The organism is Adhaeribacter arboris (genome assembly GCF_003023845.1).
GTDB lineage: Bacteria > Bacteroidota > Bacteroidia > Cytophagales > Hymenobacteraceae > Adhaeribacter > Adhaeribacter arboris.
Genome location: NZ_PYFT01000001.1, coordinates 6276885 through 6738257 on the forward strand (window position 1 = coordinate 6276885; position 461373 = coordinate 6738257).

The following is a 461373-nucleotide window of genomic DNA, read 5'->3' on the forward strand; positions in this document are numbered from 1 at the left end:
ACGCACTTGCATATTCTGGAGGCCTACGCCAATTTATACCGCATCTGGCCAAATAAATTTTTAAAAAATCAACTGAAAAAGTTAATCCAGGTTTTTCTGAATCACATCATCGACCGGGAAACCGGCCATTTAAAACTGTTTTTATCAGCTAATTGGAAACCCACGGTTAACTTAGTTTCTTACGGGCACGATATTGAAGCTTCCTGGCTTTTAGAAGAAGCGGCTGAAGTATTAGGAAATCCAGCGTTACTAACGGAAGTAAAAGCGGTGGTGGTGCAGATGGCCCAGGTTACCGCCGAAGAACTTCAGCCGGACGGCAGTTTATACCACGAATGGAATAAAGACACGAACCATTACGATACGCACCGGGAATGGTGGGTAAGCGCCGAAGCCATGGTCGGTTTTTTTAATGCGTTCGCGTTAACCAGCGAAGAAACTTTCTTGCAACAATCTTTACATTCCTGGCAATTTATTCAAAAACATATGCTGGATAAACAGCACGGCGAATGGCTTTGGGGTGTATTCAACGATTATTCGCCTATGTTAACTGAAGATAAAATTGGCTTCTGGAAATGCCCCTACCATAATACGCGTGCCTGTTTAGAAGTGGTCAACCGGTGTAAAACTTTGCTCCAATAAATTATTTAAAAATCATGGCGGAGCATTCCTTATTTTTAAACCCAATAAGGATAGAGCATAAAACTAGAAACACATGTCAGAAAAAAACAAAGAGGTTATTTTTCAGGAAATTAAACAGCAATTAACCGGGCAGCAGTTTGCCATCGATAAACAAGACCAAACCCGGCCTTGGGGCGGCTTTTTTGTAATCAGCGAAAACCAGGCGCAGCAATTTGCCGACACGTATTTTGACGGGATGCCCATCGAAGATTTAAAAATTTCGGGTAAACTAAGTCCTAAAATCTTGGTAGTAGCGCCGCACATGCGTCTGTCATGGCAATACCATCACCGCCGGGCCGAAATCTGGAAAGTCATTCAAGGCCAAGTAGGCGTAATCACCAGCCCCACTGACGAAGAAGGCGAACTGAAAACCTACGCTGTTGGCGGCCTGATTACCTTGGAACAAGGCGAACGCCACCGCCTGGTTGGCCTGGATGATTGGGGCGTGCTGGCCGAAATCTGGCAACATACCGACGCCAATAATCCTTCCGACGAAGAAGACATTATCCGGGTACAAGATGATTTCGGCCGGTAGTTTTTTAAATTTTGAGCATTAAAACGCAAAATCTAAGTTCATAGACTAATGTTATTTTTAAAAATCTCATAGAAGCTATGCAACAAACGGCAGTAGCCAGATGCAAGGATTAACGCTGCCCTGTTCCGTTGCTCAACGCGTTTTTTTTATGTCTTATCTTTCATAATTGTCAGGAAACCGCATCTCCTTCCCTGTTTTTAGGGAAGGTGCCGCAGGCAGAAGAGTAAAACAAGACCTGAGCGATAAAACAACTTCATTAAGCAATTAAAGCTGTCGCAGCTAAGCGAACGAAAATCAACCACCCCTGCCCCTCCTTATCCAAGGAGGGGAGCTTTATTAAAAATTGACAAATAAACTTCTTGATTTCCCTTTGTAACACTTATCTGATTTTTTAATGAAAAGAATACTTTTTTTAATTACCGGGTTAATAACCTCCATTTTCGCATTCAGCCAGGGGAACAACTACGCCCAGAACTACAAAAAATTTGATGGATTGGCCATGACGCCGCCTATGGGCTGGAACAGTTGGAATAAATTTGCCTGCAACGTTGACGAAAACTTGATTAAGCAAGTGGCTGATGCCATAGTAGCCACCGGGATGAAAGATGCCGGCTATACTTATATTAATATCGACGATTGCTGGCACGGCGAACGCGACAGTCTAGGATTTATTCACCCGGACCCGAAGCGTTTTCCCTCGGGCATGAAAGCCTTAGCCGATTATATTCACTCTAAAGGTTTAAAAATGGGTGTTTACTCCGACGCCGGTTCGCAAACCTGCGGCGGCCGGCCCGGAAGCCGGGGCTACGAATTTCAGGATGCTCAGATGTACGCCAAGTGGGGCGTCGATTATCTAAAATACGACTGGTGCAACACCGAAGGCTTAAAGGCCGAAGGCGCCTACAAAACCATCACCGCTGCTTTACGCAAAGCCGGCCGGCCTATGGTTTTAAGTATCTGCGAATGGGGCAACGATAAACCCTGGATTTGGGGACCAACCGTGGGCCATTCATGGCGGACAACCGGTGATATTTTCAACTGCTTTGATTGCGTGGAAGACCACGGCTCCTGGAAATCCTGGGGCGTAATGCAAATACTGGACAAGCAAGAAGGATTGCGCCAGTACGCCGGCCCCGGCCACTGGAACGACCCGGACATGCTGGAAGTAGGCAACGGGATGCCGGAACACCAGGACCGCGCGCACTTTACCATGTGGAGCATGATTGCCGCCCCGCTCATTGCCGGTAACGATTTACGCAAAATGAGCAAAGAAACCATTGGCATTCTCACCAACAAAGAAGTAATCGCTGTAAATCAGGATAAACTGGGCATTCAAGGCTTTAAATACGCCGCCAAAGATAGCGTAGAAACCTGGTTGAAACCCCTGGAGAATGATAAATGGGCCGTTGTTTTCCTGAACCGCGGCAAAGCCGCGAAGCCCGTAGAATTTGATTGGCAAAAAACGCCTATTACCGACGATTTCGCGAAAAGAGAACTAAATGCCGCCAAAACCACCTATAAGCTCCGTAACGTATGGATCAAGAAAGACGCGGGCACTACTAAAAAAGCTTTTAAAGCCACCATCCCGAAGCAAGATGTAGTCATGCTGTTATTATCAAAATAGCTATTCTTCGTAAAAAGAATAAAAATTAAAAAAGGAAGCTCTTATATGTCAGAGCTTCCTTTTTAAGTTTTTAAGCAAATATTCGACAAATTTTTAAAAATACCTTTACTTCTAATAAACGGTAACTAAGTAAAAATGACATCAGTTTGGCTGTGAAGGGCCTTTTAAGGTTGTGGTGCGCAGCATGGTGAGGCACGAACAAAACAAGCTTAGACCAGCCCGGAAGAGCCAAACGGGGCCCACCGGCCACGAGGCAAACAGGGTACGGTTTAAATACATCAGCACCATTGACTTGAGACTTGAAAAGGCTCAACAGAGAAGCCAGCCCTAATAGAAATACTAATTCTTTTACAATTTAATAGAGTATAAAATTTTAATCAAACTAGGTTTAATTCAGAAATTCCTAAAACAAGGATTTCCGGACAGATAATTCAATCTGTCCGGAAACCCAATCTTAAATCGGCATACTTTAGTTACATGTTAATCAAAGTACAAAAAGTAAGGTGAAGTTGTTGGGTTAATGTTACAATTTGATAAAATAGTACTTACCTAAGAAAAGTAGAATAATTAAATTTGATAAATGTCATTTTTTCAAATATAACTACTTACTGGTATGTATCATCATTTTGTTTTTACTCATTCTGAACCCTAAAAAAATTATTTTTAAGCCCCTTTCTGCTCTAGTCTCAAGTTAATCAATCTGTTTACTAACTGATTTAATCACCTTTTCAAAACTGTTTATGATGCAACAAATTTATCTTTGGATGAAAAACCGTGGCTATAACTTTTCGATAATAGCTGTTTTTGCACTTAGTTTTTTTATAACATTTTTATCATTGGCGCAAACTGCCGAAATTAAATCGGAAGCGGAAAATGCGAGTCATGTTTTAACCGGTTTAGAAATTGCGAATGCCATTCCTGGTTTTTCCGGTACGGGCTACGCCTGGGGGTTTGACAATAGTACCGACAATATTCTCTTTAACTTTTCCATTCCAACCGCCGGTAAATACGAACTATCGGTTATCTACACTTCTCCTTACGGGGAGAAAAAAACTTCCATGCAGCTCGACCAACTGGCCAGTACGGAACAACAATTCCTGAATACCGGGCAAGGGTTTAACGCTCTAAAAACCGGCGCATACGAATTAACCGCCGGGCAACATACGCTTCGGTTTACGCATAATTGGGGATATTATGGCATCGACTATATTTTAGTTAAACCCGTTGCTAGCGGCCCCCTCGTCGGAGTAGACTTGGTAGACGGCAAGGCCGAAGCCGAAGTTGGTATTTTAAGCGGCGTAGCGGTGGCAACTACCCCTACCGGCTATACGGGTAGCGGTTACGTAAATGGTTTTGATAATGCGACCGATAAATTAACGATACACTTTAACGGGAAAGCCGGTTTATACGAATTGCAGATTGGCTATACCGCACCCTACGGCGAAAAAGGCTACGATTTTTCGGTAAATGCCGAAACGGGCAGCGGTATGTTTGCCAATACCGGTAATACTTTTTCTGTTAAAACGGCGGGTAAATTTCTGCTGCATAATGGGGTAAATACTTTTACCCTGAATAATGGCTGGGGTTACTATGGCATTGATTACATTAAACTAATACCATCTATCGCGCCTCTGCCGGTAAAACCACCCAAGCAGTTGGTAGATGCCCAAGCTTCGCAAGCTACCCGGGCTTTATTTTCTTACCTGATTGACCAGTACGGTACCAAAACGCTGTCGGGGCAGCAAGATGATGTAGATTATGTCTTACAGACCACCGGCAAAGAGCCGGCTATCGGAGCTTTTGATTTAATCGACTATTCGCCTTCCCGGATTGAAAATGGCGCTAATCCCGAAGGGACATCAGAAAGATACATTGCCTGGGCGAAGAAAAACGAGGGTAACGGGATTATTACGCTGGCCTGGCACTGGAATGCGCCCACTGATTTAATAAACGAAGCGCCGGACAAATTATGGTGGTCGGGTTTTTATACCCGGGCTACCACCTTCGATTTAGCCGCTGCTTTAGCCAATAAACAAGGCGAAAAATACAAACTTTTAATCCGAGATATAGATGCCATTGCGGTGCAATTGAAGAAATTCCAGGATGCCGACGTATCGGTATTGTGGCGGCCCTTGCACGAAGCCGCCGGTACTTGGTTCTGGTGGGGGGCGAAAGGTCCGGAAGCCTACAAAGAACTGTGGCGCATTCTGTACGACCGTTTACAAAATCATCACCAACTGCATAACCTTATCTGGGTGTTTACCAGCGATACCAAAATAGAGTGGTACCCGGGCGATGCGTACGTAGACGTGATCGGGATGGATATTTACACCAACGCGGCCGATAACATGAGCGGCAACTGGGCGTCGATGATGGATCTGTACGGCGGCCGGAAATTGGTTACCTTATCTGAAAGTGGCACCTTGCCTATTCCGGATAGAGTGCGGGGTTATGGCACCTGGTGGTCCTGGTTCGCTATCTGGAACGGCGAATATATTAAAAACCAGCCGGTAGAATTATTAAAATCCGTTTATAACGACGAAGACGTGATTACCCGCAACGAGCTGCCGAACTGGCGCGTGTACGGCCGGCCAACCGTATCGGTAACGGATCCGGCTAACAACGGCCAGTTCCTGGTTTGCGAAACCCCGGTACTTACCGCGCAAGCTGCCGATAAAGAAGGGCGAGTAACACAAGTAGCTTTTTGGGCCAGCGGCACTTTACTGGGTACCGATACGACACCGGGCGACGGATGGAAACTCGAATGGAAAAATGCTCCGGTGGGTACCTACCAAATTATCGCCGAAGCCACCGATAACGAAGGCAACTCTACTAAATCAACCGCGGTTACGATTACGGTTAAACCAGATGTACAAGCTCCCGTTATTGCGTTAAAGGCTCCCAAACTAGTTATCCCGGCCGAAGACCATTTACTTAAAACCATTAGCCTGAGCAGTTTTATCGCTTCGGTTACGGATAACTGCGGTCCGGCGCCCATCGTCCGCGTTAAATCGGTAAGCAGTGACGAAGCGGCAACGGGCGGGGGCAGCGGTAATACCAAGGTTGATATTATCATCAGCCCGGATGGCCAATCGGTACAGGTAAGAGCCGAACGGGCGGGAACCGGCGATGGCCGGGTATACGTGCTTACCGTGGAAGCTTTAGACCGGGCCGGCAATGTAGGATTAGCAACGTACCAGGTACAAATACCAAAAAGTGCCAGTAAACCAGCCATTGCCGGAACACCGGTGTACACCGTTACTGGTAATTACGCGCAAACCATCGCTGCTCGCCAAACTACTTCGGCCGAAGTACCAGCGAAAGTAACACCGGCGGTAAAAGTTTATCCGAACCCGGCGAAAGGCAATTACTTAACCGTGGAAGTATTTGCCGCGGCAAAACAAGAAGTAAACTTAACTCTACGCAACACCAACTCCCAAAACGTGGTAAATTCCCGCCATGCCTTACAAGCCGGCGTTAACCATATTCAAGTGCCCTTGGCAAAAGTAACGGATGGATTCTACATGCTGCAAGTGCAGGACGGGAAAGAAGTTGTATCCAGAAAAGTAATTATTTCGAAACAGTAGCATTCTTTTTTTCTCCCGGAAGCAGCAGCAAGTTTCTTGATGCTGCTTTTTTATTTTACCTGTACGTTTAGAGTTAGAAGCATGTTAAAATTTAAAATTTTTAAAAAACAGATTTCAACAACCAACAGTACTGTACATTTACTGCTAACAATTACTCAAAATTAAAAAATTCATGGCTTATACTCCTCACCCGGAACGTTACGCGACCATGCCTTACCGCCGTTGCGGTAAAAGCGGTTTAAAATTACCGGCTTTGTCGCTGGGCTTATGGCATAACTTCGGCCACGTAGATGTGCTGGAAAATTCACGCCAAATTATTTATATGGCTTTTGATAAAGGCGTTACCCATTTCGATTTAGCCAACAACTACGGTCCGCCGCCCGGCTCCGCCGAAGAAAACTTCGGGAAGATTTTAAAGCAGGACTTTGCCGGTTACCGCGACGAGTTAATTATTTCTTCTAAAGCCGGTTATACCATGTGGGGCGGACCGTACGGCGATTGGGGTTCTAAAAAATACCTGGTTGCCAGCCTGGATCAAAGCTTGCAGCGCATGGGTTTAGAATACGTGGATATTTTTTATCATCATCGTCCCGACCCCGAAACGCCCCTGGAAGAAACCATGGGCGCTTTGGATTTAATTGTACGGCAAGGCAAGGCACTTTACGCGGGTATCTCGAATTACCGGCCCGAAGAAGCGGCGCAGGCTATGGCAATTTTAAAAAAACTGGGTACGCCCTGCCTCATTCATCAGCCCAAATATTCCATGTTCGAACGTTGGGTAGAAGACGGCTTACTGGATTTGCTGGAGCAGGAAGGGGTGGGCTGTATTCCTTTTTCGCCGTTAGCGCAAGGCTTGCTCACGAATAAATACCTGGGCGGCATTCCCGCTGACTCCCGGGCCGCTAAAGAAACCGGCGCCCTCCAAGAAGAACAAATTACCCAAGATAAGCTTTCGCAGATTAAAAGATTAAACGCTCTGGCCGAGCAGCGCGGACAAACCCTGGCCCAAATGGCCTTAGCCTGGCTGCTGAAAGATTCCCGGATTACTTCGGTTTTAATTGGCGCGAGCAAACCCGAGCAATTGCTCGATTCGTTGAAGTGTTTGGATAGCCCAGAATTTAGCGGAGAAGAGTTAAACGCGATTGAGGAAATTCTAGCCTAAGCTTTCTAAAAGCCGAAACCGCGTAAATGAAGAAGCCTGCTTCTGCCAAATAGTATTTAAAGACCTTCATAACTTATAAATAAAAGGGGGCCTCATGCCCTCTTTTTATTTATTCTGTTTTTAGATTAGCTATACTTCAAGCGGCAAGCTTGAAACAGGATAATAGAATTAGAAGAACACAAAGCAGATATTCTGCTGATTGTTTCACCGGAGAAGGGTGGGAAGAGCGTTATACCAATTTCTCGTCCAAAGCTTTTCTTACCAATTCCACCGCATTTTTTACTTTCAAGCGTTTCATCATGCTGGCTCGGTGATTATCTACGGTGCGCACGCTTAAATTTAATTTTTCGGCAATTTCGCGACTGTTCGAACCCTCTACAATAAATTTTAGGACGGCTTTTTCTTGTTTGGATAGTTTCTTTTTCGGGGCAGGTGGAGTTTCCGGTTCTTTAAGCTTTTGCAGGTAAGATTCTACAATTACATTTGAAACCGAAGGGCTAAAATACTTTTCGCCGGTAGCTACGCTCCGGATGGCCCGGAGCATTTCTTCGCGCGTATTATCTTTTAACAAATAACCGTAAGCTCCCGCTTCTACCGATTTTAAAATGTAGTCTTCGTCGTGGTGCATGGAGAGTACCAGGCAGCGGGTGTTAGGGTAGAGCTTACTTACCTGGGCGGTGGCTTCAATCCCGGTCATCACGGGCATGGCAATATCAATTAATAATATATCCGGTGCTAGCTCTTTTACTTTGGTAAGTGCTTCGGCTCCATTTTGAGCCTCCCCCACAATTTCCAAGTCAGTGGAGTTTTCCAGCATCGAGCGAATGCCATTCCGGACCAGCGTATGGTCATCGGCGAGTAATACTTTTATTTTAGTCATGGTCGAGAGCCAGGAAAGGTACTTTTACGTGTATTTGGGTGCCTTCGCCGGGTTTAGAGCTAATGTTTAGTTTGCCATTTAATAAAAATACGCGTTCTTTCATGTTGCTGATGCCTTGCGCCAAACTATTATTCCCGGTAGGTAAAATTAAATTAGCATGGGCGAATCCCTGGCCATTATCGGAAATAGATAGGTGAATGTATTTCTTTTTTGCCTGAAGCTCAACCTGTATAGCATTGGCTTTGGCGTATTTTACGGCATTGTGCAGCGCTTCCTGACTTACCCGGTAAAGGCCGATTTCGGTATTTTTAGCTAATCTTTTCCCGTTCCAGTTGGTGGTAAAGGAAATGTTTACGTTGGCGCCCGAGGCTACCTGGTTGGTTAATAATTTCAAAGCAGAAGCCAAACCAAAATCACTTAACACGGCAGGCATTAAATTAAAAGAAATAGTGCGGGCTTCCGTTATGGTTTGACTTACTAACTGGCGCAATTCGTTTAAATGCTGTTGAGTAGGCGCGGTAGGCGGCACGGCATCACTGGTTTTTTCGATGCCGTATTTAAGAGCCGTAAGCATTTGGCCCAAGCCATCGTGAATTTCCCGAGCAACCCGTTTTCGTTCTTCTTCCTGACCTTCAATCAGGTACGTCGAGCGAAGCTTTTGTTCATTTATCTCTTGCTGGTATTTCTGATTTGTAGCTTCCAGTAAAGCTTCCTTGGTTTCGGCCAACAATTTATTGGCCTGAAGTAATTCGTTGTTAACTTTTTGGGTTTGCTCCTTGGCTTGAATAAGCTGCTGAATGGTGCTTTTAATTTGAGTAACGGCGGGCCGGAACACAAATAAAGCCTCCAGTAACAAAATGCCTAAGGTAAAGAACAACACAATGTTCTCCATCCGTTGGGAATTATTTACCCGCTCGGAGGCTTCGGCATCGTATTGAAATACAATCTGGTCCATGGACTGCAAATAAGCCCGTTCATTTTTCAGAAGGGTACTCATACGAGTGCGTAATTTTAGAGGTGCTGCCGTTGGGGTGAGATGCGTATGATAGTACTTGTTGATAGCTTGGGCATTCTCGAACAAAACGTGAAAAAGCGGGTCCATGCGGGAAAACTTTTGCCGGATAGCGGCGCTGTTGTTTACAGGAATATGTAAATAAACGATATAACCGTTCTTTAACCCCTCATGACTTTTCTGCCACAAGTTTAAGGCTTCTTGCAAATCATTTATATATATAGGAGTAGCCGTTGAATTTTGCTGGTGGTAAAGTAAAACGATTGTTTTGCAAATTTTCTGACTTAACATCCGCTGCCTCCCGGCAATATTTATGATGCGGGAATCGGTAAGTTGGCGCTGTAAAGAACGCTGTACTAATAATTGTCCCACCAATAAAAGCAAAGCTATCGCCGTAAGCGCCAATAAATAAAGGCGAGTAATTTTTTTAGATATGTTTGCATCAATAGTAGAACTCATATTTACATACAGTACGAAACAGCCTAATTTTTAAACTCTCGATTTAAGATAGAGAGTCATTCGGAGATTTAGGTGCGATTGGCTAGGTAGTTACTATTAGGTAAAAAGCTTTAGAAGATTTTTTTTGATAATTTTTAAACTCCCATTCAATATTGAGTAATTCTACTCAATTTACTCCTTAGGTATGGTTCTCCCGGTAAGAAGTGCCTTGATGCCAGGTTATACTTAAAATTCTTCTACTAAAATCCGAAAGCCAAATGAAAGCTTTAAATAACTAGTTGATTTCCTCTCAAATAAATCGAATTACCTCTCTTTTATATCTCCTTCTAATAAATTTTCTCTTCAAAATAGCGTTTCAGCTTTAAAATTTAACCTGCTTATTAAATATTTTATGCTTTCATCCTCTTATTACCTCAAAATTGATTAGTATTTATTTAAAAAAGAAGCTATTTATTTAAATAAATTATTAATTGATTAAACAATCCAAAATTACCCTCTAAAAATTAAAGCCTATTTTGTTAAAAAACTAAATTTTACTGGATACCCATCAGAAAATAACCAACTAATGAAAAATTAAGTACTTTTACTCAAGTTAATGTTAAAAAAATAGGTACTTTAATTTAAAACACCATAGTTTTATTAAAATGACCTAAAATTTAAGCTTAGCATTCGAAAAAAGTAGTAATATTCAAAATGGAGCTTCGAAAATTAGAGTAGGATTTGAAAAAGCCTCCGAGATAAAGATTGTCAAAAAGTACTAGCAACGAAAACAGAAAACGTATGAGCCGTTTAGTAGCGCAACCACAACATATAGTAGTAATCGGAAATGGCATGGTGGGTTTTAAGTTTTGCGAAAAACTAGTTGCTAAAGCCCAGCCGGGTACTTTCCAAATTACCGTTTTCGGGGAAGAACCTCGTCCCGCTTACGACCGCGTACATCTAAGCGCGTATTTTTCCGGTACAACCGCCGAAGAGCTAACCATGGCGCCGGTAGAGTGGTACGCGCAGAATAACATCAATCTGCATTTAGGCGAATTAGTTACCAGTGTAGATGCTACTACCCAAACTATTACCACCCATAAAGGAGAATCCATCAGCTACGATAAGTTAATATTAGCTACTGGCTCCAGCGCTTTTGTGCCACCCATTAACGGCGTGGAAAAAGAAGGCGTTTTCGTGTACCGCACCATCGAAGATTTAGATGCCATGCTGGAATACGCGCCTAAAGCCAGAACTGCCGCTGTTATTGGGGGTGGTTTATTGGGTCTGGAAGCGGCCAAAGCCGCGGTGGATATGGGCTTAACCACGCACGTCATAGAGTTTGCTTCCCGGTTAATGCCGCGGCAACTCGACGAAGCCGGGTCCGAAATGTTGAAGCGAAAACTCGAAAGCCTGGGCATCAGCATCTATTTAAATAAAAGTACTACCGCCATTCTGGGAGAACCGGGGGTAGAAAAAATGCTTTTTGCGGATGGGAGTGAGTTGAATGTAGATATGATTATTGTGTCGGCGGGTATTAAGCCGCGCGATGAATTAGCGATTAAAGCTGGTTTGGCCGTGGGGCCACGGGGTGGTATCATGGTGAATGATAATTTACAAACGTCGGATGCAAATATTTACGCTATCGGCGAGAGTGCTTTACACGGTGGCATGATTTACGGCTTGGTAGCTCCTGGTTATGATATGGCCGATACGGTTGTAACTAACTTGTTGGGCGGCGAGAAAACCTTTAAAGGTTTCGATATGTCTACCAAACTGAAATTAATTGGCGTAGATGTAGCTAGTTTTGGGGATGCTTTTGCCAGCCCGGCCACGAGCCGCTCCATAGTTTTCGAAGACAAAGCCAAAGGTATTTACAAGCGCATTAACATTTCGGAAGACGGCAAATACTTAGTAGGTGGTATTTTGGTAGGCGATGCCGGCAACTACAACATGCTGCTGCAAACGGTACAGAATAAAATTATCCTTCCCCAAGACCCGGAAGATTTAATCCTGGGTTCCCGGGGTGGTGCCTCCGAATCGGCCGGAGCCGGTGTAATGAGTTTGCCCGACGAAGCTTTAATTTGCTCCTGCGAAAACGTAAGTAAAGGCGATATCTGTTCGTCGGTAACCGACGGAACCTGCACCGATGTGGCCGGCATAAAAAAATGCACCAAAGCCGGAACGGGTTGCGGGGGCTGCGTACCGATGGTGAATGATTTACTCAATGCTACCTTAAAGCAGATGGGTAAAGAAGTGAAAAAAGTATTGTGCGAGCACTTTGATTATTCCCGGCAAGAGTTACTTGATCTTGTAAAAGTGAACAACATCCGCAGCTACGACGAATTGCTGCACAGCCACGGTCGCGGCGATGGTTGCGAGGTGTGCAAACCAGCCGTGGCTTCTATCATGGCTAGCACCTGGAACGAACTTATTTTAAAACAAGCCACCATCCAGGATACCAACGACCGCTATCTCGCCAATATCCAGAAAGGCGGCACGTATTCGGTTGTGCCTCGCATTGCCGGTGGCGAAATTACCCCGGAAAAATTAATCGTAATTGGGCAAGTAGCCGCTAAATATGGCTTATACACCAAAATTACGGGTGGCCAGCGCATTGATATGTTTGGCGCCCGCGTAGATCAGTTGCCCGATATTTGGGAAGAATTAATAAATGCCGGTTTTGAAAGTGGTCATGCTTACGGCAAAAGCTTACGTACCGTGAAAAGCTGCGTGGGGTCTACCTGGTGCCGCTACGGCTTACACGACTCCGTAGGATTTGCTATTCAGGTAGAAGAACGTTACCGGGGTTTGCGTTCGCCGCACAAACTAAAAGGCGGCGTTTCGGGTTGCGTACGCGAATGTGCCGAAGCCCAATCGAAAGACTTTGGTATTATTGCTACCGAAAAAGGTTGGAACTTGTACATCTGCGGCAACGGTGGGGCCAAACCGCAGCACGCCCAGCTTTTCGCCACCGACCTCGACACCGAAACCTGCATTAAATACCTCGACCGGTTCCTGATGTTCTACATTAAAACGGCCGAACCCTTAAACCGTACCGCTACCTGGTTAAACAAAATGGAAGGCGGAATGGAATACCTGCGTCAGGTAATTGTGGAAGATTCTTTAGGAATTTGCGCCGACCTGGATCGTGAGATGCAGTTTATGGTAGATACTTATGCCTGTGAATGGAAAGAAGTAGTAAATAATCCGGAGTTGCGCCAGCGCTTCCAACACTTCATTAACACTCCCGAACCCGATCCATCTATCCGCTTTAAACCTGAACGGGGCCAAAAAGTACCGGTGGTTTAAGGCTTATTAATCAATGTTTTACTGAAAATTAAAAGATAGATTTTGGGCTATCCGGCCAGCGGCTTGCCTGATTTTTTAAAAAATTAAAAAATTAACGATCATGATACAAACGCCTCCTTCTGCCGACCGCCTTGCTGCTGTTTCTTTTTGGTTTAAAGCCGCCGAAGTAAGCGCCTTCCCGGAAAACGGTGGGGCCTGCGTGAAATACCAGGACCAACAAATTGCGGTATATCACTTTGCCAAGCGCAACGAGTGGTATGCTTCTCAGAACTTATGTCCGCATAAACAGCAAATGATTTTAGCGCGCGGCCTTATCGGCGACCAGTGCGGCGAACCCAAAGTGGCTTGTCCGTTTCACAAAAAAACCTTCTCGTTGCTAACCGGTGAAAACCTGAACGGCGAGTGCTACCACATTGAAACTTACCCGGTTAAAATTGAAGACGGCTACGTGTACATCGGTTTGCGGGATTAAGGTACCAAATATAAAAATTTAAAAAATCACTGCTGGCGCGAGCGTCCACGCTCGTGTCTACCATGTGGGAGGCCTCCGGCCGGGCGAACCGATACAATTTTTTAAAATCAGCAACAAGTTTCTACCGGCCAGAGGCCGGACGATAATCATCACGAGCGAAGACGCTCGCGATAGAATTTTCAACATTAGTTAATCCACCAGTCTAACCGCCGAAAATTATGAAGAAAATATACATTATCCCTTTTCTTATCTTATTTACTTACCAAGCGCAAGCGCAATTCACGTTATCGGGGCAATTGCGTACCCGCACCGAGTTACGCGATGGATTTGGCAATTTACCGAACAAAGGCGCTTCCCCGGCATTTTTTACTTCGCAACGTGCCCGCCTGAATGTGGGCTACAGCTTAGAGAAAATTAAATTTTTTACCGCTATTCAGGATGTGCGCATTTGGGGTCAGGACGCTTCCACGATAAGCAACGCCGACGGCAATAAATTAATGCTGCACGAAATGTGGGCCGAAGTTGCGCTCGCGAATGCCGCTGATTCAACGGCAGCCTTTAAAGGTTTAGATTACTTAGGATTAAAAATTGGCCGTCAGGAGATTAGTTACGACGATCAACGCTTATTAGGTAACCTCGACTGGTTGCAGCAAGCCCGTCGGCACGATGCGGCCATTTTAAAATTAATGCACAAAGGCGTGCAGTTAGATGTGGGAGTGGCTTATAACCAAAATACCGAAACCAAAGAAGGCAGAATATACGTGCCGGGCAATGTGCCTACGGGAACAGCTACTGGGCAGATTCCGGTAACCGGAACGGTTAACCCAGCGGGTACCAACGGCATCGGGCAAATGTATAAATCGTTTCAGTACGTTTACCTGAGCAAAAAAGTCGGCGCATTTAAGGTGTCGGGCTTATTCTTTAAAGACGATTTTCAAAAATCTACGGTAACCCCAACGAGCCGGGTATTTACAAAAGGTCTGAACAGTCGGTTAACAACGGGCTTTAACGCGGCTTTACTGCCTAGCCCCACCAATAAATTAACCCTGAATATTTCGGCTTATCAGCAAGGCCACCAAAACAAAGAAGGTAATCCTTTAGATGCTTATTTTGCCAGCATTTACAGCAGCTATTCTTTCGGCGCCTTTTCGGCGGGACCCGGCTTTGATTTTTATTCCGGCAACAACGGGGAACATGCTACCAAAGTAAATCATCGTTTCGACCCACTGTACGGTACGCCGCATAAGTTTGGCGGTTTAATGGATTATTTTTACGCCGCTGATGGCCACGGTCCGGCTGGTTTGAAAGATTTTTATGTAAAGAGTCGCTACACCAAAGGCAATTTCTCCACGAACGTAGACCTGCACCAATTTTTATCCGGCAACCAGATTGCCTACCGCGAAAATAACGCGGATGCTTTAACCCGCTACCAATCTAACCTGGGCACCGAAGTAGATGTGATTTCTACTTTTACTTACGGCAAATACATCACCTTTGAAGCGGGTTATGCCCATATGTTCGGTACTAATTCGCTCAACCGCATCAAAACTTCCGGGTTTCCGGCCGCTAATAACACTTACCTGCCCAAGCAGCGCCAGGCCAACTGGGCTTACCTCATGATCAACATCAAACCTGAATTTCTGGCTACTAAAGCTACCCCACAACCTAAATCCTAAAAAAATTAAAAATAATTTACTAACCATAACCTATCAGTCATGACGCTACTATCCAGCCCTAAAGTCGGTAAAGCCACCAAAATCAAGATTTTTAGTTTCGCCGGCCCGCACATGCGTACGTTTCACATTACTTGGTTTGCCTTTTTTCTTTGCTTTGTTGCCTGGTTTGGCGTGGCCCCTCTCATGCCGGTAATCCGCGAAGAGTTTCATTTAACTAAAGCCCAAATTGGGAATATCATCATCTCCTCGGTAGGTATTACCATTTTTGCCCGATTGTTTATCGGCTGGCTCTGCGATAAAATCGGCCCCCGGATTACCTACAGCATTATTTTAATTCTGGGTTCATTGCCGGTAATGTTTATTGGTTTAAGCAACAGCTACGAATCTTTTTTGCTGTTCCGGTTAGCCATTGGCGTAATTGGGGCTTCGTTTGTGGTAACCCAGTTTCATACCTCGTTAATGTTTGCACCTAACGTAGTTGGCACCGCTAATGCTACTACGGCGGGTTGGGGCAACATGGGCGGCGGCGCTACCCAAATAATAATGCCTTTAATATTTGCCGGGTTTATAGGCTTAGGTTACGTAGATGCTTCAGCGTGGCGCTATGCGATGGTAGTGCCGGGGGTATTGTTATTCTTGATGGGAATTGCCTATTATAAATTTACCCAGGATACTCCCGAAGGCAACATGGCCGATTTAAAAAAGAACGATCCGGCTTACCGCATGAAAGCCGCCGAGAGCAAAGGCGCTTTCTGGAAAGCCTGTAAAGATATCCGGGTATGGATGTTGTTTTTAATCTACGGCGCCTGCTTCGGTATCGAAATTACCATCGATAACATTGCCGCCATTTACTATTTCGATAAATTTAAGCTGAACTTGGAAACCGCTGGTTTAATTGCCGGTCTGTTCGGGATGATGAATATTTTTGCCCGTACTCTGGGTGGCTATTTCGGCGACAAAGCTGGTATCCGCTACGGTTTAAAAGGCAGGGTTTTATTTCTTGCCTTTGCCTTGTTCATGGAAGGTGTAGCTTTAATTCTTTTCTCCCAAATGACGGTTTTGCCGATAGCCATTGCCGCCATGTTGTTCTTTAGCTTATTCGTGAAAATGTCGGAAGGAGCCACCTTTTCGGTAGTGCCATTCATCAATAAAAAAGCCATTGGTTCGGTATCCGGTATTGTAGGTGCCGGCGGAAACGTAGGTGCCGTATTAGCCGGTTTTCTCCTGAAAGACGAATCCCTAACCTATAGCGATGCCTTATTTGTCATTGGTTGCACGGTAATGGCCGTATCGTTTGCCTCGTTCCTGGTACGTTTCACCAAAGCCCACGAAGCCGAAGCCCAGCAAGAAATGAACGAATCTTTAGGCACCGTCTCAAGCAATACAGAAACCCAGGTACCAGCCATGGCCTAAATCAGAATCGCGAATTTTTAATCACTGATTTCACGGATTACGCGGATTCGAGAATAAGCAAATTTTAAAAACATACTCTTGAAATTCCAAGACAAGCAGTTACTAAGAAAACTGACAGCAGTTTGGCTGTTGAGGGCCTTCTAAGGTTCCGGTTCTGCGCAGCAGAATTCCGCAGACGGAGTCGAGGAAAGGAAGCTTAGACCGCCCGAAAGAGCCAAACGAGGCCCGCCGGCCATGAGGCAAACAGGGTACTGGTCAAATAAGATAGCACCGCAGCCATCGGGGATTGCAAATCCCCAGCCGATAGACTCCCGAATGGCAAACCCGGAAGAGCAAAAATAAAAAGAAGCAAATGAAAAAGAATAAGAGCCATCGTTTTAAAACTACCTGTTCGTACTGCGGCGTAGGCTGCGGCATTGTGGTGGAGCAAGACGCGAAAGGTAAAATTCGGGTTGAAGGCGATGCGGAGCATCCAGTAAACAGAGGCATGCTTTGCTCCAAAGGATTGAATTTGCATTATGTTGTTTCGGACCATTCTGATCGGTTGTTGTATCCTGAAATGCGTTGGGCCAAAAATCAACCACGCCAACGGGTAAGCTGGGATACGGCTCTGGACCGGGCCGCTGCCGTTTTTAAAACCATTATTGACAAGTACGGACCCGATTCGGTAGGTTTTTATGCTTCGGGGCAATGCCTCACCGAAGAATATTACATTGTAAACAAACTGGTAAAAGGCTATCTGGGAACAAATAACCTCGATACCAATTCCCGGTTGTGCATGAGTTCGGCGGTGGTAGGTTATAAAATGGCGCTCGGCGAAGATGCCGTTCCGGCCAGCTACGAAGATATCGAACTAGCCGATTGCTTTTTGATTGCTGGCGCCAATCCAGCCTGGTGCCATCCTATACTTTTCCGTCGCTTAGAGCAGCACAAAGAACAACATCCGGAAATAAAAGTAATTGTAGTAGACCCGCGTCGGACACAAACCTGCGCTTTGGCCGACCTACATTTGCAAATAAATCCGGGTACCGATATTGTCCTGTATCATGCCATTGCCCGTTACCTCATCGAAGAAAATTTAATTGATGAAACTTTCCTCCTGAACCATTCCGATGGCTTTGAAGAATTTAAAAATTTTATTTTTCAGACTAGTTTAGAAGAAGCGGCTTATACCTGCGATGTTCCCGTAGCTGAAATTAAATTGGCTGCCACTTACATTGGCAATGCCAATGGGTTTATTTCGATGTGGGCGATGGGCTTGAACCAGAGCGTAATTGGAGTAGACAAAAATTTAGCTTTATTGAACTTATCCCTTATAACCGGGCAGATTGGGAAACCAGGTTCCGGGCCTTTATCCTTAACGGGTCAACCAAACGCCATGGGTGGCCGAGAGGTGGGTGGTATGGCTAATTTATTATCGGCGCACCGTGATTTAGCTAACCCCGTGCACCGGCAGGAAGTGGCTAATTATTGGGGAGTGCCCAGTGTACCCGCCCAACCCGGTCTCACTGCCACCGAAATGTTTCAGGCTTTGCGCGACGATAAATTAAAAGCAGTCTGGATTATTTGTACCAATCCATTGGTAAGTTTACCCGATGCAGGCTTAATTGAAGAAGCTCTGAAGAAAGCCCGTTTTGTGGTGGTTCAGGATATCTCGAACAAAGCCGATACCTTACAATACGCCGATTTAGTGCTTCCAGCCGCCGGTTGGCTCGAAAAATCCGGCACCATGACTAACTCCGAGCGTCGTATTAGCTACCTAAATAAAGTAGTATCTCCTCCCGGTGAAGCTTTGCCCGATGTAGAGATTCTTTGCCGCTTTGCCAAGAAAATGAATTTCTCGGGGTTTGATTACAAACGAACCGATGAAATTTACGAAGAGCATGCCCGCCTGACCAAAGGAACCAATATTGATATAAGCGGTTTAAATTACGAAGCGTTACAAGAAAAACGCAGTATTCAATGGCCGGTTCCGGCCTTAGGCCACGAAGGTACGCCCCGTTTGTTCACTGACCATCAGTTTTATACCCCCAATAAACGCGCTAAAATCTTAACGCCAGCTTCGGTGTATAACCAGTCGGAGCCGATAAGTCCGGAGTTCCCGCTTATTTTAACCACTGGCCGGATACGCGACCAATGGCATACCATGACCCGGACGGGAAAAGTTAATAAACTAAAACAGCATTTAGGCAAACCCTTCCTGGAAATTAACCCGATTGATGCCGCTTTGCGGGATATTAATGAGGGAGATACCGTTGAAATTGTAAGCCAGCGCGGCAAAGTTCGGGTAAATGCTGTAGTTACTACCGATATTAAAACGGGTGTTATATTTCTGCCCATGCACTGGGGTAAAATATTAAACCGCGATTTTGGCCGCACCAACAATTTAACCAATACCTTGGTCGACCCGAAATCGAAAGAGCCAGATTTTAAATTTTCGGCGGTACAAGTACAGAAATACCAGAAACCATTCGAGAAAGTAGTCATTATTGGAGCCGGAGCTGCCGCCTACCGCTTTATAAATACCTACCGGGAGAAAAATATTGCCGATGATATTCATGTGTTCTCGCAGGAAGCGCATCCGTTTTATAACCGCGTGTTATTGCCCGAATACTTGAATGGCCATTTAAACTGGGAACAACTCGAAAAATTTAAAAATGGTGAACTGGCTAAGTTAGACGTGTATCTACACGAATCTACGGGTATCCGGTCCATCAACCGGGTAGCCAAAACCGTTACCGATACGCACGGCAAAGTACATACTTACGATAAGCTGGTTATTGCTACGGGCAGCCGGGCCTTTGTTCCGAAAGATGTACCTATGGAATTACCCGGTATTTTTACGATGCGTAATCGCGGTGATGCCGACCGTTTAAAAACTTTCCTGAATCACCAGGGCCACGTGGTAATTGTAGGAGGAGGTTTATTGGGCTTAGAGTTAGCGGCTTCCCTGCGCGAAATAGATATACAGGTATCCATTGTGCAACTGAGCTCGCGGCTTATGGAGCGGCAACTCGATTTAATTTCCGGGGATTTGCTACGCGAGCACATCGACGAGATGGATGTTAAAGTTTATTTTAACGACCAGGTACAAACTATTTTCCCAAATAAAAACGAACCAGGCTTAGTTGTAAATTTAAAAAGTGGTAAATCTTTGCCTTGCAACGCAGTGGTTTACGCCGTAGGAACGCGCCCCAACGTAGAATTAGCTCTGGAAGCTCAGATTGCCTGTGGCCGCGGAATTTTAGTAAACGATTACTTACAAACTACTACCGACCCAGATATTTTTGCCATGGGCGAAGTAGCCGAATTTAACGGGGTAGTCAATGGTATTACGGCAGCTGCCGAACAGCAAGCAGATGTTGCCGCCCGTTTCCTGGCCGGTGATTTCAGTAGTTATTATTCCGGCTCTATATTCATGAATATTTTAAAGCTGGCCGATTTGGACTTGTGTTCTTTAGGACTTGTAGAGGTGCCGGATAATAGCCCAGATTACGAAGAAGTAATCTTCACGGATAAAGCCAAGCGCTATTACAAAAAATGCATTATTCATCAGGATAAACTGGTTGGGGCAATTTTAATGGGCGATAAAAGTGAATTTGCCGAGTTTAAAACGCTCATTGAAAACAAAATTGAATTATCGGAGAAGCGTATGGAGTTGCTTCGGTCCGGTAAACCGATTGCTCCGGTAATAGGAAAACTGGTTTGTTCTTGCAATAACGTGGGTGAGGGAAATTTAACCTCTATGGTACAAGGAGGCTGCACCGATTTCCGGCAACTTTGTCAACAGTCCGGCGCGGGCTTGGGCTGTGGCTCCTGCAAACCAGAAGTAAAAGCTATTTTGGAACGGGCTCTACCGTCAGAGCCAATTTCGGTGTAGTTGATTGTTAATTGGGCCTTTGCTCATTGCTGGCGCGAGCGTCCTCGCTCGTGTCTACTATCCGGGAGGCCTCTGGCCGGGCAAAACGATTAACTTAAATTAAAAGTAAATAAAGTTGCTACCGGCCAGAGGCCGGACGATAAGCATCACGAGCGAAGACGCTCGCGATAGGGAACTGGATAGCAAATTGAAATAGATATTTGGCTAAAAGTAAAATTGTTGAATATCTAACCTTTCAACTTTTTAACTTTTCAACCTTAAAACCTAAACCATGGAAAAGAGAGATTTAGTCCGGGTATTTGCCCGTGGGGGAGTAGTTTCGCCGGGAGATTTAAAGCAGATTCTGACTACGGCCAGTGAGCTGGGGAACGAGGTAATTCATTTTGGGTCACGGCAGGATATTCTGTTTCCGGTTAGTATTCGCAGTAAAACTATTCTGGACACAACTTTTCAGGCAATTCGCACCGATTATGATTTTGGGGGCAAACACTACGAAAATATAGTTAGTTCGTACGTGGCTTCCGATATATTACCCGCTACCAGCTGGCTGCACTCCGATACCTACTTGTATATTCTGGATGATTTCGACCGTTACCGGCCTCAATTAAAAGTAAATATTGCCGACCCTAGGCAAACACTAGTGCCTCTTTTTACCGGAAATTTAAATTTTGTGGCTTCTAAGCAGGAAAATTATTGGTATTTGTATCTAAGCCTACCCGAGTACGGCAATAAATTACTTTGCTGGCCAGCCTTAATCTATACATTTGATGTGGTGCGTACGGTAAAAGCCCTGGAAGCTGTTTACCTGGAGCAACCTAATTTACCCATCACCGGTTTGTATGACCAAACCAATGCCAGCATAAAGGCAAACAACCGGCCTCTGCAAAGTGAATTGGAATTACCTACTGTGCCTTTCCCGACGTATGAGGGCATGAATAAAATGTCCGGTGATAAATACTGGCTGGGACTTTACTGGCGCAATAACCAGTATACCATTAATTTCCTACAGGCACTCTGCGATTTATGCGTGCAAACTAATATTGGTAAAATCAGCATAACGCCCTGGAAATCGTTTATTATTAAAGGAATTGCCGAACGCGATAAAATAAAATTTGAAAAGCTGCTGGGTAAATTTGGCATAAACATGCGGCATTCGTCGCTGGAATTAAACTGGCACTTACCGGTACTCGACGAAGAAGCTTTGCAGTTGAAACGTTATCTCGTGCGCAGCTTCGACCAGAACGACATTTGTACGGAAGGATTAACGTTTGCGATAAAAACTGTTCCGATGAATTTATTTACCTCTATCGTCATCGAGAAAAATCCGGCTTCAAAGTATTCCGATAAATACGAACTGCTGCCCACTTACAATGTACTGTACTGCCGCGATTTTAACCCGAACAAACGCGATTACCTGACTTACGCGAAAGATGTATTGCAGGAGGACTTAGCCCCTTTGCTCATGGAGTTAAGCCGTTTGTACTACGAGCAATTAGATTACGAACCCGAAGTAAAAATAAATAAGCCAGCTGTAGAGCAAAAAACGTTACACCCGGTTTACCAATGTTCGCATTGCCTAACGGTATACGACCAAACTTTCGGCGACGAAACTGCCGGTGTTCCGGCTGGAGTAACTTTTGAAGAGTTGCCTAAAACCTACGTTTGTTCGTTGTGCGAAGCTCCTAAAAACGACTTTGTTAGGCTGCATTTAGAAAAAGCACCTCTTTAAAAAATTGAGTCAGTATTAACCAAAAAGAATTTTGTGAGATGTTTTATGAAAGAAGCAAATTGAAAAAGTATGTAGTTCTCATTTCTAATTCATAATTTCTAATTTTTAATTTGGCGAAGCTCTGGCTTACTTTATTTCCAGGTAACCGCCTTGCTCTAAAATATGATAGCGGTCTTGCAAGGGTTTAGAAAGTCTTATTTTTACTTCGGCTGGGTAGCCCTTAGCCCAGAAGCGGTCCCGTTCATCATAAGTCATAGTACTATGGTGCTGGGGTAATATATAGTCTGGCGAAAGCCGGTTTATCAGCATTACGGAATTATCAATGTACGTATTATGCTCGGTAGGAGAGAAAAAGAGCACATCTATCTTTTCCTGAAAAAGTTGGTCTTCCAGTAAAACGGAATCGCCGGGTTGCAGAAAGCGTTTGCCGCCAACGGTAATTACATAACCACAATCTTGTAAATTAGCTTCGAAATACACCGCGAAGTTTGCGTTGCCATGAATGGCCCGAATGGGCTCTATTTTGGCGCCCAATAGTTCAAAAGGCTCTCTTGGTTTCGCTACCCTAATCCGTGCCTGCGGTATACCTAATTCCTGAGCTGTTTTCAAGCAACTTTCCGGCAGTACAAAAATGCATTTCGAATTTTTTATAAATATTTTGGCTGTTTTCGGGTCAAAATGGTCGCTGTGCGCGTGAGTAACCAAGTAAATATCTAGTTCCGGGGCAATTTCCAGTGCAGAAACCGGGGCAGGAGCGCTCCGGCCGCCATATTCCAAAGCTAAATCGGTACTAATCAATAAATCTCCTGATTGAATTAACCAACCATTGTGCCCGGTCCACCAGATAGCTGTTCCGGATGTATGCTTTTTGATTTGCTCCAGAATAGTATTGGTAGTCCCAGGAGTTTTAGAAGGCTTTCCGGTTTGCCCAAAGCCATTTGTTACAAAACCGCCTATTAGTAGCAGTAATACGAAACTAAGTGTAAAATATTTTTTCATAAATTCAGGAGTAAAATTAAGCTATTAAGGGTAGCAGGAAAGGAGGATTTACGTTTTCTAAAATAAACAGTATAAGGTATATTTAAAAATAGTCTAGTATCCAGTGATTGAATCAAGCAGTAACTATTTTAGATTGGCCGTTTTAAAACGTAAAGCTCCTGGTTCTAAACTTTCTCAATTCGCTGAAATTTGTTTAAGTTAGAGCCTTTTTGAAAGTTTATGATAACAGTTGACGAAGCTTTTGCCAGAATAATTGCCAATAAAATTGATTTGCCTGTTACCGAAATTGCTTTAGATGAAGCGGTTGGGAAAGTATTACAGGAGCCGGTTTATGCCGACCGGGATTTTCCGCCGTACCATCGCGTAACTATGGATGGCATTGCCATTCGGTATGAGACGTACAAAGCTGGTGAAGACACATTTCAGATAGAAGGTTTGCAACTAGCCGGAGCCCCTGCCCAAAAGCTAACTAATGCGGATGGCTGCCTCGAAGTAATGACGGGGGCTATTTTACCCCAGAATACGGATACTGTTATCCGTTACGAAGATGTAAGTATAACGGAACGACGCGGTAAACGGTATGCACATATTCTGGCGGCCCCCAAAATGCGCTTGCTGAATGTACACCAGCAAGGTTTTGACCGACGGGCGAACGATTTATTAATTCCGGAAGGTACCGTGCTTTCGCCCGCTGAGATAGCAGTGGCGGCTACTGTTGGTAAATCTAGTTTAAAAGTTACGCAAGTGCCTCGGGTAGCTATTATCTCTACTGGCGATGAGTTGGTAGATGTTACGCAAACCCCTTTACCGCACCAAATCCGGAAATCGAATGGTTATATGTTGCAAGCGGCAATGCGAGAACAGGGTATTACCGCTGATTTATTTCATTTGGTTGACGATAAGCCTTTGCTTTTACAGGAGCTGCAAAAGTTAATTAACCAATACAATGTGCTGGTATTGAGTGGGGGAGTAAGCAAAGGTAAAGCCGATTTTATACCGGAAGTCCTCCGTGAATTGGGAGTGCAACAACTTTTTCACGAAGTAGCGCAACGCCCTGGTAAACCTTTCTGGTTCGGAAAGCATGCTGCCGGACCAGTAGTTTTTGCTTTGCCAGGTAACCCGGTTTCTACGTTTGTTTGTTATTATAAATATGTTCAGCCTTGGTTATGGACGGTTTTAGGAGCTTCCGCTAGCTGGACTATGCAAGCCAGCTTAACCACTGAGGTTACTTTTAACCCAAAGCTTACATATTTTTTGCCGGTAAAAGTATTTGTTACGTCAACTGGCTTGTGGCGGGCTCAACCCGTTTCAATTGGTGGCTCCGGCGACTTTGCTGCCTTAATGACTGCCGACGGCTTTTTAGAACTTCCCCCGGACCAAACCAAATTTTCGGCCGGAGAATCTTTTCCTATTATTTGTTTCAGAAGATTTTTTTAGTAAAATCTGCCTTCATATAAATCAAACATAGGAACCGGAAGAATAAAAATATTCTTACTTCTCACCACCAAAATAGAGGGAGTTTTTAAGAAAAAACGGGTAATAAAGTTTTGAGTAATTCTCTAAATTCAGAATTTAATAAGTAAAATGCAGTGTTGTTTTTTGCTTTAATTTATTCTGAAAGAGATGACCATCCAGAAAAATAACTTTAACTTTTTAACGAGCCCAACCGATAGAAGAGCCTTTATTTCCTCTTTAACCAAGGCTGTTGGAACTTCCGTGTTACTAACCAGCCCTTTAATTTCAAGCGCTGAAGAATTCAATTTTCCTCAGCAATCTTATACGGTAAAACAAATTATTGATTTATTTCTGAAGGAGATACCGGAAGCCCCCTTCGACAAAACCGTAGATACTTTAAAATCGGGTAACGCCGATACTAAAGTTACCGGCATAGTAACTACCATGTTCGCTACGGTAGAAGTAATCCGGAAAGCGATTGACTTAAAAGCTAATTTTATAATTGCGCACGAGCCTACTTTTTATAACCATTTAGATGAAACCGATTGGCTGGAAAAAGACGATGTGTATCAATATAAAGCAAATTTGTTAAAGCAACATAATATTGCCGTTTGGCGCAACCATGATTACCTGCATACCCATAAGCCTGATGGCGTAATGGCCGGACTAGTAGCGGCTTTAGGATGGCAAAAATACGTTCAACCAGAATCCCCGGCCCGTTTTGTATTACCTGATACTTCTTTTAAAGATGTCGTTGCGCATGTAAAAACTAAGTTAAACATACAGATAGTGCGCTACGTGGGGGAACCTGCGCAATCCTGCCGGAAAATATTGCTTTTACCCGGGGCATCTGGTGCCAGAAGACATATCGCGGAAATAGAAAGAGAAAAGCCCGATGTGGTGCTTTGCGGGGAAGCTCAGGAATGGGAAACGGTAGAATACGTGCGCGATGCCCGCGCTAAAGGCGATAAACTGTCGCTGGTATTATTGGGACACGCGGTGAGCGAAGAACCCGGTGCAGAATGGATGGCTACGTGGCTTAAATCGAAGGTGCCCGGCTTAAAGGTAACGCATGTGGTATCTAAGAACCCGCTTTCTTTTATGTAAGGATAAAGTTAAATAATTAGCTCTGCTTGTACTTGAAGTTATTACAACATAATTTTAATGCCGGCAGTCTAAATCTTTTTCTACTATTATTCTCAACTGTTGGTCATTACCTAATTCAATCAGGTCGTCAAATCCAATTAAATCGGTATCTACCCATTTCTGCGCCATTGGTTCCGGAATAAAAACCGTAATCGTGTTTCCGGTAAAACGAATATTTACTTCTTTGTCCGAAGTTTGTTGTAAGATATAACGCAGAGCATTGGTCTTGTCGGGGCTGAAGACAATAGTTTCCTCAACCTGGCCCGTTTCCGCAAATTGAGTAACTTCCGCTTCTGAGAGGCGCAAGCGCAAACTGTTTCCCTGAATTCTGAGTTTCATAGTATATTAGTTCATTGTCCATAGTCCACAAACCATAGTTAACAGTCAATGAACCAAAGAATTATTGTTAAATTGTTTAGGAGGATAATTTAGCCTTCCTTTCGCAAACGTACAATGTATTACGTAAAACATACAATCAAAATAACTTTTAAACTTTCTAACTTTTCAACCTGCAACTTGTAACTAAATAATGGAACCAGAGAAAACTTTTTCGCACCTGGATGAGGCCGGAAATCCGGCCATGGTGGATGTAAGTGCGAAATCTCAAACCAAACGCACCGCTATTGCCCAAAGTATTGTGGTTTTGGGCGATGAAATTATGAGCCATTTAAGTAACGGTGATATCCAGACTAAAAAAGGACCAGTATTTCAAACGGCTATTATTGCCGGTACCATGGGCGCCAAGAAAACTTCAGACCTGATTCCCTTATGTCACCCGTTGGGTCTGGAAAACTGTAAATTCCAGGTTCAGGTAAATGAAGCGAACGAAGTAGTAATTCAATGCACGGCCAGCTTAACCGGTAAAACCGGGGTCGAAATGGAAGCTTTGACCGGTGCAAGTGTAGCGGCCTTAACTATTTACGATATGTGCAAAGCTTTTTCGCACGACATTGTTATAAAAGAAACCCGATTAATCAGTAAAACCGGAGGTAAAAGTGATTTCACCAGAAAATAAACCAGCGCATCAAAAGCATGTTTCTTTAAGCCGGCCTACCTTGGGGAGTTTTGGAAGAACCGAACTGGCAATCTTGGGAACCCCCTGCGGAAATATTAAAAAACTAGCCTTTGCGATTACCCAAAATTTATCGGCAAAATTAAAAATTGCTTATGTAGATGCCGACCATAAAAGTGCGGATGCCGCAGCGAGTAATGGTCCGGATGTAAATACTGCCTTAGCCTACGGCAGTTTTCTGGAGTATACCGATAAAATTACTTTTCAACGCCTGGATTACCGGACTAACTGGAATGAATACCAGCAGAAAGCATTTTTTCAATCAGCAGATTTAATTTTGGTAAACGGCAACCATTTTCTGGCACAAGCCCAGGTAATTGTTATTGACCCGGCAAAGCCTTTAGAGAAGAAGCTGGATAAATTAACCAATGTACAATTAATATTACTGCAGGAAGGTGTAATGAAGGTACCAGATTTTATCCAGGCGCATTTAAAGGATACAGCTCAAATACCTGTTTATTCTATCGAGGACCCGGAAAATATTACCCGTTCTATTTATAGTTATTACCTGAAATCTATTCCGCCCCTGAATGGATTGGTTTTAGCTGGAGGTAAAAGCACCCGCATGCAAAGCGACAAAGGCTTATTGCGTTATCACGAGCAAGACCAGCGCACGCACGTTTACCATATGCTAAGGTCATTTTGTGCCGAAGTGTTTATATCCTGCAATGCCGCTCAGGCAGTTGATTTAGAAGGAAGACTACCGTACCTCGAAGACCGTTTTTTGAATTTGGGACCACAAGGCGGAATTTTAACGGCCTTGCAATACAATCCTAACGCAGCCTGGTTGGCCGTAGCCTGCGATTTGCCTTTTTTAAGTAAAGAAACCCTGGATTATTTAGTACAGCACCGCGACCCAACTAAAATGGCTACTGCCTTTTATGATTCAGATGGTAAATTTCCGGAACCTTTGCTTACTATTTGGGAGCCGCGTAGCTTTCCAGCATTGTTACAATTTCTAAGTTTAGGTTATTCCTGCCCACGAAAAGCTTTAATTAACTCCGATGTTAAGCTGTTAACTATTCCGGATACAGAAGAATTGCGTAATGTAAATGACCAGCAAGCGTATAACGAAGCAATAACAAAGTTGCAGCCTAAATAGAGATGGCCAAGAAAAAGATATAATTTTATATCTTAAATGAGGAGAAAAATGATTACGCCTTCTGGATGTCGAAGACACCGGAAGAACGTATCTACGCGTTGGAACATCTTCGAAATCAATATTTAACCGATAGTAATGGAATTAGACAAAGACTTCAAAGAGTTCTTTCCATTACTAAACCAAAACAAGGTTGAATAATTTTGTAAAGTTTACAATTTGCCGGACGGCTGAAATAATTAATTCAACTTGCAACTAATAACCTGCAACTTGTAACTTATTATGGATGCGCTGCTACCCAAACTTCCCCGTCCTCGAATATTTCTTTCTTCCAGATAGGTACGATTTCTTTTAGAGTATCAATGATAAATTCGCAAGCTTCAAAAGACGCTTTGCGGTGAGGGGTTGAAACGGCAATTACTACGGCAGCTTCGCCTATGGGCAATACCCCAGTGCGGTGTACGATAGCTACTTTTTGTACTGGCCAGCGCGCTGACGCCATATCGGCAAGTTCCTGCATTTTTTTCACAGCCATGGACTCGTAGGCTTCAAATTCTAAATGCACAACTGTTTTTTTCTGGGTATTATTTCTAACAGTACCAATAAACACATTTATAGCCCCGGCACCATCGGCTTGTACCGCAGCTATTATTTCCTCTGTATTTATTTGTTGGTCGGTTAAGGCAATCATAATAGTATTGGGTATCAGGTAGTAAGTATCAGGAATCTGAAAGATGAATAATCAATTTAAATTAATAAGTTGTAAATATTTAAAGCAAATAGTAGCAAGAGAACTAAGTAGTAAGAAATTATACTACTTAATCTTAATACCTGATACTTGCTACCTACTTTCGTTATCCTCCACTTACAGGTGGAATCAAAGCAATTTCATCATTTGGTTTTAAAATTACTTCGGGTTTTGCATACTCATCGTTTACAGCTACTAATACCGAATGCAATTTATTTAATCCCGGATAGGTAATTTTTAAATTCTGCATTAAGTCCTCAACCTTGGCCGATTCCGGAATATCTACAGACGTCCAAGCCTGGCCAATAATATCTTTGGTAATGCCAAACAATCGAATTTTTAATTGCATAGATTTAAATAATAAATACTTGTTAAAGTTAACTAATTTATAATAGAATTGGTTATCTATTTACAATCTCGAAATTTTCTCTTACTTTCGGTAGTAAGCACAGGATTATGACGAAATCACGCACGCAAATAGTAGATAACCACGGTCGACCCCTCACGTATGTTCGTTTGGCGGTTACGGATCGGTGTAATTTGCGCTGCTTTTATTGCATGCCCGCCGAAGGAATTGATTACCTCCCCAAAAAACAACTGCTCACTTACGAAGAAATGGAGCGCATGCTGCAGGTGCTGGCGGGTTTAGGTATTAGCAAAGTACGCATTACGGGGGGTGAGCCATTTCTGCGGAAAGATTTAGTTTATTTTCTGCGGCAGGTAAAAGCTATTCCGGGTATTGAGGAAATACATATTACTACTAACGGCGTACTTACCGAGCAATATATTCCGGATTTAGTAAAATTAGGCATTAACTCGGTTAACCTGAGCCTGGATACCTTAGACCGGGAGCGATTCCATAAAATTACCCGTCGCGATGAATTTGAAAAAGTGATGCAAACCTATCATGCATTGCTAGCTAATCAGATTCCGGTAAAAATTAATGCGGTTGTGATGGAAGGACAAAATATTGAAGATATTGTACCCTTGGCAGCCCTTACCAAAGAGCATCCGGTTTCGGTTAGGTTTATTGAAGAAATGCCTTTTAATGGCGAAGGCCAGCACTATCCTAAAGTTACCTGGAATTACCGTAAAATTTTAGAGGAATTGCAAGCTGCTTTTCCAGATTTACACAAAGTTTCGGATGCGCCTCATTCTACGGCTAATCATTATTCTGTTCCGGGCTACAAAGGAAACATTGGAGTAATTGCGGCCTTCTCCCGGACTTTTTGTGGTACCTGTAATCGCATTCGAGTAACGGCTCAAGGCGGTTTAAAAACCTGTCTTTACGGCAATGATGTGCTGAATGTAAGAGATATTTTGCGGAGTGGTGCTTCTGAGACTGTACTTACAGATGAGTTACTGAAAGCCTTTAATAATCGGGCTAAGGATGGATACGAAGTTGAAGCGCAACGACCAATTTTATTACCTGTATTTGAATCTATGTCTATGATTGGAGGATAACTCCTTTTTCTAGCTTGAACATAAAAAAAGCGGCTCTGGTAACAAAGCCGCTTTTCCTTTTTTAAGGAGTATCTTACAATATATCGCTGAATAAACCTGGAAAGATGCCTAATACAATTGTTAGAACCGCGATAAAAATCAAGGTAAAAGTAGTAAAAGCATCTACTTCTAAACGTTCGCCGCTAGGTTCGCGCATATACATGGCAATTACTACCCGAAAATAATAATAAATACCAACCATCGACATTAAGATACCTACTACCACCAGCCACAATAAATCTTTTTCCAGAACGCTGCCAAAAATAAAGAACTTACCAAAGAAGCCTCCCGTTAACGGAATACCTGCTAAGGAAAGCATGGAAACCGTCATAGCAAAAGCTAAAAGCGGATTGGTCCGACTTAAGCCGTTAAAAGCAGCATAACTTTCATCGCCTTCTCGCTGGTCGGAAACAATCTTTAAAATTCCGAAGGCGGCTACAGTTGCTACTGAGTAAGCCAGAGAATAAAAGAAAATGGCATTTTCCGAACGGCTGTTTAAAGCTAGCAGAGCCAACATCAGATAGCCCGCATGGGAAATACTTGAATAAGCCATCATCCGCTTAAAAGAATCTTGCGCAGCGGCGGCAATATTACCTATCACTAAGGTAATAACCGTCATGGCTACCAAGGTAGGGAACCAGAATGAATAAGCGCCAGCAAAAGAAACAGAAAGTAATTTGTAAAAGGCCGCAAATCCCGCCACTTTTACTACCGTCGACATAAAACCGGTAAATATGGCTGGCGTACCTTCGTATACATCTGGGGTCCAGAAGTGAAAAGGAGCGGCAGACACCTTAAACGAAATGCCAATTAAAACCAATAACAACCCCAATCCTAGCATGGGCGACATATCAGTAGTTCCGGTATTAGCAGCTGCGCTAATTTCAGTAATATAAAAGGTACCGGTTGCGCCGTAAATTAAAGCTATACCAAAAAGTAAAATTCCGGTAGTAAACGAACCCATTAAAAAATATTTTAAAGCAGCTTCGTTGGAGCGTAAGCTTCGTTTTTCACTTCCTGCCAGCACATACATGCTTATGGATAAAATTTCTATTCCGATAAATAGCATCAGCATGTTTTCATAGGCAACCATCATTACAGCCCCAACCAACGAGAACAATATTAAGGCAAAATATTCTGCTAGATTATCATCATTTAACCGGATATAACGAGTAGAAAAAGGTAAAATAAGGAGGCTGGTTAATACTACCACGCTGGTAAAAGCTACCGCAAAATTATCTACGGTAAGCATATTGTTAAAATAACTTTCGGTTTGGTTCCAATCCGCAAGATTTGCGCCAAGTACAATTATCAGGAACAATAACGCCAATGGCAAGAGAATCCGATTAGATTTCAGAAAACCCAGAAAGAGGTTTAAAATGCCGAAAGAAGTAAGTAAAATAATGGATACCATATTGTAGTTGCTATTAGCATTTAGCATTTACCATTTATCAACTTCCATTTACCAATCATTATTTTTGTGATTTCTCAATAATTGACAAATGGTAAATGGTACCTGGTAATTGTATAACTATCTATTTATAATATTTAATAACTGATTAATGGACGGTTCGGAAATACTTAGGAACGTGTTAGGGTGTAAACCAATCCAGAAAACCATTACCACCAACGGGATTAATACGGCCTTCTCCGTTCTGGTTAAATCCTTGAAATTAGCCGTTGCCGGATTTTGCTCGCCAAACATCACCCGCTGAAACATACGTAGCATATAAACGGCTCCCAAAATAATAGTTAAACCGGCAATAGCACCTAACCAGGCATTGTAATTGTAAACTCCCATCAACAATAAAAACTCGCCCACAAACCCGTTGGTTAAAGGTAAGGCCACTGTTCCGAGCAACAAAATCATGAAGTAAATAGATAAAGCCGGCGTGCTTTGGGTAATACCTCCTAAACCTTCTATATCGCGGGTATGCGTACGGCGGTAAATAATATCAATAATGAAGAATAAACCCGTAACGTTTATACCATGGCTCAGCATTTGAATCATGCCGCCTTGTAAGCCTTGCTCATTTAAGGTAAAAATACCCGCTGCAATTAAACCAACGTGCGCAATAGAAGAATAGGCTAATAGACGTTTTAAATCGCGTTGGCGAATGGCAATAATAGAACCGTAAATAATGCCGATAACCGACAGTACGAGTACCAGTACATCCCATTGACTTACGCCTAGAGGCACCACCGGCAGTAACCAACGAATAACTCCATAAATCCCCATCTTAAGCATAATACCGGAAAGCAGCATAGTAGCGGGTGCAGGAGATTCAGTATACGTATCGGGTTGCCAGGTATGAAAAGGGAATACCGGCATTTTAATAGCAAAAGCAAGAAACAAGAACCAGAATATCCAACTCTGGCTGCTCGCATCCAGGTTTAATTGGTAAAAAGCATTGATGTCGGAGGTGTGATTACCTGGAGTTTGAAAGTACAGGTAAATAAAACCAACCAACATAAACAGCGAGCCAATAATGGTGTACAAGAAAAACTTAAACGTTATGGCAATCCGTCGCTCGCCACCCCAAACAGCCGCAATAAAGTAAATCGGAATTAAAGCTACTTCCCAGAAAAAGTAAAATAAGAAGGCATCAAATGAAACAAACACCCCAATCAACCCAGTCTGCATGAGTAAAATTAGTGCGTAAAAAGCCGTTGGGTTCTTATATGAATGTGGGAATGAGGCTAGGATAATGAGTGGCACCAAAAAGGTAGTCAGAAAAACCATGAGCAAACTGATACCATCCATGCCGATGCTAAACGTAATCCCCACCGATGGAATCCAGTCTTTAACTAAAGTAAATTGGGGAGCCACCGAAGGTTCAAACTGCACCATGGCATAAAGTGCCAATAAAAACTCCAGAATGGCAGCACCGAAAGCGAATTTTTTGGCCGTGTTACCTTTTAAAAACAAAACCAACAAGGCCGCCGCCGCGGGCCAGAAAAGTAATAAAGCTGTTACCATCTTTTTCTTGCTACCAGAATCTAAAATTTAATATTATTATAAGAACAATGCTGAGAACCATTGCAAAAATATAAAACCCAATATCTCCGGTTTGTAGTAATCGCAAGGAGCGGCCACCACCTATTACCCCTTTCCCAAAACCATTTATCACCGGGTCAATAATACTTTGCTCAATAAACCGGTACACATTTGTCGAGAGCCACATTACGGGTCGTACTATTAGAGCATTGTAAATTTCATCGATGTAATATTTATGGTAAATCAGGTTATGCAAAGGAGAGAGACGAGCACTTTCTTCGGCAGGTACGGTACGGTTCTTCACGTAAGTTATGTAAGCAACTATAATAGCCAATACAGCTACTCCTACTGAGATGGCCATCAGCATGTATTCTGTTGAATGAGATAACTCCGCTGCCTCAAACATCGTTGGGTTAGCAATTCGAGCATTGTTAAATACCGGCGATAAGAAATCAGCTAAATAATGGCGAGCGCCAAATACCGCCGGCATGCCCATAAAACCACCAATAGTAGAAAGAATTGCCAGAATGATTAATGGCAATGTCATGCTGGATGGCGACTCGTGTAAATGATGACGTTGCTCTTCTGTGCCCCGGAAAGTACCAAAAAACGTTAAGTACAGTAGCCGGAACATGTAAAATGCTGTCATAAATGAGGCAAATACCCCGAATGCCCACATAATTTTACTATGTTCCCAAACGTGCGCCAGCAATTCATCTTTCGAGAAGAAACCGGCAAAAGGCGGAATCCCTGAGATAGCTAAGGTACCAACAAAAAAGGTTATAAAAGTTATGGGTAATTTTTTGCGCAAACCACCCATCATTCGGATATCCTGTTCGCCGCTCATTGCATGAATCACTGAACCTGCACCTAAGAACAATAAAGCTTTGAAGAAGGCGTGGGTAAGTACGTGGAACATAGAAGAAGAGTAGGCAGTTACTCCTAAGGCTAAAAACATGTAACCTAATTGGCTGACAGTAGAATAAGCAAGAACTTTTTTAACATCGTTCTGAGCCAAACCAATAGTAGCGGCAAATACAGCAGTGATTAATCCAATTATGGCAATTACATGCAGCGTATCGGGTGCTAAACTATACAACACGTTAGAACGCAATACCATGTAAATACCGGCTGTAACCATGGTGGCCGCGTGAATGAGAGCCGAAACCGGAGTTGGTCCCGCCATCGCATCGGGTAACCAAGTGTAAAGCGGTAATTGGGCACTTTTACCCATAGCTCCTATAAAAAGTAATAAAGTTATGGTAACCATTACGGGAGCATTGAGCAGGTTCGGTATTTGGGTAGCTTTACTAAATACTTCCGCATAAGCTACACTTTCAAAAGTGTTAAAAATTAAGAAAATGCCTAATAGAAAACCTAAGTCACCAATGCGGTTCATGATAAAAGCTTTCTTCGCGGCATTATTATAATTCTGGTTTTTATTCCAAAAACCGATTAATAAATAAGAACACAAACCAACACCTTCCCAGCCGAAAAACATTAAAACGTAATTGGAGCCCATTACGAGCAGCAACATGGAGAAAATGAACAAATTTAGAAAGGCGAAAAACTTTCCGAAATTCTCATCATGATGCATATAGCCAATGGAATATACATGAATGACAAAACCTACACCCGTAACCAGCAGCAACATAATAAGAGATAGCTGGTCGATTTGGAAGGAAATGGGAATCTGCAGATTACCGACTGAAACCCAGTTAAAAATATCAGTAAGATAGGGTTGGCCGTTAAAAGTAAAAAATAGGTAAAGCGACAAAAGAAAGGAGATAAAAACGGTTGCTGAACCAATAAATCCAGCCAATCCAACAGGTAATTTACGGTTGCCTAAGCCGTTAATAAGAAATCCGATAAATGGCAGCAAAGGGATTAATAAACAGATTAACGCCATTGCTGGATTATTTGCAGGCATTGCGACTTCTTGCATCTACAATTTAGGTTTATGGGAATCTATCTTGGGTAATTTACTTATGAAATTAAGTTTCTTGGAAGAACTCTATATATAAGGAGCTACCATTTTAAATTATTTAAGATATTAATATCTGTTGACCGAATATTTCGGTAAATCATAACAATAATTGCCAAACCAACGCACACTTCGGCGGCTGCTACGGCCATTATAAAAAATACAAAAATTTGAGCGTTGGCATCGGAACGATATGCTGAAAAGGCAGTAAGCAATAAGTTTACTGCATTTAGCATGAGTTCAATGCACATAAATATGATAATGGCATTTCGGCGGGTTAAAACCCCCGTTACACCAATAACAAAAAGAGTAGTACTAAAAAACAGGTAATAATTTAAAGGTATGGTACGGATTACCTCAGGTATTTGATCCATGGGCAAATGATAGAAGCGTTAGCTATAGGTTTTATTTTCTCCACGAAGCCGCAAAGTTACTTCATTTTTGATAAAACCATAATTTATCTCCCATCTTCTTTTGTAAAAGCATTTGGTTAAATCATGAATATATAGCTTTACCAATAACTTCGAAAAATAGCTTAAAAAAGAAAAGGGATAGTATCATGTATACCATCCCTTTTCTTTTCTTATTATTTTAATCTAAAAATGCCGCTCGCCGGTTTCTTTTTTTCCTAACATTACGGCGCCTACCATGGCAGCTAAGAACAGTACCGATGCTAGCTCAAAGGGCAATAAGTAGTTTTTGAATAATACCTTGCCTAGGTTTTCTACTAAACCAATTTGCGAATTAAAGGTAGCCGCATTATAGCCTTCGACGGGAGCATCTTTTAAAGCAGCTACCATAACTATTAGCAGCATACCACCTGAAATAACCCCCGCCACTTTCACTAAAGCGGATTTATGCTGCTCTGTTTCTTTGTTTAAGTTTAAAAACATAATTACGAACAGAAACAAAACCATAATAGCCCCGGCATAAACAATTACATTAACTGCCGCTAAAAATTGAGCATTCAATAAAATATAATGTCCTGATAACGAAAAAAAGGTAAGTATCAGGAACAATACACTATATACCGGGTTTCTTGAAAATACTACTCCTAGTGCAGCAATCAGGGTTAGAAAAGTTAGAAAATAAAATAGGCTACCGGTCATAATTTAGTTTGTAGTTTGTAGGCGATAATCCATGGTGCGCAGACTATCGACAATAAAAATTTAGGAAACTGTGGACTATGGACTATCGTCTGTGGTCTATTAATAACGATATTTAATGTTTTCTTTCGAGTTGCCTGCATCTAGTGGCTCCAGCAAACGGTCTTTACCGTAAATAAACTCATCACGTTCGTAACGGGGCGGAGCCATTTTATTATTTTGTAAGAATACAGCCTCTTTCGGACAAGCTTCTTCGCATAATCCGCAGAAAATGCAACGTAACATGTTAATCTCGTACGTTACAGCGTATTTTTCTTCACGGTACAAATTTTCTTCTCCTTTCTTACGCTCGCCGGCAACCATGGTAATGGCTTCGGCCGGACAGGCTACAGCGCATAAACCACAGGCGGTACAGCGCTCCCGATTTTGTTCGTCACGACGTAATACGTGCAAACCCCGAAACTCTTTACCAATTGGTCGTTGCTGTTCCGGGTATTGAATAGTTGCTTTTTTCTTAAAAAAATGGCGCATGGTAATAGAAAGCCCTTGGAAAACAGCCGGTAAATACATTTTTTCGGCCATTGTCATTGGTTTTTTCTCTACCAATTTTGCTCTATGAGTTAAGGATTGCATATAATCTCCTATATTTTAAATGCTGTTGTCTGAACTATACGATACAATTTCAGACGGTACTATATTATTTCTTGCAGTGCTAAACTGAAAATTACCAGCCTAATTTTTCACCTAACAAAATACCTCCACCAGTTAAAACTATATTTAAGATGGCAAGTGGAATCAATATTTTCCAGCCTAAATTCATTAGCTGGTCGTAGCGGAAACGCGGCAAGGTCCAACGTACCCACATGAAGAAGAAGATAAAAAAGAAAATCTTCCCAAATAAAACTACTGTTCCTAAAATGGTAACAATATTATGCGCTAACAGTGGGTCACTGGAAATATGAGCCTCTAACCAATCCATTCCAGGAAAATTAAAACCACCAAAGTACAACGTGCTCATCACCGCCGAAGCAACGAAAATATTAATGTACTCCGCGAATAAATAAAGCCCTAGTTTCATGGATGAATATTCGGTGTGGTAGCCGCCAATTAACTCGGTTTCGCACTCCGGTAAGTCAAAGGGAGTACGGTTAGTTTCGGCAAAAGCACAAACCAGGAAAATAATAAAGCCTAACGGCTGGTACCAGATATTCCAGTTAAAACCGTGTTGCTGCAGAGAAATTTCGCGTAAGGATAAAGTTCCGGTCATCATTAGAATGGCTATTATGGAAAGACCCATTGCCAGTTCGTAGGAAATGTTCTGCGAAGCAGCCCGTACCGCACCTAGTAACGAAAATTTGTTGTTAGATGCCCAACCACCAATCATAACGCCGTACACGCCCAAAGAAACCACCCCGAAAATATAGAGCATTCCTATGTTTACTTCGATAGCCTGTAAGCGAATTTCCGGTAAACCATCAAATCGTAGTGTATTGCCAAATGGAATAACGGCACTGCTCATGCAAGCAGTTAACATAGCCAGCGACGGACCGGCAATAAACAACCATTTATTAGATTTGGCCGGAATAAATTCTTCTTTAAAAAACATTTTCACTGCGTCAGCAAGCGGCTGAGCTAAGCCAAACGGACCCGCCCGGTTTGGACCTATCCGGTCTTGTAAAAAAGCCGCAACCTTACGTTCAGCGTAAGTAGAATAAGTAGCAATTAACAAGGTAATACCAAAAATGGTAACAATGATAAGCGCCTGAATGGCTAAAATAGGCATGTTGCTTTAAGATATAAAAGGTCTTGGAAAATTATTTAATTCATCAACCGTACTCTGCGGTAAATCCGGAATGAGTTGTGGATTAAGTACCGGAAGTTCGTAATGGTTGGCCGAGATTACCGAAGCGCGGGCAATATGCCGCGGACCTTCTACAGTCCAGTCGTTCATTTCTTTTTTCTCAAACCGGCACTCGTTACAAATAAAATCTACCACTTCGCCGTACTCATTCTTTCGGGCAGTTACGCGTAAAACATCACTACCCCGAGTCCAAAGTATTACCTTACCCGCACATTTAGGACAATCGCGATGCGCATCTAAAGGTTTAGTAAACCATACCCGATTTTTAAACCGGAAAGTTTTATCTGTCAAAGCGCCTACCGGGCATACATCAATGACGTTGCCGGAGAATTCATTATCAATTACATTCTCGATGTACGTGCCAATTTCAGAAGCATCACCACGGCCTAATACTCCGTGTACGCGCTTATTAGTAAGTTGATCAGCCGTATATACACAACGGTAGCACAAAATACAGCGATTCATGTGTAATTGAATCAGCGGACCGATATCTTGTTTCTCAAAGGTACGACGGTCCTCCTCGTAACGGGTAGCCGAAGTGCCATGCTCGTACGAAAAGTTTTGCAAATCGCACTCACCCGCTTGGTCGCACACCGGACAATCCAATGGATGGTTGATTAAAAGCATTTCTACTACCCCTTTCCGCGCTTCCAGCACCTGGGGGGATAGCGTATTTTCTACTACCATACCGTCCTGAACTGGCGTTACGCACGAAGCCACCAATTTCGGCATGGGGCGGGGGTCTTTTGCGGAGCCAGCAGTTACTTTTACTAAACAAGCACGGCATTTACCACCGCTACCTTTTAAAGGAGTATAGTAACACATGGCGGGAGGCACTACATCGCCACCTATTTTACGGGCTGCATTTAAGATAGTAGTACCATCTGGAATTTCTACCTCAATACCGTCGAAAGTTATTTTTGCCATTTATATTTAGTCGTCAGTTGCTGGTTTTAGTTTTGAGATGCATTTATCTCATTTATCAAATTAAACCAGCATTTATTATTACATAATTTAATCAAACGTCCTCTCTGGTTGAGTGCACTTAAAGAATTTTATTTTTCCTAAGTGTCGCTTAACGGAGAGAAATTTCAGAATCAATAAATTAAGTTTACCATGTAAGAAAACTTAAAATTACTTTACTCATTCAATATCTAGCATTCAACGTCTAACATCTAAACTAAAGCTGCTTCTTCTGCTCCACGGTAAACCGCACCTGGCTGCGTAGCTGCTCCCGGATGTTTTACATGCCACTCAAATTCTTCCCGGAAATGACGCACTGCACTTGCTACTGGCCAAGCGGCAGCATCACCAAGCGGGCAAATAGTATTTCCTTCAATTTGTTTAGATACGTTTACGAGTAAATCAATGTCATGCATGTGGCCGTGACCGTGTTCAATGCGGTGTAGGATTTTTTCCATCCAACCGGTGCCTTCGCGGCAAGGACTGCACTGTCCGCACGATTCATGGTGGTAGAAACGAGCAAAATTCCAGGTATTACGCACAATACACGTCGTATCGTCCATAGCAATAAAACCACCGGAACCCAGCATAGTACCGCTCACAAAACCACCTTCCGATAATGATTCATAGGTCATTACCCGGGGTACTCCTTCGGCCGTTTTCAGGAATAAATGGGCTGGTAAAATTGGTACGGATGAACCACCGGCTACAACCGCTTTAAACTGTCGGCCTTTCCAGATACCACCGCAGTATTCATCTGAAAATAAGAATTCTTCGACAGGTAAACCCAATTCAATTTCATAAACGCCAGGCTTATTTAAATGGCCCCCGGCTGAAATCAATTTGGTGCCGGTGCTACGGCCTACGCCAATTTTAGCGTATTCTTCACCGGTATTATTTACAATCCAGGGTACCGAAGCAATAGATTCTACGTTATTTACTACGGTTGGGCAAGCGTATAAGCCTTGCACTGCCGGAAATGGTGGTTTATTACGAGGATTTCCTCGCTTGCCTTCTAAAGATTCCAGTAATGCTGTTTCTTCGCCGCAAATATAGGCTCCGCCGCCTGGATGCACGTGCAAATCTAACGAATAGCCAGATCCCAGAATATTTTCTCCTAAGAAGCCAGCCGCGTATGCTTCGGCAATTGCTTTTTCCAAAATCCGTAGCACAAACATAAGTTCACCACGAATATAAATGTAAGAAGTACGGGCACCCAAGGCATAACTGGAGGTAATCATACCTTCAATCAGTGCGTGCGGAATTTTTTCCATTAACACGCGATCTTTAAAGGTGCCTGGCTCGGATTCGTCGGCGTTGCAAACCAAATAACGTGGTTTACCTTCTGGTTTAGCCAAAAAGCTCCATTTCATGCCGGTAGGAAATCCGGCCCCACCGCGACCTCTTAAACCCGATTTTTTCACTTCTTCCACCACTTCTTCCGAAGTCATAGTTTTTAGCGCTTTTTCCACGGAGCGGTAACCACCCATTTTGCGGTAAACCGCTAACGTGTGAATGTCGGGTACGTTAATATGTTCGGTTAATATTTTTCTTCCCATTTTTCTTCTTAGATTCAAGTATCAGGACACAAGTATCAAGACTATCAAATTCAATCTTTTATTATTCAGACTACAGTTTCAGATTCAAAATCATATAAAAAATCTGGCTACCTGATACTTGCTATCTGCTACTAAATTATTCTTTTCTCAAATCGTCGAGCAACTTATCAGTACTGTCCGGATCCAGATTTTCGTAATATTTTTCCCGGATTTGCAGCATAGGACCCATCCCGCAAGCCGCTAAACATTCTACGGTTTTTAAAGTAAACATACCATCCGCTGACGTTCCTCCTACCTTACAACCTAATTGGTGTTCTAGATGTTCGATTAACTGGTCCGCGCCGCGCAACATGCAAGGACCGGTACGGCAAACTTCCAGCACATGCTTGCCCACCGGTTTTAAATTAAACATAGTGTAAAAAGTAGCTACCTCATACACTTCAATGGGAGTAATACCTAAAATTTCAGCCACTTTATCCTGTACCTCTGCGCTTACCCAACCACCAAATTCAGCTTGAGCGATATGTAAAACTGGTAAAATCGCTGATTTTTTTCTATCTGGTGGATAATGAGAGATGTAACGCTGGATTTCGGCCATTGCTGCATCCGAAAATTGAATGTCGTTGGTTATTGTTGTATTATCCATCTTACATTTAACGGAGATAAACTCTTAAAGCTGAGGCGCTGAAAGCTTCAGTAGTTTATTTACCTGCGTGTTCTATAGCTAAATTATTTTTTATAAAACTAAATCCCTAATTTTCAACTCCTTACTAATAATCAATATTAAGCATCTAACTCTCCGGCAATTACATTCATGCTACTCAGAATAACAATTGCATCCGAAAGCGAAGTGCCCACTACCATTTCAGGGTAAGCTTGGTAGTAAATAAAGCAAGGCCGCCGGAAGTGTAAGCGGTAAGGTGCTCTACCACCATCACTAATCAAGTAAAAACCTAGTTCACCGTTTCCGCCTTCTACCGAATGGTAGACTTCGCCTACGGGAGCATCAATTTCACCCATTATAATTTTAAAATGATAGATAAGTGCCTCCATATTGCGGTACACTTCCTGCTTGGGCGGCAAGTAGTATTCCGGCGCATCGGCGTGGTAGGGTCCTTCGGGTAAATTTTCTAGAGCTTGCCCAATAATGCGCAGACTTTGCCAGATTTCTTCGTTCCGTACTAAGAAGCGGTCGTAAGTATCGCCTTTGGTACCTACCGGAATTTCAAAATCAAAATCCTGGTAAGAAGAATACGGATTCATAACCCGTACATCGTAATCTACACCAGCAGCTCGCAGGTTTGGTCCGGTAAAACCGTAGTTTAAGGCACGTTCAGGAGTAATAGGCCCTACATCCACGGTGCGATCCATAAAAATGCGGTTCCGGTTAAACAACGATTCAAACTCACGCATTACAGCCGGAAATTCTTTTATCCATTTACGCAATTTTTCTAAAGCAGTAGGAGAGAAATCTCTTTCCATGCCTCCAATCCGACCCATGTTAGTAGTAAGGCGAGCTCCGCAGATTTCTTCGTAAATTTCGTATACTTTTTCCCGTTCCTGAAATACATACAAGAAGCCGGTAAAAGCCCCTGTATCTACACCCAGAATAGAGTTACAAATAAGATGATCGGTAATCCGGGCCAGCTCCATTACAATTACACGCATGTAATCGGCCCGTTTAGGCGTTTTTACCCCCAGTAATTTCTCTACTGTCATCCACCAGCCCATATTATTAATGGGAGAGGAACAATAATTTAAGCGGTCGGTAAGCGGAGTAATTTGGTAAAACGGACGGCGTTCCGCAATTTTTTCGAATGCCCGGTGAATGTAACCAATAGTGGGTACGCCCGAAACAATCTTTTCACCATCCATTTGTAATATATTCTGGAATACACCGTGCGTAGCTGGGTGAGTAGGGCCCAGGTTAAGCGTAGTTAATTCCCGTTCGTGATCTCCATAATTCTGGATAGTGCCGGAAGCATTTCCGGACAATATGCCAGTATTGGAAGAAATACTATTTTTAATATCTGCCATATTTATAATTGTTGGTTATTCGTTGTCAGAATTTAACAACCGACCTGGAACAACAAATAGCTGCTTTTAGATTACCCTGGTTACTGAAGTAAGTATTTAAATTCTAACAACAAACAACTACTAGCCAAATTTATCGTCCGAAGAAAGTGTCTACCTTGTCTTCGCGCGTGCCATCCTCTAAGGCGTATTGTTTCCGTAGAGGATGATAATTCATGTCTTCTACATTTAAAATCCGAATCAGATTTGGATGTCCTTCAAAGATAACCCCATAAAAGTCATACGTTTCACGCTCCATCCAATTAGCCGTAGAATATAAATTCGTTAAGGTAGGAACCCTTGGATCTTCGATCGGGAAGAATATTTTAATCCGGATTCGAACGTTGTGCACTAAACTATGTACATGATAAACCACGCCCAGTTCTGCGTCTTGCTTTTCCGGGTAATGAACGCCGCACATAGTAGTGAGAAAATTCATTTGCATATACTCATCGTGATACAAATATTCGAGAAGCGGAAGCAAGCTGTCGCGGGTGGTGGTAAGAGTTAATAAACCGTAAGGCTCCCAAATATCAAAAAGGGAATCGCCAAATTTTTTAGTTAAGTTTTCGAGAAGAATCTGATTCGTAAGCGGCTCCATGCGTTATTTGATGTTATAAGACTCTAATAAAGCCTGGTACTCCGGTGAGTTCCGGCGACGCAAGGATTCATCGCGTACCAAATCTTGAATACGCATTAAACCATCCAAAACCTGTTCAGGCCGGGGTGGACAACCTGCCACGTACACATCCACCGGTATAATCCGGTCAATACCTTGTAATACGCTATAGGTATCAAAAATACCGCCGCTAGTAGCACAAGCTCCCATAGCTAGTACCCAGCGAGGTTCGGCCATTTGTTCGTAAACTTGTTTTACAATAGGCGCCATTTTCTTAGCAATAGTACCCATGACCATCAATAAATCCGCCTGACGCGGGGAAAAGCTAGGACGTTCGGAGCCGAATCGGGAAATATCGTAGTGCGAACCCATAGTTGCCATAAACTCAATGCCGCAGCACGAGGTAGCAAACGGCAAAGGCCACAACGAGTGGCTCCGGGCTAATCCAACTACTTTTTCTAAGGATGTGGCAAAAAAACCGGCGCCTTCATAGCCATCCGGGGCATCTACCATTTTTATATCTGCCATAAAATTTCTGTTCTTGATTTAGATACTTAGAACGGGTAACGTTCTAAAATCCAACATTTATTAGCTTATAAAAGTTTTAACTATTTGGGATTGCTACTCCCACTTCAGGATACCTTTTTTAATAACGTAAAAGAAACCTATTAGCAACAACGCCATAAATACCAGCATTTGTATAAATCCATCGAAGCCAAATTCTTTGAAATTTACCGCCCAAGGGTAAAGAAAAATGATTTCTACGTCGAATAATACAAATAATATGGCTGTCATGAAGTATTTATAAGAAATAGGTGTACGGGCATTCCCTACCGACTCAATACCACTCTCCCAGGCGGCGTCTTTTACTTTACTGTGCCGTTTGGGGCCAATAAGGTGCGTTACCACCATCGAGAAAACAACAAATCCTAAAGCGGCGGCAAACTGAATTAATATGGGTAAGTAGTCTGAAGGTAATTGATTTACGGGGGCTGTTTCCATTCCTTAAGGTTCCGTTTATGAAATTTGGAGCAAAAGTACGCATTAATTAGAAAGATTCAAATAAAGCAGCATTTGTTAAGACTCCGCCTTCTAGAAAGTTTAAGAATAAAAATGACCTGTTCCGCCGGTAAATAAAAAGCAAGAAGTATCAGGTTCATTGCAAAAATTAATTTTCTTTATTCCTGAATCAGGATTAAAGAAAATATTTAAAGTAGGTAATTAGCAATAACAAGACGGATATAATTTGCTAGGGCACATTCAGGGTCTTCTGCTTTAACTATATACCCCAGAAAGAATTAAAAGGATACCTGCTCACCGATAATACTACCTAAAATAAACTCGACGAGCACAAATCAAGAGCTTACTTAATCGACAATATCAAATTATTAAGACAAGCTGTAGTAAAATTTTTACTTACTTACAGCAGTAGTATTTTTTATTATATTGCTGGCTATCATCCAATTATAGAAACGCTCAAACCAATCATCCGGTGTCGTTGGATTTTTTAAACCAAAGCCATGACCGCCCTTTGGGTAAATATGCAATTCAGCGGGAATACTAAGCTGTTGCAAGGCTTGGTAAAATAAAATGCTATTGGCGGGTGGTACCACTTTATCGTCGGAGGCGTGAATTAGAAAAGTGGGCGGAGTTTGCGCCGTAACTTGTTGCTCGTTCGAATATTCTTTTAATTTTTCCGGTGAAGCATTTTTACCGATTAAATTATCGAAAGAACCTTGATGCACTACGCCGGGCCGACTGCTAATAACCGGATAAACTAGTATCATAAAATCTGGTCGTACTGAAACATTATCAGGATTAGGAATAACGGCTTTTTGAAAATGCGTACCGGCCGTAGAAGCCAGGTGGCCACCCGCGGAAAATCCCATAATGCCAATCCGGTTGGGGTCTACCTGCCATTCGGTTGCTCTTTTGCGTACTACCCGAATGGCTTGCTGGGCATCTTGTAAAGGAGCAATTTCGGGGTTAGTGGAGGTTTTAGCACTTGGTAAGCGGTATTTTACCACGAAAGCAGCAATACCTTTTTCATTTAGTTTCCGGGCAACATCCGAACCTTCGTGCTCGGCTGCTAATATAGAGTAACCACCTCCGGGGCATATAACCACGGCTGCACCAGTAGCTTTTTCTTTAGAGGGTAAATAAATAGTAAGCGTAGGATTGCGGACCAGGCTGATGCGCAGAATACCATCCTTTTCTGTTTTTTCTTCGTTCGGACCGGGTTTGGCATTTGGGATATTGCCTTCGTACAAGGGTAATTCCATAGGTTTCGTTTGGGCAAGCGCCGAGCTTACATTCAGGCTGAAAAGCGCTAACAGAAGAATAGCTAATTTTTTCATAGAACAATCAAGAAAACACAAGATAAAGTTTCTGCTAAAACTACTGTATTTTATTTTCTTATTGTAACAATTACTGCAAGTATTACTTACTACTGTTTTGCCAGACTAGTCAGTAATGGTAGAGAATTGTAGTTACAAGAATAATATCCTACCTTGATTTACCCATATCATTTAGTGAGCAACTTTAATTATATCAAGGCTAGGAATAAATTACCTTGGTTGACTAAGCTTAAGAAAAAAGAATTATCTTCTTCTTTATAATCGAAAAAATTAAAACTTACCGACGCTTAATATAATCTTCTAATTCGCGAATACTAGCATCGTAGGAAAATGCTTCATTGATGAAGTAAAAGTTGCGCCGATCGCAGGTAGCTTTATAAGCAAATTTGGCAAATTCCAGTCGAGTATTTTCGTGTTGAAACTGCTCCAGAATCGCTTTTAAATCTTCAGCTAGAACACTATTTTGGCTCAAGGCCTGCCGGGCAATAGATTCTTTGCTACTTTCAGTGTTTCTGGCGGCCATAGTTTGCAATAAACGATCTACCTGTTGTTTTCCAGAATATCCCGGCATTGTTCGGTGGGATTCTCACGCTCTGGTTCTTCGTACCGGTTGTCCGGGTCGTATCGGTCATCATTACGCTCGTAATCGTTGTTACCATAGGGCTCGGGTTCCTGGTATCGTGGTAAAGGCGGACGCCGGTTAGGATAATTGGGCCGTAAAGGTAATTCGACTACTTTTCGTACGAATGCCTGCCGTCCATATTCCATTACTTGTAACATAAATTCGCTTTGCCGCCCAGGTTCTATAAATATTTGGGTTCGGTGAACTAAAACACCCCGACGGCCCGGTATTCGAAATTCGGCAGTATGATAGCCATCTGGAATGTCGTACAAGCGGACGACATTCGTTCCGCCCCGATTCACGAATCTGCCATCAAAAATAAACTGAAAGGCTTCACCTCACTTACTGAAGAAAGTGGCGGTTGCGCTCGGAAAACCAAGCACATTTTGAGTCCAGAAAAAGAGTCCGCAAAATAAAATAACCAGACGTTTCATATTTATTTAGTCCATAGTCCACGGTCGAAAGACTACAGACAGATATATCTTTTAAAGGTTTAGAAAATAATTCCCGAAGACTATACTTATATAAATAAAAGCCAATTATTATGCCAATAAAAAAGCTGTTACGGGAACCGTAACAGCTTTTTTATTGGCCTTTATCCACGCAAACTAATAGATGAATTCGCCGTATTTACTTTGAATAGTAAGCTTATTATTTTCGCTTGCTTCTACATGGCCGATTATCTGAGCTTCGATGTTAAAAGATTTGGCAATGGCAATTAGATCAGATGCGTAAGCTTTCTCCAGGTATATTTCTAAGCGATGCCCCATGTTAAATACCTTATACATTTCGGCCCAATCAGTCTTGCTTTCTTTTTGAATAATATGAAACAAAGGAGGTGTCTCAAACAAATTATTTTTAATTATGTGTACCTCATCGGTAAAATGCAGCACCTTGGTTTGTCCGCCACCGCTACAATGCACCATGCCGTGAAGATTTGCCCGGTGTTGGTTAAGGATTTCTTTTACAACGGGGGCATAAGTGCGGGTAGGGGAGAGGACTAATTTACCTACGTCTAAACCCGTGTCAACAACCGGGTCAGTAAGTTTATATTTGCCGGAATAAATTAAATCTTGCGGTACGCCCGGATCAAAGCTTTCCGGGTATTTAGCCGCTAAATATTTATGAAAAACATCATGCCGGGCTGACGTTAAGCCGTTGCTGCCCATACCGCCGTTGTATTCGGTTTCGTAGGTCGCTTGCCCAAAAGAGGCAAAGCCTACAATTACATCACCCGGTTGAATAGAATGGTTAGAAATTACTTCGTCGCGGCGCATGCGGGCAGTAACCGTGCTATCTACAATTATGGTCCGTACTAAATCGCCTACATCGGCCGTTTCGCCACCAGTGCTGTAAATGCCAATACCATTATCACGAAGCATCTGCAAAATTTCTTCGGTACCGTTAATAATAGCCGCAATTACTTCGCCGGGTACCAGATTTTTGTTCCGGCCAATGGTAGATGAGAGCAAAATAGTATCGGTCGCTCCTACACACAGTAAATCATCGGTATTCATGATAATGGCGTCTTGCGCAATACCTTTCCAAACCGATAAATCGCCGGTTTCGCGCCAGTAAAGGTAAGCCAGCGACGATTTGGTACCAGCGCCGTCGGCATGCATAATATTGCAGTAATCCGGATCGCCACCCAATATATCCGGAATAATTTTACAGAATGCCTTTGGAAAGAGCCCTTTATCAATATTTTTAATAGCTGCGTGCACGTCTTCTTTCGAGGCCGAAACACCCCGGCGCAGATACCTGTTTTCCATGATTTAGTTGCTAGTTGCTAGTTGCTGGTTGTTAGATTTACCACGCCTGAAAAATCGTAAACGATATACAACGATGCAAAAATAAGAAAGCCGCTCTAATAAGCGGCTTTCTTATATTATTTCCTTTAAGATTTTTAAATATTTGTCTGAATTAACTAATATCGATCAACCAGTAATCAGCAACTAAATTATTGGGCAATCTTAGTTACTTTAAACTCCGTACGGCGGTTACGCTGGTGTTCCTCTTCGGTTTTAGCATTCTTCACAATCAAACGGGTTTCGCCGTAACCTTTGGCCGTAATCCGGTTCGGAGCGATACCTTTCGAAATAATATAATCTACTGCCGATTGGGCCCGTCGTTGCGACAGGTCTAAGTTATAGGCATCTTTTCCGCGCACGTCGGTATGGGAGCTAAGCTCGATGGTAATTTTAGGATTGTCGTTTAAAGTTTGAACAATCTTATCGAGTTCTATAGCGGCATCCGGACGAATATTGGCTTTATCCAGGTCGTAATAGATGTTTTCGACTACAATGGCTTTATCCTTCACGATTTTACTTAAAACTAAATCAGCGGTCAGGCGAATGTCGGTTTCTGGTTTCGTAAGTTGTGCCTGCGGCGGAGTTTTTCCAATAGTAGATACGGTCTGGCGGGCAGCAAAATAACCGGGATTTTCGGCCAATATAGAATATGCCGTGGCCGTGTCTAGTTTAAAGCTTAGTTTGCCATCCGGGGTGGTAAAAGCCTGATCAACGGCTGTGCCTTTAGCGTCCTGCAATTCTACCCGGATACGGCTCATTGGTTTATAATTAGTAGTATTGGGCAGTAACTCCCGTACCGTTACATCTACATAAAAATTAACCAGTTTTGGTTTAGCTTTCTTGAAAAAGTAAATATCATCGCTTCCTTTGCCACCGGGGCGGTTTGAAGAAAAATAACCCGATTCGTCGTTTACTATATAAGGCGCAAAATCATCGGCATTAGAGTTTACGGGTACCCCCAAGTTTACAGGTTTACCATTCTCTACCCGGAAAATATCTAAATTTCCTAATCCCGGATGGCCATCGGAGGAAATATACAGAGTGCCGTCTTCGGTAACAAAAGGAAAATTTTCGTTGCCCGGAGTATTTATTTCGGGGCCTAGGTTTTCGGGTGTGGAGAACCGGCCTTGGCCATCTAAGGTGGACCGGTAAATATCGTTTCCGCCCTGGCCTCCTTTCCGGTCCGAAGAAAAATACAAGGTTTTACCATCCGGAGATAAAGCCGGCGAGGAATCCCAGGCATCTTTGCTATTCACGCTGAGCAAACGTGGCTCTGACCAACTACCTTTAAACCGAGACACGTATAAATCTACGTTAAGGGTACCTTTGCGTTTGCCGGTATTGCTACGGGCAAATATCATGGTAGTACCGTCTTTACTGAAAGTTACGGCAGCTTCGTGGGCTTCCGGAGTATTAATGGGTTCGCCTACTTTACGGACTGCTCCACCCATCATCTGGGTTGGGTCATCGAAACGCAAAGCAAATAAATCGTTAAAACCTTCGCCGTTACCGGAATATTTTTTTCCATCGCGGGTAGAAGCAAAATATAGCTCGCCGTTCAGCATGGTAGGAGCAAACTCAGCAGCAGCGGTATTTAACTGATCCAGTGTTTTAATCTCGTTGTATGTTTTAGTATTTATGATACCCGGGATAGCACTCATATTCGCCGCCTCTAATTTGGCGCGGGCAACTAAGGTTTTGCTGCTTCCGGACTGGGCGTAACGAGTAAACTGAGCACCCGCTTCGTTGTATTTTGCATTGGCTTTCAGGGCTAAACCGTAATAAAAAATTGCTTCTTCTTTTTTTAAACCAGTGTTTATTGCAGCCTGGTAATTGGTTTCAGCTTGCGCAATTCGGTTAGACAAACGGTAAGATTCGGCCAGTTTAAAGTTTACCGGGCCTGGTTCTTTGGTGTTTTTTAAGGCATTTTGGTATAATCGGATGGCATCATCGTACTCGCCTTGGGCAAATTTTTTATCGGCTTTTCCTACGCTGCTCAATGTTTTGCAGGAAGTAAAACCTGCCAAGACTGCAAGCAGAAGAATCAGGTAAAATCTATTCATATAGCGGTAGCGTGGCAAAAAGGTAGTAGGTTTAGAGAAATACGTTGTACGTTTAATGGTTTGTTTGACGATCATAGAATTAAAAGTAAATGGGCACTTCAGGTAGTATAATTACTTCGTGCCCGTATTTACTTAAAAAAATCAATATTAATCCAATTAATTGTAATTAAGTAAACGTAAAACTTAGGCAAAATATTTGGCTAACCAACTTTCTTTTGCTGGTTTAGGCCAAGCGGCCTGTAATTGCCCGCTGGTGTTCAACAACGTATCAAAATATAGCGAATCACCTTGAATTAGGCCTTCTTTAATTCTGTTTTTAATTTCAGGTAACGGTACGGTTTCAATGGTCTCGTTATGCCAAAAAGCCAATTGTGTACGATCGAAGAAAGATACATTTAACTGCGCCTCTAATTGCTTCACAAACCGGACAGAAGCATCTATGGAGCAGCCACTCGGGGAATTAGCATCTTCGTCATTAGCCAGCACCAGGAATCGGTTGTATAAAATTTCAGCAGATGCTTGTAATGTTTCTCCGTGACTCGTCCATTGCGTAATAAAATCTACTAACTGAGGTTTTACCAGTTCTACTTCCGCATCGTTTAATGGGCGGCTAGCCTGATAAATCCAGAGGCGGGAGCGAGGTGGTAATTGTTGAAATGGAATGTACATGTTTTATAGTTGATAGTCCATGGTCGATAGTCCATGGAGTGTTAATGGTAAATAATTGAATTTGATTTTTTGACTACAATAATGGATTTCCCTCTAAGCAAATACTCTTGAAAGGGCCGAATTATCATCTTTTTGTAAATTTATCAACTTAAATAACAAACTATCCTTCTAATTAATTCTTTTATATATCTCTAAGTACCTATAGTTTATGAACCATGGATTATCGATTAACTCATGCATTTAAATTTTCGGCGGAGGCAATCAGTTCAGCTATATCAAATACTTTTACCTGATCTTCCTGGTTTTTGTTTTTTACGCCGTCGCTGAGCATGGTCATGCAAAAAGGACAGGCGGAAGCAATAATAGTTGCCCCAGTAGCCAAGGCTTCTTCGGTTCGTTCTATATTAATGTCTTTTTTACCGGGTTCGGGTTCTTTCCACATTTGGGCCCCACCCGCACCGCAGCACAAACCATTAGCCCGGCTTCGTTTCATTTCCACTAAATCGGCATCTAAGGTAGCTAATACTTGCCGGGGAGCTTCATACACGCCATTGGCCCGCCCCAGATAACACGAATCATGAAAAGTTATGCGCTTGCCTTTGAAGGCTTTGCCGCCGGCCACCCGTATTTTGCCTTCATTAATTAACTGCTGTAAAAACGTAGAATGATGAATAACCTCGTAATTACCTCCTAAACTTGGATATTCGTTTTTAATAGTGTTGAAGCAGTGCGGACAAGCGGTTATTATTTTTTTTATATTATAGCCATTCAACACTTCAATATTGGTCATAGCCTGCATCTGAAACAAGAACTCGTTACCCGCCCTTTTAGCTGGGTCGCCGGTACAACTTTCTTCTAAGCCTAACACCGCGTATTTTATTCCTAGATGCTCTAAAATCCGCACAAAGGCGCGAGTTACATTTTTATACCGGTCGTCAAACGCGCCAGCACAACCTACCCAAAATAAAATTTCCGGCTCTTCTCCTCTTGCCATTAAATCGGCCATAACAGGTACCGTGATTAGTTTTCTTTCACTCATTTATTTAGATGTTTGAAGCTAGATATTAGATGTTAGACTTTTTTATACTTGTCTATATCTCTTTTTAGCTTGTTTCATTCTTTACTCAATTTGAATCTGTCGAATTCAACCTGGTAATTGTCATAATCTCACCTGGGCCGCATTTACTTTAAGACGATGACTTTTTTACAAAAAGCAATTTTGAACCTTTCAACCTTCTAACTTTTCAACTTTCCAACTTATAACTCATTTCACATTCACAAACAGGTTATCAGCCCAGTTTAAGCGGTCGGAAGGGGAGAAGGCCCAGGGAGCACCGTTATTTTCAATGTTGGTGAACATTCCATTCAGAGCGGTGGGAGCTGCCGATTCTTCGAGCACTAAAAACCGCCGCATTTCCATGATAGAAGATAATTGGTCGATATTTACCGGACAAGCCTCAACGCAAGCATTACAGGTAGTGCAAGCCCAGAGTTCTTCGGGAGTTACGTAGCCGCGCAACAAAGTTTTTTCTTCGGTCACTTTTACGCGCTGTTTGACTTGTTCTTGATAATGATTGGGCCGGAATATTGCCGGATGCTCGCCTTTTTCCTCCATCCGGTCGCGGGTATCCATTACAATTTTGCGCGGCGAAAGCAATTTGCCGGTTATATTAGCCGGACATACATCTGTGCACCGGCCACATTCGGTACAGGTATAGGCATCCATTAGTTGTTTCCAGGATAAATCTTCTACGTCTTTCGCGCCGAATTTCTGCGGCTCTGTACCTTCAGGTAAAGGGGGCACTTGATAGCTGGGATCCAGCAGGGCTTTAATTTCGTGGGTAATACTTTGGTTAGTGGTAAATTTACCTTTGGGCTCCAACTTCGAATAATACACATTCGGGAAGGCCATTATAATATGGAAGTGCTTGGAACTGGGTAGGTAATTTAAAAAAGCAAAAATTCCTAGAATGTGTAACCACCAACCGGAACTGCGCAGTGCTTCAAGAGATGACACGTTCGTAGTGCTTAAACTATTTACCAATAAACCACTAATAGGAAAACTGCCGGCTAGCTCTCTACCATCTAGCACATGTAATTTTATATCCGCCGTGTTAAAGGAAAATAAAGCCAGCATTAATATTATTTCCGTGAGCAAAATAATATTGGCGTCCAGACGGGGCCAAGCTCGCATTTCGGGTCCGCGAGTTAGTCGGGGTACTTTAGTTACATTCCGGCGAATCAAGAAAATGATGCAGGCAATAATTACCAGAAAAGCGAGCAGCTCGTTAATGGCCATTAACCCCGTATATATTGGTCCTAAAAAGCTTAATGCCCGATGGGTGCCAAATATTCCATCAATAATAATCTCCAGTACTTCAATATTAATAACTACGAACCCAACGTATACAATTCCGTGTAAAATTGCTGGCCAAGGACGTTTGAACATTTTTTGCTGCCCAAAAGCCACTAACAATAGTTTATTTAAGCGCTCCGAAGCGTCATCAGAGATTTCTTTCTCCCGGCCTAGATTAATGTTCCGGCGAATTTTCTGAATTTGCCACACAAATAATCCAACAGCTAATACCGTAATTATTAGAAAAAGCAGGTTGCTAATCATAAGTACATAAATTTGTTATGCATAACGAGTACGTAAATTACTAAACTAATATTATATAATCCAGTTAAAATTATTTTCCGAATTCTGTTTGCATCGTAAACGCAAAGTATTACTTTTGCATCACTTTTAAACAAAAAGGTGCTGGTGATGTAGCTCAGTCGGTAGAGCAAAGGACTGAAAATCCTTGTGTCGTTGGTTCGATTCCAATCATCACCACATTAATATTCAAGCAGTTATGGCCTAAAAACCGTAACTGCTTTTTTGTTGGTACAACATAAGTACAACATTCTCCCTTCTACCTATAATTTTTATTTATCCGTTCAACACAAGCGGTTTGTATTTTTATTTGGATTAACCCTTTGCTAATAGATCAATTATTCTTTTTAGGCCTCTTTATCAAATCTACTATAACAGGCTTTAGGACAATAATTTAGTTAAATGGGTTATATAACCACTTTGTGTTATATGCGTTTAGATGGGATATCTTTAAACTGGTATCTTGGTACAAGTTATACATAAACCCTCTTTTTCTAAATTATGCAGGTCATTTGTCTTGAAGAAGCCGCTTTTTATGAGTTAGTCGAACAAGTAGTTGCTCGATTAAAAGAAAAGCACGGCGAAGAAAGAGAAAAATGGATTTCTGATGAGCAAGCCATGCAGCTCTTGAATATCAAATCAAAAACGACTTTGCAAAAATTGCGGGACGAAGGAAAAATTCGCTACTCCCAGCCACAGAAGAAAATTATTCTATATGACCGGGATTCTATTGACGCTTATCTAGAGAAAAACGCCCGAAATACCTTTTAATATATGGAAGAAGTTCAAAAACCGGAGCCGGATTATCAAAAAGGCTTCAATGAAGGTTATACCATTGCTAAGCACCTCCCTGAACTTGCTGAGAAACTAGCCAAGGCAACGGCAGAAAATTTACGCGGTAACGGTTTTCAGGAAGGTCGGAACCAATTTCTATCTGAAAAGGCAAAGGAACGTTATCCCTCCTGGCTGACCGGAGATCGGACTAGCAAGGGGGAGAATGAGCCAACTAAAACGATGGATAAAGATAAGGATATTGAACCGGAACGGTGAATCTTTTTTCTTTCACCAGTCCTTTATTGTTTTTCTTGTAATAAGGGAGTAAATCGTTTAATTTCATGCAGAGGGCAATAGAGTGTCCTTGGATAAGCTGCCAATAAATTTGCAATGCAATTGCATTTTATTTTTCGTAGGTTTGCATAGATGAAATGGTTTGCTTTCATATTAAGTATCTACATGGTTGTATTACCATGTGTTCCCTGTGCTGATGCAGCACCGAGAATGGATACGCTTGAGCAAACTATTATAGGAATGGACTCAAGCTGTCCTGATGAAACTCCTGCTGGCGATCTATGTTCACCTCTTTGCATGTGTAGTTGTTGCGCCGGGTTTGCCTTGCAAAACGTTACACACAAAATAACCTTATCCAGCTTTCCTATACCTGTCCTACTGCCTGATTACCAAGCAGCATTTTCGCCGCATCCCTATTTTGCTATTTGGCAGCCTCCTAAAGTTTAAGTTCAACATATTTTAGCCTGCTTTGTAAGCTTCTCGACGAAGCATTACAGCTACGCCTGCGCGTTCTAACCAGATCGTAAGTTATTAGCGATTAAGGTTTAGGCAGGTAAGGTAATTCAAATGTTTGACTTAAAGAGTTTAAGATGCTTGATCGCATTATTCATTTTTCCATTCATAATAAGCTTATTATTGGCTTATTCACGCTTGCCCTTATCTTGTGGGGAAGCTATTCGGTGACGCAACTGACCATAGATGCAGTGCCGGATATTACCAATAACCAGGTACAGGTTATTACGCAAAGCCCTTCCCTCGCTGCTCAAGAGGTAGAGCGCCTTATTTCTTTTCCGGTAGAAGTGACTATGGCTACCATTCCGGATATCGAAGAAATCCGATCCTTCTCCCGTTTTGGGCTTTCCGTCGTTACCATCGTCTTCAAAGACAAAGTTGATATTTATTGGGCGCGGCAACAAGTTTCCGAACGGCTGAGGGAAGCCGAGAACCAAATTCCAGCGGGTGTTGGCTCACCGGAATTAGCCCCGGTTTCAACCGGCTTGGGAGAAATATACCAGTATGTTCTTCATACCAAAAAAGGCTATTCAAAAAAATATTCAGATACAGATTTGCGAACGATCCAAGATTGGATTGTACGTCAGCAATTACTTGGTACACCCGGCGTAGCAGATGTAAGCAGTTTTGGCGGTCACGTGAAGCAATATGAAATTGCTATCGACCCGGAAAGACTCCGCAGCATCAATATCAGTATCAGTGACATTTTTACCGCCTTAGAAAAAAACAATCAGAATACAGGCGGCGCTTATATTGATAGAAAGCCGAACGCCTATTTTATCCGCAGTGAGGGCTTGGCTAGCAGCATTGATGATATCCAAAAGATTGTCGTTAAATCCAATGAAAACGGTGTGCCAGTACTCATTAGAGATGTGGCTACAGTTCAGTTTGGCAGCGCTGTCCGCTACGGTGCCATGACTCGGAACGCCGAAGGTGAAGTGGTCGGTGGCCTGGTGTTAATGCTCAAAGGAGCGAATGCTTCCCAAGTGATAAAAGCAGTCAAGGAAAAGGTTGCAACGATAGAAAAGACTTTGCCGGAAGGCGTCGTTATTGAACCATTTCTCGACCGTTCTAAACTGGTAAATAATGCTATTGGCACGGTTACGCGTAACTTGGCGGAAGGTGCCCTTATTGTCATTTTCGTATTGGTCTTACTCTTAGGTAACCTAAGAGCGGGCTTAATCGTGGCCTCAGTCATTCCCCTATCCATGCTTTTTGCCATTTCACTCATGAATGTTTTCGGGGTGTCAGGCAACTTGATGAGTTTGGGGGCAATTGATTTTGGTTTAATTGTCGACGGAGCGGTAATTATTGTAGAAGCGACGTTGCATCATTTAGGTGCCCGAACCCTTCTCAGACCATTAACCCAAGGGGAAATGGATGAAGAAGTCTACCAGTCAGCCTCTAAAATACGCAATTCCGCAGCCTTTGGGGAAATCATTATCCTCATTGTCTATTTACCCATTTTAGCCTTGGTTGGAATAGAAGGTAAGATGTTTCGGCCAATGGCGCAAACAGTTGCTTTTGCGATTGTAGGAGCTTTTATTCTTTCGCTAACCTATGTCCCTATGGTTTCCGCACTCTTTCTAAGCAAGAAAAAAGAGTATCGTAAAACAATAGCGGATCGGATTATGGGTTTCTTTCATCGTTTGTATGCCCCCTTAATTGTGCTGGCTTTACGGCACAAATCGATTGTTTTAATTACGGCACTTCTTTTCTTTTTAGGCAGCTTGTTTTTATTCCTGCGCATGGGCGGGGAGTTTATCCCCTCCTTATCAGAAGGTGATTTTGCCGTGGAAACGAGAGTATTGAGCGGTAGCTCCATTTCACAAACCATTGAAGCTTCTACGCAAGCAGCGGATATTCTTTTAAAGAAATTTCCAGACGAAGTAAAAGAAGTCGTCGGGAAAATCGGTTCCGGCGAGATTCCAACTGATCCCATGCCGGTGGAAGCCATAGACTTAATGATTATCCTTAAGGACAAAGAAAATTGGGTGAAGGCGGATAACTCAGAGGATTTAGCAAATGAAATGGCTGAAGCATTGGAGGCAATACCAGGGGTTACCTTCGGTTTCCAACAACCAATACAGATGCGGTTTAATGAATTAATGAGTGGTGCCCGCCAAGATGTGGTCATTAAAGTATATGGCGAAGATCTAGGGGTGTTAAGTGAACAAGCCGGAAAAGTAGGCAGGATTGTCAAAACGGTAAAGGGTGCTCAGGATCTATATGTCGAGCAAATTACCGGCTTACCTCAGATCGTGATTACGTTTGATAGGGACAAAATTGCACAATTTGGCCTCAATATCGAAGACGTCAACCAAGCCATTCAAACCGGCTTTGCCGGGCAGTCCGCTGGGGTTATATACGAAGGAGAAAAACGTTTTGAGATGGTAGTAAGGTTAGCGTCTTCTAACCGTCAAAGCCTGGAAGATGTGCAAGGTTTATACGTCACTACACCGCACGGAGATCAGGTGCCTTTAGAACAAGTCGCCCAAATAGGCTTTAAAACGGGCGCAAGCCAAATTCAGCGAGACGATGCCAAGCGCCGCATTACCATTGGTTTCAACGTCAGGGGACGTGATATTGAAAGCATTGTGGAAGAGTTACAAGCAAAAATAAATACACAACTAAAATTTCCACCCGGCTACTATGTGACCTATGGCGGTCAATTTGAGAATTTAGAAAAAGCCAAAATGCGCCTGACAGTTGCCGTGCCGGTAGCCTTACTCTTAATATTCTTATTACTCTTTTTTACTTTCCGATCCATTGCCCAAAGTCTATTGATTTTCACGGCAATACCACTTTCGGCTATTGGCGGCGTGGTGGCGTTATGGATGCGGGACATGCCCTTTAGCATCTCTGCTGGTGTAGGCTTCATTGCCTTATTCGGCGTGGCCGTCTTAAACGGCATTGTACTTATTAGTTACTTCAATCAGCTAAAAGCGGAAGGTATCGCCGATATAACGGAACGGGTCTTGAAAGGCACTGAAGTGCGCTTACGACCGGTTATCATGACCGCTCTGGTAGCTTCATTAGGTTTTCTACCAATGGCCTTGTCTAATACGGCGGGAGCCGAAGTTCAAAAACCATTGGCTACCGTGGTTATTGGTGGCTTGGTATCAGCTACTTTGCTCACCTTAGTAGTACTTCCTATCCTTTATATCTTACTGGAGCAATTTATGGAGAAACAAACCGGGGTGAAACAGCGCGTTGTTGTCCCATTAGGCAAGGCGTTTATTTTAGTATTGCTTGCCGGAATCGGAATATTTCTGCCGGGACTAGCCCATGCACAAGAACCGCAGCCTTTGACATTACCGCAAGCTATTGATCTGGCTTTGTCCAAAAATATAAGCCTTGAAGCGGCAAATTTTCAAGTCTCCGCTAATAAAACCTTGCAAGGAGCGGCGGTTGATATTGGGAAAACGAATATCGAGACTGTTTATGGTCAGATAAACTCTGTAAATAAGGATAATAATTTCACGGTAACGCAATCCTTCGCCTTCCCTACCGTTTATACCAACCAATCGCGTTTGGCAAAAGCTAATATTAGAGGCAGTGAGTTAAACCGATCTATTTTGCAGCGTGAGATCGTGCAAGAGGTAAAAAACGTTTACCAAAGCTTAATTTATCTAGAAGCGAAATTACAACTCTTAGAGCATCAAGATAGCCTTTATAGTAATTTTGCCAAGGCTAGCAATAGCCGGCTGCGTACTGGCGAAACGAATTTGCTTGAAAATGCGACCGCTCAAGCGCAACAAGTTGAAGTAAAGAATTCTATTGAGCAGACACAGGCTGAACAAGAGCTGTATAAAACCCAGTTGCAGACTTTAATAGGCAGCCAGGCTCCAGTTAGTATTGTTCCCACCCCTTTTGCTCGCCTGCCCGTTACCGTGCCCGATACCGCTATTCTCCCTGAGAGGCCACAACTTGCCATTTATGAGCAGCAAAAGGAAACAGCTAAAATACAAACTAAGTTAGAACGCGCCCGAACACTGCCGGATTTTACTATCGGCTATTTCAATCAATCCATAATCGGACTGCAAAATGTAAACGGCGTAGATCGCAATTTTACGGGGGATGATCGATTTAACGGTGTTCAGGTAGGTATTTCCGTTCCGCTATGGTATGGCGCCCATTCTGCCCGTATCAAAGCTGCCCAATATCAAGAAAAGTTAGCTGACGCTACTTATCGCTTTCAACAAACGCAGCAAACAACGCAGCTTAAATTAGCCATACAACGATTGCGAAAGCAGGAAACGAATCTCGATTACTATGAGAAAACCGGTTTGCCGCTCGCCGATTTGATTATTAAACATGCAGAAAAAGGTTTTCAAAATGGTGTGATCGACTATCTGGAATATGTGCAAAGCCTTAATCGGGCTTTGACTATCAAAGCCAATCATTTAGAAGCCTTGCACCAGTTCAATACTGCGGCCATTGCCTTGGAGTTCATCTCAGGTCAGTAAGCAAACCCTCTTATTTAAGAAGTTAAGAAAATGAAATCTAAAATATATATCATTCTTTTGAGTCTATTCTTGATCTCTTCCTGTAACGATAAAGTTACCGAGGAGAAGCAACAAGAAACTGCGGGTGTTGAACACACTGCAAAAGAAACGGCACATGAAGAAGCCGGACATGAAGAAAGCGAAACTATTGTTGCGCTTACTCCCGAACAATTCCTTATTGGAAAAATTGAATTAGGAAAGATAACGCCTAAAAATTTAAGTAACATTATCGCAGTAAATGGCCTATTAGATGTTCCCCCGCAAAACCTGGTATCGGTAAGTGCGCCTTTGGGCGGTTTTGTACAAGGTACTAATCTTCTCCAAGGGATGCGGGTTAAAAAAGGCCAGTTAATTGCAAGGATTGAAAATCCAGAATTCATCACTATTCAACAAGATTATCTGGAAAGCCGAAGTCAACTGGAGTATCTAACCCTAGAATACCAGCGCCAAAAGGAACTGGCCGCAGAGCAAGTTAGTCCTCTTAAGAATTTTCAACAAATAACGGCGCAGTATAAAGCCATGCAAAGCCGGGTGAACGGCCTCAAGCAGCAATTAGCGCACATTGGGATTTCTTCTAATCAGGTACAACCTGGTAATATCACCCGTACTCTGCCTATATTTTCTCCCATCAATGGTTATGTAACCGTGGTAAATACCAATCGGGGAAGCTATGTAACGCCTACCGATGTAATGTTTAAAATAGTCGATACCGAACACCTGCACGTCGAATTAACGGTATTCGAAAAAGATATTACCAAGTTAAAGGTAGGTCAGAAAATCCGCTTTACCCTGCCCAATGAATCAGGCGCGGAGCGAACGGCTACATTACACCTAATAGGCCGGGAAATCAGCCCGGAACGGACTGTCCGCGTACATGCCCATTTGGATAAGGAAGAAACGCAATTGATCCCCGGTATGTACGTGAAAGCTTTTATTGAATTGAATAACAATACTGTCCCTGCATTGCCGCAAGAGGCGGTGGTGCAGTCAGAAGGCAAGGATTATGTTTTTGTGTTTAAGGGGACGCGTGAAGAAGCAAGTAAGGAAATCCGTGATTTTGAAATGGTGGAAATCCGCAAAGGCGTTACAGAAAGCGGATTTACAGAGATTATAGAGCCGGTCGATACAAACAATCTAATCGCGGTAAAAGGGGCTTATTCTTTATTAGCCAAAATCAAAAATACGGAAGAAGAAGGTGAAGGCCACGGACATTAATTTCGACAATTATGTTACAAGATTTAGATAAAACATTGCAAAGAAAAGGAATCCGTCCAACGGCAATGCGCTTACTAGTGTTAGATTACCTATTGCAGCAAACGGCGGCAGTTTCTTTAAACAACCTGGAAACTTATTTCTTGCGTTCCGACCGGGTTACTCTTTACCGCACGCTAAAAACTTTTGAGGAAAAAGGATTAGTGCATCGCATTGAGGATGGCAGCGGATCGGTAAAATATGCCCTTTGTCCGGAAGACTGTTCGACGCAAGAGCATCACGACCTACATGTGCATTTTTATTGTACCCAATGTCGGGAGACATTTTGCTTACCTAGATCGCATATCCCGGAAATTTCCTTACCGGAGAAATTTCAAACGCAAGAAATAAGCTTAATTGTCAAAGGGGTTTGTGCAACATGTCGCCCTTAACATTGCAATGCAGTTGCAGGAGGTTCTCCAATATCTTTGTCCTGTTATAGAATGATAAGCCATGAAATTTAATTGGACTATGCCAAAATCCCTCCAACCATTTTATCAAAAGGAGATAGAAGACTACAAAAGTTGCTTTATCGCAGGATGCACTTTAGAAGCCTGGCGGCATTTAGAACGCGCTCATATTATAGGTCAACCTTATTCGATTGAGCATACAGCGATACACGCAAAAATGTTAGCATTCGGGATTGCCAATCGTAATATAAAAGAGATTTTGGGACAAATACCCCGATTATTAGTCGGTGGAATAAAATCATGGGCAGGCACGATTCCAGTTGGTAATACAGGCCGAGCAAATGTTCCCGCATGGAGACCAATGCCGATTCCGAAAGACTTGCAGGCAATTATCCGGCAGGCACATGCAAAATTATAAATGGAGGAAAAAAGAATGAACGAAAATATAAATCCTAGCGCACCATTAAAGCCAATGGAGATTACCTCACCCCGCACAGCGGAACATCCAAGCCCCACAAAAACGAATGAAGATGGCTGTTGCGACGTCAAACCGGCGACGCCTGCTGCAAGGGCGGGACAGAACGAAGAAAATGAAAAAACGTCCTATCTGCCTACAATCATAAGTCTGGTTATTTTAGTAGCCGGAATCTTATTAGATTATTTTAAGGTAGATTGGTTTAACGGGTATGTCCGGTTGGCTGCCTATAGTATTGCCTACTTCCTGGTAGGGGGCAAAGTATTACTGCATGCCGCTAAAAATATCGCCAACGGCAGCGTCTTTAACGAGTTCCTGTTAATGGGCATTGCCACCCTCGGCGCTTTTTACATTGGAGAATATGCCGAAGGGGTAACTGTGATGCTGTTCTATGTCATTGGAGAACATTTCCAGGAATTAGCGGTAATGCGTTCCCGCAGATCAATTAAAGCTTTAATTGATAATCGGCCAGAAATCATTGATCTGGTGCGAAATGGTCAGATAACCTCTATTAGCCCGCAGCACGTTAAAATCGGCGATATAATCCAAGTAAAGCCTGGTGAAAAAGTCGCTTTAGATGGCGATCTTTTAGTAGAACGGTCTTCTTTTAACACTGCTGCTCTAACAGGCGAATCCAAACCAGATACTAAATTAAAGGGCGAAAAAGTGTTGGCAGGCATGATTAACCTAGATCAGGTCATTCAATTGAAGGTGACTTCGGCCTACGAGGACAGTGCGCTATCAAAAATCTTACAATTGGTAGAACAAGCCAGTAGCCGAAAAGCGAAGACTCAGCAATTTATTACTCGTTTCGCCAAAATCTATACGCCAGTGGTTGTTTTCTTAGCGATAGCCTTGACTATTGCGCCTTATTTTTTGGTAGATAATTACGTTTTCAACGAATGGCTTTACCGTGCTTTGATATTTTTAGTCATTTCTTGTCCGTGTGCGTTGGTTATTTCCATTCCTTTAGGATATTTCGGCGGTATTGGCGCGGCATCCAAGAACGGCATCCTGTTTAAAGGATCTAATTATTTAGATTTAATGACCAAGATAGACACAGTCGTAATGGATAAAACTGGCACATTAACCGAAGGTGTTTTTGAGGTTCAAGAAATTAAAGTGACTGGATTGGAGCAAACGGAATTTCTCGCGCTAACAGCGGCTTTAGAGAGTAAGTCCACGCATCCAATTGCCCTGGCAGTTGTAGCCTATGCCGGTAACAGCTACAAACAAAAAAATGTTGCCAATGTAGAAGAAGTCTCCGGGCACGGCTTAAAAGGAATGGTCGACGATAAATTGCTGCTCGCTGGAAACGGCAAACTTTTGAAGAAATTTCAAGTTTCCTATCCGGCTGAAATCGACTCGATAGTTGAAACTATCGTGTTGGTTGCAATAAATGGCAATTACGCCGGATATATTACAATTGCCGATAAGATCAAAGAAGACGCAAAGGCGGCTGTGCAACAATTACATCAGCTAGGCATCCAATCCATAGTTATGTTGTCGGGCGATAAAGACTCTATTGTTCAGAAAGTGGCAAAGTCTTTACAAATTGATCAAGCTTTTGGAGGCCTGTTGCCGGAAGACAAAGTCAACAAGGTCGAAGCTTTAAAGCAGAAAGGGAAAACGGTAGCTTTTGTAGGTGATGGCATCAACGATGCTCCCGTGCTCTCGCTAGCAGACGTAGGTTTGGCAATGGGTGGTTTAGGTTCCGATGCCGCCATAGAAACTGCTGACGTCATAATCCAGAATGACCAACCTTCCAAGATCGGCACAGCTATCAAGATCGGTAAAAGTACCAATTGGGTAGTATGGCAAAATATTAGCCTGGCATTCGGCGTAAAGGCAATTGTACTAGCTTTAGGAGCATTTGGTGTGGCCTCCATGTGGGAAGCCGTATTTGCCGATGTAGGGGTAGCTTTTCTCGCTATCTTGAACGCTATCCGAATTCAGCGGATGAAGTTCTAAGCCTGTTAAGTAAGTGCGCCGCCTTTAGCATGCATGGTGTTAAAGGCGGCCTCGTACAGGTAAAAATTCAAGCAGAAATAAAGAAATTCAATCCTTATCAATTTCCTCTTTGCCTTTTTCTAAGTTTGGTGATTTATCAGGAGCAGTATCATTTTTTTCTATTGCCTTTGTGTAGCTCAACGATTCTGAAAAACGATTTGATCCAGGAGAGCTCTTCTTATCTTCGTTGTTTGTTGGTGCATTTGTAGGCTCAGCCACATCTCTATCAGGTTGATTAATCCTAAAATCCCCTTTATGTAGCGTTGCAGCAAAGTTTTGCGCGGTTTCTAAATCTTTTATTTCTCCTCTTGCGGCTTTGATTTCTGCCGCACTCTTACCTTCAAATGGGTTGGAGTACATTTCTGCAAGAGCCTTATCGCGCACTGTATTTGCTGTCTTGGGATCTGCGTTAATTGTCTCTTTTTCAACCTTATCCATAACCTCAGCTCTTACTTGACCTTTCTGCTTTTCTAGATCGTTTATCCTTTGATCACGGCTGCCCATTTGTCTAGATCGCAAAAATCCCGGCGGATTATATTGAGGTGCCGTTCCCCGATCACTTGGTACATTTTTTATTTGTTCATCTATCAGCCGGATCTGCTCTTGCGCCTCGCGCACCATCTTATCTAAATGGGCATATTCAGGTGGAAACAAACTATCTTTTTCGTCGTTATTTGGCATCTCCTTTTTTATTTAATTTTGAATATAATTATGATAATATACGAAACAAAGTTATTGATACCTAGAGGAAGCTCACAAAAGTGGATTGGCGACAAAAAACAATTGATGAAGTATATAACGGTGATGTGGAGCAATTCGAGGAAGCATATGCGTTCGCTTTGGCTGAAGGCCGCCGTTATACTATTAAATGGCAAGATATGGCTGACGCGGCAACTACGCTGCCTGAATATACGGTTAAAGGAAGGGACTTAATTGAGCGCCTCTTAGGCTATCTTCCACATGATTGCATTGTGCTGGGATACGAACCATACTTGCGTGGTCTTATTCAAAGCCACGAGCGAGGCATGCTAAGCGACGAGGCCTTTACCAAACAAGCGGAAGAGCACGTCAAGTTGATACGTAATTTTCAAATGACTGAAAATGCCTGCCTTACTTATGAGCCATACGTTTACGAACAATATAAAACTTATTTGAGTCATTACGAGGCCGATGTAAAAGCTAGGATTTTCTCCTTTCTAAAATATGAACCGAAGTTAGAACATTCGGTTTTGGCGGAAATCTGGATGCGCAAGGTTATGGCTAAAGATACATTTCAGCTACCCTCTTACATAACGCCGGTTGATTTTAAAGTTATCACTGTGATTAAATACCGCGAAGCGTTACTGGAATACGGTAAGGATATTGCCGACGCCTCGCCTCTTTACGGTTTCGAGCCTGCCATTATAAAGTAGTATAGTAATAGGCATTAACCGAATTGTTGCATCCAACCTATATCATTAAATACTTTCTCGATGAATTTTTTCATACTCTTTAAGCCATTTTTCAAGGCTTCTTAAAGTATGACCGGCTTTGATAGATGTACGCCTATAATTCAGCCTTTCGTCGTGGAGGTATTGCAAAATATTTTTATCTACACCTTCAAAATCCTCTGTATAAAATTTTATACCCGGCGGTAAATTTGGAACCCGGTGAATCTTAGGCTGTATGTCCGTTTCGTCATCTGGAATCTTTTGCAATAGTAGGCTTCCGCTAATTATTCTGCCTTCTGTTTCGTAGTTTAAATATTGCCCGATTACTATATCTCCGTTACCCGTACCAATATGTAGTTTGATATTCAGTTGTCTGGTTAAATCCGGTTCGGTGCGGCAATTAATAACAAGTACTTGCTCTGAAGAAGTTAAAAAATCTGTTTTACCGATATAGTTGTAATGCTCAATCCCGCCTGTGTTCGTTAGTGTCACTTTCAGATCAAAACCGGACATATCCGTAAAGGCGAATACGACCTTTACCAGTGCCCATTTGTCTTCTGCTGCATTTGGCAACTCATCGTTACCATAAATGAATTTATCGTAACCATAAAAATACAGCCAAAATCTCTTCCCTAATAGCCGGGGCGTATAGCGTTTAGAGAGTAATTTGGCAGTTTGTTCGAGATAAAATTCAACATCTTCCCGAGGTTTCTCTGCTTTTATTGTAGGACGAGATTGGTTCAGGTGGGTATGGTGAAACAATCGTTCTTTGGAATCTACCGTTTCCAAAAATGCATTTAATTTATCTTTAAGGTCTTCTCCTTGATAATCTAGATAAATAAGGAAAGCGGTTAATTTATCTGGTCTGCTGAAGTTTAACAACGCTTCGCCTGATTTTTTGTAACGCCTCTCCGTTTTATATTTGGCTTTATTCCTTAAATACAGCGGTTCAAAATCCCCGATTAATTCTCTAAAAAGAGATTGACTGTTATTAGGAAAGTTCCAAATGGCTTCTTCTGTATCCGGTAGTTTATTGTTCGATAGTTTGCTAGCCCTTTGTTTGATATCCTTTTCAAATTTAGCTTTTACTTGATCATACAGCTTTAATGCTACAGAAACCAGCAACTCCATAGTTTGTAAAGTTTAGATTATCTTTTTTCCAAATTTCCTGATTTCCAAATTGACGTGGAAATTGTGTAAATCTAATGGAAATCGCTTTAATGGCAATATAATCGTTGTCTATTGCACTCACGATCAGTTGTTTGCTCCTTTGTATCACACAACGCAAATAGCTGTTTTATGAACTCGTTTGATTTAGAGATGCCGATTATAGAGCTTGCTTCGGGAACGAAGCGAAGCTATTGGACGATACGTCATGCCGTAGAAGGAACACAAATCTTCGGTGGCATTGGTTCCGGTAAAACTTCCGGTTCAGGCCGCATGTTAGCCTTGAAATATCTAGCTGCCGGTTTTGGCGGCCTAGTGCTCACTGTAAAGCCGGATGAAAAACAAGCTTGGCAGGAATACTGCCGAATTATCAATCGTGAAAACGATCTGATTATTCTTGAACCAGGCGGTGCTCATAGCTTCAATTTTCTTGAATATGAATCTACTCAAGCGGATGGCAGTGAAGCTATTACCGAAAACATTGTTGAAGTTCTCAAGACTGTTATACGAGCCGGTGAAGAAAAAGGGGAAGGAAAAAGCGACGATGCTTTTTGGGAAACCGCCTTGGACATGCTCATCTTTAATGTTATTGATCTGTGTAAGTTGGCTTATGGCACAGTGTCGGTGCAGCTAATGTTCGACATTGTCCAAACAATACCGAAAAATAAAGAGGGATTAAAAATCAACTCACCGGAGGATGCTAAGCCTTTTCACCAAGCCTTTGAGGAGGCACGGAAGAAAGTGATGTCACAAGTTGATGCTTGGACATTAGATCTTCCTGAGATTGAAAAACTAGATTTCGAGGATGAGGCCGTTTACGAAGCGGCCATGCTAGAAGCGCTCCCGGATGCACGGCTGTTCAAGTTTTTAGATCAGTTCTTTGTAGACAACTTTATATCCTTAAGTGATAAAACACGGTCGATCATTGATTTTACATTTTCGGGTTTCCTGTTCCGATTACTACGTGAGCCGATTTATTCCCTGTTTTGCCGGAACAGCTCCACCGTCACGCCGGAGGATAGTCTGAAAGGTAAGATTATCTTGGTTAATCTACCGGTAAAGCTTTACCACAAGGTAGGACGGGATTGTCAGATCCTCTTCAAATACATCTGGCAAAGGGCGATGGAAAAACGCAACGTGGTTCAGAATTCGCGTCCCATGTTTTTGTGGGCAGATGAAGCGCAGAACTTTTTGCATGAGCATGACGCGGATTATCAAGCTACAGCTAGAAGCAGCCGCATTGCCACTGTCTATATATCGCAGAACTTGCCAAATTACTATGCCAACATGGGCGGCCATAAGGCCGATTACCGGGTAAAAAGCTTTTTGGGCACTTTGGGCACCAAGATTTTTCATGCTAACGCGGATATAGAAACAAACCGTTATGCCTCGGAACTCATTGGAGAGGCTTTCTTTGAAGATCAGTCGGGTACGGTTAACGTAGGGGAGAATTTCTCTCAAAGTAGAACCCAATCGCTTAGGCTAGAAAAATTGGTGCGACCCGAAGAATTTATTCGCCTTAAAACGGGTGGTTCTAAAAACAACTACCGCGTGGAAGGTTATTTCCACCAGCAAGGCGATACCATCCGCAAAGGTCTCAACCATACAAAAATGGCTTTTAACCAAAATTATCAACCTTAATTATTTAAACCATTTGTTTCACTTTAACCTTTTATCACTTATGAAAAAAAATCTGTATTACCGTCAAGTCTTCCGGCGCAGGAACTACATTAAAGAATTGCTGCTGGATTTTTTCCTCTCCGTGGCCTCCATGCCACGCCTTTTGCTGGAAGTGTTTCTCCGGAAAAATATGGGCGAGAGATATTTCTCTCCTTTTGTAGCGAGCTTTGTATTTGTTGTATTCTTTTTCTTCCCTTACGCCATGGGTGGTATGTTTGGCTCGTATGGAGATACGTTACCTGAGATTATAAAAGATAATGTAAGCTGGTACTTATTTTTAGCCGCATATGCCGCTGGCTGTTTTTTTCGTTGGCAGGAAGTTATCCGTCTACCTTCCGTTTTTGACTTTGCCCGCTATAGTCTCTCTGCCGGCAGAATTCATCCGATCTTTTATGCGATACGCATCGGCGGCAAACCCGTTGATAAACGGGGCATTGAAATAATATTGGAACCCGCCCCTTTCTTTTTAATTGGCTTGCTTCTCTTATGGATGGATCAACGGGTCGGTATGTTGCTAATAACATCTAGTATCGTGTACTCTCTAAGTTACATAGCTGCTTACCATAAAGGCGACGACTTTATAATGGATAAGATAGATGAGATGATTTGTAATGAGGAGTTGGTTTCTGCCTTTGTCGATGAGCTTGATGCCAGTCAAACGCGCGGAGTTCATTTTTACGGTCACAAACCTGCCGATCCAGGAACACGGCGGCAGCTTGCCAAGGCCTTTATAGAAGAAGACGATCTAGTAGAAGCCCGCTAGTAATTGTCCTAAGCAGTGCTTAGGGAAGAAGTCTGATGATTTTTCTTTAACCAGCCTATCTGATCCCTTTGCACTGCTTCCTTTTTCCTACCGGTTTATCCCTTATGCACTAACAGTAACGAGAGCACAAACAGCCGCCATTACCTTGTAAACGCCTGTAATATTTCAGCTATGATTCGTATGATTCAAAGCAACTCAGCCGGTCACGCCAAGGCGTATTTTTCTGATGCCCTCTCCCGTTCAGATTACTATCTGGACGATCAGGAACTCCAAGGTAGCATGCATGGCCGATTAGCAGAGCGCTTAAATCTTTCCGGCTCGGCCACTAAGGAATCTTTCTTTGCGCTTTGTGAGAATGTAAACTCAAACACCGGAGAGCCGATTACACCCCGCACCAAGGAAGAGCGCACGATTGGCTACGATATAAATTTTCATTGCCCAAAATCAGTCTCCATTATACACGCCCTTTCCAAGGACGATCATTTATTAAAAGCGTTTGAAGAAAGTGTCCAGGCAACGATGCGCGACATGGAACAGGATAGTAAAACGCGGGTACGGAAAGAAGGCAAGTACGATGATCGGAACACCGGTGAATTAATGTGGGCAGAGTTCGTTCATCAAACCGCTCGGCCTGTCGATGGTTCTGTCCCCGATCCCCATTTACATGCTCATTGTTTTGTTTTCAACGCCACTTGGGATGAGCAGGAAAAGCAAATCAAAGCCGGACAATTTCGCGATATTAAACGCGACATGCCTTATTACCAAGCTCGTTTTCACAAGCAACTTTCCGACCGTTTAATCAAATTAGGCTACCAGGTACGCCGCACTGAAAAATCATTTGAAGTGGAAGGCGTCCCTCAGAAAGCCATTGATCTTTTTTCCAAGCGAACGGATGAAATCGGGCGCATTGCCAAGGAGAAAGGTATTACCGATGCCAAAGAGCTTAGTGAATTAGGCGCCCGTACCCGTGCAAAAAAGCAAAAGGGTAGGAGCATGACCGAGCTAAAAGCCGAATGGCGGCGGCAAATCAAAGAACTAGTTCCGAATGAGCAAGGCGAAGGTGAGCGCATTATCCGTTTTGCCCCGGGAAAAGAGAAAGTTGCGCTTTCTCCTTCTCAATGCGTTGATCATGCTTTATTGCACGGCTTTGAGCGAGCTTCTGTTCTGCCGGATCGCCGTTTACTGGAAACCGCCTATCGTCATAGTTTAGGCAACACCACAATTTCCCTTGAGGCCATTACCGAACGCTTTCACGCAGATGACCGCATTATTCAGGTAAAGGAAAAGTCACGAACATTTTGCACTACCCGCCAAGTTTTATCCGAAGAAAAGGAAATGGTTGATTTAGCCCGGCTAGGACAAGGTAAACTCAAGCCTCTTTATACCAATACGCCTAAACTGCAACTGGACGGTCAGCAAGCCGCTGCTGTTCAGCATGTGCTTACCACCCCCCACCGGGTTTCGATCATCCGCGGTGCTGCCGGTACGGGCAAAACCACCTTGATGAAAGAAGCCGTTGCCCACATGGAGAAGGTCGGGAAGCAAGTAACCGTTGTAGCTCCTACCGCGCAAGCTTCTCGCGGCGTATTACGGGAAGAAGGATTCAGCAAAGCGGAAACCGTTGCCAAGTTACTGACCGACGAAAAGTTACAGCAACAATTAAAGAATCAAGTTCTTTGGGTAGACGAAGCCGGGCTGCTGGGCACGAAAGATATGAAGGCACTGCTCGATTTGGCTACTAAGCAAAATGCCCGGCTCATTTTAGGAGGAGATACCCGGCAACATGCCAGTGTGGTTAGAGGCGACGCCCTGCGCATTTTGAATACAGTTGGCGGGATCAAAACGGCTGAGGTAAGCAAAATTTACCGGCAAAGAAACGAACACTACCGCGCTGCCGTGCAAAATTTATCCAAAGGAGAAGTAAAGGACGCTTTCGAGAAACTCGATAGTATCGGCTCAATCCAAAGCATTGATCCGTTAAAGCCCAATAAAGCCTTAGTGGATGATTACGTGGAAGCAGTTAAAAAAGGCAAATCGGCTTTGGTGGTTTCCCCGACGCATGAGCAAGGCGACCAAGTCACGAAAGACATTCGCCAAAAACTTAAGGCAAGCGGAATAATCGGCAAAAAAGAAATTTCAGCTACCCGCCTTGCCAATATTAACCTGACAGAAGCGCAAAAAAGTGATTGGCGAAATCTTCAAAAAGGTCACGTCGTCCAGTTCAATCAAAACGCGCCTGGCATTAAGCGAGGTAGTATATGGACGGTAGACAACAGCTCAGAAAAAGGCATTACCATTAAAAACCATGAGGGAAAAGTACTCCCCTTGCCTACGCAGAAAAGCAGTGACTATGACCTTTACCGCAAAGATGAAATCGCCTTAGCGAAGGGCGATACGATCCGTATAACCCGCAACGGCTTTGATGAAGAAAAGAAACGGCTGAATAATGGGCAAACGCTAGAAGTGGTATCTGTCCGCAAGAATGGCAGCTTACTCCTTCGTAACAACGCCAGCAAAGGCACTTATGAACTAAAACAAGATTACGGGCATCTGGCGCATGCGCACTGCATTACTTCCCATGCTTCCCAAGGCAAAACCGTTGATGAGGTCTTTATCTCACAACCGGCGGCAACCTTTCCCGCTACCGATGCGAAACAGTTTTATGTCTCTGTCTCGCGTGGGCGGGAACGTGCCCGCATTTATACAGATGACAAAGAGCAATTGCTGGAACATGCCTCGGAGATAGGAGAGCGGCAATCCGCCTTAGAACTTGTCGGCAAGCGGAGCCAAACCAAGGATATAACGCACCAGCGAATAAGAGAAGATATAGATCGAGGTTCTTCGCAAATAGGTAAATCCAGAGACAAAGAACCTTCCTCACTGCAAAAAGACCGGGACTATGAGCCAAGGATTTAAACTTCGCTACGATCAATTGCGGGAGAATGATCCTACCAAAGCGGATGCAGTCTCAACCACAAGTAATAAGGACTATTATGAGTCTACGGGTAATGCGCGTAATTTATGCCTGGTTTGGCCGAATGGTCGGCGGGTATTTATAAGTTATTCCTATTTGGTCTCCGGTGAGTTTAAGCTAGATGATGATAAGAACGTAATTACTCTTAGTTTTTCTTCGCATACGATTACTTTGAAAGGCTTTGGCCTTCAGCCGTTGTTTATGGCACTGCTTGACCATTTGCCACGGATGATTATGGCAGTGGATGCTAGATATGCTTTGAACGATAGTTTGAAAGAAGCGCTAGTGTTGGATATGCTAGTAGAGAAAAAAGCAGATTAAAAAATTTTGGTGAATGAAGTAATAATCTTATCAGCGAAAAAACTGAAATAGTGTAGCAATATAAGGTGCAGCTTTAACTGCTATTCCTCCAGCCTCTTTTGCTACTTCGATAATCCCCTTAACTATTTCTATCCTTTTTTTTGCAGTTTCTTTTACTTCAGGCGTTTTGGCTTGTTCACTTAATTCATTAAGTCGCTTCAGGTTAATGGTAGCTTCATCCTTGTCCAATTCAGGAAGCGGTGAGCTTTTTATCAATTCAAGAAGCTTTGTCGTAGCAGCACTAGCCTCGTTAACGGAAGAGTTATTATAGACAGTACTGGTTGCAGAACTGTTTGATACACCTTGTTGGATGATTGCGCCTTGCCCAACATTCCCAACAGTCATATCATAATGGACACTATAATCGTAAACAATATTTGCAGGAAAATGCGAAGTTGGTTCATGAGGTTTAATAATTGTGTCCTTTATTTCATCTACACCGAATGGGGTTAACCTCACCCAGTCAGAACCAATTTCTAAAAGCTTCTCATCTTTCCAATATTTTAAAATTTCATTTATTTCCTCAAAAGGAAGATCTTTCAACCTATCCGAAAGATTAGTAATAAGAAGTCTGTCAGTTCCATCATTTGGAGCTAAATTATATAACTCCTTTAGAACGCGATACCTTGTATGTTGCACAGATTTGGTCATAATGATAAAGTTTTCTTTGGAGAGTGCTTTTGTTAAAGATTTTAATTGTGGTAATATATGTTGGTTTATTTCTTCGTTCACGATCTTGAAATCCATGTAGTTAAAAGCATAACTTTCTGGAATCGAATGGCTATTTAGGTAATCAGCTTCCTTTATGCTTATTTCATCTCTGATAAATTCCTCGGTTTCATTCTTCCATCTCCTAAAATTTGCGATTGTTTCCCTTAACCCAGCTTTATTATTATCAAAATCCTGCTTGCTCATCTCTTTGCTTAAAAAGCTAAGTCGATCAATCAATTCAATTAACTTGAATGCCAGTTCTCGATGCTTAGCTTTAATTTCTATATTGTTTTGCCCAAATAATTTTCTTAGTTCCTCATTGGACTTTTCTTCTACAGGATTAAATCCCAAAATTTTGTAATTTTCATCAATAAGAAACAAATGAATCCCCATCATTAAGAAAATCCTATGTATTAGAAAGCTCATTCCTACGACCAAAAAGGGGAGAATAAATATCGTAAAAATTCCAACGAAGATCCCAATTATAATCCCTGTCCCACCCGATCCTACCCATGAAATTGTTGCTAAAATCAGAAACCAAGTTAGCATACTTAAACTTACTGAAGCCTCTCTTAGTTTTAGTGATCTATCAAAAGAATTCGACAATGCTCCAAATAAGAATGAAGACCCCAGGTTCGTCCAAAAGAAAAGGCAAACAATAATGAGAAGATTTTGTAAGGAAAATAATGATTTAGAGAGACTGCATGTTAGTACAAATAAATAGACAGCACCATATTTGGTTTCACCTGGCAATCCTGCATAAGATGGAGTAGTAAAAACTTTATTTGTGATTTTTTCAATAATATAAATAATATATAGACTGATAAAAGGTAGGATGAATAGACTTAGTATAATTAAAACATTAGAATCAGAAAAATAGTCACTCTTTGTACCATGCCATATACAAGCTACTATGCAAGCAAAGAAAAGAGGACTTCTAATCAAGTAACCTATATCTTTAATCATTTTTTTGGATTATTTGAAAGGCGTTATAAAATTATAATTTTGCGCTTATTCAACAAATGCTCCGATGTTAATAGTGTTATTTAATGAACAACTTATCTCAAAATTCTCAGTGGCATATGTGGGATTATAGAGTCATTAGAATACTTAATATGATAATCAATTTTACAACAAGTAATAACCCAACCAAAATTGGGCTATTACTTTTCCTTTAGATTTAGAGAGACTGCAATCCTTTCAAATAACTTACTGCCTTCGATGCTTCGCTGGCAGCTGTAATAATGCAATGTTTGTTGTCTTTTAATGCTTTCAACCAGCTGGCGATATAGTTGGCGTGATCGCCTTTCTCAACCGTTGCAATGTCGTATTCAGTGCAGAGAATTGCAGCTCCAAGCTCGGCAGTTAATTCTTCGGTAGCATAGTCCTGATCGCCGAACTTTTTGCCTTTAGTACGATCAAGTCGTTTTGGTGCTCCTGACCAATGAACCAATTCGTGCAATAGGGTGGAATAATAGCCTTCGGTGGCAGTACAGGCTTTCGTATCGATAAAAGCTTCAGTGACAGGCATATATATTTTATCTTCTTTAGGGTTAAAACAAGCTCCTTTTGACCCATGCTCGATGATGGCTTGAGTGTTGCTGATAAAGTTGTCCACAGTCTGGATTCTTTCAACAAGCGATTGCCTAGGTAATTGCTCACTATTTGTTTCCGGCGGTTGATAGCTGTTTAACTGGCATCGGTTGAAGACGTAGGAAGTTTTCAAGAAAGGTATTTTGCGGATTTCGTCGTCCTCTTCTTTTTCTAGGACATCGTAATAGACGACCATTGACCCCTTTTCGCCTTTACGGATCATTTCCTTTTTGTCTGCCCACTGCTTGAATGTTCCCCATTCGGCAGAAGTAAATTGTTTTTCAATGGCGGAACTCCATAGCAGGATGATGTTGATGCCGCGATAATGGTTTTGGGTGATGCCGTTATAAGGAAGACCGAAGGCTTTAGTTTCTTCTCCTTGCCAGGGTTTGTGCCACGGCACGGTGCCCTTTTCCAATTGCTTGATAATGGTATCCGTTACTTCTTGATGGATATCCCGGCTCTGGGATGTTTGTCCTTTTGCTAGGGCGTTTGTTGTGTGGGACATGGCAGGTTCCTTTCCTGTTTGGGTGATGGTTACAGGGGATAAGACAACCGAAGTTTGAGCGACCAAACCGGCTGTAATTTTGGTTAGGCGAGGAAAGCCCGTCAGGGCTGGAGAAAATTATTGTTGGTGGCGGGAGCGACTTCGGTTAATCACCTGTCCTAAAACCAGAAACCCAATCCAGACAGGAATAGGATCAGCCGTTTCACCAGCTAGTTCTCTTTGGCAAATGCCTCCGAAGCGGATAATTTAAGGTGTTTTGGATTAGCTGGTGCCGAAGCATTAGCTCAAGAAAAGCGAGATCAAGACAAGGAGCTTATCTTTCAATCGCGCTTTATCTACCGAGGTAACTTACTGTCTATCTTGAAAGTCCGAGGACATGCATGTGCCAAGCGTTCACATCTTTGTGCGGCGCGAACGTGGCGTTCATAGGTTTGTGCAAGAGATTCTCTTCAGTACGGGTAAATTCGGTTATTGCTTGCGTGAATTTCTTTCCAGGCGCATCATTATCCATCCAACTATAGAGGATGCGGTAACCATAACCTTTGATATAAGGAAATGCTCTCGGCAAGCAGGAAAGCGAATTCAAAACGATGCTATCGCCATGCAACTGCTCTTGTTTGCAAGAGGCAACAGCCGAAAGATAATCCATGAAGCCTTCAAATAAGTGGATTTCGACAGGTTTTGGAATTGCACCCCTAATAAAGGTTACCGTCTTTGGCGCAACACAGCTTCTCAAGAACGGGTTACGCAACTCGTAGCCGCCGTCCTCATTCGGAAAACCAAGAGCAAACATTTCTTTGCCGTTCTCCAGGCTTTGTACATGGACTTCTTTTAAGTACCTTTTGGCTAGTGGCAATGGTATGCCACGTTTGTCCAAATACCGAACTAGCGCTAAATGGTAGATAGGCTTGGCTGCTTTCAGTAGCCAGCCTTTATCCTCATCAGCAATACAAGCTTTTTGGTTCAACGTAACGGGCGTAAAATTACCAGCAGTGTTACGAAGCCAACGCAGTGCATCGGCTACGGTTGCATCTTCCCCGCATGCCTGCAAATACGCACAAACCAGATCAATGCCATTACCGCCTTTACCTTCACCGAAATCGTACCAGACGTTTCTGGCCTTATGGACATGGAAGCTGGCAGTGCGCTCCTGCCGTAAAGGAGAAAGATACCGAATCTCGCGTTCATTTTGCCGGAATGGGGCAACGCCAATTCTTTCCATGATAAGCGGGATCGGTATTGTTTTAGCCTGCTCAATATTCACCATCATTCTCCTAGCGCTTAAGTTGAGAATTTAAAAAGTCGTCCAGGTCGGTGCGGCGATAGCGAACCGCACGGCCTACTTTGATGGGTTTAAGATCGTAGCGCTTTGTGCAATCCCAAACGGCCAGCGTGCCGGGCGAGACGCTTAGATATTTAGCTGCCGATTTGCGATCAAGCAGCGGTTCGGGTATAGTCTCTTTCACTATTGTCTCCTTAATCAAATTAGGTTGGAGTCGGCTTAAGTATGAGGCGGATACTTACCTTATAGGCTTTAAATCCTATAATAGCCCAATAATCCTGTCAATAGGAATGATATCCTGTTAATAACAAACAAGAGACAGCAAATCGGGTTAATAATATTGTTTTGCAGTTTTTCCTTGTAAATTGAATACAAAGTGATTGTGGAGATGTTAAAACGAGAAAATGATAGAGAAATAGCCCAATTGCTAAAAGAGTCCTTAGTAGTAGGATTTCGGCAAGTTGGTAAAATAAGATAGCCTAGGCTATCGCTTTATCGTTCGATTTTTTATTATCGGCTTTTGTGTAACGCCTAAATAAGTACTTATAGAATCAAAACTTACACCTAAAAATATCAAAATAAATCCCAGCAAAATAGCAAATATTTGGTTTCTTGTAACCCTACTTCTAAAAAAAGTTAGAGAGAAAGTTGAAAATACTGTAATACAAACTCCTCCAAGAATAATCAATAATTTTGCTGCATTTTCAAATTCCAAATCTTTGGAAATTTGAACTGAAGAAATTATGAAGGCTATAATTGCAGAAAGTAAGCCTAGAAGCTCTATTATTTTATTACGAACCTCTTCTAAACTCTTAAGTGCTTCCCCTTGTTTCTCTTCCATTTTTTTTGAATATTCAAAATAACTTATATTTGTTTTAATCCCTTGATATTCTCCAATTCTAATGGCGTAATCAGGGCTATTTGCAGGTTCTAATTCGATAGCTAATTGTATTAAATTCTTTGCGTCTGCAAATCTCATTAATAAAGCTAAAATTCTAGACTTAGTGCTATAATACTTTGCATATTTTCCGTTATTAATTGCTATAGCTTTATCTATTTCTCGTTCTGCTCTTAACAACAATTGTTGTTGAGCTTCTCCGCCGGATTCAGAAAAATCAGCGACAAGTTCAACAAATAAATGTAGTACGTTAGGAGATGAAGGTAGATCTTCAACTGCCTTTTGAGCGTATTCAACAGCAAGATTTAAATTGCTTTTGGTTCTTACTTTTGATTGATAATATTGGGCGAGGAATGTATTAAACAACTTATATTGACGAAAATCAGAATTAAATTTATCAACGAGATTTCTGTAATGGAAAAATTCTTTTTGTCTCCAAAGCATAACAAGATGCGAATAAAATGCCTTAAAGCGGACTTCAATATCAATAGATTTATCAGAATAAATAGCTTCGAAAACACTTTGAGCATTATTTGTTTGCCTTGATATTTCGCGTATTTTGTATGGAAAGGAAATATCCTCTTCACCTGGAATACTTTTATAGTATCGAATCAATTCATCTACCTTTACATTTTTGCTAACCTTCATCGGTTCTAGGGATTTATAAACTTTATTCCGTCATGGTTTCTGATTGATGGAATTCCATTAAAATTTAATGCATCTTCTACTCTGGTAGCGAAAACAGAACTCATTAAACTTGTTGCTACATTTTGCGGGAGCCAAGCGACTTGCATCGTTTCATTGGAAGGTATTGGCAATCCGGAGATATATTTGCACTTAAAAACTAATGCAACAATACCAAGCGTAATGTTTTTATAAATCCCTGTTAGTTTATCAATTTGTACTAATATTCCAGTCTCTTCGATTATTTCTCTTTTTAATCCCGCATCAATTGCCTCTGATATCTCTAGAATACCTCCAGGTATCTGCCATTGTCCGTTATCACTTCTTTGAATAACAAGTATTTCACCTAACTTATTTACTACAACGCCTGCAACACTTACTGAATGTTTTGGAGAACACATTATACAAATACTTTTATTGCGAAAATGTCATCTGATTTTTTAAATTTCGTCGTATGGTTATCCATATCTTCTAAATTTCTTATATCTTCTACAACTCTATTTAAAGGAGTATTAAATATTCCTTTCCAACTATACAAATTATACATATTTACTGCTCGCGCAAAACCATCGGTACATAAAAGAATCTCAGCATTTTCAAAGATTGGAATTTCTTCCTCCGAAACTTGTTCATATGCCTCTCCTTCAATTGTTCCTATTAAGTATCCTCCTACTTTGTTCATGGTCGAACGTCGTGTTTTTAATAGGTCTAATTGATTTATCTGACTAGAAGTGGTAAAAATCCTTTTTTCTATACTATTCGATAGGAAGTTCTCGTCCGTAATAACTCTTATCTTATTTTTTGTTTTAATGATAACATAACAATCTCCTAAGACAACATATTTTAACTTCTCTTTTTCTACTTTAGCGAAAGCTAGCGCATAACTTGGCCGTTCATAATCTAATATATTAAGTGGAATCTTATCTTTATATGCCTTCGACTTTAATGAATTACTTGCAGCCTTCAACAGGTCTATAATTGATTCAAATTTTGTTGAGTTAAGTGCAATGAATTGGTTTAAATTATTAACTACCCAGAATGCGTCTGATGTTGCACTAAAATATTGATGCTTTTGAAGTCCAGTGGCACCATCTAAAACCCATACAAAATTTTTTGTATAACCACCCGCATCTTCCATTACTTTTCCGTCTCCATGCGCGTTTACTAGTTCTAATAATTTCATCACTCGGCTTTCCATAATTTAATATTAAATAATTTCACTCGTACAAATTTATACTGCTAAATTCACCTTGATATTTGATAATTCCTCTACTGTAGCTTAATACGAAAATTAATAATAAAAACAAAATATAATTTAAATTTTAAGTTGTTTAAACATATATTTAAACCGCTTTATTCAAGCACTGTCTATGTATGTTTTAATAATGGAAACTTCCATAAGATCAACATTTTAACGTACAATGACCTGGGTTGATTGAGTAGATTTTATAGCCTAACTTCCATTCTTATCATCTTTGAGCCAATAAATATTGATATTCAGCTCATTTTTTTCTTACTTCTGAGCCGAATAAGTAGTATATTCGGCTCATGATCTATAATTGGCAACAACCGGATTGGCTTAATTTTAAGTATGACTTGGCTGACATTGAAGATGCTCTCTTCAATTTTGCCGAGCAAATAGGCCATGTCAGCGGCATCTTAAAAGCAATGCCGGATGATATCCAAATGGAAGCCGTTATTGATATAATGGTTGCTGAAGTGATTAAAACATCAGAAATTGAGGGCGAGTACCTGAGTCGTCAAGATGTTGTTTCATCCATTCGTAATAATCTTGGACTTAATCAGACCCATGACCCTGTCAAAGATAAAAGGGCACAAGGGGCTGGTGAATTAATGGCAGATGTCCGTAGAACCTTTGCTGAAGCCATGACAGAAGAAAAGCTCTTCCAATGGCACAAGATGCTTTTAAAAGAAAACAGACGAATTAATGTCGGCGTGTGGCGTAGCCATCAAGACCCTATGCAAGTTGTTTCAGGTGCGCTAGGCAAAGAAAAAATCCATTTTGAAGCTCCGCCCTCCTCTCGTGTACCGGACGAAATGACAAAATTCATTCAATGGTTCAATGACACTGCTCCGGGAGGTATCAAAGAAATCAAGAAAGCTCCTGTAAGGTCTGCGATTGCGCATTTATACTTTGAAACGATCCACCCCTTTGAAGATGGCAATGGCAGGATTGGACGTGCCATTGCCGAAAAAGCTTTGTCACAAACCATTGGGCGTCCTGTATTGCTGAGTCTTTCAAGAACCATAGAGGCAGATAAGAAGTCTTATTATAATGCTTTGGAACGCGCACAAAAAAGCAACGAGATCACGCTTTGGATTAAATATTTTGTCGACGTCATTCTGAAGTCTCAGGAACAGGCAATCAGCCTGGTCGACTTCGTTTTGAAAAAATCAAAGTTCTTTGACCGGTTTAAAGGTGTCCTAAACGAACGGCAGATAAAGGTTGTAAGGCGGATGCTTGATGCGGGAGTAGAAGGTTTTGCAGGAGGTATGAGTGCCAAAAAATACATGTCCATAACAAAAGCCTCCAAAGCAACTGCTACAAGGGACTTGCAACATCTTCTAGAATTGGAAGTGTTAATTCTAGAAGGTGGCGGTCGTAGCACTCATTATATTCTAAATATTTAGAGTTCCACTTCTGATGTGTTTCCGACGCCAATTGTTAGTTTTAAACTATAGCCCTTCATTCTATGATCCGGCCAACTGTCCTTATAAAACAAAATTTGCTTATTGCCGATCTGTAATTCTTTGCTCTTACCCATATAGAGGGCATCCACTATCGTTTTTGGTATGTCTTGGTTCATGGCAAATCGATAAAGCAAGTTAGCACAACTAACCATTTTGTTATGTGCGCTATCAGCTTTAGCTGGATCATTTACATTTAAAACAAGTTTAAGTCGCACGGCAGCATGCGAATTACCTTCTATGTAGTAAGCGATGTTATTCGCCAATAGATCATCGTCAATCTCAAAATAAGTGGAGCTAGCCGCACATTCGTCGTCGAAGCTCGGTTGATAATGACCTGTTTTGATCCCTTCTGTTACAAGCACCTCTTTTGCTTTGTATGGAGACCACCCCATTTCAATAGGAACGATAGGTGGGTTCTTCTCAGTTTTCTTTAATTGTTTAAAAAATTCAATTGTACAACGCAAGTCTTCTTTACTTTCAATGTTTTTTAAGAAAATGTATCTTTTCCAGCGATGCAAATCTTCCTTATTAAAAGCGAAATGGCGTAAGGTATACCATTTTGCTAACCGTAATAAACTTGGATTTAAAACGTTGCTAAGGCCAATAAACGCGCTTTCGCGTGCTTCATAAAGAGATAACAAATACACTAGGGGAAGAAATAAGAAAGACAGAGCGCCAGGTATAAAGAAATCGTTCAGTGTTCCTTTGCTAGCAAAAGTTTTGAAATCCGTGGTAATCCTGTAGATCGTGAAACTAATGGTATATAGTCCTACTAATATAAGAATCCAATTTAGCAGTTTCTTTACTGAAATGTGTTCTGGCTTTCTCTCTGCCATTGCAATCATGCCTCCAATCAGCACCGCAGAAGGTATTAAAATAAATTCAGCAATAAAGCTAAAAGTATAAACTCCGGTTATGAACTGGAGTATTGCAGTTAAGCTAAGGATATCTAATGCTGTTTTCTTAAAAAAATTGACTTGGTTATGTTTTGTTATATCATTAAGCGAAACCAAACCAACAGTAAGAAACCACAGAATAGTGTTCTTAATTTGGCTGCTATCCCACAACTCTATGCGGTATAAAAGAAAGACAACAATTGCGGTGTACGCTGCCATAATTCCATAGATAATACTAAGCTTAGGCTGGAAAGCCGCTTTAAACAGTCCAGGAACATCTTTCCGTGTTTCCGGACGCATCATAACCAAAGCTATAAATATCCCGATCCAAATAAGTCCCGCAAGTTCCCTATTATTTATTTCCATGCTAGTGTCAGTTCAATATCGAAGCTCTACAACAAAAATCAGTAGCAATTCTTTCTTTGGCAACATATACTAATCTAATCCCCGCTATTATCTAATGGGGGTATGGTTGGGGTACCCACTATAACATAAAGCTTGATAATCTAAGGAAATTTCAATACTTAAGGTAATAAAATGGAATCCTGCTCGAGGAGCCAAAACTCTCATTATCCAGCATTATTTGTTCTTAATAACCTTGTAAAAACCTACATTTTACAAGGCTTTCAGCGTATTCTTCATTTAGGAATATATACCCAGATTATCCCACATAAACGCAAGTTGGGGGTATCTTGGGGGTATATTTTCAATGTTACATATTCCTGTACCCCCACCTTCCGCAAAGCCCTTCAATTACCACTAAAAAAAGGAGAGTAAGCATGCCGCTTTCAGACATGCAATGCCGCACGGCCAAACCTAAAGAGAAACCCTACAAATTATCTGATATGGAAGGCTTATACCTTCAAATTATGCCTTCATCCGCCAAGTACTGGCGACTTAAGTATCGTATTCACGGTAAAGAGAAACTTATATCATTAGGTGTTTATCCCAAAATATCCCTTGCAGAAGCCAGAAAGCAAAAGGACAGTATTAAAGAAGAGCTAAAGAACGGGCTAAACCCTGCCTTAGTTCGTTTGGAGAAAAAGCAAACAGCTACGTTTAACCATAATCAGACATTTGAACTGATCGCCAAGGAATGGCATGCCAAAAACGTTCCGCAATGGCACCCTCGCTATGCCCAAACGGTTATGCACCGGCTAGAGAAATATGCATTCTTGGAAATTGGCTGTTATCCTATTCATTTATTAAAGCCAGTCATTATTCTGGCTTGCCTACAAAAAATAGAAAAAACAGCGCCGGAAATGGCAAGACGTATCAAACAGCTTTGTAGTCATGTCTTTAAATATGCTATTGCTACCAACCGCATTGAAACAGATGTTACTTATGGCTTAGAAAACGCTTTAAAGAAGTATAAGAAAGGTCACTTTGCCTCCATTGAGGTTGACGAATTGCCCGATCTTGTAAGAACGCTTCATAATCATAAGGCAAGGCTTTATCGCCAAACCTATCTGGCAATTAAATTAATGCTTCTAACATTCGTCCGGACAAGCGAACTAATAGAGGCAAAATGGTCAGAAATTAACTTTGAACAAGCAATATGGGCAATACCAGCCGAGCGGATGAAAATGCGGCTGCCTCATCTTGTGCCCCTTTCCCGCCAATCGTTAGCCATTTTAGAAGAACTTAAAGAAATGAATGGAAAGCGCGATCACGTTTTTCCGAGCATCCCTCGCCCAAGAAAACCAATGAGCAAAGGAACAATCCTAGTGGCTTTAAAACGCATGGGTTATAGCAAGCGCATGACTGGACATGGCTTTCGGTCATTAGCGTTAGGCGTCCTAAAAGAAAAATTAGGGTATTCTCATGAAATCGCAGATAGACAATTGGCGCATTCTCCGAAGAGTTCGACTGATCGGGCATATGACCGGGCTAAATTCCTTACGCAACGCATAGCCATGATGCAACAGTATTCGGACTACCTGGATTCCTTATAATTAGTTACACGTAATCGCTATTACTTACAGATCATAGTCTGAGTAGCTTCAATCTGCTTTAACTCACCAAGACAATGCATTGCCCAGCTAATGGGTAATATTGCTCTATGAATTAAAGAAGCTTTATAATGCGATTTCGCAGAGTTTAAAAAGGTGTTTCCCTAGTTAAAGTCTGGTATCATCTGGTAGCTGAGCTCGTTGCGTCTATCATTTTTAGTTATATATTTGCCTATATACATGGATACCCTTATAAGCTATGTCGTTAGAATAGCAGTACTCTTTTGGCAATTCAATGGCGATAACATTAATAGTGTCTAATCATAATTTAAAATAATCAGGTTTTTATAGATAAAAATGACTAAGGATGAAGCTTTAAACGATATCGAAAATTTGATTGATCGGTTCTCTGATCAATTCTCATCCTATAAGAAAAATGACTATAATGAGACTTTGACAAGGCGAGATTTTATCGATCCTTTTTTTAGGGCTTTAGGATGGGATATTGATAACAGAAATGGATATGCAGAGGCTTACCGTGAAGTTATTCATGAGGATAGAATAAAGATAGGAACTGCAACCAAAGCACCCGATTATTCCTTTCGGTTACCAGGCGGTAAGCGGCTTTTCTTTGTCGAGGCTAAGAAACCAAGCGTATTGGTCAGAGATGAGACGCAACCAGCGTATCAGGTAAGGCGCTATGGTTGGAGTGCAAAGATGCCAATTAGTATTATTACGGATTTTGAAGAGTTCGCTATATATGATTGCAGCAAAAAGCCTAACCCAAATGACAAAGCCTCTGTAGCTCGTATTAAGTATCTTACTTACAAAGACTATACAAGTAACTTTGATTTTATCTGGAATACTTTTTCTAAAGAAAGGGTATTAAAAGGTAGTTTTGATCAATTTATCGGCAGCGATACAAACAAAAAGGGTACCTCTACGGTGGATAAGGAGTTTCTCCAATCATTGGATGATTGGAGAACAAGAATAGCAATCGATATATGTAAGAATAATCGAAATTTAACTGAAGAAGAAATCAACTTCATTGTCCAGCAAACAATCGATAGAATAATTTTCTTGCGGATTGCAGAGGATCGAAGTGTAGAGCCATACGGAAACCTCAAACTAAGCATAAAGAGCGGCGAATATTACAATAACCTGTTTCGGTTGTTTCAAGTTGCAGATGATAAATATAACTCTGGAATATTCGACTTAAGTAAGGATCAGCTCAGCAAATCAATTAAAATTGATAATAAAGTAATCAAATCAGTTATTAATCAGCTTTATTATCCAGAATGCCCTTACGAATTTTCCGTTTTACCTGTCGAAATTCTAGGTAGTGCCTATGAACAATTCCTTGGAAAACAAATAAAGGTTGATGCCAATCGAAAGGTAAAAATTGAGGAGAAGCCAGAGGTCAGGAAAGCTGGTGGCGTGTATTATACTCCTCAATATATTGTTGATTACATTGTCCAGCGGACTATCGGTAGGCTAATAGAAGGTAAAAAACCCGCGGAAGTAAGTAAAATCAAAATAGTAGACCCAGCGTGCGGAAGCGGAAGCTTTTTGATTGGGGCTTACCAGTATTTGCTCGACTGGCACAAGAATTTTTATAACAGCAACGGAAAAACTTTAAAAGGTAAAAAAAATAGTTCCCTTACTTTAGATGGCAATCTGACTACCTCAGAGAAGAAACGAATTTTAATAAATAATATTTATGGTGTAGACCTTGATGTAAACGCCGTTGAAGTTACAAAGCTCAGCTTATTGTTAAAATGCATGGAAGGGGAAACTGAGGCTAGCATCGCTACCCAGCTTAGTCTTTTTAATGATAGAGTTTTACCTACATTAGATAGTAATATAACAAGTGGCAATAGTTTGATTGATACTGATTTTTATGATCTTGATCTTGATCTAGGCTTTGAAAAACAGATTAAGCCATTCAATTGGAAAAGAGTATTTCCGGCTGTTTTTGCCAATGGCGGCTTTGATGCTGTTATCGGTAATCCTCCTTATGGTGCAGAACTAAGCAAGGAAGTTCAAAAATATTGCTTAGATAAATTTCCTATTGGGAATACTGATACGGCAGCATTATTTATGATCCAGGCTAAGCACCTGTTAAAATCAAAAGGCTTTACTGGATACATTATTCCCAAATCTTTCACCTTTGCTTCAAACTGGCTAAAAACTAGAAACGAGCTTTTGGACGATATTTCTCTCATCGTTGATTGTTCGAAGGTATGGAAAGAAGTAAAGCTAGAAATGTCAATTTATATTAGTCAGAAAGATACAAAGCAAAAAGATTTTGTATCTGCTATACGTGCCGGACAAAAAATTATAGAGATTGGTAGCATTGATAAAAAGCTATGCTCTCAATTTAACTTTATTGTGAATGGGGTCAGTGATTCTGAAATTGAAATCGGGAACAAGATGTTCCATTCACCGGAACGTTTAAATAGCTTTTTATCTAATAGAAGAGGTGGAATGCTTCAAAAGCATTTGTCTGAAGAAGGAGAACTTAAAGTTATTGGTGGAAAACAGGTACAGCGTTATTTTATTTCTGATAAGGTAGAAAACCGGATAAAAAAATCTAAACTAATAGAGGCTAACAGTTATATAGAAGAAAATTCAATTCTGGTTCAAAATATCGTCTCTCATATACAAAATCCTCTTCCACGGATTCAGATCACAGCTACAACTGTCGATGCGGAAATATCTCAATGCCACGTAATACTTGATACCGTCAACCAACTGGTAAACAAGTCATCACTCTCTAACAAATACCTTTTAGGCGTCCTGAATTCAAAACCGATTAGTTGGTACACGTACCGTTTTGTTTTTGCAAACGCAATTCGCACGATGCATTTTGATAGTAGCACAACGGAGAAAATCCCTTTCCCTAATGTTGATTTGAATAACAAGACACAAAAGTGTAAGCATGACGAAATAGTAAATTGTGTAGATCAGATTTTACAGTTAAAACAGAAATTAAAGACTTGCACGGTTCCATCTACAGTAAATCTATTAATTGGAAAAGTTGAACATCTGGAAAATAAAATAAATTTAGTTGTAGCGGAGCTGTTTGGGTTATCAAAAGAAGAATTTGAAATCATAGAGTGAGCCATATGCCAAAAATAACTCGTATTACAGAACAACAAGGTAATAAAGAGCGCATTAGTGTCTATATTGATAATACCTTTTGTACAGGAATTAGAAAAAGGACTTTCCAAGATATGGGTCTCAAGCTAGGAGACGAAATCAGTTGTGAAAGACTTAAAGAAATGGAAAATCATTTTTGGAAAGAAAAATATGGCACGGCTTCCTGGGATAGAGAAAAAGTAAGATTAGAAAAAGTGAAACAGCTTATTGAGGGAATTAACTCTAGGATAGATGTTCAAGTGGTAGGATTTGGTGCGGACAGCAATGAAATTATTCGGGAACATCCCGAAGAAAAAGGAAAACCTGATTTACGGATAGCCCATAAAAGTAATGTTACGAACGCCGTTATGAGAGCAGAAGTTACCGGAACGGAACGTCTAAGAGGTACAGGCTATTGGGTTAGACCAGATAAGCTTGAATATGCAGAAAATCACCCTGAAGAAGATGTATGGATTATTTTACATTATTCAGAACCAGAAGAAAAATTCGTCTTCATAAAACCAGCGCCGGGTAAAATTTACGAACGGCATAATATAGATATTAGAGGCGCTGGCGAAATTATGTGCATATTTAGCGATAATGATGAAGAAGTAAAATCAACTGAACATTTTACCTCGTATTTAAACGATAAGTTCAAATAACGGTAAAAACTGACGTAGATAGCTAATCTGAATTGTTGTCAAGATATTGGAGCAAGGTAATGACCGCATCTAGATATATTTGCCGGGATCAGCATAGCAGCTTACTAATAACTCACCGTAATAAACCGCCCGAGTACGGTTAAAATCAGCCTTGGTTTCGGCGGTTGTTGGACTTCATACCGGTTTACGATTTCTACTTGCTCAAGTGTCGGACATGACCTGAATCATGACGTTGAAGTCTAATTCCATTCAGGAATATATAAAAATCCGGTTCAAGTGGACTTTCTTTTTAAGAACTCTTTAAGCCAGCGGGTAGCCGCACCGGCAGGTGTTTTGGAATAGTAACTATCTCCTTGAAACTCATCTTCAAATTGTTCTTTGCGGCGTACCTTCACGGCTCTTTCCATTAACTTGTATAGGCTTTTTGTAAGGTAAACATGATGTCTGCAAAGCGCAAAACTACGCTCTGTCCACACATAGTCCATTTCCCTGATTCGCTTGGGCTGGTTTTCGTGTATTAGGTCTACTATAAACTTGAGGTGGCTCAATTGTTCGACCTGATAATCCACTAAAAATTGAAGCTCAAGCGGGTATTCTCTTCCAGATAATTCGTCATAGAAAGATTCACTGGTAAAAAATTTATCGGGCAAACCGAAATTCATAGAGTCAGTACTTAAAATTTCAAGAACCCTATTCCATTTTCTAAATTCTACCTCATCAAGATGTATGTCCCTTCGTTCCTTTTTACGATAAATAGTCATTAATTTTCTAACAATTCGCCAGACCCATTTTCGCTTTCTCATGAACCGTTTTTGATTTCTCATACTTAAAGTTATAATATGCCAAATTAGCAGCGCTAACAAGATATGGTAGTAAATAATATTGGCAACCGTTATTAACACCCTCTATCAAACCATGAGCTTGCCAAGTAGTTAGTAAGCAAAGAATTAAGCTTATTCTAGTTGATGAATAATAATTATTAGGTACGTATCACTAAGCCATAGTTGCTTATTCAAAGTTCCTTACTATTTATAACCCCAAAAACTTTTAAGCATCTTCTCGATTCGTGAAGCAAGCCAAATGCGGATATCAGCAAAGAAACTTGCTCCTAAGCCTAATGCTGATAGTGCAGCTAATACTGCCTTGACCCAAATATTCTCAGCAAAGAAGGCCGCACTGAATGCTAGTCCCCCAATCGTCAAAGCAAAAATTGTATAAGTAATTATTTTAGTTATTAACCTTACTCGAGCTATGAAGCGCGATGCAAATTGTTCAGTTATAAATCGTTGCTCAGGATTTAACAATCCCTTTGCCTCAAAAGCAGCACGAATTGCTCTTAAGGAAACGATATTCAAGAAATCTGATTCAAAGTAAGGGAAAGGGTTACGCCAAAGATAAGCGAACATTTTATTTAGCCTAGTCTCGTCAAACTGGATTTGTTGAGTCACAATTTGAAATACTACAGAGATCTGATGATAATCCTCACGTGCATTGTAGTTGCCAGCCAATAAATTCTCGAAAGTTTTATTTGTTAATCGCTGGGATTCATCTAGACTGGGACGGCAAAGAAGAACCTGTCTTATCCAATTATTATCTAGTTGGAACTTACTTGCTGTACAAACTAAGGCAAACAACAAATAGTCATTATGTATCCATTCGGATTCAGGCCTAAATTGACGGGTAATAAGCCTGTGATACAAAGCCGTTGCGGAGGTAACATCGTTTTGTCGTACATATAATAATAAATTACACACAACATTATCGGTGTCTGATGGATTAAGGGTTGGAGCTGATAATCCTTGAATATCGTTTAAAAAGTTGATAAAAAAATTGGTGAGCAGATTAGCCCGTAATGGTATCCAATAAGTAGACAAAGCATCTAGAGAAACCATTTTTTTTGCCTTAATTGAGTACTAGCAACTATTGAGTTCCAACCTGGTATTGCTCGTAGTTCTTTCAGCTGCCTAGTAAGCATGTTAGCATATAGGATGGTCGCTGGAGCATAGCTTGGATTGAAAGACCGAAAAGATAAGCGACTAAACTTGAAAACTTGTTGTACAATGTACTGTAAGTCCAAAAATGTAGACTGTTCGTGGATACGTACTAATATGGGTGTAGGAGAACCATGACGTGCCGTACGTACCTCCTGACTACCTAATAAATGGACTAAGCATTCACGCGTTCCTAATGGCAAAGCATAACCTCGGCTAGGTACATTAGTCCCTTTTCCATTATTACCGCGCTGGTGCTCGTCATATAATATATATGGATGGCGTTCAACTAAAGTGACAAAGGCAAAACGAATGTTATATTGCGGATATTCAGCAACAAGGCGACTAACTACGTCCGCTTCCATATTTTTAATTGGCTTAAAAATATGGAATATGAGTCGGATACGATCACCGTCATTCCAACTATATTCATTAGAAAGACGATCTAACGCCGACTTGAGATTTCGTAATAATTCATCAAAATATTCTTCGTATGCTACGTTCTGTGTTCGACTATTTGCGAGATACTTTCCATCAGCTGAAAAAAAAGTACTAATTCCAACGTAACGCGCCTGAGTTGCACCCGCATATTGACTTTTTCGTAATATTGTACTGCCTATTCCAATTACTAATTCCCGATCTACACTTTGATCGCCAGGAATCGTCCAGGGAGTGCCACCAAGTTTAGCATATATTTGCAACGCAATACCGTCAATTGTATATGTAGGTGATCTTACTGTTTCGGGCTTAATAGATTGTACAGAAGTACCCTGCATATAAAGCATTGCTTTGGCTCTAAAGTATGGATTTTCTATATTTGACAAACGCCGAAAACTATCTGACGTTTCAATGATCGCTAAATCAAAAGCAGCATCTTGCCTAGCTAGTCCTCGTTCAATCGCTTTTAAGTATTCTTCAACAGAATAATTGGTGAGTTCCTCAATATGATAGGACATGCTAGTTAAACGATATTTGCCGATCATGCCACTAGGAAACCATTGATGTCCGGGGATACCGTCGCGCAAGTCGGCTAGAAATTTGGTAAAATCACCTGCGTTCTGACGATGGAAAATGACTAGAATACGAGGAGAATTTTCTGCAAATCCGGCCGAGCGGCTATAAGGTCCGTACATATTAAGGCCGATTGAAGGCTTCGAATGAACTCTAGTTTTACTTAAATCGAATATTAGATTAGTTTCTGGTAACGAAAAACTAGCAGGTGAACTTACAGAATTATCCTGGATAATACGAAATCCGAAGGAATCGTAATTACGATAGTTCAACTTACTGAGCCATTGAGCCATCGTCTCAATTTCAGCCATTGTTACAGAAAGCTTCAGCTTCTGCGTTTCCTGATCTTTGATGCTTCTTATTACACGTTCTGCCTGAGACTCACCAATTACCCAAGTAAGGAATGCATTTATATTTTCTCTAGAATTATGAAGATGTAACTCCTTTAGTGAATAATTCTTCAATCCATCATTAGTATCAATTAACGCTTCTTCACCTTTTACTTGATGTATTCTGCCAAGTAGAGAAATTTCGGGTGCTACTACTCCATCAGCGTAATCAGGTGATAGCGTTCCCGTAACTTCCCTATTAGTTAAATCAAAACTAACTTCGAATAGCTCTTTACAATTGCGGCTTAAATCCCATTTGTATCTATGATTTATAAGTGCTCCAAATACTAAACGTTCATTTGAATCCACGTGATCGCGGAATTGCACCTCCGTGATTCGTTTAAATGTCAGAACTCCACGTAGATTATTTGGAACATGCCGCCAAGCCAAATCCAATTCTGAACGCATGGCTGCAAAGCGAAACGGATAGAATTCAGGACGTAACGTAGGTTGCGCATCTTTCACTGCGCGAAAAAATACATGCTTAATTAATGAGCTTACAACTTGGGGATGCTCTTGAATACGCAAACGAACAGTCTGGCCTAGCGTCTCTGCATTTGACGTACCTGGTGAGATATAGATAAAATCACCACGTCGGAAAAACGAGTGAGTAGCATTATGAGCCTGTCTTAGTTGTGATAATAGACCTTCTCGGAAGGGAATTCGTTGAACATCAAATTCTTCAAAGTCAAAAGTAATAGGATAAAAGTTGGATTTCATATAGTAAATCTGCTCCAATATCACTTAGGTTGTCAATGATATGGTGTAAGGTATATACGCCGAGTGCCTTGATGTGTTATATAGTTAAGTAAACGAATAGAATTTAATCGTTAAACGAATGTTATAATTTTTCAAGTTCCGATAACGGCATCCAAGGCATCATCGGTATGTTTTATCGTAAAGTTAGATTGATACCCTAACGTCGTTGTTATAGATGAATGGCGATATAACTTCTGCAAAATTTGAATGCTAATTTTATCTCCAGCAATCTGAGCAAAGGTGTGCCGCGCCAAGTGCATCGTCAGCTTCTTATCCGTCTGAATGGCTGATGCAACATGATTACGCAGGAATTTATCAATACGGCTTGTTGTGAAAGCAATTGTGCGCTGTAAGGCAAATTTGTCATTCAGATTGTCTAATTTCTTTAATTCAGGGAAGATAAAATCGTCCTTATGCCGCTTTTCATCTGCATACTGCGCCATTATTGCCAAGGCTCTTTCATGGGTTTTCAATGATCCTGCTTTAGTGTTCTTACCCATGCTGTAGTGTAGGCGGTCATTTTGGAAATCCGCCCATTTAAGCCGTAGAACGTCTGAAACGCGCATTCCAGCGAAGTAATAAGAAAACAGCCACATATTACGGGCATGGTTATGAAGTGGGTTATCTAGTTTAACTTCCTCCAGCCGTTTTAATTCATCTGATGATAAGCCGATTTTCACCGTATCTGGAAACTTGATCTGAATTCTTTCTGAGCCGAAGGGGGAATTTTTACGCTCGACAATTTGCTCCCGGATAGCCTTACTAAATACAGAACGGATCGCTGCTAGGTGGTTGACAATTGTTCGTTCGCTTATCTGGTATTTTCCCCGCAGATACACCTTAAAGCGTTCCAGAAGGGCAACGGTTATATCTGAGAACGCCAAGTCTTGGTTACCAACAAATTCTCTAAAGTGCTTGATACGCGGCTTATCCGCCGTATACTGATTATATTTCCCGGAAGCTTTCAGGTTATCAAGATAAGCCTGCGCTTGGACAAAAAACGTCAATCCTTGGGCTGGCTTTACCCGTTGCTTGACAGCTTGGCTTGATACATTGGTTTTCAGTGTTTCAAGCTCAAGAGTTTTGTCATTGGCTTCCGCTAATTTTTTCAGTAGAAGATTATTAAAACGAGTAGCATTTGGATGAGATTTTTTAACCCGCTGTTTTGCGTCATCCCAATCATCTTCATTTAAATGGTAGCCTAAATGGATAAAGGATGATTTTCTATCTTTGGTAATGCGCAGACAAAGCGGGAATTTGCCTTCCTTATTCGGCTTCTTACGGAGAACTAATTTTACGGTGGACATAGAATTGGTACAACATTGGTACAACAATTTACGATTTTATTTGATATTTGTTGAATCCAAATAAATAAAAAATGCTGTTTTTCAGCACTTTAAAGGTGTATTGCACCATATAAAACCAATATCTTAAGGATTGAAAATCCTTGTGTCGTTGGTTCGGTTCCAATCATCACCACGAAAAAGCCCCGGATTTTTCCGGGGCTTTTTTTATGCTTGCATGTTTTTATGAGAGAGTTAAAAATTATTCATAAAACGCCGTCTAAAGAATTTATTTGCCTGACTTCTTCATTTTAAGCAAGTTGCGATCAATCAAACTCTACTTTTAATTTCAAAACAAGTCATATATTTTAAAATACTTAAATCTCAGTAAAATTTAACTTTATATATGTATAATAATATATATTCTGGTTCTTAATTTGTATATGGTTTTCTATATATTTTAATTAGGAATGCAGCACTCTTATTTTATAATTTTTAGCATAACAACTCTTATTGTTCTTGTTCCATTAATCACCTTTGTTAATATACGTATTTACATAAAAACAAAGCGACTACTTAAATCTTTGCAAAAAGAGAGAGCTTTGCTATTGAAAAATATGGAAGAGATAGATTCTGTAGAGAAAAGATTAGCCATCATAAAAGAAGAAATTTCCTTAAATGAAGAAAGGTTAATCTCGCTCGAAAGAGGATTAGTGGGTATACCCCTTAAAGCGGCACTACTAATTTTTAAACCAAGCGATAACTAAATAATTGCTCTCCAGGTTGGATGAAGTAGTTATATTTAAATTATTGTAGACTTATGAGGTACAAATATTTTAAAGAAGAAATAAACTAAAGATAGTAGTTCAACATTAATTTTATACAGGTTAAACGCACTTGAGGGAGCTAAATTGATCATTTATTATTTCTGTTTATAAAATATAGATGAATAAAGATATCAAAAATATATTTAGCAACTTAGTCGATTATCGCCGGGAGTGCGCGTTGAAATTACCTTTGTTGGAGGATATAATAGCTACCTATGGGGAACAGAAAAAGGAGTTTTTAAGTACTTTTTTGTTTTTGCCTCACGGCATTCCTTCGCACGACACCATTACGCAAGTGTTTCGCTATTTGTACATGGACCAGTTTTCGGTCTGTCTCTACTGCCATTCTAGCCAGCTACTAGATTTCTAGCAGGGAAACCAGTTCAGTATCGATGGCAAAGTACTCCGGGCGATGGCCAAGCGGGGCCAGAAAAAGAGTGGCATCTGCCTAGTTATCGCCTGGGCTTGTGAATAAAGCTTAGTACTGAGGCAGATCAAAACGGATGCTAAAAGCAACGAGAAGACAGTGATACCAGCCTTACTAGTAAGTCAAACGCTGGTCTGCATCGATGCGATTGCTAATAATTCACTAGTAGCGGAGCAGATTATAGATAAGGACGGGACTATTTGCAGTCCTTGAAAAAGAACCAAAAGCAGGTCTATGAGCAAGTAGCTGATTCTATGAAAGCCCGTACCAGCTTATTATGTTCCGACACGAATCTAACTTTTGGTAATGGGCGCATTGAAACCGTACCTGCTATGTGCTTCAGGAATTGACTTTATTAGAGGAATTACAAGCTTGGAAAGGCATCCAGTCCGCAGTAATGATTCATGCTAAGCGAGAGTTTGCCTATATAATACAAGAAGAATATCGTTTTTACCTAAGCAGTAAAAAAGAGACACCCGCCTATTTTAATGCGCACGTCAGAGCACATTGGCGTATTACACAGGCATCTGGATGTAAGACTTTGAGGAAGACAATAGTAGGACCAGAACGGGTAATAGCGCCAAAAACCATAACACCTTGCGCAAAATAGCTCTACAACTTCTACTGTCGGCTTCCCGTTTTTTGAACTGGTTAAAAGTATAAACTTTGTTTAAATTGATAATAGTTGTTCCAGTTGTTTTTTTGAGCAAACCTAATTGGAGTGAGTCCACCTAAAGCATCATGCGGTCTTTTATAGTTGTAGTCCTCTAACCAATGAGAAGTAATTTCCCTCACTTCGTTTAGGCTTTCAAATAAATAAGCATCCAGTATATTTCGGCGGAAGGTACCATTAAAGCGTTCTACAAAGGCGTTTTGGGTGGGCTTGCCGGGTTGAATGAAGATAAACTCTATTCCTTGCATTTGGCTCCATTCGGCCATGAGCGTGGCTACGAACTCGGGCCCATTCTCCATCCGGATGCATTTTGGTTTTTCCCTTCGTTTTATTAAATGGTTGAGTAGCCAAACTACCCGGTTGCTCTTCAAGGAGAAATCCACTTCAATGTGCAGCGCTTCCCGATTATAATCATCCAGTACGTGGAAGGAGCGAAACTTTCTCCCGTTCATTAGCGCGTCACTCATAAAATCAATCGACCAGGTATGATTTAGTTGCTCGGGTACCTGTAATGGCTGCTGGATGCGGGCCGGTAGACGTTTTTTCGCTTTGCGCCGTAGGTTTAAACCCAGAGCGGTGTAGATGCGGTGAACCCGTTTATGATTCCACGGCTGTCCTTCTTGGCGCAACCGGCCAAAAGCTTTCCAGAATCCTTCTCGGGGGTGCTGCTCGGCTTTTTCCCGTAAAGCCCGCTCTACCGGCTGGTCCTCTTTATGTGACTGATAGTAGTAAACCGACTTGCTTAAACTTAATACCCGGCACGCCCTGCTAATACCGGTTTGAGGCAACTTAAATACCTCCTGCACGATCTGCCGCTTCTGGCAGGGCTTTAGAGCTTTTTTCAGACCCGCAGACGTGCCTCAGCATCGGGTCCATCTCTTTTGCCAGCTTTAAATCCAAAGCCAGTTCGGCATACATGGCTTTTAGACGACGATTCTCTTCTTCTAAGTCTTTGAGCCGCTTCAGCTCGGTCGCATCCATACCGTTGTAGCGTTGCCGCCATTTGTAAAAAGCCGCCTGGCTCACGCCATGCTCCCGGCTAATATCAGCGGCACTTTTGCCTTCCTCAAACTCCTTGAGGATTTTGGCAATTTGTTGGGGAGTGAAGGTTTTCCTTTTCATAAATACTGTTCTAAGTTAAGATATTTTCTCTTCCGAAACAGTTCTATTTGCGGGGAAGCTGACACGACAGCAGATGCCAGACAAACACAGCATCAAAGAACGACGAAAAAAGGCGGGCTGAACCGGGGCCTACTTACTCCAAATTCTTAATAAGGAACTTAGCAAGTGCGTTTAACCTGTTAATTTTAGAGTATATCCTAATTTCCTATTTAAGTATTAAACTTCTTTATGAGTTAACCTCTTTTTGCTTTTTCCCAAAGCACAGATTGTGATCCTTTTAAAAATCGGGCAAATCCCAAGTAAACGGCATAATTCATAACTAGAAAGTAATAAGGCACAAAGAAAGCTTTTACTTTCAACTGGCGGGTTTCACATATACGACCTATCATAGCCGCCGTATAAAAGAATATTTGCAAAGCTAATCCTAATTGGAAAAATACCGTGTTGCTTGAAAGGGCTAGACTAATATTGCTAACCAAGAGTAAAAGTAAAGCAAGCGGAGCCAGGGTCCATCTCAAAACCCGGTGAGAAATGTACTGGAAACTCAATAACCCATATTTAGGTACATTTAAAAGAGAACTTAGTCGTACAACCGCTTGAATGCCGCCCGCCGCAATTCGTATTTTTCTTTTTAGTTCTTCACCTACTGAGGCCGATGGCCCTTCTAATGCATAAGCTTCGGGCTCGTAACGTACTTGGTAACCTTTCTGAGCTATTCGTAGTGTCATGTAAAAATCTTCAATAAGCGTATCGTGCGGCACTGGCTCAAAAAGTTTTCTTCGGATTGAAAATAATTCACCGGCAGCTCCCACCACCGTATAAAGCTCGGAATCCCATTTTTTTAAAGCAGATTCGTATTTCCAGTACATGCCCTCACCGGCACCATGGGCTGCATCTTTCTCCTTCGCTACTATTCTTTTTTCGCCGGCAACTGCTCCTACTTTTTCATTCTGGTAATGTCTAACCAATTTTAATATTGCTTCTGTATTGAGCATGGTATTAGCATCGGTAAATACAATAATGTCGGTAGTAACAAAAGGTATTGCCCTTTCTACGGCAGCAATTTTCCCTTTTCTTTCGGGTTGATGTAGTAAAGTAACATTTGGGTATCTTTTTACTAAATCGGGTGTCTGGTCAAAGGAGCCATCTGTTACTACTAACAGCTTAAGCTTTTCTGGTGGGTATTGTAAGGAAAAGGTATTGTTAATTTTTTCAGTTATATAATCTTCTTCGTTATAAGCGGCTACTACCACGGTTACTTCTGGCAGCATTTCTTCTGAGTCCGAAAATTTAGGGGCAGCTGGTTTAAATGCTCTTTTGGCTTTAACTAAACCAAACAGAACTAAACCATATCCTAAATAAGAATAAAATAAAATACCTAAACTTAGCCAAAAGCAAGCAATGAAAAAGGTTAGCATGAACTTAGAAAAATTAAATCTTTTTGTTATATTCAACTAAAGATAGAAGTAGAAAATTTATCAATTTTAATATTAAACAATATGACTTATTTTATTTAAAAAAGTTATATGATAATCCTGTAAGATTACAAAAAAACTATTCCTATTAATTAAGACAAAAAGGTTTTAAGAAAAAATAATTGACCTTTAAAATAATGATTCAAGTCGTAAATTTTAGTTTAAGGCACGTAGGATTAAAATTGCTTTTCCAAACATTTAAATACTATGCTATTTTGTTAATGTCATATTAAATTAATTATAATACATTTGTTTAATCCATTAATTTTAGTATTTTAACAATACCTACTTTAGATGTTTATTGATGTTGTCTTTATTTTAAGCACCGGGCGGTTTTCGAAAACAATACAATTAATTACTTAGAATATTTACTAGTGTAACTACTCTAAGCGCCGGTTAATTTTAATTTGCTTCCAGTGCCTAAATCATGAAAATATTTTTTCACCTTTTTACTATTGCCAACCAGTTTTTAAGTTTTGCTCAATCAGCGGAAAGAATAAGATTTACATCTATTATTTACGCTGAAGAAACCAGTCAGGACTATTCGCCTTGATTAAAGGATCATTTGCAACATTTAATATCAAATAGTTGGTTGCTGATTAACTTAAAATACTTGGAGGTCACGCTTAAACTTGAAAAAAGAAGTAAAATCAAAAGATTATCTTTTTATGACCACGAAGGTGTGTTTACCACTAATCTTGCCGAAGTCTATGCGCTCAATTACCTACATAAGATATTTTTAGGCTTATTTAAAGGAGAAGCTTACTTTAAGTAAATTTAAATGCTGTAGGAGGTTAAGCTTAATGATTCTGAAGTGTTTCTTGTTTTTTGGAAATAGATAACTTAATTAAGGCTTTTAGCTCATTCAATCCTATATAGTAAGCTTCCCAGAAATTAAAACGCATGTAATGCTTTTGCATGGCATTATAGCCTATTATTACGGCAAAGAGGGTAGGAAATAAAGTGGAAATGGTAATGCCATATACGTTACCAAAGATTAAAATTCCTACATAGTCTGCCACCAGATTAATTACCAACATTATCAATACTTTTCTAAAATTTATATCAGGCTTGTTTATCACGTCAAGACCTATAGCAAAGAATCTATCGGCTGGGAAAAGTAATGCAAAGGTCATAAATAAACGAAAAACATTGCTTGCTTCTGTTCCAACGTATTTTCCGCCACCAATTAAACTTATAGCTAAATCAGAAAAAGCGAAAGCTCCTAATAATACCGGAATCAGAGGTAGAGTAATCATGCCAATATACTTTTGCATAGTATAAATCACTTCTGTTTTTTCGCCCCGGTTATACGCTGACGACATAGATGGCATAGCTGTAGCAATAAAGCTGCGTAAAGGAATTTCCACAATTTCCATTAACCGCTGGCCTAGACTATAAATTGCCAGAGCGGCTGGACCCAGCATAAAGTTAATTATAAAAGTGTCGGTGATTCTAAACAAACTAGCACTGATAAAAGTACCCACCGTGAACTTGCCGAAGTGAACGATTTCTTTAACACAGGCAGTACTACTTTTATGAAAGAACTGAATTTTGGTCCAACCAGCAAACAGGGCTATTAAACTGGCAGATAGAATGGCTAATAAATTAGCATAAGCTATGTTTTGCAACGTTGCTTGATTTATTAAAAACAAAACCAACAAGAAAAACAAAAACAAACCATTATTAGAAACCCGCAGGTAAAGGAGCCGGTCGAAGCGTAATTCGCCTTGTGCAATACATATAGCTACTAAGCTGGGCAGACTAAATAGTAAATTTATGGTTAGGTATTTAATAAAAAGTACAATGGCCTTATCTTGAACATAACTAATAACTAAAAGCATTGGGATATTCAACAAAATAAAGAAGCCGGAGATAGAAACTGCTAAAAACCAGGTGGAGCCAATTACTTCTTCGGCCCGAGCTTTAGTTGCACCGGCATAGAACTTTATAAAGGCAGTATTTAAAATTCCGTGCCGGAAAGTATCGATAAATAAAGTTGCTGTTTGGTAGAATATCCAAATTCCATTATCCGCAATGGGCAAAGACCGATAGAGCAAGGCTACCGTAACCATGTTTATCACGGACATACTTCCATTACCCAGTAACGATAAGAAATGCATATTACCGAGTTTTTTCAGGAGACCTTGCATAAAAATTATTTATTTGGAAGTATAGTTCGTGGACAGGAAATCTAATTTACTCTGGCCAAAACTTATTTAAGTGAATGTGTGTTTTTAGGCCTTTAGTTTAATTTAAAAGATGTTCGCGGCTGGTTTTAGCGTAATAGAGCACCCTGTTTAGGCATACCGGGAAAAATGAAAATCCACGTTAAATTTGAGGTGCCGGTAAAAATGTCTTGCAACAGTAACCAATGGTTGTTCGCTCTCTCGCCAATAATTTCTTTTCATGGTACTAGGTTCGGCTGATGAGTTTTGCTGGTCAAATAAACTTTGAAAATTGTCGTAGAACAAACCTTGACCTTTTTTCTGGATAAAAGACATCATCATTCGGTATTCGGTTACATCGCCTTTCAGACCTTCAGGATAACGGCCAAACTTTTCCAGAAAATTGCTGCGGCGTAGATGGGGATGGTCGCTGTAATAATAAAATTTCTGATAACCCCAGTACCAAGGCCAAGGACTGAAAAGCATTTCAGAAAACCCATTCTTGTACGGTTTCAGAAAAGGATATTTAAAATAAGCGTAAAAGCGAACCATATCCAGTTCTTTTTTTTCTGCCATAAAGCTTAAAGCATTTTGGAGAGAACGATTAAAAATGGGCTTAGGCACGAAATCTTCTTGTATGTACAAGGTATAAGGAGTGTTAACGGCATCTTGCCCCTTATTAATGTTATGGCCTAACCCTTGGTTTTTTTCAGTAGTGATAAGCCGGAAAGGAAGAATAGCTTGTAAATCTTTTAGCTTGGTTAAATGTTCAATCTTACTGCCATCATCGGAAACAACAATGTCCTGAAAAGAACAGTTTTGTTCTTTAAAGGTGCGCAGTAATCTCTCGAGAGAGTGGCTCCGGTTATAATGAGTAATCAGTAAAGTAATTCCTTCAAAAAAATAAGTTGTAGGTGCCATACTGGACAAATTCAATTAATTGTGGTAGAAGGATGAGGAATTATCTAAAAGAAGGCAGCTTTAGAAACGCTACATCCCACCTGAATTTTAAAAATTTATACCGCAGGTAAACTAACCGCAGTAAAAGGATGAAGCTGTGGTTACCTTGTTTCCAGACACTACGGAACGTGGCCGTACTGGGCTCCTGAGAGGTGTTTACCTGATCAAATAATTCGGTGAAATTATCGAAGAAAAGACCTTTGCCTTTATTTTGAATAAAGGAAATACACATGCGGTATTCGGTTTGATCGCCGTTTACGCCTTCGGCGTAAGGACCAAACTTCTCCGGAAAAGTGGTTCTTCTTAAATGTGGATGGTCGCTGTAGTAATAAAATTTTAAATGATTGAAACACCACGGGCTCAAAACCATTTTAGAAAAACCTTTTTTGTAAGGTGTAAGGGTAGGATAACGGAAGTAAGCGTAAAACCGGACAATATCTAACTCGGCATCCGTCTGCATAAAGTTTAAGGCATCCCGGAAGTGCTGCGCAAATGTAGCTTTAGGTAAAAAGTCTTCCTGCACGTATAAAGTATACGGAGAAGTTACCTGAGCCTGCCCTTTATTAATATTATTACCTAAGCCTTTGTTTTGAGGTGTAGTAACTAAACGAAAATTAAAACGAGTTTGTAGCTCTTTTATCTTATTTAAATGTTGGGGTTTGCTGCCATCATCGGAAACAATAATCTCGTGAAATAGAATATTTTGCTCCTTAAATTTAAAAAGTAAATTTTCGAGGGAATGGCTCCGGTTATAGTGCGTTATCAATAAAGTAACTTCCGGAAAAAAATAAGTAGAACCCGTCATTAATCTAATTATTAAATATTTTTAGAAACTTCTTTTTCTTCCGGTAAGCGTGAATAAAAATAGTTTAAGAACCGGCTTGTCTCATTCCAGATGCGAGTATATATAATTTGAAAAAAGTTGCCATCGCGTTGCAAAGTACGTGTTCCGGTCCAAGCCCGAGCGGCATTGGAGCGTACTTGTTTTACTTTACCGTAGGCCATTAAATTTAAGCAAAGCTGACCATCTTCGCCACGACGGTTTATTTTTATAAAGCCTATTTTCAAACCATATTCTTTTATGTAACCCATGCTAATGCCAAACGAATTAAAATATGGCCGCTTAATATGCCGTATTTCCGCAATTATATCTTTCATGGATTCCAGTACGGTAAGCTGCCACCGCGGGAAGCCCATTTCGCTGATAAAAGAATACCTGCCGTACACGCAAACCACATTCGGTTTTTGTAAAACCTGCATCATTTCATCTATCCAGCAGGCCGGATAAAAGCAATCTGCATCGGCAGTTAAAATAAATTTACCAGTTGCCTTTTCCTGCCCGAGTTGCCGGGCTGGACCAGCGCCTTGTATTTTTTCGATATAGGACTTAACCTTAAGCTTATCAATGGTATCCTGCGTTCTATCCGTTGAATTATTGTTAACTACAATAATTTCGAAAGGATGTTTGGTTTTCATTTTGGCCAAACTCGCCACACAGCGCAGAATATTTACTTCTTCATTCCAAGCGGTAATAACCACACTTACCAAAGGTTGCTGGCTTTGTACTTGGTCTAAATCGGCGTTTATTTTATCAAAAACAGCTGCCGGAATTTCCTCAAACTTCTCGTAAGGATATTGAAATTGATTTAACCAGCCCGGATTATTTAAAATTCTCATAAAAGAATAACTATTGAAATGCTCTTATATGGTAGTTAATATGTTTGTTCTCTCCCAACGCTTAGATTCGCTGTTATACTGTTTTATAATCCTAGCCGGATTACCAGCTACGACGGAGTAAGGGGGTACATTTTTAGTAACCACACTGCCCGCCGCTACTACTGAATGCTTTCCTATTCTAACCCCCGCCGTAATTACCGAGTTAGCTCCAATCCAGCATTCATCTTCAATATTGATTTCTTTAGTGGTACATTTCTGCAAGTTAATCGGAATATGAATGTCTTCGTAACCATGATTTAGCCCGGACATTACCACGTTCTGAGCCAAAATAACATAGTTGCCGATATTTACCGGGCCTATCACCACGCTTGATATTCCAATCCGACTATTATCTCCAATATGTACATCGCCCATGCCATTATTAACCGTAGCAAAATCTTCAATAGTTGAATTTTGACCGATTGAAAAATTGTTAAATGGCATTACATCCATCCGGGTACGTTTTCTTATGGTAGCCCTTATGCCTTTTTTATGTTTAAGTGGGTTCAAGAAAAGTTTTACCCATAAGCGCGGCCGAGCCTGGTTTTGAGAAATAAGCATCCAAAGTGCCAAATTCTTAAGCTTTGGATTATCTTTTATTGTTTGAACAAAACTCATATGAGTAGTTTGAAATATCTGTTTAAATAACTTTTAAATTTTGTGCTTTAATATTTTACATAAAGCTTTCCTCAGATTAATAGGAATGCACAGAATTAGCATTTTCCTTGATTGATACTGCTTTATCTGTTGGCGCTACCTGATGGACTAAATCATAGATTGCTTGTACTGAAGCCTCCCAGGTATGGCTTCTGGCAAAAGCAATTCTTTCCTCCGCTTTATTGTTGCTATTTTCGGATAAAGCCCTTTGAATTAAAGTAATGTATTCGGCTGATGAAGAACCTAAGTAGGTGTAATTTTCAAATAGTTGCATGGCTTTGGTTTTAGTAGCAACAGTTGGTTTCCCCATAGCTAGGTATTCGTCTATTTTGCGCGGATAATTCCCAATTGTAATTTCGTTAACTAATTGCGGGTTTATGCACACATCAAAATGTTGAATGTAAGAAGGTAATTCTTCCGGAGCTTTTGTTCCTAAAAAATGAACGTTAGCTTTCTTGTGCAAGCGGCTTGCCTTAAAATCATCATCCTCAAAGCCTACCATAGCAAAAGTCCAGTTTGGCCGGGAAGTAGCTAGTTGTTCCAGAAGATTTATATCTAAGCGACTAGTTGTAATATTACCAACATAACCTATAATAGGTTTATGCAAGTTGACCATATCAGCAGGCACACTTGTTTCCACTGACGGGTTAAAAAAATTTAATTCACAACCCTGGCCTATATCATAGCTGTTAGCATTGTATTGTGAAGCATATTCCGCTAAGAATAAAGAGTTAGCTACTACTAAGTCTGCTTTAGTAATCAGTTCTGCTTCTGCCCAAGTGCCATGTTTCTTAAAATAAGGCGTTGCAATCAGGTAGTCGCGTACATAATAAATATACTTAACGGGCTGCAATAGCGCTTTTAATTCCAGTCCCAAAAACATTAAGCCATCATTAAAAAGTAAGAACTCTTTAAAATCTAATTTCTTGATGGTTTGGCTAATGCTCTGAGCAAAGAGCTTATTATTTATATAATTTAGTGAACGGAAAACTTGCGACGAGGACAGCCAATTATTAGATAAGCAAAGAATACCAGGTGTATAAATCCATAAATTATCCGCTTCCTTTACCAGGCTATCTGCTCTACCCAGCAAAATACTTAAGTGTTTTTTTAACTGAGATTTCTGTCTGGTTCTAAGCAGAGAATTAATATCTAATGGTGGATTAACGTAAATTACTCGATTATTCTGAGCAAAAACAGTCGCAATATTATGGGCATTGCTACCGATATTCAGATCCCAGCCTTGTTGTCCAATTACTATAATGTCTTTGTTTCTCACGTTAGTGGTTAATTATTCTCTGTTTTTCTACTGCTTTTTTTACATTCGTTCAAGCCGCTTCTAAAACCAATAAAAAGGCATAATAAAGCAGGACCAGCAATAATCTCCCAAGGCATTTTCTAAACTAATTTATATTCTCCAAAGCTACAATAATGCTTATAGCTAAGTTCTCTTATTATACTTTATTGGTAATGTTCTTTTGTGAGTTAAACTGCTTTATTGATAAAATGCAACTATTTGATTGGGTTATTTAGCTTTTTTACCCAACACGTATTTTAAAGGAAGTTGATAATTAACAGATTTTGAAAAGTTAGAGAGTATAGCTTTGGGCCAGTCTTTATTCATGAAGGGTTTTTCGAAGAACAGGAAAAATAAAGCGCTTAGTACTAATACAATTGGCAAGAATATGAATAGCTGTACGAGTAAATTAATGCCATAGTAGTTAGTTATTTGAATATTCTTGGTAAAAACAACTAAAAGCTCAGCTAAAGGCAAATGGATTAGGTAAATAGTATAGCACATACCACCCATAGCCATAATCCATCTGTTTGATACAAATTTATTTACATAATTACTTTTAAATACCGAATAAAAGAAGACAAACAATAGAATAACTACTAGAAGCCGGTTCGTAAAATTATACTCCCAACTCCATATATAAATTAAGGTTCCTAAAGCTATAATAGCAGTAAAATCATAAATAATTTGCTTCTTAATTTTAGCACTCCAGTCACATAAATAAATATCGGCTATCATAAATCCGATTAAGAAATAATGTAAATGGCCAAGAATGCTTAAGTTAGCCGGATTTTGATAAAATTTAAGATATTGCTGGCCCGCCATCAAACCTATTATCAGAAATAGATTACAAATCCGGCGAAGAGTTTTGTTTTTAATCGAAAAGAATAAGAAAGTTAAAAATGGCGCGAGAATGTAAAATTGAATCTCAATTTCTAAGGTCCAAGTGGGAGGGTTAATAGGCGACCATTCTTTATAGATAAGTCCATGGGTATAAGTTAGATTAGCCAGAAAATGAGGTAAATACTCAAAAAAGCTTTTATGCCCGTAAAAAATAAAAACTAAAAAGAAAATAGTTGTCCAGAAAACGTAGGGAGGCTCCAACCGGGTAACACGGCGCCAATAATAATCGGTTAATTTTATCTTTTTAGTATTGTTTAATTTATTGGAAGCAAAAGGAAGGGCCAGAACAAATCCGCTTATTACAAAAAAGATATAAACTCCTAAGAATCCTCTGGAAGCCCAGAAGGCAATGCCATCTTCATGGGGAGGAGTCGCGAAAGCAATAGAAGTATTCCGCTCGAAACGCTCGGCCATGTGTTGGATAAGTACCGGTAAAATAGCCAGGAAACGAAGACCATCAATCTCCTTTATTAGTTTTCTCCCGGAAGTTACGCGAGTTAATTTTTTTGGGATTAACTTAATGAATGAAATCATATTGCAATAAATTGCTTCTTAAATGAGTCAGCCTAATGGCTAATTGAAAATAATTCTAAACTTACTTTCCTAGATTATTAATCTAGTTCAGTGGAAACAACTTTGGTTTTATGCGGAGTAGCTAAAAAGGAAGTTTTTGTTTTTTTTGTATTTAACACGGCTACGCACATGCAGAAAAAAGCATAAGGGATTCTAAATAATGCTTGTACCAACTTTATATTGTACAAACGCGCCGGTACTCCAATAAGCAAAGCGGCGCTTATCATAGCTAATAAAATAGCCCAAAAACCAAATGAAGGACCAAAAGGAAGTACTAGTGACAAGACAAAAAAGAAGCCTAACAATCCAAGTAGTAATATTCGGGGTACTAATAATGCTTGCACCATTTTATTGAAAAATTCGACGTTACCAGACTTAATAAGTTGTACAAAACCTTGCCAGAAATATTTTTTTAGAAATTCGAGCTGCGAAGCAATCCAACGGGTTCTTTGTTGAGTAAAGACAGCCGCATTATCAATTTTTTCGTCGTAAACGTAAACCTTATCCAGGTAACAAATTTTAATCTGGTCTCTAGCAATCCGGAAATCTATTTCTTTATCCTCACCTACTGTTTCGCCTATATCCGTTAATAAATTTTTTAAATAAGAATATTCAAAAGCCATTCCTGAGCCAATTAAAGCGGAAGATAGACCCAATGCATAATGCCCTTTCCGGAAAATATGATTATTAATTTCTTCGTTGCAAGCATCTAAAAAGGCAAAGGCCGTATCTAAATTTTTAGCGGTACGATGTGCCTGCACTGCCCTAAACCCAGATTCGAAAGCCAGATTAATTTCTTTTAAAAAATCTTTACCCATGTGATTATCGGCATCCAGTACTACCGCTATATCATAATTGTTTTCGGGCAGTTGGTTTAAGGCAGTTAGTAAGGCTTTACCCTTAGTGCTTTTCTCGAAATTTACCTCAATCACTTTAACTCCATATTTAATTAGGGTTTCTATGGTTTCAGGTTTTAGTTTATCTGCTATCACGCATATATCAAAATGACCATTATAAGGATGAGTGATTGCCTTTAATGCTGACTCAATAATTACCGCATCTTCTTTATAAGCCGGAAACAGCACGCACATTCTTCTAAAACTGGAGGTAGTTCGAATATTTGGTTGAATGTTTTTGTGGCCGGCCAAAGAGAAGAATAAAAGATAACTTACATTAAACAGCGCGTATCCGCCTATTGCAAATAGTAGGATATTTAATACAGCTTCAATGAGGTTCATTAGGGTAATTTATTTAGAAAGTCTGGGGTAAGTATTTTGTAGATTTAAGGAACAGCTTAATTAAAATTATTGCTGTTCATATTGGTAAAAACAATATTCTGATGTACTCTATTAGGCTGGATGTGCCATAACAATCCGGTCCAGAGCGCTTTTAAATGTTGCCATTGACGGTTTATACCAAACACCAACGAGTTTTTAGGTAAAGCAAGTAAAAAGAAAAAAACGGCACTCATATAAAATTGCTTTCCTTTAAAATTCCGGCGGATAAATAGTAAGCGATTGCGGTTCAGGTAATACGTTTTAAGTACCGACATTTTACCCACCGACATAGATTCTTTGTGGTAAATAGCAGATTCGGCTATGTAATGGCAGGAATATCCAGCGCGTTTAATCATCTCGCACCAATCGTGCTCCTCATAATACAGGAAGTAAATTTCCGGCATTAGACCAACTTTCTTCACTACTTCCATCGGAATCATCATGGCTGCACCATCGGCCAAATTAGTAGCAATAGAATGATTGTGCTGGCCTAAATCAGCTTCCTGGTTGCCAATAGTTTTGCTGCGGCCGGTCCAAGGGTTAATGCCTGTGCTGCCCGCATATTGAATAATGTTATTGCTATCGAAAAATTTAATTTTTGGAGAAGCTATTCCAGCATTTGGGGTTGCTTCAAAAAATGCAACAAGAGGTTCCAGAAAGTCCGAATCTACTTCCGTGTCATTATTCAGGAAAAAAAGGTATTTGCCTTTCGCCTGAACTATTCCTAAGTTATTACCTCCGGCATAGCCCAAATTAACAGACGAACGAATGAGATTTACGTCGGGGTACTGTTCTTTAATTATATCAGGATTATCGGTAGGGGAGGCGTTATCCACTACAATTACTTCTATGTTCGGATACGTTATCTTACTTAAGGAAGCCAGCATTTCGCAAGTTATTCGGGCCTGGTTGTAGTTGACCGAAATAATAGAAACTAAAGGGGTAGACATATACAATAAAATGCAGGATTAAGATTCAGAATCTAATTTAGGTCCCAGGAATACGAAAGCCCAGGAGATGTATACAATCATGGCGGTGGGTATGCCATTAATAACTTCATTGCCGTAACTGCAAACGAAAACACCTGCCGTGCCTGCGGTTAAGGCAATTAATTTTACTCTTAATTTGGGGTCTTTAATGTTCCAGACAATTCCACTGCACTTACCCAGAATGTACATGATAATGCCAAACCAGATAACCAGACCTACTACGCCGTACATTACCCAAACCTTAACCCAATAACTATCTGGGGGAATTTTAGAAAGAAATTTATCGGCATTGTAGAGGTTGCCATTCATGCCGCTTACACCCACGCCCCCGCCAAAAGGCAGGTCTGCCAAGTATTTTTTTAGCTTTTGTTGATTATTAAATCGAACATTTAAGGAAATATCTTCCGGGTCAAGAGCGGTTCGGAGCCTTACAATGTGGTAAGAATAGGAATTACCAATAGTAGTGTATTTTAAAACATATAAGGCTGAGAGAGCTAAAACACAACCTACAATTAAAGTTTTGGTTTGTTTACTTAGAAATAAAGCTACAAAAACACCTACTACCAGAGCAAATAAAGCCCCACGGGTTCCGGATATAAGCATGCCGTATAGTAATATGCCGGCGACCAATCCTAATATTACTTTTTTCCACCATTTAAAAGGACCTAAAGCTAAAATTAAAGCCACTAAACCAAGATGCGCCTGCGAAGCCCCAAACTGACCGGCATCGGTAAACATCGAAAACACCCGAAGCTTGCCAAATACAATATGGGTTAAGTCGGCACCTGCATCTAGCCATCTTTGCTCCCCGGTTGTTAAACCAATGTATAGCTGTTTCATGCCATAAAAGGTGGCTATTATCGATAAGCCTAATACAATTTTTAAGAAAAGATCAAGGTCTTTCTTTTGGGTAAACAAAACAGAGCTAAGTAAAGCAATTAACAGCCAATTTAACGAAGTAAACCGCATCTCCTGAAGCCAACCTATTATACTCGCTCCTGCTGGGTTTACTACCTCTATTAAGTTTATCAGGAACCAAACAAAAGCGAGCAGGAAATGATCGTTCCGAAGGTTGCTCCATTGATATTTGTAACGGTTAAAAGCCACAGCTACGCAGGAAAGCAGCAATAACCCATCCATTAACGGACCAATAGGAGGAGGTGAAGTAGCGTTTCTTAAAATTACGGTTATGATAAAGCAGTAAACAATGTAAGCCATAAACCCAATTTTTGGTCGAACAAAAACTGTGGTTGCAAAAGCAATAGCTACAACTAATCCGACCAAAACCAAAGGCAAAGCTAAACCTACTTTAACCGTTAACCAGCCGGTTATAATAGCAACAATAATTGCTAGAGGCAAAAAAAAATAGTTTGCTTTGGGCTCCTTAATGCTTAATTGTTGCACGCCTTTTACTTAAATAAAGTATAAAAATCTACTCGTAGGATATGTAAGAATTTAAGCAGGTAAGAGTACTTCATCCGGCTGAATAATGATTGGCTGAGGTAATTTTGCTTTGTTTGACTTTTTAGATGATTTATGCTTGGTTAAAGCGAGCGTATCGTCGTTTTTGACTAAAACTCCATTTAATAACACTTCAATAGGAGCTTGAGTTACTTTCATAATGTCCTCAAAAACGGCTTGGTCTGTCTCCTGCCAAGAGCGGTTTGCTCTTACGGTAAGCACAATCAAATCAAGATACTTTAAAAGAGAAGTTGGATATGTACTTTCCAGTACGGCCGGAAACTCCACCAAAACCACAGAATAATTTGAATGATTTTCGCCAATAATATCTGCAAAAATTATTCGATTATTTAATCCGTAGATAGGCGAGTAAAAGCAGGTGTGTGTACCAGAAGCTACTTGCTTGGCATGATCATCCGGGAATAAAGCTAAGGTTTTTATTCCTTTTGCATTTAGTTGATTTGCCAGGATGCTGATAACCGTGCTTTTTCCTTCTTCGGTTAAGCTGCTTAAAACACCAATGATGAACGGTTCACGCGCATTTCTTTTCTGTTGCATTTTTAAAAGAAGCTGCCGGGTAAGAGTATCTTCTGCCCTCTTACTAATTAAAACCTGGCGTTTACTTTTACCAAATAATATAGGCAGAATACCTAATACCGGAAAACCGGTTTGGCGGGCAGCTTCCCGCATATTTCTTAGAGAGTTATCTAATAATTCGGAACCCACCATGTAAGCGGAAACCACAAAAAAGGTTCCGAAGGTGCCAAACAACAATAACAGTAATAAATTAGATTTTGTGGGTTTAATGGGAGTATAAGGTGGATCTACTACCGTAAGTTGCGAAGTAATTTCGATATTACGCTGATTAAGTTTACTTTCGGATAAGCCATTCAGTAAAGAGAAATACTCTTTTTCAGCCAGATCTTTTTCGCGCTCAATTTTTCGTAATTCAGCTCCCAAAGGCGCTACTTTATTATATTCTTCGCCAAATACTTTTAATTGTCTCCGGATTACAAATAATTGTCCTTTAAGCTCCTCCACCAGAACAGTGTTTTTTATCCATTCATCCAGTAAATCTTTACTCACAACGGCTTGAGCAGATTGAATTTTAGAATAAGCATTATCCAAAGTAATTTTTATCTTGTTTTCAATTACATCGGCTTTCTGTTTAAAGCTAGCTAATTGGTTTGTAGCAGTAGGATTGGTTCTACTCCGGTTAATTATTTCTATTTCCGCAATCTGAGTATTTAATTTTGATAATTGATCTCTTAACTCTATAATTTCCTGGTTATACAATGTTACCGCGCCACGCTCTTTTAAAGTTCTTTCCACTACTTTAAGCGCCGAAAATGCTCCGGCATATTGCATTTCTAAGGAGTTATAATTTTCCAGCATGTGCTGTTTATCTGCCGCAATAGCCGAAGCTTGTTCGCTGTAATTAATAAGGCTATTGGTTTTATGAAATTGTAAGAAACTTTCCTCCGCGGCCTCCAATCTCTTATATGAATTTGAGGTAGCAGTTTCGAAATATTTCATTACCGATTCGTTTTGGCCTTCCATTAATTCGGTATGCTTCCGGATAAAAACGCTGCTTAGAATTTCGAGAGTTTGCCGGCACATGGCGGCATCGTTAGACGTATAATCGACTCTTAATAAATTGCTGTTAGGTAATTGGCTAGCGTAAATATTAGAAAGTGCTTTCAGAGAATACCCAGCTACGTCTGAGTTTAGAATAGTGTAAATTTCGTTTTGCTCGCCGGATTTTAAATAATTTTCCAGATTCTTAACCGTTTCTTCCAAGGTTGCACCCACTAATTTTTTCTTTAAAGATTCTGAAATCAGCCCTTTTAAGTCCGTGTAGGTTTTCCAGCTAAGCACCGATGGATCATACTCCTTTAACATAAGGTGCGATGCTAATAAACGTAGGGCAACTTCTTGCTTTGTTTCTCGGGAGTTAATAAGGTTGAGAAGGTTTGCAAAAGCGCGGGTAGTAGCAAAGTAATCAGAGCTGTTATCTGCTTTTATCCCTACGCCAGACGCTATACCAGTATAAATAACAGTATCCGAAGCATACTCTTTATCCATTCTGCGGGCAAAGAAAAATATAGTGGCTCCGGTAATTAAAGGTATACTGATTAGTATAAGCCAATTGCGCAGTATTAACCGGTAAAAACTCTTAAATGTCATTTGCCGTTCATTAAATCGTTAAGGTTCATTCCTATTAGTTCTTCTAGTAACAGAAATGTTGTTTCGTATTTGTTTTTAAATTGCTCCTGAACTAAAGCCGCTTTGGTGTATAAATCATTTACAGTCATTAATTCATCCAGTTGGATCTGCCCAAGCTTAAACTTTTTATCGGCTATTTTTTTATTTACATTCGCCGATTGCAGCGCATCCACCGTTTGTTCCCAAGTAACCTTTGCTAAGGTTAGCTCCTGGTAAGTGTTAATAATAAGTTGCCTGATTTCTCTTTCCTGGGTTTTACGGTCCGATTCAGCTTGTTTTAAGACTAATTCCTGGCGATGCAGTTCGTACCGACGGCTTAAAAGTTGCCCTAAGGATAGGCTTAGATTTACTCCCACATTGTACTGGGCTCGGGCGGGCATATTAAAAGCATTAATTTGACTTACCTGTTGGTCGCCATTAACAGTATTCAACATGGAGCCGTAACTATAACCAGTGCCTACAGCTAAACCATTTAATACTTGTTTTCGGGATAAGCGAATATTGTCGTAGGCGATTTGTTTAGCCGCATCTAGTTTTTCAACTTGGGCAGAATATTTAACAGCAGCGTCTATTAACAAGGGGAGTGTTACTTCCGGAGCTTTAAAAAATCTTTCCTGCCAATCTGCCGTTAGCTTGGAATTGCTTTGCCCGAATGCTAGTAAAATGCTACAGGATAAAAGAATAGAAAGTAAAAATTTTTTCATTAAACGTTTTCTTTTTGAAAGAGAGCCGGAAAGGTTTTTAGAATAATCTGTAAGTCCTTCTTAAGGGAGAAGCTTTTGGCGTACTCAATGTCTAACTCTTTGCGTTCTTCTTCCGACATATTTCCGCCTTTACCCCGTTTGCTAACCTGCCAAAGACCAGTAATGCCGGCCGGAGCAATAAATCTGGCTGCAAATTGGTCGGTAGTAATTTTTTCTGCTTCGTATAAAGGCAGCGGACGATTTCCAACAATAGACATGTCGCCACGCAAAACATTATATAACTGGGGAAGTTCATCTAAACTGGTATTGCGTAGGAACATGCCTATTTTAGTTATACGAGGATCATTGGCGATTTTAATAAAAGCAGCGCCATTTTCGGCTCGTTTTGCTACTTTGTATTGCTTTTCACATACTGGTTTTCCGTGGCCATCAATAAGCTGATTCTGACACATGGTACCAGCTGCCGCACAGGCAGTACATAGAGAGGTAAATTGTTGAGTCGGCTCCTCTACGGACGATTTCTGGTACTGGTTTAAGTTTTTCATGGAAGCCAGCATCTTATCGGCATTTGGTCGCATAGAGCGAAATTTCCAAAATCGAAAGGTGCGGTATCCGGTACCTACCCGGTAGGAGTAATAGAATGCAGGTCCTTTAGATTCCAGCTTTACTAATAGAGCGAGGAGCAGAAACAAAGGGGAGAGACATAATAAAGCAGTGACGGATACTAAAACATCAAAAATACGCTTACCAATTGGATTCTTGTAAGCGTAAGGATTTTTTTTGGATTGAAGAGCAGCAGTTTTACCTGAGTGCGATAAATAATCAAGCCGGGTTAGTAGTTTTTCTTTTTCTGGGTTTTGCGAAAATATGTCGGAAACTCCAGCCTCTGCAAGCAGGGTTTCTAAATTAGAAGAAACAGCATCGTTCGTTAACCAGAAAACCGGTTCTTTAATGCCTATATCTTTTTTAAGGGTCCGAATCAGATTCAGGCCCAACGGTGAAGTAAGAGTGGCAGAATTAAAGATAGCATCAAAATATTCGCCTTTGGCTAACCAGGAAAGGAAATTAGTTGGATTATCAAAGTACCATACCTCTAAATCTTCCGCGAATTCGGAAGTGAAGTTTTGAATTTCCTGTTCGTCAGAAGCGAGACAGACTACTCTCTTTCTCATGGTAAAAATTATTATACTTTAATTCTTCTTAATATATTTTTAATCCGAACATCTAATTCCTCCGGATTAAAAGGCTTTACCATGTAATCGTCGGCACCTTGTCTTAAGCAGGTTATCTTATTACTAGTCTCATCTTTGCCCGACAACATAATTAATGGAATGTTACAAAACCGGGTGCTGATTCGTAATTGTTTAATAAAATCAAGACCATTCATGAAAGGCATTTCGAAGTCAGCCACAATAACATCTATGTGATGACCTTCTTGAAGCCAGGCCATTGCTTCCTGACCGTTCGACTTTAGCTGTACGCTGTATTCTTTAGAAAAATAATGTTCTAATATCAGCCCTATAGATGGCTCATCGTCCACGATTAGTAGTTTTTTCTTCATAGATGGAAAAATTGATAAGTATTGTTTAAATATTCTGAAAGATGCACATTGTCTTATGTCTGTAAAATCCAATTCCGTGCCAGTAAAGCATTAATGCTTTTTACTTGAAAGAATTTTATGAAACAAAACTTCTTATATTAATTTCATAAGAGTAAGAGGAAGTAAATGTATATTTCTTTTTATTAACAAAATAATATTTAGAGAAATATTATTTTGTTAATCTCCTTGCTTTTAATCAATAAAATATGCGTTTTATAAGCTGTAAACCGAATATTTATGACTTAAGTTCAATTATGTAAAAAGCTAAAATATTAATAATTTTATATTTATATGGGATTATGTAAATAGAAAATATAAAAAGATAAAGTGCGGGAATTAGTAATAGTGTTGTTTAATTTGCTTTAATTATTTATATGTATACGGATTTAAGACTTAACTTCTGCGTGTAGTTGTTCTTGGAATATAGCTATAACCTTTTCCGTTATATCCAAAACTGTTTGGAGTAAGATATCTAACTCTGGTAAGCTGGTTTTCTTACTACTTAGTTCTTCCATCTTCATAGCAGCTTGGGCAGCTTCTACAATTCCTATATTTCCGTAAGTAGATTTAAGGCTATGCGCAATTTGGGCAACAGTGTTCCAATCTTTCTGGGAGATGGCACTGGAAAGCTTGTCGAGTTGGCCAGGTACTAAATCGATAAATAATTGCTGCATCTTTCTAACAAAATCTGCGTCTTCTGCCAAATTGCCTAAACCCGAAAAATCGTACAAGGCAGGCTCATATTTTGTTGATTCTGACTCTTTACTAGGCTGATAATCAGTAAGTTGCTCCTGGGTATTTTCAATAACAAACGAGGATTCGTTCTCATTAGCTATTTCATCTAATTGATCTTTAGCTGCAATGTTGCGGGTAACAGTAAGATACAAGTTTGCTTCGGGATAGGGTTTGAATAAATAATCGGAAAAGCCAGATTCTTTATATTTATTTACATCAATTTTTAAAGCATTAGCGGTGAATGCAATTATAGGTGTGCTCTGATTAGGGTTAGGCTCTTTTCGAATAATAGCTGTTGCCTCAATACCGTTCATGTGAGGCATGTCTATATCCATTAATATAAGATCATACGGCTTCGCTTTAGCTTTTTCCCAAGCTTCTTTTCCGTCATGGGCTACTTCTACCTGCGTTTCCCAAAATTTTAATTGAGAAACAACTAATAATTGATTAGCGGGATTGTCTTCGGCTAATAAAATATGTAAGCCTTTTAAATCATTTGAATTTTCGGGTATCTTCAGGTCTTTTGATGCATTTAGGTTTTCACTTAATGGAAAAGGTAAAACAAACGAAAATTGAATTTCTTTTTTAAGTTTGGTTTCCAGCCATATTTGGCCACCCTGAAGCTCAATTATTTTTTTACAAATTTTAAGTCCAATATCCGAATGGTTAAATGCATACTCTTCATTAGATTCGTTCTTTGAAGGGTTATTAAAAAAAAATTTCAATTTGTCTATTTCATGACTCCAATCACTCGCTTGAATAGAAAACTCCACATACACTACATCTTCTATTTTCTCTTTCATTCGGGAACTTACCAAAATCCTACCATTAGAGGTATGTTTAATACTGAAGTAAATAAGATTAGTAATTATTTGATTTAAACGATATAGATCGCCTTTTACTAAAGGAAGGTTAGGAGCTAGTTCACCAATTTGCAATAAAACATCATGATCTTCTGCTTGAGCTACTAAAGCACTGATAATGTATTGTAAGATAGAAGTTATATCAAACGTAGTAGTTTTAAATTCAACATTGCTTGTTTGAAGCTTAGAAAACTCTAATATTTGAGCAGGAGTTTCTAAAAGATTACCGGCAACTTTTTGAATTAAGTTTAGATAACCTTCCTGTTCTTTATGGATGTTACCTTTTTTTAAAAAACTTGTGATGCCGGATATTGTATTTATATCTGCTTTAAATTCTTTAATTAAAGTACTTAAAAACAATTGCGTGTATTTAGCAGGCTCCTGGTTTTTTTGGATAATCTCTTTAAACTTAGTAATATCATTGGAAGTAGATAAGAGAAAACGTGTACCACTAAGCGCTGTAAATGCTTTCTTGGTGGTATTAAACCAAATTACTTGTCCATTCTGCTGTTTATAGAACTCCTCAAAAGTAACTTGAGAATGTGATTTTATAATTTCCAGGTCCTTATCATAATACAAATCCGGATCCAGCCCACCTTTATCTAATAAAGCCGATGCACTTTGTCCGTACAGTTGAGCAAAGGCTTCGTTCATAAATACAAATTTACCTTGCTCATTCCGCACATAAATAGGATTAGGATTAATTTCGATTAGCTGCTGAATAAATTCCATCCGTATCTGTCTTGAAAAATCTAGCCAGCTTACCTAAAGCAAAGATTGGCTTGGCTGTTTAAATTAGCTTAACGTTTGTGCTTTGTGTTTGTTTTTAAAGTGCTTTCGTTTAAGCTTCTTAAAAATATTCTTTAAAGGCATTTATTAAAGTTAGCAGAAGAAATATTTTGAATTTAAGAAAATGTTAATAAGAGAAAGTAAAACATTCTTGCTGCTAAATCTATTTAAATCACTCTTTTTAAAGTAATGTAAATTTGCAATTTTTTAGCAAAAGTACAGGAAGAAGTAATTTTGAAGAAATAAAAATAAATTTATATTCTGTTTATAATATAACTATTTAGTTATAAGTATAGGAGTATAGGTTAATAATCTTGTAAAACCTAATTAGGGAAGTTTTAGCAAGTATATTAAGATAAGATCGAATGTGTATTTTATCTTTTTGGTTGAGAGAACGAAAATCACACAACAGTAAGATTGAACATTTTCATTCTTGATGAGGTTAAGTGCAATAAACTTAATGGTGATATATTCTTGAATTATTCTTATAATAAATTTAAGGCTTTATTTGACCTACAGTGTCCTTGAACTAAGGTTATAATTTCCAAGATTAAATTGGAGAATAATGTAAGTTAATATGTGGCTAAGATAAATGGAATAGTATTTGAATATGCAAATATTAAATTTAAATAATATAAAAGAGAATGTACTTAATTATTACCTATTATGATATTTAGCCAAACAAGATAAAGACTTATATAAGCAACTTAGTTCTACTATTTTAATTGGACAAACCTTTAAATGCTTACTTTTTATTTTGCCGCTTAGTTATCATAGATTTTAATTTTTGCCCCATCTCATTTGTATAAGAATCTAAATTATAGGATATACTATTTACTCATTAAAAAATGGTTAATACCCAAGAGCCAGGTGTCACTCGTACCCAGGCCGCAAACATTGTGGGCGTGAAAACTCCTAAGCGCAAAGAGTTGTTCATTCTTAAAGTTCTCCTTATTGCCGGCCTCATTAGCCTGGTCGTATTTGCGCGGTGGTTGTTGCAGGAGGAGCATAGCGGATATTTTCCCCTTTATTTTTTATTGCTGCTTTCCTTAGGCTATAAAATGCTGCGAGTACTGCACGAATGGTACCATTACTGGGGCTTGAAAATTACGCCGCGGCCTCAGCCTACCCGTATCTGGACCGTTGATATGCTGACTACGGCCGTGCCGGGGGAGCCCTTCGAGATGATTAAGCAGACCTTGGAAGCCATGAAAGCAGTGCGCTACCCGCATACAACGTATCTCTGCGATGAAGGAAACGATCCTGCGCTGATAGCGCTTTGTCAAGAGCTGGATGTGGTACATGTAACCCGGACAGTAAAAGTAAATGCAAAAGCGGGCAATATCAACAACGCATTGCAGCAGGCTACCGGAGAACTTTGCGTGATTATGGATCCCGACCATATTCCGGTGCCTTCTTATCTGGATGAAGTGGTAGCTTACTTCGAAGATCCGCAAGTAGGTTACGTACAAATGGTACAAGCTTACTACAATGCCGAAGAAAGCTTTTTTGCCCGCGGCGCGGCGCAACAAACGTATTTGTTTTACGGTCCGATGATGATGGGCATGAATGGTTACGGCACCGTGCAAGCTATTGGGGCGAATTGTACTTTCCGCCGGGCCGCTCTGGATTCTATTGGCGGGCATGCTCCTGGCCTCTCCGAAGATATGCATACGGCCATGCAGTTGCACGCCAAAGGCTGGAAATCGGTATATACACCGAAAATATTAACCCGCGGCCTGGTGCCTAACACGCTGGCTTCGTACTTTAAACAACAGATCAAGTGGTCGCGCGGCACCTTTGATTTATTAGCTCATGTATATCCCCGGTTATTCAAGAATTTTACCTGGCGCCAGAAGCTACATTACTTATTATTGCCCTTGCATTATGCCTTCGGTTTAATTGTGTTATTAGATATGCTCATTCCTGCTGCGGCTTTAGTAATGGGGCAGACTCCTTTATATATTGAATGGCACCAGTTTCTTTGGGTACTGCTTCCTTACTTAGGGCTAACTACCCTTATCCGGCAGTACGCCCAGCGCTGGTTGCTGGAAGACCACGAAAAAGGCTTTCACCTGACGGGAGGAATATTGTTGTTTGCCAGTTGGTGGGTATTTTCTTTAGGATTGATTTATACCATTTTAAACATTAAAGTACCCTACATTGCCACCCCAAAGAACGACGAAGACCGCAACAACTGGTCTTTAAGTATGCCTAATTTAATTGTAGGTGGGTTGAACGTAGCTGCCTTGGTATATGGGTTATCACGCGATTGGAGTCCTTATAGTTGGATGATGGGCAGTTATGTCGGACTAAATATTGTTTTATTGACGGTAGTTATTGCAGCCGCTCAGCCGGTATTACTCAAGCGGGTGAAAAAGTGGCTGCAACCTTTTTCTTTTATTCATTTGCTTTACCAGCCTTTTAAGATGCTGCGTCAGGTTATTTTGCCGGATACTTACCGTCTATTGCGCACGGGCGCACCTGTTTTAGCTATTCTTCTTTTCCTGACGTGTAATAGTTTTATTCTCTTTGACTACAATCCCAGCAAAGACTTAGAAGTACTCTACGGACCACAAACCAAAGACACGGGTGGTTTCTATACTGGTATGTATTTACCAACCAGTCAGCGAAATAATTTAGCTTCCGTTGATGCTTTGGAGAAAGATCTGGGAACAGACGTAAATATTGTTTCGGTTCATCAATCCTGGAAACCAGATAGCTTGTCTGCTTTTCCGCACTCTTTGTTCAACCGCCTTGCTCAACGGGGCGCTATTCCCCTGATTACTTGGAACCCACTTATTAGTAGCGCAACCGAAAGAGCAGAGAAAACAGGACCAAATATTTTAAAAGCTATTGCTGCCGGAAAATACGATTCCTATATCAAAGCTTATGCAGGCTATATTCAGCAATATAATTATCCAGTTTTCATTCAGTTTGCTCCCCAAGTAGATAACGAGGATAAATCGGGAAAGCTACACAATACGATTCACCCAGAAGTATTCAAAGCCGCTTACCGGCACGTTGTGGCTACTTTTGCTACCTCCGGTGTTAATAATGTAAGCTGGGTGTGGCATCCGGCTCAACCCGAAGATATTACTTCTTATTACCCAGGCGAGAATTATGTAGATTGGATAGGAGTAACGTGTTTAAACTACGGCAAGGCCGCTAAAGATGGCAAATGGCGCACCTTTGAAGAACTTTATAAACCTTACCGCAACGAGGTTCTGAAACTTAATAAGCCGGTTATGCTGACGGAGTTTGGTTCTACTAACTTCGGGGGCAACGGACAAGAATGGCTGGAATATTACTTGCCTTTGATTCCCAATTACTACCGGGAAATCCGCTCTTTAGTGTTTTACCAAACCAACCAGGATCAAAACTGGCCCACTACCTGGCGACCAGAATCCAAAGCTAAAGGAATAGATTGGACCATTAAAAATTCCACCCGGATAGCTAGAAATTACAAAAGAATAAGCCAAGAAGCATTTATCTGGCAAAAGCCCACGCTCGAACAGCGGGCTCTCCAACCGGCTTTGCTCAAAACTTTCCGGAAGAACCAAAAGCATTACTTAACGGGAACAGCGGGCCAGTATACGCTGCTGGTAAAAGGGCAACCTTTTTACGTGAAAGGAGTGGCTTACAACCCAGGACACGATTGGCGCGATGGCAATTATCCGCTTACCCGCCATCAGCTCGAACAAGATTTTTCTGCCATTAAAGCTATGGGAGCGAACACTATTCGCCGGTACAGTCCTAGTTTATACGATGATAATATTCTGACGATTGCTCAGGAGAAGGAGTTAAAAGTACTCTACGGTTTCTGGTTCGATCCAAAAGTAGATTATTATAAAGATACCCTAAAAGTAAAAAAATACCTGCAAAAGGTAGAAGAAATGGTAAGTAAGTTTAAGGGAGAGCCGGCGGTACTAGGCTGGTCGGTGGGCAATGAAACCAGCAGTTTGCTCAAAAAGCATTTCAGTCAGCCTTACCTAAGTTTGAACCGGCTGGCCTATATGCACATGGTTGAGCTCATGGCGGAACGTATTCACCAACTCGATCCTACCCGGCCCGTCTTCACTTCGCTGGAACATTCGCGCCAGCTGCCCGGTGAGTTGCTGGCGTTTGATCAACTGGTTCCAGGTGTAGATGTAGTAGGTATTAATTCGTATTATATCCAGCAAATCGGGCAATTACAAAAAATAGCTGCTCAGTTTAACCCGCATCGGCCTTACTTGGTTTCGGAGTTTGGCCCGAGTGGTTATTGGGATCCAGAATACACTTCTACCGATAAGAACAGTTTATTAATTGAAGAATCAAGCTCGCAGAAGACCGCTTTATACACGCAAGAGTGGAAAGAATTTATTTCTAAGCATCAAGGATACAATATTGGCGGAGTGGCTTTCTGTTGGCGCGACCGGTTTGAGGGCTCCGCTACCTGGTTTGGCTTAACGGATTTCCGTGGCCGCAAAAAACCTGTTTATTATGCCCTGCAAAATACGTGGACCAAGCAAGTTTTTGTTCCCCAACCAAAAATAGCAATTGTGGGTCCTTCGGGTTATCTGGTGCCCAAAACTTCTTTCGAATTTACTGTTATTGGAGCTGGAGCCACTTACCACAAAATAGAATGGCAATTATATAAAGACGATTATTTAGATAAAATGGAAGTTATAGAAAAAACAGAACAAGCCAATAAAATAATGATTACGCTTCCGGAGCCGACTGGAGAGTACCATTGCAATAAATACCGCTTGTATGTGTATGTATCAGATGGGAAAGGCAACGTGCTAACGGCTAGTAAATCCCTGGTGATGTAAAAGGTAGGTACATTTTAAAATAACAGTACTGTTCAATAACTTATTTCATGCAGCTTAAAAACATTTTACTTTTACTTCTATCCTGTTTAACCTTGCTGGCCTTAGTCCTGGTGGTTAGTAGTAGTCGAAAACCTCGCCTTCGGAAACATCTTAATTTCCACTACGTGGAAGTACGACAAGAGAATGCTCACTATCAATTGTATCGCAATGGTATTCCGTATTTTATCAAAGGGGCTTGTGTGTACAAGGACTTTCCTTTACTAAAAGAAAGCGGTGGTAATTCCATTCGCCTGTATAACGTTAACCCCGACAGTGCTTTAATGATCTTGGACCGGGCACAAAAAGAAGGGTTAACGGTTACCGTAGGTTTAAATATCACTCCTGCCGGAACCTTAGACTACAGTGATGAAAAAGCAGTTGCCGCTCAGTTAAAGAGAATCAGGCAAGATGTACTTAAACTTAAAAATCATCCGGCCTTGCTTATGTGGGGTATTGGTAATGAATTAAGTTTTAAATTAGAATTTAAGCACATCACCGAACATTACCGTTTGTGGACAGCAGTGAACGACATTGCCAAAATGATTCACGAACTGGACCCGGACCATCCTACTACCACTATGATTTCCTCTGATGCAAAACCTTTAGTGCTTATTAGCTTACTCTGCGATGAAATTGATATTTTATCTATTAACATATTCGATAAAATGTCAGAAGTATTAAAATTTACGATAGATTGGGCTTGGCGAGGACCTTATATGGCATCGGAATACGGCCCTCCGGGTTACTGGACTGCCGATCATACTGATTGGTATGCCAAAGTAGAATTAACCAGTTATGCTAAATCGCAAATTATTCGAAAACAATATCAAGAGCTGTTTGCCAATAAAAGTGAATGTTTGGGGTCTTACGCTTTTTTATGGAGTCAGAAACAAGAATATACAACTACTTGGTTTAGTTTATTTACCCAAACGGGCCAGCCAACGGAAATGATAGATGCTTTGCAATACAATTGGATGAACGAATGGCCAGTAAACCGTGCTCCTAGTATTGCTTCTCTTATCATTAATCGCCAAAAAAACTCCAAGAATACTTATTTACAAGGAACTCTTAAGAAGTTCAAAGCAATCATTACAGCTAAAGATTTTGAAAATGATAAACTACAGCTTAATTGGGAAGTACAAAAAGACAACGTAGAAATTTATTTTGATCCTACTCTGGCACAAAATAAACCTGAAATAATTGTTAAAGGCAGGTTAAACTATAAAACATTACAAGAGAATAGACTAAAAACCTCTTCCACAACTTGGCAAAATTATCAATTAGAGGTCCCTTCTCCTTCGCACGAAGGCCCTTATAGATTATTTATATATTTAACCGATGAACATAACAAAGTAGCTACGGGAAATGCTGCGTTTTACGTTACAAACTAAAAAATAAAGAAGATACTTTTTATGACTGAGTGCAGGAGCTATAAGCCAGGAGGAAGTTGCTTAACTATTTAAAAATTTTATTTAAACGCAAGTTGAGCCGTTTAAATAAAAATAATTTTAGGAAATAGAGTTAAACAGCGTAGCTACTCGGCAATAAATAAATCTAAAGTAATTTGGTCGGCTAATAATTTACCTTGGTTGGTTAAAGTAAGAGTATGATTTTTAATTTGACCCAACCCTTTTTGAATAACTTTGGCTAAGTAATCGCCGTGTAATAACTCCAAATCAAAGCCATATTTATCTTTTAACTTATCTAAATCACAGCCCCATATAGTTCGGAGCGTAGTCATCAGATATTCATTAGCTTGGTCAGCTGGGGTTAAAACCTCAGCGGTGGCAGGTATAGTATTTTGGGTAATGGCTGTTAAATACCGGCTATTACTCGCCACATTATATTGCCGCGAAGTACCGTTAAAAGAGTGGGCGCTCGGTCCTATGCCCAGATACGGAATCCCTTTCCAGTAATTGCTATTATGTCTGGATTCCCAGCCAAGCTTCGCAAAATTAGATATTTCGTATTGTTCGTAGCCATAAGTTTGCATCTGGGCCAGTAGCATTTCAAATTCGGTAGCTATAAATTCGTCTTCGCTGGGAATAAATTTGCCTTTTTTCGTCCAGGTTCCTAAAGCTGTTTTTGGCTCAATTGTTAACGCGTAAGCCGAAATATGCGAAACCTGCAGCGCAATAGCTTGGTCTAAATCTTTTGCCCAGATAAGATGATTGGGTGCCGGAATGCCATAGATTAAGTCTACGGTAATATTACAAAAACCCGCATCTTGCGCTAATTGTACCGAAGCTAAAGATTCAGCAGCCGAGTGGGCCCGGTTCATGAGCCGCAAGTGGGGTTCGTGAAAAGATTGCAGTCCGATACTCAAGCGATTTACCGGCGATTGTTTTAATTCTTTGATTTTAGCTGCGGTTAAATCGTCGGGGTTGGCTTCTAAAGTTATTTCAGCATTAGGAGCAATCTTAAAATATTGATGTAGAGTATTAAAAATGGCATCCAGTTCAAGGTTAGTTAACAAGGACGGCGTGCCGCCACCCAAATAAATTGTTTGCAGCTCCTGGCCAGATAAATAGTTTTGCTGTAGCTTAATTTCTTGACAAATAGCTTGTACTACTTCTTCTTTCCGGCGTAAAGAAGTGCTGAAATGAAAATCGCAGTAATGACAAGACTGCTTGCAGAAAGGAACATGAATGTAAATACCAGCCAATTTTATAGTAAATTTATTGTGTTTTTAAAATAGGAAACATTGCTTTTGTAAACTAAAAACAAACACCAGGATGGTATTGGTTTGATTTTTTCGGAACAATAGCTCAAATTTATAGTGTTACCCCAACATGCTCGCCGGTAATTAGTAATACTACTGGCTTTATATAAAGCAAATGTACAAAAATGTAACCGGCCTTTTATTCTTCTTACTATTCAGCTTTACCGCCTGGGCCCAGAAAGAAGTTACTTTAAGAATAAAATGTTCCGGCAAGGACCGGGAGATTTTACGCAAGTACGTGTATCCGTCCCGTTTTCCTGATTCACTGGTGGCCCGCCAAGGCATTATTAGTTTGATGCAGCAATTGCAGCACGATGGTTATTTAACGGCCTCTATTGATACTTTTTACTTTCAACAAGGTGTTTTGTATAGCCAGTTTTTTATTGGCGAAAAATACCAATGGGCTCAACTGCGAAACGGAAATGTAGAGGATAATTTATTAATACAGGCCGGGTACAAAGAGAAATTATACACTGGTAAACCATTTATACCGGCTGAATGGGTGAAATTACAGGAAGCTGTTCTCACCCAGGCTGAAAATAACGGGTACCCATTTGCCACTATCCGCCTGGATTCAATTGATATTGCCAATGATTACATTAATGCCTCCATTTTGGTGGAGAAAGGGCCAATCATATTGTTTGATTCGTTGCAGATTTCGGGTAGTACCAAAATTACGCAACGTTTTTTAAGCCGCTATTTACAAATTTACCCCGGCCAGTTGTATGACCAACAGAAGATAAATAATGTGCCGCGTTTACTTAAGCAATTATCTTACTTAGAAGTATTTCAACCGCCTTTGCTACAGTTTGGTCGGGAAAGGGCGCGATTATACTTATTTCTCAATGATAAAAAGGCAAATCAATTTGATGGAATTGTTGGGTTTCTGCCTGACCCTAATGGAAAAGAGCAAAAATTATTAGTTACGGGCGAAGTAAATTTAGACATTCGCAATTTAAAAGGCAGTGGTAAAGCCCTAGGTTTGCATTGGCGCAAGGTGCAGCGAGGTTCCCAGTTGCTAAATGCCAGTTATATTCATCCTAATTTGCTCGGCTCACCCATTGAATTGGGATTTACATTTAACTTGTATAAACAGGATACGGCTTTTATTACGCTAAAACCCCGGCTGCAATTTGGATTTAACACGCCGCGCGCCGGAAAAATTACTTTCTTCACCGAACTACAGAATTCGCGGCTTTTATTATCGTCGGTTGGTTTGCAGGAGCGCCGCGATTCTGTCCCGCTCGCTGATTTCAATTATCATGCTTACGGCATGCAGTACCTGCGCCAAACCCTCGATGATCTTTATTTCCCACGGAAAGGTTACCAGATTAGCGGCCAAGTGGCAATTGGTAATAAAAACATTAAGCGCAATCTCAACCGGGAAGCCAGTTATTACGATACTATTCGCTTGAAAACTACTCAAGTATCATTGGGGTTGCACAGCGAGTACTACATTAAACTAACCCGCCGGAGTGTAGTATTAACGCGTTTTAAAGGCGAAGTTCTGATTAACCCGCAGTTATTTTATAATGATTTATTTCGGTTAGGTGGTCTTACTACTCTGCGAGGTTTCCCGGAATATACTTTTTATGCCTCGCGCTATGCCGTAGGTACTTTAGAATACCGGCTGTTTACTGGCCCTAATTCATACGTGTTGCTTTTTTACGATCAAGGGTATTATCGCCGAAGCATTGGCAAAGATCAGGCACAGGAATATCCTTTTGGACTTGGCACCGGCATTAGTTTCAGTACCGGGGCTGGCATATTTCAGTTTATCTATTCAGTGGGGCAATCTAAGATCCTAAATCAGCCTATTAACCTTAACTACTCACGTATTCATTTTGGCCTTACCAGTAAGTTTTAAAAAAATAGTAAATAAAGTGCTTGAAGATAAATAAGTTAGCGCTAAGTTTTGGCAGAAAATAAGAATTATTTGGTTTTTTGAAATAGACCCACTACTTTTGTATTACAAACAGTGCGGGATGGAGCAGTTGGTAGCTCGTTGGGCTCATAACCCAAAGGTCACAGGTTCGAGTCCTGTTCCCGCTACCTAAAAGGTCTGACAGGTGAATAACTTGTCAGACCTTTTTATTTTAATATCTTCAGCTTCTCTTTTTGACTAAATTTTAAAGAAATTTAATCTGCTTGGGCCATTTTTTCCAGCAGCTCGTCGAATGTAGTGAGCAGGTCCGAGAAATCGGTATATGGGTAAATTGAGGAACATTTTTTTTGAAATACTTCTTTGGGATCCAATTCCTGTAGATTTACTAATTGATCAAACGAATCATCGTGAAGGGCAATAGGTAGTTTCAGGCGAATTTGGCGGGTAAAAACACGTTCCAGGTGCGGTAAATTTTCTGTAATTCGGGTGAGTTGATAATCTAAGTCGGCAATAAAGTTTTCTGTTTCTACTTGTACTTCTACCCAAGCCGGGTACAAAGAATTGTCCTTGCCTAAAGTAGTCAAGCGGTGAACTATAGCTTCTAAATCTCCTTTTAAGCGGATAAGCTTACGGCAACAAGGTACCTCTATTTCGGTAAGGTTCATTAATTGGCCCCCGGCAAAATCGAGCAGGAGCACTAATTTAGTATCTTCCACTTCGCTGAAAGAAAGCGGAATAGGAGAGCCGCTGTACCGGATATGCGGCATATTATTTACTACTTGGGGCCGATGCAAGTGCCCTAAAGCAATATAATCGAATTCAGCCGGAAACTGGTCGCCGCAAATCTGCCCCAAATTACCTACGTGTATTTCTTTTTCACTATCCGAAGCACTACTGCCCGCCGCGAATAAATGACCCATAGCTATAACAGGTATTTGCTGGGCTTTATAAGAAGCAATGTGACTCACTAATTGTTGGTAATGGGCACAAATTCCTTCTTTCAGGCGCGCTTCGCGCTCCGCATGGGTTTCGCCGGGTACGGAAAGGCGCACATCTTTATCCCGCAAAAAAGGAACTGCACATACTACTAATTCCGTTTCACCCGCTTCGTTTTTTATAGGGATAATTTGTTCGGTAAACTCAGCAGGAACGCCACCTACCACGTGAACCCGAAAATATTTTAACAGAGCTTGGGGAGCATTTAGCGTCGCAACCGAATCGTGATTACCGCCAATTATAATTACTTCGCGGCAATTAGTCGTCTGTAAAGCCCACAAAAAGTCGTAATACTGTTTTAAAGCTGTATTAGAAGGTGAGCCGGTATCAAATACATCGCCGGCAATAAGTAATACATTCACTTGCTGGTCGCGGATAAAGGCGAGGAGCCAATCTAGAAAATGCTGGTGTTCGTCTGTTCGTTCGCATTGTTCCAGCCGTTTACCTAAATGCCAATCAGAAGTATGTAAAATTTTCATGCGCCCCTGGAGCTACCGTTTCTGATAATGAAGATACAACGAAAATATAATTTACCTCTCAACTTAAACGGAGTATATTCTACCAACACCTTTTTCTGCTTGCAAAAAGGAGCCCTATTACCCTACGCGTCTTAAGGAAAATTACTTAATCTTCCGGAAAGTGCTTATATAAAATGTATTGTAAATTTTCTTCGGTAAGAGGTTTGCTCAGGTAAATTTCCACTTCAGCGTAACGTTGTAGTTGCTCAAAATCACGGGTGTTAGTAGAAGTAGTTAAAATAATTATGACGGAATGGTTATTTTCATCTGCCACTTCCCGGAAAGCTTCTAAAAACTCAAAGCCGTTCATTACGGGCATATTTATATCTAAGAGAATTAACTCCGGAAAAGGGTGATTGGCGGCTTTTTCTTGCTGCAAAAACTGTAAAGCTTCTTCGCCATTTAAAGTTACTTTAATGTTTCGGGTAACTTGCATTTCTTTTAACAGACGAGTGTTTAAGAAATTACTTATAGCATCATCATCAATCAGCAAAACCGAGTTCAGTACTGTCCGGGTCATCGTGTAGCTTTTATAGACTAAGCCGAAAAATTAACTTGTTCAATAGAATAAAGCAATAAACCTGGGAAATAGCTTCCAATCAATAGTATTCCAATTATGGTCTTAGGCTTAATTCTATTTAATGATTTATTTTTTTCGGCTAATTCAAGTAAATACGTTGTGGTAAAGGTAAAGGCACAATCTAGTTGTGCTGGTTATTTTATGATTAAAATTCGTTACAAAATATATTTATATATTCTTGGAGATAGTGACTGTACGTTTTCGTGCCAAAAAAGCTGCAAAATAGGCCGGCAGATTAATTAAGCAAGTGAAAATTAGCAGAAAAATAATTTAAGATACTTAGCGAAAGGTATAATTCGGAGCTACATCTAAAAATATTTTTTTTCTCTGACATGCATTTAAAACAAAAAGCACGACTAAAGTCATGCTTTTTGTTTTCAATAACGCGAAAATAGCATTACGATTTAGAAGCCGTCATACTATCTAATACTTCCATTACCTCGCGTACGTGCTTTTCAGAGTTGCGCAGTAAAGTCATTTCTTCGTCGTTCAGTTGTAATTCAATTACTTTTTCCACGCCTTTTTTACCTAATACTACCGGTACACCCAGGTAAGTGCCCGTAATACCATATTCGCCTTCCAGCTTAATGCAAACCGGGAAGATGCGTTTTTGATCCCGGGCAATGGCTTCTACCATTTGAGCTGCCGCGGAGCCAGGTGCATACCAGGCCGAGGTACCCATTAATTTTACCAGTTCGCCGCCCCCATTTTTAGTACGTTCAATAATAGCGTTTAAGGTAGCTTCCTCAATTAATTCGGTTACCGGAATACCGCCCACGGTTGTATAGCGCGGTAGGGGAACCATGGTATCGCCGTGACCACCTAGTAATACTGCCTGAATATCTTTAGGAGATACATTTAAAGCTTCGGCCAAGAAAGCCCGGTAACGGGCAGTATCTAAAATACCGGCCATTCCCATTACTTTGGTGCGAGGCAACTTAGCGGTTAAATGCGCCGCGTAAGTCATAACGTCTAATGGGTTAGATACCACGATAATAATAGCATTCGGCGAGTGCTGAATGACATTTTCCGTAACTGATTGTACAATGCCGGCGTTAGTTGAAATTAAGTCATCGCGGGTCATGCCCGGTTTACGAGGTAAGCCAGAAGTAATTACCACAATATCCGAATCGGCAGTGCGGGAGTAATCATTCGTGACACCCACCGTACGGGTATCGTACAGGTTTATGGGTGATTTTTGCCAAATGTCCAGCGCTTTACCTTCGGCAAAACCTTCTTTAATATCTACTAACACTACTTCATTGGCAATTTCGCGGTAAGCCAGCACATCGGCACAAGTAGCACCCACATTTCCGGCTCCTACAACAGTTACTTTCATGGTATAAACAGATTAAGATGGAACGGTTTAGATTTTAGAGGTCGTAAAATTATAAAAAAAGCGTAACGGAAAATGTTTTGTTAGATTTATTTCCGGGGAAAGTTTAGGTAAAATATAGTATTGTTTTATAAAATTGGATTGTCGAGTTTTATTTTTAGAAGAAAGGGAAATAATTTAATAGAAAAGAGTCACCAAAATGTTCGGCTTTATCCTTATACATTACCATTCTGTTAATCCTCAGATTAAACTTTACAATATTTTAATTTCCAGTACTTGTTCCGTTTTAGGAGTTACTTTAAACCGGTTGTCGAGCCGGTGGCCGATTACCCACATAATGGAATTTGCCGATAAGAGCACTTTGATGGTAGATTTTAGATTTACCGGTATTTTCTCGTCAATTAAAAAATCACTGATTTTCTTTTTGCCATTCATTCCCAGTGGTACAAACCAATCACCTTCTTTCCAGGGGCGGATTTTTAACGGAAATTGCAACAATCCGGCATCCAGAGCCGCTAATTTTTTATTAGAGTTAATTTTATAATGAAGAGCAGGTACAGAGTTAAGCCTTAGATGCAATTCGGGCATTATCCATTCCGTTTGACCGGCTCCTAATTCATAGCTGCCAAAAGCTTCCGTATCTTTAGAAGTAATTACCAGTTGGGCCCGGTCTTTCACCAGAGTATGCGTAGCGGATGAAAAGATTTTACCGGATTCTCCATTTAAAGCCGGTATAATCATTTGGGTTACCTCAAAAGTAAACGCGTAGGGCTGTAACAACTCAAATAAAATTAATGGCAGCGCTTCGGTATCCGGCAAAGCAGCAATATTTAAGTAAGAGATTCCGTTTTCTGAGCGGAGAGCTTGTTCCCTGATTTTCTGAACATGGTCACGCACAATTATTTCGGCTGCATTAATTTTTGCCGCGGTTTGTTGCATGGTGTGTTCCAGGTTAGGGTTGAGTTGCTTGAGTACCGGAATAACTTCGTGCCGGATTTTATTGCGCTGGTATAAGGTAGTTTCGTTCGAAGAATCTTCGCGCCAGATAAGTTGCTGGGCGGTTACATAATCGTAGATATCGTCTTTTTGCAGGCAAAGTAAGGGCCGGATGAGGGAGCCATTTTTAGGCGCAATGCCGTGTAAACCGGGTAAGCCCGTACCACGAGTAAGATTAAGTAAAATAGTTTCAACGGAATCGTTTTGGTGATGAGCAACGGCTATCAGGTCGTAACTATGTTGTTGGCGCAATTTCTCGAACCAGTTGTACCGTAAAGTACGAGCGGCCATTTGCGTAGAAATTTTTTCTTGGGTAGCAAAAGCTTTGGTATTAAACTGTTCACTGAAAAAAGGAACATTATATTTTTTGGCCAGTTTTCTTACAAAAAGCTCATCGGCATCCGATTCTTCGGCCCGTAAGCCAAAATTACAATGCGCTATAGCAAAATTTACTTTTAATTCAGATAAGATATCGCATAATACTACAGAGTCTATTCCGCCGCTTACCGCTGCTATAATTTTTTGGTTGGAGGCAAAGAGCTGATGTTGCTGCACAAAGGCTAAAACTTTCTGAACCATAAAAGACTAAAAGTAATTTTACTAATTTTGCGGCAATTATAATTTTGGATGAAACACACAAAGATATTTTATTCTCTTATCTTTCTCTTACTAACTTCCTTTTCTGTTTACGCGCAGCAGGAACAAATTCAATTAGTGGGTGCCGGTTCTTTACAGGGCGGAGTGAAAAATGGCGTACGGTTTAATCGGTTAATTTCAAATGTCCACTTAAAACAGAAAGAAACCGATTTGTACTGCGATTCCGCGCATCTATACCGCGAAACCAACACTGTAGAAGTTTTCAGCAACGTTCGGGTAACCCAAGGCACCTTAGTAATAACCAGTAACACGGCCGTTTACGATGGGAATAAGCGAAATGCTACTTTTCGGGGGAATGTAAACCTGCGCGACGAAAAAATGACCTTAACTACTCCTTCGTTGTTTTATGATATGGTGGCTAAAACGTCGCGGTACACTGAAGGAGGAACTATTCTGGAAGAAAGTAACACTCTTACGAGTCAGTTTGGCTATTACAATACCATTACCAAATTGCTGGCTTTTAAAGGAAATGTACATTTAATCAGTCCCGACGCCGATATAACCTCCGATACCCTGCAGTACAATACGCAAAGTAAGCTGGTTTTTTTTGTGGCGCCTACGCAAATTAAAAACGAAGATGGATTACTAACCGCTAAAGGCGGAACGTACAATACGGTTACGAAAGAATCCATTTTTAGGGGTTCGCGGGTGGAAACTCCGGATTACCTCGTGGATGCGGATTACTCCGTTTATGATCGGGCGGCGCAATATTTATACGCTAGTGGCAAGGTTAAATTAACCTCGAAAGACCCGGATAATAAAACGGTTATCACCGGCCAAATTTTACAAAGCTGGAAAAATATTGGTAAAACAAAGGTTTACGGAAGCCCGGTAATGCGATCATTGGTTTCAGAAGATACTTTATATGTGTCCGGGGATACCTTAATTGCTATCAATCATGATAAAGTGGCGAAACAAAAAGATCCTAAGTTGAAAGATTTTATTTATGCGTATTACGATGTGCGCATCTATAAATCTGACTTACAGGGAAAATGTGACTCGCTTACGTATAGCGTGAACGATTCTATTATGTACCTGAACCGGAACCCGATTGTATGGAGCGAGAAAAGTCAATTAGTGGCCGATAGTATGGAAATATTTATTCGCCGTAAAACTTTGGACCGGATGAACCTATATAGTAACGCGTTTATTATATCGGAAGATACGCTTCAAAATTTTAACCAGGTAAAAGGCCGGAATATGGAAGCTTTTTTTAAGGAAGGGAAGCTGGCTAAAGTAAATGTAAACGGAAACGGCGAGAGCATTTATTTTGCTTTAGAAGGAGATACGGCAGTTACCGGAATGAACCGCAGCATTTCCAGTGATTTAGTTTTAAGATTTAAAGATAGTAAACTAAATACTGTATCCTTACTCACAAATGCGGAAGCTAGTTTTATTCCGCCCCACGAGCTAAAAGAGCCAGATAAACGCTTAAAAGGTTTTAGTTGGCGCATCGAAGAACAGCCCACCAAGGAAATGGTTTTAGCCAAGAGAACGCCCAAGCAGGCAACCCCTAAGCCAGAAAAAGCATCTGCCATAAAAACGGAACCAACCCGTAAGAAATCGCTGTTTAAAAAGAACCAAAAGCCGAACCTACAATAGAATTTTGCAAGTAAGCCGTTCTACTACCAGTTGAAACAGCTTGCATATAGGAACTAATTTTTCTAATTTTGTCCATCCATGACTAGAATCTCATACATAGGAGTTATACTTGCCTTTTTTACGCTGGTATTAAGTGCCTGCAGCGATTACAACAAAATCCTGAAAAGCACCAGTGCTGAAAAAAAATACGAAGCTGCCTTAAAATATTATGAAAAGCAGGATTATTACCGGGCCAGTACTTTGCTGGAAGAGTTAATTCCGGTTTTAAAAGGAAGACCAGAGGCGGAGAAGGCCCAGTTTTATTTTGCTTACACCCAATTTTACCAGCGGTCTTATCCTTTAAGTGCGTTTCACTTTAAATCTTTTTACGATACGTACCCCCGTAGCGAATATGCCGAGGAGGCGCTTTTTATGCACGCTAAATCGTTGTACCGCGATTCTCCGACTTTTAATCTCGACCAAACCAGCACTTACACGGCCATTGAAGCTATTCAGGATTTCCTGAATCGGTATCCGGCCAGTAAAATGAAAGACGAAGCAGATAAAATGTACCAGGAACTTTCGGCGAAAGTAGAGCGGAAAGCTTTTGAAAGTGCCCGGATTTACGCCTCTATGCGTTACTACCAGGCAGCCGTTACCGCCTTTAATAATTTTCAGCGAAGTTTTCCTTCTTCTAATTATAACGAAGAGGCTTTGTTCCTGAAATTGGAAGCTCAATATAATTTGGCTGAGCGCAGTGTAACAGAAAAACAGCGCGAACGTTATTTCGAAGCAGTAGCTTTTTATCAGGATTTAGTAGATAAATACCCCAAAAGCAAATACCTGAAAGACGCCGAAAACTTCTATGATAAAAGCGTTAAACAACTGGAAAGACTAAAAGAATCTCCTGCTAAAGCAGCTAATACAGCTAGTAAATAGGTATTAGGTCTTATGTTATTTAGTAGTACGTTTTACGTTAGCTGCTTATAAACCGTTAATTAAGAAGTAAATAGAATAAATTTTATAATAATTGAGTTAGCTAGGTTGATAGAATGTAATAATACAAATGGTGCTTTAATTGATTTTTACCCAACTTGTAACCTATAACTTGCAACTTTTCAACCTTTTAACCTTACAACAATAAACTAAATATATGGCAGTATCATCATCCATTATTACCCGCAATATGGCCGATTTCGCCAACGAAACGGGTAACGTATACGAATCAGTAGCAATTATCTCAAAAAGAGCAAACCAGATTTCGGTTAAAATTAAAGAAGAGTTAAACTCTAAATTAGCCGAATTTGCTACTACCGTTGATAACTTAGAAGAAATTTTTGAAAACCGCGAGCAAATAGAAATTTCTAAGTACTACGAGCGGATGCCAAAACCTACTAACCTGGCCATCGAAGAATTCTTGGAAGGTAAAGTGTTTTTCCGTCGGCCAGATATGGAAGAAGAAACTTCTGGTTTATAAAAAGCTGCATGCTGCGGCATAAGAAAATTATTTTAGGAGTATGCGGGAGTATTGCGGCTTACAAAGCAGCGCTACTCACGCGTTTATTAGTAAAAGCAGAAGCGGAAGTACAAATAATACTTACGGCTTCTGCTTCTGCTTTTATTACGCCTTTAACTTTAGCTACGCTTTCGAAGCGCCCGGTTCTTACTAATTTTGTGCAGGACGAGTCCAGCGGACAATGGACAAACCACGTAGCTTTGGGTTTGTGGGCCGATGCCTTGCTGGTAGCACCAGCCAGTGCCAATACCATTGCCAAAGCAGCTAACGGATTTTGTGACAACTTACTTACCGCCACTTATCTTTCCGCGCGCTGTCCGGTATTCTGGGCGCCGGCAATGGATTTAGATATGTATGCCCATCCGGCAGTACAAAGTAATTTTGCAAAGCTCCGTTCCTATGGAAATACCATAATTGAAGCCAGTTACGGCGAGTTAGCCAGCGGATTAGAAGGGCAGGGACGACTAGCTGAGCCGGAAGAAATACTCGAAGTTCTCCAAAAACATTTTGAAGTCAGTGCCATTGCTTAAAGGTAAAACTGTTCTGCTTACGGCCGGTCCTACCCAGGAAGCGCTCGATCCGGTCCGTTATATCAGCAATCATTCTACGGGTAAAATGGGCTACGCTTTAGCCGAGTGTTTAGCGGAAGAAGGAGCAATAGTGTATTTAGTATCTGGTCCAACTGCTTTAAAGGCACATCATCCCCTTATAAAAACTTTTCCGGTAATCTCCGCCGAACAAATGTACCAGCAATGCCGACAATTGGCCGAACAGGCAACTATTTGGGTATTTGCCGCCGCCGTGGCCGATTACCGTCCGAAAAAACCATCTCTTAGTAAAATAAAAAAAAACGAAGATATTTTAACAATTGAGATGGTAAAAAACGTTGATATAGCAGCTACCTTGGGTCAAACCAAAAAACCAAATCAGCTTTCGGTGGGTTTTGCCCTGGAAACGGACCAGGAAATAGAAAATGCCCGAGCCAAGCTGGTAAAGAAAAATTTTGATTTAGTTATTCTTAATTCTCTGAACGATTCGGGCGCCGGCTTTCAGCACGATACGAATAAGATTTCGATCATCGAAAAAAATAAAATTACTAAATTTGAGTTAAAGCCGAAAAACGAAGTAGCCCGCGATATTGTACGATTTATAAGTGAAAAAATACATGCTTAAATACGTGTTTGCTCTTGCCTTAAGCTTCTTTTTAGCTTATAGTGTTACAGCGCAAGAACTACAATGCGAGGTAATTATTAACGACGACCAGGTAACGGTAACTGATAAACGGGTTTTCCGGGATATGCAGCGCGATATCTTTAATTTTATTAATAATCAGCGCTGGACTTCTACTTTATATAAACCAGAAGAACGCATTCAAGCCCGGATGCTGATAACCATTACCAGTGTTCCGACGATAGGGAACTATACGGCTACGGTTCAAATACTTTCTGCCCGGCCAGTCTATGGTACGGGTTACGAAACTACGGTACTTTCTTTCTTCGATAAAGATTGGGCTTTTGAATACAACGATGCTCAGCCGCTGCAATTTTCGGAAAATTCGTATACCTCTCAATTGGCTTCATTGCTTACTTTTTATTCTTACCTGATGATTGGGTTGGATAACGATAGTTTTTCGCGGTTAGGTGGTTCGGCTATGTACGACCGGGCAACAAATGTGCTAAACAATGTGGCGGCTCAAAATTTAAATGCACCGGGCTGGAAAGCCTTTGAAGATACGCGTAACCGGTATTGGTTGCTAACTAATTTGCAGGACCCACAGATAGAACCTTTCCGGACGGCGGTATACAATTACTTCCGGCAGGGAATGGATATTTTTATTCAGAAACCGGCCGATGCCCGCACGAATATACTAAAGGCAATCAAAAGTATTCAGCAGGTAGCGCAGCGTAGGCCGGGTACCGCTATTATCCGATCGTTTTTCGACGCTAAATCCGACGAGATTGTTTCTGTTTTTAAAGGCGGTGCTCCCGGCGATAAACAAGCAGTATACGCTATTTTGTCCGAATTAGATCCTACTAATATTACTAAATACCAAGTATTATTGCAAAAATAGGTAAGTAAGTTAAGAGTTATAAGTTTAAAGTTATAAGTTATGTTTTTGACTATAACTTAGATCTAACCCAGCTTACTATACTTTTACCGTTAAGTTGTTTGTAAAAGCATCTAGCGGCAACAGAACGGACATTGTTTTATTTAAAATCTACGCCTGTATTCCAAATCGGACCTGATATTCTATTTTTAATTAACAAATATTTATATACATATTTAGTTAAGCGTTAACTCATAACTCTAAACGCATAACTTTTAACTCAATAAAGCGTGGGTAAACGGCAATTCCGAATCGGTCAGAAAGATTTACTAAACAAATCAGACGATTTATTGGGCCGGAAGATACAAGTAATTTTAAATAATAATCGGGTACTTAGTGGCTCTCTGGAAGTTTTATCGGCTTCGGAATTATTACTGAAAGATGCCCGCTTTAATTTGCACCGTATTTCGCCAAACGACGTAAGGGAGGTGGTATACGACCAAGAAACATTATACTAAAGAATGCTGGTTAATTTACGGATAAAGAATTACGCTTTAATTGAGCAATTAGAGCTGCAACCTTCGCCGTTGCTGAATATAATTACGGGGGAAACGGGGGCCGGAAAGTCGATTATGCTGGGAGCAATTGGTTTGTTGCTGGGTAATCGGGCAGATACCAAGGTGCTCTTTAATACCGCCGAAAAATGTGTGGTAGAAGGAATTTTTGATATTTCGTCGTATAATCTCGAAGAATTGTTTAACAAGGAAGATGTAGATTACGATAGCCAGTGTATTTTGCGTCGGGAAATTACTCCCACCGGAAAATCCCGGGCTTTTATCAATGATACTCCGGTAACTCTGGATGCCCTACGTACTATTGGCGCTAACCTAATGGATATTCATTCGCAGCACGATACGCTTTTGCTGGGTGATACCGCTTTTCAATTAAATATAGTGGACCTGTACGCGGGAAATAATGGAATAAAAGAACACTATCAAAACACCTATCGGCAGTACAAAAAACTGGAAAGTGATTATAAGAAGCTGGAAGCCGAACTAGCGCAAGCCCAAAAAGAACTAGATTATAATACTTTCCTGCTGAACGAACTGGAAGAAGCAAAACTGGTTGAGAACGAACAAGAAGAACTCGAAACGCAACTAAAACAACTGGAGCACGCCGAAGAAATTAAATTAAAGCTGAGCCAGGCTCTACAATATCTGTCGGAATCGGAATACAATGTAGCTGTTTCGTTGAAAGATGCTTCTTATTTGCTGAACCAGGTAACACCTTATGGCGAACATTTCCAGGAATTAAAAGAACGCTTAGATTCTTGCCTGATTGAAATAAATGATATTGCGGCAGAAGTAGAAACAGCCGAACGGAGGACCGAAGCCGATCCGGAAAAAGCAGAACAAACCCAGGAACGCTTAACGCTTATCTACAACTTACAGCGCAAACACCAGGCCCGGGATAATGCTGAATTATTGCAAATTCAAGCGGATTTGCAGCAAAAAGTAAGCAGCGTATTAAACCTCGATGAATCCATTAGTCGCACTAAAAAGCAAATGGATATTGCTTACGAACAAGTAACGCAGTTAGCTGGTCAGCTTTCTGAATCGCGGCAGTTGGTTTTTCCTAAGTTTCAGGAAGAAATACACGCTTTACTCGCCGAACTGGGAATGCCTAATGCCCGGATTGTTTTTCAGCACGGAACCGGTTCACCTACGGCTACCGGAATAGATGTCATCAGTATTTTATTTAGTGCGAATAAAGGATCAGCACCGCAAACTTTAAGCAAAGCAGCATCGGGAGGTGAATTCTCCCGGCTAATGCTTTGTGTAAAATATCTTCTGGCCGATAAAACCGCTTTGCCCACTATTATTTTCGACGAAATAGATACCGGTATTTCCGGGGAAATTGCGGTAAAAGTAGGGAAGATGATGCAGCAAATGGCTAAAAAGCACCAGTTAATTGCGATATCGCATTTGCCGCAAATGGCGGCGCAAGGTAATGCGCATTATTTTGTGTATAAAGAAGATCGGGCCGATCGTACTATTAGCCGCATCCGGGAATTAAGTGAAGAAGAACGGGTAAAAGAAATTGCGATTATGATTGCCGGGGCTAACCCGAGTAACCATGCCTTCCAAAGCGCCCGGGAGTTATTAGCCCTTTAGGATGCCTGAATCGCAGATTTACGCGGATTACACAGATTATTTTGGGTAGTTTGTAAGAATAATAAACATAGAGTTAGGTAATGCCAAAATTGCTCTGCGAATGTGGATGTATTTTCACACCACCTATACAATTAAGAATCCGTGCAATCCGCGGAAATCCGCAATTCAGACTTTAAAGCTCGAAAAATTTGCTAAGGTAGTATATCATTTGCGCAGATTTGGTAATATTGTGGCACAGAATGGTTCTTTAAGAAACCAATTCACCTAAATTAAACTTCTAACGATACACACTATGGCGTATAACCTGCTGCAAGGTAAAAAAGGGATTATATTTGGTGCCCTCGACGAAAAATCAATTGCTTGGAAAGTAGCACAGCGTGCCCGCCAGGAAGGAGCAGAATTTGTTTTAACGAATGCTCCTTTGGCCATGCGGATGGGAGAAATAAAAAAACTGGCCGAAGAATGCCAGGCGCAAATTATTCCGGCGGATGCAACTTCCGTGGAAGACCTGCAAAATTTGTTTACCCAGGCTCAGGAAATTTTGGGTGGTAAAATTGACTTTGTGTTGCACTCTATTGGCATGAGCCCAAATATCCGGAAAAGTAAAGCTTACGGCGACTTAAATTACGAATGGTTTCAGAAGACTTTGGATGTATCGGCTTTATCGTTTCATAAAGTAATGCATGTGGCGGAAAAGCAAGACGCCATGAATGAGTGGGGTTCTATTGTAGCCCTGTCGTATATTGCGGCTCAACGCGTGTTCCCGGATTATACCGACATGGCCCAGGCAAAAGCCATGTTAGAATCTATTGCCCGTTCATACGGGTATCGTTTCGCTAAACTTAAAAAAGTACGGGTAAACACCATTTCTCAGTCGCCGACTAAAACTACGGCGGGTACCGGCGTAGGAGGTTTCGATGCTTTCTATGAATACGCCGATAAAATGTCGGCGTTGGGCAATGCCAGTGCCGAAGATTGCGCTAATTATTGCATTACCTTGTTCTCGGATTTAACCCGTATGGTTACCATGCAAAATTTAATGCACGACGGGGGATTTTCAAGCGTAGGTATTTCAGAAGAAGTAGTAGCTCAAATGAGTAGATAGATCTCTTACATAATTACACCAAAGAAGCGGCAAATAGCTATTTGCCGCTTCTTTGGTTTTTCTACTAACCTATATCAATCTTTGTAAATTATCTCTTATACTGGATTGAATAAAAGAGGCTTATTTGTTCTTTGTCTTTGGAGCCTTTTTCAGGCTCCATTCTGCGGCGCGGATGCGGTTTGAGAAGTAGGCTGTTTGCCTCCTGGCCGGCGGGCTTCGTTTGACTCTTCCGGGCGGGTGTCAATTGCTCGTAGTTGGAGCTTACTACCATAATAGTATTTAGTAAATGCATTTAATTTATTTCAAATGATATTCTCAGACAGAACCTCCTAAATTACAAAAAGGAATTATAAGTTAAAACGAGTTTCCCTTGTACGGGAAGATTGGTATTACCTTTTAATAGTGTACCCACCGCTTAATTTGTAACTTGCAATTTGCAACGTATAACCTGCAACCTATTTATTCTCCTTCCCGGTGTACCGTACTTATATCAAAAGCGGGTACGCACACCGACCAATATTCCGTTTCTTCGTCGAAAGGATTGGAATACTTTACTCTTGCCCCTGATTTTACCAGGAGCGTTTCGCCGGCGGTTAATTCAATTACTTCGCCGTCTACTTCAATCTGCTTACGGCCGCGGATAACAATGGTAATTTCATCAAATTCCGGTTCCTGGTGTGGCTCGCTCCAATGCGGCGGCGCAATCATATGGGCTATACTAAACTTAGCTGATCGGGTAGAAGCAAGACCAAAATGTTCCTCAATTAACTTATTATCAATAGTGGGTACCCGGAAAGGTTTAGTCTGCTTAAAATATTTTTGCTCCATTTTATCGTATTTAGTAAGCGGAAAGATAAGGGGTATACTTGCAAATAAGCATTAAGGTACAATAATTTTTAGCGTTCCCGTCAGCATTTATAAATATTGGGAGCTAACCTATATAATCTTTCAGCACCGAAGTTGTAATTGGCTCTGGTTAGTTAAAGAACAAACCTATTTTTCTGAACCAAGTTATATTTTAATTCCGCGAATTTCACCGGAAGTATAGCATTAGATTTATAGGTAATTGTATAGCAGTATTAGGGCCGATTAATATTAGTAAAAATGTTTTAAAAATTTTACAGACTCATAGAGTATCTAACCAAGTAAAAAGCAAGTTGTTTCAGATAACCAGGCTCTATGGTAAAAAAATAATTTACCAATTTATATTCTCTTTGTTCACTAATATACTTGTGGCTTAACTATTAAAGTATTGTAGCGTATAGAGAGTGCAATTAATACATTGCCCGATAGTTGTTCATGCAACGGCTATTTTTTAGTTATAATTTTTTTAGTCTATTCTAAAAATTAAAACCTAAAATTAATAAAACTATGATGTTGAGAGTAAAAGACAAAAGCGGTAAAGTAATATTAGCCGCCGTTGCCGGACTAAGCGCCGGACTTATTGCCGGCTTATTAATGGCGCCTGAATCAGGTAAAGATACAATTAGTGCTCTGAGAAACAAAGCTTTAGATTACGGTGATCAGTTAGAGGATGCCGTCCGGAAACTGATGCGTCGGTTAGAAGGCGAGAATATTACTGATACCGGTAGTAGTTTGAAAATGCAGGGAGTCTGGGACGAGGTTAAAGGTCGTTTGAAAACCAAATACGGCGATTTAACCGATGAAGACTTGGCGTACGTAGAAGGAGAAGAAGATAAGTTTTTGGGTAACCTGGAATTTAAATTAGGAAAAGGCAAAAAAGAGCTGCGCCGGATAATCGAAGAAATCTAATCTGGAATTTATCAGAAGTAGGAATATTTTACAAAGTTCTTACATTTGGATAATTAAAACATTCTGGACGTATTATCGTTAGTAATCCTTTAAGTAATGGTAAAACGCCATTTATGATGAAATTGAAAACTAAAAAATTAAAAACTTACAACACTATGAAAGACAATAGCGGTAAAATTATCCTTGCCTTGTTAGCAGGGGCAAGTGCAGGAATAGTAGCTGGTTTATTAATGGCACCGGATAGCGGTACTGTATCCAGAGAAAACCTGAAAAACTACGCCGGTAAACTAAGTAAAGATCTGGAAAAAACTTTCCAGGATAGCCTTTCTAAAATTGATACCAATGCTATTTTAAGTTCTATTGGCTTAGGTGGTAAAGGCGGCGATACTGGTAACAGTGATGCTGGCGGATCAGCAGCGGGCACTGGAACAACAGGTGGTGCCGGTAAAAAAGCGGGTGGTGCGGGTGTAGCCGATGCCGGTGCTGAAGGCGCCGGTGGATCAGCTGCCGGCGAGCAAGGCCATTCTTAAAAAAGATGAAACCCTAAGAATTTATTTTCCGTATAAACAAGAAAGGTTGATTAAATAGTAAAGAGTGAAGTAAAATTGATGAATTCTTAGCAAATTAGATATAGAAATAGGATGTAAATTTTATGATGTAGTTAAATCGCTAAAGAAGAAAACTTAAAACGTTTTTTATCATAATAGTAACTCTAAAGAAATTATTTAATCAACAAAAAAAGCCTTCCCTTCAAAAAGGAAGGCTTTTTTATTGGCCTTAATTTTTATTTTTTAAAAAAACAGCTCTACTCTTAAGTAAGTCCTTCTAAAAGCAGTAAAGCAACCTTGAGTCAATCAAAAGTTTACCGAAGTTTTTAATTATCCATTACCAATCTTTATTCTTCTGATTGATCTTCTGTTCTTTCGGGTTTCATTTGCGGGAAGAACAATACATCCTGGATGGATTTAGAGTTGGTCATGATCATGCTCAACCGGTCAATACCAATACCTAAACCAGCGGTTGGTGGCATGCCGTACTCCAATGCCCGTAAAAAATCCTCATCCAGAACCATGGCTTCGGTGTCGCCGCGCTTGCCGAGCTCTAATTGTTCTTCAAAACGAGAGCGTTGGTCGATGGGGTCATTCAGTTCCGAGAAAGCATTACAAATTTCTTTACCGTTGCAAATAGCTTCGAACCGTTCTACCAAGCCGGGTTTACTGCGGTGCTTTTTGGCTAACGGCGACATCTCGACGGGATAATCGGTGATAAATGTAGGCTGAATCAGGTGCGGCTCGCACATTTCGCCGAATATCTCATCAATGATTTTACCTTTTCCTAGATTTGGGTTTAAATGAATGTTTAAGCTCGCGGCAGTTTCCCGCAACTGCGGCTCTTCCATCTCCGCAATATCGATTTTGGTAAAATGCGCAATGGCCTCGAACATGGTGAAACGTTGCCAAGGCCGCTTAAAATCAATGATATTTTCGCCTACTTTAACTTGGGTGGTACCGTGCAAATCCAGCGTAATTTTTTCCACCATTTCTTCCACCAGGTCCATCATCCAGTAATAATCTTTGTAAGCAACGTACAGCTCCATTTGGGTAAATTCCGGATTATGGAACCGGCTCATGCCTTCGTTCCGAAAATCTTTCGAAAATTCGTACACGCCATCAAAACCACCCACAATTAGCCGCTTTAGATACAGTTCGTTCGCTATTCGCAGGTACAAAGTCATGTCCAGGGTATTGTGGTGGGTTTTAAACGGACGCGCGGCAGCCCCGCCGTATAAAGGCTGCAGAATGGGCGTTTCTACTTCCAAGTAACCGCGGTTGTTTAAATAAGAACGCATAGAATTAGTGAGCTGGGTGCGTTTAATAAAAGTATTGCGCACTTCCGGATTTACCACCAGGTCCACGTAGCGTTGGCGGTAGCGCAATTCAGGATCAGTGAAGGCATCGTAGGTTATTTTATTGCCTTGCTCATCCACAACTTCTTTTACAACGGGTAAGGGTTTTAAAGATTTGCTCAGCAATTTTAACTCGGTAACGTGCACCGAAATTTCCCCTACCTGCGTGATAAAAACATACCCTTTTATGCCGATAAAGTCGCCGATATCGAGCATTTTTTTAAATACAGTATTATACAAATCCTTATTCTCGCCGGGAGCAATATCGTCGCGCGACACGTAAATCTGAATGCGGCCCGTGGAATCCATGAGCTCGGCAAAGGAAGCTTTTCCCATGATGCGGCGGCTCATGAGGCGGCCAGCCAAGGCTACCTGCTGGTAATTATTTTGTTCCGGGTGATAATTTTCTTTTATTTCTTTGGCCCAGGCATTTACCTCAAATAATTCGGAAGGGTAGGGGTTAATGCCCAATTTTTCCAGCTCTTCGCGTTCGTGGCGGCGGCGGAGTTCTTGTTCGCTTAAATGCATGCGTTTAAATTTTAATTACCTAAAAGGTATACAAGCTGCAAAATTGATAAATTATTTGGCATGTATCTATATTAATTTGGTAAATGCCGGAAAAACTTTCGGGTAAGAAGGTGGTAAGAACAAGTAAATTTGACGGAAGGCTGGTTTATTTTATTTAAAATACCTATATTAGTAAGGCCTATACTAAAACAAAATGGTTAAAGTATAACATTTAGCTAAGCGTATAAGCTTTAGATAGTATTTAGTGGTAGGTGATTGGAATAATTTTTTGGAAGAACAAACGGGTTGATTAACAATAAAATTTTAATCAATAAAGTAATTTATTAAGGAAACAGTTAGTAGAAAAAAACATTTTGGCGGCTTTTTAGTTAAAGGTTTTATCGTGACTAGCCAGTAAAGATGCTTGTTTTGTAACCTGCCAACTAAATACTTATTACGTAAAAACTTTATTATTTTAAAATATTCCCGAGAGAGACTATGGGTGTTTTCGGACATTCGTAGTCTCATCGCTTTTTCAGGGGTTTAAGTCAAGGCAGCTCCTCTTTAAAACTGCCTTGAAAGAGATATCATTTATACTTATTTGAAATGAATAAGCTGTATTTAGCATATGTTTTTATTAGAAGCTAAATAAACCGTAGCTACTAGCAACTGACAGCCATTTGGCTAGGAAGGGCCTTTAAAGGTTCCGGTGCTTGAGCATTCCGACATTAGGAGGAAAGGAAGCTTAGAGACCGGAAGAGCCAAACGGGACCCGCCGGCCACGAGGCAAACCGGGTACTGCTCAATGAAGATAGCCCCGTCACCTGGAGACGGGCACCGGCTCCAAAGACAAACAGCTACTGTTATCTTTCCAAATACATCTTAAAAGATTCTATCTTGTAAAATTTCCATTTAAAATTAGTGAATAGAAGTAATCCACCAGACATTACCGGTAGGATCGGTTATGCCGCAAGTACGGCCGTAATCCTGGTTCGATAAAGGCATAATGGTTTCGGCCCCGGCGTTTACGGCTTTTTGGTAGGTTTCGTCGGCGTTGGCTACGTACACAAACAAATTAGCCGTATGGGCTTTCCACTCCTCGGTAGCATCGCAGAACATAATAGTAGAATTATTGATTTGAACTTCGGCGTGCATTAGTTGGTGCTCGTTTCGTTTCCGCTCCAGGGTAAGTTCGGCGTTAAATACTTGCTGCACAAAGCTGATAAAAGCGCTGGCGTTATTCAGCATTAAATAGGGCATGACTGTTTGGTGTCCGTTCGGAATATTCATAGGGTTTGAATTAGTTTAGGCGCAAGGTAAAGCACTTTATTATTCCAGAATTGGAAAAATCCGACATTTTTCAGCCATCTCTGTAAGCACTTTCGGCGGATTGACCCGAAAAATAGAGGCGGGGATGATGACCCGAAAATTCTTTAAAATCGTGAATAAAATGCGATTGGTCGTAATAACCACAGGCGTAACTAATTTGAGTCAAGGATTTTTGTTGGTTGCCGTATTCGTTTAAGGCCGCCTGAAAACGAATTATCCGGGAAAATAACTTCGGGCTAAAACCGGAATGCGTTTTAAAAGTACGTTCAAATTGCCGGGGAGAAAGGCTGGCTTGTTCGGCTAACTGGTTTACGGACAGTAAGCCTTTGTTCTGAATAATAGCTTGAATGCTCGCAAAAACCGGCGGCGGTTGCTTTATATAATTTTTACTTAACTTTTTTTGCAGAAATCCGGAAAGAAGCTGCCTACGGGTATTATTATCCGGCGCCGTCATTATTTTATCTTCCAGGTCTTTACCTTCGGCGCCCAGCAAGCTAGCCATATCGGGCATTTGGTTTTTAACTTCCACGGCCGGAATAGAAAAAAGCTGGGTTAAAGCAAAAGGGTACAAATAAACCCCGAAAATGCCAAAGCCTTGCTCAATAGCAAACCGCCGGAACGTTTGCGATGGCCCGTGTAAGCCGGCGGTAAAAGATTTTTCTGTTTTGTCAGCGGCTACTAATTCGTTAAACTGCCCTTTATAATGAAAAATTAATTCGGCGCAGCCGTCCGCCATCGACCGGTGAATGTAAGGCTGGCTAACCGAAGCCTCACTCTCCAACACCCAAAAAAAACGGACGTACCGGGCTAATTCGGGCGCGGGCGGTAGAGTATAATAAATCATACTAATTGGGCGAAATACTAGTTCGTTAAACTCCGGCAATAGTGCAGTAATTGTAAAAGAGCTTTTTCGTGGTTCACGTTAATTTTATTCGTTTTGATATACGCCGTTATTTCGTTTTTATAGAGAGGAAAAGCGTTTAACAGAGTAGCCTTGCTAACCGGATGAACCAGACGGTTTTTATCGATGATAAAGTAGCTATTCTCTTTTACCAGCAGCAAATTGCCTTTCGGCTCCAGTTTCTTTAGTTGTCCGTTTGCATCGGTATAATAGCTGTACTGGCGAATGGCAGAAACCGCCGAATTTTGATCGTAGCCGGCTTGTTTCCCGTTTCGCAGCACTTGAATACTTTGCTTCACGGCCAGGTTGATGGGTTTAAAGTAATCTATTACTCGCAGGTACCCGATTTTGGCCTGGTAATAAAAAGTATCCGGCGCGATAACCACCATTTTAATTAAATATTCATCGGATAAAGAAAGGGTATCGTTTTGCGGACTAATAAAATGAATTTCATCGAGCAAAAAGTTATAATTTAATTTACCCGCCGCCTGAGTGCCATTGTTGTAAGTAATGGTGCCGGCATTAAACGCGGGGTACTGGTATTTTTGGTTATTCGGAATTTTTTTTGCCAAATTATCGCCCGTAGTAATCTTCGTGAATTTAGAATTTTGCCCCAACAAAGTATAGCTGCCCAACAGCCACAAACTAACGAATAAGATAAATTTTTTCATGATTAATCCATTAGCGTAGAGCCAATTTTTGCAGCAATTTTTAGCCAGGTAAATAATCTTAAATATTCTTCCCCAGGCTTAAATATAATCAAGCTATTGAAGGAATGCTACGTTGAGAACGATTCTTATTAACTGCTTTTAAGGTGAAGCAGATAAACGCCAAGAACTCGAACTTAATGAAGGCTAACTTGTCAGGAAAGAAAAGCAATAATAGAAGGAAGAATTTTAATCTAAAACCGGTATTTTCCAGCAATACCAATTCCTAAGCCCGCTTCTTCTAAGGTCTGAACAGAGCCAAAGCGAATTTCGGGTTCCAGAATAAATTGCTGGTTTAAAGGAATAACGCGGCTCACTTTGGCTAAGAAACCAATTCTAACCTTCGGGTTTACTTTAAAATTCTCCACCTCAACTAGCGAGCCCGATTCTTTTTGCCGCCATCCTAGGTAGTAATCAAAGGTGGGACCAACTGAAAAATTAAGTATTCTGGAATAGTACTTATATAAAAGAGGCAAAACCAGGCGCCGTTGCGAAACAATAAAATGATAAGATTGCGAACCACTAGGGCCTGTTTGAGTTATGTTACCAATGGTGAGTTCTGTACGATAAAACAGGCCGGTTTCTCCACCGCTGTGTTTCGTGCGTTGTTTTTCTGCTGTTAACCAAATGTTGGCCGGAAGGAGCCTGGGTAAAGCTCACCGTTTACATTCAAACCGATTAAGGTTTGTTTTTGAGCGTTAGCCGAAAAAGCCAGCGCGAAACAAAACAGAATACTTAAAGCTACTCGCCGGGTTAAAAGGTTAACATTCATCATAATTTTTATATTTTTATCATCTGTAAACTACTTGCCCTAGCTTTTTAATGGTCGCTAGAGTGCCATTAGCAAATTAATATGCCGTAAATAAACCTTAGAATGTAAGACTAGTACTCAGAGTATAAAAGAAAATCCCAGCAGATATTGCTGGAGTTTTTTTTACGCCGCTGCTAAAACTTGCTCGTTTATAAATACTTCCAAGGGCAAACCTAAATGCTTGTGCAGGCGGTAAATCTGTTGAATGGTAAAGTATCTCTTTCGGTTTAATATTTCCGATACGCGGGATTTAGGCCCAATAAATGGCTCTAAATCTTTATTGCTCCAACCCTTTTCTTCCATAATATATTTAATAGCATCAATCGGATCGGGTAGTTCAATGGAGTAATGCTTTTGTTCATAAGCATGCACTAAAGTAGTAAGTACTTCCAGCGCATCATCTAACTCGGAGCCTGGTTCGGGGTCCATGTCAAGCAACTTATCCAAGTGCTTAATGGCTTCTTGGTAATCATGCTCGGTTCTAATGGGGGAAATTGTCATCTGATTCTATTTATTTAAGATCAACAAAATAGCATCTTAATTTTACAAAATACTGAAACAATAAGTGTACATCTTGTAGTATATAAGTCTATATATGTATGAAAATTCATACATATACTGAACGAAAGAATCTGATTATAATCTTTTTATAAAAGCAGCCTTATTCAGTATTTGTTTAAATAGGTTAATTGTAAATCAAAATCGTGAAATTAAGAGAGAAGTATAGCCAATTGCAAGATGAGGAATTTGTACGGTCAATGGTGATTAAATCCGTTTATGGCTCGATGCAGCTAGAAAACCAAGGTGTTTCAATGGACAGATTACAACAAATCTACACCCAGGTGAATCAAGAAAGAAAGGCTATAGCAGAAAGAGAAAAGAAAAACCCTTATTGAAACACAATCTTAAAGCCAATTACCCCATAAAACAGCAGTTACTTATTGGTGAACTTGGAGCCTTCCTCTTCCGAGGATACGAGCATGGCCATAAAATCTTCTAATATTTTGCGCATAATAGCTTTATTAAAATAGTATGACCCATCAAGCTTATTTACCCTCTGAGCTTTTTAATAAGCTCTAAAATCTTTATATGTGTCTCTTGAGCCTCTATAAATTTTTTTTGCTCGTAGAGAGCATCTTTTAAACCAATATAGTTCTTAATTAGGCTTTCATAATTTTCTATTTCTATGTTGATTTCGATAGCTTTTGTGAACATCTCTTCTGCATCCGCATACTCTTCTTGTTTTCGTAGTATATTTCCTAAATTTCCATAATCACTTGCTATACCGCTTTTTCTTCCAAGTTCTTTTTCAATTTGCAGACTTTTTTTAATCATTTCTTTGGCTTTATCAAATTCCTCCTTTTTCTGAAAGATTATTCCGAAATTCCCATAAACAAGTGCTAAGCCTTCACGGCTTCCAAGCTTTTGGTTTAAAACTAAAGCCTTATTAAGCAGCTCTTCTATTCTATTTAAATTAACCTTGGTTTGACGAAAGTCATCTTTAGCTTGGAGTGTCATTGCTAGATTTACATAATCTAAACCAAGGCTTTCAGAATCTCCGAGTTGTTGGTGAATAATCAAAGATTTGTTAAGCATCTCTTCAGCTCCCACAAAATCTTCTTTGTATACTAAAATTTTTGCCAAACTACCATAATTCGCAGCTATGCCTTCTTGTCTTCCAAGTTTTTCTTCAATCTCTAAGCTATTTTTAAAAATCTGCTCGGCTTTGGACAAGTCAATACCATCGATATAAAGGTTTCCTAAACTTCCATAGGTTGAAGCCATTCCTGTTAGATTTCCGAGTTGATGGTAGATTTCTAAACTTTGAGAATACAGTTCAATGGCTTCTAGAATTTTACCTTGATTTGTAAGAAGATTCGCTAAGTTGCCAAGACAAGCTGCAATCCCTTCCTGGTTCTCAATCGTTTCGTAAAATTTTAATGCCTTCCTATACATTTGTTCAGCAATGGACCAATCCCCTTTGGCTAGATGAACTATACCTAAACTATTGAGACTAGAAGCAGTACCTTCATAATTATTTAACTTTTCATAGATTTCTAATGCCTTGTTATACATCTGTTCGGATTCTTGCCAATCTCCTCTGTCTTGAAGAAGATTTCCTAAAGTTTTCAATGCATATGCTTCGTTTAAATTGTCTTTTGAATCACGAGTTAACTTTAGTACTTTTTGTACCATGTGCAGCGCTTGATCAATACGGCCAATCCTAGTTAAAAAATTAGCATAATTTAGTAGCTGGAATACACCAGGCTCATTAACTAATGCTTTAGAAAATTCAATTTCAGCTTGTACTAATTGCCCATTGTCAGCAAGTTGCCAAGCATTTGTTATTCCTTCAACTATCTCAGTGGTTACATTTAACCTATAACTAGAAATTTTTTCTTCAGGTGTAGTAACATTGGGTACATAACTGGCGTCTATGATTTTTGAAGTAGTAGGCGTGCTAATTATTTTGTCACTCTTTGGTAGATCAGTTAAATCATTTATCCATATTGCTAAATGATTTTCAAGTATATTATTGAATTCACGTGTAGTAGTAAAGGTACCATAGCCAAGTATTTTCTCAGTAGTCTCAAATTTCTTTCTAAAAGCTAATACTTTTTTTAACTGGGGACCCGCATCACTTAACTGATTAGCGTTACTAATGGACTTAAACAATACAATAATATCTCTCATTGGGAATTCTTTACTATCATAGCATTCCCTTGCCACATTAAATTCTTCCTCAGTTCCGGAGGTTGCATTATATGCATTTTTACCGGGATTAGAACCCCATCGATCATGTAATACCATTATAAAATAATCACACTTTCTTATTTCCTCATTAATGCGAGCCTGAGCTCTTCCCATACCAGCAGGCATTTCTTCGTAACGTATTGCTTCAAATATTACTCCTCTGCGTTTAGCTTCCTTGGTATTATAATTTTCAATTGCCTTTTTAAAACTATCGCGTTCTTTTTTAAGATTTCCAGGAGAAGCAATGAAAATTTTATACCCTTTAAGTTCAAATGACATTAATTAGATTTTACAATAATTGAAAGATAGACTATGTACCCCTTCTAAATATAAGCATTTCTTCAATTAAGCTAAAAGTTTCTATAGTTAATTTAAGATAATCTTAAGTTAACTATAGGAAATAGTTCGAAATTTCCGGAATATATCCCCGAATTATTATCTTTGTATCGCTAGATAAATCAGTGGACCAGATGCCACTTTAAAACTATCTGAAGTTTTTAGGATGGTATTTTTATTTATAGGAAAGTTATTTTTGAGTCAATTTTTACAAACAAAAAGCCTTGCAAATCAATTATTTACAAGGCTTTTTTGTTATAAGTACCCAGAGCCGGGGTCGAACCGGCACAACCGTGAAGTTATTGGTGTTTGAGACCAACGCGTCTACCAATTCCGCCATCTGGGCAATTTGTAGCTTCCTTTCGTAAGCCAGGCTGGGTTAAACGGCAGTAAATCCGCGGCCATTGTTTTACGATTGGGTTGCAAACTTAGATAAACTTTCGGGAATACGCAATAGATTTTTATTCCTAAAATAATAAAAATTCACCTTGTTCCCCGAAGTTATAGGTTACGGCCTGCTTGCTCAGAAATCCGCGATTTCGCTAAATTTTTTTCAACTTTATAACCTTCCTACTTTTCAACCTTTAAACTCAATTTAACCTGTAACTTGCAACCTGTAACTTGCAACCTGCAGCCCCTAACATGCGCCTTGTTCATCATCCGGTTTTGTGCAATTATTACGTGACGTACCGCTGTAATGCCCGGTGTTCGTTCTGTGATATCTGGGAAAAGCCATCGCCGTACATTAAATTAGCCGATGTAGAGCAAAACCTGCGGGATTTACGGGAACTCGGCGTGCGGGTAGTAGATTTTACCGGCGGCGAACCTTTGCTGCACCAGCAAATAGATCAGTTTTTAGGGCTGGCACACGACCTGGGTTTTATTACCACGCTTACTACTAATTGCCTGTTATATCCTAAATGGGCGGAGCGCTTACGAGGGAAAGTAGATATGCTGCATTTTTCGCTGGATGCGGCCGATAAAGACTTACACGACCAGGGCAGGGGAGTAGCTTGTTTTGATTTTGTGCAAGAGTCAATTCAAATAGCGAAAGCTTTAGGCGAACGGCCCGATATTTTGTTCACCGTTTTCAGCGAAAATATCGACCAGGTAGAACGGGTGTATACTGAGATAGCTTTGCCTAACCATTTAATGCTGCTCCTGAATCCGGCCTTTTCGTACAATACCGTTGAAACCGGCGCACCTTTAACTCTCAATGAACTAAATTATCTTTCGACATTTGGCAAGCGTCGGAACGTATATCTAAACGAAGCTTTTATGCAGTTGCGGCGGGAGGGTGGCAATCATATTACCGCTCCGGTTTGCAAAGCCGCCAGCACTACGCTGGTTATTTCGCCGGAAAATGAATTAATTTTACCTTGCTACCATTTGGGCCAGCAGAATTTTCCGATTGACGGGAATTTAAAAAAATTATACCAATCCGAGGAGGTACGGCAGCTAATTGCATTAGAGGGGCGTTTGCCGGCTTGTGAAGGTTGCACCATTAATTGTTACATGCAGCCTAGTTTTGCCGTTGAGTTAAATTCTTATTTCTGGAAAGCCTTGCCCAGCACACTTAAATACAATTGGCAAAAAGGCACCTGGAAGCGGTTGCTAAAACAGGCAATTACCTGAATCGCGGATTTTCGCCGATTATACGGATTATTCAAATTACTTTTTAATGCCTCAGGTAAAACAGGGAAGTCAGTTAGCTTAATACTTATGTAGGTTGTTGTTTTTGGCAGGATAATGTAATCATCCCTAACCTCCTTCGAAGGGGGACTATCTTCTTAACTGGACAATCCACTACCCTCAACCTCTCCTTATCCAAGGTGAGGAGCTTTTTTACATTTACCAATTTCCATGTGCCAGATCTGGTTTGTTATTTCTCTTTGGTAATTTCTCTTTGGTAATTTCTTTAGAACGCAAAACCTTCTTAAAATTAAATTTTAAGCCAAAGTTTGTAAACAAAAGCTCCCCGCCTTGGATAAGGAGGGGTTGGGGGTGGTTGATTGTTAAGCCCAGCAATTACTTAACAGTCGTACCTCCGAAGGGGCCTTTTCAGGATGGCTCTTTTCTTAACATATCTCGTTACCAAAATACTTAGGACAACGGCATAAAAACGGTTAGAATTTTATATTGGCTCCACTGGCAATTCGTACAATTCGGCGTAATCATGGATTAATCTGGCATTTGATTGCGCATATCCTTTCTCCGCCAGACTCAACAGACTATCTTCCCCACCCCCGCTTATAATATCAATGTAAATGAATGAAGCTGCTTTTTTTAAAATGACTATGTTCAGGTGAGCGGTCAGGTCTATCAGAAGAAGATTGTTACTTATAAGAATGGACATATCTTCGCCGTGGTTTTCGTAATCAAATTTTCCATCCTTAATTAAGTAATTTACCAGTTGGTCTAAGTTCGTATCTGTTAGTTTTAACTTTAAGGTTGTCATTATGATTGCTGTTAAGTGGTACTTGGTTGGGTTAAAACCTCCAGGGGCTGAATACTAAAGGTAAATGATTTCAAAGTAAAAGAGGCAGCAAAGGCGGTATTATTGAAATTCAGGTGATATACAGGTATAATACTTCGGAAAAATTTACTTGATTAAGGTTCATTTGTCAATAGCAGTACCGCTAAGCTTTTTCTTTGGCTTTCTAGTTTACAATACGTATCTAGGGGTACTTAAAAAATCTTAATCAATTCGGGCATGTATCCTACTTTGTTAGCTTTGCACTCCTGGGTGCGGTGGTTGGTTTTAGCAAGTTTGCTTTTAGCGATTTTTACGGCGTATAAAGGTTGGTTCACGAATAAAACATTTACCCGAACCGATAATTCTATCCGGAACATCGCCACCAGCTTGGCGCATATTCAAATACTACTCGGGCTTTTTTTGTATTACCTGAGTCCGTTAACCACTTATTTTTTGCATTATTTTAAAGATGCCGTTCATCAGCGAGAATTCCGGTTTTTTGGTATGGAGCACAGTTCCGTCATGTTTCTAGCTCTTGTTTTAATTACCATAGGTTCGAGTAAAGTGAAACGCTTAACTACCGACAAAGAAAAATTTAAAACTATGGCGATTTGGTTTACCATTGGGCTGATTCTTATTTTTTCGTCTATACCCTGGGCATTTTCGCCGTTAGTACACCGGCCTTATTTTAGAGTTTTTTGGTGAGAGAGGTTTTTTAGAATGTGGCAGTGGCTGAATTGGGCTTTTACAAGCTATCATATTTATTACTAGATAGAAATTTGTAAAAAGGGGAAAGAAATCGTTAACTGCTTTTACTTGGAGCCTTTTCAAGTCTCCATTCATTGGCGCTGATGCGATGGAACGGTAACCCGTTTGCCTCGTGGCCGGCGGGCCTCGTTTGGCTCTTCCGGGCGGGAACGTGCGCAGCACGCCCCTACACGTCGGAATGCTAAAGCACCGGAACCTTAGAAGGCCCTCCACCGCCAAACTGGTGTCAGTTTTACTTAGCTACTGTTTCTGCTAAATAACGGTAGTTGCATTTATAATAGAATCTATTTTGTTTCTGGTCGGTATAATATAGTACGCTCAGGCGGATGTTGAAATTAGATTTATTTTGGAAAACTTTTTTGGTGATTAGCATTAATAAAAAAGGCTCGTTTAAGTAACGAGCCTTTTTTGTGAAAGTGGGAAATTTTTAATAGCCGGGGTTTTGGGTTAAAGTATTTTGTCCGTTTACCTTGCTGTTAAATATTTCCTGCAGCGGAATGGGGAAGTATTCGTGTTTACCCGGCACAAACTGCACGCCGGCCAGGTAAGATCGCTTCTTCGATTCGGTGGCGTAGTAGTTGTTCAGGGTTACGGCGGCAATGCCCCAACGGACTAAATCAAACCGGCGGTGGCCTTCCATCCCAAATTCCAGGCGCTCTTCAAACTGCACGGCTTTCCGGGCTACGGCCTGATCGGTCCAGGGAGCACTATACTCGTTGATAACGTATTGGGCGGCTGGTGTACCATCCGCATTTTTTACATAACCGTCGGGGTTAGCGGCTCTTCTTCTGATTTGGTTGACGTAGCCACGGGCGGCTTCCAGATTGCCCAACTCTGTTTCCACTTCGGCTAACCACAATAATACGTGCGAATACCGGATCAGGCGGTAATTATTCGCGTTTAAGCGCGGGTTGCCGGCAAAGGTATTGGTGCCCACATCGGAACGGTACATAACGTGTTTTTTCGGCGAGTAAGGACCACCGTAGGCTTGGTCGCGCACGTAGGTTTTGCCCGGATGCACGCCCCAGTCCAGGAACGGAATGCCCCGGCGGCCAACCGTCCAATCGAGGCGGGGGTCTACGGTGCCGTTATAAGGCGTAAAAGGTTGCGTAGCTTCAATGCCCTGGTCGCTGGTTACGTCTTCGTTGTTAAAGGTATCCAGTAGGGGTAAGCCATCGGCTCCGGTTTTAAAGGCATTCACCAGGTTTTGTGAAGGCTGGAAGAAACCGCAGCAAGTGGTAACGCCACCACCGCCGTACGGATAATTTAAGGTAGAACCAATATTGCCGTTTTCGCCGCCGGAAGCCCCATCGTTCACGGAGTATTGCACTTCAAAAATAGACTCGGCGTTGTTGTTGGTTACCGCCCGGAAATTATCGTGGTAACGGTCCATTAACCGGAATTGGTTGCTGGCGACAATAGCATCGAGCAAAGTCTTTGCTTCGGCGTATTTTTTCTGGAATAAATAGGCTTTGGCCATGGTGGCACCCGCGGCCCATTTACTTGCTCTACCCACTTGCGTTTGCTTTACCGGCAGGTTCTCGTACGCAAAAGTTAAATCGGCCATAATTTTAGGCCAAATATCTTCGGTATTGGGTTTTTTGGTGCTTTCCAGATCGTTGGGGTTGTAGATGGTTTCGTCGATGTACGGCACCATGTTAAACATTTTCTTCAGTTCGAAGTGGTAATGTCCCCGTAAAAACCGGGCTTCAGCCGTAATTTGCAAACGTTCGGCATCGGTAACATCGGTAACTTTCGCTAAAGTTTGTAAAACATCGTTGGTGCGGGCAATCCCGTCGTACATTCCCCGCCACTTGCCCCGGAAATAAATATTATCCGAAGAGATATTCCCTTGCTCAATTAAAGAAATAGGAGGTTGATCGCCGGCTATTGTTCCTTTATACGCATCATCCGAAGCCACACTGCCATATACCCAGTTATCGGCCCCTACCTGGTAAGAACGATACGCTCCTTCGGGCGTAGCCCAGCCATCCAGCAAAGAATAAGCGCTAACTAATAAGGAATTAACTCCTTTATTGGTGGTTAAAGCGTCGATCGTGAGAGCGGCTTTCGGTTTTACGTCCAGAAACGAATCGGAGCAGGAGCTTAATATACTGAGTAAAATGCCGCTGCCTATAATTATACTTCTTTTCATTTTTTTAAACTTGTTTGATTTATACAAAAATTAAATCAAGTATCCTTAAAAACTTACATTTAAACCCACCAGGTATTGCTTAGCAATCGGGTAATTACCGCCATCCACGCCAATTTGGCGGTCGTTGCCGGAGGTATAATTCCGCAGGTTCACTTCGGGATCCATACCGGAATATTTAGTGAAGGTAAATACGTTCTGACCTTGCACGTACACCCGCACCGAACCTAAACCGATTTTAGAAACAAGCGGACCCGGTAAAGTATAGGTAAGCTGAATGTTCTTAAAGCGGAAGTAAGAACCGTTTTCGAGGTAATAAGTGGAAGGCAAAATACTTACCTGGTCGCTGGAGGTTAACTGCGGCAGCACAGCATCGGTTTTGCCGGGGCGCCAAGAATCGTATAACATGCGCTTGCTGCGGTTACCCCCAAAAGTTGGGAAATCGGTGAAGTATTTCACCATATTAAAGATCTGGTTGCCTTGTACTCCCTGGCCAAAAACGCTTAAACCAAAGTTTTTATAATTTACATTCAGGTTAATACCATAGGTAAAATCAGGGTGCGGACTGCCGATAATAGATAAATCTTTAGAATCAATTACGCCATCGCCGTTTACATCGCGGTAATGGAACCGACCAGCTTTATTTTGATTTACGCCGAGGTTATTTTTAGGAGCCGCCGCTGCTTCGTCATCGCTCTGGAAAATACCATCGATGGTATAGCCAAAGAAGGAAGATATAGGAAAACCTTGCTGGGTTACCACAATGTTCTGGATCCGTTCATCATTCAGGCCAAAGTACTGCGTATTCGGGTCGCCGGTGGTTTTAATTACCTCGTTCCGGTAGGTACTCAGGTTACCGCCAATGCTGTAAGTTAATTTTCCTTCCGCGGCCTGGCCGTTGTAAGTTAAAGCCGCATCTACCCCGCGGTTGCGCATAGAACCAATATTTTGGAACGGAGTTACCGCTACGCCCGAAGTAAGCGGCGCTTGCACCGGAAAGAGCATGTCGGAGGTAGTACGGGTGTACCAATCAAAGGAAGCATCAATTTTATCGTTTAATAAAGAAAGGTCTACGCCCACGTTCGTAGCCGTGGTGGTTTCCCATTTGGCGTTGGGGTTACCAAATTGCGTTAATTCATAACCGGGTATAGCCGTAGTGCGGGTACCGCCTAAATCGTAAAAAGAAGTAATAGGGTTAGTGGCGTACTGGGTAATAGAGTTGTAATTACCAATTTCCTGGTTACCGGTTTGGCCCCAACCTACCCGTAGTTTCGCCCGGCTTAACCAAGAACCCCAGTTTTCCGCAAAATTTTCTTCGGAGAACACCCAACCCGCGCTGGCCGCCGGAAAATAAGCGGTCCGGAATTGCGGAGCAAAGCGGGAAGAACGGTCCCGGCGAATGGTGGCTTCGAGTAAATATTTATCGGCAAAGGCGTAATTGGCTTTGGCAAACTCCGAGGCTAAGGACCAGTTATAACCACCTCCGTTGTTGGTTTGTACCCCGGTACCGCCGCTCAAATAACGGTTATCTAATTCATCGGAAGCAAAGTTGGTGCGGGATGCATCAAAAAATTCGTAATAATCTTTAATGGCTTCGGTACCAACTAAAAAGTTTAACCGGTGATTTTCGCCCAAGGTAGTGTTATAAGCCAAGGTGTTAAACCAGGTCCAGGTCCATTCGTAGTTGTTAGTGGTTTGTAAGCTGTTAGAACCTCTGGCTTCGGCTGATTCATAATCCCGGAAAGTATAATTCCGGTAATTGTACAAGTTGTAGTCTATCCCAAAACTGGTTTTAGCCGTTAAGTTTTTTAAGATATCCACCTCGGCGTAAGCATTTCCGAATAGGCGAATTTCTTTTTGGTGATTGTCTTTATTGCGGTACAACATACTTACCGGGTTGTTGGAGTTATCCAGGTCGGTACCACGGGTTCCGGCAAAGTTGCCGGCTACATCGTAAACGGGTATAAGCGGTTGAATGCGATAAGCAAAAGAAGTAGGATTATTTTCGAAACCATTAGAACCAGGCTGCACGATGCGGTCGCCAACGGCTACCTGGAAGTTTTCGCCTACGCGAATGCGTTTGTTCACGTTAAACTCGGTATTGGCCCGCAAAGAATAGCGTTTAAAACCAGTATAAAGCATAATACCTTCCTGGTTAAAATAATTCACCGACATGGCATACCGGCCGCTTTCATTGCCGCCGGAAACGCCTAACTGGTGGTTCTGAATGGGAGCCGGATCGAAAATTTCGTCCATCCAATTAGTACCGGTTTTATTGGCTTTGGTAATTAGCCATTTGGTTTTGTTAAAATTAGGATCGTCGATGTTGTTGCTGTAGTTAATGTATTTGCCGCTGGCATCTTGGGCTACCCTAGGATCACCTTCCATGGCGCCGGCTGGAAAAATATAGTCGGGAATTACCGGCTCTGCTCCGTTCCCAAATTGGGCATGAGTTGGATTACCATTATTACCGTTAGCTCTCAATACGTTTATTCGAGATTCCCACACCAGTTGCGCGTATTCCTGGGTATTTAGCAAATCCAAAAACTTACCGGGGCGTTGCGTACCCACGTAAGTATCGTAAGTAAACACGGGCTTACCGGCTTTCCCTTTTTTAGTAGTTACAATTACTACCCCGTTACCGGCCCGGGAACCGTAGATCGAAGCCGCCGAAGCATCTTTCAAAATCTGCATCGACTCAATATCGTTTAGGTTCAAGGTATTTAAATTTCCCTTGGTAGGAACCCCGTCGATAACGTAAAGCGGCGAGTTATCGTTGATGGTACCAAAACCCCGGATACGCACCATTACGCCCCCACCCGGACTATTTTCGTTACCGACCGTTACTCCGGCCACTTTGCCTTGCATGGCTTGCCCCAGGTTAGTAGAAGGAGTAGCTAATAATTGTTTGGCATCGATGGTTGCAACGGCCCCGGTAATGTCTTTTTTGGATTGGGCGGTATAGCCGGTAACTACTACTTCCTGCAGGGCTTTGGTGTCTTCGAGGAGGGTAACATTAACGGAACCTGGCCCGGTAAAGGCTTTTTCCTGGGTAGCAAACCCGATAAAAGAAAATACTATGGTACCGGCTGTTTCCGGAACGGTTAAGGTATACTCACCATTGGGAGCAGTAGTGGCCCCGGTAGAAGTTCCTTTTAATAGTACGGTTACGCCGGGTAGCGGATCGCCGGTAGCGGAGGAAACCCGACCCGAAATAGTCCAAGTAACTGCTTTTTTGATACCGTTACTGTTGGCTGAGGTTAGCCCCGAGGTAGGAGAGAAAATGGAAGCAGCTTTGGCGGTATTACCGACACTGCCGCTTAAGGCGCAGACCAGGATTAAACTGCAAACCTGCTTTTGCCAGTCAGGGGTAAAGGGTTTTTTCATAATGGATTGTTAAAGGTTAGTACTGTATTAAAGCTAAGATTAATTTTTAAATGGACTGGTTATCAAAAAGTTATTTTGAAAAATTTAGAAAACCTTTTATGAAAAGGAAACTTGATTGAAAGTTTTACATGAATGCAGGTATTTAGCCTAAAATATTAATAAAAAGTGCTTCTTTCCTGCTGATTTAATTGAAGTGTATAGCCTGAGAAGAGATTGAAAAAATAGATTATAAATAAGGATACAGGCAAAATAGGAGTCAGCACGTAAGAATAAGCGCAAATAATTGTAGCTTCGCTTTAAATAAATTTTGAACGATTTAAGCGTAAGTAAGCGTGCCACTTCTTTTACCCGTTAAAGATAAATTCCCTGCTTTTGGCGAGAATTGTTTTATTGCCGAAAATGCTACCATTGTGGGTGATGTAGTTTTTGGGGCAGATTGTACTATTTGGTTTAATGCGGTTATAAGGGGCGATGTAAACAGCATCCGGATCGGAAATAAAACGAATATCCAGGATGGAGCCATTATTCATTGTACTTACGAACGAGCGGCAACCGTAATTGGCAATAATGTATCAGTGGGGCATAATGCCATTGTGCACGGCTGTACTATTGAAGACAACGTATTAATTGGCATGGGGGCCATTGTAATGGATAAAGCAGTTGTACAACAAAATTGTATTATAGCCGCCGGAGCAACCGTGCTCGAAAACACCATTTGCGAAGCCGGGTATATTTACGCAGGCACTCCCGCCCGTAAAGTAAAACTGGTTAGTGAAGAGCAAATAGCTAATATGGCCCGTACGGCGAATAATTATGTGATGTACGCCGGCTGGTTTAAGCCCCAAGCATCCAAATAAAATCCGGCCAGGTAATTTCCTGCTTTTTAGCGCCAGAAATTACCTGGCCGGGTTTTGTTTACTCTAATTTTTAAAAACAATAGCCGTATTAACGGGTGAGTATTACTTTCTGATTACTTTGGATATCCTTGGTTTGCAGGCGCAGAATGTAAATACCAGCTGATGCATGATTGCCCTGCCATTGACGCATATAAGTTTGATTAGCGAGGGCTTCTCCTTGAAATAAAGTGGTTACTTCCCGGCCTTGGCTATCGTACACCTTTAAACTAACTTTTTGCGTTTGCGGCACCCTAAAACGGACGGTTACTTCTTGCACAAACGGATTCGGATAGGCTGAGAAGGGTAGGAGTGAAGCGGGGTTCGTAACTTCCTGATTAACGGCCGGCTGCCTGGCAGCTACCAGCGGCGTAATAGTTTTTACCGGAGCTACTTTCACTAACCAGAAATCATTTTCTCCTTGGCTGGGCTGGGCTCGGTCGCCGCTTACGCCCGAACTTGACCGCCCGCCCAGCAAATATCCGCCATCACTGGTCGGCCACACGGCCCGGAGCTCTTCTTCCTGGCTGCCGCCATAGCGTTTGTCCCAGAGCTTATTACCCGCCGCATCAGTTTTAACAATCCAGTAATCACTCGCGCCCTGGCTGGCCTGACTTTTATCCCCACTTTTGCCGGAGAAAGAAGTTCCCCCAAGTACATAACCACCATCTTTATCGGTAATCAACGAACGTAAGGTTTCTTCTCCCGCGCCACCGTAAGTTTTATCCCATTGTTTTTCTCCTAAGTTATTCACTTGCAGCAGCCAGTAATCTTTACTCCCTTGGCTAGCCTGGCTCTTATCCCCGCTTACTCCGGAAGCACTATGGCCGGCTAAAAGGATAGTGTTGAAACTAGGGTTAACTATTGCTAAAAGCTGATCTTGGTTATTACCGCCGTAACGTTTGTCCCAGAGTTTTTTACCTTGGTTATCCGTGCGTAGCAGCCAATAATCACTTCCGCCCTGGTTGCCCTGAGTTTTATCGCCGGAAGCCGATGAGAAGGAAGTGCCGCCCACCAGTAAATCTCCGTTGGCCAAGGCTAATACATCTCCCATATATTCATCGTCTGCTCCCCCGTAGCGGTTATCCCAGCCTATGGCACCGTTAAAACTATAAATTTTTACTAACCAGTAATCTTTACCTCCTTGGCTGTCTTGAGTTTTATCCCCGCTCACCGGCGAATCACTGTATCCGGCTAGTAAATAAGTATCGGAATAGGCATCGGGTAATAATATAATTTTCTGAAGATCTTCGGTGTTGCTACCGCCATAGCTTCGATCCCATTCTTTTTCCCCGCTGCTGCTTATTTTTACTACCCAAATATCCCGGCCTCCTTTATTGGGCGCCGTTTTATTGCCGTTGATTCCCGATTCGGAACTTCCGCCCAGTAAAAAGCCGCCATCTTTAGTGGAGATAATACTTTTCAGGTAATCTTCCCCTGAGCCACCGTATCGTCTATCCCAAAGTTTGGCACCTGCTGCATCCGTTTTCACGACCCAATAGTCGCTCTTCCCGTAACTGCTCTGGCTTTTATCGCCTGATTGACCAGAATTGGAGTAACCGCCGAGCAAATATCCGCCGTCGTTAGTGGGAAGAACCGTGGTTAAGTAATCGGATTGATTCCCTCCGTAACGCAGGTTCCAGGCCGCGAGAGAAGCAGGTGGAAAGGCGCTGATTTTGGTTTCTACTAACCAGAAATCGTAATCGCCTTTACTATTTTCCGTTTTTTCGTAGCCGATATTAGAATTAGAATGGCCCCCGAGTAAATATCCGCCGTTGGGAGTAGCCATAATGGCCGCTAATTGGTCGGATTCGCTGGAACCGAAACTTTTATCCGCTATCTTTTTACCATCTCCATCTATTTCTACGAGCCAGTAATCTTGATTGCCTCTATTTTCTTCGGTCCGGTCAAATCCAATGTTTGACCAGGAATAACCCGCTATTAAATAATGATCATTGGAGGTAGGCAGAATATCGATCGGAATAGAATAGTTTGTTTCACAGGCAAAACAATAAATAGAATTTCCTAAGAAAAAATTACTCCAAACAGAATTTCCTTTAGCGTCGACTTTAAGGGCCCAATAGCCATAGGTTTCAAAACCAGAAATTCCTACCAGTACATAACCGCCATCGGGCGTAGCAACCATTGAGGTAAGTTTATTATAAAAATCCCGGTTGTAGTTTTTATCCCAGAGCTGATTGCCATTACCGTTTATTTTTACCAACCAAAAGTCATTGCCACCTTCATTATTTGTATTTTGCCCGCCTACCAGGTAATTTCCATCGGGCGTAGCAATGAGGGAAGTAAGAATTTCATCGGTTGCTTTACCCAGGGTTTTATCCCAAACTTTATTGCCTTTGCTATCTACCTTTACTACCCAGAAGTCAGTAGGAGTTTGGCCAAATTCATCGGTTTTACCTTGATTTTCTTCGCTTTTATCGCCGCTCTTCCCTGATTTAGAAGTACCTCCCAGTACATAACCGCCATCCGTGGTGGCCACTAAAGTTGAAAGATTGTCATCTAAATTACCGCCAATGGTTTTGTTCCACAGTTTATTGCCATAGGCATCTACTTTTACCAGCCAATAATCATTATTTCCTTTACTAGCCTCACTTTTATCGCCGTTTATACCCGAACTGGAAGTACCACCCAGCAAATAACCGCCGTCCGAAGTAGAAATAATAGTAGCTAGTTTTTCAGTACCTTTGCCGCCGAAAGATTTATCCCAAATTTTCTTTTTGTTCGTATCGGTTTTTACCAGCCAGTAATCGGAAAGTCCTTTATTAGCGGTGCTTTTATCGCCGGAAATACCCGAAAAAGAGGTGCCGCCTATTAAATAACCGCCATCCGGCGTAGCTACCATATCGGCTAAGTTATCGATGCTATTTCCGCCAATGGTTTTATCATTTTGGGGAGTGAGACGTTGTACCCGAAAACTAGCGGTAAATTCAACGGGGCTATAAGTAGTATTACCCGCCTGAGAAGCTTTTACCACCACTATGCCGTAACCGGTAAAGTGCAATTGATTTCCTTTTTGGGTAGCCGGTCCGGAAATAAGTTTGAAAGTAACGGGCAAACCGGAACTTGCTTTAGCCGAAAGAGTAAACGGGGAACTGGTGAGGGCCTTATCGGGGGGGTAAAAGGCAATAGTTTGTACTTTTTTATTTGGTATCTGAAGTTTCACTAACCAATAATCATTAGCCGGATAGAAACCGGAGGTACCACCCAACAGGATATTGCCGTCGGAAGCAGAAGTAATTTGGGAACCACTGGCCACGCTTGTATCCCAAAGTTTTTTTCCTTGGGCATCTATTCTTATAAGCCAAGTATCGCCTATACCTCTTCGTGGACCCACGTCTCCTCCACGGTCCGAATCGGAATTGCCACTCAACAGGTAACCCCCACCTTTTATTGGTAAAATAGAGGTCAGGTTATCTCTTTCATTCCCACCAAAAGTTTTGTCCCATACTTTGTTGCCGGAGGTGCCAATTTTAATTACCCAATAATCGCCTAAAAGATCATCATCGGTAGCATCCCGGCTAGGTTCGCTTTTATCTAAACCCTTAGAAGATTCTGAACGTCCTCCCAGCAGGTAGCCGCCATCCGGGGCCACTGCCAAGGCATTCAAAACATCATCCCGGTTTCCACCGAAAGTTTTATCCCATTGTTTGGTACCCAGGCCCGAAATTTTAACTACCCAATAATCATCGCAGGGAGTACCAAAACCATCGGTACAATCACTTTTTCGAGGTTCGCTCTTATCCCCACTTTTATCCGAGTTAGAACGACCGCCGAGTAAATAGCCTCCATCCGGAGTAGTAATTAAGGAAGAAAGATTATCTGCTTCGCCGCCGCCAAAAGTTTTGTCCCACACCTTGCTGCCATCCGCTTTTAATTTAATCACCCAATAATCATAGCTGCCCTTGTTGTCTTGCGTTTTATCCCCCGATTTTCCGGAATAAGAAAAACCTCCCAAAATATAGCCACCATCATTTGTTAGTTGGAGAGCATATAAATAATCATTCTCATATCCACCCAAGGTTTTATCCCATACTTTTTTGCCGCTGGCATTTAACTTAACGATCCAGTAATCACGGTTAAAATAGGAGCCTTTATTATTTTCGGATTTATCGCCGGATTTCTCGGAGGAAGAGTATCCAGCCAGAATATAGCCTCCGTCACTGGTTTGTTTTATGGCGGTTAAATAATCCGCGTCATTTCCACCAACAGTGGTATTCCAGGCTTTGCTGCCGTCCGGTTTTATTTTAATTACCCAATAATCCGTGGTGCACTTATCCGTATTACATTCTCCCCGGTTGGGTTCAGATTTATCGGCACCGATGCCCGAGGAGGAAGACCCACCCGCTATATAGCCGCCATCGCTGGTTTGCTCCACTATAGTTAATTGATCGCTGTGGTTTCCGCCAAAGGTTTTTTCCCAAAGTTTAATTTGAGCCTGGGAAGAAAGGGTAGTTAAAAGCCCTAGTAATAACGTTATGGCTAGTTGGCAGTAAAAAGAAGAAAAAGTAAAAAGATACCCTCTTTTCGATAAAAGTGATACGGGTGTTTTCATTTTGGAAAATGTTTAAGAAGAAGTACAGCTAGTAGATGAACATCAGAATGAAAACCCGGCGATACCTAGAAAAGGAATAAACCAGGCCACTGGGGCAGGTATAAAGCTACTGCAATAAGCTTTATGTATTAAAGTGAACAAGGGCAATAAGCGCGAATCATGGGTGCAGGGTGTCCAATTGCTCCCTGGTATTATAAGCTTCCGGGAGTAATTAATTTTTGATTGAAAATAGTTTATCCATTATTTAGCAGATTAAGTGATTTAGAGGTATCAATACTATTCTCTTGTACATCCGCTGAATAGATAAATTGTTACCTGGTTCTGCCTGGAATCTTAAAAAGTTCATCTAACCGCAGGAATTGGTTCTGGCAAATACCAGATGATTCTGGATTGAATCGCTCTTGGTGGAACCCGGGAAGGGAGAGTAGGAGATTGTAAAGTGTGTATATTTTATAGATGGAAGAGCTGTTTTGCTGCGGTAAATCAATTTGGATTACTCCGGAAAAAAGTTGATTTAGCGCGATTTTTTTGCCCGTTAGATACTTAACCAAGCCTATGTCATAGAAGAGAGGTAAGTTTTTTAGAACACTAAAATGCTTTAAAAATTAAAAATGTATACCGTTTAATTTTTAGTATCTAATATAAACCTGCGGAAAAAACGAGGTATTTTTAGCTTTTTACAACAACCTAAAATAAGTTTATTTTTGAAGAAATAGGGTACATCTACTTTACTGAACTTTTATACGCAGCAAGACCCGCATCCAGAAAATTTACAAAATCAGCTACGTTTAAGTTATAAGCGGTTGGTTTTATCAAAGGTTTTCCCTCCCGGCCTAAAAGCACATAGAAAGGTTGGGCATTGTTCTGAAAAGCGGTAATTTGAAAATCAGCGTATTTTTTTCCAATTGTTGTTTTTTGTTTTTGATCGTAGGTAGAAGTATACCATTCGGATTGGGGCAATTCGGTTTTATCATCTACGTAGAGAGCCACTACCACATAATCATTTTTCAGTCGACGCAGTACTTCCGGATCCGACCAAACGTTAGCTTCCATCTCGCGGCAGTTTACGCAACCATGACCGGTAAAATCAATAAAAATAGGTTTATTCTGTTGCGCGGCACAGCGCTTGGCCTGCTCTAAGTCAAAATAACCTTGTAACCCGTGCGGTAAATGCAAAAAATCGGCGTATTTAGGCTTTTCGCACAAAGTACTGGCACTTGTATTAGTATTAGCGATGCCCGAAGTGAATAACCGCGATAAATCAAAGTCGTGCGTACTTTGCGGGGGCAGGTAACCGGCCAACGCTTTTAATGGAGCACCAAACATGCCCGGAATTAAGTACACGACAAAACTAAATGCTACTACCGCTAAAAACAGGCGCGGTACACTAACAAAAGGCAGATCGCTGTCGTGCGCAAACTTAAGTTTACCGAGTAAATAAAAACCCAGCAAAGTAAAAAGTACTACCCAAATAGCCAGGTAAATTTCACGATCCAGAATGCCCCAATGGTAAGCCTGGTCGGCCACGCTTAAAAATTTAAGGGCTAAAGCCAGTTCAATAAACCCTAAACAAACTTTTACCGAATTAAGCCAGCCACCCGATTTTGGTAAATTGCGCAGCCACGAAGGGAAAGCTGCAAATAAAGTAAAGGGCAAGGCAAAAGCCAAAGAATAAGCAAACATACCGGCAATAGGTTTTAACGTTTCGCCACCGGCCGAGGCTACCAAAATACTACCCACAATAGGACCGGTGCAGGAAAAAGATACCAGTACCAGCGTAAAAGCCATGAAAAATATTCCGTACCAACCGCCTTTGTCGCTTTGGCTATCCGCCTTATTAACCAACCCACTCGGTAACGTGATTTCGAATAAACCCAAAAAAGATAAGCCGAAAAGCAGAAAAATTAAAAAGAAAATACTGTTGGGGAGCCAATGGGTACTGATAAAATTAGCCGCATCGGGCCCGGCTAGCTTAGAAAAAACTACCCCGATAAAAGAATAAATGACAATAATGGAAATACCGTAAGCCAAGGCTTTCAGAATAGATTCGCCGCGTCCGTTGCTGTTACCCGTAAAGAAAGTTACCGTCATGGGTACCATCGGGAATACACAGGGAGTTAATAAAGCAATTAAACCGGAGCCGAAAGCGAGTAAAATAAATTTCCAGAGGTCAGATAACCCGGTCTCGGGCGTTCTTACGGGTTCTGAAGGCAGGTAAGCCGCCATGGAATTAGAAACAGCGCTATCGGTAGCCTTGGCCAGTTTATTTGCCTTTCGAGCCGAGTCAGCCTGAGCAGAATCAACTCTGGTAATAACATTTTGAAAATCCGGATTATCGGCTAATAAAGTTTCGGGTTCTTCGGTCGGAACCGTAGGTTTACTAATTGGGGTAGTTGCCTGACCAATAACGGGTTTTTGGGCGGGAGTAACGTTAACGGCTCCCAGGTCCTCGCCCGCCACCGGAATAGGTTCCAACGTAAACGAATCATCGAAAGGAATGCACCGCCCATCCACTTCGGTACAAACCTGGTACTCCACCGACCCGGCCAGGCGCAAATCCTTTTGCAAAACTTTAATCCGCTGACGAAACTGGGCCGTTTTAGTAAAGTAGGTTACATCGCCCCCAAAAATTTTGTCGAACTTTTTCTTTGGATTAACCGGTTTAATTTTGCCTACCAGTTGGTAGGAGGGGTGAGGAGTAAAAGTAAACGTAGTTACGGTTGGCCCTACATTGGGGTCGAAATCACTGGAGTACAAATACCAATCCGGATCTATTTTTATGTCGAACACCACCTCTATTTCGTCGCCGGTTTTTGCTTCTTTTTTAGAAAAAGAATACGACCATTTAGCCGGTTTTAAAACTTGCGCAAACAAAGAGTTGGTTACTACAAGTAATAAAGTAAATAAGAATATAGAGCGCTTTAGAAGTATCATTAATGTTTGGTACAAAGTAAGTACTACAAAATAACGTAATTGCCGGCACATAATATAACCCAACGTGCATTTACCTGATAACCTAATTGAATACTTAAAAAGTAAAGCTTGCTAATAATTAGTCAGAACGAATAACAGTTAAACCTGGGAAGAGGTTACAGGATGAAAAAAGTAAAGTAGGGTTAAAAGAGCAAAATCAACTAATTTATTGCTGCCTAGCCAAGCAACGAAATGTTATTTTAAATCATTCGCTCTAATTTGCTGCTGCCAGATTGGCTCAGCATCGGAGCTATAAACCGTAATAGTTAAAAGCCGCTCGGCTGTAGAACCGGATACATTTAAAACCGCAAAGTTGCGCTGGTTGTAAAAAGTACCCGGCAATTGGTTTTTATTAGCCTTGCCATCGCCTTTAGCCGGGCTGGCAGTTAGCGGAGATACGGTTAAATCGTAAAGCGGATAAGTGCCCCGCCGGGTTATTCGGCTTAATTCGGTATGGTGCCGATCGCCATCCAGAAATATTACCCCAGGAATTTTAGCAGCGGTTATTTTAGTTAACAATTGCTGTTTTTCTGCCGGAAAAGTGCTGTAATTTTCAAAAGCATTCACGGTATTTAATACCTGGCCTCCTATACAGACAAATTTAAAATTTGCTTTACTGGAAGTTAAAGCATCTAGTAACCAATCCAGTTGAGTTTTACCTAATAACACCTTGTTTTTGGTGCTGTTGTTGGGGCTCCGGAAATACCGATCATCTAGGAGGAAAAATTGGGCATCGTTCCAGGTAAAGGTGCCGGTTATCCCACCCTGACCGGTAAGGTTGTAATTAGGATTGGCCCAAAAAAGTTTAAAGGTTTCGGTGGTAATATCTTTGTTGGAAAAGCTACGATCAGCGTCGTTAGATCCATAATCGTGGTCATCCCAGATAGCATACTGGTGTACCGAACCCAGCAGCGGCTGCATTTCTGGTACGGAACGCGTATGGGTATACCGGTGAAAAATGCCGGTGCGGGTATTCCAATCGGGCTCCCGCAAATAGGTATTATCGCCGAGCCAAAGCATAAAATCCGGTTTCTGAGTTAAAATAGAGGAAAAAATCTGGTAATCGCCGCCGTAAGCTTCGCCGGGCCGGTCTGCTTCTGGTTCGTTGATGTAATTGCAGGAGCCAATAACAAACCGGAAATTGGGCGCATCTTTGCGGAACTGCCATAATTCTTGCGTCTGAAATTGGAGCGTATAAGGTCGGCTTACTTTTTTATTATTAATGTATAATTCATAGCCATATTGCCGGCCGGGTTGCACTTTGTCGGCTAGTAAATGAGCGGTAAAGGCCAGGCTCTTGCTTGTTTTCACCGAGGTAGTGTTGTATTTAATTTTTGGAGCTGTTTTATCCCAGTACATTATTTTTACCTCCGCTTCGGTGCGGGTCTGTACCCAGAGCATTACTTCTTTCATATCGGCGTAACCTACCATAGGTCCGGCTTGCAACATATTGGTTTGCGCATGAAGGGGGCGCATCCCGATAATACAAAGTAGTAATACCAAGTTATACAGTAGTCTTGCACGCATAAATTATAAAATAATCGGGTAGAATAAGACGGATGGAAGAGGTAATGTGGAGGCGAAAATAAGAATTTTTTAAATTTTAGCTACTTTATTAAGCCGTACTTGACCAATTGTTTAAAAGTATTGTTTTAAAAGTTTGAAACATCCGGCTACTTATCCTAGTTTAAAAGCAAAATATTTGCTTTTTTATGTCGCTCGTTAAAGCCCGTGATTCGCATAAATTGCTTCATGTTCTTCGCAATCCTGTACTAGCCGGAAGTATATTGGTATTTGTTTTAGCTTGGGTATACAGCGGCATTGCCACTACCAATTTGCTTAACTGGTTACTCGAAAACACGCTCACTTTACCCGGAATAGTTGCTTTTGGATTCTTCTATGTTCGTTATTCTTTATCCGACAAGAGTGTTATTTGTGTTTTTTTATTTTTATTACTGCATTTATACGGTAGCCAATATACTTATCAGGAAAACCCCGTGGGTCGGTGGCTACAGGAAACTCTTGCTTTAGAGCGTAATCACTACGACCGGGTAGTCCATTTTAGCTTTGGTTTATTAATGGCTTTACCTATATACGAAATCTGCCGGTACCACTTAAAATCAGCGAGGTGGTTACCTTACCTGATACCTTTGGAACTTACTTTATCGATGAGTGTATTTTTTGAGTTAGTAGAATGGGTTTTTGCTACTATGTTTGTGCAGGAGAAAGCATCGGTCTACCTTGGCATGCAAGGCGATATTTGGGACGCCCAAAAAGATGTAATAGTGGCTTTTGGCGGAGCATTACTGGCCGTGTTATGGATTTGGTTCAGTACCAAAAAAAGCGGGCATTAAAAGCAAAGTTAATTTTAGGTATAGTAAAGGTGCTTACTATTTTTTCGTTTGGTTTATAATCCCATAAAAAAACGGCTGCCCAAAGAGCAACCGTTTAATTTGTAAGTAGGAACAGAATCTGCTATAGACAACTCTCTTGCCAATTTTTATTAATTGCTCTTATTTATTAAATTTTTACTATATAATCCAAGGTTTCTAAATTCTTTTATACCTATATTATTTAAGTAGGGGCCTTTACACCGGAAAGCTTGTATTTAAAGAAAACCGGATAATAAAAAAGCCACACTAAAGGTGTGGCTTTCTTTTCATAATTGTTTGTTTCAATTATTTAATATCGCCGCGTTCAGCCGCTTTTTTTAGTTTTTCGTTCGCAAAAATCGCAACTTCTACTCGCCGGTTAGCTTGTTTACCGGCAGCGGTAGTATTATCCGCAACCGGTTGGCTAGAACCATAACCTTCGGCCGTAAGACGGCTTGGCTCTACCCCCAACGAAGTAATATAATCTTGAACAGCTTGGGCCCGGCGCTCGGATAAGGGCTGATTAATAGCATCAGAACCGGTGTTATCGGTATGGCCTTGAATAAGCACGTTGGTATCCCCGTATTTTTTTAGAGTAGCCGCTAACTTTTCAATATCGGTTTTAGAAGTGGGCTGCAACTCCGCGGAGTTAGTAGCAAATAAAATTCCAGAGTTAAAAGTAATTTTAATTCCTTCGCCTACTCGCTCAATTTTAGCGTTCTCCATGTCACGACGTAGTTCTTCGGCTTGTTTATCCATGCGTCGGCCAATCACGGCGCCGGTAGAACCACCTACTGCTGCCCCAATAATAGCACCAGCAGCCGTATTACCGGTTAATTTACCTATTACACCACCTACTACCGCACCGGCTCCCGCGCCAATAATACCGCCTTTTGCTGTTTTATTCATTTTTCTGTTTGAACCAGCTGTCCGACTTGGTCCACCGCTATCCGGAGCGCCTGAAGTACGTCCTGTTTCGGAGGTTTTACAAGAAGAAAAAAGAATCAATACCGATAAGAAAACGGATAAAAATAACTTTGAAATTTTCATAGAATTAAATTTTAGATTTTGCACTTTCTAATACGTTAATACGCCCTTTTTACTTGTTTTACACAAAATAGTTTAAAAATATATAAAATTTTATATATGTAATTAGTTGCAAAAGTCAGGCCAACCTATTATAAATAAGCGAAAATGCAGGTGGGAAAACGTAGTTAAATTAAAGCTAGAAACGGAAAGTAACAGACTATCAGTAAGTTTTTTCAGGACTTATTTTTACTTGATTGGTTACTTTTTCTCCATTTACATTTAACGATTCAGATGTTTCAGCAAAAGCAGCATTTACTTTTTCCGGGCGAAGCAAAAGCAGCAAATCCGTTAATTTCTGTTTCAGCTCTTTGCGATGCACGATAAAATCGAGGAAACCATGATCCAGCACAAACTCTGCCCGCTGAAAATCTTTAGGTAAATCTTTGCCAATGGTTTCTTTAATTACCCTTGGACCGGCAAATCCAATTAAGGCACCCGGTTCCGCTATGTTAAAATCGCCGAGCATCGCAAAAGAAGCCGTAACCCCACCCGTGGTAGGGTCCGTTAAAAGGGAAATGTACGGAATCTTAGCTTCGGAGAGTAAAGCTAACTTAGCCGAAGTTTTAGCCATTTGCATTAAAGAATAACCAGCTTCCATCATGCGGGCGCCACCCGATTTAGAAATCATTAAAAACGGTATTTGGTGCTGACGGGCATAGTCGATTGCCCGGGAGATTTTTTCGCCGACTACCGAGCCCATGGAGCCGCCAATAAAACTAAAATCCATACAAGCTATTACCAGTTCCAGGTCATGTAGTTTGCCGTGAGCCGTCCGGACAGCATCTTTTAAATGGGTCTTTTTTTGTGAAGCAGCAATGCGGTTAGGATAAGCCTGTGTATCCACAAACTCCAGCGGATCGGAAGAAGTTAAATTCGCATCGAGTTCTTTAAATTTATTTTCATCAAATAATATTTCAAAATATTCCTCTGAGTTAATTCGATCGTGGTAACCACAGTTATTACACGTGTATAAATTGGCCTTATGCTCGGTGGTGTTGGTAACACGTTTACATTCCGGACATTTATACCAAAGGCCATCGGGTGTTTCTTTTTTCTCTTCGGTAGGGGTTACTATTCCCTTCTCTACTCTTTTAAACCAAGCCATATTTTTAGATTAACGGCGCTGATGCGCTCTTTACAAACGTATGCAATCTTTTTATCTGTACCGAATGTTGCAATAAATTTATAGTTTCTGGGGTAGTATTAGAATAATTATATATTCTGAAAACCAGAAAATTAGTGTGCAAATATAGCAGTTAATTTTACGGGTTAAAAACATTCCTGATTTGTTATAAGGGATTAGGATGGATAGCTAGATTGGGTATTGGTATTTCTGGTTTTACTATTTCAATTAATGCCCCCTTCGGCGCTAATTTATAAATTTTGATAAATTAGCTTAAGTGGGTTTTATGATTAAAACCATCAGAGCCGACTACAATAGTCGGCTCTGATGGTTTTAATGGAGTTTTATTTGGTTAAAGAAATTTTTTATGCTAAAGCCTGCTCTAAATCGGCGAGTAAATCTTCAATATCTTCAATACCCACGCTCAAGCGAATAAGAGAATCGCTTAGACCCGCTTTTAAACGTTCTTCGCGTGGAATGCTGGCGTGCGTCATACTAGCCGGATGGCCGCAGAGGGATTCGACGCCGCCTAAAGATTCGGCTAAAGCAAAATAGTGGAATTTTTCTAAGGTTCGGATAGCATCCTGCATATTATTGCCTTTTAGCACAAAAGAAATCATGCCGCCAAAATCGCGCATCTGTTCCCGGGCTACGGAGTAGTTATTATGATCTTCCAATCCCGGCCAGAATACTTTTTCTACTTTGGGATGATTCTTTAGAAATTCTGCTACTGCCCGGCCGTTTTCGCAATGGCGCTGCATGCGCACGTGCAAGGTTTTTAATCCCCGCAGCAATAAAAAGCAATCTTGCGGCCCGGGTGTACCACCCGAAGCATTCTGCATAAAGGTGAGACGTTGGGCCAATTCATCGTCCTTTACAATTAAAGCGCCCATTACCACATCCGAGTGCCCCCCATGTATTTAGTTAGGGAATGCATTACTAAGTCAGCGCCTAAATCCAGGGGCGTTTGCAGGTAAGGAGTAGCAAAAGTATTATCTACCCCCAGTAAAACATTGTATTTTTTAGCAATTTGAGCTGTCGCGGCAATATCAATAATATTTAAAAGCGGATTCGTGGGGGTTTCTACCCAAATTAACTTTGTTTTTTCCGTTATATACTTTTCAATATTAGCGGCCTCACTCATGGAAATAAAATGAAACTTGATGCCGTAATTTTGAAATATCTTGGTAAATATCCGGTAGCTGCCGCCGTACAAATCGTTGGTAGCAATTACTTCGTCGCCAGGGCTCAATAGTTTAATCAGAGCATCAATGGCCGCCATACCAGAGGCAAAGCACAAGCCGTGCTTCCCATTTTCTAAAGCGGCTAGGGCATTTTGTAACTGAGTGCGGGTAGGATTATGCGTGCGCGAATATTCATAACCCTTGTGGTCGCCGGGCGATTTCTGCACGTAGGTAGAAGTTTGATAAATGGGCGTCATGATAGCGCCGGTACTGGGGTCGGGAAATACTCCCGCGTGTATGGTTTTAGTGCCGAATTTCATAAGTGAGTTGCAAGTTACGGGTTGCAAGTTACAGGTTTTGCTCTTTAAAAGTTGCAAGAAGTTGCAAGTTGCCAGATTCAGGGAACAAGTTAAAACAGAATGCCGGACGCTCGTTTGCCTACTTCCTTTATCATCTTTAAAAGATATTGATTCCGAAGTTCATTTAAGAGCATCCGGTCAAGTTTTATGCACGAATCAAACATTATTTACCCGCAACTAGTAACTTGCAACCTGCAACCTGCCACTTTCTAATGTTAAAGCAACTTTTTCAAAAAAATCTGGGCACATTAATCGCCATGGCTTTACTTGCTGTGGGGCCCGTGTTAATTAGCTCTACCGTAGCCGTACTGCTCTACCAATACCAGGCTATTTTACAGCAATTAACTCTGGGGCAGATGGTGCTGTATTTTATGGTGGTATCGTTTACCATGGCTTTTGCCTTAACTCCTACCACCTTTGTAGCCCTAGTAACGGGTTTTTATTTAGGTTGGCATGGTTTCCCGGGAGTAGTTATTTCGTACGGGGTAGCTTCCTTAATCGGGTACGGCCTAGCCCAGGTTATCGACCACGGCAAACTTCTCCGATTTATCAGTCATTTCGAAAAAGCGGCCGCTGTGATGGAAGAATTAAAGCACCAAAGCTGGAGCTTAATTATTTTAACCCGTATTTCTCCGGTTCTGCCTTTTGCCTTGATGACATTTGTATTGGCGATGATGAAAGTAGAAAAGCGTAAATTCTTTCTGGCTAGTATTGTGGGTATGCTGCCGCGAACTTTATTCTTTTTTTGGTTAGGCACCCAAGCTCAGGATATCATTGCCTTACTACAGAACCCCAATACCGGTAAAAGCGGTCAGATTCTAATAATTACGTTGATTTTGGTTTCTTTATTGGGTTTATATGTTCTATTTAACCGAGCACTTAAAAAAGCGCTTACCAAAAGGGTAGCCGGAAAAATTTAATAAAAATATGGCAGATAGCTTGCGTTTGAACAGACGGTTTATGTATCTTTGCCCACTCAAAACGAGAAAATGGTCACGTAGCTCAACTGGATAGAGCATCTGACTACGAATCAGAAGGTTTGGGGTTCGACTCCCTACGCGACCACTGAAAAGCCCTTAGAAATTTTTCTAAGGGCTTTTTCATTTTACCGGGTGCAGTAATGGGTGCAGATCTATACTTTAATTTTATATAAATACCCATACTTTCTTAAAAACGAAATGGCCGTAATTATTTTCGTATTAAACGAAAGGTGATACTTTCTTTTAAACTTCAACCTCAATACTGCTAGTTGCCGAAACTAGTGCAAACTAGATTGAATAATTAGCATTCCTTCTTTTATTTAATATTTCTCTTCTTTTATAAGCTATTCGACAATACTAATAGATTCTAATAATATTAAATAATAAATATTTCAATAGTATTTTATTACTTTGCTAAATAGTCAATAATTGTCACCTACTAAATGCTATTAAGTTTAATTTGCATATTTTACAATGATTTGATATTGCTGTTTTGCACTTAACTTTCAATATATATACATAAGTATATATTATTATATAATTATTTACGTTTATAATTTATAAATGAAGGACTTAAGAAATATCTTAACCTGGAAGCAAGATTTTGGACTTCTCCCAATTCATCTTTACCCGAATCAAATTGAAAACAATTGCTTCATTATGCTTAATGGAGGGTATGGAGATTTTTGCCTTAAAACAGAAGGATCAGACAATAGCTCAATTGATTTTAATTCATTATCCTGGTCTAGCAATACTAAAAATTTTATTGTAATAGGAGATGAAAACGTAAATATTTATAACTGGCAAACTGACAATCCAGAAATCATAGCAAAAAATAGGGTAGAAAAGAATTTTGAAAAATTTTACAAATATTTAGTTGACAAAAGTTTTAAGTCAAGTAAAGATGTTGTGCCTTTTGTGATAGATATATTTAAGCAATTTAGGAATTTAACCCAAGAGAAGAATAATGCTGTAGAAGCATTAAATCTATTATTTATTCTTTTAACAAGTCTTAAAGAGGATATTTCCAACTTTGATTTTAGTAGTTGGGGGTTATCAGAAGTTGAAATTCCATCAAATTTTGATTTATATACCGAAAGATTGAAAAATGGGATTTCAGGTATCAAACCAGAATTAGATTTAATTATAAGGCATTCAGCTGGAGCTCTTTTTCAAGAAGCACAAAAAGAAGTACTATTTTTTGATAGGCAAATTGATTTATGGGGTACATTTTCAAGTAAAATGACTTCTAAATATGTACTTTACTCAAGTATTCATTACACTCCACCTTATTTATCCCGAACTATAGTTGAAAATGCATTAAAGCAAATAGATTTAAGTCAATCATTCCTCAAAATATTTGATCCCGCTTGTGGCTCTTCTGAATTTTTGATAGAAGCTTTAAAGCAACTGCATGAGAAAAGGTACTTGGGCAATGTTATAATTATTGGTTGGGATGTATCTCAAACTGCTATAGATACTTCAAATTTTTTACTGAGTTATGAGAAAAGAACCGTTTGGAAAGAAAAATTAAATTTTGAAATCAAGCTTGTCACAGATTCTTTGAAAGAAGAATGGAGCAATGATTACGATTTACTTTTAATGAATCCTCCTTTTGTCTCTTGGGAACAAATGGATAAAGATTCTAGAGAAGCAGTTAGAGGCATTTTTAAAACTAAATTAGAAGGTAGGCCCAACCAAGCAAGTGCATTTTTTTATAAATCAGTACAATCTTTAAATAGTGTGGGCGTAATTGGATGTGTTATCCCATCATCCTTACTGACTTTAGATGCATATCAAAATTTAAGGAATGAAGTATCTGATCAATTAGAAATTACATTAATTGGGAAATTAGGTAATTTTGTTTTTGAAGACGCTTTAACTGATGTAAGTTTCATCATAGGACACAAACCTAAGACCAACATTATTCCCCTTATTTTATGGACAAGAAATGAAAAGGGAATTCCTCAGAATGCCTTACGTGATCTAAGAAAAATGAGTTATTCTGAAGAATTTAAAATAGTTGAAAAAGATTATAGCGTATACACTCCGTTATCATTTCCCATAACAAAAGAAAACTGGAAGCCGATTTCATTTCAGGAAAATGAATTATTTAAAAGAATTGAAAGGTTTGTAATTGAGCAACAGCTAGTAAGAGTCCAAGAGATTTTCAATGTCCAACAAGGAATAAGAACAGGTAATAATGCAGCTTTTAAAATTTCAGAAGCCGAGTACAATAACCTTCCAAATCTAGAACAAGCATTTTTTAGACCAGCTATAGATAATGATTCAATTAAACGTGGGCAGATCCAAAGTGTAAATTATGTATGGTATCCATATAATGAAGAAGGGATTATAATTGATAGTGAAGAAGATTTAATTAATAAGGTGCCTATCTTTTATGAAAAAATGCTTAGAGATTTTAAAATTAGTTTAACTAATCGAGCTCGGAAAGATGAATCTACATGGTGGCACTTAAGTGAACACAGGGCATGGTTACGTAAGAAACAACCGAGATTGGTTTCAACAGAATTTGGGAAATCTGATTCCTTCGCTTTTGATAAAGATGGACACTTTGCTATTGAAAGAGGCAATGCTTGGCTTCCAAAAAAAGATTTTAAACAACTTGATACATATTACTTTTATCTTGCTTTTTTTTCAAGTCCCTTTTTTGATAAGTTATTATCAATATATTCTAAACAACTTTTATCAGGCTGGGATTTAGGGAAAAAGTATACAAAAGAAATACCCATTCCTAATGCTCATTCGAAAGAAATCAGGTATTCCCAAGCCTATGAACAACTGGTTGATATAGGGAAAGAACTTTCAGAAGGAGAGTACTATTTAAGGGCGACAACTGATAGTATATTACTCAAGTATATATATCCTGAAATATAGATTTAATCTATGATTAACCCTAAAAAAGTTATAGAGGAAATTGCTAAATCATGCAGGCACTATTTTCTAGAATCTACATTTTATTTTCACCACAATAATTATTTTAGATATTATATTACTGGTAATAGGATTTCAAAAGCTATAAATAACTACAATGGTGTACAAGAACAGATTGATGTTATTAAATGGTTTGGAGATTTTTGGCTCTATATACATATTAGATTTGAAAAACCTTTTAAAGAATATAATACATTTATCACAATTTCTGTCTTCCAAGGAGAAGAAAATGATGATTACAAAGTTCAGCTATTTAGAGCAGAATGGGATAATTACGAAAACGAAGAGAATCATCCACAGCCACACTGGCATATTTTATCAAACCAGAGACTTGAAAGGTCATTTGATGAACTTATTGATTTATTTGATCTTGACAAAGAGGACAGTTTTGGAGCTGAAATAAAGGAAGAAAAGTTAAAGGGTATTGATATAAAAAAAATTCATTTTTCAATGAATGGACATTGGGCTACAAATGGTAGTCATGTTCATAGAATTAATGATGAAGCAACAATTGTAAACTGGTTCAAAGGCTTATTAGGTCATATTAAACTACAGTTAGAATATGCGATAAGATAAATATATATAAAGCTTTTCTGTTCAGATGCTAAATACAGCCAAGTTCATTGTTTAATTTTTCCCTTTTACAAGTTGTTCTAGGTTATATTTAATACTATGTTGATAATTGTTTATGCTTTATTTAAAAGAAATATACCTGTTACTTTCCTTCAGAAATGGTCAGTTCCTTCAGAAATGGTCAGTTGCAGATAGCGATAGCAGGTCGCTCGGGAAATACCCAAGATTCTGGCAATTTCTTCGACCCGCTTACCTGATGCCACAAGCACTGTTGCTGATTTAGCTTTTTCCATCGCTTCATGCGTTAAACCAGCGGATCTCCCCCCTTTCCGGCCGCGTGCCCTAGCAGCCACTAAGCCAGCTTTGGTTCTTTCCTTAATAATCTCCCGCTCAAACTCCGCTAGGGAAGCAAAGATGTTAAAGGTAAATCGACCGGTGGAAGTAGCCGTATTAATCCCATCCTGTAAACTCACAAAGTCTATTCCCCTTTTTTGAAACTCGGCGACCAGGTCAATCAAGTCCCGCAAGGATCTACCTAGCCGATCCAGCTTCCATACTACCACGGTATCTCCGGACCGGAGTTGACTCAGCAGTTTCTCCAGTTCCGGCCGTTCTTTGTTTTTACCGGATTTCTTTTCCTGGAAGACCAGCTCACATCCTTGGTTGGTGAGAGCATCTAATTGCAATTCTAATTTTTGGTCCTGGGTGCTCACCCGAGCGTAACCGATTTTCATCTTTGTCTCACGAATACCATCTCAAATATACAAAATTCTTTTTGATTGGTGAGATGGTCATTTGAGATGGTTTTTAGCGGAAAAAAGCGTCTTTTCAGAGGCTCTGAACTCGTCTCGTGAAACGGTCGTGGCTGTTGCACAACTACCTGATTAATGGTAGCCGTTAAAGAAGGTTACCAATTAATCTTTGATGTTATGCAAGGCAAGAAGGTATTTGCCGAGGAGAAGGTGCTGCTCTTCTCCCTCTCGGCGCACGTGCCGGAACACAACTTTTACCGACGGTTGAAACAAGAGGTGGATCTGGATTTTCTCTACGAACTTACCCAGCCCTATTACGGGCGTTGTGGCCAACAGTCGATTGACCCGGTAGTTTTCTTTAAGCTCTGCTTAGTGGGTTACCTGGAGAATATTGTCTCGGACCGCCAGCTTATCGAACATTGCAGCCTGCGACTGGACCTGCTTTACTTTCTGGACTATCAGTTAGACGAGCCCTGGCACTCCCCGGTGAGTCGTACCCGTCAGCTCTATCCCGAGGCCCTGTTTGAATCGTTGTTTGATCAAGTTTTTCGCTTGTGTGTCGAGAAAGGCATGGTAGTCGGTCGTAGGCAGGCCATCGACTCGGCACCGGTCAAGGCTAATGCTTCCATGGACAGCCTGCTTCTAAAGCAACCGGCTGGGTCTGTGAAAATGTATGTGAATCAGATAACTATAGAGAATAGTTCAGCCGCCGAAGAGTCAAATAGAAATAAAAACAGCAAACCAGAGCAATTTATTTCTGCTCCCGAGCATCAATTAAGAAAGCTGGAAAAGCACCAAGATAATCTAAAAGAATCTCCTAAAGGTTTGGGAGGCAATCACGAGAAGGCCCGGCTGGTAAGTAATAAAACTCACTATGGTCCTACTGATGGGGATGCCCGTATATCGATCAAACCAGGTAAGGCTAAAAAACTCAATTATCATTGCAGTCTGGCGGTAGATACAGCCAAAGGCGTCATCAGCCATGTGCAGGCCGACTTGGCGGATGGTAGAGATAGCCAGTATCTGCCCGCTATTACCTTGAAATTGCAGCGGCGGTTACTAGACAATGAGCTGCTTCTACAGGAGTTGTTGGCCGATAGTGGGTATTCTAATGGAAGCAACTACTCCTTTTTAGAGCAAAGAAAGATAATCGGCTGGATACCCGTGTTTGGCCAGTACAAACCGGAAATTGAAGGCTTCCCTTACAATCAACAGCAGGACCAGTTCACCTGTCCGGCCGGTAAAATACTCTCCTTTAAAACCTTTGACACCAATGCGGAGGGAGGATTACTAAAAATCTACCGGGCTACCTACCAGGACTGCAAACAGTGTCCTTTGAAATCCTCTTGTGTTCCTAAAAGCCCATGCCGACAAATTACCCGCACCGCTTACGACCCAGAGTATCGGCGGGCGCTAGAAAGGCAGCAAAGCAGAAAGGGGAAGCGAATGAAGCGGCTTCGGCAAAGCACCGTGGAGCCCGTCTTCGGCAGCTTAATTCATTATTATGGGCTACGGCAAATAGGGGTGCGGGGCAAAGCCGGGGCGCACAAGGTGATGTTACTGGCCGCTACTGCCTTCAACCTGAAAAAATACATGAAGTTCAAGCCAGTGAAAGTAGTAAGCCAAGCCCTTGCACTGGTTAAAGAGCAGCAAAATGTCTTTGCTCGCTATTTTATCGCTTTTACTACCCTCTTTACAACCAGGAAAGTACTCCCGGGGTGGCAATAAGTTCAGACCGTGAAATCAGTCAGGCTTAAAACAAAGTTGTGCAACAGCCACGACCGTTTTTTGAGACGAGTTCGGTCAATGTATTTTAGGACTAAGCATAGCTTTCTAGAACTAAATAAAATCATTTTATTATTTATATATTAAGTTAGTTTAATTATGTAAGCTAATTTCTACTCATCCTACGCTAGCTGATTTATTCTTAATACTTTTATTTAGAATAAATCTAAATAAAAGTATTAAGAATAAATCTAAATAATTATGTTTGCTTTTGAAATCAACATGTTAAAATAACTATGATCAAGAAACTTGCATATTTATCCATTGTTTTACTATTACTTTCCTGGGTAGCCAACGCTCAAACCGGCAGCATAACCGGCAAAATCACTTCTTCCGAAAACCAATCTGTTCCCTTTGCTACTATCCGAATCAAGGGAACAAATAACGGAGTTGTGTCTAACGAATCCGGTATTTATACCATTCAGAATCTTGCGCTGGGTAGCTACACCGTGCAAGTTTCCTTAGTTGGCTTTCTAACGCAAGAAAAACAGGTGTCTATTTCAGAAACAAATATGGCTATTCTGGATTTCGTGCTTATCGAAAACGTGAATGAATTACAAACGGTGGAAGTAACGGGAAGAAAGCAAACTTCTTACAAAAACGATAATTCCTTTTCGGCGGCTAAAATCGAGATGCGGATAGCCGACATTCCTCAGTCAATTTCTTCCGTTACCAAAGAATTTATCCAGGATAAGCAAGCCGTCAGACTGAATGAAGTCGTACAAAATGTAGCCGGGGTGAATCAATTTTCTAACTATGATGATATTACCATGCGTGGCTTTCGAAATTCCGGTAGCAACGGCCGGCTCATTAATGGTCTGCGCACTATTAATACTTACAGCACCAGTCCTCTGTTGGTAAACATGGAAAAGGTAGAGTTTATCAAAGGGCCCGCTTCCGCCGTTTTCTCCAATACCAATCCCGGCGGCACGGTTAATATGATTACTAAAAAACCATTGGACGAAGCCCGGCAGTCCATTCAATTCGGTACCGGTAGCTTCAATACCTTGCGCACCCAGGCAGATTTTACCGGCCCGTTAAATGACGATAAGACACTCCTCTATCGCCTGAATATGGGGTTAGAAAATGCGGATACCTACCGAAAAAACATTATTAATAACTCCGTGGCAGTAGCTCCTTCCCTTTCTTTTCTTCCCCGCGCAGGAACGCGTTTTAATGCTGACTTTTTGTATACTAAACTAAGTACTCAGTTTGACAATGGCCGGACGATTGTAGATGGCACGAAGGATGTTTTGGCACTCCCCATGGATCTTAATATAGGTCAGCCACAAGATTACTTGCACCAGCAGAACTTCGCGCTTACCTTATCCTTCAGCCAAGCCTTAGCCAAAGGACTTGATTTAAACATCTCTTATTTAAAAGTAAAAACTAAGGAGACCTTCGGGGGACACGGTGTGAACGAATACATTACGCCAGATAGTGTTTCTTTAGCTTACGGCGTATCGGACCTAAATCAATACGGCAATAACCTAACCGCTTATATTACTTTCAACGCAACAACTGGTGTGGTAGTCCACACCATCATGGGGGGGTACGATTATATTAATGGCGGTTACGTGCAGTTTTATAAAACTGCCGCTGGCCTCGCCGACGGGGTGGAAGACTTTAGTATCCTGCGCCCCTCGTACACTTTAAGACCCGTAGAAAATTATACTTACCAAGCCGCTAATATTGCTACCTACGGCTCTGATTATTATACTAATGGGGTATACCTGCAAGACCTGATTAAATACCAAAGATTAAGTGTATTATTAAGCCTGCGTCAAGAATTTTATACTTATCCTCAATCTACCGACCTCTCCGTACAAGGTACTTTAAGCCGAAAACTTTCCCAGAAAGCTTTATTACCCCGAATAGGTATTACTTACGGCATTACTAACAACATCAACGTTTATGCTACTTATAATGCCGGCTTTGAAGCGCAGGATTCTTACTCCATTAGCGCCCCAGGAGCCGGAGGCCCTTTTAATCCGTTAACCAGTACTTTGTACGAGGCAGGGGCCAAAGGTGAATTTTTTCAAAAGCGTTTATTTGCCGGTTGGGCTATCTATGACTTAACGCAGAACAATGTGCTAGTCAGCGCTAATATTCCGACGCAACCTAACTTGCTTATCCAGCGTGGACAAGAACGGGCTAGAGGAGTTGAGGTGGAAGCTGGGGGCTATATCACCCCTAATCTGAGCTTACAAGTAAGTTACGCTTATAACCAGGCCATTATTACCGAAAGTACCGAGGGCGATCCTGATCAACAGGTCGGACTAACGAAAGAAGGGGCACCTAAGAATGTGAGCGGGAGTTGGATCAAATATTCTATTAGCAAAGGAATTTTAAAAGGATTAGGTTTTGGCGCTGGGCATTCGCAGGTAACAAAAAAAGAAACGTACGACCGGGCGCTCCAAATTCCCGGCTACCTTATTTTTAATAGCGCGGTGTATTACAAGGTAGATCGATTTCAAATCTCTGCTAATCTTAATAATCTTACCAACGCGAGATACCTAATCGGAGGATTTAACTATTACCGCACGTTCCCCGGGGCTCCCCGTAATTATATGCTGGGGGTAGGTTATACTTTCTAAATTACGAGCAAGTGAGAATAACCTTTAAAAAAGTAATTGGTAAAATTCATCTTGGGCTTGGACTGGCGTCTGGGTTAATTATCTTTATTGTTGCCATTACCGGCGCGATATACGTATTTAGCGATGACATTATCACTATTACGGAGAGTCGCTTTACCCAAGTCTCCGTAGAAAAGACCCAGCCTTTACTTCCTTCGCAACTTACGGCTATTGCCTTAAAAGAGCGGCAACGTTTCCTAGGGCCTAAAAAAGTGCCAACGTGGGATTGGGCTACCCTATATATTTTTAGAGAAGCCAATAAAGCGGTTCGTTTCTCCTCCCGGCATTACGAAAACCCGAATCAGTTAGTTGATATTTTTATTAATCCATATTCCGGTAAAGTGCTACATACCCGGGATACTTACGCTCATCCTTTTTGGGACATCGTGGCGGAACTACATGTTTCTTTAATGCTGGGTGAGGTGGGCTCCTATGTTGTTAGGTATAGTACCCTGCTATTTTTAGTCATGCTTCTTTCTGGCATTATTCTGTGGTGGCCTAAAAACAAAGCGGCAGCCAAACAACGCTTCTATTTTCGCTGGAAAAAAGGATTAAAATGGAAAAGAAAAAACTATGATCTGCATAACATTTTGGGTTTTTATGCTTCCTGGATAACGTTGTTTATGGTTATTACGGGCTTAGCCTGGTCGTTTGAGTGGTTTAAAAATATGGTGTATTTGGCGTTGAATAGTAAAGCTCCGGTAGAAAATAACTTTCAATTAGCAACTCTTGTTCCTTCTGCGCATAGTTCTACTTTTATTATTGATAAGACCTATACTTTTGTAAGAAAAACCGATACTCAAGCTTATTGTTACCACCTTAACTTCGCTACGAAAGATAATGAGCCTTTTAATGTCTATGCCAAACAAACTAACAATTGGGCTCCTGGTAACAATTATTATTTTAACCCGGTGACGGGTTTATTACTTGCTAAAAAAATGTATGCTGATTTATCCGCCGCAGAAAAATATGATCAGCTCAGCGGAGATATTCATTATGGCTGGATATTTGGCTGGCCTTCTAAAATAGCCGCCTTCTTAGCTTGTCTTATTACGGCTTCCTTGCCCATAACTGGCTTTTACATTTATTGGGGCAGAAAAAGAAAAGTAAAGCGAGTTTCTGGTACTTATTCACGGATATTGCCCAAATTCAAGTCTTTTCGGTCATTAAAACAAACGAAGCTTTGATAAAAGCTTTTACACAATTAAGCAAAACAGAATGGGACGAATTCATCTATTTGAATGGGAAGACCAACCCTGGTTTCCCGCTTTTTTGAGGAATTATGGCACGGATTTTTTACAATTTCTGGCCAACAAAACCAGAATGTATCAACCTATCTTACCTATTCTCGCCCGAGGATTAACCAAAAGTAAAACCAACCAAATATTGGACCTGGGATCCGGTGGAGGCGGTGGCCTGATTTGGTTAAACAGCGAATTAAAAAAGCAGGTTCCGGACCTCCAAATTACGCTGACCGACTTTTATCCTAACTTACCCGCCTTTGAACGCACGCAGCGGCAAGCAGCTAATTTTGCGTTTATCGAACAAGCCGTTGATGCTCGAAAAGTGCCAGCTGATTTGCCCGGGCTGCGCACCCAGTTTTTGTCTCTGCACCATTTTAAACCGGGCGATGCCCTTCAGATCTTGCAAAATGCGGTGGATGCTAATCGGTCTATCGCCGTGTTCGAAGCGCAAGAACGTAGTATAATTAGCATTGTAGCCATGCTGTTATCGCCCATGAGTGTCTGGCTAACTACTCCGTTCATTCGCCCGTTCAACATCGGCCGCCTTATTTTCACCTACCTGATTCCTCTAGTTCCTTTGTTTGTTTTATGGGACGGTGTAGTATCCGCCTTGCGCACGTATTCTTTGGCCGAAATGAAACAGCTGGTGGCAAATGTAAAAGGAAAGGAGAATTATGATTGGGAAATCAATAAGCTAAAATCCGGACCGAGCGTCATCTTGTATCTACTGGGAACAAAAAAGTAGATTAAAAAAGCGCTCGCTTTAACAGCAATTAAAAGGGCACTTTCTTCAGGGGCGAATCCGGGAATAAAATCCATTACAAGTTCACTTATATTGTTATCGTTCACTTATATTGTTATCATTATATAATATATTCGTTTGCCGAGCGACCTAGTTACCTATATATAACACACGGATGTCAGCTAAACGTCATAAGAACGCTTACAGCTTAGTTAACGGCAACTACCCAAAGCTAACTACATGGACAAAGATAAATAACCATAACGCCCCTTTTTCATGAAACAATTAGTTAAACTTCTGCCATTTCTTTTATCAGCATTTTTGGTTGGTAGTCCTTTATTCGCCCAACCAACCGACGACTATGCGGCCAAAATTGACAGTTTAATCCAAACCACTAGTCCCAGAAGTTTTAATGGCGTTATCTTGATCACCCAAAAGGGGAAAACCAAATACGCCAAGGCTTATGGCTATGCTGATTTTGAGCAGAAAATACCCTTAACCATCAAAGACAATTTCCGGATTCAGTCGAATAGTAAACAGGTGACCGCGGTGTTAATATTAAAAGAAGTGGAGAAAGGGAAAATAGACCTTCATAGCCCCATTAGAAAATATTTCCCCGAGATACAACAGACTTGGGCCGACACGGTAACCGTGCATCAATTACTCAACTTTTCGGCCGGCATAGCAGAAATTGACCAACCATTAGTTTTTAGACCCGGAACGGATTTTTTATACAGTGTCATCGCTTACACGATGCTGGGTAACATCCTCGAAAAAGTAACCGGAAAAACCTATATCCAAGCCGCCAATAACTTGTTTAAAGAACTGAAAATGCATAATACTTTTTGCTACGAAGAAGCTAAAAATCACAATAGGGTAGTCAGAGGATATACTAGCTCGAAAAGTGGATTCAAGATATCTAACGTTCCCATGACCGAGAAAGAAAGGCTGGACTTTATTCCTGCCGGAGGCATTATCTCCAATGTAGAAGACCTGCACAAATGGGACACCAAACTGCATCATGGGCAAATTTTAAAACCGGAAAACTACCAACTAATGACCACTTATACAATTATGGCGCAGCATGAAGCGCATGGCCCGGAAAAGATTGGCTATGGTTATGGCGTTCGCATTAGTGACAAAACATCCATTAAACACATCGGGCATTCCGGAAAGGGGTTAGGCTCCGCCTCCATTAAACTTTATTTTCCGGAAAAAGATGTCGATATGATTGTATTAGAAAATCAGTATAGTGAGGATAGTAGCCTGCATTACTATTTTGAAATAAAGATAAGAGAAATAGTCATGAATAGTAGTCTTGTAAGATAGTGTAACTGCCGCCTTAGGAAAAGCGAGCGCAATTAACACAATAGACAGAAACAATAGTGCCAAACGGAGCAACAGCTATTCTCTTCTCGCTCTTCCTAAATACTACAACCGTTGTCATTTTCTATTGTATTAAACCCAGAAGTCAACCTTTATTTAATATATTAGTATCGGAAAAACACGCTTATAATACTGCTAAGCGCATATTATTCGAGAGCTTTGTGTGGTACTTTTACTGGATACTACCCTTGGCTTTTAATGATTCTGGTAAGAAAGAGTTCGTGCATTCCTTACCAGGATTGATACCAGGCAACTTGTACGGAGTAAAAGGCATCTTAAGGAAAACCCTCCTTATGAAAAACCTCTTTCTGCTACTACTCTTTCTGCCTGTTTTCTGTTCCGCCCAGACTCCCAACTATTTAAACTATCATCACCAAATCATTCAAGCTGAAGAGTACCTAGTAGCGAGGCAATTTCCGGAAAGCTTAAAAATCTATCGCCAGCTAACCGCTACCTATCCGCACGTTTTCTTACGGGATATGAAGGTGGCCGCTCAACTGGCCGCTTACACCAAAGATACCGCCAATCTATACTTCTTTTTAGAAAAAGCCATGCAAAAGGGTTGGACTGCGAAACAGATCCTAAAAAGAGAAAATCTCCAGCCGTTTAAATCCGATGATCGATTCCAAAAGCTACTGGCCGGCGAGGATCAATTCCATAAAACATTCGAAAATAAGATTAATTTAACTCTCCGAAAGGAGATCAAGCAAATGCTGGCCGCGGACCAGAAACGAGCGCTCCGCGTGGCCCTGACACCCGGAAAGAAGTGGCGGCAGCAGTACACGATGAAAAAGTTTGTGCCCCAAAACCGCGTGCAAGTGAGACGGATTAATCAAATCATGGATCAGGTAGGCTACCCGGGCGAAAAGATCATTGGGGATCACTCCTGGGCGACGGTGCTGATCAGCCACAATGAGCATGATTACATTTACCAGCAGTTACGACCCAAGCTCTACGCGGCCCTGAAGCGTGGGGAGATCTCTGCCATTGAGCTGGCGATCGTGGAGTCCTGGCGCCGAGTAGTGGACACCAACGGGCAAGAAAAAGCTTTTGTGATTTGGGAGCAGGAAGTTAGCCAAGAAGAAGCTGCTCACGCGGATTCTTTAAGAAGCTCTATTGGGCTGCGCAGCATTGCTTTAAACAATAAATTACTGGACCTGGAAAAAGAATTAAAGATGAAATTTTATCTCTCTCCTTCCCATGGCGGACGAATCATCGTGAAACCATAAGCATGACCAGTCAGCTACGATAAGTCTGGTTATACAAAATAAAGCCGGTTCATTCGTAGAACTCTGTCGTTTTGCGAGCTTTTTAAATCTTTGATTCTGCTTTTATTCATTCTTTAAGCTTTTCACGGGATTAACCATAGCCGCTTTGATAGACTCATAGCTGACCGTCAAGCCGGCGATTACAAGCGCCGTGAGACAGGCGGCCACGAGAACTATCCCGCTCACCCCCACGCGGTAAGCGTAATTCTCGAGCCAGCTGTGCATCGCCCACCAGGAAAGCGGAACAGCAATCAAAATAGCAATCACCAGCAGCTTCGTAAAATTTTTAGACAGTAAGTACACGATATCGAACACGGAAGCTCCTAAAACTTTGCGTACCCCAATTTCTTTGGTGCGCTGTTCGGCCATAAAAGCCGATAAACCGTACAGTCCCAAGCACGAAATAAATATGGCTAGCAAAGCAAATCCGTTAAAGAGACGACCCAAGCGTTGCTCACTTTGATAAAGGTTAGCAAGGTCCTGGTCGAGGAAGTTATAGGTAAAGGGAAAAGCGGGATTAAGTTGCTGGTGTATTTTCGCTAAAGCTTGAATAGTAGCTGCGGTACTGCCGGGCGGCGTGCGCACCACGATGATTTCATTCTGGGGACGGTAGTACAACACCAAAGGTTCGATGGCCTGCTGCATGGGCCGAAAGTTAAAGTCCTGCACGACACCAATGATTGTCCCCTTTACCCCACTAAAAGTAAGTGATTTTCCGATGGCGGTCGTAAGGTCCATGCCCATCAGGCGCAGGGCCGTTTCATTCACCAGGTAATTGGCCGTGTCCGATTGCAAGCTTTTGGAAAAGTTTCGCCCGCCGAGCAACTTCATTTTAAAAACCGATATAAAATCAGCATCAACCGCTATTTCCGAAAAAGTAGGTTGCCAGGCCGGCGCTTTTCCTTCCCAATACACATCAATGCTGCCACTCGTCAGGTTAGTGGGTAAATCCGAAATCGTAGTAAAGTGGCTGGTAAGCGGGTTTTGTTTTAAAACAAACCGTAAAATTTGCGGCTTCTCCTGGAGTTCGCCGGTCAAGGGCAAGTGCACCAGATTTTCTTTTTCGAAGCCCAAATGCTTGTTTTGAAGGTAGTCTAGTTGTTGATATACCACAGCGGTACCTATTAGCAACACAATCGACACCACAAACTGCGTGACTACTAAGCTATGGCGGAAAAAAATACTGCCGATTCCCATTTTAAAAGCTCCTTTTAGCACTTTCACCGGTTGAAAACCAGAGAGAAAAATAGCGGGATAGCTACCCGATAATAAACCGGTGATCAGCGCGATACCCAACAACCTAACTATTAATTTCCCGTCCTGGAAATTAATAGTTAGATCTTTATTAGCTAAGTGATTAAAAGAGGGTAGTAAGGCCCACACGAGAATTAGCGCCAACAATAAGGCTAAAAAGGAAATAATAAGGGATTCGCCCAGGAACTGCCCGATAAGTTGATGGCGTTGCGCCCCGATTACTTTGCGCAATCCTACTTCTTTGGCCCGACGGGTGGAGCGCGCCGTGGCCAGGTTCATAAAGTTAATACAAGCCACGGCCAGAATAAAGACGGCTACTACCGAAAAGATGCGTACGTACTGGATGCTGCCCTGACCGGGCAAATCGCTGCGTAAGTTGGAATGTAAATGGATGCTGGTAACCGGTTGCAACTGGAAGTTAATCTGGAGCTTGTCGTAATGCTTTCGTAAAAATCTATTGACCTGTTGGTTTAGCTTTTGGAAAGATAGGGGTGAAATAATGGCGTTTTCGTGCAGTTGCACGTAGGTGTAAAAGTTAAAGTTACCCCAGCTGTTGTCTTTTAAATCTTGGTTCGTTTGGCCGATAAACGAAATAGGTAAGATAAAATCAAACTGGAGGTGCGAGTTAGTTGGTAAATTGACTAATACCCCGGTAACTACAAAATTAGCCCGGTTGTCTAACCGGATAAGCTGCCCGAGGGCTTGCTGCTGACCAAAATATTTCTCCGCCATAGCCTTGGTGATAAGTATACCATCGGGCCGTTGGAGGGCAGTCTTCGGGTCACCTTGTTGCAGCGGAAAAGAAAACAGAGACAGGAAAGAAGCATCGGCAAAAAACACCCGTTTTTCTTCGAATTTGCGCTCCCCGACGCTAAATATATTTGTAGAACGCCATAATCGCGCGGTATTCTTCACCTCGGGTATTCCGGCCCGGAGGGCAGCTCCCATGGGCGCGGCGCTCACCGCCGCTTTAATATCCGGCATGCTGACGGTAATGCGGTACAGCTGGTCCGCATGAGCATGAAAGCGGTCGTAACTTAGCTCATCTTGCACCCAAAACAGAATAAGGATGCTACAAGCCATGCCGATGGCTAGGCCAAAGATATTAATAAAGGAAAAGGCTTTTTGCCGAAACAAATTGCGTAAGGCAATTTTAAAGTAGTTGTACCACATCCTTCTAACTTCTTTATAATGTTATGGACCTTCCGTTGTAAAAGGAAAAAGTTTACCAAATTCTGGTCTAATAAGAAAAGTAGTAGTAAGAATAATGCCACGGCCATAACTAATTGTCTATAAACAATTTAATTAATAAATTTTATAGAAATATGTCCGATTATAGTACAATAAATTGTTCGCTTCTGTAGCAAATGCTCCTACTCCGTCAAGCACGTCTTATAAGTATACATTATGATAATAAGGCTTTTTCATTCTTCTCTACAACGTCCTCTACCTAAACTTTTACGACCATGGTAGGATCACCAGGCGACCCGGACCATCTCGAATAATTCAAATTTAAACTTCAAAACAAAAAGCTAAATCAAAAATTTTCAAAGTCCTTATATATCAAAGTGAGATAATGGATATTTTATTAATATAACAAATGCTTATTGATAATCAACAAATATTTGTTATATTTGTCTTGCTATCTAAACTCATTACCTCCTTATGAAAAAAATCTCCATCTTATTTCTGCAAGCCGTCCTCGTGCTGATTGGCCTGGTAGCGCTGGCCATTTTGATTCGGTTTCCTTTAATCGAAGGGAGAGCCGCCAATCTAGACTGGTTCCGCATTTACTCCGACCCATTCATCTTGTATGGATACGCCGTCTCCAGCGCTTTTTTTGTGGCGTTGTATAAGGGAGTCCAATTATTGAGTTACATCCGCCAAAATATCTTGTTTTCCCTAAATGCGGTAAGAACGGTCAGAAGCATAAAATACTGCACCATCCTATTATGCCTTTCTATTGCGCTGGCCGGATGCTACATCCTGCTATTTCATCCGGAAGAGGAGGACCCAGCGGGTTTTCTGGCTATGTGTATCGTCGTAACTTTTATATGCAGTGCTGGGGCAACGGGTGTGGCCGTGCTGGAAAAGATCCTGCAAAATGCCGTGGATATGAAATCGGAAAATGACTTAACCATTTAAGCGATGCCCATTATTGTAAACTTAGACGTAATGATGGCTAAGCGAAAGATGTCGCTCAATGAACTTTCTCAAAGAGTGGATTTGACCTTATCGAACCTGTCAATTTTGAAGACGGGGAAGGCGAAAGCCATTCGTTTTAGTACCTTAGCGGCTATTTGTAAAGCATTAGACTGCCAACCAAGTGACATTTTGGAATATGTACAGGACCAGGAAAAACAACCCATCCTTAATCAGACATAAACATCAGCCTTCGGCTAACAGCCTTGCTTTTAGTTAGCGGGAAATTAAAATCAGTTCGATTATGATTTATCATATTTTAAACGGAGACGCGCTGGCTTACAGTTTTCCGGACGCTAAAATTCCAGGAGCTATTATTGTTGTTCGGGAAGCTTTAATAGATGGAAATCTATCCGGTAACCATTTGCCAGACTTCTGGCAAGTAAGAGCAAAATACATGGCATTAACCGCAACGGAATACCAGAGCCAAGTGGTAAAAGAATTTGAAAAAATCATGCAGGCGCCGGATGATTCTGAATTCAACCTTTGGTTTGAGTATGACTTGTTTTGTCAAGTGAATATGTGGTTTGTTCTTTCCCTTATCCATCGTTTGCCCATCCAGAAAAAAGTTTTTGCGGTTTATACTTCTTATTTAAACGAAACCAGTAAACATTTTTGGAATGGCTTTGGACCCGCCAATTCCGCTGAGTTACAGGTTTGTTACGCCAATAGAATTTCTTTAACTGAAACGGACCTCCCTTTCGGGCAGGAATTGTGGGAAGCTTACAAAAAGGGTAATCTGGAAGAATTGACCAATCTTTCCAAGAAGCAATCTTTCGCTTTTCCGTACTTACAAGAGGTAGTAGAGGCGCAGGTGGATCGTTTTCCGCAAGATGGTACCAAAGGCAGACCGGAAAGGGTTATGGAAGACATCCTAAAAAGTATTTCCACTGACTTTCCGAAAGTGTTCCAAGAATTTTGGAACCGAGAAAGCATTTATGGCTTTGGAGACACGCAATTAAAAAGGCTCTATGACAAAGTCATACACTCCCGCTAACTAAAGGAGCTGTACACGGTATGGGGCTATAGTTCTAGAATTTAAAACCCATTTTCAGTTTCCCTTGGTTGCTAGCTGTCTGGCAGAATCCTTCCGCAAAGAACTCTCCCAGATTAATATCTGGCGGACAAGTCTAAACAACTTGGCATAAACGTATTTCCTTAGGTTCTTCTCTCCTTCTCCGCTAACCAAGTCTTCCATGCGGTAGGTTCTTAAAATAGTAGTCCAATAAGTGAATATATATTCAATAGACGCTGGTAGAACAAATAGCTCTGCTATTAGCAATAATTATTTATTAAGTGCCAAAATGAGCTACGGCAGCTTCGTTTGGTTTAAATTTTATTAATAGATGTAACCTATAACTTATCGGCCGGTTACCCTCTGAAAAGAATAAGATGAAACTTTGCCCTCTATTATTTCTGCTGATGGTACTCATCCTCTTATTTGGTTGTGTGCCTTCCCCTCCGTCTCCTAAGACCTATTACTTAACCCATATTACCGTTATTGATGTTATTCAGGGGAATTCCTTACCCGATAGAACAGTAGCTATCACGGATAGTATGATCACCGCCCTTGGGGCAGCCGAGGAGATTTTTATTCCCCGGCAAGCCCAAATAATTAATTGTCAAGGGAAATTCCTGCTGCCCGGACTCTGGGACATGCACGTGCATCTGGGGAATGCCACTCGTACAGCTTTACCGCTCTTTGTGGCCAATGGCATAACCGGCGTCAGAGATATGGGTTCGAAGAGTTTTGATTCCATCCAAATCTGGCGCAAGCAGATCCGTTCTGGCCAGTTGACCGGACCCAGGATTGTTTCTCCCGGCCCCATTTTGAACGGCGGCCACCCCGAGCAGGAGTATCAAATTGGCGTAAATACGGTAGCCGAGGCCAGACGGATGGTGGATTCTCTAGCTGGATTGGGCGTGGATTTTATTAAAGTGCATGGTGGCCTGACCCGGGAAACTTATTATGCCATTGCTCAGGAAGCAACCCGGCGGCATCTCCCTTTTGCGGGCCATGTGCCGATCTCCAATAGTAGTATTACCGTCACGGGGGAAGAAGCGGCCCAAGCGGGGCAGCGCTCCCTGGAGCATATGTTGGGCATTCCTTTTGCCCGGGACACGATCAAAGCCTTCCAGCACATGTATCCGACCCCGGAAAGTCTGCACCAGCTTTTTAGCGTTCTTGTCCAGAACCACACCTATGTCACGCCTACGCTTTCCGTTTACCAGATCCCGGCTGATTACCAAGCCCTATCTCTCAAACAGGATTCGTTGTTAAAGTATGTTGCCCCGGAACTCCAAGCTTTTTGGAAAAGTCAAATCCAGGACTGGCCGAATCGCAATAAAGCATTTATGAACTGGTTGCTGACCGCCCGAAAGAATATGATTCCCTCGTTGCACGATGCCGGCATTCCTTTGCTGGCGGGCACCGATACCGGGTTCCCCTTTGTGTTGCCCGGCTTTGGTTTGCATGAAGAGTTGCAGTACTTAGTCGAGGCCGGCCTTACGCCCTTAGAAGCCCTGCAAACCGCTACCATTAACCCGGCTACCTTCCTGGGGAAACAGGGCAAATTAGGTAGTGTGGAGAAAGGAAAACTAGCTGATTTGGTCATCCTCAATGCGGATCCTACTATAAGCATTCAAAATCTACATCTTATTGAAGCAGTTATGGTCAATGGCAAGTGGTATGACCGTTCCACTCTGAACCAGGAGTTGAAGCAGGTAGCCCATCAGGTAAAACGGATTCGGTAAGAATCCCGATGCTTTTCGGTACACCAACACGGTTAATGCGGTTACCACATTAAACCATTATTAGGTAATTAATTATTGGGGGTTACTTCTAGCTAAGTTCAATGGCATTACCAATTCTTATAACCAAGACTATGTAAAACGGCTTAGATTTCATCTCTTTTTTGGTCCTTTTACGAGACGGATGGTCAACGCATTTCCGGACTAACAGCAAATTTCTTGTAGCTTTAAGCTTGGTACTTCTTAGATTTATCCTTTTAGGAAAAGTGGAGCGACTGAAGAAATAACCTTTTTGGTTCTTTCTTGAGAGCATGTTCAACTAAAAAAACCGGCAGAGTAGCCCTGCCGGTTTAATTACTTTTAATGAAAACACCATTATACCAGGTGCACCTCTCTATACGTAAATTAAGCTTGAAAGGAAAATACTTGAAGGGGAAATAAAAACCAGCCAGGATACCTGACTGGTTTAATAATTCGTGCAATTTTTACTTCTAGCTAAGCTACTATAATTATTAAACAATCGAGCTGCCCGGATATTAAAAACCGGTAAAATGCTGGTTTAAATTCTTTGCTGGCAGCAGTACTTTCTGTAATTTGGGTGATGATGCTCCCTCAGCTACCCTATAGAAAATTACTCTTGTTCGGTTTATTTTTTTGGCAGCTTGGTTGCTTTTCTCAGAGTAGTAATCCGGCTCTACCGCTTTTACCGCGAGCGGCCCTGCGGCACGATTTTGACATTTTGCGCCAAACCTTACAAGAAGCTCATCCAGGATTTTATTGGTACTCCCGGAAAGATTCTCTCGATCGCTTTTGGGACCATCAGAGAACCTTCATTAATCAGGACATGACTCGACTGGAGTTCTTTAAATTACTGCTCCCTCTTATTGCTCAGGTAAAATGCGTGCACACCCGCCTGCAATTACCCGCTAACCTAATTACGAATCCGTTCACCTCTTTACTCCCCTTTGACTTTCTTTGCCAGAACGGGCGCTTGTTTATTCGTAGAAATTGGAACGGGGAAGCCTATGTGGGAGCAGAAGTGCTGGCGATCAACCACGTTGAAACGAAGCACATTCTGCGAACACTCCTGGGCAGCATACCTGCCGATGGCGACAATGAAACCTTTAAATTTCAGCGGTTAAGTCAAGGCGCTTTTCGGGAGGGGTATGCTTTATTTTACGGTCAGCCGGAACATTTTACGATTCAAGTTAGGGATAGTACCCAGCCGCAAGCTTATTCTTTTCCAGTCCAAGCCCTATCTCCGAAAAGGCTGGTAGCTAACCAAACTTATCCCTCGCCTTTCCTTTTGCATTTCCGGCAAAACACGGCGGTTCTTGCCGTCAATACCTTTGAAGGTAACACGGCGCAGTTTCAGGATAGTGTCGCCACCCTCTTTCAGAAAATACAAGCAAAAGGAGCCAAACATTTGATTATGGACCTGCGCCAAAATGGAGGCGGGGCTAACGACAATGTCTCCACCTTATACTCGTATATTGCAGCGGCGCCCTTTCGGCACTTAAGGAAAGCGGAAAGGAATGCTACCGAGCTCACCTACCGGCAATTTATAGCGAATGCAGAAAGTTTTAGAAAGAGAACGGATATCCCGGTAAGCGAGGGGAAATACCTGGTCAATGACCAGTATGCCGGAACAAGTTGGAAGAAGCCAGCGGATCAGACAGGGTTTAGGGGCGACGTAGTTTTGTTAATTTTCGGCCAGACTACCTCCGCAGCGGCGGAGTTTGCCGCTTTAGCTCATTATCTAAAACGAGCCACCATCGTAGGAGAAGAAACCGGTGGTGGTTACTACGGCGCCACGGGAGGATCTTATCTCACCTTAAAGCTGCCGCATAGTGGCTTAGAAGTAAGAATTCCCACTATCCGGATTTTTATGGCTGTGGCAGAAGATTACGAGCACCAGCCAAAAGGCCGGGGAACCTTGCCCGATTACCCAGTAGAGCCCACGATTGCAGAGGTGCTCTCCGGGAAAGACATTCCGCTCGAAAAGGCTTTAAACCTGCTACATCCTTAATTAAATTCTAGCTCTAAGTTTGCAAAGAAGTCCCCGGGTTCATTTTGGCCGCACGGGTAGCGGGATAACTGACCCTAAGTAGGGTCAAGTTTAAAAGGTTGCTCCAAATTAATTTTTGCTTAATTTAATTCAACCGGTAAGTTCATTCACTCCGACCTCAAATTTTGTACGGGGTTGCTTAACGCGGCTTTTACGGATTGGATGGTCATCGTTAAAACGGCTAAAGCTAATACGAATGCAGTTGTTACTAGAAATACCGAAGGTAGAATGGGCGTTCTATACGCAAACTCTTCTAACCATTTGCTCATCACATACCAGGTAATGGGGGTTGCTATTAGTGAAGCCAATAGCACGGGCTTGATAAATTGCTTTAGTAATTCGGCCGTAATACTCAGTACAGTGGCGCCTAATACCTTTCTAATGGCAATTTCTTTAATCCTTAGCTGAATGGTATACAAGGAAAGGCCTAGAATGCCCAAGCAAGCAATAAAGATAGCTAAGAATGAAAAATAGCTGAATATGACCCCTAATTTTGTTTCACTGGTATACATGGCGTTTAAGGTATCATCCAAAAACGTATATTCCAGTGATTGCTTTGGGGCAAAGCTGGTAAATTTTTTAGCTACTTCTTTTAGGACCTGATCGGCATTTTTTTGGTTAAAACGCAAGTATAAATATTGCAACCTATCGGCGGCATAGTGCATGACTAAGGGCTGAACAGCAGTTTTTAGCGGGGTTATATTAAAGTTTTGGACCACGCCCACTACCTTTCCCTTTTTCAATACGGTATTAGGCTGTACCCATTGAATAGTGGTACCAATGGCTGCTTCTGATTTTTGATACCCTAGCTTTTTTACGGCTTCTTCATTGATGAGGAAACCTTCCGTTTTATCTAATGCCATTTTCTCACTAAAATCCCTGCCTGCCACAATTTTCATTTTCATGGTGCGGATAAAGTCCAGGTCAGTAAAGAGCATTTGCATCGATTGGGCTTGGCTTAGATTAGAACTACCATCGTTCACCTGGTTAATCGGAATATTGGCACTTGGAATAGAGGAGGAGGCACTTACGGAATAAACTGAGCCATCTGCTAGTAACGAGTTTTTGAAAGTAGCCAAGCGGGTGGAATCCATATCCTTGGGTAGCGTTAGAATAACTACATTTTCCCTATCGAATCCCAGGTTTTTACTCTTCAAAAAATTAAGCTGATGATTGACTAAAAAGGTACCGGCAATAAGCCCCATGGACACTACAAATTGAACTGTAACGAGTAAAAACCGAAGCGATAGTCCTTTCCTAGAATTACTAAACTTGCCTTTGAGTACTTCCGTGGGTTTAAAAGCGGAGAGTATTACCGCCGGATAAAGGCCGGCCAAAACACCTACGGCTATGACTAGGCCAATCAATACGAAGGTAAGTAAGGGATTATGGACAAAATCGATCGTTAAGCTGCGCTCCGCCACGCGGTTGAATAAGGGCAAGGCCAAATAAGCCATAGCAATAGCTATAATCAAAGCTAATAGGGCAAAGAGGGTAGTCTCCGTTAAAAACTGTTGTAGCAGTTGCCTTTTCTCCGCTCCCACTACTTTTCGGAGCCCCACTTCTTTGGCTCGGGTCAGGGAGCGGGCCGTAGACAAATTGGTAAAGTTAAAACAGGCTAGAAGTAAGACAAACAAGGCAACACAAGCAAACGCATAGACATAGGTTATATTTCCATTCGTTCCTATTTCCCCGACCAGGTTGGAGCGTAAATGAATATCGGTCAAAGGCTGTAAATGGATGTCCTGTTTGCCATCGGCACTAGGATTGTTCAAAATGTACCGCTTCACAAAAGCAGGAAATTTGTTTTCTAAGCTGTTAGCGGCTGTGTTACTATTTAGTACTACATAACTCTGAAACATGTGAAAGGACCATAATCCGCTTAGGTCTCCCAGCGTTGCCAGGGATACCAGAGAACTGAACGCAAAATGGGAATTAGCCGGCATTGGCCTGGCTAGAGCAGTTACTTCTACCGTAAGGTTTCTGCCAAAAGAGTTGATGCTAAGGGTTTTTCCAATGGGATTCGTATGGCCAAAATACTTTTTAGCGGTCTCACTAGTTAAGATGATGCTATTAGGACGTTCCAGTGCCTGTTTTACATCTCCCTTCTCCAAACTAATAGTAAAAACATCGAAAAGGGTGGAATCGGCATAAAGCAAATTGGTTTCAAAAAATTGTTGTTCGCCAGGCGGTCCGATCAATGCTTTTTCGTCTTTTAAAAGTCGGGTGTAACTTTTAATTTCCGGGTAATCCTTTTTCATTAGGGGTGCCCAAGGAGCGGGAGTAACGGCTAAATGGGTACTACCATTACTCCCGGCCATAACTGATGTTATTCGGTAAATATCCTTGGCGTGATGGTTAAAGCGATCATAGCTCCGCTCGTGTTGAATAAAAAGAAACATGAGGATACAGCACGCCAGACCAACCGATAGGCCTAGTATATTAATCAGGGAAAAAACCTTGTTTTTCCACAGGGTACGACTAGCGATTAGTAAATAGTTTTTCCACATACTTAAAGCAATTATAAGTAAATAATTTAGGGTACTATTTTCTTAAAAAAGAATTGGTCCGTGGTCAAGTCTCCAATTTTAATAGAGTTGGGAAGGACGATGCCCAACCCAAAAACAGTGGTTCCATTATCCTTCTTATGGATAAAAGCGCCTTCCCAAACTTCCTCTTGGCCATTGTGCTTTTTCAGGGTGGCGTTGAAGTAAGCGTCTTGTATTTGAACCAAATCGGAAGTGACCTTCCTGGAATCAGGATAGCTGAGAATGGCTCGGAAATTATCTCCCATATCCCTTATTAATTCTAGTCGCGTTCCTCGATTTTCATCGACGTAATGGCCTAGATAAACGGAGAGGTCGTTACTGATAACGGGAGTCGATTGAATGACCCTGCTTTTTTCTTTGACAATGCCATATTTTTCTTCCCTCTTGTATTTAGATTTGCTAAAGGTATTACTGGCAAAGAAGGCCGCTTTTTCTTTGGGGCTCAAATCTTGGCTAATGGCATCAGAGTGGGTCAGAAGAAAAGTAATAAGTCCCATAAAGAAGATTTTCATATACTTATCTTTAAATGAATGAATATACTATCGGATGCCAACAAGCTGATTGGATGGATATGCCAAATAGGAAGCCCATAATTTATGCCAAATAAAACTAATTGATTGTCATTGGTTTATATTGCATATAGGGTAAAGGATTGTATCACTTCCGAACAGTTTTTGTTCGAAAGTGATACAAAGGAGATGGTACAATGAGTCCGAAAAAGATTTGCTCGGATTAGGAACTTGAAAAGTCATTACTGGGAATGAAGGAAATATTTTTTATAAAACAAAAGCCGCTCTGGTAAATGCAGAGCGGCTTTTGTTTTATAAAGATTGATGGGGATTCTGGTGTCGGCGAATACGTAAGAGAAAAACGCGGAGGAACTGCATGAGGTCAAACTCTTTCTCCCAGGCGTCTCGATCGGTGCCGCTAATCAAAGCGGTGGCTTCCAGGTTGTCTAGATATTGCTGGAGTAAGTGTACCTGGTCCTTGATCCCATCCAGCAACTCGATGAAAGCAGCGAGTGTGTCCTCGGTTAGCTGGGGTTGATTAACAATGGTCAGGAGGGTTTGGCCATTTTCTTCTTTACGGGTGATGCTCATGGCCGGTAGATTTATATTCTGCCAGATTACTAAAGACATCTTTCATCTCGAACAGGAACCCCAGCGTATTCTTCAGGTCCAAGGGCTCGGTATCCCGGTCAAAAGATTGGCTGACAAAGCGGATCGTGTTTTCAAACCGTTCGGCCAGGTAAGCGGGATTGTTGGCGCATCTTTCTTTTAAGTAATGGGTAAGCGGCTGGATGTTCAGGTAACGATTCGTCTCGGGGTTAAGTACCAGCAGGGGTTGGCCTTTACAGGTAGTATCTTTCATGATTGGGAGGAGTTAGCGGTGAATTTCTGGCCGGGTAGTAAGTGCCAGTGACCTACCGGCGCCAGCACTTTAGTTAGCAATTTCTGTTTCATATACTCTTTTCTGGTAGCAGCTGGTTTAAAGGGATAGCACCCCGAAGTAAACTGCTTGCTTTTTAGTTAGCAGTCCTTCTCCTTTTACTTCTTCTAACCTCGGCTCGAATGGCATTTCTGGTTTCCAGTACCCAGCATTCTAAGAGCGTGCTGCCGAGAAAAGTAGCCAGGCGCAGGGCTAAAAAGGCGTTTACCCAAACCAAGCCCTCGCTTATTTGCAGCACCAGATCAATTTTATTTTCGGGTAGACCGGTCCAAGGTAGGTTAGAGTTCAGGCAGAGTACCTGGTAGGTTTTGGGGTAAGCCAGGTGCGCGGCAATGACTTCTTGGATTTGGGGAGTCCGTAAGAAAAGCGCCGGATCCTGTCCGAATAGACGCGCCATGGCGGTGGCATTGTAGAGCAGGTAATTAGAAGAGAAATCAATCTCTAAGCAATGCCGGTGGAGGGAGTAAATACGGCGAGTAAGGGGAGGAAAAGACGCAGTTTTCTCCGCGTTAATCCCGGCCGGAACCTTGGTTTGTTTATTAATTTGCATACATTTGAACTGTAAAATGGTTTGACATGAATTTGTTGAACTGGCCCGATGTTCCCGCATCGGGCTTTTTTATTTATAAAGTATTTATTCTAAATAATTCCAATTGGTTTTTATGGCCTTTACTCCTTCGATAATTTGCTTGTCGCTCTTCCAATTCCAACCGTTCTAACTCTTGATATTCTGGACTACTTTGCAAAGACTTTCTAATTTCTTCTATTCGGTTCTTTCTTTGAGCACTTTCCTTTAAGCTCTCCTCTATTTGCCGATAACTTCCAAACAGGATTTCATCAATGGTAGAATACACCCACAGTTCAAACTCGGGATTTAACCAAGCCGCAAATTTTAGAGCTAAGATACGGTGCATCCAGGTACCTGATTTCTGTTTAGAAATGACCATATCTTCCTCTTTCGCGACCATTATATTAGGGGAATTCCCATATTTTAAACAAATCTCAATAAAGGTTTTCGTCTGGTCTAGCCTTAGAAAGTCAGCGGGTAGTTTATGGAAAGCTTTAGCCATTTCCGTGGCATTTACCATAAGATTCTTGGTGGTCATGTCGAACGCTATCTCTTGACCATCATACCTGAAAATCTGAATTCCAAATTCCATTTTATGTTATTTGTATTTATTCAGAATTGGCGATGATTGGCCAGCCAGTACTCGAAAGTGGTGTCTTTGATAACATTGAGCCGAGTGGTAGCTTCTTTTAAGGTTTTCTGCGTGTTGCGAAAATCGGAGCGTACTTCCTGTTCTTTTTCCAACTGCAGCTCCAAGGCTTTTTGCTTTTGTTCCAGAAAATCGCTCTGATCGGAGAAGTGGCGGAAGAGCACTTCGTAGCACTGGGTCCGGTAGCGGCTTACGGCTTCTTGCGCTTCGGGCTTTACGTTCTTGGGGTTGATGGTAAACAGCCAGCCAAAGACATATTTGTAGGGAATACAGGTCATTTCATAGATCTTATTATCTGCTCCAGTTGAGGGGCTCAGCACCGCAACTGAGTTTAAAAATTCATCACTTTCTATCTTCTCCCGCTGACTTTTTGAGTCAATTCCTAAAGCGTCGCAGATCGGGCGGATTGGTATTAATTTCTCTCCATTCTCAATTATTAAAATGGGAATATTATTAACTGTAGCGATTGTTGTGGTTTGTGTTTTCATGAAGTATATACATTATTTACATCATTTGTTTATTAAAATGTTTATGCAACAAATGTTATAAATGTTTACAACAAAAACAACACTTACAGTAAAAATTATTTTTACATTTGTTACATACATTAATGTACACACAAAACTATGGCAGCAGTAACCCTAAGAAAACTCCCGGACGACTTGCATCTAAAAATCAGAAGGTTGCAATTAGATTTAGAGCTCGAGGGAAAAAAGATTAATCTTGAAGACTTGTATATAATGCTTATCGAAAAAGGATTAGTAGTTTACCAAAAAGAAAACCCCAGCAAATAGCCGGGGTTTAAATCTGCGAAAAAGCACTTCGCAATACGGGGAGTGGCAGCGGCTCACAGCTTCCTGCGTTTCAAGCTTTACATTCTTGGGGTTGATGGCAAACAGCCAGCTAACGACAAAGTTGTATGGAATACAGGTCATTTCATAGTTCTTATTATCTGCTCCAGTTGCCATGCTGAGCATTGTAACTGCAGTGCTGAGCACCGCAGTTGATTTTAAGATTTCATCCTTTAAGATATTCACACCTCATGAATCTTTGCTAATTGTGAGAGATTTGATTTATAAGGCTTTAGGTATAGAGCCGGAAAAAGAAAATCCCAGCAAATAGCCGGGGATAAATCTATAATAAAGACGGAAAAGCACTTCATAACACTAGAAGCGATAGCAGCTCATAGCTTCCTGCACTTAAGACTTTACATTCTTGGGATTAATGCCAAACAGCCAGCTAAAGACATATTTTATTGGAAGATACGTTATTTAATAGTTCTTTCCATCCATTCCAGTTGCGGGCTTCAGGCCCGTAACTTTCCATTTTTTTCTTTTAAGCATTTAGCTGCATTCTTTTTTCAATTTCCTGATTCTGGACTTCTCTTACCTGTACCTCTAAGTGGCGAGAAGGTATTTTTCTGGATTTAGAAATGTAAGCTCGGTTGTTGAGCAGGAGCCGGAGCATGTCCGCCTCCCTTTCCGGAATCTGGTTGATAGCGGCTTTTTCCAAATCATTGTTGACCGTGTCTCTGCCCGGGCTCTTACCGTACTTTTCTTGGTGAACCTGAGCCAAGGCTACTTTATATTTCTGGAGGTTACTTCTTTCCTGAACCAGGTTTCTTTGGGATTGCTCGATTAACTGCTCCAGCAATAATTCCTGCTGGTTCAACTGCCCATTATTTCTCTGATTTGGAAAGAAAAAGCGGCGCTGCTGCCGCCACCACAAAAGAAAAGCCTGTTTCTTCTGGCGCTGCTGCTGGGTTCTGTCTTGGTCGGGTACGCCGTGGATCCAGGGCTCTACTTCTTCGGCCGGCAAACACAACATTTTTCGCTGGTCGCCCTCCCCAGTACGCGCCCTGGTGGTTTTAAGTAGGCTCGAAAAAAAAGGACTTTCTTGCAGGGTCTTTGCTTGCCATCTATACTCGAGTTCCAGCAGCTCACATATTACTTTCACCGGGATTAAGTTCTGATGGTCTAAAGTGATAATGCCGATAATCTTATCCTCAAATTCTAACTTTTCGATTGGTGCTTGTTCTCTCATAATTTAAATACGAAGGTTAAGGTTCTTATTTTAGCTACTCGGGTGGGTAGGACCTAATCCCAGTTTTATTGCCGCTTAAAATAGGTCAAATTTGAGTCAGGTACTAGGTTTAAAAACGGAAACAGAAACCTCCAATCCATAGCCGAGGTTCCTCAAGTAAGAGTTGGTTTTTGCTCTTTTAATTACTCCCGTTTTCTAAATTATTGCCACCTAAAGGCCCACTTTCCTACTGGCAATAACCGGAAAAAAGCCAGTCTCAAAAATATTTTGCAAAAATAGCGTTTCCAGCCACTGAGCTGCGTTTTTGCCTTCAAAAATATATCTCACAGTCTCAAATTCCGTGAGTTCTCCCGTTGCTGCACTATCCCGGCCCGGCAATTTTCACCCGGCAATTTTTACGATATATGACCAGAGCTAAGGAGCAAAAAGGCCGAATAGAGCAAACTGGCCGAGGAATGACCCGGCAATTTCCAGGCTAGCTGGCTCGCCTTTGCCTGTCAACCGCTTAACGTTTACTCCGGCTGGACCAGGTTGCCTCTGCTTACTTTCCAGTCGCAGGAGCTAAAGCTTTCTTCACCTTCTGTACGGTGACGGTAGACACCTCACTCAGCTTAGCTACTTGGCGGATGCTGTAGTTACTCTTGAGTAGCTTAACTACCTGTGGGTATTCTTGCAGCACCTGGCCGGCGTTCTTGGTGGTACCCGTCGGCCGGCCAATGTTCTTGCCCAGAGAACGGGCTTGCTGCTGACCCGAGCGGATGCGGTCCGCTAAGCCTTCGGCTTCCACCCGGGCCAGCTCGGCAAACACTAGAAAAATCAGGGAAGCGGCTGGATTACGCTTGCCATTGGGCAAGAGCGTTTCCAGGCCAAAGTTCTGGGAGTAGATGGATACGTTTAATTCGGTAAGCTGCTCAATCAACTCCAGGGTTTCGGCCGGCCTTCTCCCCAGGCGGGAAACTTCCGTCACGAGCAGCTTGGTGATCTTACCCAAGCGGGCTAGCTGCAGGAGCTGCTCCAGCTCCGGCCTCTGCAACCGCTTACGCCGGGTAGCGCTACCGACTTCCTGGATCACCTCCACCACCTGGTAATTATTTCTTTTGGCGTAGGCTTGCAGGTCGTTGATTTGGCGCTGATTATCCTGCCGGCGCGTAGAAACCCGCACGAAGATGGCCACGGGGAGCAAAGGTGTAGTTAAGGAAGAGATAGTCGTATAATTTGTTTTTAATATACGAATTATCCGGCACTAAACGATTTTGGGAAGGGGTAAAACGAGGGAAGCAGTACCATTATTTCCGCCTCTTAAGTCTATTTCCGGAAAAAAAAACAGCAAAAACAGGCTTTTCCTCCTTAATTTATCTGACTGGCGGAGTAGGGGACAAACGCGGAACCTTTAAGCGGGTAGCTGGACAACCTTTTTGAGTTTTTTACGGGAAGTCAGCACCTTCAGCAGGCACAAGTAGGGGAGCAGATGAGCTATTTTAAGGGGCAAGATCCCCAGCTTTTCTTGCTGGATGCGGTAACGCTGGTAAGCCTTCTTGATCGTTTCAAACTTGATATCGCACTCATCCAAATTATACTTGGCCATAAAAGCTTCGATGGCATAGCGCTGCTCGATGGCGTGTGCTTCCAGATTTTCGATGTAAGCGCAAAACTCCTGCTGGAACAGGTCTTCGACCAGGTTGTTCAACTGAATGCTGGTGTAGTCGTCCAGGTTGCGGCACCCACGTTTCCAAAAGTCTTTGGAGGAAACAATAATGGGATAAATAGCTGAGTATTGTTCCATGCGTTTGGATGCCCGGCGCTCGGTAGCAGGCCGGCGTAACATCTGGTACAAGACAATGCCAATCGCGTCGCGTTTACTGATTTGGTAGATAGTACCGTAACGGGCAATCAAGTATTTCTGAACGTAAGGTTTAACGGGAACTTTGAGCGTGATCTGCATCTATTCTGGTCGGGAATATACTAAAAGTAGCATCTTTCCGCTGCACTCAGAAGGACATTTGCCTCAGAAAAATTCCAAAGCAATTAGTTTAGAAAAAGCAAACCTTTTTGGGATCGACTTGGCTTAAATAAGGCTTCCAAAAGGAGAGAAGTGTATCAAAATAAGTGTAGTGAATTTCTAAGCTTAAAAGGTGGGTTTCTAGCCTATTTTCCAATTGCTAATCTTCCGGCGAATGTGATGCGAAAAGCTACTGTTTATTATTAAACACTTTTTTTATTTATCAACTGTTTGTAATGCTTCGATTGATTTTTCGGGATCGTCACCAATTATAATATACATCTGGCTAGCATAAGGGTATCTACCCACAAATAATTCAATTTTGTTTATGGTTTAGTCAAAGCAGGGCTTGCTTGATTGATTGAGTACTTTTTGAAAAAAGTGTAAATATCAGAATAGTTGATTTTCGTGTTTCCCAGTTTCCCAGTTTCCCCGTCTTTGATTATCAGTTAGTTACAAAATATTAGGTGGGAAAAAAGGGGAAACTGGGGGAAACTGGGGGAAACTCCAGGCCCACTTTCCCCTTTTTTCGGAGTCAGTTTCCCCGAGTTTCCCCTAGTTTCCCACCTGTTTCCCCGAAGAAAATAGAACTATTCTTTCTGTAATATTATATAACTGTTTGATAATTAAATATATAATCATTGTTTTAATAGAAAGGGGAAAGTGGGAAACTCAAATACGTGTTTAGAGGGGGTCAAAATTTCTAAAAATATTGCTTAAATCGTACCATGGTACCCGATTTATCCGAAAAGTCATATTGCCGGCCAGGTGCCATTTGGGCATTTTGATTAATGGCTTCCATAAACTTGTCTTTAGCCATCTTCGGACTTTTATTATAATTAAAGTCGGCTAGCAACTCCTCGGTGCTCAGCCATTGATCAAGTGGCTGCGCTTGCACGAACTCCGTTATCAACTCCGGTGCATTGCCATTTAGTTTGATGAGCCGGGAAAGCTTCGCACTCGGATCATCTTCCGAGGTTAATTGCTGCAGATTGGCTTTGGTTTGGAATTCGATGCCTTGCCGGCGCAGCAGATCGTAGTTGAGCACGATGGCGCTGGTAGTGTTGGCCAGCTCCGGAAAATGCACGCCTCTTTCTCGGGCTTCCAAAAAGGACCGGTGCTTTTCCAAATAAACCCGGATGGTACTGATGCCTAAAGGCGTAATGTTTTGCGTTCGGGCCGTGGCTAGGTAAAAGTTATGAACCGCTTTGGTACGCAAGAAAAGTTTGGTCACCCCATCGGCCTCCCTTTGTATTTTATAATGTTCTCCCTCCCGCACTTCCCGGATAGATTGTAATACAAATAAATACTGTTCCACATCATCCGAAACGGTTTGTATTTCAACTTGCAATTTTACCCGGGAAATGAGTTCCTGTTGGATATCTTCGTAGGTAAACGGAAACTTTACCTGGCCCTGCTCGGATAAGATTTGATAAGTAGTCAGCAGGGTGCTGATGTTTAAAACGGCCCGGTCATCCGGGGGGAACTCGAGCACTTCCCGGCACTTCGCTCGAATCTGCTGGCTCACCGATGGTTCCACCTGACGATAGTGTTTCATGTAGCTGCGGTATTGGAGCATCTGGCAGGTGACACTAGTGGTATAACCGTCTTTCTCCAGTTGTTTTAACTCCTGGTAAGCCTCCCCGCTAGTCTGCTTGGATTGCTCATTGAACTCCGATATAATGGTCCGGGATAATAAAGCCGGATCCTTGGTGGGTAGATCCTGACCACAGAGCAAGGCGGCGGATTGCGGTTTATAGTTCTTGGTTTCGTTGCCCCCAGTGGCCCGGCCGGTCATCTTGCCGCTCCCGTCGGCAATGCCTTTCAGCATGCCGATCAGATGATCGGAAGCCGTATTCTTGTACTCGTTCAGCCAAATCAAGCCGTTGCGCACCGAGGCCAGGTAGCGCCGGATCCCCGTGGCGGTGCTGCCCCCTTCCAGGTTCACCCCATCTTCGGGGTATTCGCCGAACATAGCGGCTAAAGATTCGGCGCCCTTACTCTTACCGGCTCCCCGAGGACCAAAGTGGTCTAGCAAGGGAAAGTAGTTACTGTTTTCTTTAAAGATGATGTCCCGGTACAAGGCCGCCAGAAAAAAGCACACCATGACTTTCCCGTTGTTACCGTAAGCTTCTACCAGGAGCCTTGACCAACGCTCGAAAGTAAGGCCTGGTTTCTCAAAGTGCCGGAACATTCGTTCCAGTTCGTAAGTATCATCTTCCTCCGGGTTTAACTTAAGCGTAGTTGAAAAAGGCAGGTAATAGTACGAGAGCTGGTACACCCTACCAGCCGGTAAATACTCCTGTAATTTTTCCACCTTAAATTGAGCAAGGAATTCATTGTAGGTCCGGAAGAAAAACAATTGGCCATTAACTTCCACTTGACTATCGGAGCTTAATTGGGATAGTTCTTCCAACGTTTTAACTGGTATTTTTAAGGGTACGATGCCGTACTTATCAGACTTGATGAAATGACCGTTGTAGAACAAGCCGTTGGCCCAGGTGTAAAAATCTCCATGGGAGTTATAACCCATATAGCGCGGCTGCACCGCTTCAATCACCCCGTCAAAGAGCTTCATTTTGATCTTATTCAGGTGGGTTTCCGTCCCGTCAAAGATAAAGGCGCCGAGTTTACCAATGGCCCGCTTGAAAGTGCCCACGCCCGTAAAATCATCGGTGGATACGGCCGTGGTGCGGACCTTGCCAAACATATTGCGGAAGATACACACGTACTTAGGCTCATTTTCCGAAAGCACAAAGTAGAGGATCTCGATAGTAAAGTTACAGATCATTACTTCCTGCTTTTTCTCGTAGGTATAATAGCAGCCGTCTTTTTCGTAGTAGCCAAAATCAAAATAAGCCGCCCGCGTGGTCGATTCCAGCTTGGCCAGTTCCTGCGTATCGGTGTCGGACTTTCGCTTTTGCAGCTTGTAGTTCTTTTTGAAATCTGGCCAGCGCTCACAAACTTCATCAAAATAGGTGTTCCGGAGGATGTCTTTCTCGATGAGCTCCAATACTTCGCCCATCCGCGTGATTTGTTCTGCTTTCTCGTGCGGGGATAAGCAGCCTTGCGCTTGGCATTCTTCCAGCAAGTAGCCGGAAATGTATTCCTTGGTTTCCCTAAGCCACTTCCCTATTTTCTCGGGGGTTATTAATTTTCTAATCTGCTCATCCGGATCCCGTTCTTTCCCGGGCAAAAGGACCCGCACGATAAAGCCTTGTTCGATTAGCAGCTGCGCATTCTTGTGCAAGGCTTTTAAGCCAGCCATATCGTGATCCGGTACCATCACCACCGTATCTGTGTATTTTTTTAAAAGCTGACACTGGTTTAAGGTGAAGGCGGTGCCACAGGGAGCGACAGTATTCCGGAGATCCGCCTGATAAAAGCTCAGCACGTCCACGTTGCCTTCCACTAGGTAAGCGAATTGTTTTTCCTGGATCGCTTTGGTGGCTAGGTGGAGCCCGTACAGGTGATCGCCCTTGGTCCAGACACTATCCGGCGAATTCAAGTACTTGGGTGGTTTATAGGTAGCATCCGGTGCTGGCTCAGTCACTAGCCGACCTGTGAAGGCTACTAACTGGCCGCGGTAATTATGGATGGGAAAAAGAATACGATCCTGAAAGTAATCGTAAGCAACTGTTGTATTTTCCAGGTTTACTTCCCGGGCAAGCCCGGCCGGTATAAGTTGATCCGGAGGGTAGCCGGCGGCAATAGCATCTTGGTAAAATTGATTTTTCCCGGCCAAGGCGTAAGCAACTTTAAAGTCCAATAAAGTCGTTTCTTGTAAGCGTCTTTGTTTCATCCAGGTCGGAGGAATATCGTGGGCCTGGTAGTAAGCTAAGGCGTACTCGAGTAATAATTGGCGGGATTTACGTTCTTGGTAGGCTTGCTGGGCTTCTTGCTGCTGTTCTGCCGAAAAATCTTCGTACTCTAGGGAAATACCATTTTTTTGCGCTATTTCCTGCACCGCCTCATAAAAGCCAAGATTTTCTTTTTTCTGCACGAAAGCAATGCCGTCACCGACGGCACCACAACCGAAACATTTAAAGATTTGCTTTGAAGCATTGACTGAAAAGGAAGGGGTCTTTTCGGCGTGAAAAGGGCAGCAGGCTTGGTGCCGGGTTCCTTTGGTTTTGAGGGGTAAGTAAGCCCCCACCACCGAAACAATATCTACTTGTTTTACTTTTTGAATACTATCATTACTGATCCGTTTATTGTAACTCATGTGGGCTTACCTAAGAGAATTTTATGAGTGAAGAATTGGTTTTTGATTGGGCATCATTGATTTAAATAGGAAATTCTAGTTAAGTAAATAAGTCTAACTGGGTATCTCGATAGCATTTACCGTAGCGGCGGGCCATTTGACTAGCCCTCCGATCGTAAGTAAAATGGCATTTCTGACAAGCGGCTTTATAGTCTTCCCAAGAATTAGCTTCTAAGGTATGCTTGACGTGGATCGCTTGCAGATAGACCATCGAACCAGTAGTGGGGTGTGGTTTTCCGTGCTCAGCCCCGCAGAACTCACACTTGCCTTTCGCCCGCGTAAACCGAACAAAGTAGCTGATTAAATTCCAGTTTTTGGGGTAGCGACTACGATCAATGGGCATAAGACTTTTAACGGATCAGGGTAGCAAAAGAAAGCGCTGGATCAAGGGCAGCTAAGTCGTGTTGCATCCGCTGTAGGGTAGCTGTAATCTCAGCCATATCTTTTTCGTAATTACCAGCGGTGGTTTTATCCCCAAATAACTCGGCCGCTTCTTTTCTAAGTTCGAGATCGAGTAACTCCGTCTGCAAAAAAGCAATATCTTGCTCCAGGTTTTTTATTCTGTGATCAAGCTTTATCATCTTGTATGAAAATTTAAATTATAGTTTGAAGAGACTAGAAAATGCTGGTTTCGCTTCAGCGTATGCTGGGCTCTATTATTACCTTCACCCACTTTTATTTATAGTTTTTTTTGGACCGGCTGGGATACAACCTTTGATTTTGCCAAAGGCAATGAGGGTGCTGCGCAATACCCGGTAATTACTAGGGGAAAATTGTTCCGCTTCCAGTTTATAAACCTTCCCGAAACGATCTTTCTTCCCTTCTTTAATCCAACTGCGCACGGTCTTATCACTATGGCCGGTAAAATCTATTATTTCCTGAATGGTTAAATACCGATCTTGGCTATTAGCCAGAACTGGCTTTAGTCCATCTAACATCCCTTTTATTTCTAACTTAAAATCATTCAGGTGTCCCACGGTTAATAGGTCGTTTGCAGTCATGCGGGCTCAACTTTTAATTCAAATTAATACTTAATTTATTATAAATGTTATTTGTATATATAATTGAAATTATATATATTTACCTCAGATGCTAGCGTTTGTTTGCTTTCCCAGCCGCTTTTGGTGTTTATCATACTTTCGCTCTAATTCGTACACCGTTGGCCTTATTGGGGGTTTGTGGCAGAATAAATCAGCCAAGTTACAACCAAACATATCGGCGAAAAATTGGAGAATCTCGTCACTGAGAAGGTCTTTGTTGAGATCTCGATAAAAAGCGCGATCGCCTAAACCAAAAGTTTTTTCGTGTTCAGCGCGAAGCAGCATTTTTTGATCGTCATTCAGCTTTTCGTACCGAAGTCTAATATTGAATTTAGGGGTATCCCGGAGTGCTTTTTTGCGAGCTACTTTTGCCATTTGTATCAGTTTTATTGTACATTAGATTGTTAATAGTAGACAAGTATACTATTGTTAAGTAATATTGTCAAGTAATACTATAATATATTATAGTAACATATTTTATACTCTTGACTATCAGCCACAAAATTTTATCAGATGATTGGGCAAACGATTAAGAAAGCCATTGAAGCTTCCAGCTTATCCGCAGATCAAGTGGCCGCACACGCCGAAATGAGTGTCGCTAATTTGTACAAGATCTATAAGCGGGATTCGGTGGAGAGTAGATATCTCATTAAGATAGCTGAAGCCCTCCATTTACCAGTAGAGCATTTTCTTTATGACCAGGTTGCGGAAGAAAAAGCTATTTATAATATCAGGCAAAATGGCATCGGCAACGCGGGTAGTAATAGCTATAATCAAAAAATTACGCATACTGGTAATCAAGATACTACTACTCCAGGATCAGTTAGTATGGAAGAATTAACTACTAAACTTTTGATCTGTGAATCAGAAAAGGCGGGCTTACTGGAGCAATTAAAACTCAAAGACCAATTATTGGCAATGAAGGATGAACTGATTCAGCAACTTAAAAAATAGACTGTGGTTAAAAATCAATTAGAGTAGGGAGAAGGGAGGCTAGACCTCCTAAGTTAACATGGAAATAAATCGTTACCCACGTAAAGACAGGATAGATAAAGAAGGAAAAGCACCGATCCGCATAATGGTGCATTATTATAATAAAAGGCTACCTATTCCAACCGGTGAAAAAGTACTTTATCCGGATGGCTGGGATGAAGAAAAGCAGAAAGTAAAGCACCGCCAGCCTTTTGCCTCAGTAATTAATCAAAAGCTCGCTAACATTGAGAAAACTATACAGTTTGTTTTTAAGGTTAGTAACGATTGTAGAATTGAACTCACTAATGCAAATTTTAAGTTGTTGTATGAAAAAGTCTATGCCGAAATACTGGCTAGTGGCACTTCAGAAATCCAAGACGATTTTACCAACTTGCAGTTGCAGCAAGCTTATGAATCCTACCAGTTAAGTTTACAGGGGGCAATGCTGGTTGTGAAGCCAGAGCCAGACCCGAAACCCACCCTAATTGCGTTAATGCACCTATGGGTAAACGAAGAAAAAGAGCGCATAGTAGAGGCGACCGGTCGGGTGATGTCTCCCAATACTATTAAAGGGTTAAATTCTACAGTTAAAAGGTTTATTGCCTTTGAACAATTCCGAAGCGAACCGCTTACCCTGGAGGGAATGGATAAACACTTCTACGCGGCCTTCCGGGAATACATGTTAAAGGAATTAAAGCAAGGAGTAAACAATTTTGGCAAGCATGTGCGCCGGCTGAAACAGTTTCTTAGCTGGTGTGAGGATCACGATGAAGAATTAAAGATTAATCCCAAGTACGTGCGTTTTTCGGCGCCATCACGCTATCGAGGAGTTGATTTTTTGCTGTTGGATGAATTAATCGCCATTGAGAAACTTGATTTTAATTCAGAATCGCTCCGCAGCAAGTTATACTTTTCTTACTCCAACAAATTAAACGAAGAATTAGAGCAAGCTGCTTTTGAACTATATACTTTTCAGTTGGAGTTAGCTAGAGATATTTTCTTAATGTGCTGCTATACGGGATTGCGGATAAGCGATGCCCAGCGCCTGGCACATAGTGATATCAAAAAAGAATTAATTATTATTGACACCCAAAAAACCGGCGAATACTGTTATATCCCATTCTTCGATGATGCTATTTTTAAACCGGTTGCCATGGTACATAGATACCGCAGCTCGGACCGGTTGGTTTTTCCTAAATGCCCGAAGATCAATCATCATCTAAAGCTAATTCAAAAGTTAGCCGGCATTGATCGGATTGTATTGAGCACGAAGGTAGGCCGGAAAACTTTCGCCACTACCAAAGTATACCAAGGAGTACCTCGCCATCTAGTCATGCAGGCTACAGGTCATAAAACCGAGGCTTCCTTTAACCGGTACATCGGGATAGATGAACAAGAATTAATTAGTATATTTAAACAGCAATCCCAAAGAGCCTCGTAGAAATGGGTGCAGGTTTTGGGTGCAGAAGTTATAGTAACAGTAACCTTTGGTTACTATCTGTTTCTCTCATAAATTGCTACTATAAACTTTAAACACTGTTTTTGCTAGTAACTGCTAGTAACTGGTATTCCCGGAAAAGTTCCTACGCGACCACTTGAAAGCCCCTTAGCAGCATGCTGAGGGGCTTTTTTGTTTTATTTGAAAATATTTCGGGCAATAATTTCACGTAGTAAATTCATATATTTACCATTTTTTATAAGATCTAATAAGACTTTCAGCCATTCATCCGGTATTAAATCAGGAAGTATATGGATGGTTGAGCTTTAAACTTTTTTCGATAATTTATAAGAGGCACATTTAACTTTTTGATGATATGAAAGTTTATAAGAATTTTTTATTGATTGCTTTATTACTTTTAATACATACTAAAGCCTTTTCGCAGGACAAGAACCTGTATGTATTCCTGTGCTTTGGCCAGTCGAATATGGAAGGTCATGCTAAGTTTGAACCTCAAGACACTACCGCCGATAATAGGTTCAAGGTTTTAGAAGCAGTGGATTGCCCCGAGTTGGGCCGGAAAAAAGGCGAGATGTACCCGGCCGTTCCGCCTTTAGCCAGGTGTAAAACCGGCTTAACTCCCGCCGATTATTTTGGCCGAACCTTAACCGCTAATCTGCCCGAAAAAATTAAGGTAGTGGTAATTAATGTTTCGGTGGGTGGCTGCAAAATAGAATTATTCGATAAAAATAATTACTCGTCATATGTTTCTACTGCCCCAGACTGGATGATGGGAGCCCTGGAACCTTATGATAAAAACCCGTATGGACGTTTGGTAGAAATGGCGAAGCTAGCCCAGAAAAAAGGAGTAATTAAAGGAATACTGCTGCACCAAGGAGAGTCGAACACCGGTGATAAAGAATGGACTTTAAAAGTAAAAGGAGTTTACGATAACCTGATAAAGGACTTGGGACTAAAAGCTAAATCAGTGCCGTTGTTAGCCGGCGAACTCGTAAGCAAAGAGGCAGGAGGGGCTTGCGCCAGCATGAACGAGATTATTGCCACTTTACCCCAAACCATCCCGAACGCCCACGTTATTTCTTCGGCAGGTTGCACTGCCGTACCCGATCATCTGCATTTTACCGCCGAAGGTTACCGAAAACTAGGAACACGCTACGGGGAGAAAATGCTGGCATTATTGGGTCATAAAAAAGTGGGTATTAAATAAGGGGATGGGTTTAATAATCCTTCAACCACATCTTATTTAATACGCGTTCCTGAATTTAAAATTTTTACCAAAAAATTGGTTTCCGAACTTTAATACCCATTAAACTACATGAAAAAATCTTTAGTAAATATTTCCTTACTGGTAGCGGCTTGGCTAATGAGCTTTTCTGCCTTGGCCCAATCAGATTTCAGCAGTAAGTTGATCGGTTCCGGCGTAGTGGTGTCGGATATAGATAAGTCTTTAGACTTTTATGTAAACGGTATAGGCATGGTAAAAGCCTTTAACTTTACCATTAATGCTGATTTTGGGAAACGTTCCGGCCTTTCGAACGGGGTTGCTACGGAAGTAACCGTGTTAAAATTGGAGAATAGCCCGGAGGCTAACGAGTGGAAACTAATGAGCTTCGGCAAAAAGGGCAGCCATCCCAAACAAAACTTTATTCAAGATGACACTGGGGTACAATACATTACCATTAATGTGAAAGCCTTAAAACCGGTAATAGAAAGATTAAAAGCCAAGCAGGTAAAGTTCCTGGGAAGTACACCCATCCTATTAGACCAGAAATCGCACTTTGTTCTGGTGCAAGATCCCGATGGAACATTCATTGAGTTAATAGGACCAATGGAGTAAAAAAGTGGTTATAGGGTTATTTAGCCACTGTAATCGAATATAAAATATAACTTCTCAGTATTAATTTATTTGGACGTGGCCTTTCCTATACGCATGAACCAGAAATCATTACGACTTGGTTTTCTTACCCTTATTTACCTCTATCTGACATTTGCCACTCAAGGACAAAGCGCTTGGAACCCGATTATTTTTGCCGATGTGCCCGATATTTCGATTATTCGGGTAGGAAGTGTGTATTACATGAGCAGTACCACCATGCACCTGAGTCCGGGGATACCCATCATGAAATCAACTGATCTGGTAAACTGGGGGCTGGTGAATTACGCATACGATACATTGGCGAGCAAGGATGAGCTGAATTTGGAAAACGGAAAAAGTACGTACGGTAAAGGTTCCTGGGCCAGTAGTTTACGCTTTCATAACGGCACTTACTATGTGTCTACATTTGCCCAAACTACGGGCAAAACGCATATTTACTCCACCAAAAATTTGCAAAAAGGCCCTTGGAAAGCAGTTTCTTTTCCGCCCTCCTACCACGATAATTCTTTATTCTTCGATGATGACGACCGGGTATACCTGATATATGGCGGTGGTAAGCTTAAAATGGTAGAATTAACGGCTGATGTTTCCGGTGTAAAACCAGGCACAACGGAACAAGTGATTATAGAAAATGCCAGTGCTCCTTCGGGTAACGGCGGCCTCCCGGCTGAAGGTTCTCAGTTGTTTAAAGTTAAAGGCAAATACTACCTGTTTAACATTACCTGGCCCCAAGGCGGCATGCGCACGGTGGTCATTCATCGGGCAGATAAAATTACCGGACCCTACGAAGGCCACATTGGTTTGCAGGATATAGGAGTAGCGCAAGGCGGCTTAATAGATGATGCCAAAGGTAACTGGTACGCTTATTTGTTCCGCGATTACGGGGCGGTAGGGCGTATTCCGTACTTAGTGCCGGTGAAATGGGAAGACGGTTGGCCGATAATTGGGATTAATGGCAAGGTACCGGAAGCGCTTAACCTGCCAGCCAGTAAAGGATTAATTCCGGGCATTGTGGCCTCCGATGAATTTACCCGGAAAGCGGGCGAACCAGCTTTGCCGTTGGTGTGGCAGTGGAATCATAACCCCAATAATAAACTTTGGTCGGTTAAGGAAAGACCAGGTTACCTGCGTCTGAAAACTGGAAGAATAGATACTTCCTTTGTATTTGCAAAAAATACCTTAACCCAACGCACCATCGGTCCGGTATCTTCGGGCAGTACCGCATTGGATGTTTCGAACCTGAAGGATGGTGACTTTGCCGGCTTGGCCTTATTGCAGAAAAATTATGGATTAGTGGGGGTTAAAGTAAATGGTACCAGCAAAGCTATTGTAATGATTAATGCTAGCACCGGTAAACCCGTAGAAGCACAAAGCATTCCACTTACGCAAAAAATAATTTACTTCAAGGCGGAATGCAATTTCACCGACAAAAAAGACGTAGCTAATTTCTTTTACAGCCTCGATGGTAAAACGTGGAAATCTATCGGAACCCAACTAAAAATGGCTTATACTATTCCCCACTTTATGGGTTACCGGTTTGGGTTGTTTACCTATGCTACCAAAGTTACGGGCGGATACGCTGATTTCGATTTCTTCCATATTGAGGAAAAAATTTCCACCAAAAATTAACTACTCGTTTAAAGGAAGCAAAATAAAACTGGTAATCTGTTCCTGAATAATACTTTGGAATGAGCAATTAGTGCGTCAACTTTTACCTCAAGCATGCCCAATTAAAACTCCATAAAACATATAATTCTACCTTTTCCGAAATAAACTTGGGCGATATTTAAGCCAGTTTTTATAAGGGTAAATGGCAATTAAGAGCTTTAATACTTGTAAACGCAACGTTGGTTTTAAAGTCAGACAATTACCTTCAAGTGGCCAAAAAATTTAAATATCTAAAATTTTTTTGTTTTCTCAATATTAACTGTACTTTACACACTTGTTAAAATTTTATTCGGTAGAACTAAAATTTTTTGCTTTTTTTATAATTGTTGTTTTTACACTTTAAATAAAGTGGTTTCTTTTTAAAGTTTGTACAAACAAATGTAATCCTTTAAATCATGTTCCCATCCATGTTCTTAAACAATGCAGAGATGTAGGATAAGGGTAGTTTAATAATGAAAATGGTCTAGGATTTAAAATTAGAGGTTTCACATGTACAATTCCTAATAGGATAGATAGCATCTGTTTTTAGAAGAAAGAGAACAGGAAAACTGATAAATTCCTTCGATGGTGTAAATGAAATATTGAAAAAATATCGGGGTAAACTAAATTTTAAAATTGATCGCTACCTAAATACTTTACGTGTATTCCTATGAGAAGCATACTATTGTTTTTTTTACTTTTAAGTACCTTCGTCGGCTTTTCCCAAACTAAAACCGGTTTAAAGCTGTGGTACAAAACCCCGTCGGGCACTACCTGGGAAAATGCCTTACCCATTGGCAATGGCCGGCTGGGCGCCATGGTTTACGGGAATGTAGAGCAAGAAATTATTCAGCTAAACGAGCATACCGTTTGGAGCGGCAGTCCCAACCGGAACGATAACCCGATGCCGCTGGATTCTTTAGCCAGAATTCGCCAATTAATTTTTGCCGGCAAACAAAAAGAAGCCGAAAAAATAGCCAACCAGGCTATTATCACCAAAAAGTCGCACGGGCAAATGTTTCAGCCGGTGGGTAATCTGCAGCTTACCTTCAGCGGTCACGAGAACTATTCTAATTATTACCGGGAACTGGATATTGAAAAAGCGGTTACGAAAACTAGCTACACGGCCAATGGCGTAACCTATACCCGCGAAGCCTTAGCTTCTTTCCCGGACCGGGTAGTGGTGATGCGCTTAACGGCCAGTAAACCAGGTAGTCTTTCTTTTAACACATCCTTTACCAAGCCCTTACCCAAAACCGTCGTACAGACCACCGCTGCCAAGGAGCTAACCACTGCCGGTACCACCTCGGACCAGGACGGGGTAAAAGGAATGGTAAATTTTAAAGGCATTGCCCGGATTAAACTGGATGGGGGCGCCCTTACCACCAACGATACTTCGCTGATTATTAAAAATGCCAACACCGCTACCATATACATTTCCATTGCCACCAACTTTAACAATTACCACGATATCAGCGGCGACGCTAACAAACGGGCAGCCGATTATTTAAATAAAGCTTACCCGAAATCTTACGCGGCTATTTTACCGGCGCACGTTGCCGCCTACCAGAAATACTTTAACCGGGTAAAGCTGGACCTGGGTAGTACCGAATCCGCCAATTTGCCCACCGACGAACGGTTAAAACAATTTGCTACCGTGAATGACCCGCAGATGGTAACCTTATATTATCAGTTTGGCCGGTACTTGTTAATTTCTTCGTCGCAGCCGGGTGGGCAGGCGGCTAACCTGCAGGGCATCTGGAACAATAAAGTGCGGCCTCCTTGGGATAGTAAATACACCATTAACATTAACGCCCAAATGAATTACTGGCCCGCCGAAAAAACCAACTTGGCGGAGTTGCACGAACCCTTTCTGCAATTGGTAAAAGATTTAGCCGTTACGGGCCGGCAAACGGCCAAAGAAATGTACGGGGCCCGCGGCTGGGCCGCGCACCACAACACCGATATCTGGCGGTTTACCGGAGCCATTGACGGCGCTACCTGGGGCATCTGGAACGGCGCCGGCGGCTGGACCAGCCAGCATTTGTGGGAACATTATTTATACAGCGGCGATAAAGCTTTTCTGGCCTCGGTGTACCCGGTTTTAAAAGAAGCTTCTACTTTTTACGTGGATTTCTTAGTCGAGCATCCTACTAAAAAGTGGCTGGTTATCAACCCCGATATGTCGCCGGAAAATGCCCCAGCGGCCCACCAGAACTCCTCCCTGGACGCGGGTACTACCATGACCAACCAGATTGTGTTTGACATATTCAGCACCACTATAAAAGCGGCCGAAATTTTAAAAAAAGATGTTGCTTTCGCCGATACCTTAAAACAAATGCGGAAACGTTTGCCCCCGATGCAAGTTGGGAAGCACGGCCAGTTACAGGAATGGCTCGACGATATTGATGACCCGCAGGATAAGCACCGGCATATTTCGCACCTTTACGGTTTATACCCTTCTAACCAGATTTCGCCGTACCGTACCCCTCAGTTATACAGTGCCGCTAAAACCACATTAACGCACCGCGGCGATGTGTCTACGGGCTGGAGTATGGGCTGGAAAGTAAACTGGTGGGCCCGATTACTGGATGGGAACCACGCGTATAAATTAATTCAGGCGCAGCTATCACCGGTAAAAATAAGTGAAAGACAGTTTGGAGAAGGTGGCGGTACTTATAATAATTTATTTGACGCTCACCCGCCCTTCCAGATCGACGGCAATTTTGGCTGTACTTCCGGCATTACCGAAATGCTGCTGCAAAGTGCCAACGGCGAAGTGCACTTAATTCCGGCCCTACCGGATGTATGGCAGGCTAGTGGCAGCATCAGCGGTTTGCGGGCCATTGGCGGTTTCGAAATTGAAAGCCTGCAATGGAAAAATGGCCAAGTGGTAAAAGCAGTGGTTAAATCTAAACTGGGCGGAAATCTGCGGTTGCGGGTGCCCAATGCGCTTGCATTAGCCGGTGGCACCTTGAAAAAAGCTACTGGTACCAATCCTAATTCTTTTTACTCCGTGGAGGAAACACCTGCCGCCTTACTAGCTACCCAAGCCACCATCACTCCGGTGAATTTAAAAGAAACGTTGCTGTACGATGTGCCCACACAGGCCGGTAAAACTTACACGTTAACCGCGCAATAAAGCCTTTTTTTTTAAAAAAAGATACTGGCTTTCCGGTGCCCCCATAATTAATTGCCATTATGACAATTAATTATGGAGTACTTTATTGTATTTTTTACAATTACTCTTTACATTGCTTGATAGCTTCATGTAAATAATGAAAAATCACAGGTTTAATTTTGCTTTTTTGCTCAAGCCCTATTTAGGCGTATTTCTGGTTACTATTTGCTACGCTTCTTCCGCTTTCGCGCAAGGCACCAAAAAGAGCGCCAAAGATGCTCCGGTTTTCTCGCAGTTTTCTTATAAAGGCGCCGACGCTATTTACCAGAACAATCCGCTGCAGCCCGACGAGTTTTATACTCCTATTCTGCAAGGCTGTTATCCCGATCCCAGCATTGTGCGGAAAGGAAAAGATTATTACCTGGTAAATTCTTCTTTCGCCATGTTTCCGGGCGTGCCCATTTTCCATTCCCAAGACCTGGTAAACTGGAAACAAATTGGCCATGTCCTAGACCGGACTACGCAGTTAAAAGTAGAAACCTCGGGTATTTCGGCCGGCGTGTACGCGCCTGATATCAAATACAACAAGAACAACGATACTTTTTACATGATCACTACCCAGTTTTCCGGAGGGATGGGGAACATCGTGGTAAAAACTAAAGACCCGGCAAAAGGCTGGAGCGACCCGGTGAAACAGCAATTTAACGGCATTGACCCCTCGCTGTTTTTCGAGGATAACGGAAAAGCCTACGTGGTACACAACGATGCGCCGCCCAAAGGTACCGAACAGTACGAGGGCCACCGGGTAATTAAAATCTGGGAGTACGATGTGCAAAAAGACCAGGTAGTAGCCGGCACCGACAGAATTATTGTGAATGGCGGTACCGATATTACCCAAAAACCCATCTGGATTGAAGCGCCGCATATTTACAAAAAGAACAACCGCTACTATTTAATGTGCGCCCAGGGCGGTACCGGCGATAACCACACCGAAGTAATTTTTTCCAGTGACAACGTAATGGGGCCTTATATACCCGCTAAAAACAACCCGATTCTCACCCAACGGTATTTTCCGAAGAACCGGCCGAACAAAATGGACTGGACCGGCCACGCCGATTTAACGGAAGGTCCAGACGGGAAGTATTACGCCGTATTTTTAGGTATCCGGCCTAACGAAAAAGACCGCGTAAACGCCGGCCGAGAAACCTTTATACTGCCCGTAGACTGGAGCGGCGAGTTTCCGGTATTCGAAAACGGTTTGGTGCCTTTAAAACCGAAATTAAAAGTACCGGCCGGGATAAAAAACCAAACCGGGCAAAACGGTTTCTTCCCGAACGGTAACTTTACCTTCACCGACAACTTTACCGCTAAAACCCTGGATTACCGCTGGATTGGCATGCGCGGCCCGCGCGAAGAGTTTATTAGCACCGGCCAAACCGGCTTGCAAATCACGCCTTTTGCTAAAAGCGTTAAAGAAGTAGCCCCTATTTCGGCGTTGTGGTACCGGCAGCAACATAACAATTTCGAAACCACGGTAACTTTAAAATACGCGCCCAAATCCGAAAAAGATTTGGCCGGACTGGCTTGTTACCAAAGCGAAAAATTTAATTACGTGTTAGGTCTTACTAAAAAGGGCAACGAAAACTACCTGGTGCTGGCCCGCACCGAAAAAGGCAACACCACCATGCTGGCCAGCGAAAAAGTGGATGTTCGGAAACCCATTCAGTTACAGGTATTGGCGCAGGGCGATGATTATCAGTTTGGTTACAGCACGGATAGCCAAACTTTTAAAAATATCGGCGGTACCGTTTCCGGGGATATTCTTTCCACCAATGTAGCCGGTGGGTTTACCGGGTCATTGATTGGTTTGTACGCCACCTCTGCTAACGATATTCAGCCATAATACATCATCCACTCCTAAACTATAACCCATGAAAATTAAAATTTTAGCAAGCTTAGCGGTTGCTGCCTTCACCAGTAGTTTGGCGCTGGCGCAAGACCAGGCCGCCGTAAAAGACGATTTTAAACCGTCTGCTTTTAACCAGCCCTTTCAGGAATATCCCCAGGTAAACTCCCAGGGGTATGTCCGTTTCCGGATAGTAGCGCCCCAGGCCGACAGCGTGCGTGTAACCCTGGGCTTGGGCGGTCGGGGCGGGACCCGATTAACCAAAGGCGCGGATGGGGCCTTTACCGGAACCACCGCCGGTCCGATGGATGAAGGCTTTCACTACTACCACTTAGTCGTGGATGGCGGCATTTATAATGATCCTGGCACCGGCAACTTTTATGGCTCGCAACGTTGGGAAAGCGGTGTGGAAATACCAGCCAAAGATCAGGACTTTTATGCCTTGAAAGATGTGCCACACGGCCATGTGCACCAAGTACTATTTCCTTCCAAAAGCACGAAAACTTCCCGGGTTGCTAATGTGTATACGCCGCCGGGGTACGAAAAAGGCAATACCAAATATCCGGTATTATACCTGCAACACGGGTGGGGTGAAAATGAAACATCCTGGGCGATTCAAGGCAAGACGAATCTGATTATGGACAACATGATTGCCGAAGGCCGCATAAAACCATTTATCGTGGTGATGACCTATGGCATGACGAATACCGGTGGTAGACCAGGACCACCACGTCCGGCGGCCAATGCCACGGCGGCGGGTACCACTCCGCCGGCAGCTGGTGCTGCTCCGGCTCCACGTCCTGGTATGGGCGCACCTGGTGTAGTGCCCAATGGCGTAACAGCCGGCGAACCTACGGGTGTGGCCGCTTTTCAGACAGTTTTACTAGATGAGTTAATACCTTACGTGGATTCTCATTTCCGCACTATCGCGAACCGCGACAATCGGGCCATGGCTGGTCTTTCCATGGGCGGGTTCGAAACCCACACAATCACTTTAAATAAACCAGAAGTTTTTGGTTACTGGGGATTAATGAGTGGGGGTAACTATAAGCCGGATGAGCTACAAGGCAAAATGAAACCGAAGCTTTTGTTTATTACTTACGGTAGCAAAGAAACCCGCGGAGCCGAAGCACTGCCCCAAGTGGAAGCGGATTTAAAAGCGGCCAGCTACAAAGTAAGCACTTATGTTTCTCCGGGAACCGCGCACGAGTTTCAAACCTGGCGCCGTAGCCTTTACCAAATGGCTCCGCTGCTATTTAACAAATAATTAAACCTGAAGCCAACCTTCATCAAGCAAGTGCTTTGTCTATTATATTTTCAATGACAATACCTGTCACCATTTTGGCTCTTTTAAATTTTTGTGTTTACTACCTTGTAACATCATGCATAAAAAGCTTCTCGTAAAATTACTGTGTCGGGTAGCCCTATGGGCTATACCCAGCCTGGTTTTGGGTCAAGGTATTAATACGCCCGTTGTAGTTTCGCCCGAAGTGCACCCGGACAATACGGTTACCTTCCGGTATCTGGCGCCCGCAGCCAAAGAAGTAAAATTAAACGCCCAGTTTGAAAAAAACCTGTATCAATGACCAAAGACGCGGCCGGAATCTGGAGCGTAACAGTTGGTACCGTTAAACCCGATATGTACCCGTACAGCTTTGTGGTAGATGGTACTACAGTGGCCGACCCTAAAAACTCCGCCATTTTCCCCAACGAAGGTTTTCAGAACAGTGTCGTGGAGATTACCGGTAAAACGCCTTTGGTACATACGCTGCGAAATGTGCCGCACGGTACCCTGGCATACCGCTATTGTAATTCCAAGGAATTAGGTACCCGACCGGTCGTGATTTATACGCCGCCGGGTTACGAGAAAGAACAAGTTATGAAATACCCAGTTTTTTCCCTCTTGCACGGCACCACCGACACCGAAGAAACCTGGACCAAAGTAGGTCGCGCTAACCTGAACCTGGATAACCTGATTGCCCAAAGTAAGGCGCAGCCCATGATTATTGTGATGCCTTACGGTCGGGCGTATCCGGTAATCAGTAAATCGTCTGGTAGCCTCCGGAATTGGGAAAATCTACAAGAATTTAAAAAAGACTTCCAGAATAACCTGCTGCCTTTTGTGGAGCAAAATTATCGCGTGAAGAAAGACAAGAACAGTCGGGCCATTGCCGGCTTTTCGGGCGGTGGCGGCGAAACCTTGTATTTGGGCCTGAACAATCCGGAAATGTTTGGCTGGGTTTGCGGTTTTGCACCGGGCATGCTCAAAGAAGAATTCGACCGCAACAATGCCGTGGCCTTTGCTAATCCAGCGCAAACCAACCAACAGTTAAAATTATTTTGGATTGGAGTAGGGAAAGAAGATATGTTGTACCCGGTAGTTACAGATTACCTGAAAGTGCTGGATGAAAAGAAAATCAAACACGAAACATTTATTTCGGAAGGCGGCCATACTTGGATGAATTGTAAATTGTTCCTGGCTAGTTCTTTACCGCAATTATTTAAGAATTAAATCGCTAAAGTCTTTCGGGTACCGCTGAGGCCAGTATTACCGGGATGTTTTTTAAAAGTCTGCTAAAAACTAATCAATCAACATGAAGCATTTTTATACCCTACTTGTTGTTTTTCTGCTGTTGAGTGGAGCCGCCAAATCCCAGAACATCGAAAAAGAAGCTCCCCCGGATTTCGACGTGGTACAACCCTCTATAGCTCACGGGAAAATAGACACCATTACCTACGATTCTAAAACGGTGGGTACCAAACGCCGGGCTTTAGTATACACGCCACCCGGATATTCCAAAAGTAAAAAATACCCGGTGCTGTATTTATTACACGGCATTGGCGGCGACGAGAAAGAATGGTTGAAAGGCGGGCAGCCCCAGGTAATTCTGGATAATCTGTACGCCCAGAAAAAAGTACAACCCATGATAGTGGTGCTGCCGAACGGCCGGGCCATGAAAGACGACCGGGCCGTAGGCAATGTTTTCGATCCCGATAAAGTGCAAGCCTTTGCTACTTTCGATAAAGATTTACTCAACGACTTAATTCCGTACATCGAGAAAAAGTATCCGGTGCGGAAAGAACGGGAAAATCGGGCCATTGCCGGCTTATCGATGGGCGGCGGACAATCTTTAAATTTTGGTTTGGGTAACTTAGATAAATTTGCCTGGGTTGGTGGGTTCTCTTCGGCGCCTAACACCAAAAAACCGGAAGAACTAATGCCGAGCCCCGCCGAGGCGAAAAAGAAATTAAAACTACTCTGGATTTCCTGCGGCGACCAGGATGGCCTGATTACCTTCAGCAAGCGCACCCACGATTATTTATTTACCAACAATGTACCGCACGTGTATTACGTAGAGCCGGGCGGGCACGATTTTAAAGTCTGGAAAAACGGATTGTATATGTTCTCGCAGTTCTTGTTCAAACCGGTGAATACGGCCGCTTTGAACAAGTACACGGTTTTAGGTACCCCGGCGGCCACCAACATCCGGTCGGCGAAGTACCCGCAAATTCTGCCCGACAATCGGGTAGTTTTCCGGACGAAAGCGCCCGAAGCGCAAAAAGTGCAGATTGATCTGGGTAAAAAGTACGATATGGTAAAGCAAACCGATGGTTTCTGGGAAGTAACCACCGATTCTATCGGCGAAGGTTTTCATTATTACTCTTTACTAGTAGATGACGTGGCCCTGGCTGACCCCGCCAGCGAAACGTTTTACGGTATGGGTCGGCAGGCCAGCGGCATTGAAATCCCTTTCCGGGGTGGTGCGTATTATGCCGAAAAAGAGGTGCCCCACGGCGAGGTGCGGATAAAACGCTACTTTTCGCCGGTTACCAATTCTTGGCGGCGGTTTTACGTGTATACGCCAGCGGGCTACGACCAAAATACTGCCGAAAAATATCCGGTACTGTACCTCTTGCACGGCGGCGGCGAAGACGAACGTGGCTGGGCCACCCAAGGTAAAACCGACTTAATCCTGGATAATTTAATTGCCGATAAAAAAGCCAAACCCATGCTGGTAGTCATGCTCGATGGTAACATGGGCATGTCCGGGTTTAATGAAAATGCTTTTAAAGTTTTTGAAAACGAGTTAAAGCAGGCCGTTATTCCTTTCGTGGAGAAAAATTACCGGGCTTTACCGGATGGTAAAAATCGCGCCTTAGCGGGCTTATCCATGGGTGGTCTGCAAACCTTACACGCCGGCATGCGCAATACCCAATTATTTAACTATTTGGGCGTATTCAGCTCCGGCTGGTTTAGTAACCAACCCGCTTTATCTAATCCACAATACGAATTTATTCAGAATAACATGGCCACTATCAACAACAACCTGAAACTGCTGTGGGTAGCCATGGGCGGCAAAGAAGATATTGCTTACCAAAATTGCAAAGAAATGCTCGCTAAGTTTGATCAAATGAAAGTAAAATACACCTATACCGAATATCCGGGTGGGCATACCTGGCCCGTATGGCGGAATAACCTTTATAATTTTGCCCCGCTTTTGTTTAAATAAAAAAGTAAGACTGAATAACAAGGGATATGGTTAAAGAAGCGGCTTGATTTGGAGAAAAAGTTAGAGTATCTCCGGTATTCGCTCCAAGATTTAATTGCTGGTAGCTGATTTTTATAAAAGAGGAGTGGGCCTTGTGAATCTACAAGACGGGACTAATACCGCTACTTCCACCGAATATTTTACCTTTAACATGCTGCTTCTTTAGCCGAGTTTCTATAGGAGATCATTAAAAAAGGATCAAAGCTGGCTTAGTAGAGGCCAAAGCACGTGAGCTGGCAGGAAGGAAACCCGGTTTTTTAACGCATTTCGCCCAAGAAAAAAGCGAAGTTGGCAAGAGTACTTTTGGGATCAAGTAAAAGGCCGGAAGAAAAAGCGAAGATTCAGGGTATTTCCTGGGCTACTTGTTTTCGTTACCTAGATTGTACGGCTACAGAAGAGAAATAATGACAAAGCAGTTTAGCCGGTAGCACATGAATCGTATCATCCAGGTAGTAGGAATATCTTTAATCATTGGAACCGTTTTCGGGCTCTATTTCTATTGGACTAATCCAAATAAGAGTAGCGTTATTATTTTAAATTCTATCTTTTCCAGTGTCTCTATCGGTTCCCTGATGATGTTGTTTATCTACCAACGGCAGGTAGTTTTGCGAGGTATCCGACTGGAATCGCTCCGGCTATTGGGGATGATGCTGTTGCTGGTACTAGCCGCTATTTTAGGTACCGAGTTAGCGCATTGGTTGCGGGAAGTGGTGCTGTTTCATCGGGAATTTCACTTTACCCAAAACCAGAACATTTACTTTCTAAACATTATCATTGTATTTGTTACGGGCATTCCCATTTATCAGCAGGAAGTTTGGAAAGAACATACGAATGCTAGAATTCAAAAACAGCAATTTGAGCTCCTGCAGTTAAAGCAACTCCAAACGCAAACCGAACTGGAAATGCTGCGAGCGAAAATTAATCCGCATTTTCTTTACAACGTTCACAACACGATTGCCGGACTCATCTATTCTGCTCCCGGACAGGCCGAACAAATGGTGCTGCTTTTATCGAAGTTCTTCCGCTTTACGCTGAACAAAACCAGCAACACCTTTCATACGGTGCAGGAAGAAGTAGAGATTAGCCAGACCTATTTAAAACTGCAGCAAATTCGTTTTGGAGAACGGCTGCAAACGCGCTGGGATATTGCCCAAAATTGTACGAACGAACAAGTGCCCTCCTTTATGCTGCAGCCCCTCGTGGAAAATGCCGTTAAGTATAGTATTGAACAAGTGCCCGGTCCCGGTAAAATTGACGTACAGGTTTTTAAGGATAATGAATGGCTGGTGTTGCGGGTGGCTGATGAAGGACCCGCTTATAAAGAACCCCTCCCATATGGTTTTGGTTTACAAAGTATCCTGGATAAGCTTAACCTGCTTTACCCTGATAAGTATACTTTTACCCTTCATAATCATCCCGATAAGTATGTCCAAATCCGACTTTACTCCCCGGTCACTTAAAAGAAGCGTTCTGCTGGTAGACGATGAGGCGATTGCGCGACACCGGTTACGGCAACTCTTGCAACCTTACCATGCCCAAATAGAAATAATTGGCGAAGCGAGTAACGGCGATGAGGCCCAGCAACAAATAGAACGGTGGCGGCCTGATGTCGTGTTTTTGGATATTGAAATGCCGGGTAAAAGTGGCTTGCAGGTAGTGAAAGAATTGCAATTCCAACCTTTAATCATATTCGTAACGGCGTATGAACAATATGCCATAAAAGCCTTCGAAGAAAATTCTCTGGATTACTTGCTCAAACCCGTAGAACCAGAGCGACTAGCCCGGACCATTCAACGGTTGTTCGAGCGGCAGCAACCAAATCCGCTCTCGCCGGCTCAGCTACAGGCACTCTTGGAGCAATTACAGCCAGTTAAGGAATTGAAAGTAATTCCGGTAAAAACGGGGGAGCAAATTATCCTGGTGCCAGTAAAAGAAATTGTTTTTTTAGAAGCGAAAGATAAGTATGTAACCGTGCATTTAGTAAAGAAAAAGTATTTGCTGGACCAGCCGCTTTCGTATTTAGAAGAACGCCTACCCGCGGATTTTATCCGGGTTCAACGCGCTTACCTTATCAATCAAAATCACATCCAGGAAATACGCAAATACTTCAACGGGGGCTTCGTCTTTACCATGGCCGATGCCGCGGCAACTACCATTAAAAGTGGCAGTACCTACCAAGGGGAATTAAAGCGGCTGTTCGAAATTTAAGAGATAGTTCTTTGTATTAATTCCCGGAACCTGTCCCTTTTATTTAGTAGTTCATCCTCTTAAACCCAGCGTTCATCTGATTAAACTGGATGAAGGCGCCTCTTTTAGCTTTACTTACGGGGAAAAAGTTAAAATATGGAAACTTTACACCGCCTCAACATTAGCTTACACATCCTAGCGGGAACCTTGGCCTTAATTACGGGGTTCGTGGTACTCTTTCTGGCCAAGGGAAATCAGAAGCACATTCGGTACGGGCGTTATTTTCTTTGGACTTTAAGTGTCGTTATTCTCACGGGTTTATTTGGCGTTATTGTTTTTAGAAGGAATACTTTTTTACTAATTATTACGCTTTTAAGTGGCTATACAGCTTTTAGTGGCGTGAGAACGCTGCGCTTAAAAGGCCGGAGGCCACAATTACTGGATGGGTTAGTACCGGTAGGGATAATGAGTGCCGCCGGCTATTACCTCTATTACATTCAATCTATTGGTATGTTTTGGGCGCCTGTTATCATCTATTCAACTCTGGGAGCACTCTTTTGGGTAACTCTCTATGACTTAAGTAGATTTTTTCTTTCCCGGGTCACGCGGCAAAAGCTGTATATAACGGAGCATATCTATAAGCTGGTTAGCTCTTTCATTGCAATTACTTCCGCCTTTACCGGAACGGTTTTACCCCAATATCAACCCTATAGTCAAATTCTACCCACGGTTTTTGGCATTACTTATATCGTAGTAGCGGCGGTTTATTTCTATAAAAAGCCTTTAAATCGGCCGGTTTGCCTTCCTGTTGCTGATAACCAGCAAGTATAAGTTTGATTTACCTGAATTAAAGGAGCCTTTACTAAACGTAAAATGAGCAAACTGTGAAAGGAATTTTAACGGGGAGTAACAAATAGAACAGTAAACAAAAAGTTCTGACCCTAGCCAGAGCTTTTTGTTTACTGTTCTATTTGTAGGTAATGCTCACGCACTTGAACTTACAAAGGGGAGAACATAAACTAAGGGGTTAAATCCTCTTAGTAATAGGGTGTACCAACGGGGTACAATTTACCGTAAGAATACTTATCCATTTTAAATGGATTAGAAGAATGAACTAAGTATACCCAAAAGTAAAAGCCGTTCTTAAACTAGTTTAAGATTTATTTACTTTTCGTTTTTGACCTTTGTAGTATCAAAATTTAATTCTATCAAAAATGAAAAGAGTAAATATTAACCAAACCGAACCGCAAGCCTATAAAGCCATGTACGCTTTGGAAGCTTATTTAGCGACCACCCAATTAACCAAAACGCACAAAGATTTGATAAAAATTCGTGCTTCTCAAATGAATGGCTGCGCTTATTGTATTGATCTCCACACCAAAGATGCCCTTAAAAACGGCGAAACCCCGCAACGTATTTTTTTACTGAATGCCTGGCGAGAAACGGATTTATTTACGGAGGAAGAAAAAGTAATTTTAGCCATTACAGAAGAAGTTACATTAATACACAACCACGGATTATCCGAGGAAACGTACAAAAAGGCAGAACAAGCTTTCGAGCCAAACTATATTGCCCAAATGATAATGGCCGTAGCAGTTATAAATGCCTGGAACCGAATTGCCATCAGCACGCACATGACTCCTGCTCCTGCATCATATTAAAATAGAGGTGATATTGTGGGTAGCTGAATCCAGATTCCTGGTATTTATCTGCCCAGCTTTTTTCCTTTAAAAATGAAAGATTATGGTAGTAAAAAATCCGAAGGTTGTTGCTGGTATACAAATTCCTGACAGCACGATAGCCACTCAGGCTACCGAATTATTGTTCGAACATGGTAAGGAATTTCTTTATAATCATTCCTTACGCGCTTTTTTATTCGCTTCTTTGCAGGGGCAGCAAAATAAAATTCTCTACGATCCTGAACTCCTGTTTGTAAGCGCAGTTTTTCATGACCTGGGACTCACACCGCATTACAGCAGTCCGGATAAGAGGTTTGAAGTAGACGGAGCCAATGCCGCCCGCGATTTCTTGAAGAGTCATGGACTTTCACAACCGGCGCTTCAGTTGGTCTGGGACTCGGTTGCCTTACATACCACGCCGGGCATTGCTGAATTTAAAGAAGCGGAAGTGGCTTTATTAAATTTTGGAGTAGCATTGGATGTGGTTGGTAGAGGTTATGAGCATGTATCGGAAAAGCACCGGGAGGCTATTATCCAACAATTTCCCCGGACTGATTTCAAGAAAAAGGTGATACCTACTTTTTTTGAAGGCTTTAAACATAAAACGGATACCACCTATGGCAGTATTAATGCCGATATATGTGCATTTATGATTCCGCATTTTCACAGAAAAGATTTCTGCGACTCTATTTTACATTCTCCCTGGAGCGAATAGAGAAAACTTAAAAAAGGCAGGGCGTTCGGCGTTAAAAAAGTACGAAGGGTTTTATTCATCTACTATCAGCATGACAAAGGTAAGGCTCAAGAGTACAAATAACTTTCATTAATCACAGCAAATTTATGACGGAACTGGAGCAATATATTACTTCTTACTTTGGCTTAAACCATCAAGATTTAGAAAAGATTAGCCTCTCCTTTCAGCTGACTACTATAAAGAAAGGTGACTTTTTTTAAAGACCGGTCAAGTTTGTAATCAATTAGGCTTCCATAAATCCGGGTACATCCGGGTTTACGTGGCCACCCCCGAGAAAGAAGTTACGCAGTGGATTTCGACGAAAGGTTATTTTGTAACGGACCTAGCCGGAATTATATTCCATCAGCCTACCCGGTGGAATATTCAAGCGCTCACAAATTGCGAACTGTATACTATCCAAAAAACGGACTACAATAATTTAGGCCAACTAATCCCTGAATGGCACCACTTAGAAAAATTATTTATTGCGCGTTGTTTTACCTTTCTGGAAGATAGAATATTTGCCTTACTTTCTATGACCGCAGAAGAACGTTACCGGCATTTATTTAAACAAAGTCCGGAATTGTTTAACCAGGTGCCATTGCAATATTTAGCTTCGATGATGGGGATGATGCCCGAGACCTTAAGCAGGTTGAGAAAGAGAATAGTTTTTTGAATTCTTGATTTTTGTCAAGTGGAAAGATTGGTTTTTTAATGATGTTTGTTTAAGTAAATTATTTAGAAACAATTACTTAAAAGACTAACAAAATGACAGCAATCAATTGGAAAGCTCCGGTAGTATGTAGTAAAAAAATAATAGTGGAAGCTCATCCCGGGCAGGTTTGGTCCCGGTTAGCTGACATTGCTAATTGGAGCACCTGGTTAACAACCGTTAGTACCGCCCAACTGAATGGGCCATTGGAGCCGAATACTACTTTTGACTGGAAAACAGGCGGTATGAAAATTCATTCTACCTTGCATACGGTAAATCCTAATCAACAATTTGGCTGGACCGGAAAGGTTTACGGCATTTTTGCCATTCATAACTGGACTTTTAAGGCGGTAGGCGAGCACACCCAAGTAGAAGTAAGCGAAAGCATGGAAGGCCTGTTAGCGAGTCTACTACAGAATTGGTTTAATAAAACCCTGGAGCGAGATATGGCTAAATCCCTTATGTTGTTGAAAGAAGCCTGCGAAAAAGAAGTGGATTCTCTCCTTCCTTGTTAATAGCTATCCCTAGAAGGCTTAACGTTAAAAATAACTCGCGCAGCTGGATTAGTAAAAATTCTTTACCGCATTCTTCGCCTGATTAGGTCTTCGGCGTAGTGTTCGTTTTTCCAACCAAGAATACGTGCTTTCTGGCTGGGATTAGAATGGGCAAACCATTGGGTAATTATTTCTTTAATCTCCGGATATTTTCGGTTAAAGGTGGCGTAATCCGTAGCATCCATAATTTGCTGGGTGGGTTTAGCGGGTACGGCAATTACCTTGGGGTCAGGCAATCCGTCGCGCTCCAGCAATAAAATACCCAGCGGTAGCACTTCCATTACCGTTCCACTGGGTTGACTTTCAGAAAGTACCAGAATATCCAAAGGTTGTTCATCGCCGGCTCCATTGCCGGCCGTTTGGGTAGAGGGAACAAAACCGTAGTTGCCGGGATAAGGCAAATAATGAACAAATCGGTCGGTGGTATTGCTAAATTCTTGGGTTTTGGGATCGTATTTTATTAATTGATTCGTGCCGGCAGGTATTTCAATGACAGCTTGCAGGAGTTTCTTATCGGTAAAAGCGGGTAGATTTTCATAATCTGTTTTACAAGCAACTACTCCGAAAGAGAGAATTACCCAGCAAGTAAAACCAAACCGAAATCGGATCATTGTTTTAAGGTATTGGTAATAAATTGAAAAGGATTATACCCCGCTAAATTTAAAGAAAAACGGATGTTACGAGTAAAATCTTTAAAACTGGCCGGGAAATTATGGGTATAATTGCTGCCTATTACCGGAAAGTAAAACTGTAAAATCTTGCTGCCGCGCAAACTAAAACCACTGCCATAATAAAAATTGGTTTCCGAGCTTACTACTCCTGGAACGGACGAATTTGTAAAAGAGGCCAGTCCAACATCGGCATATAAACGAAAAGGAGTAACCGGTAAATCAGCGGCCAGGTTTAAAGTAGTTAACCAACGGTTAGCATATACCGGCAAGTAATTTTTAAAGGCTCCTTCTTGGTCATCCGTTTGGTGCTCAAAAGCCGCAAGGGCGTGGCTGCGTTGGGACCGATCCAGGAAAACGGTTTCCTTTTTATAATCCTGACTACCGCTCAAACCTAACCAGAATTGTTCGTAGCCGATACCTTGGGGTTTATTACCGAAAAACTTGCCCGCAAAAAACCGGGTTTGTAGTTTTTTGCCTTTGCGGTACTCGCGGTCGTATTCTAAGGTAATTTTGCCTAAAACGGGTTTATTTTCGGTAGAAACGTTTCGGTTTATAATAAATAAATCAGCTTCCGCCCGCGCTGCTATTCGGGTTACCGCGTTTTTACTGCTTATACTGTATTGCACCGATGGAATGGTATAGGCAAAGGTATACTCAAAATAATTTTCCGGCCTGTCTAATTCCACATGCTGCAGGGTGCTCACGTGAGTGGAACTAAAGCGTAATTGATTTTCCGGAGCATAGCCGCTGCTTTTTGGCAGATTAATGGTTAAAAAAGGCTCGTACTTGGTAAAGCGCTCGAACCGGGAAACCTGAAAGCCCAATATAGTACTGCCGCTTTTCTTCCGGGATAATACGTTCAAGTTGATGTTACCTATACCGTTTAATTTATTTTGCCCGAAACTATACATGGGGAAAACGGCGTAATTTACCTTTTTCTGAATAAGCGAACTGTTGTAAACGCCCAGGCCCAGCATAAATTTATCGTAAGTATTCGCGCCAATTACGGGCACGTAGTATAATTGCTTGCGATCTGGTTGTTCTATTCCGGCCAAAAATTGGAGTTTCCGTTTCTCTTGTAAGGGAAACGAACGGGTTAACTGGTACTGGTTATTGGTCCGGTTGATTTCGGGAACCACGTGTTCCGGGTCAATTATTATTTTGCTCGCTCCAGCGGCATTTTCAAAAATTAGTTGTTCGTCGTGTACCATAAGCCCGGTCCAGTGCAGTTCCAGGATTTTGTTATCCGCACTTATTGCGGCAACCGGTACCGGAACGGGAAAAGCCGAACGGTTTTGAACGGTAACTTGTAAGTTAGACCCGGAAGTAGAAACCTTGGTTACGGCTGCATCTACCGGTGAAGTAGTTTGAATTAAATTGTAAAAAAACCAATCCAATTTTTCGCCGGTTTCCTGCTCCATTATGGCTTGTAAATCTTCGGGGTAAGGATGCCGGAATTGCCATTTTTGAAAATACGCTTGTATGGCTTTATCAAATCGTTCCTGACCCAGGTAAGCCGCCAGGTATTTAAATAAAATACCTGTTTTTAAGTACACAATCGCCCCGTAATTGGTAGAGGTAAATTTTTCCGATGGATACTGCACCGGTTGATCCAAGCCCCGGCTAGCTACCATTTGATACAATAATAAATTTAAAGCATTGGCATGCACGTTTTCCAAACCGAATAGTTTTCGGAGTTTTTTATTGTTTACTAAAAATGCTAGTTGGCTATAGTTAGGATCTGCTTGTTCGGCTACCCGGAACTCGTAATACGAATTAATGCCTTCGTCCATCCAGGCGTGATTTCGTTCGTTGGTAGCCAAAATACCATAAAACCAGTTATGCCCTATTTCGTGCACAATAGCTTCCGGATCGGTAACAGTTACCATGGGGTATTCCATGCCCGATCCCGCGCTTAATGCTCCGTCTACGGCGGTGACGTGCTCGTACGGGTATTCGCCTATCCACTCCGAATAATTTTTTACCGCTTGGTTAATGTCTTTTACCCCGTTCACCCAGGTAGCAGCATTTCTATTTAAAAACAAGAGCCAGGTAGTAACTGTACGGTTTGAGTTTGGTAGGCTTACTTGGTTTTTTAAGACGTTAAAACGCTTATCGGCGAACCAGGCAAAATCATGAATGTTATCTTGTACATACCGCAAGGTTTTAGTTTCGGAAGCGGAAGCAGGAAAAGATAAATCTTGGGTAAAAGTAGTTTTAGTTGCTGTTTCGGCGGCTAAGGCGTTCATTCGGGCTTGTTCTTCGGGGTTTTGCAACACACCGGTTGCTCCCACAATGTAATTGGCCGGTAAGGTAATAGATACGTCAAATTTGCCAAATTCACTATAAAATTCACCCTGATCTAAGTAAGGCATCGGGTGCCACCCTTTTTTGTCGTATACCGCCGGCTTAGGAAACCACTGCGTTATTTGGTAAGATTGCCCCAGGTGCCCGAAGCGCGAGAAAGAACCCGGAATTTTTACGGTAAAAGGCGTGGTGATAGTAAGGCGTTCGCCCGCAGGTAGGGGAGTGTTTAAAATAAGCTTACCAATATCCGGATTTTGTTCATCGTACTCTAGTTTAACCGGTTGGCCATTCACTTTAAAATCTAAATCGGTAATGTATCCTCGCTCATTTGGGGCAGCAAAGTAAAAATCCGATTTTTTTAGTTGAAGAAGTTGCCGGGCCAGCGCCGTTTGGTTGTTTTGGTAAGCATTCGGCCATAAATGAAAGTAGATAAAGGGTAAGGCATCCGGGGAATGGTTACTGTATTCTAGTTCTTCGGTAGCCGATAAGGTATGTAACTGATCGTTGAGGGTAACGTTAATTTTGTAGTTTACTTCTTGTTGCCAATAAGCTTGCGCGAATATTTCGACCGGTACCAACCAAAAGATTATCCAAATAAATTTTTTATCATACACCTAAAGTAGCGCATCTGAAAACAATAACGGGGTAGATTAACTATAGTTTGCCTCGTTATTACTGTAAATTACTCCGTACATAACCGCGAATAAAGGGCTATGTTTATATACTTCCCGTTTTTAAATTCATAATCCCGAAAGATACCTTCTTGCTGAAAACGTAGTTTTTGCAGTAAAGCGGCCGAAGCATAATTTAAGGTTTCTACGTAAGCTTCTAAGCGGTGCAGGCGCAATTCGTTAAAAACAAAATCAAGACAAGCATCCGTGGCTTCGTACATTAATCCTTGATTCCAGTAAGCGGGCAGGAGCCAAAAACCAAGCTCGGCTTTTCCGTGCTGGCGCGAAATATTGTTAATGCCGCAGGCGCCTATTAACTCCGGGTTATTAGCCGTGCAAAGGCCCCACCAAATACCCGTTTGCTGCGCGTATAAGGCATAATACCAATTAATCTGCGCCTGAGTGGCCGCTAAAGTGTCGTAAGAAACGCCGTAATGTTTTACAACCCGCTCATCGGATAAACCATTAAATACTTGTTCAATATCGTCCTGAAGTATTTGCCGGAGCACCAGCCGTTTGGTATAAATATTTGGAAACATAGAAAGCTAAGCCTGGTAAAAAGTATGATGCATGAAAATTTAAATAGTAGCTTTTTAGTCAGCTAATAGCGTTTATTAGAAACCAAAAGAGCGGTAAAAGTCCGCTCTTTTGGTTTATTCTGGTTTTAAATTTTTACCGAGGCAACAAAGTTAGGTAAGTAGTAAAAATTTTATTTTGGTAAACAAGTTTATTCAGGCAAAGGCTTAATCATGACATCTTTAAAATAAACTTTACTGTTCGGGTCATGACCTTGCAAGGCGACAGTACCGCTGGAAAGCATTTTGCCGCCGGCGTTCTTCACGGCTACGCTATCGGGTTCGGTATAATCTACTACGGTACGGTCGTTTATTTTAATGGTAATTCTTTTTCCTTGCACCTCAATTTGCTCGGTGTACCACTCATTGTCTTTTACAATTTGTTCTTTCACATCTTGCACCGCGTACAAACTGCCGGTACGGCGCCAGTCGGTATGGGAGTTATTTACTTGTATTTCGTACCCTTTAGAGGGCCAGCCGGTATCCTGGTAAGCCGTATGAATAAACATGCCGGAATTAGAGCCGGGGGTAGTCATTACCTGAGCTTTAAAGATAAAATTTTTGAAATCGTGGTTTTGCGCCGGACCTTCGTAGAATAAATGCGCCCGGGGACCGTGTACCACAATACTACCGTTTTCGACGCTAAAAGTACTGGGGTTTTCGCTGGCTCGCCAACCGTTAAGGGTAGAGCCGTCGAACAGGCTTACCCATCCGTCTTTTTCACCTTTACTTCCTTTATTTGCAGTGGTATTGGCCCGGGAGCAGCTAAAAAGTAAAAAAATTAGCACCCATAAATTCAATAATTTTTTCATGTTTTTTTAAATTTAAGTAGTAAGTTGTCGTAGCCAGATTCACAATTTTTAAGATTTCAAAATTATTTATTATGGTTGAAAAGAAAGCAGATTTTTAAATTTTCTTTCCGCTACAAGTTCTAAAAATGGAAGAACGGTACCAATACTTTTAAGCTTCCTGCTGTGGCAGATCACTCACCAATGTAATAATAAATTCGTGGAGATGCCAGTGCATATTTTCAATTTCTTGGCGCGTATCTTCCATAGCTTGAATCAGGTTGACAGACGATACGGGCACCACAAAAGCCTCGCCGAAGTAAATATGACCATCTTCGCGTAATCGTATTTCTGCGGTTTTTACCCAGGTTTTTTGTTGCAGGTAATCTTCAATATGCTTAATAATCGGGTCGGTTTTCTGATTGTCTACCGTTTTCGGAATCTGATCAATAAGATCATAAAGAGCTTGTTTTAAGTTTTTAAAACCATCATGAATAACGTCTAACGAAATGATAGAAGCTGCCGCCGCATCCGCCCACCACCAACCAAAACCAATACCGGTAATCCCTAGAATAGCCGCAAAGCCCGTCATCCAGTCGGCTTTTTGCATTTCGGCATCGGTGTAAAGATTTTTGGAATGCAGTTTTTTAGCTATTGGCAATTTTGCCCGGCCCAGAAAAACAGCGGGCACCGAACCCCAGATTAAGGCAATCATCATTAAGTAACCCAGCCATATTTGGTGCCCAAAAATAATGACGGTTCCAATAGTGGGCCGATCACCTTTAATAAGCGTTATGCCGGAATCAATTACCAGAAAACTACCTACCGCAAAAAGCGCCAGCGAGCTACATAAATAAGCAATGGATACAGCTTTATGGTAACCGTACGGAAACTCGCCATTGGCGGGTTTAGCAACTATCCGGGAAGAAATCAGAAAAGCTACCGAAGGAGTCATACTAAGCAAATCCTCGTACCAAGCGGTTTTCATAGCTTGGGAGTTTCCCATGGTGAGGTACATGATTACCACGGTAATGGCCAGATAAATAAGAGTGAGCCATTCCAAACGTTTGGCTTTTTCAAATAAAGGCCTTAACTCAGCCGGAAATTCAAATTTTTTAATTGGCTTCATACGAGGCGGGAAGCGCGTTTAAGTGGGAGGTCTGCTGGTGTAAAAAAGTTTCCAGAGCTACAATAAAAGCATTTTCACCTTTGAGTACCGCCATTACGTGTTTTTCTTTTTGATGCTTTACGTACGGGCGCGTGAAACTTATTTTAGTTTTCCAGGTATTTTTATCGGTGAAACCTCCTATTACCAAGTACAGTTCGCGCTTTTCCAGTTTTTGAAATAAATCTTGTTCGGTATCATTCACCCAGCTAATTTTTGCTCCCTGGGTTTTAGCAAAATTTTTAATCAGTTCCACTTCCAGGCCCGTAGGTTCGGCTTTTGTTTTTACAACCCAAGGCGGATTTTCGGTGTATCCAACTAGTAAAGTGTTGTTTTTTATTTTCGTTAACGTTTCATCCGGATCTCTGGGAAAATTGTCGCAGGCCGACGTTAATAAAACCATTAACAGGAGTAAGAAAAGTAAACGCATGTAGTTTCGGGGCTCAGATAAATTAAGATAACCGGTCGCTATATACAAAATTTTATGTTAACTAATTTAAAAGAAGGCAGGTATAAAATAGTAAGCAGTTGTTCGTTGTTAGTTGCTTGTTGGTGTTACTTAAAATTTAAGATAGAGTGCTACAAGTAACTCCGTAATCTGGTATTGGGAAGAATAGAGGAGTTTAGAACCATTAATTTTGGAACTAGTAAGTACTTTGACGAAATTAGTTTAGACTACCATGTAAGCTAAATTGCTGGTTTTTAGAGATTAACTAAGCAAACAACGAGCAACTACTAACGAACAACTACTTATAATTGTGAAAGTAGAGCTGTCTTTATTCGTAAACAAAAGTTATATGTAAGCATTTTTGAAAGGTAGTTGCATGATAAAAGCATATAGAATTTATACCGGTCCGGATGGCCATACCCACGTAGAAACAGGTGTTGTTGCCGAGAATAATTTTAACGAAGCGGGGGCAATTCGCTTTAAAGAAACACCCGCTCCGGCCACTTACGACTGGCACCCGGCGCCTACTACCCAGTACGTTCTTACCATGTCGGGCACCCTAGAATTCGAGACTTTTACCGGAGAAACTTTTTTATTAAAGCCGGGCGAAGTGTTATTAGCCATGGATACCACGGGTACGGGTCACAGATGGCAGCTAATTGGAGAGGATCCCTGGATAAGAGCGTACGTACCATTTCATTCAGAAGCTGATGTGAATTTTACTCCCGATGAAGTAAATAAGTAAAATAGAGGTAAGAACTTACAGAGATTTTTAATTTTAATGCCAGAAGTATTCTTTAGTTAATTTCTTTTGATGAAAGCAAATGCGCCTATAATGAAAAAGAGGAAGCATTAGCTTCCTCTTTTTCATTATAGATATTAAATTTTCACCAGCTTATTTATCTTTTTCGTAGCCGGCTAATTTTATCATCTTATTGTAATTACCTAAAAGTAAAAAGGATGGCGCCCACTGACCAACAAATAAGGCTTCCTCATCTTTTTTCATGATTTTTAAGGTAGCAGAAACGGCCATAGAGCCTAAGGCTGCCCATAAAAATAAATCGGAAGGTAATTTAGAAGTATAATTCTCGATAGCAGCGGCTATCGGTCCTTCTTTATGTTCCGGATTAATGTTATCTGCTTTATTTTTTAAATCGGCTGCTTTGTTTTTTAAATCTTGTGTGTCCATAGTTTTATAGGTTAAAGTTGAGTTACAAGCCTAAAAACGAATTACAAGGTCTATGGTTTAAAAAAAATTACTCCTACCTTAAAAAACTTCTATAAATAGAGTCAATCATTTGCGATTCTGTGGTCGCATAAGACAAGTAGCTTATTTATTAAAATGGTACAGGAAGGTTATAATGCCCGAATAAGCCGGTTTGGGGCTATCTTTAATTTCCAGGGTTACTTCAATTTGCGCCTTGGCAATTCCGCGTAAATTTTTTAACGAAAGTAATTTGGCCCGTAAGCGAACCTGGCTATTTACGACTACGGCCTGGTTAAAGCGCAGATTTTCTATTTCGTAGTTTACCTGCATTTTTAAATTTTGAATTATAACAATTTGGTCCCACAAATAGGGGAGTAACGATACCGTAAGATAACCGTGGGCAATGGTTTTGCCGAAAGGTGAATCCGTACGGGCTCTTTCGGCATCCAAATGAATCCATTGGTAATCGAGGGTGGCCTCCGCGAATTTAGTGATTTGCTCCTGCGTAATGGTATGGTACGGCGATACGCCGAGGTCGGCCCCTTCGTATTTTTGAAATTCTTCGTAAGAGCCAATTGTTAGTTGATTCATAGGATTGCTAGATTAAAAATGTACGGGATTTTGCTTTTTTACACCTTAGCCAAGTCATTTACCTTCCTTCTTTTGTGTTTTTGTTTAAGCGGGTGCTTTAAAGTAGTGTTAATTTCGGAAATTTTCCCTGCACCTGGTATAAGTAGAACTAGATGCCTCTGGCAAGGGTTTAAATAATAGGGAATAATTAAAACCAGAACTTAAAAATATGTTAGAATATACCTTGTTCCAGCACCTTCCGTTGAGCAACCAAGTGGAGCTAGTAACCCGGCAAGGTACGGCCTTGGCGCAACGGAACCATAAAGGCTGGAACATTACTTTATACGAACTAAACAACTATTTTGTAGAACGTTGGGAAAAAAGTGGCTTAGAAATTATGGGTACCTTTAAAAAATCGGCCAGCCACCTAGCGATTTTAGAACCTTACATTGACCACCTGGAAGTTCAACCTTTTCTGGATGTTTAAACTTAAAAGCACTGGCTCGTTTTAAGAGTATTGTAATAGTAAGTTTATTTTCAACAGCCGTAAGTTTTCAGGAAATAACTGAACACAAAGGTAAATACTGTCATCTGTTACTTCCTTCCCGTTAAATTAACCTTATTCTGCCATTTAAACTTTTGTTTTTGTACCGGCGGAATATTATTAAATAAGAAAATTATCTTTCCATTTTCGGCCACAGAATACTAGTTTTCGCCCGGATTTAGCCAAACTACTTTTTGATCGGGCGTATGCGGTTGCCCAATAATATCGCGGTACAAATCGGGGCGGCGGGCTTTTTTGTAGCGATAGCCACCCGCATTTTTCAGTTTATCCGGCGTGAGCGTAGCCGTTTGAATATCGTTGCCCAGCAAGTGGCATTCGGCAATTACATCGCCGAAAGGATCAATTATCATCGAGCAACCATTTTTTAGCTGGTCATCGTCTATGCCAATGGGGTTCGAGAAAATAACGTAAACGGCATTGTCGTACGCGCGGGCCGGTAACCACTTTATCAGCCAATCGCGGCCTTTCATTCCGTTAAATTCTAACCGCAACGAGGTAGGGTCGGCTTCCCGGTTTTCCCATAATTTAACATCCACAAACCCGGCGCCAGGGCGGGTAGAAGGAGTACACATGGTAACGTGGGGCATAAAAATAATGTCGGCGCCTAATAAATTAGTAGCTCTTACATTTTCAATAATGTTGTTATCGTAGCAAATTAAAATGCCGCATTTCCAACCCAGTAAATCAAAAACGCAATAGCTATTGCCAGGAGTAATATGCGGATTGATAAAAGGATGTAATTTCCGGTATTTAGCCACCAAGCCATTTTTATCCACGCAAACATAAGCTTTGTAAATTTTATCTTCGGCATCTTTCTCAAACAGTCCGGCCAGAATAGCTATATTTAAATTTTGAGCAATTTCAGTTAATCGTTTTATACTGGGGCCAGCCGGAATAAATTCAGCTACCTCCAGCATTTGTTCTTTCGTCAGATTTCGGGCAAAAGTATACCCGGTAATGGAACATTCGTGAAAAGCAGCTACCTGAGCACCTTGGCTGGCCGCTAGGTTACTTAAACTTTCAATTACGTTTAAATTATAGATTTTGTCGCCGCTTTTATTTTCGAACTGAGCCGTGGCTATTTTTATTTTTTCCATAAACTAATTTAAGTACCAGAGAAGCTTAGTAAGCAATTTGTTAAGGTAGTGCTTCCATTTCTTTAATAAGATGAGTAAATATTTCGCCGGCGGGTTTACTTTGGGCTTTTGAGGCAGATTGTCCGGCCCAGAGTGCATTGAACTCCTTATTATCTTGTTTCTGGGCAAAGGCCCGAATAGCACTTGTAAGAGTAATTTGCCAGGGATAATCCGGAACAGGTAAATTTGAATTTTCTACTTCCGTGATAAACGTATTCCGGATACCACGCGCCCAACGTCCCGAAAACGTTTTGGTTAAAACACTATCCGTTACAGAAGCATTTTGAATGGCTTGTTTGTAAGATGTGGTGGCGGCACTTTCGTTACTAGCAATAAAGGCCGAACCAATTTGCACTCCTTGCGCGCCTAAGGTAAAAGCAGCCTTAATGGTTTTACCGTCATAAATGCCACCAGCGGCCAGGATAGGATTCTTGCAGTTTTCTGCTAATAAAGGTGTTAAGGAGAAAGAGCCAATTAAAGGCAAAGGAGAATTGTCCAGAAAAGTACCCCGATGACCGCCGGCTTCCATTCCCTGAGCTGCAATAATATTTATTCCTTTTTGTTCTAATAAGGTTGCTTCCGGTAAGGAAGTGGCCGTACCAATTAATACAGTTTCCTTTTCTTTTAACTCCTGAATAATATCATCAGTTAAAATGCCGAAGGTAAAACTAACCACGGGTATCTTCTCTTCTAAAAGAATGGCAATTTGTTCCTGATAAGAATATAAAGTAATGGAGTCTAGGTTGGGTTGGGTATATTCTATATGGTACTTAGCACAAAACTTTTCCAGAAAATGTGACATCGGTTCCATTTGCGCTGGATTTACCGGGGGGATTTGATTAGCAAAAAGATTTACGGCAAAGGGCTTACTGGTTAAAGATTTTGTTTGGCGAATGAGCGAAATTGTTTGATCGGGAGATAGGCCGCCTACGGGTAAAGAGCCTAAGCCACCGGCATTAGAAATAGCTGCTACCATGGCCGGAGTAGTAACGCCCAACATGGGCGCCTGCACAATCGGATAAGAAATTTTTAATAAGCGGGTTAACTCATTTTGCCATTCCATCAGCTTTTTAGGTTAGAATTTTAAAAAGTAGCTAAAACAAGATGAATATAAACCAATTTATTTAGTTTCCTTATCCGGATTTCATTTGGATTAACTTAATACTATTTATTTTACTCAAGAAGAACAGCTAAATTACCTACACACTTAAATAATTCTGTTTTTTTGAATTTAAGTAGATTGTTAAAATTCAGAAAGAGAATAATTGGGGTAATACTACCTGTTTTCCCGATCAAGTTTTAAGGTTGGTTGGCTTCCCACACCCGGATAAAATTACCACCTAAAATTTTCTGGATGTCCCGTTTACTATATCCTCTTTCCACTAATCCTTTGGTAATGTTCGGAAACTTCGAAACATCTTCCATGTCTTTCGGCGAAGATGAAATTCCATCGAAATCAGAACCCAATCCTACGTAATCCGCGCCTACTAATTTTATAATATAATCAATATGATCCAGCAGCAAAGATAAAGGGGGACGGAGAGCATCGGTTTCTTGCGGGTATTTTTGGGTAAAGTAAGCGCCTATATCTACTCCTTTTATTTTTACCAATGAGTCCAGTTCCGGTTTGTGGGCGTCCAGAAAAGCTTTGCTGCGCTTAGTATAAGCAGAATCTATAAAATTAGAGGCAAAGTTTATCTGAATAACCCCTTTGTTTTTGGCAATTGCTTTAATTTGAGCGTCTTTTAAATTGCGGTGGTGCGGGCAAATGGCATAAACCGAGCTGTGCGAAGCAATAACGGGCTTAGAAGTAGTTTGAATAACATCGTAAAAGGTTTGTTCCCCCACGTGACTTATATCCACCAACATGCCCAAGTCGTTCATGCGTTTTACTACCTTGCGGCCAAAGTCGTTTAAGCCTTTCTGTGGGTTCGGGATTTTATTAGTCGATTCATCCAGCGAAGAGGTAGCCCAAGCAGTGGAATTATTCCAGGTTAAGGTTAAGTAGCGAACACCGCGGGTAAATAAACTATCCAGGTAAAGCATATTATCTTCTAGCATGTGGCCGCCTTCAACGCCAATCATCGCAGCCAATTTATTATGCTTTACCACTTTCTTTAACTCCGAGGGAGTTTTTACCAGTACCATTTTGTCCGGATTACGGTTGGCAATAGCGTACAACGAATCTATTTCGGTATTGGCGTATTTAAAAGCGGTGTTATTGCCGTACGTTTCGTCGCACCAAACGGCAAAAATCTGGGCATCCACTCCGCCTTTTTTCAACCGTTTAAAATCAGTATGCGCTTTACCGGTTAAATTCTTTTCAATGGGCATTCCTTCCATTATAGCCGCATACAGCACATCGTTATGCGTATCCACCACAATCGCTTTTTCGTGCCGTTTTATGTAGCTCTGAGCGCAGCCCGAAATAACCGTAACTAACCCTACAAAAAGCAGAATAAAGTATTTCATGTTTACATTTACCAGATATCTTTTACCAGGTACCATTTACCAGGTACCATTTACCAATTAAGATTTATCATTTACCATTAACTTACTAGTTGATTTTACAGTAATTGTGATAATAAATATAGCAGATGGTGATTGGTAATTGGTAAATGCTAATGACCTACTGCTTTGCCATCGAAACTACGGGAATCGGCGCCGCCGTATAGTAATTTCTTGTTGTGGTCGATGAATATACCCATAGCCGAGCCAATGCCTCCCACTTTAATTAGTGGATGGCCCATTGATTCGTATAATTTTTGTGTATCCGGCGAAAAACCTAATTTTTCAAACGAAGTAACATTGGGTAACCATTGGTGGTGGATACGGGGAGATTCAATGGCTTCGGCTACGTTCATTTTATGATCCAACACGTTTAAAATAACCTGCATGGTAGTATTAATAATAGTCCGGCCACCCGGGCTACCGATAACCAATACGGGTTTACCGTCTTTAGCCACAATAGTAGGCGTCATGCTGGATAACATTCTTTTTTCCGGAGCTACCAGGTTCGCAGGCGTTCCAATTTGGCCTTTATTGTTGGTTATGCCCGGTACCGGATTAAAATCACCCATTTCGTTGTTGAGCAGAAACCCAGCGCCCGGTACTACTATTCTGCAACCATAGGAATTCTCGAGAGTGTACGTGAGCGATACGGCATTGCCTTCTTTATCCACTACCGATAAATGCGTTGTTTCCGGGCTTTCCGGACGCAGGTAAGCCGCGGTAAACCGAGCCGAATCACTCACCGAAGCTTTGGCTAGGTTAATAGTTGTTCGGAGCTTTTCGGCGTACGGTTTAGAAAGTAATTGCGGTAAAGGCATATTCGCGTTAAAATTAGGATCACCGATGTACTGGGCTCTATCGGCATACGCCCGGCGCATGGCCTCGGTCAGAACGTGTAAGTACGAGCCGGAATTTGGACCCATTTCGGTCAGGTTAAATCCTTCCAGAATATTTAACATTTCTACTAAAGCCACCCCGCCGGAGCTGGGAGGCGGCATGGAATAAATATCATAACCGCGGTACGTACCATGGATGGGCTTTAATTCTTCGGCCTGGTATTTTTCTAAATCTTTTGGGGTTATAATGCCGCCATTGGCCTTCATAAAGTCAACCAGAAGTTGAGCGGTTTTGCCTTTATAGAAACCAGCGGCGCCGTGCTTTTTTATGCGTTTTAAGCTGTTGGCTAAGTCTTTTTGTTTCCAAATTTCGCCGGGTTGGTACTTGGTTGCGCCATTTTTTAAGAAAGTAGCGGCGGTAGTAGGATATTTGGCTTTATTCGCTTCGATGTAGTCTAAAAAATCTTGCATGGCCCAGGTAGAAACGAATCCTTTTTTAGCCAGTTTAATAGCCGGGCGCACCAATTCCGCCCATTTTAATTTACCTAATTTTTGATGCGCCAGGTACAAGCCCGCCACCGTGCCGGGTACCCCTACCGACAAGAGTCCTTCGTGGTTCGAATTATTTTTAATTTTTCCGTTTTCGTCTAAATACATGGTAGCGGTAGCGGCCAAAGGCGCTTTTTCCCGGAAATTGAAAGTGGTCTGGTAACCATTGTGGCCGTGGTACACCAAAAAACCACCGCCGCCAATATTGCCCGCGGAAGGAAGGGTAACGGCTAAAGCAAGAGCAGTGGCCACCGCGGCATCTACGGCGTTTCCTCCTTTTTTAAGAATTTCATCTCCTGCCTGCGAAGCTAAATAATGGCTACTGACCACCATTCCGTTTTGGGCAGGCGCTGGAATACGGCCACTTTGCGAAAAGGAAGGAAAAGCGTAAAAGAATAATACCCATAAGCTGAGAGAGTAATATAAAAATACCTTCATGGTGCGTGTCTTCATTTTAATCTTTCTGAACCGGAACTACTTTAACTTACTATTGCTAGAATAAATAACTTTACTCGATTTCTTAAAGTGTTACGATCGTTCCGGTGAAAGGTATAAAACCTAACTTAAAACTACTACGCTGCTCATTAGGGCATTACTACCAGAAAGGAAAGGTTATTCTACAAGATTAAATTTTTTCTTTCTACTCATCTACCGGAAAGATGACTCCGTTATAAAATTTTATTTCTCTACTGTTCTTTACTCACTCGTTTTGCAAAATTTGCAATAAATTTTTTTATTCATCTTTGGGTATTAATTCTATTCATAGGCACTTTTTTAAAGAAAATATTGCCCATTTAACGTCTGGCTTATACTCGCCCTCGGGTGCTACCTGTTGTTCGGAGTTTAACGAGAACAATGTTTATACACAGAAATAAACAGAAAATTTGAATTTGATTAATTTAATAATTTTTATAAATTAGTCGCTGTTACCTGAATCTTTTAGTTCTGCCTGATTCTTAGTTTTTAAGTTTAGAAGATTTAAATTCTACCGGCTATGACCGAAAAGCTAAAACACTATTGTAGACAAACTGCTGGTCTGCCGGAAGAGGACTTGGCCTTAATAGATGTTTATTTCCACCCCATTACACTCCGGAAAAAAGCTTTTTTATGGCGTACCGGCGAGATATGCAGCCTAATCGGGTTTGTGAGCCAGGGGGCCATCCGGCATTATTTTTATAAAGAGGGAGAAGAAAAAACCTGCGGTATTTCCATAGAAAACATGTTTTTTACCGATTATGATAGTTTGTATAACCATGTGCCCACGCCTACTAATTCACAAGCTATTGAAGATTCCGTAGTGCTCACCATTACCCGGCCCAACTTGCAGTTGCTTTACCAGCAAAGTCCGCGGTTTGAATCTTTTGGGCGAATGATGGCCGAAAAAGCTGTGCAAACCGCCTCGGAACGGGCTGCCTCCCTCTCTTGCGATACTCCGGAAGAACGTTATCTTTCTTTGATGGCTCAAAACCCGCAATTATTCCGGCGGGTGCCACAAAAGTATATTGCCAGTATGCTGGGTATCAGCCCCGAAAGTTTGAGCCGCATTCGCAAAAGAATTTTATCACCGGCTAAAATCTTAACTTAAGTCAAGAATATTCCGGGCTCCTCGCCCTTAGTTTTGTAAGGTAATAACCTGATGACAACCAGCTAAATACTAGTAATATTTTCGGTTAGCTCCGTCAGGAGTAAAAAATCATAAAACCTTTCTAAGCTAAAAAACCATGGAACAAACCTTAACCATTCCGTCAACCGCGGTAACAACCGACAACAATCAAGCTTTTCTAAAAGCCTGGAAAATGAACCACATTTTGGCTAATGCGCTGGGATTAGGTTTATTGCATACTCTTATTGCGCACGGCATAGCCGGACCGCACGCAGTTTCCTTAACCGTTACCCAATTCGTATGGCACACGGTTTCTATTATCTTTTTTGCTTTACTGCTCAATGGGCTGCAAAACAAGGCTTTACAGCATAAATTTACCCGGCAAACCTTTGCCGATGCGGGTTATTTTGGGGTGCTAATGCCGCTGTTTTTCTGGCTGGGCTACTACACGTTGTACATTCCGTTTGATATTATTTTCATGTATTTAACTATTGGTATCCTCAATGCTTGGCGGTTAAGAAAGTATTTTGCGGATGCAAACAGATGGGCCTGGCAAATAATACTATCTCTGGCTCTCGGAGCTGCCGTGGGGGTAGCTTGTGGCTTTGGGGCTTATTTTGGTTTTATAAAAGATATGAAGGGGATGGGGGCAGATATACTTCTTTGGATCTTTATCAGTATTCCGGCCAGTTTCACTTACGCTACCATTAGCCAGGTGTTTCTGAAAAAGCAGTTGCAATCCGTTTAACTATCTGCCAGAGTGCCGGTCTGAATTGTTAAAAAAACAGCTTGGCATCTATATGAGAAAATGCCCTTGCATTTGGAAATAAATACAGTTTAAAAGTTTTAAATTCTAAAAGTTTTAAATTTTAGATTGGTTTGGTTGCATTTACGGGTGAATAAGCTAAACAATTTTTATTTACCGGCTTGCAACCATTCTTTCTAAAATCTACTCTCTACTCTTAATTATTATTCTGATTAGCTTATTAATCAATTGTTTATATGGTGTAGCAGTACTAAGTTTTTCCGGCAAAGTTCTTTAAATAGTCTATCAAAAAATTAATAGCAATTACGAAAATCGCACTTACTAAAATTGAATAACCTAACCCTTTAAACATTTAATAATCCACTTAACCCTATTTAATTTAACTATGAAACAATTTTTACCTTCCCTTTTCGGGGGAAGCCATCTTCTTCCATGGTTGGTTTGCAACCCGCTTATACTCTTCTTTTCGCCCCGGTTAGTACCCGCCAAAATAGTTGTGGTACTGCTTATTTTGCTTACGTGCCGGCAAGTTCAAGCCCAGGAGGTATTAATGGGTCTAACCTCTGATTACGGTTTACAAGGCGGTGGTACTGCTTTTTCCGTTAAAACAGATGGTACTAGCTTTGCGGTGCATAAAACTTTTACTAAGCTGGGTTCTAACCCTGGCGGGGAGTTGCTGCAAAGCAAGGATGGCAACTTTTATGGGATGACTGCTCGCGGAGGCGCCAGTAATTACGGAACTATTTTTAAAATGACGCCCGCGGGCAAAGTTACTATTATGTTTCATTTTGCCGGCTATGATGGCAATGCACCGGTTAGTAATAATCTTATACAAGCCAAAGACGGTAACTTTTATGGGATGACCTCCTCCGGGGGGATGAATAATAACGGAGCAGAACCCGGCGTGGCCTTTAAAATAACTCCCGGCGGGGAGTATAAGGTAATTTATAACTTCACCCGTAACGAAGGGTACCGGCCTTACGGCGATTTACTGCAAGGCCCGGATGGCAACTTTTATGGCATGACCTATTACGGCGGTACTTTTGATAAGGGTACTGTTTTTAAGTTAACGCCAACGGGTACACATACCGTCCTGCATAATTTTAACGGTACTTCCCGGGGCGGCTGGCCAACCGGTAATTTAGTGCTCGGCAACGATGGCAATTACTATGGCCTTACCACGAGCGCTGGTGCTAACCAGTTGGGTACCGTTTTTAAAATAACTCCTACCGGTGCCTTTACTTTGCTGCATACCTTTGAATTAGCTACCGGGGGTACTCCTGTCGGTAGCTTGGTGAAAGGGAAAGACGGCAACTTCTACGGCGTTACCACGGCCGGCGGCGATAACTATAGCGGTACTATCTTCCGGATAACGGCCAAAGGCATTTATAAAGTACTCCACCATTACGGCTTCGATGCCATAGGGGATACTCCTAAAAGAAGTTTGATACTGGGAAAAGATGGCAACTTGTACGGAACCACCATGAACGGCGGCGATTGGTTTAACGGAACGATTTATAAAGTAACACCTAATGGTACCGTAAGTGCTTTACACGCTTTTTCTCCAACCGAAGACGGCGGGCGGGCAAGCGGTCTGATGCAAGCTTCGGATGGCTATTTGTACGGCATGAACGAAATCGGTGGACCTCAAGGGGATGGTGTTATCTATCGTATTTTACCCAATGGCAGTAATTTTAAAAAATTAGTAGACTTGCCCGGTTCTTTTGGCGGGGTAGCTCCCCGGGGTGGTTTAACACAAGGCCGCGACGGCTTTTTCTACGGCATGACCGAATGGGGCGGGGAATTTAATCACGGTACTATTTTCCGGTTGTGCTCCGATGGCTCCTATAAAATATTGCGGTCATTGGATGATGTAAACGATGGAGGATACCCGCGGGGAGACTTGCTACTGGGGAAAGACGGCAATTTTTACGGTTTAACTAGCCACGGCGGGGTTAATGGCAGCGGTACTTATTTCCGGATGACGCCTAAAGGTGATTTTACCGTGTTGTATTCCTTCCAGAACGACGATACCGGTTATTCGCCCTGGGGTACTTTATTGGATGGCAACGATGGCTATTATTACGGCATGACCAATGCCGGAGGTGATTTTTTAGCCGGGGTTATTTTCCGGGTTACGTCAAATGGCGATTATACCGTATTGCACAGTTTTGATAATTACGAGGATGGTTCCTCACCCCAAGGCAATTTAATTAAAGGTAAAGACGGTAATTTCTACGGTTTAACCAACGTAGGCGGAGATTATAATACGGGCACTTTTTTTAAAATGGCTCCTAATGGTACCGTTACCAAACTGCATTCTTTCTACCAATACGAAGATGGTGACAAGCCATCCGGTAGCCTGGTGCAAGGCAAAGACGGTAATTTTTACGGGATGGCTGCCCGGGGTGGTAAAAACGGACATGGTACAATTTTTAAATTTACCCCCGCCGGCAAAATAACCGTTCTGAAATTCATGACGGATGAGATCTCGGATGGCGCTAACCCGCACGGTAGTTTGATAATGGATAAGGAGGGCAACTTTTACGGTTTAACCTGGGGCGGCGGGCATAACTTTAGCGGTATCGTTTTTAAAATTACGCCGGAAGGCAATTATACCGTTCTGCACCACCTGGATGGGCCTACCGAAGGCAGAAGCCCTTTTGGTAGTCTGATTTTCCGGAAAGCTAATCCAGTAGCCTACGCGCAGACTGTTACTACAGCGGTGAATACGGCCAAAGGCATAACCTTAAAAGGCACGGGTGGCAGTCCGCTGGTGTACGAGATTATCTCCCAACCAAAGAATGGAACGCTAAGTGGCTCAGGGGCCAAACGCACCTACACCCCTAATACAGGTTTTAGCGGTACCGATTCGTTTAGCTACCGGGTTAGTTGGGGCTGCCAGAGTTCTACTACAAAAACCGTTACCATTCAAGTGGGTACTTCTGTGGTTAATACCATACGGATAAACAGTGGGGGAGGGGCGCTCAGTACGTCGCAGGGTAGTTTTATTGCGGATATGTACTTTAGCGGCGCTACCAGCGTGTCGAGTACCACCACCGCTATAACCAATACTACTGACGATGGATTGTACCAGGAGAATCGCCGCACCAGCGCTGCCGGAGGTAGTTTCCAATACGTTATTCCGGTGAATAAAGGTACCTACCTAGTAAGGCTGCATTTTGCCGAAATTTATTATAAGACCGCTGGTCAACGCAAGTTTAACGTGACCGCAGAAGGAACCAGTTGGTTGAATAACTACGACATTTACCAAGCGGCGGGAGGAGCATTAAAAGCAATTGTAGTTACCAAAAACATAACTGTAACGGATGGCACCCTGGACCTAAATTTTGTGTCTACCGTGGATAAAGCTTGTGTGTCGGCGATTGAAGTGCTGCCGGCGGCCGGAATAGAACAAGTAACCTCCGATATTCCTGCAAGAGGGGAGAGGGAATTGGTAACGCGCCTGTATCCGAACCCAGTTACGAATAAGTTTACCGTAGATTTAAAAGTACCCGCCGAGCAAATTAGAATTTCTATTATAGATGCTTCGGGTATTCCAGTAAAAACCAATATTCAACCCCAGGTAGATGCCGGTAAATTAGAATTTATGGTTGACCAACTGCCGCCAGGTTTGTACACTTTACTGGTGAATTCTACTGGTAATCAGCAGATTTTACGATTTATTAAAAAGTAAGTATTTACAAAAACTCGAAATAAATAATTTCGAGTTTGGTTAGGCGTATTTATAGCTGTAAAGCAGATAGGACTTGTTCCAGTCTCTGGAGAGAGTTGCTAAAGTAGTTTGAATTGTTCTTGTTTGTTTCATAGCCGCTGTACCTTAAAAAATGTATCCAGACTATTCTAAGTCTTTTCCTCCTGTCGTCAAATCCTCGATGGCAGGAGGAATTCTTATAGTCTACCGTAGCCAAATTAGTGTTAGTTTTTCCTTAATACCTGGATCAAGCTGATAGAAGAAAACCTGTTTTTTCTAATTTCTATTTAGCAAGATATATTCCGTCCTAATAAATTAGAGAACGAGTTGCTCCCCTTTATTTTCAAACAGGCCTTTAAATTATTTTAATTTTGGAACTTAAGCTAGTTATTATGACTTAGCCAAAATAACTGCTACAGTTGTAACAGACGGCCTTTTTACTTCTTTTTTAAAAATCTTTTTTGCACTTTACTTATTTACTAAAAATGAGAAAAACGTATCTTCTTATTTTAACTATTGGTTTATTCTTAATAAAAAATTCTGTTTTAGCTCAATCCGAAACGGCTGAGTTAATAAAAAGTGGAATTATAAATGCCGAACTATTAGCAAAAGCGTATGGTACTCCTTTAAGTAAGGCTTTCGGTACCGATATAAATACCGGCTGGATAACCACTGGCCAGGCTTTTAAACCAGGACGTTTCGAAATTCGGGTATTTGCCAATGCTTCATTTGTACCCCAAAAAGATCGGACATTTGATGTAAGTACCATTGGTTTAAATTCAAACGTTCGGGTAGCTCCGGGTAGCGGAACCGTAGCTCCAACCGTTTTTGGCGATGATACTCCCGGTCCATTATTAAACGTTTACGCCATTCGCCCCGACACCAAGCAAGAAGAACAAGTAGCTTCTTTTAACACTCCCGAAGGCATTGGCACCCAGGTAGCGCCTATTCCAATGGCTCAGGTAACGATTGGGCTGGTAAAAGAAACGGAGTTGATGGTGCGGTTTATTCCTAAAAGTACCATTGGTGATTTTGAAGCAGATTTATGGGGTGTTGGCCTGAAAAATAATGTGGCGAAATGGCTTCCTGGTTTAAATAGATTATCTTTTGATATTGCAGTGGCCGCAGCTTATTCGGCTTTTAGATCGAGTTATGGCTTACAATTAAGGCCCCAAAACAACGTTGCGAATCCTAACCCGTTAGATTATACGAACCAGAAAGTTGTTTTTAATACCAAAGCTTTTGCTGCCCAAGTGATAGCCTCTAAAACTATTTCGGTGATTACGGGGTATGCGGGAGTAAGTTATGGCAAGAGTAATACTACTACTGCGATGTTAGGCAATTATCCCGTTACGGTTCTACGCGAACAGCCTTCTTACACCCGGGAAATCCAAAATATAATTAATCCGGTAAATATTCCAACCGAATACAACCAACTGGGATTAATGGGTGGCTTCCGTTTAAAATTATCGGTTTTGAGTATTAATGCCGAAGGAACTTTAGCAAAATACCCTACTGTTTCGGCTGGTATAGGTTTAGGTTATAACTAAATAGCTGTGGTTTGTTACCCGCTATTCTTTCTTGTAATTCGAAGCAAAATGCTTGAATTTTCAAATCAATAATAACTGCTTATATATTTCCGGGATTTTGCTGCGTTGTAAATAAAAGCAAAGTTTGCTTAGGAGAAACGAATGCCATTATTTTTAAAATTCAGCGGGTTTATTTTAATTCTGGTAGTTATTAGCCGGCCTTTGGGTTGTAATTATGATAGCCAAGCCACTACCTCTAACCTGCCTGCCGATTCGCTGTACGTATACAAACCGCCAGTAGATCCCAATGGAATTGGCAAGTACTACCGGGGCCGTCAAATTGCCTATACAATGGGTCATTCCGAAGCTAGTTGGCTCGAGCGTACCGAACGGGAAAAAGAAGAACGTACCGATTTATTATTGCAGGCGTTAAATCTTCGACCTACTGATGTTGTAGCGGATATTGGAGCCGGAAGCGGCTACATGACCTTTCGCATTAGTCCTTTGGTGCCGAAAGGTAAAGTACTGGCGGTTGAGGTGCAACAGGAATTTTTAAATATGTTGTTAGATAACCGTATTTTAAACAATGCTTTTAACGTGGAACCTATTCTGGGCTCGTTACGCAATCCTAATTTGCCGAATCAAAGCGTAGATGTTGCTTTGCTGGTAGATTCGTACCACGAGTTTTCTTATCCGCACGAAATGCTGTTGGCCATTAAAAAATCTTTAAAAACGCACGGCCGGCTCGTGTTAGTAGAATATAAAGCCGAAGATCCTTACGTACCCATTAAAGCCTTACACCGGATGTCACAGAAACAGGCTGTAAAAGAAGTTACCGGTGTTGGCCTGAAATTCGTGGAGAACCAAGGTATTTTGCCCCTTCAGCACATCCTCGTTTTTGAAAAGACTACAAAATAAGCGCTGCTTTTTGCTAATATTTTCTTCGGGAATTTTTTCGATTGTCTTGCCTAATGGTACGTGTCTTGTTAATTCGTTAAAGAAAAAATCAAATCTGTACTTTTATAAAAAAGCCTTTCTGATGTACTGGAAAGGCTTTTTTATATATTCTTTATCCTTTGGGTATTAATAAGAAAGAATAATTTTATGATGAAATTTAAATTAGCGATATTATTTCTTAATTAATACTTTAAAAAGCGGTCAAAATCATTTAAGAATCTAATCTGTTTAAAACCATTTACTTCTATTGGGTTGGTTTTACCGGATTAATAAATTTAAAATTGCTTCAATTTTTAAACATCAAACGGCTTCAGTAAATGGATACTTTTTCAGATAAATCAAAAAGAGAATTTCAGTTAGAAAGAATGATTCTTTTTAGTGATGCGGTATTTGCTATTGCTATTACCTTATTAGTGATCGAGATTAAAGTACCCCACCTGGAAGTGCAATCCGACCAAGCCGTAATTCAGGAGTTGCTTCATTTATTACCAAAAATATTGGGTTTTATTACCAGCTTTTTTGTAATCGGAATCTATTGGACGGTCCATCATCGTATTTTCGGCACTGTTATTAACTACAATGCAAAATTACTTTGGCTTAACTTGTTATTCTTGTTGAGTATTGCTTTAATGCCATTCAGCACGGCTCTGTACAGTGAATTTTACATGCCGCACTTAATTGTACCGTATTTATTTTACACCGTTAATATTTCTTTAATCGGAGTACTAAACTATACCATAGTAAAACACATTAACAATCCAAAGAACCAATTAAAAGAAGAATACGAAGAACCTAACTTGGTAAAAGCAGCTTATGCCCGGGCCCTTATGATGCCCATTATATTTATTATAGGTTTAATAGTTGGCTTGCTTACTTTCCCTGCATTAGGCCGATTGTGCCCTGTTCTGATTCCTGTTTATTTAACGTTAGTAAATAAATGGTTTCGCCCAGCCCGTAATTAAATCAACCATTCTCTGCAATTTGTTTTAGCTGATTTATTTTATTTATGCCTGAATTCTCCCCTACCCGGCAACATAAATTGTTTGATTCTATAGCTGCGGCAGAACAATCTTTACCCTTAGGCAAACCTCAAAAATTATGGGTAACAGGCCGGGCAGAAGCTATTTGTTTGGTCAGAACGCGTAAAGGTATTTTTGCGGTTTCGGATGTTTGCCCGCACCTTGGCGAGTCGTTAAGCAAAGGCACTACTAATTACCTAAACGAAGTAGTATGTCCCTGGCACAGTTATCGTTTTTCTTTGCTCAACGGCCAGGAATGCACTAATCGAACATCCAATCTGAAGACCTTTCCGGTGAAGGTACAACCCGATGGAATTTATCTGCAGTTGTAATTTAAAAATAATTAGCCATAAATACCAAGGCCGTAGAAAGGGCGAACACTGACTACGGCCTTATTACAGCGAATTTTTTCCTTTGATTATCGTGCTTCCAATTGTGTTTTTACCAACGACTTTAGGTTAGAATAATTATCTTCTTTAAGCGGGATAAGAGTAGCCGTAACGTTTTGTAATTTTCTTCTTTTTTAACTTTTCCACTTTCATCGTCATCCGGATATCCGCTAGAGGGCGATCACGAGGGCCTTTTGGTTGTTCGGCAATTTTATCAATTACATCTAAACCACTAATAACCTGGCCAAAAACGGTATATTGATTATCCAGATGCGGCGTACCGGCGTGGTTCTCGACAAGGTAAAATTGCGAGCCACTCGACTCCCGTTTAGGGTTAACGAAGTCGCCCTGGCGGGCGGCGGCTAAGGCGCCTCGCACGTGTTTAAACTTCGGGTTAAACTCAGCCGGAATCTGGTAACCAATATCGCCGGCGCCGTCATTGGTTTTATCGTCATCTTTGGAGTTCTTATCTCCCCCTTGAATCATAAAATCATCAATAATGCGATGGAAAGTGGTATTATTATAAAATCCTTCTTTTGCCAGTTTTAAGAAATTCGTCTTGTGTTGGGGCGTTTCGTCGAAGAGTACCACAACCATATCACCGAACTGGGTAGAAATAGTAACAATTGTATCTTTCTTAGATTTGCCTTTTGCTAAACTTTCCGTAAAACTTACGCCTACCAGCAAAAGTACTAAGAGACACTTATTAACTAGAGTATTTTTAATAAAATGAGTTGTTTGGATAGTCATGTAAATAAAAAATAGGAAAATTTAAAACCGTTCTTTCTTGATGGAAGTTAAAATTTCGTCACCGCCCATTGCTAAAATATTTTGAGCCAAATGTGTTCCTAAAGCATCAGCTTCGTGTGGTGGCGCCTGCAAGGTATCCGTTATCATTTGCTGGCCGTCTAAACTCACAATTCCACCGGTAATTTCGATATGCGCGACATGCAAAGTAGCCAGTGCAAACGACGGAATGCTGCAGCCGCCCTCCATGGTCCGCAGGAAAGCCCGCTCCGCAGTTAAACAAATGTGCGTGGGTTCGTGATCCAGGCAATTGCGGAGAGCCAGTTTTTTAGTTAAAGGTAAATTTTTGGCACATTCAATGGCAATGCTGCCTTGTCCGGCCGCCGGCACAAATTTATCTGCGGGTAAAATTTCGGTAATCAAATGACTGTATTGCATCCGATATACTCCGGCGTAAGCCAGTAGAATAGCATCGTACTGCTTATCTTTTAATTTTTGCAAGCGCGTTTGCAGGTTGCCCCGGCACTCGGCTGTAATCACATCCGGATAATAACGTTTTAACAAGGCCCGCCGGCGCGTAGACGAAGTGCCAATTACAATTTGTTCCCGGTCTAAAGTAAAGCTGGAATCAAAAGATATAACCACATCATTTACCTTCTCGCGCTCCATAAAAGCCAATATCTCTAAATCATCGGGTAAAGTAGATTGTAAATCCTTTGCGCTATGCACCGCAATATCAACGGTTCCGTTGCGTAGGCTTTCTTCTAATTCTTCGGTAAAAACTCCTTTCGCCCCAATTTTATCTAAAGAGCGATCAAGCACTAAATCCCCCTTCGTTTGAATAACTTCTATTTCTACCGCAAAATTAGCCGCCCGGAGCAATTCGGCCACGTGGTGGGTTTGCCAAAGCGCTAAGCGACTACCGCGGGTAGCAATACGAATGGTATTTTCAGCCGGTTCGGGCATTATATAAAAGGTTTTAATTCTGTAATTTTAAATAACGGGCAATCTGGATAGAAGAATCAATAAAAACCATTTTAGGATTAGCATTCCGCTCGATGTGATAATGCGCCTGGTTTAATTCTTCTGTTAAAAGTGGTGCGTTTACTTCGCGCACTATTTTTGAAAATCTTTGAATAAAATCTCCTTCGGCCGGTGGAATAAAAGAAATTAATCCTGGGTCAATGCCGTACAACAATACCTTACGCAGGCTACTTAAAGCATAATGCAAAAAGTTTTTCTGGTTCTCGCGGCCCATCTTCTGAAAATCTTCGCTTAACTCTACTACCTCGCCAAACTTATTCGCGTAACAGTGACGCATCCATTTTATAAAAAAGTCGAAATAATCATTCGTCATTTCGGCGCTAAGTTGCATAGCGGCCTGTAAGTTACCTTCGGCTAGTAAAGCAATTTGCTGCGCCCCCATTTCGTTGGTTAAACCTTTTCGGGTAAGATAGTTGATAATTTCTTCTTCGGTAAAGGAGCGTACCTTTACCATTTGGGTTCGCGATAGAATGGTAGCGAGAAGTTTATCAGCGCTATTGGCTACCAGCAAGAATATAGTATTCGCAGGCGGTTCTTCCAGAAGTTTGAGCAAAGCATTTGCCGCCGCCGGGTGCATTAATTCGGGTAACCAGATTAAAATAATTTTAAAAGTAGCTTCAAAGGCTTTCAAAGAGGAAAATTTTACTAATTGCCGGCTTTCATCTTTCGAAATATTTCCCTGTTTGTTCTCGGCCCCAATAAACTGCATCCAATCATTTAACGTTTGGTACGGGTTCGTTAAAACAAACTCCCGCCATTCTGCTAAAAACTTCTGACTCAAAGCATCTTTGGGTTGGGCTTTAGTAGTAGTTACCGGCATGACAAAATTAACGTCCGGATGTATAAGTTTATTGATTTTCACGCAGCTCGCGCAGGTGCCGCACGCCTCGGCAGGTTGTTTATTTTCGCAATTTAAATAGGTGGCGTACGCTAAAGCTAATGCCAGGTTAGCGCTTCCTTCGGTTCCTAAAAACAATTGGGCGTGCGCTACGTGTTGGTTCTGCACCGAGTTTACCAGTAGTTTTTTTGTTTCGGCGTGCCCTTCTATTTCAGAAAAAAACATGCGGTTTCGTTGTTAGTCCATAGATCCTAGACGATAGTCCACGGTCTATAGTTGAAAGTGAATTAATGAAATATATTTTCTATAAATAATAATTTTTCTGTGAACTATCGACTTATTTATTAAACTTTTTCAGCCCCATAATTAACCGCAAACAAATAGCAATTAAAGCCACCAAAAACATTAGCAATACCAACATTTTAACCGTTGGCAGCAGAAAAATGCTACCCGCAATTAGTAAGCTAATAAAGCCCATGCTCCTTAAGTTATTTCCCACGAAAGTAGCCATGCCTTTTTTATCTTTCACATTTTTTAGAACCAAGCCTGGCAAGGATATAGATTTTAGTGCTTCTTTCTTTTTAATATGATTTCCCACTAGCCACAGCAGGAGGCCGCAAAAACTAAATATTATCAATAAGATGATACTATTATCTTGCATGCTAGTATAATTCTTAAAATAGTAAACCTACTTATAAAAGGTGAAATAAGTATTAATGAACGAATAAGATGCGTTTGCATGGCCTATTTTCTTCCTTAAACGGTTATACTATGGCGCGTTAAAGTGCAGATAATCTTCCCCCAAATTTTCCTAATTATAAGTAAGGATTACAAACTTAAATTTTTTCCCAAGTACGATATTCTTTGGTTTGTTCATAAACGTTGCTTAAAATGCTTTTTTCAATTTCATCGAGTACCAGGAAGCGACGCTCCATAGCTCTGCTTGCCGATTCGAAAAACTTTGGTAATTGGTAGGTTTCCAAACTAGGCGAACCTCCCCAGGTAAAGGATGGAATAAAATTACGGGGGTAGCCGGCTCCAAAAACATTCGCACTTACGCCGGTTACTGTACCGGTATTCAGCATGGTATTAATCCCGCATTTGGTATGGTCGCCCATAATGGAACCGCAGAACTGCAAGCCTGTATTTTTCATGCCGCCTTTGGCGTAATTCCAAAGCTTTACATCGGCATAGTTATTTTTCATGTTAGAGGTATTCGTATCGGCTCCTAAATTAACCCACTCGCCCAGGACCGAATTTCCTAAAAATCCATCGTGACTTTTATTGGAGTAGCCAAAAATAACCGAATTGCTAATTTCGCCGCCTACTTTACAAAAAGGCCCAATAGTAATATCGCCGCGCATTTTAGCGCCCATGTTTAAAATGCTGCCTTCACCTAAAGCAAACGCTCCTCTTATAACAGCACCCTCCTGCACTTCGCAATTTTTACCCAGATAAATAGGGCCACTTTCGGCATTTAGTACTACGGCGCGCAGCTTTACGCCTTCCTCTAAAAAAACATTTTCGGGGGCGTATACCACTGAATGGGGATCTGTTACGGGGCAACTTTTCCGGCCTTTGGTAATTAAATCAAAATCAGCTTTAATCTGCTGGCCATTCCGGGTAAATATTTCCCAAACCTCCTGAATAATGGTTACCTCACCGTCGAAATTTTTAGGAATGGCATTGCTGTAGTTATAAAAATCGGATAAGGTTTCGAATACCTGCTCGTTGCCGTGGAAAGCGAGTAAAACATTGTTTTTAAACAAAGCTTTGTCCGCCTTTAGTTTTTTTAAACTTTTGAGCAAATCGGCATTAGGGCAAACGGCACCGTTAATGTAAATATTGGCCGTTAACTCGGCGCTACACGAGTATTTTTTTTGTAAATACGGTTGCGTTAAGTACGAAACAGGCTGTCCGGTAAACTTTTGCCATTTTTCCGCAATGGTTAAAATTCCCACCCGTATTTCCGCTACCGGCCGGGTAAAGGTAAGGGGCAATAAGTTCGGACGAATATTTTTATCGTCAAAAAGAATAATGTTCATAGGGCAAAAATAAAAAAAGTCCTCCTGACTTTTCAGGAAGACTTTATCAAATTAAAAGCCAAAAATTCCTTATTTCTTGGCGTAACGTTTCTGGAATTTCTCCACCCGACCGGCAGTATCCACGAAAATGTTTTTACCCGTATAAAACGGGTGCGACGCCGAAGATACTTCTACTTTAATTACCGGGTAGGTTTTACCGTCTTCCATGGTAATAGTTTCGTTGGAAGTCATGGTAGAGCGGGTAATAAATTTAAAATCGCTGGATGTATCCTGAAATACTACCTCTCTGTATGTGGGATGAATATCTTTTTTCATTGGTACTTATATATTTATAAACTAGCTTCTTTCAAAAATCAGGACGCAAAGATAAATGTTTTTTTCGTATAATACGAAAGATTATAGAATTTTTCCGGGAGTAAATCGCTTGAATAATTTGAAATACTTCTAAATCGAACGCAAATGCTAATGAAATAACTTCGTAGTAAGCAGAAAAATCTCATTATATTTTAAAATACTAAAAAATAGCGTTCAGGATTATTTCCTTGCGTACTTTTGTCTTAATAATTGTCACTTAATCTGGTCATGCTTACCGAAACTCAAAGTTTTAGCCCTAGTTCCCGCATTTTAACGCGTCAGGATATTATGCAGAAAATTAAGCGCATGGCGTTTGAGATTTACGAAAAAAACTTCGAGGAGTCGGAGCTTTATTTGGCGGGTATTCACGAAAATGGCTATAAACTAGCGGAGCTTTTAGCCGATGAATTGCGTCAGATTTCACCGCTTTTTGTTCATCTATTAGGAATTACCTTAGATAAAATTCATCCTTTAAATCAAGTTATTGATTTAGAGCCAGCTAATCTTAATTTGGAAGGAAAAGTTATTATTCTGGTAGATGATGTGCTAAACTCGGGTAAAACCATGGCCTACAGCTTAGCATTATTTTTAAAAGCCGAGGTAAAAAAGATTGAAACGGCTACGCTTATTAACCGGCATAATACTTTGTATCCGATAATGGTTACTTATACCGGTTTGTCATTGGCTACCACCTTGCTCGAGCACATCCGGGTAGTGCTAACGGAAGAGGAATTATATGGTGCTTATTTGATTTAATCTGGTCCATTGCAAAAAGAACTCCCGAAAATTTACTGTATACCGGGTTTAGGGGCCGATGCCCGGATGTTTCAGTTACTGCAACTGGATGCTAGTCGGTTTGAAGTAGTAGTTCTGAAGTGGTTGCTATCCCATAAAAATGAATCTTTGGTGAGTTATGCGCAACGCATGGCAAATCAGATTTTGATAAACAATCAACCCGTATTACTGGTAGGAGTTTCTTTTGGCGGCATGGTAGCGGTAGAAATAAGTAAAATACTACCATCAGCACAAATTATATTGATTTCCAGTATTAAAACTAGCGCTGAATTACCTGGTTATCTGCGTTTTTTCGGCAAGATAGGAATTCACAAGTATTTACCGTTGCAGTGGGCTAAAAAGCTACCGTGGTTATATAATTGGGTATTTGGAGCCAACACGTTACTTGAAAAAAAGCTTCTCCATCAAATTATTCAGGCAACGGATATTCCATACGCGAAGTGGGCTTTAACCGCTATTGTAAACTGGCAAAGCCGCGACCATATTCCCAATCTTATTCATTTACACGGTAATCAGGATAAACTATTTCCGGTATCTTACCTTGATAAGCCAGTAGTTTATGAGGGTGGCCATTTAATTATTCTAAGTCAAGCAGATAAACTAAGTTTGCTTATTAATCAGGAAGCAAACCGTATATTTTACCAGGACATTCATTAATACAAATAAAATCTATGCTTACCATCTGTTTTGCCAGCAACAACGCGCATAAATTGTCCGAAATCCGGGAAATTCTGGGCGACCGGTTTGACGTTAAAAGTTTAGCCGATATTGGCTGCCACGAAGAACTGCCCGAGGAACAAACCACTTTAGAAGGTAATTCACGGCAAAAAGCGGAATATGTATGGCAAAAATACGGAGTGAATTGTTTCGCCGATGATACTGGCCTGGAAGTATTAGCGCTGAACATGGAGCCAGGTGTATATTCGGCCCGCTACGCAGGTCCGCAGCGTAGTAGCCAGGATAATATTCAATTACTCTTACAGAATTTGGCGGGTAAAGAAAACCGGGCAGCCCAATTCCGGACTTCTATTACTCTGATTTTAGATAATAATTTGTTTCAATTTGATGGCGTGGTACAAGGTAAAATAGCGGAAGAGGCCAGCGGAAATCAAGGCTTTGGTTACGACCCGGTATTTATTCCGGAAGGCCATTTTCAAACTTTTGCCGAAATGAATTCCGCCGAGAAAAACCGCATAAGTCACCGGGGCCGGGCCGTACAACAACTCGCCGAATACTTAAACGTCGCCTTAACCGAACCTAAACCATTAAGTGAAAGACCTTAAAGTTGCAGGTTGGTTTTAAAGTTGAAAGGTTGGAAGGTTACCAGTTGGAAGGTTAAAAAGTTGGAAAGTTAAAGGTTTAACTTTGTATGTTCCGTAACTGTAACAATCCAGCTATTTAGCATTAAAAACAATCTAATACTTTAACAATTTAACAATTTATCAATTCAGCAATTCAGCAGTTATCCATTCTATGGACTATCGACTATGGTCTATGGACGGTAAACTAAAAACAACTATTCAACAAGAAAAGCCGTGGTCCGTGGACCATCGACTATGGACTAAAAAATAATGACTTTTACTTTAACCGCTCACGATAAAGAATCAAAAGCCCGGGCAGGCACCCTTACCACCGCTCACGGCATTATTCAAACGCCCATTTTTATGCCGGTAGGTACGGCTGGTACCGTTAAAGCAGTACACCAACGCGAAATAAAAGAGGATATTCAAGCCCAGATAATTTTAGGAAACACGTATCATTTGTATTTACGCCCGGGCTTAAACACCTTGGAACAAGCGGGTGGTCTACATAAATTTAACGGCTGGGACCAACCTATTTTAACCGATAGCGGCGGTTACCAGGTTTATTCGCTTTCGGGTACGCGCAAAATTGTAGAAGAAGGGGTAAAATTTAAATCCCACATTGATGGTTCTACGCATTTCTTTTCGCCGGAAAACGTAATGGATATTCAGCGTACGATTGGGGCTGATATTATTATGGCTTTTGATGAATGCACGCCTTACCCCTGCGAATACAACTATGCCCGCAAATCCATGGACATGACCCACCGTTGGCTGCAGCGATGCTGCGAACGATTCGATAATATGGAAAGCAAATACGGTTACGAGCAAAACCTCTTCCCAATTGTACAAGGCAGCACTTTTAAAGATTTGCGCCAGAAATCGGCAGAAACCATTGCTTCCTTTAATCGGGCCGGTAATGCTATTGGGGGTTTATCGGTGGGAGAACCGGCCGATATGATGTACGAAATGACGGAGTTAGTCTGCGATATTTTACCCGCGGATAAACCCCGTTACCTGATGGGCGTAGGTACGCCGGCCAATATTCTGGAAAATATTGCATTAGGAATAGATATGTTCGATTGCGTATTACCTACCCGCAATGCTCGTAACGGCATGTTGTTTACCACGCAAGGTATTATCAATATCCGTAACGAAAAATGGAAAAATGATTTTTCTCCGATTGATGAAACACTTGGCGGCTATGCCAGCACGTTTTACACCAAAGCGTATTTACGACATTTGGTGCATAGCGGCGAGATGCTGGGTGCCCAGATTTCCAGTGTGCATAACTTAACTTTTTACCTGTGGTTGGTGAAACAAGCCCGCGAGCAAATTCTGGCCGGCACTTTCCGGGCCTGGAAAGACAAAATGGTGAAAGATCTAATGGTGCGGTTATAAATTAGTCGATAGACCATGGTCACAGTCCACGGACGATAGACCACAGGTAAAATTGTTGAACTGTTGAATTGTTAGATTGTTAGATTAGTCTATAAAAGTCTGATAGTAAACATAGTAAGCAAAACTTGTAACTTTACAACTTTCTAACCTTCTAACCTTCCAACTTTCTAACCAACTTGCAACTTGTAACTTGCAACTAACAAATGAAATTATTAGATACCTATATCCTGAAGAAATACCTGAGCACCTTCGTGTTCGTCGTTTTAATTTTGGTAGTTATTATTTGTGTGATTGACTTTACGGAAAAAAATGATGATTTCTTAGAAACCAATCCCCCGTTTAAATCCATTATCTTCGATTACTACCTGAACCTGATTCCGTTCTATTCGAATATGCTTAGCCCCATTACGGTGTTTATTGCCACCGTTTTTGTTACGGCTAAGCTGGCGGGTCGTACGGAAATCGTGGCTATTTTGAGTAGTGGGGTAAGTTTTCGGCGCATGTTGTGGCCTTACATTCTGGGAGCTATTGTAATTGGGGTTTTTACGTTTGCCATGATTGGTTGGGTTATTCCTAATTCTAATAAAACGCGGGTAGCTTTTGAAGTAAAGTACATTAAAAAACCCTATACTTTTGAAGGCCGGAATATTCATTTCAAGCTTAATCCCGAATCGTACGCGTACATTGAAAGTTACAATAATACCGCCAACATTGGTTATAAATTTACGCTGGAAACCATTAAAGGCAACGAGTTACTGGCTAAATTAACTTCTGATGCTATTACTTGGGACGAGAAGAAAAGCAAGTGGCACCTGGATAATTACGTACTGCGTAAATTTGTGGGGGACAAAGAAATTACCAAGCAATACGGACCTTTAGATACCACCCTGAACCTGTTACCAAAAGATTTTGCCAGTACTTACCGCTTGGCCGAAACCTTAACGCTGCCTGAATTAAATAAATTTATCAAGCAGAAGAAAATGCGGGGAGCCGATGATACCGAGATTTACCTGATTGAAAAATACGAACGGTTCAGTTACCCATTTGCTATAATTATATTAACGGTTATTGGAGTTATTCTCAGTTCTAAAAAACGGCGAGGAGGCATAGGCTTGCAAGTAGCGCTTGGGTTTACGCTGGCCTTTATCTTTATCATCTTTGTTATTATGAGCCGTAGTTTAGCCCAAGTCGGTGATGTAAGCCCCATGTTAGCTTCCTGGATTCCCTCGATTATTTTTACCTTCATCGGTATTATCTTATATAAAACAGTACCGCGGTAGTGGTTGAAAGTTGCAGGTTACAAGTTGGCAAGTTAAAGTTTAACGTTGTATGTTCCGTAATTGTAACCATTCAACCATTCAGCAATGAGACAATATTCATCTGTGATCTTTCGTCCGTGGACTGAGGACTAAAAAGCAATTTAGCAATCCAACAATTTTACCTGTGGTCTATCGTCTGTGGACCATGGACTATGGACTAATCTATGGCTTCGTTTAAGCATTATTTAGAACTGCACTTTATTGTTTTTGTGTGGGGATTTACGGCAATTTTAGGTAAATTAATTTCTATTCCCGCGGTAGAACTGGTATTTCTCCGGACTCTGATTGCGGCTGCCACTTTAGCTTTAATCATAAAATTCACCGGTAAATCGTTCCGAATTGGCCGGGGTCCTATCATTAAAATTATTGGGGTAGGTATGCTGATTTCTGCGCATTGGATGCTTTTTTTTGCGTCGGCGCGGGTTGCTTCTGTTTCAATTTGTTTAGCGGGGATGGCTACCAGTAGTCTCTGGACAGCAATTCTGGAACCTATATTTTATCAGAAAAAAATTAAACCGCACGAAATTGGGTTAGCCTTGCTGATATTTCTGGGCTTGTACCTAATTTTTCAGTTTGAGTTTAGTCACGCTTTGGGCATTTTAATGGGCGTAGGCTCCGCTATGCTAGGTGCAACTTTTTCTATTATTAACAGCCGTTTAACCCGCAAATATTCCCCGCTTAATATTACCTGCTACGAAATGGCCGGCGCTTGCCTGGGTACTGCACTGTTTATGCCTATTTACCAACTGTTTTTAAGTCCGGACCACGCTGTCCATTTTACTTTAACCCCGCTGGATTGGGTTTATATTTTAACTCTGGCTCTGGTTTGTACCGTGTATCCGTTTACGGGTTCCGTGCGACTAATGCAGCGGATACCGATATTTAACATGAACCTGAGCATTAACCTAGAACCGGTTTACGGAATTGTATTTGCTTATTTTATTTTTGGCGAAAGCGAACACATGTCAGGCGGGTTTTACGCCGGGGCGCTTATTATTTTGTTCAGCGTTTTTATTCATCCCATTCTCGACCGGCGGTACGAAAATCGGCAACTACAGAGCACCCTGCCAAACGGAATAGGTGGTGCCGGTCACAGTTAACTTTTGAGAAAAATCCTTCGGGAAAATACCAAATACCGCGGAACCGGAACCGGTCATGGAAGCATAAAGAGCACCTGCCTCGTCTAAATAAGCTTTTAGTTGGGGTAATACCGGGTAACTCGGAAACAAAGCTTCCTCAAAATCGTTCTGTACCCCGTCTTTCCAAGTTGTAAGGGGTTGTTGCAGTAAATTTTTTAAGTTTTCGTTAGGATTTTTAGGTACTACTTTTTGGTAAGCTTCGGCGGTGGTAATATGTAAATCCGGATAAATAATTACTGCTTGGTAGCCACTTAAATGTAAATCAATAGGTTCAAATACATCGCCTTTTTCCACGGCAAATACTGGTTTGTTCTGAATAAAAAATGCGCAATCGCTCCCTAAACGACGCGCGTAATTTTCTAAATCAGGTACTAATAAATTTAGCTCGAATAAGTTATTTAATAATTTTAACGTAAAAGCAGCATCGGCTGAGCCGCCTCCCAAACCAGCCCCAATGGGAATGTTTTTGTGCAGATGAATATGCACCGGTGGCAAGGCAAAATCCTGCTGCAATAATTTATATGCTTTCAAGCAAAGATTCATATCTGTTTCACCCGGAATGGTTAATCCGGAAGAAGTAAAGCGAGTTTCTTCCGCCCGAATTATTTCCAATGCATCGCACCAGTTTACCGGATAAAAGCACGATTCCAGGTTCCGGAAGCCATCGGGCCGCCGATTTACCACGTGCAAACCAATATTTATTTTAGCGTTCGGGAAAATTATCATCTGCCTAAATTTTGGCGACCAAGTTACAAAAAAATCATACCGGGTTCTTCCAGTTTTATTTTGGCTGTATCTTCTCTGCTATTATCTAAAGTAAATTGTAGATATTGGTAACAAACCTACGGCCTTTTACATGAATCCGATAACCAGCCATTTTTTCCGGCCACTTCTTTTGTTTCTGGTAATTTTTAAATTTGCTTTATCCTTCTTGTCCGTACACCCAGCTTACCAATTACAGCGCGACGAGTATTTGTACTTAGACGAAGCAAATCACCTGGCTTGGGGTTTCCTGGAAGTACCGCCTGCTTTAGCGGTTCAAGCCTGGATTACCAAAGCATTTGGCAATTCGTGGTATATGGTGCGATTCTGGCCGGCTCTATTTGGTGCTTTAACTATGTTAGTTATTGGTTTTATGGTAAAACGGTTAAATGGCGGCTGGTTTGCGTTAGCCCTGGCGGGTATTGGTTTTCTAGCTTCCGCTTATTTACGAGTGAATATTTTGTTTCAGCCGAATGCGCTCGAGTTCTTGTTTTGGTCGGTTTACCTTTACTTTCTAATCTGTTATATCCAGCAACCAAAAGCTTATTACTTATATGCTTTGGGTATAACCATCGGGTTGGGTTTACTCAATAAATATTCTATTATATTCTTTTTAGCGGGCACATTTCCGGCGTTATTGCTTTCGCCCCAACGTACTTTGTTGCTTCAGCGGCATTTTTACGGAGCAATCATTATAGCATTGCTTATTTTTTTACCCAATATCATCTGGCAAGTGCAGCATAATATTCCGTTTTGGCAGCACATGCAAGAATTAAAGCGCAATCAATTAGATTTGGTAAAACCCAAAGATTTTTTGTTAGACCAATTGTTGATGAATTTACCGGCTTTGTTTATTTGGTTAGCAGGTTTACTAGCTTTATTCCTGGCTAATTGGGCGCGTCCTTATCGCCTTATCGGGTGGATTTACGTGGCGGTAATAGCAATTTTTTTACTTTTACACGGTAAAAGTTACTATGCTTTGGGCTTATATCCGGTACTACTTGCCTTTGGCGGAGTTACCTGGGAACATTTACTAAATAAAAAGCATCAGTTTTATCTAAGGCCGATTTTGTTGGTATTATCCCTGGCAGTAATGGCTCCTTTAGTGCCGTTACTTCTGCCGGTTTTATCCCCGGAAGCTACGTCGCAATATTGCCAAAAGTTTAAGGCTACCGGGGTTTTACGTTGGGAAGATGGTCAAGACCACTTACTGCCTCAGGATTATGCCGATATGTTAGGCTGGGCAGAAATGGCCGGCTTAGTGCGCCAGGCTTATGCAACACTTTCGGATAAGGAACGGACCGAGGCTATTATTTGGTGCGATAATTACGGCGAAGCCGGGGCCGTAAACTTTTATAATGCAGCTTATAACTTGCCGCGGGCCCACAGCACCAATGCCAGTTATGCGCTTTGGTGTCCGGCGGTAGTTGATTCTAACGTTGTGATATTAGTCAGTGAGGAAGCCCCTACGGACTTACTGCCGCATTTTCAATCGGCTCAAATCATCGGCCAACTAAAGAACCCGCTTATTCGCGAAAATGGCGCTCATGTGAGTATTTTACGTAAGCCGGATGCCTTTATCCTGCAACGTTTAAACGCCGAAATAGCCGCTGAACGACGAAAATTTGAAATAGAATAATTTTAGTTTAGAAGATTACTGTTGTGTTGTTACCTGATTTTATTAATTCGAATACGGCTATCTTAAATAGCGGCTAAAGCTGCATCTAATTCCTGAATCAAATCCTGGGCTTCTTCTATCCCCACCGATAAACGAATAAGACCAAGAGTAATGCCTAGCTTTTCCTGTTGCTCCGGACTAAACGAGCGGTGTGATGTTTTAAGGGGATGTGAAATAGACGTAGTTACGCCAGCAAGCGAAGGTGCAAACGGAATATGAGGCAATGCCCGCATAAAAGCATTTACTTTCTCCATCTCATCGCTTATCTGAAAAGACAGCATCCCCCCGAATAAACCATTACCTTGCTGCCGTGCCAGCTCATTTTGCGGATGATTTTCGAGACCAGGATAATAGACGCGCCGAACCTTTGGGTGCTGATTTAAAAATTGGGCAATTTCTAAGGCATTGGCGCTGTGTTGCTTGATGCGTAAGCGTAAAGTTTTTAAACCTCGGGCCGCTAACCAAGAATCAAACGGACTAAGGTTTAAGCCGTAATACATCACAATTTGACGGATTCGTTTCGCGGTTTCTTCGCCTTTGGCAACTATTACGCCGGCTGTTACATCGCTGTGGCCCGCTAAGTACTTCGTAACGCTGTGCATCACCAAATCGGCTCCTAGCTCCAATGGACGAGTTATAACCGGCGAGGCAAACGTATTATCCATAATTAACTTTAACTGAAATTCCCGGCAAAGAGCCGCTATACGGGCAATATCTAACACCGTTAAAAGTGGGTTGCTGATAGTTTCCGCGAGTAAGGCTTTCGTGTTTTCCTGCACGTAGGAACTTAATTCGTAGGTCTGTTCCGTGGGAACAAAGGTTACGGTAATACCTAATCTTTTTAATTCCTGCGCCAGTAAGGTGGCCGAGCCGCCGTAAATTTCTTCGGCACATAATACGTGGTCACCGGCCTGGCAAAAAGTTAAAATAGCCGTTAAAATAGCCGACATCCCCGAAGAAGTTACTACCGCGCCATCGCCTTTTTCCAGTTTATTTACCTCCGCTGCCAGTTCATCCGAATTAGGATTCCCAAACCGGCTGTACATATAATGTTGCCCCGGCTCATCGAAATAAGCTTCCAGCTCATTTAAATCGTTGAAAGTAAAAACGGAAGTCTGGTAAATTGGGGTTATTTTGGGTTTGATGGGAGCGTGTTCGTTAGCCGACATAAGTATTTTCTTGGCGAGGCGGTAAATTAGCTTGATTCCGCTTAAAATGAAATTTTATTGTGATAAAGAAAAGTGACCCTCAGCTAAAGGTTAAAAAAGCAGAATGTCATATTTTAAACCCTTAATATTTTCAATTTTTATAAACCTGCAACCTGTAATTTTACTCATCCTTATACTTGCGTTTTAAGTCGCCGTTTTTAATTTGTTGAATCAGCTGCCCCCAGGCGAACGGGTTAAGAAGAGGGTTATTATTGTATTGATTGGGCATGGTTTGCTTGTTTAAATACATGTTCTGCATATCCATGGTATGGCGGAAATTAGCGGACGGTCCAATGGCAGTATTATCAAATATGCGGGCCATTAATTGTTCATTTAGGTTTTTCTCAGCCGCCGATTTTTGTTCGTCGGGTACGCGCAAGGCCAGAAAAGCTTTCTTAAATAATTCTTCGGTAGGATAAGGAAAAACCCGTACTTCGGGTAATAGCGTGGCATCTTCTTTTAATTCCAGTACCACCGAGTAACTTTGCTTATTGTAATTGCGGGGAATCAAAACGGTTAAGTGTTTGTAACCAAGGGCTCGTACTACCACACTATCGCCGGCTAATACCGGCATAGAGAAATAGCCGTAATCGTTAGTAACGGTACCGCGGCCCGCTTTAGGTACATAAACGGTAACTCCTGGTACGCCATACAAACTATCGCCGCTGGCAACAATACCCGATAATTGCACCACGGCCGCTTTGCCCTGGGCCGACGCCTTTTCCGGAGTTAAAAATCCGATGAGGCTTAACAGGCAGCAAAAAGTAAATTTTATAGAGCTACTAATAAATCGAGCTCGAAAGAAGTAATAAGGTAACATATTTGCGTTCATTCTTTACAAGTATACTATTTTTCTGAATTTAATCAGATAAGACTTGGCATTTTATAACTGGTAAATTTTAAATTAATCGCGCTGGTTATTGAGTATAAAAAATCATTCTGCCCTTTCATTATGTTGTATATCAAAAGAGATATTACTTCATTGGTTTGATATTTTTTATACCTATTTATACTATCTGTAATTTTTATCTAACGCAAATGCGGCTGAAACATTTTAACGTAACCTTCGGCGAACAGGTATTTAAAGCACTGGGCGACGAATCACGGTTACGCATTTTAAATTTGATCATAAAAAACTCCGAGATGTGCATTTCGGATATCGAACAGGTTTTAGATTTTACGCAAACCAAAACTTCGCGGCATTTGTCTTATTTGAAACTTTCGGGTTTAGTAGCCTTTAAGCGAATCGACAACTGGGTATATTATTATTTGCGCGACGAAACTGCGGATTTACTGCATACTATTTTTACTTACCTGGAAAAAGACGAATTGTTACTAAAAGATCAGGAAACTTATCGCGTTTTGTATTCTAACCGCGAATTAGCCGTAAATAAACTACACAACCGTAAATGGATGCCCCAGTAAGCAGATGCAAATGCGAGCTAGAGGGTTGCCTACCAACTTAACCAAACTTCTTTGTGAAACTATTTCCCTTAAAAACTTACAAACATCTTTTCTTCGATTTAGATCATACGCTTTGGGATTTTGAAAAAAATGCGGAAGAAACCATTGTGGTACTATATAATCAGTTTGATTTAGCCAAGTTTGGTAAGTTTTCTTCTACCGATTTTTATAAAAAGTACAGCTACGTTAATCACCGGATGTGGCGCCTTTACCACGAAGGCAAAATTACCCAGCAGCAGTTGCGCACGAATCGTTTTGAGCAAACTCTACTAAAACTCGGGTTAACTCCCGCGCAAATACCAACGGGTTTACCCGAAGCTTTCACTACGCTTTGTCCGACGAAAACGGCGGTTTTTCCGTATACCTACGAGGTATTGCGTTATCTGCAAAAAAAATACACGCTGCATATTATTACCAATGGTTTTAAAGATGTTCAGGAAATTAAAATGACTTCCTCGAACCTGCACGAGTATTTTCAGGAAGTTATTACCTCGGAGTGCGTGAATTGCAGTAAGCCCGACCGCAAAATATTTGAATACGCTCTTAGCCGGGCTAATGTAAAAGCCGCCGAAAGTCTGATGATTGGCGATAGCCTGGAAGCGGATATCCTGGGCGCCAAAAATGCCGGGATGGACCAGATTTACTTTAATCCGGGTAAAAAACGGCATCACCAAAAAGTAACTTACGAAATTAGCTGCCTAAGCGAACTGATGCGGGTGCTTTAAGTTGGCGAATTATAAAGTTGAATGGTTGTAAAGTTTGAAAGTTGAATGGTTTGAAAGTTGAAAAGTATTCTGGCGCGAGTACTTCATTTGTGTCAGCCACATTTGACCTTAGGTTGGTAGAATATCAGAGCAGCTATTTCTGCATTTAAGTAAATCATTTACTTTAACCAGAACCTACTTACTAATAAACACTAGGCCAGCACTTCGCGTTAGTACATTATCTATGTATTAAAACAACAATGTAATCAGTCAGCAATTTAACTTTACAACCTTTAAACCTTCCAACTTTTTAACTTTTCAACCTGTAACTTACAACTAAAAAATAGCAATACCATGTCTGGATTTTTTAAGGTACCTCTGCCGGTAAACGAGCCGGTAAAAAACTACGCCCCGGGTTCGCCGGAAAGAAAAGAATTACAACAAACTTATAAAGAACTTAAATCACAGCAATTAGATATACCCATGTACATTGGTAATCAGGAGGTACGGAGCGGAAACAAGCTGCCGCTTACCCTGCCCCATGATCACCAGCACGTTTTAGGTTATTTCCACGAAGGCGATGCCAGCCACGTTAACCAAGCCATTGAGGCCGCTTTAGCGGCCCGGGAACAATGGGCTAGTACCCCTTGGCAAAGTCGGGCGGCCATATTTTTAAAAGCCGCTGAGTTACTTGCCGGACCGTGGCGGGCGCGTTTAAATGCCGCTACCATGCTGGGGCAATCTAAAAATGCCTACCAAGCCGAAATTGATTCAGCCTGCGAAATGATTGATTTTTTGCGTTTTAATGCTAAGTTCATGACGGAGATTTACGCCCAGCAACCCGAATCAAGTCCGGGCGTTTGGAACCGTTTGGAGCATCGACCGCTGGAAGGTTTCGTGTTTGCCTTAACCCCATTTAACTTTACCGCCATTGCCGGCAATTTACCCGCTGCCCCCGCCATGATGGGTAACGTAGTCGTTTGGAAACCCGCTTATACCCAGGTTTACGCCGCTCAGTTTTTAATGCAGTTATTCCGGACGGCCGGTTTGCCCGATGGCGTTATTAATTTAATTTATGTAGATGGTCCGGTAGCCGGTGAGGTTATTTTTAGTCACCGGCAGTTTGCGGGTATCCATTTTACGGGTTCTACCGGAGTTTTTAATAATATCTGGAAAACTATTGGCAACAACTTGCATTTGTACCGCGGCTACCCGCGCATTGTGGGCGAGACAGGGGGAAAAGATTTCATTGTGGCGCACCCATCCGCCAACGCTAAAGAAGTAGCAACCGGGATTACCCGCGGGGCTTTTGAATACCAGGGTCAGAAATGTTCGGCTGCTTCGCGGGCCTATATTCCGGCTAATCTATGGGAGGACGTAAAAAGCTCGATTGTCGAAGATTTGAAATCGTTTAAAATGGGTTCGCCGGAAGATTTTGGTAATTATATAAACGCGGTTATCGACGAAAAATCATTTAATAAAATTACCCAATACATTGAAGCGGCTAAAAATGACCCGGAAGTAGAAGTTATTGCCGGCGGCAATTTTGATAAATCCGTGGGTTACTTTATTGAACCAACCGTTTTATTAGTGCAAGATCCGGCGTATGTAACCATGTGTGAGGAAATATTCGGCCCAGTAATAACTATTTACGTGTACCAGGAAGCAGAATTTGAAGAAATACTGGAAGTAATTAATACCACTTCGCCTTATGCTTTAACGGGTTCGATTTTTTCCCGCGATCGTTATGCCATTGATGTAGCCACCGGTAAATTACTGCACGCTGCCGGTAACTTTTATATAAATGATAAACCTACCGGCGCCGTAGTCGGCCAGCAACCTTTTGGCGGCGCCCGGTCTTCTGGTACCAACGATAAAGCTGGTTCGGTATTTAATCTTATCCGCTGGACTTCTACCCGCACCATCAAGGAAACCTTTGTTCCCCCGGTAGATTACCGCTACCCGTTTCTGCAGCCAGAATAAGTAGTATAAGAAAAGCCTTGGATGTCTAAACTGCCAGGGCTTTTTTCTTGGTTTAACCTCTTATGGTTACTTGTTTATGAAATAAGATTAAAAAAATTTAACTTTTTACCTGCAGCAAAGACTGAATTTAAGTTGAGTTAATCCATGCCAAGCAGCCTACTCGACTGAATATAGAGTATCGCTGGTGAGGCAAAGTAGCTAATCTACTACCTCTTTTTTAATCATTTAAGTTTCAGAAAACAGTAGCGGTTAGTAAATGCATAATTAGCTTAGGCAGGAAAGTCTTAAAATTGAAGGAAATATTGGGCTTTTAAAGCCTCCAAATTCTTTTTTACTTTAACCCTAACTCAACTTGTGGGGCAGTTAGCGCGTAAACTTTTAGCACATGTGAATGCATGGCAAGAGTTTTAACTGTAAACCTTTAAAATGATGGCAACAAAAGATAGTGGAAATAGTCAGAGACAGAACACACCGAATGCACCTCAGATAGATAATATTGATGAGGTAACCAACGTAGATGAAAACAATCGCAATTTAGACGATGTAAATGATACTGGTGGCCGCATTGACGACGGTCAGGCCCATGATGATTTTAATGGCGGTGGCGACGTGTTAGGCCGGCGTGGCGGCGGTCCCGCTGAAAAAAGCGGTTTGGGTAAGGAACCAACCCCACACGGAAAACAACCTCATACTATAAGCGATAAAGATACCGGCCACGGCACCCACCGGGGCGGCACAGGCCCTGGCCACAGTGGCCAAAAAGGAAACCACCAGGGAGAAGATACGCAAAGTCCGGGACGGAATACACCCGGTAAGAACCGGAAGGAAGAATTAAATACCGGTAGCCTTGATAACCAGGCAGGTTTAAAAGAAGAAGGCGAAGGTGGTCAGCAACCCAGAAAAAGGTAATTAGTGAAACAGGATAGTATAACGGAAAAGGCTGCTCGTTTAAAAGCAGCCTTTTTATTTAGTAAACTAAAAATTTTTCTACTCTGCTTTACGGGCAATCTCGTTTAGAACACATTTTTGCGCAAACGAAATATTCGCGCAAATTTCATATTCCTCTAACTCCGAAAAAATTAATTCCTGAAAACGCAGATTGAGTAAAATCTCGTGCAAATCCTTCTGCAAAGCAAAAAATACCAAATGGTTAATAGCCGAATAAGATTTTTGTTCACAGGTTTGCAGCAAATTATAATTAAATACCAGCCGGCACATGGTATCTAAGTGCAAACACAGCTTTTCCAGGTATTGATCGTTGTAATTATTCTGGATGCCGTTTTCAAAAATTAAATGCAAAAAACGCATCCGGGCAAATAATAATTTATCGTCTTCCGTGCGGTACATCTGTACTACGTCGCCTACTAAGTATCCTTTGTCTTCAAAGAATTGCTTGCTCTCTTGAATGGTCATGTACTTAAAAAATTTAAACGGATTATACTCGTAATTTACAGGTATCTAATAAAAATCAAAAAATCTACTTTATAATTTTTTTGTTTCTTTTAAATACCCAAAATAAACTTGTTATCTGAATATAGTCATTGTTGATTGTTTTACTGATACTTACTACAAGCAACTATTTAGTATTTATTAATAAAGATATAAATATATTTATTGTGTTAATAGGTTTAAATAATATTACTATAATTAAAGATTTTTAACTCTGCGCAAAAGTTTGGTTGGTAGTTTTTAAAATTCTTTACCGGTATTGTTATAGAAAACTTAACCCTGGAATAAAGTCTTCGTAAAAAATAGAATCTAGCTTTACTAAAAGAGAGATTATTCATTTAAATCGAAAAACATGCACGAATATCAAAATAGAAACCGGAATGATCGGGACGATCATCTGGCAGAAAACCAACGGATAGGTAAGCGGATAGCCGAGGAAAACCGCAATCAAAATTGGAACGAGCAATACCGGAGTGGTCGCGATTATCATAATTCACCTGAGTCGAACAACGGAGGCCAACAGCACTATGGTGCCGATCCTAATAGTGCTTACCGGAATGCAAATATTAATTTTGGAGATAACCGGGATAACCGCGATAATTATAATCGTCAGCAGAATTTTCAGCAAAACAATCAACAACATTGGCCGGTAGACAGAGGGCAGGATAATTACCGCCACGAAGAGCGCGTTCGTGATAATCAATTTAATCAGGATAATCGGAACCGGAATAACTTTAATCCAGGCAATCGTTATTTAAACGATCGTTATCAAGCTAATCGCCCGGATCAAGGCGAACGTTATGATGTAAATAGGTATACCGAAAGCGATAACCGTTTTTACGCCGGCGAAGAACCGCGCCTGTTTGACGACCGCAAACAATTCCAAGCCGAAGATTATCGCTACGGCAGTGGTAACCGGCATTGGGAAGCACCCGGACACGATGAGGATTACGATGCCGACAATGATCGTAATAAAAACCGTCGCCGCCACAATGATCAACAGGACAACCGGGGCTTTTTCGGCCGGATAGCCGACCAGGTGCGCGAAGACTGGCGTACTTTTACGCATCCTGATGATGGCCAAAATCAGAATAATCAAAATAATCAGAATTGGCGGAGCGAACCCCGTAATTTTAATCGGGGATACGAATCAGGTCCACGTTGGGCGGACGAAGATGATTCCCAGCGCCGAAACAACGAGCGCCGCTCTAACCGCAATTACGACGAAGATAACCGCCGTTGGTAATAGAAAAGCTGGATTTTAATCCGGCTTTTTTATTTTAAGAATGGTTGCTCTTGGTGTATTGTTTTTGGTAATGTAAAGGACTCAATCCGGTTATAGCCTTAAATTGGTGATTAAAGTTGGATAAGGTTTTATAGCCGCATTCGTAACAGATTTGGGTAACCGCTAATTTTTCTTCAATGAGTAATTTACAAGCATGTCCAATCCGAATCTCGCTGACAAAATCATAAAATGTTTTATTCGCGCGGGCTTTAAAATACCGGCAAAAAGCCGATGGGCTCATGTTAGCTACGGCAGCTACTGTTTCCAGTGAGATAGTATTTTTAAAATTAGTTAGAACATAATCGTGTACCTGCTGCATCCGGGGCGTGTCAGATGATTTAAACGAGTTCGTAAAGCCAATGCTGGAAAGTAAGTTGCAATCGGTAGCCCTAGCTAAAGTATGTAGTATTTCCAGCAATACCAGAATCCGGTCGAAGCCGTTTAGTTGCCCTAATGCTTTTATATGATGCGTGAGAATTTCGCGGGTATAGCCGGTAACCTCTAAGCCTCGTTCCGATTGCTGCAGCAGGTTTTTTAAATTAAACATCTCCGGTTTATTAAAAAAGTCAGCCCCTAAAAAGTTGGCGTCAAAGTAAACTACAATGCCTTGTACTTGGCAATCGGGATTACTTTCAAAATAAACCGCGTCGCTCCGCCATAGGTGAGGCAGGTTAGGACCAGTAAAAACTAAATCGCCGGCTTCAAAATGTTTAATAGAGTCCCCAATAAAGCGCGTACCGGTGCCCTCCAAAACTAAAAATAATTGATATTCCGGATGAAAATGCCAGTTCGGGTCAAAGTACGGGTCATGCAACTCCTTTACGGTAAAGGAACCTGTAGTTTGATTGGGTGACTTCCGGATAACAGGTTTCATGGAGGTAGTTATGGTTGTATATTTTTAAATTTAGGAAAGTTTAGATGAATTTAAAATTAGAATGGCTGAAATAAAATAGGTTACGTGATGGTGCAAAATTACTTACTTGGAGCCTTTTCAAGTCTCCAGGCTGCGGTGCTATCTAGTTTGATATTTCAAGTTTTCCTCCTGGCCGGCGGGCTTCATTTGGCTCTTTCGGGCTGGTCTAAGCTTCTTTTGTTCGTCCCTCACAATGCCTTGTTCCTCGGCACCAGAACCTGAGAAGGCCCTCCACCGCCAAACTGCTGTTGTTTACACTTAGCTTCTGTCCTTCTTTTTTAAAGCATTTAGATAGGAAACAAGTACTTTTTTATATTTAGTTAAAATTGACAATGACTTTTCTAAGTAAGAAAGAAAAAAGACTTTAAAAAACTATATTTTAAGGAATGAGCTTCTTAAAATAAGAATTTACTCCTGCTTCTTTAAAACTGACGCCGGTATTCTTGCGGTGATTTGTGCTGGATTTCTTTAAAACGTCGGTTAAAGTTGGACAGGTTGCGGAAGCCGCTGGCGTAGCATATTTCGGCAATACTGCGGTTGGTTTCAATGAGCAGCTTACAAGCATGACCAATCCGGATTTCGTTTACGAACTGCGAAAAATTACGGCGAGTCCGTTTTCTAAAGTAATAGCAGAAAGCCGGTACGCTCAGGTGCGCCAGCGAAGCTGCGTGAGCTATTGATAGGTCTTCGGTAAAAGAATTAAACACGTATTGGCAAACGCTGTTAATCCGCTCGCAGTCGAAAGTATCCGCATACTGGCTAAAGCCCGCACTGGCTATTTGTTGCTGATCCGGTGAACTCGCCAGAAAATCTAGTAAAGCTAATAGTTCAAATAACCGTTTGGCTCCATTTAGTTGCAACAGACGCTGCATGCGGCAGGCTGTCTCAGCGCGGGTGTTTTTATCAAAAGTAATTCCCTGTTGGGCTTTATCGAGTAGCTTCCGGATGTTCGTCATTTCCGGCACCAGAAAGAAATTTTGTCCTAAGAATTGAGGATGAAACTGGATGACGATTGACTGGGAAACGAATCCCTTCCTTTGGTATTGTTTATCACTGTGCCAGTAATGAGGTAAATTAGAGCCGAGCAAGGCTAAGTCGCCGGGTTCAAAATCAGCAATAGAATCTCCTACAATGCGTTTGCCTTGCCCGGCTATTATTAAAGTAAGCTCCAATTCCGGATGAAAATGCAAAGGCGCATCGAAAGCCGGCAATTTAAATTCGCGAATAGTAAAAGACCCTTGCTCCGTTGCGGGTATTTTCTCTAATAAAGCTTTCATCCGTACTAATTTATATGAATTCATAAATTAATACGATACTTACTTTAATAAAGTATCAGTATTTGTAAATGGAAGGGTGGAACCTGGCTAATAATTTAGATTTCTTTGTTAAGAAAATAGCTCTTACTTTTTAATCTTACTAAGATGAACGAAACACTTGCTTCTCCCCAAACCCAAACGTACCCGCTTAGCTCCTTGGATATTGATTCGTATCAGCAAAATGGTCATATTCTACTGCGCGAAGTAGCCAGCCCGGAGGAGGTGAAGAGTTACCGTGCCGCTATTGACGAGGCGGTCGCGAAATACAACACCGAGACCCGCGCTTTAGCGGAACGCGATACCTACGGGAAAGCCTTTTTGCAGATTATGAACTTGTGGGAACAAGACGAAGCGGTACGCCGGTTTGTGTTGGCTAAACGCTTTGCCCAGATTGCCGCCGATTTAATGGGCTGCGCAAACGTGCGCATTTACCACGACCAAGCTTTGTTTAAAGAACCAGGCGGCGGTTTTACGCCCTGGCACCAGGACCAGTATTATTGGCCGCTCGATACCGATAAAACCATTACCCTTTGGATGCCGCTGGTAGATATAACCGAAGACATGGGAATTATAAAATTTGCTTCGGGTTCGCATACCGAAGGATACATTGATAAATTAGGTATTTCGGACGCTTCCCAGAACTTTCTGGAAGAGTACATTCAAAAGAATAACTTCCCGATTAGCACCACTTCTTACATGCAAGCCGGCGATGCTACTTTCCACTCTGGCTGGACTTTGCACGGTGCGCCGGGCAATAACTCCGGTACCATGCGCGAAGTAATGACTATTATTTACTTTGCCGATGGAGCAAAAGCCATCGAACCCGATAACAAAAACCGCCAAGCCGACCTGGAACGCTGGTTACCCGGCGTAAAACCCGGCGAATTAGCTGCTAGTCCGCTAAATCCGTTGGTGCTGTAAAAGTAGATCTCTACCATAAGGCAAGCCAATTAAAATATTCTTTACCGGAACCGGAAAAAGCCAGGGCACTAAATATTTAATGCCCTGGCTTTTTATGTACCTAAACTAAATTTTAAAATTAATTAAAGCTGTTGGCAAAGTAGCTTCGGGGTAACAAACAGCCAGACTTTACAACAATCTAATCATAAAACTTAAAAACATTTCCTGTATATTATACCGGATGTTTCCGAAAGCCTAAGAAACTAGTCAAGATACAGTCAATTTCGGTTAAAAAACAGGCAGTATGGCAGCTAATAAATTAGTAAACTTGTAAAAGCGTCTTAGTTTTAGTGGCTTAATTTAGTAATATTATAAATTTTTGTAGGTAGGAAAGCAAAATATGCACATGAAACGTAGTATTAATCTAGTTCTCTTAATTGCACTGGTGGTGGGTAGTTGTATGAAAAACCCCAATACCAGCCAAAGCAGTAGTCAGGCTCTCCGGCGGGTAGAGGTTTTGTTTTTAGGGCATAAAAGCGAGCACCACAACTCCGATAAATATGCCCCCACCTTGGCTACTGCCTTGTTTAGTCGCGGCATTAATATCACCTATACCACCAACCCCGCTGATCTGAACCCGGAAAATTTAAAAAAATACGATGGTTTAATCATTTACGCCAACCACGAAACCATTGCGCCAGAACAGGATAAAGCTTTAACGGAGTTTGTGGAGAGCGGCAAAGGATTTATTCCCATCCATTGTGCTTCGTTTTGTTTCCAAAACTCCGAGAACTACATTAAAATGGTAGGCGGCCAATTTAAAACGCATAAAACCGGCGACTTTACCGCGAAGATTACGGATGCCAAGCACCCGACTATGCAAGGCATTACGGAGTTCTCTACCTGGGACGAAACCTACGTACACGATAAATTAAATCCCGATAATAAAATACTGATGACCCGCGACGAAGGAGGCCGACCGGAGCCCTGGACGTGGGTACGGGAGCAAGGCAAAGGCCGCGTGTTTTATACCGCCTACGGCCACGACGAGCGCACCTGGAACAACCCCGGCTTTCAGAAATTAATTGGTAACGGCGTTTTATGGGCCGTGGGCGATAAGGTAAGTAAACAAGTAGAGAAGCTCGCTTTACCCACTTTAACTTACGTAGATGCCGCCGTACCAAACTATGAAAAACGCGATCCGGCGCCTAAATTTCAAAATCCGTTAAGCCCTTCGGAGTCGCAGAAACTCATTCAGGTACCCGTTGATTTCGATTTGCAGTTATTTGCCGCCGAGCCGGATATTATCAATCCTATTTCCATGGCCTGGGACGAACGCGGCCGTTTGTGGGTAATTGAAACCGTAGATTATCCCAACGAAGTACGCGAAGAAGATGGCGTTGGCGACGACCGCATTAAAATTTGTGAAGATACCAACAACGACGGCAAAGCCGATAAGTTTACCATTTTCGCGGATAAGTTAAATATTCCTACCAGCATTGTTTTTGCCAACGGCGGCATAATAATTTCGCAGGCGCCGGTATTCCTGTTCTTAAAAGATACCAATGGCGACGACAAAGCCGATGTGCGCGAAGTAATTCTGGAAGGTTGGGGAAAATCAGATACGCACGCCGGACCATCTAACTTAAAATACGGCCTGGATAACAAAATCTGGGGCACGGTAGGTTACTCGGCTTTTAAAGGCACCGGCAAAAATCAGAATCTTGCTTTCAGCCAAGGCTTGTATCGCTTTAACCCCGATGGTAAAAATTTAGAATTTTTAGCGAAAACCAGCAACAACACCTGGGGCTTAGGCTTCAACGAAAACTTTGATGTGTTTTTATCCACGGCCAATAATACGCACAGCGCTTATTATTACATGCCCGATAAAAATTTAAAAAGAGTGCTGGTAGGCGGCAGCGGCGCGCAAGGCATTAAAAAAATTGACGGCCACTACGATATGCATACCATGACGCCTAATTTGCGCCAGGTAGATGTTCACGGCGGCTTTACCGCGGCCGCTGGTCATAACTTATACACGGCCCGTAACTTCCCGAAAGAATACTGGAACCGCATTGCATTTGTATGCGAACCAACCGGCCGGGTGGTACATAACGCCATTATGGAGCCAAGTGGTGCCGGTTACGTAGAAAAAGACGGCTGGAACTTTATGGCTTCTTCCGATGAGTGGATGGGTCCGGTACACGCCGAAGTTGGTCCGGATGGCGCCGTTTGGGTAGCCGACTGGTACGATTTCATTATTCAGCACAACCCTACCCCAACCCCGGAGCGCGGTGGTTACCAAGCCGAAAACGGTAAAGGCAACGCGTACATTAACCCGTTACGCGACCACGACAAAGGCCGAATTTACCGTGTAGTTTACAAAAACGCCAAACCCTACGATCCGGTTAAATTAGACAAAACCAAACCCGAAACCTTAGTAGCTGCTTTAAACAACGATAATATGTTTTGGCGTACTACGGCCCAGCGCTTAATCGTAGAAGGTAAACACCAATCCGTATTACCCGAACTGTACAAAATAGCCGCTAATCAAAGTGTAGATGAAATTGGCGTAAATGCCCCGGCGGTACACGCTCTCTGGACCATGCATGGTTTAGGCGCTTTATCGGGTTCTAACCAGGAAGCCTTACAGGTTGCAATTAAAGCCTTATCGCACCCGGCGGCCGGCGTTCGTAAAACAGCTATTCAGGTTCTGCCTAAAACTCCGGAAGTAAAGCAAGTTTTATTAAAATCCAACCTGATTAATGACCCTGCCCAGCCCACCCGCTTAACGGCTATTCTGGCTTTGGCCGAAATGCCGGCTGCCGCCGATATTGGTCAGGCTATTTATGCAGCTAGTTTGTTACTCGAAAACGATCAGGAGCCCGCCATTGCTCAGGCGTTATTTGTAGCTACCGCTAAACACCAGGCTGGCTTTAAAGAAGCGATGCAAAAAGACGGTAAAGCTGCTGAATCAGCTTCGGCTGGTTTAGTACCTCGTATTACTCAAAGCTTAGATAAAGATGTACGTTTACTGGAAAGATGGTCCCGGATGCCGGCCGCCGAAGCTCCGAATGTGGCCGGTAAGGAAATAACCATTAAATCAACGGTAATAAAACCAAGAAGCGGTAAACCAAGCGGCGTCATTATGACTCACGGCGACACCAATCAGGGCTACGGATTGTACATAGACGAGGATAAGGTAAATCTTTTGGTGAAACAAAACGGCAAAGCTTATTCCGTTTCGGCACCGGTTCCCCAGGAAAACCGCTTCGAAGTAGTGGCCCAGTTAGCCCAAAACGGCAAGTTGGCTTTGCAACTCGATGGTAAAACTATGGCGGAAGGCAAAGTTCCTGGTTTGTTTAAGCAACCGCTTACTTCCGATTTAGTAATCGGGATGGGAGGTAAAGACGAAAAGAAGTTTGGCCCTTATAAAGACGATTTTAATTTCGACGGCAATTTATCTAATACCTTCCTGGAAGTTGGTTCGATTGTAGTTACCGCCGTTCCCACTACCGAAAAAGCGGATGTTACCATTAACCTGAAAGTGGTGAAAGACCAAATGCAGTTCGATAAAAAATCGTTCACGGTAAAAGCTGGTCAGGTAGTAGAACTGGTGCTGGAAAACCCTGACTTTATGCAACACAATTGGGTTCTGGTAATGACCGGTATGACCGATAAAGTAGGTGCCGCTGCCGATAAATTAGCGGCTGACCCGAAAGGAGCCGAGAAGAATTACGTTCCTAAAATGACCGAAGTTATTGCTGCTACCGACTTGGTAAACCCCGAAGGCCGTACTGTCATACGGTTTAAGGTACCTGAGAAAAAAGGCGATTATCCGTATGTCTGTACCTTCCCAGGCCATTGGCGCATCATGAATGGTGTCATGAAAGTAATTTAATACATTTGATTCAATCTAAAATAACCCGGTAAGTTTAAAAACTTACCGGGTTTACCTCTCCTGCTTAAAAATTTCTGTATGTCATTAAATGTAAAATTCGGTGTAAGCACTTGGCTCTGGACGTCACCTTTTGATTCAGAAACGCTGGCTTTATTTCCCAAAATTAAATCTATGGGTTACGATGTCGTGGAGATACCCGTAGAAGATACGAGCCTGATAGATGCTGCCAAGTTAAAAGCAGCACTGGAAGCAAATGGCTTGGAAGGTCTTATTTGCGGTGCTTTTGGTTCTACCCGGGATTTAACCCACGAAGACGAACTTTACCAACGCAACAGCATCGAGTACATTACCCAATGTTTTCAGATTTCCCAAGTCATTGGTTGTTCGTTTGTATCTGGGCCCATGTATTCGGCGGTAGGTAAAGCTAGATTAGTTTCGCCGGAACAAAAGAAAATAGAATGGGAACGGGCCGTAACCAATCTGCAGAAAGTGTGCGAAATAGCCGAACAATACGGCCAGGCCATCGCCCTGGAACCCATCAACCGTTTCGAAACCGACTTAATAAATAATGCCGAAGACGTGATGCAGTTAATCCACGACATCAACCATCCTGCCGCCCAGGTTTCCCTGGATGGTTTCCACATGAACATCGAAGAACCGGATATCGAGAAAGCCATTCTTTTAACGGGCGATAAATTACGGCACGTACAGGTATCGGAAAATTACCGCGGTACGCCAGGAACCGGTCAAACCCGCTGGGATGCTTTCTACCGCGGATTGTCTGCCATTAATTACCAGGGCACCGTGGCTATTGAAAGTTTTACCCCCAACGTAAAAGAACTGGCCGGAGCCGTCTGTATCTGGCGCCCTCTCGCCGAAAGCCAGGATGGTTTTGCTTCGGAAGGTATTCAATTTTTAAAAAAATGGGCCAGAGGGGAAGAAAAGGTTAAGCAGGAAGATGGTATTGCTAGTGCTTTGGTTGGGAGATAAAGTTTTGTTTGCATAGTAGCGGCCATTGCTTTAGCTGGCTATAGCTGAATATTGTTCGCATAGCTAGATAAGTAGCTTTATTGCTTAGTGCAGTTGTTTCATCGCTCAGGTATTTGTTCTTTTTGTCTTGACACAAAAAGAACCAAAAAAGTCAAGACGCTAAAAACTCGCTGAACGCTCGAACAGTTTAGCGTCATTCTTTGCACCGGGCTGAAGCTATCTGTTGCATAGCAAGCTGGAAAATTTTAAAATTTCGGTGTCATTCAGGAGGAACCTATTTAGCTACGTAGCCAAATAGGTTCCTCCTGAATGACACTAATAAATAAAGAGGCTTAATTGAGTTATAAAGTAAAAGTTTTATCTATCTACACTGATTAAATTAAGCATTCTTCTATTCTAAATGAATGAGATAAGCCGCAGCTAAGCATAAACGACATCAGTTTGGCTGTGGAGGGCCTTCTAAGCTTCCGGTGCGCAGCATTCCGAGGAACGAGGAAAGGAAGCTTAGACCAGCCCGGAAGAGCCAAACGAGGCCCGCCGGCCACGAGGCGAACTGGTTACTTATCAAACTAGATAGCACTCCAGCATGGAGACGGGAACCGGCTCCAAAGAACAACTTAGAAAACCGAAAACGAACTGATTTCAAAAATTATAAAAACTATGACCCAACAAAAAATCAAAGTAGCCATTGTCGGCCTTGGTTTCGGAGCCGAATTTATTCCTATTTATCAGAAGCATCCAAACGCCATTATGTATGCTATTTGTCAGCGGAATGAGGAAAAACTGCATGAAATAGGAAACGCTTTCGGCATAGAAAAACGCTACACCGATTACGCCGAGTTGTTAAAAGACTCGGAAGTAGATGCTGTTCACATTAACACGCCTATTCAAAGCCATGCCGAGCAATCGTTAGCCGCTTTGCGAGCGGGTAAGCACGTGGCCTGTACCGTGCCTATGGCTACAACCGTAGAGGAATGTCGCCAGATTGTAGAAGCTGTAAAAGAAACCGGTAAAACCTACATGATGATGGAAACGGTTATCTATAGCCGCGAATTTTTGTTCGTAAAAGAGCTATACGAGAAAGGTGAGCTGGGCAAGTTGCAATTTATTCGCGCTTCGCACCAACAGGAAATGGCCGGCTGGCCGGGTTATTGGGAAGGGCTGCCTCCCATGCATTACGCTACCCATTGCGTCGGTCCAGTGTTAGCTTTACCTAAAGCGCAAGCCGAATATGTATCGTGTTTTGGTTCTGGCCGCATCGACGAAAATTTAATTTCAAAATACGGTTCGCCATTTGCCATTGAATCTTGCCACATTAAACTAAAGGATTCTGATTTATCCGCGGAAGTAACCCGTTCTTTGTTTAATACGGCGCGGCAGTACCGCGAAAGCTTTGATGTGTACGGGTCTAAAAAATCGTTTGAATGGACTTTAATTGAGCACGAAGACAATGTGATTCATACCGGCGAAACCCCGAAGAAAGTAAAAACACCAGACTACGCGCATTTATTACCTCAGGAAATCCAATCGTTCACCCAGCAAGGCGTTTACGACTCTGACGAGCACCAGCATTTATCTTTTATTCAGGGTTCCGGCCACGGTGGTTCGCACCCGCACCTGGTCCACGAGTTTTTAACGGCTTTAGTTGAAGGTCGCGAGCCTTACCCAAATGCTCAGCAATCCGCTAATATTACCTGCGTAGGTATTCTGGCCCACGAATCAGCTATGAAAGGCGGCGAAATTATGCGCTTGCCGGATTTTACACTGGCTTAACTGTTTCATAAATTTATTTTAATCCCGCTATCAGGTAAAATCTCAGCCTGGTAGTGGGATTTTTTTAAATTCTAATTATTTGAAACCTACTAGCACTATCCTATAGAATTATAGATAAAAATTTTGGCTTTTTATATTATCTTCCGAGGACATCATTTTAACGAGTTTAGCCTACGGAACCTTCTGCCCTTAATTTTAAGATTATTCAGATACCGTTCAAAAGAAAATACCGGTTTTGTTGCCAGAAAACGTTTAGATTCGCATAGAACCTGAAATTTTGCTCATGACTGCCGTATCCCAAGTAAGTGCCCGTTTAGAGGCTTCCCGACGCGATTTACTCGATTTAAGTTTACGCAATCCGCTCCTGAATTACCGGCCTCTGCAAGCCAAAGGCGTAGAAATTGTAAACGAAATACCCGCCGAAGTGTACCGCTTGCTCGTGTTGGAAGGTAAAGCCATGACCTTTCTGCCAATTGATAGTAAAACGGCCAATAGCTTATTGGATAAGATGCCGAGCTCACCGGAAAATGGAAAGAGTGCTGTTGAGCCATTAACCCTTACCCCGGCCCAAACCGATAACAAACTGCAAACCCGGGAAACCACGCCTAAACTGGAAAACCGTTTATTGCAGACGTATCATGCGGCGCGCCTGTTTGTAGAAGAACAAGGCGTCAATATTTTGTACCTGACATTAGGTGCGCTTACCTGGTACGAAGCCGGCAATAATGACGATGCCCGGCAAGCACCGTTGCTGCTGATACCCGTAGATTTGACTCGTTCTTCGGCACGAGAGCGGTTTCAATTGCGTTATACCGGCGGCGAAGTGGGCGAAAATTTATCCTTGATTGCTAAAATGAAGGCTGATTTTGGTTTACAGATTCCTGAACTGCCGGACACCGACGAAGTAGATGTAACCGGCTATTTTGACGAAGTCTGGAAAGAAATTGTGGGTCGCCAAGGCTGGCTAATTAATTCTACGGCTATTGCACTGGGCTTTTTCTCTTTCGGGAAGTTTATGATGTACAACGACCTAGATACCGCTAACTGGTCTGATGAAACTTCCCCTGCCAATCACCCGTTGCTGCAAGCTTTGCTGCACGAAGACGGCTTTCAGGAACCCGCCCCACTTATTTCCGACGAAGATCCCCTCGACCCGCATTTGAATCTTGCTGAGGTTCGCCAGGTAGTAGATGCTGATTCGTCGCAAACCTTAGCCATTCTGGATGTAAACCAAGGTCGGAATTTAGTTATTCAAGGTCCGCCCGGTACCGGTAAATCTCAAACCATTACCAATCTTATTGCAGAAGCTATTGGGAAAGGCAAGACGGTATTGTTTGTCGCCGAAAAAATGGCCGCTTTGGAGGTAGTAAAAAGGCGTTTAGATAAAGTAGGTTTAGGCGAAGCTTGCCTGGAATTGCACAGCCATAAAACCAATAAAAAAGAAGTAACCAAAGAACTCGCCCGCACCTTGGATTTAGGAAAGCCGAAGGTGAAAGAACAGGAAAGTGAACTGAACTTATTGGTGCAGTTACGCGAACGCTTGAACAGCTACTGCGAAGCAGTAAACAAGCCTATCGGCCAAAGTGATTTAACTACTTACGACGTATATGGCCAGCTTTTACAACTACGAAAGCAATATCCACAGGCAGACTTACCCCGATTTGCCTTACCTGCCCTGCTAACCTGGTCGCGTGATGAGTTTCGCCGGCGCGATGCGCTAATTCAGGAATTACAAGCCCGTTTAAAACAACTGGGGGAGCCTAAAAAATTAATTTTCTGGGGCAGCCAACGCAAGCAGTTACTACCTGCCGAGGAAAACCAGATAACGCAAGCCTTAGAAGGTACTCGCCAATCCATAACTGCCCTACAACCGAATGCCCAGCAATTATCCATAATTGTAATGGTACCCCTGCCAACCAACTATACTGAAACGGCTGCGTTGAGTGCGTTAGTACATCGCTTGCTCCGTAGTCCTAATTATGCGGGCGTTCCGGTAAAATCAAGCAACTGGTTGATACAACAAACTGAGCTGGAGCAACTGCTTACCGCAGGTAAATCCTACGCTACCATCCAGGCCCAATTCCAGGATAAGCTGCTGCCGGAGGCTTGGGCGGCTACAACCGAAGCTTTAGAAATCCGGGAAAATTTAATGGCTTACGGTGAGAAATGGTGGAAATTCTTATCGGGTGCTTACCGAAAGAGTAAAAAAAAGTTGGCCGGATTAAGCAAAACAGTTCTACCGGATACCACCAATGAGCAACTAAAACTAATAGATGCAATACTGGAAGCGAATCGCCAGTTAAAAATTATTCATCAGCACCAGGAATTAGGGCAGGCAACTTTCGGGAAACAATGGCGCAGCGAACGCTCAGATTGGCCGCATTTCATTACTATCCAAAAGTGGCTTACCGAAATATATCAGGATATTGCCAGCCAAATCATTCCCAAAGCAGTTCTCGATTTTCTGGCCGGTGAACCAAACTTAACTTCTTTACAACCAAACTTACAGCAACTAGAGCAACATCTCCTGAATCACCGCACTCATTTAACCGAGGTAAAGCAGTTGCTCTTGCTGGATGAAGTTCTCCGTTTTGGGCGGGAAAATTACTTAGAAGAACAGCCTTTTACAGAACAATTATTGCTGTTGCAAAAATGGCAAACGCATTTACCCGAACTCCACCAAATAGTAGGCTGGAATAATCTGACTCTCCGGTTACAACAAGAAGGTTTGCAGGAAATCATAAACCGGGCAATTACCTGGCCGGAAGCCGGTGCTTACCTGTACCCGGCCTTCCGTCAAACCTGGCTGGAAGCACTCCTGGAACAAGCGTACACCGAACGTCCGGCTCTACAACAATTCCAACGGGCCGGTCACGAAGATGTTATTCAGAAGTTTAACGAATTAGATTCTTTAATGCTGGCGTACAACCGAGCGAAACTTGCCCTGGCGCACTGGCAAAATTTACCTTTGCACCAAGCAGGCGGCCAGTTAGGAATTCTGCGTCGGGAGTTCGAAAAGAAAGCCCGCCATTTACCCATTCGGCAATTAATGGCCAAAGCCGGTAATGCTATTCAAGCAATAAAACCGGTATTTATGATGGGGCCGCTTTCCATCGCCAATTTTCTGCCGCCCGAATGCCTGAATTTTGATTTGGTAATTTTTGACGAAGCCAGCCAGGTGAAACCGGTAGATGCCTTTGGAGCCATCTTGCGCGCCAAACAAGTAGTGGTAGTAGGCGATAGTAAACAAATGCCGCCCACCAGCTTTTTCGATTCGCTGGTAAACGAAGAAGAAGCCGACGAAGAAAATATCACGACGGATGTTGAAAGTATTCTGGGATTATTTGCCGCCCAGGGTGCGCCGCAACGCATGTTACGCTGGCATTACCGCAGCCGCCACGAATCACTGATTGCGGTATCCAACCAAGAATTTTACGAAAATCGATTGGTTATTTTCCCAAGCCCGGATGCCGGCCGAAAAGAAATTGGATTAATCTACCGCCATCTGCCACAAACCTTTTATGACCGCGGCAAAACCCGCACCAATCCGCAGGAAGCCGAAACAGTAGCGCAAGCTATTATGCAGCACGCCCGTACCCAACCCGAATTAACTTTGGGTGTGGCTGCCTTTAGTATGGCGCAAATGCAGGCTATCATTAATCAACTGGAAATTTTACGCAAAGCTGACCCAGGAGCCGAGCCATTTTTTCAAGCGCATCCTAACGAACCTTTTTTTGTAAAAAATCTCGAAAACGTACAAGGAGATGAGCGCGATGTTATTTTTGTTAGTACTGGTTACGGCCGAACCGCCGAGGGTAATTTAGCCATGAACTTTGGTCCGTTAAACGGTACGGGCGGCGAACGGCGCTTAAACGTACTCATTACCCGGGCTCGGCTGCGCTGCGAAATATTTACGAACTTATCGCCCGACGATATTGATTTAAGCCGTACCTCTTCGCGCGGGGTGCAAGCCTTCAAAACTTTTTTAACTTACGCGAAGAATGGGCATTTATCCACCGGGGAAACAACCATTAATCCAGAAGTTCAGGCGGCACCTTTTGAAGAAGTCGTTTACCAAGCTCTTACCAACTTAGGGTATCAATTAAAGCCAAAAGTAGGTTCCGCGGGATTTCACGTAGATTTTGCCGTGGTAGACCCGCAGCAACCTGGCCATTATGCATTAGGGATTGAATGCGATGGCGCTACGTACTACAGTGCCCGTTCCGCCCGAGACCGGGATAGATTGCGCCAATCGGTGCTGCAAAGTTTAGGCTGGAATTTATACCACGTCTGGAGTACGGATTGGTTCCGGAACCCCGAAGCCGAACTAAAAAGATTGGTTTCAGCAATAGAACAAGCTCTAGGTAACGATTCTATACCTAAATCAAATGGAGCGGTAGTTAAAAGGAAATCAGAAGAACCCGTTATTACCCGGCACACGGCAACTACACAGGAACCAAACACTGGATTGCCGCCTTACCAGGTTGCCAACCTTACCATAAAATTAGGTATTCAGGAGCTGGCAGAGGTTTCGGTAACGAAGCTGGCCGATTGGGTTTGGCAAGTAGTCCAGGTGGAAAGTCCCGTACATATTACTGAAGTTACCCGTCGTATTGCCGAAGCAGTGAATCTTACAAAAGTTGGACCCCGCGTAAAAACTGCTATAGAACGAGCCATTGATTACGGCATTCAGCAAGGTGTAATGCGGCGGGAAAAAGATTTTCTTTGGTTACCCAACATGGCGCAGCCTCCTTTACGCGATAGGAGCCAATTACCTGCCTCCGTGAGAGATATCGATTTAATATCACCAGCAGAAATTAAATTGTTTATCCAAAAAACAGTAACGGAATCTTACGGTCTTACTTCCGATGAAGTAGCTCCTGCCACCGCAAAATTAATGGGCTTTTCGCGGGTTACGGACGATATCCGGGAGCAAATAGATTTAATGGTTGAAGAACTTTTACAAGCAGGAGTTTTTACGCAACAGGAAGGACATATTGTACGCCCTCGGCGCTGAAAACTTTACATTAAATATCCCCAATTTTTATAAATCTGATAAATGACTTCCGGAAATATAGTAATCATTGCTTATGAACTAGTATTTTTGAAGTTCATACAGGAACAGAATCAGATTACTAAAATATAATTCGCTTTTCGGAAACACATGTTAACAGTAGAAAAAATTGGCGGCACTAGTATGAGTGCGCTGGATAAAGTTTTAGAAAATATCATATACCATGGCCGCACCGGTGACCAATTATATAACCGGGTATTTGTGGTTTCGGCCTTTGCCGGGGTTACTAATTTGCTCCTCGAAAACAAAAAAACCGGTGCACCAGGCGTTTACCACCACATTGTAGGTCACAAAGATTTTCACCAATCGTTATACCAGGTAACCGAAGAGTTGCAGCAAATTAATAAAAGCTACGAGTATTTAGGCTTAGATGTAGAAGCAGCTAATAAATTCGTCCGGCAACGGTTGCACGAGGCTCAGCTATTTCTCGAAAATCTGGTAAATGTTTTGGCCTCCGGCTACGTAAGCTCCGAAAGCATTTTACAAGCCGCCCGCGAAATTTTAGCTTCTATCGGCGAAGCGCATGCCGCCTTTAATTTTGTCAATATTCTGCAAAACCAGGGTTTAAATGCCACCTTAGTAGATTTAAGCGGTTTCCACGACCACGAACCGTACACCATTGACCAGCGCATCGCGCATTCTTTAAAAGGCATTGACTTTGAAAAAACTATTACCGTAGTTACCGGCTACACCAAAGGCACCGAAGGCATTATGCGGGAGTTTGATAGGGGTTATTCCGAAGTAACTTTTTGCAAAGTAGCCGTTGCTTTAAAGCCAAAGGAAGCTATTATTCACAAAGAATATCACCTCTCTTCTGCCGATCCTGCTTTGGTAGGCCTGGAAAATTGCGTACCCGTAGTAAATACCAATTACGACGTAGCCGACCAACTAGCAGACGTAGGCATGGAAGCCATTCACCCGAAAGCCAGCAAACCTTTGGAAATAAATGGCATTAATTTGCGCATTAAAAATACCTTTGAGCCAGACCATCCTGGTACTTTAATTACCCGCGATTATGTGTGGCCAAACAAGCGCGTAGAAGTAATTACCGGCACGAACAAAGTAATTATTCTGGATATCTACGACCCGTTAATGGTAGGTACGGTAGGTTCGGACTTTGCTGTTATGCAGGAGTTCCACAAATTTAATATCAGCTACATTTTTAAGGCTACCAGCGCCAACAGTATTTCCATGGTTATCTGGGAAAAAGATTATAAACCAGAATTGGTGCAAGCGCTGGAAGCACAGTTTCAGGAGGTAACCGTTGAGAAAGTAGCCATTGTGTGCATGATTGGTTCTAATATCGACCAACCGGGTGTTCTGGCGAAGGCCGCCGGATCTCTCGCGGAGCACAATATAAATATTAAAAGCGCCGGCTTCTCCCTCCGGAAAGTAAACGTGCAATTTGTAGTAGCCCGTGAAGATTTTAAAGCCGCAGTAGTAGCGCTGAATAAAACTATGTTTTTCTAATCGAAAATAATCGATATCAAATAAGAAAAAGAATAGAAATAAATTAAAGAATTTTGTCCTTTTAGGAGGAAACTATTGAACAACGTAGCCTAATAGTTTCCTCCTAAAAGGATTTGAAGAAAGAGTTTTCTGCTTTAAACTAATTCAAAAGAAAACAGAATATTCATTATAATCTTTACACCGGATCTACATCTACTACTACCCGGATATTGCGGAAGTCTTTGTTTATTTTAACCTGGTTGATAGCTTCGGCGATGAGTAGCTTGGCAGCTTTCAGGCTGGTGTGTTCCCGGTCTAATTTTATATGAATTTCGCTTAAATAGTAATTGCGAATTTTGAAAATATAAGGTACTTCCGGACCAAGTACTTGGTTTTTAGGCAAACGATCGATGAATTCTTTGGTAAGTACGGCTGCTGCTTGCTCATTAATCTTTTCATCGATGTGTTTCACGGTAATTTTAATTACGCGCATAAAGGGCGGGAAATTAAATTTGCGGCGTTCCTGAATTTCAAATTCGTATAAAGCCTGGTAATCGTTCTCGATTACTTTCTGAAATATGGCCTGCGAAGGGTTGCCCGTCTGAATAATTACTAAGCCTTTTTTGCCTTTGCGGCCCGCCCGGCCACTTACCTGCACAAACATTTGGTAAGCCCGCTCGTGCGCCCGGTAATCCGGATAATTAATGATACTGTCCGCGTTGATAATCCCCACTAAACTTACATTTTCGAAGTCCAGGCCTTTGGTTACCATTTGCGTGCCTACCAGTACATTCGTATTATTGGCCTCGAAATCGGCAATGATTTGTTGGTAGCTGTTTTTACTGCGCGTAGTATCTAAATCCATCCGCTGGATATTGGCTTCGGGTAATAGCAGCTTTAGCTCGTCTTCAATTTTTTCGGTCCCAAATCCTACGGTTTTAATCATGGTGGAGCCGCAGGCCGGGCAATCATGGGGCATGGATTCGTGGTAACCGCAGTAATGGCAGCGCAATTCGCGATTGTATTTATGATAGGAGAGGCTTACCGCGCAGTTTTTACACTTCGGAATCCAGTCGCAGTCGTGGCAGTTAATGTAAGGGGCGTAACCCCGCCGGTTCTGAAATAAAATTACTTGTTCCTGCTTTTTTAATTTTTGCTCAATTTCATGTAACAACTTCTGCGAAAAATGGCTGTGCATGTTTTTCTTCTGGCTTTCCCGACGAGTGTCTACCAATTCTATTTCGGGTAAACCCGCTTCGCCAAAACGTTTGTTCATGGTTACTAAGCCCCAACGACCTGTTTTAGCGTTATAATAGGTCTCTACGGCGGGTGTAGCCGATCCTAATAAAGTTTTGCACCTGTGGTAGGTAGCCAGCATGAGCGCTACTTCGCGGGCATTGTAGCGAGGAGCCGGTTCGTATTGCTTGTATGACGATTCGTGTTCTTCGTCCACAATAATCAGCGACAAGTTATGAAAAGGTAGAAATATAGCCGAGCGCACGCCAATTACCACTGAAAAACGGCCCGACAAAATACCGTTCCAAACTTCTACCCGTTCGTTATCGGAAAATTTAGAATGATACACTCCTAAACGATTACCAAAAACTTTGATGAGGCGCGTTACAATTTGGGCGGTAAGGGCAATTTCAGGTAGTAAATACAAAACTTGGCCGCCACCTTCCAACGCTTTTTTTATCAAATCAATGTAAACTTCGGTTTTACCACTACCCGTAATGCCGTGCAATAAAACAATATCCTTACTGTCAAATAAATCTAATATTTCGTCGCGGGCAGCTATTTGATGGGCGGATAAGTTAAAGGCGGGTAATGGTTTATTATCATCCACCGGAAACCGGGAAACAATAGTTTCGAACTGTTCCATAATGCCTTTTTTGATTAAAGCATTAATAGATGAAAGCGATAAATGCGGATTAGAAGTAAGAGTATTTTTTTCGATGCCTTTTTCGTTCAGGTGCACATTCTGGTGGACGGGTACCTTCTGCAAATACTGCAGAACCACATCGAGTTGTTTCGGCCGGATTGCCAGTTGGCTCATGAGTTCTTCCAGTAATTCGGCTTCGTGGATGAAATGCGGCGATAAGCGCAGTTTCTTAACTACCTTCGGGGTGTATTTATCGGCTATTTCTTCAAAAATAATAATAACCTCTTTTTGGATTAGTGATTTTATTATTTTATGAAAATGGTTGATCTGCAATAAATTTCCCACTTCGGTAAAAGTGAGGGTTTTATTCTGGCCTAAGGCAAAGACTATTTTTTCTTCGGCGGTAGATAAGGGGTATACCGGGTATTCCGGATTAAACTGCGGGTGCAATTGTATCCGGGACTCACTGCTTAGTTTTAAGGCTGAAGGCAAAGCTGCGTTTATTACTTCGCCAATAGTGCACATGTAATACTCGGCAATCCAATTAAATATTTTAAGCTGAGGCGTAGTTACCACCGGAGTTTCGTCGATAATTTCCAGAATGTATTTGGCCTGGTAGCCAGACGGGGGATTCTCGTGTACATCGGCTACAATGCAACTCAAAATCTTCTTGGCTCCAAACTGCACAATCACGCGAGTTCCCACGAAGATATCATCGTTCATGTCGTAGGGCACCCGGTAGGTATATAGTTTGGGTAAAGGCAAAGGCAAAATTACGTCGGCAAATAAAGTTATTCGCTCCGTAGCTTGTTCCGACGATTGAAATAATAATGGTTGGCTCAACAGTACTCCCGTTTTTAATCGCTGAAGAGTTTTCAGCTATCGCAAAGGTCGCAAGAACCCGAATCTTTCCCAAATAGTTGAGAGGTTGGAAAGAAGGTTTAAAAGTTGGGAAGTGGAAAAGTTGGAAAGTTGATTTGCAGGCTATTGGTTAAACATTGCTATTTGCCATAAGTTCGACTTTTAGCGTAAATTAACTTATTCATTATTTCAGAGGGGCTTTTATAATCAGAACGTTCCCGCTCGTTATACTAATTTGCTAGTATATAAATAATTAGGAATCTTTTTAAGGTACATCAGTTTGCCCGGCCAAAGGCCTCCCAGATAGTTGGAACAAGCGAGGACGCTGACGCCAACTATTTCTATATATTTCAACTTTTCAACCTTCTAACTTTTCAACCTTTCAACTAAACTTCATTAATCTTATCTAATTGTTCCAGCGCTTCGGTTACCGTATGTACCGGTAATTGGCAAGTTTTATTAAAGCAAACGTAGATGGTGGTTTCCTCGCCAATGGCTATTCGGTCGGAGAGTAAGGGTAAATCGCTTTCAATTTCCGTGCCCGCGAAAATGGCATTGGGAAAGTAAAAATCGGCGAAAGAATTGCGGAAACTTTGTGCTTCCGGTCCCACAATTGCTATTTCGGCGGTAGGTTTTAGTTTGGCATAATACACATTTGCCCAATTAGCTAAATGACTTGGTTGTTTTACCAATAACTGTTTTATTTGGCTTAACATCGCTTCCGATATTTCGAAGTATTTGGGCTGATCGAAATACAGGCTTAAAAAATGCAGGTTACTGGCCATTACGGAGTTGGAAGCCGGAATAACATTGTCCAGGATTTCTTTTTTGCGGGCAATTAATTTTTCGCCTTCTTTATCGGTATAGAAAAATAAATTTTCGTTTTCGTCGAAAAAGTTGCCAAGCGTGTATTTAGTCAATTGATGGGCTTCATTTAGCCAATTTTCGTCGAAGGTAATTTCGTATAGCCGGATAAAAGCTTGAATGAGCAAAGCGTAATCTTCTAAAAAAGCATTAATGCTGGCTTTCCCGTTTTTATAATTACGAAACAGCTTTGGTCCGTTTTTTACCCTTTGGCGCAGGAAATTCGCGTTTTTCAAAGCTAGTTCCCGGAATTTTTCTTCTTGAAAAACATAATACGCATCCGCTAAACCTTTCAGCATTAAAGCGTTCCAAGCGGTTAGAATTTTGTCGTCGAGGCCGGGACGAACTCTTTGGGAGCGAGCCCGCATTACCTTTGCCTTCCAGCCCTTAACTAATTCTTTTAAAATAGGAATTTCTAACTGGTGTTCTGCCGCAAACGCTTCATCCGTTTGCCGGCGGTGCAAAATGTTTTGGTTATGTTCCCAATTACCTTCGGCGTGTACGTTGTAGTAAGTAGAAAATAAAGGTTCTTCGGCTCCAATAATCTCTTGGAGTTCTTCTTTCGTAAATACGTAAAACTTACCTTCTTCGCCTTCGCTATCGGCATCCAGGGAAGAGAAAAAACCGCCTTCCGGACTTATAAGTTCGCGTTCTACGAAAGAAATGGTTTCGTACACTACTTCTTTGTACAAAGAATTTTTGGTTATCTGGTACGCTTCGGCATATAAGCTAATTAGTTGGCCATTGTCGTACAACATTTTTTCGAAGTGCGGAACCAACCATTCGTTATCCACGGAGTAACGAGCAAAACCACCCCCAGCCTGGTCGTAAATTCCGCCGAAAGCCATTTCGCGAAGTGTTAGATTTACGTGCTCCAGGGCGGCGGTTTGATTGGCGTATTGGTAATACCGTAATAAGAACAAATAATTCACCGGCATTGGAAATTTAGGCGCCTGACCCATGCCACCCCGTTCTTTCTCGAAACGAAGACTAAAATTGTGATAGAGCAACCGAAAATCTTGATCAGTAAACTCAGCATTTACTTCTTGAATGCCGTATTTTTGTAAATCGGATATGTTGAGGTGCTGCGCAAACTGTTCGGCCGATTGATTTAGTTCTTCCCGGTTTTCGTTGTAAGCTTTGCCGATATTTTGTAATAATTGAGCCCAGTGCTGGGGGGGAAATAAGTGCCCCCATAAAACGGTTTTGCTTCTGAATTTAAGAATACATTTAACGGCCAGCCCCCTTGTACACCCATAGCATGCACGGCATCCATGTAAATCTGGTCTACATCCGGGCGTTCTTCCCGGTCTACTTTTATGCAAACAAAATGCTTGTTCATGAGCTGCGCAATGCTTTCGTTCTCAAATGATTGATGTTCCATAACGTGGCACCAATGACAAGCGGCATAACCAATACTCACGATAATAGGCTTTTGCTCCTCCCGGGCTTTTCGCAAAGCTTCTTCGCCCCACGGATGCCAATTCACCGGATTATAAGCGTGCTGGAGCAAATAGGGGCTGGACTCATTCAGCAGCCGGTTAGCTTTTTTCATAATCTAAAAACTTTACTCAAGTTAAAAGTAAGATTTTACCTGTGCTAAGCATACGTAAAATCTTGCTTTTAACCCGTAATTAATTGCTTTTTTAAAGCTGAAATTTCCGATTGGCAATCAACTTTAGCTTGTAGTTCTTCTAATTGACTTAATACTTTTTTTAAGAATTGCTGATGAGAAATAGATTCTGAATGAAATGGTTTATGGGCCAAGGCTTGCCGGATTTTATCCCATTTTTCTGTAAAGTGCTGAAAATCTTCGTTGAAATATGCTGATTTAAACTTTTCCCAGATGTAATCTTCCGCTACTTCCGAGGGGTGAATCATATCCGGTTTATAAAATCGGTAATCCCGTAAATCATCTAAAAGTAATTCGTAAGCTGGAAAATAAGCTACTGCCGCATATTGCGTTTTTAATTCCTGGCAAACCACCCTTAGAATAGATTTACTAACGCTGTTTCCTTCTAAAGTTTCTTTCAGGTGACGTACCGGGCTGACGGTCAAAATTACCCGGGCGTTTGGATTTGTTTGTTGCAAACTTTTGTAAAAAGTATTAAAAGCGGATAAAATTTCTGGAATGGTTAGCAAATGCTTCTGGAATTGAACTTGCGGTATTTTATGACAATTAGCTACCAGTTTGTTGCTGGCCCGATGAATATAACCTATGGCTGTACCAAAAGTTAAAATAATAGTATCTGTATTTTGTAAGAAAGCCTGACTTTGACTTAGGGTTTCCTGAAGCCGGGTTAAAAGTTCAGCGCGCGAGTGCGAAGCAAAAGTAGAATGAAAATCATACGCCAACCACAAATCTTCGCGTTGCACTAATTCGCCGGTAAATTCCGGTTGTGGCTGTAACGAAGCTTGTAATAAGTTAAAAAGAGAAACCGGATTGAAAATGGTACCAAAAGGATTAACTAATGAAGGCACTTTATACTGCTGTAATTTCTGACCCATTACTTCGGCAAAACAAGAACCCGCCGTGAAAACGTGCGTTTGTAACGAAAGCTGTCGGCTTTGAAGGGAAACAGAAAGTTCCGTGCGGAAAGCAGTAGGCATCTGGGTAAAATAAGTAAGTTGAATATATTTGATTAATGCATGTAAAAATAAATAGAAGTTCTAATATGAGATAGTGGATGAAGATATAAGAACTCCTGTCTATTTCGTCAGTAGCAGATTATTGTTGTAAAATTTCTTTTACAATGTTTTTTAGATAAAGCTTAGTATAGATTTAATGCATAAAAAAAGTCCTGCCGAATTTTTCCGCAGGACTTTTTTATAGGATAATAGTTTCGCTTATTCAGCTACCACGTTAAAACGTACGGTATGTTTTACTTCTTTGTGCAAAGCAATAGAAGCGGTGTACTCACCAGCTGCTTTTACTTCCTGATCAAAAGAAATTTTCTTACGATCTACTTCAATTCCTTTCGCCCGTAAAGCTTCTGATAATTGAGTAGTAGTAACCGCACCAAAAATTTTACCGCTTTCACCCACCTTCGCGCGTAAATCAAAAACCTGATCACCGATTTGATCGGCAATTGACTGAGCATCTAATTTAATTTTTTCAGCTTTATGTGATGCTTGACGGATATTTTCCGCTACAATCTTTTTGTTGGTTTTATCAGCCATTACTGCAATTCCTTGCGGAATCAGGTAATTGCGGCCGTAACCAGGTTTTACTTCTACAATATCGTTCTTAAAGCCTAAGCCTTTTACGTCGTCTTTTAATATAACTTCCATTTCTCTCAGGCCTCCTTATTTTAACGAATCAGTTACGTAAGGTAAAATAGCCAAATGACGGGCACGGGCAACCGCTTGGGCTACCCGACGCTGAAATTTAAGGCTAGTACCGGTAATACGACGCGGTAACACTTTACCTTGCTCGTTTACAAATTTTAATAAAAAGTTGCCGTCTTTGTAATCAATATACTGAATACCGTTTTTCTTAAACCGGCAGTATTTTTTGCGGGTATCCTGCTTGTGGATTTTTTCGTTAACTAAACTCATGATGCTTGGGCCTCCTTCTCTCTTTTAGCAGCTTTCTGCTGATTCATTTCTCCGTTACGCCGACGCTCGTTGTACGAGACAGCGTGTTTGTCTAAAACCGTAGTTAAAAACCGAACTACTTTTTCATCCCGCCGGTAAGCAATTTCCAACTGATCTACAATTGCAGAAGGTCCTTGGAACTCAATCAGGATATAAAAACCAGTTGATTTTTTCTGAATCGGATAAGCCAATTTGCGTAGCCCCCAGTTTTCTTCATGAATAATGTCGGCGCTATTTTCCTTAAGCACCTGTCTGAACTTCTCGACCGTTTCTTGCACCTGCGCTTCGTTGAGCAACGGAGTCAGGATAAAGACCGTTTCGTAATTTTTTAATACCATTTGGCTTAAAATTTTTAAATTTTGTTTAAGGGCGCAAATATAAGAATAAATCTTTTATTAACAAGTAGATAACTTCTCTAAAATTTACTGACTTGTATGAAACAATAGGAGGGAAGAAAGCAATTATTGGCCAATGTAGGGAGGCATAAAGTTTTAAATAACATTATAATATTTATTTAACAATATTGATATTGAGTTTACTGAGATAAAACAGCAAAGCCGTGTCTAGCATCTTAGTACATGTATCTACTTGCTTAACTTGTTTAAGCAAACTTAGAATATATGTTAGGGTAAATAGTCTTACTTATTTTATTTGTTTATGGCAGAAGAAATGCAGAATGGTTTTTATGCAACGTAAATTATTTAGTAATAGAGGCTATCATTGCTAATAAAATAAACCCTCCGATAAAAAAACAGTATTATCTATATAAGTGCAAGTTCGACATATTTAGTATCCCGGATCTAATACAATTGATTTAGTTAATTTGCTAAAAAATAATAATTTTTGCTAATAAGATGAACAAAAAATGCTAGGGTTAGGTTAAAATAATAGGTTTATATACTAAAAATTATGGCAAATACATAACAAAAATGATTATAAACGTGAAATGGAAACAGAATGTGTAGTTACAAATGCTGTTTTTATTTTACTTGACTCTCCTGCAAATGGCTAAATATTTTTAAAATAAAATGTTTAATTCCTGCATATTTTATAATTTAAAAATATTCTAAATTAAGAAGTAAATTAGCCTTTACCTATTGGTATTCAATTGATTAAATAACTACAAATAAAGCGGGGTGTACAAGGTCCAAAAATCTAGATTATTATGTTTGAATAATAGAATTCGCATAGTAGATTTGTGCCCGTAATGTAGTTTCACCTTACTAAAAAAGCGATCCTGGCTATGATTAGCTGTAAAATCAAATCAACATATTCGTTCTTTTTACCTCTTTTATTTCTTCTATTTACCGTTCTTACTTCTTTTGCTCAGGGTGAACAGGCTTCTGTGACTCAAGACGGCTTAACGGCTGGTACAGCCTCCGGCGATGATGCTGTGGCAGCTGCCGGTGAAACACTTTTTAAAAATAACTGTGCCTCATGCCATGCTATCGGCGAAAAAGTTGTGGGTCCGGCTTTAAGAGATGTGTACAAAAGACATAAATTGCCTTGGCTTAAAAGCTGGATTCGTAATTCCAGCCAAATGGTACAGAGTGGCGATAAAGAAGCGGTTGCCTTATTTAATGAGTACGATAAGCAGCAAATGCCTAGTTTCGCTTTTTCTGACGATCAGCTTACTTCTATTCTTAAATACATAGAAAAGGCAAGTGCGGCACCTGCGGCTTTGCCGGCTGATCCGGCTACGGGTGGTTCTGGTGTTGCCCAAGGAGGTACCAGCGGCCCAGGTGGTGGTGATGCGGCCGCTGCTGGTGCAGGAGTTGCTGGAAAATACCTGGATTATGTGCTGATAGCTCTAATAATCGTTTTAATTGTAATGGTTATTACCTTGTTGATTATCGCTAATATTTTAGGCGATTACTTAAGAGGTAAAAAAGATTTAGATGGCCGAGATCTGGAGTTAGTAAATCAGCGATTTGATTTCTCAAAAATCTATAAATCCAGAGCAGTACAGATAATTGTAGGTTTGATTTTCACGGTTGTCATTCTGGATGCCTTAATTGAAGAAACGTATGGCGTAGGTATCCAGCAAGGATATCAACCTACTCAGCCTATTGCTTTCTCCCATAAACTGCACGCAGGTCAGCACGAAATAAACTGTAATTATTGCCATACTTCGGTTTATAAGAGCAAAAATGCTAATATCCCGTCGGCAAATATTTGTATGAACTGCCATAGCCAGATTAAAAAGGAATCACCGGAAATTCAAAAGATTTACCGAGCTATTGAATACAACAAACCTATTGAATGGGTAAGAATTCACAATTTGCCGGATTTAGCCTATTTCAACCACTCGCAGCATACGCAAGTTGGTAAAATTGAATGCCAAACTTGCCATGGCCAAATACAGAATATGGATGTAGTCTACCAATATTCGCCGCTAACCATGGGTTGGTGTATTAACTGTCACCGCGAAACGCCACTGAATACTCAAGGTAATAAATACTACGATAATCTGGTAAAACTGCACGATGAGGCTAATAAAGGAATGGCATTTACTGTATCTTCCAACGGAGGTACCGAGTGTTCTAAATGTCATTATTAATCCTGTTTTAAGTTTGAGTTAGATTCTGAGTTTTCTCATTTATATATATGCAAGAAACAATTAAGTACTGGAAAGGGCTGGAAGAGCTCGAAAACACTCCTGAATTCAATAAAAATAAGCATAATGAATTTGATGCGTTTCTTCCGGTAAAAGAAACTTATGGTACAAAAGATAAAGAGGTTGCTCCCCGTCGCGATTTCTTAAAATTACTTGGGTTTGGTTTTGCTGCGGCTACTTTAGCTTCCTGTGAGGCACCCGTAAGAAAAGCTATTCCTTATTTAAATAAACCAGAAGAAGTAGATCCGGGTATTGCTAACTGGTATGCCTCTACTTACTTTGTTGGGAGTGATTATAACAGTATTCTGGTAAAAACCCGTGAAGGGCGGCCGATAAAGCTGGAAGGGAATCCTTTGTCGCCGGTTACCAAAGGTGGGTTAAGTGCCCGGGCCCAAGCATCGGTGTTAAGCTTATACGATACTACCCGGTTGCGCCAACCATTAGCCAACAAAAAAGAGACAACTTGGGAAGCAATTGACCAAGAAATTGCCGGTAAACTAAGAGGGGTGCGGGGCAAAGTGGCCATCATTTCTTCAACCATTATCAGTCCAACTACTAAAAAAGCCATTGCGGAGTTTGGGTCTAAATTTACGTCGTTCGAGCACGTTATGTACGATGCTAATTCAGCGAATGGTTTATTAAAAGCGAATGGCGGAGTAGTACCTGGTTTTGACTTTAGCAAAGCTAATGTAATTGTTAGTGTTGGGGCTGATTTTCTGGGAACCTGGCTTTCTCCGGTTGAGTACGCTAAACAATACATCACCAAACGCAAAGTAGGTAAAGAAAATCCTACCATGTCGCGTCATTACCAGTTCGAGTCTACGTTTACTTTAACGGGTGCCAATGCCGACGTACGGATTCCGGTAAAACCATCTGAGGAAGGTCCATTAGTAGCGGCGCTGTATAATAGAGTAACGGGTGGAAGTGCAGGTGGGGGTTATAGCAATGCCAGATTAGATGCCGCAGCAAAAGAATTATTAGCCAATAAGGGTGCCGCCTTAGTTGTAGCTGGCTCAAACGATGTGGCTATACAAACCTTAGTAGCTGAAATTAACCGTATTTTAGGGGCGCAAGGAACAACTATTTCAAACACTCCTTCTCTTATTCGTCAAGGCGATGATGCTGCCATGATTCGTTTGGTAAACGAAATTAGCAATGGTTCGGTTGGTGCAGTGCTATTTTATAATGCTAACCCAATTTATGATCATCCGCTTTCTGCTAAATTAGCTAGTGGTTTAGAAAAAGTTGGCGTTAAAATTTCGTTTGCCGATCGTTTAGACGAGACAGCTAACTTAGTAAATTACGTTTGTCCGGACAGTAATTATCTGGAATCGTGGAATGATTATGAGCCGAAACGAGGCCAGTTTTCGTTAGCACAACCGGCTATTACTCCAATCTTCTCCACGCGCCAAGCGCAGGAATCACTCTTAAGGTGGGTAGGAAATAATACAGCCTACTATGATTACCTGCAAGCAAACTGGCGGGGTACTTTAGGCTCACAGGCAGCTTGGGATAAAGCTGTTCATGATGGCGTATTTACAGGTTCTGTTACTACCACCGCAACTACTGCGACTACTGCCGCTCTGACACCAGCTGCAGCATTATCTCAGGTAACTTCCGGAAAGCAAAGTGGAGGAATGGAAGCCGTTATCTACGAAACAGTAGCTTTAGGCACGGGCCGGGAAGCCAACAATCCATGGTTGCAAGAACTGCCGGACCCTATTACTAAAGCGACCTGGGATAATTACGTTACACTTCCGCGCGATTACGCTGTAAAAGAAAAAATAGAACAAGGCGATATCTTGAAAGTTACCGCCAATGGCGCGAGTATAGAATTACCTGCTTTAATTCAGCCGGGACAGGCAAAAGGAAGTGTGGGTATTGCTTTAGGCTATGGCCGTTCTAACGCTGGTCCGGTCGCAAATGGAGTGGGTACTAATGCCTTTAAACTAGTTTCTTTAGCAAATAACAGCTTAGTTTACCATACTCCGGTAACAATAGAAAAAACCCGGGCTCAAAAAGAAATTGCTCAAACCCAAACGCACCATACCATAATGGATCGGTTGGTTGTGCAAGAATCTACCTTAAGCAAATACCAAAAAGATAGGAATGTAACCGAGTATGTAAAAATAGCTACCCCCGAAGGACTACAAACTCCAGCAAAAGTATCTTTATGGCAGGATTACGAATATAATAATCACCATTGGGGAATGGTGATTGACTTAAACTCTTGTATTGGCTGCGGTTCGTGTGTGGTTGGCTGTAACGTAGAAAATAACGTAGCGGTAGTAGGAAAGCAAGAAGTTTTAAACCGTCGCGAAATGCATTGGTTACGGATTGACCGTTATTATAGCAGCGATGCCCACAGAACGGATAAAGATAAAGGAACTATTGACCGTTACCAGGCAATGGAAGATCCTTCTGAAAATCCGCAAGTAATTTTTCAACCGATGCTATGCCAGCATTGTAACCACGCTCCTTGCGAAACAGTATGCCCAGTAGCGGCTACAACGCACAGTACCGAAGGTATCAACCAAATGGTTTATAACCGTTGTGTAGGTACTCGGTACTGCGCTAATAACTGTCCGTATAAAGTGCGTCGGTTTAACTGGTTTGCTTATTACGACAATGAGAAATTTACAGTACAGAACCCGCAAATGAATACGGATCTAGGTCGGATGGTTTTGAATCCGGATGTAACGGTACGGGCCCGTGGGGTAATGGAGAAATGTACTTTCTGCGTGCAACGTGTTCAATTAGGTAAATTGGAGGCGAAAAAACAAAATCGTCGTCCGAAAGATGGAGAAATAGTAACCGCATGTGCCCAGTCTTGCCCAACGAATGCTATTGTCTTTGGAGATATGAAAGATCCGAACAGCCAAGTTTCGCAAATATTACGTGAGCAACAAGGCGAAAGAGCTTTCCACGTATTAGAAGAGATTAATACGCAGCCTAATGTTACCTATTTAACTAAAATTAGAAACATAGTTTAATTCGGAAGAGTACTCCTGTTATAAGCAGGGTTGTTAGTTTCCATAGTGATTAGTAGAGCCGAATATATATTGACCAGAAACAATTAGATAAACATATGCAGCATGTATCTCCGATAAGGGAACCTCTTGTAACAGGGGGGAAAACATACCATGACATCACCGAAGATGTCAGCCGGCAGGTAGAAGCGAAACCAAATATTCGCTGGGCACTTGCGTTGGCCGTAGCCTTATTTTTCTTAGGCATTTTTATATACTCTGTTTACCGCACTTTATGGTATGGTATAGGAGAGTGGGGCTTAAATAAAACAGTAGGTTGGGCTTGGGATATTACTAACTTCGTGTGGTGGGTAGGTATCGGGCACGCTGGTACTCTTATTTCAGCTATTCTTTTGTTGTTCCGCCAGAAATGGAGAAGTTCTATTAACAGAGCGGCGGAAGCCATGACCATTTTTGCGGTAATTTGTGCGGCGATGTTTCCGGTTTTACACATGGGCCGACCATGGTTAGCCTATTGGGTTTTACCATTGCCCAATACATTTGGTTCTTTGTGGGTAAACTTTAACTCCCCATTACTTTGGGACGTATTTGCCATTTCCACTTACTTTACGGTATCCTTAGTTTTCTGGTATTTAGGTTTAGTGCCGGATTTTGCCACTATCCGGGACAGGGCTACTGGTCCAATTGCGCGTCGGGCATATGCTTTACTAAGCTTGGGCTGGACTGGTTCTGCTAAACATTGGTCACGGTACGAAACTGTATCATTAATTTTGGCTGGGGTTTCTACGCCACTGGTACTTTCGGTACACACCATTGTATCTATGGACTTTGCAACGGCGGTAATTCCGGGCTGGCACACTACTATTTTCCCTCCATACTTCGTAGCAGGTGCTATTTTCTCTGGGTTTGCCATGGTATTAACCTTAATGATTATTACGCGTGATGTATTCCGGTTAAAAGATTACATTACCCTGGAGCACATTGAATCCATGAATAAAGTAATTATTCTAACCGGTTCTATTGTAGGGGTAGCTTATATAACCGAATTTTTTATCGCTTGGTATTCCGGGGTAGAATATGAACAATATGCCTTCATAAACCGAGCAACTGGACCTTATTGGTGGGCTTATTGGTCGATGATGACTTGTAACGTAATTACGCCCCAGCTTTTCTGGATTCGCAAAATCAGAAGAAGTATTGTAGCAACGTTTATCATTACCATTTTTGTGAATATAGGTATGTGGTTTGAGCGTTTTGTTATTATTGTAACTTCTCTGCACCGCGATTATTTACCGTCAAGCTGGGTAATGTTTTCTCCCACAAAAATTGATATTGGTATATACGTGGGTACTTTAGGGCTGTTTTTTACCTTGTTTTTATTATTTGCTAAGTACTTCCCGGTAATAAACATGTTCGAAGTAAAAACCATTTTAAAATCATCATCGGGTGTACCGCACTCTTTAGAGCCTGAAGAATCTATGCATGCCACTACACCTGTAACTCACCATAACAAACATCATGACTAATAAAAAGTTTATCCTCGGTGTTTTCGAGGAAGAAGAAGTTCTTCTTCATGCTATTGAAAATATAAGGGCAGCTGGTACAAAAATTTATGAAGTATTTACCCCATTCCCCATTCATGGTATTGATGATGTATTGGGTATTAAACGCTCACGATTACCCATTGCGGCCTTTTTATATGGTTGTGCGGGTTTAGCGTTTGCGCTCTGGATGCAAATTTATATGCTTGGCTTTGATTGGCCTATGATAATAGGTGGTAAACCGCATATTGCTTTGCCGGCTTTTATTCCGGTAAGTTTCGAATTAACTGTTTTTTGTACCGCTCATGGTATGGTAATTACCTTCTTGATTGTGTGCGGCTTATACCCAAGGCTTAAAGTACCAGTTCTGGATGTACGTTCCACCGACGATAAGTTTGTTATGGCCATTGAAGTAAAAGATGGTGTAACTGATGTAAACAAAGTAAATGACCTGCTTCGCTCAAATGGAGCCGTTGAAGTAAACGAGAAGGAGGTAATAAACAAATGAGAAATAAGTTAAAAGCCAGTCTTAAAATATCCTTGTTGACTTTTACAATGGTATCTATGTTTTCTTGCAGTAAAGGTCCTAATGATACGGGAACTCAGTATGCTCCGCAAATGTACGATGACCCTTCTTACGAAGCATTAAAGCAAGCAGATTATAACAAAGTTAATCCGGGCCGCATGAATATGCGGGTGCCGGCAAAAAATACTATACCACGGGGCAAATTAGCATACTTCAATCATATTCCTAAGAATGACAGCTTAAATCAAGCGGATGCCCTTAAAAACCCTTTTGTTGCCAACGCGCAAGTACTGGAAGAAGGGCAAGTATTATACGAACGGTTTTGCCAACATTGCCACGGTGCTGAGGGAAAAGGCGATGGCAAAGTAGGAGTTGTGTTTAAAGGGGTAGCTAACTTGCAATCCGATGCAATAAAAGCGGCGAGTATGGGCCATATTTATCATGTAATAACCAATGGTAAAGGACGCATGATGCCGCATGGCTCACAAGTAAATCCGGAGGAACGCTGGAAAATTGCTTTGTATGTTAAAAATACCTTACAAGGAGCGGGTGAGCAAGCGACGGAAGTAAATAGCGAAGCAGCCACGGAAGCTTCTTCCAGCGACGGAGACAATGTACAACAATCTACTGGAACTCCTAATTCTCAATAACTAACCTGGTTCTGATAGTTAATTACAAGCGTAAAATTTTACATAAATGTTAGAAGAAAGACTAAGTATTTCTGGAAGAACAAACAACCGGTTCTACATGATGATTGGACTAGGTTTGGTATTATTAATTTTAGGAATATTTTTAACTATGAATGGGGGCGGTTCCCACCATGGCGGAACAGGTGAACACGAAGCAGCCGCGGCAGGTGGTCACCACGTTATTGACTGGAAAAATCGTTTATTCGCCAACCTTTGGCTGAATAATGTTTATTTTACTGGAATAGCCGTTATTGGTTTGTTTTTTACAGCGGTGCAATACGTAGCTTACGCAGGGTGGTCGGTTCTGATAAAAAGGGTTTTAGAAGCACTTAGTTATTATTTACCAGTAGGAGCAGTAGTCATGCTAGCTGTGTTTCTAATAGGTCAACACCAATTATTTCACTGGACAGACCATACTTTATACGAAGAAGGTAATCCTAATTATGATCCTATTATTGCAGGCAAGGCTGGTTTTTTAAATATTCCTTTTTACCTAATCCGGATGGTAGGGTACTTCGCCTTATGGATAATTTTCTTTCTATGGATGAGAAAGCAATCCATAGCAGAGGATTTAGAAGGTGGCATTGTATACTATAATAAAAGTATTCGAATAGGAGCCATGTTCCTAGTAATTTTTGGAGTAACTTCTTCTCTTTCTGCTTGGGATTGGGTATTATCCATTGATACCCATTGGTTTAGTACGATGTTTGGCTGGTACGTGTTTGCAAGCTGGTTTGTTTCTGGTTTAGCGGCTACTACCCTAATTGTTATCATCTTAAAACAAAACGGTTATTTGCAAATGGTTAATGCGAACCACTTGCATGACCTCGGGAAATTTGTATTTGCTTTCAGTATTTTCTGGACATACGTGTGGTTTTCGCAATTCATGCTTATTTGGTACGCAAACCTGCCAGAAGAGTCTATCTACTTTATGGAGCGGCTAAGTGGTTACCAAGATCATTATACCTGGATCTTCTTTGTAAACTTAATTGTGAACTTCGTGTTTCCTTTTCTGGTATTAATGACCCGAGACGCTAAACGTCAGATGATCATGTTAAAACTTGTTTGTATTGCCATCCTGGTCGGTCATTGGTTAGATTTTTACTTGATGATTATGCCGGGAACAATGCGTGGTGAGAGCGGTTTTGGCTTGATAGAGTTAGGTACAGCTCTTACTTTCCTGGGTATATTTTTGATAACTCTTACCCGCGGCTTATCCAAGGCTTCGCTGGTACCGGTCAATCATCCGTTCTTAGAAGAAAGTATTCACCATACCGTATAAATTACTACTATTAAAAACATTCTGTAATGATTACATTCGCTATAGTTTTATCATTAATTCTAATTGGGGTAATATTAGCCTTACTCTTTAGGATACAAATCCTATCTTCCATATTTAGTGGAAGTTTCCAGAAACGAGTAAGTAAGAGTAATAAAATTAATGCAGTTCTTTTAATGTTGTTTCTTGTTATAGGAGGAGCAGCTTTTATCTGGTCTTTTCAAAATGCGGAAGAACGGATACATATTCCGGTAGGTTCGGTGCATGGAGTATGGATTGATGACATGTTCTGGTTAACCATGGTGGTAATCGGAATTGTGTTTGTTATCACCCAAATATTATTGTTTTATTATTCTTACCGCTACCAATACAAAGAAGAAAAAAGAGCTTATTTCTTTCCGCATAATAATAAATTGGAAATTATCTGGACTATGATTCCGGCTGTTGTTATGGCTTTGTTGGTATTTAAAGGTTGGAAAACATGGACAAAAATTACTGACCCAGCTCCCAAAGAAGCTATGGTGGTAGAAATTGTTGGCAAACAGTTTAACTGGATTGCCCGGTATCCGGGTACCGATAATGCTTTAGGGAATGTAAGAACTAATTTAATAGATGCTACAAATGAGCTTGGAATAGATTTTTCTGATCAAAGAAGTGTAGACGATATTCTACCCAGCGAAATTCATATTCCCAAAGGACGGCCGATACTATTTAAAATACGGTCCCGGGATGTAATTCACAGCTTTTATTTGCCTCATTTTAGAGCTCAGATGCACGCTGTACCAGGTATGCCTACCAAGTTCTGGTTTGTACCGACCAAAACTACTGCGGATATGGCTACAGAAACCGGTAATCCAGATTTTAAGTATGAATTGGTTTGTAATCAGATTTGTGGAGCGAATCACTTTGCCATGCGCGCCGTGGTAATTGTAGATGAACCGGAAGAATTTCAAAAATGGATGTCCACTCAAAAAGCCTTTGTCGCGGATAAGCCGGAATTATTGAAAAATCTGAAAAATCCGCAGGGAATTGTATTGGATACAAAAAAAGAAGGAACAAATAAGGCCGCACTTTAGGTCGAAGTTCCCGGAATATCAATGCTAAGATGGAAGAATATGTCGAGCCTGATTAGCGAAACAAACAGTAAACGAATAATAATTTAATATGGCAAGCACAGATATTTCTTTACACAATAATGTGCCAATAGCACACGATGAACATGATCATGAGCACGACCATCATGATCAACCGTTTATATTTAAATATATTTTTAGCCAAGATCATAAAGTAATTGCAAAACAATTTTTGATCTCTGGTATAATTTGGGCTTTTATAGGCGGAGCTTTATCTAGCTTGTTCCGGCTACAACTCGGCTGGCCAAACGAGACTATGCCGTTTCTGGAGCCAATTTTAGGTAAATGGATTGAAGGAGGTAAATTAAATCAGGAATTTTATTTAGCCTTGGTAACCATGCATGGTACCATCATGGTATTTTTCGTGTTAACGGCGGGACTGAGTGGTACCTTCAGTAACTTTTTGATTCCCTTACAAATTGGCGCCCGTGATATGGCTTCCGGTTTTTTGAACATGTTATCGTACTGGTTTTTCTTTTTATCCAGTGTTATTATGTTTACCTCTCTTTTCCTGGAAACAGGACCTGCTTCGGCTGGTTGGACAATTTACCCACCATTAAGTGCATTACCGCAAGCAATTCCGGGTTCGGGTACGGGTATGACGATGTGGCTGGTAGCGATGGTGTTCTTTATTGTTTCGTCGCTTCTTGGTAGTATCAACTATATCTCTACTATTATCAATTTGCGTACCGCTGGTATGTCCATGACGAAGTTGCCCTTAACTATTTGGGCCTTCTTCTTAACGGCAGTATTAGGTGTTCTCTCCTTTCCTGTATTATTTTCAGCTGCTTTGTTGTTAGTATTTGACCGTTCTTTTGGTACGAGTTTTTACTTATCAGATATTTATGTAGCGGGGCAAGCACTAAGTAATACGGGTGGTAGTCCTATTTTATTCCAGCACTTATTTTGGTTCTTAGGTCACCCAGAAGTGTACATTGTTATTTTACCAGGATTTGGTATTGTATCAGAAGTTATAGCAACGAATGCTCGTAAACCCATTTTCGGCTACCGTGCTATGATTGGCTCCATGCTTGGTATTTCGATATTATCGTTTGTGGTATGGGCGCACCATATGTTCGTATCCGGTATGAATCCGTTCTTAGGATCGGTGTTTATGTTTTTAACCTTGATAATTGCGGTACCATCGGCGGTTAAGGTATTTAACTGGTTGGCTACCCTATGGCGGGGAAACATTATTTTTACACCAGCCATGCTGTTTTCAATTGGATTTGTTTCGTTGTTTATTTCCGGCGGATTAACGGGTATTATTTTAGGAAATTCGGCCCTGGATATACAACTGCATAATACGTATTTTGTAGTAGCACACTTCCACTTGGTAATGGGATCATCCGCCTTCTTTGGAATGTTTGCCGGGGTATATCATTGGTTCCCTAAAATGTTTGGCCGCATGATGGACGAAAAACTTGGGTATATTCATTTTTGGTTAACATTTTTGGGAGTATACTTAGTGTTTTTGCCTATGCACTACGTGGGTATTGCTGGTTTCCCAAGAAGATATTACTCTTGGACGGCTTTCGAAACCTTTAGCCAATTCGCGGACTTAAATATGTTTATTAGTGCCGCGGCGATTATAGCTTGGTTTGCTCAGTTTATCTTCCTCTTCAATTTTGTGTATAGTATTTTCCGGGGCCGTCGTGCCGATGCGAACCCATGGCGCTCGAATACATTAGAATGGACTACTCCTATTCACCCGGGCCATGGTAACTGGCCAGGAGCTATTCCTGCTGTATACAGATGGCCTTATGATTATTCTAAGCCAGGAGCAGAAGAAGATTATATTCCGCAAAATATTCCTCATTCAGAAACTAAATCATCTAACCTTTCGAGTGAGAAAGAACTTGAATAATATATTATAATGAGTAATGAATCTTTTAGTTCTAAAAGATTTAGAAATATAGGAGTTATTACCATTGCTTCTGTATATTTTTTAATCTTAGTAGGAGGAGTCGTAAGAAGCACGGGATCTGGAATGGGTTGTCCGGACTGGCCGAAGTGTTTCGGAACCTGGATTCCTCCTACTAATAGTAACCAATTGCCTGATGACTATCTTTCGGTTTATAAAAATAAACGCATTGAGAAAAATCAAAAGCTAGCCAATTACTTAAAAACCTTAGGTTTTAATCAATTAGCATCCGATATTTTTTCCCATTCATCTCAATATATAGAAACGGAGTTTAATGTAACAAAAACCTGGATTGAATACCTGAATCGGTTAGTAGGAGTATTAATAGGTATATTCATTTTCTTTACCCTGGTTTTCTCATTATCATACCTTAAGAAAGATCCGGTTATATTCTATTTAGCCTTCATTAGCTTTATTTTAGTTGGTATTCAGGGGTGGTTAGGCTCTTTAGTTGTTTCAACCAATTTATTGCCCATTATGGTAACCGTGCACATGGCTTTGGCTCTAGTGTTAGTTGCGCTATTAATATATGCAGTTGCCCGCTCGCAAAAAGATCAATTTAAGCTAATAACTCAACCTATCGCCACTAAAACTTACGTACTCATCATTCTAGCAATTGCTTTATCATTTGTGCAAATACTATTAGGAACTCAGGTGCGGGAAATGGTTGATATTATTGCATCTGAATTCGGTTACAACAATAGGGGGCAATGGATTTCAAATATTGGTTCATCGTTTTACATTCATCGGTCTTTTTCGGCCGTGGTATTTATTGTGAATGTATATTTGTGCTGGCAATTATATGCTCTAAACGATAAGCGTTTTAATAAATTAGTTAATGGTATCCTGGTTTTTGTAGGGTTGGAGATTTTGGTCGGAGTTATTTTAGCTTATTTTGCTATACCGGCCGTTTTACAACCGGTTCATTTAGTATTGGCAACTTTATTATTTGGGCTACAATTTTTTGTTTTTATAGTTTGTTATTATGCTACCCATATTCGGGTATTAAAGTTGGCTGTTCGATAATGCTAGTAGATAATATAGAGAATGATCTGCCTACCTTTTTAGCCATGACGAAAGTAAAGCATTACTTCCAGTTGTTAAAGTTCCGGTTATCCAGTACCGTGGCTTTTTCAAGTGCCATTGGGTATATGCTAGGGTCGGGCCACCTGGAAATGCAGAAAATCTTAGTAATAATGTTGGGAGGACTTCTGGTAACCGGGGCGGCTAACATTATTAACCAAATTCTGGAAAAAGATTTAGATAAACTGATGAAGCGAACCGCTAAACGGCCGTTGCCAACAGGTGCTTTATCTATAACTGAAGCTGCTGTATTTGGTGGTATAATTGGCATAGCTGGTTTAAGTATTCTGGCATTATACTTTAACCTGCTAACCGCTGTTTTGGCGCTCATGTCTTTAATATTGTACGGATTTGTATATACGCCATTAAAGCGGATTTCTCCTATTTGTGTGTTAGTAGGAGCCATTCCGGGTGGTTTACCTCCCTTATTAGGTTGGGTAGCGGCAACCGGAGTGGTAAGTGTAGAGGCTTGGATACTATTTGGAATTCAGTTTGTTTGGCAATTTCCTCATTTTTGGGCAATAGCGTGGGTGTTAGATGATGATTATAAGCTGGCAGGATTTAAGATGTTGCCCATGGAAGGTGGCAAGAACCTGAAGACGGCTTTTCAAATAATGACTTACACGCTGTTGTTAATTCCGTTGAGTATGCTGCCTTTGCAATTTGGAATGGCTGGTAAAACATCAGCAATTATTGCTGTAATGTGTGGCGTGTTGTTTTTAGCTCAAACCTTATACTTAATGCAAACCTGCTCCAAAAAAGCAGCTATGAGTATTATGTTCGGGTCTTTTCTGTACTTGCCAATTGTACAAATTGCGTTAGTATTGGATAAAATTTAACTTATAAAAAATGAATGCAAGAGCATTAAACTTAAATAAATCCACAACGGGAATTCATCCTTTAAAATTTACTTTGTGGTTGTTGATAATGAGTATTATCATGATGTTTGCCGCTTTTACCAGTGCGTACATTGTACGGCGGGAGGAAGGAAATTGGTTAGAGTTCAATTTGCCTAATGGTTTATTAATCAATTCTATTCTTATTGCGGTAAGTAGTATTGCCATGCAATGGGCTTATATATCGGCGAAAAAAGATAATTTAAATGCATTAAAAGTAGCTTTATTGCTTACCTTTAGTTTAGGAGTAGCTTTTTTAATTGGTCAGTGGAACGTTTGGGGAGAGTTGGTAACCAATAAAATATTCTTCGGAGGTCCTACGGCTAATCCTTCGGGCTCCTTTATGTATGTATTAACCGGAGTACATGGCTTTCACTTAATTACCGGGTTAATATTTTTATTAATTGTAATACTAGCAGCTCTACGATACCGGGTTCATGCTAAAAATTTATTGCAAATGGAATTGTGTACCACTTATTGGCATTTTTTAGGTGCCCTTTGGGTGTATCTTTACGTATTTTTAGCAGTATACCATTAAAGAGAATTTTCAGGAAAAGAACACCTGATAGATAAACAATACGCAAATAATAAAATCTAACTACCAAACTATGTCTAGCACAACATCTAGTACAACAACTCTGGAGCGGCCAAAAACGGGTACCTGGGATGGCGGGAATGAGCCGATGAAAGCCAGTTATGGAAAACTCATGATGTGGTTTTTCCTGCTGTCAGATACGTTTACCTTTGCAGCTTTTTTAACTACGTACGGGTTAATTCGTCACCGCCATCTTGCTTATATAGGCGAGCACGATAAATTTGTATTCTCTCAAAGCTACTGGCCCATACCCGATAAAGTTTTCAATGCTTTTCCTTTTTTCCATGGGGTAGATTTGCCCTTAGCTTTCGTGGCCTTAATGACCATGATCTTAATTCTTTCTTCGGTAACCATGGTATTAGCCGTAGAAGCCGGTCATCGGATGGATAAGAAAGATGTGGAAAAATGGTTGCTTTGGACGATTTTGTTTGGTTCTACATTTCTGGGCTGTCAAGCCTGGGAGTGGACCCACTTTATTACCGGTACGGAAGGCGGATTGACTTTAGCTGATGGTTCCAAAGTGTTCGGTGCTAATCTTACCATGAACCAGTACGGCCCACCCTTATTCGCTGATTTGTTTTTCTTTATAACCGGTTTCCACGGTACTCACGTATTTAGTGGTATTGTTTTGCTCATTATCATGTTTATCATGGCAGTGAACGGAGCTTTTCATAAGCGGGGTCACTACGAAATGGTGGAAAAAGTAGGCTTATACTGGCACTTTGTAGATTTGGTGTGGGTATTTGTATTTACCTTCTTTTATTTGGTTTAGGCTAATTACTGGTAGTAAACTAGACTTTAAATCTTGATTGCTTATACAATTAACATTAAGGGAAATCTGATTTTTAACAATATTAAATTTAAAAATATGGCTTCACACTCACATAATTCCAACGAGGAAGAATATATAGGTGATATTCCAGCACCTCAAACTAAAGCAATTTGGCGGGTGTTTTTAATTCTATGCGGATTAACGGCAATAGAATTCTGTTTTGCTTTCTTTATGGACCCTAGTACACTGCGGAATAGTATATATATTGTACTTACTCTATTTAAAGCTTTCTTTATCGTGGGTGAATTTATGCACTTGAAACACGAAACGAAATCACTTATCTGGAGTATTTTGATTCCTTCGGCTTTGCTTGTATGGTTATTAATTGCGTTAATAACCGAGGGTACTTATTTTGGTGATAATGTCTATAACTATTTTAAATAAAGTATTCATAATGTCTCCTAAAAAGGTACTAATGCTAGGTATACTACTATTAGTACCTATTTTTTTGTTTTTGTTTTTGAAAGGCTTTGGAACCAATCATTATTCCTTGCCTACTTACTATCCTGCTATCAACGAAGCCACGGAATCGCCAATAATACGGAATGGGGATACTGTATTTCAAAAAATACCAGATTTCCGTTTTGTTTCGCAAGAAGGGAAAACAGTAACTCAAACTAATTTGAATGGCGGTGTTTACGTTGCAAATTTCTTTTTTGCCTCTTGTCAGGATGTTTGTAAAAAAATGTCCGCGCAGATGGTTCGGGTAAATGAAGCTTTTCGCAATACGCCGCAAGTGAAACTCATTTCTTATACCGTTGACCCGGAAAGAGATTCGGTATCAGTTTTGAAGCGTTATGCCGAAATGTACCAGGCAGACCCGGCCAAATGGCTTTTTGTAACCGGCCCCAAAAAACAATTGTACACTTTAGCTCAAAATGGATATAAGGTCTCGGCCATGCAAGCGCCTGGAACCATTCCGAACTTCATTCATTCGGAAAAATTAATTTTAGTAGATAAAGAAAAACACGTGCGCGGTATTTATGATGGGACTGATCCACAAGAGGTGGACCGTTTAATTACCGAAATAACTGTGTTATTACACAGTTATCAGCAAGATGAAAAATAACGATCGTAAATACTTGGTTTTAATTGCCATTCTCTCGGTGGCAGTTCCTTTATTAGTAGCCTTATTACTTTTTATACCGCAAACGGGTAAGTTAGGTGACGTAGATGTTACTTTTTTGCCCAAACTGCATGCCTTACTTAATTCTTTAACGGCTATTGCTTTGCTAACAGGATATTTTTTTGTTAAAAACAAAAATATTAGGGGGCATCGCTTTACTATGGTTACTGCCTTTACTTTATCTGCTTTTTTCTTAATTTCGTATGTAACGTATCATTATCAGGCTGCCCCTACGCGTTATGGTGGCGAAGGAACCCTTAAAATGATTTATTACGTTATCCTACTAACGCATATTGTTTTAGCTGCAGTTATTGTTCCGTTGGTGTTATTGTCGGTTTATTTTGCGGTGAGTAACCAGATAAACCGGCACCGGAAAATTGCCCGCTGGACCTTCCCGATTTGGTTGTATGTAGCTATTACGGGAGTAGTTGTTTATTTTATGATTGCGCCTTATTACCCAAGTTAAATACTTAATTGTACTGTTAAAATGAAGAGGTTTTCAAAAGTATTTCTAATTACATTTTCATTATTTGTTTTGGTAACATTGGCGAACGTTCCAGCTTCCGCTCAATGTGCTTTATGCCGTTCGTCTGTAGAATCGAATCGGGCCGATAATAAGTTAAGCAGGTTTGGTAATGGCTTAAATAAAGGTATTTTATTTTTAATGACGGTGCCTTATGTGCTGGTAGGTACAGTAGGTTTTCTTTGGTACCGAAATAGCCGTAAAAAGCAGTAAGTAAGCCTTCAACTAGTAAAAGTGATTTTTCTTGCAGACCAAAAACTTTGTTACCGCTGAGTTAGTTTGCTCTATTCTTGTTATTACATTTAATTAAATATAATGTAGCTTCAGCGTGTTAAGTTTATTTCTGGCGCAGGCATAACCTAGAGTTACTTTGTTAACCAATCTTTTGAAACTGGCTTATTTTTAAAGCTCGATACAGTCACACAAATCAAGCTATAACCATAATAGAAGCAATACTGGCAATCTCCTGCTAGTATAACGCCGGCCAAACACGTTCGGCAAAGTCGGATGATTCAGGTGTTTCATTAACTTTATAAGCTGTTGTAAAATCAATGGAATTAGCCGAATAGCTTATTTTAAGGAAACTTATTTATTATTTGAAGATAAAGCTTTTATAAATTTTAACACATTGCTTTGTTTAACTACATTATTCTAAATAAACCCTTTAAAGTCCTTACTCAATTTACCGACGAGAACGGACGCACTACACTAAAGGATTTTGTACCAATACCTAATATTTACCCAGTGGGTCGGCTAGATTATGATAGTGAGGGTTTGGTATTATTAACCGACGATAAAGCATTGCAGCATCGCCTTTCTGATCCCAAATTTAAAATTGAAAAAACGTACTGGACGCAGGTTGAAAATATTCCGGACGAAAAAGCTTTGCAAAATTTGCGCGATGGAGTCTTGCTTAAAAATGTTAAAACATCGCCCGCTAAAGCCGCGTTACTGCCATCCGAACCTATATTATGGGAACGTAGCAAACCCATTCGGTTCCGGCAAAACATTCCGACAAGTTGGGTGCAGATTTCCCTCACGCAAGGTATGAACCGCCAGGTACGCAAAATGACAGCTGCAGTAGGTTTTCCCACCTTACGGCTTATCCGGGTGAGTATTGGTCCGTTGAAAATTAGCAATTTAGCTCCGGGAGAGTGGCGATATTTGACTACAGAAGAAGTAAAAGCTTTAAAACAAAGTGCTCGCTAAGTAATGCATAAAGTAGCGAGCTAATTACAAGTAATAGCAAATGCCGTTAGTGTCTATAATCGTCTCTTTCAGCGTAGTGCATAGTTAGGGAGCCAATTCCCAGTTAAAGTTAGTTTAAAAAACGAAATACAGCTATTTACGGGAATTCCTATGTTTGATTGGAGCCTGCCCAAATAGTAGATGTAAGCGGGAACCACGCACCAGCATATAGCCAATTTGACTTTATCCTCATACATGCTATTGGTTTTCCTGCCTGAATAACCAACCACAGATTATTTTGCCCGTTTAAGCATAAATCTATGGAGAAATAATAGATTAATCTGGCAGATTTTTCCGGGTTAAAAACTATTATAAAATAAGTAAAATGGTAAAATGACAATATGTCACGAAAGACACCCAAATTACCGCTTGGCATATCCCTTGATACTAGTGCAGTAACATTTACTGAACAGGATTACATAAAATAAAACTATATATAAAATGGGAAAAATAATAGGCATTGACTTAGGAACTACCAACTCGTGCGTGGCTGTAATGGAGGGTAATGAGCCGGTAGTAATTCCGAACAGCGAAGGCCGGAGAACAACTCCTTCTATCGTGGCTTTCCTGGATAATGGTAACGGTGAACGGAAAGTGGGAGATCCGGCGAAACGCCAGGCAATTACCAACCCTAAAAATACCATTGCTTCTATTAAGCGTTTCATGGGCCGGGGCTATTCCGAAGTTACTTCTGAATTAAAGAACGTATCGTACGAGGTAGTACAAGGCAGCAATAATACCGTGCGCGTTAAAATTGGCGATCGCCAGTATACGCCACAAGAAATTTCGGCAATGGTGCTGCAAAAAATGAAGCAGACTGCCGAAGATTATTTGGGCACCAGCGTGAGCGAAGCCGTTATTACCGTACCGGCTTACTTTAACGATGCCCAGCGTCAGGCTACCAAAGAAGCCGGGGCTATTGCAGGCTTAGATGTTAAACGGATTATCAACGAGCCTACTGCCGCGGCGTTGGCTTACGGTCTCGATAAAAAACATAAAGATCAAAAAATTGCTGTTTATGACTTAGGCGGGGGTACCTTTGATATCTCTATCCTGGAATTAGGCGATGGCGTTTTCGAAGTACTTTCTACCAACGGTGATACGCACTTAGGTGGTGACGACTTTGACCAGGTAATTATTAACTGGTTAGCCGATGAATTTAAATCGGAAGAAAACATGGACCTGCGCCAAGACCCTATGGCTTTACAGCGTTTGAAAGAAGCCGCGGAAAAAGCAAAAGTAGAATTATCCAGCTCGCAGGAAACGGAAATCAACTTGCCGTACATCACGGCTACGCAAACGGGTCCGAAACACTTAGTACGTAAATTAAGCCGCGCTAAATTCGAAGCTTTAGCCGATAGCTTGGTTCGTCGCTCGATGGATCCGGTTCGCCAAGCTTTGAAAGATGCCGGCGTAAGTACTACGGATATTGATGAAGTAATCTTGGTAGGTGGTTCTACCCGGATTCCGCGTATTCAGGAAGAAGTAGAAAAATACTTTGGTAAGAAACCTTCGAAAGGCGTTAACCCGGACGAAGTAGTGGCAATTGGTGCGGCCATTCAAGGTGGGGTATTAACCGGTGAAGTGAAAGATGTGTTGTTGTTAGACGTAACGCCGCTTTCATTAGGAATCGAAACGATGGGTGGCGTTATGACCAAACTCATTGAATCGAACACTACTATTCCAACCAAGAAGTCCGAGACTTTCTCAACTGCTTCGGATAATCAGCCCAGCGTAGAAATTCACGTGTTGCAAGGTGAGCGTCCAATGGCCCGCGATAACCGTACTATTGGCCGGTTCCACTTAGCCGATATTCCGCCAGCGCCACGGGGGGTGCCGCAAATTGAAGTAACTTTCGATATTGATGCGAACGGTATTTTGCACGTATCGGCCCGTGATAAAGGTACTGGTAAAGAGCAGAAAATCCGGATCGAAGCTTCTTCTGGTTTATCCGAAGCCGAAATCGAACGCATGCGTCAGGAAGCGGCCGCTAACGCCGATGCGGACCGTGCCGCTAAGGAGCAGGTAGAAAAATTAAATACTGCCGACTCGATGATCTTCCAGACGGAGAAACAGTTGAAAGAATACGGTGATAAGTTATCGGCTGGTAATAAATCCGCGATTGAAAGTGCTTTAAGCGAGTTGCGTACCGCCCACGGCAGCAAAGATATTGCTGGTATTGATACCGCCATTAACAACCTGAACAACGCTTGGCAGGCTGCTTCGCAGGAAATGTACGCGGCTTCTGGCGCGAACCCAGGTGCGGGGGCTGACCCAAGTGCTGGTTTCGGTGGTCAAGGCCAAGGTGGTCCATCGCAAAACGGTAACGGCGCCGCCGACCATGTAACCGACGTGGACTACGAAGAAGTGGATGGGAACAAGTAATTGAATCTTACCCATATAAATATAAAGCCTTCCTGATTTTTCAGGGAGGCTTTTTTGTTTTTAAAGCAAACTACTGGCAAACGTAGCTTCTAAACCAGTTTAAAATAGTAAATTAGGCTATCTCTGTAAACGTTAATGTTATGAAAAACTTCTACTTTATAGGTATACTTATTATTCTGCTATTCTGCCAAAATATACTTTTGGCCCAGAGCCCGGTTTATAATAACCGCATTCTGGTAGTAGGAGGTGGCGGGGCTCGGGGCGCTTGGGGAGCAGGTTTTGCAAAACATCTTACGGAGAAATACAAAGGTTCCTACAAAACGGTTTATGGTACCAGTACGGGCAGTTTAATGGCGCCTTTAATTGTTTTAAATGACTTTGTGACCTTAAAAACCGCTTATACTTCAGTTACGCAACGCTCTATTTTTAACGTAAATCCCTTTAATCGAAAAACCGGCGAACTAAAAAAAGTACCGGCTTTTTTTCGCTTGTTAATAGGCAAAAAAACGTTTGGCGAGAGTAAAAACCTGCGAAAATTAATAGACCAGTTTGTAAGCCTGCCACAGTACCAACAAATTAGAAACTCACCGGACAGCTTGCACTTTACAGTTACTGTAGTGGATCTAAAAACGGGAAAGCCGGACTATAAATCATCAAATAAAATTGCCGATTTTGAGCAAATGAAAAACTGGATGTGGGCTTCCGGCAACGAACCTTTATTTATGTCTTACTACCCCAAAAAGGGACCTCAAGCCTATGTGGATGGCGGAGTATTAGAGAATGTGCCATTGAAAGAAGCCCTACGATTCGCTATAAAAAATGCTAATATTCAGGATATTGACGTTATTATTAATAAACCAATTCATCCTTTAGTAGATACTACTTTTCGGAAACGCGGCATTTTGCAAGGCTTAACCCGATTGATTGACTTATGGTCGATCGAGATTCGGGACGATGACACGCTCATTCCGCAGCTAGTAGCTTTGGCGGTAAATAATCAACTGACCAGGCAACTGGTAGCTGCCGTACATAAAACTAACGGGGAAACTATTTCATTATCTAAGCCAGATAGTATAAACATTCATTTGTATTATTTTCCACCGGAATTATTTACTAAACTCAATCAGAAAGAGTTATTACTAGATAAAAAAAGAATGACCGAAATGTGGGAGGCCGGAGAAGCTGGTAAAGAAGACCCCAACCCTAAATTTGACATTAGCTCCCTCATTAATCCTCAAATTTTAAATTCTACTTCCCACTTGATGAACCTGAGAGCCAGCGAAAAAGCAGATCAACCCATTACCATTCCGAAGGCTTTGTTAGAAAATTTTCTGAATGGCTTGAAATAAACTTAAAGAGGTAACAGAACAACTGGAAACTGCCAAAATTACGAAAGTAACCTACTAAACCGTTACGAATAAATAAGTTGCCGACGTTCTCATGCCACCGCAAAGCAAACCAAAAGGTGGGAGGCTACGGCCCGAAAGAGGTTGCGGCTTCCGGGCCGGCCATTGGGAAGGAAAAGGAGCAGGAGAGAGTTTACCTGCTGAGAGGGAAAACAGGTTATCTAGAGTTATTTGATATGGTAATTAACTCATCTGCGATTCAGATGAGTTTATGGTTGAAGGCGAATTGGATGAGGCTGCCTGTGTTTGGTACATTGGTTTTTTCAATTATTTTCTGGCGGTGCGTATTAACCGTATGAAAACTGATGCTGAGCATATCCGCAATAATTTTGCTGCTGTAGCCATCGGCAATTAACTTGAGTACCTCTTTTTCGCGCTTGCTTAGTAAAGCTTCGAACGGTGATGATTCTTCGGTGGAGGTAGAAGTACACACCAGGCAAGTTTCGTTTTGCGGCGATATTACGGAAGCAGTTAAGCCTTCGGTTTTTTTCCAGTCGGTAATGTCGGTGCAAACACCCAGCAAATATCTGACACTGCCTTGGTTGTCGGTTTGCAAAATAGTGTTTTGTTCCAGCAGGCGGGCGTACGTTCCATTGGCTTTTTGTAGCCGGTAATCGCAGTTAAAGCGATATTCCTGGCGATCATTGGTAGGTAGAGCGAGTAAAAATTCCCAGACTTGGCGCATGAGCTTCCATAAATGAGTCGCATCTTCCGGATGAACCCGGTCTTTGGCAAACTTCATTCCTCCCTGCATCCATTCTTTGGGCTCATAACCAAGCAGCCTTTGAATATTACTGCTCACGAAAACATACTTTTTCGTGCGTAAATCAAAAACCCAGGTAATACACGGGCTAATAGTCAGAGTCGGGGTATTGGGAACCAGATGCTGAAAGCTGGTTTCATCCAGATCGGGGGAGTAAGGCTGGTTTTGCCATAATTGCACTAATTCTCCGTAGGACTTACCCGGAGAGCGACGGCTCATGGAGGTTTCTGATTTTTTCATGTCATAAAATCATTTAAAAGAACAAACCTGACTGTTTGGTACTGTTTCGCCGGACAGAACAAAGCTCTTTTTTTATTGATGACCGAACAAGGGGAAGGTTAACATGCCAAACCCGTGATTTTTAATAATATTTAGCTAGTTTACGGGTTAAAGAGGATGATTATCAGGAAGTTTAATGGGAAAAATCACCTATTTTTAAGTAAAAGATTAGTTTAAATTAGCGGCGGGTTAAGTACCTGTCTTTCCGGTACTTGTTGTTTATGTAAGTAAAAGCAGTTTCACCTTAATATTTTAAATGTCATGGCCGAGCAAAACGCAAATCTTTCCGCTATTACCCAAGGTTGTACCAACTTCCGCAACCATTTACGAGATAAACTAGAACTCGAAAACTTTAATGATTTTATTTTTTCTTATACTTTCCCCATTGAGGAAATAGAGAATTTACAAGATAAAGCCAGAGCAATGGGTAAAGAGCCGGTTTCGCTGCGGCTTTATTATGGCTGCGACGAAAACGGTAAAAATCATCAACTGTATATGGCTTTGTTGGATGCTAATCGGGAAGTTATCGTGGACTCCAGTGAACACAGCCATTCAAAACAAGTTAAGCCTCAATTAACTGATCCCGGTAATGTAAGTTTTGTTGTGGCAAGTGTGCCAACCCTCGAAAGAAAATGCCCACCTGGCGGCACCAGCAGCGATCGTTTACTAAATGGCATATTTTCTTAATTTTTTACTCCGGGAAACATTATTTTAAGCGGCTATTTTATTAACCGCTGGTATAAAATTTTACCTTTTTCCGGAGAAAATAACAGCTACACTCTTGCTATCTGGGCACTTAAACGGCTCAGATAATATTCCTTCCCTCTATCTCCCGAAGTTTTTACGATGCTGTTGGCAGTACTATGATTGATGTTTATTTAAATATCTCTTTTTTGATTATAATTCTGGGGCTGTTTTTTGTAAAAGCCAGACAGCTTACCCGGGAACAAAAAATTATTGGCTTTATTGTATTGGTAACTCTACCTTTTGAACTTTACGCCGGGTATTTACAGTCGTTTACCATTAACAATTTGTTTGTTTATCATCTATTAATTCCCATTCAGTATAGCTTTTATGCCTACATCTACTACTGCTACTTAGAATCTAAAATAATTAAAAAGTTGATTCTGGTTTCCATTGCGCTGGTGATGGTAGCCGCCGTTGCTTTGGCCTTCACTATTCAGCCGCCCGATACCTATAACTCCTACGTAATTATTCTTAGTAATTTTTTTATAAGTATTTGGGTGTTAATTTACTACCGGCAACTTTTTGTGCAGCTAAAAATAACCGATTTAAAAAGCGAGCCTTTATTTTGGATTAGTAACGGCTTATTATTTTTCTCATTGGGCGATTTTTTTGTGGAAGGACTGATGAAAGCCCTCTTAGATCAATCGTTATGGATGGCGCGCTGGAATTATTATTACATTTATTTACCCTTACTCTGTACCCTGTATATCACTTTTATTATTTCGTTTGTGTGCCGCGATCTTTTTAAAAAGCCCAATATGAGCTTATAACCATGGACGAAGTATCTATAATTGTTATATGTGGTACTATCATTTTTCTGCTGACAGCAGGTTTTATTATATCTTTATTTTATTCGTACAAGCAACGGCTAGTTGCTTACTTGAGAGAGAAAGAAGAACTTAAAATTATTTTTCAGAATGAAAAACTCAAAGCCCAACTGGAAATGCAGGAACAAACCTTTCTTAGTATTTCCCAGGAAATTCACGACAATATCGGCCAGATACTTTCTCTTACCCGGCTTAACATCAGTACGATTAAACCGGATGATTACGCGGCAACCGAACATAAAATTATTACCAGTAAAGAGCTCTTAGATCAGGCCATTGAAGACCTGCGCGATCTGTCTAAAAGATTAAATACGCAATTTGTTACGCAACAGAGTTTATCGGCTTCGTTGCAGTTTCAATTAAATTTAATTCAGAAAGCCGGTTATCATACCACCACGCTGGAGGTACACGGCGAAGAAGAAGTTACCTTAGACCCCGAAAAAAAATTAATTATTTTCCGGATTGCGCAAGAAACCTTTAATAATATTCTGAAACATGCCGAGGCCAAACATATTTCGGTAGTATTAGTTTACCTGCCGGATAAAACTATTCTGAGCATTAAAGACGATGGCCACGGTTTTGAAGTCGCGGATAAGGTAGATGCTCAAGTTCCGGTGAAGGGTATCGGCACGTATAACATGTATTATCGGGCGCGCCTGATAGGGGCGGAGTTCAGTTTGCAAAGCCAACCCGGCGAAGGCACTTTGGCGCATCTGGTTTTACCTGCCACCTCTTAAACCCACTTGTATGCAAACCAGCAAAGACAAAAAAGTTGTTTTGGTAGATGATCATAAACTGTTCCGGAAAGGAATGGTAGAATTAGTGAATGGATTTACGGGCTACTCGGTAGTGTGGGAAGCAGAGAATGGGCGAGATTTTATTCAGAAATTGGTGCCCCAGGATCTGCCCGATGTGGTACTATTAGATATTAGCATGCCGGTAATGGATGGTTTCGAAACCGCGCAATGGATGGAGCAGCGCTACCCGGAAGTAAAACTGCTAGCTTTATCCATGCACAACGATAACGAAACCATCAAGAAAATGCTTAAGTCGGGCGTAAACGGGTACGTTCTGAAAAATGCTGATCCGGCCGAACTTCGACTAGCGCTGCAAACCTTGGAAGAAGAAGGCTCTTACTATTCTACCCGCGTGGCCTCTATTTTAATTGAAGACTTGCATAAACCCAAAAAAGTTAAAGTAGAACTCACCGAACGGGAAACTGAATTTTTGAAACTAGCTTGTACCGAACTGTGCTATAAAGCTTTTGCTCCCATTTTAAAAGTGCATCCAAGAGTAGTAGAAGGAATTCGGGAAGGATTATTTAAAAAACTGCAAGTAGAATCCAGGGTAGGATTGGTACTTTACGCGATTAAACACAGCATTTTTAAAGTAGAATAAGCAATACTACTTAGAAATTAAGAAATCGTAACTGAAACAATTAATAGCTTATTGCGTGAAGGCTTGAAAAGCCTCCATTTAACGGTGCTAATGCGATGGAACCGTACCCTGTATGCCTCGTGGCCGGCGGGCCTCGTTTGGCTCTTCCGGGCGGGAACGTGCGCAGCACGCTCCTACACGTCGGAATGCTAAAGCACCAGAACCTTAGAAGGCCCTCCACCGCCAAACTGGTGTCAACTTTTCTTAGCTACTAATTCTAATTAGTTTAAATTTTCTGTTTGTTTCTATTTGGTATTATAATCTTTAAGAATCCATTCTTTTACCACTTGCCAGATTTCTGCATTCCGACACAAACCCTTAGTTGAAAGAACCTCACTTAATATTCTGTGATCAGGGGTTGGGTATGCCTAGACTAGGCAGCACGTATTTTACGGTGAGACCTACATCAATTCTTTTCGCAAAATCTTTGGTTGCCGAAATTTTATTGGTCAAATCACTGGACTCAATAAATAACCCCCCGGCTACTTTGCTCTTCGGAAATAAATAAAAACCCAGACCGGCTTTGTAAACGGAATATTTATTCATTCGTTTCAGCCGGCCGTACCCGTGTAAGGCAAAGTTAATTTCGGAAGCCGGGGTAATGTAATGTACGGCATCTAAGCTGTAGGTATGCACCATTTTGGTAAGGTAGCTACCCGAAAAAGCATCTACTTCTTCTTCAAAAATACGGGTAGTTTGGCCGGTTCTTGGATCAGTTATAATGGTTTGTTGTTTAAATTTTATTGGAGTAAGTTCATCGATATTATTTACCCGGCCCACATCCCAGGAAGCACCCAAAGAAGTAGCTCCACCAATGAGCACGGTATAAGCCAGCTGGGTAGAATAGTCCCTGAATTTTTCCTGAAATAATTGCTCATCAAAGACCCGGGAAGCATCGAACAAAGTATAATTGGCTACTTGCCCACCTACCCTTAGGGTTAGCCAATCTTCGATGGCTATTTGCCGGACGCCGTGCAATACGGGTTCACCGGTTTTACCAATGGCTGGAAAAAGCAGCGAGCGTTGACCGGCGAATAAACTAGCCGAGGTACCGGGAGTAAAACTACCGTAACTAAATAAATTACTTAAACCACCGGCCGCCGAACCAGCCACCGAAATACCCCAAAAAAAACGATTACGCTTAAGGGGAGCGGTAAAATTCTCCTGCGAAGCCGAACGAGAATAAAAATACTGAAAGCGAATACTGCTGTTCTCGGTATTCACCCCAAAATAACCTAAGGGCGCCAGTATGGAAGTTCTACCTTCCCCATCTTCAAAAATAGGCTTAAATATCTGAGCCTGGCTCGTAAAAGGGATAAAGACGGTGACTAGCAAAGCACCTAAACAACTAGGGTAAAATTTTTTTATCATAAAATTTAAAATTTTATCGATCCTCTAACTGCCGAATAGCCTTTTTCAATCATTCCACGGATGGGTTCTGGGGTAATGTCTTTATCGTCGAGCGAAATTTTTAAACTCCAGGTAGTTTTATTCCAACCGGTACAATGCACGTAATAATCCAGTTCGCCATCAATGGGGAAATCATTAATAGCAATGCGGTACACGTTATCCAAAGTGCGGGTGAGGGCAATTACGTAACCTTCTAGTTTAAATAACTGCAGGGTGGCTTCGGTACTTAATTCTACGGCTACTTTATACGTTTTGGCCATTGTTTAACGGGGTTTATCGTTTCTTATTGCTTCTCTAAATCCATCCGAAATAGTCCATTTCAAAATTTAAATGACTAAGTTCGGAATGCGGTAACCTAATTCGGCAATTGCTTCAGGAGTAGCGAGGCGGGCATTTAGGTCTACTTCTTCCAGCACTAATTTAGTAGGCCGGTCATCCTGGTAAATGTCCTGCGCGGCGGGTAGGATTAATTTTGTTAGCTCCTCAATAGTGCCAATATTTACCTGGTAAGTTTCGGCATCTTCAAATTCCATAAACCGTTCCGTAGCTAAAACCTTTATTTTTACAGTTTTTGGTTTTACAATTTTAGCTTTCCGGAGTAATTGTTCTTGTCCCATTAAAAAGCCTACGCGGTATAATTTTTCTTCGTCTTTGGTAAACACCACTACTTTCCAGAACAAAGTCGGCAATTGTAGAGCTTTGCCCAGTACTTTGGTTACAAATACGGGATCAGAAGGGCAAAGTACCGGCCCGGTAAAAACCGAAATCCGTAAATTATTCGGTACACTTTCGGTGTGCAGAATGTAATTTTCTAGATCGGCCCAAATTTGTTGGTTCAGTTCGGCGCGTTGCGGTACGGCGTTGGTAAAATAGAAAGTAGTATCAGCGGCGGCCCGAGCCTCTAAAACTGTTTGACCCCATTGTACATCTTCGCGTTTGGCCATGTGGCCTTTATCAAAATCACTTTTGCGGGCTTTGTACAATTCCTCGCCCCATTGGTGTACAGCACTAATCCGACTGTCTTTGCGCCAATTATCGGTACGGGAAACTTTTTTAAACAAGCGACCATCAATGTTCGCGGCCACAAAATACGGGAAGCCCCGCGATTGACTTAATGCCAGACTGTAATTGATATAGTGCGCCAGGTTATTCGGGCTGCCTTCTACGGGAGCTAAATCGGCTTGTTGCTCGGCTTGTAACAAGGGCAACGAAACGGGTAAGGCCGAATGAATAAAAGACGTTGAATAACCTCCGTAGTTTTTGAAATTTGCCATAAAATATGCTTTCGCTCTGCCCGAAGATTATCTTTTTAACCTTAAGAGCGCGTTTCTTTTTGCTTTTGGTTTAAGTAGTTTAATAAATTATGGAGTTGAGGATTGCCGGACGCATCGTGAAATTGAATCCAGTGCTGCTGATTTTGGTCTTCTACCCGAATAGTATATTTTTTCTGGTCGGCACCGTGGTTAACTTCCGGCTCCAGGTTGGGTAAATCAAAAAATTGGGCTTCGTGGATTAGTTGGTGCAGATGGTTGGCTTCGTCGGGTGACAGCACTTCGCTGTTTAATTCCAGCGGCTTATTTAATCCCGGAAAAAAACCAAATCCACCTTCGGGTTTAAAATATACTTTCATAGTAGATGTAGTTAGGGCAGCTTTTTGCTTTTCTTAAAGGTACGTTTTTACGGCCGCCTTATCACCAAAAACCCGGGCAAAATTGACGATAATACCCGGTAGTGCCCGCTGTAATTTTACCAGCGGGCACTACCGGGTACAATAAAATACATTTGAACCCCAACAAGTTAAGCTTTAACACACGTAACTACTTATAGTTTAAAAGCACGGATTGTAAAATCTTATGGCGGCTTACACCACGGAAGAAATGCCCACTTGGTCCCAGGCTTTAGTTACGGCAGCTTCGGCTTTAAAGCGTTTGGCGTTCTCGATGGTTAATTCCGCGAACCGTTGGAAAGTAGCATTAGGTTTTAAGCGGGTATCAAGTAAGGTTTCGTACCAAATTCGGCCGGATTTTTCCCAGGCGTTGCCCCCAATGGCGGTGGCCACCAGGTAAAAAGCGTGATTAGGGATTCCCGAATTAATGTGTACCCCGCCATTATCCTCGAAAGTGGTTACAAAATCTTTCATGTGCTTGGGCTGCGGATCTTTGCCCAAAACCGGATCATCGTAAGCCGTACCCGGATCTTTCATCGACCGGATTGCCGCGGGCTTACCCTTGCTGCCTTTTACTTTGTCAGTGAATAATTCCGCGCCTATTAACCAATCGGCTTCTTTGGCGGTTTGTTTCAGGGTGTATTGTTTTACCAAGGAGCCAAATACATCGGATACCGACTCGTTTAAAGCCCCCGATTGTCCGGAATATAAAAGCTGGGCTTCGTCTTCAGTAACGCCATGGGTTAGTTCGTGCGCAATTACATCCAGAGAAAGCGTAAACCGGTTAAATAATTCGTTATCGCCGTCACCGAAAACCATGCGTTGCCCATCCCAGAAAGCATTCGCGTAATCTACTCCGAAATGAACTGTTCCGTTCAAGGGCATGCCTTCATCATCAATGGAATTACGCTTAAATTGTTCCCAGAAAAAATCGTAGGTAACGCCTAAACCATCGTAAGCTTCGTCGGCGGCCAGATCACCGGAAGGCTTACTGCCTTCCGCCCGTACAATAACTCCCGGTAAGGTTTGTGTTTGATTTGCCGAAAAAATAGTTCGCTGTTTTTCGCCGGCTACTAAAAAAGCCGAAGGTCTTTTCCGGCGTAAACCCGCTGTTACTCGGGTGCCCGTACGAAGATTACGAAAGGTCATATCATCGCTCAAAGCTTGTAAGGCTACGGAGCGCTGCTGATCGTTCCCGTTTTGGGCAATAGCTCGTAAAATGTAAGGCGGTAAAATACAGAAAATAGAATGCCGATGTTGTTGTTGAAACTTCCCCATTATTCAAGTTTTAAACTGTTTAAACTATTGGATAACGCAAACTAAGGTAAGACTATGTTGCTTTCAGATATTATCAAGTAGCCTCATACTAATTATTTAACGAAATGTTTGAGTTAGGGAGGTAATTTTACTAAAAAATTTAGAGTAAATAACTAATTATTTTAGTTATTATGAAGGGTTTTTACTTTTGCTGATCTTATTTTCTAATAATCGGGAGTAGGTTTCTAGTTTTATTAGGCTTTCTTCCAATTTTTTTAGTTCTTCTTTTATGTTCGGCTGGCTCGTGGTTGGGAGCGCTTCAGCGGTAGTAGGTGGTAGGAGGGTTTGTTTTGATTTAGCTTCCAGAGCCAAGGCAGCAGTCTTTGCTTCTGCCAGAACTTCCTGGACATCCTGCAGTACTTTTAAGGTAAATCCACTAGTCGGCGAAAACGATAATTCGCTTAGTTTAGGTAAAACCAGAAGAAATACTAAAAGCCCGGTACTCAGCAAAAAATAAGGATAAATAGATTCGCGGTTGTTTTTAAGATCCTGAGCGTAACTAACACTTCGTTTAGGAATGGGCCGGAGTGTATTCTGATTAGGCGTTGGTGCTTGGGAAACAGTACTATTTTCCTGGGCATAGTTATCCTTTATAAGAACTTCATTGGAGATTAACATTGACGTTCCTAAGATTAAAAGGAGAACGGGAATGACCAGGAGCCACCGGTAGTAATTAGCCATGTGTTTTTTATTTATTCTTTCAGAAAATTAATGTTACGGAAAAATTTAAATTTTCACCTGCTAAGTAATTGTATTCTTTATGTAATAGCTAGGTAAGCTTTAGCTGAGCTAATACTACTAAGTTGAATTTACTAAAATAGAGCTTAAGTAATTATTAATTGCTTCCGTGAAGCCGGTTCCCATCTTCAGGCGAAAGTGCGGATGCGGATTGAGTAGTAGCCTGTTTGCCTCCTGGCCGGCGGGCCTCGATTGGCTCTTCCGGACGGTTTAGCGAACCTTGGCTCACGCCGTTGCGCCATGCTGCTCCGCAGCACCGGAACGCTGAAAGGTCCTCCACAGCCAAACTGCTGTCCATTATTCTTGGCTACCTAATTCTATAGATTTAAGGTAATAAATTAGTAATTACGTCTTATTTATTTAATAAGCACTTTGACGATTTAGTTTAAACTAGGGATTATACTAGTCTACGGATTGTCACCATTTTATTAGTTGAACAACGAACAACTACTTATATGCTCTAACCTACAACAGAAAGCCCTTCTGTTACACCAGAAGGGCTTTGTTTTTCATAGTTTTATTCTAATGTCTACTATCTTGATACTAGTGTCTTTTCACTTAATTTCCACCGGCTCGGTTTAATTCTTCCAGGTTGGTATTACGTTTTTTGGCTTCAAACTTTTCACCTTTGTTAAAATTATAACGAAGGTTCAGGCGCAGGCTGCGTTGCGCAAAATACTGGTCAATCTCGTTTACATTACCGTTTACATTGGCTGCTCCGGTAAAACGGCGGGTCCGGAAAATATCGGTTACGTTGGCAGATACTTCTAATTTTTTATCCAGGAAAGACCGTTTTAAACCGGCATCTACGGCCCAGCTTTGTTTAATTTGGTATGCCGCATAAACCCGGGGACCGCGGTAATCTAAGTTTACTTCTAAGCGCCAATCCTGGGGCAACTGAATATTATTCGAGGACTGCCCATATAAGAAAAACTGTTCGTTCCGGATAAGGGGGCCTTGTTCTGGAATGGCCAGTGCGTAACTCTGATAGCCTACGGTTATGTTATTATTCATATCCCACTTGGGCGTAATTTTAATGGGAGCTACCAAAGCTGCATTTATATCTTTAAACTGGTCACCGTTGCGTTGCTGAAATACCATGGTATTGTTTTGATTGTTTTGTACGGGTACTTCGGCCATAAAATCTTGCGTAACCGCGTAGCCAATGCTAAGCGAGTAGGTGTCTTTTAACGATTGTGTAACCTGAAACGAGTGCGTATACTGGGGCCGTAAATACGGGTTGCCTTGAGCCGATGTATAAGGATCGATATAAAACACAAAGGGGTTTAGATTGCCGTAGTAAGGCCGGTTAATGCGGCGACTGTAATTATACGTTACTTTGTAATTTTTATTTACCTGCTGCATCAGAAATACGCTCGGGAACAAATTGAGGTAATTGCGGCTGTTTACGGAGTCTTTTGTAATGGATTTACCTTCGGAAATTGTTTTTTCGGCGCGTAAACCACCTTGTACTTTCCACTTTTCGCCTAAACTGGTGCTAATATTGGCGTAGGCCGCGTAAATATTTTCCTGATAAATGAATTGGTTACTCCGGGTATAATCTTTTATTTCTTGCTGGTCAACCACTTGGATAAAGCGTAAATCATTATCAGATACTACGTGGCTGGCCTTTGCTCCAACTTCTATTTTGGTTTTTTTAGTAAAAGGTTTGGTATAATCTACTTTAGCGGAATAAATGTTAAAACTACTGGGATTATCGTTGGCTAAATCTACGAGGCTATCCGGCCGGGGCTCATTTAAATAGTTAAATTGGTTCGCGTAAGTAGCTTCGTCGTGGGCGTATATCCGGACGAAATCTAAATCGGCGGCTAAGGTGGTGCCCAAGGTATCTAATTTGCCGAGATAATGCGCGTTAATCGTGCCGTTTGCAAACTTGCCCTGAACCAAATTATTCGTGAATACCCGCTTATTATCCTGCGCCAGCGGATGGAACTCGCTCAAATCGGAGTGGAAATTGGTATTCATATCCTGGTAATAAATGTTTGCCATCACGCCGATGCTGTGTTTTTCATTTAAGTCGTAATCGGTACCCAGGCGCATAGAAGGTGCCTGCCGAATGCCTTTTTCTTTAGCGGTTTGTTTAAATTGAGTGCTACTTTCAGGGGTATTAAATTCCCGGTACAGATGGGCATCCCGGATAAAGATGCGACGGGCAAAATCGGCATTTACAAACGAGTTCCATTTGCCTTTTTTCGCGTTCAGGTTACCCCCCATGGAGTAAGCGTGCCAATTATTGTATTGATATCCCCCGTAAATACTGCCGTTTATGCCGCTCAAGGTATTCTTTTTTAAATTTATGTTGATAATTCCGGCCGTACCTTCGGCATCGTACTTGGCCGATGGATTAGTAATCAATTCCAAGTCTTTTAAGTTTTCCGCGGCCATGCCTTGCAACAGGGTTTGCAGCTCTTTCCCCGATAAATACGTTAGTTTTCCGTCAATCATTATCCGGACCCCAGATTTGCCATTTAACTGAATGTTGCCGTCCTGGTCCACAAATACGCCCGGGGATTTTAACAATACTTCGTAGGCCGTGTTGCCCGAAGAAAGAGCAGTTCCTTCTACGCTTACTACCATTTTATCCGGGTGATTCGTAATGGTAGGCCGTAACGCTTGGATCTTTACTTCTTTTAAAATTTTTGTATCTTCTTTCAAAACAAGTACACCAAAGTCTTTGGCGGGAGCCCCGTTGGAAAGTTCAAAAGGCGTTTCGGGGAGCGTGTACCCTATGGCGCTTATTCGTAATAAATATTGTCCGGCTACAGGAGCTTTAATTTTAAAGATGCCGTCCGCTTCCGAAATTCCACCCGTAATTACTGCCTTATTAGCTACTTGCACCACAGCTACTGTCGCGTAACCGATAGCAATGCCCTTTTCATCTTTTAAAGAGCCGGTTAGCTGGTTAGTAGTTTGCGCTATTACCGGTGGACGGCCAATAATTATTATTCCTATTGTTAGTAATAACAGTTTGAATACTTCTTTCATGGTTTTAGTAAATAAGGTAGTTAAAAATTTATCGCTTCAGCTTCATTTTCTGATTAGGGTGGCCTTTCATTCGGGAAACCCAGGTGGAAGAACAGCACAAATATAACATAAGGTACTATGTAAAGCAAGGTACTAAGTAAGAAATAGTATTATATACTTTTGTAAAGTGGCTTAACAGATTCCTTTCGAGGTTTTTCTTTCAAAATTTTTTTAATTGATCAATCATTCAGTAGAAATAAATAAGAATACTGGCAAAAATAAGAGGGTGGCGGCGGCTATAATAATAGCATTAGGTACTCAATTTTTAAAGAATGGTGGAGTAGGAGTTAAAACAGAACTAACCCTAAACAAAGCTGATAGTAAAGCTGTTGTATAAAAAAGTTAGCAATAGAAGATGTGCTTTAAATATTGATTCTTGGTAAAGTTAAATTTCTAAATAATTAAATCCTGTTAATTCTTCTTTATTCTAATTTTTTTAGAACCTAGTTGTTAATTTAATCCACTATTTATAAATTAGTAATTCACAATTTTATTAGGTTTAGTATATTCGAATAAGGTTACATTTATACATGACGGCACTCCCCAACAACCCTACCCACTTATTGGAAATTGAAGAAAACTTACGAGTACAAGAGTTAAATAAGTATAATATCCTGGATACCCCGGAAGAAGAAAAGTTTGATCATCTAGTAACTTTAGCTTCTTTTATATGTGGTACTCCTATTTCGCTGATTAGCCTGATCACGCATAACCGGCAATGGTTTAAGGCCAAAATGGGAATTAAAGAAACCGAAACTCCCCGTGAACTATCCTTTTGCCAATACGTTATTCAAAGCGACGATATCCTGGAAATACCCGATACCTTAGGCGATATCCGGTTTTATAGTAACCCGTATGTTACCGGCAATCCAAAAATTCGCTTTTATGCGGGGGCTCCCTTAGTTACCAGTAATGGGTATAGATTAGGCACTTTGTGCGTTATCGACACCGAACCCCGCGAATTATCCGAAGCTCAGAAAATGGCTCTGGCAACTTTATCGGAGCAGGTAGTGGCTCATTTAGAATTAAGACGCAAACAGCAAGAAGTGGAGCAAGAAAAACAACAGCTAAAGGTGGTTAATCAAAAGCTGGATGCGTTAATGACTTTTGTAAATAAACAGTTACCGGAATCGATTCACGACCTGCAAAAAGCAGCGGAGCAACTCTCCTCAAATGTTTCTATTAATAACTGCTTAGAGTCGGAGAGTGTAAGGTTAGTAAAAGAGAATATCTCTCATCTCCAGGATATATTAGCTAAAATTAAGAAAGATTAATTGCCGAGAATTAAGCTGCCCAACTAGCTATCTGTATTTTTCGAACGTAAATCCTTTGAAACAACAGAAAATAATTGGTAACATAGAAGAAAGTGGCTGTTGATAGCTTGCCAGACAAAATATTTTCATTAACGCACAACCTTTCTCCCGGAAACCGGCTAAAAGCTTCGAAAGCCATTGTAAAAGCGCAACGCCATGAATCATTTATTTAGTCCGCTCCAGATAAAATCACTTTCTTTTAAAAACCGGATCGTGGTATCTCCCATGTGCCAATATTCCAGCGTGGATGGATTTGCCAACGATTGGCATTTGGTACATTTAGGAAGCCGGGCGGTGGGCGGTGCCGCCTTAGTAATGGCCGAAGCCACCGCGGTTAACCCGGAAGGACGCATAACTCCGCATGATCTCGGAATTTGGAAAGAAGAACACATTAAATTTCTGCAGCGCATTACTTCCTTTATCCACCAACAGGGAGCAGTACCCGGTATTCAGTTAGCGCACGCTGGCCGGAAAGCGAGTAAAAGTTCTCCCTGGACGGGCAATAAACACTTACTACCGGCCGAAGGTGGTTGGGAAAACGTAATGGCACCCAGTCCGGTACCGATAAATCCGGAAACTCCGGCGCCGGTGGAACTTACTTTAGACCAGATTCGGAAAGTTATCGCAGATTTTAAGGCCGCCGCCAGCCGGGCTTTAACGGCCGGTTTTAAAGTAATGGAAATTCACGGGGCGCACGGTTATTTATTGCACGAATTTGTTTCGCCGCTGACCAACCAACGCACCGATAAATACGGCGGCTCCTTCGAGAATCGAACCCGGCTTATGCGGGAAGTAGTACAAGCGGTGCAAGAAGTCTGGCCCGCCGATTTGCCGTTGTTTGTGCGGCTTTCCACTACCGATTGGGTACCCGACGAGAACTCCTGGAAACTGGAAGATTCCGTAGAACTGTCCCGGCAATTAAAAGCTTTAAAAGTTGATTTAATTGATTGTTCCTCGGGCGGCAATGTGCCGGTGCAGCAAATAAAACCTGGCCCGGGTTATCAAACGCCCTTCTCCCAGGCTATTCGGGAACAAACGGGAATTTTGACCGGCGCGGTAGGTTTAATTACTTCCTCCTGGCAAGCCGATCATATTATCCGAACGGGTCAGGCCGATATGATTTTTATGGCGCGGGAATTCTTACGCGATCCTTATTTTGGTTTAACGGCTTCTTCAGAATTACATCAGCCAATAACCTGGCCGGTACAATACGAACGTGCCAAACCCCGCTAAAAAAGCACGATTCACTTATTAAAATTATTTTTAATTTTTAGAGTAACCGAGCAACTGAATTCCGATCTGAGTTTTAAATTAACTTTAAACGTAAAAGAAGTACGAGCAGCGTTTACCGAACCTGCGCTTTAAATACTTCGGCGTAATGGTCGGCGAGGCGGGTAGGTTCCGGAAGTTTATGTTTTCGGGTGGTTGCCAGGGCAATTTTTGTAGCCGTTTCCAGATCGAGTAAATGGCCCGGAGAGGCAAAAACTGGTTTTACTTTTTCCTTGGTCCGGATGGCATTAGCAATGTGCTCGTTCCGGTGCAGGACTGGACTTATGGAACCTTGCTCCGGACCGGGCATCTCGAACTTACCTACTAAAATTTCTTTAGCTAAACCCATAGTTGGCTTTTGTAGATGAACACCCAAATGGCTGGCAATACCCATTCGCCGCGGGTGCGAAATACCGTGTCCATCTACCATAATTAAATCAGGTTTTTGCGTTAGCTTTTTGTAAGCTTCGAGTAAGTTAGGTGCTTCCCGGAAAGCTAAAAAACCTGGCACATACGGCAATTCTATTGTTCCGTAATGCCACACTTTTTCTAAAATTTCCAGGTCTGGATAACTCAATAATACAAAAACCGACAAAATATTTTCCCCTATAAAAGAGGAATCGCAGCCCGCAATAACTTTTAAAGTAAAGTCTGGCTTTTGCAGCACGACCTGCTTTTGTAATTCGTTCTGGCGAGCAGTTAACGATTTAATTAATTCCGAATCAACGGGTGGATGGTTGTAGTAAGCCATAGGTAATTGTTTTACCTGCTTTACGTAATTTACCTCGTCCGGATTTTTTTGTAAATGCGAATAGCCAACATCAGAATAACAGCAAAAAGAACTAATCCGGCCACGCCCCACAAAAAGCGAAGGCTGTTTTTTACTACTACCAAAAATACAATACTTACCAGGAAAAGAGTGGCTACTTCGTTCCAAATGCGGAGCTGGGTGGAGCTTTGTTTTACCAGGCCGCTTTGGTGTTGTTTAAATATCTTATGGCAGCTTAAATGGTACAGAAATAAGCCTAGCACAAAGCCTAATTTTACCACTAGCCAGTTGGGCAGACTCCCGTATAAGTAAAGCATCCAAGAACCAAAAATAAGAGTGAGAATTGCCGAGGGCCAAGTAATACCGTACCAAAGCCGCTTTTGCATGAGCTTTAATTGGTTTTGCAGAATAGTTTTTTCCGGTTCAAGTTTTTCAGCAGCTTCGGCGAAATAAATAAACAAACGCACAATGTAAAACAAACCGGCGAACCAGGTAACCACAAAAATGATGTGCAGCGATTTAACGTATAAATAAGTCACGAAGTAAAATTAATGGGCCTCAAATTACGCATAAACGAAACGAATACCCAAACCACTTGCTGCTCTAATTCCTTAAAGAAACCGGCAAAGTAAAATTAGCCAAGTAAGCTTACTATTAAATTTTATAATCTATATGCGCGTGTGCAACCTTTTGCGAACGCAAAGAATCTCCCTGGTGAACTATGAAACATAAATTCCTTGAACGATGCGCCGTACTATCACTATCACCCAATTAACCCTATCCATTTTTTTAAGTTTACTTTTTTTCTCTGCCTGTAACACCGACAATGGTGTTGATCCAGCTCCAGCTCCGGCTCCGGATACCTTTGTTGTGGTATTATCAAAAGTTATTTTTGCCGGGTCTGATACTATTAGGTACCAATACAATGCGCAAAAACTTTTGGTAAAAGCGCGTTACTCCGCCGAACGTACCCCAACAGCTAACCGGTACTACCGAGAGTATGCGTACGACGGTATTGGTCGCTTAACGAAAAGCCATTTTAAGTTAATAAACGGGAACGAGTTGAGCTATCTTACTTACACCTATACCAACGACCGGCTCACTAAAATTTCCTATTACAACCGGCCCCAACCACAAGAGGAGTTCAAACACGAATACGATAATGTGCTAGAATACAACAATCAAAACCGGATAACCAAATTAATAACCTATCATCCCGAATTACCTATTACCGTTCATCGGTACACGGAGTACACCTACGACGCTACTGGTAACGTAATTAAATTAATGGATTACGTAAACAGCGAATCCGGTCCTGTTAACGATTATACCGTGGAGTATACCTACGATACTAAATATAATCCTTACCAGAACGCAATACAAATAGGTATTGGGGCCGAAATACTTTCAAATAATAATATTCTTCAGCAAAAAGAAAGTTATCCTTTATCGGGCCAAACTAAAATTACTACGCATACTTATACCTACAACGAACTTGGCTTGCCGGTGAAAGACACTCGCAAGAGCGATACCACTACTCTAGAAGTTGTAAATGAATACAAGTACTTGTAAAAATAAATTCTGTTGGTAAAATCAGCAGCCTCTACCCAACCGTAGAGGCTTTTTGTTGATGGGAATAATTGAAAAACTTCCGAGAGGAGAATATAAACTTCAATAGGTTATACCAAATAGTAAAAAGTAGCTGCCCTAGAAAGAGCAGTTACTGCTTTCTCAGCCTCTCTTTGAAGACTTAAAAAGGCTCCAAAGAAAAGCCGTCGTAATCGCGATAAGACTCTGTATGGCACCTTCTATTTATTAACCGGTATTAATACCCAATTGAAGTTTATAACAGGCTTCAATAAAATAATAATTTAGTGAATCAAGCAGTTTTCTGTGATTTAGACCATTTTTTCTTCTGCGTTTTTATGGATAGGCGAGTAGACAGAGTAAAGCTATATAATCTGACTTCGCCTATATCAAAAAGACTATTATATTTGCGGATTAAAGCAAAAAACAAGCTTTAAGATTTCAGAAACGATTCCATTTAAATTTTTAAGTAGCACGTATAATCCGTATTCACCTTGTTGAGTGGTACTATCAATTAAACCATAAGAAAGAATGACAACAAAAACAGCGAAGATTGTTTACACCATAACGGATGAAGCCCCGGCTTTAGCAACTTATTCTTTTTTGCCCATTGTACAAGCTTTTACAAAAGCTGCCGACATTGCTATTGAAACCAGGGACATTTCGCTTGCTGGCCGCATTCTGGCCACTTTCCCGGATAATTTAACGGAAGAACAAAAACAAAACGACGACTTGGCTTATTTAGGCGATTTAGCGAAAACCCCCGAAGCCAACATTATCAAACTGCCCAATATCAGCGCTTCCGTTCCGCAGTTAACGGCCGCCATTCAAGAATTACAATCACAAGGCTACCATATACCTGACTACCCGGCTGAAGCGCAAACGGATGCCGAAAAAGAAATAAAAAGCCGGTATGCTAAAATCTTGGGTAGTGCCGTAAATCCGGTTTTAAGAGAGGGTAACTCTGACCGCCGCGTGGCTGATCCCGTAAAACAATACGCTAAAAAACACCCACATTCGATGGGTTCCTGGTCCCCGGACACCAAATCGCATGTAGCGCACATGGACGGTGGTGATTTTTACGGCAGCGAGCAATCGGTAACTCTGGAGCAGGCCGGTGAAGTAAAGATTGAATTTGCGGGAACAAACGGGGCAACTACTACCCTTAAAGAAAATGTAAAGCTGAAAGAAGGCGAAGTAATTGATGCTTCGGTTATGAGCAAGAAAGCGCTCCGCGATTTTTTTGAAAAACAAATTGCCGATGCTAAAGCGCAAGGGGTACTTTTGTCTTTGCACCTGAAAGCTACCATGATGAAAGTATCGGACCCGATTATGTTTGGGCACGCGGTTTCCATTTTCTTTAAAGATTTATTCGAGAAACACGCCGTCGCTTTTGAGCAAATTGGGGTTGATCCGAATAATGGTTTTGGTGATGTTTTAGCTAAAATCCAAAGTTTACCTGAGGAACAAAGAACCCAGATTGAGGCTGATATCAAAGCAGTTTACCAAGCTCAACCGCAATTAGCCATGGTAGATTCGGCTAAAGGAATTACTAATTTAAACGTGCCGAATGATGTAATTATTGATGCTTCCATGCCGGCCGCTATTCGTACTTCCGGTAAAATGTGGGGACCAGATGGCCAATTACACGATACCAAATACATGATTCCGGACCGTAGCTACGCCGGTATTTATCAGGAAGTAATTGATTTCTGTAAAAAGAACGGAGCTTTTGATCCCAGCACCATGGGTACCGTACCGAATATTGGTTTAATGGCCCAGAAAGCCGAAGAATACGGCTCTCACGACAAAACCTTCCAGATTGCGGAAAGTGGTACGGTTCGGGTGGTGGATGCTTCGGGTAATACTTTAATGGAACATAAGGTAGAAGAAGGCGATATCTGGAGAATGTGCCAAACCAAAGATTTACCGATTCAGGATTGGGTGAAACTAGCCGTAACCCGGGCCAAAATTACCAACACCCCAGCCATATTCTGGTTAGATAAAAACCGGCCCCATGACGCCAACCTGATTAAAAAAGTAGAGCGTTACTTGCAGGATCACGATACGGCCGGTTTAGAAGTTAAAATTATGACGCCGGTAGAGGCCATGCGTTATACCTGCGAGCGGGCCAAAGCGGGTCAGGATACCATTTCGGTAACAGGTAATGTGCTGCGCGACTACTTAACCGATTTATTTCCGATTCTGGAACTGGGCACCAGTGCTAAAATGCTGTCGATTGTACCGCTTTTAGATGGAGGCGGATTGTTCGAAACGGGCGCCGGGGGATCGGCCCCGAAACACGTGCAGCAGTTTACGGAAGAAAATTACTTGAGATGGGATTCTTTAGGGGAGTTTTTAGCTTTGGGTGTTTCTTTGGAAGACCTGGCCTATAAAACGAATAATGCCAAAGCGCAGGTATTAGCCGAAGCTCTGAACCAGGCGAATGGCAAATTTCTGGAAAACGATAAATCACCGGCGCGTAAAGTTGGGGGAATAGATAACCGGGGCAGTCATTTTTACCTGGCTTTATACTGGGCCCAAGCCATGGCCGAACAAACCAAAGACCAGGAATTGCAAGCTAAATTCTCGTCTTTGGCTAAAGAACTAACCGAAAACGAAGCTAAAATTGTAGAAGAGCAGATTGCCGCGCAAGGTAAACCAGTTGATTTAGGCGGCTACTACCATCCGGATGCAGAAAAAGTAGAAGAAGCCATGCGCCCTAGTGCTACTTTAAATGCCACATTAACTAATTTTTAAGATTAAAATAGTTTAAAACAAAAAGACGGTTGAAGAATAACCTTATGGCGCGGAAGTTACTTCCGTGCTATAGGAGTAAAACAAAAAGGCGGTTGGAGAGTAAGTCTCCAACCGCCTTTTTGTTTTTTATTGTTGGATAAGTAGTTTTCTGAATTAAAAGTAATCTTCAGGGATTTAAATAAAATTCTGCCCTTTTTTATTCTTGGCATCGGCCAGAAAATCTTTTACCCGTTGCTCATCTTTCTTCGGACAAATCATGAGTACGTTATCGTATTCGGCAATAATAAAATCGTGTAAACCATCTACTACTACCAGGCGTTCCTGAGGGGTTTTAACAATGCAATTGGTCGTATCGTAGAGCATTACTTCCCCGTCAATTACATTACCCTGCGAGTCCTTATCGCCAATGGCGTACAGCGAGTTCCAGGTGCCTAAATCCGACCAGCCAAAATTACTGGGGAGCATGTACACGTTACTTGCTTTTTCCATAATGCCGTAGTCAATCGAAATATTGCGGCAATGCGAATAAGCCCGGTTGATAAAAGCATTTTCTTCCGGGGTATTAAACACCGGAATACCTTCATCGAAGATTTCGGTTATTTCCGGTAAAAATTCGTGGAAAGCCCGCATAATGCTTTGCACGTTCCAGATAAAAATGCCGGCATTCCACACAAAATCCCCACTTTCCAGAAAAACCTTCGCAATTTCCAGGTTAGGCTTTTCGGTAAAGGTTTTTACTTTTTTCAATTCATTCCCGTCTTCCAGGTATTGAATATAACCGTAATTGGTATCGGGCCGGCTAGGGGTTATGCCTAAGGTAATCAGAATATCCGATTTTGCTGCTTCGTCTAAAGCATACTTAATGGTGTTTACAAAGGCTACTTGGTTTAAAATAACGTGGTCGGCGGGAGCCACTACAATATTCGCCTTGTAGTTAAGTTGTTTTATTTTATAGGTGGCGTAAGCAATGGCCGGAGCGGTATTACGGCCAATTGGTTCGCACAAAATCTGGTCGTCTCTTAAAAAAGAAATTTGTTGTTTCACCAACCCGCGGTAGTCGGCGTTAGTAACAATAAAAATATTTTCCGGCGGACAAATTTCTTCAAATCGTTTAACTGTGGTCTGCAGCATGGATTCACCCACCCCTAACACATCATGAAATTGCTTTGGATTACTTACTCGGCTGAATGGCCAGAATCGGGTTCCAATTCCACCAGCCATTATAATAACATAGGTCGACTGCATCATAAATTAAACTAAACCTTCTTTCAAGAGGTCGTGTAAGTGAATGAATCCAGCAAAAATACTGGATTTTGTGACAATTAGCTGCGTAATGTTTTTTTTCTGCATCAAGGCCAAGGCCGCCGTGGCGTATTCCTCTTCGTCGATAGTTAATGGGTTACGGGTCATAATATCCACTGCCTTAATGTTTTGCAACGATTCATAATTGGTGAGCATGCGCCGTAAATCGCCGTCGGTAATAATGCCGGTTAAATTATTGGTTTCCGGCGCTAGTACTGCTGTAGCTCCTAAACGCTTCGACGAAATTTGAATGATAATTTCTTTTAAAGAAGCATTTTCGCTTACTTGAGGTACTGCGTGCTGTTGGTAAATATCGCATACTTTTAAATATAATTGCTTGCCCAACGAGCCGCCCGGATGCAGTTCGGCAAAATCGCGGGTGCCGAAATTTCGTACTTCCAACAAGCACACGGCCAGCGCATCGCCGAGCGCCAAAGCGGCGGTTGTACTGGAAGTAGGGGCCAAATTATGCGGGCAAGCTTCTTTTTCGACCGTAGCGTTTAAAACAAAATCGGCATTCTGGGCTAAGTAAGAATTGATGTTACCCACCAAAGCGGCTATTTTTACTTCTTTGCGTTTTAACAAGGGAGTAAGTACTTTAATTTCGGGCGTATTCCCGCTTTTAGATAAACAGATAACAAAGTCATCGCGCTGAATCATACCTAAGTCCCCGTGAATAGCATCGGCGGCGTGCATAAATAAGGCGGGCGTTCCCGTTGAATTTAAAGTGGCTACTATTTTGGCCGCGATGTTGGCGCTTTTACCAATTCCGGTTACCACTACCCGGCCTTTTATATTTAATATGGCATTAACGCAATTTTCAAAATCAGAATTTACCAATTTTTTTAGACTTTGAATAGCATTTGCCTCGTCGTCTAAGACTTTTTTTGCGATAAGTTTAATATTTTTAACTATATTCAATTTAGATTTGTGTTAAATAGTAAGAGGATTTAAATTTATATACCGTTACAAGAAAATATACGATACATTAAACCATGTCAGTCACGCAAGAGGTCAGTTTGAAAAGCAAATTAAAGGAAGTTTTTGGGTTTAGCCAATTCAGAGGTAACCAGGAGGCTATTATTAATAATATCATTCGGGGTAATAATACCTTCGTGATTATGCCTACGGGAGCCGGAAAATCGCTCTGCTACCAACTACCGGCGCTTGTACTGGACGGAACCGCCATTGTTATTTCCCCTTTAATTGCCCTGATGAAAAATCAGGTTGATCAGCTGAACGCTTTCGGGGTAAATGCCCAGTTTCTGAACTCGACTTTGTCGAAGGCGGAAATGAACAAGGTGAAAAAGGAAACGATTAGCGGTCAGGTAAAATTATTATACGTAGCCCCCGAATCACTCACCAAAGAAGAAACTTTAGATTTTCTGCAAAAAGCCAAAATTTCGTTTGTGGCTATCGATGAGGCCCATTGTATTTCGGAATGGGGGCACGATTTCCGGCCGGAATACCGCAAAATCCGGGGCATAATCGATAATATCGGCAATTTGCCCATTATTGCGCTTACCGCCACCGCCACGCCCAAAGTACAATTAGATATTCAGAAAAACTTGCAGATGGACGATGCTTCGGTGTTTAAATCGTCGTTCAACCGCACTAATTTATATTACGAAGTTCGCCCCAAGCATAATACCAAAAAGCAACTTATTCAGTACGTTAAGAAACACAAAGGCAAAAGTGGTATAGTGTACTGTTTAAGCCGGAAAAAAGTGGAAGAAATTGCCGAGTTGCTGCGGGTAAACGATGTAAAAGCCTTGCCGTACCACGCCGGTTTAGATTCCAGCGTGCGCATGGCCAACCAAGATGCCTTCCTGAACGAAGATGCCGACGTAATTGTAGCTACCATTGCCTTCGGGATGGGAATTGATAAGCCGGATGTTCGTTTTGTAGTGCATTACGATACGCCCAAATCCATTGAGGGGTATTACCAGGAAACCGGTCGGGGTGGCCGCGATGGTCTGGAAGGCAATTGCCTCATGTTTTATTCTTACGACGATATTCTTAAGCTCGAAAAATTTAACAAAGACAAGCCCGTTACCGAACGCGATAATTCTAAATTATTGCTGCAGGAAATGGCGGCTTACGCCGATTCGGCGGTTTGCCGGCGCAAGCAATTGCTCCATTACTTTGGCGAAATCTACGAAAAAGATTGCCAGTTCTGCGATAACTGTTTGCACCCGAAAGAACGTTTCGAAGCGCAGGACGAAGTTTTAGTAGCTTTGCAAGCCGTGGTAAGCACCGAACAACGTTTCGGTATGGACCACATTGTGGATGTTTTACGGGGAACCAGCAACCAATACGTGGAAAGCTACGGCCACGACCAGTTGCCGCAATACGGCAAAGGCGCCGAGCGCGATGTGCAGTTCTGGAGTTCCTTATTGCGCCAGGTATTACTTTCGGGTTACCTGGAAAAAGATATTGATAATTTTGGCGTGGTAAAAATTACGGCCAAAGGCCTCAACTTTATTCAAAATCCTTACCCCATTAAGCTTACCAAAGACCACGACTTCGAACAGGAAGTTCAGCAGGAAGAAGAAAAAGAAGAAACCCAGTCTTCGGCCGGCCACGATACGGTATTGTTTGATTTACTCAAAGCGCTCCGGAAAAAAATGGCTAAAGAGTTAGATTTGCCGCCTTACGTACTCTTCCAGGATCCTTCGCTGAAAGAAATGGCTACTACCTACCCTACTACCAAAGAAGATTTGGCGCATATTTCCGGCGTGGGGATGGGAAAAGTGCAGAAATTCGGGAAACAGTTCTTGGATTTAATCAGTAAATACGTAGAGGATAACGACATTGTAACCGCCGCCGATGTAGTAGTAAAAACAACGGTTAATAAATCCAAGATTAAGATTTACATTATTCAGCAGATTGATAAAAAAATGGACCTGGAGGAAATTGCTTCGTCGAAGGATATTACCATGCAGGAACTCATCGAGGAAATTGAACATATCTGCTACTCCGGCACCAAGCTTAATTTAAATTACTACATCGATGGCGTGCTGGATAAAGAACGCCAAGAAGAAGTGTACGATTATTTTATGCAGGCTAATACTGATAATATTGGCGTAGCTTTAAAAGAACTCGGCACCGACGATTACACCGAAGAAGATATTCGTCTGATGCGCATTAAATTTTTGAGCGAATACGCTAATTAAAAATCGCGGATTCACGCAGATTAAAGGATTTTACAGATTATGCTAGTACGGGTTATTAAATAAGGTGCGTATATTCTGGGATCTATTTAGGATATAGTAAGAGAGGCTAACTAACTTAACCGGTTAGCCTCTCTTTTTTGTTTACGCAAATACAGCCTTATTCTAGAATCAAGCCGCGGAATTTGAGTAATCCGCGATGCAGAAAAGATAATCCGCGTGAATCCGGTAATCCGTGAAAATCTGCAATTCAAAAATAATCCGCGTAATCCGGGTCATCCGCGAAAATCCGTGATTGAATTTTAATATCTTCGCAACTTCGGTTAGGATACGGAAGAGGTAAAAAGTGGGAGAGGTTTTATTCTTTAATCGAACAGCTCAACTATTCAATAGTACATCATGAACATACTCATCATTGGTTCGGGCGGCAGAGAACACGCGCTGGCCTGGAAGCTGAAACAAAGCGAATACTGTGAACGCATTTTTGTGGCGCCAGGAAATGCCGGTACCGCCCAAATTGCTACTAACGTAGATATTTCTATTACTAACTTCGAGGAACTAGCCAAATTTGCCGATGATTTTAGTATTATGATGGTAGTAGTAGGGCAGGAAGCTGCTTTAGTGAATGGTATTCATGATTATTTTCAAGGCTTAGACTATTTAAAGCATATACTGGTAATTGGGCCGTGTAAAGCAGGAGCGCAGTTAGAGGGGAGTAAAGACTTCTCAAAGCGCTTTATGCAGCAATACAACATTCCCACGGCGCGGTACCAGACTTTCACCGCTGATTCTTTTGAGCAAGGCCTAACTTATTTACAAAGCCATTCGTATCCGGTTGTACTCAAAGCAGATGGTTTAGCTGCCGGCAAAGGAGTAGTCATCCCAAATTCTTACGAAGAAGCGGCTGCCGAACTGCAAGCCATGTTACAAGGGCAAAAATTTGGCGCTGCCAGTAGTAAAGTAGTTATTGAAGAATTTTTGCAGGGTATTGAAGTTTCAGTATTTATTTTAACCGATGGCAAGGAGTACGTGCTGTTGCCCGAAGCGAAAGATTACAAACGCATCGGCGAAGGCGATACCGGCTTAAATACCGGAGGGATGGGTGCGATTTCGCCGGTGCCTTTCGCTGATGAGGTCTTTATGGAAAAAGTGCGCACCCGCATTATTCAACCCACCTTACAAGGTTTGCAATCCGAAAATATTCCGTACAGTGGGTTTATTTTTATTGGGTTGATAAATGTAAACGGCGAACCTTACGTGATCGAGTACAATGTGCGACTCGGCGATCCGGAAACGGAAGCCATTCTGCCCCGTATTCAATCCGATTTATTTGAACTGTTTAAAGCCCTGCACGACCATGACTTGCAAAATTTCCGGTTGGAAGTTGACCCACGCACCGCCGCTACTATTATGCTAGTAGCGGAAGGTTATCCGGGCAATTACCGGAAAGGCGATGAAATTTCTGGTTTAGATCAGCCCATTGAAGCCTTATTATTTCAGGCAGGCACTACTTTAACCGAAGATAAAAAAATCTTAACCAATGGGGGCCGGGTTTTGGCGGTAACCGGTTTAGGAAATACTATTCCGGAAGCGCTACAACAGGCTCGCCAAACCGCCGAAAAAATTACCTGGTTTGGTAGAAATTACCGCCGCGATATCGGCTTTGATTTGCAGTAGTTAGAATCTGAATCGCAGATTCACGCGGATTAAAAGATTGCGCAGATTATTTTAGAATTGGAGAGTTTTTGTAAAAGAAAAGAGGCTAACCATTCGGGTTAGCCTCTTTTCTTTTGTAGTTTCCTTGTTAAACAGGATAGGACTATCTTTTTAAATCCGCGTAATCTGCGAAAACCCGCAATTCTGATATTAGCAGTAATCTTCGAAAGCGCCTTTTAAATTATCCACGATCCGGATTAAGTCGTTGCCTTCGATGTGGTAACGCTCAATCATGTGCACCAACTCGCCATTTTTAAATAAAGCAATAGAAGGAGAAGAAGGAGGATAGGGCAACATGTGTTCACGGGCTTTAGCTACGGCTTCGCCTTCCATGCCGGCAAAAACGGTAACCAGTTTATCCGGACGCTTATCGCTGGAAGAAACGGCCATTTTTAGTGCCGGACGGGCTTTTGCCGCGGCACAACCGCAAACCGAATTTACTGCTACCAACACAGTACCTTCTTTTTCCGAAAGTACCTGGTCTACTTCTTCCGGAGTCATTAATTGCTCAAAACCAGCCGAAGTTAAATCTTCGCGGATTGGAGCCACCATATATTCAGGATACATTCCCATAATAAAAATTATTTATACAGTTAAAAAATTAATATACGTGCAAAAGTACAGAAACTTTAGCATAAGTTGTTAAAGTAAAAGTAGAGCTTATATCGACCATAACAATTTATTCTTCGCTAAGTTTCAAATTAAGCTATTACCGCTTATCTAAGATTTATTCTTCTTAACTTTTCTTCGTCGAAATATAAGCATGTTTCTGAGGTTTTATATTTAAATTCCAGGGCTAATTTGCTTTTGTACTTTGACTGATTTGTTCTAAATTTTTTTATTTTTTGTAATCCCTTTAACTTCCGGTAACCCATATATAAGCTGTTTCGCATGAAAGTAATACGAGCCGTTTTAAGCGTAGGTCTTGCTTTGGCCCTAATTATTGCTTTAAATACGTCCTTGGGAGTGGTGCCGCCCATAGGTAAATTCCTGAGTCCGTTTGTGGGATTCTGGCAAAATGCGGAAACGCGCGATAATCTAAAGGCCACTGAGCTGCCCATAACTGGCTTGCAAGCCCCAGTGCAGATTTTATATGACGAAAACCGCATACCTCATATTTTCGCCCAGAATAATTACGATATTTATTTTGCGCAGGGTTACGTAACAACAAAAGACCGCCTTTGGCAAATGGAATTTCAAACCCATGCGGCAGCCGGCCGAGTTTCCGAGATTATTGGTTCTAAAGCCATTGAATTTGATCGGTATCAGCGGCGGATGGGGATGGTGTACGGGGCGCAGCAATCGTTAAAAGCCATGCTCGCTGAGCCTCGCTCCCGGCAAATGCTCGAAGCTTTTACCGCCGGAGTTAACGCCTATATCGAACAGCTACGACCCAAAAATTATCCCCTGGAATATAAATTACTAAACTACGCTCCGGAACCCTGGACACCTTTAAAATGCACTTTGTTACTCAAACTAATGGCTTACGACCTATCCGGCCGCAGCGATGACTTGCGTATGACGAATATCCTGCGGAAATACGGGCCGGAGGTTACTAAAAATTTATTTCCGGATTACCCTTTCCGGGAAGATCCCATTATTCCGGCGAATACCCCCTTGGATTTTAAACCACTACCTATTCCGTCTGCACCCGCGTCATTTACCGCTCAATTAGCCGAGATTAAACGTCCGCAAGAACCAGATCCGGAGTTAGGTAGTAATAATTGGGCCGTTTCGGCAGAAAAATCCGCCACGGGATATCCCATTCTGGCGAACGATCCGCACCTGGAATTAAATTTACCATCCATTTGGTACCAGGTGCAACTAATAACCCCCGACATGAACGTGTATGGCGTGTCGTTGCCGGGAGCACCCAACGTAATAATTGGTTTTAACGAGCACATTGGCTGGGGAGTAACCAACGTGGATGCCGATGTAATGGACTGGTACCAGATAAAATTTAAAGATAAAACCCAGCAACAATACTGGCATGCCCACCAATGGAAACCCGTCCGGAAAGTTATAGAAGAAATTAAAATTAAAGGAGCGCCTACGGTGTTCGATACGGTTTCTTATACCCATCATGGTCCCATTGTTTACGACGCGGCGGAAAAAGTATTTAACCACCAAACGCCGGTAAAACACGCCATGCGCTGGATGGCGCATGACTCTTCGAACGAACTTTTAGCGTTTTACCTCTTAAATCGGGCGCACAATTACAACGATTACCGCCAGGCGCTTACCTATTATTCGGCCCCTGCCCAAAATTTTATTTACGCCGATGATGCCAAAAATATTGCTATCTGGCCTAACGGTAAATTCCCACTGAAGTGGCCGGAGCAAGGCAAGTTTATTTTGGATGGTACCGATCCGGCGTACGATTGGCAAGGCTGGATTCCGCAAAGTCATAACCCGCACGTAGAAAATCCGGCCCGTGGTTTTGTAAGTTCGGCTAACCAATTTTCGGCCGATCCGAAGCAATATCCTTACTACCTGAATTGGCAATTTGCGGCGGCGCAACGCGGCATCCGGATTAATCAACGCCTCGCGGAGATGCAAAAGGTTACTGTAGATAGCATGCGCCAGTTGCAAAATGATAACCTGAACCTGCAGGCGCAAACCATTCTGCCCGCTTTACTCACCGCCGTACAAAAAGAAAAACTCTCGACAACCCAACAACAAGCTTTGGCGGTACTATCTTCCTGGAATTACTTTAACGATGCTCCTCAAATCGCGCCCAGTATTTTTCAGGAATGGTTGCCTGTTCTGAATAAGGCTATTTGGGACGATGAATTTGGCAGTACAAAAAATAGGGAACTCCGCTATCCGAGCGCGGATCGCACCATGCAACTTATTTTAACGGAACCGCAAGCCCGCTGGTTCGATAACCAAAACACCCCGGCTAAAGAAACTTTGGGGCAATTAATTACTACTACTTTTCAGGCTGCCGTAGATTCTTTGCAACAGCATTATGGCTCCTTGGGTCCGAAATGGCAATGGGCTCAGGTAAAAAGTACCGATATTTTACACATGGCTAAATTGCCCGGCTTCGGCAAAACGGATTTAATTATTGGTGGTGGGGCTGGTATTGTAAACGCTACGGGCGCCCGGCGGGGTCCTTCGTGGCGCATGGTAGTAGCTCTGGGGCCAGAGGTGCAAGGGTACGGCGTTTACCCCGGCGGCCAGTCCGGTAACCCGGGCAGTTTTTACTACGACAATTTAATTGAAACCTGGCGCCAGGGTAAATTATTGAAACTGCCTTATCTTAAAACCGCCTCCGATCCGGCAGCTCAGCAGATGGTGTCCATAAGATTAGTAAAAAAGTAAACTAATTAATTTTATTTATATTATTCAGGTAGTAGCTACTAGGTTAACTTAGAACAACTGGTGTAGCTTTACTGAAAATCTTGGCAAAAGGTATTAATCAAAAATCATCATCTAAGTAGGAAGGGTAGCCTTCGCGAACGCAAAAGTATTCGGAGTAGATTTTTAATTTTTCGAGGTTTAAAGCGTTCGTAAAAGGTAATATTGGTAAGTAAAGGCGTTTAAAAAGTGCTTTCTTTTTAAGTAAAGAAAATCAGGTATTTTATTTCTGAAAGTTATAAGTTAAAAAATTCTGTTCCGCTATTGCGTACGTACAACCATACTACAAACAGCGCAAAAATTTAGATAAATGAAAAAAATAACCAGCCTATTTGTTTGGCTAGCGTTTAGTACGGCATTTGGTTTTTTAACGAGTTGCCAATCATCGGGCAAACAGGAAGAAAAAACGGAAGTGGCCACTACCGAAAAAGTAGAAGCAAAACAAACCCAGATTCAATCGGCGATTGATTCAATTCCGGCTATTCCGGATTCAGTAAAAACAGCCGAGGTAGTTCCGGCGAAAGTTTCGGCCCCATCCGCTAAGTTAGCGGCCCAGGAAACAACCTTAAAGAAAGCTAAGCCTCTCCGGAAAAAAAACGATTCTCCCGTTAAACCCAAAAAGCCGGTACTCGTACGGCCGCAACTACCCGTTAAACGCATGAATCTGAGATCGGAAGTAAGTTTTGCGGAAGGCATTCCGGAAGATTTAAAAAAACAAGTTACTACCGCGCACGGACTAACTTTAGATAAGCAAAAAACCTGGAAAGGCCAGCCGCTCGCCCGGTTTGAGCTCACCCCCGAAGATGTGCAGCAAGGAGTAGTGCGTTCCGAAATTTTATTAAAGCCTGATAACGAAGCAGAAGTAAAGTACGGCTGGGTAATGTATTTTCCGAAAGAATACTGGGAGCCTTCGGATGAATTTGATATTGTAATGCAGTTACACGGCTACGACGATAAAATTTTAGGCGAAAAAGCCCGTAATCCGCAGTTTGCTTTGCACGTGCATAAAGACCATTTAAAAGTTACCATTCACCACTCCGATTTACCGGTAAACACAAATAAAAACGATATGGATGAAAAGTTTGATCTGGGACCTCTACCCAAAGATAAATATTTGGAAATGGTTCTGGAAATAAAACATTCTTACGATCCGGACGGGTACGCCCGGTTGTTTATCAACGGTAAAAAAGTAATGGATTATAAAGGCGGTACTAGTTTTAATGATCTTCGCAAGTACCCTTACTTTAAAGCGGGTATTTACAACCGTAAAGTACAATTACCCCGCGTGGTGTATATTTCTAACATCCGGCACGGTAACTCAAAATCCAGCTATAAAGATGTAGCGCCTTAAATTTTACGGTTTCACTTTTAAATTAAGCAGCCGATTAATTTAAACGGCTGTTCGTTATTTCTCTAGTAAATTACCCATAGGAGCAAGTGTGCTTTTAAAGAGATTTTTATAGGTTCCAAATAATCCAACAGAATGGAATACGAACTTCGGTCTACCTGGAAAAAAACTTTTGAATTTAACTGGAAATTCGGTCTTTTTCTAATTCTAATTGTTTGTGTTCCGCGATTTATTTTGGTGCTTAATGCTAACGTTTCGGGTAATTACGGGGTAATAGGTTTGGTTATGTTGCTATCGGCACTGGCGCCATTTATTTTTTTAACGAAATCCGGACGCCTAAAAATTGGCATCACCAAACCCCAAAAATATTCCTGGCTAGTAATTGCTTTCATAGCGGGCTTAGTTTTTAGTTTCCTGCTTTACTTTTTAGGGGAAAGTTTGTTTTGCAACACTGTGGAAAATTGGTATGCCTACATCGGTAAATCGTATAATATTCCGAGCAACATGCCCTCTTCGGATAAAGCCATTTTATTTACTATTGTTGCCTTAACGGGTATGACTTTTAGCCCCATTGGCGAAGAATTATTCTTCCGGGGAATTGTTCACTCCAGTTTTGCCGAATCGATTGGTGATAAAAATGCTTCGGTGGTAGATAGTGCGGCCTTTGCCGTAGTGCATATTTCTCACTTCGGATTAGTATACCTCCACCAGCAATGGAAATTCTTATGGGTTCCGGCGTTGCTTTGGGTAATAAGTATGTTCCTGGTAAGTGTATTATTTTTCGCGTGTAGAAGAAATTCCGGTTCTATTTTAGGGGCTATTTTGTGTCATGCCGCCTTTAACTTGGGAATGATTTATTGTATATTTTATTTGTTGTAATTTTTTTAGAGAAGAAATAGTCCCACATTTAAAAGACCTATGTAGAGCCTGACTACATCTGATTGTATTATGAGAAGCGGAAATATCCTTTTAAATACTTTACAAAAGTTAACCAGAAAAAATCTTTTATCTAATTGCTGGCGTCAATTACTAAACCCTACTAGCAGGCAAAAAATACTCTTGGTTTTATTTTTTCTAAGTTCTTTAAGTCATTATTTTCCTCTACAAGCGCAACGATTATCCCGCGACCAGGCAGTTAATTTATTAACCAACCAAGTAGGGTACCAGCCTTCCTCTACCAAGACGGTCCAGACTAAAGGAACGGAAAAAAGAAGTTTTGAAGTAATAGAAGTTACCACTGGTCAGGTTGCCTATCAAGCTACGCTGATTCCGCGGCAGGGTGATTTTGGCGACTATCTTACCGCTGACTTCAGCAAGTTGGTAAAGGAAGGGCAATATTATTTGCGGTCCGATACGCTCCGGTCTTATCCTTTTAGTATTTCCCGCCAGGTGTATCAGCCCGAAATAGATAAGATCGTTCGTTATTTTTCTTTGCAGCGTTGCGGAGCTAGTACCACGGGTTACTTATCTCCCTGCCACATAGATGATGGAATTCGTTTTGATAATGGCCAGCACCAGGACGTTACCGGTGGGTGGCACGACGCGAGTGATTTACGAAAATGGGTTTCAGCTACTATTTACGGCGTGATGGGTTTAGCCCGAGCTTACCAATTGCAAGAACCCCAAAACCAGAAAGCTATTTTAGAGGAGTTGCGGTGGGGGAATCAGTATTTTTTAAAAATGCAGGAGCCGCAAGGCTACGTCATGGATTTTATTGGCGGCGATTTAAAAAAGCATTCTGATAACAACCGTTGGACCGATAATAAATTAGCCAACGGAACCGCGGCTATTAAGCTGGTAGAACCCAATGCCGGTACTTCGAAGCAGCTTATGCTGGTGGCCGGAAACCAAGACGACCGGATTATTCAAACCCAAGCCGTAGAAATATCGGCGCAGTATAACTTTATTACTGCCGAGGCCATGGTAGCGCGCATTACTCAAAAAACCGACCCGGCTTATGCCAAAAAATGCTTGGCAGCAGCGCAAAAGTGTTACGCGTGGTGCCTGAAATCTAACCGTGATACGACTGCTGCCAATATCGGTGCGGCCCTGCAGGCAGCTCTTGAAATGTACAAAACCACTAACCAGGTAATTTATCAAAAACGGGCAACGGAACTTGCGCAGCTATTAAAAAAAATACAAGCCACCAATCTTGCTAAAGGTGTGGCGGGCTTTTTCTACACTTCCTTATCCAGCCAGGAACCCGACAAAAATATTTGGACTGGCTGCCAGGCTTTTATTGGTTTAAGCGATTTAGTGCAGTTATTCCCAAAGGACAAAGACGCGCCTCTATGGAAAACCTTGATAAAAAATTATGCGGAAAATTATCTTTTGCTGCTCGCTCAGAAAAACAGTTTCGGCATTGTGCCCTGGGGTTTATACGAAAAGAAAGATCCCGGCGGAAGCCGAAAAGTCGGGGAGTATTGGTACCGCTACTTTATGGAGCCGCAACTGGAGTGGTGGGTGGGTATTAATTCTAATGTAGCTTCGGCGGGCATTGGACTTTTAAAAGCGGGTACTATTCTAAAAAACGACCAAATGAAGGCCGTCGCCCAAAAGCAACTGGACTGGATCTTGGGCGCCAATCCGTTCAACAGTTCTACCTTGGTAGGAGCAGGCTATAACCATCCGCCGCATTTCGGGGGTTCCTCTTTTCTGCCTAACACGCCCGTATTGCCCGGAGCCGTACTGAACGGTTTAGGTGGCGACCCAACCGATATGCCTGTAATTGGTAAAGGCGATTGGCAGATTTCTGAATACTGGACGCCCATGGTGGCTCATACCTTGTGGTTACTGGCGGAATTAGGAGCGGTTAAATAATAAACAGTTAAGCTAGTAACGCTTAAGTCAGGAGATTATATAGCAGCATTTCTTACTAGTGGCTTCCTGAAAATTGAATTTTAAAGGCAGTAGAAGCGAAGCAATATATATACTAAAAGCGTACCATTCAGGAAGTAAAAAGTAGCTTTCAAAACAAGGTCCTCTCTTTCTATATTTCTATAAACCTGACTTAATAGCTACAAACCTGGTTGATGGCAGCCCAAACTTTGGTAATTATTTGAAAATGAAGTGGTAATGCGGGAATATACCCGTTCAAAAACCTTGATTTCGCAGATATAAGTACATGGTTGAAGGCCGGCTTTATAAAAGCTTAATATTCCGTGAAAAATGAAGTTTAGGCAGAATTTGCTCTAACCATTAGAGGAGCTACCGGTGGTAAATTTTTAGCAAAGCAAATTTCTTCTGAAAAATATTTAGGTTCATAGTTCTTTTACCTGTATCAAAGGCAACGAATATCCAAGTAAGTAATCTCAGATTAGTTTTATACAACACTTCAGGTTTAAAATCGCGTCATGAATAGATTGGGTAATTTCGGCTGCATATTACTTTATCTAAAAATATTTTTAAGAATTAACGAATTATTTCTATAATTTATACTTATATATTAATATTTATTTATTAAATAGCATTAACTTTAGCTAATTCTTTAAGTAAACCAACAATGATGAAGGCAGGCGTTTAAAGTATTTACTTCTTTGAACGAGAGGCATCTTGCTTATTAAAATTCTGCATTTCCGAACTACTTTCTTAAAAGCGAAACAAGCCTGTTCCTCCTTAAAAAACTGATCCACTGAATTTTCATACCCAACTAAACCCATGAAAGTTGCGCACCTTATTCTTACTCATAATCAACCCAGACACGTAGAGCGCCTGATTAAACAACTCCTGTACGCCGATGATGCTATCTTTATTCACGTGGACAAAAAAGCCGATCTTTCTTCTTATCATAGTTTAAAGAGTTATAGAAATGTATTTTTTATTAACAACCGGGTAGCCGTTGACTGGGGTTCTTATAATGTTGTGGAGGCTACTTTGAATAGTTTTCAGGAAATGCTTCACGCCAGCGGCCAATACCAATATTTTAATTTGGTAAGCGGTGCTGATTATGCTTTACAAACTGCCGGAACTATTCATCAATTTTTAGAAGCTCATCCGGGCAAAGCTTTTATGAGTTATCAATTAATAAATGAGGAATGGCCGGAAGCCATACCCAGAATAACGGAGTACCACTTTAATAATTATCGGTTTCCGGGAAAGTACTTGCTACAAAAAATAATGAATAAAGTATTGGCGAAAAGAACCATGCCCAATGGCCTAATACCCGTGGGGCGTTCCCAATGGTTTACCATCTCCACGAATTGTGTGCAGTATATTTTAGAATATTGGGCCGCTCACCCGGCTTTAAGACGCTTTACTAAGCTTACTTGGGCGCCCGATGAATTTATATTTCAAACTATTCTTTATAATTCGGAATACAGGAAAGTTATGGTTAATGATAATTTACGCTACATCGATTGGTCGGAAGGAAAAGCAAGCCCCAAAACTTTTACCTTAAAAGATAAAAACCAACTAATAGCATCGGATAAATTTTACGCCAGAAAATTTGACTTAGAAAATTGCGGAGCTATTTTAGACTATCTTGATCAGAAACTTGCCTTAGTAACCAACTAAGATTATTGCCAACTATGCTACCCGGCAATATACAGCTGTTTATACTACTTTACTCGAGCATAATTGTTACTGATTAACAAATTTATAAAGAGCCGGTAATTAAGTAAGTTTGAAGGGGTATCATTTGAAACAATTATGTTTAATCGGGAAGAAGGATTTTAAAATTGAAAGCTAATACGGATCTTTCTCTAATTTAAAAAATGAAAATAGCCACTTATAACGTTAATGGAATAAATGCCCGACTTCCGGTGCTGCTTCGCTGGCTCGAAGCTACTACGCCGGATGTAGTTTGTTTGCAGGAATTAAAAGCGCCGCAGGAAAAATTTCCCGCGCAGGCGATTGCCGATGTAGGCTACCATGGTATTTGGCATGGACAAAAAAGCTGGAACGGAGTGGCTATCCTGACACGAAACCTGGAAATAGAGGAAGTTCGACGAGCACTGCCTGGTGATGAAGAAGATGAGCAAAGTCGTTATTTAGAAGCAATAGTAAACAATATTCATATTGGCTGCCTCTACTTGCCCAATGGCAACCCTGCTCCCGGACCAAAATTTGATTATAAGCTGCGCTGGTTTGAGCGGCTAAATGCCCATGCCGCCACGCTTTTGGCCTTAGATAAACCCGTAGTATTAACCGGCGACTTTAATGTTATTCCAACCGAACTGGATGCTTACAAGCCGGAGCGTTGGGTGGAAGATGCCCTTTTCCGGCCGGAAAGCCGGTCCGCTTTTCAGGCGCTTGTCGGGCAAGGATGGACGGATGCCCTCCGGAAACTTTATCCAGACCAGACAATTTATACCTTCTGGGATTATTTTAGGAATGCCTATGAGCGGAATGCCGGTTTACGCATTGATCATTTCCTGCTGAGTCCCCAACTCGACGGCCGTCTTATTGCGGCGGGAGTGGATCATGCGGTACGAGGATGGGAGAAAACCAGTGATCATGCCCCCGTTTGGATTCAACTGGCTGAAGAATGATTAAAAAACTATTGCTTGGTATACAAGGCTGTATAGTATAAAAAGAATCCTTTCGCTTTTGGTTTTAAGGAGAAAAGTCCACCACCTCTACTTTATACGAATAGTAAAGCTTTCCGCATTTCTAAACCAAAAGAGCACTTTACATTAAAATTACTTAAGGCTTCATCCGCGAATTGATAACCAGCACCTTTTCCCAGATAGCTTTATTTTGTTTTATAAAACGCAAGTGCACCGGATGAACCGAATAAAGCTTGATTTCTTCTTCGTTGCGGTAGGTACAGTAATGCATCACATCATACTCTGGTTTTTCAGTGAGATCGCCGTAAACCGTAGGACCCGCCTGATACGACAGAAGGTAGGAGATGCTATCTTTTAAATTAGCGAACCCGCGCATATGTTGTTGAATTTCTGCCGGAGTAGTGCCGGCTTTAAATTTAAAACAAACTATGCGTTGAATCTGGGCTTCTGCCGGTAAGTTTAGCGGACGGTACTGCTGCTTGGCGGTAGTAACTATTTTAGGGCTACAAGCCGCAAGCAAAAGCAGATTTATAAAAATCAAGAATATGGTTATTTTCATGCAGGGATTAATAAAGTAATGTTCCTGGTACTTGGCGGCAATAATAATTGTTTATTTTATCAATCAGGTATTCCACTCTTGAAAAAAACAGGAGCAGGAGATTAATAAACCAAACAATAACCCTAAAAAAACTTTTTTCCGGTAGAATTTAAAGAATCATTTGCTTTTCCATAACTATTTACAGACTAAATGAAATTTCTAAGACACTTGTTATTAGCTTCTGTGTTCACGGTCTTTCAGGCAAAAGCTGCTTTACCGGTAATTCATATCTGGGAAACCCAGGAGTTAACTTTCGAAGCAAAAAATTCTTATAAAAATGCTTATACCGAGGTTACCGTTTGGATCGATTTAGCCGGACCCGGCTTTAACAAAAGAGTATATGGTTTTTGGGATGGGGCTACTACTTTTCGAGTGCGTTTAATCGCTACCCAGCCGGGCGCCTGGAAGTGGATAAGCGGTTCCAGCTCGAACGATCCCGGGCTCACGGGTAAGACCGGCTCCTTTACCGCTATTACCTGGAGTGAAAAAGAGAAGAATGAAAATCCATTACGGCGAGGCTTTTTAAAACCTTCTGCTAACAATCACGCTTTAAATTATGCCGATGGTACGCCTTATTTTGCTATCGGAGATACCTGGTTCTCTTTAGGATCCAACCGGTTTAAGTGGTACAACGATGAGGTTAAAAGACCCATCGGTCCCCAGGCCGGCTTCAAAGATTATGTTCGTTTCCGGAAAGCACAAGGCTACAATTGGGTGAACATGATTGTGGCGTATCCTAACTGGAAGACGGATGATAGTTCCTGGCATATCGTGCTGCATGATTCGGCCAGAACTACTTTACGCTCGGCGTGGGTGGAGTATGGAACGGGCAGTGCCAAAAATATGGACAATGAAGGTGGCCGGCCCTTTTTCTTTCCGGGGAAAGTGCCGGGCTATGAAAATTATTTCCCGGATATGGACCGGATTAACCCGGAGTACTTCAAATACATCGATCGGAAAATAGCCTATCTCAATGCGCACGGGTTTATTCCTTTTATGGAGGTTTCCCGGCGGGATGCCGGCCCGCTGTGGTATAAATACCATCGTTGGCCAGATTCTTATTCGCGATTTATACTATATGTCTACGCTCGTTATCAAGCTTATAATACCGTCCTCAGCCCCATTCATTTAGATATTATCCGGGAAACCATCCGCCCGGAAGATTATATGGCGGCCATTACCGCTATGGAAAAAGAATACGGCCCTCCTCCCTTTGGGAATTTACTTTCGGCAAATGCAAACCCTTCCACCCTCGAGAACTGGGGCGAAGATTCCTGGGTAACGCTGCACCAGATTGGCAATAAAAGAGAGCATAATAATTACTGGTTCTTAACGGAAATTTACCACGCAAAAACGCCTAAACCGGCCTTAAACGGGGAGCCTTATTACGCTGGTTACAAGGATGCCAGGGGAGGAGGGGGCAGAGATTACAGCAACGGCGCCGAAGGTGGCACGGAACGGGATAATGCTTTTGTCCGCTCCGGAATGTACGGTAGCTTTTTATCGGGTGGACTTGCCGGGCATGTGTACGGGGCCGAAGGAATATGGGGCGCGGACATTGAGCCGGCCGCTCCTATTCACCTGTGGGAAGCATTTCAATGGAAATCGGGAGCCGAGATGACTTATTTAAAAACTTTTGCTTTCTCTATTGGCAAACGCTACCAAGACCTTGTGCCCTTAGCCGACCTGGTTTCGCCCAACAAAAATTATAATATAGAAGGATATGAAGGCTGGGCCTATTGTGCCCGCACGCCGGACAAAAATATATTTCTGGCTTACTTTGAAAAAGGTTGCCCCGCATCCCAAATAAGGGGAGCACGGCTTAATAGTTGGTATCAGGCACAATGGTTTAATCCCCGGAACGGAACCTGGATAAATATCGCCGACGGAAAATTAGCGTCCAACAACATCGGGGTTATTCTATTGCCCGAATTCCCGGAAGATACGGATTGGGGACTGAAATTAATTTATAAAGGAACGCACAACCACAACCTAATTTTACCAACCGTTTTGCCGGAAGTGGCAGAAAAAAAGCAGCTAAAAAATAAAATAAAGACAATGCTGACTTACGGGGTAGTAAGCTTTCTGATTGTTCTTATGAGCTTGTTTTTTATAGGCAGGTTTAAACGTTAACTCCCATTTTTTGCCAAAATATTTTACAATTGTGCGCTGAAAAGTTTTATTATTTTAGATTAGGGCATTTCGGCTAAACCATTATCTTTTGTAATCCAGTCCAGCAGCGCAATTAGAATATCAATGTTCCAGGTATTTTCAAAATAAAGATTCGTCCAAATGCTAGAATCGGCGCTATGATTGATAACCAGACGATCGTGTAATACTTCGTAATGCAGATTTTCCCAACCAATGTGTTTTTGTTGTTTGGTAAGTACCATGCCCTTTTTACTAATCTGGCAATTTCCTACGTGCACCGCTTTGCCGGCTAAAAGTAATTTCTTGTTTTCCGCCCAAATTTTATCCGTTGTCTTTTCCCAGATTTCTTCTGTAATCCGGTTACATAATTCCGTAAAGTAATCTAGGCTAAGGCCGAAGAAACTCTTGAAAACAAGATCTAGTTGTTGAGTCGGGGTTCTTAAGCCGATATAATACCTACGGCCAACAGAAAATCTATAGAAAACAATAATGTGAACGTCGTATATTATTTCCGTTATTTCTTCTCTTTGGATTTGCTTATTCTTGAATTGAATAGTAGTGCCGGTAATGCGTAAGAATTTATCTTTTTTGCCAAAAGAATTCACCTTTACCTTTTCATTCACGGTTGTAAGCATTTCAGGGTGAATGAATGTGTGTCCACTAACCTATTGGGGCTGCTTGCAATCATTAAACTATTTCATTTATCTGCGGGAGATTAAAGCAGTAATTTCTGCCACTCGGCATGCCGACGAACATACGCCGCTACCGCCGGACAAGAAGCAATAACTTTAAAATTATTATCTTGGGCGTATTGTAAACCTGCTTGAATCAACTCATTCGCAATTCCTTGGTTACGTAGTTCTTCGTCGACGTAGGTATGGGCAAAATCAATTACGTTTTCGCGCGGGGTCGAATACGCGAGTTCGCCGCCTTGCCCGTTAATATCAACGGTAAATTCCTGATCTTCGGTGTTATGTTTTACAGAGATGTTCGTCATGGTTAGGATAGTAAAATAACTGTTAAGTTAGTACCCACTTTAAATTAAAAAGTTTTGCCGGAGAAAGGAAAAAAGGCTTTTTAAATAAACAGTATTAATCTGCGGAAGAAATTTACGAATTTACCAGCAGTACCAGGAAAGGTAAAATTAAGGCCAAAGCAAACCAAAACCACCGCGTAATGTGGTGCTTGTATTTACGCGGTACAAAATTGTTAAGTACCAGCATGGCGCCAATTATAACGGCCAGGTAAAGTAAAATAAAATAAACTACCGAAACCCAGCGGGGCACAATTGTCGGATCTTTGGTATCCTGGGTGAAAGTTTGGTCAAACAAAAGATATTGCAAGCCAAAGTACAAAGCACTTTCAAAGGCAATAAAGTAAATGAATTGCAGCAGGTTCTCGAACAGAAATGAAAAAAACTTTTTCAAACAGAAAGAATTGTGCCGCTAAGATAGGAGTTTTTAGTAAAAAAGAATTTTAGAAAAGTAGGTTGTCGTAAATGAATTGTCGCTAGTGCCAGGTATAAAAGTTTCGCCCAACCTCCCTGCTTTACAAAGATTGAAAGGTTGGGCGAAGAAATGTTAATAATACTTTCGCTTATTTCTTACTGATACTTCTCTCTTACTAATATTTCATCAATGAGGCCGTACTCTTTGGCTTCATCGGCTTTTAACCAGTAATCGCGGTCGGAGGCATCATGGATTTCCTGGTAAGATTTGCCGCTGTGCGCGGCTATAATCTCGTATAATTCCTGCCGCATTTTTAAAATTTGGCGGGCCGAGATTTCAATATCCGAAGCGGGACCTTGCGCGCCGCTCGAAGGTTGGTGCATCATAATCCGGGCGTGGGGCAAAGCGGAGCGTTTGTTTTTCGCGCCGCCGCACAATAATACCGAGCCCATTGAAGCCGCTAAACCCGTGCAAATGGTAGCCACATCGGGCCGGATATACTGCATGGTGTCGTAAATACCTAAACCGGCATAAACCGAGCCACCCGGGCTGTTAATGTAGAGTAAGATATCTTTTTTAGCGTCAACCGATTCCAGGAAAAGCAATTGGGCCACAATAATGTTCGCAATATTATCATCTACCGCCGTACCTAAAAACACGATTCTATCGGCCATGAGCCGCGAAAAAACGTCTACTTCCCGGAAATTTACCGGCCTTTCCTCGATTACCGAACGAGTCATGTTCTCGATGGTAGGAACGTATTGATCAAATGCTAAACCATTTACATTTAAACCCCGCACGGCAAACCGACGGAATTCTTTCTTGTTATAATCTGCGGGATACATAAGTTTATTGTTTTAAAAGTGAATGAATAGGACATGAAAATTCGGTACTAGTCAAAAATTGACTTGTAGCAGCTTACATCAAAAGTGTTATTTGGTAATCTTTAAAGAATGAAGGATACTAGAAACTGAGGCAACTACTTGGTATTTAAATAATTTTGGCAGAGTAAGTAAGGTGTTATTCGGGCCAGGATAGTAGCTGTTTTAATAAGTTAAATTATTGATTTATCTAAATTTATATCGATGATAGAGCGGCAAGAATGGTGAATTACTTTTTTTAGGTTACTAATTTTAACAATATGTTTCAATAACTTATTATTTTATGAATATAAGCGTTGGTGGATAGCCTTTAACTCTTTCCGTAATTGTTCCCGACCAGCAACCCGCAAAGCTTGGTAGGCCAGCTTTTGTTGCGCCAGCGCTCGTTGCCAATCTAGGTCCCAGAGCAGCCGGATTTCTAGTTCTAAGGTTTGCTCTTCCGGAAGGTTATTTTTTAGATAATTTTCCAGTTGTTTTATCTCTTCCAGTTCTGGCCGCATACTTGGTATAAGTTGTAGGTGTTACGTAATACGTTTCAAATTCCGGGCTAAAGTGGATGGTTCTATTTCAATTTAAAAACCCGGATAATCGAATCTTATCTAAAATGATGAACCGTTAAAGCAGCCAGTGATTTCCGCAGGCGTTCCAGGCATTTAAATTTTTGCACGCTGGCGCTGTGTACGCTGCGGTATTCGTGCTGTTGCGCAATAGCCGGCATAGGTTGCCCAAAATAATAAAAAGCCACTAAAATATCCCGGCATTTATTCCCGAGTTGCTCCACAAAATAAATTAATTCCAGGGTGGGAGAGTCTGGCTCAGGGGAGTTAACTTCTTCGGCTACGTCCGTTTTTTCTATATTCCATTCCTCCCGACGTTGGCGTTTTTCCAGTTCGCGGCGCCACAGGTTTTTGCAAATTCCCATTAAGTAGGTAGTTACCGAAGCCGTGAGCGTAAGCTCTTCCAGCATTATTTTCTCGTAGAAAATTATTAGCGCTTCCTGCACTAAATCCTGGGCATCTTCGGGGTAACCGCCGTGTTGTTTTACATAATGCAGTACCATGGGGTAAGCCCGGGCGTAAATCTTTTCGAGCGTTTTTTCCCGGTCAGCGATTAAAGATTGTCGCCAATTGGTAACCGGGTGGGGATGAAGTATCGTCTGCATACGCTTTTTATGGTTTATCCGGATTTTAGTAAAATATCACCCTTCGATAAGTAAAACTTACAAAATAAATTTTTGTTTAGGTTAAATAGCTAGTTGCATTACCGGTTTTATACTACCAAATTAAACTAGTTCTTACCTGCTTAAGCGCAGTATTATAATTTACATTAGTAAGATTTTAAGTATTTAAGCTATTCTTTTTACCCATGAAAAGTTTTACTGTACTATACACGATAGCTGTATAAAAGCTACCACTCTGCAAGTACTGGATTTGGCAAAGCCGCAATGAATAAACTTTACCGTAAAATTTCTACCCGTTTTCGCTATTTATTTACTAAACTCAGTGATAGAAGCTACAAAAAATAAATTTTGTTGCTAATCTTTATCTGTTTAGGCTTAGCATCTTATGCTTATTCCTTATTAGTGCTTCCGGAAAATAATTATCTTGAGAGGTTGATATTTAATTGAACTTATTGTATACCTTAAGACTTAAATCTAAACGAATGCCGAATTGACCATTCCGGAAATGAAGCCTTCCGTTATTTACACCAAAAAATTCAAAAACATCTTCTACATACTAACTCCAAATAGTTGAAAATTAATATGGAATCCCAAACGGCTGCCTCTCTTAAAAAGAATAAAAAGCAACTATTGGAAACCTGGATGCAAAACCAGCTAGCAGATAACACGTTGCGCGATGATCTTATCTCGAATGAAGATCTGAATGCACAATCCGAAAATTTACTAACGGCTTTATTAAAGGCATTAGGCACAGGATCCTTAGAAATTGAGTCCGAGCAGTTTCAGCCGGTTACGGATATTTTAAGTGAACTTTCGATTACGCGCGCCCGCCAAGGTTTCTCGCCGCGGGAAACCAGTATGTTTGTGCTTAGCCTGAAAAAAGCATTTTATGAAATTCTGGAAAAAGAGTTACGGGATAATCCGAAGTTGCTTTACCAGGAATCGGTTGAGATAAATAATTTGCTGGATGGTTTAAGTATCATCACCATGGAAACCTTTATAAAAGGTCGGGAAGAGGTTATTTTACGGCAAACCGATGAGATAAGTGAAATATCAACTCCGGTCATTCGGGTATGGGAAGGTATTTTGGCTTTGCCCATTATTGGTACCTTAGATAGCGCCCGTACGCAGGTAGTAATGGAAAATTTACTCGAGAAAATTGTAGAAACGGGTAGCCGCATTGCTATTTTAGATATTTCGGGAGTGCCCGCCGTGGATTCTTTAGTAGCGCAACATCTAATTAAAACCGTGAGTGCAACTCGCCTGATGGGGGCCGAATGTATTATTAGTGGCATTCGCGCCGAAATTGCTCAAACAATTGTTCATTTGGGCATTGATCTTTCTAACATTTCCACTAAAGCTTCTTTAGCCAGTGCGCTTAAATTAGCCTTTAGTATGCTCAACATCGAAGTACGCCGCACCAATAATAAGTTTTAAAGCTGAAAGATGGATAGAATACCAATTCTGCGCATGGGTGGGTTTTTGCTCGTTACCATTCAGGTAGATTTATATGACCGTTTAGCGCTTACCTTAGAAAATGATTTAATGGCAATGGTGAGCAAGATGGAAGCCCGCGGCGTGTTAATTGATATTTCGGCGGTGAGTATTGTTGATTCTTTTATGGGCCGCATCCTGGGCAATATTGCTTCCATGTCCCGAATTATGGACGCGGAAACCGTTGTCGTGGGTATGCAGCCGGCGGTAGCCATTACGCTGGTGGAGTTAGGCCTCACCTTGGCGGGGGTACACACCGCCTTAAATGTAGAGATGGGAATGGAACTTCTTCGTAAAAAAATTGGGCCGATACCAGATAACGAGGAAGATCTATATGATGATATTATCTAAGGAAAATTTTGAGATTAAACGGGAACCAGACGTTATTTTGTTTCGCAATCGGGCTAAAGAATCAGCCGCAAAAATAGGAATGAGTCTGGTAGGGCAAACTAAATTGATTACTGCCGCCAGCGAACTCGTGCGCAACATGCTGCGCTATGCCAATGGGGGCACGGGTATTATTGAAGTAGTAATGAATAATAATAAAAAAGGAATCCGGCTGACGTTTGCTGATACAGGACCGGGCATTAAAGATGTAAAACTGGCGCTACAAGATGGCTTTTCTACGGGTAAAAGTTTGGGTTTAGGTTTACCGGGGGCCAAACGGCTTTCGAACGAATTTAACATCCAAAGCGAGCCGGGCAAAGGTACCACCGTAACCATTATACGCTGGAAAGATGGACTATAACCAGCATTTGCGGTTCGAACTTGTAGACCGCAGTTTTTTGAATATTGTTAAACGGGATATTGCCAAACTCGCCGAGAATTACGGTCATTCCGAAACGGAAATTGGTAAAATAAACATCATCGTGGCCGAAATGGCTTCTAATCTGCTAAAACATACTCCCTCCGGCGGTGAAATTCTGGTAAAGCCGCTGGCCAAAGAAAACCAGATTACCGGTATCGAAATTTTAAGCCTGGATAATGGGCCCGGCATGAGCCACCCGCAGCAAATGCTGGAAGATGGCGTTTCTACGCACGGTTCCAGCGGCGAAGGATTAGGCGCCATTAAACGTTTATCCGATGAGTTTGATTTGTATTCTACGAAAGAGTCCGGTACGGTTTTACTAACGCGTTTGTACAAAAAGAATTATAAGCCTAAAATTAGCCAACGCAGTAAGTTTCAGATTTCGGCGGTAATGGTAGCGAAGCCCGGGGAAACCGTGTGCGGCGACGGCTGGATGAAAATAGAGCAAAATGATTGTTGCTGCTTATTAATTGTGGACGGCTTAGGGCACGGCGAAAATGCCCATCAAGCAACTAAAGAAGCCATAGCGGCCTTTCAAAATCAAGTTTGTGCTTCACCGGCCCACGGTTTGCGCCAGATTCACGCGGATATTACGAGAACCCGCGGGGGGGTCATGAACTTGGCCGTGATTAACCCCGCCGAAAACGCTTTTACCTACTGCGGCATCGGCAATATAGCCGGCCGTCTTATTTCCGCGGAGGGCAGCAAGAGCATCATTTCGTATAACGGAATTGTTGGTCATAATATTCCGAATACCCTCCACGATCACCATTTGCCCTGGAATAATTCGTACGTATTTGTTCTTCATTCGGATGGATTAAAGAGTCGTTGGGAGCTTGCCCGGCATCCGGACTTACTGAAACATGACCCTAGTGTAATTGCAGCGGTGCTTTATAAAGAAGGAACCCGTAAAACCGATGATACTTTAGTAATTGTTGGCAAAACCCGAAGTTAAGGTTTATGAAAAAGGACATTATTAAAATAAAAATTGAAAACGAGTTAGACGTAGTATTGTCCTATAAACGGTCGTTGCAATTGGCGCAATTCTGTGGCTTGCCCTTGGCCAGTCAAACAAAGTTTGCTACCGCCGTTTCCGAAATTTGCCGCAATGTGCTGGAACACGTGGGGCACGGGCAAATTGCTTTTAATATCGTGGAAAAAGATAATAGTTCTTGTCTGGAAGCCTTAGTTAGCGATCGCGGTCGGGGAATTACTAACTTAGAACAATTACTGGATCAAAATTATCAGCCATTATCCAATAAAGGTTGGGGAATTTATAATTCTAAGAAGCTGGTACAGTTATTTATCGAAAGCACCGGTGAAAAAGGAACGCAGGTAAAGTTACACAAAGCGATCCCGCCTAATCAACCGCCCATTAGTAAGGCCGTTATTCAAGGTTGGATAGACTATTTTACCCATGATACGAGCATTTCGCCTTACGCCGAAATCAAACACCAAAACATGCAATTATTGGAGTTGCTGGACCAATTACGACAAAAGAATCTGGAAGTAGAAGAGCAATTACAAGAAATTAAAAATTTAAATATTCAACTAGAAGCTTCCAACCAGGAGATTCATCTTTTGTTACAAGAGCGAAATAAAGTCAACGAAAAACTCACCACCATTAATCAGGAGTTAGACAAATTTGCGTATACTGTTTCGCATGATTTAAAATCTCCTTTGTTCAATATTTTTTCGTTAGCTAGTGTTCTGGAAGAAGAGGTGCAAGCCAACAACCTTTCGGATTTAGCTACGCCCGTTAGTATGCTGAAGGAGCAAGCACAGGTAATGGAAAAGTTTATTTCTGATGTATTAGAATACTCAACGGCCGGCCGTTATAATGTTGCCCAAAGTAAGGTGAACTTAAATGCATTAATAAACAAAATTTTACTTTTTTTAGCGGTTCCCACCCATTTTGAAGTGGAAGTAGCCTCCGATCTTCCCACGCTACTCACCGAAGAAATTTACTTGCAACAGGTATTTAGTAATCTTATTAGCAATGCTATTAAGTATAACGACAAACCAAAAGGCCGCATACAAATAAGCTGCCATCCGGAAGATGGGAGTTTGCACTTTTCTGTTACGGATAATGGTCCGGGAATCCCCTTGCATGATCAGGAGAATATTTTTAAACCTTATCAAACCGGAAGTAAACACCGCAATACCAGTACGGGTTTGGGCCTATCAATTGTGAGTAAAATCATTGAATCAAAGCAAAAAGCTTTTTGGGTAGAATCAAACGGAACAAACGGTACTATTTTTCATTTTACCTGGCCCCTAGAAGAAGTAGTTAATTAAAGACGTTTGCTATACTTAAAATGGAGGAATAACTCGAATTTAGTACTGCGGTTATTATTGAATAAATAATCAAAAGAACAGTAGCAAACTGAAAATGGATTTTTAAAAAAGGTAGGAACTAATAAAACCAGCTTGTTTCCGGTAAGCGCCAATTTAAATTCATAGTTCTAACTAAAATGTTGGTCCATGATGTCGAGTAAAGCTTTTTTAGTAAGCGGTTTATTTATTATTCCCGCAATGTTGGCTTGCTGCACTTTTTCCAGGTCGCGCGGGTTAAGCGAAGTAGTTAACATAATAATGACAATAGACTGTTTTTGGTCAAGATCTAGTTGTTGGTAAGCGCTGAGAAACTCAAACCCATCCATGATGGGCATATTGATATCTAAAAGAATAAGGGCGGGACAACTTTTACTCGGGCAGTTCTGTGAAATTACCGTGAGCGCTTCTAAACCGTTACGAGCTACCAACAATTTTTCGGTTACCGCTAATCTTTTAAAAAGCAATTCATTCAGGTAGTTGGCCGTTTCATCGTCATCTACCAGTAACGTGCAGGCAATTTTATTCATAGCAAGCAATACTTTGTAATCTGTTAAAATTAACAATTAAGCGGAAAATGTACGTGAAAAGTTGCCCCTTCGTCTATTTTACTTTCCACCGTTATTTTACCCCCGGCATTTTCAATAATTTTCTTTACCATGTATAACCCAATGCCGGTGCCTTCTACGTGGTTGTGCAGCCGCTTAAACATGGCAAATAGCTTGTGTTCCTGAGCTAAATCTATTCCTAAACCGTTATCCTGTACCGACAATATTTGAAAGCTTTCGGTGCGGGTACAAAATACCCGAACTTTTGGCAACCGGTTGGGCGAGTGGTATTTAATAGCGTTCGAAAGTAAATTGTAAACAATACTGCGCAGATTTTTTTCGGAGAAACGAATAGTAGGGCAAAGATTTACGCTAATGTCAATTTGCGCCTTTGTTGCCTGAATAACCGGGGCTAAGTCTAACTGTACTGCTTTTAATAAATCTACCACGTTTACCGGCAAAGCTTCTGGATTGTTTTCTTTTTGTAGTTTGGTGATTTCGGTTAAATGATCAATGGTACGTTTAAACCGCTGAACCGAATCTAAAATTAAGTCCATAGTGCGCTGGATAGTAGGTTCCTGCAAACTGGCGGGTGGTAAGTGGTCCAGCAAGGCTTCCATTAAGCCTTCAATGTTAAGGATAGGCGCTTTTAAGTCGTGCGAGGCGGTGTAAATAAAATTGTCTAAATCTATGTTTGTTCGTGTGAGCAGGTGGTTGGCTTGCCGTAGTTCTTCGTTGGCGCGGGCTAAATCTTCGGCCAAGGCTTTGGCTTGCTGCTCGCTTTCCTGGATTACTTTTTGAGCTTCAACCTGAGTGGTAACATCCGAAACCATGGTATAAAATCCTAAAACTTCACCATCCCGAACATCCGGCACATAACTGGTATGTATGTATTTGGTAAAATTCTCCCGGTATGGCATACGGGCTTCAAAGTCTAAGCGTTCTCCGGCTAAAGCCCGCTCTATGTACTTTTTTATATTCAAATAAGCTTCTTCGCCAACTACTTCCTTCGCGGAGCGGCCGATTAAATTTTCTGGCTTCTGGTGAAACCAGGCTTCATAGGCCAGGTTAACAAAACGATATTTTTCTTCCCGGTCCAAGTAACTAATTAACACCGGCAAAGCATCGGTAATCAGGCGTAGTTGCTGCGCGTTGGCTTCAATGGCTTGGCGGGCTTTTACCTGGTCCGTTACTTCGTAAGCAAAAGCAATAACTCCATCCACCGCTCCAGCTGCGTTGCGGCGAGCCTGGTACGTAAACGTAAAATAAATATCTTCTAAGGGGCCTCCTTGGTGACGAGCCAACCGGAGCGGTAGTTCCCGGGCTACAAAAGTTTCCCCGGTTTGGTAAATATTGTTTAAAATATTGACAATGGGTGTGCTCTCTAACTCGGGAAGTGCCTCTATTAAAGATTTACCCAATAGCGTTCTGCCCGGAAATATCTGCTGATAAGCCGGATTCACTAATTGAAAAACCAGTTCCGGCCCGTCCAGAATAACAATAGGGGCCGGTGCCTCCATAAATAAAGTGTGCAATAGTTCGCGTTGCTGGTCGGCTTCCCGGCGGGCAAGTACCTGTTCTGTTACATCGTAGGCAAAGACAGATATACCTACAATTTGTTCATTCTCCCGGTAAGCTTGGTAAGTAAAGTTAAAATAGATGTCTTGGGGCGGCATCCCTGCTTCCTGCTCAATGGCGAGCAATAGTTCGTTACCATAAAAAGTTTCCCCGGTTTGATAAACGCTATCCAGCAAAGCTACGAAGCCTTGCTCAACGGACTCCGGCTGCATTTCGGCAATGGTGCGGCCACGCATGGAGCGACCCGGAAAAAGCTGCTGATAAGCTTGGTTGTAATACTCTACCCGGTGTTCTGGCCCGCGCAACAAGGCAATGCAGGCGGGAGTTTGCTCAAATACCTGGTAGAAAGTTTCCCGTTCCCGAGCGAGTTGCAGGGTGCGAGCCAAAACCTCAGCTTGTAAAGCATCCGCTTGTTGACGGGCTTTTACTTGGTCGGTTATTTCAAAGGCAAACACCAAAATACCATCCACCCGACCTTGTTCATCGAAACGGGCTTGTTGAATGTAGTTGAAATAACGATCCTCCAGCGGACCATTTTCGTAGAGAGCAACCGGTATTAGTATGCTGTATTCTTCGTGCGTTTCGCCGGTATTATATACCTGTTGCAAGCTATGCCACGCAGGTTGGTTGGCAAGCTCCGGCAAGGCTTTCAGGAGCGGCTTGCCTAATAATTGGCGGCCGGGAAACATCTTCTGATAGCTTGGGTTCACCAACTCATACACCAAGTCCGGACCGTTTAAAATGCAAATAGCGGCCGGAGCCTGCATAAATAACCGTTCCAACCGCTGTTTTTGTTCTTCGGTTTCGGCCTGGGCAAGTTGCAAAGCGCGGGTGCGTTGATTTACCCGGTGCTCTAATTTCTGATTTAATTGTTGCAGCGCTTCCTGCGTATCGAGTAATTCGGCGTAATTATTATAATATTCTTCGTTGGTAGCAACTAATTCTTCGTTGGTGGTTTGCAGTTCTTCGTTAACGGCCTGTAATTCTTCGTTTAATTCCTGCACATGCTGGTGGCTATACTCTACCTGCCGCCGGGCCCGAACCTGGGCGGTTACTTCGTAGGCAAACACCAGAATACCATCAATAGCCCCTGCTAAGTTGCGTGTGGGTTGGTAAATAAAATTGTAATAATTCTGACCCAAGTCGCCGCCCGAATTGTTGTGGTCGAGCTGAACCAGCATTTCGTGGGCTTGGAAGGTCTCGCCGGTTTGGTACACTTTATCTAATAGCCCGAAAATAGGTTGTCCTACCAGTTCCGGCATGGCTTCCGCAATGGGTTTGCCCAGTAATGGCCGATTACCCACGAGTTGCTGATAAGCCGGATTTACCAGTTTAAATACGTGCCGGGGACCTTCAAAAATGCAAATCATGGCCGGGGCTTGCATAAAAGTATTATGCAGTTGTTCCCGTTGCAAATCGGCTTCGGCATAGGCCGCTTTTTCGCGCGCCTGACTTTCGCGCAAGGCTTGTTCCACGGCCGTGCGGTCATGGTCAGAAGTATCGGAAAAACTCACCACCAAGCCTTCCCCGCTGCGTTGTGCTACTAGTTGAAAAAAATTGTCGAGCCCGTCGTACTGGTAATTTACATCGTAGCGATCTAGTTTACCGGCTAAGTAAGTATCCCGGTAAAAAGCAAAAATGCCGGTGTTTTGCGCATGGGGGTATAATTGAAGAAAAGTTTGGCTAGGACGTTCGGGTAATTGCAGCATGCGCTGAGCTGCCTTGTTTAGCATCACGTACGCCAGATCGATAATTTCAGAAGCATCTGCGTTATAAACTGGTTTAAAGAAAATGACTCCGGTTAAAGATACCTCTAATAAGGTAGGAAGTAATTCTTCGAGCGGAAAGACAGCTCCTAAACTTTGATAAGATGCATTGGGCTGGGCGGTGGAATCAAGCATTCAATTAGGATGGATAAATCAATAGCTTAAGATACGTAAGATACCTGAATGAATAAAAAAATACGACAGCCGCTTGCTTCCGGTTTTAATGAAGGCATAGCCGTTGACAATCGTTACCGTTATAATTTAACCCGTAAACTTCCGGAATGTTTGGTACAGATTAATCAACTGAAGTATAAAGAGTAAATTTATGAAAGAGTAAGTTTCTCTTCCAGACGCGGGCGCATAAAAAATTATTTAAAAGAGCTAGGGTATAATTTTTTGCCTTTTCCTTTTTTGTAAAATAAATAATAGAAAATCTACATCCTGGTAGTAAAAATAACCGGATAGTAACTTTAAACTTCGGTGGCAATGGGTTTATCATTCCTTGACCACTCACTCCAGGAGCCAACGTATAATTGAGGTATTTCTAAGCCGGCCTGCGCCATGGCAACTAGAGTATGACAAGCCGTAACTCCGGAACCGCAGTGTACAATTACCTGGTTAGCATTTTTATGGGCGAGTGCTTCCGAATACTTTGCTTTGAGTTCTTCAGCGGGCAAATAAAAGCCGTTTTGGTCTAAATTGGTACTAAACGGAATATTTACGGCCCCCGGAATATGGCCCGCCACTAAATCAATCGGTTCTCTTTCGCCGCGGTAGCGCTCCGATTCCCGCACATCTATTACCAGATAATCCGAACTTTGAGTCGCTTTTTCTACGTCGCTTAAAGTAGCCGTTGGTAATTGCCAGGTTTTAACGGGATAAGCTTCCCGGGCAAAGGCTGTATCTTCCGGTGCACTACTAGTAGGATAGCCAGCCGCAATGGCTGCTTCAAAGCCGCCATTTAAAACTTGTACTTTTTCGTGACCCGCGGCTTTTAGCATCCACCAGAACCGCGCGGCGGCATTGGCGCCATTTTTATCGTCGTACACCACCACGTAGCTTTCCGGCCCAATTCCTAACCGGCCCAAAACTTCGGCAAAAAAACTTACGTCGGGTAGAGGATGGCGGCCACCTTCGGCCGCAACGGCCTTTTTCTGCGAAAGCTCTTGCTCTAGGTCTACCAAGCGGGCACCTTGCAAATGCCGGGCCTGGTATTTTGCTTTTACTTCCGGCCCGGTCCGGGCATCTATCAGCACCAATTCCGGGTTTTGCTGTAGTAAAATTAATTCCGATGGGTGAATAACGGGCGTCATGTTCTTATAGAATATGGTTAGATAGACGAAAGTACATATTTTATCTGAAGCGTTTATTCGGAGAGTGGCCTAGTTTAGAGTAAATTTCCTTTTAGCCGCTTTTATTAGTTGATAGGCTTGTATAGGAAGTATGTCTGTGATTAAAAATTTCTGGTCAAGTTACTTCTACCCATACGGTTGAGACAGTTTTTTCTACGAGTGAACCGGAATAGTAAACGGGTGAGGCTACCTGGTGTTTACTTGCCCATTCTTTACTTATTTCTTTGTAATCAAATAACGCTTCAAGTCAGGAAAACTATAAAACTAAAATTACTATGAACAACAAAACACTCGGAATATTAGCTCTAGTGGGTGCCCCGTTCTATTTTATTGGGATGTACACAGAACATGGCTTGTACCCAAACTTAAACGAAACCTGGTTTACCGGAGCCTGGGCTCTTACGTATATGCTCGGCTGGATGTGTAGCATTGTCGCCTTGCAACGCTTGAAAGTTACCGGAAATACTAGGTTTGGTAGAGGAATATTGTGGGTTGTGTTAGGGACTTTAACGCTGGCTAATATGTACAACTTAGCTCAACTAGTGCTTCCCACGCATTTATTTCGCTACTTTATATTTTTAGATGCTTTCTGGCCCATGAGTAATTTAATGATGCTGGTAATTGGTATTACCGCTTTCGGGAGCAAGCGTTTAAAGGGGTGGAAGCGTTTTGTCCCCTTGCTAGTTGGTTTTTGGTTTCCCGTATCCGTACCGGCGGTTTTTCTATTTGGTCAGACCTTTCTTGGATTTATGATTGGAGGAGTTTATTCTATTATTGCCTGGCCGCTGTTGGCTGTTATGATCCTTACTACTAAACCGGAGCACCAAACCAAATTAATGCTTACAAAAAAATACCAAGCAGTTTAAATTAAAATTATTTTTTGCATCTATCCTTTCTATTCTTAACGGTCATTTTTCCGGGCAGTTTTAACAGAAGTTGTTCTAAAAATGAACAATTGTTCTCAAAACCGGACACTTTTTGCCCAAGAGTTAATTCCCAATATTGCTTCTGGCGCCAATCAGACTATTTTTCAAGTTTGGCATACAGGTTGTAAAAATTAGAACGAAACCAGGAAAAAACTTTATTATAAAAGTAAATGAAGGAATACTTAATGCATACCCACCAATTAGGGCAAGTACTTATACAGGCGTCAGTATTTTGCTTTATAAACATTCAAGTAAAGTATAGAACGCAACTAAGCAGTACTACCCATAAAAATGAGCAGTGCAGCTTATTTCCTTAGGGTAGTTCGTGGTAGTACCTTTGTCATGTTCTTAAAACAAAGCACTTACCGAACATAGAAAACAACTTAATCATCCAAATAACTTAGAAAACAATTCATCCATCCTTAACTCTCAACTGAAAATGAAAAAGATTACCCAAGTAGCCGCTGTTGTCTTATTAACTGTATCGATGTCGAGCTGTGCTACCGTATTTGGTGGCAAAGTAACCCAGTACCAGAAAACCCGCCCGGCCGATGGTCAGCCCCAACGCGAAATCCGGGTCGGGGCTTTAGTGGCCGACGTGCTGCTTTTCTGGCCCGGCTTAGCCATTGACTTTGCTACTGGCGCCATCTACAAGCCCCAAGCGAAAACCAGTACTGCCACCAACACTAATTCTAACGCGAACACTGGTTCTAACTCTACTACTAACGCGAAAGCCAGCAACTAACATCTTTCCAGGGGAGCACACCCGTAAGTTGGCTCCCTTTTTCTTTCTTCGTGCTAGTCTTTTTTCTTACTTCTAACTCTCAACTTCTAACTCTAAACTTTTACTTCTTCCCTCCGATGAAAACCTTTTGTACGCTCCTGTTATTCTTCTTTGCTACTACCCTGATGAGCCCAGCCCAGGTGCTGCTCGGGGAAGGTTCTAAACAAATCTTTGCCAGTCCCCAACTTGCCTCGGCCATTCAGCAACACCAAACCGTGGCTATTCTGCCCTTTACCGCCAAGATCACCTACCGCAAACCACCCAAGAACTTCAACCCCCAAGCCCACCAGGAACAAGAAACTACTTTAGCCCAAAATATTCAGAGTAGCCTGTATACCTACCTGCTGCGCAAAGCCAAGTCGTACTCGGTTACGTTCCAGGAGGTGGAGAAAACCAACAGCTTACTCAAAAAAGCGGGCATGTACGGCAAGTTAGAGGAGTTTACGAGAGAGGAGATCGCCAAAGCCTTGGGCGTGGATGCGGTAATCAGCGGGAAGTTCGACATGGAGCAGACCCGTTCGGACGGGGCGGCTTTCGCCACGGCCGTGGTATTCGGGGGCTATGCGGGGAAGACCGGTTCGGGTTCTTTAACCATGACCCTCCACAACGGACAGGATGGAGAGCTGTTGTGGCGCTTTTTCAAGACCATGGACGATGATTTTACCTCTGCTACCGATGACTTAGTTGAACGCATGATGCGCAAAGTCTCCCGTAATTTCCCCTATGCTATTTAAGTCTTTTCTCCCGGAAGGATAAAAAAATAAAGTATATACTGTAAAATAAACTTCTTCATACATTTAACAATCCAATCCATCCCATTTTTTAAATTTGCCAGCCTATCCGGTATAATTCAGAAATACCAATCTGGATTTAAAGCTTTACCGGATAGGCTTTTACCTAAAATTCTGTTACTACGAAGCCCCATGAAAACCATTATTTTAAGTTTACTGGCATTTTATAGTTTACTTATTTCAAGCTTTACGAAAGATCCGGTAAAGTACAATTATACGCTGAATACAGATAAATCAATCGTAGAATGGTCCGGCGCAAGTCCCAAAGTTACCCACCAGGGCTCTTTCGAGGTAACCTGCGAAGGAATAGAAGTGGTGGACGGCCAGGTGAAAAGCGGTACTTTTGTAATTCCGATTGCTTCCATTAAAAACTTTGACTTACCCAAAGCACTTAAGCCGGTTTTATTGAAGCATTTAAAAAGCGAGGATTTCTTTAACCTGGCTTTATATCCCGAAGCAAAGTTTAGTATCACGGAAGTAATGCCGTTAAATAGTGTTCCGGAAGGAGCCGTAACCGGCGCCAAAGCCCAGGTTACCGGCGATTTTACGCTCTTAGGTAAAACCAACTCGATAACCTTTCCGGCTAAAATTGATTTACTGGAAAACAACCTGGCGGTAGAAGCTACTTTTATGCTGGATCGTACCCAGTGGGGCATGAACCACGCCGCCGATCCGGAGCTTAAAAACCGTCATATTTACCCGGAAGTAGCTATTCACCTGAAGGTTGCGGGAAATAGAAATTAAGGCGGAAAGTAATAATAGTAACAACTATTGCAATCTAAATAGAAAGCGTTAAGCTTTTACATACTCAAAACCGAAAACAATAACTGAATTTGTAAAATCTTGGCGTAATGTATCTACCCTGATAAAACTTAATTTAATAACTCTTTCTTTCATTGTTGTACTAAAAAAAGGCTAGTAGTGTTCTGTTTACTACTAGCCTCTTTTTTTAACTTGTTTTTATTACCTTATATCGCTTGGCTTTGCGGCCGTTGCCAATAATTAAAATATATACTCCCGGGCAAACTTCTTTCCCTATAGTTATGGTTTGTTTAACCTTGGTAGCTTCATTAATCAATAGTACTCTGCCATACAAATCTACTAGTTTGATAGGCAGAAAAGCTTGTTTGTTGTTTTGTAGTTGCAGGGTTAGTTCTTGGGTAAAGGGGTTAGGAAAGTAATTTACCCGTAAACCATCGTTTGCCAATTCTGCTTCGGTTAAATTACTGGCCGATGCAAGGGCAAAGGATTGATTAACTACTGAAAAAGTTATAACAAGGGCGGCGCCTACTGTTCCACTTCCTCCCGCTGAAGAAGGGGTAGCAGTTAAGGTATAGCTGCCTACGGCGGGCGTCCAGCTGTTGTAGTTTCCGCTTACATCGCCAAACAGAGCATAGGGCGCCCCTGTTTCGGTAGTATTTTTAGTTTGGGGGCCGGTTAATGCCATTTTCACGCTACCCACCTTAGCCGGATTGGTATTGGCTCGGATGTTCAGGGTTTTTAAAGTAGCAATATTGATAACATCGTTGTTTACCAAGTTGCGGATAGGTTGTTCATTGGAGGCATTTATTAAAGTAAAGCTTACTACTTGTTGGCCGCCCGATGATTGAGTAAAGGTAGCGGTTACGTTTTTATTACCGTTCATGGTTACCACCAACGGGTTAGTAGAACCGGTGGCGGCTCCGCTCCAACCACTAAACTGGTAACCGGAGGCTGGTGTAGCCGTGAGCGTAACCGTGCTGCCGCTGGCGTAACTGGTTTGGTTTGGACTTTTGCTTACGGTTCCATTGCCAGAAGTATTTACCGTTAGGGTATAGAAGGTGCTGGCCGGAGTGAAATTAGCCGTAATGTTTTTGTTACTGTTCATGTTTACGATTAATGGATTAGTAGTACCGGTGGCATTGCCGCTCCAACCACTAAACTGGTACCCAACTGCCGGAGTCGCTGTAAGCGTTACATTGGTACCATTGTCATAGCTCGTCTGGTTCGGGTTTTTGGTTACGGTACCGTTGCTTGCGTTAACCGTTAAACTGTAAGAGGTGGAGGAGGGCTGATTGATAACAGAGAAACTTACGGATAACGGAGAACCCACCGTGCCGCTACTATTAGACCCGGAATAGGGAGTACCCAAAATAGTGTAATTTCCTACTGCCGGAACCCAAGCCGTATAGTTACCGTTGCTTTCCCCAAAAACTGCGTAAGGTGCCGTGTTTTCGGTCCGGGTAAGGGTTTGTTGACCACTAACTTTAAAAACCACACTGCCCACCACCGATGGGTTGGTCGTAGCCCGGACATTCAGGTTTTTAGTGGGTAGAGCGGCTAAGTTTATGGTGGCTCCGTTGGTTACTAGTTGAATATCCCTTTCGGTATCAGCATTTACCAGGTAATACTCCACTAATGTTTGGGAAGAGGTACCGTTTACAATGCTAAAATTAATACTTAGTTCCGTACCTACTGTTCCACTTCCGTTTTCGCCGGAGTAGGGTTTAGCGGTTAAATTGTAATTGCCCGTAGCCGGAGCCCAGGCATTATAATCATTACCATTTCTCCCGAACAGGGCATAAGGGGCGGAACTTTCGGTTTGGTTATGGCTTTGCTTTCCGGTTAAATTTAGTATCACACTTCCTACCGTAGCTGGAAAAGTTACCGCCCGAATATTTATGTTTTTAGTGCCCAACTCGGCCAAATCAACGATTGAACCATCGTGTAAAGATTCAATTTCCGCATCCGTATCGGCATTAATTAATTCATAACTTGTTACCCGTTGCCCGGCGGTGTTGCAGTTGGGGTATAATCTTACTTCATCCTGACCCGTTAAGCCATCATCATCGGTTACCGTTAAAATAACGCGGTAGTAGTACGTATCACCGTCGCAACCAACCGGATCTAAAGTGGTAGTGGTTTCGGGATTAGTATCAAAGGGCTCCGCATGTTCGTGGTCGCCGTGGTGCAAAATAGTTTGCCACCTATACGCGAGCGAAGTACTGCTTTGTTCCAGATCAGTTACCGTTGCCCGTAAATTATATGTAGTTTCACCGGTTAAAGGGTATTGAGTATTATTCACCGGGCTGGTAATGGTAACCTGAGGGGGAGTGTTGTTATTTATAGAAATGGTGAGGGTGGCATTGTCTGTAGCCCCCTGGGTATCGGTAACGGTAAGGGTTACCGTATATTTAATGGGAGTATCACTGGTAAAAGTATGCGAAGGATTCGCTTCGGTACTGGTAGTTCCATCGCCAAAATTCCAAGCGTAGGTTAAGGTTTGCCCTTCGGGATCCGTTGACTTATTACCGGTAAATTGTACCGTGAGCGGACTCGTGCCATTTAATTTATCGGCGGAAGCTACTGCATTCGGCTCATTGTTTACACTGTTATAAGTTACGCGGCGGATTTCGGAAGGATAGTTTACGTAATAAATGCCGTTTTGCGTGGGGTTAATTGCCATGCATACCACTATGGCGCCGCTGTTAATAAAATTTGTAACGGCCACTGGTTTTTCGCTGCTATTTACCGTTATCGACCGAATCCAGCCTCCCACGTAATCGCCGAAAAAGAATTTATCTTTGTAAATATCCGGAAAATCATCGTGCGTGTAAAATAGTCCGGCAGTAGAAGAGTTGCCCCCAAACTGCGAGCCGGAAACCGGTGAGTCCGCAGCGCCAATGTCGGTAACGGTAGCCGTTTGCCCGTTAAAAGTACCGGTTCGGGATGGACCGGCATTATCGTGTTTCCAATCAATAATTGGCCGGCTGTGCACGAAGGTTTTAATAGAACTTGGAATTGCCTGGCTGGTATTACAGGGGTTAGTAAAACTAGCTGAGCCGCTTGCATTTTCCTGTTTTATTAAATCCTGAAAATTAAAATACGGCTGGTTACACCCATTAATGCCGTACAAAGGATTAGGAGCATGGTAGTTAGGTATTTTAATGTCCGGGTAAGAAGGGTGTAGGGTTAAACCTTCGTAAATGGGCCAGCCAAAGTTCATTCCGGGTCGCGTAATTATATCTACTTCTTCGTAAGTCTGGTGCCCCACATCGCCTGCGTAAAGAATGCCCGGATTGCCATCAGTAGGATTGGTACTGCCGGTGCCGGGTTTTAGAACCAGGCGAAAAGGGTTGCGTAACCCCAAAGCATAAACTTTAGAGCGAATAGAGTAAGGGTTTCCGGGTTCAAAAAAAGGATTGCTGGAGATTCCGTTCCCGGTTTCAGGATCAACCCGCAGGATTTTACCGTTGTAACTTTCCAGTAACTGGGCCCGGAAAGCGCCCACATTTTCTTCTGGCGTAATAATGCCATCTGATTTCGCAAGCGCGATGTAAGTTTCGTTGTTAATTCCGGGGTTATTGGAAGCAGCATCGCCGGCCGAAATAAGTAAGGTTCCGTCGCGGCCAAATACCAGGCTGCCCACCCCATGAATATTTTGAACAGAAGGAATACCTGTAGTTTTAGTTGCCCCAATTAAAATTTTCCGGCTGCTTACATTTACCTGGTAACCACTTTCGGAGCGGGAAGCAGTATAGCGGGTTAAACGGCCAATAGTAGCATTATTTTCGTTGGTGGTAGAACTGTAAGCGCTGGTGCCGAACTTGGTAAGATAGTGGCGGTCGACGTTATATAGTAAATAAAAGTAGCCATTAGATTCAAAGTTCGGGTGTAGGGCAAAACCTAGTAAACCTAAATCACCGTACGAGCCTACTTCTTCGCTTATGTCAACAAATATTTTTTTCTGGTTGTTTTCTACTACATACACTTTGCCGGTGCGTTCCCACACAAACATTTGGCTGCCATCCGAATTAAAGCAGAGTCCCACGGCCTGGTTCCACTGCGACGAAATAGTTCGGGAAGTAAAACCACCCGGCGGTGTTTGGGCAAAAACAGAGGAGCGAGCTATTACAATGAGTAAGGAAAAAAGTAAAATAAGTGGCGTCGACTTTACCGCCAGATGTAGCAATTGGGACCTTTTATATGCTTCCGATTTTTTGGGGTATTGTTGACCTATTCGCAAAGTTCTTTTTTTTGGGTATACTTTTTTTTGGAGATTGGTGAAGCTGGAAATAAGGAAGAAGTGATAAGATGTTAACATAACAGTATGATTTAGTTGGGGTGGAGTTAGGCAGATATTATAAAACAATCGGCGGATTAGCCGTGCGAAAAAGTGTTCCTTCATCTATTAGGGAAATAAGAGCAACACGGGCCAGAAAGGAAGAACTAAATCAGCCAATTAAGTAATTAATACTGACTTAATCAACGAGAAGAAAAGGAGATAGTAAATCACTCGTATGGTTTACTGGTTCCCTGCGAATAAAAGTATTAGATTACGGATGTAGTTGTAAAATTTTTATAAAAACAGATTTAATTCAGAACAAATTAAATGAGCGTCTATTTTTCTAAATAGTTACACACAACTTTATGCGTGCTATTATCAGGAGCCAGAATATTCTTAAATTAGTTATACAATGTCCTAAATTATTGTTTAATATAAATAATAATCTTAATAATAGTAAGAACTCTACTTTAAATTTTAACTAATATTTTTATTTTCATTTTAACCTACTTATAAGTATTGGGTACCGGTTAAAAATCTGTAGTAAATACATGATTCGGATTGTATAACTATTTGTTTGGCAGTAATTTAGCTGTATTTAAACCGCTAAGGCGGGTGAAACACTAGTTTGTGTGGAAGGACACTAAGCCACTAAGTAGACTACAGGCCTCTAAAATTTAACTAAAACTATATTCGGACCGATTACGGCTGAACAGCCTTTTCTTTTATGGAGCCGTAAGCAAAGTTAAAAACTAGGGGAATTATACTTTACTTCCGGGTAAAACACCACGAAAGATACAAACAGCAGTAAACAACCTAACGGAGCTACTTTACGTGTGGAAAAAACTTTTTGCGGTAGTTGGAGGTATGGCTAGCCGGAAAAGCTGAAGCGAAAAATCCGTTGCTTAATCCGGGATTTTACCTGACTATTTTTTTTGAACAAGGCTCCGATTAGAAGCTGCGGCGCAACGGATATAATTTATGCATCCACCAACTTAAACTGCTCTGAAAAGCTTTTGCCGGTAAGCTTTGCTTATAACCAGTTCGTATTTGCGGTATTATTTTAATAACTAAAAAAGTGCCTATTTCAAAGGTATTTAAAGCAGAAGTATAGGCTTCTAGTATGCTAGGGAAGTCTCCATAAACCCGCTGGCCTTTTATAACTAAGAAGCTATTGGGATACAGCTTCGCTAACCGGTACTGATTTTTTTGAAAAAAAGTTAATTCTTCTTCTAAAAGTGACATTATTTACGCCGGGTTTTTAAAGCTAAAAAATGCATAAAGGGCTATCTCTATTCTTATTGGCCAGTACTATGCCGGTTAACCGTAATTACGAATGAATGGTGCTATACTTCTCGTAGACAGTCAATTATGATTTAAAATAAGGTTGTTTGATAAATTAAAACTTAGGAAAAACTTTCCATTATGGCAGGCTTTTTTCATTTTGGCAGGCTGATTCTGTCTCTAAGCGTTTATAGCTAGTAACTAATTGATTGGGTGCGGTTTGAATACTAATCAACAACCTGTGGAAAATTTAACTTTGGCGATGGCTAGCTTCCTAAAGAAGTATTTTTCATCTTAGAATTAGAAAGTCTGGTGAAATGGAAGGAATACCCGGTTTTTTAAGAACTCAGAAATTACATGTTCGCACAGCTTAAACTGGAAGACCTGCTTTTTATTGACATTGAAACGGTTCCCGGGCAACCCAGCTATGCCGATCTCGATGAACGTTTCCAGGAATTGTGGGCCATTAAATCCCGGCAATTAGCTAAAATCGAACCCGATCCGGCAGATATCTACGAACGAGCGGGCCTGTATGCAGAGTTCGGGAAAATTGTGTGCATTTCCATGGGCATTTTGCGGGAAACCAACGATGGCCGCTATACTATGCGCCTGAAGTCGTTTAGTAATGCCAACGAAAAAGAATTACTCGAAGACTTATGCGCGTTACTTAATACCAAATTTACCGGTAAGAGCCATTGTTTGTGCGGCCATAACATCCGCGAATTTGATATTCCGTACTTGTGCCGCCGCATGTTGGTAAACGATATTTGCATCCCCAAACTGGTAGACTGTACGGGCCTAAAACCCTGGGAAATTTCGCACCTGGATACCATGCATCTTTGGCGCTTCGGCGATAGCCGCAGCTTTGTATCCTTAGATTTGCTGGCCGCTCTTTTTAACATTCCCAGTCCTAAAAACGATATAAACGGTGCGGAGGTAGGCCGGGTATTTTACGAAGAAGGCGACTTAAACCGGATCAGCCGGTATTGTGAGCAGGACGTGGTTACCGTAGCCCAATTATTACTGCGGTTCAAAAGTTTACCCATGCTCCGGCCCGAAGATATCCAATATACGTAAATAGCTTGATTTAAGCTTGTCCTAAATTCCTGTAAACGGCGGGCGTTAGGGTTTAATTATGTAACCAATCGATTTAAAAGAAATAAAAAATCCGGTCAAAAACCGGATTCTTATAATGAGAAAATTGACTACAAAATTTTTCTATCTACCTCTACCACTAAAGGGAAGAGGTAGATGCGATTAATTGTTACCGCCACCAGCCCGGTTTAATTCTTCCAGGTTGGTGTTGCGTTTCTTTTCTTCGAATTTAGCTCCTTTGTTAAACCGATAACGTAAGTTTACCCGTAAGCTGCGGGAGCCAAAGTATTGGTCGAACTCGTTGATGTTGCCGTTGTAATTAGCCTTACCAATAATTTGTTGGCCCCGGAAAATATCATTTACATTCACCGAGAATTCTAATTTTTCGTTCAGGAACGAGCGTTTTAGACCCACATCCAATCCCCAGAGGGCCGAAATCCGGTACAAGGCATAGGCTCCAGGCCCTTGGTAGAAGGCGTTTAACTCTAGCCGCACTTTTTTCGGTAATTGAATATTCTGCGTGGATTGCCCGTAGTAACTTAATTGCTTATTCCGCAGCGACCGTTCTTTTTGTTCAATGGTATAATCCTGGTAAGCCACGTTAAAAGTATTGTTCATGTCCCAGTTTTTCGAGATTTTAATGGGTAATACCAAATTACTGTTCACGTTCTCGTAACGTTTTACGTTGGTATTCATAAACACCGTGCGGTTTAGTTCCGGAAATTGTTCCGGCACCTCGGCAATAAAGTCGGTAGTTACGGCGTAGCCGATTTTAAAAATATACTTCGATTTTAAAGTTTGCGTCACTTCAAATGAATTGGTATAGGCGGGCCGCAAACTGGGGTTCCCCTGGGCGTAAGTATAGGGGTCGATGTAGAACACAAACGGGTTCAAACTTTCGTAGCGCGGCCGGTTAATGCGGCGGCTGTAGTTGTACGATATCTGGTAATCTTTGCTGATGTTGTGCATCAGGAAAATACTGGGGAAAAGATTCAGGTAATGGCGTTTAAAGGTGGTATTGGTGGTAAGCAGGTTGCCATCGCCCAGGGTTTGTTCGGCGCGTAAACCACTTTGCAAGCTCCATTTCTCGCTTAGTTTGGTATTAAAGTTCGCGTAAGCCGCAAATATTTTTTCTTTGTAAATAAAATGGTTGCTCTTTAAAACATCCGGTACATTTACATTATCTACCTTATAAAAGAACCTTAAATCGTTATCGGAAACTACCCGGCTGGCTTTCGCGCCCAGTTCCATCTTGGTATCCTTTGAAAAAGGTTTGGTAAAATCAATTTTAGCCGAAAAGATATTATAGTCGGAAGGGTTATCGCTGCCCGGTAAAACCAACCGGGAATTATCGTTATTTAGCTGCTGGTATAAATTAGTAAACCGCGACTTTCCATTATTATTGATCATGACGTAATCCACATCGGCCGATAAGGTAGTACCAGCCGTATCAAGTTTACCCATATAATGGCCGTTAAACTTGTAATTAGAAAACTGACCATTAATTAAATTAGTAGCATTAATGAGCGAATCTGTTTCGGGATTGCCATTGGAGGTGAACGTCCGCGTTTTAAATTCGCTGTTAAAATCTTGGTAATACAGGTTTGTCGTTACGCCTACGCTGTGCTTATCGGTAATATCGTAATCGGTGCTTAACCGCAGTGAAGGCACCTGGCGCACATCTTCTTGCCGGGCGTTAGAATACTGCCGGCTGCTACTGGTACTGGTATTAAATTCCCGGTTAAAAATGGCATTCCGGTAAAATACCCGGCGCGCCGCGTCAAAGTTTGCCGAGGTGTTCCATTTTCCTTTTTTATAATTCAGGGTACCACCGGTACTATAGCCCGACATGCCGTTGTAGAAATTGCCTACGTACACGCTGCCATTCACCCCGGTTAGATTATTTTTTTTCAGATTAATGTTTAAAATACCGGCATTGCCTTCGGCATCGTACTTAGCAGAGGGATTGGTAATAATTTCAATGTCTTTTAAATTTTCCGCCGACATACCTTGCAACATGGTTTGCAGTTCTTTCCCGGAGAGATAAGTAAGTTTACCATCAATCATAATCTGAATGCCGCCTTTGCCATTTAACTGAATGTTACCGTCCTGGTCAATAAACACTCCCGGCGATTTGGCCAGTACATCGTAAGCGGTGCTGCCGGCAGCCAGAGCGGTACCTTCTACGCTTACCACCATTTTATCGGCCTGGGCTACTACTTTGGGCCGCATCGATTGTACCGTAACTTCTTTCAGAAGCTTGGCATCTTCCTGCACGGTTATAGTGCCAAAATCCTTGGCAAATTCGGCGCTGGTTACTTCAAACGGACTAGAGTCGAAGTTAGTAAAACCAATGGCGGTAATGCGCAACAGGTACGTGCCCGCCGCTGGGGTTTTAATCACGAAAGCGCCTTGGTCGTTGGTGGTAACACCGGTAACTACTTTGCTCGTGGTGGTTTGCACTACGGCCACGCTGGCAAAAGGTACAGCGCCCCCTTTCGCGTCTTTCACGCTGCCGGTTAACTGGCCATTGGTTTGGGCTTGCGTTATTTGAGAAAAAAACAACAGAAAAACAATTCCTAAAATGCAGTACAATTTCTTCATAGTGGTTTAGTTTGGAAAGGGATGGTTACCCACAAAGCGCCAGCTTCTACTATTGTACCAATCTTAAATTTATATTATAACTTGTTGATAGTCAATGAGATGATAAATTTAAAGGGTGCGTTCGGCTGTACGATTTCGGGCAGTTGTGTAATATTTTCGTACACTACCCAAAAGCTAGCGACGGGTTTTTACTCCGTCTGAAAAAAAAATTAGATGTTTGCGATTGCCGAATTTTCTCTAGGCCAGAAAGCACAGAACAAGCTAGGCTGGTATTCAACATTCATTTGTACTAGCTTTTAAGGTATTTGCTGCGGAAAGAAAAAGCTGTAAATGCGGATGAATGGAAAAAATGAATAGAAGTAGTTATTTTTACCCGCCATTAAATAAAGCCATGCAAATTGAAGACCTAAGAAATATTGCCTTAAACCTAAAAGGATCCACCGAAGATATAAAATGGGAAGACCATTTGTGTTTTACTATTGGGGGTAAAATGTATTTAGTAACTTCGCCCGACCAGGTACCTTCTACGGCTTCCTTTAAAGTTACTCCCGAGGAATATGAAGCATTATTAGCTCAACCGGGTTTTCAAAAGCATTCGCATTTGGCCCGCTACCATTGGGTACACCTGAATGATTTGAACCGGTTATCCAAAAATGAATGGCAACACTTTATCCGGCAATCTTACGAATTAGTAGCAGCGAAACTGCCGAAGAAAGTGAAAAAAGAATTAAATATTTTAATCGATTCTGAAAATCGAGAGCCGGGAACTGGAATTTAAATTTTAAAATTTCGGATAGGCTAAGCGGAAAAAGCGGTGAAGTAAGTTTTACCGCTTTTTCTTTTAAGCTAGTTTCAGAAAAATAAAGTTGGTTAGAATCGGCACTTTTGAAAAAATTATTTTTGCAGAAAAGGAATAGCTTCCTCGTTGCCCTGACCAATGGCCATGTCTAAGGCGGTAAGTCCCCGGCTATCGCGAATGGTAAGGTCGGCACCGGCTTCCGTTAGTATTTTAACCAGTTTGTTCCGGCCGAACATGGTCGCAAACATTAAGGCGGTTCCCCCGCTGCCATTCTGGATATTTAAATCGGCACCGTGTTGGATGAGCAAATGGGCAATATCGGCGTAGCCTTTAAAACTTACGCCCATTAAAGCAGTATTGCCGGCAAAATCCTGTTTGTTTACGTCGGCACCCGCCGCAATAAAAATTTTGGCGGCTTCCAGATGCTCTTCGTAGGTAGCTAAAATTAAAGGAGTAAAACCCCGGCCGTTCTGTACGTCCACATCCACGGTTTTCTGGTCAAGTATTTCCTGAATAAAAGCGATATCGCCGCGCCGGGCCGCATCAAAAAGCAAATCAGAAGGTTCCGAAGAATAAAATGACATATTTTAAAAGTATTAAGTAAAATCATCTGGCTGGCTTGGGGTAAAAGCAAAACCAGCTATTTTCTGAAACGTGAAATTAATAAATGAACCTGAGACTAGGTAGGATTACTTGTTTTGTTTCGGTTTTAACTGGTTTGATTAGACTTTGATTTGCTTAATCTTTGGTATAGATTTTATAATCGGGAAGTTTCAGTTTCTGGCGTGAAAGCTTTTAAATCCTTCCTTTACTGAACCTTATGCGGAAGAACAGTATCCTGTTTGCCTCATGGCCGGCGGGCCTCGTTTGGCTCTCTCGGGCGGTCTAAGCTTGTTTTCCTTCTTGCGTCGGAATGCTGCCGCACCACAGCCTTAGAAGGCCCTCCATAGCCAAACGGGTGTCAGATGTGAGTAGCTTCTGGGTTTGCCACCTTATGTGGCTTGTTTTTACTTAATAGAATATAAAAATCAACAGGAAACTGTCATTTTATGTCTGTGGAGATATCTAAATGGTATCGTTTAACTTATTAATTCAGGCTCTAAAAATGGGCTTTAAGCAAAGGGTAATTTCTCCTACCTTTCTAACCATACTTAAATGAGACTAACCTATATTATTTAAATGCGGCTTGTGTTTGCTCCAGAGAAATGCCGAGTAATTCTTCGGCAATCTGGTTTAAAGCGGTTGTATCGCCGGTAAAATGGAAGACGCTGTGCTGGTGGTGGAGCGTTTGGCCAGGTGATAAAAAAGCGGCCGGCGATACACTTTCGAGTTCGTAAAAGGGGCCCATTTGGCTGCCGTCGGTTAGTGGTCCGTCGTTATAAGCGTTCACGGCATCGCCGTGAAAGGGATTTTGCTGCGTGTTCCACGCTTGGTTCAGGTAAGTAGCGGTTTTAATAACTTCAAATTGAATAATTGTTAATACATTATTCTGGGCATCGTAACTACCCGCAATAGGTTTCGCTCTTTCCGGTCCCAAACCTAATTTGCCGCGGGTTTTTCCATCGGCTTTAAATAACAATACGTCCTTCTTAAATTTAATCCGATCGGCAGGAATCTCGCCAAAGTAATCGGTAGTAGCAATTTTAGTAGTACCTTTTGTTTCGTGCGGAATAATAATGGTAGTTTGCGGCGAAGGATTAAACATATCCAACAGCCACAAACAAGGAGCGCCGGTTATTTTCGTCCAAGCTTGCTCACCTGTATTGGTAATAGCGTTATTGGAAGTAAAACCCACCGTTTGCAAATTACCGGTTACTTTTACCGGGAGCATTTCTTCAATGTCGGCATTTTCCAAGATTTGAATTCGCCGGGTTAAACGGGTTTTTAATTCAGTGCCGGCGTAGTTTAAAAACGTGGCTTCTTTCTGCATTGAAGCCGAGCGCTTATTCTGAGAAATAATGTTCCAACTTTCGGTATCAATGGCCGGAGGAGTAACCCAATTAGCAAATTCCATGGGTACGCCGGGTTTAAAATACAAAGAGAATTTATTGCCTTCCGGACCTAGCCAAAGCCGGTTCTCGCCGCCGTAGGCGCTCATGTGCGGATCTTTAGGAGCAGTAAATGCTTTGTAGTTAATCCAGCCAAAACTTTTACCGTTTAAACCGTTCGCCGTAGAAGTAAAAACCTTGCCCTGGTATTTGGCCGATACTAATACTTGGGCCTGGCCGCTCTCATTTTTTAAAACCAGCACCCTGTCGTGGTTTTGCAGGAAATTTAAATCGTAGCCAAAAGAACCAGGCTGGTAAGCTGCCGGAGTTTTTTCGGTTTGTTTAATTTCTTTCGGCTGACAAGAAGAAAACCAGAAGATACTACCCATAAAAAAAGGTAAAAAGTAGTTGCTACGCATCGGCTTGCGGGTTTAAGAATTTAAGTATTAAACTATCCAGAATTAAAATAATCTACCTGTAAAATTTAGACTGAATCGGTTCTTCGGTAAATAAAAGTCAGTAATTACTTAAAAAATTTATTTTTTACTAGCCTGCTTCCGTTAATTTAAACTTATCTATTCTACTAGCCGCAAAAGAGTTTATTTATGAAGGTATTTAATTTTGAAACTGGTAAGCAGAAGTGGTAAAACAAGCCTGAAAATTTGAAACCAGCCATTAAGAAATTCAAAAAAGATTCTGGCAAATACCTGCAATATTTAGCATGTTTTTGTAGTATTGATGTTTCTGCTGATAATACAGCTAATTTGTTACCCGCATGTTATTAAAAAGTAGTTTTCGGTCTGCGTGCATTTTGTTGGTTCTGTTTTTTGGGAGTGGTAAGGCCAATAGTCAAAACAAAGTATTATCCTTAAAAGAGGCTCTGGAAATTGGTTTAGCGAATTATGGTACGCTAAAAGCCAAAACAAATTACGTTCATGCCGCCGAAGCGGTCGTGAGACAAAGCCAAAGAGAGTACCTGCCGGATGTAAGTATTTCTGGACAACATGATTATGGTACTATCAACGGCCAAAACGGCGCATTTTACGGATTTCGGGGTTTAAATTCTTCTTCTTCGGGCCCCCCTTTGCAAACGCAAAACTGGAATGCGGCCTTTGGCTCTTTGTACCTGGCCAACATTAGCTGGGATTTCTTTTCTTTTGGCAAAGCACACGAAAAAATAGCAGTAGCGAAGGCTTCCCGGGAACAAGACGAATCGGATTTAGGGCAGGAACAATTTCAGCACCAGGTGCGGGTAGCTAGTGCTTATTTAAACTTACAGGCCGCCCAACGGCTTACCCGGTCGCAGGAGAGGAACCTGGAGCGAACTTTGGCTTTAAAACGGGTGGTAGTGGCCCGGGCGAAGAACGGTTTAAATCCGGGCGTCGATTCCTCCTTGGCCAATGCCGAAGTATCTAACGCTAGAATAGCCCTTACCCGGGCCAGAGATACCGAGCAGGAGCAAGGAAATCAATTAGCCCAGCTTTTAGGAGTGCCGGGGCAAAACTTTCTTTTGGATAGTATTTTTATAACTAAAATTCCGGTTGCCTTTGGCCAAAATGCTTCCTTACAATCCGACAACCATCCGGTATTATCTTTTTACCGCAACCGGGTTAATTTGAGCCACCAACGCGAAAGATATTTTCGCACGTTTCAGTATCCTACTTTTTCTTTTTTAGTGTGCTGCAAGGGCGCGGTTCCGGGTTTCGTTACGATTATAATGGTACTAATGCGGAGGCTTATTCTAAAAGCTTTCGGGAAGGGGTGGTGCCCACCCGGGGCAATTACCTGGTAGGCGTAGGGATGGTCTGGAATTTAATCAGTTCGTTACGGGTGCAGCAACAAGTGCAGAGCCAGCAATTTACCTCCCAGGCTTTACAGGACGAATATACTTTGGTCAACCAACGCTTACAGGCGCAATTAGCCTTAGCCGAATCCAAAATTCAGAATGCCTTGAGTAACTACCGCGAAGCGCCGGTTCAAATTCAGGCGGCCTCAACGGCTTACCAGCAGAAAAACGTCTTGTACACCAACGGTTTAGCCACCATAGTAGATATTACCCAAACCTTGTACAGTTTAAATCGGGCCGAAATAGACCGGGATATTGCCAACAGTAACGTTTGGCAAGCGCTCTTGTTAAAAGCCGCTGCCACCGGCGACTTAGGGATATTCACGAGCGAGTTTTAGGTAAGTAATAGGTTTTAAGTTATACGTTGTACGTTTTCTAAGGGTTTGATAATCAACTAAGTAACCGACTAAAAAATAGATATAAATTACGTGTCGCGTAAATATTAATACAGAGTATTTTGAAAACGTACAACTTAAAACCTATCACCTACTTATCTGATAATGAATTATTGATTACTTTACTTTTTTCAGGATACCAAATATGGATTTAATTAGGAGTGCGCTGAGAAAACCCATTACTGTAATGGTAATGGTGGCCGGGCTGTTTTTCTTTGGTATTAATGCTATCCGCAACATTAAAATAGATATTTTTCCGGACCTGAATCTGCCGGTAATTTATATTTCGCACCCTTTTGGAGGTTATACCCCGACCCAGATGGAAGCTTACTTCGGTAAACAGTATGTAAATTTAATGTTGTATGTAGCCGGGGTAAAAAGTATCGAAACCCGTAATATTCAAGGCTTAACGCTCATGAAACTGACCTTTTACGAGGGCACGAACATGGCTCAGGCAGCCGCAGAAGTTACTGCTTTCACCAACCGGGGACAAGCTCTTTTCCCGCCCGGGTCGCAACCGCCGTTTATTATGCGTTTCGATGCCTCTACTTTGCCGGTGGGGCAACTGGTTTTAAGCAGCCCCATCCGCTCGAACAACGAGCTGCAGGATATGGCCAATACGTATATACGCGCCTCGTTTACCTCTATCCCGGGTTTGGTAACGCCCGCGCCGTTCGGGGGAAACGTACGTTCTATTGTGATTAAAGTAGACCCCCAACTTCTTCGCTCTCATAATTTAACCGCCGACCAGGTAGTGTTAGCGATGCGCGAAAATAACCAGAACTCGCCGGCGGGAAATGTTCGGATTGGGAATTATAATTATTTAACTCCTACCAATACTTCCATTAAACGGGTGCAGGATTTCGAAAATATACCCATTTATAAAGGCGCTATCCATAACGTATTTTTGCGCGATGTGGCTACCATAGAAGATGCCGCGGATGTTACCACTAGTTATGCCTTGGTAAATGGAAAACGTTCGGTTTACCTGGCTATCACCAAGTCGGCGGATGCCTCTACCTGGGAGGTCGTGCAAAATCTGAAAAAAGCTTTACCCCGCTTCCAGAACCAATTGCCACCCGACGTAAAACTTTCTTATGAGTTCGATCAATCGGTTTACGTGATTAATTCGGTGAAGAGTTTAATTACCGAAGGAGCTATTGGCGCGGTGTTAACCGGACTCATGGTATTACTTTTCCTGGGCGATAGGAGAGGAGCCTTGATTGTAATCCTTACTATACCTACTTCCATTATTGCCGGGGTATTGTTTCTGCATCTTTTCCATCAAACCATTAATATCATGACTCTGAGCGGCTTGTCGCTAGCCATTGGTATTCTGGTAGATGAATCGACGGTTACCATTGAAAATATCCACCAGCACCTGGACATGGGAAAACCGAAAGCCTTGGCAATCTGGGATGCCTGCCAGGAGATTGCGTTTCCTAAATTATTGATTCTGTTTTGCATTCTCGCGGTATTTGCCCCGGCATTCACCATGAAAGGCATACCCGGCGCTTTATTTTTGCCGCTGGCCTTAGCTATTGGTTTTTCCATGATTACCTCGTACCTGTTGGCGCAAACCTTTGTGCCCATTATGGCTAACTGGCTGATGAAAGATCCGCATAAAACCAATCATGCTTTAACCACAGTGGCCGGAAGTAGTAAATCCGTTCCGGGGGGAGAGGAAGATACCTGGGATCAGAAAAAAGTTTTGTTAGAACCTAGTAAAGACGGTAAACTGGATCGATTTGAAAAATTTCGGTTACATTTTCTGCACTGGATAGAACGTATGTTGCCCTACCGGAAAGTAATTGTGCTGGCCTACGTTTTCCTAGCCATTGGCATCTCGGCTTTCTTACTAACTATTATTGGCCGGGATATTTTACCGAAGGTTAACAGCGGGCAGTTCCAGGTACGGTTGCGAGCCCCCGATGGCACCCGCATTGAGCGCACCGAAGCTAAATTAGTAAAAACCTTAGGCGTACTCGAAAACCTGGTGGGCAAAGAAAATATTGATATTACCTCAGCTTTTGTGGGGCAGCACCCCGGACAATATTCTACCGCTCCCATTTATTTGTTTATGAGCGGGCCCCAGGAAGCGGTATTACAGGTAAATCTAAGCGAAGACTACCACGTAGATATGGATGAGCTGAAAGAAAGATTCCGGCGGCAAATAAAAGCTACCATGCCGGAAATGCAATTATCTTTTGAACCCATTGAATTAACGGATAAAATTTTAAGTCAGGGTTCCCCGACACCTATTGAAGTCAGGATTTCGGGTAAGAATAAAAAGTTAAATGAAGAATACGCGCTCAAAATAACGCGTAAACTAAAGGGAATAGCTTATTTACGCGACGTGCAAATTGGGCAAGCCATTAAGTATCCAACTTTAAATATTAACATCGACCGGAACCGGGCCTCAGCTTTAGGGTTGAGTATTTCGGATATTTCCCGTTCCCTGGTCGCATCTACGTCGTCTTCCCGGTTTATTGAGAAAAATGTGTGGGTGGATGAAAAAGCAAACCAGACGTACAGCGTGCAGGTAGAAGTGCCGGAATACAACATGGCCAGTATCAATGATATCCGGGAAATTCCGCTCATGAGTAACCGGTCCCGCCCGGTTTTAAGTGATGTCGCCGATATTGAACCGGCTACCTCTTACGGCGAAAACGATAATTTGGGAGCTTTGCCGGTAATTTCGGTAACGGCTAATTTAAATCAAACCGATCTGGGTACTGCTTCCTCGGATGTGGCAGCGGCCATTCAAACATTGGGCGAATTACCCCGGGGCTTAACCATTGAATTAAAAGGTTTAAGCCAAACTTTAAACGAAACACTGGATAGCCTGCAGTCTGGTTTATTAGTGGCTATTATCGTTATTTTCCTGATGTTGGCGGCTAATTTTCAATCGTTTAAAGTTTCGTTAGTGGTTTTATCTACGGTGCCGGCGGTAATTTTAGGTTCTTTGCTGTTGCTGCTCTTAACCGGCTCTACGCTTAACTTACAATCGTACATGGGCATGATTATGTCGGTGGGAGTATCGGTGTCTAACGCGGTGCTGCTCGTAACCAATGCCGAACATTTACGGCGTCATAACGGCGATGCGGTAGAGTCGGCGAAAGAAGCGGCGGCTCTGCGGCTACGTCCAATTCTAATGACCAGTTTGGCTATGGTAGCGGGTATGATTCCGATGGCTTCGGGTTTAGGCGAAGGTGGGGATCAGGCTTCTCCTTTGGGGCGGGCGGTAATTGGCGGGTTAATTGCCTCCACCTTGGCGGCCTTGCTTATTTTACCCCTGGTTTTTGCCTGGATTCAAGGGAATTCCAGCACCCAATCGGTATCCTTAGATCCGGAAGATAAAGAGAGTAAATATTATATTCCTTCCTTGCATGAGAGTTAATTTTTTAAAGAATAGCCATATAACTGGTAAGTTACTTTTAGGCGGTGGAGTAGTTCTGATGTCGCATTTATTTGCGTGTCATTCCACGAACAGTAAGGCCGAAGAAAAGCCGGAAGTTGTAGCCACGCCCGCCATCGAGACCATCCCGCTAAAAAAAGGAAAAATTGCTTCGGCGATGCAAATACCCGGCGAATTAGTGCCCTACCAGCAGGTAGATTTATATGCCAAGGAGAATAGTTACGTGCGCAAAATTTTGGTAGACGTGGGTTCGGAAGTAAAGCAAGGGCAGTTGCTCGTAAGCCTGGAAGCTCCCGAATTAAATTCCCGCCTAACCGAAACGCAATCGAGGTTACAATCGCAGGAAGCTTTGTATACCGCCAGTAAAGCTAACTATGACCGCTTATTGGAAACCAGTAAAACGCCCGGTACTATTTCGCCAAACGATCTGGACCAAGCCCTCGCCCGAAAAAATTCCGATTTAGCCCAACTGGAAGCAGCCCGGGCGGCTTACCAGTCCGTGGTAGCTACCCGCAATTATTTAGAAATAAGAGCGCCATTTAACGGGGTAATTACCGAGCGCAACGTGAGTCCCGGGGCTTACGTTGGGCCGTCGGGTAAAGGTTCTGAGTTTCCGTTGCTGGTTTTGCAGGAAGAGAAAAAGCTGCGCTTAGTAGTAGCGGTACCGGAAATGTATACCGGCTTGTTAAACCCCCAGGACGAAGTAACTTTCACCGTAAAATCGCTGCCCAACGAAGAATTTAAAGCGAAGGTAAAACGCATGGCCGGCGCCCTGGATTCTAGGTTACGGGCGGAACGCCTGGAAATGGATGTGGTAAATAATAAGCGTAAACTTTTACCCGGTATGTACGCGGAGGTGAATATACCTTTACCCGCCAAAGACAGCACTTTTGTGGTACCTGCCAGCGCCGTGGTTTCTTCTACCGAGAAAATATTTGTTATTAAAGTAGAGCACAACAAAGCGCGGTGGGTAGAAGTACAAAAAGGTCGCGCCGCCGAGGAAATAGTGGAGATTTACGGTAAATTAAATACGGGCGATCAGTTAGTAGCCGTGGCAAGCGACGAAATCCGCGATGGTTCGGTGCTCAATAATGTTAAAATGGCAAAAGCAGGGCAATAATACCCCATAGTATTAATTGCCTTCCATCAGGTTGATTTAAAAAATTGCTTCAACAGCGGTTTTTCAAAACCCGGTGGGTTTCATATCCTGCGTTATAGCAGCTACTTGAAACGATTGGGTATAATACCTCTAGTAATTTTCTTTTGTAAAAAAGGCAACTAAAATACGATCTACTAAAACTTGCCGCGTTTTAGTAGATCGGGATTAAATAGCATTTATTTTTTCTCTTGTCTTAATCGGAATAGGCAAGATAAGTTTTTCGGAAAGAATTTGGGAAAGTAATAGAAGCTCTCAGCCTCCGGGCGGTTGCATGTATGGTTGCCCATTCACAATAAGTATTTTCTCCTCGGGCAGCAGCAAATAACCGTAATCATAACAGAACAGGTAAGTATGCCCCTTCTGGGTCCGGTACTGATGGGTGAAGTACCGCATATCAAATCCTTGCTGTACCAGAAAGTCTACCCGGGTCGTTGTCTTTCCCCAGGGACTTGCTTTCTTGAGAATGTTGCGGTTCTGGCGCAACGCGCGGTTTATTTCCTGGAGTAGCTGCTCGGCTCCATTCTTTCTCCGCTTTTGGTTATTGTCTTGCGAACGGCACTGGTCCGAGCAGTACTTCTTATCACTTCTTCCTTTGATAGCTTGCCCACATACCAGACAAGCGGCCGCTTTTGGTTCCATTATCTTTTAACCGATTAATAAACGTTTAGAAACGGATATAAACGTTTATTAATCGGTTAAGGTAAAAAGAGAGGCTACTTTTGTCATTTATAGCTGAATAAGTCCTGAAGGTGGCTCTTTTTCCTACTTTGTATTTAAATCCTCTGGAACATCAGGGGAAAACCTTTATTAAGTTCTGGCATAAACCCCAGCCTGCCGTGCGCCAGCGCTTACAAGCCGCGCCCTGGATTAAATACAGTCAGACGTATAAGTGCTTCGTTATGCCGCACACTCCTACGGCCATTGCGCAGACGTATAGCCATTTTGCCGGGGTAGCAACCGTGAGTACCCGCTACCTCTACCGGCCTAAACGCCTGCGGCCCAGCGAAGAAACAACTGTTCTGGCAGTTGTTCCTGCTGCCGAGCCGCTGGCCAAAGTAGCTGATTTAACGGTCGTTCGTTTAATTCCGCTGCTTCATCAAGGAAAAACCTGTATCCGGCTGAGTTACCCTTATCATCCGGAAATTACAAAGCGTCTGAAACAAAATCCCATTTGTCAGTGGCTGGCCGAGAGCCAATGTTTTGTGGTTAAAGTAAATCCGGAGCACCTGCACCGGCTATTGGATGAACTGGCCGGAATAGCCCAGCTTTGGCTCTGTCAGACGCTGCAAGTAAAAGAAGTTTCTTTGCTGAAAAGGCTTTGGGAGCAAAGCTACCAGCAACCAGCTCTCTTTATTTCCTGTCCTTTGCCTTACCTGGAGCAGCTCTTTCTCTTAAACTATAGTCCCAACACCATCCGCACGTATCATTCATTATTACTGCGGTTCCTGAACGGGCATGCCGCGAAGGGCTTGGAACAGATCAACTCTTTTACCGAACAACAGATTAATCAATATCACCGGGGTATGGTGCAAAGCAAGCAGTACTCCTGTTCACTTATCAACCAAAGTATTAATGCCGTGAAATTTTACTACCACCGGGTAGTCGGCCGCCCGGAAGTAAACCTGAATCAGGTAGAACGGCCGGAAAAACCCGAGAAGTTGCCCGGTGTGCTCAGTAAAGCGGAAGTAGCCCAGATTCTGGCAGCGACCGATAATTTAAAACATCGTTGTATGTTGCAGCTCTTGTACGCGGGAGGACTTCGGATTAGTGAAGTGATTCACTTGAAAATCACCGATGTACAATCCCAAAGGAATTTGTTGCTCATTCGGGGAGGCAAGGGTAAGAAAGACCGTACCACCCTGCTTTCGCAAAAATTGTTACAAAGCCTAAGGGAGTATTACAAGGTGTACCGGCCCCAAATTTGGTTATTTGAAGGGCAGTTTGGCGGGCAGTACACGACCGATAGCCTCCGGCATGTTTTTAATGCCTGCGTGCAGAAAGCTGCCATTAAGACTAAAGCGACACCGCACACCTTGCGGCATAGCTTTGCGACCCATTTACTCGAATCAGGCACCGATTTACGCTACATTCAAGCTTTGTTGGGGCACCGTAACAGCAAAACCACGGAAATCTATACCCATATTACCACCCATGCGCTGGAAAAAATTCAGAGTCCGTTGGATAGTTTATAAACTTTACTATATATTAGCTTCTGTATAATGGTATTTAGTATGAAAATAGTAGTTCTTTTTCCAAAATACAGAAAATACCAGGTAAACAGGAAGATTATTCCTCCGTACATAGTGCTGATAACCGGAACAGTTCCGTATATCTGCTAGTTAGGCGTAATAGGAAAAATTTGGGCTGGGAAGGAGTGGCTAAACAACTGAAATATAGCCATAAAAGCAGAAAATTAGGAGTTTCAACCCGTCTTTGACAGCTAGGTCAAAGAAGAAAAAACAGGAAAAAAGACCGGATTAAAACCGTTTTTAAGGAAGGTATTTTACCTGTTTTTGGTACTTGTTAGAATAACAATACCTGGTTGAAACGAATAAAAAATGGCTTTTATTGCCTGCTAAAAAAAAGTTTAGCCCCGTTTTTACCTCTTTTGGCCAGCCCTTTATGGGTGTTTTATAAAAATAAAGGAGCGGGTGACTTCTCTTAGCCTCGCCTAAATGAAATCATCCCGCCTTTAGTTTTATTTCTTCATTTTTAGGAAAACGTTTGTTTCTCTTTAAAAAGCAGAGAAACCTAAAGAAGGGGAAAGCGGTAAATTTTTCCTACTATAAAGGGTAGTTCTTAAAAAATCAGCTACTTTACCTAAAAAAAGAACTACCCCGCCTAACTACACCTAAAAGACACCAAACCCCAGCCAATTGGACAAGGCGTCTTTTAGCCTTGTTCGTTATGCCCAATTATAAAACATTTATATACTCTTAATGAAAACAGTTTATTTTTCGCTCATTATTCTACTTTTTTCTTCTCAATCGATTTTAGCTCAGAAAAGTAAACCATTAAATCCTAAAGGAATTTATTCCGAAATTAAGGTAGCTAAGCAGAATAAAATGATCCAGGAGCTTATTGATACTAAAACAAGTGCTAGCTCGATCGAAACAATATTCAATAATATAAACCAGTATAATCCTCCAGTCTTGTATGTCTTTTCCCAAGCCTTGTTTGTTAACGGAGAATTACAAACAGGTATTGACTGGTATTTATTTGCTCAACTAAATGCTTTATATGATGCTAATCGGTGTTCTGATAAAACGGCAAGACAAGCAACAACTATTTTAGAATCTAAATTTAGGCCCGCTTATGAGGATTATATTAAATCAAATAAACAGGCATACCTTGAAAGTATAGACAAAGTAGTTATGCTATTTAATAAAATCCCGCAGGACTATGATATAAGATGGATTAATCTTCATGGAATGGATGCAGTTACTACTTCACTAAGTGACGAAAAAGAAAATAAAAATGATTTAAGTTTACCTAAAGAGTCTTGGCCTGAAATAAAAGAAAAAACAATTGGGCAATTTATTGAGGCAAATAGAAATAGTGTTAAATAAATAACTGGGCATAACACAATGTATAAAAAACCCTTGCTTCGCAGCAGGCTTTTCATACACGCGGCCCGTTGGCAGAAATTGAATAAGAAATTTTAAATACAAAATGTATAAATTATATAGTACAGGCTTAATAGCACTGCTAATTACTTTTTGTTCCTGTGCGGAGCAAGGTTCATTGCAACATGATATTAAGCCTTTACTTTTTGGGAAATATGTAGATTATACTAAGAACAGAAAGTGCGAAATTGTTGAGAGATCCCTCAACTTCAATAGTGATAGCACATTTAGCTTCCGCACCACTTGTCTAGTTGATACATCAAGGGTGACTTCGGCATTTCCAAAAAGATTCGAAGGAACAGTAAAAAATTTAAATGATAGTACTATTATACTAAAGGTTGAGGATAAGATTTACGGTATATATAAGATTTTGTCCGATACAACATTAGAATTACAATCTGAAAATACTTACAAACCTGTTTATACTAAGATGAAACATTACCTTGTGGCTGAATAAAGAAGCAAAACCAACAAGAAGTGAATGTACAGGAAAATCAACTCCTGCCAACAAAGCACATAAGTTATACTTCGGCTCCGCCTCGCCCACCTTATGTACAAACCGTTGGGGGAAATAAAAAACAAATTTTATGGAAAATAGATGGTTCTTCCATCCTATATAATAACCATAAAAACCGTTGCAATGATGAACAAAGGAAAAAAAACAACCGTGAATGTGTTCAAACACCTAGTACTTGTGCCACTTTTAACGACTTTTGTCTTTACGGCTTGTCAAGATAAAAAGGACGACCTAGTGCCAACCACCAAAACAAAGCCTGTTGATGAAATACGTGTAGAGGAAGAGATACCAAATACAGTAGTTGAAGAGGAAACTGTAATACCCACTGTAGTCGAAAAATAAGAGATATCAGATGTAGCAGTTGAAAAATAATGATTCTAAAAGGAATAAAGTAATTTCCAGAGCTTTTTTGAGTACCAAAATAAATACTACCTTATATAAATAAAATATTAACTCCCCCAACCATACCTAAAAACCACTTTGCACTTTTTAGCTAAGGAGCGTTGGGCGTAATAGATTAAAAAATAAAATATTAGCTTTTAAATCATTTGAGTAGAATTTACCTGAGTTTTATTTGTATTAGCATAATGTTACTTTCATGTACTTCAAAGGTCGATTGTGAATACCTAGCAAATAGACTTTCTTCAGCAGAATGCAATATTATTGTTATTGAGGAGCCAAATATAGGAAGAAGTTTCAGGCTTTGGGGTGTAAACCCTACTACTAAATACAGGGAGACTTATTATGATGAAGAAGCTTGGTACGTGTCTTTTGGTCATAAAATTGCCATTGGTGATACAGTAGTTAAAAATCCGGGAGAACTAAAGTTTTATATCCATAAAAAGGATACTGTCTTAGTTTATCCTTTTCAATGTGGTGAGAAAGTATACGAGTGAAATTACTACAGCCCAACCACGCCTAAAAACCACTCCGCGCTTTTTAGCCCAGAACGTTATATGCACCTTTATGACGACAGAGCAATACGACATAAAAACTAACATCGAAATCGGACAACAGATTTTCGAGAACTTACCCAACGACATTAGACCAGGTTGGGCTGGACTTGTTTTGTCTCGTTTTGACCATTACATAAAAGATATTCCGACTTCTATTCTCGAACTTTATCCAATTATTGAAAACAAAGACCGTTGGAAAGAAGCACACGGACTGTTTACAAAAATCCGAGTATTCGGACTTGAAAATAAAAATTATAAACCTGAACACTATTTAAGACTTGCAGAACTCGTTGCAAAAGTAACTTATAATGCTTCAGGACAACCCGCTCCATTTGACAGCGATAGTGGACACTATATTGCAAGTTCCGCCCTCAAAACGACCGAACATTTTGACGACAATCGACTTGAAGAAGAAGTTAAATCTGCAATCCTGTTATTTAGTCGCAACAAAAAATTCAAAGACAACTTAACAGCAGCTAAGGACTTTTTACTTTACAAAAAAATTGACGACATTCTATGGTTTGATTGGGACCCAATCGGTGTTAATGACATGGCACCAAGAGACGAATACCAAGGCTACGTTCCTGAAATATTGGGACTTGTAAAAGCAAACGCAGGGAGACAAGAAATTGCAAAAAGACTTCACAAACTTGAAACAGAGAATATGGGAATGAGTGGAACAATTGAAAACTGTTTGACCATTGCAGACAAAATATTAGAAACAACAGCCGAAAGAAAAGCTGAATATAACAGCACCTTGCCAAAAGCGGGGCGTTCGTGGTGGCAGAAACTTTTCGGCTCCGAATAAACATTAGTATTAGCTTGACAGGTTTGTGCTTCGAAAGCCCCGCCTTCGGCAAGCTGCAAAACGTTACCTGCAAGGCATAGTATGAAAAATAGCTTCGGAAACATTTTTTCAATTTTGACATGCTTGCTTCTGTTAAGTGCGGCGACAGAAAGCTTTGCATGCACCTGCGCTGGTAAGGACAAGCTAACAACAGAAAATGGATATGCCTCTGTAAATGTTGTTGTAAAAGGAACAGTCATAAGCGTTTCCGACTACAATTATTATGACACAGCAGGACTTTCACTTACAGGCTTAAAGTTCGACCCGAAATTGTATACCTACATGATTAGGAAATATAAAGCCTATAGAATTGCTATTACCAACAATTTCAAGCCAGAATTATCACTTTCCGATACATTAACTGTTATTACTGGACAAGGGGGAGGCGACTGCGGATTTGAATTTGAAATTGGGAAAGAATACATCGTCTATAGTGATAGATGGACAGAAAGAGAAATTGTAGAATCAATAAGGAAGAGACGTACTAAAAGAAGTTTAAAAGAAGTTGCTCGTGAAAATGTGTTTTACACGGACATTTGCAGTTTGACTCAAGAAGCAAATGCAACAGAACTTAAAAAATTAGAAAGTATAAAATTAAAAAAGCCCAGCAGGTAACACTTTATAAATGCCAGCTTCGGCCGACTGCCTCGCCGCCGTTTATACTAGTCCGTTAGTGGCAATTCATTCGTGACATCAAAAACATTTTAAAATAATATTATGCAAGCTTCAGAAACGCCAAGAATTCCAAGAGTAGTCATAATCACCTTAGTTGTTGTCGTGGTGATATTATGTTATTTACTCTTTAGATAAGTATGAAAAGAGAAACCATCGTACTGCTTCTCACAATTCTAATTGTGATTTTAGGAGTTGGGACGCTATTCAAATACAATATTCTAACTTTTCAAAAGCTGGCTACTAATAAAGATTTAATCGGCGTATTCAAGGACATCATAACAATTATAGCGCTAATTGTTGGTGCCTTGCTTTCTTACTTTAGATTTTTCAGCGGGAGAACATTTTCAACGAAAGCAGATATTGAACTTGAAGCTGTCTTGATTGAAACTCCAACGAAGTCCATAATGCACGCTTTGACAGTTTCAATCATCAATAAAGGTAGTCTTACAATTTGGGAGCCGGAGGCTATATTATCTGTTCAAGAATACACAGAGAATGGTGCTCAAGAAGAAGTTGTATATGAACAGTTTTTACGGACATCCTACTTCAGAAAAGGAGAAAAGGGAGACGTTGTTATTGACGCAGGAGAAAAAGCATATTTTACTTTTTTGCAAGAGTTCAACCTTTCGACTTGGGCTGTGACATATACAGCAGAGATTAGAAATGATAGAGGACGAATATGGCAAAAAGCTATAACGGTGGAAAACAAAGCAAAAAGTGCAAAGTCATAAAACACTTTGGCAAAGAAAACTGCCACTAACAGTGTGTTTATAAAATTGTGGCTGGACGTCACGCATTTGACTATAAATCGCTATTTTGGTTTTGTGGTTAATTGAACCTGACGTTTTTCAATTGCCACAACTTCATAAACACTTTAACGTTAGCGATAATTAATAAAATGAAATTGCTCTATCAATTTATTTTCTTGTTGATGCTTTATGGTTGCAGCCAACCACATCAAGAAAAAAGAGATGTATCCAATGATAAAAAATCAGCGGTTGGATTTTCTGGACTCACTGAATTTGCGGTTGATAGCTCTAGCACTTTTGACAAGAATAGAAATACACAAATTTCAATAGAAATACCTGTTTCTGGAATTCAAGAATTAGACGAACAAATAAAAGCTGAGATAGATAAACAGAAAGTTGAGTTCATCAAAAGCATAGACGAGCTGATTAAAGAAGACCGCGATATTTTAACTACGGTTAATAGCGACTTTTCCGTTGACCTCATTTCTGCTTACAATGACAAGAATCTAATAAGTTACTGTTTTATCATTTCCTATTATCATGGAGGAGCGGCTCATCCTATGACAATGTATAACTCTTTTAACTTTGACAAAAAAGAAAAGAAACTGATAAGCTTTACCGATTATTTTAATGTGAAAACTCAAAATGATAGTATATGGTTTTTGACAATTATTAACAAAGCAATTGACATAGATAATGTAAAGGCTACATCATTAAATGAGATTGATTTTAATATAGAGAAAGATACTATCTCTTTCAATTTTGATGACTATGAAATAGCCAGTTATGCAGAAGGAATCATTCAAGGCAGAATTAAGAAGTCGGTGTTATCAGAAAAAATTAAAAATAACTATCGCTAACAAAACCTAAACGTCAGCCTTCGGCCGATGGCCTCGTCCGTCGTTTAGCAGAGCCGTTAGCTGCCATTTTTTATGCCTCTAAAAACATTTACTTTTCTATTTCTTTTAACCCTGACAGCCAGTTGCAATAGTTTTGAAAATAAATTCTATAAAAAAATCCAAGAAGGCGAAATAAATTCGATTAAGAGTAAAAAATCGGTAATGTTTGACCTCAGTTCTTTAACAGATTTTGACTGGGATAGTGTTCTCATTATACATGGGAATGAAAGTGTCCCTGTAAATGCTGAACAAATAGAAGTTGACTTAAAAAGGACAACAACTGATTTGCCAACACTAACAGACCGTTTTTATTTTCTACAGAAAGACAAGAAAGTCATTGTCAAGGAAATTGAAAGTATGATTTTTCATGACCCAGACGTTAATATTGAGTTTTGCTTAATTGATACGACGAATTATAGACCTTGGCTTTCACGGGACGAGTGTAAATTCAGGTTAATGTCAAATAGTAAAAGAGTAAGTCACGGAGGAATATTTCTTTTCCCACCTTGTAGAACTTGGGTGACGGAGAAAAGTTTGAAAGTATTCGAGTAAAACGGCAGCTAACAGTGTGTTTATAAAATTGTGGCGGGACGTTAGGCATTCGACTATAAATCGCTATTTTGCTTTTGTGGTTAATTGAAACTGACGTTTTTCAAATGCCACAACTTCATAAACACTTTAACGTTAGACGAAAATCACAATATGAAATATTTGTTAACATGTTTCATTATTATAGCAATTCAGAGCTGTATATCGGTTAGTCTTGGCAATAGGTCTCGCTGGCAGAATATAAAAGAGCAGGATAGTAGGACTGCCCAACAAAAGAAAATGCCTATTGACAGAAGGCCTAATGTATGTGTCAGTTTAATAAACAATCAGAGGAACTTGGTGTTACCATTCTTTTTTATCGATATAGATAGAAAGAATTATTATGTTCAATTTGATATTGAAACCTACAATAATGACTTTGCGGTTTTGGACTCAATCAATTATGAAATTAAAAGCCAAGAAGGCACCGTGCTTTATAGAGGTACTGGTCACCCTAAAGATAAAAGAATTGATATAATTGAGGAAAGCAAGTACGCCTACCAAGCTTCTGTATCTACAGACTCTGATTTAGAATTTGACAAGAAAATACGGGAGGACTTGTTGATACAGTTTATCCTGCATTTAAGGGATAATGAGGGCAAACCCATTCTCGAAAAATATCTACTGCCGCTAAAAGGCGAAAAACCCAAATGGTTTAGAATAGGCTCTATTTTAGGATAAAAATCATTGTCTAACATTGTGGAAACACCATGCTTCGGCCAACGGCCTCGCACACCGTTTCCACGAGACCGTTATATGCCATTTAAAAAAATATAAATCGTGAAGAACCAATATCTACAATTAGTCAATTATACCATCATTGTAATATTGTTTTCTTGCCAATCTAAGTCGATTCCCTCAAAACTTATTCTAAAGAGAGACAACAAGACTTCTCTCTATGCATACTTTGACGAAAAAGGCAACAAAGTTTTGGGCAACTACTTTGCTGCTTATACCGACACCATTACAGAATATGGAATTGTTTCTGACTCTGGCTTCGTTCTAATCGATAAAACAGGGAAACATATCTATAAAATTTACCCATTTGACAATGGTCCTGATTATACTAGTGAAGGGATATATAGAATTATAAAAGAAGGGAAAATTGGGTACGTAGATTCAGTAACCTCAAAAGTTTTAATTGAACCTAAGTTCGGCTGTGCATATCCTTTCGAGAACGGTAAAGCGAAGGTAAGTCTTAATTGTAGAACGGTAAAAGCATTTCCTGGAGATGAGCATTCAACCTGGGAAAGCGAAGAATGGTTTTACGTGGATAAGACAGGTAAAATTGTAGAATAAAAACAGCATATAACACTGTATATGAAAAACCCTTGCTCCGCTGCACGCTTTTCATATACTAACCGTTGTGGTACATTAAAATGACAGAAGAACAAAAATATTTACCTTCCGAAATCATAAATAAGTCAACTTTAAACAGTCACGAATATGGCTGGAAAAGAAAAGATTTTAAAGAAGTTGTAGACTACGCTGTAAAAGCTGGACTTGGAGTAGTAGGTGGACAAGTTCAGTTTATGTTTCCTGATGGAACGTGTGAACTGTACTGGCACAAGTATGATACGAAAGAAAAACTAGCAGGTGAAAGTTGGTTAAGTTACTGTGAAAGAACTAAACAGGAATGTCTTGAGCAGTTTGAAGCTCTACCTAATAACCTAAGGTTAATAGAAGAAGGAATAGAAAAATTTAGGTTCTTAAGAGAGAAATCTGAACAAGGAGTAGAACTTGAAAACTACTTGATATTCATTCTTTACTTTGATAACTCTGAAACAGAGATAGCTAAAAAGGAAAAATAACGATACCACAACAACACCTTTACGGTAGCTACGCCACCGCAAAGCCCAGAACGTTGTGCGGCATTAAAAACAAGAGAAAGTGAATAAAATTTATAATATTTTTCTGGATAACATAAAAATTGGAACAACTCAGTTTGAAAAGGCAGATGCTCCAATGGGAATTGTATTCGGACTTATTGACTTTATAGACTCTAAATTTGGATATGATTTCATTAAAAGTTATTGCCTTAAAAACCAAATTGATATAGTTGCAGATTATCCTGAGAATAAACTGATTTCAACAACTTCGATTAAAGGATTAAAGGTTACAAATACTAATGGTGTTGAAATTAAAGGTTCAGGGAATCAAATAGATGGAATGGATAGCGAAGGATTTGAAATTATAATTGAAGGAATCTCTTATCCATTTTATGGTGAAGAATTTTCTAATCATGTAAAGGAAGAAAAAAACAGGTATAAAAATAAAAAATAACGCACGCACAACAAAAACTAAACGTCAGCCTTCGGCCGACGGCCTCGCCCGTCGTTTAGCAGAGACGTTAAGGCGTAATAGGAAAAATTTGGGCTGGGAAGGAGTGGCTAAACAACTGAAATATAGCCATAAAAGCAAAAAATTAGGAGTTTCAACCCGTCTTTGACAGCTAGGTCAAAGAAGAAAAAACAGGAAAAAAGACCGGATTAAAACCGTTTTTAAAGACCGGATTAAAACCGTTTTTAAGGAAGGTATTTTACCTGTTTTTGGTACTTGTTAAAATAACAATACCTGGTTGAAACGAATAAAAAATGGCTTTTATTGCCTGCTAAAAAAAAGTTTAGCCCCGTTTTTACCTCTTTTGGCCAGCCCTTTATGGGTGTTTTATAAAAATAAAGGAGCGGGTGACTTCTCTTAGCCTCGCCTAAATGAAATCATCCCGCCTTTAGTTTTATTTATTCATTTTTAGGAAAACGTTTGTTTCTCTTTAAAAAGCAGAGAAACCTAAAGAAGGGGAAAGCGGTAAATTTTTCCTACTATAAAGGGTAGTTCTTAAAAAATCAGCTACTTTACCTAAAAAAAGAACTACCCCGCCTAACTACACCTAAAAGACACCAAACCCCAGCCAATTGGACAAGGCGTCTTTTAGCCTTGTTCGTTGTGTGTCATTTTGAAGAATGGAAATAATTCATAAATATCTATCACCTGATGACCTCAATCTCATTCAGAAGTTAGTAGGTGAAAAAATTGACCTTCTATATTGCAAAGAGCTTTATGTAGATGTTAGTTCTACTATCATTGAATCTCACCATTTCTCCTTGAGCTGTAATAAAAGCTACATAAACTTTCAGAATCATGAAAAAGGGAATGAAGATTATAGTTACTATGAATTTAGCATAACTGAATCAGATACTCCATTAAGAATCAAGAGAGAAGAATCTGGGGCAATGCGGGGAGGTTCGCATGTGCGCTTGCCTGCAAGTAGGATAATCAGAATCGACTTGTTTGAGGACAAGGCCGAAGAGGAATGGAATAGTAAAGGAAGAGAGTTAATAACTGTTAAATATGATTCTGCCTTCGTCTTCCACCTATCGAATGGAGCAAAGTTTCTACTTGGAGTTTCAGAATCAATAACTGAGTTCACTCAGTTCATCTGGGATGGACAAGAGTTAATTGATAGGCTAGAAGGCTTAATAAAAAGAAAAGAGTGGAAATAAAACCGTCACACAACAACGTGTAAACGCCAACATCGGCCAATGGCCTCGCCGCCGTTTACACAAGTCCGTTGGGCACAATGTGAAATGATAAAAAAAGCTGAAGAATTTTGTATATTTGGTAGTGAACAAATCAACAGAATATCTTCAGGACTTTGAAGTTGACAAGCTGACAAATTCCCTGGAAAATAGAATAACCAAAGACAGCTTTCCAACAGAGATAACTTTCCTGACTAAGAACGACTTAAAAACCATTACTAAGAAGAATGGCTGGGCTTTCAACTGGAAAGCAGAATTTACTTTAAATGACAGGGAAGTTTACAAACTAACCATTGTAAATAACCCGACCATCATTCAAGGACTGGTAAGCTTGACAATAAAACCCGACCATGTTTTCCTAAACTTACTGGAAAGTGCCCCTTTTAACATCGGACAAAATAAAGTATATGCTGGTGTTCCAGGCAATTTAGTTGCTTTTGCCTGCAAACTTTCCTTCGGAAGAGGCGGAGACGGCTTTGTTTCCTTTCAGGCTAAAACCAAACTTATCGACCATTACGTTAAAACATTAGGAGCCCTGCATGCGGGCGGTCATCTAATGGTAATCGATGCGCTTGCTGCACAGAAATTAATTGACAAATATTTTAAATCTTAAGACTATGGGACTAATAAGAGAACCGGATGATATTAACTTAAATATTCAAAGTAAGCCTTTGACTCGGGAAGAAGAAGAAAGGTTAAGCCAATTCATTAAAGAGCGGAAACAGGAAATAGAAAAAAAGAAACACTTTGCCCAACAAAAGCTTTATGGCAGCCGGGCTGCACGGCGGAATTAAAGCTTATCTTTTCTACTTAGCAATTTTGTATTGACACTAATCTCAAGTAAATTCCCGGCCGACCACAAAGCCTAACCGTTGGGCGTAATAGATTAAAAAATAAAATATTAGCTTTTAAATCATTTGAGTAGAATTTACCTGAGTTTTATTTGTATTAGCATAATGTTACTTTCATGTACTTCAAAGGTCGATTGTGAATACCTAGCAAATAGACTTTCTTCAGCAGAATGCAATATTATTGTTATTGAGGAGCCAAATATAGGAAGAAGTTTCAGGCTTTGGGGTGTAAACCCTACTACTAAATACAGGGAGACTTATTATGATGAAGAAGCTTGGTACGTGTCTTTTGGTCATAAAATTGCCATTGGTGATACAGTAGTTAAAAATCCGGGAGAACTAAAGTTTTATATCCATAAAAAGGATACTGTCTTAGTTTATCCTTTTCAATGTGGTGAGAAAGTATACGAGTGAAATTACTACAGCCCAACCACGCCTAAAAACCACTCCGCGCTTTTTAGCCCAGAACGTTAGGCACAATTGTAAATAATGAAAAGAAAAACTACAATACTTTATTTACTTCTCATAGTGTTATCGTGGTCTTGCGAAAGCACCCAATCTAAAGTACAAACTTCTCCAGAATCTCAAGAAGAAACTATCTCGCAAATCGATACTTTGAATGCGGTCAAAATTGGCCATTATTGGGCAAAACCAAAAGAAAGTTTTGAATTCAACACCCTTGGGGAGAGTAAAGGCGATACAATTACTTTCGTTACCTGTTCTGACTATGTTTTCTCACCATTTGGGGAGGTGAACAATAAAACTCAACTAAGAACAAGTCTCCTAAAAAACTTTTCCATGGTAGACAGGATTGATACATTGGATAACGAAGCATTCGAGTTCCAGATATTGACCCTCAAAAACAGCCGATTGATATTATTTTTCGACGATAGTTCAGAAGGGTCTAGGGGTTCCTACATTCACAAAGGTGAAATCATGGATACTGAAGTCAATCTTTCTGACAACGTTAAAATAGGAATGAGCAAGAAAGACTTCATCATGACTTTCTTCGATAACTTTCCAGATGAGGCACTGAGTACCTACAACCACTTTGTCTTTGAGTCATGCGTCACGGATATTTGGCACACCTATACTTTTACTGGCGACAAATTACAATCGATAAAATTTACAACTGACAGTTATTGGGTAGTAGATTACATGAAATAAAAAACAACAGTGCATAACAAGGTATAAAAGTCAGCTTCGGCCGACGGCCTTGCCAACCGTTTATACGAGGGCGTTATATGCCATTTTCAATGAAAGTGCTTCAGGATAGTACCTATTTCTGATTAAACTTCTTTCAAGGCGGTTTCACTTTAGTGCAACTTTTTCTATCTTTGCTTTGTGGATAATAAAAAGAAGCACCGAAACATCATTTTCTATAAGAACTACTTTGAGGAATTCTTTATAAAACAGCGGGACAAGGTGAAGGATAAAATTATCTGGACTTTCGACTTGATAGAAAATCTTCCTAGAGTTCCGGAAACATATCTCAAGCATATGGAGAACACGGAAGGGCTCTTTGAGATTCGGGTTCAGCACGGAAGCGACATCTACCGGATTTTCTGCTTCTTCGACCAAGGCCAGTTAGTTGTTTTAGCCAATGGCTTTCAATAGAAAACACAGAAAACACCCAAGCAAGAAATTGAGAAGGCATTAAAAATTAAAGAAGAATATGAAAGCAGAAGAAAATAACATTATGACACTTGACCAGTTTAAGGACAAGCATTATGGAAAAATAGGCACTAAAAAACGGGATGAGTTGCAAGCAGGATACGAAAACTTCAAAATAGGAGCCTTGATTCAAGAAGCCCGCCTGGAAAAAGGCTTGGCACAAGCCGAACTTGCGGCAAAAGTAGGCACCACCAAATCCTATATTTCTAAAATCGAAAACAATCTCAAAGAAGTACGCCTGTCAACATTAAAAAAAATTATAGAACTCGGTTTGGGAGGACACTTAGAACTTTCCATTAAACTTTAACTGCCTGAAAAGGAAAATAAAAACCACATATAACCAGGTATATACAAAACCCTTACTCCGCTACGGGCTCTGCATATACTAACCGTTGTAGCGCATTAGAATAATGAATGAAAATCTACTAAAGTTTGAAGTCATTTGGAAAGATGAGGATATAATTGAATTGCAGATTTCAGCAAACAACGGCCGATACTCAGGTGTGACGGAAGTTTACGAAGTGTCTGATAGTTTACTGGAATTTGTAAACGAGCTCAAAGGTTTTCCTTTTGGAAAAGATAGACTAACTCATTCTTGCGGGGAAAAGTATAGTTACGCTTATTTTGAAATGGATTTCTATAAGATTAGTCAATCAGGGATATGTGGAGTTCTTATCACAATGGAAGAAAACGTCTCGACAGAATACCGAAAAGAAGAAAAAGACAAACTCTCAATGGAATTAACTGTTGAGCCAAATGCCATCGATATTTTCTGCAAGGAGTTAAAAACGCTTGCTGAAAGAGAAGAAGGAATTGCTGAATTAAAAGGTATAGTAAAATATTCCAACAACATAATCTAAAAATAACGCACTACAACCACGTGTAAACGCCCTGCTTCGGCAACCTTAAACCCAGTCCTGCAGGCGGGTATAGGACAATGGAATAGCCCTCTTTTTAGGAAAAAGAGAAAACATTCAAATATCCTACATCCTAAAATTACCTTAAGCATCGGGTAAAATGGAAGCAATAATTAACGATAAATACCCGCAGAAACTGTAATTTTGGTGGTAGTACCGGCCGTTTGTGTTACCTTAAAATGAAAAGTTGAAAGTTTGTATTGCAGAAAAACCCAGTGTTGCTCGCGAAATTGCGCAGGTAATTGGGGCTAAAAGTAAAAAAGAGGGTTATTTCGAAGGGAATGGCTACCAGGTAACCTGGACCTTCGGGCACTTTTGCCAGTTGCGCGAACCCGAAGATTACCGCCCCGAGTGGAAGCGTTGGAGCATTCACGAATTACCCATGATACCAGATAACTTTGGGATAAAATTACTGCAAAACAAAGGCGTAGAACAGCAATTTAAAATTATAAAAAAATTGCTCGAAACGGCCACCATGGTCATTAATTGCGGTGATGCCGGCCAGGAAGGGGAGGTAATTCAACGCTGGGTACTCACTGAAGCCAAATACCGGAAACCTTTTAAGCGATTATGGATTTCTTCGCTTACCGAAGAAGCAATCCGGCAGGGATTTCAAAATTTAAAAGAAGGCTCGGAGTTTGATTTGCTTTACCAGGCCGGTAAGAGTCGGGCCATTGGCGACTGGCTTTTGGGAATTAATGCTACCCGTTTGTTTACGATTAAATACGCCCAGGGGCGGCAATTATTATCGTTGGGTCGGGTGCAAACGCCTACCCTGGCCATGATTGTAAACCGGTACCACGAAATTCAGAATTTTAAACCCGAGCCTTTCTGGGAACTAAAAACCATTTATCGGGAAACCGTTTTTGCCAGTACAGCCGGGAAATTTTTACAGGAAGAAAAAGGCCAGGCTATCCTGGAAGCAGTAAAGCAAGAAGAACTAACCATTACCGATATTGAAATTAAAAAAGCAGTCGAAAGTCCGCCCCGATTGTTCGATTTAACTTCGCTCCAGATTGAGTGTAATAACAAAATGGGCTTATCGGCCGACGAAACCTTAAAAACGGTACAAAGCTTATATGAGAAAAAAGTAGTTACGTACCCCCGGGTCGATACCACTTTCTTACCCGATGACATGTATCCTAAAATTCCCGGCATTCTGCAAGGTTTAACGGCTTACCGTACCTTTACCGAACCTTTGCTGCAAACCAAGATTCGAAAAACCGCCAAAAACTTTAATAACAATAAGGTAACTGACCACCACGCCATTATTCCTACGGGCGCTGCGGCAGGCAATTTATACGGTCCCGAAGCGGGCGTATACGATACCATTGTCCGGCGTTTTCTGGCTGCTTTTTACCCGGATTGTATCGTGAGCAATACTACCGTAACCGGTGAAGCCGCCAAGCATACTTTCCGGGCCAAAGGGCGGCAAATTATAGAACCCGGCTGGCGGGTAGTATACGGCAAAGAAGAAGAAACGAAAAAGCCGGCGGCAGAAGCCAGCTCCGAGGAAAAAGAAGAAGAAAATACCGTATTACCCACCTTCGAAAAAGGAGAACATGGACCTCACGAACCCATATTGGACCGAAAGATGACCAGTCCGCCCAAAGAATATACCGAAGCAACTTTGTTGCGCACCATGGAAACGGCGGGTAAACAAATGGAAGACGAAGATTTGAAAGAAGCATTAAAGGAAAATGGCATTGGTCGGCCATCTACCCGGGCAGCAATTATCGAAACCTTGTTTAAGCGAGAGTATATCCGGAAAGAAAAAAAGAAAATTTTACCCACCCAAATGGGGATTGACCTGATTGGTATAATTAAAAATCCCACCTTGAAATCGCCGGAGTTAACCGGGCACTGGGAAAAAAAGTTGCGGCAAATTGAGAACGGAAATTTCCCGCCGGAAGCATTCTTGACCGAGTTAAAAACCTTGGTGCAGGAAATGGTACGGGAAGTAAAAAGCGATCGCACCGTACTGGCCATTGAAACTAAACTGGTAACGGCCGCCGAAACTACCACTAAACCAACTGCTAAATCCGGAGAAAGCAAACAAAGAAATGCACCTGATAAAGCTACTAGCCCAAGTTTTGGGCCGTGTCCGGCGTGTAAAACCGGGCATGTTATAAAAGGTTCGCAGGCATACGGCTGTTCCCGCTGGAAAGAAGGTTGCACTTTCCGGTTACCGATTACTTTCGGGGAAAAAGAAATTCCCGGAAAAGCCATTCAAGCTTTACTGGCCAAAGGCAAAACGCCAGTTCTAAAAAATTTGATTTTACCAGCACCGGCCGGTAAAACAGATGCGCAACTAATTTTAGACGAGAACTTAACCTTACAAGCCCAACCCGTAGAAAAAAAGTTGGCGACCGATCCTTTTGCGAAATGCCCCAAGTGCCAGTCAGGTAAAATTTTAAAAGGGAAGGCGGCTTATGGCTGCAGCCGTTTCCGGGAAGGTTGTTCTTTTGTGGTTCCTTTTGTTGTTGCGGGTAAAACGTTATCGGAGAAAAATGTAGTGGATATTCTGGTAAAAGGGAAAACTCCCAAGTTAAAAGGATTTACATCAACTAAAACCGGGAATAAATTTGAGGCGGTATTAAAAATGAACGAAGAAGGTAAAATAATATTTAAATTTGATTAATTTAGATTTTTAGAACAAATAGCTAAGTAGTTGGTTTTGTATGTAATGGAACAGGTATTTACCTGATAATGAAGCTTCCCTTATGCCTACTATATGCGCGCCCTATTCCTGCATTGGTGCCGGTTGCTCCTGCTCAGTTGCGGGTACCTTTTACTTAATAGTTGTGAACAAATTGACTTTAGTCCTTACCAGGTAATTCTAGAATCAGAGCAAAGGGATCTGAACAAAAAGAACCTGGCCCGGATTGCCGCTCTGTCCTTGCAACCACAGGATACACTACGATTCGGCCTGATTTCGGATAACCAACGGTTCTACAATGAACTGGAAGATGTGGTAAAGGCTTTGAATGCTTATTCTGCCCAGGAAAAACGCTTGCATTTTGTCATAAACTGCGGCGACCTCACCGATTTTGGTTTGCAGGAAGAATACGTGTGGCAGTTAAACCGCACCAAAAAACTGAAAATGCCTTATCTAGCCATTATTGGTAATCACGATTGTGTCGCCAACGGTAAAAAAATATACCAAGCCATGTACGGGCCAATGGATTTTACTTTTGAGATAGCCGGCAGTAAATTCGTGGTTCTGAACACCAACTCGTTGGAATTCAGTTATCCCGTCCCGGAAATGGAGTATATGCGGCAGACAATGGCTAACTCGCACGAGTACCGGAATTTGTTTGTTCTCAGTCACGTACCACCCTTTGATACTGATTTTAATAAAGACCTAAAAGCCGAATTTGCTCAATTGCTCCGGATCCATCAGGTTCCTTATTCTATTCACGGCCACCAGCATAATTTTAGTTTTAGCCAGCCTTTTCAGGACGGGCAGGATTATTTAGTGGTAGATACGATTCAAAACCGCAATTTTATAGTAGTAACGGTGGTAGGTAAACAGGTTAGCTTTCAGAAAATTGATTTTTAAATCAGATGAAAACTTCTTATTTTCTTTATTTTTTGTTTGCTTACCTGATGTGCTTTCCTTTTTGTGGCTTTGCGCAGGAATGGCAGACTATCTACGCGAAAAGGAAGTGGTACTTACCGGATCATACGGTAGTACAATTTGCCGGGAATATTGGTTTTTTAGCTGTTGGCCCCGGGTATTCTTTGGCTCAAGATAAAATTAACCTAGACATTCTGTATGGGTATACGCCAAGCTTTGAAGCCGAAACCAGTATTCATACCTTAACCGGAAAATTCATTTACTCTCCCTGGCAAAATAGAATTAAGCCGGGTTACATTTGGGAGCCACTTAAATTTGGCGCCGGCGTTAGTTATTCTCTGGGGTCTCAATTTTATACCACCTTACCCCGGCATTACCCCGATGGCTATTATTTCTGGCCGACCAGTTTCCGGCTGACTCCTTTTGTGGGTACCTCCATAAGTAAAGCAGTAGGAAATTCTAATTCCTTAATTAAACAAGTGCAAGGCTACACCGAGGCAGGAACCCACGATTTAGCCATATTGAGCCTTACCACTAACAAAGCTCTTTCACCCTGGGATATTATAAGCTTTGCCTTTGGCGTTAAACTTAAATTTTAGTCTTTTAAAACATCTTTTAGCTGTATTTCCGGAAAAACCGTATGCCTAATATTTGCCAAATTAATGTGGTACACGGGAGGTAAAAAACTGCCGGCAAATTCAAATATAATCATGCAACCGTTAGGTAAATACCTCTTTTTTTTGGGATTGATTTTAGTTGGCGTCGGTTTACTGTTGTGGGCGGCGGGTAACCGGTTGAACTGGTTTGGCCATTTACCCGGCGATATCCGTTTCGAGAAACCAAACTTTAAATTTTACGCGCCGCTTACGAGTATGTTGTTGGTTAGTGTTCTCTTGAGTTTGCTTTTATGGCTAATTCGGCGTTTCTTTTAGTAGTTTTTGTTTAAAAATTATTTTTCTCACCAATCCATTAAAGCTTTTGTATTTTTTCCTAATCTATTGTTATAAAATATTGTTTTAAAAAGCTTTGTTTAAATCTTTCAAATACATCTGACTAACTTTACAGAAACCTATGATACTCAGCGGTGGGCGCCTTGTACTGATTATTGGTATTTTCTTTCTTTTTATTTCCTGTGACCGGCAAAAAGTAAAAGAATCGGGAGAGGTTACTACCCCGGAACAACAATTCACCGAAATAAAAGCTAATTTATTAGAAAAAATCTGGCGATTAAATCCGGAGTGGGCTACCTCCGTGGGGTACCATAAATACGATAATGTACTGGTAATTCCTACGCCGGAGCGCCTAAAAGGGGAAGTGGCTTCTTACCGTTCCATGCTCCAGGACTTGCACCAAATAAACCGCACCGCTTTACCACTGGATAATCAAACCGATTACCAAATGCTCGAAAGTTTTTTTAACGGGCGCATTTGGTACGCTACGGTTCTAAAACCAGGAGAATGGAACCCCGCAGAATATAATATTGGAGGCGGTGTTGCCGAAATTCTGAATGGCCGCTACGATAGTTTAACCAACCGGTTGCGCAGTATTTCTTTAAAAATTGAACAAGTAGTGCCTTATTACGAGGCGGCTAAAAACAATATTAAAGAGCCAACCTTGGAGCACACCCAACTCGCCATTTTGCAAAATAAAGGTGCTTTAACGGTATTAGAAGAGGTAGCAGATTCGGTAAAGATTGCCCGGTTAAAACCTTTTGAAAAAGATTTCCTGCGGTCCCGGATTGCTACGGCCAAAATTGAAGTTAATAGTTACATTGATTTTTTGCAGCAGGAAAAATTACCCTTGCTCCGGAAAAAACAAGGACGAAGTTTCCGGATTGGTAAGGAGCTTTTTGCGCAAAAATTTAAATACGACATTCAATCGGGTTATACTGCCGAGCAGGTTTATCAGAAAGCTTTGCAGCACAAAGAATACCTGCACCGCCAAATGCTAGCCATTACGCAAAAACTCTGGCCAATTTATTTCCCCGATAAGCCACTGCCTTCCGGATTGCCGGGAGTAAAACAGTTATTAGGAAAACTAGCGGAGCAACATGTTCGGCGTGATTCTTTCTTAATCGCCATTAAAGCCCAGATTCCGCAACTGGTAAAGTTTGTAAATACTAAAAAATTATTAACCCAGGATCCTAGCAAACCGCTCGTAGTTCGACCCACTCCGGAATACATGCGCGGAATAGCCGGGGCTTCTATTTCGGCTCCTGGCCCTTACGACAAAAATGCCGATACGTATTACAATGTTACCCCATTAACGCATTACAGCGCCGCCGAAGCAGAAAGTTACTTGCGGGAATATAATAAATATCAATTACAAATTTTAAACATTCACGAAGCTATACCCGGCCACTACACCCAACTTATTTACGCTAACAAATCTCCTTCGCTTATAAAAGCTGTTTTAGGAAACGGGGCCATGGTAGAAGGCTGGGCGGTGTACGCCGAACGAATGATGCTCGAACAAGGCTACGGTAATAATGCCCCCGAAATGTGGCTTACCTGGTACAAATGGAATTTGCGCGTAACGCTTAACGCTATTTTAGATTACAGCGTACACGTGCTGGGTATGACCGAAAAAGAAGTCCTTGCCCTGCTGGTAAACGAAGGTTTTCAGGAAGAAGCCGAAGCGCGCGAAAAGTGGAAACGGGCTACTCTGTCGCAGGTGCAATTATCCAGCTATTTTACCGGTTATACCGAAATTTATGATCTGCGCGAAGAAATCCGGAAAAAACAAAAAGATAAATTTAATTTAAAACAGTTTCACGAAAAGTTCTTAAGTTACGGGAGTGCTCCGGTGCGCTACATCCGGGCCTTAATGCTTCAAAAGTAAAGTAAAAATGAAAGCGTTGAGGGTGCGGCCACTTCAATGATACCACCAGAATATAGCCGTATATTCGGGTGGTATTTAAATTTTTATACGCTTGCTAAATTGATTTTGGCGGCAGTTTGGGTTTATGTTCTTTCTACTTTCCAAGGTTTTATTTTATGTAGCCTTGCCCGTTATTTGGCTGGCAGGTCTTTTACTTTTTGCCGTATTCACCAAACGGGATCGCTATCGACGAGTAGTCTTAAAGCTGGCAGCTATTCTGTTCCTTGTTCTAACGAATCCGTTTTTAATGAACGAAGCTTTTTTGCTCTGGGAACTACCTCCCAAACGTTTGGCCGAACTACCCGTATCGGATGCCGGCATTTTGCTAACAGGTATTACCTCCCTCGAAAAATCTCCCCACGATCGGGTTTACGTGGCGCGAGGAGCCGACCGCGTTTTACACACGCTTTGGTTATATAGAAAGAAAAAGATCAAAAAAATAATTATTTCGGGCGGAACCGGGAGCGTCAGAACGGTTTATACCTCTGAAGCCGCTGAACTAAAAAAAATATTATTGCTCGCGGGCGTACCCGCAACGGACATATTGCTGGAAGATAAAAGCCAGAATACCCGCGAAAATGCCCTTTTTACCGCTAAATTACTTAGGCAGCAACCTAATCTGCATTCATTCATTTTAATTACATCGGCTTTTCACATGCGACGGGCCGAAGGTTGTTTTAAGGTGGCCGGTATCCAGGCTGTCAATTTTCCCGCTGATTTTTATTCCAAAGACCGCAGTTATTTCCCCAATAGCTTACTTATTCCTTCCGCCGAAGCTTTTGCCAATTGGCATCTGCTTATTCATGAACTTTTAGGGTTTATTACTTATAAAATACTAGGTTACTGTTAAAACAGGAGCTCTCAAGCGGAAGAATAAGTATTTTTATAAAAGCTGCAACATTTCTAAGTAAGAGTAAATAAACTAATAAATCTATATATTAAAATTTTTGTATAAATCAAAAATAGATTAATTTGCGGCGTTTCTTTTATAGATTACTCTTTTAAAAAATTAAAGAAAGATACAATTAAAAGTAAATTTACTTTGTTGTATTTATCAAGAACTAGGACGTTTAAAAGAGTTGTTTTTTAAATTTTTTAAAATATCTAGCCAAATTGGCTACATCAGAATTAAATTTATACAATTGTTTAAAAAGCGCCTGGTTTTTAAATGTCCGCATTTTTTCCTATATTATATGCGTTAATTAGGAAAGAACTAATATAAATACCCAACAACCTAACCAACCCAATTATGAAATTAATTCGACCCTCTGCTTCTAATCATAAGCGTAAAGCAAAAGTTGTAGGGGCATGTATTTTTCTTCTGTCTTTTATTCAAGGGAGCGTTATTTACGCCCAAAAGAACCCGGTAATTTTTAGAGATGATTTTGACCGTTTTGAACTCGGGGCTGACTGGAGCCAGACCTATGGCTGGTCGATCCGTTCGGGTTATGCGTATAGTTTTGCCGATGGCAATGGGAGTACATTAAAAACAGCGGAAAATTACCCGGAATTATCGTATGTTTTGGAAACTACCGGCAAAGGTTATTCTAATAGCTACCAACGCGAATTCCGAATTATTTTTGGTCAGCAGGCCGAGGATAGCGCCTATGTGTTAAGTTATACACCTTATGCGGGTGGGCAGTTAACCTTATCCCGGGCCGAAGGGAATATTTATTACCCAGAGCCTTTAGATGAAATAAGTATTTACCCCGACCTGGAAACTTCGCGTTGGTGTAAGTTTAAAATTGCCCGTTACAAGAGCGGCCTCATTCAGGTTTATATAGATAGAGGCCGAGGGTATTCCACTATTCCCACTTTAGAAGCGATTGATACTACTTACCCGCAATTAGGGCGGTTTGGCTGGCAAATAGATACTCAAACCGCCGCCGAAGATTTTTTTGTGGATTGGATTGAAGCGAGTGTCCCAGAGGTGGAAAAACCCGCTGAAAGAGAAAAACCCGCTCCGGATAATTTAGTGACGCAGGTTTCCGCGCTGAGTAATCGTACTTATTCCGTAGCTAAATTAAACGTAGGGGAAAAATCGTACTCCGATCAACTCTATTCAATTACTTCCGTTCCGGAATATTTAAAAGGAGCTTCCTTTATTCAAGCGGCTAGTGGCGATAAGCAAGATACTAGCCGTACTTTCCTGACCATGTTTTTAAAAAAACCGGCGGTGCTTTATGTGGCTTACGATCCCAAAGCTACCAGTTTACCCGCTTGGTTAAGCGATTGGAAAAAAACCGGCGATATCATCGAAACCAACGATCCGGCTAACAGCTACCTGCATGTATACAGTAAATTAGTAGAATTTCCGTATATCTACCCGGATCCGTTTCAATTAGGAGGAAATATGGCACTGCCTGCCGCAGGAGCTCAATCTAATTACCTGGTAGTAGCCGTAGAAAAACCAATTATAGCTAAATACGAAGCTGAATTTGCAACTCTAAATGGCGCTCAGGTAGCCATTAATCATTTGGGATACAGCGGAACTGGTTTTGTAGATTTTATCAATCCTGATAAAGATTATATTGAATGGACAGTGAAAATTCAAACTCCCGGATTATACAATTTAGGTCTCAACTATTCCAACGGTCGGGAAGAAAGCCGGTCGCTGCATTTCACAGTAGATGGTGTTGGGTTATCTACTCATTCTTTCTCTACTACTTTCAGTTGGGATACCTGGTCTTTTTACAGCGGCACTAATGTTTTCCTTACCGCGGGAGACCATATAATCCGGGCCTCTGCCATTGGGCAAAGTGGCCCTAACGTAGATTATTTATCACTTTCCTATGTTTCTGCCAACCAGGAAATTTCCCGTCAAAGAACCGGAATTGCCGGCTTATCTGCGGGAACAACCGAAAATACGGCCACTGTTAAAAAGCATTTTGCTTATCCTAATCCTTTTGCTAATAGTACCACTATATCTTACTCTTTAACCGAAGAGGTTCCGGTATATTTGGCCTTATACTCTTTGCAGGGGCAGCAGTTAAAAGTATTGGTAAATGAAAAACAAACCGCCGGTACGCACGAAGTAGATTTAAATGGCGCCTCTTTAGCCAAAGGAGTATACCTTTACCGGCTGCAAACGGGCAAGCAAACCAGTTTTAGTAAGATTATAAAACAGTAAAACTCGTAAGAATGAATAGAAAGAGCAACGGTTTAGTTAACCGTTGCTCTTTTTTTGTTGCCGGCTGTTTTAAGCTACCCAGACGGTTTTTTGATTAACAAACTCGCGAATGCCCACGTAAGATAACTCGCGACCGTAACCGGATTTTTTAATGCCCCCGAAAGGCAAAGCCGGATGCGATTGTACCATTCCGTTAATAAATACCGCGCCGGATTCTATTTGACGAGCAAGCCGGCGGGCTTCCTGTACATTACACGACCAGATGGAAGCGCCTAAACCAAAGCGGCAGTCGTTGGCTACCTTAACGGCTTCTTCGGCATCTTTTACCACAAAAATACAAGCCACTGGCCCGAATATTTCTTCGTCGTGAGCGGGCGTTCCGGGTTGAATATCAGTGAGCATCATCGGATGAAAGTAGGCGCTTTCTTCGTCCGGTCGGCCGCCATCTAATAAAACTGTAGCGCCTTTCGCCACAGATTCGTCTACTTGCTGCTGCACCGAGGCAGCCAGATCTGGGCGGGCCAGCGGGCCGTAATCCGTGGCTTCGTCTAAGGTATCACCGGTTTTTAAGTTTTGTAAGTGCCGCTTCAGGCGTTGGATAAATGCTGGGGCAATTTTTTCTTCTACAATAAACCGTTTAGCCGCAATACAGCTTTGGCCGGTATTTATCATGCGGGCTTTAGCGGCCATAGTAGCCGTTTCTTCCAGGTTAGCGTCAGCCAGAACAATAAAAGCGTCGCTGCCGCCTAATTCAAGCACTGTTTTTTTTATTTGGCTGCCTGCCAAGGCGGCCACGCTAGCCCCGGCACCTTCGCTGCCCGTAAGCGTTACGGCTTTTACCCGGTCATCTTTTATCAAGGTTTCAATAGCGGCAGATTCAAGTAAGGTAGTGGTGAATACTCCATCCGGGAAGCCAGCTTTTCGGAAAACTTCTTCAATGGCCAAGGCACATTGCGGTACATTAGAAGCATGTTTGAGTAAGCCTACATTACCGGCCATTAAGCTCGGGGCCGCAAACCGGAATACTTGCCAAAAAGGAAAATTCCAGGGCATTATCGCCAGAATTATGCCGAGTGGCTCGTACGAAATGTAACTAACGGAAGCATCTGAATTAATAGCTTCGTCTTGTAAATAAGTTTCGGCGTGTTCCGCGTAAAATTCGCAGCAAAGGGCGCACTTCTTAATTTCGTTTATTGATTCCCGGATAGGTTTTCCCATTTCCCGGGTTATTATTTCGGCGTAATAAGTTACATTATCTTTCAATTCATGCGCTGCCTTTCGCATAAGTTCGGCCCGTTCGCTGAAAAGAGTTTTCCGCCAATTAACAAATGCTAAATCAGCACGTTGAAGTAAGTTTTCCAGCTCGTCTGGAGAATGAGCAGAAAAAACTTTCAGCACCTCGTTGGTTGCCGGGTTCCATGATTGTATAGCCATAAAGGAATTATCTGGTTTATAAAGCACTTAAAAGTACTCTTAATCACAATTAAGGTTTTATCTTCAGGGGGTGGGGTGGGTACGCCACAAGTAAAAAGTACTATTTATTTTTAGAAGTAAACTTGGCTCAATGAAAAACGAGAAGTAAAGATGACGTACTTATGCCATTTGCAACCTTTATAGCAGCTAGTTTATAATCGGATTTATTTAAGCCATGGTAGGTTGGAATGAATTAAAAATCAAGAATTGTTATGCATTAACCGTCTCAAATCCGTTTTGCTTAATAAAATTTAGAAAAAGTAAAACAAATAATAGGGAATCAAGTTTGAATAAATAATTTTCGGATTTATTCTGTAAGTTTGAAAAGGTTTTCTGATCCAAAGTAAATCTAACTACTAATTTTTTAGAATTGTCACCAAACCAGCCGATAGCTATTTCAGAAGAGGAACTGGTAGCCCGTTTACGGGTGCCGGAAGATGCCGCTGTTGCGCAGTTATACGACATGTATTCCGCCGCCTTGTACGGGGTTATTTTACGAATTGTAAAAGATACGGAAGTCGCGGAAGATGTGCTGCAAGAGTGTTTTGTTAAGATATGGTCCTCCTTTTCTTCTTACGATGCGAGTAAAGGTAAACTATTCACCTGGTTAATAAATATTGCCCGGAATTTGGCCATTGATAAAATCCGATCCCGTCAGTATCGCGTAGGTTCTAAAACACAAACGTTAGATAAAAGTCAGCAGTATACGGCCGATAGTACTGGTTTTCGGCCGGAGCATATCGGAGTAAAAGAACTAACCGAGAAGCTTAATCCCGATCAGAAAAAAGTAATTGATATGATGTACTTTGACGGGTTTACGCAAAGTGAAGTGGCCGAAGTACTGGAAATTCCGCTCGGAACGGTTAAAACCCGGGCAAGAGCCGCGATTAAAGCATTAAGTAAATTATTGAAATAAGTACATAAATACATTGGATATTCAGGAATACATAGCATCTGGGGTACTAGAATTATATGCTACCGGGCTTTTATCTTCCGCCGAAAAAGCAGAAGTAGAGCGTATGGCAACTCTTTATCCGCCGGTGCAAGCAGAACTACAGGCAATTTCTGATATTTTAGATTCCTACGCAAGATTACACGCCGTAGAACCACCGGCTGGTTTAAAAGAAAAAGTTTTAGATTCTATTACTACTAATATACATGTAGCAGGTTCGACTACCATTCCTACCACAAGGTCGGCAGCTAAGCAATTACAATTACCGGTTGAAGCAGAGCCTAGCCTTTCTTCTCCATCAGCCAATTATAGCTGGTGGGCCATTGCGGCTTCGGTTTTGCTTTTAATTAGTGCCGGCCTTAATATCTTTTTTTATAATAATTGGCAACGAACTGAAAATCAGTATCAATTAGCTTTAGCTTTTCAAAACCAATATGCCCAGCAGGTACAGCAGGTAAATCAAAAACTACAACTAACTGCTGCCGAATTAAAACTTATCACGCACAATAAAACCCAAAAAGTAAATTTAAAAGGATTGCCAAAATCGCCTTCCTCTTCCGTAGTGGTTTACTGGAACACCAGCACCAAAGATGTTCTCTTAAAAGTGGCGGATTTGCCGGTCCCACCCCCCAATCGGCAGTATCAATTATGGGCGCTGGAAAATGGAAAACCGATTGATGCCGGTATGCTGGATTTAAACGATTCTACTAAGGTTCAGCACATGAAAACTATTACTAATGCCCAGGCTTTTGCCATAACGCTGGAGCCAAAAGGAGGGAGCCCAATCCCCACGATGGATAAATTATTAGCGATGGGGCAAATTTAAAAAATAGTTTGTTCGGTGAGAGCTTAGTTGCCGTCTGATATATTTCCCGCATGGTTTCTACTCATGAATTTAATCGGTTTAAAGGCAATTTTGTAAAACCTCTTCTTTTTGTTTTTGGTAGTTTCATTTTGGGGATACTGGCCTGTTCGAACCAACCTAGTATAACCAGAGCCGGCGATTATGCGTCTTATTTTGATGATGAGTGGGCCCGGCAAAAATTTTGGGACGATGGCCTGGCGGAAGTGGCCACTTACCAAGCGCAACGAGTGGTTTACAATAAAGTCCGGCAGTTTGACTATACTCTTATTACCGTTAAAGAAGATTTTAATAAAGCCTACAACGTTAAAACCGACGATTACCGGCGCCAAGATCTTTTTCCGGTGATAAAAGTAAATGAATTTGCCCGCATTCCTACCGAAAATTATCCTTATCATTACTTAACTTCTTTGTTTTTTAAACGCGAAAACCCAATAATCTTACATAAACTTACCAGTTCGTCGCAGGAGTGGTGCGGAAATACGTTTAAAGCCATTACCTATAACGGAAATGGTTTTACTTATGCGTTTAATTCCTACTGGGATAACCAAGGCGCCGGGGAAATTGCCCTGAAAGAACGGGCCTTGTTCGAAGACCAATTGCCTTATACTTTGCGCAGTCTTAAATTTAAAGCTAATCTTACTTTTCAGGCTCCGGTTTATGAACTGCAGCAAACCTCCAAGGCTTCACCGCCACAGTTATACCAGGCCACTTTTCAGGTAAGTGAAGCTAAAGAATTTACGGAAGAAACCTGGCTGGTAACCGTGCAGTTTGCACCGGATAAACAAAGCCAATATTGGTTTAGTAAAAAATACCCGAACGCCTTATTGCGGCAAAAAGCATACGATGGCCGTACTCTGGAATTAAAAAATATCCGGCGCTATGCTTACTGGCAACATTAATAGTTAAAAAGTTTGAAAGTTGAAAGGTTACAGGTTTTAAGTTGCAGGTTGATAAGTTAGTGGCTTAGGAACAGTAATTTTATACTAAAATTAAAAAAGATTATAAATTAAGTTTTAAATAGATTTAAATTTTTAATCCTAATAACTTTTCAACCTTCTAACTTTCCAACTAAAATCAACTTGTAACTTACCAAGTATGAATACTCATTTTCAGGCGGATACCCTGCCATTTATCACTGACCTAAAAAATAACAACGACCGTAATTGGTTTCAGGAAAATAAAAAACGGTACGACCTGGCGCGAGAAGATTTTTTATCTTTTGTAGCTGAATGGATAAAAGGCATAGCCTCTTTCGACGAAAGCGTGGCGGATCAAAAAGCCAATGAAATTGTTTTCCGGATTTACCGGGATGTACGATTCTCGAACGATAAACGACCGTATAAAGATCATTTCGGGGCCTACCTGGCACCAGGTGGCCGCAAATCAGTTTATCCGGGTTACTATTTTCATTTAAGTCCGGGTAACCAGTCTTTTATGGGTGGGGGCTTATGGATGCCACCGGCTAATCATTTAAAGGCAGTGCGCCAAGAAATTGACTATAACTTTCAGGAATTCTTACATATTGTACAGGGTACGAGTTTTACCAACTGTTTTGGGCAGGAATTAGCCGGTGAAAAATTGAAAACTTCTCCCAAAGGGTACGATGCTACTAACCCGGCCTTAGATTACCTGAAATATAAAAGCTGGGTAGCCACTCACTCGCTCCAGGACCAACAACTACTTCAACCTGATTTATTAGCTAACTGCCTGAAAATAGCGGAAGCTTTAAAGCCGCTAAAAGATTTTTTAATGCACCCCATGCTGGAAATAAGCGGCGGTACAGAAAGGGATTAATTTTCTGAACGGTTAGTTTCTATGGAGCTACCCGGGTGGGTACTTTTTTTTATGATATTCTAGTATTTCCCAAATGAACCAGCCATAAACCAAAGCATATTCCAAGGCAGTCAGGTACAAGTTTTCGTGGTAAGTACGGGTTTGATAGGTAGCGTAAGACAAAACCGCGGCTCCCGACCAAACTAAAGCATACCGATAAGGCGTAAAAACACAAAGAGCCGCCAAGGTAGTTAAATACCAAGGGTGAACGGTTGTAGTCAGAAAAAAATAAACGCTTAAAGCAAACAGGAAACAGGTAGGTAAATTTTGTTCCGAAATTTGGCGGCTGCGGTACGCCATTACTAGTATAATTAAGAAAGTAACTAAAGATAAAACCGGCCCGAGAATGCCAATAATGTTGTAACCGAGCCAGATGGCGCCTAACCAACGAAAAACGTAATACACACTCGCATTAAATTCAAATTTCTGGAAGTATAAATCCAGGCTTTGCCAGATATTCTGAAATATTTCTTTTGATAAAAATGGCAGGAACAAAAGCAGCAAAATGAATCCGGCGGCTCCAGTAAAGATGAAAAAATTCTTCCCCCCAAGTTTAGCTAACAAAAAAGGCAAAAAAATAAGGGGTATTAGTTTTACCCCAATAGCTAACCCAAATGCCCAACCGGATAGTAAAAGTTTATGCTGGCTTAATAAGTAAATGCTGGCCAACAAACAACCCAAAACCAAGGCTTCGAAATGCAAGTTTCCGCTGAGTTCTACTATTACCAGAGGATTTAAGGCATACCATACTACCCGTTTAACCGGCATATGGTAGTGTAGTAAAAGTTTAATTATAAAATGAAGCGTACCTAATTCAGCAACAATCAGAATAAATCGCATACATACTACCATTCCCCAGTTACTTTCAGGAAAAAGCCAGGCACTAAAGGCGAAAATAAACTGACAAACCGGGGGGTAAACCGTAAAATAATGCGGCGAATTAAGCTGATGAAACAATTCTAAATTAATTCCCGAAATCTGATTTAGCTGGGTGAGGTAAAAAGTTGGTAAATGTAAAAACGGATTTTCACCGGCTATTAACAAACGGCCGTCCCAAATAAACCGGAAATAATCGTCGGACAAAGCAGGCCAGGAAAACAGCAGCAAAAACCGGAAAAATATTGCCGTAGAAAGAATTACTTTCAGAGATAATGGCTGCCGTGCTAATTGAAAATAAGCCGCAAAACTTACCGTAAAAAAAAATAGTAGTTGAATAAAACTAGATCGCTCGGTAAAATAACCTAAGCCTAAGTAACTGGCCGCCGATACGAGCAGTAATAGAAGGGTAGTGCGGGATAAAGCAGTTGCCATGCAGGTCTATCGGCTATGTTTCAGCGTTAAAATAAATACGCCGCTAAAACCCAAGGTGAGCATAAGGTGGTAAGGGAGCAGGCCATAATTCCGAAGGTGGAAAGCCAACAAAAAGCCCCCTAAAAAATAGAATGCAAACAAACCTTCCAGAAGAGTGAGCAGGTTAATGGAACCAGTACGATACGCGTTATTTTGCCAGGAATCAGTGGGTTTTTGCAAATTAAATTTAGGTGTCCGGATAAAGGGAGTTTTAATGCCTAAATAACCTTCGAGTACCGCTAAGGCATTGTGCAGCGATAAACCTAAGGAAAAGGTAAGAAACCAGAAAAACCGGGGCAGAAACTTAAAAAAAGAAGTTATTCCTTTTTCGTTGGTTCGGCGAAAGGCAGTCCAGTAAAATAAAATTAAGCCAGCCAGGCTAACGAAAAAGAGGCTACCAACATTAAAGAAAAACTGAAATTGCGGCCAACGTTCCCAAATAAGCAGGGCGGGTAAGCTAAGGAAAGCAGAAAGGAAAATGCAAACAAAAATACTGCTATTCCCTAAATGGAAAAGTGCGTGTACTTTCGTTAACCAGGATTTATCCGATTGGAATACCTGCCCCAGATTTTTGCGGGCGGTTTCGGCGGCGCCTTTGGTCCAACGAAATTGCTGCGACTTTACGGCGGGCATGGTGGCGGGTAATTCAGCGGGTGCAATAATTTGTTCCAAATACCGGAATTCCCAGTTGCGGAGTTGGGCCCGGTAACTTAAATCCAGGTCTTCGGTAAGGGTGTCGGCTTGCCAGCCACCAGCATCCAAAATGCAGCTCTTTCGCCAGATACCACCCGTACCGTTAAAATTAATAAAAAAATGGCCGCAACTTCGTCCGGTTTGCTCGATAGTAAAATGGGCATTTAAGCCAAAAGCCTGCAGCTTGGTTAACAAGGAATAATTGCTGTTTAAATGTCCCCACCGCGTTTGTACAACGCCCACCCGGGGATTACTGAACGGACTAAGCGTTTGGCGCAAAAAATCAGGTTCAGGTAAAAAATCAGCATCAAAAATAGCAATGAAGTCGCCGGTAGCCGTAGCTAAACCATGTTGCAAAGCACCCGCTTTAAAGCCGGAGCGGGTGGGGCGTTGGACGTGCGTTATAGCAAGGCCTTTTTCTCGGTAATAAGCAACTTTGGCCGCAATTAGCATCCCGGTTTCATCCTCCGAATCGTCCAGTACCTGAATTTGTAATTTATTGGGGGGATAATTAAAAGCGGCTACTGCATCAATCAGGCGTTCCACCACGTACCGCTCGTTGTAAACGGGTAATTGCACCGTAACCAAGGGTAATTCTTCTACAGATATAAGCAAAGAAGTTGAGTCAGTATTTTGCGCAGGCTGGCAACGCAGGTATAGGTAAACCAAATGCACTTGGACCAGGCTGTAGCAAAAGATAAAAGCCAGGCACAACCCATATACCAGCACCAATAGTAAAGCCAGAATTGTCATCACCTATAAATATCGGAAAATGGTAGTAATTATTTTATAACCGGCCAAAACGGTGCCTTTTACCGTGCCGGATATTTTAGAAAAACCAATTCTTTTCCGGTATTTAACGGGTACTTCCAGGCAGCGTAACTTAAGTTTTGTTGCTTTTAATTGCATTTCTACCGTCCAGCCGTAAGTGCGGTCCTGCATGTTAATTTTAAGTAAAGCGTCCGTACGGATTGCCCGAAAAGGGCCTAAGTCGGTGAAACGCGCACCATAAAAAAGCGCAGCAGCGTAGTGGCCAGCCAGTTTCCAAAAATTTGCTGCGGCAGCATGGCTCCCTTTTCTCTCTGACCCAACGCCCGCGAACCAATTACCAAATCGGCCCGGTTCTCTAAAATGGGTTGAACTAATAAGGGCATTTCTTCCGGGTAGTCCGAATAATCGCCATCAATAAACACAATAATTTCGGATTGTTCCGCCAGTGGTTTACTCACGACGTAATGGATACCGGTGAGGCAGGCATTACCATAACCAGGTTCCGGAGCAAATAAAACAGTAGCACCTGCAGCTTGGGCAACGGCCGCGGTATTATCCGTAGAATTATTATTTACTACAATTATTTCGGTTACGAGAGTAAGAGGAATAGCCTGAATCACCTGAGCAATTGATTTTTCTTCGTTGTAAGCAGGAATGATAACGTGAATAAGAGGCATGCCGGCAGAAATAAACCTGCGTAAAGATGAATAAATTAACGCAACTCTGAAACCGTAAGCAGATTTATCGGTTATATAACAGGTAAAAATTTAAGCGGCGCTCATGGCCACTACCTAACCTATACCTATTCATTTGCTAATTATGTTACAACCAGGAACTGCGGCTCCCGACTTTGAATTGAAAAATGCCCAAGGCGAAACGTTTCGCTTAGCCGATTTACGCAATCGTAAAAACGTGGTGTTGTATTTTTATCCTAAAAACGATACGCGCGGGTGCACGGCAGAAGCTTGCTCTTTCCGGGATCAATTTGAAATTTTTCAGGAACAAGGTGCCGAAGTAGTAGGTGTTTCTTCGGATAATTCAGCATCGCACCAAAAGTTTTCGGCCAAATACCAGTTACCTTTTACCTTGTTAAGTGATCCGGGAGGTAGAGTTGCCAAAATGTACGGAGTACCTAAAACCTTGGGCCTTATTCCGGGTCGCGCTACCTTCGTAATTGATAAATCAGGAGAAATAAAATATGCCTTTAACTCCCAACTAAAACCATTGGAGCATGTGCAAAATGCTCTAAAAATTCTGCAGCAACTTCCGGCTGCTAGCACGGAGCAGTAATTTAATACTCCATAAGTTAGTGTCTTGCTTTTGGAATTAGGAAGCAGCTTTTATGATGGTATTTTGTGCAATTTATTCACCGAAAAGAATATTTTCTTTCTTCTTGTAGATTTTACAATTTAAAGCCGTATAATAGGCACTTTATCTGATTTTAGGGTTTACGTATTTGTGCATTCAAGTTGCTTAAAAAATCAAACTTAAATTACCTCTACTCATTTGTATGGTTTTAATAATTCAGTGGCGAAAGCCGGTATTATTAACTTTATTTTTAATAAGCTTTCTGGTTAAAAACGCATGGTCCCAAACCCCGGCCGTGCCGGAAGTATTAGATGCCACCCTTACGGGTTATACCTATCCGTATCCGGTGCATTATCTAAACCTGAAAATTGAAAACCAAGCCTGTCGCATGGCTTACATGGATGCCTTACCCGAGAAATTTAATGCTGCGCGACCCGTTATTTTGCTGCTACACGGTAAAAACTTTATGGGAGCGTACTGGCGGCAAACCATTCGTTATTTTACCAGTCAGGGTTACCGGGTAATTGTACCCGACCAAGTTGGTTTCGGGAAATCGTCTAAGCCTTCTTTACACTACAGTTTTCACCAACTAGCCACTAATACCCGGCAATTACTCGATACCCTAGGCGTAACCAAAGCCTTTTTAATTGGTCATTCTATGGGTGGTATGCTAGCTACTCGCTTTGCCCTGATGTATCCGGAAATAGTGGTTAAACTAGTATTGGAAAATCCGATAGGGTTAGAAGATTACCGCGCCTTGGTGCCGTATACCCCGTTAGATATTGCCTATCAGAAAGAAGCTAAAACCACCGAAGAATCTATTCGGAATTATTTTAAAACGTATTTTCCGGAGTGGCAACCGGAATACGACGAATGGGTAAAAGTACCCGCCGCCCAAACGCGCAGTAAAGATTATACGGAAGTAGCTTTGGCTTCGGCCGAAACTTACGATATGATTTACCAGCAGCCAATTATTTACGAGCTCGAACAATTACAAATGCCCACCTTGTTAGTAATAGGGCAAGCTGACCGGACGGTAGTAGGTAAAGCAAACATTAAAGATAAGGCCGTTTTGGCGAAAGCCGGTAATTACCCTAGTTTAGGCCGGAAAGCGGTCAACCAGATCAGAACCAGTAAATTAGTGGGTTTGCCCAATGTAGGCCACATACCGCATTTACAAGTTCCGGAAGCTTTTCATAAGGCGGTTACCAGCTTTTTAAAATAATTAACTCAAAATCCGGAGACTTTCCGGCGAAATGAGGGCGGTAGGTTGATAGCGCCCCTCCCGGGGGCCATTTTCGAGGTTTAAAACTCCTCTTGGGCAAACGGTAGCGCACATGCCGCAGCCAACGCACGAAGCCCGGATGATAGGTTGACCTTGCTGCGCGTACCATCTTACGTCAATTCCCATTTCGCAGTAGGTAGAGCAATTACCGCAAGAAATACACTGCCCTCCATTAGTAGTGATTCGAAACCGGGAAAAATGTTTTTGCAGGATACCCAAATACGCGGCCATAGGGCAACCAAACCGGCACCAAACCCGCGAACCCATAATCGGGTAAAAACCTACTCCAATTACCCCCGAAAAAATAGAACCTATAAAAAATCCGTAGGTTTGGGAAAATTCATTCGAAAGGCGACCCAGCAAGCCGCCGCCCATTATGGAATTAAGCCAAAGCAGTAAAGTGGTCAGGACGATAAAACCCAGAATAGGATAAATAATGGCTACTTCCCAGCGCCACGCAGCCCGGGATTTGTCCGATAAATGCCGATACGGATCCCCGGCCGTTTCGGCCAGTCCGCCGCAGCCGCATACCCAACTGCAATACCAGCGTTTTCCAAAAAAATAAGTTAATACCGGTACTCCAATTAAAGAGATTACGGCAGTCCAGAAAAGAAAGAATACGCCTAAAGCACCCGGCGTTTTAATTAAGTAATCTGCCGTGCCCGGAAACAAATAATCATATTTTAAAGGCCAGAAGTAGGATAAATAAAATTCTGGTTGGTTCAACAGAATTAAAAAGTAAGGAATTAAGTAAGCCAGAACTAACTGGAAAAACATGACGGATAAGGTGCGGATAATTTGATACGGGCTATGACGGTATTTTAACAAAGCCCTAATTCCCATAATCAGGACGGCCAGCGTGTAAAAGGTGCCGTATAAAAACCAACGGTCGGCAGCAATTCCGCGCAACCAAAAACTCAGCGGGTCGATACTACGGATAAGACCAATCATTAAATCGGGCCACCAGTATAGAGTTACGTAAAAGCCCGTTAAAAATATCCCGATAACCCAAGCAATGGTTCCCCGACTAGTAGAAGCCCGGAGCCAAATGCCATTATTTTTTACGCCCGGCTGGTTTTTAAAGTAAGTCCGCAAAAAGTAAACAAGTAAGGCAGTAATGCCAACTACTATTCCGGAGAACATAAATTTCTTCTCGCCCGCTGATTGAAAGCCGCTCAAAAAAATAAGTAGCAGCCCCAGGCCAAATCCGCTTAAAGTTAATTTTTGCAGCCAATCGGTTTCGTCCGTATACTGAACCGCCGTATTAATTTTACCGTTTAATGCCATGCGTTAAAGATACTTAAAATACTGGATTAATGGTGGTGGTGATGATGCCCGTGCTGATCGTCGGGTTTGGTGTTATAATTTATGATGGCTCCCACGATAAAAACGCCTAACCAGCAAGCATATAAAGCATTGTAACTGGCAATATGTTTATTGGTTAACAATAAAATAACGTGCGCGGCCAAAGTCATTATCAAACCGACCACGGCAATAAATTGGTAGGAGTTCATCTCCCGGAAATTATATAGCTTACTGGCTTTCATATTCTTTAAATTTAAAGCAATAGTTTAGAAAACGGATCTCGGTTATCCTTAACAGCTTTTTACCCAGATAAGTTAAATTACCAGTTATTGGTTTACCTAGTACACAAAAGAGCTAAAAGAAATAGGAATTATTTAAAAGTATTTAATTGGATAGCCGATTTTACCAGAATGAATCAAATCTTGTTGCTTTCACAACAAAAAGGGGAACGATATACTCGTTCCCCTTTGCTATACCTAAATCGTTACCGCTTAGTTTTCTACGATAACTTTAGTTTGCTTTTCGCCGGAAGAACCATTGGCTTTAATAATATAAATGCCGGGCTTCATGGCTTTGGTTACGGGTAACTCTACCGAAGTGGCTCCTTGCGCATCTGCGGTTATTGTTTTAGCCTGGTAAACCTGACCAAAGGAATCGTACACGGTAAGGGTAACGGATTCTTGTTTGCTAAAGCCAGTCAGGTCAGCGTATATTTTTGATCCTACGGTATTGGGATTAGGATAAACTTTCAACACTGGTTCTTTGTCGGTCAGCTTTTGAACAACTTTCGTTACTTCTTTTTTGGCCGTAGCTTCTACCGATTGAATGGTAGCTGTGTCGGTACCTTCGTAGGTAATACCTAGCCCAACCAGCTCAACGGATACCACCTGATCTTTCTTTCTTTTTTGACCAGCCGCTTCCAGTTTAGCCTTTTTTAGTCCCGCCGTGGCCGGGAAAAAAGCCACATTAAACGTAACCGAACTGTTTTTTCGAATTTTTATAATTTTATTTGGTTTGGCATCTGGTTGACCGGTCATTACAAACTCGCGGGCATTGTCGCCAATTATAGCTAAACTTTTTAATTTTAAATTACCCCGACCCGTATTCGAAATAGTTACGGCGTGCTGGGTTACTTTAGAATAATCGGGCAATTCGGGATCGTTTTTATCTTTGTCTTTATCCTTCTCTTTTTTAGCTGTAATGGCTTGGGTAATGGAATTAACTTTTTGAGCCGCCGGTTTATTGGCTCCTACTACTTCGGTAGCAGTAATTTTTTCGGGGAAAGCGGTGGCAAAACCTTCCTCATCGGAAATGCTGCTCACGCGTAATAAGGTAATCTGGGCGGTTCTGTCCGGAATGTTGTTCCAGTTAAACTCAATCACGTATAAATTACCGGTTTGCACGTCTTCCACAATATCCAACGGATTAATAAAACCCGACATTCCTACTAAGCCGGTAGTCCCGGCTCCCGTGTACGAATTCCGAATGTTGTAATCGGTTTCTGCGCTACCTTTTACTAATGAACCCGGTTGTAAGACAATAATATCCCCGCCGCCGCTAAAGCGACATACCAGTATTTTGCCCTTTAAAGCCCCGTTAAAAGCATTGCTCTTGTATTCGATAGCGCCATTAGGAGAGCGGTTTAACTCAAAGTTAAAGGCGGCTCCCCGATAATTATCATCCGCTTCCATAGAACTGGGGTATTTCGGATTATCCGAGTAGCCCCGGTTGGCCACGTATTCGCCCCGGAAAGGATTGGGGTGACCAAAGTAACCAACTCCTTTTAAAGGATTGATGCGGAATAACCAATCGTTTTGTACTTTAACTCCTGAAGTAGCCGCTATGGCCGGACCATTGTAAAAATTACCATCGGGACGGCGAGTACCTGCCACCGATACAGGTGTGTTACCACCCGCCGCCGAGCCATTTGCGGGCGCATATAACTGGCCGTTACTGTGCCATACCAGATCGTAAGCATTCCGGACCCCGGAAGCATAAATGGTAAGCGGCGCATTGCTGGCATAAGGATTATAGGAGTCGTCGCTAAGACGCAATTGACTGGCGGTAGCCGTATTGATTAGATTTTGGTTTGAAGTAGTTTTAGCGTCTAAAGTAGAGCTGCCTAGTTTAACTAAGTCTAAACGCAACACCGCCGCCGATAATAAACTTTCGGTACGCTGCCAGGAACCATCATAGGAACCCATCGAACTGTTACTGCCTTGCGAAATGTAAAGCGCACCATCCGGGCCAAAAACTAAACTATTCACCAGGTGGTCTTTCGCCGAGCGGGGCAGGTTGGTTACCAGTAATTGTTCCGTTGCTAAATTACTTCCGCTTAATTTTGAAATTTTACCGTCGAATTCCGGAGCGGCCGCTAAACCAGAAGAACAATGCGACACGTAAGCAATCAGGTTAGCCGCGGTAGAAGCAGGGTCAAACACTAACCCAATTGCCGAACGATCGCCATATTTACCTAGTAAGGTGTTTATATTAACTTCAAAGGTAAGGCTACCATCCAGGTGATTAATGGCATACCGTTCGATATTCCCGTTTAATAATAAAGCATAAAACTTACCGTCCGGACCAATGGTTAATGAAGAATATTTTTTGTTCTGAGTACCCGGAATGGGAACCTTGGTAAATTCTACCGAGATAGGATCGGTTGGTTCTATGGCGGCCCCAGTGGTAAAAATAGCGGTGTACGGAATAAAAGAAGCGCCGCTAAGCGATTTAACCCCAGCGGTAACCATAAACTTATACGTGGTATTGGCTTCCAGGGCAAAGGTAGGCGAAAAGCTGATGGCGTCGCCGCCACCGGTACCTTGCACTACTCCTTGAATTTGAGTGGTGGTAGAACCAACTACCTTGAGTAAGAGAACGGTGCTGCTGGTAATGGTGCTGTTGTCTACTCCGCCCTGGTATCCCTCTACTTCCGGCACAAAAAGATTATTTGCCGCAATACTGGAAGTATTTACATTCACGTTAGTAGCGCTATCGGCCGGAGTAGAAGAAATAACGTAAGGGTGAGGAGCGGTTACCGCCAGCTGAATGGTAACACTAGCGGTGCCGTACCCATTTGCCTCTGCCTTCACGGTGGCCTCGTAAGTGCCAACCGGCAAATCTTCCGCCTGGGAATAATCAAAAATAACGTTTGGTTCGGCCCCGGTATGGTTCGGATTAAAGCTTAACCAATCAGTGGCCCCCGCTCCGTATACCGCGGAAAGAGTATACGGCACATTGTTTTTATTATTGGAGTTACTCAGGTCTAAAGAGAAAGTTTTATTGCTGCTGGTATTGCCTTTTTCAATAGTTATTACTTGCTCATTCACGGACCAAAACGCAAAAGGTCCATTGGTAACCGGAACAATCTGCGCCGAATTAATTTTGGTATTAAATCCGCCGTCGGCATCAATGGTCAATAATCCATCGGTAACCGCGACTTGTACTTTAGCCGATTTAAACCGCGTACTAGCGCCGGCCGGACCGGTGGGGATAAACGCTTTAATGGCCTGCCGTCCTTCTACATTTAAAGCATGTTTTTCCGGTAGCGAGTAAACACCCGCATCACCGGCCGCAACCGTGACATCGTAAATGCCATTAGCTACCTTCATTTCCCAGTAACCTTCCGCTTTAATCCCGCTAAATGCACCCACTACGTCATCGGCTTGCATGTGCATTAAAGTGGCTAAGGTTACATCCGAAGGAGTATTTCGATTACGGCCATTGCTAACTAAATCTAATAAATTGTTGTCGGCCCGGTTTTTCCAGCCATATTGATTTCCGGTACCTTGGTTGGGGCTATTGCGTAGGCCAAATGCCTGACCAAAATCTGCGAACCAACCCGTTGGGGGAACAGTAGATTGGTCTTGAAAATTGACTTTTACTTCTAATTGCGGATTTACGTTGACCGTTACGTAATCCTGACTACTGGAAAGGTTTTTATCGTCTTTTACGGTAAGAGTAAATTGGTATTTGCCGGCGAATAAATGGCTGATAGTTGGCGAAGCTACGGTTTTACTGCTAAAGGTAGCCGTACTCGGACCACTTACCTGTTTCCAGGTATAGCTACTGATAGTTCCATCGGTGTCCGTGCCGGAACCAATTAAAGTTACTTCGTTTAGGGGCAAAGTAATTGCTTTATCCGGGCCAGCATTTGCCACTGGAGCTTTATTGGCGGCATTCGTGCTATTAACAACCGTAAAGGTTATGGTGTTAGCCGTTCCCTGGGTACCCGCGCCAGCCGCCCCGGAATAGGGGGTAGCTACCAAACTATAGCTCCCTACTGCTGGAGTCCAGGATAAATTATCACCAAATAAATCATAAGGCGCCTTCGTTTCGGTTTGATTACGGCTTTGGGTGCCGCTTAAGGCAAAAACAACACTCCCTACAATTGCGGGACTGGTATTTGCCCGGATATTTAAATTTTGGGTAGGTAGGGTAGCTAAATTAACCGTGCTGCCGCTGGTAAGCGTTTGAATAGTAGCTTTGGTAGCCGAATTAATTAAAGTGAAACTACTTATTTGTTCACCGGCAAATACCGGTTTTATCTTGCCGTAGCCAACGTACCCGCTCCGGGTATTTTCAGCAGGATGAAAGTTTAAAGCAGCGGCTTGCGTTTGGCTAGTAAAGAAATAAAAAAACAAAATCGCCCAGCATTTAATACAAAGTGTTAGTACCAGGAAAGATCGAGGGATAAACTTTTTTTTCATACAATCAGGTTAATAGTTTCTGAAAAGCTGCAAGTTAGTAGTTGTAGGATTATTTATACTATTAATAACAAAGCTTGGAGAAGGTTACTGTACTGGGGTAAAGTTTTTTGGAGGTTTATACTGCCTTCAACAACAGAAAGTGTATAAAAGGTGCGAATTCATTTTGAATACACCACTTTGAATCTGGTAAGTTGTTCATAATGCGTTATTTAAGCAGTAAATAAATTTATCTTCGAGTCATTATGTCCGCGAAAGATAAATTAAATTCTCCGGTGCCAGTTACAATTTTAAAGGAGAAATAAGGCCAAAAAAGTAGGGTAAATTTAGAGTTGAGATAATGTTAACTGGCCGTTCGGACATGTTTTCAAGTTAGTTGCCCTTTCTGCGATTATAGTATGTTTCGGTTGTGTCGTCGTATTATTACCGCTATCGAACAGGTATTGCGGCAGGTGGGAGATTTTATAACGTCCCGCCCGGAACTACTGCTGATGCCTGCACTTAGCTGACGGCTTGTTCGTCGCCCTGCCATAGCAGCAAACCCCATGTGGTATGCGGTTAGTTTCTGTCAACCCAATCCAATATCTTAGGCAGGTAATCATGCGACACTTGTTTCCCATCCTCTATGCTTGACAAGTAGTGATTACAACCGACGCAACTTTCAAACGTTAGATTTGTCTTTCCCAATCTTAAAAACTCAAGTCGCACGTAATCCAAACCGTAAATTGGAGAACTGTCGTCAGCAGTGGCGGCAACCATGTAAATGGGGATGGTTAATCGGCGCAACTGTTCAAATGGAACTACCGAACAGAAACTTGCCCATCTTTTATAGGAGTGTCCGCCGATCTCTTTGTCCGTTGCATTGGGAGTTTTATAGACATCGGCAACGTTTTTTAAACCTGCGTCAATGCTGTCTTGTGCTTCTTGTTGGGTTATTTCTCCTTTTGCAGCTTTGATACGCCAACCCATCATGCCGTCAAAAAACTGATTAAGCCCACTGCCAACAACCGAAGCGATATGCGTGACGCGCTTGTCTTCAACGGCCAGCGTAGGAACTACTTGCCCGCCCTCGGAATAGCCGTACGCAACGATCTTTGTTTTGTCCCAATATTTATTTTTGATCAGGTAAGAAATAACCTTTTTTGTGGCCTCAACCCGCCATTGTAAACTCAATCGTTTTGTGTACTCGTCAGAAAACTTATAGTTGTACAGAACTTCATGTACGTCGTATACATTTGCGCTTTTAGTTGTAGTGACTGTATCGCAGAATGGTGTTCCGGGTTTATCTAAAATAACATAGTGGTATTTATCCTTTGTATTAGCTAAAATATCCGTCGTAAAGGTGTTTGCTGTGGCTTCAAAGCCGTTGCCTTTAACGTAGATAGACAGTGGCAACCCGCCGCTGCCATTTATATCGATGAATAACGGCGCTTTTTTAGCAATGCCGGTTGTATCGACATAGAAACTGATTACTCCTAATTTACTATCCGTCAGCGAAAAGGCTTTTAAGCCGTAATCTATCGGTTGTATTGGCTGGGCATTTAGTCGTAGAGCAGAAAGAAACAATAAACTCAATAATAAATGTTTCATATTTGATTGCAAGTAACGAACAAGACTTTGTGCAGGCAGGGCATTGTTGTTTGTCCAGCCCGGAACTGAAGCCCAATAAAGAAATAAAAGTACAAGCTAACAACTAAAAGCCCAACAGAATTCCGTCCAGCCCGAACCAAAGTACACCGATGCAAACAGCCGAAGTTTGAACGTCAAGCCCTGCTTGCACAAAACCCCATGTTGGCTGCAGTTTTATTTGCACTTACTATGACTAATACTTGGTTCTTGAAAAGCCTGCTATTAAAAATCCTAAATTGATAGCTCCAAAAAAAGCTTCTAATGATGAAACCAATCTTATCCAACCTATTGGAGATAAATCTCCATATCCTAATGTTGTAAATGTGACTACACTAAAATATAGCGAATCTAAAATTGTCTTAGTCTCTTCAACTGGCTTAATATTTTGAGGGAATAAATAATAAATAAAGCTGCAATTCAATATTGTGAATATAGATATGTAAACAACATTTTGAGGTCGGTTGCCATATCTCCAATAATAATAACTTAGGGTTTTCGTGAGGAAAGTCCAGCCTTTTGAATTTTCTCTTGATAACTCCTTCTCTTTAATGTAATAATTGGATGCTTCTTCATCATCACCTTGGCTATCGAATATTTTTTTTAGAAGACTGTATGTGTAGCTATAATTAGAGTTTGTTAACCCCTTATGATTAGCGTCAACTTTAATTAATTGCGAATCCTTAATATATGGAGTAAATGAACCTCCAAATATTCTTATCATGCTAAGTTTCGAGTCGATAATATTACCATCAAAATTACATTGCCAAAATTTCCAATGGCTGATATTGGAGTTAATGATGTTAACGTCATTTAGGTTTGAATACCTAATCCACATTCCTGGAAATTCAAGTTTGTTGCATTTTAAGTAATCTACAGTGCAAAAAGAAATTTCTAAATTACCTTCTTCGCCAAAATATATTTCATCTTCCAATACTAATCCTGAAAGGTTACAAAATTCCAAATGTTTGCCTCTAAATAATACTCCAATGCCATTTATAGGAGGTTTAATACCTCCCATTTTTAAGAGTTCAAATCCCGTGTCGAGCCAAACTCTTTCCGTTGGATGATTTGGAGCTTGCCGAGATTGAATATTGAATAAGTCAAACGTTACTTTGTTTTTGTCACACCAGTCAGCATACGAAAGAAAAGTTTTTTTTAGAATATATGCCTCACCTTTTTCAAGAAACATAATTGGTTTTTTTGAGAGGTCTGCATGTGCCACTAAGTTTCTTTTTCGCCCATCAAAAGTTTGTTACAAGAGATATAAAATTTTGTCCTTTTTCAAACTCTTGTGTCCGAAAAAAGAGGAAAGCTCATAGAAAATTATATCTTCATCTGTTAGTTTATACTCTGCTTTCCATCTTACAAAATTTGGTTTGTTTTTATTAAATGAATCTATCAGTTTGGGGTAGTCATGCTTACGCCTCCACTCAAAAAACTCTCTCTCTGGTAATACCCATAGTTCTTCTATCGAAGGGGAAGGATTGTCTATGACTTTGTCAAACAATTTTTTTATTTCTTCTTCTCTATGTTTTAAAAAATCTTCTCTCATTTTTATTTAGCTGTTCGCCTTCGTTGTCGAATTAGTAGAGGGGTCGTTAAAAATTGCAGGCAACGAACACGGCTTGGCGATGTGGCGGTATTTGAAAAACGTCAGCCCATAACCGCTGCTAAATTTATAACTAAAAGTTCATTGTTTATTCTATTGCTTAGCGTTATTCGTCGGCTGGAACTGAAGCCAAATAGCGAACAAAAAGTTGAGAATATATTCGTCGCCCCGCCATATTGCCAAACCGAATGTTGTGCGTTCGTTCTTCTTCAAGACGAAACTTGAGAGTTATTATTAATCATTTAGTAGGTTTTAATTGACTTACATAATTTGCCATTTGAAAACCATATAGATTATTAAATTGCTTCTTAGGATCAACAATTATGTCATAATCAGCTTGATATTGATTAATCAATCTCCCAACTATAGGTAAAGTAATATCATTTGAAGCAACGACTTTTTCAGGTATTGCGTTTTTGTTACGGTCTAGTAATTCTAAAATTTTAAAAGAAGTAATACCACTGGCGGGTATATCAGGTCCATCGCCTTTTCCTTGCCTGTCTGGTTGCTGAGTCATGGCAAGTGTAATGTCCAACTTCCCTTTTTCATTTAATGGGACACGTATAAAAATGCTGTTATTAGCAGCAAAACTTGCAGAACCAGCGGATAAATTTTGAGGACGTGTGTAATCCATAAAATAAATGTTATTAGGCATAATAGGCCGAAGCTCATGGCCATTGATAAAGAAAGTACCAATTACAGCGTCTGATAAAATGTTTGGTGGTGTTAAGCTTTTTATGCTGTTAAACCTGATTTCAAATTCGGCTTCAGGAATAACATTCCAGCGTGTTCTAACATAATCGGTAATAACAGACCTTACTGAATAAGGTTTATGGTTTAAGGTCTCAACTCTAAATGAGATGGGATTGCCCGGGGATTCTATTGAGGGTGTGTTCCCTTTTGTAATTAAACTATCTAAGTATTCAAATGTCTCCTTTTTACCTGTATTAATATCCTTAAACCCTCCGTACGCCATAATTTCGAAATCAGTAATTCCATATTTTTTCAAGTTATTTAAAAACACATGGGCATCTGCATGAGCAAATGCAAAGTCATGTTCAATGTCAGCAGAAAAGGTTTTATCTAAAGTAGTATTTGAAATACTAGACCTCAACAATATTACTCGGCCATAACTCACTGAACGTATAACAAGTGGTTGATTAGTTAAATCAAAATATTTTTTATCATCTTCGTTGAGCCTATTTTCAAAAAGTTTCTCCGGGTTGGGATTTTCACAAAATGCTTGATAATATTCGTCTTTTAGTAAAAAATATACATTTTGGGTTGTTCGTGAATCTGTTGATTGGAATTGGGATTTCAAACTGCCTGAAAACCAATCAGCGTTTAAATTTAATTTAAACATGGTTTCTTCGTAAGAGTTGGATATTGCACATTTAGAATAAAAATTCGTATGGTAGCCTCTAGGATTTGCTGCAAGTATTTTGTTCATAGCAGTTGTAACTGCACTTGGACTATTGCAATCAACACTATCTACATAAACTGTTTTACCATGTGAAATATTTATCCCAATTCGCATTGGGTTAGTAGTTAATCTACTTTGAGCCAAGTTACTTTGCTTAACAGATTCTTCAGTAACTAATGAACCAGGGTAGATTCTTGAATAATCCGCATTTAGTAATGATTGGTCGTCAAATAACTTTTCATAAGAAACCGTTTCTTCTCTATAGTTATAGTATTGACCTTTGTCCGTAATTCGCTTTTCTACTGTTTTACTAATATTTTCTCTGTTTTCAGGTCGCTTATAACGTTGCTCCGGAATATTTGATACTAATTTTTTTATATCGTCTGAGTTAAGTTTGTTAGAACATGATGTGACGAGCATCATTAAGCTAAACAAATAGCTAAGTCTGCAGAAGTTTTGGCGCATATTAAAAAAATTTAGAGATGCTAAATTAAAAAATATAAAGTACCAGAAAATATATTGTCATCTTAGAAATGTAAAGGCTCCTTTAGAATGACGCACAACGTCCGTCGGCTTGGCGAAGTTGGAGAGCAAAGCGAGCCAATTTTGCCAAACCGACAGTTAGGCGAAGTGCCGCCAGCGGGCGGAACTTGACCAGTGGAGGCCTCTTTGGAAAAGTTCAGAACCCGGAAAATTAGGGTTGGCAATGACCGATTGCCGCCGTTGTATTCCGGAAAAAAGCCACTCTTTGCTGGCCGCCCGGACGAAAAACTTGACTTTATGGTCCGTTTTCCGTACCTTTCGCAAGCTTTTTTAAGCGATTAGCTTAGAAAGACAGGCTTTCTGCGAATCTTCGCAAAAGCTTGCTCGCCGAGCCTATCGGCTCCGTGGCCATCTTCGTATTGCTTCTCTGAACTTTTTGGGCCTCCATTGCGCACTAACTCTTAAATAGACGCAGGTTTTCGCCTATTTTAAACAAATATACAAATACCATCTATTTTTGCCATTCGTGAAAATGTTTTTTGTAATTCATCTATATTTCAACAAATTATGTGTATCCATCGCATTCAGCAATACAAAATACGTATCACGCATTTTGCATGGCTGAATGCGGTAAAATTTTAAGTAACAATACAAAGTGCGCGTATCGCATTTTGTATTGTTACTTTGTTCAGCAATTGATTACGGCATCGTATCTAATGGGCTTTTAATTTTTTTAATGCTTTTCTCACTTACATGCGTATAGCGCAAGGTGGTAGTAAGGTCGTTGTGCCCCAATAACTCCTGAATAAACTTAATGTCGGTTCCATTCTCTAAAAGATGCGTGGCAAAACTGTGGCGCAAACCGTGGATGCCCACCACTTTGTTAATTTTAGCCTTCGCTAATGCATCTTTAAACACCTGCTGCGCGCTGCGGATGCTGTACGGTTGCCCGTATTGCCCTTCAAACAAAAATTTTTAGGGGCGGTACTCTAAAAAGTAAGTTCTTAATTGCTCCAGAATACTGTCGGGTAAGTTGGCGTATCTATCTTTTTTTCCTTTTGCCCGCTGAATAAAGACCCGCATACTCTGGCTATCAATATCGGTTATCTTTAAATGAACAATCTCACTGACGCGTAGGCCCATTCCATAGCATAGTTTCAGCATTGTATTATGTTTCAGATTTGTTGTAACGGCAAATAAACGTTTAATATCACGCGGCGAAATAACCTTGGGCAGTACCGAAGGCTTCTTGGGACGGGGAATTTCAAAAAAAAGTTGCTCCCGGTGAAGTACCTGCTCAAAATAAAATTTTATAGCATTCATTCGGCTGTGTAACGTATTTTCTGAGAGTTTAAGCGTATTAATACAATATAGGAAATAACTTCTGAGGCGAGTAGCATCCAAGGCATCAACGGGGTTGGCTTTTAACAGATAAAGCAATTGCGCAAATTCATTCCGGTACGTTTTAATCGTGCTGCTACTATATGCTTTCAACTGTAAGGTCTCGATGAGAATTTGGAAAGCGGGCTGGTTCACGGGGTGAATATGAGCCATTACCTCTTTACCCGCCAAAGGAGGCGCCAGGCCGAATAGCTAGCGATAATGTGGGGTATTCAGGACGTACCAGGCTTTTTGCGACCGGCTCCAATGAACGCCCACTAACTTGCGAACGCGCTCGTTTAGTTCCCGGCTATAATCGAAACGGATAAAAATTACCTCCTTGCTGTTGTGGGTAGCCGGCTCGTAGGTTATTTTCTGGTTCATATATTCTTGCAAGTCCATTAACTGTCCTCATCGTCTTCGACCTTTTTATCCAGCGTAATTAATTGCTCCGCTATAATTTCGGTAACCAATCTTTTAATGCCTTCTTTGTCTTCGTAGCTGCGGGTCTTCAACTTTCCTTTCACAAAAACCATACTTCCTTTGCTAAGGTACTTATTGGCTAGTTCGGCCAAGCCGCGCCACAGTACTACCGAATGCCATTCCGTTTGAGTTAATGTCCGGCCATTTTGGTCTTTAAAAATTTCGGTGTAGTGGCAACCGAAATTTTGGCGACGGCTACATTTTCTTCTAAGTATTGAAAATCGGGGTCTTTCCCTAAACTTCCTATTAACGATACTTTGTTTAATCCTCTCATGGCATTTTTCATTATTATAGACCGTATTTTTTCACCGTACTCCTATTACGTCGTTAGTCTATTCTTTTGCAATATTAGAAAGCAAAACCTACCTTAATCTTCATTCATCCTTTCTCAATAAGAGAACACCTTATGGCGGGCATCCGTTTTTTGGTAAGTATCGCCAAGAGAAATCTACCGCAAAGGCGTACTTACTTGAAGCGCACTAAAGTAGCGCCGTAGCCAAATTTTTCTTTCCGGGCATCTTCGTAGTATTTTATTTGGGTGCGGCGCTGACTTAATATTTTCTGAATTTCTTTGCGTAAAACGCCGTTACCGGTGCCGTGAATAAAAACAATTTCGTGCATATTACTGGCAATGGCCCGGTCGAGATTATCTTGAAAGACTGCGAGTTGGGTACGTAGCATTTCGCTGTTGCTCATTAAGGCGGGGTCCACATCGGTAAGTTTTTCAATGTGCAAGTCTACTTCGTGCGCCGGCATTTTTAACTGGTATGCTTCCGGGTTTTGCGTCTCGGTTTCCGTTAAATTTTCCAGAATTTTATCCGGATTCACTTCCGTTGGTTTCTGGTCTAACGAAAATAAATAAGCTTCTTTCTTAACTACCGGCGCTGTTTTTTTGCTTTTATAGAAGGAGGAAGCTTTAAATTTAATGCGTTTTACCACCGGCTCCAGCAAGGTAATACCACTCACCCGGTGTTGCAGGTACTGAATAACCACATCCGGCCATTTATCGAAATCTTTCAGGTGCAAATGCGCTACTACTTTGCTGTTTTTAGGCGTAAGCTTATCGTTTTGAATGCCTTTGTACCGGTTGTTGGTTTCTTCGCCGTAAGTAAAAAGTAAGTCAAAGTCAGAAAAATTAATAATAGTTACGGCCAGTAATTCTTCGGTTTGCGGCACTAAAGCGACGTAAATACCCGCAGTGGCCGTAACCGGCAGCGGAGCGGCTTCATTTTTCCGGGGTTCTTGGGTAGGCTGCTCCAAGCCCGCATTTTTTAAATATGTATCTTCTTCTTCGGCAATAACTACCACTTCGCGGCGTAAAACCGGAATGGTAAAATCATTATCAATGGCTATTTCTACCTGATCTGCGCCAATAAATTGAGTAATAATGCCTTGTTCTTTGCCGTGCAGCAAGCGCACGCGGTCGCCTATATTCATGGTATTATATTCGTTTAATCTAAATTTATAATAAGGAATGAAGTTTACTTCTAAAAAAATGGGTAACGTTTTAATTATCAATTAAACTTTCAGGAACGTTTAAATTTTCCGGCAAGCAGCCTGTTCTAAACTAAATTCTGCCGATATCTGCTGCACCCAATAATTTTCTTGCGTCTTTTTACGAATGATAACTATGAATGATGGTTACCTATTTTAATCTTCTGCTTCTGTATTTGATTATTTACGTATCATTTAAGCTTGTATAAGCTGGTGGTTAACCGGAATAAGTTAAAAATACAGGGTATGAAATCTTAGTTTTTGCCGAGGATTATACTCCAAAGCAGGTAAGGGTAAATGCACCATATCTAAAATAAAAAAAGCAGTATTTAAAAATTTACTTCGCGTTTTAATGGCCGATAAATTTACATCAGGAGCCAAGTAAAATTGCCGGTAAGCCCGGAAACCCGCCTGCTGATTGGTGCCGGGGTCGTTGTATACTATTTCCTCCGTACCGTAACCGACTGCCACGTTCAGCCATTTGGGGAAGCGGTTGTAAGCCGGTAAAAAACGGGCGATGTCTACGGCTAGCCAGTACGTTTGCCCGTTGTAATCCTTCAAAATTTGTTCAGGTAAGTTGCTGCCTAAAACGGCCGGGCGTTCCTGGGCAAAACGAGTCCGGTGAAACGAAAATTTAGGTACCACTCTCCATTCCGACCAAACCAAATATTGGCCCAGCACCGCGGCCGAACCGGCCGCGTTGGCTATTAAATCGCCGGGAGAGGCGCCATAATCAACGGCGTACCCATCCAGAATTTCAATGGGAGTTTGTAAAAGAACCCCCGCTAAACTACCCCATATAATGGCTTTCTTCTCTGGTACCTGGGCCCATTTGAGAGCGCTCACCGCCAAGCGGCTTTCGTGAAAAGCGCTCCAGAAATGCCCGACTTTATCCACCTGTTGCCATTCTTGGTTATCGTTAAAAAAATGAAAACGCGTGCGGGGCATATCCTGGTACCAGGCCTGACCCGCTGCTGCCAGCGCTCCCCCGTAAAGAATGCCCGAACCAATACCTAAAATCGTTAATTTAGAAGAAGAAACCTTAGCTGGTTTTAACGGAAGGGAAGCAGTGGAATCGGATTGAGCTTTTACTTGACCCGTTGAAAAAAGAACCAGACCCATTAGCGGCGAAGCAAATAAGTAAGGTATTTTCCAGCCTGGTTTCAATCGATTTGTTTTCACTCGGTAAATATACCGGAAATATCCGGGCCCAGCAGTAAAACAAAAAAGCTTCTGTTGGGTAACAGAAGCTTTGTATGGAAACGAATAACCCGCGCTTAAATTTGCGTTTGCGGCGATAAAACAGAATGGTAATATACCAAATCGTCGATAGGCGACCGGATAATTTTACCGAAAGCCATGTTATGTTCATTGCTTACTTCTTCTAAAACATCGCGGAAATTATACGCTACCGAACCCACGCAATTCAGCGAATATTGCTCGTAATTGGGGTAATGGCAAACCAAGTTCTTAAAGAAAGCTTCAAAAGATTCTTTTACTACCTCGCGGGAATAAGAAAAATTATTGTTCTCGTATAAAAACTTACTAAAGCTGGCTAAAAAGCGGTTAGGCAATGGTTTGTTGTAGAGGTTATCAAAAATATCTTCGTTGGTTAGTTCGTAAGTGTCTTTAAAAATTTTTTGCATGCCTTCGGGCAGGTAACCCCGCATGTAATCGCGCACCAGGCGCTTACCGATATGGGAACCACTGCCCTCATCCCCCAGAAAATACCCTAAAGAGTCGATGTTTAAGGTAACGTTTTTGCCATCGTACAAGCAGGTGTTGGCCCCGGTACCTAAAATGGCGGCAAAACCGGGTTCTACCCCCAATAAAGCCCGGGCTGCGGCTAATAAATCATGGCCTACGTACACGTTGGCGTTCGTAAAAACGGCCCGCATGGCCGCGGCGACTATTTCAATCTTTTCCGGCGCGGAGCAACCGGCCCCGTAATAATTTACTTCGTTTACGGCGTCTTTACGAAGGTTTTCCGGTAGGTTCTTTTGGAGCGATGCAACAATAGTAGGCGTATCGGAGAAATAAGGATTGTAACCTTCCGTGTTAAAATAAACCTTGGTATTGGAGTCCGTTATTAAACACCAACTTGTTTTGGTTGAACCACCATCTGCAATAATTACCATGTCAAGTAAAAAAGTTAAAAGGGTTTAAGCTGTGATTATTGTTGTACGTAATGCTCAGTTTTTGAAATTATTTAATCGTCGCCCCGCGGAGCGAATGGTTTGTAAACTTAAGATAAATAATTAATAATTTAATAATAGCATTACTATAAATATTTCACATTATGCAAAAACAAGAGTAATCCGGCTGAAATTATTCAGATAATTGGTTGTCTTCTTAGATAACCAATAAAGAAAATAGAAAAAATAAGGAAAATAGAAAGAAATTAAAACAACGTACATTTACTTATTGCCTTCATTTAAATTAATTGAGTACCAAACTTCTTCCTTAATAAAATTGGTTCACCTATTTAGTACTTGTCAGACATAAAATAGTTGTGTGCAATTTTAGATTTACGGCGTTTCCGGATGTTTTTTATGATTTTTAGATCTGGTCAGAAGAAACCGATTAACTTTGGCATCAGGTATCTTTCTTTTCTTGCTAGATGGAAAGTTACCGATGCGTTTACTTTAGCAGTTCCAGTACTAAGGCCGTTTTAGCCGGAATTTTTATTGTAGCCAGCGAAGGTAGTGTTTCTTCCGTCAGTACGTTGCGAGCCCGGGTAAAGCCAGCTATTCGTTCCGTGAAACGCTTGGTCTCCAATGAAATTTCCTGCTCGGTCGGGTTAGTGGCCACCATGATGGTTTTAGCGGCATCGTACCGGAAGTAAACGTACGTATTGTTTTGCGGCAAATACTGCATCAGTTTACCGCTGTGCAGCGCGGGCGTATTGTTCCGGTACTGAGCAAGTTTCTTTACAAAGTTAAAAGCTTCATTTTCTAAAGCAGAACGGCCACTCGCGGAGAATTTGTTTTCTTTATCGTCTTTAAAACCACCCGGAAAATCTTTTCGCACTTCGGCATCCGAGGGGTTTTTAAAATTTTTCATTAAAATTTCGGTACCGTAATATAGGCTGGGAATGCCGCGCGTAGTTAATAGCCAGGTTAGTCCCATTTTATATTTATTCAAATCTTCGCCGACTAAGGAAAAGTACCGGTCTGTATCGTGGTTATCTAAAAAAGTGACCAATTTTAAAGGATTGTCATAAACGGCATCCTGGGCCAGGGTTTGATATACTTTGTTTTCGCCGCCATCCCAACTGGATTTCTGGTTAATTGTTTCGAGGAAAGCAGTCCATAATACAAAATCTAAAGTGCCGGGTTGGTTGCTTTTAAAAGGAAAGTTAATTTTGTTTTTGACAAAATAAGCCTGACTAATGACGTTATTTACCCACGATTCGCCGAAAATATGAATATTGGGGTATTCCTCCAGTAAGGTTTGGTTGCAACGATTCATAAAAGCTTGGTCATTATACATATACGTGTCTATTCGCCAGGCATCAACCCCAAAATACTCCACTGTCCAGAGGGCATTCTGAATAAGGTAATTGGCCACGTACGGGTTTTCCTGATTTAAATCGGGTAAGAAAGGTACAAACCAACCATTTAAAGTTACTTTCTTGTCGCTTAAAGCTGAATAAGGGTCGAGTACCGGCTGAAATTTGTAGGAAGTATTGGTATAACTTGGCCATTGGTGCAGCCAATCTTTGCTGGGCGGATCTTTTAAAATCCAATGATTAATGCCGACGTGGTTATAAACCACATCCTGCACCACCCGCAAGTTTTTGGCGTGGGCTGCTTGCACAAATTTTAAGTAAGCTTCGTTGCCACCCAAGCGCCGGTCTACCTGGTAATGATCCGTAAAGCCATACCCGTGATACGCGCTGCGCAGGGAGCCGCCTTCGTTGGTTTGCGGTTGGTTATTTTCAACTACCGGATTGAGCCACAAGGCCGTAATACCCAATTCTTGAAAATAATCCAGATGATTGGTTATACCGGCAATATCGCCGCCGTGCCGTAAAAATGGATTTTGGCGATCTGCTGCCGGGTCAGCCATATCGGCGAATTTATCATTACTTTCGTCGGCGTTGGCAAAGCGGTCGGGGAGTACCAAATAAATAAAATCTTTACTGCTGACGCCCTGACCTTTCGGGCTTTTGGTTCTGGCTTTTAGTTCGTAGGAGTAAGTTGTTTTCTTCGCGCCGGTAAAAGTAAAGTTTAGCTTGCCGGGTTTAGCCGTTGCCGCAACGGTTAAATCCAGAAACAAATAATTCGGGTTTTCCACTTTATTAATTTTATCAAGTTTTACGCCGGGGTAATTAACGCTTACTTGGGTTTGGGCGATATCCGGACCATAGACCAGCAATTGCAGTTTAGGGTTCTTCATGCCCGTCCACCAAAATGTCGGATCCATTCGGGTTATTTGTTGGGCCCGAACAATGGGCAGGGTTAAAAGAAAAATGATAAGTCCGAGGTGAATTCTGCGAAGCATTAGGTTTGGCTTTTGGTAATAAAGAAAAAGTAGCGGAAAGATAACTCTTAAAATGTAGCGGGTTGAAAACTATACTTTGTAATAGTTTTCGAAATAAAAGTATATGAAATTACTCATGCAAGCAATAGGCTTATAATGGTAAATTTCAAAATTAAGGAAAAGTATAGTTGACGGTCTTATTGTAAAAAATACCTTTTGTAAGGTATAAAAAATTGATTTGCAACTTTTATTTGGATTTATTTGAAACCTTAAGCTTGTGAATTAAATTCATTCAAACTTCTGGCTTGCTTAAAAAAATTATAATCTACAAAGTAATTTTTTTCGCGTTAATTAAACTATCGCCAACTGGTAGAAAGTAATAGAGCCAATAATTCACCAAATTAATGGGTTGATATGAGATTCGCATTTATACTAGCCTGAATCACTTTTTAGCTTAAATTTCTAATTTTTTAATTTGGCTAAGCACTAGCTTGTTCAGACATCTGCTTAATTAAATACGTGATGATGAAAACCGTGGGAATCCAGTCTGCGTTTGGGGGGTAAGTGTGGTAGTATTCTAAACTTTATGCCTTGCCAGATGTGCCCTGATGAAAATAATTGTCGATAAAATACCCGCTGATACTCCGCCCGAGGCGCATTTGTACCTGGTTGGTAACTTTAATCGCTGGCAGCCGGGTGTGCCAGTCTACAGGCTGCAACCTCAACCAGACGGTACCTACGAAGTAACGGTGCCTTTTATGAACCGGCCCGTGGAATTTAAAGTAACCCGCGGCACCTGGGAGACAGTGGAAGCGGCAGAGGATGGCAGCGATAGACCCAACCGGAAAATTAAACTTCCGTTTCCACCTAAAGTAATGGTGCAAGTAGCCAATTGGACGGATTTAGTGACGCGTCCGCCCAGAAAACACACGGCCAGTCCCCAGGTACAAGTGCTGGATTCTGCATTTGAAATGCCCGAACTGGGGCGTACCCGGCGCATCTGGCTTTACTTACCCATTGATTATGCTACCAGTAAAAAACGGTATCCGGTGCTGTATTTACACGATGGCCAAAACTTATTCGACGCCTATTATAGCTTTAGCGGCGAGTGGGGAATAGACGAAACCCTCGATGAAATGGCGCAAACGGGCGGCCCGGAAGTAATTGTGGTGGGCATTGAACATGGCGGCGAAGAGCGGTTAAATGAATTAACCCCGTATAAAAATCCGGCCTACGGGGGCGGAGACGGCAAGAAATACCTGCAGTTTATTGTTCAGGATTTAAAACCTTACATTGATGAACATTTTCGTACCCAGCCGGAAGCCGAGCATACCGGAATCGGGGGTTCCTCTTTAGGTGGCCTTATTTCGTTGTATGCCGCCGCTCATTACCCGCACGTATTTGGTAAAGCAATGATACTTTCACCTTCGTTGTGGTTTTCAGATAAAATTTTTAACATAGCTAAAAAAGATTTTAAAAATACCCGCCTCGTTTTACTCGCCGGTGAACAAGAAGGCGAAGAAATGATACCTAGAATGCGGAAATTATTTGAGCACCTTATCGCCCACGGATTTCCCGAAGATCAAATCTGGTACCAGACAAGACCCGACGGAAACCATAGCGAATGGTTCTGGCGGCGTGAATTTCCGGAAGCCTTTAAATGGTTGTACGCAAAAAAATAAAAAAATTGTTGTACCATTAATTTCGAGTGCTATATTTGCAGCACCATGAAGATGAAACAACTCTATACTGCTGGCTGGTGGCACCTTTTAGAATTCTAAAAGAGTGAACTGGCACGTTTGTATACCGCTATAAATAGCAGAAAAAGCCCAAGTTCACTTGGGCTTTTTTTATTTTATGACTTTATTCTAATTGAAACAAAACAAATGAGACCTTATTTCTGCTTCCGGACTAATTATTATTGGCAAGGGTAAAACAAAAATCTTTACACAGGTTACGCCGGTGTTTTAATTTATACCCTTACATAATAGTAGTCAGAGAAAAACGAAAATTTTAAAATGAATAAATACAAGCTGTATAGCACGCATAAACAACTCCTCGCCGATACCGTTACCCCTGTAGGAATATATTTGCAATTACGCGATAAATACCCGAACTGCATTATGCTCGAAAGTTCGGACTACCACGGCAACGAGAACAGCTTCTCTTACATTTGCTGCGATCCTATCGGAGGATTTGAGTTAAAAGATCAGGTAATCAGCCAATACTTTCCGGATGGTACCCAGGAACAATTTCCCCTCGAAGACCGGCGCGACGCGGTGAAGCATTTGCAGCAGTTTATTAATTCTTTTTTTATCCGGACTAGTCCTTTTAACTTTATTAATAATGGCCTGTTTGGGTACATGACCTACGACGCCGTTACGTATTACGAAGATATTGAATTCCGGCCGAAAGAAACGGCTTATCCAGAATTGCCCGAAATCCTGTATCGGTTGTACCGGTTTATTGTGGTGGTAGATCCATTTAAAAATGAGTTGTACGTATTCGAACACAGTATCGACGAAAAGAGCAATGGGCCCGGACTGGAACAATTAGAAGCTTTAATTAAAAATAAAAATATACCGGCTTTTACTTTCACCCCCGACCCTGACGAAACTTCAAACTTTACCGACGAACATTTCTTAAAAGTATTAAACGAGGGGCAGCGCCATTGTAAACTGGGTAATGTTTTTCAGATTGTATTATCCCGCAAATTCTCGAAAAGCTTTAAAGGCGATGAGTTTAACGTGTACCGGGCTTTGCGCTCGATTAATCCGTCGCCGTATTTGTTTTACTTCGATTACGGTAATTTTAAAATTTTCGGCTCTTCTCCCGAAGCTCAGATTACCTTAAAAGGCAATAAAGCCAGTATTTACCCCATTGCCGGCACTTTCCGGCGCACGGGTAACGATAATGCCGATGCCGAACTGGCCCGTAAACTCTACGACGACCCAAAAGAAAATTCGGAACACGTGATGCTGGTCGATTTAGCCCGTAATGATTTAGGCCGCCACGGGGACCAGGTAGCCGTAGAAGTTTTTAAAGAAGTGCAGTATTATTCGCACGTTATTCACCTGGTTTCGAAAGTAACCAGCCAGCGCTCTAAAGAAACAGCGCCCATGCTCATGGTGGCCGATACCTTCCCGGCCGGCACTTTATCCGGCGCTCCTAAATACCGCGCCATGACGATTATTGACGAACTGGAACCTACCAGCCGCGGCTACTACGGCGGTTGCATCGGCTACATCGGCTTTAACGGCGACTTTAACCACGCCATCATGATCCGCTCTTTCCTGAGTACTCGCAACCAGTTGCATTACCAGGCCGGTGCCGGCGTAGTAGCCAAATCCAACCCCGATTCTGAACTCAACGAAGTACACCACAAACTAGCCGCCCTCCGCTCCGCCATGGAGAAGGCCGCGGGGATTTAGTTGGAAGGTTGGAAAGTTTAAAAGTTGAAAGGTTAGAAAGTTGGAAAAATTATGGCGCGGGTTGAGCGGTTTGAGGAGTTGAAGATTTGGCAGAAGGCGGTGGAGATTGCGGTGGATATTTTTAGAATCTCGGAAGTAGGTTCTTTAAAATCAGATTTCAGCACCAAAGACCAGATTAGAAGATCAGCTTTATCTATCTCCAGTAACATAGCCGAAGGATTTGAATACAACAGCCACTTGGAATTTTTAAGATTTTTAAAATATGCGAAAGGATCAGCGGGCGAATTAAGAAGTCAGTTATTTATCCTGCAAAAACTAAATTTGATTGAAGCAGAGTTTTATAGAAATAAGTTTGAAGAACTGGAACAATTATCGAAACAGATTTCTTCTTTTATGAAATACATCAAAGAGTTTCATTCCAAAAAGTAGAAAAAGTAAAAAGTTGGTGGTGAAAAGAAGTTTAAAATATATCTCTCAAGAGAACCTTTCCAATTTTTTCAACCTTCTGACTTTTAAACTTTATAACCTTCCAACTTTTCAACCAAAAAAATGAAAATACTAGTTTTAGATAATTACGATTCGTTTACTTATAACCTGGTGCAGCTGGTGAAAAAGCTCGGGTACGGCATGAACATGGAGGTGTACCGGAACGATAAAATTAGCTTAGCCGAAGTAGAAGAATACGACAGCATACTATTGTCGCCGGGACCAGGAGTGCCTTCCGAAGCGGGCATTATGATGGATTTAATTAAACAGTACGCTCCTACTAAAAAAATTATGGGAGTTTGTCTGGGGCACCAGGCTATCGGCGAAGTTTTTGGGGCCGAGTTGTACAACTTGCCCGAGCCCATGCACGGGGTAGCTACTTCGGTTAAAATTACTTCTAAAAACGAAACCATGTTCCGGGGGTTACCCACCGAATTTAAAGTTTGCCGGTATCATTCCTGGGTGGTAGTGCCTTCGTCGATGCCAAAAGAATTGGAGGTAACGGCTGTGGATGCGGACGGACAAATTATGGCTTTGCGGCACCGGGTCCATAATGTCAGGGGAGTCCAGTTTCATCCGGAATCTATCTTAACCGAAAACGGCGAAAACATGATGCGGGCCTGGTTAAAAGGATCCATTACCCCGAAAAAAAGCTGGATATGAAAGAAATATTGTTGCAGTTGTTTGAGCAAAAAGCACTTACTAAAGAAGCAGCTTACCAGGTTTTAGTGGATCTGGGCCAAGGTAAATTTAACCAGTCGGAAATGGCGGCTTTTTTAACCGTTTTTCTGATGCGGAATATTACCGTAAGTGAGCTGGAAGGCTTTCGGGATGCTTTGCTGGAGTTGTGCATTAAACCAAACCTGGGTACCCACGAGGTTATTGATATGTGCGGTACGGGCGGCGATGGCAAAGATACATTTAATATTTCGACGTTAGCTTCGTTTGTGGTGGCGGGTGCGGGCTATAAAGTAGCCAAGCACGGTAATTTCGGGGTTTCGTCCGTTTGCGGCTCGTCTAATATTATGGCCCATTTTGGTTACCAGTTTACCAGCGATAGTGACTACCTGCGTCGTAAAATGGATGAAGCCAATATTTGTTTTCTGCACGCGCCGGCGTTTCACCCGGCTATGAGCCACGTCGGACCAATCCGGAAGCAATTAGGCCTCAAAACCTTTTTTAACATGTTGGGCCCCATGGTTAATCCGGCCATGCCTCATTACCAGATGGTAGGCGTTTTTAACCTGGAATTGCTACGCTTGTACGCTTATTTGTACCAACAAACCGATAAGCATTTTATGGTAGTACATGCCCTGGATGGTTACGACGAGATTTCCCTGACCGGTGCTTTTAAAGTAGTAACCGAAAATGGTGAACAAATTCTAACCCCGCATAAAATTGGCTTTAAAGAAGTAAAGCAAGAAGAATTAGCCGGCGGCAAAACCGTAGAAGAATCGGCTAAAATTTTTATCGACGTGCTGGAAAATCGCGGAACCACGGCGCAGGCCAATGCTGTAATCGCCAATGCCGCCATGGGTTTGTATTTAATGAACGAAGATTTCTCGATTGACGAAGCCGTAGCTGCCGCCCGCGAATCATTAGAATCCGGCAAAGCCCTGGAGTCGTTTAAAAAGTTGATAGCTTAGTTGTATGTTGGCTATTAGATTCTGGATACTAGATATTAGCCGTTAGACATGAAATGGGAGATTTATAACTGAAATAAGTAAATCCAGAAAAAAGTCCCCCTTCGGAGGGGGTAGGGGGAGGACCAGGAACTACGAAAATTTTAAAAAATCAACCACCCCTTAATTCTCTTAAGCTTAGGCGGGGAGCAAAGAATTTAAGAATCAGATAAAAGCACAACTTGCAACCTGTATCCTGCAACTTGTAACCAACAACCTGTAACCAAAAAATGAACATACTCGAACAAATTGCCGCCTATAAGCGCCAGGAAGTTGCCGAACGCAAAGCCTTGTTTCCGGTGAAATTACTGGAGCAAAGCATTTATTTCGAAACGCCGCCGGTATCCTTCCGCAAGTATTTACTGCGCGAAGATCTGCACGGTATTATTGCCGAGTTTAAGCGAAAATCGCCTTCGCTGGGGGTAATTAACGCGCATACTTCCGTGGAGCGCACCACCATTGGATACATGCAAGCAGGTGCATCAGCTTTATCTGTACTTACGGATACCCAATTTTTTGGCGGCAAGAACGAGGATTTAACCATTGCCCGCAAGTTTAACTTTTGCCCAATTTTGCGCAAAGATTTTATCATCGACGAGTACCAGATCATCGAAGCCAAATCTATCGGCGCGGACGTTATCTTACTAATTGCCGGTATCCTGGAAGCCGATGAAGTAACCCGCTTAGCCACCTTTGCGAAATCTTTGGGTTTAGAAATTTTACTGGAAGTACACGACCGCGAAGAACTGGAGCGTACCTTAACCGACCAGGTAGATGCCATTGGGGTAAATAACCGGAATTTGAAAGATTTTAGTGTCAGTATAAATACTTCCAAAGAACTGGCCGCGCTCATTCCTGATACCTTCGTGAAAGTTTCGGAAAGCGGCATTGGCCAGGCCGAAACCATTCTGGATTTGCGGTCTTATGGTTACCGCGGTTTCTTAATGGGCGAAGCTTTTATGAAAACCAGCCGGCCTGAAAAAACTTTAGCCGCGCTCATTGAATCTTTAAAAACCGCCAAGTCGGCCTTCGCTTAACATTTTTTAAAATTTTTAAAAAAATGACTACCTCCTCTGTAACGACTCTCTTAAAAACGGAACCTACTACTTTACAAGTAAAAGTGTGCGGCATGCGGGAGCCCGAAAACATTGGGGAGTTAGTAGCCTTGCAACCCGATTACATTGGTTTTATATTTTACCGGAAATCGGCCCGGTACGCCGGCGAAAAACTAAATCCCGAATACATCAAACACCTGCCGGCAACCGTGCAAAAAGTAGGCGTTTTTGTAGATGAATCGCTGGAAACTATTCTGGCTTTAACAAAAAAGTTTGGCCTACAAGCCGTGCAACTCCACGGACAAGAAACCCCGGAATTTTGTAAGCAATTAAAGCAGGCTGGTTTCTTAGTATTAAAAGCTTTCGCGCTGGACGATGATTTTGATTTTAAAATTTTAGAGCCTTACGAGGGAACTTGCGATTATTATTTGTTTGATACTAAGGGCCAGCAACACGGGGGCAACGGCGTTACTTTTAACTGGAATATTCTGGAAAATTATCACTTAAATACGCCCTTTTTCCTGAGCGGCGGCTTAGATCTGGAACATGCCACTGCCATCAAAACCGGCCGATGGCCCTGGCTCCGGGGCATCGACATTAACAGCCGGTTTGAACTGGAACCCGGCTTAAAAAATATTTCCAAAGTAAAAAAAATGCTAACCGCATTTCGAGAGTAATAGATTTTAAAAAATAATGCTGGTTTGTAAGTAATGGATAATGGAAGGACGAATAAAGTAAGTTAGACGGTTTTTCAAAAGGAGCTTTTCCGCTTCGTAGCGAAATAGGTTCCTCCTGAATGACAAAAGATAAGGAGTTTATCACCTGAAATTCTAAGTCAAAGACCCAAGATTAACTTTCCAACTTTAAAACCTTCCAACCTTAAAACTAAATAAAACTAACTTGCAACCTGCAACCTGTAACTTGTAACTAATTAAAAATATGGATTTTTCTGTTGATGAACGGGGGTATTATGGTAAGTTCGGTGGCGCTTACATCCCGGAAATGTTATACCCGAACGTAGAAGAACTGCGCCAGAAATACTTGGATATTATCTACGAACCCAGCTTTCAGGAAGAATTAGATGAACTGCTGCGCGATTACGTGGGCCGGCCTACGCCTTTGTATTACGCTAAGCGCCTTTCCGAAAAATTTAACACCAAAATTTACCTGAAACG

384 protein-coding genes, 4 tRNA genes and 4 pseudogenes (2 of these 392 running past the window's edge) are annotated in these 461373 nt (G+C 41.6%); 209 read left to right on the plus strand and 183 right to left on the minus strand.

Annotation, left to right across the window (positions count from 1 at the left end; all coding sequences use genetic code 11):
• From AHMF7605_RS25395 to AHMF7605_RS25405, 3 genes are all read left to right on the plus strand, one after another.
• Positions 1-639: the 3' portion of an AGE family epimerase/isomerase gene (locus tag AHMF7605_RS25395; RefSeq protein ID WP_106932762.1), read on the plus strand. The gene continues 588 nt to the left of window position 1, outside the view; only the last 639 of its 1227 coding nucleotides appear in the window; the start codon falls outside the window, past its left edge; its stop codon occupies positions 637-639.
• A gap of 73 nt (positions 640-712) precedes the next feature.
• A complete protein-coding gene (locus tag AHMF7605_RS25400; protein WP_106932763.1) occupies positions 713-1213 on the plus strand; it encodes a cupin domain-containing protein in 501 nt (166 codons plus the stop codon).
• A gap of 394 nt (positions 1214-1607) precedes the next feature.
• On the plus strand, positions 1608-2837 hold the full coding sequence (locus AHMF7605_RS25405; protein ID WP_106932764.1) for a glycoside hydrolase family 27 protein: 1230 nt from the start codon (positions 1608-1610) through the stop codon (positions 2835-2837).
• Between the two features lie 141 nt (positions 2838-2978).
• Here AHMF7605_RS25405 and AHMF7605_RS29970 read toward each other — a convergent pair whose 3' ends face one another.
• On the minus strand, positions 2979-3125 hold the full coding sequence (locus AHMF7605_RS29970; protein ID WP_158267619.1) for a hypothetical protein: 147 nt from the start codon (positions 3123-3125) through the stop codon (positions 2979-2981).
• Between the two features lie 452 nt (positions 3126-3577).
• On the opposite strand from AHMF7605_RS29970, the gene AHMF7605_RS25410 reads away from it, so the two are divergent.
• Positions 3578-6424, plus strand: coding sequence for a glycosyl hydrolase (locus tag AHMF7605_RS25410; protein WP_106932765.1), 2847 nt, complete (start codon positions 3578-3580; stop codon positions 6422-6424).
• A 172-nt stretch (positions 6425-6596) separates the two neighbouring features.
• On the plus strand, positions 6597-7586 hold the full coding sequence (gene mgrA, locus AHMF7605_RS25415) for an L-glyceraldehyde 3-phosphate reductase (protein ID WP_106932766.1): 990 nt from the start codon (positions 6597-6599) through the stop codon (positions 7584-7586).
• Positions 7587-7815: 229 nt separating this feature from the next.
• Here the strand turns inward: mgrA and AHMF7605_RS25420 are convergent, their stop codons facing one another.
• The gene (locus AHMF7605_RS25420) at positions 7816-8466 is read right to left on the minus strand and encodes a response regulator transcription factor (RefSeq protein ID WP_106932767.1); all 651 of its coding nucleotides are present in this window, start codon (positions 8464-8466) and stop codon (positions 7816-7818) included.
• Positions 8459-9937 (minus strand): ATP-binding protein, encoded by a 1479-nt coding sequence (locus AHMF7605_RS25425; RefSeq protein ID WP_106932768.1) that lies wholly within the window; start codon positions 9935-9937, stop codon positions 8459-8461. Before AHMF7605_RS25425 ends, AHMF7605_RS25420 begins: the two co-directional genes overlap by 8 nt.
• Before the next feature lie 780 nt (positions 9938-10717).
• Between AHMF7605_RS25425 and nirB the strand changes: the two genes are divergently transcribed.
• From nirB to AHMF7605_RS25455, 6 genes are all read left to right on the plus strand, one after another.
• On the plus strand, positions 10718-13228 hold the full coding sequence (gene nirB, locus AHMF7605_RS25430) for a nitrite reductase large subunit NirB (protein ID WP_106932769.1): 2511 nt from the start codon (positions 10718-10720) through the stop codon (positions 13226-13228).
• A gap of 100 nt (positions 13229-13328) precedes the next feature.
• Positions 13329-13700, plus strand: coding sequence for a nitrite reductase small subunit NirD (gene nirD / locus AHMF7605_RS25435; protein WP_106932770.1), 372 nt, complete (start codon positions 13329-13331; stop codon positions 13698-13700).
• A gap of 218 nt (positions 13701-13918) precedes the next feature.
• On the plus strand, positions 13919-15376 hold the full coding sequence (locus AHMF7605_RS25440; protein ID WP_106932771.1) for an alginate export family protein: 1458 nt from the start codon (positions 13919-13921) through the stop codon (positions 15374-15376).
• Between the two features lie 39 nt (positions 15377-15415).
• Positions 15416-16789 carry a NarK family nitrate/nitrite MFS transporter gene (locus AHMF7605_RS25445; RefSeq protein ID WP_199200307.1) on the plus strand — a complete coding sequence of 458 codons (1374 nt, stop codon included), beginning with the start codon at positions 15416-15418 and terminating at the stop codon, positions 16787-16789.
• Positions 16790-17141: 352 nt separating this feature from the next.
• Positions 17142-20669 carry a nitrate reductase gene (locus AHMF7605_RS25450; protein ID WP_106932772.1) on the plus strand — a complete coding sequence of 1176 codons (3528 nt, stop codon included), beginning with the start codon at positions 17142-17144 and terminating at the stop codon, positions 20667-20669.
• A 271-nt stretch (positions 20670-20940) separates the two neighbouring features.
• The gene (locus tag AHMF7605_RS25455; RefSeq protein ID WP_106932773.1) at positions 20941-22398 is read left to right on the plus strand and encodes a rubredoxin domain-containing protein; all 1458 of its coding nucleotides are present in this window, start codon (positions 20941-20943) and stop codon (positions 22396-22398) included.
• A 126-nt stretch (positions 22399-22524) separates the two neighbouring features.
• Here the strand turns inward: AHMF7605_RS25455 and AHMF7605_RS25460 are convergent, their stop codons facing one another.
• Positions 22525-23397 carry an MBL fold metallo-hydrolase gene (locus AHMF7605_RS25460; RefSeq protein WP_106932774.1) on the minus strand — a complete coding sequence of 291 codons (873 nt, stop codon included), beginning with the start codon at positions 23395-23397 and terminating at the stop codon, positions 22525-22527.
• 219 nt (positions 23398-23616) lie between these two features.
• Between AHMF7605_RS25460 and AHMF7605_RS25465 the strand changes: the two genes are divergently transcribed.
• Together AHMF7605_RS25465 and AHMF7605_RS25470 are read left to right on the plus strand one after the other, a co-directional pair.
• The gene (locus AHMF7605_RS25465; protein WP_106932775.1) at positions 23617-24834 is read left to right on the plus strand and encodes a molybdopterin molybdotransferase MoeA; all 1218 of its coding nucleotides are present in this window, start codon (positions 23617-23619) and stop codon (positions 24832-24834) included.
• 186 nt (positions 24835-25020) lie between these two features.
• Positions 25021-25959: a Nif3-like dinuclear metal center hexameric protein gene (locus AHMF7605_RS25470; RefSeq protein ID WP_106932776.1), complete on the plus strand. Its 939-nt coding sequence runs from the start codon at positions 25021-25023 to the stop codon at positions 25957-25959.
• 54 nt (positions 25960-26013) lie between these two features.
• On the opposite strand, the gene AHMF7605_RS25475 is transcribed toward AHMF7605_RS25470, so the two are convergent.
• Complete coding sequence (locus AHMF7605_RS25475; protein WP_106932777.1) at positions 26014-26337, minus strand: DUF7009 family protein; 324 nt, start codon at positions 26335-26337, stop codon at positions 26014-26016.
• A 190-nt stretch (positions 26338-26527) separates the two neighbouring features.
• Between AHMF7605_RS25475 and moaC the strand changes: the two genes are divergently transcribed.
• Both moaC and AHMF7605_RS30650 read left to right on the plus strand, forming a co-directional pair.
• Positions 26528-27013, plus strand: a complete 486-nt coding sequence (gene moaC / locus AHMF7605_RS25480; RefSeq protein WP_106932778.1) for a cyclic pyranopterin monophosphate synthase MoaC — start codon at positions 26528-26530, stop codon at positions 27011-27013.
• A complete protein-coding gene (locus tag AHMF7605_RS30650; protein ID WP_233219251.1) occupies positions 26994-28172 on the plus strand; it encodes an NTP transferase domain-containing protein in 1179 nt (392 codons plus the stop codon). The genes moaC and AHMF7605_RS30650 overlap by 20 nt, the downstream gene beginning before the upstream one ends.
• 277 nt (positions 28173-28449) lie before the next feature.
• On the opposite strand, the gene AHMF7605_RS25490 is transcribed toward AHMF7605_RS30650, so the two are convergent.
• Together AHMF7605_RS25490 and moaD are read right to left on the minus strand one after the other, a co-directional pair.
• A complete protein-coding gene (locus AHMF7605_RS25490; RefSeq protein WP_106932779.1) occupies positions 28450-28860 on the minus strand; it encodes a molybdenum cofactor biosynthesis protein MoaE in 411 nt (136 codons plus the stop codon).
• Between the two features lie 163 nt (positions 28861-29023).
• Positions 29024-29266: a molybdopterin converting factor subunit 1 gene (gene moaD / locus AHMF7605_RS25495; RefSeq protein WP_106932780.1), complete on the minus strand. Its 243-nt coding sequence runs from the start codon at positions 29264-29266 to the stop codon at positions 29024-29026.
• A gap of 107 nt (positions 29267-29373) precedes the next feature.
• Here moaD and moaA point away from each other — a divergent pair, with 107 nt between their 5' ends.
• Positions 29374-30381 (plus strand): GTP 3',8-cyclase MoaA, encoded by a 1008-nt coding sequence (gene moaA / locus AHMF7605_RS25500; protein WP_106932781.1) that lies wholly within the window; start codon positions 29374-29376, stop codon positions 30379-30381.
• 73 nt (positions 30382-30454) lie between these two features.
• Here the strand turns inward: moaA and AHMF7605_RS25505 are convergent, their stop codons facing one another.
• From AHMF7605_RS25505 to AHMF7605_RS25610, 22 genes are all read right to left on the minus strand, one after another.
• On the minus strand, positions 30455-31834 hold the full coding sequence (locus AHMF7605_RS25505) for an NADH-quinone oxidoreductase subunit N (RefSeq protein WP_106933620.1): 1380 nt from the start codon (positions 31832-31834) through the stop codon (positions 30455-30457).
• Positions 31835-31951: 117 nt separating this feature from the next.
• The gene (locus AHMF7605_RS25510) at positions 31952-33400 is read right to left on the minus strand and encodes a complex I subunit 4 family protein (protein WP_106932782.1); all 1449 of its coding nucleotides are present in this window, start codon (positions 33398-33400) and stop codon (positions 31952-31954) included.
• 10 nt (positions 33401-33410) lie between these two features.
• Positions 33411-35363: an NADH-quinone oxidoreductase subunit L gene (gene nuoL, locus AHMF7605_RS25515; RefSeq protein WP_106932783.1), complete on the minus strand. Its 1953-nt coding sequence runs from the start codon at positions 35361-35363 to the stop codon at positions 33411-33413.
• Between the two features lie 83 nt (positions 35364-35446).
• The gene (nuoK, locus tag AHMF7605_RS25520) at positions 35447-35776 is read right to left on the minus strand and encodes an NADH-quinone oxidoreductase subunit NuoK (protein ID WP_106932784.1); all 330 of its coding nucleotides are present in this window, start codon (positions 35774-35776) and stop codon (positions 35447-35449) included.
• Positions 35777-35998: 222 nt separating this feature from the next.
• Entirely contained in the window at positions 35999-36511 is a 513-nt protein-coding gene (locus AHMF7605_RS25525; protein WP_106932785.1) for an NADH-quinone oxidoreductase subunit J family protein, read from the minus strand.
• A gap of 99 nt (positions 36512-36610) precedes the next feature.
• On the minus strand, positions 36611-37096 hold the full coding sequence (locus AHMF7605_RS25530; RefSeq protein WP_199200368.1) for a NuoI/complex I 23 kDa subunit family protein: 486 nt from the start codon (positions 37094-37096) through the stop codon (positions 36611-36613).
• Positions 37097-37232: 136 nt separating this feature from the next.
• Positions 37233-38291: an NADH-quinone oxidoreductase subunit NuoH gene (gene nuoH, locus AHMF7605_RS25535; protein ID WP_106932787.1), complete on the minus strand. Its 1059-nt coding sequence runs from the start codon at positions 38289-38291 to the stop codon at positions 37233-37235.
• A gap of 6 nt (positions 38292-38297) precedes the next feature.
• Positions 38298-39296 (minus strand): 2Fe-2S iron-sulfur cluster-binding protein, encoded by a 999-nt coding sequence (locus AHMF7605_RS25540; protein WP_106932788.1) that lies wholly within the window; start codon positions 39294-39296, stop codon positions 38298-38300.
• A 248-nt stretch (positions 39297-39544) separates the two neighbouring features.
• Complete coding sequence (gene nuoF / locus AHMF7605_RS25545; RefSeq protein WP_106932789.1) at positions 39545-40891, minus strand: NADH-quinone oxidoreductase subunit NuoF; 1347 nt, start codon at positions 40889-40891, stop codon at positions 39545-39547.
• A gap of 136 nt (positions 40892-41027) precedes the next feature.
• Entirely contained in the window at positions 41028-41537 is a 510-nt protein-coding gene (locus AHMF7605_RS25550) for an NADH-quinone oxidoreductase subunit NuoE family protein (protein ID WP_199200308.1), read from the minus strand.
• A 137-nt stretch (positions 41538-41674) separates the two neighbouring features.
• Complete coding sequence (gene nuoD, locus AHMF7605_RS25555; protein ID WP_106932790.1) at positions 41675-42928, minus strand: NADH dehydrogenase (quinone) subunit D; 1254 nt, start codon at positions 42926-42928, stop codon at positions 41675-41677.
• A gap of 130 nt (positions 42929-43058) precedes the next feature.
• Positions 43059-43565: an NADH-quinone oxidoreductase subunit C gene (locus AHMF7605_RS25560; RefSeq protein WP_106932791.1), complete on the minus strand. Its 507-nt coding sequence runs from the start codon at positions 43563-43565 to the stop codon at positions 43059-43061.
• Between the two features lie 3 nt (positions 43566-43568).
• On the minus strand, positions 43569-44111 hold the full coding sequence (locus AHMF7605_RS25565; RefSeq protein ID WP_106932792.1) for an NADH-quinone oxidoreductase subunit B: 543 nt from the start codon (positions 44109-44111) through the stop codon (positions 43569-43571).
• 93 nt (positions 44112-44204) lie between these two features.
• Complete coding sequence (locus AHMF7605_RS25570; protein WP_106932793.1) at positions 44205-44585, minus strand: NADH-quinone oxidoreductase subunit A; 381 nt, start codon at positions 44583-44585, stop codon at positions 44205-44207.
• Positions 44586-44995: 410 nt separating this feature from the next.
• The gene (locus AHMF7605_RS25575; RefSeq protein ID WP_106932794.1) at positions 44996-45940 is read right to left on the minus strand and encodes an alpha/beta hydrolase; all 945 of its coding nucleotides are present in this window, start codon (positions 45938-45940) and stop codon (positions 44996-44998) included.
• A 277-nt stretch (positions 45941-46217) separates the two neighbouring features.
• The gene (locus tag AHMF7605_RS25580) at positions 46218-46511 is read right to left on the minus strand and encodes a DUF4476 domain-containing protein (RefSeq protein WP_106932795.1); all 294 of its coding nucleotides are present in this window, start codon (positions 46509-46511) and stop codon (positions 46218-46220) included.
• The gene (locus AHMF7605_RS29540; RefSeq protein ID WP_146153673.1) at positions 46481-46864 is read right to left on the minus strand and encodes a hypothetical protein; all 384 of its coding nucleotides are present in this window, start codon (positions 46862-46864) and stop codon (positions 46481-46483) included. Before AHMF7605_RS29540 ends, AHMF7605_RS25580 begins: the two co-directional genes overlap by 31 nt.
• 306 nt (positions 46865-47170) lie before the next feature.
• Positions 47171-48334: an AIR synthase related protein gene (locus AHMF7605_RS25590; protein ID WP_106932797.1), complete on the minus strand. Its 1164-nt coding sequence runs from the start codon at positions 48332-48334 to the stop codon at positions 47171-47173.
• A gap of 188 nt (positions 48335-48522) precedes the next feature.
• Positions 48523-50511: an OmpA family protein gene (locus AHMF7605_RS25595; protein WP_233219252.1), complete on the minus strand. Its 1989-nt coding sequence runs from the start codon at positions 50509-50511 to the stop codon at positions 48523-48525.
• Between the two features lie 108 nt (positions 50512-50619).
• Complete coding sequence (locus AHMF7605_RS25600) at positions 50620-51105, minus strand: hypothetical protein (protein ID WP_106932798.1); 486 nt, start codon at positions 51103-51105, stop codon at positions 50620-50622.
• Positions 51106-51337: 232 nt separating this feature from the next.
• Positions 51338-52111 (minus strand): (Fe-S)-binding protein, encoded by a 774-nt coding sequence (locus tag AHMF7605_RS25605; protein ID WP_106933623.1) that lies wholly within the window; start codon positions 52109-52111, stop codon positions 51338-51340.
• 258 nt (positions 52112-52369) lie between these two features.
• Positions 52370-53725, minus strand: a complete 1356-nt coding sequence (locus AHMF7605_RS25610) for a (Fe-S)-binding protein (protein ID WP_106932799.1) — start codon at positions 53723-53725, stop codon at positions 52370-52372.
• 143 nt (positions 53726-53868) lie between these two features.
• On the opposite strand from AHMF7605_RS25610, the gene AHMF7605_RS25615 reads away from it, so the two are divergent.
• From AHMF7605_RS25615 to AHMF7605_RS25650, 9 genes are all read left to right on the plus strand, one after another.
• A tRNA-Phe gene (locus tag AHMF7605_RS25615) sits at positions 53869-53941 on the plus strand.
• Between the two features lie 321 nt (positions 53942-54262).
• A complete protein-coding gene (locus tag AHMF7605_RS25620; RefSeq protein ID WP_106932800.1) occupies positions 54263-54532 on the plus strand; it encodes a helix-turn-helix domain-containing protein in 270 nt (89 codons plus the stop codon).
• A gap of 3 nt (positions 54533-54535) precedes the next feature.
• Entirely contained in the window at positions 54536-54811 is a 276-nt protein-coding gene (locus AHMF7605_RS25625; RefSeq protein WP_106932801.1) for a hypothetical protein, read from the plus strand.
• A gap of 150 nt (positions 54812-54961) precedes the next feature.
• A complete protein-coding gene (locus AHMF7605_RS31225; RefSeq protein WP_394336222.1) occupies positions 54962-55276 on the plus strand; it encodes a DUF6660 family protein in 315 nt (104 codons plus the stop codon).
• Positions 55277-55419: 143 nt separating this feature from the next.
• Entirely contained in the window at positions 55420-59811 is a 4392-nt protein-coding gene (locus AHMF7605_RS25630) for a CusA/CzcA family heavy metal efflux RND transporter (RefSeq protein ID WP_106932802.1), read from the plus strand.
• Between the two features lie 30 nt (positions 59812-59841).
• Positions 59842-61065: an efflux RND transporter periplasmic adaptor subunit gene (locus AHMF7605_RS25635; RefSeq protein ID WP_106932803.1), complete on the plus strand. Its 1224-nt coding sequence runs from the start codon at positions 59842-59844 to the stop codon at positions 61063-61065.
• Between the two features lie 11 nt (positions 61066-61076).
• Positions 61077-61493 carry a Fur family transcriptional regulator gene (locus AHMF7605_RS25640; protein WP_106932804.1) on the plus strand — a complete coding sequence of 139 codons (417 nt, stop codon included), beginning with the start codon at positions 61077-61079 and terminating at the stop codon, positions 61491-61493.
• A 79-nt stretch (positions 61494-61572) separates the two neighbouring features.
• Positions 61573-61929, plus strand: a complete 357-nt coding sequence (locus tag AHMF7605_RS25645) for a DUF3703 domain-containing protein (protein ID WP_233219253.1) — start codon at positions 61573-61575, stop codon at positions 61927-61929.
• Positions 61930-63957 carry a heavy metal translocating P-type ATPase gene (locus AHMF7605_RS25650; protein WP_233219254.1) on the plus strand — a complete coding sequence of 676 codons (2028 nt, stop codon included), beginning with the start codon at positions 61930-61932 and terminating at the stop codon, positions 63955-63957.
• An 87-nt stretch (positions 63958-64044) separates the two neighbouring features.
• Here the strand turns inward: AHMF7605_RS25650 and AHMF7605_RS25655 are convergent, their stop codons facing one another.
• Entirely contained in the window at positions 64045-64677 is a 633-nt protein-coding gene (locus AHMF7605_RS25655; protein WP_106932806.1) for a hypothetical protein, read from the minus strand.
• Positions 64678-64757: 80 nt separating this feature from the next.
• Between AHMF7605_RS25655 and AHMF7605_RS25660 the strand changes: the two genes are divergently transcribed.
• Positions 64758-65408, plus strand: coding sequence for a hypothetical protein (locus AHMF7605_RS25660; RefSeq protein ID WP_106932807.1), 651 nt, complete (start codon positions 64758-64760; stop codon positions 65406-65408).
• 45 nt (positions 65409-65453) lie between these two features.
• Here AHMF7605_RS25660 and AHMF7605_RS25665 read toward each other — a convergent pair whose 3' ends face one another.
• Positions 65454-66557, minus strand: a complete 1104-nt coding sequence (locus AHMF7605_RS25665) for a hypothetical protein (protein ID WP_106932808.1) — start codon at positions 66555-66557, stop codon at positions 65454-65456.
• A 168-nt stretch (positions 66558-66725) separates the two neighbouring features.
• Here AHMF7605_RS25665 and AHMF7605_RS25670 point away from each other — a divergent pair, with 168 nt between their 5' ends.
• The 4 genes from AHMF7605_RS25670 (at position 66726) to AHMF7605_RS25685 (ending at position 72331) form a co-directional block, all read left to right on the plus strand.
• Positions 66726-68234: a type IV secretory system conjugative DNA transfer family protein gene (locus AHMF7605_RS25670; RefSeq protein WP_106932809.1), complete on the plus strand. Its 1509-nt coding sequence runs from the start codon at positions 66726-66728 to the stop codon at positions 68232-68234.
• 40 nt (positions 68235-68274) lie between these two features.
• On the plus strand, positions 68275-69036 hold the full coding sequence (locus AHMF7605_RS25675) for a hypothetical protein (protein ID WP_106931967.1): 762 nt from the start codon (positions 68275-68277) through the stop codon (positions 69034-69036).
• Positions 69037-69207: 171 nt separating this feature from the next.
• On the plus strand, positions 69208-71952 hold the full coding sequence (mobF, locus tag AHMF7605_RS25680; protein ID WP_233219255.1) for a MobF family relaxase: 2745 nt from the start codon (positions 69208-69210) through the stop codon (positions 71950-71952).
• Complete coding sequence (locus tag AHMF7605_RS25685) at positions 71936-72331, plus strand: hypothetical protein (RefSeq protein WP_106932811.1); 396 nt, start codon at positions 71936-71938, stop codon at positions 72329-72331. Before mobF ends, AHMF7605_RS25685 begins: the two co-directional genes overlap by 17 nt.
• 30 nt (positions 72332-72361) lie before the next feature.
• Here the strand turns inward: AHMF7605_RS25685 and AHMF7605_RS25690 are convergent, their stop codons facing one another.
• From AHMF7605_RS25690 to AHMF7605_RS25720, 7 genes are all read right to left on the minus strand, one after another.
• Positions 72362-74047 carry a hypothetical protein gene (locus AHMF7605_RS25690; protein ID WP_106932812.1) on the minus strand — a complete coding sequence of 562 codons (1686 nt, stop codon included), beginning with the start codon at positions 74045-74047 and terminating at the stop codon, positions 72362-72364.
• Positions 74048-74261: 214 nt separating this feature from the next.
• A complete protein-coding gene (locus tag AHMF7605_RS25695; RefSeq protein WP_199200309.1) occupies positions 74262-75248 on the minus strand; it encodes an ArdC family protein in 987 nt (328 codons plus the stop codon).
• 289 nt (positions 75249-75537) lie between these two features.
• A complete protein-coding gene (locus AHMF7605_RS25700) occupies positions 75538-76452 on the minus strand; it encodes a toprim domain-containing protein (protein WP_233219256.1) in 915 nt (304 codons plus the stop codon).
• Between the two features lie 4 nt (positions 76453-76456).
• Entirely contained in the window at positions 76457-76648 is a 192-nt protein-coding gene (locus AHMF7605_RS25705) for a helix-turn-helix domain-containing protein (RefSeq protein WP_106932813.1), read from the minus strand.
• Positions 76649-76948: 300 nt separating this feature from the next.
• A complete protein-coding gene (locus tag AHMF7605_RS25710) occupies positions 76949-78010 on the minus strand; it encodes a tetratricopeptide repeat protein (RefSeq protein ID WP_106932814.1) in 1062 nt (353 codons plus the stop codon).
• Between the two features lie 5 nt (positions 78011-78015).
• The gene (locus AHMF7605_RS25715; protein WP_106932815.1) at positions 78016-78447 is read right to left on the minus strand and encodes an NUDIX hydrolase; all 432 of its coding nucleotides are present in this window, start codon (positions 78445-78447) and stop codon (positions 78016-78018) included.
• The gene (locus AHMF7605_RS25720; RefSeq protein WP_106932816.1) at positions 78447-79244 is read right to left on the minus strand and encodes a protein phosphatase 2C domain-containing protein; all 798 of its coding nucleotides are present in this window, start codon (positions 79242-79244) and stop codon (positions 78447-78449) included. Before AHMF7605_RS25720 ends, AHMF7605_RS25715 begins: the two co-directional genes overlap by 1 nt.
• A 350-nt stretch (positions 79245-79594) precedes the next feature.
• Between AHMF7605_RS25720 and AHMF7605_RS25725 the strand changes: the two genes are divergently transcribed.
• The gene (locus tag AHMF7605_RS25725; RefSeq protein ID WP_106932817.1) at positions 79595-80698 is read left to right on the plus strand and encodes a Fic family protein; all 1104 of its coding nucleotides are present in this window, start codon (positions 79595-79597) and stop codon (positions 80696-80698) included.
• Here AHMF7605_RS25725 and AHMF7605_RS25730 read toward each other — a convergent pair.
• Entirely contained in the window at positions 80695-82020 is a 1326-nt protein-coding gene (locus tag AHMF7605_RS25730) for a hypothetical protein (protein WP_106932818.1), read from the minus strand. The two genes, AHMF7605_RS25725 and AHMF7605_RS25730, sit on opposite strands and share 4 nt — an antisense overlap.
• Positions 82021-82433: 413 nt before the next feature.
• Between AHMF7605_RS25730 and AHMF7605_RS25735 the strand changes: the two genes are divergently transcribed.
• From AHMF7605_RS25735 to AHMF7605_RS25745, 3 genes are all read left to right on the plus strand, one after another.
• Positions 82434-83609 carry a tyrosine-type recombinase/integrase gene (locus AHMF7605_RS25735; protein ID WP_106932819.1) on the plus strand — a complete coding sequence of 392 codons (1176 nt, stop codon included), beginning with the start codon at positions 82434-82436 and terminating at the stop codon, positions 83607-83609.
• Between the two features lie 354 nt (positions 83610-83963).
• Positions 83964-86729 carry an Eco57I restriction-modification methylase domain-containing protein gene (locus AHMF7605_RS25740; RefSeq protein WP_106932820.1) on the plus strand — a complete coding sequence of 922 codons (2766 nt, stop codon included), beginning with the start codon at positions 83964-83966 and terminating at the stop codon, positions 86727-86729.
• A gap of 5 nt (positions 86730-86734) precedes the next feature.
• The gene (locus AHMF7605_RS25745) at positions 86735-87409 is read left to right on the plus strand and encodes a hypothetical protein (protein WP_106932821.1); all 675 of its coding nucleotides are present in this window, start codon (positions 86735-86737) and stop codon (positions 87407-87409) included.
• 272 nt (positions 87410-87681) lie between these two features.
• On the opposite strand, the gene AHMF7605_RS25750 is transcribed toward AHMF7605_RS25745, so the two are convergent.
• From AHMF7605_RS25750 to AHMF7605_RS25765, 4 genes are all read right to left on the minus strand, one after another.
• The gene (locus AHMF7605_RS25750) at positions 87682-88233 is read right to left on the minus strand and encodes a hypothetical protein (RefSeq protein ID WP_146153674.1); all 552 of its coding nucleotides are present in this window, start codon (positions 88231-88233) and stop codon (positions 87682-87684) included.
• A gap of 201 nt (positions 88234-88434) precedes the next feature.
• Complete coding sequence (locus tag AHMF7605_RS25755; protein WP_106932823.1) at positions 88435-89301, minus strand: hypothetical protein; 867 nt, start codon at positions 89299-89301, stop codon at positions 88435-88437.
• Positions 89289-91520: a Piwi domain-containing protein gene (locus AHMF7605_RS25760; RefSeq protein WP_106932824.1), complete on the minus strand. Its 2232-nt coding sequence runs from the start codon at positions 91518-91520 to the stop codon at positions 89289-89291. Before AHMF7605_RS25760 ends, AHMF7605_RS25755 begins: the two co-directional genes overlap by 13 nt.
• Positions 91521-91651: 131 nt before the next feature.
• Entirely contained in the window at positions 91652-92866 is a 1215-nt protein-coding gene (locus tag AHMF7605_RS25765) for a site-specific integrase (protein ID WP_106932825.1), read from the minus strand.
• Positions 92867-93312: 446 nt separating this feature from the next.
• Here AHMF7605_RS25765 and AHMF7605_RS25770 point away from each other — a divergent pair, with 446 nt between their 5' ends.
• Together AHMF7605_RS25770 and AHMF7605_RS25775 are read left to right on the plus strand one after the other, a co-directional pair.
• Complete coding sequence (locus AHMF7605_RS25770) at positions 93313-93609, plus strand: hypothetical protein (protein ID WP_106932826.1); 297 nt, start codon at positions 93313-93315, stop codon at positions 93607-93609.
• Between the two features lie 178 nt (positions 93610-93787).
• On the plus strand, positions 93788-94039 hold the full coding sequence (locus AHMF7605_RS25775; protein WP_106932827.1) for a transposase family protein: 252 nt from the start codon (positions 93788-93790) through the stop codon (positions 94037-94039).
• 708 nt (positions 94040-94747) lie between these two features.
• Here the strand turns inward: AHMF7605_RS25775 and AHMF7605_RS25785 are convergent.
• Both AHMF7605_RS25785 and AHMF7605_RS25790 read right to left on the minus strand, forming a co-directional pair.
• A pseudogene (locus AHMF7605_RS25785) lies at positions 94748-95891 on the minus strand (IS3 family transposase).
• 233 nt (positions 95892-96124) lie between these two features.
• Positions 96125-97309 (minus strand): glycosyltransferase family 2 protein, encoded by a 1185-nt coding sequence (locus tag AHMF7605_RS25790; RefSeq protein WP_106932829.1) that lies wholly within the window; start codon positions 97307-97309, stop codon positions 96125-96127.
• A 484-nt stretch (positions 97310-97793) separates the two neighbouring features.
• Here AHMF7605_RS25790 and AHMF7605_RS30865 point away from each other — a divergent pair, with 484 nt between their 5' ends.
• Positions 97794-97919, plus strand: coding sequence for a hypothetical protein (locus AHMF7605_RS30865; protein WP_262512370.1), 126 nt, complete (start codon positions 97794-97796; stop codon positions 97917-97919).
• A 247-nt stretch (positions 97920-98166) separates the two neighbouring features.
• Here the strand turns inward: AHMF7605_RS30865 and AHMF7605_RS25795 are convergent, their stop codons facing one another.
• The 15 genes from AHMF7605_RS25795 to AHMF7605_RS25865 form a co-directional block, all read right to left on the minus strand.
• Positions 98167-99519, minus strand: a complete 1353-nt coding sequence (locus AHMF7605_RS25795) for a lipopolysaccharide biosynthesis protein (protein ID WP_106932830.1) — start codon at positions 99517-99519, stop codon at positions 98167-98169.
• A gap of 147 nt (positions 99520-99666) precedes the next feature.
• Positions 99667-100455, minus strand: coding sequence for a glycosyltransferase family A protein (locus tag AHMF7605_RS25800; RefSeq protein WP_106932831.1), 789 nt, complete (start codon positions 100453-100455; stop codon positions 99667-99669).
• 40 nt (positions 100456-100495) lie between these two features.
• Positions 100496-101299 carry a glycosyltransferase gene (locus tag AHMF7605_RS25805; RefSeq protein ID WP_106932832.1) on the minus strand — a complete coding sequence of 268 codons (804 nt, stop codon included), beginning with the start codon at positions 101297-101299 and terminating at the stop codon, positions 100496-100498.
• A gap of 11 nt (positions 101300-101310) precedes the next feature.
• A complete protein-coding gene (locus tag AHMF7605_RS25810) occupies positions 101311-102171 on the minus strand; it encodes a glycosyltransferase family 2 protein (RefSeq protein ID WP_106932833.1) in 861 nt (286 codons plus the stop codon).
• Between the two features lie 24 nt (positions 102172-102195).
• Positions 102196-102828 carry an acyltransferase gene (locus AHMF7605_RS25815; RefSeq protein WP_106932834.1) on the minus strand — a complete coding sequence of 211 codons (633 nt, stop codon included), beginning with the start codon at positions 102826-102828 and terminating at the stop codon, positions 102196-102198.
• A gap of 76 nt (positions 102829-102904) precedes the next feature.
• Entirely contained in the window at positions 102905-104146 is a 1242-nt protein-coding gene (locus tag AHMF7605_RS25820; RefSeq protein ID WP_106932835.1) for a glycosyltransferase, read from the minus strand.
• A 246-nt stretch (positions 104147-104392) separates the two neighbouring features.
• Positions 104393-105601: an acyltransferase family protein gene (locus tag AHMF7605_RS25825; RefSeq protein WP_106932836.1), complete on the minus strand. Its 1209-nt coding sequence runs from the start codon at positions 105599-105601 to the stop codon at positions 104393-104395.
• Between the two features lie 77 nt (positions 105602-105678).
• On the minus strand, positions 105679-106878 hold the full coding sequence (locus AHMF7605_RS25830) for a glycosyltransferase (protein ID WP_106932837.1): 1200 nt from the start codon (positions 106876-106878) through the stop codon (positions 105679-105681).
• Positions 106879-106934: 56 nt separating this feature from the next.
• The gene (locus AHMF7605_RS25835; protein WP_106932838.1) at positions 106935-107867 is read right to left on the minus strand and encodes a glycosyltransferase family 2 protein; all 933 of its coding nucleotides are present in this window, start codon (positions 107865-107867) and stop codon (positions 106935-106937) included.
• 18 nt (positions 107868-107885) lie between these two features.
• Complete coding sequence (locus tag AHMF7605_RS25840) at positions 107886-109265, minus strand: O-antigen ligase family protein (protein ID WP_146153675.1); 1380 nt, start codon at positions 109263-109265, stop codon at positions 107886-107888.
• A gap of 96 nt (positions 109266-109361) precedes the next feature.
• Positions 109362-111554: a GumC domain-containing protein gene (locus tag AHMF7605_RS25845; RefSeq protein ID WP_106932840.1), complete on the minus strand. Its 2193-nt coding sequence runs from the start codon at positions 111552-111554 to the stop codon at positions 109362-109364.
• Complete coding sequence (locus AHMF7605_RS25850; protein WP_106932841.1) at positions 111551-112297, minus strand: TolC family protein; 747 nt, start codon at positions 112295-112297, stop codon at positions 111551-111553. The genes AHMF7605_RS25845 and AHMF7605_RS25850 overlap by 4 nt, the downstream gene beginning before the upstream one ends.
• A complete protein-coding gene (locus AHMF7605_RS25855) occupies positions 112297-113469 on the minus strand; it encodes a sugar transferase (protein ID WP_106932842.1) in 1173 nt (390 codons plus the stop codon). The genes AHMF7605_RS25850 and AHMF7605_RS25855 overlap by 1 nt, the downstream gene beginning before the upstream one ends.
• Positions 113470-113480: 11 nt before the next feature.
• Positions 113481-113858, minus strand: coding sequence for a response regulator transcription factor (locus AHMF7605_RS25860; RefSeq protein ID WP_106932843.1), 378 nt, complete (start codon positions 113856-113858; stop codon positions 113481-113483).
• A 425-nt stretch (positions 113859-114283) separates the two neighbouring features.
• Positions 114284-116227, minus strand: coding sequence for a response regulator (locus AHMF7605_RS25865; protein WP_106932844.1), 1944 nt, complete (start codon positions 116225-116227; stop codon positions 114284-114286).
• Between the two features lie 905 nt (positions 116228-117132).
• On the opposite strand from AHMF7605_RS25865, the gene AHMF7605_RS25870 reads away from it, so the two are divergent.
• Positions 117133-121101 carry a glycosyltransferase gene (locus AHMF7605_RS25870; RefSeq protein ID WP_106932845.1) on the plus strand — a complete coding sequence of 1323 codons (3969 nt, stop codon included), beginning with the start codon at positions 117133-117135 and terminating at the stop codon, positions 121099-121101.
• Positions 121102-121265: 164 nt separating this feature from the next.
• On the plus strand, positions 121266-122531 hold the full coding sequence (locus AHMF7605_RS25875; RefSeq protein WP_158267620.1) for a glycoside hydrolase family 2 TIM barrel-domain containing protein: 1266 nt from the start codon (positions 121266-121268) through the stop codon (positions 122529-122531).
• A gap of 143 nt (positions 122532-122674) precedes the next feature.
• Here the strand turns inward: AHMF7605_RS25875 and hemW are convergent, their stop codons facing one another.
• Positions 122675-123805, minus strand: a complete 1131-nt coding sequence (gene hemW, locus AHMF7605_RS25880) for a radical SAM family heme chaperone HemW (RefSeq protein ID WP_106932847.1) — start codon at positions 123803-123805, stop codon at positions 122675-122677.
• Between the two features lie 172 nt (positions 123806-123977).
• Here hemW and AHMF7605_RS25885 point away from each other — a divergent pair, with 172 nt between their 5' ends.
• Together AHMF7605_RS25885 and AHMF7605_RS25890 are read left to right on the plus strand one after the other, a co-directional pair.
• Positions 123978-125729 carry a BamA/TamA family outer membrane protein gene (locus AHMF7605_RS25885; RefSeq protein WP_106932848.1) on the plus strand — a complete coding sequence of 584 codons (1752 nt, stop codon included), beginning with the start codon at positions 123978-123980 and terminating at the stop codon, positions 125727-125729.
• 112 nt (positions 125730-125841) lie between these two features.
• A tRNA-Met gene (locus tag AHMF7605_RS25890) sits at positions 125842-125914 on the plus strand.
• Positions 125915-126001: 87 nt separating this feature from the next.
• Here AHMF7605_RS25890 and AHMF7605_RS25895 read toward each other — a convergent pair.
• The 4 genes from AHMF7605_RS25895 to tilS form a co-directional block, all read right to left on the minus strand.
• Positions 126002-127222: an exonuclease SbcCD subunit D C-terminal domain-containing protein gene (locus AHMF7605_RS25895; protein ID WP_106932849.1), complete on the minus strand. Its 1221-nt coding sequence runs from the start codon at positions 127220-127222 to the stop codon at positions 126002-126004.
• A gap of 145 nt (positions 127223-127367) precedes the next feature.
• Positions 127368-127781, minus strand: coding sequence for a response regulator (locus AHMF7605_RS25900; protein ID WP_106932850.1), 414 nt, complete (start codon positions 127779-127781; stop codon positions 127368-127370).
• Between the two features lie 457 nt (positions 127782-128238).
• Complete coding sequence (mdh, locus tag AHMF7605_RS25905; protein ID WP_106932851.1) at positions 128239-129180, minus strand: malate dehydrogenase; 942 nt, start codon at positions 129178-129180, stop codon at positions 128239-128241.
• Positions 129181-129429: 249 nt separating this feature from the next.
• A complete protein-coding gene (gene tilS / locus AHMF7605_RS25910; protein ID WP_106932852.1) occupies positions 129430-130752 on the minus strand; it encodes a tRNA lysidine(34) synthetase TilS in 1323 nt (440 codons plus the stop codon).
• A 48-nt stretch (positions 130753-130800) separates the two neighbouring features.
• Between tilS and AHMF7605_RS25915 the strand changes: the two genes are divergently transcribed.
• The 9 genes from AHMF7605_RS25915 to AHMF7605_RS25955 all read left to right on the plus strand — a co-directional run bounded on the left by AHMF7605_RS25915 (position 130801) and on the right by AHMF7605_RS25955 (position 139253).
• Entirely contained in the window at positions 130801-132432 is a 1632-nt protein-coding gene (locus tag AHMF7605_RS25915; RefSeq protein WP_106932853.1) for an OstA-like protein, read from the plus strand.
• A gap of 78 nt (positions 132433-132510) precedes the next feature.
• Complete coding sequence (locus AHMF7605_RS25920; protein WP_106932854.1) at positions 132511-133350, plus strand: outer membrane protein assembly factor BamD; 840 nt, start codon at positions 132511-132513, stop codon at positions 133348-133350.
• A 214-nt stretch (positions 133351-133564) separates the two neighbouring features.
• Positions 133565-133888 (plus strand): DNA-directed RNA polymerase subunit omega, encoded by a 324-nt coding sequence (locus AHMF7605_RS25925; RefSeq protein ID WP_106932855.1) that lies wholly within the window; start codon positions 133565-133567, stop codon positions 133886-133888.
• A gap of 8 nt (positions 133889-133896) precedes the next feature.
• Positions 133897-134457, plus strand: a complete 561-nt coding sequence (locus AHMF7605_RS30995) for a flavoprotein (RefSeq protein ID WP_106932856.1) — start codon at positions 133897-133899, stop codon at positions 134455-134457.
• Positions 134444-135100 carry a phosphopantothenoylcysteine decarboxylase domain-containing protein gene (locus tag AHMF7605_RS31000; protein ID WP_106932857.1) on the plus strand — a complete coding sequence of 219 codons (657 nt, stop codon included), beginning with the start codon at positions 134444-134446 and terminating at the stop codon, positions 135098-135100. The genes AHMF7605_RS30995 and AHMF7605_RS31000 overlap by 14 nt, the downstream gene beginning before the upstream one ends.
• Positions 135093-135998, plus strand: a complete 906-nt coding sequence (porD, locus tag AHMF7605_RS25940) for a type IX secretion system protein PorD (protein ID WP_106932858.1) — start codon at positions 135093-135095, stop codon at positions 135996-135998. Before AHMF7605_RS31000 ends, porD begins: the two co-directional genes overlap by 8 nt.
• 266 nt (positions 135999-136264) lie before the next feature.
• A complete protein-coding gene (locus AHMF7605_RS25945; protein WP_106932859.1) occupies positions 136265-136492 on the plus strand; it encodes a hypothetical protein in 228 nt (75 codons plus the stop codon).
• Between the two features lie 3 nt (positions 136493-136495).
• The gene (gene recN / locus AHMF7605_RS25950; protein ID WP_106932860.1) at positions 136496-138148 is read left to right on the plus strand and encodes a DNA repair protein RecN; all 1653 of its coding nucleotides are present in this window, start codon (positions 136496-136498) and stop codon (positions 138146-138148) included.
• Between the two features lie 292 nt (positions 138149-138440).
• On the plus strand, positions 138441-139253 hold the full coding sequence (locus AHMF7605_RS25955) for an enoyl-ACP reductase FabI (RefSeq protein WP_106932861.1): 813 nt from the start codon (positions 138441-138443) through the stop codon (positions 139251-139253).
• Between the two features lie 88 nt (positions 139254-139341).
• Here AHMF7605_RS25955 and AHMF7605_RS25960 read toward each other — a convergent pair whose 3' ends face one another.
• Entirely contained in the window at positions 139342-139545 is a 204-nt protein-coding gene (locus AHMF7605_RS25960) for a hypothetical protein (protein WP_158267621.1), read from the minus strand.
• A gap of 167 nt (positions 139546-139712) precedes the next feature.
• The gene (locus AHMF7605_RS25965; protein ID WP_106932863.1) at positions 139713-140081 is read right to left on the minus strand and encodes a cupin domain-containing protein; all 369 of its coding nucleotides are present in this window, start codon (positions 140079-140081) and stop codon (positions 139713-139715) included.
• 543 nt (positions 140082-140624) lie between these two features.
• On the opposite strand from AHMF7605_RS25965, the gene AHMF7605_RS31005 reads away from it, so the two are divergent.
• Both AHMF7605_RS31005 and AHMF7605_RS30870 read left to right on the plus strand, forming a co-directional pair.
• Entirely contained in the window at positions 140625-141026 is a 402-nt protein-coding gene (locus AHMF7605_RS31005; protein ID WP_106932864.1) for a YtxH domain-containing protein, read from the plus strand.
• A gap of 155 nt (positions 141027-141181) precedes the next feature.
• The gene (locus tag AHMF7605_RS30870; RefSeq protein WP_262512373.1) at positions 141182-141556 is read left to right on the plus strand and encodes a YtxH domain-containing protein; all 375 of its coding nucleotides are present in this window, start codon (positions 141182-141184) and stop codon (positions 141554-141556) included.
• Between the two features lie 365 nt (positions 141557-141921).
• Here AHMF7605_RS30870 and lysS read toward each other — a convergent pair whose 3' ends face one another.
• The 7 genes from lysS to AHMF7605_RS26000 form a co-directional block, all read right to left on the minus strand.
• Complete coding sequence (gene lysS / locus AHMF7605_RS25980) at positions 141922-143460, minus strand: lysine--tRNA ligase (protein ID WP_106932865.1); 1539 nt, start codon at positions 143458-143460, stop codon at positions 141922-141924.
• An 897-nt stretch (positions 143461-144357) separates the two neighbouring features.
• Positions 144358-144729: a VOC family protein gene (locus AHMF7605_RS25985; RefSeq protein WP_106932866.1), complete on the minus strand. Its 372-nt coding sequence runs from the start codon at positions 144727-144729 to the stop codon at positions 144358-144360.
• 70 nt (positions 144730-144799) lie between these two features.
• The gene (locus AHMF7605_RS25990; protein WP_106932867.1) at positions 144800-145612 is read right to left on the minus strand and encodes a helix-turn-helix transcriptional regulator; all 813 of its coding nucleotides are present in this window, start codon (positions 145610-145612) and stop codon (positions 144800-144802) included.
• 17 nt (positions 145613-145629) lie between these two features.
• Positions 145630-146340, minus strand: coding sequence for a hypothetical protein (locus tag AHMF7605_RS25995; RefSeq protein ID WP_106932868.1), 711 nt, complete (start codon positions 146338-146340; stop codon positions 145630-145632).
• A gap of 230 nt (positions 146341-146570) precedes the next feature.
• On the minus strand, positions 146571-146744 hold the full coding sequence (locus tag AHMF7605_RS29980) for a hypothetical protein (protein ID WP_158267623.1): 174 nt from the start codon (positions 146742-146744) through the stop codon (positions 146571-146573).
• 251 nt (positions 146745-146995) lie between these two features.
• Complete coding sequence (locus AHMF7605_RS29985) at positions 146996-147151, minus strand: hypothetical protein (protein WP_158267624.1); 156 nt, start codon at positions 147149-147151, stop codon at positions 146996-146998.
• A gap of 159 nt (positions 147152-147310) precedes the next feature.
• Complete coding sequence (locus AHMF7605_RS26000; protein WP_106932869.1) at positions 147311-147688, minus strand: helix-turn-helix domain-containing protein; 378 nt, start codon at positions 147686-147688, stop codon at positions 147311-147313.
• A gap of 203 nt (positions 147689-147891) precedes the next feature.
• Between AHMF7605_RS26000 and AHMF7605_RS26005 the strand changes: the two genes are divergently transcribed.
• Complete coding sequence (locus tag AHMF7605_RS26005; protein WP_106932870.1) at positions 147892-148083, plus strand: hypothetical protein; 192 nt, start codon at positions 147892-147894, stop codon at positions 148081-148083.
• Between the two features lie 154 nt (positions 148084-148237).
• On the opposite strand, the gene AHMF7605_RS26010 is transcribed toward AHMF7605_RS26005, so the two are convergent.
• Positions 148238-150220, minus strand: coding sequence for a tetratricopeptide repeat protein (locus AHMF7605_RS26010; protein WP_106932871.1), 1983 nt, complete (start codon positions 150218-150220; stop codon positions 148238-148240).
• A gap of 319 nt (positions 150221-150539) precedes the next feature.
• Positions 150540-150623 (minus strand) — tRNA-Leu (locus tag AHMF7605_RS26015).
• Between the two features lie 296 nt (positions 150624-150919).
• Between AHMF7605_RS26015 and AHMF7605_RS26020 the strand changes: the two genes are divergently transcribed.
• On the plus strand, positions 150920-151912 hold the full coding sequence (locus AHMF7605_RS26020; protein WP_106932872.1) for a radical SAM protein: 993 nt from the start codon (positions 150920-150922) through the stop codon (positions 151910-151912).
• A 499-nt stretch (positions 151913-152411) separates the two neighbouring features.
• Here AHMF7605_RS26020 and AHMF7605_RS26025 read toward each other — a convergent pair whose 3' ends face one another.
• Positions 152412-152735 (minus strand): hypothetical protein, encoded by a 324-nt coding sequence (locus AHMF7605_RS26025; protein WP_106932873.1) that lies wholly within the window; start codon positions 152733-152735, stop codon positions 152412-152414.
• 255 nt (positions 152736-152990) lie between these two features.
• On the opposite strand from AHMF7605_RS26025, the gene AHMF7605_RS26030 reads away from it, so the two are divergent.
• The gene (locus AHMF7605_RS26030) at positions 152991-153458 is read left to right on the plus strand and encodes a hypothetical protein (protein ID WP_106932874.1); all 468 of its coding nucleotides are present in this window, start codon (positions 152991-152993) and stop codon (positions 153456-153458) included.
• A 490-nt stretch (positions 153459-153948) separates the two neighbouring features.
• Here AHMF7605_RS26030 and AHMF7605_RS26035 read toward each other — a convergent pair whose 3' ends face one another.
• On the minus strand, positions 153949-155676 hold the full coding sequence (locus AHMF7605_RS26035) for a RagB/SusD family nutrient uptake outer membrane protein (RefSeq protein ID WP_106932875.1): 1728 nt from the start codon (positions 155674-155676) through the stop codon (positions 153949-153951).
• 45 nt (positions 155677-155721) lie between these two features.
• Positions 155722-159060, minus strand: a complete 3339-nt coding sequence (locus AHMF7605_RS26040; protein ID WP_106932876.1) for a SusC/RagA family TonB-linked outer membrane protein — start codon at positions 159058-159060, stop codon at positions 155722-155724.
• Between the two features lie 332 nt (positions 159061-159392).
• Between AHMF7605_RS26040 and AHMF7605_RS26045 the strand changes: the two genes are divergently transcribed.
• Complete coding sequence (locus tag AHMF7605_RS26045; protein WP_106932877.1) at positions 159393-159917, plus strand: gamma carbonic anhydrase family protein; 525 nt, start codon at positions 159393-159395, stop codon at positions 159915-159917.
• 88 nt (positions 159918-160005) lie between these two features.
• Here AHMF7605_RS26045 and AHMF7605_RS26050 read toward each other — a convergent pair whose 3' ends face one another.
• The 3 genes from AHMF7605_RS26050 to AHMF7605_RS26060 form a co-directional block, all read right to left on the minus strand.
• Positions 160006-164526, minus strand: coding sequence for a T9SS type A sorting domain-containing protein (locus AHMF7605_RS26050; RefSeq protein ID WP_106932878.1), 4521 nt, complete (start codon positions 164524-164526; stop codon positions 160006-160008).
• A gap of 723 nt (positions 164527-165249) precedes the next feature.
• Complete coding sequence (locus AHMF7605_RS26055; RefSeq protein ID WP_106933627.1) at positions 165250-167460, minus strand: protein-disulfide reductase DsbD family protein; 2211 nt, start codon at positions 167458-167460, stop codon at positions 165250-165252.
• Positions 167461-167694: 234 nt separating this feature from the next.
• Positions 167695-169026: an alkaline phosphatase D family protein gene (locus tag AHMF7605_RS26060; protein WP_106932879.1), complete on the minus strand. Its 1332-nt coding sequence runs from the start codon at positions 169024-169026 to the stop codon at positions 167695-167697.
• A 185-nt stretch (positions 169027-169211) separates the two neighbouring features.
• Here AHMF7605_RS26060 and AHMF7605_RS26065 point away from each other — a divergent pair, with 185 nt between their 5' ends.
• Positions 169212-169853, plus strand: coding sequence for a DUF2238 domain-containing protein (locus AHMF7605_RS26065; RefSeq protein ID WP_106932880.1), 642 nt, complete (start codon positions 169212-169214; stop codon positions 169851-169853).
• 324 nt (positions 169854-170177) lie between these two features.
• Here the strand turns inward: AHMF7605_RS26065 and AHMF7605_RS26070 are convergent, their stop codons facing one another.
• From AHMF7605_RS26070 to AHMF7605_RS26080, 3 genes and pseudogenes are all read right to left on the minus strand, one after another.
• A complete protein-coding gene (locus AHMF7605_RS26070; RefSeq protein WP_106932881.1) occupies positions 170178-170921 on the minus strand; it encodes an OmpA family protein in 744 nt (247 codons plus the stop codon).
• 199 nt (positions 170922-171120) lie between these two features.
• Complete coding sequence (gene accD / locus AHMF7605_RS26075; RefSeq protein WP_106932882.1) at positions 171121-172065, minus strand: acetyl-CoA carboxylase, carboxyltransferase subunit beta; 945 nt, start codon at positions 172063-172065, stop codon at positions 171121-171123.
• Between the two features lie 383 nt (positions 172066-172448).
• Positions 172449-173587: pseudogene (locus AHMF7605_RS26080) on the minus strand (cystathionine gamma-synthase).
• 296 nt (positions 173588-173883) lie between these two features.
• On the opposite strand from AHMF7605_RS26080, the gene AHMF7605_RS26085 reads away from it, so the two are divergent.
• The 4 genes from AHMF7605_RS26085 (at position 173884) to AHMF7605_RS26100 (ending at position 178137) form a co-directional block, all read left to right on the plus strand.
• On the plus strand, positions 173884-174546 hold the full coding sequence (locus AHMF7605_RS26085) for a TVP38/TMEM64 family protein (RefSeq protein ID WP_233219257.1): 663 nt from the start codon (positions 173884-173886) through the stop codon (positions 174544-174546).
• A gap of 71 nt (positions 174547-174617) precedes the next feature.
• Positions 174618-174691 (plus strand) — tRNA-Arg (locus tag AHMF7605_RS26090).
• A gap of 479 nt (positions 174692-175170) precedes the next feature.
• Positions 175171-177504: an N-6 DNA methylase gene (locus tag AHMF7605_RS26095; protein ID WP_106932884.1), complete on the plus strand. Its 2334-nt coding sequence runs from the start codon at positions 175171-175173 to the stop codon at positions 177502-177504.
• A 9-nt stretch (positions 177505-177513) separates the two neighbouring features.
• A complete protein-coding gene (locus tag AHMF7605_RS26100) occupies positions 177514-178137 on the plus strand; it encodes a hypothetical protein (RefSeq protein WP_106932885.1) in 624 nt (207 codons plus the stop codon).
• A 149-nt stretch (positions 178138-178286) separates the two neighbouring features.
• Here AHMF7605_RS26100 and AHMF7605_RS26105 read toward each other — a convergent pair whose 3' ends face one another.
• Complete coding sequence (locus tag AHMF7605_RS26105; protein ID WP_106932886.1) at positions 178287-178868, minus strand: recombinase family protein; 582 nt, start codon at positions 178866-178868, stop codon at positions 178287-178289.
• 195 nt (positions 178869-179063) lie between these two features.
• On the opposite strand from AHMF7605_RS26105, the gene AHMF7605_RS26110 reads away from it, so the two are divergent.
• The 6 genes from AHMF7605_RS26110 (at position 179064) to AHMF7605_RS26135 (ending at position 187908) form a co-directional block, all read left to right on the plus strand.
• Positions 179064-180614 (plus strand): IS1182 family transposase, encoded by a 1551-nt coding sequence (locus tag AHMF7605_RS26110; protein ID WP_449369330.1) that lies wholly within the window; start codon positions 179064-179066, stop codon positions 180612-180614.
• A 293-nt stretch (positions 180615-180907) separates the two neighbouring features.
• Positions 180908-183268, plus strand: a complete 2361-nt coding sequence (locus AHMF7605_RS26115; protein WP_106932887.1) for a TonB-dependent receptor — start codon at positions 180908-180910, stop codon at positions 183266-183268.
• An 11-nt stretch (positions 183269-183279) separates the two neighbouring features.
• The gene (locus tag AHMF7605_RS26120) at positions 183280-184494 is read left to right on the plus strand and encodes a PepSY-associated TM helix domain-containing protein (RefSeq protein ID WP_106932888.1); all 1215 of its coding nucleotides are present in this window, start codon (positions 183280-183282) and stop codon (positions 184492-184494) included.
• A gap of 31 nt (positions 184495-184525) precedes the next feature.
• Complete coding sequence (locus tag AHMF7605_RS26125; RefSeq protein ID WP_106932889.1) at positions 184526-185296, plus strand: hypothetical protein; 771 nt, start codon at positions 184526-184528, stop codon at positions 185294-185296.
• A gap of 273 nt (positions 185297-185569) precedes the next feature.
• The gene (locus AHMF7605_RS26130) at positions 185570-186622 is read left to right on the plus strand and encodes a serine hydrolase domain-containing protein (RefSeq protein ID WP_106932890.1); all 1053 of its coding nucleotides are present in this window, start codon (positions 185570-185572) and stop codon (positions 186620-186622) included.
• Between the two features lie 350 nt (positions 186623-186972).
• Positions 186973-187908, plus strand: a complete 936-nt coding sequence (locus AHMF7605_RS26135) for a hypothetical protein (protein ID WP_106932891.1) — start codon at positions 186973-186975, stop codon at positions 187906-187908.
• Between the two features lie 102 nt (positions 187909-188010).
• Here AHMF7605_RS26135 and AHMF7605_RS26140 read toward each other — a convergent pair whose 3' ends face one another.
• Complete coding sequence (locus tag AHMF7605_RS26140) at positions 188011-190374, minus strand: ABC transporter permease (protein ID WP_106932892.1); 2364 nt, start codon at positions 190372-190374, stop codon at positions 188011-188013.
• A gap of 492 nt (positions 190375-190866) precedes the next feature.
• Here AHMF7605_RS26140 and AHMF7605_RS26145 point away from each other — a divergent pair, with 492 nt between their 5' ends.
• From AHMF7605_RS26145 to AHMF7605_RS26165, 5 genes are all read left to right on the plus strand, one after another.
• Positions 190867-191346 carry a DUF2975 domain-containing protein gene (locus AHMF7605_RS26145; RefSeq protein WP_106932893.1) on the plus strand — a complete coding sequence of 160 codons (480 nt, stop codon included), beginning with the start codon at positions 190867-190869 and terminating at the stop codon, positions 191344-191346.
• A 3-nt stretch (positions 191347-191349) separates the two neighbouring features.
• Entirely contained in the window at positions 191350-191586 is a 237-nt protein-coding gene (locus AHMF7605_RS26150; protein ID WP_106932894.1) for a helix-turn-helix domain-containing protein, read from the plus strand.
• 61 nt (positions 191587-191647) lie between these two features.
• Positions 191648-192400, plus strand: coding sequence for a DUF1835 domain-containing protein (locus AHMF7605_RS26155; protein WP_106932895.1), 753 nt, complete (start codon positions 191648-191650; stop codon positions 192398-192400).
• Positions 192401-192825: 425 nt separating this feature from the next.
• The gene (locus AHMF7605_RS26160) at positions 192826-194157 is read left to right on the plus strand and encodes an amidohydrolase family protein (protein WP_158267625.1); all 1332 of its coding nucleotides are present in this window, start codon (positions 192826-192828) and stop codon (positions 194155-194157) included.
• 565 nt (positions 194158-194722) lie between these two features.
• Positions 194723-196183 (plus strand): S41 family peptidase, encoded by a 1461-nt coding sequence (locus AHMF7605_RS26165; RefSeq protein WP_106932897.1) that lies wholly within the window; start codon positions 194723-194725, stop codon positions 196181-196183.
• 146 nt (positions 196184-196329) lie between these two features.
• On the opposite strand, the gene AHMF7605_RS26170 is transcribed toward AHMF7605_RS26165, so the two are convergent.
• From AHMF7605_RS26170 to AHMF7605_RS26245, 16 genes are all read right to left on the minus strand, one after another.
• Positions 196330-198732 carry an ABC transporter permease gene (locus AHMF7605_RS26170; protein WP_106932898.1) on the minus strand — a complete coding sequence of 801 codons (2403 nt, stop codon included), beginning with the start codon at positions 198730-198732 and terminating at the stop codon, positions 196330-196332.
• A 26-nt stretch (positions 198733-198758) separates the two neighbouring features.
• On the minus strand, positions 198759-199283 hold the full coding sequence (locus AHMF7605_RS26175; RefSeq protein WP_106932899.1) for a hypothetical protein: 525 nt from the start codon (positions 199281-199283) through the stop codon (positions 198759-198761).
• 309 nt (positions 199284-199592) lie between these two features.
• Positions 199593-199910 (minus strand): hypothetical protein, encoded by a 318-nt coding sequence (locus tag AHMF7605_RS26180; RefSeq protein ID WP_146153677.1) that lies wholly within the window; start codon positions 199908-199910, stop codon positions 199593-199595.
• Positions 199855-200142: a hypothetical protein gene (locus tag AHMF7605_RS26185; RefSeq protein WP_106932901.1), complete on the minus strand. Its 288-nt coding sequence runs from the start codon at positions 200140-200142 to the stop codon at positions 199855-199857. Before AHMF7605_RS26185 ends, AHMF7605_RS26180 begins: the two co-directional genes overlap by 56 nt.
• 154 nt (positions 200143-200296) lie before the next feature.
• The gene (locus AHMF7605_RS26190) at positions 200297-200770 is read right to left on the minus strand and encodes a hypothetical protein (RefSeq protein ID WP_106932902.1); all 474 of its coding nucleotides are present in this window, start codon (positions 200768-200770) and stop codon (positions 200297-200299) included.
• Between the two features lie 73 nt (positions 200771-200843).
• Entirely contained in the window at positions 200844-201380 is a 537-nt protein-coding gene (locus tag AHMF7605_RS26195) for a KilA-N domain-containing protein (protein WP_106932903.1), read from the minus strand.
• A 20-nt stretch (positions 201381-201400) separates the two neighbouring features.
• On the minus strand, positions 201401-201925 hold the full coding sequence (locus AHMF7605_RS26200) for a phage antirepressor N-terminal domain-containing protein (protein ID WP_106932904.1): 525 nt from the start codon (positions 201923-201925) through the stop codon (positions 201401-201403).
• A gap of 270 nt (positions 201926-202195) precedes the next feature.
• Positions 202196-202474: a phage antirepressor N-terminal domain-containing protein gene (locus tag AHMF7605_RS26205; RefSeq protein ID WP_199200311.1), complete on the minus strand. Its 279-nt coding sequence runs from the start codon at positions 202472-202474 to the stop codon at positions 202196-202198.
• A 298-nt stretch (positions 202475-202772) separates the two neighbouring features.
• Entirely contained in the window at positions 202773-203480 is a 708-nt protein-coding gene (locus AHMF7605_RS26210; protein ID WP_106932906.1) for a phage antirepressor N-terminal domain-containing protein, read from the minus strand.
• 541 nt (positions 203481-204021) lie between these two features.
• Positions 204022-204654, minus strand: a complete 633-nt coding sequence (locus tag AHMF7605_RS26215) for a recombinase family protein (RefSeq protein ID WP_233219324.1) — start codon at positions 204652-204654, stop codon at positions 204022-204024.
• Between the two features lie 216 nt (positions 204655-204870).
• Positions 204871-205422: a hypothetical protein gene (locus AHMF7605_RS26220; protein WP_106932908.1), complete on the minus strand. Its 552-nt coding sequence runs from the start codon at positions 205420-205422 to the stop codon at positions 204871-204873.
• Positions 205423-206182: 760 nt separating this feature from the next.
• Complete coding sequence (gene dnaG, locus AHMF7605_RS26225; RefSeq protein ID WP_106932909.1) at positions 206183-209704, minus strand: DNA primase; 3522 nt, start codon at positions 209702-209704, stop codon at positions 206183-206185.
• A gap of 79 nt (positions 209705-209783) precedes the next feature.
• Complete coding sequence (locus AHMF7605_RS26230; RefSeq protein WP_106932910.1) at positions 209784-210086, minus strand: hypothetical protein; 303 nt, start codon at positions 210084-210086, stop codon at positions 209784-209786.
• A gap of 7 nt (positions 210087-210093) precedes the next feature.
• Entirely contained in the window at positions 210094-210324 is a 231-nt protein-coding gene (locus AHMF7605_RS26235; protein WP_106932911.1) for a hypothetical protein, read from the minus strand.
• 84 nt (positions 210325-210408) lie between these two features.
• Positions 210409-210744 (minus strand): helix-turn-helix transcriptional regulator, encoded by a 336-nt coding sequence (locus AHMF7605_RS26240; protein ID WP_106932912.1) that lies wholly within the window; start codon positions 210742-210744, stop codon positions 210409-210411.
• A gap of 84 nt (positions 210745-210828) precedes the next feature.
• Positions 210829-211158, minus strand: coding sequence for a hypothetical protein (locus AHMF7605_RS26245; RefSeq protein ID WP_106932913.1), 330 nt, complete (start codon positions 211156-211158; stop codon positions 210829-210831).
• A 138-nt stretch (positions 211159-211296) separates the two neighbouring features.
• On the opposite strand from AHMF7605_RS26245, the gene AHMF7605_RS26250 reads away from it, so the two are divergent.
• From AHMF7605_RS26250 to AHMF7605_RS26330, 18 genes are all read left to right on the plus strand, one after another.
• Entirely contained in the window at positions 211297-211737 is a 441-nt protein-coding gene (locus AHMF7605_RS26250) for a helix-turn-helix domain-containing protein (protein ID WP_106932914.1), read from the plus strand.
• Between the two features lie 58 nt (positions 211738-211795).
• Positions 211796-213196: a tyrosine-type recombinase/integrase gene (locus AHMF7605_RS26255; protein WP_106932915.1), complete on the plus strand. Its 1401-nt coding sequence runs from the start codon at positions 211796-211798 to the stop codon at positions 213194-213196.
• 373 nt (positions 213197-213569) lie between these two features.
• A complete protein-coding gene (locus AHMF7605_RS26260; protein WP_106932916.1) occupies positions 213570-214421 on the plus strand; it encodes a sialate O-acetylesterase in 852 nt (283 codons plus the stop codon).
• Between the two features lie 108 nt (positions 214422-214529).
• Positions 214530-215051 (plus strand): VOC family protein, encoded by a 522-nt coding sequence (locus AHMF7605_RS26265; RefSeq protein WP_106932917.1) that lies wholly within the window; start codon positions 214530-214532, stop codon positions 215049-215051.
• Between the two features lie 93 nt (positions 215052-215144).
• Complete coding sequence (locus tag AHMF7605_RS26270) at positions 215145-216719, plus strand: glycoside hydrolase family 43 protein (protein WP_106932918.1); 1575 nt, start codon at positions 215145-215147, stop codon at positions 216717-216719.
• A 688-nt stretch (positions 216720-217407) separates the two neighbouring features.
• Positions 217408-219879, plus strand: coding sequence for a glycoside hydrolase family 95 protein (locus tag AHMF7605_RS26275; protein ID WP_106932919.1), 2472 nt, complete (start codon positions 217408-217410; stop codon positions 219877-219879).
• Positions 219880-220015: 136 nt separating this feature from the next.
• The gene (locus AHMF7605_RS26280; protein WP_106932920.1) at positions 220016-221761 is read left to right on the plus strand and encodes a glycoside hydrolase family 43 protein; all 1746 of its coding nucleotides are present in this window, start codon (positions 220016-220018) and stop codon (positions 221759-221761) included.
• A 28-nt stretch (positions 221762-221789) separates the two neighbouring features.
• Positions 221790-223031, plus strand: a complete 1242-nt coding sequence (locus AHMF7605_RS30670) for an alpha/beta hydrolase (RefSeq protein ID WP_233219260.1) — start codon at positions 221790-221792, stop codon at positions 223029-223031.
• A gap of 115 nt (positions 223032-223146) precedes the next feature.
• Positions 223147-223350, plus strand: a complete 204-nt coding sequence (locus AHMF7605_RS30675; RefSeq protein WP_233219261.1) for a hypothetical protein — start codon at positions 223147-223149, stop codon at positions 223348-223350.
• Entirely contained in the window at positions 223347-224276 is a 930-nt protein-coding gene (locus tag AHMF7605_RS26290) for an alpha/beta hydrolase-fold protein (RefSeq protein WP_233219262.1), read from the plus strand. Before AHMF7605_RS30675 ends, AHMF7605_RS26290 begins: the two co-directional genes overlap by 4 nt.
• An 82-nt stretch (positions 224277-224358) precedes the next feature.
• A complete protein-coding gene (locus AHMF7605_RS26295) occupies positions 224359-226275 on the plus strand; it encodes an alpha/beta hydrolase-fold protein (RefSeq protein ID WP_106932921.1) in 1917 nt (638 codons plus the stop codon).
• A 470-nt stretch (positions 226276-226745) separates the two neighbouring features.
• Positions 226746-227774 (plus strand): sensor histidine kinase, encoded by a 1029-nt coding sequence (locus AHMF7605_RS26300; RefSeq protein ID WP_106932922.1) that lies wholly within the window; start codon positions 226746-226748, stop codon positions 227772-227774.
• Positions 227740-228522, plus strand: coding sequence for a LytR/AlgR family response regulator transcription factor (locus tag AHMF7605_RS26305; protein WP_158267627.1), 783 nt, complete (start codon positions 227740-227742; stop codon positions 228520-228522). Before AHMF7605_RS26300 ends, AHMF7605_RS26305 begins: the two co-directional genes overlap by 35 nt.
• A 135-nt stretch (positions 228523-228657) precedes the next feature.
• Entirely contained in the window at positions 228658-229332 is a 675-nt protein-coding gene (locus AHMF7605_RS26310) for a hypothetical protein (protein WP_106932924.1), read from the plus strand.
• A gap of 383 nt (positions 229333-229715) precedes the next feature.
• Positions 229716-230162: a carboxymuconolactone decarboxylase family protein gene (locus AHMF7605_RS26315; RefSeq protein ID WP_106932925.1), complete on the plus strand. Its 447-nt coding sequence runs from the start codon at positions 229716-229718 to the stop codon at positions 230160-230162.
• Between the two features lie 82 nt (positions 230163-230244).
• Positions 230245-230895 (plus strand): HD domain-containing protein, encoded by a 651-nt coding sequence (locus AHMF7605_RS26320; protein WP_106932926.1) that lies wholly within the window; start codon positions 230245-230247, stop codon positions 230893-230895.
• A 298-nt stretch (positions 230896-231193) separates the two neighbouring features.
• Positions 231194-231589, plus strand: coding sequence for a Crp/Fnr family transcriptional regulator (locus AHMF7605_RS26325; protein ID WP_317046563.1), 396 nt, complete (start codon positions 231194-231196; stop codon positions 231587-231589).
• 92 nt (positions 231590-231681) lie between these two features.
• The gene (locus AHMF7605_RS26330; RefSeq protein ID WP_106932928.1) at positions 231682-232140 is read left to right on the plus strand and encodes an SRPBCC family protein; all 459 of its coding nucleotides are present in this window, start codon (positions 231682-231684) and stop codon (positions 232138-232140) included.
• A gap of 62 nt (positions 232141-232202) precedes the next feature.
• Here AHMF7605_RS26330 and AHMF7605_RS26335 read toward each other — a convergent pair whose 3' ends face one another.
• The 6 genes from AHMF7605_RS26335 to AHMF7605_RS26360 all read right to left on the minus strand — a co-directional run bounded on the left by AHMF7605_RS26335 (position 232203) and on the right by AHMF7605_RS26360 (position 238786).
• Positions 232203-232790: an inorganic diphosphatase gene (locus AHMF7605_RS26335; RefSeq protein WP_106932929.1), complete on the minus strand. Its 588-nt coding sequence runs from the start codon at positions 232788-232790 to the stop codon at positions 232203-232205.
• Positions 232787-235771, minus strand: a complete 2985-nt coding sequence (locus tag AHMF7605_RS26340) for a M1 family metallopeptidase (protein ID WP_106932930.1) — start codon at positions 235769-235771, stop codon at positions 232787-232789. The genes AHMF7605_RS26335 and AHMF7605_RS26340 overlap by 4 nt, the downstream gene beginning before the upstream one ends.
• A gap of 68 nt (positions 235772-235839) precedes the next feature.
• The gene (locus AHMF7605_RS26345; RefSeq protein ID WP_106932931.1) at positions 235840-236367 is read right to left on the minus strand and encodes a GNAT family N-acetyltransferase; all 528 of its coding nucleotides are present in this window, start codon (positions 236365-236367) and stop codon (positions 235840-235842) included.
• A gap of 188 nt (positions 236368-236555) precedes the next feature.
• Positions 236556-237215 carry a 3-keto-disaccharide hydrolase gene (locus AHMF7605_RS26350; RefSeq protein WP_106932932.1) on the minus strand — a complete coding sequence of 220 codons (660 nt, stop codon included), beginning with the start codon at positions 237213-237215 and terminating at the stop codon, positions 236556-236558.
• 148 nt (positions 237216-237363) lie between these two features.
• On the minus strand, positions 237364-238320 hold the full coding sequence (locus AHMF7605_RS26355) for a cation diffusion facilitator family transporter (protein WP_106932933.1): 957 nt from the start codon (positions 238318-238320) through the stop codon (positions 237364-237366).
• On the minus strand, positions 238307-238786 hold the full coding sequence (locus AHMF7605_RS26360) for a transporter substrate-binding domain-containing protein (protein ID WP_106932934.1): 480 nt from the start codon (positions 238784-238786) through the stop codon (positions 238307-238309). The genes AHMF7605_RS26355 and AHMF7605_RS26360 overlap by 14 nt, the downstream gene beginning before the upstream one ends.
• A 394-nt stretch (positions 238787-239180) precedes the next feature.
• Here AHMF7605_RS26360 and AHMF7605_RS26365 point away from each other — a divergent pair, with 394 nt between their 5' ends.
• On the plus strand, positions 239181-239549 hold the full coding sequence (locus AHMF7605_RS26365; protein WP_106932935.1) for a cupin domain-containing protein: 369 nt from the start codon (positions 239181-239183) through the stop codon (positions 239547-239549).
• A 150-nt stretch (positions 239550-239699) separates the two neighbouring features.
• Here the strand turns inward: AHMF7605_RS26365 and AHMF7605_RS26370 are convergent, their stop codons facing one another.
• Together AHMF7605_RS26370 and AHMF7605_RS26375 are read right to left on the minus strand one after the other, a co-directional pair.
• Positions 239700-239993 (minus strand): hypothetical protein, encoded by a 294-nt coding sequence (locus AHMF7605_RS26370; RefSeq protein ID WP_106932936.1) that lies wholly within the window; start codon positions 239991-239993, stop codon positions 239700-239702.
• Positions 239994-240134: 141 nt separating this feature from the next.
• Positions 240135-240602 (minus strand): MaoC family dehydratase, encoded by a 468-nt coding sequence (locus AHMF7605_RS26375; protein WP_106932937.1) that lies wholly within the window; start codon positions 240600-240602, stop codon positions 240135-240137.
• 208 nt (positions 240603-240810) lie between these two features.
• On the opposite strand from AHMF7605_RS26375, the gene AHMF7605_RS26380 reads away from it, so the two are divergent.
• On the plus strand, positions 240811-241068 hold the full coding sequence (locus tag AHMF7605_RS26380) for a hypothetical protein (RefSeq protein WP_106932938.1): 258 nt from the start codon (positions 240811-240813) through the stop codon (positions 241066-241068).
• Between the two features lie 218 nt (positions 241069-241286).
• Here the strand turns inward: AHMF7605_RS26380 and AHMF7605_RS26385 are convergent, their stop codons facing one another.
• From AHMF7605_RS26385 to ggt, 4 genes are all read right to left on the minus strand, one after another.
• Complete coding sequence (locus AHMF7605_RS26385; protein ID WP_106932939.1) at positions 241287-242243, minus strand: nitrilase family protein; 957 nt, start codon at positions 242241-242243, stop codon at positions 241287-241289.
• A gap of 40 nt (positions 242244-242283) precedes the next feature.
• Positions 242284-243345 (minus strand): NAD(P)H-dependent flavin oxidoreductase, encoded by a 1062-nt coding sequence (locus AHMF7605_RS26390; RefSeq protein ID WP_106932940.1) that lies wholly within the window; start codon positions 243343-243345, stop codon positions 242284-242286.
• A 236-nt stretch (positions 243346-243581) separates the two neighbouring features.
• A complete protein-coding gene (locus AHMF7605_RS26395) occupies positions 243582-244754 on the minus strand; it encodes a dipeptidase (RefSeq protein WP_106933628.1) in 1173 nt (390 codons plus the stop codon).
• A 149-nt stretch (positions 244755-244903) separates the two neighbouring features.
• Positions 244904-246631, minus strand: coding sequence for a gamma-glutamyltransferase (gene ggt / locus AHMF7605_RS26400; protein ID WP_199200312.1), 1728 nt, complete (start codon positions 246629-246631; stop codon positions 244904-244906).
• Between the two features lie 541 nt (positions 246632-247172).
• Between ggt and AHMF7605_RS26405 the strand changes: the two genes are divergently transcribed.
• From AHMF7605_RS26405 to AHMF7605_RS26435, 7 genes are all read left to right on the plus strand, one after another.
• Complete coding sequence (locus AHMF7605_RS26405; RefSeq protein ID WP_106932942.1) at positions 247173-247763, plus strand: Crp/Fnr family transcriptional regulator; 591 nt, start codon at positions 247173-247175, stop codon at positions 247761-247763.
• Positions 247764-247899: 136 nt separating this feature from the next.
• Positions 247900-248529: a hypothetical protein gene (locus tag AHMF7605_RS26410; protein ID WP_106932943.1), complete on the plus strand. Its 630-nt coding sequence runs from the start codon at positions 247900-247902 to the stop codon at positions 248527-248529.
• Between the two features lie 403 nt (positions 248530-248932).
• Complete coding sequence (locus AHMF7605_RS26415; protein ID WP_106932944.1) at positions 248933-252244, plus strand: choice-of-anchor tandem repeat GloVer-containing protein; 3312 nt, start codon at positions 248933-248935, stop codon at positions 252242-252244.
• 503 nt (positions 252245-252747) lie between these two features.
• Entirely contained in the window at positions 252748-253812 is a 1065-nt protein-coding gene (locus AHMF7605_RS26420; RefSeq protein ID WP_106932945.1) for a DUF6588 family protein, read from the plus strand.
• A 141-nt stretch (positions 253813-253953) separates the two neighbouring features.
• Positions 253954-254709 carry a class I SAM-dependent methyltransferase gene (locus AHMF7605_RS26425; protein WP_106932946.1) on the plus strand — a complete coding sequence of 252 codons (756 nt, stop codon included), beginning with the start codon at positions 253954-253956 and terminating at the stop codon, positions 254707-254709.
• A 356-nt stretch (positions 254710-255065) separates the two neighbouring features.
• Positions 255066-255710: a TMEM175 family protein gene (locus tag AHMF7605_RS26430; protein ID WP_106932947.1), complete on the plus strand. Its 645-nt coding sequence runs from the start codon at positions 255066-255068 to the stop codon at positions 255708-255710.
• Between the two features lie 44 nt (positions 255711-255754).
• Positions 255755-256099, plus strand: coding sequence for a Rieske (2Fe-2S) protein (locus AHMF7605_RS26435; RefSeq protein ID WP_106932948.1), 345 nt, complete (start codon positions 255755-255757; stop codon positions 256097-256099).
• A gap of 144 nt (positions 256100-256243) precedes the next feature.
• On the opposite strand, the gene AHMF7605_RS26440 is transcribed toward AHMF7605_RS26435, so the two are convergent.
• The 6 genes from AHMF7605_RS26440 to AHMF7605_RS26465 all read right to left on the minus strand — a co-directional run bounded on the left by AHMF7605_RS26440 (position 256244) and on the right by AHMF7605_RS26465 (position 261145).
• Positions 256244-256906 carry a peptidylprolyl isomerase gene (locus tag AHMF7605_RS26440; protein ID WP_106932949.1) on the minus strand — a complete coding sequence of 221 codons (663 nt, stop codon included), beginning with the start codon at positions 256904-256906 and terminating at the stop codon, positions 256244-256246.
• A gap of 21 nt (positions 256907-256927) precedes the next feature.
• Positions 256928-257869, minus strand: coding sequence for a hydroxymethylbilane synthase (gene hemC / locus AHMF7605_RS26445; protein WP_106932950.1), 942 nt, complete (start codon positions 257867-257869; stop codon positions 256928-256930).
• Positions 257870-257882: 13 nt separating this feature from the next.
• Entirely contained in the window at positions 257883-259010 is a 1128-nt protein-coding gene (locus AHMF7605_RS26450) for a DNA polymerase III subunit (RefSeq protein WP_106932951.1), read from the minus strand.
• A 112-nt stretch (positions 259011-259122) separates the two neighbouring features.
• Positions 259123-259314 (minus strand): hypothetical protein, encoded by a 192-nt coding sequence (locus AHMF7605_RS29545; RefSeq protein WP_146153679.1) that lies wholly within the window; start codon positions 259312-259314, stop codon positions 259123-259125.
• 307 nt (positions 259315-259621) lie between these two features.
• The gene (locus tag AHMF7605_RS26460) at positions 259622-260830 is read right to left on the minus strand and encodes a GlmU family protein (protein WP_106932953.1); all 1209 of its coding nucleotides are present in this window, start codon (positions 260828-260830) and stop codon (positions 259622-259624) included.
• Between the two features lie 69 nt (positions 260831-260899).
• Positions 260900-261145 (minus strand): type B 50S ribosomal protein L31, encoded by a 246-nt coding sequence (locus tag AHMF7605_RS26465; RefSeq protein ID WP_106932954.1) that lies wholly within the window; start codon positions 261143-261145, stop codon positions 260900-260902.
• Between the two features lie 267 nt (positions 261146-261412).
• Between AHMF7605_RS26465 and AHMF7605_RS26470 the strand changes: the two genes are divergently transcribed.
• From AHMF7605_RS26470 to AHMF7605_RS26495, 6 genes are all read left to right on the plus strand, one after another.
• Complete coding sequence (locus AHMF7605_RS26470; protein ID WP_106932955.1) at positions 261413-261940, plus strand: phosphoribosyltransferase family protein; 528 nt, start codon at positions 261413-261415, stop codon at positions 261938-261940.
• Between the two features lie 9 nt (positions 261941-261949).
• Positions 261950-262636: an alpha/beta hydrolase gene (locus AHMF7605_RS26475; RefSeq protein ID WP_106932956.1), complete on the plus strand. Its 687-nt coding sequence runs from the start codon at positions 261950-261952 to the stop codon at positions 262634-262636.
• 14 nt (positions 262637-262650) lie between these two features.
• On the plus strand, positions 262651-263262 hold the full coding sequence (locus AHMF7605_RS26480; RefSeq protein ID WP_106932957.1) for a non-canonical purine NTP diphosphatase: 612 nt from the start codon (positions 262651-262653) through the stop codon (positions 263260-263262).
• Between the two features lie 288 nt (positions 263263-263550).
• On the plus strand, positions 263551-264681 hold the full coding sequence (gene tgt, locus AHMF7605_RS26485) for a tRNA guanosine(34) transglycosylase Tgt (RefSeq protein WP_106932958.1): 1131 nt from the start codon (positions 263551-263553) through the stop codon (positions 264679-264681).
• Positions 264682-264884: 203 nt separating this feature from the next.
• A complete protein-coding gene (locus AHMF7605_RS26490) occupies positions 264885-265961 on the plus strand; it encodes an LptF/LptG family permease (protein ID WP_106932959.1) in 1077 nt (358 codons plus the stop codon).
• Between the two features lie 203 nt (positions 265962-266164).
• Complete coding sequence (locus AHMF7605_RS26495; RefSeq protein WP_106932960.1) at positions 266165-267100, plus strand: DMT family transporter; 936 nt, start codon at positions 266165-266167, stop codon at positions 267098-267100.
• Here AHMF7605_RS26495 and ispE read toward each other — a convergent pair.
• Positions 267053-267865 (minus strand): 4-(cytidine 5'-diphospho)-2-C-methyl-D-erythritol kinase, encoded by an 813-nt coding sequence (gene ispE, locus AHMF7605_RS26500; RefSeq protein ID WP_106932961.1) that lies wholly within the window; start codon positions 267863-267865, stop codon positions 267053-267055. The genes AHMF7605_RS26495 and ispE overlap by 48 nt on opposite strands.
• A 130-nt stretch (positions 267866-267995) precedes the next feature.
• On the opposite strand from ispE, the gene AHMF7605_RS26505 reads away from it, so the two are divergent.
• Positions 267996-269540 carry a glycosyltransferase family 39 protein gene (locus AHMF7605_RS26505; protein WP_106932962.1) on the plus strand — a complete coding sequence of 515 codons (1545 nt, stop codon included), beginning with the start codon at positions 267996-267998 and terminating at the stop codon, positions 269538-269540.
• Positions 269541-269602: 62 nt separating this feature from the next.
• Here the strand turns inward: AHMF7605_RS26505 and AHMF7605_RS26510 are convergent, their stop codons facing one another.
• Both AHMF7605_RS26510 and AHMF7605_RS26515 read right to left on the minus strand, forming a co-directional pair.
• Complete coding sequence (locus AHMF7605_RS26510) at positions 269603-270748, minus strand: trans-sulfuration enzyme family protein (RefSeq protein ID WP_106932963.1); 1146 nt, start codon at positions 270746-270748, stop codon at positions 269603-269605.
• A gap of 160 nt (positions 270749-270908) precedes the next feature.
• Positions 270909-271619 (minus strand): carboxypeptidase-like regulatory domain-containing protein, encoded by a 711-nt coding sequence (locus AHMF7605_RS26515; RefSeq protein WP_106932964.1) that lies wholly within the window; start codon positions 271617-271619, stop codon positions 270909-270911.
• 206 nt (positions 271620-271825) lie between these two features.
• On the opposite strand from AHMF7605_RS26515, the gene AHMF7605_RS26520 reads away from it, so the two are divergent.
• The 4 genes from AHMF7605_RS26520 (at position 271826) to AHMF7605_RS26535 (ending at position 275847) form a co-directional block, all read left to right on the plus strand.
• Complete coding sequence (locus tag AHMF7605_RS26520) at positions 271826-272212, plus strand: ArsR/SmtB family transcription factor (RefSeq protein ID WP_106932965.1); 387 nt, start codon at positions 271826-271828, stop codon at positions 272210-272212.
• Between the two features lie 53 nt (positions 272213-272265).
• Complete coding sequence (locus AHMF7605_RS26525; RefSeq protein WP_106932966.1) at positions 272266-272976, plus strand: YjjG family noncanonical pyrimidine nucleotidase; 711 nt, start codon at positions 272266-272268, stop codon at positions 272974-272976.
• 333 nt (positions 272977-273309) lie between these two features.
• Positions 273310-274938, plus strand: coding sequence for an L-glutamate gamma-semialdehyde dehydrogenase (gene pruA / locus AHMF7605_RS26530; RefSeq protein WP_106932967.1), 1629 nt, complete (start codon positions 273310-273312; stop codon positions 274936-274938).
• Positions 274939-275364: 426 nt separating this feature from the next.
• A complete protein-coding gene (locus AHMF7605_RS26535; protein ID WP_146153680.1) occupies positions 275365-275847 on the plus strand; it encodes a hypothetical protein in 483 nt (160 codons plus the stop codon).
• Positions 275848-275925: 78 nt separating this feature from the next.
• Here the strand turns inward: AHMF7605_RS26535 and AHMF7605_RS26540 are convergent, their stop codons facing one another.
• Positions 275926-276351 (minus strand): hypothetical protein, encoded by a 426-nt coding sequence (locus AHMF7605_RS26540; protein ID WP_106932969.1) that lies wholly within the window; start codon positions 276349-276351, stop codon positions 275926-275928.
• A 388-nt stretch (positions 276352-276739) separates the two neighbouring features.
• On the opposite strand from AHMF7605_RS26540, the gene AHMF7605_RS26545 reads away from it, so the two are divergent.
• On the plus strand, positions 276740-277633 hold the full coding sequence (locus AHMF7605_RS26545) for a hypothetical protein (protein ID WP_106932970.1): 894 nt from the start codon (positions 276740-276742) through the stop codon (positions 277631-277633).
• A 34-nt stretch (positions 277634-277667) separates the two neighbouring features.
• On the opposite strand, the gene AHMF7605_RS26550 is transcribed toward AHMF7605_RS26545, so the two are convergent.
• Both AHMF7605_RS26550 and AHMF7605_RS26555 read right to left on the minus strand, forming a co-directional pair.
• Complete coding sequence (locus AHMF7605_RS26550; RefSeq protein ID WP_106932971.1) at positions 277668-278546, minus strand: AraC family transcriptional regulator; 879 nt, start codon at positions 278544-278546, stop codon at positions 277668-277670.
• A gap of 461 nt (positions 278547-279007) precedes the next feature.
• Positions 279008-279886 carry an AraC family transcriptional regulator gene (locus AHMF7605_RS26555; RefSeq protein ID WP_106932972.1) on the minus strand — a complete coding sequence of 293 codons (879 nt, stop codon included), beginning with the start codon at positions 279884-279886 and terminating at the stop codon, positions 279008-279010.
• A 120-nt stretch (positions 279887-280006) separates the two neighbouring features.
• Between AHMF7605_RS26555 and AHMF7605_RS26560 the strand changes: the two genes are divergently transcribed.
• The 6 genes from AHMF7605_RS26560 (at position 280007) to AHMF7605_RS26585 (ending at position 294009) form a co-directional block, all read left to right on the plus strand.
• The gene (locus tag AHMF7605_RS26560; protein WP_106932973.1) at positions 280007-280822 is read left to right on the plus strand and encodes a phytanoyl-CoA dioxygenase family protein; all 816 of its coding nucleotides are present in this window, start codon (positions 280007-280009) and stop codon (positions 280820-280822) included.
• Positions 280823-281207: 385 nt separating this feature from the next.
• Positions 281208-284702, plus strand: coding sequence for a PVC-type heme-binding CxxCH protein (locus tag AHMF7605_RS26565; RefSeq protein WP_106932974.1), 3495 nt, complete (start codon positions 281208-281210; stop codon positions 284700-284702).
• Positions 284703-284780: 78 nt separating this feature from the next.
• Positions 284781-285692, plus strand: a complete 912-nt coding sequence (locus AHMF7605_RS26570) for a sugar phosphate isomerase/epimerase family protein (RefSeq protein ID WP_106932975.1) — start codon at positions 284781-284783, stop codon at positions 285690-285692.
• Positions 285693-286352: 660 nt separating this feature from the next.
• Positions 286353-287465, plus strand: coding sequence for a Gfo/Idh/MocA family protein (locus AHMF7605_RS26575; protein WP_106932976.1), 1113 nt, complete (start codon positions 286353-286355; stop codon positions 287463-287465).
• Positions 287466-287748: 283 nt separating this feature from the next.
• Positions 287749-292482, plus strand: coding sequence for a DUF3320 domain-containing protein (locus tag AHMF7605_RS26580; RefSeq protein ID WP_106932977.1), 4734 nt, complete (start codon positions 287749-287751; stop codon positions 292480-292482).
• Between the two features lie 147 nt (positions 292483-292629).
• Positions 292630-294009 carry an aspartate kinase gene (locus AHMF7605_RS26585; protein WP_106932978.1) on the plus strand — a complete coding sequence of 460 codons (1380 nt, stop codon included), beginning with the start codon at positions 292630-292632 and terminating at the stop codon, positions 294007-294009.
• A 175-nt stretch (positions 294010-294184) separates the two neighbouring features.
• On the opposite strand, the gene priA is transcribed toward AHMF7605_RS26585, so the two are convergent.
• The 7 genes from priA to rpsF all read right to left on the minus strand — a co-directional run bounded on the left by priA (position 294185) and on the right by rpsF (position 301530).
• Positions 294185-296713, minus strand: a complete 2529-nt coding sequence (gene priA, locus AHMF7605_RS26590; protein WP_262512374.1) for a replication restart helicase PriA — start codon at positions 296711-296713, stop codon at positions 294185-294187.
• Positions 296714-297117: 404 nt separating this feature from the next.
• Positions 297118-298605: a thioredoxin domain-containing protein gene (locus AHMF7605_RS26595; RefSeq protein WP_317046564.1), complete on the minus strand. Its 1488-nt coding sequence runs from the start codon at positions 298603-298605 to the stop codon at positions 297118-297120.
• 101 nt (positions 298606-298706) lie between these two features.
• Positions 298707-299150, minus strand: a complete 444-nt coding sequence (locus AHMF7605_RS31010; protein ID WP_317046565.1) for a thioredoxin domain-containing protein — start codon at positions 299148-299150, stop codon at positions 298707-298709.
• 68 nt (positions 299151-299218) lie between these two features.
• Positions 299219-300205 (minus strand): GSCFA domain-containing protein, encoded by a 987-nt coding sequence (locus AHMF7605_RS26600; RefSeq protein WP_106932979.1) that lies wholly within the window; start codon positions 300203-300205, stop codon positions 299219-299221.
• Positions 300206-300442: 237 nt separating this feature from the next.
• On the minus strand, positions 300443-300886 hold the full coding sequence (gene rplI / locus AHMF7605_RS26605) for a 50S ribosomal protein L9 (protein ID WP_106932980.1): 444 nt from the start codon (positions 300884-300886) through the stop codon (positions 300443-300445).
• Positions 300887-300901: 15 nt separating this feature from the next.
• A complete protein-coding gene (gene rpsR, locus AHMF7605_RS26610) occupies positions 300902-301153 on the minus strand; it encodes a 30S ribosomal protein S18 (protein ID WP_026463124.1) in 252 nt (83 codons plus the stop codon).
• A complete protein-coding gene (gene rpsF / locus AHMF7605_RS26615; RefSeq protein WP_106932981.1) occupies positions 301150-301530 on the minus strand; it encodes a 30S ribosomal protein S6 in 381 nt (126 codons plus the stop codon). Before rpsF ends, rpsR begins: the two co-directional genes overlap by 4 nt.
• Positions 301531-302537: 1007 nt before the next feature.
• On the opposite strand from rpsF, the gene AHMF7605_RS26620 reads away from it, so the two are divergent.
• The 18 genes from AHMF7605_RS26620 (at position 302538) to AHMF7605_RS26710 (ending at position 323928) form a co-directional block, all read left to right on the plus strand.
• Complete coding sequence (locus tag AHMF7605_RS26620; protein ID WP_233219263.1) at positions 302538-303752, plus strand: c-type cytochrome; 1215 nt, start codon at positions 302538-302540, stop codon at positions 303750-303752.
• Positions 303753-303799: 47 nt separating this feature from the next.
• Complete coding sequence (locus AHMF7605_RS26625) at positions 303800-306802, plus strand: TAT-variant-translocated molybdopterin oxidoreductase (protein ID WP_106932983.1); 3003 nt, start codon at positions 303800-303802, stop codon at positions 306800-306802.
• A gap of 95 nt (positions 306803-306897) precedes the next feature.
• Positions 306898-308325, plus strand: coding sequence for an NrfD/PsrC family molybdoenzyme membrane anchor subunit (nrfD, locus tag AHMF7605_RS26630; RefSeq protein ID WP_106932984.1), 1428 nt, complete (start codon positions 306898-306900; stop codon positions 308323-308325).
• Positions 308318-308848, plus strand: coding sequence for a DUF3341 domain-containing protein (locus AHMF7605_RS26635; protein WP_106932985.1), 531 nt, complete (start codon positions 308318-308320; stop codon positions 308846-308848). Before nrfD ends, AHMF7605_RS26635 begins: the two co-directional genes overlap by 8 nt.
• 56 nt (positions 308849-308904) lie before the next feature.
• Positions 308905-309516 (plus strand): c-type cytochrome, encoded by a 612-nt coding sequence (locus AHMF7605_RS26640; protein ID WP_233219264.1) that lies wholly within the window; start codon positions 308905-308907, stop codon positions 309514-309516.
• A 97-nt stretch (positions 309517-309613) separates the two neighbouring features.
• Entirely contained in the window at positions 309614-310837 is a 1224-nt protein-coding gene (locus AHMF7605_RS26645; RefSeq protein WP_233219265.1) for a quinol:cytochrome C oxidoreductase, read from the plus strand.
• 173 nt (positions 310838-311010) lie between these two features.
• A complete protein-coding gene (locus AHMF7605_RS26650; RefSeq protein ID WP_233219266.1) occupies positions 311011-311910 on the plus strand; it encodes a cytochrome c oxidase subunit II in 900 nt (299 codons plus the stop codon).
• Between the two features lie 88 nt (positions 311911-311998).
• Positions 311999-313834 carry a cytochrome c oxidase subunit I gene (locus AHMF7605_RS26655; protein ID WP_106932989.1) on the plus strand — a complete coding sequence of 612 codons (1836 nt, stop codon included), beginning with the start codon at positions 311999-312001 and terminating at the stop codon, positions 313832-313834.
• Between the two features lie 9 nt (positions 313835-313843).
• The gene (locus AHMF7605_RS26660; protein ID WP_106932990.1) at positions 313844-314917 is read left to right on the plus strand and encodes a COX15/CtaA family protein; all 1074 of its coding nucleotides are present in this window, start codon (positions 313844-313846) and stop codon (positions 314915-314917) included.
• Positions 314917-315813 (plus strand): heme o synthase, encoded by an 897-nt coding sequence (gene cyoE, locus AHMF7605_RS26665; protein WP_106932991.1) that lies wholly within the window; start codon positions 314917-314919, stop codon positions 315811-315813. The genes AHMF7605_RS26660 and cyoE overlap by 1 nt, the downstream gene beginning before the upstream one ends.
• 10 nt (positions 315814-315823) lie before the next feature.
• On the plus strand, positions 315824-316408 hold the full coding sequence (locus tag AHMF7605_RS26670) for a cytochrome c oxidase subunit 3 (protein ID WP_106932992.1): 585 nt from the start codon (positions 315824-315826) through the stop codon (positions 316406-316408).
• 70 nt (positions 316409-316478) lie between these two features.
• Complete coding sequence (locus tag AHMF7605_RS26675; RefSeq protein ID WP_106932993.1) at positions 316479-317237, plus strand: cytochrome c oxidase subunit 3; 759 nt, start codon at positions 316479-316481, stop codon at positions 317235-317237.
• Positions 317238-317333: 96 nt separating this feature from the next.
• A complete protein-coding gene (locus tag AHMF7605_RS26680) occupies positions 317334-317681 on the plus strand; it encodes a cytochrome C oxidase subunit IV family protein (protein ID WP_106933630.1) in 348 nt (115 codons plus the stop codon).
• A 31-nt stretch (positions 317682-317712) separates the two neighbouring features.
• The gene (locus AHMF7605_RS26685) at positions 317713-318366 is read left to right on the plus strand and encodes an SCO family protein (RefSeq protein ID WP_233219267.1); all 654 of its coding nucleotides are present in this window, start codon (positions 317713-317715) and stop codon (positions 318364-318366) included.
• Positions 318356-318889: a DUF420 domain-containing protein gene (locus AHMF7605_RS26690; protein WP_106932994.1), complete on the plus strand. Its 534-nt coding sequence runs from the start codon at positions 318356-318358 to the stop codon at positions 318887-318889. Before AHMF7605_RS26685 ends, AHMF7605_RS26690 begins: the two co-directional genes overlap by 11 nt.
• Before the next feature lie 690 nt (positions 318890-319579).
• Positions 319580-320155 (plus strand): pseudouridine synthase, encoded by a 576-nt coding sequence (locus AHMF7605_RS26700; protein WP_106932996.1) that lies wholly within the window; start codon positions 319580-319582, stop codon positions 320153-320155.
• A gap of 480 nt (positions 320156-320635) precedes the next feature.
• On the plus strand, positions 320636-322579 hold the full coding sequence (dnaK, locus tag AHMF7605_RS26705) for a molecular chaperone DnaK (protein ID WP_106932997.1): 1944 nt from the start codon (positions 320636-320638) through the stop codon (positions 322577-322579).
• A gap of 140 nt (positions 322580-322719) precedes the next feature.
• A complete protein-coding gene (locus AHMF7605_RS26710; RefSeq protein WP_106932998.1) occupies positions 322720-323928 on the plus strand; it encodes a patatin-like phospholipase family protein in 1209 nt (402 codons plus the stop codon).
• A 256-nt stretch (positions 323929-324184) separates the two neighbouring features.
• Here the strand turns inward: AHMF7605_RS26710 and AHMF7605_RS30875 are convergent, their stop codons facing one another.
• Positions 324185-324988 (minus strand): LuxR C-terminal-related transcriptional regulator, encoded by an 804-nt coding sequence (locus tag AHMF7605_RS30875; protein WP_106932999.1) that lies wholly within the window; start codon positions 324986-324988, stop codon positions 324185-324187.
• A gap of 300 nt (positions 324989-325288) precedes the next feature.
• On the opposite strand from AHMF7605_RS30875, the gene AHMF7605_RS26720 reads away from it, so the two are divergent.
• The 4 genes from AHMF7605_RS26720 to AHMF7605_RS26735 all read left to right on the plus strand — a co-directional run bounded on the left by AHMF7605_RS26720 (position 325289) and on the right by AHMF7605_RS26735 (position 327999).
• On the plus strand, positions 325289-325714 hold the full coding sequence (locus AHMF7605_RS26720; RefSeq protein WP_106933000.1) for a hypothetical protein: 426 nt from the start codon (positions 325289-325291) through the stop codon (positions 325712-325714).
• A 206-nt stretch (positions 325715-325920) separates the two neighbouring features.
• Entirely contained in the window at positions 325921-326544 is a 624-nt protein-coding gene (locus AHMF7605_RS26725) for a hypothetical protein (protein ID WP_146153681.1), read from the plus strand.
• A gap of 2 nt (positions 326545-326546) precedes the next feature.
• Entirely contained in the window at positions 326547-327338 is a 792-nt protein-coding gene (locus AHMF7605_RS26730) for a sensor histidine kinase (RefSeq protein ID WP_106933002.1), read from the plus strand.
• Positions 327339-327348: 10 nt separating this feature from the next.
• Positions 327349-327999 (plus strand): response regulator transcription factor, encoded by a 651-nt coding sequence (locus AHMF7605_RS26735; RefSeq protein WP_106933003.1) that lies wholly within the window; start codon positions 327349-327351, stop codon positions 327997-327999.
• Positions 328000-328389: 390 nt separating this feature from the next.
• Here AHMF7605_RS26735 and AHMF7605_RS26740 read toward each other — a convergent pair whose 3' ends face one another.
• From AHMF7605_RS26740 to AHMF7605_RS26775, 8 genes are all read right to left on the minus strand, one after another.
• The gene (locus AHMF7605_RS26740) at positions 328390-329409 is read right to left on the minus strand and encodes a hypothetical protein (protein ID WP_106933004.1); all 1020 of its coding nucleotides are present in this window, start codon (positions 329407-329409) and stop codon (positions 328390-328392) included.
• Between the two features lie 5 nt (positions 329410-329414).
• Positions 329415-329708 (minus strand): hypothetical protein, encoded by a 294-nt coding sequence (locus AHMF7605_RS26745; protein ID WP_106933005.1) that lies wholly within the window; start codon positions 329706-329708, stop codon positions 329415-329417.
• A 66-nt stretch (positions 329709-329774) separates the two neighbouring features.
• On the minus strand, positions 329775-330722 hold the full coding sequence (locus tag AHMF7605_RS26750; protein ID WP_106933006.1) for a DNA/RNA non-specific endonuclease: 948 nt from the start codon (positions 330720-330722) through the stop codon (positions 329775-329777).
• A gap of 41 nt (positions 330723-330763) precedes the next feature.
• Positions 330764-331078 (minus strand): protealysin inhibitor emfourin, encoded by a 315-nt coding sequence (locus tag AHMF7605_RS26755; RefSeq protein WP_106933007.1) that lies wholly within the window; start codon positions 331076-331078, stop codon positions 330764-330766.
• Between the two features lie 231 nt (positions 331079-331309).
• Positions 331310-332392 carry a M4 family metallopeptidase gene (locus AHMF7605_RS26760; RefSeq protein ID WP_106933008.1) on the minus strand — a complete coding sequence of 361 codons (1083 nt, stop codon included), beginning with the start codon at positions 332390-332392 and terminating at the stop codon, positions 331310-331312.
• Positions 332393-332560: 168 nt separating this feature from the next.
• Complete coding sequence (locus AHMF7605_RS26765; RefSeq protein WP_146153682.1) at positions 332561-333112, minus strand: hypothetical protein; 552 nt, start codon at positions 333110-333112, stop codon at positions 332561-332563.
• A 154-nt stretch (positions 333113-333266) separates the two neighbouring features.
• Positions 333267-333449, minus strand: a complete 183-nt coding sequence (locus AHMF7605_RS26770) for a hypothetical protein (protein WP_146153683.1) — start codon at positions 333447-333449, stop codon at positions 333267-333269.
• 278 nt (positions 333450-333727) lie between these two features.
• Complete coding sequence (locus AHMF7605_RS26775; RefSeq protein ID WP_106933011.1) at positions 333728-336175, minus strand: outer membrane beta-barrel family protein; 2448 nt, start codon at positions 336173-336175, stop codon at positions 333728-333730.
• A 214-nt stretch (positions 336176-336389) separates the two neighbouring features.
• Between AHMF7605_RS26775 and AHMF7605_RS29995 the strand changes: the two genes are divergently transcribed.
• The 3 genes from AHMF7605_RS29995 (at position 336390) to AHMF7605_RS26785 (ending at position 338760) form a co-directional block, all read left to right on the plus strand.
• Positions 336390-336551: a hypothetical protein gene (locus AHMF7605_RS29995; RefSeq protein WP_158267628.1), complete on the plus strand. Its 162-nt coding sequence runs from the start codon at positions 336390-336392 to the stop codon at positions 336549-336551.
• Positions 336552-336744: 193 nt separating this feature from the next.
• Positions 336745-337488, plus strand: a complete 744-nt coding sequence (locus AHMF7605_RS26780; RefSeq protein WP_106933012.1) for a GAF domain-containing protein — start codon at positions 336745-336747, stop codon at positions 337486-337488.
• A 195-nt stretch (positions 337489-337683) separates the two neighbouring features.
• Entirely contained in the window at positions 337684-338760 is a 1077-nt protein-coding gene (locus AHMF7605_RS26785; protein ID WP_106933013.1) for an NADH:flavin oxidoreductase/NADH oxidase, read from the plus strand.
• 112 nt (positions 338761-338872) lie between these two features.
• Here AHMF7605_RS26785 and AHMF7605_RS26790 read toward each other — a convergent pair whose 3' ends face one another.
• Together AHMF7605_RS26790 and AHMF7605_RS26795 are read right to left on the minus strand one after the other, a co-directional pair.
• Complete coding sequence (locus AHMF7605_RS26790) at positions 338873-339547, minus strand: endonuclease V (protein WP_106933014.1); 675 nt, start codon at positions 339545-339547, stop codon at positions 338873-338875.
• A gap of 29 nt (positions 339548-339576) precedes the next feature.
• Positions 339577-340104, minus strand: coding sequence for a CopD family protein (locus tag AHMF7605_RS26795; protein ID WP_106933015.1), 528 nt, complete (start codon positions 340102-340104; stop codon positions 339577-339579).
• A 205-nt stretch (positions 340105-340309) separates the two neighbouring features.
• Here AHMF7605_RS26795 and AHMF7605_RS26800 point away from each other — a divergent pair, with 205 nt between their 5' ends.
• Together AHMF7605_RS26800 and AHMF7605_RS26805 are read left to right on the plus strand one after the other, a co-directional pair.
• Positions 340310-341137 carry a hypothetical protein gene (locus tag AHMF7605_RS26800; protein ID WP_106933016.1) on the plus strand — a complete coding sequence of 276 codons (828 nt, stop codon included), beginning with the start codon at positions 340310-340312 and terminating at the stop codon, positions 341135-341137.
• A 546-nt stretch (positions 341138-341683) separates the two neighbouring features.
• Entirely contained in the window at positions 341684-343912 is a 2229-nt protein-coding gene (locus AHMF7605_RS26805; protein ID WP_106933017.1) for an NADP-dependent isocitrate dehydrogenase, read from the plus strand.
• Between the two features lie 174 nt (positions 343913-344086).
• On the opposite strand, the gene AHMF7605_RS26810 is transcribed toward AHMF7605_RS26805, so the two are convergent.
• Positions 344087-345157, minus strand: coding sequence for a mannose-1-phosphate guanylyltransferase (locus tag AHMF7605_RS26810; protein WP_199200369.1), 1071 nt, complete (start codon positions 345155-345157; stop codon positions 344087-344089).
• A 6-nt stretch (positions 345158-345163) separates the two neighbouring features.
• On the minus strand, positions 345164-346135 hold the full coding sequence (locus AHMF7605_RS26815) for a KpsF/GutQ family sugar-phosphate isomerase (RefSeq protein WP_106933019.1): 972 nt from the start codon (positions 346133-346135) through the stop codon (positions 345164-345166).
• A gap of 74 nt (positions 346136-346209) precedes the next feature.
• Here AHMF7605_RS26815 and recQ point away from each other — a divergent pair, with 74 nt between their 5' ends.
• Positions 346210-348390: a DNA helicase RecQ gene (gene recQ, locus AHMF7605_RS26820; RefSeq protein ID WP_106933020.1), complete on the plus strand. Its 2181-nt coding sequence runs from the start codon at positions 346210-346212 to the stop codon at positions 348388-348390.
• A gap of 396 nt (positions 348391-348786) precedes the next feature.
• Positions 348787-350064 (plus strand): phosphoribosylamine--glycine ligase, encoded by a 1278-nt coding sequence (gene purD, locus AHMF7605_RS26825; protein ID WP_106933021.1) that lies wholly within the window; start codon positions 348787-348789, stop codon positions 350062-350064.
• Between the two features lie 189 nt (positions 350065-350253).
• Here the strand turns inward: purD and AHMF7605_RS26830 are convergent, their stop codons facing one another.
• Entirely contained in the window at positions 350254-350670 is a 417-nt protein-coding gene (locus AHMF7605_RS26830; RefSeq protein ID WP_106933632.1) for a BrxA/BrxB family bacilliredoxin, read from the minus strand.
• 324 nt (positions 350671-350994) lie between these two features.
• Here AHMF7605_RS26830 and AHMF7605_RS26835 point away from each other — a divergent pair, with 324 nt between their 5' ends.
• The 6 genes from AHMF7605_RS26835 to xth all read left to right on the plus strand — a co-directional run bounded on the left by AHMF7605_RS26835 (position 350995) and on the right by xth (position 360303).
• Positions 350995-353430, plus strand: coding sequence for a penicillin acylase family protein (locus AHMF7605_RS26835; RefSeq protein WP_106933022.1), 2436 nt, complete (start codon positions 350995-350997; stop codon positions 353428-353430).
• A gap of 346 nt (positions 353431-353776) precedes the next feature.
• The gene (locus tag AHMF7605_RS26840; protein ID WP_106933023.1) at positions 353777-354817 is read left to right on the plus strand and encodes a polysaccharide lyase; all 1041 of its coding nucleotides are present in this window, start codon (positions 353777-353779) and stop codon (positions 354815-354817) included.
• Positions 354818-354949: 132 nt separating this feature from the next.
• On the plus strand, positions 354950-355693 hold the full coding sequence (locus AHMF7605_RS26845; protein WP_106933024.1) for a CPBP family intramembrane glutamic endopeptidase: 744 nt from the start codon (positions 354950-354952) through the stop codon (positions 355691-355693).
• A gap of 180 nt (positions 355694-355873) precedes the next feature.
• Positions 355874-357634 (plus strand): glycoside hydrolase family 9 protein, encoded by a 1761-nt coding sequence (locus AHMF7605_RS26850; RefSeq protein ID WP_158267629.1) that lies wholly within the window; start codon positions 355874-355876, stop codon positions 357632-357634.
• A gap of 837 nt (positions 357635-358471) precedes the next feature.
• Positions 358472-359326, plus strand: coding sequence for a beta-1,6-N-acetylglucosaminyltransferase (locus AHMF7605_RS26855; protein ID WP_106933026.1), 855 nt, complete (start codon positions 358472-358474; stop codon positions 359324-359326).
• Between the two features lie 200 nt (positions 359327-359526).
• Entirely contained in the window at positions 359527-360303 is a 777-nt protein-coding gene (gene xth, locus AHMF7605_RS26860) for an exodeoxyribonuclease III (RefSeq protein WP_106933027.1), read from the plus strand.
• A gap of 154 nt (positions 360304-360457) precedes the next feature.
• Here xth and AHMF7605_RS26865 read toward each other — a convergent pair whose 3' ends face one another.
• Entirely contained in the window at positions 360458-360880 is a 423-nt protein-coding gene (locus tag AHMF7605_RS26865; RefSeq protein WP_106933028.1) for a Dabb family protein, read from the minus strand.
• 189 nt (positions 360881-361069) lie between these two features.
• On the opposite strand from AHMF7605_RS26865, the gene AHMF7605_RS26870 reads away from it, so the two are divergent.
• Positions 361070-363052 carry an apiosidase-like domain-containing protein gene (locus AHMF7605_RS26870; protein WP_106933029.1) on the plus strand — a complete coding sequence of 661 codons (1983 nt, stop codon included), beginning with the start codon at positions 361070-361072 and terminating at the stop codon, positions 363050-363052.
• A 59-nt stretch (positions 363053-363111) separates the two neighbouring features.
• On the opposite strand, the gene AHMF7605_RS26875 is transcribed toward AHMF7605_RS26870, so the two are convergent.
• The 6 genes from AHMF7605_RS26875 to AHMF7605_RS26900 form a co-directional block, all read right to left on the minus strand.
• Positions 363112-363705: a hypothetical protein gene (locus AHMF7605_RS26875; RefSeq protein WP_146153684.1), complete on the minus strand. Its 594-nt coding sequence runs from the start codon at positions 363703-363705 to the stop codon at positions 363112-363114.
• Positions 363706-363785: 80 nt separating this feature from the next.
• On the minus strand, positions 363786-364067 hold the full coding sequence (locus tag AHMF7605_RS26880; RefSeq protein ID WP_106933031.1) for a GNAT family N-acetyltransferase: 282 nt from the start codon (positions 364065-364067) through the stop codon (positions 363786-363788).
• A gap of 112 nt (positions 364068-364179) precedes the next feature.
• Complete coding sequence (locus tag AHMF7605_RS26885) at positions 364180-364497, minus strand: hypothetical protein (protein WP_106933032.1); 318 nt, start codon at positions 364495-364497, stop codon at positions 364180-364182.
• Between the two features lie 176 nt (positions 364498-364673).
• Positions 364674-365363, minus strand: a complete 690-nt coding sequence (locus tag AHMF7605_RS26890; RefSeq protein WP_106933033.1) for a ClpP family protease — start codon at positions 365361-365363, stop codon at positions 364674-364676.
• A gap of 317 nt (positions 365364-365680) precedes the next feature.
• Positions 365681-365899 (minus strand): hypothetical protein, encoded by a 219-nt coding sequence (locus tag AHMF7605_RS26895; protein ID WP_106933034.1) that lies wholly within the window; start codon positions 365897-365899, stop codon positions 365681-365683.
• 95 nt (positions 365900-365994) lie between these two features.
• The gene (locus AHMF7605_RS26900; protein ID WP_106933035.1) at positions 365995-366561 is read right to left on the minus strand and encodes an RNA polymerase sigma factor; all 567 of its coding nucleotides are present in this window, start codon (positions 366559-366561) and stop codon (positions 365995-365997) included.
• A 600-nt stretch (positions 366562-367161) separates the two neighbouring features.
• Between AHMF7605_RS26900 and AHMF7605_RS26905 the strand changes: the two genes are divergently transcribed.
• Genes AHMF7605_RS26905 through AHMF7605_RS26925 form a run of 5 tightly spaced genes read left to right on the plus strand, consistent with a single transcriptional unit; the run spans position 367162 to position 371179 of the window.
• Positions 367162-368016, plus strand: coding sequence for an STAS domain-containing protein (locus tag AHMF7605_RS26905; RefSeq protein WP_106933036.1), 855 nt, complete (start codon positions 367162-367164; stop codon positions 368014-368016).
• A 9-nt stretch (positions 368017-368025) separates the two neighbouring features.
• Positions 368026-368424 (plus strand): STAS domain-containing protein, encoded by a 399-nt coding sequence (locus tag AHMF7605_RS26910; protein WP_106933037.1) that lies wholly within the window; start codon positions 368026-368028, stop codon positions 368422-368424.
• Positions 368408-368821, plus strand: coding sequence for an anti-sigma regulatory factor (locus AHMF7605_RS26915; protein ID WP_106933038.1), 414 nt, complete (start codon positions 368408-368410; stop codon positions 368819-368821). Before AHMF7605_RS26910 ends, AHMF7605_RS26915 begins: the two co-directional genes overlap by 17 nt.
• Positions 368811-369836, plus strand: a complete 1026-nt coding sequence (locus AHMF7605_RS26920) for an ATP-binding protein (RefSeq protein ID WP_106933039.1) — start codon at positions 368811-368813, stop codon at positions 369834-369836. Before AHMF7605_RS26915 ends, AHMF7605_RS26920 begins: the two co-directional genes overlap by 11 nt.
• 5 nt (positions 369837-369841) lie before the next feature.
• On the plus strand, positions 369842-371179 hold the full coding sequence (locus AHMF7605_RS26925) for a sensor histidine kinase (RefSeq protein ID WP_106933040.1): 1338 nt from the start codon (positions 369842-369844) through the stop codon (positions 371177-371179).
• A gap of 167 nt (positions 371180-371346) precedes the next feature.
• On the opposite strand, the gene AHMF7605_RS26930 is transcribed toward AHMF7605_RS26925, so the two are convergent.
• The 3 genes from AHMF7605_RS26930 to AHMF7605_RS26940 all read right to left on the minus strand — a co-directional run bounded on the left by AHMF7605_RS26930 (position 371347) and on the right by AHMF7605_RS26940 (position 376420).
• On the minus strand, positions 371347-371745 hold the full coding sequence (locus tag AHMF7605_RS26930; protein WP_106933633.1) for a response regulator: 399 nt from the start codon (positions 371743-371745) through the stop codon (positions 371347-371349).
• Between the two features lie 29 nt (positions 371746-371774).
• Positions 371775-375242, minus strand: coding sequence for a PAS domain-containing protein (locus tag AHMF7605_RS26935; protein WP_106933041.1), 3468 nt, complete (start codon positions 375240-375242; stop codon positions 371775-371777).
• Positions 375243-375577: 335 nt separating this feature from the next.
• Positions 375578-376420, minus strand: a complete 843-nt coding sequence (locus tag AHMF7605_RS26940; protein WP_106933042.1) for a sulfurtransferase — start codon at positions 376418-376420, stop codon at positions 375578-375580.
• Between the two features lie 314 nt (positions 376421-376734).
• Here AHMF7605_RS26940 and AHMF7605_RS26945 point away from each other — a divergent pair, with 314 nt between their 5' ends.
• From AHMF7605_RS26945 to AHMF7605_RS26960, 4 genes are all read left to right on the plus strand, one after another.
• The gene (locus AHMF7605_RS26945; RefSeq protein ID WP_106933043.1) at positions 376735-377325 is read left to right on the plus strand and encodes a hypothetical protein; all 591 of its coding nucleotides are present in this window, start codon (positions 376735-376737) and stop codon (positions 377323-377325) included.
• A 499-nt stretch (positions 377326-377824) separates the two neighbouring features.
• A complete protein-coding gene (locus AHMF7605_RS30285; RefSeq protein ID WP_199200209.1) occupies positions 377825-378130 on the plus strand; it encodes a hypothetical protein in 306 nt (101 codons plus the stop codon).
• Positions 378131-378246: 116 nt separating this feature from the next.
• Entirely contained in the window at positions 378247-378903 is a 657-nt protein-coding gene (locus tag AHMF7605_RS26955; protein ID WP_106933044.1) for a hypothetical protein, read from the plus strand.
• 189 nt (positions 378904-379092) lie between these two features.
• Complete coding sequence (locus AHMF7605_RS26960) at positions 379093-379704, plus strand: YceI family protein (RefSeq protein ID WP_106933045.1); 612 nt, start codon at positions 379093-379095, stop codon at positions 379702-379704.
• 205 nt (positions 379705-379909) lie between these two features.
• On the opposite strand, the gene AHMF7605_RS26965 is transcribed toward AHMF7605_RS26960, so the two are convergent.
• Both AHMF7605_RS26965 and AHMF7605_RS26970 read right to left on the minus strand, forming a co-directional pair.
• Positions 379910-383965, minus strand: coding sequence for an InlB B-repeat-containing protein (locus tag AHMF7605_RS26965; RefSeq protein WP_158267630.1), 4056 nt, complete (start codon positions 383963-383965; stop codon positions 379910-379912).
• 990 nt (positions 383966-384955) lie between these two features.
• Entirely contained in the window at positions 384956-385249 is a 294-nt protein-coding gene (locus AHMF7605_RS26970; protein WP_106933047.1) for a hypothetical protein, read from the minus strand.
• 396 nt (positions 385250-385645) lie between these two features.
• On the opposite strand from AHMF7605_RS26970, the gene AHMF7605_RS26975 reads away from it, so the two are divergent.
• Positions 385646-386365, plus strand: coding sequence for a 3'-5' exonuclease (locus tag AHMF7605_RS26975; protein WP_106933048.1), 720 nt, complete (start codon positions 385646-385648; stop codon positions 386363-386365).
• A gap of 180 nt (positions 386366-386545) precedes the next feature.
• On the opposite strand, the gene AHMF7605_RS26980 is transcribed toward AHMF7605_RS26975, so the two are convergent.
• On the minus strand, positions 386546-388987 hold the full coding sequence (locus AHMF7605_RS26980) for a TonB-dependent receptor domain-containing protein (protein WP_106933049.1): 2442 nt from the start codon (positions 388985-388987) through the stop codon (positions 386546-386548).
• A 391-nt stretch (positions 388988-389378) separates the two neighbouring features.
• On the opposite strand from AHMF7605_RS26980, the gene AHMF7605_RS26985 reads away from it, so the two are divergent.
• Complete coding sequence (locus AHMF7605_RS26985) at positions 389379-389765, plus strand: MmcQ/YjbR family DNA-binding protein (RefSeq protein ID WP_158267631.1); 387 nt, start codon at positions 389379-389381, stop codon at positions 389763-389765.
• 116 nt (positions 389766-389881) lie between these two features.
• Here the strand turns inward: AHMF7605_RS26985 and AHMF7605_RS26990 are convergent, their stop codons facing one another.
• Both AHMF7605_RS26990 and AHMF7605_RS26995 read right to left on the minus strand, forming a co-directional pair.
• Positions 389882-390370 carry an ankyrin repeat domain-containing protein gene (locus AHMF7605_RS26990; protein WP_106933051.1) on the minus strand — a complete coding sequence of 163 codons (489 nt, stop codon included), beginning with the start codon at positions 390368-390370 and terminating at the stop codon, positions 389882-389884.
• 587 nt (positions 390371-390957) lie between these two features.
• Positions 390958-392193, minus strand: a complete 1236-nt coding sequence (locus AHMF7605_RS26995; RefSeq protein ID WP_106933052.1) for a DUF6786 family protein — start codon at positions 392191-392193, stop codon at positions 390958-390960.
• Positions 392194-392549: 356 nt separating this feature from the next.
• On the opposite strand from AHMF7605_RS26995, the gene AHMF7605_RS27000 reads away from it, so the two are divergent.
• The 4 genes from AHMF7605_RS27000 (at position 392550) to AHMF7605_RS27010 (ending at position 398553) form a co-directional block, all read left to right on the plus strand.
• A complete protein-coding gene (locus AHMF7605_RS27000; RefSeq protein ID WP_199200314.1) occupies positions 392550-393566 on the plus strand; it encodes a TolC family protein in 1017 nt (338 codons plus the stop codon).
• Positions 393536-393958 (plus strand): TolC family protein, encoded by a 423-nt coding sequence (locus AHMF7605_RS30290; RefSeq protein ID WP_233219268.1) that lies wholly within the window; start codon positions 393536-393538, stop codon positions 393956-393958. Before AHMF7605_RS27000 ends, AHMF7605_RS30290 begins: the two co-directional genes overlap by 31 nt.
• A 202-nt stretch (positions 393959-394160) precedes the next feature.
• The gene (locus AHMF7605_RS27005) at positions 394161-397415 is read left to right on the plus strand and encodes an efflux RND transporter permease subunit (RefSeq protein WP_106933053.1); all 3255 of its coding nucleotides are present in this window, start codon (positions 394161-394163) and stop codon (positions 397413-397415) included.
• The gene (locus AHMF7605_RS27010; RefSeq protein ID WP_233219269.1) at positions 397405-398553 is read left to right on the plus strand and encodes an efflux RND transporter periplasmic adaptor subunit; all 1149 of its coding nucleotides are present in this window, start codon (positions 397405-397407) and stop codon (positions 398551-398553) included. The genes AHMF7605_RS27005 and AHMF7605_RS27010 overlap by 11 nt, the downstream gene beginning before the upstream one ends.
• A 291-nt stretch (positions 398554-398844) precedes the next feature.
• On the opposite strand, the gene AHMF7605_RS27015 is transcribed toward AHMF7605_RS27010, so the two are convergent.
• Positions 398845-399231, minus strand: coding sequence for a DUF2116 family Zn-ribbon domain-containing protein (locus AHMF7605_RS27015; RefSeq protein WP_106933054.1), 387 nt, complete (start codon positions 399229-399231; stop codon positions 398845-398847).
• Between the two features lie 110 nt (positions 399232-399341).
• On the opposite strand from AHMF7605_RS27015, the gene AHMF7605_RS27020 reads away from it, so the two are divergent.
• From AHMF7605_RS27020 to AHMF7605_RS27155, 27 genes are all read left to right on the plus strand, one after another.
• Entirely contained in the window at positions 399342-400784 is a 1443-nt protein-coding gene (locus tag AHMF7605_RS27020; protein ID WP_233219270.1) for a tyrosine-type recombinase/integrase, read from the plus strand.
• A 747-nt stretch (positions 400785-401531) separates the two neighbouring features.
• Positions 401532-402161, plus strand: coding sequence for a hypothetical protein (locus AHMF7605_RS27025; protein ID WP_106925428.1), 630 nt, complete (start codon positions 401532-401534; stop codon positions 402159-402161).
• 103 nt (positions 402162-402264) lie between these two features.
• Positions 402265-402675, plus strand: coding sequence for a hypothetical protein (locus AHMF7605_RS27030; RefSeq protein WP_106933055.1), 411 nt, complete (start codon positions 402265-402267; stop codon positions 402673-402675).
• A gap of 183 nt (positions 402676-402858) precedes the next feature.
• Positions 402859-403077, plus strand: coding sequence for a hypothetical protein (locus AHMF7605_RS27035; RefSeq protein ID WP_146153493.1), 219 nt, complete (start codon positions 402859-402861; stop codon positions 403075-403077).
• Positions 403078-403701: 624 nt separating this feature from the next.
• A complete protein-coding gene (locus AHMF7605_RS27045) occupies positions 403702-404499 on the plus strand; it encodes a hypothetical protein (protein ID WP_146153685.1) in 798 nt (265 codons plus the stop codon).
• 81 nt (positions 404500-404580) lie between these two features.
• Positions 404581-405153, plus strand: a complete 573-nt coding sequence (locus AHMF7605_RS27050; protein ID WP_106933058.1) for a hypothetical protein — start codon at positions 404581-404583, stop codon at positions 405151-405153.
• A 197-nt stretch (positions 405154-405350) separates the two neighbouring features.
• Positions 405351-405944, plus strand: coding sequence for a hypothetical protein (locus AHMF7605_RS27055; protein ID WP_106933059.1), 594 nt, complete (start codon positions 405351-405353; stop codon positions 405942-405944).
• Positions 405945-406111: 167 nt separating this feature from the next.
• On the plus strand, positions 406112-406822 hold the full coding sequence (locus AHMF7605_RS27060; protein ID WP_106933060.1) for a DUF3298 and DUF4163 domain-containing protein: 711 nt from the start codon (positions 406112-406114) through the stop codon (positions 406820-406822).
• 72 nt (positions 406823-406894) lie between these two features.
• Positions 406895-407413 (plus strand): hypothetical protein, encoded by a 519-nt coding sequence (locus tag AHMF7605_RS27065; protein ID WP_106933061.1) that lies wholly within the window; start codon positions 406895-406897, stop codon positions 407411-407413.
• A 150-nt stretch (positions 407414-407563) separates the two neighbouring features.
• Positions 407564-408130, plus strand: coding sequence for a hypothetical protein (locus AHMF7605_RS27070; RefSeq protein WP_106933062.1), 567 nt, complete (start codon positions 407564-407566; stop codon positions 408128-408130).
• 99 nt (positions 408131-408229) lie between these two features.
• Positions 408230-408748 (plus strand): WG repeat-containing protein, encoded by a 519-nt coding sequence (locus AHMF7605_RS27075; RefSeq protein WP_106933063.1) that lies wholly within the window; start codon positions 408230-408232, stop codon positions 408746-408748.
• An 80-nt stretch (positions 408749-408828) separates the two neighbouring features.
• The gene (locus AHMF7605_RS27080; RefSeq protein ID WP_106925405.1) at positions 408829-409260 is read left to right on the plus strand and encodes a hypothetical protein; all 432 of its coding nucleotides are present in this window, start codon (positions 408829-408831) and stop codon (positions 409258-409260) included.
• Positions 409261-409339: 79 nt separating this feature from the next.
• Entirely contained in the window at positions 409340-409732 is a 393-nt protein-coding gene (locus AHMF7605_RS27085) for a hypothetical protein (RefSeq protein ID WP_106933064.1), read from the plus strand.
• Between the two features lie 677 nt (positions 409733-410409).
• Positions 410410-410949: a hypothetical protein gene (locus tag AHMF7605_RS27090; protein ID WP_106933065.1), complete on the plus strand. Its 540-nt coding sequence runs from the start codon at positions 410410-410412 to the stop codon at positions 410947-410949.
• 121 nt (positions 410950-411070) lie between these two features.
• Positions 411071-411598 carry a hypothetical protein gene (locus AHMF7605_RS27095; protein WP_106933636.1) on the plus strand — a complete coding sequence of 176 codons (528 nt, stop codon included), beginning with the start codon at positions 411071-411073 and terminating at the stop codon, positions 411596-411598.
• Positions 411599-411602: 4 nt separating this feature from the next.
• Entirely contained in the window at positions 411603-411779 is a 177-nt protein-coding gene (locus AHMF7605_RS30000; protein ID WP_158267632.1) for a hypothetical protein, read from the plus strand.
• A 546-nt stretch (positions 411780-412325) separates the two neighbouring features.
• Entirely contained in the window at positions 412326-413003 is a 678-nt protein-coding gene (locus AHMF7605_RS27105; RefSeq protein WP_106933066.1) for a hypothetical protein, read from the plus strand.
• Between the two features lie 258 nt (positions 413004-413261).
• Positions 413262-413453, plus strand: a complete 192-nt coding sequence (locus tag AHMF7605_RS31015) for a type II toxin-antitoxin system RelE/ParE family toxin (RefSeq protein WP_317046584.1) — start codon at positions 413262-413264, stop codon at positions 413451-413453.
• Positions 413454-413511: 58 nt separating this feature from the next.
• Positions 413512-413817, plus strand: a complete 306-nt coding sequence (locus tag AHMF7605_RS27115; protein ID WP_106933067.1) for a helix-turn-helix domain-containing protein — start codon at positions 413512-413514, stop codon at positions 413815-413817.
• Between the two features lie 103 nt (positions 413818-413920).
• A complete protein-coding gene (locus AHMF7605_RS27120; protein WP_106933068.1) occupies positions 413921-414370 on the plus strand; it encodes a hypothetical protein in 450 nt (149 codons plus the stop codon).
• 244 nt (positions 414371-414614) lie between these two features.
• A complete protein-coding gene (locus AHMF7605_RS27125; protein WP_106933069.1) occupies positions 414615-417068 on the plus strand; it encodes a type IA DNA topoisomerase in 2454 nt (817 codons plus the stop codon).
• Positions 417069-417161: 93 nt separating this feature from the next.
• On the plus strand, positions 417162-417989 hold the full coding sequence (locus AHMF7605_RS27130) for a metallophosphoesterase family protein (protein WP_106933070.1): 828 nt from the start codon (positions 417162-417164) through the stop codon (positions 417987-417989).
• A 5-nt stretch (positions 417990-417994) separates the two neighbouring features.
• A complete protein-coding gene (locus tag AHMF7605_RS27135; protein WP_106933071.1) occupies positions 417995-418606 on the plus strand; it encodes a hypothetical protein in 612 nt (203 codons plus the stop codon).
• 111 nt (positions 418607-418717) lie between these two features.
• The gene (locus tag AHMF7605_RS27140; RefSeq protein ID WP_106933072.1) at positions 418718-418939 is read left to right on the plus strand and encodes a DUF2905 domain-containing protein; all 222 of its coding nucleotides are present in this window, start codon (positions 418718-418720) and stop codon (positions 418937-418939) included.
• Positions 418940-419078: 139 nt separating this feature from the next.
• Positions 419079-420848 (plus strand): DUF885 domain-containing protein, encoded by a 1770-nt coding sequence (locus tag AHMF7605_RS27145; protein ID WP_106933073.1) that lies wholly within the window; start codon positions 419079-419081, stop codon positions 420846-420848.
• Between the two features lie 124 nt (positions 420849-420972).
• Complete coding sequence (locus AHMF7605_RS27150; protein WP_106933074.1) at positions 420973-421737, plus strand: YdcF family protein; 765 nt, start codon at positions 420973-420975, stop codon at positions 421735-421737.
• A gap of 399 nt (positions 421738-422136) precedes the next feature.
• Positions 422137-424017 carry a T9SS type A sorting domain-containing protein gene (locus AHMF7605_RS27155; RefSeq protein ID WP_106933075.1) on the plus strand — a complete coding sequence of 627 codons (1881 nt, stop codon included), beginning with the start codon at positions 422137-422139 and terminating at the stop codon, positions 424015-424017.
• Positions 424018-424086: 69 nt separating this feature from the next.
• On the opposite strand, the gene AHMF7605_RS27160 is transcribed toward AHMF7605_RS27155, so the two are convergent.
• Positions 424087-425451 (minus strand): NAD-dependent succinate-semialdehyde dehydrogenase, encoded by a 1365-nt coding sequence (locus AHMF7605_RS27160; RefSeq protein ID WP_106933076.1) that lies wholly within the window; start codon positions 425449-425451, stop codon positions 424087-424089.
• 409 nt (positions 425452-425860) lie between these two features.
• Between AHMF7605_RS27160 and AHMF7605_RS27165 the strand changes: the two genes are divergently transcribed.
• The 4 genes from AHMF7605_RS27165 to AHMF7605_RS27180 all read left to right on the plus strand — a co-directional run bounded on the left by AHMF7605_RS27165 (position 425861) and on the right by AHMF7605_RS27180 (position 429101).
• Positions 425861-426406 carry an RNA polymerase sigma factor gene (locus tag AHMF7605_RS27165; RefSeq protein ID WP_106933077.1) on the plus strand — a complete coding sequence of 182 codons (546 nt, stop codon included), beginning with the start codon at positions 425861-425863 and terminating at the stop codon, positions 426404-426406.
• Positions 426407-426419: 13 nt separating this feature from the next.
• Positions 426420-427268, plus strand: coding sequence for an anti-sigma factor (locus AHMF7605_RS27170; RefSeq protein ID WP_106933078.1), 849 nt, complete (start codon positions 426420-426422; stop codon positions 427266-427268).
• Positions 427269-427318: 50 nt separating this feature from the next.
• Complete coding sequence (locus AHMF7605_RS27175; RefSeq protein ID WP_233219271.1) at positions 427319-428206, plus strand: hypothetical protein; 888 nt, start codon at positions 427319-427321, stop codon at positions 428204-428206.
• 196 nt (positions 428207-428402) lie between these two features.
• Positions 428403-429101 carry a DUF2461 domain-containing protein gene (locus AHMF7605_RS27180; protein ID WP_106933079.1) on the plus strand — a complete coding sequence of 233 codons (699 nt, stop codon included), beginning with the start codon at positions 428403-428405 and terminating at the stop codon, positions 429099-429101.
• A gap of 27 nt (positions 429102-429128) precedes the next feature.
• Here the strand turns inward: AHMF7605_RS27180 and AHMF7605_RS27185 are convergent, their stop codons facing one another.
• The 3 genes and pseudogenes from AHMF7605_RS27185 to AHMF7605_RS27195 all read right to left on the minus strand — a co-directional run bounded on the left by AHMF7605_RS27185 (position 429129) and on the right by AHMF7605_RS27195 (position 432631).
• Entirely contained in the window at positions 429129-430451 is a 1323-nt protein-coding gene (locus tag AHMF7605_RS27185) for a glycosyltransferase family 87 protein (protein WP_106933080.1), read from the minus strand.
• Positions 430452-430457: 6 nt separating this feature from the next.
• The gene (locus tag AHMF7605_RS27190; RefSeq protein ID WP_106933081.1) at positions 430458-431936 is read right to left on the minus strand and encodes a cellulose synthase family protein; all 1479 of its coding nucleotides are present in this window, start codon (positions 431934-431936) and stop codon (positions 430458-430460) included.
• A 3-nt stretch (positions 431937-431939) separates the two neighbouring features.
• Positions 431940-432631 (minus strand): annotated as a pseudogene (locus tag AHMF7605_RS27195) (glycosyltransferase family 2 protein).
• A 142-nt stretch (positions 432632-432773) separates the two neighbouring features.
• Here AHMF7605_RS27195 and AHMF7605_RS27200 point away from each other — a divergent pair.
• Positions 432774-433244, plus strand: coding sequence for a peroxiredoxin (locus AHMF7605_RS27200; protein ID WP_106933082.1), 471 nt, complete (start codon positions 432774-432776; stop codon positions 433242-433244).
• Positions 433245-433464: 220 nt separating this feature from the next.
• Positions 433465-434487, plus strand: a complete 1023-nt coding sequence (locus tag AHMF7605_RS27205) for an alpha/beta fold hydrolase (RefSeq protein WP_106933083.1) — start codon at positions 433465-433467, stop codon at positions 434485-434487.
• Here the strand turns inward: AHMF7605_RS27205 and AHMF7605_RS27210 are convergent, their stop codons facing one another.
• The 15 genes and pseudogenes from AHMF7605_RS27210 to AHMF7605_RS27270 all read right to left on the minus strand — a co-directional run bounded on the left by AHMF7605_RS27210 (position 434488) and on the right by AHMF7605_RS27270 (position 453565).
• Positions 434488-435834 carry a 4Fe-4S binding protein gene (locus AHMF7605_RS27210; RefSeq protein ID WP_106933084.1) on the minus strand — a complete coding sequence of 449 codons (1347 nt, stop codon included), beginning with the start codon at positions 435832-435834 and terminating at the stop codon, positions 434488-434490. It lies immediately after the preceding gene.
• A gap of 26 nt (positions 435835-435860) precedes the next feature.
• Positions 435861-436094 carry a hypothetical protein gene (locus tag AHMF7605_RS27215; RefSeq protein ID WP_106933085.1) on the minus strand — a complete coding sequence of 78 codons (234 nt, stop codon included), beginning with the start codon at positions 436092-436094 and terminating at the stop codon, positions 435861-435863.
• 249 nt (positions 436095-436343) lie between these two features.
• Positions 436344-440561, minus strand: coding sequence for a PKD domain-containing protein (locus AHMF7605_RS27220; protein ID WP_106933086.1), 4218 nt, complete (start codon positions 440559-440561; stop codon positions 436344-436346).
• A 555-nt stretch (positions 440562-441116) separates the two neighbouring features.
• Positions 441117-442148, minus strand: coding sequence for an alpha/beta hydrolase family protein (locus AHMF7605_RS27225; RefSeq protein WP_106933087.1), 1032 nt, complete (start codon positions 442146-442148; stop codon positions 441117-441119).
• 232 nt (positions 442149-442380) lie between these two features.
• Positions 442381-443409, minus strand: a complete 1029-nt coding sequence (locus AHMF7605_RS27230) for a potassium channel family protein (RefSeq protein WP_146153686.1) — start codon at positions 443407-443409, stop codon at positions 442381-442383.
• A 30-nt stretch (positions 443410-443439) separates the two neighbouring features.
• The gene (locus AHMF7605_RS27235; protein WP_106933089.1) at positions 443440-443739 is read right to left on the minus strand and encodes a hypothetical protein; all 300 of its coding nucleotides are present in this window, start codon (positions 443737-443739) and stop codon (positions 443440-443442) included.
• Between the two features lie 295 nt (positions 443740-444034).
• Complete coding sequence (locus AHMF7605_RS27240; protein WP_106933090.1) at positions 444035-445684, minus strand: thiol-activated cytolysin family protein; 1650 nt, start codon at positions 445682-445684, stop codon at positions 444035-444037.
• Positions 445685-446401: 717 nt separating this feature from the next.
• Positions 446402-447256 (minus strand): annotated as a pseudogene (locus AHMF7605_RS30295) (tyrosine-type recombinase/integrase).
• A 39-nt stretch (positions 447257-447295) separates the two neighbouring features.
• On the minus strand, positions 447296-447466 hold the full coding sequence (locus tag AHMF7605_RS30305; protein ID WP_199200316.1) for a hypothetical protein: 171 nt from the start codon (positions 447464-447466) through the stop codon (positions 447296-447298).
• Between the two features lie 17 nt (positions 447467-447483).
• Complete coding sequence (locus tag AHMF7605_RS27250; RefSeq protein ID WP_233219327.1) at positions 447484-447726, minus strand: single-stranded DNA-binding protein; 243 nt, start codon at positions 447724-447726, stop codon at positions 447484-447486.
• Entirely contained in the window at positions 447696-447839 is a 144-nt protein-coding gene (locus AHMF7605_RS30695; protein ID WP_233219272.1) for a single-stranded DNA-binding protein, read from the minus strand. Before AHMF7605_RS30695 ends, AHMF7605_RS27250 begins: the two co-directional genes overlap by 31 nt.
• 191 nt (positions 447840-448030) lie before the next feature.
• The gene (locus AHMF7605_RS27255) at positions 448031-449002 is read right to left on the minus strand and encodes a Smr/MutS family protein (RefSeq protein WP_106933638.1); all 972 of its coding nucleotides are present in this window, start codon (positions 449000-449002) and stop codon (positions 448031-448033) included.
• 288 nt (positions 449003-449290) lie between these two features.
• A complete protein-coding gene (locus AHMF7605_RS27260) occupies positions 449291-450241 on the minus strand; it encodes a DUF2279 domain-containing protein (RefSeq protein ID WP_233219273.1) in 951 nt (316 codons plus the stop codon).
• 95 nt (positions 450242-450336) lie between these two features.
• A complete protein-coding gene (locus AHMF7605_RS27265; protein WP_106933091.1) occupies positions 450337-451197 on the minus strand; it encodes an N-acetylglucosamine kinase in 861 nt (286 codons plus the stop codon).
• A 502-nt stretch (positions 451198-451699) separates the two neighbouring features.
• Entirely contained in the window at positions 451700-453565 is a 1866-nt protein-coding gene (locus AHMF7605_RS27270; protein WP_106933092.1) for a glycoside hydrolase family 13 protein, read from the minus strand.
• A gap of 587 nt (positions 453566-454152) precedes the next feature.
• On the opposite strand from AHMF7605_RS27270, the gene AHMF7605_RS27275 reads away from it, so the two are divergent.
• The 8 genes from AHMF7605_RS27275 to trpB form a co-directional block, all read left to right on the plus strand.
• The gene (locus AHMF7605_RS27275; RefSeq protein ID WP_106933093.1) at positions 454153-455226 is read left to right on the plus strand and encodes an alpha/beta hydrolase-fold protein; all 1074 of its coding nucleotides are present in this window, start codon (positions 454153-454155) and stop codon (positions 455224-455226) included.
• Between the two features lie 336 nt (positions 455227-455562).
• A complete protein-coding gene (locus AHMF7605_RS27280) occupies positions 455563-456975 on the plus strand; it encodes an anthranilate synthase component I family protein (RefSeq protein ID WP_106933094.1) in 1413 nt (470 codons plus the stop codon).
• 51 nt (positions 456976-457026) lie between these two features.
• Positions 457027-457404: a four helix bundle protein gene (locus AHMF7605_RS27285; RefSeq protein ID WP_106933095.1), complete on the plus strand. Its 378-nt coding sequence runs from the start codon at positions 457027-457029 to the stop codon at positions 457402-457404.
• 120 nt (positions 457405-457524) lie between these two features.
• A complete protein-coding gene (locus AHMF7605_RS27290; protein WP_106933096.1) occupies positions 457525-458124 on the plus strand; it encodes an anthranilate synthase component II in 600 nt (199 codons plus the stop codon).
• Positions 458121-459107 (plus strand): anthranilate phosphoribosyltransferase, encoded by a 987-nt coding sequence (trpD, locus tag AHMF7605_RS27295; RefSeq protein ID WP_106933097.1) that lies wholly within the window; start codon positions 458121-458123, stop codon positions 459105-459107. Before AHMF7605_RS27290 ends, trpD begins: the two co-directional genes overlap by 4 nt.
• 266 nt (positions 459108-459373) lie before the next feature.
• A complete protein-coding gene (gene trpC / locus AHMF7605_RS27300; protein WP_106933098.1) occupies positions 459374-460180 on the plus strand; it encodes an indole-3-glycerol phosphate synthase TrpC in 807 nt (268 codons plus the stop codon).
• Between the two features lie 23 nt (positions 460181-460203).
• Positions 460204-460875 (plus strand): phosphoribosylanthranilate isomerase, encoded by a 672-nt coding sequence (locus tag AHMF7605_RS27305; RefSeq protein ID WP_106933099.1) that lies wholly within the window; start codon positions 460204-460206, stop codon positions 460873-460875.
• Between the two features lie 262 nt (positions 460876-461137).
• Positions 461138-461373: the start of a tryptophan synthase subunit beta gene (trpB, locus tag AHMF7605_RS27310; RefSeq protein ID WP_106933100.1), read on the plus strand. The gene runs 958 nt beyond the window's last position; the window shows 236 of its 1194 coding nt (coding positions 1-236); its start codon is at positions 461138-461140; the stop codon falls past the right edge of the window.

Coding starts and splice junctions, on each gene's coding strand:
- AHMF7605_RS25400 (WP_106932763.1), top strand. CDS start 713: ATGTCAGAAAAAAACAAAGAGGTTATTTTTCAGGAAATTAAACAGCAA.
- AHMF7605_RS25405 (WP_106932764.1), top strand. CDS start 1,608: ATGAAAAGAATACTTTTTTTAATTACCGGGTTAATAACCTCCATTTTC.
- AHMF7605_RS29970 (WP_158267619.1), bottom strand. CDS start 3,125: ATGGTGCTGATGTATTTAAACCGTACCCTGTTTGCCTCGTGGCCGGTG.
- AHMF7605_RS25410 (WP_106932765.1), top strand. CDS start 3,578: ATGATGCAACAAATTTATCTTTGGATGAAAAACCGTGGCTATAACTTT.
- mgrA (WP_106932766.1), top strand. CDS start 6,597: ATGGCTTATACTCCTCACCCGGAACGTTACGCGACCATGCCTTACCGC.
- AHMF7605_RS25420 (WP_106932767.1), bottom strand. CDS start 8,466: ATGACTAAAATAAAAGTATTACTCGCCGATGACCATACGCTGGTCCGG.
- AHMF7605_RS25425 (WP_106932768.1), bottom strand. CDS start 9,937: ATGAGTTCTACTATTGATGCAAACATATCTAAAAAAATTACTCGCCTT.
- nirB (WP_106932769.1), top strand. CDS start 10,718: ATGAGCCGTTTAGTAGCGCAACCACAACATATAGTAGTAATCGGAAAT.
- nirD (WP_106932770.1), top strand. CDS start 13,329: ATGATACAAACGCCTCCTTCTGCCGACCGCCTTGCTGCTGTTTCTTTT.
- AHMF7605_RS25440 (WP_106932771.1), top strand. CDS start 13,919: ATGAAGAAAATATACATTATCCCTTTTCTTATCTTATTTACTTACCAA.
- AHMF7605_RS25445 (WP_199200307.1), top strand. CDS start 15,416: ATGACGCTACTATCCAGCCCTAAAGTCGGTAAAGCCACCAAAATCAAG.
- AHMF7605_RS25450 (WP_106932772.1), top strand. CDS start 17,142: ATGAAAAAGAATAAGAGCCATCGTTTTAAAACTACCTGTTCGTACTGC.
- AHMF7605_RS25455 (WP_106932773.1), top strand. CDS start 20,941: ATGGAAAAGAGAGATTTAGTCCGGGTATTTGCCCGTGGGGGAGTAGTT.
- AHMF7605_RS25460 (WP_106932774.1), bottom strand. CDS start 23,397: ATGAAAAAATATTTTACACTTAGTTTCGTATTACTGCTACTAATAGGC.
- AHMF7605_RS25465 (WP_106932775.1), top strand. CDS start 23,617: ATGATAACAGTTGACGAAGCTTTTGCCAGAATAATTGCCAATAAAATT.
- AHMF7605_RS25470 (WP_106932776.1), top strand. CDS start 25,021: ATGACCATCCAGAAAAATAACTTTAACTTTTTAACGAGCCCAACCGAT.
- AHMF7605_RS25475 (WP_106932777.1), bottom strand. CDS start 26,337: ATGAAACTCAGAATTCAGGGAAACAGTTTGCGCTTGCGCCTCTCAGAA.
- moaC (WP_106932778.1), top strand. CDS start 26,528: ATGGAACCAGAGAAAACTTTTTCGCACCTGGATGAGGCCGGAAATCCG.
- AHMF7605_RS25490 (WP_106932779.1), bottom strand. CDS start 28,860: ATGATTGCCTTAACCGACCAACAAATAAATACAGAGGAAATAATAGCT.
- moaD (WP_106932780.1), bottom strand. CDS start 29,266: ATGCAATTAAAAATTCGATTGTTTGGCATTACCAAAGATATTATTGGC.
- moaA (WP_106932781.1), top strand. CDS start 29,374: ATGACGAAATCACGCACGCAAATAGTAGATAACCACGGTCGACCCCTC.
- AHMF7605_RS25505 (WP_106933620.1), bottom strand. CDS start 31,834: ATGGTATCCATTATTTTACTTACTTCTTTCGGCATTTTAAACCTCTTT.
- AHMF7605_RS25510 (WP_106932782.1), bottom strand. CDS start 33,400: ATGGTAACAGCTTTATTACTTTTCTGGCCCGCGGCGGCGGCCTTGTTG.
- nuoL (WP_106932783.1), bottom strand. CDS start 35,363: ATGCAAGAAGTCGCAATGCCTGCAAATAATCCAGCAATGGCGTTAATC.
- nuoK (WP_106932784.1), bottom strand. CDS start 35,776: ATGGATCAAATACCTGAGGTAATCCGTACCATACCTTTAAATTATTAC.
- AHMF7605_RS25525 (WP_106932785.1), bottom strand. CDS start 36,511: ATGACCGGTAGCCTATTTTATTTTCTAACTTTTCTAACCCTGATTGCT.
- AHMF7605_RS25530 (WP_199200368.1), bottom strand. CDS start 37,096: ATGACAATGGCCGAAAAAATGTATTTACCGGCTGTTTTCCAAGGGCTT.
- nuoH (WP_106932787.1), bottom strand. CDS start 38,291: ATGCCTATTTTAGCCATTCAGGCGCTTATCATTGTTACCATTTTTGGT.
- AHMF7605_RS25540 (WP_106932788.1), bottom strand. CDS start 39,296: ATGGCAAAAATAACTTTCGACGGTATTGAGGTAGAAATTCCAGATGGT.
- nuoF (WP_106932789.1), bottom strand. CDS start 40,891: ATGGGAAGAAAAATATTAACCGAACATATTAACGTACCCGACATTCAC.
- AHMF7605_RS25550 (WP_199200308.1), bottom strand. CDS start 41,537: ATGGATAATACAACAATAACCAACGACATTCAATTTTCGGATGCAGCA.
- nuoD (WP_106932790.1), bottom strand. CDS start 42,928: ATGGCAGATATTAAAAATAGTATTTCTTCCAATACTGGCATATTGTCC.
- AHMF7605_RS25560 (WP_106932791.1), bottom strand. CDS start 43,565: ATGGAGCCGCTTACGAATCAGATTCTTCTCGAAAACTTAACTAAAAAA.
- AHMF7605_RS25565 (WP_106932792.1), bottom strand. CDS start 44,111: ATGGCAGATATAAAAATGGTAGATGCCCCGGATGGCTATGAAGGCGCC.
- AHMF7605_RS25570 (WP_106932793.1), bottom strand. CDS start 44,585: ATGGAAACAGCCCCCGTAAATCAATTACCTTCAGACTACTTACCCATA.
- AHMF7605_RS25575 (WP_106932794.1), bottom strand. CDS start 45,940: ATGAAAAAATTAGCTATTCTTCTGTTAGCGCTTTTCAGCCTGAATGTA.
- AHMF7605_RS25580 (WP_106932795.1), bottom strand. CDS start 46,511: ATGCCGGGATATTCTGGAAAACAACAGGTAGATCGTTTATTGCAAACT.
- AHMF7605_RS25590 (WP_106932797.1), bottom strand. CDS start 48,334: ATGGAAAACAGGTATCTGCGCCGGGGTGTTTCGGCCTCGAAAGAAGAC.
- AHMF7605_RS25595 (WP_233219252.1), bottom strand. CDS start 50,511: ATGATCGTCAAACAAACCATTAAACGTACAACGTATTTCTCTAAACCT.
- AHMF7605_RS25600 (WP_106932798.1), bottom strand. CDS start 51,105: ATGTACATTCCATTTCAACAATTACCACCTCGCTCCCGCCTCTGGATT.
- AHMF7605_RS25605 (WP_106933623.1), bottom strand. CDS start 52,111: ATGGCCGATTTAATGGCAAGAGGAGAAGAGCCGGAAATTTTATTTTGG.
- AHMF7605_RS25610 (WP_106932799.1), bottom strand. CDS start 53,725: ATGATTAGCAACCTGCTTTTTCTAATAATTACGGTATTAGCTGTTGGA.
- AHMF7605_RS25620 (WP_106932800.1), top strand. CDS start 54,263: ATGCAGGTCATTTGTCTTGAAGAAGCCGCTTTTTATGAGTTAGTCGAA.
- AHMF7605_RS25625 (WP_106932801.1), top strand. CDS start 54,536: ATGGAAGAAGTTCAAAAACCGGAGCCGGATTATCAAAAAGGCTTCAAT.
- AHMF7605_RS31225 (WP_394336222.1), top strand. CDS start 54,962: ATGAAATGGTTTGCTTTCATATTAAGTATCTACATGGTTGTATTACCA.
- AHMF7605_RS25630 (WP_106932802.1), top strand. CDS start 55,420: ATGCTTGATCGCATTATTCATTTTTCCATTCATAATAAGCTTATTATT.
- AHMF7605_RS25635 (WP_106932803.1), top strand. CDS start 59,842: ATGAAATCTAAAATATATATCATTCTTTTGAGTCTATTCTTGATCTCT.
- AHMF7605_RS25640 (WP_106932804.1), top strand. CDS start 61,077: ATGTTACAAGATTTAGATAAAACATTGCAAAGAAAAGGAATCCGTCCA.
- AHMF7605_RS25645 (WP_233219253.1), top strand. CDS start 61,573: ATGCCAAAATCCCTCCAACCATTTTATCAAAAGGAGATAGAAGACTAC.
- AHMF7605_RS25650 (WP_233219254.1), top strand. CDS start 61,930: ATGGAGGAAAAAAGAATGAACGAAAATATAAATCCTAGCGCACCATTA.
- AHMF7605_RS25655 (WP_106932806.1), bottom strand. CDS start 64,677: ATGCCAAATAACGACGAAAAAGATAGTTTGTTTCCACCTGAATATGCC.
- AHMF7605_RS25665 (WP_106932808.1), bottom strand. CDS start 66,557: ATGGAGTTGCTGGTTTCTGTAGCATTAAAGCTGTATGATCAAGTAAAA.
- AHMF7605_RS25670 (WP_106932809.1), top strand. CDS start 66,726: ATGAACTCGTTTGATTTAGAGATGCCGATTATAGAGCTTGCTTCGGGA.
- AHMF7605_RS25675 (WP_106931967.1), top strand. CDS start 68,275: ATGAAAAAAAATCTGTATTACCGTCAAGTCTTCCGGCGCAGGAACTAC.
- mobF (WP_233219255.1), top strand. CDS start 69,208: ATGATTCGTATGATTCAAAGCAACTCAGCCGGTCACGCCAAGGCGTAT.
- AHMF7605_RS25685 (WP_106932811.1), top strand. CDS start 71,936: ATGAGCCAAGGATTTAAACTTCGCTACGATCAATTGCGGGAGAATGAT.
- AHMF7605_RS25690 (WP_106932812.1), bottom strand. CDS start 74,047: ATGATTAAAGATATAGGTTACTTGATTAGAAGTCCTCTTTTCTTTGCT.
- AHMF7605_RS25700 (WP_233219256.1), bottom strand. CDS start 76,452: ATGATGGTGAATATTGAGCAGGCTAAAACAATACCGATCCCGCTTATC.
- AHMF7605_RS25710 (WP_106932814.1), bottom strand. CDS start 78,010: ATGAAGGTTAGCAAAAATGTAAAGGTAGATGAATTGATTCGATACTAT.
- AHMF7605_RS25715 (WP_106932815.1), bottom strand. CDS start 78,447: ATGTGTTCTCCAAAACATTCAGTAAGTGTTGCAGGCGTTGTAGTAAAT.
- AHMF7605_RS25720 (WP_106932816.1), bottom strand. CDS start 79,244: ATGGAAAGCCGAGTGATGAAATTATTAGAACTAGTAAACGCGCATGGA.
- AHMF7605_RS25725 (WP_106932817.1), top strand. CDS start 79,595: ATGATCTATAATTGGCAACAACCGGATTGGCTTAATTTTAAGTATGAC.
- AHMF7605_RS25730 (WP_106932818.1), bottom strand. CDS start 82,020: ATGGAAATAAATAATAGGGAACTTGCGGGACTTATTTGGATCGGGATA.
- AHMF7605_RS25735 (WP_106932819.1), top strand. CDS start 82,434: ATGCCGCTTTCAGACATGCAATGCCGCACGGCCAAACCTAAAGAGAAA.
- AHMF7605_RS25740 (WP_106932820.1), top strand. CDS start 83,964: ATGACTAAGGATGAAGCTTTAAACGATATCGAAAATTTGATTGATCGG.
- AHMF7605_RS25745 (WP_106932821.1), top strand. CDS start 86,735: ATGCCAAAAATAACTCGTATTACAGAACAACAAGGTAATAAAGAGCGC.
- AHMF7605_RS25750 (WP_146153674.1), bottom strand. CDS start 88,233: ATGAGAAATCAAAAACGGTTCATGAGAAAGCGAAAATGGGTCTGGCGA.
- AHMF7605_RS25755 (WP_106932823.1), bottom strand. CDS start 89,301: ATGGTTTCTCTAGATGCTTTGTCTACTTATTGGATACCATTACGGGCT.
- AHMF7605_RS25760 (WP_106932824.1), bottom strand. CDS start 91,520: ATGAAATCCAACTTTTATCCTATTACTTTTGACTTTGAAGAATTTGAT.
- AHMF7605_RS25765 (WP_106932825.1), bottom strand. CDS start 92,866: ATGTCCACCGTAAAATTAGTTCTCCGTAAGAAGCCGAATAAGGAAGGC.
- AHMF7605_RS25770 (WP_106932826.1), top strand. CDS start 93,313: ATGCAGCACTCTTATTTTATAATTTTTAGCATAACAACTCTTATTGTT.
- AHMF7605_RS25775 (WP_106932827.1), top strand. CDS start 93,788: ATGAATAAAGATATCAAAAATATATTTAGCAACTTAGTCGATTATCGC.
- AHMF7605_RS25790 (WP_106932829.1), bottom strand. CDS start 97,309: ATGCTAACCTTTTTCATTGCTTGCTTTTGGCTAAGTTTAGGTATTTTA.
- AHMF7605_RS30865 (WP_262512370.1), top strand. CDS start 97,794: ATGAAAATATTTTTTCACCTTTTTACTATTGCCAACCAGTTTTTAAGT.
- AHMF7605_RS25795 (WP_106932830.1), bottom strand. CDS start 99,519: ATGCAAGGTCTCCTGAAAAAACTCGGTAATATGCATTTCTTATCGTTA.
- AHMF7605_RS25800 (WP_106932831.1), bottom strand. CDS start 100,455: ATGGCACCTACAACTTATTTTTTTGAAGGAATTACTTTACTGATTACT.
- AHMF7605_RS25805 (WP_106932832.1), bottom strand. CDS start 101,299: ATGACGGGTTCTACTTATTTTTTTCCGGAAGTTACTTTATTGATAACG.
- AHMF7605_RS25810 (WP_106932833.1), bottom strand. CDS start 102,171: ATGAGAATTTTAAATAATCCGGGCTGGTTAAATCAATTTCAATATCCT.
- AHMF7605_RS25815 (WP_106932834.1), bottom strand. CDS start 102,828: ATGAGTTTTGTTCAAACAATAAAAGATAATCCAAAGCTTAAGAATTTG.
- AHMF7605_RS25825 (WP_106932836.1), bottom strand. CDS start 105,601: ATGATTTCATTCATTAAGTTAATCCCAAAAAAATTAACTCGCGTAACT.
- AHMF7605_RS25830 (WP_106932837.1), bottom strand. CDS start 106,878: ATGAACCTCATTGAAGCTGTATTAAATATCCTACTATTTGCAATAGGC.
- AHMF7605_RS25835 (WP_106932838.1), bottom strand. CDS start 107,867: ATGTCTACCCCTTTAGTTTCTATTATTTCGGTCAACTACAACCAGGCC.
- AHMF7605_RS25845 (WP_106932840.1), bottom strand. CDS start 111,554: ATGACATTTAAGAGTTTTTACCGGTTAATACTGCGCAATTGGCTTATA.
- AHMF7605_RS25850 (WP_106932841.1), bottom strand. CDS start 112,297: ATGAAAAAATTTTTACTTTCTATTCTTTTATCCTGTAGCATTTTACTA.
- AHMF7605_RS25855 (WP_106932842.1), bottom strand. CDS start 113,469: ATGAGAAAGAGAGTAGTCTGTCTCGCTTCTGACGAACAGGAAATTCAA.
- AHMF7605_RS25860 (WP_106932843.1), bottom strand. CDS start 113,858: ATGAAGAAAAAACTACTAATCGTGGACGATGAGCCATCTATAGGGCTG.
- AHMF7605_RS25865 (WP_106932844.1), bottom strand. CDS start 116,227: ATGGAATTTATTCAGCAGCTAATCGAAATTAATCCTAATCCTATTTAT.
- AHMF7605_RS25870 (WP_106932845.1), top strand. CDS start 117,133: ATGGTTAATACCCAAGAGCCAGGTGTCACTCGTACCCAGGCCGCAAAC.
- AHMF7605_RS25885 (WP_106932848.1), top strand. CDS start 123,978: ATGTACAAAAATGTAACCGGCCTTTTATTCTTCTTACTATTCAGCTTT.
- AHMF7605_RS25895 (WP_106932849.1), bottom strand. CDS start 127,222: ATGAAAATTTTACATACTTCTGATTGGCATTTAGGTAAACGGCTGGAA.
- AHMF7605_RS25900 (WP_106932850.1), bottom strand. CDS start 127,781: ATGACCCGGACAGTACTGAACTCGGTTTTGCTGATTGATGATGATGCT.
- mdh (WP_106932851.1), bottom strand. CDS start 129,180: ATGAAAGTAACTGTTGTAGGAGCCGGAAATGTGGGTGCTACTTGTGCC.
- tilS (WP_106932852.1), bottom strand. CDS start 130,752: ATGGTTCAGAAAGTTTTAGCCTTTGTGCAGCAACATCAGCTCTTTGCC.
- AHMF7605_RS25915 (WP_106932853.1), top strand. CDS start 130,801: ATGAAACACACAAAGATATTTTATTCTCTTATCTTTCTCTTACTAACT.
- AHMF7605_RS25920 (WP_106932854.1), top strand. CDS start 132,511: ATGACTAGAATCTCATACATAGGAGTTATACTTGCCTTTTTTACGCTG.
- AHMF7605_RS25925 (WP_106932855.1), top strand. CDS start 133,565: ATGGCAGTATCATCATCCATTATTACCCGCAATATGGCCGATTTCGCC.
- AHMF7605_RS30995 (WP_106932856.1), top strand. CDS start 133,897: ATGCTGCGGCATAAGAAAATTATTTTAGGAGTATGCGGGAGTATTGCG.
- porD (WP_106932858.1), top strand. CDS start 135,093: ATGCTTAAATACGTGTTTGCTCTTGCCTTAAGCTTCTTTTTAGCTTAT.
- recN (WP_106932860.1), top strand. CDS start 136,496: ATGCTGGTTAATTTACGGATAAAGAATTACGCTTTAATTGAGCAATTA.
- AHMF7605_RS25955 (WP_106932861.1), top strand. CDS start 138,441: ATGGCGTATAACCTGCTGCAAGGTAAAAAAGGGATTATATTTGGTGCC.
- AHMF7605_RS25960 (WP_158267621.1), bottom strand. CDS start 139,545: ATGCATTTACTAAATACTATTATGGTAGTAAGCTCCAACTACGAGCAA.
- AHMF7605_RS25965 (WP_106932863.1), bottom strand. CDS start 140,081: ATGGAGCAAAAATATTTTAAGCAGACTAAACCTTTCCGGGTACCCACT.
- AHMF7605_RS31005 (WP_106932864.1), top strand. CDS start 140,625: ATGATGTTGAGAGTAAAAGACAAAAGCGGTAAAGTAATATTAGCCGCC.
- AHMF7605_RS30870 (WP_262512373.1), top strand. CDS start 141,182: ATGAAAGACAATAGCGGTAAAATTATCCTTGCCTTGTTAGCAGGGGCA.
- lysS (WP_106932865.1), bottom strand. CDS start 143,460: ATGCATTTAAGCGAACAAGAACTCCGCCGCCGCCACGAACGCGAAGAG.
- AHMF7605_RS25985 (WP_106932866.1), bottom strand. CDS start 144,729: ATGAATATTCCGAACGGACACCAAACAGTCATGCCCTATTTAATGCTG.
- AHMF7605_RS25990 (WP_106932867.1), bottom strand. CDS start 145,612: ATGATTTATTATACTCTACCGCCCGCGCCCGAATTAGCCCGGTACGTC.
- AHMF7605_RS25995 (WP_106932868.1), bottom strand. CDS start 146,340: ATGAAAAAATTTATCTTATTCGTTAGTTTGTGGCTGTTGGGCAGCTAT.
- AHMF7605_RS29985 (WP_158267624.1), bottom strand. CDS start 147,151: ATGATGAATGTTAACCTTTTAACCCGGCGAGTAGCTTTAAGTATTCTG.
- AHMF7605_RS26000 (WP_106932869.1), bottom strand. CDS start 147,688: ATGACAATTTCCCCCATTAGAACCGAGCATGATTACCAAGAAGCCATT.
- AHMF7605_RS26010 (WP_106932871.1), bottom strand. CDS start 150,220: ATGTCATTTGAACTTAAAGGGTATAAAATTTTCATTGCTTCTCCTGGA.
- AHMF7605_RS26020 (WP_106932872.1), top strand. CDS start 150,920: ATGCGCCTTGTTCATCATCCGGTTTTGTGCAATTATTACGTGACGTAC.
- AHMF7605_RS26025 (WP_106932873.1), bottom strand. CDS start 152,735: ATGACAACCTTAAAGTTAAAACTAACAGATACGAACTTAGACCAACTG.
- AHMF7605_RS26030 (WP_106932874.1), top strand. CDS start 152,991: ATGTATCCTACTTTGTTAGCTTTGCACTCCTGGGTGCGGTGGTTGGTT.
- AHMF7605_RS26035 (WP_106932875.1), bottom strand. CDS start 155,676: ATGAAAAGAAGTATAATTATAGGCAGCGGCATTTTACTCAGTATATTA.
- AHMF7605_RS26040 (WP_106932876.1), bottom strand. CDS start 159,060: ATGAAAAAACCCTTTACCCCTGACTGGCAAAAGCAGGTTTGCAGTTTA.
- AHMF7605_RS26050 (WP_106932878.1), bottom strand. CDS start 164,526: ATGAAAACACCCGTATCACTTTTATCGAAAAGAGGGTATCTTTTTACT.
- AHMF7605_RS26055 (WP_106933627.1), bottom strand. CDS start 167,460: ATGATACTTCTAAAGCGCTCTATATTCTTATTTACTTTATTACTTGTA.
- AHMF7605_RS26060 (WP_106932879.1), bottom strand. CDS start 169,026: ATGCGTGCAAGACTACTGTATAACTTGGTATTACTACTTTGTATTATC.
- AHMF7605_RS26065 (WP_106932880.1), top strand. CDS start 169,212: ATGTCGCTCGTTAAAGCCCGTGATTCGCATAAATTGCTTCATGTTCTT.
- AHMF7605_RS26070 (WP_106932881.1), bottom strand. CDS start 170,921: ATGAAAATTTCAAAGTTATTTTTATCCGTTTTCTTATCGGTATTGATT.
- accD (WP_106932882.1), bottom strand. CDS start 172,065: ATGGCTTGGTTTAAAAGAGTAGAGAAGGGAATAGTAACCCCTACCGAA.
- AHMF7605_RS26085 (WP_233219257.1), top strand. CDS start 173,884: ATGGCTTTACTTGCTGTGGGGCCCGTGTTAATTAGCTCTACCGTAGCC.
- AHMF7605_RS26095 (WP_106932884.1), top strand. CDS start 175,171: ATGAAGGACTTAAGAAATATCTTAACCTGGAAGCAAGATTTTGGACTT.
- AHMF7605_RS26100 (WP_106932885.1), top strand. CDS start 177,514: ATGATTAACCCTAAAAAAGTTATAGAGGAAATTGCTAAATCATGCAGG.
- AHMF7605_RS26105 (WP_106932886.1), bottom strand. CDS start 178,868: ATGAAAATCGGTTACGCTCGGGTGAGCACCCAGGACCAAAAATTAGAA.
- AHMF7605_RS26110 (WP_449369330.1), top strand. CDS start 179,064: ATGCAAGGCAAGAAGGTATTTGCCGAGGAGAAGGTGCTGCTCTTCTCC.
- AHMF7605_RS26115 (WP_106932887.1), top strand. CDS start 180,908: ATGATCAAGAAACTTGCATATTTATCCATTGTTTTACTATTACTTTCC.
- AHMF7605_RS26125 (WP_106932889.1), top strand. CDS start 184,526: ATGGGACGAATTCATCTATTTGAATGGGAAGACCAACCCTGGTTTCCC.
- AHMF7605_RS26130 (WP_106932890.1), top strand. CDS start 185,570: ATGAAACAATTAGTTAAACTTCTGCCATTTCTTTTATCAGCATTTTTG.
- AHMF7605_RS26135 (WP_106932891.1), top strand. CDS start 186,973: ATGAAAAACCTCTTTCTGCTACTACTCTTTCTGCCTGTTTTCTGTTCC.
- AHMF7605_RS26140 (WP_106932892.1), bottom strand. CDS start 190,374: ATGTGGTACAACTACTTTAAAATTGCCTTACGCAATTTGTTTCGGCAA.
- AHMF7605_RS26145 (WP_106932893.1), top strand. CDS start 190,867: ATGAAAAAAATCTCCATCTTATTTCTGCAAGCCGTCCTCGTGCTGATT.
- AHMF7605_RS26150 (WP_106932894.1), top strand. CDS start 191,350: ATGCCCATTATTGTAAACTTAGACGTAATGATGGCTAAGCGAAAGATG.
- AHMF7605_RS26155 (WP_106932895.1), top strand. CDS start 191,648: ATGATTTATCATATTTTAAACGGAGACGCGCTGGCTTACAGTTTTCCG.
- AHMF7605_RS26160 (WP_158267625.1), top strand. CDS start 192,826: ATGGTACTCATCCTCTTATTTGGTTGTGTGCCTTCCCCTCCGTCTCCT.
- AHMF7605_RS26170 (WP_106932898.1), bottom strand. CDS start 198,732: ATGTGGAAAAACTATTTACTAATCGCTAGTCGTACCCTGTGGAAAAAC.
- AHMF7605_RS26175 (WP_106932899.1), bottom strand. CDS start 199,283: ATGAAAATCTTCTTTATGGGACTTATTACTTTTCTTCTGACCCACTCT.
- AHMF7605_RS26180 (WP_146153677.1), bottom strand. CDS start 199,910: ATGTCTTTAGTAATCTGGCAGAATATAAATCTACCGGCCATGAGCATC.
- AHMF7605_RS26185 (WP_106932901.1), bottom strand. CDS start 200,142: ATGAAAGATACTACCTGTAAAGGCCAACCCCTGCTGGTACTTAACCCC.
- AHMF7605_RS26190 (WP_106932902.1), bottom strand. CDS start 200,770: ATGCAAATTAATAAACAAACCAAGGTTCCGGCCGGGATTAACGCGGAG.
- AHMF7605_RS26195 (WP_106932903.1), bottom strand. CDS start 201,380: ATGGAATTTGGAATTCAGATTTTCAGGTATGATGGTCAAGAGATAGCG.
- AHMF7605_RS26200 (WP_106932904.1), bottom strand. CDS start 201,925: ATGAAAACACAAACCACAACAATCGCTACAGTTAATAATATTCCCATT.
- AHMF7605_RS26210 (WP_106932906.1), bottom strand. CDS start 203,480: ATGAGAGAACAAGCACCAATCGAAAAGTTAGAATTTGAGGATAAGATT.
- AHMF7605_RS26220 (WP_106932908.1), bottom strand. CDS start 205,422: ATGCAGATCACGCTCAAAGTTCCCGTTAAACCTTACGTTCAGAAATAC.
- dnaG (WP_106932909.1), bottom strand. CDS start 209,704: ATGAGTTACAATAAACGGATCAGTAATGATAGTATTCAAAAAGTAAAA.
- AHMF7605_RS26230 (WP_106932910.1), bottom strand. CDS start 210,086: ATGCCCATTGATCGTAGTCGCTACCCCAAAAACTGGAATTTAATCAGC.
- AHMF7605_RS26235 (WP_106932911.1), bottom strand. CDS start 210,324: ATGATAAAGCTTGATCACAGAATAAAAAACCTGGAGCAAGATATTGCT.
- AHMF7605_RS26240 (WP_106932912.1), bottom strand. CDS start 210,744: ATGACTGCAAACGACCTATTAACCGTGGGACACCTGAATGATTTTAAG.
- AHMF7605_RS26245 (WP_106932913.1), bottom strand. CDS start 211,158: ATGGCAAAAGTAGCTCGCAAAAAAGCACTCCGGGATACCCCTAAATTC.
- AHMF7605_RS26250 (WP_106932914.1), top strand. CDS start 211,297: ATGATTGGGCAAACGATTAAGAAAGCCATTGAAGCTTCCAGCTTATCC.
- AHMF7605_RS26255 (WP_106932915.1), top strand. CDS start 211,796: ATGGAAATAAATCGTTACCCACGTAAAGACAGGATAGATAAAGAAGGA.
- AHMF7605_RS26260 (WP_106932916.1), top strand. CDS start 213,570: ATGAAAGTTTATAAGAATTTTTTATTGATTGCTTTATTACTTTTAATA.
- AHMF7605_RS26265 (WP_106932917.1), top strand. CDS start 214,530: ATGAAAAAATCTTTAGTAAATATTTCCTTACTGGTAGCGGCTTGGCTA.
- AHMF7605_RS26270 (WP_106932918.1), top strand. CDS start 215,145: ATGAACCAGAAATCATTACGACTTGGTTTTCTTACCCTTATTTACCTC.
- AHMF7605_RS26275 (WP_106932919.1), top strand. CDS start 217,408: ATGAGAAGCATACTATTGTTTTTTTTACTTTTAAGTACCTTCGTCGGC.
- AHMF7605_RS26280 (WP_106932920.1), top strand. CDS start 220,016: ATGAAAAATCACAGGTTTAATTTTGCTTTTTTGCTCAAGCCCTATTTA.
- AHMF7605_RS30670 (WP_233219260.1), top strand. CDS start 221,790: ATGAAAATTAAAATTTTAGCAAGCTTAGCGGTTGCTGCCTTCACCAGT.
- AHMF7605_RS30675 (WP_233219261.1), top strand. CDS start 223,147: ATGCATAAAAAGCTTCTCGTAAAATTACTGTGTCGGGTAGCCCTATGG.
- AHMF7605_RS26290 (WP_233219262.1), top strand. CDS start 223,347: ATGACCAAAGACGCGGCCGGAATCTGGAGCGTAACAGTTGGTACCGTT.
- AHMF7605_RS26295 (WP_106932921.1), top strand. CDS start 224,359: ATGAAGCATTTTTATACCCTACTTGTTGTTTTTCTGCTGTTGAGTGGA.
- AHMF7605_RS26300 (WP_106932922.1), top strand. CDS start 226,746: ATGAATCGTATCATCCAGGTAGTAGGAATATCTTTAATCATTGGAACC.
- AHMF7605_RS26305 (WP_158267627.1), top strand. CDS start 227,740: ATGTCCAAATCCGACTTTACTCCCCGGTCACTTAAAAGAAGCGTTCTG.
- AHMF7605_RS26310 (WP_106932924.1), top strand. CDS start 228,658: ATGGAAACTTTACACCGCCTCAACATTAGCTTACACATCCTAGCGGGA.
- AHMF7605_RS26315 (WP_106932925.1), top strand. CDS start 229,716: ATGAAAAGAGTAAATATTAACCAAACCGAACCGCAAGCCTATAAAGCC.
- AHMF7605_RS26320 (WP_106932926.1), top strand. CDS start 230,245: ATGGTAGTAAAAAATCCGAAGGTTGTTGCTGGTATACAAATTCCTGAC.
- AHMF7605_RS26330 (WP_106932928.1), top strand. CDS start 231,682: ATGACAGCAATCAATTGGAAAGCTCCGGTAGTATGTAGTAAAAAAATA.
- AHMF7605_RS26335 (WP_106932929.1), bottom strand. CDS start 232,790: ATGATCCGATTTCGGTTTGGTTTTACTTGCTGGGTAATTCTCTCTTTC.
- AHMF7605_RS26345 (WP_106932931.1), bottom strand. CDS start 236,367: ATGTTTCCAAATATTTATACCAAACGGCTGGTGCTCCGGCAAATACTT.
- AHMF7605_RS26350 (WP_106932932.1), bottom strand. CDS start 237,215: ATGAAAAAATTATTGAATTTATGGGTGCTAATTTTTTTACTTTTTAGC.
- AHMF7605_RS26355 (WP_106932933.1), bottom strand. CDS start 238,320: ATGAAGCCAATTAAAAAATTTGAATTTCCGGCTGAGTTAAGGCCTTTA.
- AHMF7605_RS26360 (WP_106932934.1), bottom strand. CDS start 238,786: ATGCGTTTACTTTTCTTACTCCTGTTAATGGTTTTATTAACGTCGGCC.
- AHMF7605_RS26365 (WP_106932935.1), top strand. CDS start 239,181: ATGATAAAAGCATATAGAATTTATACCGGTCCGGATGGCCATACCCAC.
- AHMF7605_RS26370 (WP_106932936.1), bottom strand. CDS start 239,993: ATGGACACACAAGATTTAAAAAACAAAGCAGCCGATTTAAAAAATAAA.
- AHMF7605_RS26375 (WP_106932937.1), bottom strand. CDS start 240,602: ATGAATCAACTAACAATTGGCTCTTACGAAGAATTTCAAAAATACGAA.
- AHMF7605_RS26380 (WP_106932938.1), top strand. CDS start 240,811: ATGTTAGAATATACCTTGTTCCAGCACCTTCCGTTGAGCAACCAAGTG.
- AHMF7605_RS26385 (WP_106932939.1), bottom strand. CDS start 242,243: ATGGAAAAAATAAAAATAGCCACGGCTCAGTTCGAAAATAAAAGCGGC.
- AHMF7605_RS26390 (WP_106932940.1), bottom strand. CDS start 243,345: ATGGAATGGCAAAATGAGTTAACCCGCTTATTAAAAATTTCTTATCCG.
- AHMF7605_RS26395 (WP_106933628.1), bottom strand. CDS start 244,754: ATGAAATACTTTATTCTGCTTTTTGTAGGGTTAGTTACGGTTATTTCG.
- ggt (WP_199200312.1), bottom strand. CDS start 246,631: ATGAAGACACGCACCATGAAGGTATTTTTATATTACTCTCTCAGCTTA.
- AHMF7605_RS26405 (WP_106932942.1), top strand. CDS start 247,173: ATGACCGAAAAGCTAAAACACTATTGTAGACAAACTGCTGGTCTGCCG.
- AHMF7605_RS26410 (WP_106932943.1), top strand. CDS start 247,900: ATGGAACAAACCTTAACCATTCCGTCAACCGCGGTAACAACCGACAAC.
- AHMF7605_RS26415 (WP_106932944.1), top strand. CDS start 248,933: ATGAAACAATTTTTACCTTCCCTTTTCGGGGGAAGCCATCTTCTTCCA.
- AHMF7605_RS26420 (WP_106932945.1), top strand. CDS start 252,748: ATGAGAAAAACGTATCTTCTTATTTTAACTATTGGTTTATTCTTAATA.
- AHMF7605_RS26425 (WP_106932946.1), top strand. CDS start 253,954: ATGCCATTATTTTTAAAATTCAGCGGGTTTATTTTAATTCTGGTAGTT.
- AHMF7605_RS26430 (WP_106932947.1), top strand. CDS start 255,066: ATGGATACTTTTTCAGATAAATCAAAAAGAGAATTTCAGTTAGAAAGA.
- AHMF7605_RS26435 (WP_106932948.1), top strand. CDS start 255,755: ATGCCTGAATTCTCCCCTACCCGGCAACATAAATTGTTTGATTCTATA.
- AHMF7605_RS26440 (WP_106932949.1), bottom strand. CDS start 256,906: ATGACTATCCAAACAACTCATTTTATTAAAAATACTCTAGTTAATAAG.
- hemC (WP_106932950.1), bottom strand. CDS start 257,869: ATGCCCGAACCGGCTGAAAATACCATTCGTATTGCTACCCGCGGTAGT.
- AHMF7605_RS26450 (WP_106932951.1), bottom strand. CDS start 259,010: ATGTTTTTTTCTGAAATAGAAGGGCACGCCGAAACAAAAAAACTACTG.
- AHMF7605_RS26460 (WP_106932953.1), bottom strand. CDS start 260,830: ATGAACATTATTCTTTTTGACGATAAAAATATTCGTCCGAACTTATTG.
- AHMF7605_RS26465 (WP_106932954.1), bottom strand. CDS start 261,145: ATGAAAAAAGATATTCATCCCACATACAGAGAGGTAGTATTTCAGGAT.
- AHMF7605_RS26470 (WP_106932955.1), top strand. CDS start 261,413: ATGCTTACCGAAACTCAAAGTTTTAGCCCTAGTTCCCGCATTTTAACG.
- AHMF7605_RS26480 (WP_106932957.1), top strand. CDS start 262,651: ATGCTTACCATCTGTTTTGCCAGCAACAACGCGCATAAATTGTCCGAA.
- tgt (WP_106932958.1), top strand. CDS start 263,551: ATGACTTTTACTTTAACCGCTCACGATAAAGAATCAAAAGCCCGGGCA.
- AHMF7605_RS26490 (WP_106932959.1), top strand. CDS start 264,885: ATGAAATTATTAGATACCTATATCCTGAAGAAATACCTGAGCACCTTC.
- AHMF7605_RS26495 (WP_106932960.1), top strand. CDS start 266,165: ATGGCTTCGTTTAAGCATTATTTAGAACTGCACTTTATTGTTTTTGTG.
- ispE (WP_106932961.1), bottom strand. CDS start 267,865: ATGATAATTTTCCCGAACGCTAAAATAAATATTGGTTTGCACGTGGTA.
- AHMF7605_RS26505 (WP_106932962.1), top strand. CDS start 267,996: ATGAATCCGATAACCAGCCATTTTTTCCGGCCACTTCTTTTGTTTCTG.
- AHMF7605_RS26510 (WP_106932963.1), bottom strand. CDS start 270,748: ATGTCGGCTAACGAACACGCTCCCATCAAACCCAAAATAACCCCAATT.
- AHMF7605_RS26515 (WP_106932964.1), bottom strand. CDS start 271,619: ATGAACGCAAATATGTTACCTTATTACTTCTTTCGAGCTCGATTTATT.
- AHMF7605_RS26520 (WP_106932965.1), top strand. CDS start 271,826: ATGCGGCTGAAACATTTTAACGTAACCTTCGGCGAACAGGTATTTAAA.
- pruA (WP_106932967.1), top strand. CDS start 273,310: ATGTCTGGATTTTTTAAGGTACCTCTGCCGGTAAACGAGCCGGTAAAA.
- AHMF7605_RS26535 (WP_146153680.1), top strand. CDS start 275,365: ATGATGGCAACAAAAGATAGTGGAAATAGTCAGAGACAGAACACACCG.
- AHMF7605_RS26540 (WP_106932969.1), bottom strand. CDS start 276,351: ATGACCATTCAAGAGAGCAAGCAATTCTTTGAAGACAAAGGATACTTA.
- AHMF7605_RS26545 (WP_106932970.1), top strand. CDS start 276,740: ATGCACGAATATCAAAATAGAAACCGGAATGATCGGGACGATCATCTG.
- AHMF7605_RS26550 (WP_106932971.1), bottom strand. CDS start 278,546: ATGAAACCTGTTATCCGGAAGTCACCCAATCAAACTACAGGTTCCTTT.
- AHMF7605_RS26555 (WP_106932972.1), bottom strand. CDS start 279,886: ATGAATTCATATAAATTAGTACGGATGAAAGCTTTATTAGAGAAAATA.
- AHMF7605_RS26560 (WP_106932973.1), top strand. CDS start 280,007: ATGAACGAAACACTTGCTTCTCCCCAAACCCAAACGTACCCGCTTAGC.
- AHMF7605_RS26565 (WP_106932974.1), top strand. CDS start 281,208: ATGAAACGTAGTATTAATCTAGTTCTCTTAATTGCACTGGTGGTGGGT.
- AHMF7605_RS26570 (WP_106932975.1), top strand. CDS start 284,781: ATGTCATTAAATGTAAAATTCGGTGTAAGCACTTGGCTCTGGACGTCA.
- AHMF7605_RS26575 (WP_106932976.1), top strand. CDS start 286,353: ATGACCCAACAAAAAATCAAAGTAGCCATTGTCGGCCTTGGTTTCGGA.
- AHMF7605_RS26580 (WP_106932977.1), top strand. CDS start 287,749: ATGACTGCCGTATCCCAAGTAAGTGCCCGTTTAGAGGCTTCCCGACGC.
- AHMF7605_RS26585 (WP_106932978.1), top strand. CDS start 292,630: ATGTTAACAGTAGAAAAAATTGGCGGCACTAGTATGAGTGCGCTGGAT.
- AHMF7605_RS31010 (WP_317046565.1), bottom strand. CDS start 299,150: ATGAAAAAAGCTAACCGGCTGCTGAATGAGTCCAGCCCCTATTTGCTC.
- AHMF7605_RS26600 (WP_106932979.1), bottom strand. CDS start 300,205: ATGCCTACTGCTTTCCGCACGGAACTTTCTGTTTCCCTTCAAAGCCGA.
- rplI (WP_106932980.1), bottom strand. CDS start 300,886: ATGGAAGTTATATTAAAAGACGACGTAAAAGGCTTAGGCTTTAAGAAC.
- rpsR (WP_026463124.1), bottom strand. CDS start 301,153: ATGAGTTTAGTTAACGAAAAAATCCACAAGCAGGATACCCGCAAAAAA.
- rpsF (WP_106932981.1), bottom strand. CDS start 301,530: ATGGTATTAAAAAATTACGAAACGGTCTTTATCCTGACTCCGTTGCTC.
- AHMF7605_RS26625 (WP_106932983.1), top strand. CDS start 303,800: ATGCAAGAAACAATTAAGTACTGGAAAGGGCTGGAAGAGCTCGAAAAC.
- nrfD (WP_106932984.1), top strand. CDS start 306,898: ATGCAGCATGTATCTCCGATAAGGGAACCTCTTGTAACAGGGGGGAAA.
- AHMF7605_RS26635 (WP_106932985.1), top strand. CDS start 308,318: ATGACTAATAAAAAGTTTATCCTCGGTGTTTTCGAGGAAGAAGAAGTT.
- AHMF7605_RS26640 (WP_233219264.1), top strand. CDS start 308,905: ATGTTTTCTTGCAGTAAAGGTCCTAATGATACGGGAACTCAGTATGCT.
- AHMF7605_RS26645 (WP_233219265.1), top strand. CDS start 309,614: ATGATGATTGGACTAGGTTTGGTATTATTAATTTTAGGAATATTTTTA.
- AHMF7605_RS26650 (WP_233219266.1), top strand. CDS start 311,011: ATGTTGTTTCTTGTTATAGGAGGAGCAGCTTTTATCTGGTCTTTTCAA.
- AHMF7605_RS26655 (WP_106932989.1), top strand. CDS start 311,999: ATGGCAAGCACAGATATTTCTTTACACAATAATGTGCCAATAGCACAC.
- AHMF7605_RS26660 (WP_106932990.1), top strand. CDS start 313,844: ATGAGTAATGAATCTTTTAGTTCTAAAAGATTTAGAAATATAGGAGTT.
- cyoE (WP_106932991.1), top strand. CDS start 314,917: ATGCTAGTAGATAATATAGAGAATGATCTGCCTACCTTTTTAGCCATG.
- AHMF7605_RS26670 (WP_106932992.1), top strand. CDS start 315,824: ATGAATGCAAGAGCATTAAACTTAAATAAATCCACAACGGGAATTCAT.
- AHMF7605_RS26675 (WP_106932993.1), top strand. CDS start 316,479: ATGTCTAGCACAACATCTAGTACAACAACTCTGGAGCGGCCAAAAACG.
- AHMF7605_RS26680 (WP_106933630.1), top strand. CDS start 317,334: ATGGCTTCACACTCACATAATTCCAACGAGGAAGAATATATAGGTGAT.
- AHMF7605_RS26685 (WP_233219267.1), top strand. CDS start 317,713: ATGCTAGGTATACTACTATTAGTACCTATTTTTTTGTTTTTGTTTTTG.
- AHMF7605_RS26690 (WP_106932994.1), top strand. CDS start 318,356: ATGAAAAATAACGATCGTAAATACTTGGTTTTAATTGCCATTCTCTCG.
- dnaK (WP_106932997.1), top strand. CDS start 320,636: ATGGGAAAAATAATAGGCATTGACTTAGGAACTACCAACTCGTGCGTG.
- AHMF7605_RS26710 (WP_106932998.1), top strand. CDS start 322,720: ATGAAAAACTTCTACTTTATAGGTATACTTATTATTCTGCTATTCTGC.
- AHMF7605_RS30875 (WP_106932999.1), bottom strand. CDS start 324,988: ATGAAAAAATCAGAAACCTCCATGAGCCGTCGCTCTCCGGGTAAGTCC.
- AHMF7605_RS26720 (WP_106933000.1), top strand. CDS start 325,289: ATGGCCGAGCAAAACGCAAATCTTTCCGCTATTACCCAAGGTTGTACC.
- AHMF7605_RS26730 (WP_106933002.1), top strand. CDS start 326,547: ATGGACGAAGTATCTATAATTGTTATATGTGGTACTATCATTTTTCTG.
- AHMF7605_RS26735 (WP_106933003.1), top strand. CDS start 327,349: ATGCAAACCAGCAAAGACAAAAAAGTTGTTTTGGTAGATGATCATAAA.
- AHMF7605_RS26740 (WP_106933004.1), bottom strand. CDS start 329,409: ATGATAAAAAAATTTTACCCTAGTTGTTTAGGTGCTTTGCTAGTCACC.
- AHMF7605_RS26745 (WP_106933005.1), bottom strand. CDS start 329,708: ATGGCCAAAACGTATAAAGTAGCCGTAGAATTAAGTACCGAAGCCACC.
- AHMF7605_RS26750 (WP_106933006.1), bottom strand. CDS start 330,722: ATGGCAAATTTCAAAAACTACGGAGGTTATTCAACGTCTTTTATTCAT.
- AHMF7605_RS26755 (WP_106933007.1), bottom strand. CDS start 331,078: ATGAAAGTATATTTTAAACCCGAAGGTGGATTTGGTTTTTTTCCGGGA.
- AHMF7605_RS26760 (WP_106933008.1), bottom strand. CDS start 332,392: ATGGGGAAGTTTCAACAACAACATCGGCATTCTATTTTCTGTATTTTA.
- AHMF7605_RS26765 (WP_146153682.1), bottom strand. CDS start 333,112: ATGGCTAATTACTACCGGTGGCTCCTGGTCATTCCCGTTCTCCTTTTA.
- AHMF7605_RS26775 (WP_106933011.1), bottom strand. CDS start 336,175: ATGAAAGAAGTATTCAAACTGTTATTACTAACAATAGGAATAATAATT.
- AHMF7605_RS26780 (WP_106933012.1), top strand. CDS start 336,745: ATGACGGCACTCCCCAACAACCCTACCCACTTATTGGAAATTGAAGAA.
- AHMF7605_RS26785 (WP_106933013.1), top strand. CDS start 337,684: ATGAATCATTTATTTAGTCCGCTCCAGATAAAATCACTTTCTTTTAAA.
- AHMF7605_RS26790 (WP_106933014.1), bottom strand. CDS start 339,547: ATGGCTTACTACAACCATCCACCCGTTGATTCGGAATTAATTAAATCG.
- AHMF7605_RS26800 (WP_106933016.1), top strand. CDS start 340,310: ATGCGCCGTACTATCACTATCACCCAATTAACCCTATCCATTTTTTTA.
- AHMF7605_RS26805 (WP_106933017.1), top strand. CDS start 341,684: ATGACAACAAAAACAGCGAAGATTGTTTACACCATAACGGATGAAGCC.
- AHMF7605_RS26810 (WP_199200369.1), bottom strand. CDS start 345,157: ATGCAGTCGACCTATGTTATTATAATGGCTGGTGGAATTGGAACCCGA.
- recQ (WP_106933020.1), top strand. CDS start 346,210: ATGTCAGTCACGCAAGAGGTCAGTTTGAAAAGCAAATTAAAGGAAGTT.
- purD (WP_106933021.1), top strand. CDS start 348,787: ATGAACATACTCATCATTGGTTCGGGCGGCAGAGAACACGCGCTGGCC.
- AHMF7605_RS26830 (WP_106933632.1), bottom strand. CDS start 350,670: ATGTATCCTGAATATATGGTGGCTCCAATCCGCGAAGATTTAACTTCG.
- AHMF7605_RS26835 (WP_106933022.1), top strand. CDS start 350,995: ATGAAAGTAATACGAGCCGTTTTAAGCGTAGGTCTTGCTTTGGCCCTA.
- AHMF7605_RS26840 (WP_106933023.1), top strand. CDS start 353,777: ATGAAAAAAATAACCAGCCTATTTGTTTGGCTAGCGTTTAGTACGGCA.
- AHMF7605_RS26845 (WP_106933024.1), top strand. CDS start 354,950: ATGGAATACGAACTTCGGTCTACCTGGAAAAAAACTTTTGAATTTAAC.
- AHMF7605_RS26855 (WP_106933026.1), top strand. CDS start 358,472: ATGAAAGTTGCGCACCTTATTCTTACTCATAATCAACCCAGACACGTA.
- xth (WP_106933027.1), top strand. CDS start 359,527: ATGAAAATAGCCACTTATAACGTTAATGGAATAAATGCCCGACTTCCG.
- AHMF7605_RS26865 (WP_106933028.1), bottom strand. CDS start 360,880: ATGAAAATAACCATATTCTTGATTTTTATAAATCTGCTTTTGCTTGCG.
- AHMF7605_RS26870 (WP_106933029.1), top strand. CDS start 361,070: ATGAAATTTCTAAGACACTTGTTATTAGCTTCTGTGTTCACGGTCTTT.
- AHMF7605_RS26875 (WP_146153684.1), bottom strand. CDS start 363,705: ATGCTTACAACCGTGAATGAAAAGGTAAAGGTGAATTCTTTTGGCAAA.
- AHMF7605_RS26880 (WP_106933031.1), bottom strand. CDS start 364,067: ATGACGAACATCTCTGTAAAACATAACACCGAAGATCAGGAATTTACC.
- AHMF7605_RS26890 (WP_106933033.1), bottom strand. CDS start 365,363: ATGTATCCCGCAGATTATAACAAGAAAGAATTCCGTCGGTTTGCCGTG.
- AHMF7605_RS26895 (WP_106933034.1), bottom strand. CDS start 365,899: ATGCGGCCAGAACTGGAAGAGATAAAACAACTGGAAAATTATCTAAAA.
- AHMF7605_RS26900 (WP_106933035.1), bottom strand. CDS start 366,561: ATGCAGACGATACTTCATCCCCACCCGGTTACCAATTGGCGACAATCT.
- AHMF7605_RS26905 (WP_106933036.1), top strand. CDS start 367,162: ATGGAATCCCAAACGGCTGCCTCTCTTAAAAAGAATAAAAAGCAACTA.
- AHMF7605_RS26910 (WP_106933037.1), top strand. CDS start 368,026: ATGGATAGAATACCAATTCTGCGCATGGGTGGGTTTTTGCTCGTTACC.
- AHMF7605_RS26915 (WP_106933038.1), top strand. CDS start 368,408: ATGATGATATTATCTAAGGAAAATTTTGAGATTAAACGGGAACCAGAC.
- AHMF7605_RS26920 (WP_106933039.1), top strand. CDS start 368,811: ATGGACTATAACCAGCATTTGCGGTTCGAACTTGTAGACCGCAGTTTT.
- AHMF7605_RS26925 (WP_106933040.1), top strand. CDS start 369,842: ATGAAAAAGGACATTATTAAAATAAAAATTGAAAACGAGTTAGACGTA.
- AHMF7605_RS26930 (WP_106933633.1), bottom strand. CDS start 371,745: ATGAATAAAATTGCCTGCACGTTACTGGTAGATGACGATGAAACGGCC.
- AHMF7605_RS26935 (WP_106933041.1), bottom strand. CDS start 375,242: ATGCTTGATTCCACCGCCCAGCCCAATGCATCTTATCAAAGTTTAGGA.
- AHMF7605_RS26940 (WP_106933042.1), bottom strand. CDS start 376,420: ATGACGCCCGTTATTCACCCATCGGAATTAATTTTACTACAGCAAAAC.
- AHMF7605_RS26945 (WP_106933043.1), top strand. CDS start 376,735: ATGAACAACAAAACACTCGGAATATTAGCTCTAGTGGGTGCCCCGTTC.
- AHMF7605_RS30285 (WP_199200209.1), top strand. CDS start 377,825: ATGAAAAAGATTACCCAAGTAGCCGCTGTTGTCTTATTAACTGTATCG.
- AHMF7605_RS26955 (WP_106933044.1), top strand. CDS start 378,247: ATGAAAACCTTTTGTACGCTCCTGTTATTCTTCTTTGCTACTACCCTG.
- AHMF7605_RS26960 (WP_106933045.1), top strand. CDS start 379,093: ATGAAAACCATTATTTTAAGTTTACTGGCATTTTATAGTTTACTTATT.
- AHMF7605_RS26970 (WP_106933047.1), bottom strand. CDS start 385,249: ATGTCACTTTTAGAAGAAGAATTAACTTTTTTTCAAAAAAATCAGTAC.
- AHMF7605_RS26975 (WP_106933048.1), top strand. CDS start 385,646: ATGTTCGCACAGCTTAAACTGGAAGACCTGCTTTTTATTGACATTGAA.
- AHMF7605_RS26980 (WP_106933049.1), bottom strand. CDS start 388,987: ATGAAGAAATTGTACTGCATTTTAGGAATTGTTTTTCTGTTGTTTTTT.
- AHMF7605_RS26985 (WP_158267631.1), top strand. CDS start 389,379: ATGCAAATTGAAGACCTAAGAAATATTGCCTTAAACCTAAAAGGATCC.
- AHMF7605_RS26990 (WP_106933051.1), bottom strand. CDS start 390,370: ATGTCATTTTATTCTTCGGAACCTTCTGATTTGCTTTTTGATGCGGCC.
- AHMF7605_RS26995 (WP_106933052.1), bottom strand. CDS start 392,193: ATGCGTAGCAACTACTTTTTACCTTTTTTTATGGGTAGTATCTTCTGG.
- AHMF7605_RS27000 (WP_199200314.1), top strand. CDS start 392,550: ATGTTATTAAAAAGTAGTTTTCGGTCTGCGTGCATTTTGTTGGTTCTG.
- AHMF7605_RS27005 (WP_106933053.1), top strand. CDS start 394,161: ATGGATTTAATTAGGAGTGCGCTGAGAAAACCCATTACTGTAATGGTA.
- AHMF7605_RS27010 (WP_233219269.1), top strand. CDS start 397,405: ATGAGAGTTAATTTTTTAAAGAATAGCCATATAACTGGTAAGTTACTT.
- AHMF7605_RS27015 (WP_106933054.1), bottom strand. CDS start 399,231: ATGGAACCAAAAGCGGCCGCTTGTCTGGTATGTGGGCAAGCTATCAAA.
- AHMF7605_RS27025 (WP_106925428.1), top strand. CDS start 401,532: ATGAAAACAGTTTATTTTTCGCTCATTATTCTACTTTTTTCTTCTCAA.
- AHMF7605_RS27030 (WP_106933055.1), top strand. CDS start 402,265: ATGTATAAATTATATAGTACAGGCTTAATAGCACTGCTAATTACTTTT.
- AHMF7605_RS27035 (WP_146153493.1), top strand. CDS start 402,859: ATGATGAACAAAGGAAAAAAAACAACCGTGAATGTGTTCAAACACCTA.
- AHMF7605_RS27045 (WP_146153685.1), top strand. CDS start 403,702: ATGACGACAGAGCAATACGACATAAAAACTAACATCGAAATCGGACAA.
- AHMF7605_RS27050 (WP_106933058.1), top strand. CDS start 404,581: ATGAAAAATAGCTTCGGAAACATTTTTTCAATTTTGACATGCTTGCTT.
- AHMF7605_RS27055 (WP_106933059.1), top strand. CDS start 405,351: ATGAAAAGAGAAACCATCGTACTGCTTCTCACAATTCTAATTGTGATT.
- AHMF7605_RS27060 (WP_106933060.1), top strand. CDS start 406,112: ATGAAATTGCTCTATCAATTTATTTTCTTGTTGATGCTTTATGGTTGC.
- AHMF7605_RS27065 (WP_106933061.1), top strand. CDS start 406,895: ATGCCTCTAAAAACATTTACTTTTCTATTTCTTTTAACCCTGACAGCC.
- AHMF7605_RS27070 (WP_106933062.1), top strand. CDS start 407,564: ATGAAATATTTGTTAACATGTTTCATTATTATAGCAATTCAGAGCTGT.
- AHMF7605_RS27080 (WP_106925405.1), top strand. CDS start 408,829: ATGACAGAAGAACAAAAATATTTACCTTCCGAAATCATAAATAAGTCA.
- AHMF7605_RS27090 (WP_106933065.1), top strand. CDS start 410,410: ATGGAAATAATTCATAAATATCTATCACCTGATGACCTCAATCTCATT.
- AHMF7605_RS30000 (WP_158267632.1), top strand. CDS start 411,603: ATGGGACTAATAAGAGAACCGGATGATATTAACTTAAATATTCAAAGT.
- AHMF7605_RS27105 (WP_106933066.1), top strand. CDS start 412,326: ATGAAAAGAAAAACTACAATACTTTATTTACTTCTCATAGTGTTATCG.
- AHMF7605_RS27115 (WP_106933067.1), top strand. CDS start 413,512: ATGAAAGCAGAAGAAAATAACATTATGACACTTGACCAGTTTAAGGAC.
- AHMF7605_RS27120 (WP_106933068.1), top strand. CDS start 413,921: ATGAATGAAAATCTACTAAAGTTTGAAGTCATTTGGAAAGATGAGGAT.
- AHMF7605_RS27130 (WP_106933070.1), top strand. CDS start 417,162: ATGCGCGCCCTATTCCTGCATTGGTGCCGGTTGCTCCTGCTCAGTTGC.
- AHMF7605_RS27135 (WP_106933071.1), top strand. CDS start 417,995: ATGAAAACTTCTTATTTTCTTTATTTTTTGTTTGCTTACCTGATGTGC.
- AHMF7605_RS27140 (WP_106933072.1), top strand. CDS start 418,718: ATGCAACCGTTAGGTAAATACCTCTTTTTTTTGGGATTGATTTTAGTT.
- AHMF7605_RS27145 (WP_106933073.1), top strand. CDS start 419,079: ATGATACTCAGCGGTGGGCGCCTTGTACTGATTATTGGTATTTTCTTT.
- AHMF7605_RS27150 (WP_106933074.1), top strand. CDS start 420,973: ATGTTCTTTCTACTTTCCAAGGTTTTATTTTATGTAGCCTTGCCCGTT.
- AHMF7605_RS27155 (WP_106933075.1), top strand. CDS start 422,137: ATGAAATTAATTCGACCCTCTGCTTCTAATCATAAGCGTAAAGCAAAA.
- AHMF7605_RS27160 (WP_106933076.1), bottom strand. CDS start 425,451: ATGGCTATACAATCATGGAACCCGGCAACCAACGAGGTGCTGAAAGTT.
- AHMF7605_RS27175 (WP_233219271.1), top strand. CDS start 427,319: ATGGTTTCTACTCATGAATTTAATCGGTTTAAAGGCAATTTTGTAAAA.
- AHMF7605_RS27180 (WP_106933079.1), top strand. CDS start 428,403: ATGAATACTCATTTTCAGGCGGATACCCTGCCATTTATCACTGACCTA.
- AHMF7605_RS27185 (WP_106933080.1), bottom strand. CDS start 430,451: ATGGCAACTGCTTTATCCCGCACTACCCTTCTATTACTGCTCGTATCG.
- AHMF7605_RS27190 (WP_106933081.1), bottom strand. CDS start 431,936: ATGACAATTCTGGCTTTACTATTGGTGCTGGTATATGGGTTGTGCCTG.
- AHMF7605_RS27200 (WP_106933082.1), top strand. CDS start 432,774: ATGTTACAACCAGGAACTGCGGCTCCCGACTTTGAATTGAAAAATGCC.
- AHMF7605_RS27205 (WP_106933083.1), top strand. CDS start 433,465: ATGGTTTTAATAATTCAGTGGCGAAAGCCGGTATTATTAACTTTATTT.
- AHMF7605_RS27210 (WP_106933084.1), bottom strand. CDS start 435,834: ATGGCATTAAACGGTAAAATTAATACGGCGGTTCAGTATACGGACGAA.
- AHMF7605_RS27215 (WP_106933085.1), bottom strand. CDS start 436,094: ATGAAAGCCAGTAAGCTATATAATTTCCGGGAGATGAACTCCTACCAA.
- AHMF7605_RS27220 (WP_106933086.1), bottom strand. CDS start 440,561: ATGAAAAAAAAGTTTATCCCTCGATCTTTCCTGGTACTAACACTTTGT.
- AHMF7605_RS27225 (WP_106933087.1), bottom strand. CDS start 442,148: ATGAAACATTTATTATTGAGTTTATTGTTTCTTTCTGCTCTACGACTA.
- AHMF7605_RS27235 (WP_106933089.1), bottom strand. CDS start 443,739: ATGAGAGAAGATTTTTTAAAACATAGAGAAGAAGAAATAAAAAAATTG.
- AHMF7605_RS27240 (WP_106933090.1), bottom strand. CDS start 445,684: ATGCGCCAAAACTTCTGCAGACTTAGCTATTTGTTTAGCTTAATGATG.
- AHMF7605_RS30305 (WP_199200316.1), bottom strand. CDS start 447,466: ATGAACCAGAAAATAACCTACGAGCCGGCTACCCACAACAGCAAGGAG.
- AHMF7605_RS30695 (WP_233219272.1), bottom strand. CDS start 447,839: ATGAGAGGATTAAACAAAGTATCGTTAATAGGAAGTTTAGGGAAAGAC.
- AHMF7605_RS27255 (WP_106933638.1), bottom strand. CDS start 449,002: ATGAATATAGGCGACCGCGTGCGCTTGCTGCACGGCAAAGAACAAGGC.
- AHMF7605_RS27265 (WP_106933091.1), bottom strand. CDS start 451,197: ATGGTAATTATTGCAGATGGTGGTTCAACCAAAACAAGTTGGTGTTTA.
- AHMF7605_RS27270 (WP_106933092.1), bottom strand. CDS start 453,565: ATGCTTCGCAGAATTCACCTCGGACTTATCATTTTTCTTTTAACCCTG.
- AHMF7605_RS27275 (WP_106933093.1), top strand. CDS start 454,153: ATGAAAATAATTGTCGATAAAATACCCGCTGATACTCCGCCCGAGGCG.
- AHMF7605_RS27280 (WP_106933094.1), top strand. CDS start 455,563: ATGAATAAATACAAGCTGTATAGCACGCATAAACAACTCCTCGCCGAT.
- AHMF7605_RS27285 (WP_106933095.1), top strand. CDS start 457,027: ATGGCGCGGGTTGAGCGGTTTGAGGAGTTGAAGATTTGGCAGAAGGCG.
- AHMF7605_RS27290 (WP_106933096.1), top strand. CDS start 457,525: ATGAAAATACTAGTTTTAGATAATTACGATTCGTTTACTTATAACCTG.
- trpD (WP_106933097.1), top strand. CDS start 458,121: ATGAAAGAAATATTGTTGCAGTTGTTTGAGCAAAAAGCACTTACTAAA.
- trpC (WP_106933098.1), top strand. CDS start 459,374: ATGAACATACTCGAACAAATTGCCGCCTATAAGCGCCAGGAAGTTGCC.
- AHMF7605_RS27305 (WP_106933099.1), top strand. CDS start 460,204: ATGACTACCTCCTCTGTAACGACTCTCTTAAAAACGGAACCTACTACT.